The sequence below is a fragment of the Jiella sp. M17.18 genome, from assembly GCF_041027365.1.
In the GTDB taxonomy this organism is placed as follows: Bacteria; Pseudomonadota; Alphaproteobacteria; order Rhizobiales; family Rhizobiaceae; genus VKMB-3413.
On sequence record NZ_JBFTEH010000005.1, the window covers coordinates 1 to 354,571 of the forward strand.

318 protein-coding genes, 3 tRNA genes and 1 riboswitch are annotated in these 354,571 nt (G+C 67.9%); of the genes, 157 read left to right on the forward strand and 164 right to left on the reverse strand.

What is annotated here, in order from left to right:
* The first annotated feature begins 426 nt into the window (after positions 1-426).
* Positions 427-780 carry a hypothetical protein gene (locus tag AB5S17_RS10760; RefSeq protein WP_369239116.1) on the forward strand — a complete coding sequence of 118 codons (354 nt, stop codon included), beginning with the start codon at positions 427-429 and terminating at the stop codon, positions 778-780.
* 1 nt (position 781) lies between these two features.
* On the forward strand, positions 782-1,126 hold the full coding sequence (locus AB5S17_RS10765) for a hypothetical protein (protein ID WP_369239118.1): 345 nt from the start codon (positions 782-784) through the stop codon (positions 1,124-1,126).
* Between the two features lie 18 nt (positions 1,127-1,144).
* Here AB5S17_RS10765 and AB5S17_RS10770 read toward each other — a convergent pair whose 3' ends face one another.
* Entirely contained in the window at positions 1,145-1,738 is a 594-nt protein-coding gene (locus AB5S17_RS10770; protein ID WP_369239120.1) for a peroxidase-related enzyme, read from the reverse strand.
* A gap of 124 nt (positions 1,739-1,862) precedes the next feature.
* Here AB5S17_RS10770 and AB5S17_RS10775 point away from each other — a divergent pair, with 124 nt between their 5' ends.
* The 4 genes from AB5S17_RS10775 (at position 1,863) to AB5S17_RS10790 (ending at position 10,862) form a co-directional block, all read left to right on the forward strand.
* Positions 1,863-6,809, forward strand: coding sequence for an NAD-glutamate dehydrogenase (locus tag AB5S17_RS10775; RefSeq protein WP_369239122.1), 4,947 nt, complete (start codon positions 1,863-1,865; stop codon positions 6,807-6,809).
* Between the two features lie 140 nt (positions 6,810-6,949).
* Complete coding sequence (locus AB5S17_RS10780) at positions 6,950-7,807, forward strand: MOSC domain-containing protein (RefSeq protein WP_369239124.1); 858 nt, start codon at positions 6,950-6,952, stop codon at positions 7,805-7,807.
* Between the two features lie 341 nt (positions 7,808-8,148).
* Complete coding sequence (locus tag AB5S17_RS10785) at positions 8,149-9,567, forward strand: MFS transporter (RefSeq protein WP_369239126.1); 1,419 nt, start codon at positions 8,149-8,151, stop codon at positions 9,565-9,567.
* A 269-nt stretch (positions 9,568-9,836) separates the two neighbouring features.
* Complete coding sequence (locus AB5S17_RS10790; RefSeq protein ID WP_369239128.1) at positions 9,837-10,862, forward strand: AI-2E family transporter; 1,026 nt, start codon at positions 9,837-9,839, stop codon at positions 10,860-10,862.
* Positions 10,863-10,931: 69 nt separating this feature from the next.
* On the opposite strand, the gene AB5S17_RS10795 is transcribed toward AB5S17_RS10790, so the two are convergent.
* The 6 genes from AB5S17_RS10795 to AB5S17_RS10820 form a co-directional block, all read right to left on the reverse strand.
* Positions 10,932-12,353 (reverse strand): aspartate aminotransferase family protein, encoded by a 1,422-nt coding sequence (locus tag AB5S17_RS10795; protein WP_369239720.1) that lies wholly within the window; start codon positions 12,351-12,353, stop codon positions 10,932-10,934.
* 44 nt (positions 12,354-12,397) lie between these two features.
* Positions 12,398-13,411, reverse strand: coding sequence for an NAD-dependent epimerase/dehydratase family protein (locus AB5S17_RS10800; RefSeq protein ID WP_369239130.1), 1,014 nt, complete (start codon positions 13,409-13,411; stop codon positions 12,398-12,400).
* Positions 13,408-13,848 (reverse strand): transporter, encoded by a 441-nt coding sequence (locus AB5S17_RS10805; protein WP_369239132.1) that lies wholly within the window; start codon positions 13,846-13,848, stop codon positions 13,408-13,410. Before AB5S17_RS10805 ends, AB5S17_RS10800 begins: the two co-directional genes overlap by 4 nt.
* Before the next feature lie 96 nt (positions 13,849-13,944).
* Positions 13,945-15,279 (reverse strand): FAD-dependent oxidoreductase, encoded by a 1,335-nt coding sequence (locus AB5S17_RS10810; protein WP_369239134.1) that lies wholly within the window; start codon positions 15,277-15,279, stop codon positions 13,945-13,947.
* A gap of 91 nt (positions 15,280-15,370) precedes the next feature.
* On the reverse strand, positions 15,371-16,807 hold the full coding sequence (locus AB5S17_RS10815) for a UbiA family prenyltransferase (RefSeq protein ID WP_369239136.1): 1,437 nt from the start codon (positions 16,805-16,807) through the stop codon (positions 15,371-15,373).
* Between the two features lie 215 nt (positions 16,808-17,022).
* Complete coding sequence (locus AB5S17_RS10820; protein WP_369239138.1) at positions 17,023-18,684, reverse strand: lysine--tRNA ligase; 1,662 nt, start codon at positions 18,682-18,684, stop codon at positions 17,023-17,025.
* A gap of 202 nt (positions 18,685-18,886) precedes the next feature.
* Here AB5S17_RS10820 and AB5S17_RS10825 point away from each other — a divergent pair, with 202 nt between their 5' ends.
* Complete coding sequence (locus AB5S17_RS10825; RefSeq protein ID WP_369239140.1) at positions 18,887-19,297, forward strand: tellurite resistance TerB family protein; 411 nt, start codon at positions 18,887-18,889, stop codon at positions 19,295-19,297.
* Positions 19,298-19,305: 8 nt separating this feature from the next.
* Here the strand turns inward: AB5S17_RS10825 and AB5S17_RS10830 are convergent, their stop codons facing one another.
* Positions 19,306-20,175 carry a transporter substrate-binding domain-containing protein gene (locus AB5S17_RS10830; RefSeq protein ID WP_369239141.1) on the reverse strand — a complete coding sequence of 290 codons (870 nt, stop codon included), beginning with the start codon at positions 20,173-20,175 and terminating at the stop codon, positions 19,306-19,308.
* 97 nt (positions 20,176-20,272) lie between these two features.
* Here AB5S17_RS10830 and AB5S17_RS10835 point away from each other — a divergent pair, with 97 nt between their 5' ends.
* Positions 20,273-22,303: a glycosyltransferase family 2 protein gene (locus AB5S17_RS10835; protein ID WP_369239143.1), complete on the forward strand. Its 2,031-nt coding sequence runs from the start codon at positions 20,273-20,275 to the stop codon at positions 22,301-22,303.
* An 18-nt stretch (positions 22,304-22,321) separates the two neighbouring features.
* On the opposite strand, the gene AB5S17_RS10840 is transcribed toward AB5S17_RS10835, so the two are convergent.
* Entirely contained in the window at positions 22,322-23,878 is a 1,557-nt protein-coding gene (locus tag AB5S17_RS10840) for an adenylate/guanylate cyclase domain-containing protein (protein WP_369239722.1), read from the reverse strand.
* A gap of 312 nt (positions 23,879-24,190) precedes the next feature.
* Positions 24,191-24,337: a hypothetical protein gene (locus AB5S17_RS10845; protein WP_369239145.1), complete on the reverse strand. Its 147-nt coding sequence runs from the start codon at positions 24,335-24,337 to the stop codon at positions 24,191-24,193.
* A 220-nt stretch (positions 24,338-24,557) separates the two neighbouring features.
* On the opposite strand from AB5S17_RS10845, the gene AB5S17_RS10850 reads away from it, so the two are divergent.
* The 5 genes from AB5S17_RS10850 to AB5S17_RS10870 all read left to right on the forward strand — a co-directional run bounded on the left by AB5S17_RS10850 (position 24,558) and on the right by AB5S17_RS10870 (position 30,001).
* Positions 24,558-25,703, forward strand: a complete 1,146-nt coding sequence (locus AB5S17_RS10850) for a DUF3734 domain-containing protein (protein WP_369239147.1) — start codon at positions 24,558-24,560, stop codon at positions 25,701-25,703.
* Positions 25,704-25,930: 227 nt separating this feature from the next.
* The gene (locus AB5S17_RS10855) at positions 25,931-26,575 is read left to right on the forward strand and encodes an exopolysaccharide biosynthesis protein (RefSeq protein WP_369239149.1); all 645 of its coding nucleotides are present in this window, start codon (positions 25,931-25,933) and stop codon (positions 26,573-26,575) included.
* 147 nt (positions 26,576-26,722) lie between these two features.
* Positions 26,723-27,094, forward strand: a complete 372-nt coding sequence (locus AB5S17_RS10860; RefSeq protein ID WP_369239151.1) for a hypothetical protein — start codon at positions 26,723-26,725, stop codon at positions 27,092-27,094.
* Positions 27,095-27,304: 210 nt separating this feature from the next.
* Positions 27,305-28,771, forward strand: coding sequence for a pilus assembly protein TadG-related protein (locus AB5S17_RS10865; RefSeq protein WP_369239153.1), 1,467 nt, complete (start codon positions 27,305-27,307; stop codon positions 28,769-28,771).
* 228 nt (positions 28,772-28,999) lie between these two features.
* On the forward strand, positions 29,000-30,001 hold the full coding sequence (locus AB5S17_RS10870; RefSeq protein WP_369239724.1) for a GlxA family transcriptional regulator: 1,002 nt from the start codon (positions 29,000-29,002) through the stop codon (positions 29,999-30,001).
* 63 nt (positions 30,002-30,064) lie between these two features.
* Here AB5S17_RS10870 and AB5S17_RS10875 read toward each other — a convergent pair whose 3' ends face one another.
* Positions 30,065-30,952 (reverse strand): DUF1194 domain-containing protein, encoded by an 888-nt coding sequence (locus AB5S17_RS10875; protein WP_369239155.1) that lies wholly within the window; start codon positions 30,950-30,952, stop codon positions 30,065-30,067.
* A gap of 261 nt (positions 30,953-31,213) precedes the next feature.
* On the opposite strand from AB5S17_RS10875, the gene AB5S17_RS10880 reads away from it, so the two are divergent.
* Positions 31,214-32,962 (forward strand): hypothetical protein, encoded by a 1,749-nt coding sequence (locus tag AB5S17_RS10880; protein WP_369239157.1) that lies wholly within the window; start codon positions 31,214-31,216, stop codon positions 32,960-32,962.
* Between the two features lie 94 nt (positions 32,963-33,056).
* Positions 33,057-34,631 carry a hypothetical protein gene (locus AB5S17_RS10885; RefSeq protein WP_369239159.1) on the forward strand — a complete coding sequence of 525 codons (1,575 nt, stop codon included), beginning with the start codon at positions 33,057-33,059 and terminating at the stop codon, positions 34,629-34,631.
* 40 nt (positions 34,632-34,671) lie between these two features.
* On the opposite strand, the gene AB5S17_RS10890 is transcribed toward AB5S17_RS10885, so the two are convergent.
* From AB5S17_RS10890 to AB5S17_RS10940, 11 genes are all read right to left on the reverse strand, one after another.
* Complete coding sequence (locus AB5S17_RS10890) at positions 34,672-35,556, reverse strand: dienelactone hydrolase family protein (RefSeq protein WP_369239161.1); 885 nt, start codon at positions 35,554-35,556, stop codon at positions 34,672-34,674.
* Between the two features lie 90 nt (positions 35,557-35,646).
* Positions 35,647-36,288 (reverse strand): 2-dehydro-3-deoxy-6-phosphogalactonate aldolase, encoded by a 642-nt coding sequence (locus tag AB5S17_RS10895; protein WP_369239163.1) that lies wholly within the window; start codon positions 36,286-36,288, stop codon positions 35,647-35,649.
* Entirely contained in the window at positions 36,285-37,199 is a 915-nt protein-coding gene (locus AB5S17_RS10900) for a 2-dehydro-3-deoxygalactonokinase (RefSeq protein ID WP_369239165.1), read from the reverse strand. The genes AB5S17_RS10895 and AB5S17_RS10900 overlap by 4 nt, the downstream gene beginning before the upstream one ends.
* The gene (locus tag AB5S17_RS10905; RefSeq protein ID WP_369239167.1) at positions 37,199-38,140 is read right to left on the reverse strand and encodes a Gfo/Idh/MocA family protein; all 942 of its coding nucleotides are present in this window, start codon (positions 38,138-38,140) and stop codon (positions 37,199-37,201) included. Before AB5S17_RS10905 ends, AB5S17_RS10900 begins: the two co-directional genes overlap by 1 nt.
* An 81-nt stretch (positions 38,141-38,221) precedes the next feature.
* Positions 38,222-39,433 (reverse strand): multiple monosaccharide ABC transporter permease, encoded by a 1,212-nt coding sequence (mmsB, locus tag AB5S17_RS10910; protein ID WP_369239169.1) that lies wholly within the window; start codon positions 39,431-39,433, stop codon positions 38,222-38,224.
* A gap of 10 nt (positions 39,434-39,443) precedes the next feature.
* Positions 39,444-40,976 (reverse strand): multiple monosaccharide ABC transporter ATP-binding protein, encoded by a 1,533-nt coding sequence (gene mmsA, locus AB5S17_RS10915; protein ID WP_369239171.1) that lies wholly within the window; start codon positions 40,974-40,976, stop codon positions 39,444-39,446.
* A 266-nt stretch (positions 40,977-41,242) separates the two neighbouring features.
* Positions 41,243-42,310 carry a multiple monosaccharide ABC transporter substrate-binding protein gene (gene chvE, locus AB5S17_RS10920; RefSeq protein WP_369239726.1) on the reverse strand — a complete coding sequence of 356 codons (1,068 nt, stop codon included), beginning with the start codon at positions 42,308-42,310 and terminating at the stop codon, positions 41,243-41,245.
* A gap of 65 nt (positions 42,311-42,375) precedes the next feature.
* Positions 42,376-43,173 carry a FadR/GntR family transcriptional regulator gene (locus AB5S17_RS10925; protein ID WP_369239173.1) on the reverse strand — a complete coding sequence of 266 codons (798 nt, stop codon included), beginning with the start codon at positions 43,171-43,173 and terminating at the stop codon, positions 42,376-42,378.
* Positions 43,174-43,384: 211 nt separating this feature from the next.
* Positions 43,385-46,477: an efflux RND transporter permease subunit gene (locus AB5S17_RS10930; RefSeq protein WP_369239175.1), complete on the reverse strand. Its 3,093-nt coding sequence runs from the start codon at positions 46,475-46,477 to the stop codon at positions 43,385-43,387.
* Entirely contained in the window at positions 46,474-47,580 is a 1,107-nt protein-coding gene (locus AB5S17_RS10935) for an efflux RND transporter periplasmic adaptor subunit (RefSeq protein WP_369239177.1), read from the reverse strand. The genes AB5S17_RS10930 and AB5S17_RS10935 overlap by 4 nt, the downstream gene beginning before the upstream one ends.
* Positions 47,577-48,680, reverse strand: a complete 1,104-nt coding sequence (locus tag AB5S17_RS10940) for an efflux RND transporter periplasmic adaptor subunit (RefSeq protein ID WP_369239179.1) — start codon at positions 48,678-48,680, stop codon at positions 47,577-47,579. Before AB5S17_RS10940 ends, AB5S17_RS10935 begins: the two co-directional genes overlap by 4 nt.
* 74 nt (positions 48,681-48,754) lie before the next feature.
* Between AB5S17_RS10940 and AB5S17_RS10945 the strand changes: the two genes are divergently transcribed.
* Positions 48,755-49,219 (forward strand): MarR family winged helix-turn-helix transcriptional regulator, encoded by a 465-nt coding sequence (locus AB5S17_RS10945; protein WP_369239181.1) that lies wholly within the window; start codon positions 48,755-48,757, stop codon positions 49,217-49,219.
* A 31-nt stretch (positions 49,220-49,250) separates the two neighbouring features.
* Here the strand turns inward: AB5S17_RS10945 and cysQ are convergent, their stop codons facing one another.
* The 4 genes from cysQ to AB5S17_RS10965 all read right to left on the reverse strand — a co-directional run bounded on the left by cysQ (position 49,251) and on the right by AB5S17_RS10965 (position 53,785).
* A complete protein-coding gene (gene cysQ, locus AB5S17_RS10950) occupies positions 49,251-50,045 on the reverse strand; it encodes a 3'(2'),5'-bisphosphate nucleotidase CysQ (RefSeq protein ID WP_369239183.1) in 795 nt (264 codons plus the stop codon).
* Between the two features lie 35 nt (positions 50,046-50,080).
* On the reverse strand, positions 50,081-50,842 hold the full coding sequence (locus tag AB5S17_RS10955; protein WP_369239185.1) for an SDR family NAD(P)-dependent oxidoreductase: 762 nt from the start codon (positions 50,840-50,842) through the stop codon (positions 50,081-50,083).
* Positions 50,843-51,056: 214 nt separating this feature from the next.
* Positions 51,057-52,706 (reverse strand): FGGY-family carbohydrate kinase, encoded by a 1,650-nt coding sequence (locus AB5S17_RS10960; protein WP_369239187.1) that lies wholly within the window; start codon positions 52,704-52,706, stop codon positions 51,057-51,059.
* Positions 52,707-52,849: 143 nt separating this feature from the next.
* Entirely contained in the window at positions 52,850-53,785 is a 936-nt protein-coding gene (locus tag AB5S17_RS10965) for a hypothetical protein (protein ID WP_369239189.1), read from the reverse strand.
* 202 nt (positions 53,786-53,987) lie between these two features.
* Here AB5S17_RS10965 and AB5S17_RS10970 point away from each other — a divergent pair, with 202 nt between their 5' ends.
* The gene (locus AB5S17_RS10970) at positions 53,988-55,775 is read left to right on the forward strand and encodes an adenylate/guanylate cyclase domain-containing protein (RefSeq protein ID WP_369239191.1); all 1,788 of its coding nucleotides are present in this window, start codon (positions 53,988-53,990) and stop codon (positions 55,773-55,775) included.
* A gap of 15 nt (positions 55,776-55,790) precedes the next feature.
* Here the strand turns inward: AB5S17_RS10970 and AB5S17_RS10975 are convergent, their stop codons facing one another.
* The 7 genes from AB5S17_RS10975 to AB5S17_RS11005 form a co-directional block, all read right to left on the reverse strand.
* Positions 55,791-57,257: a mannitol dehydrogenase family protein gene (locus tag AB5S17_RS10975; RefSeq protein ID WP_369239193.1), complete on the reverse strand. Its 1,467-nt coding sequence runs from the start codon at positions 57,255-57,257 to the stop codon at positions 55,791-55,793.
* A gap of 116 nt (positions 57,258-57,373) precedes the next feature.
* Positions 57,374-58,144, reverse strand: a complete 771-nt coding sequence (locus tag AB5S17_RS10980; protein ID WP_369239195.1) for an L-iditol 2-dehydrogenase — start codon at positions 58,142-58,144, stop codon at positions 57,374-57,376.
* Positions 58,141-59,145: an ABC transporter ATP-binding protein gene (locus tag AB5S17_RS10985; RefSeq protein WP_369239197.1), complete on the reverse strand. Its 1,005-nt coding sequence runs from the start codon at positions 59,143-59,145 to the stop codon at positions 58,141-58,143. Before AB5S17_RS10985 ends, AB5S17_RS10980 begins: the two co-directional genes overlap by 4 nt.
* 11 nt (positions 59,146-59,156) lie before the next feature.
* Positions 59,157-59,987, reverse strand: coding sequence for a carbohydrate ABC transporter permease (locus AB5S17_RS10990; RefSeq protein ID WP_369239199.1), 831 nt, complete (start codon positions 59,985-59,987; stop codon positions 59,157-59,159).
* A 14-nt stretch (positions 59,988-60,001) separates the two neighbouring features.
* Positions 60,002-60,874 (reverse strand): carbohydrate ABC transporter permease, encoded by an 873-nt coding sequence (locus tag AB5S17_RS10995; RefSeq protein ID WP_369239201.1) that lies wholly within the window; start codon positions 60,872-60,874, stop codon positions 60,002-60,004.
* Between the two features lie 233 nt (positions 60,875-61,107).
* The gene (locus tag AB5S17_RS11000) at positions 61,108-62,430 is read right to left on the reverse strand and encodes a sugar ABC transporter substrate-binding protein (RefSeq protein WP_369239203.1); all 1,323 of its coding nucleotides are present in this window, start codon (positions 62,428-62,430) and stop codon (positions 61,108-61,110) included.
* A 263-nt stretch (positions 62,431-62,693) separates the two neighbouring features.
* Positions 62,694-63,650 carry a sugar-binding transcriptional regulator gene (locus tag AB5S17_RS11005; RefSeq protein WP_369239205.1) on the reverse strand — a complete coding sequence of 319 codons (957 nt, stop codon included), beginning with the start codon at positions 63,648-63,650 and terminating at the stop codon, positions 62,694-62,696.
* A gap of 296 nt (positions 63,651-63,946) precedes the next feature.
* Here AB5S17_RS11005 and AB5S17_RS11010 point away from each other — a divergent pair, with 296 nt between their 5' ends.
* From AB5S17_RS11010 to AB5S17_RS11020, 3 genes are all read left to right on the forward strand, one after another.
* On the forward strand, positions 63,947-65,272 hold the full coding sequence (locus AB5S17_RS11010) for a PLP-dependent aminotransferase family protein (RefSeq protein WP_369239207.1): 1,326 nt from the start codon (positions 63,947-63,949) through the stop codon (positions 65,270-65,272).
* A 229-nt stretch (positions 65,273-65,501) separates the two neighbouring features.
* Entirely contained in the window at positions 65,502-66,896 is a 1,395-nt protein-coding gene (locus AB5S17_RS11015) for a circularly permuted type 2 ATP-grasp protein (protein WP_369239728.1), read from the forward strand.
* Positions 66,897-66,899: 3 nt separating this feature from the next.
* The gene (locus AB5S17_RS11020; protein ID WP_369239209.1) at positions 66,900-67,853 is read left to right on the forward strand and encodes an alpha-E domain-containing protein; all 954 of its coding nucleotides are present in this window, start codon (positions 66,900-66,902) and stop codon (positions 67,851-67,853) included.
* Positions 67,854-67,941: 88 nt separating this feature from the next.
* Here AB5S17_RS11020 and fsa read toward each other — a convergent pair whose 3' ends face one another.
* Positions 67,942-68,595, reverse strand: coding sequence for a fructose-6-phosphate aldolase (gene fsa / locus AB5S17_RS11025; protein WP_369239211.1), 654 nt, complete (start codon positions 68,593-68,595; stop codon positions 67,942-67,944).
* Positions 68,596-68,905: 310 nt separating this feature from the next.
* Here fsa and AB5S17_RS11030 point away from each other — a divergent pair, with 310 nt between their 5' ends.
* From AB5S17_RS11030 to AB5S17_RS11050, 5 genes are all read left to right on the forward strand, one after another.
* Positions 68,906-69,244 (forward strand): DUF2218 domain-containing protein, encoded by a 339-nt coding sequence (locus AB5S17_RS11030; protein WP_369239213.1) that lies wholly within the window; start codon positions 68,906-68,908, stop codon positions 69,242-69,244.
* A gap of 105 nt (positions 69,245-69,349) precedes the next feature.
* Positions 69,350-70,141 carry a PRC-barrel domain-containing protein gene (locus AB5S17_RS11035; protein ID WP_369239215.1) on the forward strand — a complete coding sequence of 264 codons (792 nt, stop codon included), beginning with the start codon at positions 69,350-69,352 and terminating at the stop codon, positions 70,139-70,141.
* Positions 70,142-70,380: 239 nt separating this feature from the next.
* Positions 70,381-72,570, forward strand: coding sequence for a primosomal protein N' (locus AB5S17_RS11040; protein ID WP_369239217.1), 2,190 nt, complete (start codon positions 70,381-70,383; stop codon positions 72,568-72,570).
* Between the two features lie 106 nt (positions 72,571-72,676).
* On the forward strand, positions 72,677-73,198 hold the full coding sequence (locus AB5S17_RS11045; RefSeq protein WP_369239219.1) for a hypothetical protein: 522 nt from the start codon (positions 72,677-72,679) through the stop codon (positions 73,196-73,198).
* Positions 73,199-73,393: 195 nt separating this feature from the next.
* Positions 73,394-74,977 carry an alkaline phosphatase gene (locus AB5S17_RS11050; protein WP_369239221.1) on the forward strand — a complete coding sequence of 528 codons (1,584 nt, stop codon included), beginning with the start codon at positions 73,394-73,396 and terminating at the stop codon, positions 74,975-74,977.
* A gap of 267 nt (positions 74,978-75,244) precedes the next feature.
* On the opposite strand, the gene AB5S17_RS11055 is transcribed toward AB5S17_RS11050, so the two are convergent.
* Positions 75,245-75,577: a DUF1344 domain-containing protein gene (locus tag AB5S17_RS11055; protein WP_369239223.1), complete on the reverse strand. Its 333-nt coding sequence runs from the start codon at positions 75,575-75,577 to the stop codon at positions 75,245-75,247.
* A 378-nt stretch (positions 75,578-75,955) separates the two neighbouring features.
* Here AB5S17_RS11055 and AB5S17_RS11060 point away from each other — a divergent pair, with 378 nt between their 5' ends.
* Positions 75,956-76,939, forward strand: coding sequence for an aldo/keto reductase (locus AB5S17_RS11060; protein WP_369239225.1), 984 nt, complete (start codon positions 75,956-75,958; stop codon positions 76,937-76,939).
* Positions 76,940-77,101: 162 nt separating this feature from the next.
* Here the strand turns inward: AB5S17_RS11060 and AB5S17_RS11065 are convergent, their stop codons facing one another.
* The gene (locus AB5S17_RS11065; protein WP_369239227.1) at positions 77,102-78,028 is read right to left on the reverse strand and encodes a hypothetical protein; all 927 of its coding nucleotides are present in this window, start codon (positions 78,026-78,028) and stop codon (positions 77,102-77,104) included.
* Between the two features lie 488 nt (positions 78,029-78,516).
* Between AB5S17_RS11065 and typA the strand changes: the two genes are divergently transcribed.
* The 3 genes from typA to AB5S17_RS11080 all read left to right on the forward strand — a co-directional run bounded on the left by typA (position 78,517) and on the right by AB5S17_RS11080 (position 81,104).
* A complete protein-coding gene (gene typA, locus AB5S17_RS11070; RefSeq protein ID WP_369239229.1) occupies positions 78,517-80,343 on the forward strand; it encodes a translational GTPase TypA in 1,827 nt (608 codons plus the stop codon).
* Positions 80,344-80,467: 124 nt separating this feature from the next.
* Positions 80,468-80,719 carry a type II toxin-antitoxin system RelE/ParE family toxin gene (locus AB5S17_RS11075; protein WP_369239231.1) on the forward strand — a complete coding sequence of 84 codons (252 nt, stop codon included), beginning with the start codon at positions 80,468-80,470 and terminating at the stop codon, positions 80,717-80,719.
* Positions 80,720-80,729: 10 nt separating this feature from the next.
* Positions 80,730-81,104 (forward strand): helix-turn-helix domain-containing protein, encoded by a 375-nt coding sequence (locus tag AB5S17_RS11080; protein WP_369239233.1) that lies wholly within the window; start codon positions 80,730-80,732, stop codon positions 81,102-81,104.
* Positions 81,105-81,138: 34 nt separating this feature from the next.
* Here the strand turns inward: AB5S17_RS11080 and zapE are convergent, their stop codons facing one another.
* The 3 genes from zapE to AB5S17_RS11095 form a co-directional block, all read right to left on the reverse strand.
* A complete protein-coding gene (gene zapE, locus AB5S17_RS11085; RefSeq protein WP_369239235.1) occupies positions 81,139-82,320 on the reverse strand; it encodes a cell division protein ZapE in 1,182 nt (393 codons plus the stop codon).
* A 316-nt stretch (positions 82,321-82,636) separates the two neighbouring features.
* Positions 82,637-83,269: an AprI/Inh family metalloprotease inhibitor gene (locus tag AB5S17_RS11090; RefSeq protein WP_369239237.1), complete on the reverse strand. Its 633-nt coding sequence runs from the start codon at positions 83,267-83,269 to the stop codon at positions 82,637-82,639.
* A gap of 251 nt (positions 83,270-83,520) precedes the next feature.
* Entirely contained in the window at positions 83,521-84,171 is a 651-nt protein-coding gene (locus AB5S17_RS11095) for a carbonic anhydrase (RefSeq protein WP_369239239.1), read from the reverse strand.
* A gap of 154 nt (positions 84,172-84,325) precedes the next feature.
* Between AB5S17_RS11095 and AB5S17_RS11100 the strand changes: the two genes are divergently transcribed.
* The 3 genes from AB5S17_RS11100 to fghA all read left to right on the forward strand — a co-directional run bounded on the left by AB5S17_RS11100 (position 84,326) and on the right by fghA (position 87,367).
* Complete coding sequence (locus AB5S17_RS11100; protein ID WP_369239241.1) at positions 84,326-85,309, forward strand: aldo/keto reductase; 984 nt, start codon at positions 84,326-84,328, stop codon at positions 85,307-85,309.
* Between the two features lie 112 nt (positions 85,310-85,421).
* Positions 85,422-86,531 (forward strand): S-(hydroxymethyl)glutathione dehydrogenase/class III alcohol dehydrogenase, encoded by a 1,110-nt coding sequence (locus AB5S17_RS11105; protein WP_369239242.1) that lies wholly within the window; start codon positions 85,422-85,424, stop codon positions 86,529-86,531.
* Entirely contained in the window at positions 86,531-87,367 is an 837-nt protein-coding gene (gene fghA / locus AB5S17_RS11110) for an S-formylglutathione hydrolase (protein ID WP_369239243.1), read from the forward strand. The genes AB5S17_RS11105 and fghA overlap by 1 nt, the downstream gene beginning before the upstream one ends.
* A 190-nt stretch (positions 87,368-87,557) precedes the next feature.
* On the opposite strand, the gene AB5S17_RS11115 is transcribed toward fghA, so the two are convergent.
* The 4 genes from AB5S17_RS11115 to AB5S17_RS11130 all read right to left on the reverse strand — a co-directional run bounded on the left by AB5S17_RS11115 (position 87,558) and on the right by AB5S17_RS11130 (position 90,094).
* Positions 87,558-87,857, reverse strand: coding sequence for a type II toxin-antitoxin system RelE/ParE family toxin (locus AB5S17_RS11115; protein ID WP_369239244.1), 300 nt, complete (start codon positions 87,855-87,857; stop codon positions 87,558-87,560).
* Positions 87,858-87,865: 8 nt separating this feature from the next.
* Positions 87,866-88,183, reverse strand: a complete 318-nt coding sequence (locus AB5S17_RS11120; protein WP_369239246.1) for a hypothetical protein — start codon at positions 88,181-88,183, stop codon at positions 87,866-87,868.
* A gap of 70 nt (positions 88,184-88,253) precedes the next feature.
* The gene (gene metW, locus AB5S17_RS11125) at positions 88,254-88,907 is read right to left on the reverse strand and encodes a methionine biosynthesis protein MetW (RefSeq protein ID WP_369239248.1); all 654 of its coding nucleotides are present in this window, start codon (positions 88,905-88,907) and stop codon (positions 88,254-88,256) included.
* Complete coding sequence (locus AB5S17_RS11130) at positions 88,904-90,094, reverse strand: homoserine O-acetyltransferase (RefSeq protein WP_369239250.1); 1,191 nt, start codon at positions 90,092-90,094, stop codon at positions 88,904-88,906. Before AB5S17_RS11130 ends, metW begins: the two co-directional genes overlap by 4 nt.
* A 210-nt stretch (positions 90,095-90,304) precedes the next feature.
* On the opposite strand from AB5S17_RS11130, the gene pheA reads away from it, so the two are divergent.
* The 4 genes from pheA (at position 90,305) to AB5S17_RS11150 (ending at position 95,426) form a co-directional block, all read left to right on the forward strand.
* Complete coding sequence (pheA, locus tag AB5S17_RS11135) at positions 90,305-91,102, forward strand: chorismate mutase (RefSeq protein WP_369239252.1); 798 nt, start codon at positions 90,305-90,307, stop codon at positions 91,100-91,102.
* Positions 91,103-91,160: 58 nt separating this feature from the next.
* The gene (gene hisC / locus AB5S17_RS11140; protein WP_369239254.1) at positions 91,161-92,258 is read left to right on the forward strand and encodes a histidinol-phosphate transaminase; all 1,098 of its coding nucleotides are present in this window, start codon (positions 91,161-91,163) and stop codon (positions 92,256-92,258) included.
* Positions 92,255-93,196 (forward strand): prephenate/arogenate dehydrogenase family protein, encoded by a 942-nt coding sequence (locus tag AB5S17_RS11145; protein ID WP_369239257.1) that lies wholly within the window; start codon positions 92,255-92,257, stop codon positions 93,194-93,196. Before hisC ends, AB5S17_RS11145 begins: the two co-directional genes overlap by 4 nt.
* A gap of 352 nt (positions 93,197-93,548) precedes the next feature.
* Complete coding sequence (locus AB5S17_RS11150; RefSeq protein WP_369239259.1) at positions 93,549-95,426, forward strand: methyl-accepting chemotaxis protein; 1,878 nt, start codon at positions 93,549-93,551, stop codon at positions 95,424-95,426.
* 470 nt (positions 95,427-95,896) lie between these two features.
* On the opposite strand, the gene AB5S17_RS11155 is transcribed toward AB5S17_RS11150, so the two are convergent.
* On the reverse strand, positions 95,897-96,910 hold the full coding sequence (locus AB5S17_RS11155) for a DUF2125 domain-containing protein (RefSeq protein ID WP_369239261.1): 1,014 nt from the start codon (positions 96,908-96,910) through the stop codon (positions 95,897-95,899).
* Between the two features lie 138 nt (positions 96,911-97,048).
* Here AB5S17_RS11155 and AB5S17_RS11160 point away from each other — a divergent pair, with 138 nt between their 5' ends.
* Entirely contained in the window at positions 97,049-97,561 is a 513-nt protein-coding gene (locus AB5S17_RS11160) for a gamma-glutamylcyclotransferase (RefSeq protein WP_369239262.1), read from the forward strand.
* Between the two features lie 29 nt (positions 97,562-97,590).
* Here the strand turns inward: AB5S17_RS11160 and AB5S17_RS11165 are convergent, their stop codons facing one another.
* The 4 genes from AB5S17_RS11165 to ftsE all read right to left on the reverse strand — a co-directional run bounded on the left by AB5S17_RS11165 (position 97,591) and on the right by ftsE (position 101,305).
* Positions 97,591-98,400, reverse strand: coding sequence for a lysophospholipid acyltransferase family protein (locus AB5S17_RS11165; protein WP_369239264.1), 810 nt, complete (start codon positions 98,398-98,400; stop codon positions 97,591-97,593).
* Between the two features lie 132 nt (positions 98,401-98,532).
* Positions 98,533-99,249: a YdcF family protein gene (locus AB5S17_RS11170; protein WP_369239266.1), complete on the reverse strand. Its 717-nt coding sequence runs from the start codon at positions 99,247-99,249 to the stop codon at positions 98,533-98,535.
* Between the two features lie 414 nt (positions 99,250-99,663).
* The gene (locus AB5S17_RS11175) at positions 99,664-100,653 is read right to left on the reverse strand and encodes a cell division protein FtsX (RefSeq protein WP_369239268.1); all 990 of its coding nucleotides are present in this window, start codon (positions 100,651-100,653) and stop codon (positions 99,664-99,666) included.
* Positions 100,646-101,305 (reverse strand): cell division ATP-binding protein FtsE, encoded by a 660-nt coding sequence (gene ftsE, locus AB5S17_RS11180; RefSeq protein WP_369239270.1) that lies wholly within the window; start codon positions 101,303-101,305, stop codon positions 100,646-100,648. Before ftsE ends, AB5S17_RS11175 begins: the two co-directional genes overlap by 8 nt.
* 261 nt (positions 101,306-101,566) lie before the next feature.
* On the opposite strand from ftsE, the gene AB5S17_RS11185 reads away from it, so the two are divergent.
* The 3 genes from AB5S17_RS11185 (at position 101,567) to AB5S17_RS11195 (ending at position 103,551) form a co-directional block, all read left to right on the forward strand.
* Positions 101,567-102,376, forward strand: a complete 810-nt coding sequence (locus tag AB5S17_RS11185; protein WP_369239272.1) for a hypothetical protein — start codon at positions 101,567-101,569, stop codon at positions 102,374-102,376.
* Positions 102,373-102,909, forward strand: coding sequence for a hypoxanthine phosphoribosyltransferase (gene hpt, locus AB5S17_RS11190; RefSeq protein ID WP_369239274.1), 537 nt, complete (start codon positions 102,373-102,375; stop codon positions 102,907-102,909). Before AB5S17_RS11185 ends, hpt begins: the two co-directional genes overlap by 4 nt.
* A gap of 198 nt (positions 102,910-103,107) precedes the next feature.
* Positions 103,108-103,551 carry a response regulator gene (locus tag AB5S17_RS11195; protein ID WP_369239276.1) on the forward strand — a complete coding sequence of 148 codons (444 nt, stop codon included), beginning with the start codon at positions 103,108-103,110 and terminating at the stop codon, positions 103,549-103,551.
* Positions 103,552-103,830: 279 nt separating this feature from the next.
* Here AB5S17_RS11195 and AB5S17_RS11200 read toward each other — a convergent pair whose 3' ends face one another.
* From AB5S17_RS11200 to argH, 3 genes are all read right to left on the reverse strand, one after another.
* Positions 103,831-106,458, reverse strand: coding sequence for a TIGR02302 family protein (locus tag AB5S17_RS11200; protein ID WP_369239278.1), 2,628 nt, complete (start codon positions 106,456-106,458; stop codon positions 103,831-103,833).
* Positions 106,459-106,658: 200 nt separating this feature from the next.
* The gene (gene lysA, locus AB5S17_RS11205) at positions 106,659-107,927 is read right to left on the reverse strand and encodes a diaminopimelate decarboxylase (protein ID WP_369239280.1); all 1,269 of its coding nucleotides are present in this window, start codon (positions 107,925-107,927) and stop codon (positions 106,659-106,661) included.
* Positions 107,928-108,345: 418 nt separating this feature from the next.
* On the reverse strand, positions 108,346-109,761 hold the full coding sequence (gene argH, locus AB5S17_RS11210; protein ID WP_369239282.1) for an argininosuccinate lyase: 1,416 nt from the start codon (positions 109,759-109,761) through the stop codon (positions 108,346-108,348).
* 45 nt (positions 109,762-109,806) lie between these two features.
* On the opposite strand from argH, the gene AB5S17_RS11215 reads away from it, so the two are divergent.
* Positions 109,807-110,481 carry a TlpA disulfide reductase family protein gene (locus tag AB5S17_RS11215; protein ID WP_369239284.1) on the forward strand — a complete coding sequence of 225 codons (675 nt, stop codon included), beginning with the start codon at positions 109,807-109,809 and terminating at the stop codon, positions 110,479-110,481.
* Between the two features lie 49 nt (positions 110,482-110,530).
* Here AB5S17_RS11215 and AB5S17_RS11220 read toward each other — a convergent pair whose 3' ends face one another.
* Positions 110,531-110,986, reverse strand: coding sequence for a MarR family winged helix-turn-helix transcriptional regulator (locus AB5S17_RS11220; protein ID WP_369239286.1), 456 nt, complete (start codon positions 110,984-110,986; stop codon positions 110,531-110,533).
* Positions 110,987-111,177: 191 nt separating this feature from the next.
* Here AB5S17_RS11220 and AB5S17_RS11225 point away from each other — a divergent pair, with 191 nt between their 5' ends.
* The 3 genes from AB5S17_RS11225 (at position 111,178) to AB5S17_RS11235 (ending at position 112,157) form a co-directional block, all read left to right on the forward strand.
* Complete coding sequence (locus AB5S17_RS11225; RefSeq protein WP_369239288.1) at positions 111,178-111,603, forward strand: organic hydroperoxide resistance protein; 426 nt, start codon at positions 111,178-111,180, stop codon at positions 111,601-111,603.
* Positions 111,604-111,723: 120 nt separating this feature from the next.
* Positions 111,724-112,008 (forward strand): AbrB/MazE/SpoVT family DNA-binding domain-containing protein, encoded by a 285-nt coding sequence (locus AB5S17_RS11230; RefSeq protein ID WP_369239290.1) that lies wholly within the window; start codon positions 111,724-111,726, stop codon positions 112,006-112,008.
* Entirely contained in the window at positions 112,005-112,157 is a 153-nt protein-coding gene (locus AB5S17_RS11235) for a hypothetical protein (protein WP_369239292.1), read from the forward strand. The genes AB5S17_RS11230 and AB5S17_RS11235 overlap by 4 nt, the downstream gene beginning before the upstream one ends.
* 9 nt (positions 112,158-112,166) lie before the next feature.
* On the opposite strand, the gene AB5S17_RS11240 is transcribed toward AB5S17_RS11235, so the two are convergent.
* From AB5S17_RS11240 to AB5S17_RS11275, 8 genes are all read right to left on the reverse strand, one after another.
* Positions 112,167-113,048, reverse strand: a complete 882-nt coding sequence (locus AB5S17_RS11240) for a 3-hydroxybutyryl-CoA dehydrogenase (RefSeq protein WP_369239294.1) — start codon at positions 113,046-113,048, stop codon at positions 112,167-112,169.
* A gap of 73 nt (positions 113,049-113,121) precedes the next feature.
* Positions 113,122-114,051, reverse strand: a complete 930-nt coding sequence (locus AB5S17_RS11245; protein ID WP_369239296.1) for an electron transfer flavoprotein subunit alpha/FixB family protein — start codon at positions 114,049-114,051, stop codon at positions 113,122-113,124.
* A 22-nt stretch (positions 114,052-114,073) separates the two neighbouring features.
* Entirely contained in the window at positions 114,074-114,823 is a 750-nt protein-coding gene (locus AB5S17_RS11250; RefSeq protein ID WP_369239298.1) for an electron transfer flavoprotein subunit beta/FixA family protein, read from the reverse strand.
* A 176-nt stretch (positions 114,824-114,999) separates the two neighbouring features.
* Positions 115,000-115,572: a cob(I)yrinic acid a,c-diamide adenosyltransferase gene (locus AB5S17_RS11255; RefSeq protein ID WP_369239300.1), complete on the reverse strand. Its 573-nt coding sequence runs from the start codon at positions 115,570-115,572 to the stop codon at positions 115,000-115,002.
* A gap of 342 nt (positions 115,573-115,914) precedes the next feature.
* Positions 115,915-116,106 (reverse strand): twin transmembrane helix small protein, encoded by a 192-nt coding sequence (locus AB5S17_RS11260; RefSeq protein ID WP_369239302.1) that lies wholly within the window; start codon positions 116,104-116,106, stop codon positions 115,915-115,917.
* Between the two features lie 205 nt (positions 116,107-116,311).
* Positions 116,312-117,397: a hypothetical protein gene (locus AB5S17_RS11265; protein WP_369239304.1), complete on the reverse strand. Its 1,086-nt coding sequence runs from the start codon at positions 117,395-117,397 to the stop codon at positions 116,312-116,314.
* Between the two features lie 454 nt (positions 117,398-117,851).
* Positions 117,852-118,370 carry a hypothetical protein gene (locus tag AB5S17_RS11270; protein WP_369239306.1) on the reverse strand — a complete coding sequence of 173 codons (519 nt, stop codon included), beginning with the start codon at positions 118,368-118,370 and terminating at the stop codon, positions 117,852-117,854.
* Positions 118,371-118,483: 113 nt separating this feature from the next.
* Entirely contained in the window at positions 118,484-119,377 is an 894-nt protein-coding gene (locus AB5S17_RS11275; RefSeq protein ID WP_369239308.1) for a DMT family transporter, read from the reverse strand.
* 278 nt (positions 119,378-119,655) lie between these two features.
* Here AB5S17_RS11275 and AB5S17_RS11280 point away from each other — a divergent pair, with 278 nt between their 5' ends.
* Entirely contained in the window at positions 119,656-120,633 is a 978-nt protein-coding gene (locus tag AB5S17_RS11280) for an AEC family transporter (RefSeq protein WP_369239310.1), read from the forward strand.
* Here AB5S17_RS11280 and gluQRS read toward each other — a convergent pair.
* Complete coding sequence (gene gluQRS / locus AB5S17_RS11285) at positions 120,596-121,567, reverse strand: tRNA glutamyl-Q(34) synthetase GluQRS (protein WP_369239312.1); 972 nt, start codon at positions 121,565-121,567, stop codon at positions 120,596-120,598. The genes AB5S17_RS11280 and gluQRS overlap by 38 nt on opposite strands.
* Before the next feature lie 763 nt (positions 121,568-122,330).
* Here gluQRS and AB5S17_RS11290 point away from each other — a divergent pair.
* The 15 genes from AB5S17_RS11290 to AB5S17_RS11360 all read left to right on the forward strand — a co-directional run bounded on the left by AB5S17_RS11290 (position 122,331) and on the right by AB5S17_RS11360 (position 134,467).
* Positions 122,331-123,578, forward strand: coding sequence for a tyrosine-type recombinase/integrase (locus AB5S17_RS11290; protein ID WP_369239314.1), 1,248 nt, complete (start codon positions 122,331-122,333; stop codon positions 123,576-123,578).
* Positions 123,575-124,213 carry a hypothetical protein gene (locus tag AB5S17_RS11295; RefSeq protein ID WP_369239316.1) on the forward strand — a complete coding sequence of 213 codons (639 nt, stop codon included), beginning with the start codon at positions 123,575-123,577 and terminating at the stop codon, positions 124,211-124,213. Before AB5S17_RS11290 ends, AB5S17_RS11295 begins: the two co-directional genes overlap by 4 nt.
* Positions 124,214-124,282: 69 nt before the next feature.
* Positions 124,283-124,501 carry a helix-turn-helix transcriptional regulator gene (locus AB5S17_RS11300; protein WP_369239318.1) on the forward strand — a complete coding sequence of 73 codons (219 nt, stop codon included), beginning with the start codon at positions 124,283-124,285 and terminating at the stop codon, positions 124,499-124,501.
* Positions 124,498-124,719 carry a hypothetical protein gene (locus tag AB5S17_RS11305; protein ID WP_369239320.1) on the forward strand — a complete coding sequence of 74 codons (222 nt, stop codon included), beginning with the start codon at positions 124,498-124,500 and terminating at the stop codon, positions 124,717-124,719. The genes AB5S17_RS11300 and AB5S17_RS11305 overlap by 4 nt, the downstream gene beginning before the upstream one ends.
* Positions 124,720-124,757: 38 nt before the next feature.
* The gene (locus AB5S17_RS11310) at positions 124,758-125,192 is read left to right on the forward strand and encodes a hypothetical protein (RefSeq protein WP_369239322.1); all 435 of its coding nucleotides are present in this window, start codon (positions 124,758-124,760) and stop codon (positions 125,190-125,192) included.
* A complete protein-coding gene (locus tag AB5S17_RS11315) occupies positions 125,189-125,548 on the forward strand; it encodes a hypothetical protein (protein ID WP_369239324.1) in 360 nt (119 codons plus the stop codon). Before AB5S17_RS11310 ends, AB5S17_RS11315 begins: the two co-directional genes overlap by 4 nt.
* On the forward strand, positions 125,545-126,135 hold the full coding sequence (locus AB5S17_RS11320) for a hypothetical protein (protein WP_369239326.1): 591 nt from the start codon (positions 125,545-125,547) through the stop codon (positions 126,133-126,135). The genes AB5S17_RS11315 and AB5S17_RS11320 overlap by 4 nt, the downstream gene beginning before the upstream one ends.
* On the forward strand, positions 126,135-127,340 hold the full coding sequence (locus AB5S17_RS11325; protein WP_369239328.1) for a helicase RepA family protein: 1,206 nt from the start codon (positions 126,135-126,137) through the stop codon (positions 127,338-127,340). The genes AB5S17_RS11320 and AB5S17_RS11325 overlap by 1 nt, the downstream gene beginning before the upstream one ends.
* A 297-nt stretch (positions 127,341-127,637) precedes the next feature.
* On the forward strand, positions 127,638-128,039 hold the full coding sequence (locus AB5S17_RS11330; protein WP_369239330.1) for a hypothetical protein: 402 nt from the start codon (positions 127,638-127,640) through the stop codon (positions 128,037-128,039).
* Positions 128,036-129,493: a hypothetical protein gene (locus tag AB5S17_RS11335; protein ID WP_369239332.1), complete on the forward strand. Its 1,458-nt coding sequence runs from the start codon at positions 128,036-128,038 to the stop codon at positions 129,491-129,493. The genes AB5S17_RS11330 and AB5S17_RS11335 overlap by 4 nt, the downstream gene beginning before the upstream one ends.
* Positions 129,494-129,505: 12 nt before the next feature.
* Complete coding sequence (locus AB5S17_RS11340; RefSeq protein ID WP_369239334.1) at positions 129,506-129,784, forward strand: hypothetical protein; 279 nt, start codon at positions 129,506-129,508, stop codon at positions 129,782-129,784.
* Positions 129,784-130,482, forward strand: coding sequence for a hypothetical protein (locus AB5S17_RS11345; RefSeq protein WP_369239336.1), 699 nt, complete (start codon positions 129,784-129,786; stop codon positions 130,480-130,482). Before AB5S17_RS11340 ends, AB5S17_RS11345 begins: the two co-directional genes overlap by 1 nt.
* A gap of 184 nt (positions 130,483-130,666) precedes the next feature.
* Positions 130,667-131,602: a hypothetical protein gene (locus tag AB5S17_RS11350; RefSeq protein ID WP_369239338.1), complete on the forward strand. Its 936-nt coding sequence runs from the start codon at positions 130,667-130,669 to the stop codon at positions 131,600-131,602.
* A complete protein-coding gene (locus AB5S17_RS11355) occupies positions 131,599-133,641 on the forward strand; it encodes a phage tail tip lysozyme (protein WP_369239340.1) in 2,043 nt (680 codons plus the stop codon). The genes AB5S17_RS11350 and AB5S17_RS11355 overlap by 4 nt, the downstream gene beginning before the upstream one ends.
* Before the next feature lie 316 nt (positions 133,642-133,957).
* The gene (locus AB5S17_RS11360) at positions 133,958-134,467 is read left to right on the forward strand and encodes a hypothetical protein (protein WP_369239342.1); all 510 of its coding nucleotides are present in this window, start codon (positions 133,958-133,960) and stop codon (positions 134,465-134,467) included.
* Positions 134,468-134,479: 12 nt separating this feature from the next.
* Here AB5S17_RS11360 and AB5S17_RS11365 read toward each other — a convergent pair whose 3' ends face one another.
* The 4 genes from AB5S17_RS11365 to AB5S17_RS11380 all read right to left on the reverse strand — a co-directional run bounded on the left by AB5S17_RS11365 (position 134,480) and on the right by AB5S17_RS11380 (position 136,703).
* The gene (locus AB5S17_RS11365; RefSeq protein ID WP_369239344.1) at positions 134,480-135,226 is read right to left on the reverse strand and encodes a hypothetical protein; all 747 of its coding nucleotides are present in this window, start codon (positions 135,224-135,226) and stop codon (positions 134,480-134,482) included.
* A gap of 628 nt (positions 135,227-135,854) precedes the next feature.
* A complete protein-coding gene (locus tag AB5S17_RS11370; RefSeq protein WP_369239346.1) occupies positions 135,855-136,031 on the reverse strand; it encodes a hypothetical protein in 177 nt (58 codons plus the stop codon).
* Positions 136,032-136,179: 148 nt separating this feature from the next.
* Complete coding sequence (locus AB5S17_RS11375; RefSeq protein WP_369239348.1) at positions 136,180-136,410, reverse strand: hypothetical protein; 231 nt, start codon at positions 136,408-136,410, stop codon at positions 136,180-136,182.
* Positions 136,411-136,439: 29 nt separating this feature from the next.
* Complete coding sequence (locus AB5S17_RS11380) at positions 136,440-136,703, reverse strand: helix-turn-helix domain-containing protein (RefSeq protein WP_369239350.1); 264 nt, start codon at positions 136,701-136,703, stop codon at positions 136,440-136,442.
* A gap of 61 nt (positions 136,704-136,764) precedes the next feature.
* On the opposite strand from AB5S17_RS11380, the gene AB5S17_RS11385 reads away from it, so the two are divergent.
* Both AB5S17_RS11385 and AB5S17_RS11390 read left to right on the forward strand, forming a co-directional pair.
* The gene (locus AB5S17_RS11385; protein WP_369239352.1) at positions 136,765-137,178 is read left to right on the forward strand and encodes a hypothetical protein; all 414 of its coding nucleotides are present in this window, start codon (positions 136,765-136,767) and stop codon (positions 137,176-137,178) included.
* Positions 137,175-137,441 carry a hypothetical protein gene (locus AB5S17_RS11390; protein ID WP_369239354.1) on the forward strand — a complete coding sequence of 89 codons (267 nt, stop codon included), beginning with the start codon at positions 137,175-137,177 and terminating at the stop codon, positions 137,439-137,441. Before AB5S17_RS11385 ends, AB5S17_RS11390 begins: the two co-directional genes overlap by 4 nt.
* 186 nt (positions 137,442-137,627) lie before the next feature.
* Here AB5S17_RS11390 and AB5S17_RS11395 read toward each other — a convergent pair.
* Together AB5S17_RS11395 and AB5S17_RS11400 are read right to left on the reverse strand one after the other, a co-directional pair.
* A tRNA-Arg gene (locus tag AB5S17_RS11395) sits at positions 137,628-137,704 on the reverse strand.
* A gap of 181 nt (positions 137,705-137,885) precedes the next feature.
* Positions 137,886-138,527 (reverse strand): thiamine diphosphokinase, encoded by a 642-nt coding sequence (locus AB5S17_RS11400; RefSeq protein WP_369239356.1) that lies wholly within the window; start codon positions 138,525-138,527, stop codon positions 137,886-137,888.
* 96 nt (positions 138,528-138,623) lie between these two features.
* Positions 138,624-138,728: riboswitch (TPP riboswitch) on the forward strand.
* 51 nt (positions 138,729-138,779) lie between these two features.
* Here AB5S17_RS11400 and thiB point away from each other — a divergent pair.
* From thiB to AB5S17_RS11420, 4 genes are all read left to right on the forward strand, one after another.
* Positions 138,780-139,817: a thiamine ABC transporter substrate binding subunit gene (gene thiB / locus AB5S17_RS11405; protein WP_369239358.1), complete on the forward strand. Its 1,038-nt coding sequence runs from the start codon at positions 138,780-138,782 to the stop codon at positions 139,815-139,817.
* Positions 139,790-141,481 (forward strand): thiamine/thiamine pyrophosphate ABC transporter permease, encoded by a 1,692-nt coding sequence (gene thiP / locus AB5S17_RS11410; RefSeq protein WP_369239360.1) that lies wholly within the window; start codon positions 139,790-139,792, stop codon positions 141,479-141,481. Before thiB ends, thiP begins: the two co-directional genes overlap by 28 nt.
* A complete protein-coding gene (gene thiQ, locus AB5S17_RS11415) occupies positions 141,478-142,233 on the forward strand; it encodes a thiamine ABC transporter ATP-binding protein (RefSeq protein WP_369239362.1) in 756 nt (251 codons plus the stop codon). Before thiP ends, thiQ begins: the two co-directional genes overlap by 4 nt.
* Before the next feature lie 209 nt (positions 142,234-142,442).
* Positions 142,443-143,951 carry a M48 family metalloprotease gene (locus AB5S17_RS11420; RefSeq protein WP_369239364.1) on the forward strand — a complete coding sequence of 503 codons (1,509 nt, stop codon included), beginning with the start codon at positions 142,443-142,445 and terminating at the stop codon, positions 143,949-143,951.
* A gap of 60 nt (positions 143,952-144,011) precedes the next feature.
* On the opposite strand, the gene AB5S17_RS11425 is transcribed toward AB5S17_RS11420, so the two are convergent.
* On the reverse strand, positions 144,012-144,935 hold the full coding sequence (locus tag AB5S17_RS11425) for a LysR family transcriptional regulator (RefSeq protein WP_369239366.1): 924 nt from the start codon (positions 144,933-144,935) through the stop codon (positions 144,012-144,014).
* A gap of 139 nt (positions 144,936-145,074) precedes the next feature.
* Here AB5S17_RS11425 and AB5S17_RS11430 point away from each other — a divergent pair, with 139 nt between their 5' ends.
* Entirely contained in the window at positions 145,075-146,073 is a 999-nt protein-coding gene (locus AB5S17_RS11430; protein ID WP_369239368.1) for an amidohydrolase family protein, read from the forward strand.
* A 25-nt stretch (positions 146,074-146,098) separates the two neighbouring features.
* Here the strand turns inward: AB5S17_RS11430 and AB5S17_RS11435 are convergent, their stop codons facing one another.
* Positions 146,099-147,004, reverse strand: a complete 906-nt coding sequence (locus AB5S17_RS11435; protein ID WP_369239370.1) for a LysR family transcriptional regulator — start codon at positions 147,002-147,004, stop codon at positions 146,099-146,101.
* Positions 147,005-147,099: 95 nt separating this feature from the next.
* Here AB5S17_RS11435 and AB5S17_RS11440 point away from each other — a divergent pair, with 95 nt between their 5' ends.
* Entirely contained in the window at positions 147,100-147,978 is an 879-nt protein-coding gene (locus tag AB5S17_RS11440; protein WP_369239372.1) for an aldo/keto reductase family oxidoreductase, read from the forward strand.
* A 112-nt stretch (positions 147,979-148,090) separates the two neighbouring features.
* Here the strand turns inward: AB5S17_RS11440 and AB5S17_RS11445 are convergent, their stop codons facing one another.
* The 5 genes from AB5S17_RS11445 to AB5S17_RS11465 all read right to left on the reverse strand — a co-directional run bounded on the left by AB5S17_RS11445 (position 148,091) and on the right by AB5S17_RS11465 (position 154,712).
* Positions 148,091-148,957, reverse strand: coding sequence for an RNA polymerase factor sigma-32 (locus AB5S17_RS11445; protein WP_369239374.1), 867 nt, complete (start codon positions 148,955-148,957; stop codon positions 148,091-148,093).
* 320 nt (positions 148,958-149,277) lie between these two features.
* The gene (locus tag AB5S17_RS11450; protein WP_369239376.1) at positions 149,278-149,904 is read right to left on the reverse strand and encodes a CarD family transcriptional regulator; all 627 of its coding nucleotides are present in this window, start codon (positions 149,902-149,904) and stop codon (positions 149,278-149,280) included.
* A 447-nt stretch (positions 149,905-150,351) separates the two neighbouring features.
* Positions 150,352-150,690 (reverse strand): ferredoxin FdxA, encoded by a 339-nt coding sequence (gene fdxA, locus AB5S17_RS11455; RefSeq protein WP_369239378.1) that lies wholly within the window; start codon positions 150,688-150,690, stop codon positions 150,352-150,354.
* Between the two features lie 187 nt (positions 150,691-150,877).
* Positions 150,878-151,333, reverse strand: a complete 456-nt coding sequence (locus tag AB5S17_RS11460) for an RNA-binding S4 domain-containing protein (RefSeq protein ID WP_369239380.1) — start codon at positions 151,331-151,333, stop codon at positions 150,878-150,880.
* On the reverse strand, positions 151,323-154,712 hold the full coding sequence (locus tag AB5S17_RS11465) for a helicase-related protein (protein WP_369239382.1): 3,390 nt from the start codon (positions 154,710-154,712) through the stop codon (positions 151,323-151,325). Before AB5S17_RS11465 ends, AB5S17_RS11460 begins: the two co-directional genes overlap by 11 nt.
* Before the next feature lie 181 nt (positions 154,713-154,893).
* Here AB5S17_RS11465 and AB5S17_RS11470 point away from each other — a divergent pair, with 181 nt between their 5' ends.
* Positions 154,894-156,189: an SDR family oxidoreductase gene (locus tag AB5S17_RS11470; RefSeq protein ID WP_369239384.1), complete on the forward strand. Its 1,296-nt coding sequence runs from the start codon at positions 154,894-154,896 to the stop codon at positions 156,187-156,189.
* A complete protein-coding gene (locus tag AB5S17_RS11475) occupies positions 156,186-156,653 on the forward strand; it encodes a DUF2269 family protein (protein WP_369239386.1) in 468 nt (155 codons plus the stop codon). Before AB5S17_RS11470 ends, AB5S17_RS11475 begins: the two co-directional genes overlap by 4 nt.
* A gap of 37 nt (positions 156,654-156,690) precedes the next feature.
* Here AB5S17_RS11475 and AB5S17_RS11480 read toward each other — a convergent pair whose 3' ends face one another.
* On the reverse strand, positions 156,691-157,203 hold the full coding sequence (locus AB5S17_RS11480; protein WP_369239388.1) for a phosphatase: 513 nt from the start codon (positions 157,201-157,203) through the stop codon (positions 156,691-156,693).
* 613 nt (positions 157,204-157,816) lie between these two features.
* On the opposite strand from AB5S17_RS11480, the gene AB5S17_RS11485 reads away from it, so the two are divergent.
* The 3 genes from AB5S17_RS11485 to AB5S17_RS11495 all read left to right on the forward strand — a co-directional run bounded on the left by AB5S17_RS11485 (position 157,817) and on the right by AB5S17_RS11495 (position 159,157).
* Positions 157,817-157,891 (forward strand) — tRNA-Thr (locus AB5S17_RS11485).
* A 125-nt stretch (positions 157,892-158,016) separates the two neighbouring features.
* On the forward strand, positions 158,017-158,220 hold the full coding sequence (locus AB5S17_RS11490) for a hypothetical protein (RefSeq protein ID WP_369239390.1): 204 nt from the start codon (positions 158,017-158,019) through the stop codon (positions 158,218-158,220).
* A 163-nt stretch (positions 158,221-158,383) separates the two neighbouring features.
* On the forward strand, positions 158,384-159,157 hold the full coding sequence (locus AB5S17_RS11495; RefSeq protein WP_369239392.1) for an NAD kinase: 774 nt from the start codon (positions 158,384-158,386) through the stop codon (positions 159,155-159,157).
* A gap of 37 nt (positions 159,158-159,194) precedes the next feature.
* On the opposite strand, the gene AB5S17_RS11500 is transcribed toward AB5S17_RS11495, so the two are convergent.
* Together AB5S17_RS11500 and AB5S17_RS11505 are read right to left on the reverse strand one after the other, a co-directional pair.
* Positions 159,195-159,533 carry a DUF167 family protein gene (locus AB5S17_RS11500; RefSeq protein ID WP_369239394.1) on the reverse strand — a complete coding sequence of 113 codons (339 nt, stop codon included), beginning with the start codon at positions 159,531-159,533 and terminating at the stop codon, positions 159,195-159,197.
* 6 nt (positions 159,534-159,539) lie between these two features.
* Positions 159,540-159,842: a YggT family protein gene (locus tag AB5S17_RS11505; RefSeq protein WP_369239396.1), complete on the reverse strand. Its 303-nt coding sequence runs from the start codon at positions 159,840-159,842 to the stop codon at positions 159,540-159,542.
* A gap of 218 nt (positions 159,843-160,060) precedes the next feature.
* Between AB5S17_RS11505 and AB5S17_RS11510 the strand changes: the two genes are divergently transcribed.
* Positions 160,061-160,136, forward strand: a tRNA-Ala gene (locus tag AB5S17_RS11510).
* A gap of 67 nt (positions 160,137-160,203) precedes the next feature.
* On the opposite strand, the gene AB5S17_RS11515 is transcribed toward AB5S17_RS11510, so the two are convergent.
* Positions 160,204-160,869: a TetR/AcrR family transcriptional regulator gene (locus AB5S17_RS11515; protein WP_369239399.1), complete on the reverse strand. Its 666-nt coding sequence runs from the start codon at positions 160,867-160,869 to the stop codon at positions 160,204-160,206.
* A gap of 155 nt (positions 160,870-161,024) precedes the next feature.
* On the opposite strand from AB5S17_RS11515, the gene AB5S17_RS11520 reads away from it, so the two are divergent.
* Both AB5S17_RS11520 and AB5S17_RS11525 read left to right on the forward strand, forming a co-directional pair.
* Positions 161,025-162,287 (forward strand): HlyD family secretion protein, encoded by a 1,263-nt coding sequence (locus AB5S17_RS11520; RefSeq protein ID WP_369239401.1) that lies wholly within the window; start codon positions 161,025-161,027, stop codon positions 162,285-162,287.
* A gap of 105 nt (positions 162,288-162,392) precedes the next feature.
* Complete coding sequence (locus AB5S17_RS11525) at positions 162,393-163,922, forward strand: DHA2 family efflux MFS transporter permease subunit (RefSeq protein ID WP_369239403.1); 1,530 nt, start codon at positions 162,393-162,395, stop codon at positions 163,920-163,922.
* Positions 163,923-164,038: 116 nt separating this feature from the next.
* Here the strand turns inward: AB5S17_RS11525 and AB5S17_RS11530 are convergent, their stop codons facing one another.
* Both AB5S17_RS11530 and purD read right to left on the reverse strand, forming a co-directional pair.
* Positions 164,039-165,205 (reverse strand): PRC-barrel domain-containing protein, encoded by a 1,167-nt coding sequence (locus tag AB5S17_RS11530; protein WP_369239405.1) that lies wholly within the window; start codon positions 165,203-165,205, stop codon positions 164,039-164,041.
* Positions 165,206-165,328: 123 nt separating this feature from the next.
* Complete coding sequence (gene purD, locus AB5S17_RS11535; RefSeq protein WP_369239730.1) at positions 165,329-166,600, reverse strand: phosphoribosylamine--glycine ligase; 1,272 nt, start codon at positions 166,598-166,600, stop codon at positions 165,329-165,331.
* 276 nt (positions 166,601-166,876) lie between these two features.
* On the opposite strand from purD, the gene AB5S17_RS11540 reads away from it, so the two are divergent.
* Positions 166,877-167,482, forward strand: a complete 606-nt coding sequence (locus tag AB5S17_RS11540) for a LysE/ArgO family amino acid transporter (protein ID WP_369239407.1) — start codon at positions 166,877-166,879, stop codon at positions 167,480-167,482.
* A gap of 50 nt (positions 167,483-167,532) precedes the next feature.
* On the opposite strand, the gene AB5S17_RS11545 is transcribed toward AB5S17_RS11540, so the two are convergent.
* From AB5S17_RS11545 to AB5S17_RS11555, 3 genes are all read right to left on the reverse strand, one after another.
* Positions 167,533-167,868, reverse strand: a complete 336-nt coding sequence (locus AB5S17_RS11545; protein WP_369239409.1) for a DUF1491 family protein — start codon at positions 167,866-167,868, stop codon at positions 167,533-167,535.
* Positions 167,869-167,966: 98 nt separating this feature from the next.
* Positions 167,967-168,638, reverse strand: a complete 672-nt coding sequence (locus tag AB5S17_RS11550) for a peptidoglycan-binding protein (RefSeq protein WP_369239411.1) — start codon at positions 168,636-168,638, stop codon at positions 167,967-167,969.
* Entirely contained in the window at positions 168,580-170,397 is a 1,818-nt protein-coding gene (locus tag AB5S17_RS11555) for a sensor histidine kinase (protein WP_369239413.1), read from the reverse strand. Before AB5S17_RS11555 ends, AB5S17_RS11550 begins: the two co-directional genes overlap by 59 nt.
* 407 nt (positions 170,398-170,804) lie before the next feature.
* Here AB5S17_RS11555 and AB5S17_RS11560 point away from each other — a divergent pair, with 407 nt between their 5' ends.
* Both AB5S17_RS11560 and AB5S17_RS11565 read left to right on the forward strand, forming a co-directional pair.
* A complete protein-coding gene (locus AB5S17_RS11560) occupies positions 170,805-171,371 on the forward strand; it encodes a DUF5330 domain-containing protein (protein ID WP_369239415.1) in 567 nt (188 codons plus the stop codon).
* Between the two features lie 203 nt (positions 171,372-171,574).
* Positions 171,575-171,997, forward strand: coding sequence for a SufE family protein (locus AB5S17_RS11565; RefSeq protein ID WP_369239417.1), 423 nt, complete (start codon positions 171,575-171,577; stop codon positions 171,995-171,997).
* 23 nt (positions 171,998-172,020) lie between these two features.
* Here AB5S17_RS11565 and AB5S17_RS11570 read toward each other — a convergent pair whose 3' ends face one another.
* Both AB5S17_RS11570 and AB5S17_RS11575 read right to left on the reverse strand, forming a co-directional pair.
* The gene (locus AB5S17_RS11570) at positions 172,021-172,536 is read right to left on the reverse strand and encodes a DUF6456 domain-containing protein (protein WP_369239419.1); all 516 of its coding nucleotides are present in this window, start codon (positions 172,534-172,536) and stop codon (positions 172,021-172,023) included.
* Entirely contained in the window at positions 172,536-172,997 is a 462-nt protein-coding gene (locus AB5S17_RS11575; RefSeq protein WP_369239421.1) for a helix-turn-helix domain-containing protein, read from the reverse strand. The genes AB5S17_RS11570 and AB5S17_RS11575 overlap by 1 nt, the downstream gene beginning before the upstream one ends.
* Positions 172,998-173,209: 212 nt before the next feature.
* On the opposite strand from AB5S17_RS11575, the gene AB5S17_RS11580 reads away from it, so the two are divergent.
* The 8 genes from AB5S17_RS11580 (at position 173,210) to AB5S17_RS11615 (ending at position 181,933) form a co-directional block, all read left to right on the forward strand.
* Positions 173,210-173,725, forward strand: a complete 516-nt coding sequence (locus AB5S17_RS11580; protein WP_369239423.1) for a hypothetical protein — start codon at positions 173,210-173,212, stop codon at positions 173,723-173,725.
* A gap of 93 nt (positions 173,726-173,818) precedes the next feature.
* Entirely contained in the window at positions 173,819-175,042 is a 1,224-nt protein-coding gene (locus AB5S17_RS11585) for an ABC transporter substrate-binding protein (RefSeq protein ID WP_369239425.1), read from the forward strand.
* Positions 175,043-175,200: 158 nt separating this feature from the next.
* Positions 175,201-175,965 (forward strand): ABC transporter ATP-binding protein, encoded by a 765-nt coding sequence (locus AB5S17_RS11590; protein WP_369239427.1) that lies wholly within the window; start codon positions 175,201-175,203, stop codon positions 175,963-175,965.
* A complete protein-coding gene (locus AB5S17_RS11595) occupies positions 175,958-176,677 on the forward strand; it encodes an ABC transporter ATP-binding protein (protein ID WP_369239429.1) in 720 nt (239 codons plus the stop codon). The genes AB5S17_RS11590 and AB5S17_RS11595 overlap by 8 nt, the downstream gene beginning before the upstream one ends.
* A gap of 6 nt (positions 176,678-176,683) precedes the next feature.
* Positions 176,684-177,571: a branched-chain amino acid ABC transporter permease gene (locus tag AB5S17_RS11600; RefSeq protein ID WP_369239431.1), complete on the forward strand. Its 888-nt coding sequence runs from the start codon at positions 176,684-176,686 to the stop codon at positions 177,569-177,571.
* Between the two features lie 2 nt (positions 177,572-177,573).
* Positions 177,574-178,578 (forward strand): branched-chain amino acid ABC transporter permease, encoded by a 1,005-nt coding sequence (locus tag AB5S17_RS11605; protein WP_369239433.1) that lies wholly within the window; start codon positions 177,574-177,576, stop codon positions 178,576-178,578.
* Positions 178,579-178,793: 215 nt separating this feature from the next.
* Complete coding sequence (locus AB5S17_RS11610) at positions 178,794-180,497, forward strand: pyrroloquinoline quinone-dependent dehydrogenase (RefSeq protein ID WP_369239435.1); 1,704 nt, start codon at positions 178,794-178,796, stop codon at positions 180,495-180,497.
* A complete protein-coding gene (locus AB5S17_RS11615; protein ID WP_369239437.1) occupies positions 180,494-181,933 on the forward strand; it encodes a c-type cytochrome in 1,440 nt (479 codons plus the stop codon). The genes AB5S17_RS11610 and AB5S17_RS11615 overlap by 4 nt, the downstream gene beginning before the upstream one ends.
* Before the next feature lie 76 nt (positions 181,934-182,009).
* On the opposite strand, the gene AB5S17_RS11620 is transcribed toward AB5S17_RS11615, so the two are convergent.
* The 7 genes from AB5S17_RS11620 to AB5S17_RS11650 form a co-directional block, all read right to left on the reverse strand.
* Positions 182,010-183,029 carry a response regulator gene (locus AB5S17_RS11620; RefSeq protein ID WP_369239439.1) on the reverse strand — a complete coding sequence of 340 codons (1,020 nt, stop codon included), beginning with the start codon at positions 183,027-183,029 and terminating at the stop codon, positions 182,010-182,012.
* An 8-nt stretch (positions 183,030-183,037) separates the two neighbouring features.
* The gene (locus tag AB5S17_RS11625) at positions 183,038-183,457 is read right to left on the reverse strand and encodes a response regulator (RefSeq protein ID WP_369239732.1); all 420 of its coding nucleotides are present in this window, start codon (positions 183,455-183,457) and stop codon (positions 183,038-183,040) included.
* A gap of 42 nt (positions 183,458-183,499) precedes the next feature.
* Positions 183,500-184,969 (reverse strand): CHASE3 domain-containing protein, encoded by a 1,470-nt coding sequence (locus AB5S17_RS11630; protein WP_369239441.1) that lies wholly within the window; start codon positions 184,967-184,969, stop codon positions 183,500-183,502.
* Between the two features lie 214 nt (positions 184,970-185,183).
* Complete coding sequence (pbpC, locus tag AB5S17_RS11635; protein ID WP_369239443.1) at positions 185,184-187,253, reverse strand: penicillin-binding protein 1C; 2,070 nt, start codon at positions 187,251-187,253, stop codon at positions 185,184-185,186.
* Between the two features lie 29 nt (positions 187,254-187,282).
* A complete protein-coding gene (locus AB5S17_RS11640) occupies positions 187,283-192,772 on the reverse strand; it encodes an MG2 domain-containing protein (RefSeq protein WP_369239445.1) in 5,490 nt (1,829 codons plus the stop codon).
* A gap of 204 nt (positions 192,773-192,976) precedes the next feature.
* Entirely contained in the window at positions 192,977-193,627 is a 651-nt protein-coding gene (locus tag AB5S17_RS11645) for an alpha/beta hydrolase (RefSeq protein WP_369239447.1), read from the reverse strand.
* A gap of 184 nt (positions 193,628-193,811) precedes the next feature.
* The gene (locus tag AB5S17_RS11650; protein ID WP_369239449.1) at positions 193,812-194,759 is read right to left on the reverse strand and encodes a ring-cleaving dioxygenase; all 948 of its coding nucleotides are present in this window, start codon (positions 194,757-194,759) and stop codon (positions 193,812-193,814) included.
* 182 nt (positions 194,760-194,941) lie between these two features.
* On the opposite strand from AB5S17_RS11650, the gene AB5S17_RS11655 reads away from it, so the two are divergent.
* Positions 194,942-195,580 (forward strand): nucleoside/nucleotide kinase family protein, encoded by a 639-nt coding sequence (locus tag AB5S17_RS11655; RefSeq protein WP_369239451.1) that lies wholly within the window; start codon positions 194,942-194,944, stop codon positions 195,578-195,580.
* A 62-nt stretch (positions 195,581-195,642) separates the two neighbouring features.
* On the opposite strand, the gene AB5S17_RS11660 is transcribed toward AB5S17_RS11655, so the two are convergent.
* The 3 genes from AB5S17_RS11660 to AB5S17_RS11670 form a co-directional block, all read right to left on the reverse strand.
* A complete protein-coding gene (locus AB5S17_RS11660; RefSeq protein ID WP_369239453.1) occupies positions 195,643-196,437 on the reverse strand; it encodes an aspartyl/asparaginyl beta-hydroxylase domain-containing protein in 795 nt (264 codons plus the stop codon).
* Positions 196,438-196,601: 164 nt separating this feature from the next.
* The gene (locus AB5S17_RS11665; RefSeq protein ID WP_369239455.1) at positions 196,602-198,023 is read right to left on the reverse strand and encodes a short-chain fatty acyl-CoA regulator family protein; all 1,422 of its coding nucleotides are present in this window, start codon (positions 198,021-198,023) and stop codon (positions 196,602-196,604) included.
* A gap of 91 nt (positions 198,024-198,114) precedes the next feature.
* Complete coding sequence (locus AB5S17_RS11670) at positions 198,115-198,255, reverse strand: hypothetical protein (protein WP_369239457.1); 141 nt, start codon at positions 198,253-198,255, stop codon at positions 198,115-198,117.
* 395 nt (positions 198,256-198,650) lie between these two features.
* Between AB5S17_RS11670 and aceA the strand changes: the two genes are divergently transcribed.
* From aceA to edd, 9 genes are all read left to right on the forward strand, one after another.
* Positions 198,651-199,958 carry an isocitrate lyase gene (gene aceA, locus AB5S17_RS11675; protein WP_369239459.1) on the forward strand — a complete coding sequence of 436 codons (1,308 nt, stop codon included), beginning with the start codon at positions 198,651-198,653 and terminating at the stop codon, positions 199,956-199,958.
* A 173-nt stretch (positions 199,959-200,131) separates the two neighbouring features.
* Positions 200,132-200,392 carry a hypothetical protein gene (locus AB5S17_RS11680; RefSeq protein WP_369239461.1) on the forward strand — a complete coding sequence of 87 codons (261 nt, stop codon included), beginning with the start codon at positions 200,132-200,134 and terminating at the stop codon, positions 200,390-200,392.
* A gap of 170 nt (positions 200,393-200,562) precedes the next feature.
* Positions 200,563-201,690 (forward strand): zinc-dependent alcohol dehydrogenase family protein, encoded by a 1,128-nt coding sequence (locus AB5S17_RS11685; RefSeq protein ID WP_369239463.1) that lies wholly within the window; start codon positions 200,563-200,565, stop codon positions 201,688-201,690.
* 266 nt (positions 201,691-201,956) lie between these two features.
* Entirely contained in the window at positions 201,957-203,387 is a 1,431-nt protein-coding gene (locus AB5S17_RS11690) for a glutamine synthetase family protein (RefSeq protein ID WP_369239734.1), read from the forward strand.
* A 1-nt stretch (position 203,388) separates the two neighbouring features.
* Entirely contained in the window at positions 203,389-204,675 is a 1,287-nt protein-coding gene (locus AB5S17_RS11695) for an NAD(P)/FAD-dependent oxidoreductase (protein ID WP_369239465.1), read from the forward strand.
* Between the two features lie 394 nt (positions 204,676-205,069).
* The gene (locus AB5S17_RS11700) at positions 205,070-205,654 is read left to right on the forward strand and encodes a biliverdin-producing heme oxygenase (protein WP_369239467.1); all 585 of its coding nucleotides are present in this window, start codon (positions 205,070-205,072) and stop codon (positions 205,652-205,654) included.
* Entirely contained in the window at positions 205,651-208,248 is a 2,598-nt protein-coding gene (locus AB5S17_RS11705) for an HWE histidine kinase domain-containing protein (RefSeq protein ID WP_369239468.1), read from the forward strand. The genes AB5S17_RS11700 and AB5S17_RS11705 overlap by 4 nt, the downstream gene beginning before the upstream one ends.
* Before the next feature lie 117 nt (positions 208,249-208,365).
* Entirely contained in the window at positions 208,366-209,847 is a 1,482-nt protein-coding gene (zwf, locus tag AB5S17_RS11710; RefSeq protein ID WP_369239470.1) for a glucose-6-phosphate dehydrogenase, read from the forward strand.
* A 34-nt stretch (positions 209,848-209,881) separates the two neighbouring features.
* On the forward strand, positions 209,882-211,699 hold the full coding sequence (edd, locus tag AB5S17_RS11715; protein WP_369239472.1) for a phosphogluconate dehydratase: 1,818 nt from the start codon (positions 209,882-209,884) through the stop codon (positions 211,697-211,699).
* 24 nt (positions 211,700-211,723) lie between these two features.
* Here the strand turns inward: edd and AB5S17_RS11720 are convergent, their stop codons facing one another.
* The 11 genes from AB5S17_RS11720 to AB5S17_RS11770 all read right to left on the reverse strand — a co-directional run bounded on the left by AB5S17_RS11720 (position 211,724) and on the right by AB5S17_RS11770 (position 224,967).
* A complete protein-coding gene (locus AB5S17_RS11720; RefSeq protein WP_369239474.1) occupies positions 211,724-212,836 on the reverse strand; it encodes an ABC transporter ATP-binding protein in 1,113 nt (370 codons plus the stop codon).
* A gap of 25 nt (positions 212,837-212,861) precedes the next feature.
* Positions 212,862-214,520 carry an alpha-glucosidase family protein gene (locus AB5S17_RS11725; protein ID WP_369239476.1) on the reverse strand — a complete coding sequence of 553 codons (1,659 nt, stop codon included), beginning with the start codon at positions 214,518-214,520 and terminating at the stop codon, positions 212,862-212,864.
* A gap of 5 nt (positions 214,521-214,525) precedes the next feature.
* Positions 214,526-215,353 carry a carbohydrate ABC transporter permease gene (locus tag AB5S17_RS11730; protein ID WP_369239478.1) on the reverse strand — a complete coding sequence of 276 codons (828 nt, stop codon included), beginning with the start codon at positions 215,351-215,353 and terminating at the stop codon, positions 214,526-214,528.
* Positions 215,354-215,356: 3 nt separating this feature from the next.
* Positions 215,357-216,358 (reverse strand): carbohydrate ABC transporter permease, encoded by a 1,002-nt coding sequence (locus AB5S17_RS11735; protein WP_369239480.1) that lies wholly within the window; start codon positions 216,356-216,358, stop codon positions 215,357-215,359.
* A 77-nt stretch (positions 216,359-216,435) separates the two neighbouring features.
* Positions 216,436-217,698, reverse strand: a complete 1,263-nt coding sequence (locus AB5S17_RS11740) for an ABC transporter substrate-binding protein (RefSeq protein ID WP_369239482.1) — start codon at positions 217,696-217,698, stop codon at positions 216,436-216,438.
* A 254-nt stretch (positions 217,699-217,952) separates the two neighbouring features.
* The gene (gene urtE / locus AB5S17_RS11745; protein ID WP_369239484.1) at positions 217,953-218,648 is read right to left on the reverse strand and encodes an urea ABC transporter ATP-binding subunit UrtE; all 696 of its coding nucleotides are present in this window, start codon (positions 218,646-218,648) and stop codon (positions 217,953-217,955) included.
* 319 nt (positions 218,649-218,967) lie between these two features.
* Entirely contained in the window at positions 218,968-219,735 is a 768-nt protein-coding gene (gene urtD, locus AB5S17_RS11750; RefSeq protein ID WP_369239736.1) for an urea ABC transporter ATP-binding protein UrtD, read from the reverse strand.
* A 253-nt stretch (positions 219,736-219,988) separates the two neighbouring features.
* Positions 219,989-221,152 carry an urea ABC transporter permease subunit UrtC gene (urtC, locus tag AB5S17_RS11755; RefSeq protein WP_369239486.1) on the reverse strand — a complete coding sequence of 388 codons (1,164 nt, stop codon included), beginning with the start codon at positions 221,150-221,152 and terminating at the stop codon, positions 219,989-219,991.
* Complete coding sequence (gene urtB / locus AB5S17_RS11760) at positions 221,149-222,768, reverse strand: urea ABC transporter permease subunit UrtB (RefSeq protein ID WP_369239488.1); 1,620 nt, start codon at positions 222,766-222,768, stop codon at positions 221,149-221,151. Before urtB ends, urtC begins: the two co-directional genes overlap by 4 nt.
* Positions 222,769-222,884: 116 nt before the next feature.
* Positions 222,885-224,204: an urea ABC transporter substrate-binding protein gene (urtA, locus tag AB5S17_RS11765; RefSeq protein ID WP_369239489.1), complete on the reverse strand. Its 1,320-nt coding sequence runs from the start codon at positions 224,202-224,204 to the stop codon at positions 222,885-222,887.
* A 250-nt stretch (positions 224,205-224,454) separates the two neighbouring features.
* Positions 224,455-224,967: a MaoC family dehydratase gene (locus AB5S17_RS11770; RefSeq protein WP_369239491.1), complete on the reverse strand. Its 513-nt coding sequence runs from the start codon at positions 224,965-224,967 to the stop codon at positions 224,455-224,457.
* Positions 224,968-225,194: 227 nt separating this feature from the next.
* On the opposite strand from AB5S17_RS11770, the gene AB5S17_RS11775 reads away from it, so the two are divergent.
* The 5 genes from AB5S17_RS11775 (at position 225,195) to AB5S17_RS11795 (ending at position 231,669) form a co-directional block, all read left to right on the forward strand.
* A complete protein-coding gene (locus tag AB5S17_RS11775) occupies positions 225,195-225,974 on the forward strand; it encodes a TetR/AcrR family transcriptional regulator (protein ID WP_369239493.1) in 780 nt (259 codons plus the stop codon).
* A 292-nt stretch (positions 225,975-226,266) separates the two neighbouring features.
* Positions 226,267-228,042, forward strand: coding sequence for an N-acetylglutaminylglutamine amidotransferase (locus AB5S17_RS11780; RefSeq protein ID WP_369239495.1), 1,776 nt, complete (start codon positions 226,267-226,269; stop codon positions 228,040-228,042).
* Between the two features lie 6 nt (positions 228,043-228,048).
* Positions 228,049-229,857, forward strand: coding sequence for an N-acetylglutaminylglutamine synthetase (ngg, locus tag AB5S17_RS11785; protein WP_369239497.1), 1,809 nt, complete (start codon positions 228,049-228,051; stop codon positions 229,855-229,857).
* Positions 229,857-231,011 carry an osmoprotectant NAGGN system M42 family peptidase gene (locus AB5S17_RS11790; protein ID WP_369239499.1) on the forward strand — a complete coding sequence of 385 codons (1,155 nt, stop codon included), beginning with the start codon at positions 229,857-229,859 and terminating at the stop codon, positions 231,009-231,011. The genes ngg and AB5S17_RS11790 overlap by 1 nt, the downstream gene beginning before the upstream one ends.
* Positions 231,012-231,201: 190 nt before the next feature.
* Positions 231,202-231,669, forward strand: coding sequence for a hypothetical protein (locus tag AB5S17_RS11795; protein ID WP_369239501.1), 468 nt, complete (start codon positions 231,202-231,204; stop codon positions 231,667-231,669).
* Positions 231,670-231,715: 46 nt separating this feature from the next.
* Here the strand turns inward: AB5S17_RS11795 and AB5S17_RS11800 are convergent, their stop codons facing one another.
* Positions 231,716-233,107 (reverse strand): M20/M25/M40 family metallo-hydrolase, encoded by a 1,392-nt coding sequence (locus tag AB5S17_RS11800; protein ID WP_369239503.1) that lies wholly within the window; start codon positions 233,105-233,107, stop codon positions 231,716-231,718.
* A gap of 461 nt (positions 233,108-233,568) precedes the next feature.
* On the opposite strand from AB5S17_RS11800, the gene ubiA reads away from it, so the two are divergent.
* Together ubiA and AB5S17_RS11810 are read left to right on the forward strand one after the other, a co-directional pair.
* A complete protein-coding gene (gene ubiA, locus AB5S17_RS11805) occupies positions 233,569-234,576 on the forward strand; it encodes a 4-hydroxybenzoate octaprenyltransferase (RefSeq protein WP_369239505.1) in 1,008 nt (335 codons plus the stop codon).
* Between the two features lie 207 nt (positions 234,577-234,783).
* On the forward strand, positions 234,784-236,316 hold the full coding sequence (locus AB5S17_RS11810) for a YifB family Mg chelatase-like AAA ATPase (protein ID WP_369239507.1): 1,533 nt from the start codon (positions 234,784-234,786) through the stop codon (positions 236,314-236,316).
* A 117-nt stretch (positions 236,317-236,433) separates the two neighbouring features.
* On the opposite strand, the gene pheT is transcribed toward AB5S17_RS11810, so the two are convergent.
* From pheT to rpmI, 5 genes are all read right to left on the reverse strand, one after another.
* On the reverse strand, positions 236,434-238,848 hold the full coding sequence (pheT, locus tag AB5S17_RS11815) for a phenylalanine--tRNA ligase subunit beta (protein WP_369239509.1): 2,415 nt from the start codon (positions 238,846-238,848) through the stop codon (positions 236,434-236,436).
* A 177-nt stretch (positions 238,849-239,025) separates the two neighbouring features.
* Positions 239,026-239,436 carry a hypothetical protein gene (locus tag AB5S17_RS11820; RefSeq protein WP_369239511.1) on the reverse strand — a complete coding sequence of 137 codons (411 nt, stop codon included), beginning with the start codon at positions 239,434-239,436 and terminating at the stop codon, positions 239,026-239,028.
* A 108-nt stretch (positions 239,437-239,544) separates the two neighbouring features.
* Positions 239,545-240,627, reverse strand: coding sequence for a phenylalanine--tRNA ligase subunit alpha (gene pheS / locus AB5S17_RS11825; RefSeq protein ID WP_369239738.1), 1,083 nt, complete (start codon positions 240,625-240,627; stop codon positions 239,545-239,547).
* Positions 240,628-240,808: 181 nt separating this feature from the next.
* A complete protein-coding gene (gene rplT / locus AB5S17_RS11830) occupies positions 240,809-241,228 on the reverse strand; it encodes a 50S ribosomal protein L20 (protein WP_369239513.1) in 420 nt (139 codons plus the stop codon).
* 41 nt (positions 241,229-241,269) lie between these two features.
* Positions 241,270-241,470, reverse strand: a complete 201-nt coding sequence (rpmI, locus tag AB5S17_RS11835) for a 50S ribosomal protein L35 (RefSeq protein WP_255339898.1) — start codon at positions 241,468-241,470, stop codon at positions 241,270-241,272.
* Positions 241,471-242,036: 566 nt separating this feature from the next.
* Here rpmI and rpsT point away from each other — a divergent pair.
* The 6 genes from rpsT (at position 242,037) to AB5S17_RS11865 (ending at position 248,245) form a co-directional block, all read left to right on the forward strand.
* Positions 242,037-242,306 (forward strand): 30S ribosomal protein S20, encoded by a 270-nt coding sequence (gene rpsT / locus AB5S17_RS11840; RefSeq protein WP_369239516.1) that lies wholly within the window; start codon positions 242,037-242,039, stop codon positions 242,304-242,306.
* A gap of 650 nt (positions 242,307-242,956) precedes the next feature.
* Positions 242,957-243,391 (forward strand): rhodanese-like domain-containing protein, encoded by a 435-nt coding sequence (locus AB5S17_RS11845; protein ID WP_369239518.1) that lies wholly within the window; start codon positions 242,957-242,959, stop codon positions 243,389-243,391.
* Positions 243,392-243,501: 110 nt separating this feature from the next.
* A complete protein-coding gene (gene dnaA, locus AB5S17_RS11850; RefSeq protein ID WP_369239740.1) occupies positions 243,502-244,983 on the forward strand; it encodes a chromosomal replication initiator protein DnaA in 1,482 nt (493 codons plus the stop codon).
* Between the two features lie 178 nt (positions 244,984-245,161).
* Positions 245,162-246,286, forward strand: coding sequence for a DNA polymerase III subunit beta (gene dnaN, locus AB5S17_RS11855; RefSeq protein WP_369239520.1), 1,125 nt, complete (start codon positions 245,162-245,164; stop codon positions 246,284-246,286).
* A gap of 11 nt (positions 246,287-246,297) precedes the next feature.
* Positions 246,298-247,467: a DNA replication/repair protein RecF gene (gene recF / locus AB5S17_RS11860; protein ID WP_369239522.1), complete on the forward strand. Its 1,170-nt coding sequence runs from the start codon at positions 246,298-246,300 to the stop codon at positions 247,465-247,467.
* A gap of 13 nt (positions 247,468-247,480) precedes the next feature.
* Positions 247,481-248,245 carry a ThiF family adenylyltransferase gene (locus AB5S17_RS11865; protein WP_369239524.1) on the forward strand — a complete coding sequence of 255 codons (765 nt, stop codon included), beginning with the start codon at positions 247,481-247,483 and terminating at the stop codon, positions 248,243-248,245.
* Between the two features lie 93 nt (positions 248,246-248,338).
* Here AB5S17_RS11865 and AB5S17_RS11870 read toward each other — a convergent pair whose 3' ends face one another.
* The 3 genes from AB5S17_RS11870 to AB5S17_RS11880 all read right to left on the reverse strand — a co-directional run bounded on the left by AB5S17_RS11870 (position 248,339) and on the right by AB5S17_RS11880 (position 250,201).
* The gene (locus tag AB5S17_RS11870; protein WP_369239526.1) at positions 248,339-248,512 is read right to left on the reverse strand and encodes a DUF1328 domain-containing protein; all 174 of its coding nucleotides are present in this window, start codon (positions 248,510-248,512) and stop codon (positions 248,339-248,341) included.
* A gap of 248 nt (positions 248,513-248,760) precedes the next feature.
* Positions 248,761-249,069, reverse strand: a complete 309-nt coding sequence (locus AB5S17_RS11875) for a hypothetical protein (RefSeq protein WP_369239528.1) — start codon at positions 249,067-249,069, stop codon at positions 248,761-248,763.
* Positions 249,070-249,199: 130 nt separating this feature from the next.
* Positions 249,200-250,201, reverse strand: coding sequence for a 2-hydroxyacid dehydrogenase (locus AB5S17_RS11880; protein ID WP_369239530.1), 1,002 nt, complete (start codon positions 250,199-250,201; stop codon positions 249,200-249,202).
* Between the two features lie 200 nt (positions 250,202-250,401).
* Here AB5S17_RS11880 and AB5S17_RS11885 point away from each other — a divergent pair, with 200 nt between their 5' ends.
* Entirely contained in the window at positions 250,402-250,950 is a 549-nt protein-coding gene (locus AB5S17_RS11885) for an SH3 domain-containing protein (RefSeq protein ID WP_369239532.1), read from the forward strand.
* A 60-nt stretch (positions 250,951-251,010) separates the two neighbouring features.
* Here AB5S17_RS11885 and xylB read toward each other — a convergent pair whose 3' ends face one another.
* Genes xylB through xylA form a run of 4 tightly spaced genes read right to left on the reverse strand, consistent with a single transcriptional unit; the run spans position 251,011 to position 254,433 of the window.
* Positions 251,011-252,468 (reverse strand): xylulokinase, encoded by a 1,458-nt coding sequence (gene xylB / locus AB5S17_RS11890; RefSeq protein WP_369239534.1) that lies wholly within the window; start codon positions 252,466-252,468, stop codon positions 251,011-251,013.
* A gap of 16 nt (positions 252,469-252,484) precedes the next feature.
* Complete coding sequence (locus tag AB5S17_RS11895; RefSeq protein ID WP_369239536.1) at positions 252,485-252,883, reverse strand: type II toxin-antitoxin system HicB family antitoxin; 399 nt, start codon at positions 252,881-252,883, stop codon at positions 252,485-252,487.
* Positions 252,880-253,077: a type II toxin-antitoxin system HicA family toxin gene (locus tag AB5S17_RS11900; RefSeq protein WP_369239538.1), complete on the reverse strand. Its 198-nt coding sequence runs from the start codon at positions 253,075-253,077 to the stop codon at positions 252,880-252,882. Before AB5S17_RS11900 ends, AB5S17_RS11895 begins: the two co-directional genes overlap by 4 nt.
* A 42-nt stretch (positions 253,078-253,119) precedes the next feature.
* A complete protein-coding gene (xylA, locus tag AB5S17_RS11905; RefSeq protein ID WP_369239540.1) occupies positions 253,120-254,433 on the reverse strand; it encodes a xylose isomerase in 1,314 nt (437 codons plus the stop codon).
* Here xylA and AB5S17_RS11910 point away from each other — a divergent pair.
* Complete coding sequence (locus tag AB5S17_RS11910; protein WP_369239542.1) at positions 254,423-254,620, forward strand: hypothetical protein; 198 nt, start codon at positions 254,423-254,425, stop codon at positions 254,618-254,620. The genes xylA and AB5S17_RS11910 overlap by 11 nt on opposite strands.
* Here AB5S17_RS11910 and AB5S17_RS11915 read toward each other — a convergent pair.
* A complete protein-coding gene (locus AB5S17_RS11915) occupies positions 254,598-255,632 on the reverse strand; it encodes a LacI family DNA-binding transcriptional regulator (RefSeq protein ID WP_369239544.1) in 1,035 nt (344 codons plus the stop codon). The genes AB5S17_RS11910 and AB5S17_RS11915 overlap by 23 nt on opposite strands.
* Positions 255,633-255,761: 129 nt before the next feature.
* Positions 255,762-256,568 (reverse strand): hypothetical protein, encoded by an 807-nt coding sequence (locus AB5S17_RS11920; RefSeq protein WP_369239546.1) that lies wholly within the window; start codon positions 256,566-256,568, stop codon positions 255,762-255,764.
* Positions 256,569-256,801: 233 nt separating this feature from the next.
* Between AB5S17_RS11920 and AB5S17_RS11925 the strand changes: the two genes are divergently transcribed.
* The 5 genes from AB5S17_RS11925 to AB5S17_RS11945 all read left to right on the forward strand — a co-directional run bounded on the left by AB5S17_RS11925 (position 256,802) and on the right by AB5S17_RS11945 (position 261,306).
* Positions 256,802-258,703, forward strand: a complete 1,902-nt coding sequence (locus AB5S17_RS11925) for a propionyl-CoA synthetase (protein ID WP_369239548.1) — start codon at positions 256,802-256,804, stop codon at positions 258,701-258,703.
* 52 nt (positions 258,704-258,755) lie between these two features.
* Entirely contained in the window at positions 258,756-259,079 is a 324-nt protein-coding gene (locus tag AB5S17_RS11930; RefSeq protein ID WP_369239550.1) for a type II toxin-antitoxin system HigB family toxin, read from the forward strand.
* Positions 259,069-259,449, forward strand: coding sequence for a type II toxin-antitoxin system HigA family antitoxin (locus AB5S17_RS11935; protein WP_369239552.1), 381 nt, complete (start codon positions 259,069-259,071; stop codon positions 259,447-259,449). The genes AB5S17_RS11930 and AB5S17_RS11935 overlap by 11 nt, the downstream gene beginning before the upstream one ends.
* Before the next feature lie 79 nt (positions 259,450-259,528).
* Positions 259,529-260,428: an acetylglutamate kinase gene (gene argB / locus AB5S17_RS11940; protein ID WP_369239554.1), complete on the forward strand. Its 900-nt coding sequence runs from the start codon at positions 259,529-259,531 to the stop codon at positions 260,426-260,428.
* A 158-nt stretch (positions 260,429-260,586) separates the two neighbouring features.
* A complete protein-coding gene (locus AB5S17_RS11945) occupies positions 260,587-261,306 on the forward strand; it encodes a pyrimidine 5'-nucleotidase (RefSeq protein WP_369239556.1) in 720 nt (239 codons plus the stop codon).
* Here the strand turns inward: AB5S17_RS11945 and AB5S17_RS11950 are convergent.
* From AB5S17_RS11950 to AB5S17_RS11960, 3 genes are all read right to left on the reverse strand, one after another.
* Positions 261,261-262,355 (reverse strand): GlxA family transcriptional regulator, encoded by a 1,095-nt coding sequence (locus AB5S17_RS11950; protein ID WP_369239558.1) that lies wholly within the window; start codon positions 262,353-262,355, stop codon positions 261,261-261,263. The two genes, AB5S17_RS11945 and AB5S17_RS11950, sit on opposite strands and share 46 nt — an antisense overlap.
* A 9-nt stretch (positions 262,356-262,364) precedes the next feature.
* Positions 262,365-262,928 (reverse strand): isochorismatase family protein, encoded by a 564-nt coding sequence (locus AB5S17_RS11955; RefSeq protein WP_369239560.1) that lies wholly within the window; start codon positions 262,926-262,928, stop codon positions 262,365-262,367.
* 294 nt (positions 262,929-263,222) lie between these two features.
* The gene (locus tag AB5S17_RS11960; RefSeq protein WP_369239562.1) at positions 263,223-263,534 is read right to left on the reverse strand and encodes a hypothetical protein; all 312 of its coding nucleotides are present in this window, start codon (positions 263,532-263,534) and stop codon (positions 263,223-263,225) included.
* Between the two features lie 252 nt (positions 263,535-263,786).
* Here AB5S17_RS11960 and AB5S17_RS11965 point away from each other — a divergent pair, with 252 nt between their 5' ends.
* Complete coding sequence (locus AB5S17_RS11965) at positions 263,787-264,404, forward strand: tyrosine-protein phosphatase (RefSeq protein ID WP_369239564.1); 618 nt, start codon at positions 263,787-263,789, stop codon at positions 264,402-264,404.
* A 94-nt stretch (positions 264,405-264,498) separates the two neighbouring features.
* Here the strand turns inward: AB5S17_RS11965 and AB5S17_RS11970 are convergent, their stop codons facing one another.
* Both AB5S17_RS11970 and AB5S17_RS11975 read right to left on the reverse strand, forming a co-directional pair.
* Positions 264,499-266,019 (reverse strand): trypsin-like peptidase domain-containing protein, encoded by a 1,521-nt coding sequence (locus tag AB5S17_RS11970; RefSeq protein WP_369239565.1) that lies wholly within the window; start codon positions 266,017-266,019, stop codon positions 264,499-264,501.
* A gap of 181 nt (positions 266,020-266,200) precedes the next feature.
* Positions 266,201-267,373, reverse strand: coding sequence for a DNA recombination protein RmuC (locus tag AB5S17_RS11975; RefSeq protein WP_369239567.1), 1,173 nt, complete (start codon positions 267,371-267,373; stop codon positions 266,201-266,203).
* A 142-nt stretch (positions 267,374-267,515) separates the two neighbouring features.
* Between AB5S17_RS11975 and def the strand changes: the two genes are divergently transcribed.
* From def to truA, 3 genes are read left to right on the forward strand one after another with little or no spacing between them, the layout of a single operon-like run.
* Complete coding sequence (gene def / locus AB5S17_RS11980; RefSeq protein WP_369239742.1) at positions 267,516-268,031, forward strand: peptide deformylase; 516 nt, start codon at positions 267,516-267,518, stop codon at positions 268,029-268,031.
* Positions 268,032-268,044: 13 nt separating this feature from the next.
* On the forward strand, positions 268,045-269,004 hold the full coding sequence (fmt, locus tag AB5S17_RS11985; protein WP_369239569.1) for a methionyl-tRNA formyltransferase: 960 nt from the start codon (positions 268,045-268,047) through the stop codon (positions 269,002-269,004).
* A complete protein-coding gene (truA, locus tag AB5S17_RS11990) occupies positions 269,004-269,783 on the forward strand; it encodes a tRNA pseudouridine(38-40) synthase TruA (protein WP_369239571.1) in 780 nt (259 codons plus the stop codon). The genes fmt and truA overlap by 1 nt, the downstream gene beginning before the upstream one ends.
* A 33-nt stretch (positions 269,784-269,816) precedes the next feature.
* Here the strand turns inward: truA and AB5S17_RS11995 are convergent, their stop codons facing one another.
* Positions 269,817-270,044, reverse strand: a complete 228-nt coding sequence (locus tag AB5S17_RS11995; protein WP_369239573.1) for a sulfurtransferase TusA family protein — start codon at positions 270,042-270,044, stop codon at positions 269,817-269,819.
* Positions 270,045-270,155: 111 nt separating this feature from the next.
* Here AB5S17_RS11995 and AB5S17_RS12000 point away from each other — a divergent pair, with 111 nt between their 5' ends.
* Both AB5S17_RS12000 and AB5S17_RS12005 read left to right on the forward strand, forming a co-directional pair.
* Entirely contained in the window at positions 270,156-270,707 is a 552-nt protein-coding gene (locus tag AB5S17_RS12000) for a DUF924 family protein (RefSeq protein WP_369239575.1), read from the forward strand.
* Positions 270,708-270,943: 236 nt separating this feature from the next.
* Entirely contained in the window at positions 270,944-272,131 is a 1,188-nt protein-coding gene (locus AB5S17_RS12005) for a GNAT family N-acetyltransferase (protein ID WP_369239577.1), read from the forward strand.
* Positions 272,132-272,271: 140 nt separating this feature from the next.
* Here AB5S17_RS12005 and AB5S17_RS12010 read toward each other — a convergent pair whose 3' ends face one another.
* The 11 genes from AB5S17_RS12010 to ybgC all read right to left on the reverse strand — a co-directional run bounded on the left by AB5S17_RS12010 (position 272,272) and on the right by ybgC (position 285,051).
* The gene (locus AB5S17_RS12010; protein ID WP_369239579.1) at positions 272,272-273,246 is read right to left on the reverse strand and encodes an outer membrane protein; all 975 of its coding nucleotides are present in this window, start codon (positions 273,244-273,246) and stop codon (positions 272,272-272,274) included.
* A gap of 126 nt (positions 273,247-273,372) precedes the next feature.
* Positions 273,373-274,719, reverse strand: a complete 1,347-nt coding sequence (gene glmM, locus AB5S17_RS12015; RefSeq protein ID WP_369239581.1) for a phosphoglucosamine mutase — start codon at positions 274,717-274,719, stop codon at positions 273,373-273,375.
* 227 nt (positions 274,720-274,946) lie between these two features.
* On the reverse strand, positions 274,947-276,881 hold the full coding sequence (gene ftsH, locus AB5S17_RS12020; protein ID WP_369239583.1) for an ATP-dependent zinc metalloprotease FtsH: 1,935 nt from the start codon (positions 276,879-276,881) through the stop codon (positions 274,947-274,949).
* 116 nt (positions 276,882-276,997) lie between these two features.
* Positions 276,998-278,500 (reverse strand): tRNA lysidine(34) synthetase TilS, encoded by a 1,503-nt coding sequence (gene tilS / locus AB5S17_RS12025; RefSeq protein ID WP_369239585.1) that lies wholly within the window; start codon positions 278,498-278,500, stop codon positions 276,998-277,000.
* The gene (gene ybgF, locus AB5S17_RS12030; protein ID WP_369239587.1) at positions 278,404-279,387 is read right to left on the reverse strand and encodes a tol-pal system protein YbgF; all 984 of its coding nucleotides are present in this window, start codon (positions 279,385-279,387) and stop codon (positions 278,404-278,406) included. The genes tilS and ybgF overlap by 97 nt, the downstream gene beginning before the upstream one ends.
* Positions 279,388-279,658: 271 nt before the next feature.
* Positions 279,659-280,189, reverse strand: coding sequence for a peptidoglycan-associated lipoprotein Pal (gene pal / locus AB5S17_RS12035; protein WP_369239589.1), 531 nt, complete (start codon positions 280,187-280,189; stop codon positions 279,659-279,661).
* A 240-nt stretch (positions 280,190-280,429) separates the two neighbouring features.
* The gene (gene tolB, locus AB5S17_RS12040; RefSeq protein ID WP_369239744.1) at positions 280,430-281,731 is read right to left on the reverse strand and encodes a Tol-Pal system beta propeller repeat protein TolB; all 1,302 of its coding nucleotides are present in this window, start codon (positions 281,729-281,731) and stop codon (positions 280,430-280,432) included.
* A gap of 268 nt (positions 281,732-281,999) precedes the next feature.
* Positions 282,000-283,154, reverse strand: a complete 1,155-nt coding sequence (locus AB5S17_RS12045; protein ID WP_369239591.1) for a hypothetical protein — start codon at positions 283,152-283,154, stop codon at positions 282,000-282,002.
* Between the two features lie 16 nt (positions 283,155-283,170).
* Positions 283,171-283,620: a protein TolR gene (gene tolR / locus AB5S17_RS12050; RefSeq protein WP_369239593.1), complete on the reverse strand. Its 450-nt coding sequence runs from the start codon at positions 283,618-283,620 to the stop codon at positions 283,171-283,173.
* Between the two features lie 42 nt (positions 283,621-283,662).
* Positions 283,663-284,382, reverse strand: coding sequence for a protein TolQ (gene tolQ / locus AB5S17_RS12055; protein ID WP_369239595.1), 720 nt, complete (start codon positions 284,380-284,382; stop codon positions 283,663-283,665).
* A 207-nt stretch (positions 284,383-284,589) separates the two neighbouring features.
* On the reverse strand, positions 284,590-285,051 hold the full coding sequence (gene ybgC, locus AB5S17_RS12060) for a tol-pal system-associated acyl-CoA thioesterase (protein WP_369239597.1): 462 nt from the start codon (positions 285,049-285,051) through the stop codon (positions 284,590-284,592).
* A 192-nt stretch (positions 285,052-285,243) separates the two neighbouring features.
* Here ybgC and AB5S17_RS12065 point away from each other — a divergent pair, with 192 nt between their 5' ends.
* Positions 285,244-286,653, forward strand: a complete 1,410-nt coding sequence (locus tag AB5S17_RS12065; protein ID WP_369239599.1) for a DUF2254 domain-containing protein — start codon at positions 285,244-285,246, stop codon at positions 286,651-286,653.
* Between the two features lie 78 nt (positions 286,654-286,731).
* Here AB5S17_RS12065 and AB5S17_RS12070 read toward each other — a convergent pair whose 3' ends face one another.
* The 3 genes from AB5S17_RS12070 to AB5S17_RS12080 form a co-directional block, all read right to left on the reverse strand.
* Complete coding sequence (locus AB5S17_RS12070; RefSeq protein ID WP_369239601.1) at positions 286,732-287,142, reverse strand: DUF2000 family protein; 411 nt, start codon at positions 287,140-287,142, stop codon at positions 286,732-286,734.
* Between the two features lie 38 nt (positions 287,143-287,180).
* Positions 287,181-288,023, reverse strand: coding sequence for an AraC family ligand binding domain-containing protein (locus tag AB5S17_RS12075; protein WP_369239603.1), 843 nt, complete (start codon positions 288,021-288,023; stop codon positions 287,181-287,183).
* A 76-nt stretch (positions 288,024-288,099) separates the two neighbouring features.
* Entirely contained in the window at positions 288,100-289,350 is a 1,251-nt protein-coding gene (locus tag AB5S17_RS12080) for an MFS transporter (protein WP_369239605.1), read from the reverse strand.
* 128 nt (positions 289,351-289,478) lie between these two features.
* On the opposite strand from AB5S17_RS12080, the gene AB5S17_RS12085 reads away from it, so the two are divergent.
* Positions 289,479-290,072: a TetR/AcrR family transcriptional regulator gene (locus AB5S17_RS12085; RefSeq protein WP_369239607.1), complete on the forward strand. Its 594-nt coding sequence runs from the start codon at positions 289,479-289,481 to the stop codon at positions 290,070-290,072.
* Positions 290,073-290,089: 17 nt separating this feature from the next.
* On the opposite strand, the gene ruvB is transcribed toward AB5S17_RS12085, so the two are convergent.
* From ruvB to ruvA, 4 genes are all read right to left on the reverse strand, one after another.
* Positions 290,090-291,136, reverse strand: a complete 1,047-nt coding sequence (gene ruvB, locus AB5S17_RS12090; protein WP_369239609.1) for a Holliday junction branch migration DNA helicase RuvB — start codon at positions 291,134-291,136, stop codon at positions 290,090-290,092.
* Positions 291,133-291,531, reverse strand: a complete 399-nt coding sequence (locus AB5S17_RS12095) for a PIN domain-containing protein (protein WP_369239611.1) — start codon at positions 291,529-291,531, stop codon at positions 291,133-291,135. Before AB5S17_RS12095 ends, ruvB begins: the two co-directional genes overlap by 4 nt.
* The gene (locus tag AB5S17_RS12100; protein WP_369239613.1) at positions 291,518-291,808 is read right to left on the reverse strand and encodes an AbrB/MazE/SpoVT family DNA-binding domain-containing protein; all 291 of its coding nucleotides are present in this window, start codon (positions 291,806-291,808) and stop codon (positions 291,518-291,520) included. The genes AB5S17_RS12095 and AB5S17_RS12100 overlap by 14 nt, the downstream gene beginning before the upstream one ends.
* A gap of 63 nt (positions 291,809-291,871) precedes the next feature.
* Positions 291,872-292,495 (reverse strand): Holliday junction branch migration protein RuvA, encoded by a 624-nt coding sequence (gene ruvA / locus AB5S17_RS12105; protein ID WP_369239615.1) that lies wholly within the window; start codon positions 292,493-292,495, stop codon positions 291,872-291,874.
* A gap of 385 nt (positions 292,496-292,880) precedes the next feature.
* Here ruvA and AB5S17_RS12110 point away from each other — a divergent pair, with 385 nt between their 5' ends.
* The 14 genes from AB5S17_RS12110 to AB5S17_RS12175 all read left to right on the forward strand — a co-directional run bounded on the left by AB5S17_RS12110 (position 292,881) and on the right by AB5S17_RS12175 (position 308,404).
* The gene (locus AB5S17_RS12110; protein ID WP_369239617.1) at positions 292,881-293,849 is read left to right on the forward strand and encodes a CHAD domain-containing protein; all 969 of its coding nucleotides are present in this window, start codon (positions 292,881-292,883) and stop codon (positions 293,847-293,849) included.
* 131 nt (positions 293,850-293,980) lie between these two features.
* Positions 293,981-295,189, forward strand: a complete 1,209-nt coding sequence (pcaF, locus tag AB5S17_RS12115) for a 3-oxoadipyl-CoA thiolase (RefSeq protein ID WP_369239619.1) — start codon at positions 293,981-293,983, stop codon at positions 295,187-295,189.
* Between the two features lie 274 nt (positions 295,190-295,463).
* The gene (locus AB5S17_RS12120; protein WP_369239621.1) at positions 295,464-295,745 is read left to right on the forward strand and encodes a hypothetical protein; all 282 of its coding nucleotides are present in this window, start codon (positions 295,464-295,466) and stop codon (positions 295,743-295,745) included.
* A gap of 894 nt (positions 295,746-296,639) precedes the next feature.
* On the forward strand, positions 296,640-297,938 hold the full coding sequence (locus tag AB5S17_RS12125; RefSeq protein ID WP_369239623.1) for a tlde1 domain-containing protein: 1,299 nt from the start codon (positions 296,640-296,642) through the stop codon (positions 297,936-297,938).
* A 182-nt stretch (positions 297,939-298,120) separates the two neighbouring features.
* Positions 298,121-299,251 (forward strand): ABC transporter ATP-binding protein, encoded by a 1,131-nt coding sequence (locus AB5S17_RS12130; RefSeq protein ID WP_369239625.1) that lies wholly within the window; start codon positions 298,121-298,123, stop codon positions 299,249-299,251.
* The gene (locus tag AB5S17_RS12135) at positions 299,248-300,534 is read left to right on the forward strand and encodes an ABC transporter substrate-binding protein (RefSeq protein ID WP_369239627.1); all 1,287 of its coding nucleotides are present in this window, start codon (positions 299,248-299,250) and stop codon (positions 300,532-300,534) included. The genes AB5S17_RS12130 and AB5S17_RS12135 overlap by 4 nt, the downstream gene beginning before the upstream one ends.
* A gap of 61 nt (positions 300,535-300,595) precedes the next feature.
* The gene (locus tag AB5S17_RS12140; protein ID WP_369239629.1) at positions 300,596-301,486 is read left to right on the forward strand and encodes a carbohydrate ABC transporter permease; all 891 of its coding nucleotides are present in this window, start codon (positions 300,596-300,598) and stop codon (positions 301,484-301,486) included.
* Positions 301,483-302,310, forward strand: coding sequence for a carbohydrate ABC transporter permease (locus tag AB5S17_RS12145; protein WP_369239631.1), 828 nt, complete (start codon positions 301,483-301,485; stop codon positions 302,308-302,310). Before AB5S17_RS12140 ends, AB5S17_RS12145 begins: the two co-directional genes overlap by 4 nt.
* Positions 302,311-302,506: 196 nt before the next feature.
* Positions 302,507-303,640 carry an ABC transporter ATP-binding protein gene (locus AB5S17_RS12150; protein WP_369239633.1) on the forward strand — a complete coding sequence of 378 codons (1,134 nt, stop codon included), beginning with the start codon at positions 302,507-302,509 and terminating at the stop codon, positions 303,638-303,640.
* A 39-nt stretch (positions 303,641-303,679) separates the two neighbouring features.
* Positions 303,680-304,810 carry an extracellular solute-binding protein gene (locus AB5S17_RS12155; protein ID WP_369239635.1) on the forward strand — a complete coding sequence of 377 codons (1,131 nt, stop codon included), beginning with the start codon at positions 303,680-303,682 and terminating at the stop codon, positions 304,808-304,810.
* A 92-nt stretch (positions 304,811-304,902) separates the two neighbouring features.
* Positions 304,903-305,727 carry an ABC transporter permease gene (locus AB5S17_RS12160; protein ID WP_369239637.1) on the forward strand — a complete coding sequence of 275 codons (825 nt, stop codon included), beginning with the start codon at positions 304,903-304,905 and terminating at the stop codon, positions 305,725-305,727.
* Positions 305,724-306,569: an ABC transporter permease gene (locus tag AB5S17_RS12165; protein ID WP_369239642.1), complete on the forward strand. Its 846-nt coding sequence runs from the start codon at positions 305,724-305,726 to the stop codon at positions 306,567-306,569. Before AB5S17_RS12160 ends, AB5S17_RS12165 begins: the two co-directional genes overlap by 4 nt.
* A 9-nt stretch (positions 306,570-306,578) precedes the next feature.
* Positions 306,579-307,637, forward strand: a complete 1,059-nt coding sequence (locus AB5S17_RS12170; RefSeq protein WP_369239644.1) for a LacI family DNA-binding transcriptional regulator — start codon at positions 306,579-306,581, stop codon at positions 307,635-307,637.
* Positions 307,634-308,404 (forward strand): phosphodiesterase, encoded by a 771-nt coding sequence (locus tag AB5S17_RS12175; RefSeq protein WP_369239646.1) that lies wholly within the window; start codon positions 307,634-307,636, stop codon positions 308,402-308,404. Before AB5S17_RS12170 ends, AB5S17_RS12175 begins: the two co-directional genes overlap by 4 nt.
* Before the next feature lie 46 nt (positions 308,405-308,450).
* Here the strand turns inward: AB5S17_RS12175 and AB5S17_RS12180 are convergent, their stop codons facing one another.
* Positions 308,451-309,635: a CaiB/BaiF CoA transferase family protein gene (locus AB5S17_RS12180; protein WP_369239648.1), complete on the reverse strand. Its 1,185-nt coding sequence runs from the start codon at positions 309,633-309,635 to the stop codon at positions 308,451-308,453.
* A gap of 5 nt (positions 309,636-309,640) precedes the next feature.
* Positions 309,641-310,612 carry a hydroxymethylglutaryl-CoA lyase gene (locus tag AB5S17_RS12185; RefSeq protein ID WP_369239650.1) on the reverse strand — a complete coding sequence of 324 codons (972 nt, stop codon included), beginning with the start codon at positions 310,610-310,612 and terminating at the stop codon, positions 309,641-309,643.
* Positions 310,613-310,884: 272 nt separating this feature from the next.
* Between AB5S17_RS12185 and AB5S17_RS12190 the strand changes: the two genes are divergently transcribed.
* Genes AB5S17_RS12190 through AB5S17_RS12205 form a run of 4 tightly spaced genes read left to right on the forward strand, consistent with a single transcriptional unit; the run spans position 310,885 to position 315,511 of the window.
* Complete coding sequence (locus tag AB5S17_RS12190) at positions 310,885-311,859, forward strand: Bug family tripartite tricarboxylate transporter substrate binding protein (protein ID WP_369239652.1); 975 nt, start codon at positions 310,885-310,887, stop codon at positions 311,857-311,859.
* 11 nt (positions 311,860-311,870) lie between these two features.
* A complete protein-coding gene (locus tag AB5S17_RS12195; RefSeq protein WP_369239654.1) occupies positions 311,871-312,311 on the forward strand; it encodes a tripartite tricarboxylate transporter TctB family protein in 441 nt (146 codons plus the stop codon).
* Positions 312,312-312,347: 36 nt separating this feature from the next.
* Positions 312,348-313,880, forward strand: coding sequence for a tripartite tricarboxylate transporter permease (locus AB5S17_RS12200; protein ID WP_369239656.1), 1,533 nt, complete (start codon positions 312,348-312,350; stop codon positions 313,878-313,880).
* Between the two features lie 44 nt (positions 313,881-313,924).
* Complete coding sequence (locus AB5S17_RS12205) at positions 313,925-315,511, forward strand: gamma-glutamyltransferase family protein (RefSeq protein WP_369239658.1); 1,587 nt, start codon at positions 313,925-313,927, stop codon at positions 315,509-315,511.
* Positions 315,512-315,565: 54 nt separating this feature from the next.
* Here AB5S17_RS12205 and smpB read toward each other — a convergent pair whose 3' ends face one another.
* A complete protein-coding gene (gene smpB / locus AB5S17_RS12210; protein ID WP_369239660.1) occupies positions 315,566-316,036 on the reverse strand; it encodes an SsrA-binding protein SmpB in 471 nt (156 codons plus the stop codon).
* A gap of 88 nt (positions 316,037-316,124) precedes the next feature.
* Complete coding sequence (gene dapA, locus AB5S17_RS12215; RefSeq protein ID WP_369239662.1) at positions 316,125-317,006, reverse strand: 4-hydroxy-tetrahydrodipicolinate synthase; 882 nt, start codon at positions 317,004-317,006, stop codon at positions 316,125-316,127.
* 288 nt (positions 317,007-317,294) lie between these two features.
* Between dapA and AB5S17_RS12220 the strand changes: the two genes are divergently transcribed.
* Entirely contained in the window at positions 317,295-319,484 is a 2,190-nt protein-coding gene (locus AB5S17_RS12220; protein WP_369239664.1) for a transglycosylase SLT domain-containing protein, read from the forward strand.
* A gap of 89 nt (positions 319,485-319,573) precedes the next feature.
* Positions 319,574-320,449, forward strand: a complete 876-nt coding sequence (locus tag AB5S17_RS12225) for an alpha/beta fold hydrolase (protein WP_369239666.1) — start codon at positions 319,574-319,576, stop codon at positions 320,447-320,449.
* 18 nt (positions 320,450-320,467) lie between these two features.
* On the opposite strand, the gene AB5S17_RS12230 is transcribed toward AB5S17_RS12225, so the two are convergent.
* Positions 320,468-321,583 carry a hypothetical protein gene (locus AB5S17_RS12230; protein ID WP_369239668.1) on the reverse strand — a complete coding sequence of 372 codons (1,116 nt, stop codon included), beginning with the start codon at positions 321,581-321,583 and terminating at the stop codon, positions 320,468-320,470.
* A 466-nt stretch (positions 321,584-322,049) separates the two neighbouring features.
* Positions 322,050-323,393, reverse strand: coding sequence for a porin (locus tag AB5S17_RS12235; RefSeq protein ID WP_369239670.1), 1,344 nt, complete (start codon positions 323,391-323,393; stop codon positions 322,050-322,052).
* Positions 323,394-323,755: 362 nt separating this feature from the next.
* On the opposite strand from AB5S17_RS12235, the gene AB5S17_RS12240 reads away from it, so the two are divergent.
* Complete coding sequence (locus AB5S17_RS12240) at positions 323,756-325,612, forward strand: KUP/HAK/KT family potassium transporter (protein WP_369239672.1); 1,857 nt, start codon at positions 323,756-323,758, stop codon at positions 325,610-325,612.
* Positions 325,613-325,652: 40 nt separating this feature from the next.
* Here the strand turns inward: AB5S17_RS12240 and AB5S17_RS12245 are convergent, their stop codons facing one another.
* Positions 325,653-328,298 (reverse strand): AAA family ATPase, encoded by a 2,646-nt coding sequence (locus AB5S17_RS12245; RefSeq protein ID WP_369239674.1) that lies wholly within the window; start codon positions 328,296-328,298, stop codon positions 325,653-325,655.
* A 21-nt stretch (positions 328,299-328,319) separates the two neighbouring features.
* Positions 328,320-329,453 carry an exonuclease SbcCD subunit D gene (locus AB5S17_RS12250; RefSeq protein ID WP_369239676.1) on the reverse strand — a complete coding sequence of 378 codons (1,134 nt, stop codon included), beginning with the start codon at positions 329,451-329,453 and terminating at the stop codon, positions 328,320-328,322.
* A gap of 254 nt (positions 329,454-329,707) precedes the next feature.
* On the opposite strand from AB5S17_RS12250, the gene AB5S17_RS12255 reads away from it, so the two are divergent.
* A complete protein-coding gene (locus tag AB5S17_RS12255) occupies positions 329,708-330,694 on the forward strand; it encodes a Ku protein (protein WP_369239678.1) in 987 nt (328 codons plus the stop codon).
* Positions 330,695-330,706: 12 nt separating this feature from the next.
* The gene (gene ligD, locus AB5S17_RS12260) at positions 330,707-333,487 is read left to right on the forward strand and encodes a DNA ligase D (RefSeq protein ID WP_369239680.1); all 2,781 of its coding nucleotides are present in this window, start codon (positions 330,707-330,709) and stop codon (positions 333,485-333,487) included.
* A gap of 141 nt (positions 333,488-333,628) precedes the next feature.
* Here ligD and AB5S17_RS12265 read toward each other — a convergent pair whose 3' ends face one another.
* From AB5S17_RS12265 to AB5S17_RS12275, 3 genes are all read right to left on the reverse strand, one after another.
* Positions 333,629-335,317 carry a mechanosensitive ion channel family protein gene (locus tag AB5S17_RS12265; protein WP_369239682.1) on the reverse strand — a complete coding sequence of 563 codons (1,689 nt, stop codon included), beginning with the start codon at positions 335,315-335,317 and terminating at the stop codon, positions 333,629-333,631.
* Positions 335,318-335,624: 307 nt separating this feature from the next.
* Positions 335,625-338,333: a GNAT family N-acetyltransferase gene (locus tag AB5S17_RS12270; RefSeq protein WP_369239684.1), complete on the reverse strand. Its 2,709-nt coding sequence runs from the start codon at positions 338,331-338,333 to the stop codon at positions 335,625-335,627.
* Between the two features lie 167 nt (positions 338,334-338,500).
* Positions 338,501-339,538, reverse strand: a complete 1,038-nt coding sequence (locus tag AB5S17_RS12275; RefSeq protein ID WP_369239686.1) for a LacI family DNA-binding transcriptional regulator — start codon at positions 339,536-339,538, stop codon at positions 338,501-338,503.
* A 362-nt stretch (positions 339,539-339,900) separates the two neighbouring features.
* Here AB5S17_RS12275 and AB5S17_RS12280 point away from each other — a divergent pair, with 362 nt between their 5' ends.
* The 4 genes from AB5S17_RS12280 to AB5S17_RS12295 are packed head-to-tail and all read left to right on the forward strand — an operon-like array spanning position 339,901 to position 344,107.
* Positions 339,901-340,923: a TRAP transporter substrate-binding protein gene (locus AB5S17_RS12280; protein ID WP_369239688.1), complete on the forward strand. Its 1,023-nt coding sequence runs from the start codon at positions 339,901-339,903 to the stop codon at positions 340,921-340,923.
* A gap of 60 nt (positions 340,924-340,983) precedes the next feature.
* Entirely contained in the window at positions 340,984-341,562 is a 579-nt protein-coding gene (locus AB5S17_RS12285; RefSeq protein WP_369239692.1) for a TRAP transporter small permease subunit, read from the forward strand.
* Between the two features lie 3 nt (positions 341,563-341,565).
* On the forward strand, positions 341,566-342,873 hold the full coding sequence (locus AB5S17_RS12290) for a TRAP transporter large permease subunit (RefSeq protein WP_369239694.1): 1,308 nt from the start codon (positions 341,566-341,568) through the stop codon (positions 342,871-342,873).
* Between the two features lie 28 nt (positions 342,874-342,901).
* The gene (locus AB5S17_RS12295) at positions 342,902-344,107 is read left to right on the forward strand and encodes a mandelate racemase/muconate lactonizing enzyme family protein (RefSeq protein ID WP_369239696.1); all 1,206 of its coding nucleotides are present in this window, start codon (positions 342,902-342,904) and stop codon (positions 344,105-344,107) included.
* Positions 344,108-344,151: 44 nt separating this feature from the next.
* Here the strand turns inward: AB5S17_RS12295 and AB5S17_RS12300 are convergent, their stop codons facing one another.
* The 3 genes from AB5S17_RS12300 to AB5S17_RS12310 all read right to left on the reverse strand — a co-directional run bounded on the left by AB5S17_RS12300 (position 344,152) and on the right by AB5S17_RS12310 (position 346,432).
* A complete protein-coding gene (locus tag AB5S17_RS12300) occupies positions 344,152-344,895 on the reverse strand; it encodes an amino acid ABC transporter ATP-binding protein (RefSeq protein ID WP_369239698.1) in 744 nt (247 codons plus the stop codon).
* Positions 344,892-345,572, reverse strand: coding sequence for an amino acid ABC transporter permease (locus AB5S17_RS12305; RefSeq protein ID WP_369239700.1), 681 nt, complete (start codon positions 345,570-345,572; stop codon positions 344,892-344,894). The genes AB5S17_RS12300 and AB5S17_RS12305 overlap by 4 nt, the downstream gene beginning before the upstream one ends.
* 95 nt (positions 345,573-345,667) lie before the next feature.
* Positions 345,668-346,432 carry an amino acid ABC transporter substrate-binding protein gene (locus AB5S17_RS12310; RefSeq protein WP_369239702.1) on the reverse strand — a complete coding sequence of 255 codons (765 nt, stop codon included), beginning with the start codon at positions 346,430-346,432 and terminating at the stop codon, positions 345,668-345,670.
* A 159-nt stretch (positions 346,433-346,591) separates the two neighbouring features.
* On the opposite strand from AB5S17_RS12310, the gene AB5S17_RS12315 reads away from it, so the two are divergent.
* From AB5S17_RS12315 to AB5S17_RS12325, 3 genes are all read left to right on the forward strand, one after another.
* Positions 346,592-346,822, forward strand: a complete 231-nt coding sequence (locus tag AB5S17_RS12315) for a hypothetical protein (RefSeq protein WP_369239704.1) — start codon at positions 346,592-346,594, stop codon at positions 346,820-346,822.
* A 169-nt stretch (positions 346,823-346,991) separates the two neighbouring features.
* On the forward strand, positions 346,992-348,251 hold the full coding sequence (gene ilvA / locus AB5S17_RS12320; RefSeq protein WP_369239706.1) for a threonine ammonia-lyase IlvA: 1,260 nt from the start codon (positions 346,992-346,994) through the stop codon (positions 348,249-348,251).
* A gap of 252 nt (positions 348,252-348,503) precedes the next feature.
* On the forward strand, positions 348,504-348,866 hold the full coding sequence (locus AB5S17_RS12325; protein WP_369239708.1) for a hypothetical protein: 363 nt from the start codon (positions 348,504-348,506) through the stop codon (positions 348,864-348,866).
* 124 nt (positions 348,867-348,990) lie between these two features.
* Here AB5S17_RS12325 and AB5S17_RS12330 read toward each other — a convergent pair whose 3' ends face one another.
* The 3 genes from AB5S17_RS12330 to AB5S17_RS12340 all read right to left on the reverse strand — a co-directional run bounded on the left by AB5S17_RS12330 (position 348,991) and on the right by AB5S17_RS12340 (position 351,760).
* The gene (locus AB5S17_RS12330) at positions 348,991-349,272 is read right to left on the reverse strand and encodes an usg protein (protein WP_369239710.1); all 282 of its coding nucleotides are present in this window, start codon (positions 349,270-349,272) and stop codon (positions 348,991-348,993) included.
* Between the two features lie 210 nt (positions 349,273-349,482).
* Positions 349,483-351,021, reverse strand: coding sequence for a cryptochrome/photolyase family protein (locus tag AB5S17_RS12335; protein ID WP_369239712.1), 1,539 nt, complete (start codon positions 351,019-351,021; stop codon positions 349,483-349,485).
* A gap of 10 nt (positions 351,022-351,031) precedes the next feature.
* Positions 351,032-351,760, reverse strand: coding sequence for an SDR family NAD(P)-dependent oxidoreductase (locus tag AB5S17_RS12340; protein ID WP_369239714.1), 729 nt, complete (start codon positions 351,758-351,760; stop codon positions 351,032-351,034).
* Between the two features lie 167 nt (positions 351,761-351,927).
* Between AB5S17_RS12340 and AB5S17_RS12345 the strand changes: the two genes are divergently transcribed.
* Positions 351,928-352,101: a DUF2256 domain-containing protein gene (locus tag AB5S17_RS12345; RefSeq protein WP_369239746.1), complete on the forward strand. Its 174-nt coding sequence runs from the start codon at positions 351,928-351,930 to the stop codon at positions 352,099-352,101.
* On the opposite strand, the gene AB5S17_RS12350 is transcribed toward AB5S17_RS12345, so the two are convergent.
* Both AB5S17_RS12350 and AB5S17_RS12355 read right to left on the reverse strand, forming a co-directional pair.
* Positions 352,102-352,557, reverse strand: coding sequence for a DUF2442 domain-containing protein (locus AB5S17_RS12350; protein WP_369239716.1), 456 nt, complete (start codon positions 352,555-352,557; stop codon positions 352,102-352,104).
* Positions 352,550-352,777 (reverse strand): DUF4160 domain-containing protein, encoded by a 228-nt coding sequence (locus AB5S17_RS12355; RefSeq protein ID WP_369239748.1) that lies wholly within the window; start codon positions 352,775-352,777, stop codon positions 352,550-352,552. Before AB5S17_RS12355 ends, AB5S17_RS12350 begins: the two co-directional genes overlap by 8 nt.
* Positions 352,778-352,995: 218 nt before the next feature.
* Between AB5S17_RS12355 and AB5S17_RS12360 the strand changes: the two genes are divergently transcribed.
* Positions 352,996-353,943: an aldo/keto reductase gene (locus tag AB5S17_RS12360; protein ID WP_369239718.1), complete on the forward strand. Its 948-nt coding sequence runs from the start codon at positions 352,996-352,998 to the stop codon at positions 353,941-353,943.
* Positions 353,944-354,571: the final 628 nt, after the last annotated feature.

Consider the following 354,571-nt stretch of genomic DNA (forward strand, 5'->3'; position numbering starts at 1 on the left):
CCTGGCTCGTCCACTACAACACCGAACGCCCGCACCTCGGCTACCGCAACATGGGCCGCAGGCCGGTCGAAACCGTCATGTCATTCGTTAGTCAAGAAGCTTAAGAGGACAGCCTGCAGATTGCCTTCGCCGTCGGGCGGAAATTGCAGAAAACTCTTTCCATCGGGCCATGCGCCATAACCGCTGTTCAGATGCCCCCACCTTTTGCTGCTGACGGTACTTGAGCGAGGCATCTATGATCCTGCAGCCAACCTTTGACTCCGACACATCGGAAAAAGATCGGCCGCTTAAATCGCGCCAATTTGGCTGCACGGCTGCACCTGCAAGGCTACCGACATAAGACGAATTTCTATTTTTCCCATGGGGAATTTAGTGTATATTCCTACCTAATGGCCTTACGGTTGCGGTCTACATAGGCATGACGCCATGATAAAGTCTTCTATTATCGCCGCTGCCATAGCGTTGGCGCTATTGGGATCAAAGTCCGGGCTCGCGCAGGATTTGGCATCGCCAGATATCGTCTCACCCAAAGGCAACCTCCCTCTACGGGACAGTCCTCCTGGGCTCTTCAAAGGAAAGGGCGAGCAATTAGGGGTTGTCAATCCTGATACCAAATACATTGTAATTCAGAAGAAAATTGTTCCTTCTATCTTCGGGAATGAAGAATGGCTTAATGTGCAGCCGCTCGAAAATTCCGCTCAACGGCCAGCCGGATGGGTATTCTCCGGAAGCGGAGATGTCAGCAACTTCACTTTCGAAAACTCGAGTTCGGAGAAGTGAAGTGACTCTCCCAGAGAACCCCGACTGGGGAATCCATATCATGGCAGCGATAGCGATTGTCCTACTCATGGGCCTTTACATAATAGGGATTCTTTGCCGGAATGTCGTATTCCCCGCAAAGAAGCAAAACCTTCGCTCTCACCTTGCTGCTGGAATTCCTGTAGGATTCATCACGATGGGGCCTTACGGCAAGGCGGCCCTCTCAGGAATTAATCTTGCGTCACCTGACATGTTGTTCAACCTTATGATAACGTTTGGCTATGCAATTATCTTCGGAATGATGTCCAGAGAGACACTCGACAAGATAATCGCAACCGCACCGGTCGGCGGGGGCCGAGGCGGATAGGCCGGGATCAATACTCCCTCACCGCGCCATCCCGTGATACGCCGCATTCGGCTTCATGTCCGTCGCCGAGGCCACCCGGTTCGACATCGCGAAGAACGCCGCGACCGAGGCGATGTCGAAGATCGCGCGGTTGGAAAAGCCGGCGTCGCGCAAGCGCTGCCGGTCCGCCTCGACGATCGTGTCCGGCCGTTCGGTCAGCTTTGTGACGAAGTCGAGCATCGCGCTGCGCTTCTCATCGAGCCCCGCCGCCCGCCAGTTCTGCGCGATCGTCTCGGCGAAGGCGGGATCGCCCGAGAGCTGGCGCACTGCGGCGCCGTGGGCGGTCAGGCAGTAGTGGCAGTGGTTGATCGCCGAGACGACGACGGCGATGATCTCCCGGTCGAGCTTCGAGAGCTCGCTGTCGGCCAGCATCAGCTCGTTGTAGAAGGTGGAGAAGGCGTCGAGCTTCTTCTCGTCGAAGGCATAGGCGAGGAGCACGTTCGGCACGAGGCCGAGCTTTTCCACGCATTTGGCGAAATAGGCCTGCGTTCGCTCCGACAGCGGCTCGGCGATGCCGAGATCGAGGGCGGTGACCGCCCCTTCGTGCTTCTGGTCGTCATGCGTCTCGGTCATGCGTTCCTCCCGAACAGGCGCGCCGCTTCGCGTCGGGAGTTTTCCCGTTGCGACGTCGCAGCGCGCGGACACTCCGCTATGATAGGCGCCTGACACCAAGGAAGCGACGACTGGAGGAAGCGCGATGGACCGGCCGGAGATCGAAGGCGGCGCGAAGGAGTACGGCGAGACCGGGCAGAGGATGGTCGAGAAGACCGAGATCCTGGAGGCGGTCACCGGCCTGATCGGGGCCGGCCAACCCGGCGCGACGCTGGCGCCGCTCCTGTTCGCCCGCCCGCCGGTCGACGATCTCGCGAGCTTCCGGGCCGAGGCGCTCGCCGCTGCCGCCCGTGCCGCGGCCGAAGCGCTCGCCGCGCATCGGCCGGGCAGGCCGGTGGTGCGGATCGAGCGGCCGGAGGGCTTCGTGCGCGGCGGCGAGGCGCAGGACCTCGTCACGGTCGTCTCCGACGACATGGCCTTCCTGTTCGATTCGATCACCGCCGAGATCGCCGAGAAGGCGACCGAGATCCACTACATCTCGCACCCGATCCTCGACGTCAGCCGCACCCCGGATGACACGATCGCGGCGTTTTCGAGCAGCCGGACGGACAACGGCACGCCGACCGGCGGCGCCCGCGTCAGCCTGATCCAGTTCGCGATCGACCCGCTGGCGGACGCGGACTCGGTCCAGACGCTCGCGGCGGACATCGAACGCATTCTCGCCCAGGTCGCGCATTCCAACCAGGACTTCCAGGCGATGCGCGCCCGCATCGACGCAGCGGCCGCCGCCCTGTTCCACCGGGCGACCCAGGTCGGCGACGGCGAGCGGGCGATGGTCGAGGAGTCGGCGAGGCTCCTCGAATGGCTGCGCGACGACAACTTCATCTTCCTCGGCGCCTGCGACTACGCCTTCGTCGGCGAGGAGGAGGACGAATTCCTCGAGCGCCGCCAGGACGGCGCGCTCGGCATCCTGTGCGATCCGGACGTGCGCATCCTCGGCCGGCCCGGCCGCTCGATGACGACGACGCCGGAGATCCGCGCCTTCCTCAAGGCGCCGAACCCGCTGATCGTCACCAAGGCGAATGCCCGCTCGCTGGTCCACCGCCGGGCCTACATGGACTATGTCGGGGTCAAGCAATACGACGAGGCGGGCAACTTCTCCGGCGAGTTGCGCATCGTCGGCCTGTTCACCTCCTCCGCCTATACCCGCTCGATCCTGACGATCCCCTATGTCCGGCTGAAGGCCGAGACGGTGATCGGGCGCTCGGGCTTCCGGCCGGGCTCGCATTCGGCGAAGGCGCTCCTCAACGCGCTGGAATCCTATCCGCGCGACGAGGTCTTCCAGATCGATGCCGACCTCCTGGAGCGCTACGCCTCGGCGATCGTCGAGCTCGGCGAGCGGCCCCGGGTGCGCGTGCTCTCGCGCGTCGACCGCTTCGACCGCTTCGCCTCGGTGATCGTCTACGTGCCGCGCGACCGCTACGATTCGCGGCTGCGCGAGCGCATCGGCCACCTCCTCGCCGAGGCCTATGACGGTCACGTCTCGGCCTATTACCCCGCCTTTCCCGAGGGCCTGCTCGCCCGCGTCCACATCATCATCGGACGCGCCGAGGGCACGACGCCCGAGGTCGATCCGCATCGGCTGGAGACGCGGATCGCCGAGATGGCGAAGAACTGGGAGGACGAGTTCGCGCTCGCCCTGTCGCGGGCCGGCGCGCCGGGCGCCCTCGCCGGCTTCGCCGCCGGCCTGCCGGACAGCTATCGCGACGTCATCGCGCCGGCGGAGGCCGTGCACGACGTCAAGGTGATCGAGCAGCTGTCGCGCGAGGCGCCGCTGTTCGTCGACTTCTATCGCCGCTCGCACGACCCGGCCGAGACGGTGCGGCTGAAGGTCTACCACCTCGGCAAGGCCGTCGAACTCTCCACCCGCGTGCCGATCCTGGAGAACATGGGCTTCTCCGTCGTCTCCGAGCGCACGCACCGGATCGTGCGGCCCGACGGCGAGACGGTGCACCTCCACGACATGGACCTTGCGCGCCATCGCGGCGGCGCCATCGACCTCTCCGACGACGGCGCCGCGCTGGAGGAGACCTTCGCGGCGGTCTGGCGCGGCGGCATCGAGAACGACGGCTTCAACGCCCTGGTGCTGGAGGCGGGCCTCGGATACCGCAAGGCCAATGTCCTGCGCGCCTATGCCCGCTATCTGCGCCAGGGCGGCCTCTCCTATTCACCGGACTACCTCGCCGCCGCGCTGGTGCGCCAGCCGGGCCTTGCGGCAAAGCTGTGGGAGCTGTTCGAGGCGAGCTTCGACCCCGCGCGCGCGACATCTGCGGACGCGGCCCGTGACGGCGCTTCGGCCGACGAAGGACCGGACGAGGCGGAAGACCGGCAGGCGCGGATCGCCGCCGAGCGCGGCACGAGGGAAATCTACGACGCCATCGTCGAGGCGCTGGATGCAGTCGATTCGATCGACGACGACCGCATCGTCCGCCGCTTCCTCAACGCGATCCTGGCGACGCTCCGCACCAATTTCTATGCCGTCGACGGCATTTCCGCCGAGCCGCATTCCGAGCCGGGCCACGTCTCGCCGGCGCTGGCCTTCAAGCTGGATTCGCGCGCCGTCGAAGGCCTGCCGGCGCCCGTCCCCTTCCGCGAGATCTTCGTCTTCGACGCCCGGGTCGAGGGCGTCCACCTGCGCTTCGGCCCGGTGGCGCGCGGGGGCCTCAGATGGTCAGACCGCGCCCAGGACTACCGCACCGAGGTGCTCGGCCTCGTCAAGGCGCAGCAGGTGAAGAACGCCGTCATCGTGCCGGTCGGCGCCAAGGGCGGCTTCTTCCCGAAGCGCCTGCCGGACGCCTCGCAGCGCGACCAGTGGTTCGCCGCCGGCCGCTCGGCCTATGTCGTCTTCGTCGCCTCGCTGCTTTCGGTGACCGACAACATCGTCGGGGATACCATCGTGACGCCGGACAAGATCCGCCGGCACGACGGGGACGATCCCTATTTCGTCGTCGCCGCCGACAAGGGCACGGCGACCTTCTCCGACACCGCCAACGCGATCGCCCAGTCCGAGGACTTCTGGCTCGACGACGCCTTCGCATCGGGCGGGTCGGCCGGCTATGACCACAAGGCGATGGGCATCACCGCCAGGGGTGCCTGGGAGGCGGTGAAGCGGCATTTCCGCGAGCTCGATCGCGACATCCAGAGCGAGCCCTTCACCGTCACCGGCTGCGGCGACATGTCGGGCGACGTCTTCGGCAACGGCATGCTCTTGTCGCGCACGACGCGGCTCGTCGCCGCCTTCGACCACCGCGACATCTTCATCGACCCGGATCCCGATCCCGAGGTCTCCTTCGCCGAGCGCCGGCGCCTGTTCGACCAGCCGCGCTCGTCCTGGAGCGACTACGACCGCTCGAAGATCTCCGCCGGCGGCGGCGTCTTCTCGCGCCGCGACAAGCGCATCCGGCTGTCGGAAGAGGCCGCGGCGGCGATCGGCTGGGACAAGCGCGAGGGCACGCCGAGCGAGGTCATCACTGCGATCCTGAAGGCGCCGGTCGACCTCCTCTGGTTCGGCGGCATCGGCACCTATGTGCGAGCGTCCTCCGAGACCAATCCGGATGTCGGCGACCGCGCCAACGACGCGCTGCGCATCACCGGATCGGACATAAGGGCGAAGGTCGTCGGCGAAGGCGCCAATCTCGCCGTCACCCAGAAAGGCCGCATCGAGGCGGCCCGCCAGGGCGTGCGGATCAACTCGGACGCGATCGACAATTCCGCCGGCGTCAACACCTCCGACGTCGAGGTGAACATCAAGATCGCGCTGAAGTCGGCGATGAGCGACGGCCGCCTCTCCCGCGAGGACCGCAACACGCTGCTCGCCGAGATGACCGGCGAGGTCGCCGACCTCGTCCTCTCCAACAATTACGAGCAGACGCTGGCGATCTCGCTGGAGGAGCGCGAGGGGGCCGGGGCGCTGGCGCTGCAGGCCCGCTTCATGGCGGTGCTGGAGGACGCCGGCACGCTGGACCGCACGGTGGAGAACCTGCCGAACGAGGCCGCCATCGCGGACCTGCGCGGTTCCGGCCGCGGCCTCACCCGGCCTGAGATCGGCGTCCTCCTCGCCTATGCCAAGATCACCTTGTTCGACGAGATCGTCGCCAGCGACCTGCCGGGCGATCCCTATCTCGAAGACCGGCTGCACGACTATTTCCCGGTGCCGATGCGGCGCGACTTCGCGCATGACATCGAGGGGCATCGCCTTCACCGCGAGATCATCGCGACGGTGCTCGCCAACGAGGCGGTCAACCGCCTCGGGCCCACCTTCGTCACCGTGCTGCGCGAGACGACCGGCGCATCGCCAGCCGAGATTGTGCGTGCCTTCGTCGCGGCGAAGGACGGGCTCGACGTGCGCGGCCTCTACGAGCGGGTCGACGCGCTGGACGGCGCGCTCCACGGCAGGACGCAGAACGCGCTCTATGCCGAGATCGGCCGGTTCCTGCGCCGCACCACGCGCTGGTACGTCCAGAACGAGCGCTTCGCCGGCGGCCTGACCGGCGCCGCGATCGACAGCCGCGACGCACTCACCCGGCTGAAGCCGAAGCTGAAGGACCTCGCGACGGACGCCGCCCGCGAGGAAGCGGATGCGCGGGCCGCCGCCTGGGCGGAGAAGTCGGTGCCGCAGGATCTGGCGGACGACATCGCGCTCCTGCCGCTGCTCGCTCTCGTCCCCGACATCGCTGCGGTCTCGCGCGAGACCGGCACGGCGCTGGAGGAGACGGTCGCCTGCTATTTCGCCATCACGCGACTGTTCCAGATAGGCCGGCTGGAGGCGGCGCTGTTCCAGATCGAGACCGCCGACTATTTCGAGACGCTCGCCCTGCAGCGGGCCGGCAGCGGCATCGCAGTGGCGCGCCGGCGGCTGACCAGTGCGGCGCTGCGCGACCACCGCAGCGCCGAGGATTGGGCCGACACCCGGCGCGCGGCGGTCGAGCGCATCCGCGGCCAGATCGCCGCGCTCGCCGGCTCGGGCGAGACCTCGGTCGCGCGGCTGACGGTGGCGGCGGGGCTGCTGGCGGACCTCGCGGACCAGGCGTAACCGAGGCCTCGGCCACCGCCTTTAGGCTGCCGTCCGGCGATTTTCAGGCGGCGGCCGCGGCGCCAAGCGGCTATAGGGTCGCAGATCGCGCATGCCGGCTGCGACGGCCGGCTGTGCCTTTCTGTCGGAGGGCGTCACCGGTGCAGCTCGGCTCCATTCACATCTACCCGGTCAAGGGCGGCCGCGGCGTCGACCGCGAGACCGCCGCGGTCGAGGCGGCCGGCCTGGCGGGCGACCGCCGCTGGATGGTCGTCGACGCAGCCGGCCGCTTCGTCACCCAGCGCGAACTGCCGAAGCTCGCGCTGCTCGACGCTCAGCTCGATCCGGACGGCCTGCACCTTGGCTACGAGACTGCGGGCGAGCGCTTCGTGCCGACGCCGGACGGCGCGGCGCGGCTGACGGTCCGCGTCTGGGACGACACGGTCGAGGCGGCGCTGGCGGACGCCGCCACCAATGCCGCCCTGTCGCGCTGGCTCGGCCAGGATGTGCGCCTCGTCTATCAGGACGGCGGCGCCGCCCGCACGGTCAGCACCGACTGGAGCACGCCGGACCGGCCGGTCAGCTTCGCCGACGGCTTCCCGCTGCTCGTCGCCAACCGCCAGTCGCTGCGCGCGCTGAATACGGCGATCGTCTCCGCCGGCGGCGGTGCCGTGCCGATGAGCCGCTTCCGGCCGAACATCGTGATCGAGGACGCAGAGCCCTTCGCCGAGGACGGCTGGGCCACGATCCGCATCGGCGCCGTCGTCCTCGATCTGGTCAAGCCCTGCGCCCGCTGCACCGTCACCACCGTCGACCAGCAGACCGGCCGCGTTGCCGGCACGGAGCCGCTCGACGCCCTTCGGCGGCTGCGGATGTCCGCCGACCGCCGCGTCCCCGGCGTCCTGTTCGGCTGGAACGCCGTGCCGCGCAGCCCCGGCCGCATCGACGTCGGCGATCTCGTGCGCGTCGAGGCGCATCGGCCGCCCGAGGGCATCGTCCGCCCGCCGCGGCAGGGATAAGGCCGCGCCGAACGAAGCGCCTCCCCCTCGCCCGCTTGCGAGAGAGGGTGGACGCTGCGCAGCAGCGGACGGGTAAGAGGGACAAACGCCGAGACACGCGGGTGGGCACATGAGACACAAGCGTTCACTTCGCCCCCGGCCGCGCAACACCTCCTCATCCCCTGCCGGGACTTCTCCCCATGGGGGAGAAGAAGGCAGCGTTGGCGGCCGCACCTTCCTTCTGCGGATGGCGATAGAGACCGATCAGCGCTGCGCGAAAAGCCGCACCGATCCTGCCCACTGGACGCCCTTCTCCTGCCCCAGTATCCCTCCGCTTCCCGCGCGACGCAGAGGCGACGACCATGGCTTCATCCGATCAGCCGCCCTACCGCCGGCCGCTGCGCCAGCCCGCCGTCTGGGGGTGGATGGGCTTCGACTTCGCCGCCCAGCCCTTCTTCACCGTCGTCATCACCTTCGTCTTCGGACCCTATTTCGTCTCGCAGCTCGCGCCGGACGCGGCGACGGGCCAGGCCTGGTGGGCCTTCGCCGCGACGGTGGCCGGCATCGTCGTCGCGATCGGCTCGCCGCTGCTCGGCGCGATCGCCGACCGGGCGGGGCCGCGCAAGCCATGGATCGCCGGCCTCGCGGTCGTCCAGATCGCCGCCGTAGCGCTGCTATGGACCGCCGCTCCCGGCTCGTCGCTCGCGATCGCCGCCGCCCTGATGGTCCTCGCCCAGATCGCCGCGGAGTTCTCCGTGGTCTTCAACGACGCCATGCTCCCGCGCCTCGTCCACAAGGACGAGATCGGCCGCGTCTCCAACGTCGCCTGGGGCTTCGGCTATGCCGGCGGCATCGTCTTCCTGATCCTGGCGCTCGCCTTCCTCGCGGGGTCGCCGCAGACCGGACGGACGCTGCTCGGCCTCGTCCCGCTCTTCGGCCTCGATCCCGCGACCGGGGAAGGCGCGCGGGCCACCGGGCCGCTTTCGGGCCTCTGGTATCTCGTCTTCGTCCTGCCGATGTTCCTGCTGACGCCCGACCGCCCGCGCGCCAAGAAGGTCGCTGCGGCGGTGACGGGCAGTCTCGGCGACCTCGCCGCCACCTTCCGCGAGGTCCGGCGGCGCCCTGCCCTCTTCCGCTTCCTGCTCGCGCGCATGCTCTATCAGGACGGGCTCAACGCCCTCCTCGTCCTCGGCGGTGCCTTCGCGGCCGGCATGTTCGGCTGGACAATCACCGAAAGCGGCCTCTTCGGCATCATCCTCAACGTCACCGCCATCCTCGGCTGCCTCGGCGCCAGCGTGCTCGACGCGCGGCTGGGGTCGAAGCCGGTGGTGGCGCTGTCGATCCTCTGCCTCGTCGTCGCCACCCTCGGCATCGTCTCGACATCGCCAAGCTCCACGCTTTTCGGCCTCCTCGCCTTCGCGCCCTCGCACGCCACCGGCTTCTTCGCGACGCCGGCGGAGAAGAGCTACATCGTCTTCGGCCTCCTGATCGGCCTCGCCTTCGGGCCGGTGCAGGCATCCTCGCGCTCCTGGCTGGCGCAATCCGTGACCGCCGAGGAGGCGGGGCGCTATTTCGGTTTCTACGCCCTGATCGGACGGGCGACGTCCTTCCTCGCGCCCGCCGCCGTCTCTGCCCTGACCGCCTTCGCCGCGACCCGCACCGACCCGACGAGCGCCGCACGCATCGGCATGTCGGCGCTGATCGTCTTCTTCATCGTCGGGCTCGCGATCCTCTGGACCACGAAGGGCCCGAGCACCCGGGCGGAAAGGCCCCTCGCTTAGGGCTCGACAGGTTTCGGAAGGCGCGTGGCGGCCCGACGTGCGATGGCCTGCGCAATTTCCGAGGCGGCCGATCACGACCTCGCGCGTCCACCGGCAATTCGGCCTGCGCCTCCCGCCGACCGGTGGGCGGCTAACGGTCTGGCGGCTCGCCGCTTCGCAAAGCGCACTATGTCCCGGAGCAATTCCCGTTTGACGAGCGGCGACGGGTCCGCCCTGCCCGGGCGTTCGACGCTCGCCATTCCCCAGACAGTGGAGACGATGCCCGCCCCATGCAGTCCGATCTCGTGAGAAACCGGCTGCTCGCGGTCATCGCCGCCGTGGTCCTGATCGCCGCCCTGCGCTGGGCCTATCCGGTCGTCATGCCGCTGGTCGTGGCGGTGTTCATCATCGCGGCGGCCTGGCCGATCCGCAAGTTGTTCCCCGGCAGCATGCCGGCGGTGATCAGCTATGGCGGGACGATGATCGTCCTCTTCGTCATCATGGCGGTGTTCTTCGCCGCGATCTACTATTCGATCGCGGAGGTGGCGACGACCTTCATCGCCCATGACGACCGCTTCCGCGCGCTCTATGCGCAATATGTCAACTGGGCGAGGCCGAAGGGCTTGCCGACGCTCGACGGCTCCGGCGGCTACGACCGGCTGCTCGCGATCGGCCGCACGCTGGCCGCCGACCTCTACACCTTCCTGACCTATCTCGGCATGATCTCGGTCATCGTCGTCCTCGGCTTTCCCGAAGTGCCGGCGATGGCCCGCAAGGTCCGTGACCGCTTCGCGCGCAGCGAAAACATCGAGATCGCCTCGACGGTCACCGAGATCGCCGGGAGCATCCAGCAATATCTGGCGATGACGGTCCTCTCCAGCCTCATCACCGGCGTCGCCTGCGGGCTGTGGTCGCTGGCGGTCGGGCTGGAGCTCGCACTGATCTGGGGGATTCTCAACTTCCTCCTGAACTTCATCCCCGTCGTCGGCAATATCGTCGGCGTCATCCCGCCGACGCTCTACGCCTTCATCCAGTTCGACGGCTTCACCATGCCGCTGGTGATCTTCGGCGGCTTCCTGGTGCTGCAGCTCGTCATCAGCAACTTCGTCTATCCGATGCTGCAGAGCCACGGCCTGTCGATGCCGCCGGTGACGATCATCGTCTCGCTGCTCTTCTGGGGCTGGCTCTGGGGCTTTGCCGGCGGTCTCCTCGCGGTGCCGCTGACGGCCGTCCTGGTGATCGTCGGGCGGCGCCTCGACACGACGCGCAAGTTCGCGCTGGTCCTCGGTCAGGAGGAAGGCGCGGAAGACGGGTAGGCCGACGCGGAAAGGCCGAGCATAACGCCCGGCCTCCCTTGCCTCGATCCGTCGAAGATGCGCTGCGGCTCACCGCATCTGCGACTTCACGAAGTCCTTGACGATCGCGACGATCCCCCGCGAGAGCAGGCTGTCCAGCGCCTCGCAGAACTGGTCGACATGCTCCTCGCCGCAGATCAGCGGCGGCTCCAGCCGGATGACGTTGCGGTTGTATTCGGTGAAGGCGACCAGAACGTCGTAGTCCCGAAGCAGCAGCGCCCCGATGAAGCCGGACAGCGAGCCCTTCAGCTTGTCGTCGAGGATCGCCACCATCGGGCGCAGCGCCAGCGGCAGCGTCCGGGAGAAATCCTGGAACTCCAGTCCGATCATCAGGCCCTGGCCGCGGACCTCCTTGATGATCTGGGGATACTTCGCCTGGATCGCCTGCAGCCGCTCGAGCAGGTACGCGCCGGTCTCGGCTGAGTTGCCGATCAGGTCCTCGTCGTAGAGGACGTTGAGGCCCTCGATCGCGGTGACGCAGGCCTCGCCGATGCCGCCGAAGGTCGCCTGGGCGTGGATCATCGCGGTCTTCGGCGTGCCGTAGGCCTTCATGTAGACCTCGCGCCTGGCGATCATCGCGCCGACCGCCGCCTTGCCGGCGCCGAGCGACTTGGCGAGCGCGGTCACGTCCGGCACGACGCCGTGATGCTCGAAGGCGTAGAACTTGCCGGTGCGCCCGTAGCCGCACTGCACCTCGTCGGCGACCCAGAGCACGTTGTGCCGGTCGCAGAGCGCGCGAACGCCCTGCCAGTATTCGGTCGGCGCGCCGATGATGCCGCCGCCGCCCTGCACGGTCTCGAGCACGACAACGCCGATGTCGCTGTCGTTCTCGATCGCCCGCTTCAGCGCATCGAGGTCGCCGAACGGCACCTTGACCCGGTTGTCGACCAGCTGGAACTCGCCCTGGTAGAGCGTCGAGTCGGTGATCGAGAGGACGCCCTTCGACTTGCCGTGGAAGGAGTTCTCGGCATGGACGATCTTGCAGTTCTTGCGGCCGGAAGCCCGCTCGGCGACCTTGATCGCCGCTTCCATCGCTTCGGACCCGGTGGAGCCGAGGAACACCATGTCGAGGTCGCCCGGCGAGCAGGCGGCGATGTTCTTCGCCAGCGCCACGGCATATTGCGACAGGAAGGCGATGGCGATCTCGTGGCGCTTCTCGTCCTGGAAGCGCTCGCGCGCCGCCAGGATCCGCGGATGGTTGTGGCCATGCGCCAGCGAGCCGAAGCCGCCGAAGAAGTCGAGGATCTTCCGGCCGTTCTGGTCGATGTAGAACATCCCCTCGGCCCGCTCGATCTTCACCTTGTGGAAGCCGAGCAGCTTCATGAAGTGGAACTGGCCGGGGTTGATGTGATCCTTGAACAGGTCGGCCATGGTCTGGACGTCGAGGGCCTTGGCGTCCTCGACGGAGAGAAGGTCGGGCTTTTTCGGACCGTTGTGGAACGGCTGGTTCATCGCCGGCGCGGCGACGGTGGGACGGTCGAGCATGGCGGTGGTCCTCATTCGGCCGGCTGGGTGAAGCCGGCGTGCGCATGGGCGTCGCCGAAGCGCTTGGCCCGATATTCGGAATAGGCGGCGATCAGCATGTCCTCGTCGCGGTACTGCGGCACCCAGTTAAGGTCGCGCTTGCCCTTGGATACGTCGAGCACGCATTCCTCGTCGGCGATGAGGTACTGCTCCGGGTCCATCAGCGGCTTGTTGAGGAGGTCGAGGAAGTCGAGCGTGCGCTTGACCGCCCAGGCCGGGGTCGGCACCAGGAACGACTTCGAGCCGGCATGGCGGATCAGGTCGCCGAGGAGCTTCCTGACCGGCGGCGGGTTCAGCGAGCCGAGATTGTAGGCCTCGTTCGGCACGCCCGCCTTCCAGGCGAGGCGTGCGGCCTCGGCGCAGTCGAACACCGAGATGAACTGGTAGGGGTTCTTGCCCGACCCGATCATCGGGACCGGCAGGTTGTGGTCGATCAGCTTGAACAGCTTCTCCAGGATGCCGAGCCGCCCCGGGCCGATGATCAGGCGCGGGCGGAACAGCGAGATGTTCATGCCGCGCTTGCGCCACTCGGCCGCCAGCACCTCGGTGTCCTGCTTCGACTGGCCGTATTCGCCGAGCGGGGCGACCGGGTGGTCCTCGGTCATCGGCGTCGTGACCGTATGGCCGTAGATCATGTCGGTGGTGAAGTGGACGAGGTTCGGCGCGCCGGCCTTGTCCATGGCGTGAATGATGTTCTGCGTCCCGAAATAGTTCACGGGATAGAAGAAGTCGTGGCGCTTCGCCCGCGGCATGATCGGCGAGAGCATCTTGGCCGACAGGTTGTAGACCATGTCCTCCGGCCGGATCGGCAGCCTGGCGATCGCGGCCGGATCGGTCACGTCCGTGTGGACGAACTCGCAGCGCTGATAGTGCGCAAGATCGCTCTTGACGATGTCGGCGACGAGGACGCTCTCGCCGTCCTGGATCAGCTTCTGGGCGAGGTGACGGCCGACAAACCCGTCGCCGCCGAAGAGGATGTGCTTCATCGGGAAACCTCGTGGACACTCGGATGGGAGGAAAGCTCGGCGACGGACGTCTCGCCGTGGATCTTGGAGCCGCTCTGGGCGATGCAGATCGTGCCGAGGCAGATCAGGCCGATACCGGCGATCCGCATGCCGCCGAGGTCTTCGCCGAAGAGATACCAGGCGAGGATCGCGACCACGACATAGGCGAGCGACAGGAAGGGATAGGCGAAGGACAGCTCGACCCGCGACAGGACGAAGAGGTGCGAGGCCATTGAGATGACGAAGGTGCACAGCCCCAGGAAGACGAAGGGGCTGAAGACGATCGAGAGAATCTTCACGAGCGGGTTGACGCCGGCGAAGCTGATCGGCCCGAGCTGCGTCATGCCGTATTTCAGCATCAGCTGCGCCGCGGCATTGGTGAACACGGTAAACAGAATGAACGGGATGTATTTGACCATCGGCTCGTCCTTGGCTGGAATTGGCCGGATCGAACGGCCTTTCGTGCCACTGAACTTACAGACGACCGCGAACCAATGCGTTAAGACACTTGACTTTCAGGCGAAGTGACGAGACGATTCACGAGCGACGGTAAATGAACTGTCGCGGAATTCATGACAATTGCTTGCATTGATCTGTCCGAGGGCGGCGTCGCGCTCCAGAAGCGTCTGGCCGGTGCGGCGCCAGAAGTCGGACATAATCGCGGGGTCGCGGTGCGCGGCGAGCTCCCGCCACTCCGGAAAGCCCGCGGCAAAGGTCGCGGGCGACATGCGGGCATCCTTGTAGGGGTTGACCGCGCCGCCGGCCGCAATCGTGATCCGGTCGAGTTCATCCAGAAGGGCGAGCGTCCTCGCGCCGCGGTGCGGAAAGTCGAGCGTCAGCGTGTAGCCGGGCCGCGGGAAGCTCAGAAGGCCCGGGCTTGAAAGTCCGCCGAAGCGCTTCAATACGGTCAGGAACGAGCCGTGGCGATGGGCCCGCGCGCAGGCGATCAGCGCCCGCACCACCGCCTCGCCGTCCTTCTCCGGCACCACGCTCTGGTGCTGGAACAGGCCGCGCGGTCCGTAGAGCCGGTTCCAGGCGCCGATCCGGTCGAGCGGATAGAAATAGCTGTCGAAGGGTACGGTTCGCTGGTGGGTCCCGCGCCGGGCCTTGCGGTAGTAGGATTGGTTGAACGCCCGCAGCGAGAGCCCGGCCAGCGGGCTCACCGGCGGCGTCAGCGGCACATGCGCCAGGGGCGGCCGGGCGACACCGCTGCGATCGCCGTGACGGGCATGGTCTCCGGCGATCAGGTGGCCGCGGCCCAGCGAGGCGCCGCCGGCGAGCGAGTCGATCCAGGCGACGGCATATTCGTGCCGCGCGTCTGCTTCCTCGGCGAGATCGAAATAGTCGGCCAGCCGGTCGAAGCGCGTCGTCGTCTCGACGATCGACAGAGACGGCACCTTCAGGAGCCGGATGGTCGCGGTGCGGATCAGGCCGGTCAGGCCCATGCCGGCGATCGTCGCCCGGAAGAGGTCGGCGTTCTGGTTCGCACTGCAGATGAGGCGGCCGCGGTCGGAGCGCTCCAGCTCGAACGAGACCACCCAGCGGCCGAAGGTGCCGCGGCGATGGTGGTTCTTGCCGTGGACGTCGTTGGCGATGGCGCCGCCGAGCGTGACGAACTGCGTCCCCGGCGTCACCGGCAGGAACCAGCCGGCCGGGGCGACATGCCGGGTGATCTCGGACAGGAGCACGCCGACATCGGCGGTCAGCGTCCCCTCGCCCGGGTCGAAGTCGCGGATCCGCGGGCGGCAGCCGAGACGGCTGTCGATCAAGGTGCCGGCGTCGTTGTGGCAGCTGTCGCCATAGGAGCGGCCGTTGCCGAAGGGGAGGAAGCCATCCGCCGGCGCGTCCATGGCGCCAAGGCTCGTCTGAGCGGCTGCGACCGCGCTCCGCCCGGGCGCGGTCCGGATGCGGCCCCAGCTCTGATGGTCGGCGGCGGCGGCGTCACGCATAGGCGGCCAGCACGAACATCACGCCGCCGATGGCGACCATCATCTGGCTGCGCCAGTCGCGCAGGATGAAGACGACCGGGTCGTCGTGCATCTGCTCGCGCCGCGCCAGCACCCAGATCCGCACGATGATGTAGAGCAGGATCGGACAGATCGGCCAGACAAGCACCGGCTCTGTGTAGTGCCGCAGCACTTCCGGGCTGTTGATGTAGAGCGCCAGCACCATCACCGAGGCGAAGCCCGAGGTCATGCCGGCCTGGGCGAGCGTTTCGAGATCCGCGTCGACATAGCCGCGGCCGGTCTTGGAGCGATGCGCGCCGACGCCGAAATCCTGCAACTCGGTATAGCGCTTCACCAGCGCCAGCGACAGGAAGAAGAACAGCGAGAAGGCGAGCAGCCAGAAGGACAGGGTGTTGTCGGTCGCCTCCGCTCCGGCGAGGATGCGCGTCGTGTAGAGCCCGGCGAGAGTCAGTACGTCGATCAGCAGCATGCGCTTGATGAAGAACGAATAGGCCGTCGTCGCGACGAGGTAGACGAGGAGGACGGGCAGGTAGAGCGGCGGCAGGACGAGCGCGATCACCATCGCCGTCGCGAGCAGCCCCAGGGCCAGCTTCAGCCCCGTCGCGATCGGCAGCTCGCCGCTGGCGAATGGCCGGTTGCGCTTGGTCTTGTGCTTGCGGTCGGCGGTGAGGTCGAGGAGGTCGTTGAGAAGGTAGACCGCCGAAGCCGCGAACGAGAAGCTGATGAAGGCGAGGATGCCGGCGACGATCATCCCCGGATTGAAGAAGTCGTGCGTCAGGACCATCGGCACGAAGACGAGGACGTTCTTTGCCCACTGGTGCGGGCGCATCGCCTTCAGCGCGGCGCGGGCGGGCCGGCTGCCGGCGTCGATGCGGTTGGAGCCGCTGCGCCTCTGCCAGCGATGCGCGGCGCGGTCCGGCGCGACGACGGTGGCTTCCGCCGCCCGGTCGAGCAGGCAGATGTCCTCGTGCGAATTGCCGTAATAGTCGAAGCCGTCTTCGCCGCAGCTCGTCATGATGCGCTCGAGCTTGCGCTCGGCGGTGAGGTTGACCGTGTCGCCGGATGCCATCACCTCGTCGAACAGGTCGAGGTGCTCCGCCACGGCGTGGGCGAGCCGCTCGTTGGCGCCAGTCGCGAGCACGATGCGCCGGCCTTCGGCCTTGGCGCGCTGCAGCGCCTCGACGACTTCGGTGCGGTAGGGCAGCAGCGCGGCGTCGAACTCGACCGCCCGCGCCAGCTCGGCCTTCAACCGCGCCTTGCCTTCCGCCGCCCAGAGCGGCAGACGCCACATCAGCTGCGGCGACTGCCGGGCAGCGAGGAACAGCGTCTCCCACAAGAGGTCGCTGCGTATCAGCGTGCCGTCGAGGTCGACGAAGATCGGTCGCTCCGTCTGGGGAACACGTGCATCCACGGATAGGGCCTCCTCTTGCGCGCCCCCGCGGGCCGCATGAAGTCGACGACCGTTGTCGCCCGCTCACGTTGAGACGGCGTGAATATGGCTCAGCAAGCACAGCTTCTGCTCGCTGAGTTGCCTTCAGGGTAAACTGCGGGCTAACGGCCGGCCGCAGGTTCGAGCGATCGCCGCTCCGGCCGGAGTCCGTCCATTCGCGCCTCGCCGAAGACGCTTCAGGCCGAGGCGGCCAGCCGCCCCTCCAGCGCCGCGCGGATCAGCTCGCGCGTCTCGACGATGCCGTAGAGCGCGACGAAGGAGCCGAAGCGCGGACCGCGTTCCTGGCCGAGCAGGATCTGGTAGAGCGCCTGGAACCACTCCACCGACACGCCCGGACCGCCTTCCGGGCCCTTCTTCTTCATGTCCTGGTAGCGCTCGATCGGACGGGCGACGTCGAGCATGGCGTTCTGGATCGTCTCGCCGTCGGCGTCCGCCGGCAGCGCCGCCAGCTTGGCGTCGAGTTCCTCGAGCGCCGCCCGCTCGACGTCGTCCGGCGCGCGGAACGTCTTTCCCGGCTTCACGAAGTCGTCGTAGTAGCGGATGGCGTAGCCGACGAGGCGGTCGAGTTCCGGCGCGGTCTCGGGCGTGACGCCCGGCGCGTAGCGGGTGATGAAGCCCCACAACGTCGCCTTGTTGGCGGCGTTCGAGGCCGAGACGAGGTTCAGCAGCATGGCGAAGGGCACCGGCACGCTTTCGGCCGGCGGCGCCCCGTCGTGGATGTGCCAGACAGGGTTCTGCAGCCGCTGCTTCAGGTCCTGGCGCTGATAGGCGGAGACGAAGGCGTAGTAGTCGTCGACGGCCTTGGGAATGACGTCGAAATAGAGGCGCTTGGCGGCCTTCGGCTTGCCGAACATGTAGAAGGCGAGGCTCTCCGGCGAGGCATAGGCGAGCCATTCGTCGATGGTCAGGCCATTGCCCTTGGACTTCGAGATCTTCTGGCCCTTCTCGTCGAGGAAGAGCTCGTAGTTGAAGCCCTCCGGCGGCGTGCCGCCGAGCGCCTTGCAGATCTGCGAGGAGAGGTTGACCGAGTCGATGAGGTCCTTGCCGGCCATCTCGTAGTCGACGCCGAGCGCCGTCCAGCGCAGCGCCCAGTCGGCCTTCCACTGGCACTTGACCGCGCCGCCGGTGACCGGCGTCTCGATCCGCTCGCCGGTGTCCGGGTCGAGATAGGCGACCATGCCGCGCGCAACGTCGCGCTCGACCATCGGCACCTGCAGGACGATGCCGGACTTCGGATGGACGGGCAGGAAGGGCGAATAGGTCGCGCGCCGGTCGGGCCCAAGCGTCGGCAGGATGATCTCCATCACCTCGTCGTAGGCCGCGAGCATCTTCAGGAGCGTCGCGTCGAAGCGGCCGGCGGTGTAGTAATCGGTCGCCGAGGCAAAGGTGTAGTCGAAGCGGAAGCCGTCGAGGAAGGCTCTGAGCCGGGCGTTGTTGGCCGCGCCGAAGGAGGGGTGCTCGTTCGAGAACGGGTCCGGCACGCGCGACAGCGGCCGGCCGAGATGGGCGAGCATCATGTCGCGGTTCGGCACGTTCTCCGGCACCTTGCGCAGGCCGTCCATATCGTCGGAGAAGCACAGCAGCCGCGTCGCCACCTGGTCGCCGGTCAAGACGCGGAAGGCGTGGCGGACCATCGAGGTGCGCGCCACCTCGCCGAAGGTGCCGATATGCGGCAGGCCGGACGGGCCGTAGCCGGTCTCGAACAGCACCTCATTCGGCGTACCGGTCTTCTCGAACCGCGCCAGCAGCTTGCGGGCCTCCTCGAACGGCCAGGCATTGGAAGCGAGCGCTTCCGCGCGAAACGTCGCGGCGTCGGCTTCGATCGGCGGGGTCGGCATCGCGGGTCCTTCATGGGTTCGGCGGGAGACGGCGCGGCGGCATCGACGACGGTGAAGCCGTCGCAGCGCGCGAAAAATCCGTGCCGAGGACGTCTAGAAAGAAGCCGGCGAGCCGTCAACAAAGCCGGCCGCCGCGTCTTGTTGGCCCTCGCCTGCGCCCTTAAGTTCGGCTCCCAATTCGACAGCTGAAGGCAGACACGACATGGCCGATCTCGAACCGCAGGAGGCGCTGGTGCATCTGATGATCGCCATGGCCGCCGCCGACGGCGCCGTCAGCGAGACCGAGCTGCGTGGCCTCTCGCTGCTCCTCGAGACGCTGCCGGTCTTCCAGGGCTTCGACCGGAGCCGGCTCGACGCGATGGTGCGCCATTGCAGCGAGATTCTCGATCGCGAGGACGGGCTCGACGAGATCATCGAGAACGTGAAGGCAGCCGTGCCGGACGCGGTCTACGAGACCGCCTATGCACTCGCGGTGGAGGTCGCTGCCGCCGACGTCAAGGCCAAGGAGCCGGAGCTGCGCTTTCTGGAGATGCTGCGCGACGCCTTCGAGCTCGACCGCCTCACCTCCGGCGCCATCGAGCACTCGGCCCGGGTGCGCTACCGCCGGCTCTGACCGGTCGATCAGAACGCGCTGACCGGGAAGTAGCGCAGCAGCAGGTCGGAGAAGCGCTTCTTCTCGACCAGTTGACCGATGGCATAGTCGATCGCGTCGGCCAGCGCCTTGTCGTTCGGGGCGACGGCGATCGCCAGCCCCTCGCCGAGGAAGCGGTCGGACAGGAACGGCCCGCCGGAAAAGCTGCAGCACCCCGCGGCCGCTTCGCTCTCCAGCCAGAAGGACAGGCTGACGCCATCGCCGAAGAAGGCGTCGATCTTGCCGCCCTTCATCGCGGCGAGGCCGTCGTTGCGCATGTCGAAAACCTGTTCCTTCACGTCGGGGAAGAAGGCCCGGAGCATGGCGGCATGCGCGCTGCCCTTCTCGACGCCGACGACCTTGCCCTTTAAACCGGCCGCGACCGGCGGCTTCACCATCCTGTCCCTGCGGGTCACGAAGCGCGCGGGATAGCGGAAATAGGGTTCGGAGAAGGCGAACTGGCTCCGCGTCTGCGGCGTCATGGCGAGGCCGGCAATGATCGCCTCGCCGTCGCCCCGCTCCAGCGCCGGCACGAGATCCTTGAACGCCATGGCTTCGATCTGGCAGCGCGGCAGGATGTCGAGCTCCTCGCAGATCGCCCGGGCAAGCTCGACGTTGAAGCCGGCCAGCTGGCCGCGCGAGTCCAGGAAGTTGAACGGCGGGTAATCCGTCGTCGTCAGGAACCGGATGCGCTGCCGGCCGGACAGGTCGGGTTTCGACATGCGCTGGCGCTGATCGAAGAAGTTCGGCGTGGGGACGACGTTCTGCGGGTCGGCGGCGCGGACGAGAACTGCCGGCGCCACGCAGAAGAGCACGGTCACCCCTGCAAGAATCAACTTCTGCGCGATGAATTCTCGCATTGATTAGTTTCCCCAGCGTCACCACCCAAACAAGATGACACTGCCTTTTGCAACGGCAGCGGGCGAAAGCCGGTCGGGTCGGGGTGGGCCTTTTCGCGTGCACGACAACTCGTATGACGTCGTCGACAGTCACCGGGCATTCTACGCGTCCCAGCCACCGGGGCGCAACGGCCGGATTCCAGCCTCGGCTTTGCGCTCTGCGCCGTCGCCGACGGGCGGGCGGTTCCGGCCGAGGTTCGACGCAAAGCTCGCGCAGCCGTTTCTCGCAAGCCTGATCCTCTCCACGCTGGACATCGGGCCTGAGACGGTTGCCGCAGCAGCCGAGGCGGCGAGCCGGAACGGCACGGACATCGCCGCCGAGCTGCTCGTCGCGGGAGACGTCGAGGAGACGACGCTCGCGGCGGCCATGGCTGCGGCGCTGGACCTGCCGTTCGAAGATATCGGCGAGGCGGACGAGGTGCTCGGGGCGGAGCGGCTGGTGGGCCGGCCGCCGCCGCGGATCCTCAAGACCTGCGACGACCGGCTCGACGCCAAGCTCTTCCTGGTTCCGCGGCTGGAACGGCTCGACGCTCTCGCCGCCCATCTCCAGGCCTGGCCGTCGCTGCGGCGGATCGCCAGGGTCACGACGACCTCGGACGTCCGGGCCGCGATCGAGCGCCAGACCCTGCCGGAGCGATGGCGGGCGGCCGTCCTCAGCCTCTCCGCGGACGAGCCGATCCTTTCGGCCCGCACGGTTCTGACGGCTGCGCAGGCCGCGGCTCTGGTGCTCGCCGTCACCTTCGCGGCAGCCGCCGCCGTCGCGGCGCCCCGGCTGATGCTGGACCTGGTCCACGCCTCGGCCGGTCTCCTGTTCGGCGGCTGCCTCGCCTTCCGCTGCGCCGCCCTCGCCGGGCCGCAGCCCCAGCTGCAACCGGTTTCGCCACCCGCCCTCCCCGACGAGCCGCTGCCCGTGTACTCGGTGCTTGTCGCGCTGCATCACGAGACGACGGTGGTGCCGCACCTCGTCGAAGCGCTCGCGGCACTCGACTGGCCGGCGAGCCGGCTGGAGATCCGGCTCGTCTGCGAGGCGGACGACGTCGCGACGATCCGAGCCGTCCGGGCGGCGATCCGCGGACGGCCGCAGTTTGCGGTGATCGAGGTCCCGCCCTCGGAGCCGCGCACCAAGCCGAAGGCGCTCAACACCGCTCTGCCGCTCGTGTCCGGGGAGTTCGTCGTGCTCTACGACGCCGAAGACGAGCCGGATCCCGGCCAGCTGAAGGAGGCCTACCGCGCCTTCCGCACCGGCCCGGCCGGCCTCGCCTGCGTCCAGGCGCCGCTGGTGATCCGCAACGGCCAGCGCAACTGGCTGGCCGGCGTCTTCGCGCTCGAATATGCGGCGCTGTTCCGCCGGATCCTGCCCTGGCTGGCCAGCCACGGTCTGCCGCTGCCGCTCGGCGGAACGTCCAACCATTTCGTCCGCGCCCATCTCGTTGCCGCGGGTGGCTGGGACTCGCACAACGTGACCGAGGATGCCGATCTCGGCCTGCGCCTCGTGCGCAAGGGGTTCCGCGTCGGAACGATCACCCGGCCGACCTTCGAGGACGCGCCGGAAAGGCTGACGATCTGGTACAGACAGCGCACGCGCTGGCTGAAGGGCTGGTTCCAGACCTATCTCCTCCACATGCGCGAGCCGCGCCGGCTGCTGCGCGAACTCGGCATGCGACGCATGGCGGCCTTCCAGCTGCTGTTCCTCGGCATGCTCGCATCTTCGCTCGTGCATCCGATCTTCCTTGGCATCGTCGCCCTGTTCGTGACCTCGCTCGTCGATGGCGCCCTGAAGGTCACGGACCTCGATCCGCTCTTCGTGCTCGACCTGATCAACGCCGCCGGCGGCTACGGCGTTTTCATCGCGCTGTCCGGCGTGGCGCTCGACGCCAGGGAGCGACGCACCTTGCCGCGGTTCTACCCATACCTCCCGCTCTACTGGCTGCTGGTCGCCTGTGCCGGCCTCCGGGCCTTCCGCCAGCTTTTCTTCGCCCCGCACAACTGGGAGAAGACCCCGCATGGCATCGAGGCGCGCATGGATTTCGCCGACCCGCGGCATCGGGTCGAGCCGGTATTCGACGGCGGCGAAGCCGGATGGGCGTGAGACCCGCGGCGAGGCCGTCTACTGGGCCGCCGTCGGGCGCTGCTTCAAAGCATCCAGCGCATCCGCGAGGATCGCCTGCAGCCGGGCACGCTCGGCGCCCGTCACCCGATCGAGGTCGAGGAAGATCCGCGCGCCCTCGGTGAATTCGTTGATGATCCCGGTGTCGGCCGCGCGTTCGTCGTGGATGCCCTCCACCACGTAAGGGATCACCTCGCGACTGATGCCCTTCAGCGAGATCGCCGGCAGCGGCCGGGCCCGGACCGTATCCTCCACATGCGCATAGGTCTCGTAGCTCATCACGATGCCGCCCGGCTCGGCGATCTGCTCCAGCCGGGCGGCAAGGTTCGCCTCGGCACCGATGATCGTGTAGTCCATCCGGTCGGCGCTGCCGAAATTGCCGACATTGCAGAAGCCGGTGTTGATCCCCATGCGCGCCTGGAACGGCCGCTCGATGCCGCGCCGGCGCCATGCGACGTTCAGCTCCGCCATGCGCCGCTGCATGGCGATCGCCATCGCGACGCAGGCCCTTGCATCCTCCCTCGGGCCCTTGGTCTCGGGATCGCCGAAGAAGGCGAGGATCGCGTCGCCGATGAACTTGTCCACCGTCGCCCCGTGCTCGTGGGCGATCTTCGCCATCTCGGTGAAGTACTCGTTGAGGATCGCGGTCAGCTCCTCCGGCTGCAGCCGCTCCGAGGAGACGGTGAAATCCTTGATGTCGGAGAAGAAGATCGTCAGCTTCTTGCGCTCGGTGGAAATCACCACGTCCCGCTCGCCCGAGAAGATCGAGCGGTAGACCTGCGGCGAGAGATATTTGGAGATCTTCATCGAGACGGCGGCGAGGAAGGAATTGGCCTCCTCGAGTTCGCGGTTCATACGGCCGAAGGTGCGCGCCTGGCGCCACTGCATGGAGGCGAAGGCGGCGCCGAAGAGGCCGGCGCCGGCGAAATAGGTGAGAAGGTATTTGAACGAGAGGAGGTTCGCCGCGATCGGCTGCGTCACCTCGATCTCCTGGATGCCGCGGACATCGCCGACCTTCCAGTCCCGCTTCGGGCTCTCGGGATGGGTATTGTGGCAGGCGACGCAGGCGGTTCCCATGATCACCGGCGCGGCGAGCCGGATCCTGCGGTCGAACAGCGAACCGCTGACGGCGGTGATGACGGGCGGATTGCCGGCATCCTTCCGGAAGGTCGCGAGCGCACCGGTCTCGAACGCGTCGAGCTTGTGGGGCTGGCGCGACGTGAAGACGTAGTCCGACACGAAGCGGTACCGCATGTCCTCACCGCGATGGCCGATCACCTGGCCGAGTTCCAGCGAGAGGGTCGCGGGAATGGGGATCGCGCCGGGAATGTCCATGTAGTTGTGAGCGGCAATCGTCTTGCCGCCCGGATTGGCCAGCACGCGACCGACGACATTCGTCGCATAGTAGCTGCGGATGTCGGTGATCATCGCGTTGAGGCTGTTCGCCTGCGTGTTCAGCGACATGTCCGAAAGGTGCCGCAGGTCGAGCCAGACCGCGACCGGCAGAAGCGCCAGCGCCAGCACGACCGCCGCGGCGAAGAAGATCGGCCGCGCCATCAGATAGGTGAACACCCGGTTCATCGCGGCAACGCCCTCGGACAACACTCAGCCGACTATACGTCATTCGGCGAAGGGTTTGGAGCGTCATTCAGCGAACCGGCGCGGCGCGCCGGTGCACGCGGATGGCCACCGCGCCTGTCGTTTTTCGAAGCACGGGGCCGTCGGCGTCGATGGCGAGACGGCTTCGGCGGGCCGCGTCGTCGAACCGACAGACAGATACGACTATCTCCCGGAGCTTGTTGCCCTCCGGGCGAAGCATCCGGCAGGCGGCCGGGCAGCCGCGAAGGGCCGGCCCGGCTCCTCTTCCGATTACTGCGCGACGTTGCGCACGGCCTGACCCGTTGCGTCGACCGTATTGCCAACGTCGCGGCCGGCGCCGCGGATCGTGTTCGCGCAGGCCGAAATCATGAGGACGCCGGCGAGGAGGGTGGTGAGGACGACGATACGCTGGGACATGGACCGAACTCCAGTTGAGACTGCAACCGTAACGCCGCCGCAATTTTCCGGTTCCGCCATCTTTTCGCCGTCGTTGCCGAAGGCGCGGGCAAGTTGCGGCTCGGCCACAGCATCTGGCGGAGAAACCCCTTGCGGCGCTGCCGTTCCGATGCCACATCCATCGATGCTGCAGCGCAGCAGACACCCGACGTTGCGGCAGGCGAAAGCGAGAGGGACGGATATGCCTGAACGCCCGGCTTCCGACGCGCGCTCGCCCATCACGCATGATGGCGAGCGGCTGGTTCTGGTCCTGCAGGGCGGAGGCGCGCTCGGCGCCTACCAGGGCGGCGTCTTCGAGGCGCTTTCCGACGCCGGCGGGCGTCCCGACTGGATCGCCGGCATCTCCATCGGCGCGATCAACGCCGCCCTCATCGCAGGCAATCCGCCGGAGCGGCGCATCGCGGCCCTGCGAGCCTTCTGGAACGAGGTATCCTCGACGCTCGCGATCACCGAGCCGCTGCCGGTCCCTGGCAACTTCGCCAGAAGCCTCGCCTCGGAGGCCAGCGCCGTGACCGCGCTCTACGGCGTGCCCGGATTCTTTCACCCGCGGGTGCCGCCCACCTATCTCCTGCCGTCCGCCCATCCCGGCGCGATCGGCTATTATGACACAACGCCACTGCGGCGGACGCTCGAGCGCCTCGTCGACTTCGACCGCCTCAACGACGGGGGCATGCGCGTCAGCCTCGGCGCGGTGAATGTCGCGACGGGCAATTTCCGCTATTTCGACACCGCCGACATGCGCCTCGGCCCGGAACACGTCATGGCGAGCGGCGCGCTGCCGCCCGGCTTCCCCCCGATCAAGATCGACGACGACTGGTACTGGGACGGCGGCCTCGTCTCGAACACCCCCCTCGCCTACGTGCTGGACCAGGACACACGGGACGACATGTGCATCTTCCAGGTGGACCTCTTCCCGGCCGCCGGCCCGCTGCCGGAATCGATCTTCGACCTGTCCGAACGCGAGAAGGACATCCGCTTCTCCAGCCGGACCCGCCTCAACTCCGACGCGGTGAAACAGAAGCAGAAGGAGCGCCGCGCAATGCACCGTCTGCTCGCCAAGCTGCCGCCGGAATTCGCCGACGATCCGGATGCCGCCCTGTTGCGGGAGGCCTCCAACGACGCGGCGATCACGCTCGTCCACCTGATCAACCGCCGCAAGGCCTGGAACAGCGAGGCCAAGGACTACGAGTTCTCGCGCCGGACCGCGGTCGAGCGCTGGGCCGACGGCCGGACCGACGCGCATACGGCGCTCACCCACCCGTCCTTCGTGCAGCGCCGCCGCCCCGCCTTCGGGATCGAGATCCTCGACCCCTGCCGAACAGGCTAGGCGGGCGCTACGACTGCTGCGCGGCCTGTGACGGGCGTCACGCCCTCGTGTCGACATGTTCTGTCACGATAGGAATACGGGAACCTCGACTTAACCTGCGAAAGGGCATAGTGAGCCCTCGTGCCGGCAACGATCGGCTCCCGGCAGTTCGAGCCCTGAAGTCGGCAGCCCGCACGATCGGCATGGTCATGAGTCAAACCGAAGCGTCCCTACGTCGAGCCCCCCGTGTGTCTCCTGCCGGTTCCTCCAGCTTCCGACGGTCGCTTCGCCGGCGCGGCGGAATCCGTCAGAAGCGGATTTCGGCCATCCTGCGCGGCTTTTCGCACCAGAACCGGGCCGAGCCGACGATCGGGGAGCTGTCGCTCGCCTTCGACACGCGCGCCTTCGGCGCCTTCTTCATCCTGTTCGGCGGCCTGAACCTCGTCCCCCTGCCGCCGGGCGCCTCGCTGTTCTTCGGCATCCCGCTGATCCTCTTCACCTTCCAGCTCGCCATCGGGCGGCATCGCCTGTGGCTGCCGCAGCGGGTGCGCCAGATGCGGCTTTCGCCGGACAAGATCGCGCTCCTGATGGCGAAGATCGGACCGTGGCTGCGGCGGATCGAGCGGCTGGCGCGCCACCGCTACTGGCCGATGCCCGAGCGTCTGCTCCTGTCGGCCGTCGGCTGGTACTGCTTCGTCATGGCGGTGCTGGTGACGATCCCCTTCCCCTTCACCAACATGATGCCCGGCGTGTCGATTGCGATCGCAGGCGTGGCAATCAGCACGCGGGACGGGCTCTGGCTGCTCGCCGCCCTGCTGGTCGGCATCGCGGCAGTCGCCGTGCTGACGGGCGTCTACGGCGCAGCCCTCTTCGCGATCCTGCACTTCGTCTGAGGTTCGGCGGGAAGCGAGGCACCGCCGGAGATTGCCGGTCGCGTCGTCGGCCAGCGATCTTGCTGCGCTGCAAAAATAAACCTCGCGCCGCTGCGACGATTGCGGGATCATCCGCGTTGACAGGCGTCATCAACAGGTCCCGCGGTCATGTTCCTTCGCCCATCTCATCCGGCCTTGTCCCACGACACCCCCAAAGCCGCCGCGGAAGTCGTCACCCTCCTGACGATGTCCCCGTTCATCATCGGCACCCGGATGATGCAGTTCTGGATGAGAGCAGCCAGCACTCCGACCGCCGGCGGAGACCCCGAGGCCTCGCGGATGGTGAGCGAGAAGATCGAGGCCGCCGGCGAGAGCCTGGCCGCGATGAATGCGGCGGTTGCGAAAGCCGCGGGCGAAACGGTCATGGCGGCGATGACCGGCCGTCCCCGCGCCGTCAACGACGCCGACGCCATCCTGACCGCCGGCCTCAAGCCCTTCTCCAAGCGCGTGAAGGCCAATCACCGGCGCCTGTCGCGATAGAAGGCCGCCCCGCAGTGGAAGAGGCGAGCGGCTGGATGGCGTTTCCTTCTTCTGAAGGCTCTTCCGCGGCCGGCCAAGCCGCTCGTCACTTCTTAACCTTCCGCCGCGACGTTCGACGCTCCGGACAATCCGAACGGTCTTCGAGAGCCGATATTAAGCTTTCCCTGAAATCCTCCGCCGTCAGTTCGAACCTCGGCAGGAGTAGGCGCAATGGCCTCGGCACGCAGGCTTTCCTCGGCGCTCGGACAGGGGCTGGCCGCCGCTCTCGGACGCTTTGGCCGGGACCGGCGGGGCAATTTCGGGATGATCGCGGCACTGTCGGCGATACCGTTGATTCTCGCGATGGGCGGCGGTGTCGACTATTCCAACGCGCTTCGCATCCGCACGGACGTCCAGTCGGCGGCAGATGCCGCGGCCCTTGCCGCGGCGAAATACACCGGCACTGACGCCGCCGAGCGCCAGCGCCAGGCCGACATGCTGTTCAAGGCCAACATCAAGAGCGACATCGACGTCACCTCCACCAAGCTGACCGTCGACGGAAAGACCTTCACCTACGACGCCGCCTTCACCGTTCCGACGCCGTTTCTCACCCTGATGCATATCGACTCGCTGAAGATGACCGTCGAGGCCGTCTCGCAGCATTCCGACCTGCCGCTCGACATCGCGCTGGTGCTCGATACCACCGGCTCGATGGGCGAAAACGGGAAGATGACGCAGCTGAAGGCGGCGGTGAAGCTGTTCGTGGCGAACTTCGAGGGCAGCACGGGCGATGCCAAGGTCCAGGTGGCGATGGTCCCGTTCGATACGCAGATCAAGCTGAACAACGAGACGACGGCCTATTACGGCGTTCCGAACACGGCCACCTGCTCGCTCCTGAAGTACACGACCGACCAGAAATACTGCAACACGTCGCTGGCGGGATTCACGGCGGGATCCTCCGCCACCTATACGAGCGGATCGACGATCTACGTCTATCAGACGACAAAGACGACATCGACATTGACGACGGTGCGGACGACCCAGTCCTGCTTCTGGGGCTTTTGCTGGAACACCGGCTCCGAAACCGTATTCTCGGCTGGTCAGACAAAGGTGACGGGCCCGCTCTCCGGCTGCGTCACCGACCGAACCCAACCGTACGACACGCTGCCGGACGCGCCGAACATCTCCAACACGGCCACCCTCTACATACCGGCCGACACCTGCCAGGCGACCCTGGCGCCCGTGGTTGGCCTTACGAGCAACCTCGACAGCATCGCGACCGCCGTCGACACGCTGGATCCGACCGGCAGCACCAACATCACCATCGGCGTGCAGTGGGGCATGGAGGCGCTGACGGGAACCGCACCGCTGACGGGCGCAAATACCGATCCCAAGACCCGCCGCATCATGATCGTGCTGACCGATGGCGACAACACCCAGAACCGCTGGACCTCGAACAGCACGCAGATCGACGCCCGCACCACGGCTGCCTGCACCAATGCCAAGGCGATGAAGAACCCGGACAACAACACCACTCTCGAGCTCTACACGATCCGGGTGATCGACGGGAACGAGGCGCTGCTGAAGAGCTGCGCCACCGATGCCGGCCACTACTATTCCGTCAAGCAGGCGAGCGACCTGACGGCCGTGTTCCAGGACATCGCCGAGCGTGTGAAGCGCATCCGCATCGTCAGCTGACGGGAGGGGCCGACGGCCCCGCCCGAAGGGAGAAGCAACGCCCTGACGCCCGAGGAAGAGGCCCGGCCGACCGCCGGGCCTTTTTGCGTCCGCCCCGCCACAACCTCTTGCGGACGCTCCGATTTGTCGCCACGATTCTCCGGCAGACATTCCGGCGGCAGTGGATCGGGGCAAGGCATGGGTGGTGACAGCGGGACCGGCACGGCGGCGCGGCGTCGCTCCGATCCGATGGAGCCGCTGCCGCAGGGGCCGAAGCGCAGCATCGTCTTCCTGCTGGTCCCGAACTTCTCGATGATCGCCTTCGCCACGGCGATCGAGCCGCTCAGGATCGCCAACCGGACGGTGGGCCGGGAGGTCTATCGCTGGCGCCTGGCGTCGCCCGACGGCGAGAGCGTGACCGCCTCGAACGGCGTCACCGTCTCCGTATCCACCTCCGTCGAGGAGGAGCGGCGGGCGCTCCTGTCGGAGAAGCGGCCGTCGATGGTGTTCGCCTGCTCCGGCATCTTCGTCGAGGACTTCCACGACAAGAGTGCCTTCTCCTATCTGCGCGAGGCGCATCAGCGCGGCATCTCGGTCGGCGGCCTGTGCACCGGCGCCTTCATCCTCGCCAGCGCCGGCATCCTCTCGGGCCGCCGCTGCGCCATCCACTGGGAGAATCTCGCGAGCTTCTCCGAGGCCTTCCCGCAGGCGGACGTCTATGCCGACCTGTTCGAGATCGACCACAACATCTACACCTGCGCCGGCGGCACCGCTTCGCTCGACATGATGCTGGCGCTGATCCGCGAGGACCAGGGCGACGACGTCGTCAACCGCGTCTGCGAGCAGGCGCTGACCGACCGCGTCCGGGGCGCCCACGACCGGCAGCGGCTGCCGCTGCGGGCCCGCCTCGGGGTCCAGCACGTGAAGGTCCTGCGGGCGATCGAGGTGATGGAGGCGAACCTGTCCGATCCGCTCTCGCTCTCCGAGCTGGCGGATCACGTCGGACTGTCGCGCCGCCAGGTCGAGCGCCTGTTCGAGAAGGAGATGGGCCGCTCGCCGGCGCGCTACTATCTGGAAATCCGGCTCGACCGTGCACGGCACCTGCTGTTGCAGTCGCAGCTTCCGATCGTCGACATCGCCATCGCCTGCGGCTTCGTCTCGGCGTCGCATTTCTCCAAGTGCTATCGCGAACTCTATTCCCGCTCGCCGCATCAGGAGCGCGCCTTCCGCGCCGCAGCCACCGCGGCGTGAGCCGCGGCAGGACGGGCCTCAGCGCCCGAGACCGCCGGCCGCAGCTCCCGCAGCCTGCACGGATCAGCGGTATTGCTGCATCCAGCGGTCCTGGCGGCCCTGCCACATATGCTCGCCGACGAGGCAGTCGGTCGGGGGCGCACCCTGCGTCCGCATGATCGCGGGCGCATAGGCCGGACCGCCGCTCGGCCAGCCGTCGGCGAGTTCCATGACGATCTTGCGCCGCACCGCGTCGGGGAACTGCGACCAGTCGTTGACCGGGATCATGAAGGATCCCGGGCCGCCGATGACGCAGGCGGCGTAGTAGCGGTCGAGATCGGGGATCGAGCCCCAGGAGGAATAGCCGCCGGAGGTCATCAGCGGCAGGCCGTTGATAATCACCCCACGCGCCACGGCCGCGTCGCGCGCATCGGTCACCGGCCGCCCCTCGTTGTTCGGCCCGTCGCCGGAGATGTCGATTACCCGGCGCTGGCCGTCGAAGCCGTTGCCGTCGAACATCGGCGCGATGGCGTCGATGGCGCCGGAGATCGACGTGCGGCGCTCGCGGTCCGGCAGTTCCGTCGCCAGCCGATAGGCGAAGCCGTCGGCCGCCTGCTTGGAATCGATCAGCGTGAACGGCACGACGACGATCTGCGAGTTCGTCCCCGCCCATTCGACATAGGCGACCGCCACCTTGCCGTAGACGCCGTCGAGGATCGCCTGCTGGACCTCCCGGCTGCGGAACGCCGCGGCATAGCCGTCGCGCTGGATCGCCTGTTCGGCGGGATCCATGGACCAGGAGATATCGACCGCGAGGACCAGTTCGACATCGACCCGCTGGCCGTCCGGCGGCGATGCCGGCCGTGCCGCGCCGAGGTCGCCGAGCCCCCGCGTCTGCGCCTTCGCCGGCAGGCAGCCGACTGCTGCCAGGGCCGCGGAGCAAAGAAGGGCGACAGCAAAGGGACGCTTCATCTTCCGCATCGCGAAAAGCTACGCCGATCGCAAGCGTGCGCAATTCACAAGCCTGTAATTCTGGCGCAGGGAATTCTTCGCGCCGCGCCGGATGCCGCTTGGCGCAACGCGCATCCGTCGGATGACCTGCGGCTTCAACCAGCATGCGGGAATGGCCGTCTTGACCGACGGAAGAGCCCATTTACTGCGCGAAGATCAGCCTTTCTTAACGCCGGACGTGCACCATGCCGCTCGCCTTCCGAAGAGCGACAGGAGTTCATCGTGACGCTGAGTTCGACTGCCAGCGATGCGCCGAAGATCAAGGCCGGATCGCTTCTGTTCTCGCCGCTGCTGCTCCTCGGGGCCGCCTGCGTCGTCCTCGCCGCGCTCCTGACCCGTCCCTTCACGCTGCCGATCGGCGCGAACTACTGGGACCTCTACATCTACTTCGACGCCGCGAACCGGATCTTCCACGGCCAGGTGCCGGGCGTCGACTTCTTCACCCCGGTCGGGCCGCTGGGATACTGGCTGTTCGCGCTGTTCGTGAAGGTCTTCCCGCAGGGACAGCCGCTGCTCGTCGTGCAGTGGTCGCTGATGCTGGTCACCGTGCCGCTGTTCGCCCTCGTCCTCGCCGATGTCGACCGGCGCTCGCGCACCGTCGCGCTGGCGCTCCTCGTCCCGTTCCTGGTCTTCCAGATCCTGCCGTTCAACATCACCGAATACTATTCCTATCCAGGCGTCGACGGCTTCGGCATCTACAACCGCCAGATCTGCGAGGTCCTGTACGTCCTCTCCGCGGCGCTCATCTTCGCGACCGGCCGCCGGACGCTGCTGGCGGTGATCGTCGGCACGATGCTGGCGCTGTTCCTGATCAAGATCACCGGTTTCGTCGCCGGGCTGATGCTGTGCGTTTTCGCCTTCGCCGTCGGCCGCGTGACCTTCCGTGCCGCGCTCGTCGCGGCCGGGGCCTTCTTCCTGACGCTCCTCGCCCTCCAGCTGTCGCTCGGCATCGTCACGGCCTATTTCGGCGACATCCTGGCCCTGCTCGGCAGCAACGAGGACAGCCTGCTGCCGCGCTTCCTGCAGGCGGCGTCGCTGCACTTCAAGGTCCTCGCGCCCCTCCTGATCCTCACGCTCGTGCTGCTGGTCGTCGCCCGGCAGGACATCGCGAAGACCGGCGCCGCATTCCTGCGCCGGCCCACCATGGCCACCCTCGCCGCCTCCCTCGATCGCGACGCGGTCTGGCTCGGCCTCGCCACCTTCGCCGCCCTTTTCGTCGAGACCCAGAACACCGGTGGCCAGGGCTTCATCTTCGTCTGGCCGATCCTCCTCAGCATCCTGGTCGGCTGCGGGGCGCTCCCGGTCGGCCGCCTCGCGCTGGTCTGGACGCTGGTCGCGGCCTCCTCGCTGCCGACCTTCGTCGACATCCTGCACCGCTCCGCCCGCGCCTTCGTCGGGCAGATGAAATATGTCGATCTCGCCGACAAGAACCTCGGCACGCTCGGCGCCATCTCGCAGCGAACCGAGATCATGCGGCACGCCAAGGTGATGATGGACGCCTACGCGGCCTATCCCGCAACGTTCCAGTATATCTCCGACCAGGGCGAGCTGCCGAACTTCACGCTGTACACCGAGCCCGACTTCCAGGTGACCTGGCTGATGGCGGCGGATCAGGCGGTGGACGCGATCCGCGCCTACGAGGCGAAGAACGACGTGCATTTCGACACGATCATGAGCCTCAACTTCGTCAACCCCTTCCCCTGGCTGATGAACCGCGACGGGCCGCACGCGATCGCCATCGGCGCCGATCCGTTCCGCGCCGTGCCGGATCCGGACGCCGCCGTGATCAAGGCGGTGACGAACACCGACCTGATCCTCTATCCGCTCTGCCCGATCACCGATGCGAACGAGACGCTGAAGAAGCTCTACGAGCCGGGCCTCGCCGGCCATGTCCGAGTGCACCTGTCGCCCTGCTGGGACGGCTTCGTGCGCGACGCGCTGGCGCCGAAGGCGGCTCCCGCGAAGGGATAGAGGGGCGGTCACCTTGCAGAGCGGTGATCCCTGATCCACCTTTTCGGCTTCAGGCGACCTTGTCGCAGCCACCCGACCGCGGGGAGATCAAGACGTGCAGACACGCCATTTCCTCGCGCTGGCCGCCTGCCTCGCGATGCCCGCCGGGGCTCTCGCGCAGACCCGGCCGCTCGCGCCGCCCTCGCCCGGACAGGCTGCGCAGGAGCAGGCGGGCAGCGCCGAGGCTGCGGCCGGGACCGAGGCCGGCGCGCGCTCGCTCCAGTCGGCCCTCGCCGCCTATCTCAGCCCGCAGGCCTTCGATCTCGGCTTCCTGACGGTTGCGCCCGATCCTGCGGGCTATCGGATCACCTTCAAGCTCGACACGGATTTCGGCACGGCAGGCTCGAGCGGTAGCGGCACCCGGGGCCATATGCGCATCGCGCCCTACTCCGTCCTCGTCAGCCGCCAGCCGGACGGCAACTGGTTCGTCCGCAGCATGGACGGCTTCTCGTCGTCGCTTTCGCTGGACGGGCCGACCGGTCGCACGGCGATTTCCTCCACGGTCGGCTCGGCGAGCTTCTCCGGCATTTTCTCGCCGGCGATCGGCGGCTTTCTCTCCTCGTCCGCCACCGCGGACAAGATGGTGGTGACGCAGAGGACGCCGCAGAGCGAGACCTTCGCCGAGTTCGGACCCCAGAGCATGGAGGCGAAGGCTGTTCCGGCGGAAGACGGCTCGGTCGACGTCACCTTCTCGCAAACCGGCAGCGACCTGAAGCAGACCATCCTGTCCGCCGATCCGGCGCATCCGGAACGGCGGGTCCCGATCCGGCTCGCAGCCAAGGATCTCAGCCTCGACGGCAAGGCCGCCGGGCTCCGGAGCCGGCCGATGCTGGACCTGTGGGCCTTCCTGCTCGCCCATCAGGACAGGGAAAAGATCGTGGCGTCCCAGGACGAGCTGCGGGCGCGTCTACGCGATCTCCTGCCGGCCTGGAAGAGCCTCGACCTCGGCGAGACCTTCGGCGGCGTCTCCGTCTCGACGCCCTTCGGCGGAATGACGGCGGACCGTTTTAGGGTCGCCGTAAAAGCCGACGGCATCACCACCGCCGGCGCCTTTCGCTATATCTACGGGCTCGAAGGCATGTCCTTCGCCTCCCCGTCCATTCCGGCCTGGGCCGATCCCCTGATCCCGCACGACCTGACGCTGGGTCTGGGGGCGCGGAACCTCGATCTCGACGCCGCGGCGCGCATCGCCATCGACGACTTCGACCTCGCCCGCGAGAAGCCCCTCTCCGACGCAGCCGAGAAGCGGATCGCCGCGGTCTTCCACGACCACGTGCCGCGCTTCACCATCGAGCCCTCGCGGCTGAAGGCGGCGGACTACGAGGTCAAGTTCTCTGGAGAGCTGTCGCTCCAGGGGAGCCGGCCGGCGACGAAGCTCGACATCACCGCGACGGGCGTCGACAACGTCATCGCGCTCTTGCAGAAGGCCGGCTCGAGCGACCCCCGCGCCTTTCAGGCGGTGGGATTCCTGTCGCTTGCCAAGGGCTTCGCCGGCCCCAGCGCCGACGGCAGCACGCACTGGCTGATCGAGACCGGCGCCGACGGCTCGGTGAAGATCAACGGGATGCAGATCAAGGGCCCGAGCGAGCCGGACGGCGGCAAAGCCTCGGAAAGTGGAACGCCGCTCTGAGGCCCGGCCGCTCCGTGCCGCATCGAAGCGTCGCGGCGCCTCAGCCGTTCAGGTGCCGCTCCAGGAAGGCGATCGTCCGCTGCCAGGCGAGCCCGGCCGCCGCCTTGTCGTAGCGGGCCGCCGAAGTGTCGTTGTTGAAGGCGTGGTTCGCGCCGTCATAGACGTAGATCCGATGCTCCACATGGGCCTGCTCCAGCGCCTTGCGGAAGGCGGGAATGCCGGCATTGGTGCGCTCGTCGAGGCCGGCATAGTGCAGGAGCATCGCGGCCTTGATCTTTGCCACCCCGGCCGGGTCAGGCGTGCGGCCGTAATAGGCGACGGCGGCCTTCAGCTCCGGGTCGGCGACCGCCAGCTGGTTGACCAGGCCGCCGCCCCAGCAGAAGCCGACCGCGCCGACACGGCGATTGGAGTGATGCTCCGCCGCCAGCCACTTCCGCGCCGCGACGGCCTCGGCGACGGTCTGCTTCGGGTCGAGGCTCGAAATCAACTGGCGCGCTCTGTCCTCGTCGGGCGGCGTTCCCCCTTTCGACGACAGGAAATCCGGCGCGACGGCAAGGAACCCCTCTAGCGCCAGCCGCCGCGCGACGTCCTCGATGTGGCCGTTGAGGCCGCGATTTTCGTGAATGACGAGGACGCTCGGGAAGCGGCCGTTCCGCGCCGGCTTGACCACATAGGATTTCAGCTCCGTGCCGGCCGCCGGGAACGTCGCCCAGACCGACGAGATCCGCTTGTCCTGCGGGTCGGTCAGCGCCGCATGCGCCGGGGAGGCCTCGATCAGCGGCAGGATGGCCATCGCGGCGGCGGCAGAACCGGCGAGACCCGTCAGCTTCACCATGAAGCCGCGGCGATCGAGCGTCAGATGGGTGTATTCGTCATAGGCGTCGATCATCGCCTGGGTGATCTGGGGCTCGTCGGAGCGGTCCATCGGGCGGCATCCTCGCTTGGCGTCGGGCGAGGCTAGCCTGCGGCCGCCCGCAAGCCAAGCGTGCAGCGGCGCAGCGTCCGCCGAGATCCGTCAGCGGCGGAAAGCCTCGTCATAGGCGGCCACCGCGCGCCTGGCCCGGTCGGCGACCGTGGCCGCGTCGTCGCCCGGCTTGTAGAGCGAGGAGCCGAGGCCGAAATGCCGCACGCCCACCGCCGCGAAAGCTGCAAAGTCCGCTTCCGAGACGCCGCCGACGGCGCCGATCGGCAGGCCCTTCGGCAGCACCGCCGACACCGCCTTGATGCCCGAGGGGCCGAGCGCGCTCGCGGGAAAGAACTTCAGAGCCGAGGCGCCGTTGCGGGCGGCGAGGAGCGCTTCCGTCGCGGTGAAGACGCCGGGCATGGTGACCATGCCGTGCCCCGCCGCGCGCTGCAGCACCGCCGGCTCGACGTTCGGACTGACCAGCAGCCGTCCGCCGGCCGCGTGCAGGCGGTCGACCTCCTCGACGCTCAGCACCGTCCCGGCACCGATCAGCACTCCGTCCGGCGCGAGCTTTGCCGCCATCTCGATCGAGCGGAACGGGTCCGGCGAGTTCAGCGGGATCTCGATCGCCTCGAAGCCCGCCTCGACGAGGCCGCCGACGACGGTCTCGCAATCCTGTGGCGGCAGGCCGCGCAGGATCGCGACGAGGTCGCGCTTCAGCGTCGGCCAGGGCGTGCGGTTCGTCTCGGTCATGACAGGATCCTTCGGGCGGCGGCGTAAAGGCCGCGGCGGACGGCGGCGTCGGCATCGGCCATATCGCAAACGGCACCGAATTCGGCAAATGCGGCTTCGTAGACGGCGGCAAGACGCCCCGACGCGAGGAGCACCGGCCGCCCGAACTCGCCGTAGAGGCTGCGCACGCCGGCAAATTCCAGCCCGATCAGCAGACCGGACAGCGCCGAGGCACCATCGACAGGGTGCGCGGGGTCGAGGAGGCCGCGGGCGCGTATTTCGAACATCAGCCGGCTCGCCTCGCCCGGCCGCTCCAGCGCCGACCGAAAGGCTGCCGCGAAATCTCGGCGCACGAGATCGTTCGCCTTCGGATCCACCGAATGCTGCAGGATCGTGTGCCCGGCGATCGCGGCGTAGAGGTCGCCGGTGACGAAGGTGGAAAAGCCGGTGATCGTCTCGCCCTCGACCGCGATCCACTTGGAGTGGGTGCCGGGCAGGCAGGCGAGCCGCCGACCATCGGCAGCCCCGAGGCCGGCGATCTGGGTCTCCTCCCCGCGCATCACGTCGAAGCCCTCTCCGGCGCCGCTGCCGCGCTGGCAGACGCCGGGCAGGATGAAGACGGGCCGCCGATGGTCGGGAACGCGCAGCGCCTTTTCGGCGATCGCCTGAAGGCTCGCAGGCACCTCGGCATAGGGGGCCTCGACCCAGCCCTGGCGGGCGCCGACCATGCCGCAGGCGACGACCGGCAGGTCGGCAGGCGCCCCGGCCTCGGCGAGCTGGCGTTCGAGCACCGGCGCAAAGCCCTCGCCGGCGCGCGCGACGGACATGCCCTCGCCGCTCCGCCGCTCGGCGAGCACCTGTCCCGCCTCGTCCAGAAGCCAGAGCCGGAAGCTCGACGTGCCCCAGTCGACGGCGGCGCAGAAGGCGCTCATCAGGCCGCGGCCGGATCGTCGTGGAAGGCCTCGACCGCAAGGCGCCGGCCGAGCATGAAGGCATCGGCGACATGGCGCAGCGGCGACAGGTCGACATCGCTCGTGCCGCTGCGGATCAGCTCGGCGAAGCGCGCGTAGAGGCCGGGATATTCGGCCGCCGCCTCATCCGTGTGGGTTTCGCCGTCGATCGAGAGCCTGGCGCCGCCCGAGGAGAGGACGAGCCGGCCGCCGTCGGCCTCGACGGCGATGTCCCAGGTCTGCGGGCCGGTCTGGCGCCAGTCGAACGCCGCCTCCACCGCTTCGCCGGAGGGGCCGGAAAAGGCGAGGTCGGCGGCGATCGGCGCGGCGCGGTTCTCCGGAAAGGACAGACCGGCCGAGGTCAGCCAGATCGGGAAGGGCAGGATCTCCGTGACGATCGACAGCGCGTTGATGCCGGGATCGAAGACGCCGAGGCCGCCGGGCTCCCAGATCCAGTCCTGGCCGGGATGCCAGTGCCGCACGTCCTCCTTCCAGGTGACCTCTACGGAGCGGATGCGCCGGCCCTTCAGCCGGGCCTTGGCGGGCGCGACGCCGGGGGCATAGCGCGAGTGCCAGGTCGCCTGCAGGGTGACGCCATTGGCGGCGGCAAGGCCGGCGAGATGCTCGACCTCCGACAGCGTCGCTCCCGGCGGCTTTTCCAGCATCACATGCTTGCCGCGCGACAGAGCGTCGGCGGCGATGGCGTGGCGCGCCTGCGGCGGCATGCAGAGCGCGACGGCCTCGATCTCGGGCATAGCGTCCAGCATCTCGGCGGCGGACGAAAAGTTGCGGACGCCGTCGACGGAGGCGCTGCGGCTCGCCGCAGCGACGAGGTCGAAGTCCGGATTCGCGGCGATCGACGGCAGGTGCTGGTCGCGGGCGATCTTGCCGACGCCGACGATGGCGAGCTTGATCGGGTTCATCGGGTCGTCTCCGGCCAATACGAGAAGAAATCCGGGCCGCGCATGACGGGCGGCCCGGACAGAACGGCGGCGCTTACGAGCCTACGACCTGTTCTTGTTGACGACGTCGAAGATGACGGCGGCGAGCAGCACCAGGCCCTTGATGACCTGCTGGTAGTCGATGCCGATGCCGAGGATCGACATGCCGTTGTTCATCACGCCCATGATGAAGGCGCCGATGACCGCGCCCATGATCGTGCCGACACCGCCGGACATCGAGGCGCCGCCGATGAACACCGCCGCGATGACGTCGAGCTCGAAGCCGAGGCCGGCCTTCGGGGTCGCCGTGTTGAGGCGGGCGGCGAAGACGAGGCCGGCGAGCGCCGCCAGCATGCCCATGTTGGCGAAGGTGAGGAAGACCAGCCGCTCGGTGTTGATGCCGGACAGCCGCGTCGCCTTCTCGTTGCCGCCGACGGCATAGATGCGCCGGCCGATGGTCGTGCGGGTGGTGATGAAGGAGTAGACCGCGATCAGGAGCGCCATCACCACGAGGACGTTCGGGAAGCCCCGGAAGGTCGACAGCGCCCAGGCGATGTAGACGATCGCGCCGGCGAGGATGAAGTTGCGGGCGAAGAACACGATGCCCGGCTCGTCGTCGTGGCCGGCCGCGCGGTTGCGCAGGCGCGAACGGAACGAGAAGAACAGGAGGATGCCCGCGACCGCGACGCCGAGGAGCAGCGAGAGCAGGTTGAAGCCCTTGATGCCGAAGACGTCGGGCAGGAAGCCCGAGGCGATCAGCTGGAACCCGCCCGGGAAGGGGCCGACCGACTGGCCGGCGAGCACCCAGAGCGAGAGGCCCTTGAACACCAGCATGCCCGCGAGGGTGACGATGAAGGACGGGATCTTCCAGTAGGCGATCCAGTAGCCCTGCAGCGCGCCGATGACGCCGCCGACGCACAGGCACAGGATGCCGGCGAGGACGTAGTTCATGTGCCACTGGACGATCATCACCGCGGCGAGCGCGCCGACGAAGCCGAGCACCGAGCCGACGGACAGGTCGATATGCCCGGCGACGATCACCAGGAGCATGCCGAGCGCCATGATGATCACGTAGGAGTTCTGCAGGATCAGGTTCGTCAGGTTGATCGGCTTCAGGAGGATGCCGTTGGTGACGATCTGGAAGAACGCCATGATGACGATCAGCGCGAACAGGATGCCGTATTCGCGCATGTGCTTGCGGAAGAAGCCGGCGGACAGCGCGGAGCGGCGCTCCGGCGAGGCGACCGCAGGCTGGTGAAGAGCCTCTTGGGACATTTTCCTACCCTCAGTTCCTGTGGCCGGAGCGGATGATCAGGGACATGATCTTCTCCTGGGACGCTTCGCTCGTCGGCAGCTCGCCGACGAACCGGCCCTCGTTCATGACATAGACCCGGTCGGTGACGCCGAGGAGCTCGGGCATCTCCGACGAGATCACGACGATCGCCTTGCCGCTGGCGGCGAGCTCGGCGATGATCGAATAGATTTCGTACTTCGCCCCGACATCGATGCCGCGCGTCGGCTCGTCGAGGATCAGGACCTCGGGGCCGGCGAACAGCCATTTGGCGAGCACCACCTTCTGCTGATTGCCGCCCGACAGGTTCACCACCTCCTGGGCCGTGGACGAGCACTTGATCCGGATGCGCTCGCGATAGTCGCGCGCGACGGCGAGTTCCTTGTGCTCGTCGACGACGATGCCGTTGGCAATGCCGGTGAGGTTGGCGAGCGGGATGTTGCGCCGGATGGTGTCGTCGAGGACGAGCCCGTAGGACTTGCGATCCTCGGTGGCGTAGCAGATGCCGGCCGCGATGGCGCGGTGCACGGTCGACACGTCCACCGGGCGCCCGTGCATCTTCACCTCGCCGGAGATGTTGACGCCGTAGGAGCGGCCGAAGATGCTCATGGCGAGTTCGGTGCGCCCTGCCCCCATCAGCCCGGCGATGCCGACGACCTCGCCGGCGCGCACCTGGAAGCTGACGTCGTCGACGATCTTGCGGCCCGGCTGCTGCGGATGGTGAGCGGTCCAGTGCGAGACCTCGAAGATCGTCTCGCCGATCTTCGGGCTGCGCGGCGGATAGCGGTCGTTGAGGCTGCGGCCGACCATGTCGCGGATGATGTCGGCTTCCGAGACGCCGGCATTGGTGCCGTCGAGCGTCGAGACCGCGGAGCCGTCGCGCAGGACGGTGATCGTGTCGGCAACCTTCGAGATCTCGTTCAGCTTGTGCGAGATCAGGATCGAGGAGATGCCGGCCGCCTTGAACTCGAGGAGCAGCTGCAGCAGCGCTTCCGAGTCGGTCTCGTTGAGGCTCGAAGTCGGCTCGTCGAGGATCAGGAGCTTGACCTCCTTCGACAGCGCCTTGGCGATCTCGACGAGCTGCTGCTTGCCGAGGCCGAGGTCCGACACGCGGGTCTGCGGCGATTCCTTCAGCCCGACCTTGGCGAGAAGCTGGCACGTGCGCTGGAAGGTCTCGTGCCAGTCGATGACGCCGCCATTGGCGCGCTCGTTGCCGAGGAAGATGTTCTCGGCGATCGACAGCAGCGGGACCAGCGCCAGTTCCTGATGGATGATGATGATGCCGCGCTTCTCGGAATCGGCGATCCCGGAGAAGCGGCACTCCTCACCCTTGAATTCGATGATGCCCTCGTAGGACCCGTGCGGATAGACGCCGGACAGGACCTTCATCAGGGTCGACTTGCCGGCGCCGTTCTCGCCGACGAGGGCGTGGATCTCGCCTTCCTCGACCTTGAGGTTCACGCCGTCGAGCGCCACCACCCCCGGAAAGGTCTTGGTGATGTCGCGCATTTCGAGAATGGTTGCCATGGCTTGAAGTCCGAATTGTCCGCTGCGCGGCAGCCGCCACGGCACGCGGACGAACATTCCTCGGCGATCGCAGCCGGCCTAGCGGCATGCGCTGCGCCCGTGTGGCGGCGCGTGGTCGGGGGGGGGGGGGGGNCCGCTGCGCGGCAGCCGCCACGGCACGCGGACGAACATTCCTCGGCGATCGCAGCCGGCCTAGCGGCATGCGCTGCGCCCGTGTGGCGGCGCGTGGTCGGGGCGCGGGCGGAAAGGCCCGCGCCCCATCCGCCTTACTTGATCTGGTCTTCCTTGTAGTAACCGGAGTCGACCAGGACCTTCTTCCAGTTGTCCTTGGTGACGAGCACCGGCTTCAACAGGTAGGACGGCACCACCTTGACGCCGTTGTTGTAGGTCTTGGTGTCGTTGACCTCGGGCTTCTTGCCGTTGAGCACGGCGTTGACCATCTGCACCGTGACCTTGGCGAGCTCGCGGGTGTCCTTGAAGATCGTCGAGTACTGGTCGCCGCGCAGGATCGCCTTCACCGAGGGGATCTCGGAGTCCTGGCCGGTGATGATGGGCATCTTGGTGTCGCCCGAGCCGTAGCCGACGCCCTTCAGCGAGGAGATGATGCCGATCGACAGGCCGTCATAGGGCGACAGGACGCCGTTGACCTTCTTGTCGGTGTAGTAGGCCGACAGGAGGTTGTCCATGCGGGACTGGGCGACCGAGCCGTCCCAGCGCAGCGTGCCGACCTTGTCCATGCCCATCTGGCCGGACGGGATCTTGATCTCGCCCTTGTCGATCATCGGCTGCAGGACGCTCATCGCGCCGTTGTAGAAGAAGTAGGCATTGTTGTCGTCCGGCGAACCGCCGAACAGCTCGACGTTCCACGGCTTGGCGTCGGGGAAGCGCTGCTTCAGCCCGTCGACCAGCGACTGCGCCTGCAGCACGCCGACCTGGAAGTTGTCGAAGGTGGCGTAGTAGTCGACATTCGGCGTGTCGCGGATCAGGCGGTCATAGGCGATGACCGGGATGCCGGCCGCGGCCGCATTGGCGAGCGTGTTGGACAGGGTGGTGCCGTCGATCGCCGCGATCACCAGCGCCTTGACGCCGGTGGTGATCATGTTCTCGACCTGGCTCACCTGGTTCGGGATGTCGTCCTCGGCGTACTGCAGGTTGGTGCCGTAGCCGGCCTCCTTGAACTGCTTCACCATGTTGTTGCCGTCGGCGATCCAGCGCGCCGAGGACTTGGTCGGCATGGCGATGCCGACCGTGCCCTTGTCCTGCGCGTTGGCGCCGAGCGGTACGGCGAGCGTCATCACGGCCGCCGCCACACCGGCGACGATGGTCTTCATCATTCCTGTGGTCATAGAACCTCCCTGACCCTTATGCTGGACGCGCGCCGCGCGTCCGAAGTTGCCCATCACCGCGCAACGCCTGCGCCGTGATCCCTCTCGTGGCGGCCGGCAAAGCGGCCGCCACGCTCCCCCACCCTCTCGCCGTCGGCGTAGAGCGCGAGAATGACGTCGTCGAAGGCGCTTTCGATGAGCCTTCGCATGAAGAGTTCCGCCGCCTCGCCGTCGCCGGCGAGGATGGCGTCCTTGACCCGCGTGTGCTGGCGAACCGTCTCGTCCTGCGGGTTCTGCCGCCAGGACAAGGAGAACGAGATCGACAGGCTGCGCTCGATCAGCGCGCCGAGCGAGACCAGGATCGGATTGCCCGTCGCCTCGAGAATGATGCGATGGAAATCGAGATCGGCGGCGATCAGCTCCGGCGACCCGCGCGGATTGTCGCGCATGCCCGCCAGCGCCGCCTCCAGCCGCTGCGACTGCTCGGCCGTGATCCGGTGCGAGGCCATCCGCGCCGACGCCGGCTCGTTGATCAGCCGCATCTCGTAGAGCGCCTCGACGAAGGACCGGCCGATCGCCGGCGACAGGTGCCACCCCATCACGTCCGGATCGAGCATGTTCCACTCGATCCGCTCGCGCACCCGGGTCCCGACCTTCGGTCCGACCGACACCAGTCCCTTGGCGACGAGGTGGCGGATCGCCTCGCGCACGACGGTGCGCGACACCCCGTACTGGGACTGAAGCTCCTTCTCCGTCGGCAGGGCCTCGCCGGTCGGGAGCGCTCCGGAAATGATCATCCGGCCGAACTCGGCAGCAAGCGTGACGGTGCGGTTCGACCGCTCGCCATCCCATGTCACCCGTTCATGCCGCATGATCGCTGCCGGACCTCCCTTCCCGCAATGATCGTACCATTGCGACGGAATTTCCCGGCACGCAAGACCTGTTCGTCAGATTTAATGACGTTCATCATATCAATGGCGATCGCGCGTGTAGAGCAAGGTTAACGCACGCGTTCCGGTCGTCGCCCGCCCTACCGGGCGAGCGCCCTCACGACGCTCGGGAAGAGACAATGGCGCTGACGGGTCAGGCCGCCCCGGCCGGCTCCGCCGCGGGCGTCGTCTCCGGCTCGCCCTCCCCGTCCTGCGGCCGGCGCACGCGGAACACCACGAGGTAGAGCGCCGGGATGAAGAGCAGCGTGATCAGCGTGCCGGCGATGATGCCGCCCATCATGGCGTAGGCCATCGGCCCCCAGAACACCTCGCGCGAGATCGGGATCAGCGCCAGGCTCGCCGCCGCGGCGGTCAGGAGGATCGGCCGGGCCCGCATCTCGCTCGCCCGGAAGACCGCCCACCAGGGATGCATGCCCTCGTCCCTGAGGACGTCGATCTGGTGGACGAGGATGATCGAGTTGCGGATCAGGATGCCGACGAGCGCGAGGACGCCGAGGATCGCGACGAAGCCGAGCGGTGCACCGGACGGCACCAGCGCGGCGACGACGCCGATCAGGCCGAGCGGCGCGGCGCACAGGACGACGAACAGCGCCCGGAAGCTCTGCATCTGGATCATGATCAGCGTCAGCATGGCGATCAGCATGATCGGCACAACGGCGGCGATAGGGCCCTGGCTCTCGGCGCTCGATTCCACCGCACCGCCGATCGCGACGTGGTAGCCCGGCGGCAGCGCCTTCTCGAAGGCCGCGATCTTCGGCGCGAGGGCGGAGACGATCGTCGCGGGCTGCGCCGGTCCGTTGATCGCGCCGCTGACGGTGATCGTCGGAATGCGCGAGCGCGAATAGATGATCGGATCCTCGTAGGTGTAGCCGAAGGAGACCAGGCTCGCGAGCGGGATGGCGACGCCCTTGGAATTCGTCAGCTGCAGGTTCTCGATCGCGTCGATCGAATCGCGGTCGGACTTCGCGCCCCGCGCGATGACCGGCACGAGATAGATGCCGTCGCGGATGTTGGTGATCGTCGTTCCGTCGAGCACCGAGTTCAGCCGCGAGGCGATCTCCTGCGAGGTAATGCCGAGCTGGCGCGCCTTGTCCTGCAGGATCTCGACCTTGAGCACGCGCGCCGGCTCGTTCCAGTCCATGACGATCGAGGTGAGCCTGTCGTCGCTCGCCATGATCGCGGCGAGGTCGCGCGCCTTGTCCCGCACCACCTCGATGTCCGGACCGCCGAGGCGGTACTGGACGGGGCGCCCGACCGGCGGCCCGAGTTCGAGGTTCTTCACATAGACGTCGGTGCCGACGAGGTGCTCGCGCGCGAACTTCTGGATCTCGGCGCGCACCCGTTCGCGCGCTTCGAGGTTCTTGGTGACGATCACCTCCTGGCCGAAGAACGGGTTCGAGGGCTGGACGTCGTAGGCGAGGATGAAGCGCTCGGCCGAGCGCCCGACATAGGAGCTCCAGTGGTCGATGTCCTCGTTGCCGGGGAAGGTCGCCTCCAGCTTGTCCATCTGCGCCTTGGTGTCGGCGATGGAGGCGTTGTGGCGAAGGGTGAAGTCGACCACCAGCTCCGGCCGGTCCGAGGACGGGAAGAACTGCTGCTGCACGAACTTCATCCCGTAGATCGACCCTGCGAAGAGCGCGACCGTGACGAGGATGGTGATCCAGCGGAAGCGCATGGTCGTGCGCAGCACGCTCTCGAAGGCGCGGCGCACCATGCCCGGCTTGGCGTCGTGCCGGTGCATCGACTTCGGCAGGATCATCACGCCGATCAGCGGCGTGAACAGCACCGCGACGATCCAGGAAAGCAGGAGCGCCATCGCGATGACGACGAAGAGCGAGAAGGTGTATTCGCCGGCGTTGGAGTTGTTGAAGCCGATCGGCAGGAAGCCGGCGACGGTGACCAAGGTCCCCGACAGCATCGGGAAGGCGATCGAGGTCCAGGCGAAGCTCGCCGCCTTCTCGCGGCTCTCGCCGATCTCGAGCCGGGAGACCATCGTCTCGATGGCGATCATCGCGTCGTCGACGAGCAGGCCGAGCGCGATGATGAGCGCGCCGAGCGAGATTCGCTGGAGATTGAGCCCGGCATATTCCATGCCGATGAAGGTCATCGCGAGGACGAGCGGGATCGACAGCGTCACCACGAAGCCCGCCCGGAAGCCGAGGCTGACGAAGCTGACCGCGAGCACGATCGCCACGGCCTCGAACAGCGCCCGGGTGAAGCCGCCGACCGATTCCTGCACCACCGCCGACTGGTCCGCGACCTGATGGACGCCGACGCCGACCGGCAGCTCTGTGACGATCCGCGCCATCTCGCGCTTCAGCGCCTTGCCGAAGTCGACGATGTTGCCGCCCTGGCGCATGCCGATGGCGAGGCCGATCGCCGGCTGGCCGTTGAAGCGGAACAGCGTCGAGGGCGGGTTCTTGTAGGTGCGGGTGATGGTGGCGACGTCGGAGAGCTTGAAGAAGCGGTCGTTGACCCGCAGGTTGACCGCCTCGAGGCTCTTCTCCGAGGTGTACTGGCCGGAAACGCGCACGATGATGCGCTCCGGTCCCGACTGGATCACGCCCGATGGCGCGATGGCGTTCTGCGCCTGCAGCGTGTTGATGATCGACTGCTGGTCGAGGCCGAGGCCGGCGATCTTGCGCAGCGAGAACTCGAGATAGATCGCCTCGTCCTGCTCGCCGACCAGCTCGACCTTGCCGGCCTCCTTCAGCTGCAGGATCTGCGTGCGCACGTCCTCGACGTAGTCGCGCAACTGGCGCTGCGAGATGCCGTCGGCGGTGAAGGCATAGATGTTGCCGTAGACGTCGCCGAACTCGTCGTTGAAGGAGAAGCCCTGGAACTCGGAGGGGAAGGTCGACCGGATGTCCGCCATCTTGTCGCGGACCTTCTTCCACACGTCCGGAACGGCCGCAGCCTTGGTGGTGGGCAGGAGGTTGACGAACACCACCGTTTGGCCGGGCGTGGTGATCGAGCGGGTATAGTCGAGGCTGTCGAGTTCCTGCAGCTTCTTCTCGATGCGGTCGGTGACCTGCTCGGTCATCTCCTTGACCGTCGCGCCGGGCATCGAGGCCGAGACCACCATCGTCTTGATGGTGAAGTTCGGATCCTCCTCGCGGCCGAGGTTGATGTAGGAGAGGATGCCCGCGAGGCAGGCGACCAGCATGAGGAACCAGATCATCGAGCGATGATGCAGCGCCCAGTCGGAGAGGTTGAACGACTTCACGACGCAAGGCCCTCCGAAAGCGTGACCTTCTGCCCTTCCTCGAGGCTGTGAACGCCGGCCGTGACGAGGATGGCGCCGGTCTGAAGGCCGGAATCGAGGATGATCCGCCCGCCGGTATCGCGATGCGTGACGACCGCCTGGCGATGGACGGTCTTCGTCTTCGGATCGACGGTCCAGACCATCGTCTTGCCACCCTCCGTCAGGATCGCGCTCGGCGGGATCAGCACCACCGGCTTCTCCGCCTTCTCGGCCGGGATGGCGGTGATCAGTGCCCCCAGCCGGAAGGCGTCCGGCGGGTTGTCGAGGAGGATGCGGACGCGGTTGGTGCGGGTCACCGCATCGGCCTGCGGCGCGATCTCGCGAACCTTGCCGCTCACCTTCAGCGACGGCGCGATCTGCAGCACGACCTCGAAGGGCGAGCCGACCGAAAGGCCGCCGATCTCGGAGGCCGGAATGTCGACCACCGCCTCGCGCTGGTCGGTGCGGGCGAGCTTGAACACCGTCGCACCGGCGGCCACCACCTGGCCGACATCCGCGTCGCGCTCGGTGATGACGCCCGCAAACGGCGCCGTCAGGACGGCGTAGGACAAGGCGTTCTCGGCCTTCGCCAACTGCGCCTTGGCGCTGACGAGATCGGCTTCGGCGGCGCTGAAGCTCTGGTTGGCGCTGTCGAGGTCGGCCTGCGAGACCGTCTTGTTGTCGTTGAACAGCGCCTGCGCCCGCTGCTGGCTGGCCTTGGCCGTGCGCGCGGCGATCTTGGCGTTGGCGAGCTGTGCGCGCGCCGAACGGACATCGGCGTTCAGCGTCTCGGCGTCGACCGCTGCGAGTTCCTGGCCCTTCTCGACCCGTTCGCCGACATCGACGGCGCGCGAGACGATGCGGCCGAGCGTGCGGAAGCCGAGCGCCGTTTCGAAGCGCGGCTCGATCGTGCCGGAATAGCCGAGCCCCTGCGGGTCGGTCGGCGCGACGGTGACGGTGAGGACCGGGCGCGGCGGCGGCGGGGCCGAGGGCTCGTCGCCCGACCCGCTGCAGGCCGACAGGGCGACGGCGACGACGACGATGGCCGCGCCGCCGCGAAGGCTGGAGCGTCTCGACGCGATCATCGGCGCACCTCGTCCGTGGCGGCGACGAGCTTTGGCTTCTCGCCCGGCCGCACCAGCTGCGATCCGGCCGTGACGACCCGGTCGCCCTCCTTGAGGCCGCTCTGCACCAGGATGCGGTCGCTCTGATAGGCCTCGACGGTGATCGGCGTCAGCACCGCCTTGCCGTCCTCACCCACCACCCAGACGGCGGGCTTGCCGTCCTTCACCATCAGCGCCGTCCAGGGCAGGAAGATCGCCTTCCCGGTCGTCGCGTCGGGATCGCGCCCGACCACGGCGGAGCCGAGCGTCATCTGCGGCGGCGGGTCGTCGAGCGCGAGCTTGACCTGCACGGTGCCGGTGCTGGTATCGATCAGCGGCGAGACCTCGCGGATGTGCCCGACCGCGGTCACCGAGGGGTCGGAGACCAGGGCGACATCGATCGCGGCCGGCTTCTTGCTGCCGATGAGGAGCTGTTCCTGGATCTGGAAGACGGCGTCCTTGGCACCGCTCTGGGCGAAGCCGAAGGCCGCCTGGGCGGCGCTGACCACCTGGCCGGGATCGACGCTGCGGCTGGTGATGACGCCCGCCGCATCCGCCTTCAGGACCGTGTCGGCGAGATTGGTCCTGGCGGTGGTCAGATCCGCATTGGCGGTGTCGACGGCGCTCTGTGCGGCCGACAGCGCCTTCTCCGCCTGGTCGTACTCGCTGCGGGTGGTGAAGCCCTTGGCGAGGAGCTGCTTCTGACGGTCGAAGGCGGACTGCGCCTGCGACAGCTGCGCGTTCGCCGAGCCGACGGCCGCCTTCGCCGCCGCGACGTCCGCCTGCTGCTGGGTCGGGTCGATCTTGGCGAGCACCGTTCCCGGCTCGACGTGATCGCCGACATCGGCGTCGACCTCGGTCACCCGGCCGCTGGTCTTGAAGGACAGGGTCGAGGAATAGCGCGCGACGACCTCGCCGGTGAGCGCGATCGTGCGGCCGAAGCTCTTCGACTGGGCGGTGACGTAGGCGACCGGCTCGGGCGGGGACGGCGGAGTCTCCTGCTGGCTGCAGCCGGCGAGAAGAACGACCGCCGCGGCAGCAGCGGCCGGAGGGAACGCACGCGGGAACAGACTGTTCGACATGGACGCCACCGTCCGCTTTGCTTATTAATGAAATTACTCTATCATCGAGATATACGGAGGAAGAGGAATAGTCAATGGCCGGCAAATCATCGGCACGCGGAGGATGCGGCATCGGAAACGGCCGCTATGCCGAGTTCGCGCGGCTCTTCAAGGACATGATCCGGACCGCCGTCACCCTCGACCGGGAACTCGCGGCGAAGTTCGGCCTGGCGCTCACCGACCTGATGTGCCTGGTGTATCTGAAGGAGTGCGAGGGGCCGGCGAACGCCAAGATGGTGGCCGAGAACGTCAATCTCTCGACCGGCGCGACGACCGCCCTGCTCGACCGGCTGGAACGCGACGGCTTCATCGAGCGCAAGCCCAATCCCGCCGACCGCCGCGGCATCATCATCGGCCTCGTGGAGGAGAGGGCCGGCCCTGTGCTGGACGAGCATCTGCATCTGCGCGACCGGCTGCATGGCGCCTATGACAGCCTGTCCGAGGCGGAAGCCGACGCCGTCCTGCGCTTCATGCGGGCGCTGGCGACCTCCGAGGTCTGACAGGCGGCGCTCCGTGGCGCGCCTTCACCGGCTACAGGGCCGCGAGCGCCGGATCGCCATAGGCGACGAAGTGCGGATTGGCGAAGTCGACGTCGCTCGCTTGGCCCCGCTTGTTGTAGACGAGCGGCGCACCATCGAGCGTCGTGACGAGGCCGCCCGCCGCGCGCAGCACAGCGTCGCCCGCCGCCGTGTCCCACTCCATCGTCCGGCCGAGCCGTGGATAGATGTCCGCCTCGCCGGAAGCGAGAAGGCAGAACTTCAGCGACGAACCGCGCGAGACGAAGCGCTCGACCGAAAAGCGCGACAGCCACGCCTCGGTCTCCGCCGAGCCGTGCGAGCGGCTGCCGACGGCGATCAGCGCCTCTGGCGCCGCGCGCGTATGGATCGGCTGGAGGGTTCCCGGGACATGGTCTTCGACGGCGGCGCGGAAGGCGCCCTTCCCGCGCGAGCCGGCCCACAAGGCGCCGATGGCAGGCGCATAGACCACTCCCGCCACCGGCACGCCCGCCTCGACGAGCGCGATGTTGACGGTGAAGTCGCCGTTGCGGTTCACGAACTCCTTGGTGCCGTCGAGCGGGTCGACCAGGAACAGCGTCTCCGCCTCGGCCGGCACGCGACCCGCCGCCATCGCCTCTTCGGCGACGATCGTCACCTCGGGCGCCGCAGCACGCAGACGCTCGAGGATGACCCGCTCGGAGCGCAGATCCGCGTCGGTGACCGGCGAGGCGTCGCTCTTCGTGCCGGCGGAGAAGTCCGTGCCGTAAACGGCCATCACCTCCCGGCCGCCTTCCAATGCGATGGCGATGAGCGTGTCGAGCCTGACCAAGAGCTTGTCCTTCGGGCGGGAGGAAGGGTGCGGGATCAGATCGATCCGGCTTCGACCATGTAGTTGTTGGCGGTGCACATCGCCGCGTCGTCCGAGGCGAGGAACAGCACCATGCGGACGACGAACACCGGCTCGATCAGGTCCGGCAGGCACTGGCGGGCGCGGTGCCGCTCGATCGCCTCCTCGGTGACCCACAGCTCCTTCTGCCGCTCCGTCATGATCCAGCCCGGCACGACCGTGTTGACCCGGATACGGTGCTTGCCGAGGTCGCGGGCGAAGGAGCGCGTCATGCCGTGCACCGCCGCCTTGGCGGTGGTGTAGGCCGGCATGCCGCCGGCCGCCTCCCACCAGGAGTTGGAACCCATGTTGACGATCGAGCCGCCGCCGGCCCGGATCATGCCGGGCGCGACCGCCTGGATGGCGAAGAAGAAATGCCGGAGATTGGTCGCCATGCGCTCGTCGAAATAGTCGGGCGTGACGCTATCCCAGCCGTGCCGGTCGTCGCGCGCGGCATTGTTGACCAGCACCGCTGCCGGACCGTTTGTCGCCTCCAGCGTGCCGAAGGCGCGCTGCAGGTCGGAAATGTCGCGCAGGTCACAGCGCTCGAAGGCGACGCTCCCGCCCGCCCCGGCGAGTTCCGCCCGCAGGGTCTCGCCGCGCTCGGCGTCGAGATCGACGAAGCCGACCTTTGCGCCCTGCTGCGCGAAGGCCCGCACCATTTCGGCGCCGATGCCCGACGCGCCGCCGGTGACAAGGACGCTCTTGCCCTCAAGGCTCGGATAGGTGGCGAACTGCATCGGGTTCTGTCTCCTTCTGTCGGACCTGCGGCGTAAACGGCGCGGCACCGAGGTGTCGCGCTTCGCGGCGGAGCTAGCACGACGCGCGACGGCTTGGCGAGCGCAGCGGATCGAGCGCGGCAGCCGGATACGGCCGGACGTCCCTCTGAGGCAACGAAGGAAGGGTTTTTTCAGGCAATGGGCGGTGCGGTCGGCCGCTGCATGACGGTCGCGCCTAACGCTCCGCCGCTCCCGCCTCGCGCATCGTCTTGCGAACCTGCCGTTCGCAGCGCTGCAGCAGGAGGAACGCCTCGTATTTCGCATCATGGAAGGCGGCGATCGCCCCGCCGGCCGGCCGGACCGTCTCGCCCACCCGGCACATGGCCGCCGCCGCCGCGGTAAGGCTCGGCTGGCGTCCGGAGGCGACCGCGCCGAGCATCGCGCTGCCGAGGAGCACCGGTTCGCGCGTCGCCGGCAGCGCGACCGGCAGCCCGGTCGCATCGGCGAGGATACGCCGCACCAGGGGCGAGCGTGCGGCACCGCCGGAGACGACGATCGCGCCGAAGGTGACGCCCTTCTCGCCGTTCGCCTCGACGATCTGGCGGGTTCCGTAGCAGAGGCCGCAGAGCCCGGCGACGAACAGCCGGGCGAGGTCGTCGATGCCGCTCTCGAGCGTCAGGCCGGAGAGGATCGCGGTCGCCTCCGGGTCGGCGCCTGGCGAGCGGTGGCCGAGGAATTCCGGCACGATGTGGACGTCCGCCGCAAGCCGGGCCGCCGCCTCGACCGAGCCCGCCAGCGACAGTGCCCGCTGTTCCAGGAAGTCCAGCAGCGCCATCCCCGCCGCCTGCGCCAGGGATTGCGCCTCGGCGAAGGCGGGATGCAGCGACACCAGATGGTCGAGTGCCGCGCCGAAGGCGGACTGACCACCTTCCAACAGCCAGTAGCCCGGCACCATCGCGCCGAAATACGGGCCCCAGACACCGCCGACGAAGGCCGGCTCGCGCGTCAGCGCCATGGTGCAGGACGAGGTGCCCATGATGAAGGCGAGTTCGCGGGTCGGATCGGAGGACTCTCCGGACGGCGTGCTGCCGCCGAGCGTGCCGACGCCCCCGGCATGGGCGTCGATCAGGGAAGCGCCGACCGGCGTGCCCGCAACGAGGCCGAGTTCGGCCGCCGCCGCCTCGGTCAGGCCGCACCCGAGAGGCGTCGCGATGTCGACGACGCCCGTGCCGATGCGGGCGAACCCCTCGTCGACGAATTCGCCGAGCCCGGCGACGCGGAAGAACTCCGGGTCCCAGCGGCGCTCATGCGCGAGATAGGTCCATTTGCAGGTGACGGTGCAGACCGAGCGGTCCGTCGAGCCGGTGGCGCGAAAGGAGAGATAGTCGGCAAGGTCGAAGAAATGCCCGGCGCGCGCGAAGGTCTCCGGCTTGTTCTCCTTCAGCCAGAGGAGCTTCGGCGCCTCCATCTCAGGCGAGATCGCGCCGCCGACATATTTCAGGACCGGATGGCGGGTGGCGTTGATGCGCGCTGTCTGGGCGAGCGCCCGGTGGTCCATCCAGACAATGACGTTGCGGTTGGGATCCTCGGACGGGCCGACGGGAAGCGGTTCCCCGTCCGGTCCGACCACCACCAGCGAGCAGGTGGCGTCGAAGCCGAGGCCCTTGACCGTTTCCGGCGCGATCCCGGCCGTGCCGAGCGCCTCGCGCACGCTGGCGCAGATCGCCTGCCAGATGTCCTCCGACGACTGTTCGACCACATGGCCGTCCTCGCGCCAGATCCTGATCGGCCGCTTGGCGGCGGCGAGCAGCGTCCCGGCCGCGTCGAACAGCCCGGCACGGGCACTGCCCGTCCCGACGTCGATGCCGAGAAACACCTCAGCCATGCCGCCTCCCCTTGTCATGGCAGCGACCTAGCCGGATTTCGCGTTCAAAGAAAAGGGGCCGGTCGGTTTCGCAAGGGTGGCTCGGGCGCTTGGGCGGCATCGACAGCGGCCGGTCGACGGCGCTGCTCTTGAAGCGCGGCAGATCAGCGGGGCACGATCCGGAACGTCGCGATGGTCGCGCCCGGCGGCGCATCGCTGTCGCAATCGACATGGCTCCCGGCGACGTCGAGCGTCACCGCCCCCTTGAGCATGCAGTCGTCGGCAAAGGATTGCGGGATGCCGAAGCCGGCGAGCGTGTCGTAGAGGCGGCTGCGATATCCCTCGTGATCTCCGAGGCTGTGGGCGATTTCGGCGCGGATCGTGACCTCGCCGGTCGCGCCATCGAACCGCGCGGAGATCCAGTTCGGGTCCGACGCCCCCTGCTCTCCGAGCCGGCAGTCGGCATCGCCGCCGCTGCGCTCGCAGATCGCATTGCGCGGCATGAGTTCGCTCAGAAGGGCGGCGCGCCCCGCTGCGTGGCCGGCGGAGCTCCAGCGGGACCCGCTCTTCTCCGGGGAGGCTGCGCCCGTGCGGGTGCCTGCGGAACGGCCGACGCCCGAATCGTATCCGGCAGACGCCGGGGCGGCCAGGGAGCATCCCTCGACCGTTCGGGCCACCAGCGCGTCATTCTCCCGCAGATCGATGCGCGGGTCGCCCCAGCGGCGGATCGACAGCTTCGAACCGGTCTCGACTTCCTGGAGAAGCTGCCGATCAAGGCCCCAGAAGATCACCCGCCGTTCGACCTGATACTCCCCGTCTTCGACCGGCAGCACCAAAGCGGCACCGTCGATGTCGATGTCGAACCGCCGCTCCCGCCGCATGGCGCTCTGGCTGACGGTCTCGAACTGCTTCGACCAGATGCCGAACTGCGCGTCCCGCCCCAGCTGGCAGCTGATCACGGCGCAGGTCTCGCCGCCGGCATCGCAGGCATAGGTCGCCTTCCAGTCGGCATCCCGCGTCTGCCGCCACTCCGCGGAAGCGGGACGGATGACGAAGAGCGCCGCGATCAGCGCGGCGACCAGATATGTCGAACTACGCATCAGCTCTCAGCCTCGGACAAGCCATGGCTCTTCCTAGCCGAAATAGATTGATCCGGTCTTACGGCGGAAGGCGCACATGCCCCATGGGCATGGGATCGCGCTGACCTGCGGGACGCCGGGACCGGCATGTGAAGGACATGGCGCGCCAGCCGCCGTTCTGCTATTTCGTCAAGACGTTTCGTCAGTGGGGCGTAGATGAGCGATGGCGCCCATTCGCCGGCTCGCAGCAATTCTGTCGATGGACGTCGAGGATTACTCGCGGCTTGTCGAGACCGATGAGACGGCGGTGCTCGCGGCCCTGTCGCGCGCCTTCGACGACCGCATCCGGCCAACGATCGGCCAGTTCGGCGGCGAGGTCTTCAAGACGGTGGGCGACGGCCTCCTCGCCGAGTTTTCCAGCCCCGTCAGCGCGGTCAACTGGGCGGCCCGCTTCCAGCGCTCGATCGCCGCCGAAGAAGGCGACAAGGCGCTTCCGATCCGCATCGGCATCGTGCTGGGCGACGTGGTCGTCGCGCGCGACGACCGCTTCGGGGCCGGCGTGAACCTCGCCGCCCGCGTGCAGGAACTGTCGCCGGCGGGCGGCATGGCTATTTCGCGCGGCGTCTTCGAATATCTGACCGGACGGACCGACCTCTACTTCACCGACATCGGCCTGCGCCCGCTGAAGGGGCTGGCGGAGCGCCAGCGCATCTGGATCTGGAATCCGAAGGTCGTGCATGCCGGCCGGTCGCGCGGCCTCGTGGTGCCCGACCCGGCGACCCACCCCTCGCTCGCCATCCTGCCGTTCGACCATCTGGCGGCGGACGAGGAGGGCATCAGCTTCGTCACCGGCATGGTCGAGGAGATCACCGCCAGCCTGTCGCGGGTGAAGGAGTTCCTGGTGATCGCGCACCAGTCCGCCGCGGCCTTCGTCGGACCGGCGGTGGATATTCGCGCGATCGCGGCGGAATTCGGGGTCCGTTACATTCTGCGCGGGACGGTGCGCTTCTCCGGCCGACGAATGCGGGTGTCGCTCCACCTCATCGACGGCGAGACCGCGCTGCAGATCTGGACCGACCGGATCGAGGCGCAGATCGACGATGCCTTCAAGGTCCAGGACGAGATCGCCGAGCGCGTCTCCGGCGCGCTCCATCCGACGATCCGCCAGGCCGAGGTCGAACGCTCGGCCCGCAAGCCGCCCGGCAGTCTCGCCGCCTACGACCTGACCATGCGGGCGCTCCCGCATTTGTGGGCGCACCGGCGCGAGGAGAACGAGCGGGCGATCTCCCTGATCGAAGAGGCGCTGGCGCTCGACGAGACCTATGGGCGGGCGGCAGCCATCGGCGCCTGGGCCAACGCGCAGCACATCGTCTACAACTGGACCGACGACCTCTTCGTCCAGCGGGCCAAAGGGCGCGCCCTTCTGAGAGACGCGAGCGGCCGGATCGAAACCGACCCGTTGGCGCTGACCGCCGCGGCAACGGCGATCATGCTGATCGACGGTGACCTCGAGCGGGCGAACGCGCTCGTCGACCGGGCCCTCGACCTCGACGTGAACCACGCCTGGGCCTGGACGCGGCGCGGCTTCGCCCGCGTCTATGCCGGCCTTGCCGACGAAGCCTTCGCCTGTTTCGAGCGCGCCGTGCGCCTGTCGCCGCGCGACCCGTTCAGCTTCAACTCGCTGATCGGCATCGGCCTTGCGCATTTTGCCAGCGGCCGGGCCGCGGAGGCTTCGCGCTGGACCCGGCGCGCCCTGGCGGAGAAGTCCGGCATGACCTGGCCGCTCCGCGATCTCGCGACCTTCCTCGCCGCCGCCGGCGAGGTCGAGGAAGCCCGCGCTGCGATGGACGAATTCTTGGCCGCGCGTCCCGCAATGACCGTCTCGGTCATCCGCGACGCGCTGCATTTCATGAACCCGTCGCTTCTCGACCGCTACGTCTCAGGCCTCGTCGCGGCCGGCCTGCCGGAGGAAACGCTCCGGCCGATGGGCCAGGCGCGGCCCTCGGCCTGAGGCGGATCGCCAACGTCAGCCGAGATACGCCTTCAGCGTCTCCGCCGTGCCCTTCTCGGCCAGCATCGCCAGCCACTTCGCGAACGGCTCGGCGAAGCGCGGCTCGTCCTTCAGGCCGCCGTAGACGTCCTTCATCGACAGCCAGGTCGACGGATCGGTCTCCGCGGCCTTCGCGCGCTCCACCAGGCGGTCCCAGTTCGGATCGTTCGGCTCGATCGTCTTGCCGCTGTCCGTCACGCCGCGGCAGTAGCGGCACCACAGCGCGCTTTCGAGCGCCAGGCCCTCGGGCGAGCGGCCGGCCTTCAGATTGTCGAGGATCGAGGGCACGATGAACTTCGGCTGGCGGTTGGAGCCGTCGAGGCAGAGCCGCCGCACCGTGTCGCCGATCTTGGGATTGGCGAAGCGGCGCTTGATCAGCTGGAAGTACTCGCCGAGGTCGGTGTCGGGCACCGGCGGGACGATCGGCAGGATCTCCTCGGTCTCGACCTTCTCCAGGAAGCGCGCGACGAGGTCGGTCTCCATCGCCTCGTGGACGAAATGCACGTCCATCAGCCCGGCGGGATAGGCGATGACCGCATGGCCGCCGTTGAGGATGCGGATCTTCATGTGCTCATAGGGCGTGACGTCCGGCACGAACTGGACGCCGACCCGTTCCAGCGCCGGCCGGCCGGCCGGGAAGTCGTCCTCCAGCACCCACTGCTTGAACTCCTCGCAGTAGACCGGCCAGGCGTCCTCGATGCCGAAGGCCTCGCGGCAATGGTCGATCTCGCGCTGGCTGGTCGCCGGCGTGATCCGGTCGACCATGCCGTTCGGGAACGAGACGTTGGTGTCGATCCAGTCCGCGAAGGCGGGATCGGAGAGCCGCATGGTGCCGACGACGGCGTTGCGGCAGACCTTGCCGTTATGCGGGATGTTGTCGCAGGACATGACGGTGAAGGGCTGGACGCCGCGCTCCCCGCGGCGCTTGAGCCCGGCGCCGATCAGACCGAAGACGGTCTTCGGCATGTCCGGATTGGCGCCGTCGGCGGCGATCGCCGGATGCGACGGATCGAAGACGCCGTCGGAATCGACGAAATAGCCACCCTCGGTGACGGTCAGCGAGACGATGCGGATCGCGGGGTCGGCAAGCCTTTCGATGATCGCCTCGGCGTCCCCGACCGGCAGCATGTCCAGCATCGGACCGGTGACCCGGGCCGAGGTGCGGGCATTGTCCTGCTCGACGACGGTGGTGAGGTAGTCCTGGCCGGCGAGCTTTTCGCGCATCGCCTGGTCCGACGGCATGACGCCGGCGCCGACGATGGCGAAGTCGTGGCCCGCGCCGGTGTTGAACAGGTCGTCGAGATAGACCGCCTGATGGGCGCGGTGGAAATTGCCGACGCCGAAATGCAGGATGCCCGCGGTCAGAGCCGCGCGGTCGTAGGTGAAGACGCTCGCGGACTTCGCCGCTTCCGGAAGGGTCGCGGAGGAAAGGCGGACGCTCATGATATGGCTCCTGATCTTATGATCGAACTGTTCGACGCCGTCGGTCTTCGCCCATGCCGGCGCACGCGGCGTTCACACCGCTGGTTCCTGTTGGCGGATGGCGGGGGCGGCCGCCCTCAGCTCATCCAGTTGCCGCCGTCGACATTGTAGGTCTGCGCGACGACGTAATCGCTCTCGGACGAGGCGAGGAAGATCGCCATGCCGGTCAGATCTTCCGCCGTGCCCATGCGGCCGTAGGGCACCGCCTCGCCGACGAGGCGCTTCTTCTCGCCCTTCGGCCGGTTCTCGTACTTGGCGAACAGCGCGTCGACGCCGTCCCAGTGCTCGCCGTCGACGACGCCGGGCGCGATCGCGTTGACGTTGATGCCGTGCTTGATCAGCGCGAGCCCCGCCGACTGGGTCATCGAGATCATCGCAGCCTTGGTCGCGCAGTAGACGAGGACGAGCGCCTCGCCGCGCCGGCCGGCCTGGCTCGCCATGTTGATGATCTTGCCCCTGGTGCCCGTCGCGATCATCGCGTTCGACACCGCCTTCATCATGAAGAGCGGGCCCTTGACGTTGATCGCGAAGAGCTTGTCGTAGGAGGCCTCGGTCACCTCCGTCACCGGCGCCATGTCGAACAGGGCGGCGTTGTTGACGAGGATGTCGATCGGGCCATCCGCCGCGATCTCGCCGACGACGCGCTCGATCGCCGAAATGTCCGTCACGTCGAGCTGTCGGGCCGAGACCGCGGGTCCGATCTCCTTCGCCGCCTGCTCCGCGCGGGCGAGGTCGATGTCCAGGATGACGACGCTCGCGCCCTCCCGCGCATAGGCCTCGGCGAAGGCGCGGCCGATGCCGCGGGCCGCGCCGGTGATGATGGCGCGCTTTCCCTGAAGTCGGTTCATCGGATCGCCAGGCCCTTGTCGTCGAATCGGTGGATCTTGCTCTCGTCGGGCGTCAGATACACCGTCGCGCCATGGCGCACCGGAAATTCGCCGTCGGCGCGCACGGTCAGCGGCTCCTCGTGGAGCGGCGTGTCGACATGCAGGAAGGTGTCGGAGCCGAGATGCTCGGCGACCTTCACCTTGCCCTTCCACGCCCCTTCGGAGGTCGACAGCGTCAGATGTTCCGGCCGGATGCCGATGGTCGCGGCATTGCGGCTCGACGCAGGTTCGCCGGAAATCAGGTTCATCTTCGGCGAGCCGATGAAGCCGGCGACGAAGAGATTGCGCGGCTGGCTGTAGAGCTCGAGCGGCGAGCCCACCTGCTCGATATTGCCGGCCCGCAGCACCACGATCTTGTCGGCCATCGTCATCGCCTCGATCTGGTCGTGCGTGACGTAGATCATCGTCGTCTCGAGGCGCTGGTGCAGCTCCGAGATTTCCAGGCGCATACCGACGCGCAGCGCGGCGTCGAGGTTCGACAGCGGCTCGTCGAACAGGAAGGCGGCGGGCTCGCGCACGATGGCCCGGCCGATGGCGACGCGCTGGCGCTGGCCGCCGGAGAGCTGGCCGGGGCGACGGTCGAGATAGTTGTCGAGGTTGAGGATCTTGGCGGCGTTGGCGACACGCTTGTCGATCTCGCCCTGGTCGAGCTTCGCCATCTTCAGCGGAAAGGCGATGTTCTTCCGGACGCTCATATGCGGGTAGAGCGCATAGGACTGGAACACCATCGCCAGGCGGCGCTTGGCCGGCGGCAGGTCGGTGGCGTCCTGGCCATCGATGACGATCTTGCCGCCAGTGGTGTCCTCCAGCCCGGCGATCAGCCGGAGCAGCGTGGACTTGCCGCAGCCGGACGGGCCGACGAAGACGACGAACTCGCCGTCCTCGATCTGGAGGTCCAGTTCGGGAATGATGACGACGTCGCCGAAGGCCTTGCGGACCTTTTCGAGATGGATCTGTCCCATGGTCGAACCCTTTACTTGACGGCGCCGAAGGTCAGGCCGCGCACGAGCTGCTTCTGCGAGAACCAGCCGACGATCAGGATCGGCGCGATCGCCAGCATTGAGGCCGCCGAGAGCTTGGCGTAGAAATTGCCCTCGGGACTGGAGAAGGAGGCGATGAACTGCGTCAGCGGCGCCGCCTGCGTCGTCGTCAGCTGCAGCGTCCAGAACGCCTCGTTCCAGGAGAGGATGACGTTGAGGAGCACCGTCGAGGCGATGCCCGGCACCGCCATCGGCGTCAGCACCTCGATGATCTCCTGGCGCAGGGTCGCGCCGTCCATCCGCGCCGCCTCGAGGATCTCGCCGGGGATCTCCTTGAAGTAGGTGTAGAGCATCCAGACGATGATCGGCAGGTCGATCAGGAACAGGACGACGATCAGGCCGAGGCGCGAGTCGAGCAGGCCGAAATTGACGAACAGGAGGTAGATCGGGATCAGCACGCCGACCGCCGGCAGCATCTTGGTCGACAGCATCCAGAGCAGCACGTCCTTCGTGCGCTTGGTCGGCGAGAAGGCCATCGCCCAGGCCGCCGGGATGGCGAAGATCAGGCCGAGCAGGGTCGAGCCGAGCGACAGGTAGACCGAGTTCAGCATGAAGTGGAAGTAGTTCGACTGGCTCTGGATCGTCTCGTAGTTCTCGAGCGTCCAGTGAAAGTCGACGAAAACCGGCGGGATCGCGATCGCCTGCAGCTCGGTCTTGAACGAGGTCAGGAAGGTCCACAGGATCGGGAAGAAGATCAACAGGCCGACGGCCCAGGCGAGGATCGTCGTGCCGATCTTGCGGCCGGTGGAGACGTTGCGTGCCATCTGCCGATCCTCCCTTACGCGTCCAGGTTCTTGCCGATGAGGCGCACGAGGAAGATCGCGACGATGTTGGCGATCACCACCGCGACGATGCCGCCGGCCGAGGCCGCGCCGATGTCGCCGGAGGACGTCGCCTGCTGCGCCACGAGATAGGTGATGTTGGTCGACTGGGTGCCGGGGCCGCCCTGCGTCGTCACCTGGATCTCGGCGAAGATCGACAGGAGGAAGATCGTCTGGATCAGGATCACGACGGTGATCGCGCGGCCGAGATGCGGCAGGGTGATGTACCAGAAGATCGAGAGCGCGCCGGCGCCGTCCATCTCCGCCGCCTCCTTCTGGTCCTCCGACAGCGACTGCAGCGCGGTCAGGAGGATCAGCGTGGCGAAGGGCAGCCACTGCCAGGCGACGATGATGATGATCGACAGCAGCGCGTGGTCGGTCATCCAGTCGATCGGCGTCAGCCCGACGAAGCGCATCACCTGTCCGATCACGCCATAGACCGGGTTCATCATCATGTTCTTCCAGACCAGCGCGGCGACGGTCGGCATGACGAAGAAGGGCGCAATCACGAGGAGCCGGACGATGTTGACGCCGTAGAAGGCCTGGTCGAGCAGCAGCGCGACGAGGATGCCACCGCCGACGGTGATCGCCAGGACGCCGGCGACGAGCACCAGCGTGTTGACGAGCGCGGACAGGAAGGCGGGATCGGTGAGGAAGTAGGTGTAGTTCTCGATGCCGACGAAGGGCGTCGAAAGCGGATTGTAGATCGTATAGCTGAGGGTCGAGAAGTAGAGCGTCATCGCCAGCGGCACGATCATCCAGATCAGCAGGGCGATGACCGCTGGGGCCATCATCAGCCGCGCGGCGGCCTTGGTGTGCGTCGTCGCCATGACGAGAGTTCCGACCCTTGTGCGGCCCGGATTCGATGCCGGGCGCGGCTTGTTTGGTTCTGCCACCGAGGCGTGGACTGTTCGTGCCACGGCAGCATGGACGCTGCGTCAGCCGGCTGCAACCTGGGGCGCCGCGGGCGACGGGGGACGCGGAAGAGCCGACCGGAGCCGGCTCCCGCACCTGCCGGACGGTCCCGAAGGCCCGCCCGGCAGGGGTCTCTCTTGGGAGGAGATTACTTCTTGCCGTAGCCGGCGCGGCTCATCGTGCGCTCGGCCTGGTCCTGCGAGGCCTTGAGCGCCGCGTCGACCGACTTCGAGCCCGAGAGCGCCGCCGCCATCTGCTGGCCGACCGCCGTTCCGAGACCCTGGAATTCCGGGATCGCCGCGAACTGCAGGCCGTAATACGGCTTGTCCTTGGTCGGTGCCGGATCGGCGTTCTGGATCGCGTTCAGCGTCTCCTTCGCGAACGGAGCGGCAGAGGTGTACTTGTCGTTCTTGTAGAGCGACGTCCGCGTGCCCGGAGGCACGTTGGCCCAGCCGTCCTTCTTCGCGACGAGGTCGGTGTACTCCTTAGAGGTCGCCCAGGCGATGAAGGTCTCGGCCGCGTCCTTCTTGTTCGAGGACGCCGGGATCGCCAGCGACCAGGCCCACAGCCAGTTCTCGCCCTTGTTCGGGCAGTCCTTGACGCCGCAGGGCGCCGGCGCGAAGCCGACCTTGTCCGGCACCTGGCTCTGCTTCGGGTCGGTCACGAAGGACGCTGCGACCGTGGCGTCGATCCACATGGCGCACTTGCCCTGGCCGAACAGCGACAGGTTCTCGTTGAAGCCGTTGGAAGCGGCGCCCGGAGGGCCGTACTTGGTCATCAGGTCGACATAGAGGTTGACGGCCTTCTTCCAGCCCTCGCTCTCGAACTGCGGCTTCCAGTTGGCGTCGAAGTAGTTGGCGCCGAACTCGCGGGCCATGTTGCCGAGGAAGGCCATGTTCTCGCCCCAGCCCGGCTTGCCGCGCAGGCAGATGCCGTAGATGCCCTTCGACTTGTCGGTCGTGGCCTTGGCCGCCTTGGCGATGAAGTCCCAGGTCGGATGCTCGGGCATGGTCAGCCCGGCCTTCTGGAACAGGTCCTTGCGGTAGAGCGTCATGACGCTCTCGCCGTAGAACGGCGCCGCGTAGAGCTTGTCGTTGTAGGTCAGCGCGTTCTTGATCGGCGGCAGCAGGTCGTTCACGTCGTAACTGTCGTCGAACTTCAGCGGCGCCAGCCAGTTGTTCTTCGCCCAGATCGGAACCTCGTAGGTGCCGATCGTCATGATGTCGAACTGGCCACCCTTGGTCGCGATGTCGGTCGTGACGCGCTGGCGCAGGATGTTCTCCTCCAGCGTCACCCAGTTGATCTTGATGTTCGGGTGCTGCTTCTCGAACTCCGGGGTCAGCCCCTGCATCCGGATCATGTCGGAGTTGTTGACGGTGCCGATCGTCAGCGTCGTCGTCTGAGCGACCGCAGGCGCGGCCGCAAAGGCGAGCAGCGACAATGCGCCCGCCGAAATCATGCTGAATCTCATCGAAGCCTCCCAGCTTGGAAATGAGCATTTGATCAATGCTGGGGCAAATTCTCATCGAGAGCCCCGGCCTGTCAAACGAAATCCATGATGCGGCGCACCATTGCCGACTGCGGCAAACGCCCCTTGAGGCGTCGCAGCGGCCGCCGGTCGCGCCGGAAGAGCCACCCTCTTCAGCCGCCTAACTAGGGTTGCGCGGCAGCCCCGCCACCTGAGGAATCATGATCGTCGCCGAGGCCCGCGTGTTTGCGACGGGGCATTGCCGGTCAGAGGCGGAGCAGGCGCTCGGCCGTGGCTTCGTCGGTCACGAGGCCGTTGACGAGCCCGCCCGCAGCCGCGGCCCCGATCGCCGGCGTCTTCTGCGGGCCCATCGCTACCGCGATGACTTCGCTGCGCGCGATCGACGGGATGGGAGCGCTCGCCACGCGCTCGTTCAGCGGGCAGTCGAGGACGCGGCCCTGCCCGTCGAAGATCCAGCCGACGATCTCGCCAACCGCGCCGAGGCCGGCGAGTTCCTCGCGCTCGGGCGCGGTGATGAAGCCGTCGACGAGCAGCGGCGCCTTCGGGCCGAGCTCCCCGATTCCGACGAAGGCGACATCGGCCTTCGCCGCCAGCGACAGCGTCGACTGCACCACCTTCTGCTCGTGCAGCAGCGCCCGCTCCTCCGGCGAGGAGACCACCACCGGCAACGGCATCGGATAATGCCGCGCGCGCACCTGATCGGCCATGGAGAAGATCACGTTGTAGACGGAGGCGGAGCCGTCGGGCGCGATGTTGCCGGTGAGGGAGACGATCCGGTGCTGCTCGCAGGTCATCCGCGGCAGGTTCTCCACCGCCGCCTTCAGCGTCCGCCCGGTGCCGATCGCCATGACGAGCGGCGCGTCCTGCCGCAGCCGCCGCTCCATCTCGGCCGCACAGGCTTCGGCTATGCCGAGTGTCGTCGAGGCGGAGGCGGGATCGGTGGGCACGACCTCCGCGAATCGCAGGCCGAATTTCGCCTTCAGCTGGTTCGCGAGACCGAGGCAGGCGGCGATCGGATGGTCTATGCGCACGCGCACCAGGCCGGCGCTCACCGAAAGGGACACGAGCCGCTGTGCCGCCTGGCGGGAAATCCTCAGCTTCGCGGCAATCTCCTCCTGGGTATTGCCGGCGACGTAATAGAGCCAGCCGGCCCGCGCCGCGTCGTCGAGCCGCGTCGTCTCCTCGTCCCGCGTCCTTGCCATCGTCCGATCCTCCACGTCCGTTCTAGGACGGCGGGCGCGACATTGGCAATTCTTCCGGGCAAATGCCCACCGGATGAACAAGCATTCGGTCTTTGCGGACAGAGGTGAGGTCGGCGTCCACCAGCGCCAATGATTGCCCGGCTACCGAACAGTAAGGTTAGTGAGCGCGCGCGTGCCGAGCATCGCTTTGACAACCCAATCCTGCCGAGCAAGAGAGGGACGATCCTGAGATTGACTCGAGGCAATTTCAGATTGACGTAACCCGAAGCGCCTCCGAGGGCAGAGCGAACATCGTGATGTGGAAGCCGAGCATTCCCCGTTCGGACGCGGATTCCCGCGCGATCTTCGAGGCGCTTCGCTGGGATATCGAGTCCGGCCTCCTGCGGCCCGGCGACCGGCTTCCGCCGCAGCGCGAGCTCGCCGCCGCGCTCGGCGTCAATCTCTCGACCGTCAGCCGCGCCTATCAGGAGGCGTCGCGCCTGCATCTCATCGGCGGCGAGGTCGGCCGGGGCACCTATGTCCTGCCCGCCGGCGCCGCAGCCAGCCTGTTCGAACAGCAGCGCTACGCGGACCACTGCATCGATCTGTCGCGCAGCGTTCCTGCGCCGATGCCGGACGACGGCGCACTTGCCGGCGCGCTCGCGGCGCTGAGCCCGGGGGAGCAGAGCGACGCGGCGCGCTATTCCTCGCCGGAGGTTCTGGAGCGGGCGCGCAGTGCCGCGGCGCAATGGCTGACCTTCCGAGGCCTCGCCGAGCGGCCGGAAACGGTGATCCTGTGCGCCGGGGCGCATGCGGCCCTGATGGCGCTGCTTCTGGAAAAGGCGAAGGACGGGGACCCGATCCTGGTGGAGTCGTTCTCGTTCCCAGGCCTCAAGGCTTTGGCCAAGCAGCTTCGCCTGCGCCTCGTGCCGGTCGACCAGGACGGGGAAGGCGTGACGCCGGAAGCCCTCGACGCCGCGGCCCGCGCCTCGAATGCCAGGCTGGCGGTTCTGGTCCCCAATCTCCAGAACCCGACCGGCGCCGCCATGGGCGACAAGCGACGGGCCGACATCGCACAGGTCGTCGCCCGCCACGACCTGACCGTGATCGAGGACGACGTCTACGGCGCCCTGTCCGGCCGGCCACTTCTGTCGCGCGACCTCGGCCATCGCGGCATCGTCGTTTCGAGCCTGTCGAAGACGGTGATGCCCGGCCTGCGTTTCGGCTTCATCGCCGGCGGCAGCGCCAGTCTCGCCGGACTTCGCAGCAGCCCCTACCTCACCAACTGGATGACGGCGCCGCTGTCGCTGGTGATCGGGGCGGCCTGGATCGAGAACGGCACGGCGCTGAAGCGGCTGGATTGGCAGCAGGCGGAAGTCGCCGCGCGCTGGGAGGCGATGGTCTCCGCGCTCGGCCCCACCAGCCTGCCGCCCTCGCCGCATGCCTGGCTGACAGTCGAGGATGCGCCGGAGGCCGTCGTCGAGCGCTGCCGCGAGAACGGCGTAGCCGTCGCTTCGGGCAACCTCTTCGCCACCGGCCGGCGCACCGCCCCGCGGATCCGGATCTGCCTCACCGGCGCGCGAAGCCGCACCGACCTCGATACGGCACTCGCACATCTGTCCGCGGCCGGCGCGCGGCTCTGAACCCACACCTCGCCGGGGCGAAGCAGCATCCCCCCGCGCGGCTCGCGGCCGCAGGGGATGCCAGACGGCGCCCGCCCTCACCTGCCGTATCGTTAGGCAAGGGTCGTCTTTTCCTGCACAGAAATCAGGCGACCGGCGTGAAAACGCAAGGAATGCTTGATTTCTGCGCCGGCGGCTTTCTCTTTAGGGGAAACAGGAACGGAGCCTGGCTGTGACACCATTCGACGAGATGCTTCTGGGCGAGGACCATGTCAGGGAACCCTACCAGCGCTTCTTCGAATGGTTTCGCGAGCAGGACGCCGAGGGGCTCGGGGCGAAAGCGGCGGAGGCCGAGGCCTTCTTCCGCCGCACCGGCATCACCTTCAACGTCTACGGCCAGGAGGAGGCCGCGGAGCGGCTGATCCCCTTCGACCTCGTCCCGCGCATCATGGCGAAGGCGGAATGGGACAGGCTCGCCGAGGGCATCGAGCAGCGGGTGATCGCGCTGAACGCCTTTCTCGACGACATCTACCACGACCGGGAGATCGTGAAGGCCGGCAAGGTTCCGGCGCGGCTGATCGAGGGCAACGAGGCCTATCTGCCGCAGATGCAGGGCTTCCGTCCGCCCGGTGGCGTCTACACCCACATCATCGGCACCGACATCGTCCGCGTCGCGGAGGACGAGTTCTACGTCCTCGAGGACAACGCCCGCACGCCCTCCGGCGTCTCGTACATGATCGAGAACCGCGAGACGATGATGCAGATGTTCCCGGAGCTGTTCGCGCAGAACCGCGTGCGCCCGGTGGAGACCTATCCGCATCACCTCAGGCGCTCGCTCGCCGCCGTCGCCCCGCCCGCCTGCGCGGGAACGCCGACGATCGCGGTGCTGACCCCCGGCATCTACAACTCGGCCTATTTCGAACACGCCTTCCTCGCCGACCAGATGGGCGTCGAGCTGATCGAGGGCTCCGACGTCTCGGAGATCGACGGGCGCATCCACATGCGCACGACCGAGGGCTACAAGCCTGTCGACGTCATCTACCGCCGCGTCGACGACGCCTTCCTCGACCCGAAGATGTTCAACCCGAGCTCGGTGCTCGGCATCCCCGGCATCATGGAGGTCTACAAGAACGGCGGGATCACCATCGCCAACGCACCGGGAACCGGCATCTCCGACGATAAGGCGATCTATTCCTACATGCCGGAGATCGTCGAGTTCTACACCGGCGAGAAGGCGAAGCTGCAGAACGTGCCGACCCACCGCTGCGCAGAGGACGACAGCCTCGCCTATGTGCTGGAGCATCTGCACGAACTGGTGGTGAAGGAGGTCCACGGCTCCGGCGGCTACGGCATGCTCGTCGGACCGGCCGCCACCAAGGAGGAACGCGAGCGCTTCGCGGCGAAGCTGAAGGAGCGGCCGGGCAACTACATCGCCCAGCCGACGCTCGCCCTCTCAACGGTCCCGATCCTCGTCGACGGGGGGCTGGCGCCCCGCCATGTCGACCTGCGCCCCTTCGTCCTCGTCTCCGACAAGGTCCGCATCATTCCCGGGGGCCTCACCCGTGTCGCGCTCAAGGAAGGCTCGCTGGTGGTCAATTCCAGCCAGGGCGGCGGCACCAAGGACACCTGGGTTTTGAGGGACTGACCGATGGCACTTCTCGGACGCACCGCAAACGGCCTGTTCTGGATGTTCCGCTATATCGAGCGGGCGGAGAACATGGCGCGCCTGGTCGACGCCGGCATGCGCATCTCGCTGACCAACCTCTCCGACGAGGCCGACGAATGGCAGTCGATCCTGGTCTCGGCCGGAGTGGAAGCCGCCTATCGCGCCAAATACGACGACTTCGACGTCGAGCACGTGCTCGACTTCATGCTCTGCGACCGCGACAATCCGTCGAGCGTGCGCGCCTCGATCGACATCGCCCGCACCAACGGACGCATGGTGCGCACGGCGCTGACGCGCGAGCTGTGGGAGACGGTGAACGACAGCTGGCTGGCGATCCAGCAGCGGCTCGGCAAGCGCATCACCACGCGGGAGCTGCCGGCGGTGGTCGATCTGGTCAAGCGCCAGTCGGCGCTGATGCGCGGCGCCTTCCACTCAACCATGCTGCGCAACGAGATCTTCGACTTCTGCAATCTCGGCGCCTTCATCGAACGGGCCGACAACACCGCCCGCATCCTCGACGTGAAATACTGGCTGCTCTTGCCGGAACATAGCCAGGTCGGCTCGGCACTCGACAACTTCCAGTGGGTGTCGATCCTGCGGTCGGTCTCGGCCCACCGCGCCTATGCCTGGGAATATGACGGCGAGTTCCGGGCGGTGAACATCATCGACTTCCTGATGCTCAACCGGCGCATGCCGCGCTCGCTCGCCTTCTCCTACGGCATGATCGAGGACAGCCTGAAGTTCCTCGACCGCAACTATGACACGAACCACCCCTGCCGGCAGACCGCGAGCGCGATCAACAAGCGGCTCACCGACCTCACCGTCCGCGAGATCATCGACGGGGGCCTGCACGAGTTCCTCGAGCAGTTCGTCATGGACAACAACCGGCTGGCCCAGGAGATCGGCCAGAACTACCGGTTCTACCCCGGCGCCTGACGCGGCGCACCGCACGTGCGCCTGAAGCCGTGCAAGGCGAGGAGGGAGAGGCCTGTCGCCCTCCCCCCGAAGTCGCTCTCGCCGGGCGTCAGCCGATCGACTGGCCGGTCTTCTTCCAGTCGGCGAGGAACTGGTCGAGGCCCTTGTCGGTCAGCGGGTGCTTGACGAGGCCCTTCAGCGTCGCCGGCGGCACGGTGGCGACGTCGGCGCCGATCAGCGCCGCTTCGCGCACATGGTTCATCGTGCGGATCGAGGCGGCAAGGATTTCGGTGTCGAACTCGTAATTGTCGTAGATGCGCCGGATGTCGGCGATCAACTGCATGCCGTCGAGATTGATGTCGTCGAGCCGGCCGATGAAGGGCGAGATGAAGGTCGCGCCGGCCTTGGCGGCGAGCAGCGCCTGCACCGCCGAGAAGCAGAGCGTGACGTTGACGAGATAGCCGTCGCCGGTCAGATCCTTGCAGGCCTTCAGCCCGTCGAGGGTCAGCGGCAGCTTGATGCAGACATTGTCGGCGATCTCGGCGAGGATCTTGCCCTCGCGGACCATCTCCTCGTACGTGGTCGCGGTGACTTCGGCGGAGACCGGCCCGTCGACGACATCGCAGATCTCGGCGATGATGTCCTTCATCGGACGGTTCGCCTTCATGATCAGCGACGGGTTCGTGGTGACGCCGTCGAGGAGCCCCGCGTCTGCAAGCTCACGAATCTCACCGATGTCGGCAGTGTCGACGAAGAACTTCATGGATGTGCCCTCTTCGCGCCTTTGAGGTTTCGTTCGCCGGTCCTTAACATCAGTCCGGCGGCCGGCGCCACAGGGAATGGGACGATCCTTGCGGCCGGCTGGAAGCGTTCCGCCTCTCATATAGGATGCCGGGCGGGCTTCTGCAGGATGAGGCGGCCTGATCGGCGAGACCTTCAGAAAGAACGTCCTTGCCGTCCAATCGGCTATTGCGGCGAACGGATCAAGTCCGATCTATCTAAGATAGCTTTGCAGCCCGATCAGTTGCCTGTCGCCAGGCGGCTCCACCCATTCTGCATCACGGAGATCAGCCTTGACCCTGAAAAGCACCGCCAGCGTTCCCACGGAGAACGCCAGCCGCTACCTGCAGCAGCTCTGCAAGCACTGGAGCCACAACCTCGTCGTCGAGTTCACACCCGAGGCCGGGACCGTGACCTTCCCGCGCGACGCCCGCGGCGCCGACTGGCCGGCCGACGGGCATCTGCGGCTCGCCGCCTTCGCCGACCATCTCGACTGCACCATCGACGCCGCCGTGCCGGATCAGCTGGAGCGCCTGAAGGATGTGGTCGCGAGCCATCTCGACCGCTTCGCCTTCCGCGAGGCGCCGCTCGCCTTCGACTGGAAGAACGCGGCCGAGGCGTCGGCCGGCTGAGACAGCGCACCGCCGGGAGGACCGGTGGCTGCCCAACTTGTCCGGGCGGAACCGGCATCCTCGGCAGGCGATTCCTGGCGATCCTTCCACACCACGGAGATCTCCATGAAGACGTCCATCCTCGCCGCGCTGTTCGCCTCGACGCTGATCGCCGCTCCGGCGCTGGCCCAGAGCAACTCCGCGACACCGGCCGCCGGAAACGACGGTGCCGCCCAGACCATGACCCCCGGCAACTCCGGCGCGACCGGCAACAGCGCCGGCATGAACGCCGGCGCCGACCAGAACGGCGCCACCGGCCAGGCCGTGCCGCAGACGGCCGGCCGCGTCGCCGCGACGACGCCGTTCCTGCGCGACGTGCGCCCCGGCAGCTTCCGCTTCACCGACCTCAAGGGCAAGAACGTCTACGACACCAACGGCAACTCGATCGGCACGGTCGACGACGTCGTCATGGGGCCGAACGGCCAGGTGCGCGGCTTCCTGATCGGCGTCGGCGGCTTCCTCGGGATCGGCCAGAAGGACGTCGCAGTCGAGACGGCCGCGCTGACCTTCGGCAACGACAACGGCCAGGGGGGCGCCAATGCGAATGGCGGCGCAGCGTCCGCCGACATGGCCTCGACCGGCGGCACCACGCAGGGCTCGTCCGCCGGCGACAACAGCATGACGACGGCTTCGACCGCGACCGGCGGTTCCGGCGCGGCATCCGGCGGCAACGCCGCCTCCGGTTCCGGCAACGTGCCCCAGCACATCACGCTGAACGTCACCAAGGACCAGCTGCAGAACGCCCAGTCCTGGGACGACATCACCAAGTCCGGCGCCAATGGTAACGGGAACGGCGCGGCCGGCCAGGGCTCGAACGCCGGCGGCTCGGCCGGGCAGGGTTCGACCAACGCGCAGTAGGCCGCGTCCCATCCAGCCCATCGCACGGGCGTCGTCGGTCTTCGGGCCGGCGGCGCCCGTTGCCGTTTATTGTCCGGAAGCGTCGCCGTCCCCACCTCCGGCTGCAACGGGGACGGCTGCGCCGGACATTGCCGACTGGAACGGTCGCATCCGTCCGCGGCCGCCCAGCGGCTGCTAGACTGGTGCCGCCGCGTCGGCGATTCGCGTAAGCGGCGGCCGCTGTCATTGCCGGAGACGCCTTGAACTTCACCGACCAGCTCTTTGCCCAGACCGTCGTCCCGGTGCTCGTGCCGCTGCCGAGCGCGCGGCCCTATTCCTATGCCGTCCCGGACGGCATGGCGGTTGAGCCGGGATCGATCGTGCAGGTGCCGCTCGGCCCCAGGCAGGTCGCGGGCGTCGTCTGGGACGGCGAGACGGACGGCGTCGACCCGAAGAAGCTCAGGGCGATCACCCACTGCTTCGACTGCCCGCCGCTCGGCGAGGACATGCGCCGCTTCGTCGACTGGGTCTCGGACTATACGCTCGCCCCGCCGGGCCTCGTCGTGCGCATGGCGCTGCGCGCGCCGGCCGCCTTCGACCCGGAGCCGTGGATCGAGGGCATCGAGCCCACGGGCAAGCTGCCGGACCGGATGACCGACGCCCGCCGCCGGGTGATGGAGATCGCGGCGGAGGCCGGCGCCTGGTCGCGCTCCGGGCTCGCCCATGCCGCGGGTGTCACGCCCTCCGTCATCGAGGGGCTGATGAAGCAGGAGGCGTTCCGCAGCGTGCGCCTGCCGCCCGCCCCGGCCGTAGCGGCGCCCGACACCGGCTACGGCCGCGCGAACCTCAGCGAGGCGCAGCAGGCGGCTGCCGAGGCGCTCGTCGAGACGGTGCGGCAGCCAGGCTTTTCCGCAACGCTCCTCGAAGGCGTCACCGGCTCCGGCAAGACCGAGGTCTATTTCGAGGCGATCGCGGCGGCGCTGGACGCGGGCCGGCAGGTGCTGATCCTCCTGCCGGAGATCGCCCTTACCCAGGCCTTCATCGACCGCTTCCACGCCCGCTTCGGCGCGCCGCCGGCCGAATGGCACTCCGACGTCTCGCCCCGCCAGCGCGAGAAGATCTGGCGCCAGGTGGCGGAAGGTCGGGTGCGGATCGTCGCCGGCGCCCGCTCGGCCCTGTTCCTGCCGTTCAAGGAGCTCGGCCTCGTCGTCGTCGACGAGGAGCACGACCCGGCCTACAAGCAGGAGGAGCGCACCTTCTACCACGCCCGCGACATGGCGGTGGTGCGCGCCTCGATCGGCGGCTTCCCCGCGATCCTCGCCTCGGCGACCCCCTCGATCGAGACGCGCGTCAACGCCTCCCAGGGCCGCTACCGCCACGTGACGCTCTCGGCGCGCTTCGGCGAAGCGGACCTGCCGAGCCTGTCGCTCGTCGACATGCGGCGGGCGCCGCCGGCGCGCGGCCGCTTCGTCTCGCCGACGCTGCACACCGAGATCGCCGCGACGATCGCCCGCGGCGAACAGGCGCTGCTCTTCCTCAACCGCCGCGGCTACGCGCCGCTGACGCTCTGCCGCGTCTGCGGTCACCGCTTCCAGTGCCCGGACTGCTCGACCTGGCTGGTCGATCACCGCCTCCGCGGCCGGCTGCAGTGCCACCATTGCGGCTTCGAGGTGCCGCGGCCCGAAGCGTGTCCCGAATGCGGGACGCTCGACCACCTCGTCGCCTGCGGCCCCGGTGTCGAGCGCATTGCCGAGGAGATGCTGACCGACTTTCCCGAGGCGCGCACGATCCTCCTCTCCTCCGATCTCGCCGGCGGCGCGCGGCGGCTGCGGCGCGAGCTGGAGGCGATCGCCGACGGCGAGGCGGACATCATCATCGGCACCCAGCTCGTCGCCAAGGGCCACCACTTCCCGCTGATGTCGCTGGTCGGCGCGATCGACGCCGATCTCGGCCTGTCGAACGGCGACCCGCGGGCCGCCGAGCGGACCTTCCAGCTCCTGCACCAGGTGACCGGCCGCGCGGGGCGCTCGGGACTGAAGAGCCGCGGCCTGATCCAGACCTGGCAGCCCGAGCATCCGGTCATGCAGGCGCTGGCGTCCGGCGACGCCAGCGCCTTCTACGAGCGCGAGATCGACGAGCGCCTGCGCGCCGGCCTGCCGCCCTTCGGGCGCCTCGCCGCGATCATCGTCTCGGCGAACAGCCGCCGCGAGGCCGAGGCGCATGCGCGGGCGCTGCGCGCCGCGGCGCCCGAGACGGACGAGATCGAGACGCTGGGCCCGGCGGAAGCGCCGCTCGCGGTGCTGCGCGGCCGCCATCGCTTCCGCCTCCTGGTCCAGGCGACGCGCCGCGCGCCCGTGCAGGCCTATCTGAGGGCAGTGATCGCGGCCGCCCCACCGCCGCGCGGCTCGGTTCAGGTGCAGATCGACGTGGACCCGCAGAGCTTTCTGTGAGACAGCCCATGCGGGCACGGAGGCGGATGAGATGGCGCGGCTGAAACCGACAGTTCTCCACGGATCTCTCGTTGCAGCGGCAGTCTGCCTCTGCGGAGCGGCGACCATGGAGCCGTCCTACGGTCAGCCGCTCACCCTCGAGTCCTCGCCCTTCGCCCCGCCGAAGCCCGGACAGACGCCGGAGATCTCGGCGGCCTCGACGCCGCGGGCCCTCGCGCTCGGCGTGCTCGACTGGGACCCGATCGACAGCCGTTGCACCTTCACCGCCGCCAAGGCCGCCCCCGCCGAACCGACAGCCAGGAGCACGACCGCCGCCGACGGCGAGACCCGCCACCCCTATGTCTTCGTGACGATGCTGGCGACGGGCCTGGACGGGGGCGCGCCGCTCGAGCGCGGCTACGTCATGGCGAATGGCCTCGTGCGTGAGCTGGAAAAGGGCAAGACCGCCGCCGACAAGGCCAGCCATGTCGTCACCGTCTGGCGATCGGCGTCGGAGCCGCGGATCAACGTCAACCTGATGCTCGACGCGGAGCGCCCGGCCGGCGGCACGGTCGAATATTCCGGTGCGATGACCGTGTTCTGGGGCGACAAGAAGGAAGAGGTGCCGATCCGCGGCCGATGCGGCTGAGGCCGGTCGCGGGTCCCGACAGCCGGGGCGTCACCTTGCCGCTTTGTCATCTTCCCGGCGCGTCGCGGCCGGCGCCGGAGGCTGTCCCGGCAGTACCGCCAGGAGCTTAGACGGACTCCAAACTTTCGTGCCGCCGCAATGCGACCGCCACCGTGTGGCCCGATCCTGTGCGCCTCTCGAACAGGAGGCTCTCCCATGGCCGCACGCCATTTCACCCTTTCCCGCCGCCGCTTCATGCTGACGTCGGGCGCCGCCGCGCTCACCGCCGGCTCCTCGCTCGCCATGCCGGCGATCAGCCGGGCCGCGAGCCGGCCGAGCTTCACGCACGGCGTCCAGACCGGCGACGTCGACGCTTCCTCCGGCATGGTCTGGACGCGCGTCGACCGCCCGGCCCGCGTCGACTTCGAATGGGCGACGACCGACAGCTTCAAGAACGCGAAGAAGCTTCATGCGCTGACCACCTCGCCGGCCTCCGACTACACGGTGAAGCGGCTGATCGACGGCCTGCCGGGCGATCAGGAAATCTTCTGGCGCGCCGTGGCGACCGACCTGTCCGACGCCAACGGCGTCTCCGAGCCGATCGTCGGCCATTTCCGCACAGCGCCCGCCTCGCGCCGCTCGGTCAAGTTCGCCTGGTCCGGTGATACGGTCGGGCAGGGCTGGGGCATCGACGAGGATCGCGGCGGCATGAAGTGCTACGGCACCATCGCCAAGCACGATCCGGATTTCTTCCTCCATTCCGGCGACACGATCTATGCCGACGGCCCGCTGAAGGAGACGGTCGAGCTGCCGGACGGCACGGTCTGGAAGAACATCGTCATCCCGGAGAAGACCAAGGTCGCCGAGACGCTGGACGAATATCGCGGCCAGTGGAAGTACAACATGCTGGACAAGAACGTGCGCGAGCTCTCGGCGCGCGTGCCGACCTTCTACCAGTGGGACGACCACGAGGTCCTCAACAACTGGTCGCCGTCGAAGGACCTGACGGCGGACGAGCGCTACAGCGAGAAGAACATCGCGGTTCTCGCCGCGCGCGCGGCGCGGGCCTTTCACGAGATGACGCCGATCCGCTACATGCCGCAGGAGCCCGGCCGGATCTACCGCAAGATTGCCTACGGCCCGATGCTCGACGTCTTCTTCCTCGACCTCAGGTCCTATCGCGCCGGCAACAACGACAACCTCCAGACCGAGCTGACGCCGGCGGCGGCGATGATGGGGCCGGAGCAGATCGCCTGGCTGAAGCAGTCGCTCGCCGACTCCCGCGCCACCTGGAAGGTGATCGCCTCGGACATGCCGATCAGCCTCGTCGTCTGGGACGACTATGCCCACAGGAAGGGCTTCGAGGCGGTCGCCAACAACGACAACGGCGCGGCGAAGGGCCGGGAGCTGGAATTCGCCGACCTGCTGCACTTCATCAAGGCGGCGGGCATCCAAAACACCGTGTGGCTGACCGCCGACGTGCACTACACCGCGGCGCATCACTACAGCCCGGACCGCGCGGCCTTCCAGGACTTCGAGCCGTTCTGGGAGTTCGTCTCCGGACCGATCCACGCCGGCACCTACGGGCCGAACGACCTCGACATGACCTTCGGCCCGAAGGCCGAGTTCATCAAGGCGCCTTCGCCGGATCAGAAGCAGGGCGAGAGCCCGGCCGCCGGCCTGCAGTTCTTCGGCCTCGTCGAGATCGACGGCGCCACCGAGCAGATGACGGTGCGGCTGATGGATACGAACGACCAGGAGCTCTGGACGAAGACCCTCGATCCGGTGCGCCGGGCGTAAGCCGGACCCAAACGGAAAGGACCGGAGGCGGGGCCTCCGGTCCTCTTCCACCGGAGCTAGCCCGGCAGGCGGCGCAAGCAGGAGACGGTCGGGAGGCAGACAGGCGCCGAGCCATGCGAGCTCCCGTCCCGGTCTCGACGGGAGGGATGCGAGCTCCCGTCTTGCGCCATCTCTTCGCGACGCGCGCTCCCCGCGTCGCAATCGCATCGAAACTCGTGGGTCGCATCACCAGGGCCGAAGGTCGGCGCCCCTTCGGCCGTGCAGGTCTTACTTGGTGGTCGTGGCGCTCTTGGTCATGGCCGAGGCCTTGGCCGCCGGCTTGCCCGACTTCATCGACGTTCTGGACATCGTGATCTTCGACGCGTCCATGCTGGTGCCGTTCATGTGATAGGTGATCGAGACCTTCTCGCCGGCCTTCAGCTTGCCGGCCGAATACTTCGCCGGCAGATGGTAGCTCTTGCCGTTCGCGAGCGTCACGGTCATCGCCGTCGCGTCGACAGACTTGACCGTTCCCGTCGCGACATGCGTCGTGGCGGCGAAGGCGGCAGGAGCGAAGGCCAGACCGGCGGCAACGGCGGCAGTCATCAGGAGAGTACGCATGGCGCAACCTCTTCGGGTGGCCGGCAGACGGGCGATCGCCGTCTCGGCGCCGGCTGAACGAAGCCGTCCGGTCGCGTCGTGTCACGGCTCCCGAAGGGGCAGCCGCCGGCGCTTCCCAGCTTCGGCGGGGAACCTAGGCCGCGACCGATATGCTCACAAATGAACAAGAAATAATCTTCCCGGGCCTCGGTTGGCCGCAAATCTTCCGCATTCGGGGAGATCGCGAGCCCGTGATCAGGGGGTGATCACCGGGCATCCGCCATGCCGCCGAAGCCATCGGCGCGCATTTGGTCGCCCGCGCTGTCGCCGGCGGCGGGCCTTCCTCGCGCCGCGCCCGGCTGCTATCGCCAGGCATCCAACCAGCGAGGGAGTCTTCATATGCAACAGCGCAGACTGGGTCGCGGCGGCCCCATGGTCGGTGCGATCGGCCTCGGCTGCATGAGCTTTGCCGGCGTCTACGGCGCGACGGACCGTGCGGAGAGCCACCGCACCCTCGCCAAGGCGCTCGATCTCGGCGTCACCCATCTCGATACCGCGCTGATCTATGGCGGCGGCCTGTCGGAAGAGGTGATCGGCGCCTTCATCAAGGATCATCCGGGCCGCTTCACCATCGCCACCAAGGGCGGCATCCGCACCCAGCCGGTCCGCAGCTTCGACAACTCCGAGCGCTTCCTGCGGGAAAGCCTCGAGGCGTCGCTCCGCCGCCTCGGCGTCGAGCACGTGGCGCTCTACTACATCCACCGCCGCGACCAGACGATCCCGATCGAGGACGTGGTCGGGACGCTCATGCGCTTCAAGGACGAGGGCAAGATCGGCGGCATCGGCTTTTCCGAGATCTCGCCCGCCTCGCTGGAACGCGCCGCCGCGGTCCATCCGGTGATGGCGGTGCAGAGCGAGTATTCGCTGTGGACGCGGCTTCCCGAACTCGGGATGATCCAGGCCTGCGAACGGCTCGGCACCGCCTTCGTCGCCTTCTCACCCGTCGGCCGCGGCATGTTCGGGGAGACGCCGCTCGATACCGCGAGCATCGGCGACACCGACTTCAGAAAGACCAATCCGCGCTTCATGGAGCCGAACCTGTCGGCGAACGAGCGCGCCGTTTCCCGCTTCCGCGACTATGCGCGGGCGCGGGGCCTCTCGCCCGCGACGCTCGCCATCGCCTGGACGCTGTCGCGCGGCGAGCACGTCATCCCGATCCCCGGCACGCGCTCGCCGGAGCATCTCGCCGAAGACGCGAAGGCCGCCGACATCCGGCTCACCACCGACGATCTGGCCGAGATCGAGGCGATCCTGCCGGCCGGCTTCGCCCACGGGGACCGGTATTCGGACAAGCAGTCGGCAGGACCGGAGCGCTACTGCTGACACCGCCCGATGCACCCTCGCCGGCAGCCGGCGCGGGACATACTGCGCCCACCTGTGCTGGGACAAAAGGAAGCAGAGGCGGGTCGCCCCGCCTCTGCCTCGATGTCACACGAGCTGTAACGCCGGGCGGCGCCTGCTCGCTGTTCCGGTCGTGATCCGTCCTCAGCCGCCGTTGTTCGACGAGTCCGACTGGCCGTTCTGATTCCAGCCGTTGTTGGACGAGCCGTTGCTGTTCGGCATCCAGACATTGCCGTTCTGGCCGTTGCCGCCGGACTGGTTCTGGCCGCCATTGTTCTGGTCGCTGCCGTTCTGGAACGACTGCGACATGTTCGACGTGCGACGCGGCGCGCTGACGATCATCAGGACGTCCTCGCCCTGCGGCGTCTGCGCCTGGATCAGATAGGACGCGCGCACGATCTTGATGTTGGTGTAGCCGGCCTGACGCAGGGCGCGGCGGGTAAAGGACGCAGAACCGTTCGAGCCTCGGTCGAAGTAGCGGTTCTGGCTGTTCTCGTCGCTCTGGCCGTTGCCGCCGTTCTGGTCGTTGTTCCAGGACTGGCTCTGGTTGCCGGACTGGCCGCCATAGGAATTCCGGCCGTTGTCGTAGCGGTTCTGGTTGCCGTAGCGACCCTGGCTGCCGTACCTCTGGTTGTTGCCATAGGATGGGCCGTTGCCGCCGTTCTGGTTCTGCTGCCCGTAGCGGCCCTGCCAGCCGTAGGAATTGTTGTTCCCGTACTGGTTCTGGCCATAGCCGTTCTGGCCGTTGTAGTTCCCCTCGACGCCGTACTGGCTGCGATCGCCGTACTGGTTACCGTTGCCGTACTGGTTGGAGTTGCCGTACGAGCCATTCTCGCTCGACTGGTCGCTGTCGCCGTACTGGTCCTGGCCATACTGGCCCTGATCATCCTGGTTCTGGCCGTACTGGTTCTGGTCATGCTGGCTCTGGTCGCTATTGCCGGAGCTCTGGCCGCCGTTGCTGGTGTAGGCGCCCGGTTCATACACGCTCGGATGAGCGGACTGCGCGAAGGCGGCTGCCGGTGCAGCCAGCAGCGCGCTCGCGGCAATCGTCGTCAACAGATGCATTTTCATGAATCGATCTCCCGTCGATGATGGTGGAAGCTGCAGCCGGCGCCGACCCGCGATGGTCCCTCGATGTGCCGGCATGTCCTGCGGCCTCGCGGCCTCATGGGGCGATGCGGGCCGCTCCTTGAATCGTGCGGGCGCCGCAAAGGCGCCCGAGCTTTGGCGCGGGTCCTACGGAGTCAATGGACGCCGCATCCAGCCGTTCCCGGCTGCCGCCTGCCTATTTGTGTGGCGGTGAAAGCAGTTCGCGCCGGCTGAAGCCTGAGCCCGTCCGCGCTCGACTGCGGCGCTGCGGGCGGGAAAGCGACTGGCCCTGCAGACAGCCGCTGCCCGCGGGCCGCTTCTCCGGCCGGCCAGCAGTGCCGGCTTCCAGCCAAGCCTTTCGCATCTGCACATTTTCCTGTATAGCCACGCGCGAAACCTGATTTCCGACCGTCTCCACGCCCCTTCCGTCCCGGTGGGGGCTTTCGGCGCGTCCAACACCGGTAGCCTTCATGAAGCTTCGCAACATCGCGATCATCGCGCATGTCGACCACGGCAAGACCACGCTCGTCGACAAGCTCCTCGCCCAGTCCGGCTCGTTCCGCGAGAACCAGCGCACCGAGGAACGCGCGATGGATTCGAACGACCTCGAGAAGGAGCGCGGCATCACCATCCTCGCCAAGGCGACCTCGGTCGTCTGGAAGGACGTGCGCATCAACATCGTAGACACGCCGGGCCACGCCGACTTCGGCGGCGAGGTCGAGCGCATCCTCAACATGGTCGACGGCGCGGTGATCCTGGTCGACGCTTCGGAAGGCCCGATGCCGCAGACCAAGTTCGTGCTCGGCAAGGCGCTGAAGGTCGGGCTGAAGCCGATCGTCGCGATCAACAAGATCGACCGTACCGACGAGCGCCACCAGGAAGTGCTGAACGAGATCTTCGATCTCTTCGTCGCGCTCGACGCCACCGAAGAGCAGCTCGACTTCCCGGTCCTCTACGGCTCCGGCCGCGGCGGCTGGATGGCGGCAGAGCCGACCGGCCCGCAGGACCAGGGCCTCGCGCCGCTGTTCGACCTGATCCTCGATCACGTGCCCGAGCCGGACACTGCCGGCAAGGACGAGCCGTTCAAGATGATCGGCACGATCCTCGAGGCGAACCCGTTCCTCGGCCGGCTGATCACCGGGCGCATCCAGTCCGGCTCGATCAAGCCGAACCAGGCGGTCAAGGTGCTGGACCGCGACGGCAAGCAGCTGGAGAGCGGGCGCATTTCCAAGATCCTCGCCTTCCGCGGCCTCGAGCGCGTTCCGCTCGACTACGCCGAGGCGGGCGACATCGTCGCGATCGCGGGCCTTCAGAAGGGCACGGTCGCCGACACCTTCTGCGACCCGGCCGTCACCGAGCCGCTGCACGCCCAGCCGATCGATCCGCCGACGGTGACGATGTCCTTCATCGTCAACGACTCCCCGCTCGCCGGGACCGAGGGCGACAAGGTCACGAGCCGCGTCATCCGCGACCGCCTGCTGAAGGAGGCCGAGGGCAACGTCGCGCTGAAGATCGAGGAAGCGGCCGAGAAGGATTCCTTCTACGTCTCCGGCCGCGGCGAGCTGCAGCTGGCCGTCCTCATCGAGACCATGCGCCGCGAGGGCTTCGAACTCGGCATCTCGCGCCCGCGCGTCGTCATGAAGGAGGACGAGAACGGCGAGCTGCTGGAGCCGATCGAAGAGGTCGTCATCGACGTCGACGAGGAGCATTCGGGCGTCGTCGTCCAGAAGATGAGCGAGCGCAAGGCCGAGATGAAGGAGCTGCGCCCCTCGGGCGGCGACCGCCAGCGCCTGGTCTTTCTCGCCCCGACCCGCGGCCTCATCGGCTATCAGTCGGAGCTTCTGACCGACACGCGCGGCACCGCCGTGATGAACCGGCTGTTCCACTCCTACGCCCCCTACAAGGGCGAGCTCGCCGGCCGCAACAACGGCGTCCTCATCGCCAACGAGGCGGGCGAGAGCGTCGCCTATGCGATGTTCAACCTCGAAGACCGCGGCCCGATGATCATCGACGCCGGCGTGAAGGTCTACGAGGGCATGATCATCGGCATCCACACCCGCGAGAACGATCTCGAGGTGAACGTGCTGAAGGGCAAGAAGCTCACCAACATGCGCGCGTCCGGCAAGGACGAGGCGGTGAAGCTCACCCCGCCGATCCGCATGACGCTTGACCGCGCGCTCTCCTGGATTCAGGACGACGAGCTGGTCGAGGTGACGCCGAAGACCATCCGCCTGCGCAAGCTCTATCTCGACCCGCACGAGAGGAAGCGCTTCGAGAAGTCGAAGAAGGCGGCGTAAGTCCGGCTCGGACGGCACGACCCTCCGTTTCGCAACGGCCCCGGATGTCGAATCCGGGGCCGTTTGCGTTTGATGTCGACTCAGAACCGTTTGTGCAACGTGCGGTATTCGATAAGCTCGCCTGATGCGGGAGATCGCTTACAGCAAAGACGCCGCGAAGGCGCTTGAACGCATGCCGCGCAACGCCGCGGATCGCGTGAGGTTCAAGATCCGGCAATACGCGGAAGACCCGTCTTCGCTTTCAGCGAACGTCAAGCGCTTGAAGGGCCGACCCTATTACCGCTTGCGGGTCGGCGACTGGCGGGTCATCTTCGACGAAGATCGCCGCGTCGTGCGGATCATCGAGATCGGCCCGCGTGGCGGCGTGTACGACTAAGGATCGGGACATGACCTGGCCGCAGATCATCACGACCGAAACAGGCGAAAAGCTCGTCGTTCTTCCGCAAGCGGATTACGAGCGGCTCGTTGAGCTCGCAGAGGATGCCGCCGACGTGGCCGCGGCCGATGCCGTCATGAAGCGGGTCGACATCGGCGAGGATGAGTTCATTCCCGCGGAGATGGTCGACCGTATCCTCGAGGGCGAGCCGAAGATCAAGGTCTGGCGCGAGTATCGTGGGATGACGGTCGGGGAACTGGCTTCGGCGGCAGGAGTCGATCAGAGCGAGCTCAGCGCGTTCGAACCGCGGCCGCAGGAAGCGCCTCGGCCGGCGCTGGAAAGGATCGCGAAGGCGCTACGCGTCGATCTCGAGGACCTGATCTGACCCCAGCGGCAGATGTCTGGAAGACATTCGCCGCTTACGCCCCCGACTCCCCCTCCCCGCCGGCGGCCTTCTCCAGATATTCCTGCGACCGCATCTCGATCAGCCGCGACACCGTCCGGTCGAACTCGAAGGCCTCGTTGCCGTTGCGGCTCCGGTAGAGCTGGTCCGCCGGCGCCTCGGCCGAGATCACCAGCCGGCGGCCGGAATCGTAGAGCGCGTCGACGAGGGTGATGAAGCGCTTGGCCTCGTTGCGCTCGGCCTCGGCCATCACCGGCACGCCTTCGAGGACGACGGTGTGGAAGCGCTTGGCGAGCGCCAGATAGTCCTGCGCGCCAAGCGGCCGCTTCAGCAGATCGTCGCAGACGAAGCGTGCGGCGCCGTTGCCTGCCCGCGGAACGGCCACCGTGCGGCCCTTCACCGACAGGGAGGCCGGCCCTTCCTTCGCGCCGTTCACCAGCGTTTCCCAGACCGCATCGACGCGCTCGGCCGTCTCCTCGCCGAGAGGGGTCAGATAGACGTCGTCACGGCCGAGCGTCGCCAGCCGGTAGTCCTCGTCGCCGTCGAGTTCGAAGATCTCGGCATGAGCCTTCAGATGGTCGACGAAGGGCAGGAAGAGCGGCCGGTTGAGGCCGTCGCGGTAGAGATCGTCCGGCGCGACGTTGGAGGTCGCGACCAGGACCACGCCCTCGGCGAACAGGGCATCGAACAGCCGCGACAGGATCATCGCATCGGCGATGTCGGTCACCGAGAATTCGTCGAAGCAGAGGAGCCGGGCTTCGCTGGCGAGCTGGCTCGCGACCGGCGGGATCGGATCGTCGCCTTTCGCCCGCCCCTCCTTCACCGCCTGGCGGTGCGCGCCAATGCGTTCGTGGACATCGGCCATGAAGGCGTGGAAATGGACCCGGCGCTTCTTCGCGACCGAGGTCTGGCGGTAGAACATGTCCATCAACATGGTCTTGCCGCGGCCGACCTCGCCGTAGATGTAGAGCCCGCGTACGGGTTCGGCCGTCTTCTTCCGGCCGAACAGCCAGCCGAGCGCGCTCTTCTTGGAGGCGACGGTCTCGGCAGACAGTGCCCGGTCGAGCCGGTCCAGCCGCTCGGCGAGCCGGCGCTGCAGCGGATCGGCCTCGATCTCCCCGGTCTCGATCAGGCGCTCCAGGGCGCCGCGCACTGGCCCGTGTCTCGGCTTCGTCTCGCGCGGCTCAAGCGTCTGCATCGTTTCTCCGTCTGTTCGTGCTGTCCCGTCGCCGGCGGCCGAGGCCGCGCGAGCCGCGTCAGGCTCCTAGCCTGCGGGGACGGACTGTTGCAATGCAGCGAAAGTGGCGGGGAAGAGGGGCATCCGCAAGCACGGCCGGGTGCGGAGGTCCGATTTGCGCGGCGGAGTGCGCATCAGGCACCGTTCCCGTTCTGCCGCGGCTCTCGCGGCTTTTCCCGCTGTGAAACGTCATCCCGCACGAAAACGGCGGCTGGACGTCGTCTCGTCCGCCGCCGTTCCTGATGCTGCGATCCGGGCCTGCCGTCGCCGGCGAAGGTCAGCGATAGATGGTGATCGACTGGCCGCCGGAGGTCTGGCCGGAATATTTCGAGCCGCCGACGGAGGAGAGGCTGGCGATGGTGGCGCCACCGGAGTCCTTCAGGACGATCTGATTGCCGGAAACGTCCCAGGCGGTGACGTCGGCGATCTGGCCCGGACAGCCGCGCGAGGCCGCGCGGTAGCCGCCCGCCCATTTGGTGTAGGCGAGGCCGATCTGGCAGCTGCCGCCCTGGGCCGAGAGCTTGTAGAATCCGCTGACGGCGGTGCGGGACAGCGGCTGCGAACTGCCGCCGAGCGAGGCGACCTGCGTGCCGCCGCCCTTCGTCTGCCCGGAGCCGCCATTGCCGGCGCCCGCTCCACCGGTGCCCGTCATGTCGGAGCCGGCGTTTTCGGTGCCGGTCGCCGCACCGGCGTCTGCCATCGTCTGGTCCTGCGGCACGGCGTTGATCGTAGAGGACTGTGGCGGCGGCGGCGGAGGAGGCGGAGGCAGTTGGCTGGCCGCGACGTTGCCTGCGGGCGCCGGTGCCAGCGGCGCGGGACCGCCGCTCTCATAGGGCGATACGGTGCGCGAACATCCCGCCGCCACCAGCAGGGCGACAACCGCCGCTCCCGTCTTCAACACATGTGTCATGTCGTTCAGCCTTCCCCCGGCTTCCTCGTCCCGTCGGCTCCGGCCGCGTGTCCCGGCAACCTGTTCGCCCCATAAAGAAGGGCCCGGCGCCCAATCGCAAGGCAGGGATGTCCCAGAACGCGACAGATTGTGGCGATTTTGACACGTCATCCACGGAAACCGTCGTTCGCGCCCCCGGATCGCCGCCTGCGCCGCCTCGCGGCCGCTCCCGGCTCACCGAGCCGCCTGCCCCGAATATCCTTCGGCGTCGCTCAGCCCTGCTCGACCGTCCGGCGGAAGTCGCCGGTCTCCGGATCCATCGCCCAGAGCTCTCCGGACGAGATGTCGACCCAGGCGCCGTGGAGCGTCAGCTTGCCCTCGTCCTCCAGCGCCTTGATCTGCGGGAACGTCCGAAGGTTGGCGATGGAATAGCGGATGGCGATCCGCTCCAGCGCCGCCTGCCGCTCCCTCGCGGTCATCAGCTCGTTGGAGCCGACCGCCTTGGCGACGGGGTCGAGCAGGCTCATCCACTTGCCGATGAAGTCGCCCGGCGACAGCGGCTCGGCCGAAGGCGAGAGCGCGGCGTGGATGCCGCCGCAGCCGCCGTGGCCGAGCACCACGACATGCTCGACCTTCAGGGCATGGATGGCAAATTCCAGCGCCGCCGAGGTGGAGTGGTACTCGCCGTCCGGCTCGAAGGGCGGCACGAGGTTGGCGACGTTGCGCACGACGAAGATCTCGCCGGGCGCGGAATCGAAGATCGTCTCGGGCGCGGTGCGCGAATCGCAGCAGGCGATGACGATCGTCTTCGGATGCTGGCCGGCCTCCGCCAGCTGCCGGAAGCGCGCCTTCTCGGCGGGGAGGCGCTTTTCCAGAAACGACTGATAGCCACTGACGAGGTGGTCCGGAAGGAGGTTCTGCATGGATCGATGACTACCCCGTTGCTGCAGCGCGATCAATCGGACGTTCTCCGCCGGCACGGTCGTTCTCCAACCACCGCCACCGCCGAAGTCGACGCGGGAGCCGCTACCGCTATCTGCCGTCGCAATCCTGAACTCCACCAGAGGCGGACACACCATGGAAAAGCGCATTCTCGGCCGCAATCTCGAGGTCTCGGCGATCGGCCTCGGCTGCATGGGCATGTCGGAATTCTACGGCGCCGGCGACGAGGCGGAATCGATCGACGTCATCCACCGGGCGATCGATCTCGGCATCACCTTCTTCGATACCGCCGACATGTACGGCGTCGGCCGGAACGAGATCCTGGTCGGCAAGGCGCTGGCGGGCAAGCGCGACCAGGTCGTGATCGCCACCAAGTTCGGCAATGTCCGCGGGCCGAACGGCGAGCGGCTCGGCATCAGCGGCAAGCCGCACTATGTCAGACAGGCCTGCGAGGCGAGCCTGAAGCGGCTGAACGTCGAGGTCATCGACCTCTACTACCAGCACCGCGTCGACCCTCAGACGCCGATCGAGGAGACGGTCGGCGCGATGGCGGAGCTGGTGAAGGAGGGCAAGGTGAAGCATCTCGGCCTGTCGGAGGCGGCGCCGGCGACGATCCGCAAGGCTCACGGCGTCCATCCGATCACCGCGCTACAGACCGAATATTCGCTGTGGAGCCGCGATCCGGAGGCAGAACTCTTCGCCACGGCGCGCGAACTCGGCATCGGCTTCGTCCCCTATTCGCCGCTCGGACGCGGCTTCCTGACCGGCCGGTTCAAGTCCGAGGCCGACCTGCCGGACGGCGATTTCCGCAAGGGCTCGCCGCGATTTTCCGGCGCCAACTTCCAGAAGAACCTCGATCTCGTCGCCGTCGTCGAGACGATCGCCGAGAGAAAGGGCGTCCGGCCCTCGCAGCTGGCGCTCGCCTGGGTCCTGGCGCAGGGCAAGGACATCGTGCCGATCCCCGGCACCAAGCACGTCACCTATCTCGAGGAGAACGCCGGCGCAGCCGATCTGACGCTAACGCCGCAGGAGCTCGCCGAGATCGACGCCGCCTTCCCGACCGGGGCCGCCGCGGGCACCCGCTACCCGGAAGCCGGGATGAAGGCGGTTAATCTCTGATACCGAACCTTGGGACTTAAGACGGCGGCGCGGAAACGGACGCTCGCGGGATTTGCACGGCGGCCGGAATTGGCTAGCAAGCGCGCAAGGCACCGCAAGGAGATCCCGCACCATGAAGACACGCGCCGCCGTCGCGTTCGAAGCCAAGAAGCCGCTCGAGATCGTCGAGCTCGACCTGGAAGGCCCGAAGGCGGGCGAGGTCCTCGTCGAGATCATGGCGACCGGCATCTGCCACACCGACGCCTACACGCTGGACGGGCTCGATTCGGAGGGGCTGTTTCCCTCGATCCTCGGTCATGAGGGCGCAGGCATCGTGCGCGAAGTCGGCGCCGGCGTGACCTACGTGAAGCCAGGCGACCACGTGATCCCGCTCTACACGCCGGAATGCCGCCAGTGTAAGTCCTGCCTCTCCGGCAAGACCAACCTGTGCACGGCGATCCGCGCGACGCAGGGCAAGGGACTGATGCCGGACGGCACCACCCGCTTCTCCTACAAGGGCAAGCCGATCTTCCACTACATGGGCTGCTCGACCTTCTCGAACTTCACCGTGCTGCCGGAGATCGCGGTCGCCAAGATCCGCACCGACGCGCCGTTCAAGACCGCCTGCTACTGCGGCTGCGGCGTCACCACCGGCGTCGGCGCCGTGGTCAACACGGCGAAGGTGGAGCCGGGCTCCAACGTCGTCGTCTTCGGCCTCGGCGGCATCGGCCTCAACGTCATCCAGGGTGCCCGCCTCGTCGGCGCCGACAAGATTGTCGGCGTCGACATCAACAACGACAAGAAGGAATGGGGCGAGCGCTTCGGCATGACGCATTTCGTCAACCCGAAGGAAGTGGACGGCGACATCGTCCAGCACCTCGTCCAGCTGACCGACGGCGGCGCCGACTACACCTTCGACTGCACCGGCAACACGACCGTCATGCGCCAGGCGCTGGAAGCCTGCCATCGCGGCTGGGGCGTCTCGGTCGTCATCGGCGTCGCGGAAGCCGGCAAGGCGATCTCCACCCGACCGTTCCAGCTGGTCACCGGCCGCGTCTGGAAGGGCTCGGCCTTCGGCGGCGCGCGGGGCCGCACGGATACGCCGAAGATCGTCGACTGGTACATGAACGGCAAGATCCAGATCGACCCGATGATCACCCACACGCTGACGCTCGAAGAGATCAACAAGGGCTTCGACCTGATGCACGAAGGCAAGTCGATCCGCTCGGTGGTGGTCTACTGATGGAGACCGTCTCGACCAACAAGGCGCATGGCGGCGTCCAGGGCGTCTACAGGCACGGCTCGAAGGAGACCGGCACGGACATGACCTTTTCGGTCTTCGTGCCGCCGCACGAGGCGGGCGCGAAGCTGCCGGTGGTCTGGTATCTCTCCGGCCTCACCTGCACCCACGCCAACGTCACCGAGAAGGGCGAGTACCGGCGCATCTGCGCCGAGCTCGGCCTGATCTTCGTGGCGCCCGACACGAGCCCGCGCGGCGAGGGCGTGCCGGACGACGCTGCCGGCGCCTACGACTTCGGCCTCGGCGCCGGCTTCTACGTGGATGCGACCGAGCAGCCCTTCGCCAGGAATTACCGCATGTGGTCCTATGTCACCGAGGAACTGCCGACGCTCGTCGCCGCCGAATTCCCGGCCGACATGGATCGGCAGTCGATCATGGGCCATTCGATGGGCGGCCACGGCGCGCTGACCATCGGGCTGACGTTTCCGCAGCGCTACAAGGCGGTCTCCGCCTTCTCGCCGATCGTCGCGCCGACCCAGGTGCCCTGGGGCGAGAAGGCCCTGCCCGGCTATCTCGGCGACGACAAGAGCGCCTGGCGCAAGCACGACGCCGTCGCCCTGATCGAGGACGGCGCCCGCGTCGACGCGCTGCTGGTCGACCAGGGCACGGCCGACAACTTCCTCGAAGGCCAGCTGAAGCCTGAACTGCTGGACAAGGCCTGCCAGGACGCCGGGATCGCCCTCACCCTCAACATGCGCGAGGGCTACGACCACAGCTACTACTTCATCTCCAGCTTCATGGAGGACCAGCTGCGCTGGCACAAGGCGCGGCTGGGGTAGGTGGAGAGAGCGAGTACGCATTCGCGTCAGCTCCGACAGGCATGTCCGTCTCGCCCGCGATTACCGGCGGCGAAAAGCGACCTGCGCATCGTCTCTTGCGCAGGTCCACCGCGGCGATCGTGATGACCGTGCTGGTCCGGTCTCAATCGGCCGATGGGACGGCGTATCTACCGACTGAAGGATGGGCCGATCACAGCCGACCTTTCAGACGCTGAAGGAAGTCCATGCGCTCATGCAGGATCGCGATGATCACCGGACGCGGCTCGTTCAGCCAGACGATGTAGTGGTGCTCGCAACGCGAGAGCCGCAATTCGACTGGAAGACCGACGAGCATCTTTGACCGCTTCAGCCCGTTGCCAATGGCTTCACAGCATGCCTCGATCCGGTCGAAATATGTCTCCGCCTGGTCCACACCCCATTGGTCACGGGCGTAGCGCCAGATGTCGTGCAGATCCTGTTCAGCCGCGAGCGTAAGCTCGAAGGATCGCATGGCGATGGTCAGCGCTCGGCGTGAGTTCGCGCCTCGCGCCGGATTTCGGACAGCGACTTCGTCGAGAACTCGCCGCGCCGCGCCTGTTCAATGCGCGGCGACAGATAGTCCGACATGGCACGTAGTGCTTCGCTCTCGCTCAGATGATCCGGCGCGGGAGCCTCGCTCAAGGCCCGCTTCAGCACATAATCCCTGACGCTTTCGCCATTCGACGCGGCGACGGTCTCCAGCTTGCGCTGCTCTTCGGCGGTGACATCGAGCAAGATCGTCGGCATGGATAGAAGATAGCGAAGCGGCGGGAGCAAGACAACGTTCCTGCTCGCCACTCATCCGAGCGCTCGAACTGCCATCCATAGAGCATCGACCCAGCGAGCTGCGGAAGGCTGAGGAGACTTTCTACCGCCGCAGCACGAAGACCGCCTGCTGGCCGAACAGGTTCCAGAACCACCAGGGCATCTTCATGCCCATCTTCTGCCCCGTCGCGTTGATCGCGATCGCGGTCTCGACGGTGGCGCCGAGTTCCTCCGCGAGGTTCACGAAGTCGCGAATGGTGCAGAAGTGGATGTTCGGCGTGTCGTACCAGGCATGCGTCAGGTTGCTGGTCACCGGCATCTGGCCGCGCAGGCCGAGCCAGTAGCGGGTCGACCAGTGGCCGAAATTCGGGAAGGAGACAACCGCCCGCCGGCCGATGCGCAGGAGTTCGGTCAGCACCGTCTTCGGATTGCGCGTCGCCTGGATCGTCTGCGACAGGATGACGAAGTCGAAGGCGTCGTCGGGATAGTGGACGAGGTCGCTATCGGCGTCGCCCTGGATCACCGACAGGCCGCGCGCGACGCATTCGTTGACGCCGGCCTGGCTGAGCTCGATGCCGCGTCCGTCGACCCGGCGCCGCTCTTCCAGCAGCGCCAGCAGCGCACCGTCACCGCAGCCGATGTCGAGGACGCGGCTGCCCGGCGTGACGAGTTCGGCGATGAGGTCGAGGTCGACGCGGGCCGAGGCTGCCGCCGCCACGGTCTCGCTGGTCGCAACGGGTGCTTCGGCGATCGTCATGGCTCCAGTCCCCGCGCCTTGGCCGCCGAGGAGACGAAGCCGGCGATCGCGCCGAAGAAGTCCGGCTCGTAGAGCAGGAAAGCGTCGTGGCCGCGGTCGGTCTGGATCTCGACGAAGGAGACCGAGGCGGCGGCGGCGTTCAGCGCGTGCACCACGGCGCGGTTCTCCTCGGTCGGAAACAGCCAGTCGGAGGAGAAGGAGACGAGGCAGAACCGCGTCTTCGACCCCTGAAACGCTGCGGCGAGGCTCCCGTCGAAGTCCCCGGCGATGTCGAAATAGTCCATCGCCCGGGTCATGTAGAGATAGGAGTTGGCGTCGAAGCGGTCGACGAAGGTCATGCCCTGGTGCCGGAGATAGCTCTCGATCTGGAAATCCGCGTCGAAGCCGAAGCCGAGCGTCTCGCGGTCCTGCAGGTTGCGGCCGAACTTCCTGTGCAGCGCCATCTCCGAGAGATAGGTGACGTGGGCGGTCATCCGCGCGACGGCGAGGCCCTTCGACGGACGCTTGCCGACGGCGAAATACCGTCCGCCGTGCCAGTCCGGATCGGCCATGACCGCCTGCCGCCCGACCTCGTGGAAGGCGATGTTCTGGGCCGAGTGCCGCGCGCCGGTGGCGATCGGCAGCGCGGCGAAGACGCGCTCCGGATAGCTCACCGTCCACTGCAGCACCTGCATGCCGCCCATCGAGCCGCCGATGACGGCAAACAGCGTGTCGATCCCCAGCCGGTCGACCAGCATCGCCTGCGCCCGCACCATGTCGCGGATGGTGATCACCGGCAGGTCGAGGCCGTAGGGCTCGCCCGTCGCGGGATTGATCGAGGCGGGGCCTGTCGAGCCCATGCAGCCGCCGAGGACATTGGAGCAGATGACGAAATACTTGTCGGTATCGATCGGCTTGCCCGACCCGATCAGCGAGGACCACCAGCCGGGCTTGCCGGTCACCGGCGACTGGCTGGCGGCGTAATGATCGCCGGTCAGGGCGTGGCAGACGAGAATGGCGTTCGACTTGTCGGCGTTCAGGGTGCCGTAGGTGTTGTAGGCGATCTGGAACGGCGAAAGGTCGATGCCGGCGTCGAGATGCAGCGGCTCTGCTTCGCCGAACAGGGCGACCGGGCTCGAGGGCTCGTTCGCCTCGCGGCTGCCGACGGCGTGTTCCAGCTCTTCTTTGCGGACGGGTTCGGCGGTCATGAGGTTTCAGCACATCGCATTCGCGGACAAGGGTCCAGTTCTGGAAAGAGGCCCCGCTCGCATCGGTGACGCACAGATACGCGCCCGCCGTCCCCGCGGCAATGTTGTCGGCGCAAGGGCCGGTCGCTCGGCACGCTCGACCGCCTTTGCCAAGCCTTCCGGCAGGGGCTAGAAGCCGGCGGGGACGGGACCTGGAGGGGAGAGACAGCCATGAACGCGCCGAGCAAGGCCGATCCTTCGCGGCTTCTGGAGCTGCGCGCCCAGATCGACGCGATCGACGAGTCGGTGCATCGCCTGCTGATGCAGCGCGCCGCGGTGATCGACGAACTGATCAAGGTGAAGGGCACGGCAAAGAAGGGCGCGGCCTTCCGTCCCGGCCGCGAAGCCGACATGATGCGGCGGCTCGCAGAGCGCCATCAGGGCCATCTGCCGCTGACCGCCGTCGAGCATCTGTGGCGCGAGATCATCTCCACCTTCACCGCCCTGCAGGCGCCGTTCGACGTCGTCGTCGGCGCGGAGCAGGATCAGGTCGCGGCGATGGAGGTCGCCCGCTTCTATTTCGGCTTCTCGGTTCCGATGATCCTCTGCGAGACCCCGCAGGACGCCGTCGCCGCGATCGAGGCCGGCGGCGACCGGCTCGCGGTCCTGCCCATCGGGACCCTCGCCCACCCCTGGTGGCAGGGCCTGGAAACGGCCCAGGTGGTCGCCCGCCTGCCCTTCTTTACGGTCGAGGATCGCCAGGCCGCGACCCCGGCTCTGGTCGTCGCGCCGCCGCTGGCGGACCCCGTCCCGCCCGAGATCGCGCTCTATGCGGTGGACGGGCTGGCGCAACCCCCGGAAGCTCGGGATGGCATCACCGTCGTCGCCGAAGCGCGCTACGGCACCGATCGCTTCAGCGCCATCGTCGCGGGCGCGGATCGACCCGAAGATATCGGGCTCCGGTTGGGAAGCGGCCTCGACATCCGCCCGATTGGGGGCTATGCGGCACCTTTCCGTCCGACCCCGTGACGCCTTCGCGCTGGAAGTCCGGCGCCAGGCGCGGGTTCCAGCCAAGCGAGCCACGCGGATGAAGCCCGTTCCGAACAAGGGTGTCCTGGATATCGACGTCTACGTGCCCGGCAAGAGCCAGGCGCCGGCGGGCATCAAGCTGCACAAGCTCTCCTCGAACGAGACGCCGCTCGGCCCTCCGCCGGCCGCGCGTGAGGCGGCGCTCGCGGCGGCTGCGAACCTCGAATTCTACCCGGACGGCCAGGCCACCCGGCTGAAGCAGGCGATCGCCGAGACGCACGGGCTGAACCCGCAAAACATTCTCTGCGGCAACGGCTCGGACGAACTTCTCGGCCTGCTCTGCCAGTGCTATCTGTCGCCCGGCGACGAGGCGATCCACACCGAGCACGGCTTCCTCGTCTACCACATCCAGATCCTCGCCCGCGGCGCGACGCCGGTAGTCGCGCCGGAGAAGGACGCGCGCACCGACGTCGACGCGATCCTCGCCCGTGTGACCGAGAAGACCAAGCTCGTCTTCCTCGCCAATCCGAACAATCCGACCGGCACCTATATCCCGTTCGACGAGGTCCGCCGGCTGCATGCCGGCCTGCCGCCGCACGTCATCCTGGTCCTCGATGCCGCCTATGCCGAATATGTCCGGCGCAACGACTACGGCGCCGGCATCGAGTTGGTGTCAGACTTCCAGAATGTCGTGATGACGCGCACCTTCTCGAAGATCTACGGTCTCGCGGCACTGCGCATCGGCTGGATGTACGGGCCGGAGGAGATCGTCTCGACCCTCGACCGCGTGCGCGGCCCGTTCAACCTCAACGCCATGGCGATCGCCGCCGGCGCCGCGGCGATCCGCGACCGCGCCTTCCTCGACAAGGCCGTCGCCTTCAACGCCGAATGGCTGGAATGGACGACGAAGGCGCTGGAGGGCCTCGGCCTCTCCGTCACCCCGAGCGTCGGCAACTTCATCCTGATCCACTTCCCGGGCATGCCCGGCAAGGGCGCGGCGGAGGCGGACGCCTTCCTGACGGCGCGCGGCTACATCCTTCGGCGGGTCGCGGGCTACGGCTTCCCCAACGCGCTGCGCATGTCGATCGGGACCGAAGAGGCCAATCGCGGCGTCGTCGCGGCGCTCGACGAATTCCTGCAGGGCGGCACGGCATGACGGAGCCCCTGTTCGAGCGCGTCGCGCTGATCGGCATCGGCCTCATCGGTTCGTCGCTGGCGCACAACATCAAGGCGCACGGCCTCGCCCGTCACATCGCGATCACCACGCGCCGGGCGGAGACGCTGGCCCGCGCCGAGGAACTGAAACTCGGCGACAGCTACCACCTCGACGCGTCCGAGGCCGTGAGGAACGCCGATCTCGTCATCCTCTGCGTCCCGGTCGGCTCCTGCGGAGCGGTGACGAAGGAGATCGCCCATGCCCTGAAGCCCGGCGCGATCGTTTCCGATGTCGGCTCGGTGAAGGGCGCGGTGATCCAGCAGATGCAGCCGCATCTGCCGGCGCACGTGCATTTCGTCCCGGCCCATCCGATCGCCGGCACCGAGCAGTCCGGCCCCGACGCCGGCTTCCTCGAACTGTTCGAGAACCGCTGGTGCATCCTGACGCCGGTCGAGGGTACGGATGCGGACGCCGTCGACCGGCTGAAGCGCTTCTGGGAGGCGTGCGGCTCGACCGTCGAGATCATGACGTCGGACCATCACGACCTGGTGCTGGCGATCGTCTCCCACGTGCCGCACCTCATTGCCTACAACATCGTCGGCACGGCCGCCGATCTGGAAACGGTGACGCAGCAGGAAGTGGTGAAGTTCTCGGCCTCGGGCTTTCGCGACTTCACCCGCATCGCCGCCTCCGACCCGACCATGTGGCGCGACGTCTTCCTGACCAACCGCGACGCGGTGCTGGAAATGCTCGCCCGATTCTCCGAGGACCTCGCCTCGCTGCAGCGGGCGATCCGCTGGGGCGACGGCGACACGCTGTTCGAGCTCTTCACCCGCACCAGGGCGATCCGCCGCGGCATCGTCGACGCGGGCCAGGACACGGCGAAGCCGGACTTCGGCCGCGACCATACGAAGCAGGCGTCGAAGCCGACGCCATAGGGGCGCGCTCGCTTGGTGCCTCGTTCGCGACATGAGGCCGCCACCGCAGCGTCGGCGCCTTCCTGAAGCCCCCCTGGAAACCCGCTGGCGACCGGCGGACGGTTCGGCCGCTCGGTCTGGCCGCACCCGATGATCCCTGCGAAAAGTGCACGCACACAAGGAAGATCGCGGATACCGTAAGCATTATCGTGCTTATTAACTAGCTCGTATTCGCCGGACCTCAGTCCTCAGTATTAAATTGCAGCATATTCCTCCACCGATTGAATGTTCTGTGTTTTAAGACTTACGCAACGGCCGCGACTTATGACGACGCCACAGATCTTCCCTCGCGGCACATCAGAAGGCGTGGTATATGAACGTTTCTTCGATAAAGTTTAAAATGGCATCGGCCATGGCGGGTATTGGCCTGCTCGTCCTACTTCAAGTTGGCATCGGCTTTTTCAACCTGCTGGGTGCCGAGGGAACCGTCGCCGATCTTCAAGGCGACGTCCTGCCGAGCATGGAGTCGGCCAACGCGATGAACGCGTCCCTCGGGCAGCTGCGGGCCGACGGCGGCAGCCTGATCGCGTCGTCCGCGGCTGACCGCCGCGCGGCGATCGAGGCCTCCATCGCCACCGCCAAGGCGAACTTCTCCAAGAACTACGACATCTATCTCGGCATGATCGAGCCGGATCATACGGCGGAACGGGCGAAGTTCATCGCGATCGGCGACAAGTACAAGGCCTATCTCGCCGACGAGGAGAAGCTCATCAAGCTCGCCGACGCCGGCGACAAGAATGGCGCCCTGGCCCTCTATGCCGGAGAGATGATGGACCTCTACGGCGCGATGAAGCCGGCCATCACGTCGATGGTGACGGCCAACCGCAGTGAAGCCGACGGTCTGTTCGCGGACTTTGCGACGACATCCTCGGTCACCCGGATCGTCACGATCCTGATCGCGCTCGTGTCGATCGTCATCGTCCTCGCCGCCTGCTGGTTCGTGCTGTCGCGGATCGCCTCGCCGATCTCGACGCTCATCGGCTCCATGCGCAGCCTGGCAGACGGCGACAACGACACCGCCATTCCCTACGCCGACCGGACCGACGAGATCGGGGCGATCGCCGGCGCGGTGGAGACGTTCCGCCGGACCGCTCTCGCCAAGGAAGCGTCCGATCAGGAAGTCGAGGCGACGCGGTCGAGTTCGGAAGCGGACCGGGCCAAGCGCGAGCGCTCGGACCGCGAACGCGCCGCCGCCATGGCGCAGGCGACCGCCGACCTCGCGGCGGGGCTGAAGTCGCTCTCCGCCGGCGACCTGAGCGTTCAGATCGAGACCCGCTTCGCGCCGGAGTTCGAGCAGCTGCGCGCCGACTTCAACAGCGCGGTCCAGCAACTCGCGCGCACGCTGGCGACGGTCGCGGAAACCGCGTCGAGCATCGATGCGAGTTCGAAGGACGTGGCCGGCAGCGCCGGCGTCCTCGCGCAGCGCACCGAGCAGCAGGCTGCGGCGCTGGAAGAGACCGCAGCCGCACTCGGCCAGATCACTTCGACCGTCGGCGCTTCCTCCAGGCGCGTCGAGGAAGCCCGCGCCGTTGCCGTCAAGGCCAATCAGAGCGCGGTGGAATCGGGTGCGGTCGTGACCCACGCCGTCGAGGCGATGAGCCGGATCGAAGGCTCGTCCAACCAGATCGCGAACATCATCTCCGTGATCGACGAGATTGCCTTCCAGACCAACCTCCTCGCCCTCAATGCCGGCGTCGAGGCTGCCCGGGCGGGCGAAGCCGGCCGCGGCTTCGCGGTCGTGGCGCAGGAGGTGCGCGAGCTGGCACAGCGGTCGGCGAACGCCGCGCGCGAGATCAAGACGATCATCTCGGCCTCTGCTTCGGAAGTGTCGACGGGCGTGCAGCTCGTCAGCGAGACCGGTCAGGCGCTCGATACGATCGGCAGGCTCATCGCCGAGATCAACGACCACATGAGCGCCATCGCGACCGCCGCGCGCGAGCAGTCGACCGGCCTCGCCGAAGTCAACACAGCGGTGACGCAGATGGATCAGACGACGCAGCAGAACGCCGCCATGGTCGAGGAGTCGACGGCGGCGGCGAGTTCGCTTGCGAGCGAGAGCGCCTCGTTGAAGCAGTTGATCGCGCAGTTCCAGCTGGGCCGGAGCGAAGCCGGCAGAAATCCGGTCCATGCGCTGCAGCAGCGAGCCTCGCGCGGCCTCGCCGCACCGGGGCGCGCCCGCAGCGCCGCCTAAACAGGCGCTCGGCGAGACAAGGCGACAGGGCGCCCCGCCGCCCTTCGCCGGAGGGCTGCGAGCTCAAGAGGTCGTGACGCGCCGTGTGCCGGGCCAGGAGGCGGCGATGTTGCCCAGCGGCCCTACGCCACCGCGGCATCGGCAAAGCCGAAGGCGCCGTCACCGTCCCAGGCCGACCAGCCGGAGGGGCTCGCCGTCGCCCGGTCCGCGGTGGGACGCACCATTCCCTCCGTCCTCGCATGCTGCGCCCTTTCGCGCATGGCGCGCCACAGCCGCAGCTCGCGCCGGATCCGCCGAATGCGCCGAAAGCACTGAGTCACCATCACCCGACCTCCCCTCTTCCGCGAGAGGTGTCTTACGGCTTTGCGATCGTCGCGGCTGTGATCTGCGTCATAGTCCGGTGCGAAAATGCAGGATTTGACGTGAACCGCTCGGCGGATTTCGCGAGAAGCGACGCCCTCGGCCGCCGCTCACTGCAGCGGCGGAAGCGGTCCGAGCGGGATGATGCCGGCGGAGAGCATGCCGTTGCGCGCGGCGATCTTGATGACCGTCTTGCCGTTCCGCGGCCTCCCGATGAACGGCATCGCCGAGGCGACCGAACGGGCGATCGACTTCAGCTGCGGCGCGGCCTTGCCGACGAGGTCGGCAATTTCGTCCGGCCGGTCCACCGCCACTTCGAAGTCGCCGGTCACCCGGCCCTTCGCGTCGAAGGAGAACGTGCCGGAGAGCTCCCCACTCGCCGACCCCGCGTTGACGAGCAGCGAGCGCAGCGTGACCTGTCGCCCCGCCATCAGAGCGCGGGCCGACTGCTGCGGCATGCGCCCCGAAAGCCAGTCCGCGGCGCCGGCGATCGTGACGTCGGTGGCGGTGTCGATCGGCGGAAGATCCGGCGCGCCGGGCGCCACGACCTTCGCGCCGCGAAGCGAGAAGGCGAGATCGAGGTCCTCGCCGCGCCGCCGGGCATGGGTCTCGCTGTGGCTCGCCTCGAGAAGCGGCTCGCGCGCCGCTCCCGGTTCGGCCAGCGCCACCACCGGCTGGTCCGAGACGAGGGCGAAGTGGTCGAGCCCCTGCGTCCAGAAGGTCGCGCTCGCCTGGGTGAGCGCCCAGGTGAGGTCGAGCGGCGGCGCGTCGGGCGTATCGAGCGTCAGCGGTCCCTTGAGTTCGGCCACGACCTTGTTCGGCTGGTAGATCTGCGCCGCGGAGTGGAACGCACCGGCGGTCGCCTTGATGCGGTCGCCGTCGATACTCACCGAGGCGCAGCTGAGGCCGAGCCGGAACGGATAGCCGAACACCTCGCGGTTCGGGCAGGAAATGTCGGTGCCGTGCGCCTTGGCGGAGGCGAGCGCCCGGGTGACGCCGAGGTCGAGCTGGGCGGCGAGATAATACCAGGCACCGGAGAGGCCGGCTGCGAGGACCAGCGCAACCACCACGACGCCGAGATAGGCCCGGCGGGTTCTCCTGCGACTGTCGCTTGACGCGGCCATGCTGCTTCCTTCTCCTCCCGCGGTCCGAAGACAGCGAATCGCTTCGGCAACAAGACGACGCCGGGCGACGATCCGCAAGGCGTCGCCGACCGGCGGAACCGGAATGGCAGAACCGATGCGCGAGGCGATTTCACGGCAATGAGCGATCTCTGGGTATTCGGCTATGGATCGCTGATCTGGCGGCCGGGATTCGATCCCGCCGAGCGCTGCAAGGCGCGGCTCGCCGGCTACCACCGGGCGCTCTGCGTCCACTCCCATGTCCATCGCGGCACCGCGGAGCGTCCGGGGCTCGTCTTCGGCCTCGACCGCGGCGGCTCCTGCGTCGGCATGGCCTTCCGGGTCGAGGATGCGAAGGCCGAGGCGGTCGTCGCCTATCTCAGGGCCCGTGAGCTCGTCACCAACGTCTATCGCGAGCTGACGCTGCCGGTGCGGCTGTCGGACGGGCGCCCGGTGCGGGCGCTCACCTATGTCGTCGACCGCGGCCATTCCCAGTATGCCGGCCGGCTCGGCACCGCCGAGGCAGCCAGGATCGTCGGCCGGGCGCATGGCCAGTCGGGACCGAACCTCGACTACGTCGTCAGCGCCCTCGAACATATCCATGAGATGGGCCTGCGCGACCGCTGGCTGGAAGAGGTCGTCGCGCGGCTCTGAGCCGGTGAAACCGGCGGCAAGCAGTGCGGTCAGCCGCGCGCCGACCGCCGATCACGCGTCGCGCCTGCTGCCTCCGGCAGTCCGGCAGAGCCCGCCGAGGCGAGCGGCGGCAGGCCGTCGCGAGCCACGGCTTCGGCGGCGAGCTCGCCGGAGCGTGTCTCGATCGCAGTGCGAAGCGCCGGCAGGAATTCCTGACGCGGCAGGCCGGACGGGATCGGCTCCAGGATGTCGGCGTGGATGGTGCCGGGCAGCCGCCGCGGCGACGTGCGCAGCCAGTAGAGCCCGGAATTCAGCGCCACCGGCACGACCGGCAGGTCCAGCGCCTCGTAGAGACGGAAGACGCCCTGGCGGTAGTCCTGCTCGACGCCCGGCAGGGTGCGCGTCCCCTCGGGGAAGATGATGATCTGCCGGCCGTCGGCGATCGCCGCCTCGGCCCCGGCCACCATGGAGGCGATGGCGCCGCCCCGCTTCGCCCGATCGACCGGGATCATCTTCATCCGGCGGGCATAGGCGCCGAACACCGGCACGCGCATCAGCTCCTTCTTCAGGATGAAGGTCGGCCGCTCGACGACGGCGACCAGCGCGAGGACGTCCCAGTAGGACTGGTGCTTGGCGGCGATGATGGCGCTGGAGCGCGGCAGGTTCTCGACGCCGGTAACCTCCGACCGCGTCCCCGCGACACGGCGGAGGAGCCACAGGCTGGAGCGCGCCCAGTTCTTCACGATGCGCCAGTCCTGCTCCTCCGACACGACGAAGAAGACCGGCGCGAAGAGAAGGAGCTGCACCGTCAGGTTCAGATAGAAGAGACAGTTGAAGGCGAGCGATCGCAGAAGGGTCATCGCACCATCGAGGCCGCATGGTCCGGCTCGGACAGGATCCCGGCGCCGTCTGGGGAGCGGTCTACGACAGCGCGCCGCGCAAAGCGAGAGGCCGGGAGCCGCAGGCCTGCAACGCGCCGGCGAGACCCGTCTTCAGCGGCGATGGGCTCGCTCGCCCCCATCGGCGATCTCGGACGTCGCGCCCTGCCGCGGCAGCAGCCCGAGGCCCGCCCGCGTCCGCGTCGCCAGGAGCTTGGCATATTCCGTCAGCAGGATCCTCAGGCCGGCGGCATTCGGGAACGCGTCGCGCTGCCACAGGTCGTCCCGGCGCACCGCATAGGGCGTCACCGACTGGATCGTGGACAGGCGGTCGAACTCGAACAGCGAGCGCGGCATGTGATAGTCGCTGGTGACGAGGATCAGCTTCTTGAAGCCCCGCTTCTTTGCCCAGCGGTCGGCGATCTCGGCATTGCCCACCGTGTTCAGCGCCGCGTAGTCGATGTCGACGCAGCAGTCGAACCAGGCCCTGTCGGTGCCGGTCATCCGCGCGATGGTCGCGGCGCTGGTGCCCGGATTGACGCCGCTGATCAGCAGGCGCTTGCCGCGGCCGTCCTTCAGGAGGTCGATGGCGTGATCGATCCGCAGCGCCCCGCCGGTCAGGACGACGATGCCGTCGGCCCGGTCGACGGCCGGCGGATGGGCGAAGGCCGAGACCTCCTCGGTGAAGCGCACGAAGCCGCCGAAGAAATAGCCGCCGAAGCCGAGCACGAGGACGGCGAGGACCAGCATCGCCCGGCGAAAGTGCGCCGCGACGCGCTGGCGCGGCAGCGCCTCTCCCATCCGCATGCTGGTGCCGTCATATCCGGTCATGGCGAGCGTCATGCCGCACGACCCGGTCGGAAATCAAACCAGACCTTTCGGCATGCCGAGGCCGAGGCGGACGCGGCACGACGTCCGGATCGCGGAGGACGGCGGCCCGGGGGGGGAGGNCGAGCGTCATGCCGCACGACCCGGTCGGAAATCAAACCAGACCTTTCGGCATGCCGAGGCCGAGGCGGACGCGGCACGACGTCCGGATCGCGGAGGACGGCGGCCCGCGACGGCCGGGGCCCCGCCCGTCGCCCGAAGCCGGCGGATCGGCGCTCGCCGGATGATCGTCCTGTGCTCGCTCATGCCCTGTTCCCGTTCACGCGCCGCCACAACGACGCTACAGCCGAATGCGGCGCAGGAAAGGCGCCGGATCCGACCATGCCGCGAGTCTCGAAGACGCGCGTTAACGCTTCATTACCCTTCCACCGGAGAAATCATGTCGATTGCCTCCAGCTGCCTGATGACCGTCAGCCGTGACGTGAACGCCGTCAGACCCGCCACGGTTGCGATCAGAAGCACGACGCCGACGTAGCCCTGCCAGTCGATGGCGAAGGAGCCGAACAGGGCGCTGATCTGATCGGCTTCCGGGGTCGCCCGGTTGGTTTCGGTCCACCAGCTCATGCCGTAGAAGACGAGCATGGCGAGACTGCCGCCGACGAGCGCGCCGAAGAGGCCGAGGCGGAAGAAGTGCCGCTGGAACTCGCCGGCGATGAAGCCCGACCGCGCGCCCACGAAATGCAGGACCTCGATGATCTGGCGATTGCCGGACATGGCGCCGCGCGTCGCGAAGATCACGGTGAGGATGGTCGCGATCATCACCAGGGAGAGCACGGCGATGCCGGCGAGGACCATCGCCCGGGCCATCGTCACCAGCCGCGACACCCAGCCCCGGTGATCGTCGAGTTCGGCGGCGGGAACCGCGGCGGTGATCGTCTGCGACAGCGCCGAAAAGTTCGGCGGGTGGTGCGCGTCGATGCCGATGACGACAAGGCGCGGGACCGGCAGTTCATCGAGGTCGACGCCCTTGCCGAGCCAGGGCTCGAGCAGCCGGCCGGTCGCCGCGTCGTCGAGGATGCGGGCATCGGTGACACCGGCCGAGCCGAGCGCGATCGTCCGCACGCGCTGAAGCGCCGCCGCCATGTCGAGCCCCTCCTCCGGCTTCACCTGGACGGTGACTTCGCGGGAGATGTCATTTTCCCATCGCCCGGCCGAATCGGAGACGAGCGTGACCGCGCCGACCGTCAGGCTGGCGAGAAAGGTCATGATGGCGATGACCGTCGTCAGCGCGCGGCCCGCCACGTTGGCGGGGGGCACGATCGGCGTCTGCCGGGCGTGCCGCCTCCGGCGGACGAGACGCCCGGCAGCCAGGCGAAGGTCGAACCAGCGCGCCGTCATCTCAGTCATAGATGTCGAGCCGGCCGTCGGAGAGGATCAGCCGCCGTGCGTCGACCTGGTCCATCAGGCCGAGATCGTGCGTCGCGATCACCACGGCGGTGCCGGTGCGGTTGAGCTCTAGGAACAGGCGCAGCAGCCGCCGGGCGAGCGGCGGGTCGACGTTCCCGGTGGGCTCGTCGGCGAGGAGGATGTCCGGCTGGTCGATCAGCGCCCGGGCGATCGCCGCGCGCTGCTTCTCGCCACCGGAGAGGACGACGGGCAGCGCGTTCATGCGTTCGCCGAGGCCCACCCATTTGATCAGGTCGACGACGTCCTGGCGGTAGGAGGCTTCCTCGCGGCCGCGCACGCGCAGCGGCAGGGCGACGTTTTCGTAGGTGGTCATGTGGTCGAGCAGGCGGAAGTCCTGGAAGACGACGCCGATGCGCCGGCGGATCGAAGGCAGATCCCTGCGCGAGAGGGTGGCAACGTCCTTGCCGAGGACTGTGATCAGCCCGCGCGTCGGCTTCAGCGCCAGGAACAGCATCCGGAGCAGGCTCGTCTTCCCCGCGCCGGAGGGCCCGGTCAGGAACTGGAAGGACTGGCGCCGGATCTCGAAGGAGAGATCGCGAAGGACTTCCGGCCCCATGTCGTATCGAAGCCCGACATTCTCGAACCGAATCACCGCCCTCCCCTCCAAGCTCTCGCCGGGAGGCGCCTCTCGCCTCGACGACGCACCATGCCGCTTCCAATCCTCATCTTCGCCGGGCACATCCTTCGACGGGCGGTCCCGATCCGGCGAGGCCGCCTTCTACCGGATGCAATCCTGCCCCGGACTTATGTTGATTCTGCGCCCGCTCCCCGGCTTGACGCTCCCGGCAAGCTTTAGAGTTTGTTAAGCATAAATCGTTAACTCTTGCTGAATCGACCAGCGGAGCCCATGCAGATGAGCGATCTCGGCAGAACTGCGCGCGACGCGCACGGCGCAGGCGCCCCTCGATCTCGCGCGGGAGCCCGCGCCCCCTTCGTCATCGACGGCGAGGCCGAGGTCACGGGGCGCACGCCGCGGCACAAGACCGCGGCAGAGCGCCAGGCCGCCCTTGAGCGACCTGCCTTTACAGCGTTCTCGCAGTCGGCCGAGGCCGAGGCTGCGGTTCCGTACCGTCCTTTCGGCCGCCGCAAGACGGAGCAGCCTGGCGCGGCGACGCCCGGCGGCCCGGCCGCCCGGCGCCCGCAAAGCCGCGATCTCATCTGGCAGGCAATGGCCGCGGCACAAGGCCCCGGATCTTCGGACGGGCCGGAGGACGGCGCCGCGACGGTGGCGGCGAAGCGGCGCGTGATCTCGCCCGCGCAGGCGCTTCTCGCGGCCGGCGCCTTCATCCTCGGCCTTGCCCTCATCCCGACCTTCCTTCTCTCCTTCCCCTCGCCTTCGATCGCCGCCCGGGCGCTCGACACGCCGGGCTCGGCGATCAAGGTCGAGAACGTCTCGGCCAGCACGGAGCCGCGCGGCGAGAGCGCCGTACTCTCGGTGGAAGGGACGATCAGCAACGCCTCCGACAGCGCGACCTCGGCGCCGCTGCTCAGGATCGCCTTCCGCCATCCCGACGGCACCGTGCACGAGAAGCCGTTCATCCCGGCCGTCGCGCTCATCGGTCCACACGAATCGATCGGCTTCGTCTCGCGAATCGCGGTGCCGGCAGGTACGACGGGCGACATCAGCGTCGGCCTCGCGCCGCAGGAGACAGCATCGCCTTGATCACCGTCCGGGACAAACAGATCGACGTCTTGTTCGATGCGGCACGAATCGCCGCCGAGGTCGACCGGATCGCCGCGGAAATTGCCGTGGGCCCTTCCGCGAACCTGCTCGTCGTCTCCGTGCTGAAAGGCTCCTTCGTCTTCGCCGCCGACCTCATCCGGGCGATGCACCGTGCCGGTCTTGCCCCGGAGGTCGAGTTCATCTCGCTGTCGAGCTACGGCGCAGGAACGGAAGGCGGCGAGGTCCGCATTCTCAGGGACGTCGATTGCGAGGTGGCGGGCCGCACCGTGCTTCTCGTCGACGACATCCTGGAATCCGGCCGCACCCTCGCCTTCGCCCGCGATCTGCTGCTCTCGCGCGGCGCCGACGCCGTGAAGCTCGCCGTCCTCCTCGACAAGAAGGGCAAGCGCAAGGCCGCGATCGAAGCCGACCATGTCGGCATCGACTGCCCCGACCATTTCGTCGTCGGCTACGGCATGGACGTCGCCCACGCGTTCCGGGAACTCCCTTTCATCGGCCGCGTCGTCGGCTGACCCCGGGCGACACAGCCCGGGCGGAGGTGCCGGCGGATCCGCCGGCTGCGCCCATCTCCAGCGGGCGCTGGTGCCGGCCTCAATCTTCTGGCAAGAACTTCGCAGCATCCTGGCGGGACGGCGGACACAAGCCTCGCGCCAGTTCCAGACGCTAGCGATACGGCTTGCACGCACTCTCATGTTCACAGGAGGCTCGGCGTGGCGAAGATCTTGATCGCCGAAGATGATCTCGGCGTGCGCCGGCTCGTCGCACGGGCTCTGGGCCTCGAAGGCCACGACATCGTCACCGCCGAGGATGGCGAACTCGCGCTCGATCGCCTGATCGAGGAGGACGGCGCGTTCGACCTGCTGCTCTCCGACATCCGCATGCCCGCCATGACCGGCATCGAACTCGCGCACGAGGCCGCGGCCAAATGGCCCGATCTGCCGATCCTGCTGATGACCGGCTATGCCGAGCAGAAGGAGGCGGCGGAGGACCTCGCCGCCATCGTCGTCGGCGTGGTCGACAAGCCGTTCTCGCTCGCCGAGATTCGCCGCGAAGTCGGCCGCGTGCTCGCCGCGACTGCCGAACGCGAGGACGCGGACGAGAGCGACGAAGACTTCGACGACCGGGTCGACCTGCGCGCCCGCCGCTGCGCCTGAGACGACGACGGCCCGACGCGGATCGCCTCGGCAGACGCATGCGGTTCGTCATTTCGGCCCTGAGCCGGAATCCAATCCAGCTCCACTCGATCGCCGTCTGCCGGCCTTAACCGTCGCGGCCAGCCGATACGCGCCCGACGCCGGTGGACCGCGCGGGCGTCACTCGAGACCGATGGAACGCTGAGGCATGGCTCCCGGCTCAAGGCCGGGACGACGACCTTCTCGGACGGACGACGACGCCTTTCCGCCCCGCGTCCACGACAGCGTCCTCCTGACGCCTCACGGCGTCTTCAGCAGCCGCTCCAGATACTGGCGCTCCAGCTGCGGCGACAGCTGATCGCCGAGCCGGTTGCGGATCTCGTCGAGGATGCGGCGGGCCCGCTGCGTGTCGATCTCGTCCGGCACCTTCACGTCCTGGCCGAAATCCGGCCCCTGCGTCTGCATCTGCCGCCCCAGCGGATCGCGGCCCGACGGGTTCGGCTGGCCCGGGAAGCCCTGGCCCATCTGGCCGGGCTGGCCCTGCCCCTGCTGCATCGCCTGTTGCATCTGCTGCATCATGTCCTTGGCGCCGCTGCGCAGCGCCTCCAGCGCCTTGCCCTGCTGGCCCACGGCCTCGCCGTCATTGCCCTTCCCGAGCGCACCCTTGGCATCGCCCATCGCCTGGTCGGCCTCGCCGAAGCCCTTGGACGGCTGCATGCCCATTCCCTGCAGCTGCTGCTGCAGCGCCTGCAGGTCCTTCTGCAGCTGGCCCTGCTGCTGTTGCATCTGCTGCAGCATCTTCTGCATCTGCTCGGCGGTCATCGGCTGCCCGGGCTGCTGGCCTGGCTGCTGCTGACCCTGCTGGCCCTCCTGCCCCTGCTGCTGCGCGCGCTGGCGGCCGAGATCATAGGTCTGGTCGCGCAGCTGCTGCTGCTTCTGCAGCAGCTCTCCGAGCTTGTTCATCTGCTGCTGCATGGCGTTCGGCTGGCCCTGCTGTGGCCGGCCCGGGCGCATCGCCTGGAGGTTGTCCATCATCTGCTGGAGCTGCGACAGGAGCTGCTGGGCCGCTTCCTTCGATCCGGACTTCGCCAGATTCTCGATCTGGTTCATCATCTTCTCCAGGTCCTGCTGCCGGATCTCCTGGGCATTGCCCATCTGCATCTGGTCCTGGCTCATCGGCGGCTGGTTCTTCATCTGCTGGGCGAGTTCCTGCAGATAATCGTTCATCGCCTGGCGCAGGTCCTTCATCAGGCGGTCGATCTCCTCGTTCGACGCCCCGTTCTGCAGCGCCTGCGAGAGCTTCTCGCGCGCATCGCGCAGCCGCTTCTCGGCGAGCGACAGATTACCGTCCTCGATGCCGAGGGCGATCTCCCACATGAAGTCGACGGCCGACTTCAGCGCCGCGTCGTCATGCGCGGTGGCGATGCGCGTGCGGACCGCCTTCAGGGCGATGTAGTCGCCCGGATTCTTGATGAACTCGTCGCCGCGCAGCGTGATCGCGTCGAGCATGTCGACGACCCGCGGCGCGGCATTGGCGTTCAGCGCCAGCATGCGCCGCTGCTCGACGACCGCCCGCGCCAGCGGATTGGTGAAGCGGCGCTCCGGCAGCGTGATATGCTTGGTCGCAGAGCGTCCGGCCTGGCCGGCATCGTCCTCGGCGACGAGCGTCAGCCCGACCTTCGCGCCGGCATAGGGGCTCTCGGTGAGGTCCGCGCTGGTTCTGGCCTCCGCCGTGCCGCGAGTGCGCCGCGGCAGCGCCAGGCGCACCTCCGGCGGCGGGAACAGCGGCCGGGCGCCAGGCGCGACGGTCTTGTCCTCGACCGCGATCTCGGCCCGTCCCTTGGCGACCCCGTAATCGTCCGTCACCGTGTAGGCGAGCTCCAGGGCGCCGTTGCGCGCCTCCTTCGGCTCGCCCTTGAAGGCAATCTTCGGATCGGTGTCGGGGGTGACCGCAAAGGACCATTGGCCAAGGGTCTGGAACGCCGTCGTCAGAGCCGCCGCGCCGCTTTCCCGCAGCGTATAGGCATATTCGCGCGGGCCGTTCGCGGAGGCGGCCGGCTTCGACGCCGCGCTCTTTTCAGCCTGGCTTGCGCCGCCCGCGGTGCCCGGCCCGCCGCTCGCCGCCGCGGCCTTTTGCGCCGCCGCTTCGTCCTTCGAGGCGACGTTGACCGCTTCGGCGCCCTTGCGCTTCGGCGTGAAGGCGAGCCCGGCGCCTGAGCCGTCGGAAATGCGGACCGAGAGGACGCTTCCCTGCGGCACGGCTACCGTGCCGGACTGCTGCGCATCGGTGAGGAAGATCGGGGCGCGGCCGGTATAGGTCGGCGGTGTCACCCAGGCATCGATCCGTCGGCTGGCAGCCGGTGCCGAATCATCCGGCGCAAAGGCGTCGCCGAGGCGGCCGCCGCCGGCCCCGAACGAGAAGGCGAAGGCGGTCACCAGCAGCAGCGCGATCAGCGCCCGCATGCCGAGCGGGTCGAGCCGCTCTGTCTGCGTGTTGGGCGAGCCTCCGGACAGGTGCCGCAGCCGCTCGGCCATCCGCCGCTGATGCTCGCGCCACAGCGCCAGCGCAAAGGGATCCTCGCCTGTCGCTTGCTCGCCCTGCACGCGCAGCGGCTGGTGCTGCAGCCGGCTGACGAGTTCGATCCGACGGTCGACCTCGGCGCGGCGCGGCACCCGGATTCGGCGGTTCGCCCACAGCACGGCGAGCGCGAGCAGGCCAAGGACGCCGAGCACCAGCATGCGCGCGAGGTACGGCATCGCAGCGAACAGGCCGAACCAGGACAGGATCAGGAAGATGGCTGCGAGGCAGGCGAGCCCCAGCACCAGCGGCCAGACCCGCTCGACGAAGAGCGACAGCCAGGAGGCCCGGCGCGTCCACGCGACCCGGCCGTGCGCCATCCACTCTCTCGACCGGTCGATGTCGCTCATTCCCGTCCACTTTCCGCCGGAGTTCAGGCGCCCATGCCGGGCAGCCTGAATTTTCCGAAGCTTAACAGCTTTTACGGCGAAGAGGAGGCAGGTGACGGGAGTTTGAAGACACCGGCACGGAGCCGCGGCGGTGCGTCATCGCTGCCCGCATCCGCCAGCCGCGACCGGCGCTCGCTCCGGCCCCGTACCCGGCGGCAGACTCACCCCTCCAGCCAGGGCGGCAGGTGGTCGAGGCTGATCAACTCGTCGATCGTCTGGCGCGGGCGGACCGGATAATAGGCGTCGCCCTTGACCAGCACCTCGGCGATGAGCGGCCGGGTGTTGTAGGTTCCGGCCTGCACCGCGCCATAGGCGCCGGCGGACGAGACGAAGACGAGATCGCCGGCCTTCACCGCCGGCAGCGCGCGGTCCTTGGCGAGGAAATCGCCGCTCTCGCAGACCGGCCCGACCACGTCGGCGACGATCGTTCCCGTCGCCTCGCCCTCGACGACGGGAGCGATGTCGTGCCAGGCGTCGTAGAGGGTCGGACGGACGAGATCGTTCATCGCGGCGTCGACGATGACGAAGGTCTTCGTCTCCGTCTCCTTCACATAGACGACCCTGGCAACGAGAATGCCGGCGTTCGCCGCGATCAGCCGGCCGGGCTCGAACACCACGCGGCAATCCAGGTCCCGCACGTGCCGTTTGACGATCTCGGCATAGGCCGGCGGCTCGGGCGGCAGGTCGGCGTCGCGGCGATAGGGCACGCCGAGGCCGCCGCCGAGGTCGATGTGGCTGATCGTGTGGCCGGCTTCCCGCAGCCGCCGCACCAGTCCCGCCAGCCGCTCGAAGGCCTCGTCGAACGGCTTCAGCTCGACGATCTGGCTGCCGATATGCATGTCGATGCCGCAGACCGCGATGCCCGGCAGCGCGCGGGCGCGATCGTAGACGGCCCCGGCGCGGTCGAAGGCGATGCCGAACTTGTCGGATTTCTTGCCGGTGGAGATCTTGGCGTGGGTGCGTGCGTCGACGTCCGGATTGATCCGGAAGGAGACGTGCGCCGTGGTGCCGCAAGCGACGGCCCGGGCCGAAATCGTCTCCAGCTCCGGCTCCGATTCGACGTTGAAGCAGAAGATCTTCGAGGCGAGCGCGAGGTCGATCTCCGCGACCGTCTTGCCGACGCCTGAGAACATGATCCTGTCGGCGGGAATGCCGGCACGCAGCGCCCGGATGAGTTCGCCGCCCGAGACGACGTCCGCGCCCGCACCGAGCCGCTCCAGCGTCGCCAGCACCGCCTGGTTGGAGTTCGCCTTCATGGCGTAGCAGACGAGCGCGTCGATATCGGCGAACGCCTTGGCGAAGACCTCGTAGTGCCGCGTCAGCGTGGCGGTGGAATAGCAGTAGAACGGCGTCCCGATCTCGCGGGCGATCGTCTCGACCGACACGTCCTCGGCGTGGAGCGCGCCGTTCCTCATCTCGAAATGGTTCATCGCATCGGCCGGGTTCGGCGGCCGCATCCGACGCGGCCCGCAGGGGAATTAGTTTAGCAGCGGATCGAGGATGAAGCCGCCGCCCGCACCCTCGTTGCACCTCAGCGGCACCGATCGGCCTGCCGTCGTCGATGGCAAGGCTCCGCTGAGCGGGCCTTGCCACCCGGGCGTCGGCGATCGCCTGACAGCGGCTATCGCCGCCGGTGTGGCCGGACACGGTCGATTCGACGAGACGGTCGGCGCCTTGCCCGTCGTCGGCGGGACCGGGGGGTTCTTCACTCCACAGCCCGCCAGCACCAGCGCCGCCGCTGCGAGCGCCAAAGCCGCCGTTCCTCTCGATATCATCGCCATCCTGCCGCCCCCAGCCTCAGCCGCCCCGCGTCACCCCGAACGGTGATAGCGGTTCTGCCGGACAAAATCATCCTCTGCCCGAACCGCTTTCGCGGGCGAGCCGGTCTCTCCAGTATCCGACCTGCCGGCGCACGTTCTCCGGAGCGGTGCCGCCGAAGCTCTTGCGGCTCGCGACCGAGGCGTCGACGCCGAGAACACCATAGACGGCGTCGGTGATGCGGGGCTCCAGCGAGCGCAGCGTTTCGAGCGGCAGGTCCTCGAGGCCGACGCCACGCTCCTCCGCCAGCGCGACGGCGCGGCCGGTGACGTGATGCGCCTCGCGGAACGGCATGCCGAGTTCGCGCACCAGGAAGTCGGCGAGGTCCGTCGCGGTGGAGTAGCCGTGGCCGGCCGCCTTGCGCATCGCGTCGACGTTCGGCGTCAGGTCGCGCACCATGCCGGTCGCCGCGGCGAGTGCCAGGAACAGCGAATCGATCGCGTCGAAGACCTGTTCCTTGTCCTCCTGCATGTCCTTCGAATAGGTCAGCGGCAGGCCCTTCATCACCGTCAGCAGCGAGATCAGCGCGCCGTTGATGCGGCCCGGTTTGGCGCGCACCAGTTCGGCCGCGTCCGGGTTGCGCTTCTGCGGCATGATCGAGGAGCCGGTGGAAAAGGCGTCCGACAGCCGGACGAAGCCGAACTGCGGCGTCGACCAGATGACGATTTCCTCGGCGAGCCGCGACAGATGCGTCGCGCAGATCGCGGCGACCGAGAGGAACTCCAGCGCGAAGTCGCGGTCGGAGACCGAATCCAGCGAATTGCGCGTCGGCTCGCGAAAGCCGAGCGCCTGCGCCGTCATGTGACGGTCGATCGGGAAGCCGGTGCCGGCGAGCGCGGCGGCGCCGAGCGGCGATTCGTCGAGCCGCTCCAGCGCGTCGCGGCACCGCAACAGGTCGCGCGCCGCCATCTCGACATAGGCGAGGCAGTGGTGGCCGAAGGTGACGGGCTGGGCGACCTGCAGATGGGTGAAGCCCGGCATCACGGTGTCGGCATGCGCCTCGGCCTTGTCGACGAGCGCCGTCATGAAGTCGACGAGGGCGCCGTCCAGCGCCTGAAGCGCCTTCTTCACGTGCAGGCGGAAGTCGAGGGCGACCTGGTCGTTGCGAGAGCGGGCGGTGTGCAGCCGACCGGCGGCGGGGCCGACCAGCTCGGCAAGCCGCGCCTCGATATTCATGTGGATGTCCTCGCGCTGGCGCGAGAAGGCGAAGCGCCCTTCGGCGATCTCGGCGCGGACCGTCTCCAGCCCGTCCTGTAACGTCCGTGCGTCCTCGGCCGAAATGATGCCTTGTTCGGCCAGCATGGCCGCATGGGCTTTCGATCCGTCGATATCCTCGGCATAAAGCCGCTTGTCGAAGTCGATCGAGGCGTTGATCTCCTCCATGACCGCGGCGGGCCCGGAGGCGAAACGGCCGCCCCACATCTCGTTGGACGTCTTCTGGCTCATGGAATGGGACTCGTCGTGGAGGCTAGCGAAAGGACGGATGACGACATGACCACGCAGGATCCGAAGTTCCCGGGCGGGCGGCGGCTGGCACTGGTCGCCGCGCTCGCTCTCGTCTGCGGGTTGGCTGCGGGCGGTGCCGTCCTATACGTCAGGCAAAGCGGGTCTGGCAACGAAGGCGCGACAGCCTGCGCCGGCGATGCCAGGCTCGCGGACGCGATCGCCGCGAAAGCCACCGGCGAGGTCGCCGCAGTGCAGCCGCTGGAGACGCCGTTCAGCGTCCGCCAGATCGCCTTCACCGACAAGCACGGCGGAAAGCGCACCCTCGCCGACTTCTCCGGGAAGACGCTGCTGGTCAACATGTGGGCGACCTGGTGCGTGCCGTGCCGGGAGGAGATGCCGGCGCTCGACGCCCTGGAAAAGAAGCAGGGCGGCGCGGACTTCGCGGTCGTCCCGATCAACGTCGACCTCGGCGACAACGACAAGCCGCAGCGCTTCTACGCGCAGGAAAAGCTCACCGCCCTGCCGCTCTACCGCGACTCCACGATGGGCGTCTTCAACGACATGAAGAGCCAGGGCGTCGCCTTCGGCCTGCCGGTGTCGCTGCTGGTCGATCCCAAGGGCTGCGCCCGGGCCTCGATCAACGGGCCGGCCGAATGGGCAAGCCCGGACGCGCTCCGGCTGATCCAGGCGATGACGGCGCAGGACAAGGCCGGCGCCTGACCCGCGGCGGCGTCGGCGAGTGTCCCTCGCCGCGAGACCCGTCGCCGCCTTACTCGCCTGGCCTGTCCGCCGCCACAGCGGCCACTGCGTCGCGCAGGGCGCGGACTTCGCGGTTGAGCGCCTGCAGCCGCTCGAGATCCATGCCGGAGGCGGCGACCAGCCGCTCGCCGAGCCGGCGCGTGACCTGGCGCATCGCCCGTCCGGCCTCCGTCAGAGTCACCGTCACCTGCCGCTCGTCCTCGCGCTTGCGCCGGCGTTCGAGGAGACCCGCGACCTCCAGCCGCTTCACCAGCGGCGTCACGGTGCTGGACTCCAGCGACAGCCGCGCCGCGATCGCGCCGATCGTCAGCCCGTCCTCCTCCCACAGCGCGCTGAGGACGAGATATTGCGGATAGGTGATCCCGGCCTCGTCCAGCACCGGCTTGTAGAGCCGGCCCACCGCCATGGACGCGCCATAGAGCGCGAAGCAGAGATGCTGGTCGAGCGGCAGCGTGGTGTCGGTCATGGTCTCTCTCCGCGCTCCCCTGGTGACGATGCGGGCGGCAAGGCGTCTGCCCGGTCGACATAGGCGCCTCCGGCCGGGAACGGGAGGCAGCCGGTCATATATCACGATAACGTTTATGGACGCGCGCGCGGTCGAACGTTAGCTGATAATTATCGCGATAATTATTATCGCATACGAAGAAGGAGACCATCATGTCCGTGAACGTCATCTACAAGACCAGGGCTACCGCCACCGGGGGCCGCGACGGCAGCGCCAGGTCCGAGGACGGCTCGGTCGACGTCAGGCTTGTCGTGCCGAAGGAGATGGGCGGCCCGGGCGGGGACGGCGCCAATCCGGAGAAGCTGTTCGCCGCCGGCTATTCCGCCTGCTTCCTCGGCGCGATGAAGGCCGTCTCCGGGAAGGTCGGGGTCAAGGTGCCCGCCGACGCGACCGTCGCCGCCGAGATCGGCTTCGGTTCGCGCTCGGAAGGCGGCTACGGCATCACCGCCCACCTCACCGCGACCCTGCCGGGCGTCGACCGCGAGGCCGGGGAAAAGCTCCTTGCCGCCGCGCACGAGGTCTGCCCGTACTCCAACGCCACGCGCGGCAATGTCGACGTCGGGCTGACGCTCGCCTGAGACGACGGCGGGACACGATACAGCAAGCGCGGCACCCGCTCGGTGCCGCGCTTGTCCGTCCGGCCTGTTGCGGCACCGGCGCTTCGGTCCTACTTTCGGCCGACATCCGGAGATTGCACCATGTCGACGACGCTGACGATCACCGAGACGGGCGGGGTGACGCTCGGAGAAGACCTGCTCGACCATCTCGGCGTGAAGCCGGGCGAGCAAGTGGCCGCAGAGCGCGATGCCGCCGGCCGGGTCACGCTTCACGCGGTGGAAACGCCCAAGAAGCCCGCAGACCCGCCGCGAACACGCGGGATCGAGGACACGTTCGCGATGCTGAACCATCTCGCGCACGGTCCCGCCCCGACGATCGAGGAATTGAACGAGATCATCGCGGACGCCTGGGCCGGCAAGCGGTGAAGCTCATCGCCGGCACCAACGTCCTGATTAGCGTCATCGTCAATGATCAGCCGGAACAGGCGCGTCTGGCGAAAGACACGGTTCGAAAGGCCGCGCAGCTCGTCGCGGCGCAAGGTTTCGGCGTTCTCGTCCTGGATGCTCCGGCCTGATCCCCGGCCCTACCGCGTCGGCACCGGTGTCTCGCCGCGATAGTCGTAGAAGCCGCGGCCGGCCTTGCGGCCGAGCCAGCCGGCCTCGACATATTTCACCAGCAGCGGGCACGGGCGATACTTGGAATCAGCCAGCCCGTCGTGCAGCACCTGCATGATCGACAGGCAGGTGTCGAGGCCGATGAAATCGGCGAGCTGCAGCGGGCCCATCGGATGGTTCGCGCCGAGCTTCATCGCCGTGTCGATCGATTCGACCGAGCCGACGCCCTCGTAGAGCGTGTAGATCGCCTCGTTGATCATCGGCAGGAGGATGCGGTTGACGATGAAGGCCGGGAAGTCCTCCGACACCGTCACCGTCTTGTCGAGCTTCGTCACGAAGGTCCGCGCCGCCTCGAACGTCTCGTCGCCGGTGGCGATGCCGCGCACCAGTTCGACCAGCTTCATGACCGGCACCGGGTTCATGAAGTGGATGCCCATGAAGCGCTCGGGCCGGTCGGTCGCCGCGGCGAGCCTTGTGATCGAGATCGACGAGGTGTTGGTCGCGAGGATCGTCTTCTCGTCCAAGAGCGGGCAGATCTCGCGGTAGATCTTGCGCTTGACCGTCTCGTCCTCGGTCGCCGCCTCGATCACGAGGTCGAGCCCTGAAAAGGCGGCGGGATCGCTGACGGCGGTGATCCGCGACAGCGCCTCGGCCTTCTCGGCCTCGGAGATCTTCTGCGAGGCGATCTGGCGGTCCATGTTGGCGCCGATCTTGGCGAGCCCCGCCTCGGCCCGCTCCTGCGTCACGTCGTAGAGGGTGACGGCAAAGCCGGCGAGCGCGGCGACATGCGCGATGCCGCCGCCCATCTGCCCCGCCCCGACGATCCCGACCGTCCTGATCTCGCCGTCCATGTCGCCTCTCCTCCCGTTCTGTTGCGGCGCAGCGTAGTCCGCGCCGCCGACGCCGTCAAAGCGGCCGCCGCCCTCAGAGCTTCTGCGTCAGCTCCGGCAGGATCTGGAAGAGATCGCCGACGAGGCCGTAGTCGGCGACCTGGAAAATCGGCGCCTCCTCGTCCTTGTTGATCGCGACGATCACCTTGGAGTCCTTCATGCCGGCGAGATGCTGGATCGCGCCGGAGATGCCGGCGGCGATGTAGAGCTCGGGCGCGACCACCTTGCCGGTCTGGCCGACCTGCCAGTCGTTGGGGGCATAGCCGGCGTCGACGGCCGCGCGCGATGCGCCGACCGCGGCGCCGAGCTTGTCGGCGAGCGGCAGGATCACCTCCTCGAACTTCTCCTTCGAGCCGAGCGCGCGCCCGCCGGACAGGATGATCTTGGCGGCGGTGAGTTCCGGACGCTCCGAATGGGCCAGCTTCTCCTCGACGAAGGTCGAGAGGCCGGGATCGCCGGCGGCCTCGACCGCCTCCACCTGGGCCGAGCCGCCCTCGCCCGCCGCCTGGAAGGCCGAGGTGCGCACGGTGATCACCTTCTTGGCGTCATGCGACTTCACCGTCTGGACGGCGTTGCCGGCATAGATCGGCCGCTCGAACGTGTCGGCGCCCTTCACGGCGATGACGTCGGAGACCTGCATGACGTCGAGGAGCGCGGCGATGCGCGGGGCGACGTTCTTGCCGCTGGTCGTCGCCGGTGCGACGATCGCGTCGTAGTCGCCCGCGAGCTTCACGACGAGGTCGGCGAGCGGCTCGGCGAGGCCGTGCGCATAGGGCCCGGCGTCGGCATGCAGCACCTTGGCGACGCCCGAAAGCTTCGCCGCGGCCTCCGCGACGGCGGAGGCGCCGGAGCCGGCGACGAGGATGTGGACGTCGGCGCCGAGGGCGCTCGCGGCGGTGAGCGCCTTGGCGGTTTCGCCGGAGAGCGCCGCGTTGTCGTGTTCGGCGATGAGCAGCGTGGTCATGGTTGGTTCTCCTTCGCCAGAATCAGAGCAGGCCGGCTTCGTTCTTCAGCTTGTCGATCAGTTCGTCGACCGAGGCGACCTTGACGCCGCCCTCGCGCTTCTTCGGCTCGGCGGTGCCGAGCACCTCCAGCCGCGGCGCGATGTCGACGCCCATCTCCTCCGGCGTCTTCTCGGCGATCGGCTTCTTCTTCGCCTTCATGATGTTCGGCAGCGAGGCGTAGCGCGGCTCGTTGAGGCGAAGATCGGTGGTCACGATCGCCGGCAGCTTCAGGTCGATGGTCTGCAGCCCGCCATCGACCTCGCGCGTCACCTTGGCGCGGCCATCCGACAACGCGATCTCGTTGGCGAAGGTGCCCTGCGCCCAGCCGAGCAGTGCGGCGAGCATCTGGCCGGTCTGGTTGCAGTCGTCGTCGATCGCCTGCTTGCCGAGGATGACGAGGTCCGGCTTCTCCTCCTCCACGACGCCCTTCAGGAGCTTGGCGACGGCGAGCGGCTCGGTCGGCTGGTCGGTCTTCACCAGCACGCCGCGGTCGGCACCCATGGCGAGCGCAGTGCGGATCGTCTCCTGGCTCTGCTGCGGGCCGACCGAGACGGCGACGATCTCGCTCGCGGTGCCCGCCTCCTTGAGCCGGATCGCCGCCTCGACGGCGATCTCGTCGAACGGGTTCATGCTCATCTTGACGTTGGCGAGGTCGACGCCGGAGCCGTCGGCCTTCACCCGGATCTTCACATTGTAGTCGACGACCCGCTTGACTGCGACGAGGACCTTCATCGGCGATCGAACTCCCTGGCTGGCCTCCCCAGAGGCCCTGAACTGTCGTGACGCCGTTTTGGCGCGGTCACGGCGCGAAAGCAAATCGTCCGTGCGCCGCCCGGCCTCGATCCGGGACCGCCGACGTCAGGCCGCGCCCGTCGGCCGATCGGCCGCTCTGCCCGGCACACGAGCCCTCAACGGCTGCCGCCCGGCACCCAGAGGACGTCGGCGCGGCCGTCGTCGTTGGCGATGCGGGCGGCGACGAAGAAGTGGTCGGACAGGCGGTTGACGTATTGCAGCGCCGCCGGCGCCACCGTCTCGCCGGCCTTCGCCGCCAGCGCCACCATCAGCCGCTCGGCGCGGCGCGCGACCGTGCGGGCGTGGTGCAGATGCGTCGCCGCGGGCGAGCCGGCCGGCAGGACGAAGGAGCGCAGAGGCTCCAGCCGCTCGTTCATCGCGTCGATCTCTTCCTCCAGCCGCGCGACCTGGGCGGCGACGACCTTCAGCGGCTCGTAGCCGAGCGGCTCGCCGGTCTCGGGCGTCGCGAGTTCGGCACCGAGGTCGAAGAGCTCGTTCTGGATGCGCGCGAGCATTTCGTCGAGGTCGCCGCCGGCATGCAGCCGCACGAGGCCGAGGACGGCGTTCAGCTCGTCCACCGTGCCGATCGCCTCGAGCCTCAGATCCGCCTTGGAGCGCCGCGGGCCGGCGGCGAGGCCCGTCTCGCCGGCATCGCCGGTGCGGGTGTAGATCTTGTTCAGCCTGACCATGGTGCCTCCGCTGTCGGCGGGAGACATAGGCGGGAGCGCGGCGCGGGGCAAAGGGTGCGGAGTGGGCCCCGTCCTTCCGTCGCACGCCCGTGGTCGAGTTCATCATCGAGACAGGGCGAGACCGCCGCAGCTTCCTTCTTCTCCCCCATGGGGAGAAGTGCCGGCAGGCGATGAGGGCTGTGACGCAGGCTGCAATGGGAAAGTGCCGATCGGCGCGACGTCTCGCCCCTCCCGACAATCCCCCTCATCCGCCCTCCGGGCACCTTCTCCCCACGGGGGAGAAGAAACCAGCGCTCTTCGGCCGCCCGATGCGCGTCCGAAGCCGTGCCTTCGACCAGGCCCCTAATGCTTCGCCAGCAGCAGCACCCCGACGATGAGGATGACCGCCAGCCCCTGCAGCATGACGCGGGCGCGCATCAGCTTCTGCGAGGTGTTGCCGGACCCGCCGCGCATCATGTTGACGAGCCCGGCGACGAGCACGCAGGCAGTCACGATCATCACGGCGAGGGCGAGAAAGGTCAGAAATCCGGACATGCCGCGCTTTCGAAGGGTTCAGGAGGTCGGCTGGTAGATATACCGTTTTACGGATTTGGGCCTAGCTCAATTGCCCCTTTTGCCGCGGCTAAGGAAGCTCATAGATTACGAATATCGGAGCGATCACAGCGACTTCGGGTTAATGATGCGGCGACGTTAATTCTCACTCCTCCGCATCAGCTTGACGAATCCGCAGACCTTCACATCAGGATGCGCCGGCCGACATTGGCATGTTCATTAACCCTGGAACCTTCTGCAACTGCGTCCTCAGCCAAGAATAGCTGTTTTGGAAATTCTCAAAATCTTTTTCAGTAACCGGCTTGGTGTGGGCTTCGAACCTCCGAGCTATGTTGATAGTGTCGATGTTCATCTCGAACCTGTCGGGCTTTATGCCAAAGTAGGCAGAAAAGTTATCCCAGTTTCTGACGAAAATTGGCTTCAAATCGCTTAGGTACAATTCGTTGACGGCCTCCTTGGGAGGCCTTCCAACGAAAAGCTGCACCTTTTGGCCGTTATTTGGTAAAGCGCTACAAATAGCACTCGCTACTTTTAGGTCATCGAATGCGAAGCGATAATTTAGAACTATCATCAATAACTTCCGCAAAGCGTACTCGATCTTCGTTCTACTTTCAAAAAGCGCAGAAAGATCCGCGATATCGGGCTCATCTGGTAAACATTCCAATGGAAGATCACCACGCGTAAAAGGAGAGATTGATCCTTTGTATTCTTCTCCCGATTTTACGAGAAAGGATCGAAGCTCTTTAATAGCGAACGCCGCATTGTCCGCCTCCAACAATCCATACCGGGCGAACCTCGAGGCCTTTTCGGGTTCAGATGCAAGGAAGTCTTGAACAAATGACACATCACCATCTGCCAACAAGCAGAGTAGTTCATATTCATCAGGATACCACCAAACCAGAGATAGGAGAATGTCCTTGATCGGTTGCGTCAGTCGTATAGCGATCCTGTCTTTGAGTGAAGAGAAATTATCCTTTGAGATCTTTACTTTTCTATCGACCGGCATTTCACCTAAAGAACGCAGCACCTCACTACAAGCCAAGCGAATCAGGTACGGGTGCCCACCGTATTCAGCGCTCAGGAGGTCAAAACAATCCTCATCAAGGGTAGCACCCGAATATTTCGCAATTGATCTAACCATATCGCGTACGCTGGCACGCGTCAGCGGATCAAGATAAAATGGAACTGCTAGCTGGAATATCGGGTTAGGTATTTGATCAAAGTGAGATTGCTCGACGCTTGATGGATTCACGCCGGCCACACAGAAAGTCAAGAAGCCCTTCGTCTCCTGTGAGGCCGATCTGATTGTCTGCCAGAGAGGCAGATGATCCTTATCCCCAATGTTGCCCGAGATGGTTTGCGACGCCTGGAGTTATGAATTCTACCTCGTCTAAGAGAAGAACAATCTGCTCACATTGACAGTGATCTTTGATCCACTTCACTGTACGAATGAACGAGTTTGCTGCATCGGACATGTTAAAGGAGAGCTCCTCCGGATCTGGACTACCAAGCTTCGGAGCGGATTCAATCAGACGACGCGCCAACTCCTCAAGCACCGCCCACCAGCGACTGCCGTATATTCCGGGACTTTGGCAGTCGACATATTCTGCGATAGCACCCTTCTCCAAGAGTCTACGTTGAACAGCAAACAGCACAGAAGTCTTCCCAGTTTTTCTGAGACCAAATAGGCCAGATTGCTCCTTTCTAATCAGAGATCTCTGCGTCAATTATTGAACAATTCCATCTCGACCGTAAAAATACTTGTCATGCTTTATAGGTGAAGACATCCCAAATAGATCAAAACGTCCTACAATCGCCGCCATTCTCAATCTTATAAGGAAGTTCTGTCCACCTCTACTTTTTAACTCACCCGAAGAAAATGGCACTATAACCCAATCTTTGCTTTGCAAAGATAGGTGCTCGATAGACTCTCTGTCTCCTTCATAGATAACTATCGCGACGACATTCTCCACCCTATGTCGAAACTCGGGAGCACGAGAGATATTCTCTAGCGCAGTCAGCAACCGGGCGTCTGCGCGAGAATGCGGCGAATATACTGCGATGACTTCTCGCTGAAGACCGAATCGCTCCGCGACAAAGGGCTTCGGCTGGCAAAGCCAGAACGCTTGTCCGAATTGATGCGCGCCGTAAGTCACGTCGAAAGCTTCATCGAGTGCAGCGGCTAGAACCTCTTGCTCGGGCTTTCTGCGAAAGAAAGCCTGCAGCGCATTTTCTCTAATTGCCATACCTTCCCTCCGATGGTCGTTTTTCGTATCGCAGCCTTTGACTGCCTATCAAGATGCTGGCAATCACGGGTGGCATCAACGCCGCTCTTACGAAATTCGGCTCCGCCGCCCCCTCACACGCTCCTTGCCACCCGCCGCCGCCCCGGCAGCCCCCGCGTCGCGGCGGCGACGCCGACGCCCGCGAGCACCAGGCCAGCGAGTTGCACCGGCGTCAGCGTTTCCCCGAACAGCGCCCAGGCCATGACCGCGGTGACGCCGGGGACGAGGTACATCAGCGAGGCGACGGAGGAGACGGCGCCTTCGCGGATGAGGGTCAGCATCAGGAAGATCGCGCCGATCGACAGGACGAAGACCAGCCAGAGAAGCGCGAAGACGAGTTCGCCGGTCCACCGGACCTGCATCGTCTCGGTTCCGAAGGCGAGGAGCAGCGTCGGGATCAGCGCGCCGAGATATTGCAGCGCCGTCCCGGCGCGAAGGTCGACGCCGCCGACGAAGCGCTTCTGCCAGACCGTGCCGGCCGAGATGCCGAGCGCCGAGAGGAAGACCGGCGCCAGCGTCTGGAAGCCGTAGGCGCCGGGGCCGCCGAGCTTCGGCAGGATGACGAGGGCGACGCCGAGGAGCCCGAGCGCGAGGCCGAGGACGTGGCGCGGCTTCACCGTCTCGCCGAGGAAGAGGCTCGCGAGGATCGTCGTCACGATCGGCTGCAGGCCGACGATCAGCGCCGCGATGCCGGCGTTGAGGCCGTGGCGCACGGCATAGAACACGCCGCCGAGATAGACGCCGTGGATCAGGCTGCCGGCGATCATCGCGTGCAGCGCCGGACCGGGCTTCGGGAACGGCGCGCGCACCGCCAGCACCACGGCGAGGAGCACCGCCATCGCCAGTCCGTAGCGCATCGAGAGGAAGGTGAACGGCTCGGCATAGGGCATGGCGTAGCGCGCGCCGATGAAGCCGGTCGACCAGAGCAGCACGAAGACGGCGGGAAAGGCGGGCAGGAACCGGTTCACGAGGCAGCCTTCGGGACATCGGGGCGCGAGCGCGGGACGCGGCGCCGGCTGGCAGGACGGGCCCGCCATAGCAGCGCCGGCCGCCGCCGCAAAGGCGCGCAAGGCCACAGCCTTCGCGAAGACGGCCGTCCGCATCCGGTCCCGGCGGGAGAGCGGCCCGCATCGGCAGTCTGCGACAGGGCGGCGCCGCATCCTCGCGCCGCCTGCAGCCGCATTCCGCGTTTGCGAAGCGGCCCGTCGCGGTCTATCGCGAAGGGAACGTCCCGGCCGGTTCCTTCATGCACACCATCCTCAACGTCGTCGTCCCGCTCTTCAGCCTCATGGCGCTCGGCTATCTCAGCGTGCGCGTCGGGCTCCTGTCGGATGCGGTGGGGGATGGCCTCGCCCGCTTCGTCTTCGTCGTCGCCGTGCCGGTGCTCCTGTTCCGCACCCTGGCCAACGTCTCCTTCGGCAACGCCAACCCGCTCTATCTCTGGGCGAGCTATTTCATTCCCGTTGCGATCGTCTGGACGATCGGCACGCTGGTGGTGCGCCGGCTGACCGGCGCCAACCATCGCACCGGCGTCATCGCCGGCGTCTCCTCGGGCTTTGCCAACACCGCCTTCCTCGCTCTGCCGGTGCTGCAGCGAGCCTATGGCGATCCGGGGCTCGAGCCGCTGCTCCTGATCATCTCGATCCACCTGCCGGTGATGATGATCGCCTCGACGCTGCTGATCGAGCGGGCGGCGGCGCTGGACATGAAGGAAAGCGGCGAAGGCGATCCAGATATGCCGCCGGCGCCGCCCTCGCTCAGGGAGACCGCGCGGCGCGTCATCAAGAACCTTCTCACCAACGCCATCGTCGTCGGCATCCTCTGCGGCCTGCTCTGGCGGCTGACCGGCGTGCCGCTGGAGGGCCATCTCGACGAGATCGCCAAGCTCCTCGGCGGCACGGCCGGGCCGCTGGCACTGTTCGCGCTCGGCATGTCGCTGCCGCGCTACGGGCTCAAGGGCGACATCCTCCCCGCGGCGGTGGTCTCGCTCCTGTCGCTGGTCGTCATGCCGGCGCTGGTCTGGGTCTCGACGACGCGCCTGCACCTGCCGCCGCAGTGGATCCGCAGCGCGGTGATCACCGCCGCCGCGCCGCTCGGCGTCAACGCCTATCTCCTCGCGGTCTATTTCAAGGCCGGCGAGAAGCTGGCGGCGACGGCGACGCTGATGTCGACGGTCGCGGCCGTCGTCACGATGAGCGTCTGGCTGACCATCCTCCAGGGCTGAGCGCCGCTGCGGGGTCGTCACCCGCCGTAGGGCAGGCAGGAAGATCCTGGGCCGACAGCCCGACCATCCGGGCGACGTCCTCCGCCGTCAGCCCGGCCGCGCGCAGCGATTTCAGCGAGGTGTCGCGGGCACTCTTCGACAGCTTGCGGCCGTCGGCGCCGAGGATCAGGTCGTGATGGTGGTAGCGCGGCGCGGGCAGGCCGAGCAGCGCCTGCAGCAGCCGATGGACGCTGGTCGCATAGAACAGATCGCGGCCGCGCACGACGTCGGTGACGCCCTGCAGCGCGTCGTCGACGACGACGGCGAGATGGTAGCTCGTCGGGATGTCCTGGCGCCCCAGCACCACGTCGCCCCATTCCAGCGGGCGTGCGACGATCTCGCCGCTGTCGCCCGTCGGCGAGGCGCCGGTCTCGTGCCAGACGAGCGCCGGGGCGCATTCGATCGCCCGCTCCATGTCGAGCCGCCAGGCGAAGCGCTCGCCCTCGCTCATCCGCCTCTCGCGCTCCTTGGTCGAGGCGTTGCGGTCGAGGCCGGGATAGAGCGGCGCGCCGTCGGGGTCGTGCGGCCACGGCCGCCCCTCCTCCTCCTCGAAACGCTGCGCGAAGGCCTTCACCTCGCCCCGCGTCATGAAGGCGGGGTAGACGAGGTCCTCGCCCGCCAGCGCCTCCAGCGCCGCGGCATAGTCGGCGAAATGTTCCGACTGCCGGCGCGGCGGCTCGTCCCAGATGATCCCGAGAAAGGCGAGGTCGTCGAGGATCTGCCGCTCATAGGCAATGGTGCAGCGGGCGCGGTCGATGTCCTCCAGGCGCAGGAGGAAGCGGGCGTCGCAGGCGCGCGCCATCGCATGGTTGAGAAGCGCCGAATGGGCATGGCCGAGATGCAGCTCGCCGTTCGGGCTCGGCGCGAAACGAAAGACGGGGGCTGGCGGCGTCATGGCGGCGCTCCTTGCAACGGGGATGCCGGAGGTGTGGATCGCGCGAGCGCGCATCAACCGGCGGCGGACACGGCCGAGATCCGGCGAAGGCGCCAGCTAGCGCCCAACCATGGAGATTTGTGGCCGAGCGGGCGCCGATCGCCCTGCGCCCGGCGCAAAGAGGCCAGCCATGCATGAATAGCAGTCCGGGACGCGCGGGGTCGGCCGAATGGCGCTCCGAACAAGGCTGAGGTTCGGCAGAGGCTCGCGCAGAAAGCGCAGCTGGGCAGCGTTGGAGCGGGCGACAGACCCCCTGATATCTCGACGAGTGAAAATCGTGTGCTTTTCAACGGTCGGCGGCAGCGGGTCCAGGATTCGGCGACAGGCATTTGCGCCAACAGCCGGCGCGTCCTCGCCCCGTTCAAGCGGATGATGCCAATATTTGTCCTGCTCCCGGCCATCCGCGGGGCGCGTGGACAGATCGGGCTCGGCCCGACACGGCCGATCAGCCGCCGACACCGAAGACGTCAAGCGATCGATGTAAAAATGGGTTGCCTTGGTGATCCCGACTGGATTCGAACCCGTGACCCTCAGATTAGGGAGAAAAGGCCGAGGGGTGACAGAGGGTAACGATCGCGAACGCATCAGCAGCAGATATCACCCTTTTCTGTGGGGGCTTTGCGCTGAAAGTTAGCCTCTGATATTGACATTGAATAACACGCCATAACATAGTGATCTCGTTACCCAGGCGTTACCCGTGCCTGTCGTTACCCCGAGGAACACCATGGCGAAGCCCCTCACTGCCGTTGCCGTCGAAAAGCTGAAGGGCGAGACCGTTCGGCGCGAAGTTCCAGACGGCGGATTGACCGGCCTCTACCTCGTCATCCAGCCATCCGGTAAAAAGTCGTGGGCAGTACGCTACCGGCATGCCGGCAAACCCCGGAAGGTGACGGTCGGCCCCTACCCTGCCTTTGACCTCAAGGCCGCACGAGAAGCCGGGGCGGCACTTCTAAGGGCGGCGTCGGAAGGCGCCGACCCTGCCGCTGAGAAGGCGCAGGCCAAGGCCCTCGCCCTCGCCAATGTCGATCCTGACGATACGGTCGAAAAGCTCCTCAGCACCTTCATTGAGCGCCACGTCTCTCGCAACCGGAGCGCATCCGAAGTGGAGCGGCTTTTCCGCAAGGAAGTCATCCCGGCTTGGGGATCGAAGCGGATTACCGACATCGGCCGCAGCGACCTCGTGAAGCTCCTCGACAAGATCGTTGATCGCGGCGCCCCCTACACGGCCAACCGCACGTTCGCGAACCTCCGCAAGTTCGGCAACTGGCTTGTATCGCGTGGGCTGATCGACCGGAACTTCTGCGATGGTGTTGAACAGCCGGCGCAAGAGACGAAGCGTGACCGCATCCTTGACGATCGCGAGTTGATGCTCGTTTGGAAGGCTGCCGAGGACATGGGCTTCCCGTTCGGCCCTCTCGTCCAGATTCTCATTCTGACCGGACAACGGCGAGACGAGGTTGCCGGCATGCGCTGGAGCGAGTTGAACCTCGCCTCAGCGACGTGGACGATGCCGCGCGAGCGAACGAAGAACGATAAGCTGCATCAGGTCGCGCTCTGTGACCGCGCCATTGCCATCCTGAAGGCGATCCCTCGCATCCATGGGTCCGATTTCGTCTTCACCACGACCGGTAAGACGTCCGTCAGCGGCTTCTCGCGGGCGAAGGAAGCGATCGACAAGAAGATTGAGGAAATGCTCGCCGAGGAGGAGAACGCCGATCCTGTACCGTCCTGGCGGTTTCACGATCTGAGACGCACAGCGGCTTCAGGAATGGCGCGGATCGGCATCGGCATCGCGGTAGTCGAGAAGATCCTAAACCACGTCTCCGGCACGTTCTCTGGCATCGTCGGCATCTATCAGCGCCACGAGTTCCTAGAAGAGCGGCGGCACGCTCTTGAGGCGTGGGGATCTTACGTCGGGTCGATCCTTGAGGACCGGCCGACCAACGTCGTCGAACTGAGGGCAGCGGAATGACCGATGAACCGTTAGCGGAAGCTGACAAATATACCGTGGCATTGACGGCCCTGGCCGAAACCGCAGACATGTTACAGAAATCATGGCGTGGATTTCTAGCTGGCCTTGGTGTTGTCGATGAAGATGGTCAAATCACTCAAAAATCTATTTCTTCTCTGATTGAATTCTACGCTGGAGCTAAACTGTTCCGCGTTGATGTTCTGAGACGTTTGTACGAAGAGGACGAAAATCCTCTTTATGCATGGGAGGCTTACCGCGACTGTCAGGAAGCGGGCTTGCCGGTGCCCCCGTGGGTTCAAGAGTACCTCAAGTCTTGCGCAGATAGCCTTCTTTTAGTGAAGGCTCGATCAGATCGTGGAGAGCGGATAGCCAAACAATCCGAAGAGATTTCTGTCGCAATGAAGATGAAGAAGCCCGGGGTTTCAGGCGCGGGTACAGCGTTTTCGAGATCATCGACGAAGTGGATCGATACCGCCCTAGCCGTCTTCCGCCGAATGGAGCAAGGAGACAAGCAGTACCTTGCAATAGAATATGTGGCGAAGGATACCGGCCGATCACAGGCTTCCGTCGGTCGCGCACTGGCTCGACTTCATGCCCTTTATCCAGAAGATCGCAGAAAGTCCGAGACTTCCTGAAAGATCGCTTTGTAGCATTACCGGCGTGACGTAGGCAAGTTAGCCCCTGTTCAACACAGGAGCTAATCCATGAACTTGGAAGCACAGAACGAAGCGCAGGACCAGCTTCTCCCCGCGATCGAAGTTCAACGCAGGTACAGCATCAGCCACATGACGCTGTATCGCTGGGAGCGCAAGCGTCCAGAACTGGAGTTCCCGAGGCCGCTCGTCATCAATAGCCGCCGATACTGGTATCTGAGCCAGCTTGTCGCGTGGGAGCGAAAGCATGCCGGGAGGGCCGCCGCATGATGGCCCCTCCCAAGATTGGTGCCGCCAGCGAGGGCCTGGAACCCCTCGCCAGCGGTCGCAACACGAAATCGCAAGGCAGCGTTTTCGAGATTGGAACCTACCGCAGCCAGCGGTTCGCGTCCATGCCCTCCACCGAACATCGCAGCAAGGTTTCGCTCGTCGTTCCGCGCGACGGCCGTCTCTTCCTCGTCGGCGCCTTCGCCATGGGAGGTGCATGATGGGAGACACTTTCTGCATCCTCGGGATCGATCCCGGCGTGTCCGGCGCCATCGCTTTCTACTTCCGCAGCCGTCCTGATCTGATCTCTGCCGAGGACGTTCCGACCGTTGATGGCGAAATCGATGCTGCCGCACTCAAGCGGCGGATCGAACAGATGCGCCCCGACATGGCCGTGATCGAGCGCGTCGGCGCTATGCCGAAGCAAGGTGTCAGCAGCACGTTCAAGTTCGGCCAAGCTTACGGCACGGTGCGCGGCGTTGTCGCGGCTCTCGGCATCCCGACGCATCTCGTCACTCCGTCCGTTTGGAAGAAGCACTTCGCCTTGAACTCCGAAAAGGAGAAGGCGCGGAACATGGCGATCCTTCACTGGCCGGACTCCCCTCACTTCGAACGGAAGAAGGACCATGGCCGAGCCGAGGCGGCTCTCCTCGCTCGCTACGGCGCCGACGTGATCCTGGAGGGGCGGCGATGAGTGGGATTAGTCGCAAGGTAAGTCGCCTTCAAAAGCGAGACAAAAGGGGCTTCAAAAGCTTCAGGGAAGCGGCCCTTTACGCTACCGCATGCGTCGAATTTAAGGAGCATGTTCCGGCAATCGCTCGGACGATGTTGCCCGTCGCATTCGTCGATAGTGCCGTCTCTCAAGAGGCGTCGGATGCCCTCGAAGTAATCCGGCAAACCGTGATGAGAGAGGGCTATTTCAGCCAAGGCAGAAAGGCAGGATTGAGCGCGAATACTGCGGCGATGTTTGCCGCCTTTGCCGAGGCTGAAATCGCGGAAGAGCTCAAGAGATTGACCGCGAATTTGCATGCCGAAGGGGGGCGCGTATGAACCCATACCTCGACATCGCAAACGCCCGGATGGATCTTTACGATAGGGCGCTGCCGACGCGGCTTTATCTTGATTATATCCGGCTTCACCAGCTCGACATAAACCGCATTTCCGACTTCGCCGGCATCTTGGCCGTGACGCGGATTGTCACGTTCGAAAAGGGCCAGTTCGATTTCGCCAATGACAGCGATCCGGACGCAATAGACGCCGCAGTAATCGAGGTTTTTGACCGCGACGGCGAGACCGTAGTCGACCTGTGTGGCTGGCCATTGGACCGACCAGAACGCGTGATGACGCTATACCATCGGCCGCCCGGCATCATCGGTCTATGGGCTGCGCATAACCCCGCGTCGTACTTTCTTGGAAAGCCGCTTCAGCTCTACAAGACGCCGCTCGATTGGCTGAAGAGTGGATGCGAGAACGGCGCCGCAGTAACGATCCCGGCTTTCGCAGGCCGCACGCTGATGGATCTTCCCGGCCGTTTCGCTGCGGAGGACCGCGACCACGCTGCCGAGCTTGATCGGCTTCTCCGGAGCACGACGCAAGATCGTTTGGTGGTCCCGCGCGGCGGGAGGGCAGCAGCGTGATGCCCGACGATTTCATTCCCTACGAACCGGAGGACGGCCGCGATCGGCCATGCGCTCCGATTGAGGCTGATCAGCGATTTCCAATGGGTCAGAATGACCCACTGGAATTTCGCAGGCTTCCCATGCTTGGCGAAATCGAGTGGTTCGACGATCTGAAGCCGGCATTGACGTCGCACTACATCGTCAAAGGGCTTCTCGATAGCGCCGCAATGTCGGTCATCTATGGGCCGTCCAACAGCGGGAAGACGTTCTTCGCGCTCGACCTCGCCTACCACGTCGCAAGCGATCAGGAATGGCGCGGCCGGCGCGTCAATGGCGGCATCGTGCTCTACCTCGCCGCAGAGGGCGGCAACGGCATCGCCAATCGCATCGTCGCGCTTCGCGACCATCACGGCGCATCCAGCGTGGATCTTGCCCTTCGGCGAGCGGGACTGGACCTCCTCAATCCGAATGCCGATGTCCAGCGCGTCATTGACCTCTCGGCGTCCCTCGCCGGTCGCGGCAAGGTCGTGCTGATCGTCGTCGATACCCTCTCGCGCGTCCTTGCTGGCGGTGACGAAAACGGCCCGGTCGACATGACCGCATTCGTGAAGAACGTCGACCGCATCAGGGCAGAGACTGGCGCGCACGTCATGGTCGTCCACCACACGGGCAAGGACGCCGCGAAAGGCGCTCGCGGTCACTCCTCGCTGCGGGCAGCAACGGACACGGAAATCGAGATCACCGCCGATGAGTCCGGCACTCGCACCGCCACCGTTCAGAAGCAACGTGACCACCAGGGCGGCGACACCTTCGGCTTCACGCTATCGAGTGTCGAGATCGGCACCGACCAGGACGGCGATCCGGTCAGGACGTGCATCATCGTCGATGCCGAGCCCTCGAAAGCCCGTAAGCTGACTGTTCGGCAGAGAACAGCGCTAGACGCCCTGGACGACGCTCTGCAAGCGCATGGCGAGCACAAGAGCGGCAAGGACTGGCCGAATTGTCCGATCGTCCTCGTCGACCATTGGCGAACGTCATGCAACCGTCGCGGCCTTTGCGAGAGCGACCTGCCCGACACCCGCAAGAAGGCGTTCCAGCGTGTCCGAAACGACATGCAGGAGAAGGGCTTAGTCGCGTTCTTCGATAGCTATGTCTGGCGCACTGCAGACGGGACAGACAGGGACAAGGCGGGACATGTCCCGTTTGGTCCCGGTGGACGGTAGGCGGGACAGACAGGGACACACCCCTATGGGGTGTCCCGTGTCCCGTCCCGGACGCGGCATTGAGACAGGCTGTCCAGATTGAACACCCTGTCCGATTTGAAGCCGGTCTGAGGGGTATTGTTGCAAGCGCAACGAACCGGCTGGCAGGGCTGAAAAATTTATTGCACCTGATACCATATCAGATGCTAACACTGCCGAACGTGCACTAGAAACCGCTTAAATGCAGGCTTTACAAGGGCAGTAGGGCATCCCATACCCGTATCAGGGTAACGATCGGGTATCGGAGCGCTGCAGAAAATGCAGACGGGTAGCGAAACAGTAGCAAGGCCGAAGGGCACGCATCGGAGCAAGGTCAGCAATGGTGCGGCCACGTTCCTCGATGGCGTTGACGGCCGCTCGATGCTCGCTCGCCGCTATCGCGACATCCTCGCACAGATCATCAGCGACATCGGTGGCGACCCTTCCGAAGCGCAGTCGATCATCGCCCGGCGCGCGGCGACGCTTGCCGTGTGGTGCGAGACTGAAGAGCGCTCGCTTGCTCAAGGTAGTTCGCTGGACATCAGCGAGTTCACGACCGCGACCAACGCCCTGCGGCGCCTTCTCGCCGATCTAGGCCTTGAGCGGAAGGCGAAGGACGTCACGCCCGACATCCGGACATACATGGCGGCACGGGCTGCCGAGAAGCCGAGGGCAGCATGACGGCCAGCGCCCTCACCTACGCCGAGGCGTGCTGCGATCCGAACCTGTTCGGCCCGTGGTTCGAAGGCGACACATGGGCAACCTGGCGCGTGATCGACAAGGCAGCCTTTGGGCAGCCGTTGGACGCTTCGGAGCTTTCCACCTTCCGCGAACTGACCGGACGCGATGAGGCGCCTTCTACGCCAGCCGGTGAGGTTTGGCTGATCTGCGGCCGGCGCTCCGGCAAGGACGTCAAGGCGGCTTCCATCGCGGTCTACCTCGCGACCTTCGGTGCCGAGATCTACGGCTACACCTCCCGGCTGACGCGCGGCGAGCGTGGCGTCGTCCAGGCCCTTGCAGTCGATCGCGATCAGGCCCGCGTCGTGCTCGGCTACGTCAAGGCATTCTTCGAACAGCCGATCTTCGCCAAGATGGTTGCGAAGGACACGGCGGACGGGATCGAGCTGACGAACGGTCTCGCGATCGAGATCACCACCAACGACAAGCGGCGTGTTCGCGGCCGGACGGTCGTCGCTGCCATCTTCGATGAGGTAGCGTTTTGGCATTCCGATAACAGCGTCACGCCCGACGACGAGGTGTATGCGGCAGTGAAGCCGGCGATGGTGACCATTCCCGGCGCCATGCTGATCGGCATTTCGAGCCCCTACGCGCGGCGCGGGCTTCTGTGGCGCAAGTTCAAGGCGCACTACGGCAAGCCGGGCAACGTGCTCGTCGTGAAGGCGCCGACCTGGCGCATGAATCTGACGATCAAGCGCGACGGCGAGTTCCTGACGGAAGCCTTCGCCGACGATCCGGCAAGCGCGGCAGCGGAGTTCGGCGCCGAGTTCCGGAGCGACATCGAAGCCTTCATCTCGCTTGAGGCGATCGAGGCTTGCATCACTGCCGGCATTTACGAGCGGGCGCCTATCGCAGGCGTCAGCTACAAGGCCTTCACCGATGCGGCCGGCGGGAGCGGCGGCGATTCCTTCACGCTCGCCATCGGCCATCTTGAGGGCGACATTGCCACGCTGGACGCGGTGCGGGAGATCCGCCCTCCCTTCTCTCCCGAGAACGCCGTTGCCGATCTGTCGGCTGTCCTGAAGCGCTACGGCGTGACGGAAGTCACGGGCGACCGCTGGGGCGGCGAGTTCCCTCCGGAGCAATTCCGCAAGCACGGCATCACCTACAGCCGCGCCGAGAAGGCGAAGAGCGACATCTACAAGGACATGCTGCCGCTCGTGAACAGCGGCAAGGTCGACCTTCTCGATAACGACCGTCTGAAGGCGCAACTCGTCGGCCTGGAGCGGCGCACGGCGCGCGGTGGGCGCGACAGCATCGATCACGCTCCGAACGCTCACGACGACATCGCCAACGCCGTTGCGGGCGTCCTGACGCTCCTGGGGAGCGGAGACGGGTTTGACCTCAGCATGTGGGAACGGCTGGCCGGCGCCAAGCCGCAATTACTGGCAGCATAGGAGACAAGGAACGTGCGACTGAGATTCATGGATTCGCCCTCTGCAATGGATGGGCGCACCGCCCGGAGACCGGAGCGGAGAACGATTAAGCGGACGCGAGACGATGATCCTCGCGAGCTGGTCTTCACTGGCGAGCCGGGCAACTACGTGACGCAGACCGATGGCGACGGCCGGTTCCTGGTTTATCGCGTGATGGCTGCCAAGGCGGACACGGGCGATGCGGCCGGCGCCATGCGTGGCGCGATCCGTGGCATGAATCGCCGCGCTGTGGATTTCTGGAGGGCTCGCTGATGGGCGCTCTGGAACAGAAGGCGTTGGACGCTGCGATCGGACGGCGCGCGAAGGCTCGACAGGGGCTTGCCGACGCGGAAGAGGCAGTCGCTCGGGCTCGCGCCATGGCTGACGCAGCCGAGGCCTCCCTCGCCCGATCTGCTGCGACTGAGGACGATTTCAGCACCAGGCACGCGCAGCGTCTGGAGGAGTGGATCGTCAGTGGCGGCAAGGGCAATGCGCCTGTCATGGCTGATGACGATGCTGTTTCTGAAGCGAGGCGGACGGCGGAGCGGGCGCGAAGCGAGAAGGCTGCGGCTGCCAAGGCGCTCGGTCTTGTCACGGCTGCCTGCAACCGGGCTCGGCAGGAAGTGGAGGACGCAGACGCTTCGGTCAGTGCTGCTGTCAGTCGGCTGATCAGCGCCGAAGCCGACGACATGGCTGGCGAGATCGCGAAGCTGGAGGCGCGAGCGCTGACGCTCCGCGAGCAGCTTGCGGCAATCCCCGGCACGATGGGCGCTCATGGCGTTTCGACGGGCCTTCTCTCCGAGACTGCCATGTCGGTGATGAACAACCCGCCGGCACCGTGGAGCGTCAGCACGCTCCTGTCGGAAAACCCGTACCGGATGCGGACGCAGACGATCGGCGAGCGGTGGTCGGAACGGATTGCGCAGCTCCGCGAGACGGGCCGCGACGAGAACCAGGCAAAGGCAGCCTGATGAGTAGCGTTCGGCATGCCGCAGTCGCCGGCCCGTCTTGCGACGTGTCGAACAACGGCGAGGAGTGTTCTCCGCCTCGCCAACTTGCCGGAGGTAGGTCCGACCTTCGGCGCAATGCGGGTCGCAGTGGTCTTTCCTTGTCACCGGCTGCGGCCCGCATCCCCTTTCACGACAGGATGAAACGATGAGCCGGCAATGGATTCGCGCATGTAAGCTGACCGTCGAGGGCGAGAACGGCGTGATCGATCTCTCGGAGATGCGCATCCGCTTTAGCGTGACGCAGCACACGTTGCAGACGCCGAACGCCCTCGATGCGCGGATCACCAACCTGTCGGATGATACCGTCAGCCGGATTCAGGGCGAAGGCAAGTCCGTTAGCTTGGAAGCCGGCTACCAGGACGGCTACGGATTGATTTTCAGAGGCCTGATCATTCAGAAGCGGAAGGGGCGCGAGAACCCCGTCGACACCTATTTGGACATCCTCGCACAAGGTGGGGACACCGCTTACAACTTCGCACTTGTGAAGAAGACGCTGGCGGCGGGGCACACATTCCGAGACCAGGTGGACGCGGCTCTTGAGGCGATGAAGCCCTACGGTATCACGGCGGGCTATATCACCGATCTAGGGTCCAAGAAGATGCCTCGGGCTCGCGTGCTCTTTGGCATGGCTCGGGATGTGCTGCGAACCGTCGCCTTTTCGACGGGGACGAGTTGGTCGATCCAGAATGATCAGCTCGTCATCACCAAGGACGCGGAAACGCTACCGGGTGCCGCAATCGTTCTCAACAGTCGTACCGGCATGATCGGCTTGCCGGAGCAGACGGATCTCGGAATTCAGGTGACGTGCCTACTCAATCCGCAGATCCGACCAAGCTCCCGTATCCAGATCAACCAGAAGGACATTCAGCAGGCGAAGCTGTCCGCCGACTATCTCGGCGTCGTGAACAATGCTCAGATCCCGCCGCTGGCAGATGATGGCTTCTACAAGGTCTGGACGGTCAGCCACGCCGGCGATACGCGCGGCGACCCTTGGTACACGACGGCGATATGCACGCGCGCCGATGGGAAGGGGCAGATCCCGACAGGGTTGGTTTCCAAAGGAATTGAGGTGGCGCAATGAGCGGCGAAACCCTGAAGGACTTTCTGGTCGGACTCGGCTTCGACATCGACAGGAAGTCGGAAGAGAAGTTCAAGTCGACGATCCGGGGCGCGGCGCTGCAGGCGAAACTTCTCGCCGATGGCATCGAAGCGCTGGTGCGAACCGTCGCGGAGGGCGTCCAGAAAATCGGCCGCGACTTCGATACGCTCTATTGGTCTTCCCAGCGTGTCGGGGCCTCCGCGACCAATTTGAAGGCCTTCGCCTACGGCATGTCGCAGATCGGCGGCTCTGCCCAAGGCGCATTGGCGACGGTCGAGAAGTTCGCATCGACGCTGCGCACCAGCCCCGGCGCCGTTTCGTACATGAAGCAGCTCGGGATCGCGGACGGCAAGGATTCGGTCGAGGAGATGATCTCCCTCGTCCAGAAGCTCTACGCGCAGCACCACGGCTCGCCGGGCCAATATGCGATTGGCTCGAACATTGCCCAGCAGATCTTCGGCATCGACGAGCAGACCTATTACCAGATCAGCCACCATGCCGATGCGCTGCGAAAGCGCATTCAGGACGCGAAGGACACCAATAAGGCGTTCGGTCTCGATCCTGATGCGGCTGCGAAGAAGTGGAAGAACTTCATCAATGACCTGAACGAGGTGAAGAACTCGGTTCAGGTTCTAATCGAGAAGATCGCGACGGACCTTGAGCCGCAGCTTGATGCCGGGCTCAAGGAGTTCCAGAAGTGGCTGATCGCCAACAAGGACAACATCAAGAAATTCCTGCTGGACGTCGGCGGCGCGGCCAAGACTGTCGCTTCTGATCTCGGAGAACTCGCTACGCAGCTCAAGCCGATCTGGGAAGGCTTCGATCACATCACGAAGTCCCTGACCGGCAAGGGAGGCCTTGTCGCGGCGCTGGAAATCCTGATCGGCCTTCTCGCCTTCCGGGGAATGGCGAAGCTCTTCGGCGGCATGGGCGCTGCGGCATCGAACCCTGTCGGCTGGGGCATTGCCGCGCTTCTCGGCTATGACGCAGCCGGGCTGCCGCATCTGACGCAGAACCCGATGGCAGAGCCTGGCCCCGGCGATCACGTCGTCACGCCGGACGAATACACCAAGCACTTCATGGGGCCCGGCGACGTCTGGCGGTGGATCAAGCGCAAGGTGTGGGGCGGCCCCGGCGACGGCACGGGCGACGTCGGGCACGTGCCGTCTTCTGCAGAAAAGCAGAAGCTGGCGCGCGAGTCCTATGATTTCTGGATCAAGAAGGGCCTCCCTCGCAACGCTGCTCTCGGCATGGTCGCGACGGAGCAAGGCGAGAGCGGCTTCAATCCGCATGCGACGGGAGACGGCGGCTCCGCAATGGGATCGTTCCAGTGGCACGCTGATCGGCGAGCGGCCATCCTCAGGGGAACCGGCATCGACGTCGCCTCCAGCAAGACGACACATGATCAGATGCTTCAGGCAGCCTTGTGGGAGATGAAAAACGGCGATGCCGGCGCTCAGAAGGCCTATCGGCGCGTGCAGAACGCCGACTCCCCGTCCCAAGCGGCGGCGATCCTGACCTACTATTTCGAGCGCCCGAGGGACAAGAAGGGGCAGGCTCGCATCCGGGGCGGTTATGCGAACCGATGGGCGCAGGTGATCGACGACAACACGCAGGAAGCCAACGCGGCGGACGTCGCGAAGGAAGCCCGCGTTCCCGATCTGAAGAAGAACGCGGCGGACCTGACGACCCGCATCTACAAGACGGTGGCCGGGGCCATCGTCGGCGGCGCCAGCGCTGCGGAAATCTCGCTGCCTGACCAGAAGAAGATCGCCGACCGTATCAACGGTGCCTTCGGGACGGACAAGCAGGGCATGATCCAAAGCCGGATCAACGGAGCCTTCGACACGACCCTCGGCGGCAACGTCACGAACAACAGCAAGAGCGTGACGCTGCACCAGAAGACCGACATCACCGTGAACGGGGCGACCGATCCCCATGGCACCGCTGCCGTGATCGGCGAGCGGCAGGGCGCGGTCAACGGGGTGCTCCTCCGCAACACGCAGAGCGCGGTGAGATGACGATGAACAAGACTGAAGACAGAACTATTCAGGAATCTGACGTAGTTGTAGCAGCAGTCCTTCTAGGTGTAGACGAGCAGCTCGCGCGGGACCTTCTAGAGAAGGTATATTTGACATCTGCATATTCTCAACGCGCTGAAGAGTCTCGTCAACGAGATCAATAGCTTTTTGCCTGGGAACAGTGCCGCTTCCAACCAGATGCGTTATAAGCGTGCGATGTAATTCAAGGGAGGCAAGAGCGGCTCCCGGCGCTAAATCTTCTGAAAACGACACAGCGCGACTCCCTCGCTCACAACTCCTCGTATGGGAGCACGCAATGGGCCTGAAGGTCAAAGACAGCCCGGCGATGAAAGAGCTTTTCAAGGCGATCAGCCGGCTCGACAAGACGCGCGTGCTCGTCGGCATCCCTGCCGAGAAGGCAGGCCGCGACGACGGCTCCCCGCTCAACAATGCCGAGATCGGATATATCCAGGAATTTGGAGCGCCGGAGCAGAACATCCCGGCGCGACCTTTCCTCATTCCGGGAGTCGCGGGCGCGAAAGAGAAGTTCACGCCGCACCTGAAGGCGGCGGCCAAGCTCGCGCTATCGGGAAAGGTCGAGAACATCGACGTCCCGCTGCATAGGGCTGGCTTGGTGGCGCAGAACGCCGTGCACAACAAGATCGAGCAAGGCCCCTTCGTGCCGCTCGCGCCTGCCACGCTCTACAAGCGCAAGCACCGGAAGGAAGCCCCGCGCGACGGCGAGAAGCCGCTGATCGACAAGGGCGAGTTGCTGCGGAGCGTGACCTACGTCGTCACACAGCGGCGGAAGGGCGATGACCTCTGAATGTGCCGAATACTAAAGTTGATGAGCATCCGCAATTTTCACCGAAAACGAGTTCTCCCCGTACCGATCCCTACAGTAAGCGACAGCTTCACTGAGAATTTTCTTTCCATCTTCAAGAGACTTTCCCGAGTCATCATAGATCTGCAGGATCAGTCCATTAATCTCCTGACTGCGAACAGCAAACCGCCGTTCCAATTGGGGAGGTACACTTGTAACGTGCTGCCCAGAGCGCTGATCAAAGACGGTGTAATCTTCAATTATCTCCTGAAGCGCAGATCTTTTTTTACTGTATTCTTGAAATCCCGCGTCCGCAGACTGATATCGCTGCTGAAGTAGCATTATGCGCATTGCGAGATCACCCGCTTTTTTCGATAAAAACGGCGCGAAATCCGATGCATCGAATACCGGAATGCCGAGGCCAAACCCCGATCGAGAGAGCACGAACTTCCAATAATCGTCTCTGTGAATATTTCCGCCATGATCTTTAGGTATCGACTCATCGATTTCACTGCGAATAGTATAGATACCATTTACTACTTGTATCGTTTTCAAGACGGTCTGAGTCGCTATTGCTTGTTCATTTTTCTTTTGCTGTTTAGCGATTGTCTTTTGGCTCGCACGATTGGCTAGCAAGGCAAGCAAAAGCGAGCTAGCACCCCCGATTATCGCGCCAAGAGCAGCTCCCCCAAAGCCCGAAATCAGAGATATCCAATTCTCAGTACTCAAAGAAGCAATATTACCATAAATTTCGGAGATCATTTTTTGGGGGCACTCATTGTAGAGCTTTACAACGGATCCGCTTTGGGCCTTGCCAGCGAACAGCATTCGGTGAGGGCGGGAGCCTAAGCGCCTCGCGCCTCGGCTTGAAAGCCGAAGGATGACGCTGACTCTCGGTAAATCTCACTTCAGTCATTGTCTGAAACCTTTCTCAGCCTCACCCCGGCCCCACAGCCGTTCTCAGCGATGAACTCGACCCCGGCGGCTTCAAGAGTTGAGCGTATCGCATCTGAGGTTGTGGCGCGAGAGGGCAGGTGTAGGCGACCGCGTCACCGATGAGGTGCGGATGGGGGCTTAGGCTCGATCGCTTGGCGGGCGGTGCGGACGTCGAACATGTCGAACGGCGGCGACCAATCTCTCGGGTATACTGGCTGTCGAAGTATCTCGGCAGACACCATCAAGGCCTCAAAGCTGGCCTTCAACTGAGGTTGGACGTCCGGCCAGCGAGTTGTCCGGAACACCGATGGCGGCGGAAAGTGATTCAGCTGCGGCTTGAGCATCGCCGTCTTTAGCCGAAGCAGCGGCTATCGCCAGTAGCATTTGTTAATTAGGGACGATCGGCGCAGTTCTATCTCCGTGGCTGGCTTTCGATCGATGTATCACCTAACCGTCAGCCGCGATTCTTGCCCCTTTTTAGGGACGGCTTGCAGATTTCGAACTTCAAGCTTCCCCACATTCTGAAGTCGGCGCCACAGCTTGGACAAATGACCGCCTTCTCAATATCGCTCGCCTCGGTCGGCATGAGCAACGCATTGCATTGGATGCAGGTGGCGGTCACCTGGGGCATGAACTGCCTCCCATGTCGCGTGGATCTTCCGAGCCTACGCTGGCACGACCTGCCGTAGCAATCCCGTGCAAGGTATCCGGAGCCTATGCTTGTCGGCAACGCAGTCGTTTAGCACAAAGCACAGGTCGCCGGCGCCAACCACGGCTTCCTACCAAGACGGCTTCTTTTGACTCGTCAGCGCCCGCTGGTACTCATACCCTTTGACCCATACCGCGTGGGCCGGCGTTCGGGGTGAGTAGGGATTGATGGCCGTGGCGCCATGCTCGCGATACGCCTTGCAGCCTTCGCCCCAGATCGCCCGCTCGACCCAAGCCGCCGTGATCTCTGCCGCCAGGTCTCGATTCTGGTCGTCCATCTGTGCCAGCCCGCCGTCTCCCATGTCGCACTCCGGACATTTGCCGCTCGCCTCTATTCCTTCCTCAGCCTAACCCCGGCCCCACCTCCGTTTTCAGCGATAAACTCAACCCCAGCCTCCTGCAGCGCAGACAGAATAGCCGCAAGATTGTTCGTATTTGGCGTCCTGCGTCCTTTCTCGAAGTCGACCACGGTGTTGCGCGACACGTTCGCGCGTTTGGCAAGCTCTGCCTGATCCATCTCGACGAGCGCGCGAGCGGCACGACATTGCGCGGGAATGATCAACCTGAAGCCCAACCTTGCGCATGGTGTTGACATATAGCCCGTAATTGAGCTTAATGCCCAACGTATAGCTCAACGCCCCACTTGGAGCAACGGCATGAAAAACGACCCCATCGGGCCGATCGGCGGAGCTTTGCCCGTCGTCAGCCGCAAGATCATTACTGACGAGATCGAGCGCCTGATCTCAGTACTGGACGAATTGGATCGCGACCCCGACTTCGAGCCGTACCTGGCGGGTTACAGCGAAGGGACCGATGACCGCGAAAGCGATGACAGCGATCTTGAGGACGGCGCCGATACCGAGCACTCGCTGGGCTGGACGGAAAACATTGATGAGCGACAGGCACGCATGGTGCATTCCGGCTGGGTGTTCGGCGACGGCGAAGGTGAGCCCCTGCTAGGTTGGTGCGAGAACCATGGTTGCGGCTTCACTGCCGCGCAAGAGGGTAGTTCTCGGGACGATCGGGAGTGGGATGTCGCGGACGAAGGCGAAATGGAGGACGAGCTATGAAGTCGCGCCACGACAATCTTCCGCTTGTCGATATGTCGAATGTCCCGGACGTCTACGCTTCCGGGACGCTGCCTATCGATGATCTCGGCGACGGGATGGTGCGGGTGTCCTTCTACAGCGTCCAAAGGGGCATCTGCGGCAACGCGGAGCGCATTGTTCAGGTGAAGGTCGTCATGTCGCGCTTTGCCGTTCTGGATCTCGCAATGGCGGCCGCAGCCCCACCAGAGCCGCTTGCGGTTGAAGAACCAGTCTTGAGGAACTGACGATGCGGCTCCTTATTGCCATCATCCGCCTGCGGCGCGAACTGCGGCTATGGCGAGCGGCACAACGGCGAGCGAATCGCTGATGACGATGGAAGGCCGGCGGAAACGTCGGCCTTTCCGTTACCCGCACCGTTACCCTAAACTCTTATCGGCGCGATGATAGAAAAGTTAAGCCGTTGATTTCCTTGGTGATCCCGACTGGATTCGAACCAGTGACCCTCAGATTAGGAATCTGATGCTCTATCCTGCTGAGCTACGGGACCACGCGGGGCGCACCATAGTCGAAAAGGTCGGGAAAGGCCAAGCCTGGAATCGGCCGGCGCGGCGGCCGTGCAAAGTCGGGTGGGGGGCGGCTCGGCGGTGGCCGGTGGCTGCTCTTGCAGGGTTGCGCGGGGAGCGCGAGGCTCCGGCGGAGGTGATGGCCGGTGGGCGGCGGCGCGCCGCTCAGTGTACCGCGGGGTCGGCCTGCGCCAGGAGCAGCGCGCGGCCCTCGCGCACCGTCACGGCGATCTCGCCCATCGCCTCGTTCGACTGCGTCAGGATGGAGTGGAACGGCACCGCGACGTCGGCGAGCGGCCATTTGGCGCCGTCGATCGTCAGCCCCTGAAGGTCGGAAAACTTCAGGATCGAGAACTGCGCACCCGGCGCGAGGGGGAAATTGCGGCGGTCCGGGCCGAGCGGCCAGGCGTGTTCGACGCCGTCGAAGAGTTCGACCGCCAGACCGCGGTCGTTGTAGCGCAAGGCGAGGATCAGATGCGCGAAGGCATGGTCGCTGCGCGGGCCGCCGAGCGCGCCGACGAGGGTCAGCCGCGTCGCCCCCCGTTCGATCGCCGCCTCGATGGCGATCTCGCCGTCGGTCTGGTCCTTGTCGCGCGGGAACGGGGCGCGTGCGATGCCCGCCAGCTCGATGGGCGGGTGCGGCGGCGTCGAATCGAAGTCGCCGACCCAGAGCTCCGGCGACAGGCCGAGCGCCGCCGCATGGCGGATGCCGTCGTCGGCCGCGATGACGCGGCTGCCCGCAACGGCCTCTTTGAGTGCCGCGGTCGGCTCGATGCGGCCGGCGAGGAGGACGGTGAAATGCGCCATGGGCCGGCCACTTAGCGCAAGCGGAGACGAAAGGGAAAGCGTCCCGGCCAAGCAGCCGATGCTTGCCAAGCCGGCGCGGCCGGTAGATAGTCCGGCCCGCTCACAAGGGGGTGCTCCGGACAAGGAGCTGAGAGGCGTCACGGCCAACCCGTCGAACCTGATCCGGATCGTACCGGCGGAGGGATTGCGAGCGTTGCCCAGCCATCAGCAACGCGCGTTCCGCTCGCCGACCAGCGAAAGATGACCCGCGCCATGGCCGCTCCTCGTCCGTTCCGCCTTTCCCGCCTCGCCGGGCTCGCGACCCTCGCCCTCGCCGCCTTCGCGGGGACCCACGGCGCGCTCGCCGCGGGCGACAAGCCGGTGCTCACGGTCTACACCTATGACAGCTTCTCTGCCGACTGGGGTCCGGGGCCGAAGATCACGGCCATGTTCGAGAAGACCTGCGGCTGCGTGCTGAAGTTCGTCGGGCTGGAGGACGGCGTCGCGATCCTCAACCGGCTGAAGCTCGAAGGCGCGTCGAGCGGCGCCGACGTGGCGCTCGGCCTCACCACCGATCTCATCCCCGAGGCGAAGGCGACCGGCCTGTTCGTCGACAGCGGCACCGACCTCTCCGCCATCGAGGTGCCGACCGGCTTCACCGATCCGGTCTTCGTGCCCTACGACTACTCCTATCTCGCCGTCGTCTACGACACCAAGGCGATCAAGACGCCGCCGACGAGCCTCGACGCGCTGGTGAACGGCGATCCCAGCGTCAAGATCGCCATCGAGGACCCGCGCACCGCCACCCCCGGCCTCGGTTTCCTGCTCTGGATGAAGGCGATCTACGGCGATCAGGCGAAGGCGAAGTGGGAGAAGCTGTCGGACCGCATCCTGACCGTCACGCCCGGCTGGAGCGAGGCCTACGGCCTGTTCACCAAGGGCGAGGTGCCGATGGTGCTCAGCTACACGACCTCCCCCGCCTATCACGAGATCGAGGAACACACCGACCGCTACCAGGCCGCTCCGTTCGAGAAGGGCCAGTATCTGCAGATCGAGGTCGCCGCGGCGCTGAAGGGGTCGCAGCACAAGAAGCTCGCCCGCGACTTCCTCGCCTTCATGCTGTCGAAGGACGTCCAGTCGATCATCCCGACGACCAACTGGACGCTGCCGGTGCTGCCGAGCGTCGAGCTGCCGAAGGAATTCCAGGCGCTGCCGAAGGTCGACCACCCGATCTTCATCGACCCCGAGACCGTCGCCAAGAACCGCGAAGCCTGGACGCAGGAATGGCTGCAGGCGATGGGCCGGCGCTGACCGGCACCGCGCGCCTCGTTCCCCGCGCCCCGGCCATGACCCGCAATGCCGACCGCCGCATCCGCATCGCGATCGGCTGCGCCGCGGCCGCGGTTCTCGCCGGCTTCCTCGTCGGGGCGCTGGCGGCGCTTCTCCTCGCCACCGGATCGCTTCCCGCCGTCGCGAGCCTGCTGGAAGACGGCTATATCCGCGCGATCGTCGGCTTCACGCTGGAACAGGCGCTTCTCTCCACGGCCCTCTCGATCCTCGGCGGGCTGCCGCTGGCGCTGGCGCTGCATCGCGCGCGCTTTCCCGGCCGCGACTGGGTGCTGCGCCTGTTCCTGCTGCCGCAGGCTTTGCCCGTCCTCGTCGGTGCGCTGGCGGTCATCGCGATCTGGGGCCGCAGCGGCGTGGTGTCGGACGCGTTCGCGGCCCTCGGCCTGCCCCGGCTCGACGTCTACGGCCTGCCCGGCATCCTGATCGCGCACGTCTTCTTCAACCTGCCGCTCGCCGCCCGGCTGATGCTCGCCGGGCTCGACCGCGTGCCGGCGGAAAGCTGGAAGCTCGCCGGGCAGATCGCCATGCCGCCGCTCGCGACCTTTCGCATCGTCGAATGGCCGGCGATCCGCACCGCCCTGCCTGGCGCGGCGAGCCTGATCTTCATGCTGTGCGTGACGAGCTTCACCCTCGTCCTGATCCTGGGAGGCGGGCCGGGCGCGACGACGCTGGAGGTCGCGATCTACCAGGCGCTCCGCTACGACTTCGACCCGGCGCGCGCGGTGTCGCTGGCGCTGTTGCAGATCGCGCTGACGGCGGCGATCCTCCTTGCCGCGACCCGCCTCGGGGGCGATCCTGCCGGCGGCTTCGGCCTCGGCGGAGACGCCCGCCGCTACGACCGCAAGAGCCGCGCGCGCGACGTCGCCGACCGCACCGTCCTCGTTCTCGGCATCGCCTTCGTCGCCGCGCCCTTCGTCGCTGTGCTCGTCGCCGGGCTGCGGGCGAACCTTGCCGGCCTCGTCGTGCAGGACGCGGTCCAGCGGGCCGCCCTGACCAGTCTTTGCGTGGCGGCAGCCGCCGCCGGCCTGTCGCTCGTCCTGTCGACGGCCGTGCTCCTGGCGATGGAAGCGCTCCGGCCGACCGCCGCGGGCGCGGCAGGCACCGCGCCGGCCCTCGCCCGCCATACGCTGGAGACGACGGGGAGCCTCGTCCTCGTCGTGCCGCCGATCGTCGTCGGCGCCGGCTGGTTCCTGGCGCTGCGGCAGGTCACCGACGTCTTCGCCGCCGCGCCCTACGTGGTCGTGGCGACCAATGCGGCGATGGCGGTGCCGTTCATCGTGCGCATCGTCGGCCCGGCTCTCTCCGAAGAGGCGCAGCGGACCCGCCGCCTCGCCGACAGCCTCGGCCTTTTCGGCCTCGCGCGCCTGAGGATCGTCGACTGGCCGGCGATGCGCGCGCCGCTCGGCCTCGCCTTCGCGTTTGCGCTCGCGATCTCGCTCGGCGACCTCGGCGCGATCGCCCTGTTCGGCAGCCAGGACTTCGTCACCCTGCCCTATCTCCTCCTGCAGCGCATGGGCAGCTACCGCACCAGCGACGCCGACGGGCTGGCGCTGATCCTCGGCATCCTCTGCCTCGGCCTGATGACGCTCGCCGAGCGGGGCTTCGCCAGACGCAGGCGGCGCGCATGAGAGCGCCCGTCGATCCCGGCCGGACGGCGGCTCTCCGTCTCGACGACGTGCGGTTCGCCCACGACGATCTCGCCATGCGGTTCGACCTGACCGTCGAGGAGGGCGAATGGCTGGCGCTGATCGGGCCGAGCGGGGCCGGCAAGTCGACGCTGCTCGACATCGCCGCCGGCTTCGTCGCGCCGGATGCCGGCCGGGTCTGGATCGGCGGAGCGGACGTCACCGACGCGGCACCGGCCGAGCGGCCGCTCACCATGGTCTTCCAGGAGAACAATCTCTTCGCGCATCTCGACGTCTTCCGGAACGTCGCCCTCGGCATCGCGCCGAACCTCAGGCTGGACGCGAAACAGCGCCGGGCGGTCTCGGAGGCGCTCGAAAGGGTCGGCCTCGCCGGCTTCGAGAAGCGCCGCCCGGCGGAAATGTCCGGCGGCGAGCGCCAGCGTGTCGCGCTGGCGCGGGCCTTTCTGCGCGGCCGGCCGTTGCTCCTGCTGGACGAGCCCTTCGCGGCGCTCGGCCCGGCCCTGCGCCGCGAGATGCTGGCCCTGATCGAGACGCTGCGCCGTGCCCGCACCGATGCGCCGATGACGGTTCTGATGGTCACCCATCATCCCGAGGACGCCGTCGGGCATGCCGACCGCGTGGCCTTCCTCGAGAACGGCGAGATCGTCGTCGAAGGGGCGACGGACGACATCCTGTCCGACCGGACGAACGCCGGGGTTGCCCGGTATCTGGGCACAACATCTTCGGATCGCTGACGTATTTCCGGCGGATTTCCTTGCTACCCGCAAAATCACTGGAATCGAGGGGTTTCGTCACAATTCGGCAGGTTCTGTTGCGGATCGATCCTTCCGCAAGGCGCCGCAATTCGGCTAAGTCGGCCGGAAGGAGTGGCAGCCGGAATCGGCTGCGGCGGATGACGGGGGCGGCAATCGTAGCGATGGGTGCAACGTCGAGGATCCGATCCTTGAAGCGGTCGGCACGCCGTCTGTGCGGCGGCGGCGCGCTCGTGGCGCTGCTTCTGACAGGCGCCTGCACGACGGTCGAGCAGGGGCTGGCCGGCCTCACCCCGAGCGGCGATTCGAGCCTGCAGACGGGCTATGCCGCGACGCAGCGGGATCCGGTCAGCTTCGAGCAGGTCCAGGCCGACGACCCGCAGTCGGTGATCGCCCGCTCACAGCATCCGAAGATTCTCGCCGCCTATGGCGGCGCCTATTCCGACCCGAAGATGGAGCGGATGCTGGCGACGATCGTCGGCCGGCTGGCGGCGGTGACCGACGATCCGAACCGCGCCTATCGCATCACCATCCTCAACTCGCCGAACATCAACGCCTTCGCGCTGCCGGGCGGCTACGTCTACATCACCCGCGGCCTCCTGGCGCTGGCGACCGATTCGGCCGAGGTCGCCGGCGTGATCGGCCACGAGATGGGACACATCACCGCCAATCACGGCATCCTGCGCCAGCAGCGCGAGCAGGCGGCTGAAATCGCGAGCCGCGTCGTCACCGACGTGCTGCACAGCGAGCCGGCCGGAGAGATCGCGCTGGCCCGCTCTAAGCTCAGCCTCGCCCAGTTCTCGCGCGAGCAGGAGCTGCAGGCGGACGAACTCGGCATCAAGCATATCGCGCGGGCCGGCTACGACCCCTATGCCGCGAGCCGCTTCCTGCAGGCGATGCAGTCGTACCAGAATTTCCGCAACGCCTTCCAGGCCACCAACCCGCAGCTCGACTTCCTGGCTTCGCACCCCTCGACGCCGCAGCGAATCGCGCTGGCGAACGCGTTGGCGGCCAAGGTCGTGCCGCCGGGCGGCGGCGACACCGACCGCGACCACTACCTCTCCGGCATCGACGGCATGCTGTTCGGCGACTCGGCGGCCGAAGGCTATGTCCGCGACCACCATTTCTACCATCCGGGCCTCGGCATCACCTTTCAGGTTCCGGACAATTTCGTCATCGACAACACCGCCGAGGCGGTGCTGGCCACCGGCCCGGGCGACACCGCGATCCGCTTCGACGGCGTGGCGCTGCCGGCCGAGAGCAGCCTCGTCGACTATGTGAACTCGGGCTGGATCGGCGGCCTCGACCCGTCGAGCGTGCACGAGCACCGCATCGGCGCGCTGGAGGCGGTGTCGGCCAAGGCGCATGGCGGCGACTATGCCTTCGACGTCACGGTCATCCGCGTCGGCGGCCAGGTCTATCGTTTCCTGACGGCGGTGCCGTCGCGCTCGGCGGCCTCCGCCACCGCGATCGCCGAACAGGTCGCGAACTCGTTCCGCGTCCTCAGCCCCGCCGAGAAGGCGGCGCTGAAACCCCTGCGCATCCGCATCGTCACCGCCTCGGCCAGCGACACGCCGGCGACCATGGCGCGCAGGATGATCGGCGTCGACCGCAAGGAGGCGATGTTCCGGCTCCTGAACGAACTCGGCCCGAACGATGGCCTGACGGCGGGCGTGCGCTACAAGATCGTGGCGGAATAGCCGTCGGCCAGCGCGCGCCGTCGGTTGCGCGGCGAAGCGGCGCTGTTGATTGCGCCCGCCTCACCGCGGATACGCCGCCCGGCATACGCCTGCCACCGTGTCCCGCAGCCAGCGATGCGCCGGATCGGCGTCGAGGCGCGGATGCCAGATCGCCGATATGTTGAACCTCGGCAAAGCCAGCGGAAGTTCGAAGCTCTGGAGCCCGGCAGGCCCGGCCTCGCCGGGGCGCATGCGGTTGCCGAGGCAGGAGCGCGGCACGACGGCGACGAGGTCCGACTGGCTCGCGATCCGCATCGCGTCCGGGAATCCGGGAACGACCACCACCACGCTCCGCCGCAGGCCGAGCGCCTCCAGGGCATCGTCGATCGGCTCGGCGAAGCTCCCATCGCGCGACGTGGCGATGTGCTCGCAGGCGGCATAGCGCTCCGGCGTGATGCCGCCTGCCAGCAGTTCGTGCCCCGTTCGGGCGACGCCGACACGCCGGTCGACGAAGAGGAGGCGCGTGCGGATTTCGGGCGCCTCGGTCCCGAGCAGGCCGATTTCGAGATCCACGAGCCCGTCCCGCAGCGGCTGCGCGTTCTTGTCCGGCTTTTGCACGAACCGCAGCCGGACACCCGGCGCAGCCTGCCGCAGGGTCATCACCAGCACGCCCGACAGGAATTCCAGGAACGCTTCGCTGGCGCGGATGGTGAAGGTGCGCGCGAGCGTCGCCGGGTCGATCTCGGCGGGCTCGGGCTGGAGAACCGCCCGCGCGTCCCGCGTCAGCGCATGCACGCGTTCGCGCATCTCGGCCGCGCGCGGCGTCGGGACGAGCCCGCGCCCCGCCCGCACCAGCAGCGGATCGCCGGTCGCGGTGCGTAACCGCGTCAGCGTCCGGCTCGTCGCGGACGTGCTGAGCCCCAGGCGGCGGGCCGCGCCGGTCACACTGCCTTCCGTCAGAAGCGCGTCCAGCGCGACGAGGAGGTTCAGGTCGATGGCGTTCATGCGCGTCAGCCTACCCCGCTCAATCGCTCGGACATAGCGTCCAGCGCAACAATACCTTGCGGCCGCTGCGTCTGGCGCCCGGCGTTCCCCTTGCGCATATCCGCATGGACCGCCCCGCTCTAACCACCTGGAGACCGACATGCGACTGATCGGCATCGAAGAACATTTCCTCACACCCGAGGTTCGTGACGGCTGGAATGCCATCAACCTGGCCGCATCCGACCCGAGCGCCGCCTTCCACTCCGGCCCCATCGAGACGCGTCTTCTCGATCTCGCCGGGGAACGCATCGCTCTCATGGACGAAACCGGCCTGGACGTTCAGGTCCTGTCGCTGACCACGCCGGGCCTGCACGAATTCGGGCGCGAAAGCGTCGACATGGCCCGCCGCGTCAACGATGCCGTGGCGGAGGCCGTGGCCCGGCATCCGGATCGGCTGCAGGCCTTCGCGACGCTGCCGGTGGCGGCGCCGGACGAAGCCGCACTGGAATTCGAGCGCTGCGTCAGGACGCTCGGCTTCAAGGGCACGATCCTCAGCGGACGGGTGGGGACGCGCAATCTCGACCATCCCGACCTCCTGCCGATCTTTGAGAGCGGGGCTTTGCTGCGCGCGCCGATCCTTCTGCATCCGCGGGTTCCGGATCCGGCCGTGCGCGCGGTCTACTATTCCGGCTTCAGCCCGGCGGTGGATACCGCCTTCGCGGCCTTCGGGCTCGGCTGGCACTATGACGCGGGCATCCAGTTCGTGCGCCTCGTCCTCGCCGGCCATTTCGACCGCATGCCCGGCCTGCAGCTCATTCTGGGTCATTGGGGCGAGCTGGTGCTGTTCTATGCCGAGCGCCTCGCCGCGATGGACCGTGTGTCCGGTCTCGCCAAGCCCATCGCCACCTACCTGCGGGAAAATCTCTACGTGACGGCGAGCGGCATGTTCCTGCCGCACTTCCTGGAGCGCGCCAAGGCGATCGTCGGGCCGGAGCGCCTCCTGTTTTCGACCGACTACCCGTTTCAGTACAGACCCGGCCGCGACGCGCGCGGCTTCCTCGAAACCTGCGGGCTGGACGAAGCGGAGCAGGCCGCTTTCGCGTCCGGAAACTGGATGCGGCTGATCGGCGATCTGGCCGCCGGTCCCGATCGGGCATAGCGGAAACCGATCGCCTCCGGGGCGGTCACGCCGGTTGCTGCGCCTTGACGAAATCCAGGAATGCGCGCAGCGGCGGCGGCACGAGACGGCGGCCGGGATAATAGATGAGCGGACCGGAGAAGCTCTGCCACCAGTCCTGAAGGACCGGCTCCAGGTCCCCGGCGTCGACATGCGGCCGCAGCCACTCCTCGAAGAGGGCGATGATGCCGCCGTCGGCGATGGCCGCCTCGACGGCGAGATCCAATCCGCCGGCGGTGCTGACGACGAGCGCGCCCGTCGGCTCGACCCGGACGACCTCGCCCGCCTTCTCGAATTCCCAGGGAGTGGTGGTCGCACCGCCGCGGAAGCGCCCGAGCAGGCAGCGGTGGCCGAGCAGGTCGCGCGGATGCTTCGGCCGCCCCATCCGGTCGAGATAGGCCGGCGACGCGGCGATGCCGAAACGCTGCGTGCGCGGCCCGATGGGCATGGCGATCATGTCCTTCTCCAGGCGCTCGTCGTAGCGGATGCCGGCGTCGCAGCCTTCCGCCAGGAGATCGACGAAGCGATCCTCGACGATCACTTCCAGCCTGATGTCGGGATAGGCCGCCAGGAAGGACGGGACGATCGGCGGCAGGACGACGCGGGCGGCGACGACCGGGACGTTGAGCCGGAGCGTGCCGGCCGGGCGATCCCGGAAGCCGTTGACGACGGACAGGGCCGACTCGACCTCGGCGAGCGCCGGCCCGAGACGGTCGATCAGCCGCTGGCCGGCCTCCGTCGGCGCAAGGCTGCGCGTCGTGCGGTTGATGAGGCGCAGGCCGAGCCGCGCCTCGAGCCGGCGCACCGCTTCGGAGAGGCCGGACGCGCTCTTGCCGCTCGCGCGGGCCGCTTCGCGGAAGCCGCCGGCGCGCACGACGGCCAGAAATTCCGGAAGATCGGTCAGATCCTGCATTGTCCAAATTCCCGCACGGCCCGTGCCGCCTCTACCCCATTATCGTACGGCGAAGGATTGTCTAGCTGAGGGTCGATCAACCAAGGAGACCGATCATGATCGACCTCACGAAATCCGGCACCTTCACGCTCGGCGACCGGACGGTGAAGCGCCTCGGCTATGGCGCGATGCAGCTTGCCGGCCCCGGTGTCTTCGGGCCGCCGAAGGATCGCGACGGCGCCCTCGCCGTCCTGCGCGCGGCGGTGGAAGCCGGCGTCGACCACATCGACACCAGCGACTTCTACGGGCCGCATGTCACCAACGAGATCATCCGCGAGGCCCTGCACCCCTACCCCGAGGGGCTGACGCTGGTCACCAAGATCGGCGCGAGGCGCGGCACGGACGGATCGTGGAACCCTGCCTCATCGGCCGCCGAGCTGCGGAGCGCGGTCGAGGACAATCTGCGCCATCTCGGCCTCGACGCGATGGACGTCGTCAACCTGCGGATCATGTTCGACGCCCACGCGCCGGCCGAAGGCTCGATCGCGGAACCCATGCGCGTGCTCGCGGAGCTGCAGCGGGAGGGTCTCGTGCGCCATATCGGCCTCAGCAACGTGACCGCGGCCCAGGTCGCGGAAGGCCGGGGGATCGCCGAGATCGTCTGCGTCCAGAACCAGTACAATCTCGCGCATCGAAGGGACGACGGGCTGATCGACCAGCTCGCAGGGGACGGCATCGCCTATGTGCCCTTCTTCCCGCTCGGCGGCTTCTCGCCGCTGCAGTCCGAGACGCTGTCGGCCGTTGCAGGCCGCCTCGGCGCATCCCCGATGCAGGTGGCGCTCGCCTGGCTGCTGCAGCGGGCGCCGAACATCCTCCTGATCCCCGGAACCTCGTCGGTCGCGCATCTCGAGGAGAATCTCGCCGCCGCCGAGCTCCACCTTCCGGCCGACGCGGTGGCCGAACTCGACCGGATCGGCTCGGCGCCCGCGGCCTGAAGCCGCGTTGCCCGGCGCCAGGCGGCTGGCGACCCGGTGACAAACGAAGAGCGGGGAGACCGCCCTCGCGATCTCCCCGCTCCTCACGCCTTCGATTTGGCGTGCGAGCCGCTCAGGCGACGTAGGCCGCGCGGTCGGCGTTGGTTTCCAGCAGTGCGACGCGGAGCTTTTCCAGCGCCCTAGTCTCGATCTGGCGCACGCGCTCCTTGGAGATGCCGAGCTTGAGGCCGAGGGCCTCCAGCGTCGCGCCGTCGTCCTGGAGGCGGCGCTCACGGATGATCTTCAGCTCACGCTCGGAGAGGACGTCGAGGGCGGAATTCAGCCAGGTGACCCTCCGCTCGTCGTCGATCGAGCTCGACACCATCTCGTCGGGCAGCGGATCGTTGGAGACGAGGAAATCCTGCCGGTCGGCGCTGCCGGACTCGTCCTCGATCAGCGGCGCGTTGAGCGAGGAATCGGGCCCGGAGAGGCGGGAGTCCATCAGCGCGACGTCGCCCTCGGACACCTTCAGCGCCGTCGCGATCTCGCGGTACATCGCCGTGCCGGAGAGGCTCTCGGAGCCCTGGCTGAGCCGGGCGCGCAGGCGGCGGAGATTGAAGAACAGCGCCTTCTGCGCCGAGGACGTTCCGCCCCGCACGATCGACCAGTTGCGCAGGATGTAGTCCTGGATCGAGGCGCGGATCCACCAGGTGGCATAGGTGGAGAAGCGCACTTCCCGCTCCGGCTCGAACCGCGCCGCCGCCTCGAGCAGGCCGACGTGACCTTCCTGGATCAGGTCGCTCATCGGAAGTCCGAAGTGCCGGAACTTCGAGGCCATGGAGATGACCAGGCGCATGTGCGCCGAGGTGATCTTGTGAAGGGCCTGCTGATCGCGCTGTTCCTTCCAGCGCACGGCCAGTTCGTACTCCTCCTCGCGCTGGAGATAGGGAGCTGCCATGGCCGCGCGGATCATCGTACGGCGAGCGGACTGTGATTTCATCGGGATAACCCTCCGGAAAAGCTAAGCGGCGTTTCGGCCTACCGCGCGAATCCAGGAGATCATCGCGCGCCGGGTATCGGCGAAACGCGGGGCGAAGCCAAACGTTCCCGCGAGGGCAAACTTTTTGGACAAACGTAAAAAGGGAGGTGCCGAAGGCAAGGGGCGGCCGAGAAGTGTGAAGACCGACGAACGATCGTTAACACCTCTTGACGACAAACAAAAGACCGGCCGCTTGACAGTGGCCGGTCTTTATCATGGTCGGGAGCCGATCGGCTGCGGGAAAAGCCGCCGTCGCGGGGCTGCCGGAGAGGCGATCGGCCTCAGGCGGCCTGTTCCTGCGCCGGCTCGGCCTCGGTCTCGGCGTCCGCGTCGGTTTCGGCGTCGTCGGCATCCGCCTCGGCTTCCGCGGTGGCGCCCTTCGGCAGGCGCTTCGGACCCTTGTTGAGGTTCACCTCGATCAGCCGCACGGCCTCGGTCTCGGACACCTCGTTGACGGCGGCGAGTTCGCGCGCCATCCGGCCGAGAGCGGCTTCATAGAGCTGGCGCTCGGAGTAGGACTGCTCCGGCTGGCTCTCGGCGCGATAGAGATCGCGCACCACCTCGGCGATCTGGATCAGGTCGCCGGAATTGATCTTGGCGTCGTATTCCTGCGCGCGGCGGCTCCACATGGTCTTCTTGACCCGGGCGCGGCCCTGGACGACCTTCAGCGCACGTTCGACGAAATCGGTCTCGGAGAGTTTGCGCATGCCGACCGCATTGGCCTTGGCGACCGGCACCTTCAGCCGCATCTTGTCCTTCTCGAAATCGATGACGAAGAGCTCGAGCTTCATGCCCGCGACTTCCTGCTCTTCGATCGCGACGATCTGGCCGACGCCGTGGGCGGGGTAGACGATGCTTTCGCCGGTCTTGAAGCCCAGGCCGTTGGTCGCCTTCTTCTGACTGCTCATACGCTTTTTCTAACTCCCTGTTGTGCCCAGCCGCGAGGGAAGCTAGACACGGGCAGCGACGCGGACGTCGCCGATTTGGACGGCCCTGCGGGGGTCGTCTGACCGCAGTCGGTGGGTCTGTCTCGCCCGATCCTGCATCCGGGCCGCATGAAACGCTCGGCCCGGCGAGGAACCGCCAGTGACGTGGCGAAGAGGGAGACATCCTTTCGGAAACCCGTGGGCGCCGATGGGTGTGGCTCGCTTGCCACAGCGCCCGACTGTGTCACCGATACTACACGAGCCTGCCGAAAAATTCAAGTTTTTCCGGCACCTGACGCGATGGTGCGACGCAACGACCTCGCCGCGCAGAATCTATCCGTGATGTCGGCGTGGACGCGGGGCAGCCCTGTCGGCCCGCCGGGCGATCCGGCTGGCGCGACGGGCGGTTCGCCGTCCGCGAGAGAGCGATCAGTCGCCCTGACCGGGCTCCGGGGAGAAATATTTCTCGAACTTGCCGTCCTGACCGTCGAATTCCTTGGCGTCCGCCGGCGCATCGCGCTTGATCGTGATGTTCGGCCACTTGTCGGCATACTCGGCATTGACCTGCAGCCACTTGTCGAGGCCGGGCTCGGTGTCGGGCTTGATCGCCTCGGCGGGGCACTCCGGTTCGCAGACGCCGCAGTCGATGCACTCGTCGGGATGGATGACGAGCATGTTGTCGCCTTCGTAGAAGCAGTCGACCGGGCAGACCTCCACGCAATCCATATATTTGCAGCGAATGCAGTTGTCGGTCACCACATAGGTCATGACGGGTCCTTACGTCTCGCGAACCCTGCCGAAGGTCCGCCTCTTCCGCCCGGCCACGTTGCGATGCGAAACGCCGGGCCGGTCCACTGAACTGTCGACCTAGCCACTCCGCAAAGGCCTTGCAAGCGCAAAGCTTGCTGCCTGAACCGCGCCCCGGGCAAAGATTTTGCGTGGCTGGGCGGCGCCCTCAGCCGAAGGGGCCGCCCTTCAGTTTTTGCAGCGCCTTCCGGTCGTGCTTGCTCGGGCGGCCTTCCGGAGCCGGTGCCGGAACATTCGCGGCAAGTCCGGACGCAGCGCTCCCGCCGCTGCCGTCAGCCGTCCCTGACCCTGTCGCGGCCGCGCCCTCCGCCGGCGTCGTCATGTCCTGATAGAGCGTGGCGGCCTCGCTGGCCGGCCCGCGCCGCGTCCCCGGGTCGAGGACCTTGAGGACGCGCACGCGTCCCCCGAGCGACAGCGTCAGCACATCGCCCGGCCGCACGATCCGCGCGGCGTTGTCGGTCTTCTCGCGATTGATCCGCACGGCGCCCGACTGGACGAGCTTCTGGGCGAGCGTTCGCGACTTCGCGACCCTCGCGAAGAAGAGCCATCGATCGACGCGCTGGCCACCGCCGGGCGCCGAAGCGGGGAGCGGCTTATCGGCCAAGCTTCTCCTTCAGCGCCGCGAGCTTGGCGAAGGGCGAGTCCGGATCGACGCGCTGCGGCTTGTCCGGCCGCCGCGGCGCCTGATCCCTGCGCTCGTCGCGATCCTTGAAGTCCTTCTGCGGCCGGCCCTTGCCCTTCGGGCCGCCCTTGCCGAAGCGTGCCTGGCGCTCGTCGTGGCCGCCGCGCTCGTCGCCGCCCCGGCCCCGGCCGGACCGCTGCTGCGGCCGATCCTCTTGGCTACCCTGCTCGCCGCCCCGGCCGAAGCGCTGCGACCGGTCGCCGGAGCCGGACCGCTCGTTCGCGCCGGCCTGCCCGTCGAACGACCTGCGCCCCCGCCGGCCGCCGTGGCGCTGCTGATTCTCCCGGCGATCGCCGCCGCGATGCGGCCGCCAGACCTGGATGATCCGCGGCTCCTCCGGCGCGTCCGCCGCCTCGGGCGCAGAAGCCTCGGCCGCAGGCGCTGCGGCCGGCTCGGCGTCCGCCGTGGCCGACGCTTCGGGCGTCGAGGCGGCGGTCGGCTCGGACGCGGCCTCGCCGCCTTCGGCGCCGATATCCGTCTTCTGCGTGGTCGGCTCTTCCGGCTCCGCGGCAACGGCCGTCTCATCGGCGGCTTGCGGCGCAGCGTTCTCCGCCTGCGCCGAGGCTTCGACGACCTCCGGCACGACCGGCGCGACGCCGGCTTCCGCGACCGCCTCGGATTCCGCTCCGTCCGACGCTGCCGGATCCCCGGCGGGCGCCGCGGTCTCGGGCGCCGCGTCCTGCCCGGCTTCGGCCGGTGCAGCGCCATCGGCTTCCGCCGGCTGCGGCGCCTCGGCGCCCGCGGCCGCTTCCGCAGCCTTGCGCGCGGCCTCGGCCTTGGCGGCTTCCGCCGCGGCCGCCGCCTCGGCGTCGAGCCGCTTCAGCTCCGATTCGACGGCGCCGGCATCCATGCCCTGCGGCCGGTAGCCGAGACCCTTCAGGATCTCGTCCATGTCCTCGGCGGTGGCGCCGAGGATCGACATCATCGCCGGCGTCACCAGGAACTGCGCACCGTTGTAGCCGCCCTCGGGCCGCTTCCCGGTGCCGGGCTTCCAGGCGAGCGCCGGCCGGATGAGGTCGGCGAGCCGCTCCAGGATGTCGACGCGCACGGCGCGCCGCCCGAGAAGGCGGTAGCCGGCCAGCGCGTAGAACACCGGATCGAAGCTCGTATCGGCGACGGCCGAGGTGCGGCCGGTCGACAGAAGATGCGTCACCTCGCCATAGCCCGGCCGGTCGCGCCCGTCGTTCGCGACGCCCCACAGCAGCGTCAGGAGGCTCGCCGGCGCCGGCTTGATCAGCGTCGGGACGAAGATGTGGTAGGCGCCGAAGCGCACGCCGCAGCGCCGAAGCGCCGCGCGCGAGGCCTGGTCCAGCGCGCGCACCTCCTCGGCGACGTCGCGGCGCTGCAGAAGCCCGAAATTCTCCATCAGCCGGAAGGCGAGGCCCCGCGCCGTCCCCTCCAGGCCTTCCGCGACCTTGAGGTCGAGCAAGGGCTTCAGGATCGTCGAGACCTGATAGGTCAGGAAGCGCTCGGCGCGGGCGGCGACGCTGTCGCGCGCCGGACCGGTCAGCTGCTCGTCGGCGAGCAGCACGATCTTCGGCTTCAGCGGATCGTCGCTGGCGGACAGGCTGGCGACCGGCGCGCCGAGCCAGCGGATCAGTCCGTCCGAGGCGAGCGCGAGATCGCCGTTCGGCGCGTTGACGAAGCGTTCGGCGCGCTTGTCGAACTCGCCCGCCAGCGCCTTCTGCGCCGCGGCACGAACCGCCTTCGCGTCCGCCCCTTCCGCCTTGGTGTCCGGCGTGAACCGGAATCCCTGAAGTTCGCCAACGGGATGGCCCTCGACAACCACCGTCCCGTCGCTGGCGATTTCGGCTTCCATGAATGCGTTCTCTCTCAGCCGCCTCATCAAGACGCTTGTCCTGCGGTCTACGAAGCGTTTCGTCAACCTGTCGTGCAGAGCGTCGGAAAGCCGGTCCTCGATGTCCCGCGTCTTTTCCTGCCAGTGTGTCGGATCGGCAAGCCAGGCGGGACGGTGCGAAATATACGTCCAGGTGCGGATCTCGGCGATGCGCTGAGACAGGGTGTCGAGGTCGCCGTCCGTGCGGTCGGCGCGGCGCACCTGCGAGGCCATGTAGTCTTCGGAGACGTGGCCGTTGTCGGCGATGTCGCCGTAGATGGAGGCGATGATCTCGGCGTGCTGGGCCGGCGCGATGCGGCGGTAGTCCGGCAGCTTGCAGGTCTCCCAGAGCAGCTCGACCTGCCGGCGTCCCTTCGCGCGATCGACGATCGCGGTGTCGCGCGACAGGAACTGCAGCGCCCGCTGGTCGACCGACGGCAAAGAACGCGTCAAGTCCTGGCTCGGCGGCGGCCGCTCCAGGCTCATGGTCAGCGCATCGATCGAGCCGAAGTCGAGATCGCCGTTGCGCCACTGCAGCACCTTGACCGGCGCGAAGCTGTGGGATTCCAGCGCCTCGACCAGTTCCTGCGGCAGCGGATCCACGCGCCCCGTCACGCCGAAGGTCCCGTCGCGCACGTGCCGCCCGGCACGGCCGGCGATCTGGCCGAACTCCGCCGGCGTCAGCTGGCGGTACTGGAAGCCGTCGAACTTCCAGTCCTGCGCGAAGGCGACGTGGTCGACGTCGAGGTTGAGGCCCATGCCGATCGCGTCGGTGGCAACCAGGAAGTCGACCTCGCCGGACTGGTAGAGCGCGACCTGGGCGTTGCGGGTGCGCGGGGACAGCGCGCCCAGCACGACCGCCGCCCCGCCGCGCTGGCGCCGGATCAGCTCGGCGATGGCATAGACCTCGTCGGCCGAGAAGGCGACGATGGCGCTGCGCCGCGGCAGCCGGGTGATCTTCTTGGAGCCGGCATAGACGAGGTTCGACAGCCGCGGCCGCGTCGTCGTCTGCGCCCCCTTCAGGAGACGCTGGAGCACGCCCTGCATGGTCGGCGCGCCGAGCAGCAGCGTCTCCTGCGTGCCGCGGGTGTTGAGGATGCGGTCGGTAAAGACGTGGCCCCGCTCGAGATCACTCGCGAGTTGCACCTCGTCGATGGCGGCAAAGGCGGTGCCGGGATTGCGCGGCATCGCCTCGACCGTGCAGACGAAATAGCGCGCGTTCGGCGGCTTGATCTTCTCCTCGCCGGTGATCAGCGCCACCGCGCCGACCCCGACCCGGTCGACGACCTTGCCGTACACCTCGCGCGCCAGCAGCCGCAGCGGCAGGCCGATCGTGCCGGACGAATGGGCGATCATCCGCTCGATCGCGAGGAAGGTCTTGCCGGTATTGGTCGGCCCGAGGACGGCGGTGACATTGGTGCCGTCGAAGCGGATCGTGTCTGGGACGGGTCGAAGCTCGGTCATGCGTCCCGTCTAGATGGGATACCCGTCACCGTTGGAAAAGGTTTTCCGGCGATTCGCAAGACGCGCCACACGGTTATCGGCTTGGCAACCTCGCGCTGGTAGGACTTCCACGCCGACCGGCAAATCCAACGGCTCGGCCAGAAGACTGGTCACGGCGGCAAGTGGAAAGGACGGAAGCTCATTGCGGAAGGCCGTCATCCTCGGAGCCTACGGGCTGATCGGCTCGGCCTGCCTTCGCGCCGTGAAGGCGGACGGATTCGCCGTGACCGGCGTCGGCCGCTCCAAGGCCGCCGCAATGCGCTGCGACCCGCACGCACCGTGGATCCTGCTCGATATCGCCGCGGCGACGGTCCGGGACTGGCGCACGGTCTTCCAAGACGCCGACGTCGTCGTGAACGCCTCGGGAGCGTTGCAGACGGGCGCACGAGACAGTCTCGCCGCCATTCACGACGTGGCGATCGCTCGCATGCTCGAAGCGCTGGCGGGCAGCAGGACCCGATTCATCCAGATATCCGCCGCCGGCGTCTCGCCCGATGCCGGCACCGAGTTCTTCCGTTCCAAGGCGCGGGGCGATGCTCGGATCATGGCCTCCGGTCACGACTGGATCATCCTGCGGCCGACGCTGGTGGTGAGCACCGAGGCCTATGGCGGGACGGCGCTACTGCGCGCCGCAGCAGCGGTCCCGCTGGTCTGCGCGAAGGTGCTTGCCGACAGCCCGATCCAGACGGTGTGGGTGGAGGACCTAGCCGCAGCGGTTCTCCAGGCGGCGCGGGGCGGGATTGCCGCCAGAACGCTCGCCGACATCACCGAACGTCAGGCCCGGTCTTTCGCCGAGACGCTCCGGATGGTCCGGGCGTGGCAGGGATTTCCGCCCTGGCGCTTCACCGTTTCCATCCCGCGCCCGCTCCTGCGCGCGGCAGCCCGCATCGCCGACGCGACCGGCTGGCTCGGCTGGCGCTCGCCGCTACGCACGAACGCGATCCGGTCGCTGGAGGACGGCATCACCGGCGACGCGGCGACGTGGGAAGCTGCCGGCGGATCGCCATGCCGCTCGCTGCCCGAGACCCTGGCGGAAATTCCGGCGACGGCACAGGAGCGCTGGTTCGCGCGGCTGACGCTCCTCGGCCCGGTGGCAATCGGGACGCTGTCTCTCTTCTGGGTCCTGTCGGGTCTTCTCGGATTCGCCGAGAGCGGCCCGGCCGAAGCGCTGCTGACGGAGCGGGGCCTCGGATCCGGGCCGGCCGCAGCCGCCGTTCTCGGAGGGTCGCTGATCGACCTCCTCCTCGGCCTCGCCATCCTTTACCGCCCTTTGTCGCGCTTTGCCTGTCTCGGCATGGTCGCCGTGTCCGTCGCCTATCTCCTCGGCGCGACCCTTTTTGCCGCGGATCTCTGGTCGGACCCGCTCGGGCCGCTCGTCAAGGTGCTGCCGGGGATCGTCCTCGCGCTCGTCGCAGCCGCGCTTCTGGACGAGCGATGAGCGTCCAGATCCTGCTCTTTCTGCATATCGTCGGCGCCTGCGTCCTGCTCGGCACCGGGGCCGGCATCGCCTTCTTCATGGTGGTCTCGAACCGCAGCCGCGATCCGGCCCTGATCGCGCACACGGCCGGCATCGTCGTTCTCGCCGACACCGTCTTCACCGCGACGGCGGCGGCGGTGCAGCCCGTCACCGGCGCACTCCTGGCGCGAGAGATCGGCTGGCCGCTGGGCCAGGGCTGGGTGCTCGCCTCGCTCGGGCTCTACGTCTTCGTCGGTCTGTTCTGGCTGCCCGTCGTCGCCATGCAGATCCGGCTGCGGCGCCTGGCGGCCGAGGCGCGCGACGCGGGGTTGCCGCTGCCGCCGGCATATCACCGGCTCTACCGGATGTGGTTCGCCTTCGGCTTCCCGGCCTTCGCAGCCGTGCTCGCCATCGTCTGGCTCATGATCGCCAAGCCGGACATCTGACCGCGCCGCCATTCCGCATCGGGCAACTGTCGGTGTTTCAGCCGGCCGACTTGCCGTTGGAGCTGCCGGCCAGCATGTCGAAGGCGAAGGGGACACCGTCGCCCTCCTCGCGCCGGCGCAGCGTCGCGCGGCCGGGCACAAAGCGGGCGGCACAGGCCGCGACGAGTTCGCCTCGAAGCGACAGGGCGGCGTCGAAGCGCTGCAGCACCAAGCGGTTCGGATCGGCCGGGTGCCGGCAGCATGGGACGGCCGCGCCCGCCGCCTCTACCGGCGACAGCAGCGTCGCAAGGATGCCGATCGCGACCGCCGGCGCCCGCCGCACGCCCTGCAGCCCGTGGATCAGAAGCCGCGCATCCTCGGGCAGCTTCGCGACGAAGCCGAGGATCGCCGAGACCTGTTCGGCCGTCGGCGCGCCTGCCGCATCCTCCGCCTCCACGTCCTCGAATTCGACGATCAGGTGCCGGCCCTCGGGCAGGTCCTTCGGCCCGAGATAGGACTTGTCCGGCGACTTGATCGAGATGACGTCGCTCGGCGAAAGCTCGGAAAACATCCGCCGCGCCTCGGACTGGCCGCAGATCATCAGCCGGCCGGGCCAGCCATTCGGATGCCGGCCCGGATCGCCGGCGGCACGAAACGCTTGAACCAGATCTGCCTCCTCTTGGTCGCGAGGGACTTGGACGCGTCGGCGGGACGGTGCTCGCCCGCCTCTCCTGCGCCCGGCTTTATGCACCCATCGCGCGCGGCACGCCACTCCCGCGTTCGGGTGCGAACGCCTCCCGCAGCAGAGCCGAGGCGGGCCCGTAGCGGGGTTTCGACGGCGCGCAGGCTTCCGTCCTCCGCCGGTGCCAGAGGCATTCGTTAAAATTCTTCGAATCGTCCGAACTTTTTTCGGAACCCCTCTTCATCCCGCGCATTATCGAGGCACCCCCAAGCGATCATCCCCCTCGATCGCAAATGCAGTCGGAAAAGGGCAGCTTCCCCCTCGCTGCCCTTTTTCGCATTTCAGGGTCGCCTTCTCCGGAAGAGCTCTGCCAGCAGGTTTTCCAGAGCCCTGATCAGCGCCATAGCGCCGCGCGACCTCTCCTCCGAGCGGACAGACCGGCTCGCGGACAGCCCGATTTTCCGCTGCAACGCGGTCCGCAATATGCTATGCAGCGCCCCGCGCCGGTTTAGCTCAGCGGTAGAGCAGCGGTTTTGTAAACCGAAGGTCGGGGGTTCAATCCCCTCAACCGGCACCAACGAAATCAGGTGCTTCGACCGCATCGTCCCGGCTCGATGTCGCGTGAATCTCGCAGAGGATCGCTTGATTTCCGGCCGCTTCCTGCGACACTCGCCCTTGTGGTGCGGCACGGGAGGTGGGCGGATGAAGTTCGGACTGCGCAAGCCGAGCCTGCGGAAGAGCCTCGCGGCCCGCACATCGCCCGCCCGATTCCTCCGGCATTCCCTCGGCCTCAAGGCGCCCCGCGGCTATGGCTGGCTGACCGATCCCAAACGCGCCGCCTACAACCGCGTCTATAACCGCACGACGGTCAGCGTGTGGTCCTTGCTGGCGAAACTGTTCCGCTAGCCGTCGCCGCGCCGTATCGGGGAAAGCCGGTAGCGGACGATCATCGGGCGCCTCGTCCGCCGCGAGCCGGCCTCTGCGGCTTGGACTCGTGGCCGGCTCGCGCTAGCTTGCGCAGGCACCCGCGGCCGCGATCCCGCCGCTTCGACGAGATCAGCCCCAGAGCATGTCGCGAAATCTTCGGTCCATCTCCTTCGTCGCCAGCGAGAACCCGCTCGCCCGCGAAGCCGCACAGCGCCTCTCGGCGCTCTACGGCAATGACGATCCGCGCAGCGCCGACGTCGTCGTCGCGCTCGGCGGCGACGGCTTCATGCTGCAGACGCTCCATCAGTTCATGGACACCGGCAAGCCGATCTACGGCATGAACAAGGGCACGGTCGGCTTCCTGATGAACTTCTATCGCGAGGACGGCCTGCAGGAGCGCCTGGCGGCGGCGGTCGAGAACGTCATCCATCCCTTGAAGATGACGGCGGTCAACAATCGAGGCGAGAGCTTCGAGGCGCTGGCGATCAACGAGGTCTCGGTGTTCCGCCAGTCCTACCAGGCGGCACGGCTGCAGATCTCGATCGACGGCCGGGTGCGGCTGGACGAACTCGCCTGCGACGGGCTGCTGGTGGCGACGCCCACCGGCTCCACCGCCTACAACCTCTCGGCCCAGGGCCCGATCATACCGATCGACGCGCCGCTCTTGGCGCTGACCCCGGTCAGCCCGTTCCGGCCACGGCGCTGGCGCGGGGCGCTCTTGCGCAACCACCAGACCGTCGAGATCGTCGCGCTGGAATCCGAAAAGCGCCCGGTCAATGCCGTGGCGGACGCGACGGAGGTGAAATCGGTGGAACGGGTGACGATCTGCGAATCGGCCGAGGACACCGCGATCATCCTGTTCGACCGGGATCATTCCTGGGACGAGCGCATCCTCGCCGAACAGTTCCGCTACTGACGGCGAAGCGGCAGCCGTCCGGGCGGTCGGCGGACGCTCACCGCCCCTTTGCCAGCCCGTCCAGAAGTGCTGCAAGCCCATCGGGGGGATCGGAGATCCGGACCGTCTTCGACCGCGACGTTTCGCCGGACATGATTGCGATCGACGACTTCGGGACTTTCAGGCGCTTTGCGAGGAGCGCGATCAGGGCGGCATTCGCCTTGCCGAATTCCGGCACCGCTCGAACTCGCGCGGCGAGCCAGACGCTCCCCGCCGCGTCCTCGGCGATACCCTCGATCCGGTCGGCGCTGGAGCGCGGCGTCAGCCGCACGAAGAGGAGGATGCCGTCTGCTGCCGGCGCGAAGAAGCGGCGGTCACCGGCATCGGCCGCTGCCACGCCGCCTCAGACCCCGTAACGGTAGAAGGCGGGGTTGATGTAATAGACGATGAGATACTGCAGGAACATGATGCCGAAGAGCACGACCAGCGGCGAGAGATCGAGGCCGCCGAGGTCCGGCAGGACGCGGCGGATGCGCCGGTAGAGCGGCTCGGTCATCTGCCACAGGAAGCGGCCGACCGAGTCGACGAAGGGATTGCCGGGATTGACGATGTTGAACGCATAGAGCCACGACAGGACCGCCGAGGCGATGACGATCCACCAATACAGATTGAGCGCCTGGTAAAGAACGTAAGTGACTGCAAGCATCGACCCGGAACCCCTCGTAAACCGGCCCCGATGTAGACATCGCCTGCTTCGAGCGCAAGCGAACGGCCAGCCGACGGAGACATCGCGGTTGCCGGAGAATTGCCAGAAGACCGATCGAGCCATCCAACGATGCCGCGCCGAGGAAATTGCGCCGGCCGTTCGCCGGGCCGTTGACACGCCCCCTTCGCCCGCACTAAATGCCGCTCGCATCGGTGGACGGGGCTGTAGCTCAGCTGGGAGAGCGCGTCGTTCGCAATGACGAGGTCAGGGGTTCGATCCCCCTCAGCTCCACCAATGCCTCACCCCTTTTGATGGACGATCGTGCGGACCGTGCGTTGCCGGCTGGCAGAGCGGTGGGCGTTCATCCCGCCTGTGGCCGGTCGACGGCGTAGCCCGCCATGAACAGACGCACCGCGCTCGTGACGCTCGCTTCGAGCTCCGCCTCGCTCGGATCCTCGGTGATCACGCCGAACAGGCGCGGCTTCAGGAGCCCGCTGGTGACGAGGTCCGACAGCTGCGACGCCGCCCGGCGCGGGTCGTCGAAGCGCAGAAGCCCGGCCTTCTCCACCCCCTTCAGATATTCGGCGAGGAAGTCGAGGGAGCGCTCCGGTCCCTTGGCGTAGAAGTCCATGCCGATTTCCGGCAGGCGCTCGGCGACGCTGAGGATGGTGCGGTGCGCCCGGACCACCCGCCGCGAGGTGAGCCGGCGGGCGAGATGGCAGCCGAAGCGGAAGAGCGTCTCCGCCGGCTGCGTCGGATCGCGCAGGATCGCCATGAACTCCTGGACGTAGCGGTCGCGCTCCTCGCAGACCAGCGCCGCGAACAGATGTTCCTTGCTGGGGAAGTAGACATAGAGCGTGCTCTTGGACGTCCCTGCCTCGGTGCAGACGTCGTCCATCGCCGCCTTGTCGAAACCGACGGCGGCGAAGACGCGCGCAGCGGCATCGAGGATCTGCCGCCGCTTCTTCGGATTTTTGCCGGCTGCGATCCGCGTCTTTACCGGATCATCGGAGTTGTTGGGTTTCATGTCTCGCCGGGTTGACGCAGCGTTGCAGATTCGCCGTGGCAGGCGTGCATGCTCCTCCTTGCCACGTCCAGAGCGGCGCTGTAAAGAAAATCAAACCGAACGGTTCGGTTCGATTTCAGGAGCCGGCGATGCTGGAAGAGCGGTCCGAGGACGCGATGTTTCGAAGTGAAGACTCGTCCGATCAGGCCCGGGCGTCGCGCCAGGGGGCGGTGACGAAGCCGGCCACCGAGGCAGGACCGCGAGCCGACGCGGCGCCGGCGAGCGAACGCCCGGCGACGCCCGCCGCCGTGCCGGCGGCACCGGCCGGTCCCGCGGCACCGGCCGCGGCTGCGCCCGCCCCGCGCAGGCGCGGCCGCAAGCGCATCCTCCTGCCGATCCTGGCGCTCGCCGTGCTCGGCGCCGGCGGCTGGTACGGGCACTACTACTGGACCGAGGGCCGTTTCCTGGAATCGACGGACGACGCCTATGTCGGCGCCGACATGAGCGTTATTGCGCCGAAGATCTCGGGCTATGTCGAAAGCGTTCCGGTCGAGGACAACCAGCGCGTCAAGGCGGGCGAGCCGCTGGTGACGATCGATTCCGGCGACTACGAACTCGCTCTGCGCGCGGCGGAGGCGAAGATCGCCACGCAGCAGGCGACGGTCGCGAGCTTCGACGCGCAGCGCAAGGCGTCGGAGGCATCGGTCGGCGAGGCGCAGGCCAATCTGGAAGCCGCCCGGACCGCCCTGGCGCAGGCCGAGATTGATCTCTCCCGAGCCAAGGATCTCGCGAAGCGGGGCGCCGGTGCGCGGGCGACGCAGGACGCCGCCCAGAGCGCGCGCGATGCCGATGCCGCCAAGGTCTCCGCGGCGGAGGCCGCGCTGACCGCGGCCAAGGCCAGCCTCGGCGTCGTCGACGCGCAGAAGATCGAGGCGCAGAGCCTGCTCCGCGAGCTGGAGGTTGCGCGCGACCAGGCGAAGCGCAACCTCTCCTTCACCGTCCTCAAGGCGCCCTATGACGGCATCGTCGGCAACCGCAGCGTCGAGCCCGGCAATCTCGTCTCGGCGGGGCAGCGCCTGGCGAGCGTCGTGCCGCTGTCCGGCATCTATGTCGACGCCAACTTCAAGGAGACGCAGCTCGCCGACATCGTTCCGGGCCAGAAGGCGACGATCGAGATCGACGCGCTGCCCGGACGCGAGCTGACCGGCACGGTCGTCAGCATCTCGCCGGCATCGGGCTCGGTCTTCTCGCTGCTGCCGACGGACAACGCGACCGGCAACTTCACCAAGGTGGTCCAGCGCGTGCCGGTGCGCGTTGCGATCGACGACCAGGCGGCGCTCGCCGGCCGGCTGCGGCCGGGTCTGTCGGCGGTGGTCGCGATCGACATCCGCACGACGCCGAAGGACGGCGCCGCCGCTTCGGCCGCCGCGCAGCGCTGAGGCGGCGCCGCGCCGACACATCAGCGCCGAGGCGCAAGGACGACGGACATGTCCGCTACCGCAGCTGCCCAGCCCCCCGCCGCCCTTCGGCCTGGCGAGGAAGCCATGCCGATGCGCAAGGTCGTGGCGTTCATCGCCATGGTCTTCGGCATGTTCATGGCGATCCTCGACATCCAGATCGTCTCGGCCTCGCTGTCGGAGATCCAGGCCGGCCTGTCCGCGTCGAAGGACGAGATCGCCTGGGTGCAGACGGCGTATCTCGTCGCCGAAGTGGTGATGATCCCGCTGTCGGGCTTCCTCGGCCGGATGCTGTCGACCCGCGTCCTCTTCACCCTCGCCGCCGCCGGCTTCACCGCCTCCTCGGCGATGTGCGCGACGGCGACGAACATCGACCAGATGATCGTCTACCGCGCCATCCAGGGCTTCATCGGCGGCGGCATGATCCCCAGCGTCTTCGCCGCGGCCTTCACCATCTTCCCGCCGTCCAAGCGGCCGATCGTCTCGCCGATGATCGGCCTCGTCGCCACCCTCGCCCCGACGATCGGCCCTACGGTCGGCGGCTATCTCAGCCACGCCTTCTCCTGGCACTGGCTGTTCCTGGTCAACGTGCCGCCCGGCATCATCGTCGCGATCGCGGTGTGGAACCTCGTCGACTTCGACCAGCCGAACCTCAAGCTCTTCGACGCCTTCGACTGGTGGGGTCTCGCGGGCCTGGCCGCCTTCCTCGGCTCGCTGGAATACGTGCTGGAGGAAGGCCCGCTGAACGACTGGTTCGAGGACAGGACCATTCTCACCTTCGCCGTCATCACGGCGGTCGGTGCGGTCGTCTTCCTGTGGCGCGCCTTCACCGCGAAGGAGCCGATCGTCGACCTCTCGGCCTTCGGCAACCGCAACTTCGCGGTCGGCTGCCTGTTCTCCTTCGTGCTCGGCATCGGCCTCTACGGCCTGACCTATCTCTACCCGATCTATCTCGGCCGCATCCGCGGCTACGATTCGCTGATGATCGGCGAGACGATGTTCATCTCCGGCCTCACCATGTTCTTCATGGCGCCGATCTCCGGCATGCTGTCCGGCAAGATGGACCTGCGGCTGATGCTCGCCATCGGCTTCTTCTCCTTCGGCCTCGGCACCTATCTGATGTCCGGCCTCACCCATGACTGGGACTTCTGGGAGCTGTTCATCCCGCAGATCCTGCGCGGCATCGGGCTGATGATGGCGATGATCCCGATCAACAACGTCGCGCTCGGCACCCTCTCGCCGCAGAAGATGAAGGGCGGCTCGGGCCTGTTCAACCTGACGCGCAACCTCGGCGGCGCGGTGGGCCTCGCGATCATCAACACCATGCTGAACGAGCGCAACACGCTGCATTACCAGCGCATCGCCGAGCATGTGCGCTGGGGCCGCGAGGTGGTGGACGAGCGGATGAACAGCATGGTCCAGATGTTCCAGTCGCACGGGCTGGACGGGAACAGCGCCGCGCTGTTCCAGATGAAGAACATCGTCGCGCGCGAAGCCTCGGTCATGTCCTTCGCCGACGTCTTCACGGCGCTGACCGCACTGTTCGGCGCGCTCATCCTGCTGACGGTCTTCATGCAGAAGCCTGCGGCGCGGGCGTCCGGCGGCGGCGGGCATTAGGCGCTGCGCGCTTGCTGCGGCAGGCGCACAGGCGGACGCCCGCCATCCCTTAGGGATGACGGGCGCCGCGTGCCGCACCTATCCTGCCGCGGCCTTTCGAAGCCGTGGAACCGGCATCACTGGCCGTTATTGCTCAGCACGCCGTTGGCGTTGTCCATGCCGCTGTTCGCGGTGCCGGTCGCGTTGGCCGTGCCGCCCGCGCCGTTCGTCGTGCCATTGGCACCGTTGGCGCCATTCGGATGGATGGTGCCGTTGGCGATGTCCGGGCTCGCCTGGCCATTGCCGACGGAGCCGGTGGTCATCCCCGCCGCGCCGTTGGTCTGAGACGCAGCCTGCGAATTGTTGCCGCCGTTCGCGGTCACGCCCGCGCGGTTGTTGGCATTGGCCATGTTGCCGTTGCCCATGTTGCGGCCGCGCGCCGCCCCGGCCTGCATGCGGCCGTAGTCGTAGGCGCCGACGCCTTCGATCTGGCCGCGCGTATAGGGCGCGTTGTAGGCCGTCGCCCCCGGCGTCCAGCCGCCATAGCCGTAGCCGTAGAACGGCATGGCGTAATAGCCGCCGGCGGCGCCGTTGCGAGTCCCGGCGACTGCGCCATAGGACGGGTTGACGACGACGGACTCGACCTTGCCGGAACGGTTGAAGATGATGTCGCTGACATAGCCGTAATTGGCCGCGCCCTTCAGGTTGACGACATCACCGATCAGCTCGCGGGGCTGCCAGTTCCGATTCTGCGAGGTGACCTTCTCGACCACTTCCGGATAGGTCGGGTACTTGCTGAGGTTCTGCTGCGTCACCGGGACGTCGACCCAGTCGAAGCGGCCCGACGGGACCTTCACCTGGTTCCACGGCACGCCGTAATTGGTGTCGCCGATGTCGAGGAAGCCGCCCGAGGCAATGATCAGCCGCTGGATCTGGCCGTTGGGGCCGATGACGATGTTTTCGACGTCGCCGACGACATTGCCGTTCGGCCCGTGCGCCTCCGACCCGATCAGCCAGTTCGACGAGATGCCCTTGTAGAGGGGGGCCGTGTTCCAGCTGTCGAGATTGACGATCACGCCGTTGTGGCCGTTCGCGCCCTTGGCGCTGCCGTTCGCCCGGTTGGTGTTGGCGCGGCTGGTGTTGGCGTTCGGATTGGCCGTGCCCTGGACGTTGGTGGTCTGGTTCGACGCATTGCCATTGCCCGTCTGCGCGGCGGCGGACCCGGCCGGCAGAGCGGCGGTCGCCAGCCCCGCGGCAGCGATCATGGCAATCAGGGACGTTCCGGTCGGTTTATGGCTAAGCATATGCACCTCCTATCCTTTTCGGCTCGATGAGCGTTGAGGGACCAACGGAGGCACGCAGCGGTCGTTCCGATACGTCGGGTGATTCTCGTTTTCGCGTCTAAAGGCCGAGCAACGCGGCGGGCGTCACCGCTCCTCGATCATGATCGCGCGGTGGCCGATGTCCGAGCGCCAGAAGCCGCCGTCCCAGTCGACCGCCTCGACGGCCGCATAGGCGCGGCGCGCCGCTTCGCGCACGCTCCGTCCGCGCGCCGTCACCGCGAGGACGCGGCCGCCACTGGCGACGAGCCTGTCGCCGGAGCGGGCCGTGCCGGCCTGGAACACCGTCGTCGCAGGCGTCTGCGGCGGCAGGTGGCGGATCTCCGTGCCCTGTTCATAGGCGCCGGGATAGCCCTGCGCGGCCATGACGACGGTCAGCGCCGCATCGTGCGACCAGTCGAGCGTCACCGTCGAGACGTCTCCGTCCGCCGCCGCGATCAGCACCGGCAGGAGATCGCTGTCGAGCCGCATCATCAGCGCCTGGCATTCCGGGTCGCCGAAGCGGACGTTGTATTCGATCAGCTTCGGCCCGGCCTCGGTCAGCATCAGCCCGGCATAGAGCACGCCCCTGAAGGGAGATCCGGCCTCGCGCATGCCCTTCAGCGTCGGCTCGACGATCTCGCGCATCACCCGGCGCACCATCTGATCACTCATGCACAGCGCCGGCGAATAGGCGCCCATGCCGCCGGTGTTCGGGCCGCGGTCGCGGTCGAAGGCGCGCTTGTGGTCCTGCGCGGTGCCGAAGAACAGCGCCCGCTCGCCATCGCAGATGCAGAAGAGGCTCGCCTCCTCGCCTTCGAGGAATTCCTCGACCACCACCTCGGCGCCGGGCCCGCCGAAGTCGCCGTCGAAACAGGCGTCGATCGCCTTCAGCGCCTCGTCCTTGGTCGCGGCGACGGTGACGCCCTTGCCGGCGGCGAGCCCGTCCGCCTTCACCACAACCGGCGCGCCGGTCTCCTGGATATAGGCCTTGGCGTCCGGCGCGTTGTTGAAGCGGCGATAGCGGGCGGTCGGGATGTCGTGGAGGGTGCAGAGATCCTTGGTGAAGCCCTTGGAGCCTTCGAGCCGTGCGGCGGCGGCGGACGGTCCGAAGACGCGGATTCCGGCGTCCGAGAGCGCGTCGGCGAGACCGGCGACCAGCGGCGCTTCCGGCCCGACCACGACCAGGCCGATCGCCTTGTCGCGGCAGAAGGCGACGACCGCGGCATGGTCGGCGACGTCGAGCGGCACGAGTTCGGCCTCCTCGGCGATGCCGGGATTGCCGGGCGCGGCATAGAGCGCGCCGATCTCGGGCGACTTCGCGAGCTTCCAGGCGAGCGCATGTTCGCGGCCGCCGGACCCGATGAGAAGAACGTCGATTGCCATGAAGATCCCTGCCCGTCTTGCCTGCCGGCGCCGGCCGGACGCTGCGATTAGGGGGACGGGACCCGCAAGGTCAAGCGCCGGCCCGCGTCGTCCCCAGACCTGAGCGCGGGCCGGAGCCGGTCCGGCCGTCCCCGTCGACAGAGCGGCGGGCGTCGGCTAGTCACGGGTGCAACGGTCAGCCCGCCAGGCGCGCGGGCGGGCCTTCCCCATCTCCAGCCGTCGCGGCGGGCGCCGCCCGCGCCCTCCCCCGACAGTCCCAGCGGATCCGTCATGAGCGAAGCATATCTGACCGGGCTCGCCGTCGGCTTCGGCCTGATCCTCGCGATCGGCGCCCAGAACGCCTTCGTCCTGCGCCAGGGTCTGCGCGGCGAGCACGTCCTCCTGATCTGCCTCGCCTGCTCGCTGTCGGACGCGGTGCTGATCGGCGCCGGCGTCGGCGGCTTCGGAGCGATCGTCGAGGAGGTCCCGGCGCTGGACCCGATCCTGCGCTACGGCGGCGCGGCGTTCCTCGTCTGGTACGGCCTGCGCAGCTTCCGCGCGGCGCTCGCCTCGGACGCGACGCTCGCCCCGGCGGACGCGGCGCCGCAGCACTGGCGCAGCGCCCTCGGTCTCTGCCTCGCCCTCACCTGGCTGAACCCGCATGTCTATCTCGACACGTTGATCCTGATCGGCACGATCTCAACGCGGTTTCCGCAGAACCCGGCCGCCTTCGCGCTCGGCGCGATGACGGCGTCCTTCCTGTTCTTCTTCTCGCTCGGCTACGGGGCCGCTCTGCTCCGGCCGCTGTTTGCCAGGCCTGCCTCCTGGCGCGTGCTGGAGACGGTGGTCGGCATCACCATGTGGACCATCGCCGCGAAGCTGGTCCTCGGCTTCTGAGGGCCCGCCGACAGCTTCACCGGATGCTCCCCCGGCGGGGCCGCCCTCGCCTATTCGTCCTCGACGATATCCAGGAAGTCCTCCGGGCGCTCCGTCTCGATCTCGACCACCCAGAAATCCGGGTCGAAGCGGGCTTCGCGCGCGAAGCGGGCATCCAGCGCGGCGTCGTCGCTCGCGGCCTCGCGCATGAACTGCCGGCCGCCGACGTCTTCCGACAGGCTCTGCACGGCGGGACCGAAGAGCTGGACGGCGCCGCCGCGCCCCCGGGCGACGACGAAGATGGCTCCGGCCGCCTCCGCCCCGCGCCGCACCACGGCGGCGAAGTCGCCGGCGGCAAACAGCCGGCGCAGGAGCTGTGCGACGAAGAGCTCGCTGGTGATCCGCATGCCGCGCCATCCTGGTGTGAGCGTTTGCGAGGCGAACATAAGACGCGCCGCCCGCTTGTCCCGCGGATCGCGCGAGGGGCCAGAGACGGGCGCTCCCGCTACTTCACGATCCCGACCTTGGCGAGATGCTCCAGGAAGGCGGCGTCGGGCTTCCCCGTCACCTTCATCCCCTCGAGCGCCTGGAAGGTGCGGATCGCCTCCCGGGTCTTCTCGCCGGCAATGCCGTCGGCGTCGAGATGGGCGACCTGAGCCGTGGTCAGCGCGGTCTGGATGCGCTTGACCAGCTCGTCATGGCTGAGCGAGGCGAAGCGCGCCTCGACCTTTGCCGGGGCGCGGGACGGGCGTGCCGCGGGAGTCGGACGGTCCTGCGGCACGATGGTGCCGCCCCCATCCATGCGTTCGCCGATGGACGCGGTCTCGCTCGGATCCGGCCGCATGTCGGGAGCCGGCGGCAGAGCGACCGGCGCGCGCCGGGCCGGCGCCAGCGACGCCGACCGGACAGGGCGCTCAGAAGCGCCAGCGAGGGTTTGGCGCGTCGCGAGCATCGGGTTCGGATGACGCGCATGCTGGCCGTAGAGCCCGTTGGCCGCAACGCTGACGAACAGGATCGTGAAGCCGCCGAGCCCGGCCGACAGGGCCGGCCGGCGCGCGACGACGCCGCCGGTCGCCTTCGCGCCGCGGCCGCAAAGGCCGATAGCTCGCCGGGCGAGGCTAGGCTGAGCGGCGCGTTTCGCGGGCTTGCGGGGAGTGGGTCGTTTTTGTGCGGGCATCACTGAGCGCTACGATGTTTTCCTGATTGCTGTTGGACGGGGCCGGAAGCGGACACCCGTCGCGGGGAAGGCGGACACTGACCATGGTGCCGACGCCGGGGTGGCTCGTCACCGCCATCGAGCCGCCATGCAGTTCGACGAGGCCCTTCACCAGCGAAAGGCCGAGGCCGGTGCCGGGATAGCGCCGCGCCGCGCCGGTCGAGACCTGCACGAAGGGGCGGCCGAGCCTTTCCAGATCGTGCGGCGAAATACCGATTCCGGTGTCGGAGACGCAGAGCTCGACGGCGTCGCCGTCGACCCGGCTTTCCAGCGTGACCACCCCCTCGTCGGTGAACTTCACGGCGTTGGAGAGAAGGTTGAGGAGCACCTGCTGGCAGGCGTGGCGGTCGGCGACGAGCTCGACGTCCTCGCAGCCGCCGCGCACGTCGATCCGGAGGCCCTTGCGACGCGCCTCCTCGCGCATCAGGTCGCCGGCCTCCGCCATCGCCTCGGCAAGGACGAACGGCTCCGGATGCAGCTCGTAGCGCCCGGCCTCGATCTTGGACACGTCGAGGAGGGTGTTGACCACCTGCAGGAGGTGCTGGCCGGACTGCCGGATCAGGCCGACATATTCCTTCTGCTGGACGCTCTCGAAGCCGCCGAAGAACTCCTGGTCGAGAATGTCGGAAAAGCCGATGATGGCGTTGAGCGGGGTGCGCAACTCGTGGCTGACCGCCGCCAGGAACTGTGTCTTGGCCGCCGAGGCCTGATTGGCCGCCTGGAGCGCGGCCTCGAGCACCTCGGCTTCCCGCGTATCGGTCTCGGGGGCGGCGAGCCCGATCCAGATCTCCGGTACGACGGAGGCTTCGATGGGCGACAGCCCGATCGTCAGCATCGCCGGCAGCGGTGCTTGCCCCGGGCGGGTCAGCCGCGCCGGGATGCGCTGCGGCTCGGATCCGCGGCGAAGCCCGTCCAGCGCCTGCAGCACCGCGACACGGTCGGCAACGTGGATGAGGTCGCTGAGCGCCGCTCCGACGATCTCGCCCTCCGGACCGCCCAGCATCTCCCGCGCCGCCGCGGACGCGGCGCGCACGCGTCCCTCCGTCTCGAGCGTCAGGAGCGCCGCTCCGGTGAAGTCCGCCGCCGCGCACCCTCCGACGGCGGCCGCCTCCGGCGACGGAACGGCCGCAGTCGCCGGCCGCTGGCCGCGCCGAACCAGCCGTGCGCCATAGGCGAGCGCCGCTCCGGCCAGAACGAGATGCGCCGTACCGAGATCCGGCGCAGCCGCGGTCGCCGCCAGCGGCACGACCGCCGCGAGAGCGGCCGAGACGGCGAGACCGGCGGCGAGCCTGCGGCGATGCGCCAGCAGCGCCTCCAGCGGCAGGACGAGGAACACCGGCAGGGCCAGTTGGAAAGCCGAGGCATTCGCGGCGATGCTCGCGCCGAGCGCGGCAAAGACCAGCGTCGCCCCCAGCCAGATCATGACCTGCAGCGCGCCGGTAACGGCCAGGAGCGAGGCGGTGGCGATCGCCAGCGCCGCAACCACCATCGGCAGCGCCGCGACCAGGGCCCCCGCCTTCAGGATCACGAGCGCCGGGGACGCCAGCGCGGCGATCAGCCCCAGCGACACGAGGACGCCGAGCGTCACCGCATGCCGGCGCCTCTCCGCCGGCTCGACGACGCGCGGCGAGACGAGATCATCGAGGCGTCTCAGCAGCGGACCGCCGGCGTCGGCCGATGCCGTCGCCCCGCCGCGCTTTCCCTCCAACACCTCGTTCATACGCACCTTCGTTCGACCTCATTCGGCGGACGGCAGACCCGCTGCCGGTGATCCCGCCTGACCGTTCGAATGATGAATCGCGCGGTTTAAGGAAGCCATAAGCAAGCCGCACAGGCGGGCGATCGATGCCGCGGAAGCCCCACGAACCCGGCGTTCCGGGCTCGGGCGGATTGGCCTTATGGTTAACGTTTCGCGAGCCCCTACGCGCTTGGCGGGTGCCGGCGCCGGGCCTCGCGACCGGCGGCAACGAATCGTTCGAATTTGAGATAAATTCGGCTCTCAGTTTCAACGCCGTCTTGCCGCGCGTCTGTCATGGTCGCTTCGAAGACGGCGCGGCGGGCTTCGGCGAACTCACGTGAGGCTCTCCCCGCCCCAAGGCTTTCAGGAGCGGACCCATGATACGGTTCATGATGAAATCGGCATTCTTCCTCGGCCTCGCCGCGATGGTCCTGCCGGGACATTCGGGCCAGGACGGCAAGGGCGACGGCGGCATCAACCTGTTCTCGACGCTCGCCGGCGCGCAGGCGGCGATCTCCGACATGTCGAACTTCTGCGGCCGGGCACCGGCAGCCTGCACCGCCGGCGGCGATCTCGTGCGCTTCGCCGGGCAGCGGGTCGAGGACGGCGTCACCCTCGCCTACAGCCTGGTCGACGCGCCGAGCGCGGCAAGCCGCCGTCAGCCGGCCACGACGGAAAAGTCGCAGCAGGCGGGTGCGGCGGAACCGCCGGCGCGCGACGCCGCCCTCGCGGCAGCGGGCAGGGTCCGGGCGGCGACGGAACGGCTCGCGGCCTCGGCGAGGCCGTCGGATCCCGACCCGACCGTCACCGGCACGATCGGCCGCAACCTCCTGATGGACATGCCGCATATGCCGGAGGATCACGCCCTTGCCGAGAGGCCGGTGCCGCCTGCAGCGGTGCCGCAGAAGCTCGCCTTCCGGCACCTGCCGATCCCGCAGCCGGCCCCGCGCGGCTGAAGCCAAGGACGAGCGGACGCGGCGGCAGGAATGGCCTGCCGCACCCTGACATCCGGGACGGTCTCCCCTATATCGGCGAGGCAGACGTGAGCGGCTGTCGTCCGGAAGCGGCGGGGCGGAAACGGCTCCCGCCGGCGCAGGACGCGAAGGCGGCGAGCGTCGGCGCTTCGGCAGACCCTCACCCCGACCCGAGCGGAGACAGGATGCAGACCTTCGACGAGATCGAAGCCGATTTCGAACTTCTCGACGACTGGGAAGACCGCTACCGCTATCTCATCGAGCTCGGCCGCGCGCTGCCTCAGATGCCGGAGGGTGCGCTGAGCGACGAGAACAAGGTGCGCGGCTGCGTCAGCCAGGTCTGGCTGGTCAGCGAGAGCGATGCGGCGTCGCCGCCGCATCTGACCTTCCGGGGCGAATCCGATGCCCACATCGTGCGCGGCCTCGTCGCGATCGCGCTGGCGCTGTTCTCCGGCAAGGCGGCGCCCGAGATCCTCGACATCGACGCCGAGGCGGCCTTCGCCAAGCTCGGCCTCCAGGACCACCTCACCCCGCAGCGCTCGAACGGCCTGCGCTCGATGGTGACGCGCATCAAGAACGATGCGCGGCAGGCGCTCGCCGCCGCCTGAGGCGGGCGCAGGCAGGACGAGCGTCAGTCCGGACGTGACCCGCCGCCGATCGTCGGCCGGGCGTCGGCGGCGCGCCAGCGCCGGATGCGCGGCTCAGCCCCGCTCGCCGCCTCGGCCGCGAAGCCGTAGTGCCGCGCCAGCATGCCGAGCCCGGCCTTGAGCATCAGCTTGGCCGATCGCGCCGGCCATTGCCGCTCGCGCTCCACCGTCTCCAGCCCCTTCAGAAAGCAGCAGACGTCGAGAAGCACGCCGGAGAGCTCCGGCCCGACCGCGTCGATTGCCGCGGACACACGCTGGCGGGCGTCGATCGCCGTGTCCGAGAGATCGCCGGTGCCGTTCCGCACCCCGCGCTGGCGCGGCGCCGCGTCCCAGCGCTGGCTGACCGACGGCGTCAGATTGCCTCTGGTGAAGTCGACGCGCAGCCGTTCGCCGGCCATCGCTTCGGCCTCGGCGAGGAACGCCTGGCCGTCCCGCCCGCGGCGCGTCGCCAGCCGCGTCAACGGCGATTCGTCGGGATCGAAGCCCGGACGGTCCGCCATCACCCGATCTCCCCGCCGTTCGCCGGGGCGCCGGAAGGGCTTTCAGCAGCGAGGACGGTGCGCACCGCATGGGCCAGCCGCTCCAGCCGATCCAGCATGGCGTCGAAATCTCGGTCGTCCCGGCGATCCTCGATCCGGCGCACCGCATGGGCGACGGTCGTGCGATCGCGTCCAAACTCCCGCGCGGTGCGCGACAGCGAGATCTGGAACACGACATGGGCGAGATAGATCGCGACGTGACGGGCGTCGCAGACCGGCACGACGGCGCGGCTCGGACGCTCGATGTCGGCGACCGGAATATCGAGGAAGGCGCTGGCGATCTCGCGGGAGAGCCGGCAGGCCGCGGCTGCGGGAGGCGACGGCGAACCCATGTCGCCCGCGGCCTCGCCCGGCGACGCCAGCGCCATTCCCCTGAAATCGCAGCCCGGGATGCTGCGCCTTTCGATGAACTCCATCTGCATGACGAGGACCTTTCCGGCATGAACGACCTCCCCGTCTTACCGACCTCGGCGCGATATGTGAATATTTTCCTATATCCCCGGTTTCTCGATAAGCCTATAATCCACAACGATCCGTAGTGTCGGATTGGCAGATCGGACCGCACATTGCAAGGAATTTATCCCCGGAACGGCGCCGCTGCCGCAGGCTCTGCGTACAACATCCGGAGGGCCCGATGCTTTGTCCACGAGATCTCGATCCGATCCGCGAAACGCTGGCCGGAGAGGCGCGCCGGCATGCGGAACGCCGACGCGCCGCCACCGCTGCGGCACTGTCGCGGCAGGAACTGTCGGCGCTGATGCTGCGCCTCGGCGCGGCCGGCCCGGATGTCGATGCGGCGGTCGAGGCGGACGATGCCGCGCGGCTTTCGGCGGAGCGCCTGCAGGCGCTTCGGATGCGGATGGATTCGGAGACGGCGCGGCTGGCTCGCCAGGCCCGCTCCCGCGATCCCCGCTACGACCTCAACCGCCACATCGCCGTCTCCCGCCTCGCGCGCTGGCTCACAGGCGGCAGGCGCTGGAGCCAGGAACCGGCGGAAGCCGTGGTCCAGCCGGGCCGCGTCCTCAACGACCGCTTTCGCCGAAACGGCAAGACGAAGGCGGGCGGCGTCAAAGAAAAGCCGGCCGAACGACGGGGAAGCGCTCGGGCGGAACACGCGGCAGAGACGAATGTCGCATGGCCGCTTGCTTGACAGTGACGCTCCCGCAGTTTCACATCCGCCCGTGATCGCGCCGCCGGACCGGGAGGGTTCCCGGCGGCTTCGACCCTCGGGAGGAGTTCCACCATGCGTATGTTCAAAGCGCTGCTCGCCGCCACGGTGACCGCAGCCGCCCTCGTGCCCCTCGCCGCCCAGGCGCAGGACATTTCGGACGGCGTCGTCAAGATCGGCATCCTCAACGACCAGTCCGGCGTCTATGCCGACTTCGGCGGCAAGTGGTCGGTGGCGGCAGCCAAGATGGCGGCGGAGGACTTCGGCGGCACCGTGCTCGGCAAGCCGATCGTCATCATCGACGCCGACCACCAGAACAAGCCGGACGTCGCCTCGAACATCGCGCGCGAGTGGTATGACACCCAGCAGGTCGACGCGATCATGGAGCTGACGACCTCCTCGGTGGCGCTCGCCGTCCAGGGGCTGTCGAAGGAGAAGAAGAAGATCGACATCGTCACCGGCGCGGCGACGACGGATCTGACCGGCAAGCAGTGCAGCCCCTACGGCTTCCACTGGGCCTACGACACCCACGCCCTCGCGGTCGGCACCGGCGGCGCGCTGGTCAAGGCCGGCGGCGACACCTGGTTCTTCCTCACCGCCGACTACGCCTTCGGCTATTCGCTGGAGAACCAGACGGCGAACTTCGTCAAGGCGAACGGCGGCAAGGTGCTCGGCGACGTCAAGCATCCGCTGTCGACCAACGACTTCTCCTCCTTCCTGCTGCAGGCGCAGTCCTCCGGCGCCAAGGTCATCGGCCTCGCCGACGCCGGCCTCGACACCGCCAACGCGATCAAGCAGGCCTCCGAATTCGGCATCGTCCAGGGCGGGCAGAAGCTCGCGGCGCTGCTCTTCACCCTCGCGGAGGTGCACGGGCTCGGCCTGCAGGCGGCGCAGGGCCTGAACCTCACGGAGGGCTGGTACTGGGACCAGGACGACGAGAACCGCGCCTTCGCCAAGCGCTTCATGGAAAAGACCGGGCGGATGCCCAACATGATCCAGACCGGCACCTATTCGGCGGTGCTGCAGTATCTGAAGGCGGTGAAGGCCGCCGGCACCGACGCGACCGAGCCGGTCGCCAAGAAGCTGCACGAGATGCCGGTCGAGGATCTCTTCGCCAAGCACGGCAAGGTGCAGGCGAACGGGCGCATGGTCTACGACATGTATCTGTTCCAGGTGAAGTCGCCGGACCAGTCGAAGGGGCCCTGGGACGCCTACAAGCAGGTCTCCACCGTGCCCGGCAACGAGGCCTATCTGTCGGTGAAGGATTCGGGCTGCGACGTCTCCAGCTTCCCGAAATAAGTCGGGCGGCGGGCGCCGGCCGGGTCTCACGAGCCGCGCCGGCACCCCAACGCCACCTTCATTCTCCCGGCGCCCGCAGCGGCGCCCGGGCCCCTTCGACAGGCCGCATCCGTCGCAGGGACTTTGCGTGACGACGCCATGAGGAGCCTGGCCCTTCGATGACATCCGCCGCGCCAGAGGCGATCCTGTCCGCCCGCGGGCTGACCAAGGAGTTCTTCGGCTTCAAGGCCGTCAATTCCGTCGATCTCGACATCACCGAACACACGATCCACGCGCTGATCGGACCGAACGGCGCCGGCAAGACGACCGTGTTCAACCTCCTGACCAAGTTCCTGACGCCGAGTTCCGGGACGATCACCTTCCGCGGCCGCGACATCACCCGCGTCAAGCCGGCGGACGTCGCGCGCATGGGCCTGGTGCGCTCGTTCCAGATCTCGGCGGTCTTCCCGCACCTGACGGTGCTCGACAATGTCCGTGTCGCGCTGCAGCGCAAGGAGAGCCTCGCCACGCAGTTCTGGCGCTCCAACCGGCTGCTCGACCGGCTGAACGACGAAGCGCACCGGCTGATCGACGCCGTCGGCCTTTCCGCCTATGCCGAGATCGAGGCGGCGGAGCTGCCCTATGGCCGCAAGCGCGCGCTGGAGATCGCGACGACGCTGGCGCTCGACCCGCCGGTGCTGCTCTTCGACGAGCCGATGGCCGGGATGGGCGTCGAGGACATCTCCCGCATCGCCGCGCTGATCAAGCGCATCGCCAAGGGCCGGACTGTGGTCATGGTCGAGCACAATCTCAACGTTGTCGCCGATCTCTGCGACCGGGTCACCGTGCTCGCCCGCGGCGAAATTCTCGCCGAGGGCGACTACGACGCGGTCTCGAACGACCGGCGCGTGCGCGAGGCCTATATGGGGACCGAGGATGCTTGAGCGCGCCCCGACCGAGCCGCTCCTCAAGGTGCGCGACCTCAACGGCTGGTACGGCGAGAGCCATGTCCTGCACGGTGTCTCGCTCGATCTTCACGAGGGCGAGACGATCACCCTTCTCGGCCGCAACGGCGCCGGCAAGACGACGACGCTGCGGGCGATCATGAACCTTCTGCCGAGGCGTTCGGGCGAGATCCGCATCGCCGGCGAGGACATGATGAAGGTGCCGGTCCACAAGACCGCCTATTCGGGCATCGGCTACGTGCCTGAGGAGCGCGGCATCTTCGCCTCGCTGTCGGTCTCGGAAAACCTCATGCTGCCGCCGCGCGTCGGCCCCGGCGGCATGAGCGTCGAGGAGATCTACCACCTCTTCCCGAACCTTGCCGAGCGGCGCAACTCGCCCGGCACGAAGCTCTCCGGCGGCGAGCAGCAGATGCTGGCGATCGCCCGGATCCTTCGCACCGGCGTCAAGATCATCCTGCTCGACGAGCCGACCGAAGGCCTCGCCCCGGTGATCATCCAGCGCATCGGCGACGTGCTGATCGAACTGAAGAAGAAGGGCATGACGCTGCTCCTCGTCGAACAGAACTTCCGCTTCGCCCGCAAGGTGGCCGACCGCTTTTACCTGATGGAGGACGGCCATATCCTCGAGAGCTTCGCCGTCGGCGAGCTGGACGCCAGGATGGACCGGCTGCACGAAGTGGTGGGGGTCTGAGCTGACATGACCATGGTCTTCGGCATCCCGCTGCCCGCCCTTCTCGGCCAGCTCTTCCTCGGCTTCATCAACGGCTCGTTCTACGCCATGCTGTCGCTGGGCCTGGCGGTGATCTTCGGGCTCCTCAGGGTGATCAACTTCGCCCATGGCGCGCAGTACATGCTCGGCGCCTTCGCGGCCTATTTCTGCCTCGCCTATGCCGGCATCGGCTTCTGGCCGGCGCTGATCGTCGCCCCGATCGTCGTCGCGCTCGTCTCGGCGGTGATCGAGCGGACCATGCTGTCGCGGCTCTACGACCTCGACCATCTCTACGGCCTGCTCTTCACCTTCGGCCTGGCGCTGATCTTCGAGGGCACCTTCCGCTACTATTTCGGCTCGGCGGGCCAGCCCTACCGCACGCCGTCGCTGCTCGCCGGCGGCACCAATCTCGGCTTCATGTTCCTGCCGAACTATCGCGGCTTCGTCGTCGTCGCCTCGATGGTCATCTGCCTCGCCACCTGGCTCCTGATCGAGAAGACCAAGCTCGGCGCCTATCTGCGCGCCGCGACCGAGAACCCGCAGCTCGTCCAGGCCTTCGGCGTCAACGTGCCGCTGCTCCTGACGCTGACCTATGCGCTCGGTGCCGGCCTCGCCGCGCTCGCCGGCGTGCTGGCGGCGCCGATCTACCAGGTCTCGCCGCTGATGGGCTCGAACCTCATCATCATCGTCTTCGCGGTGGTGGTGATCGGCGGCATGGGCTCGATCGTCGGGGCGATCCTCTCCGGCTACATGCTGGGGATCCTCGAGGGTCTCACCAAGGTGTTCTACCCCGAGGCCTCGAACATCGTCGTCTTCGTCATCATGGCGGTCGTGCTGATGATCCGGCCGGCCGGCCTGTTCGGGAAGGAGTTCTGACGATGTCGAGCCTTCCGGACACGCCCGCCATCCGCGACGGCGAGGGATCGCTCGAAGCCTCGCCGCGCCGCCGGGCCGGCCAGCGCAGCCTGTCCACCGCCGGCCTCGTGATCGCGGCGGTCGCGCTCGTCGGCCTGCTGCTCGCGCCGTTCTTCGTCTATCCCGTCTTCCTGATGACGGTGATGTGCTTCGCGCTGTTCGCGACGGCCTTCAACCTCCTGCTCGGCTATGTCGGCCTCCTCTCCTTCGGCCATGCCGCCTTCTTCGGCGGCGCCGCCTATTTCACCGCCCATGCGGTCAAGGTCTGGCACCTCGACCCGCTGCTGGCGGTGATCTTCGGCATGGCCGGCGCCGGGCTCATGGGCCTCGTCGTTGGCTTCATCGCCATTCGCCGCCAGGGCATCTACTTCGCCATGGTGACGCTCGCTCTGTCGCAGATGGTCTATTTCATCTTCCTGCAGGCGCCCTTCACCCATGGCGAGGACGGCATCCAGGGCGTGCCGCGCGGCGACCTTCTCGGCTTCATCGACCTTAACCAGCCGCTGAACATCTACTATTTCGTGCTGGCGGTCTTCGTCTTCGGCTTCTTCGCCGTCTGGCGGATGGTCAACTCGCCCTTCGGCCACGTCCTGAAGGCGATCCGCGAGAACGAGAACCGGGCGATCTCGCTCGGCTACCGCGTCGAGCGCTACAAGCTCGGCGCCTTCGTCATGTCCGCCGCCATCGCCGGGCTCGCCGGCTCGCTGAAGGCCATCGTCCTGCAGATCGCGACGCTCACCGACGTCGCCTGGCAGATGTCCGGCGAGGTCGTGCTGATGACGCTGCTCGGCGGCATGGGCACGATCTTCGGCCCCTCCGTCGGCGCCGCCCTCGTCGTCACCATGCAGAACTACTTCGCGACCTCGGGCTTCCCGGTCACCGTCGTCATCGGCGTGATCTTCGTCCTGTGCGTGCTCCTGTTCCGGCGCGGCATCGTCGGCGAGGCGATCCGGCTGATGCGGCGGTAGGGGCGGCGACACCCACAGAGACCGGACCGCTCCAATCAGAAATTCGGGGCGAGAGGCGGCTGGCGGGCTCTCGACCCGTGGCTGACCAAATAACCGTCATGCAACGCTGCTGGACCATCGTCGCAAGTCCTACAGCTTCCTCTTCATTGTTCACGGCGCCCCCTTGAGATCGGGCTCAACCGGCACGGATCGGCGCGAGCAGCGGAGGAGACGAAATGACCCACTCGATCGTGCGCGGGCTTCTGGCCGGCGTCGCAGCCCTAGCCTTTCCGGCCTTGGCGGCAGCCCAGTCGCCGAGCGCTTCCGGCAACCCGTCCGGCCCGACAGCGCAGGACTACATGAAAGACAGTGGATCCAATTGGATCCTGCCAGCCGGAAACTATAGCGGCAACCGCCAGATTTCCGAAGGAGAGATCGGTCCCGACAATGTCGGCGACCTGAAGAAGGCCTGGACCTTCAAGCTTCCCGACGACGGGCCGATCGAATCCTCTCCGATCGTGTGGAACGGCACGATCTACATCACCTCGAACCACGACGATATCTATGCCGTCGACGCCGAGACCGGAAAACTCGACTGGCAATACAATCCGAAGCCGATGCAGCTCGTCGGCTTTCCGCGCAATCGTGGCGTGGCGCTGATGAACGGCACACTCTACATCGCGATGATCGACGGCCATCTCGCCGCCGTCGATGCCAAGACCGGCAAGGAGAAGTGGAACAAGCAGACCGTCGCGAACCCGAAGAACAGCTTCTACACGATGCAGCCGGTCCCCTATAAGGACGAACTCCTGCTCGGGGTGTCCGATGGCGATTGGGGCGGCATCGGCAATATCAGCGCCTTTTCGCCCAAGGACGGCAGTCGGCTGTGGAAGTGGGAGAGCATCCCAAAGCCGGGCGAGAAGGGGCACGACAGCTGGTCCGGTGATTCCTGGAAGCGCGGCTGCGGGGCGATCTGGAACGGGCTCGCCGTCGATCCGAAGACCGACACGCTGTACGTCACGGTCGGCAACCCCTGCCCGGACTTCCTCGGCAAGCCGCGTCAGGGCGACAATCTCTACACCAATTCGATGGTCGCACTCGACATCTCCGGCAAGCAGCCGACGATGAAGTGGTTCCACCAGTTCCGGCCGCACGACACCCATGATTGGGATCCGGCAATGCCGCCGGTGCTGTTCACCGGCACCGTCGACGGCAAGAAGACCAAGCTCGCGGCCGCGGGCGACAAGGGCGGCACGTTCTGGATCCTCAATGCCGAGACCGGCAAGCTCGTCAGCGACACGCCGGTCAGCTACCAGATGAACCAGAATTCCAGCCCGCCCATCGAGGGCACGAACTACGCCTGCCCGAACACCAATGGCGGCGTGGAATTCAACGGCGGGGCGTTCGATCCGTCGACCAATACGTTCTTCGTGCCCTCCACCAATCAGTGTGGCAAATGGACGGCGGCGCAGAAGGCGCAGTTGATCGCCGGACAGTTTTATCTCGGTGGTTCCTTCCCCAGCCTCGTCGGGCCGAACTCCGGATGGTTTAACGCGATAGACGTCGGCAACGGCATAGCCGCCTGGCGGCATCACCTGGACCTGCCGGCCAACGGCGGTGCGCTGGTGATGGACTACAACGGGTCCGCCAAGGGTTCGGGCAGCGGCTCCGCCAAGGGCGCTTCGCTGGTCTTCACCGGCCTCCTCGATGGCCACTTCAACGCCTACGACACCAAGACCGGCAAGGTCCTGTGGTCCTATGACACCGGGGCGAGCATTATCGCGCCACCTGCAACCTTCACCATGAACGATCACCGCTATCTGCTCGTATCGTCTGGCGACCCCGGCTTCCTCAAGGTGTCGGAAATGACGAAGCCGGCCGGCCCGGCGCACCTGACGGCCTTCGTCGAGGGTTCCTCCAATTCGCAGGCGGCCCAGTGACCACGCAAGCTTCGACCCTGATCATGCCGTCGCGCCCCTTTTTGGGCGCGGCGCTTCTGTGCGCCACGCTCGCGCTCCAGCCGGCCATGGCAAAGGCCGCAGATGCGGCAAAGCCGCATCAGGAGGCTATGGCCGCGTTGCACGACCTCGACGCGGCGGTGGCGGAAATCGATCGCGCCTCCGGCCTGTCTGCCAGCTCTCCCGATCCTTATCGCCGCGCCGCGCACCGCGCGATCAATGCGCTCGGCGGCGCGCAGGATGCCACCTATGACGCGGCCTCCGGCAATCCGGGCGACGCCGCCGGCGCGCTCGGCCATCTCAATGCGCTCGAAGGCGCCGGCGGCTCGGCGGCCTGGCTGCCGGCGGTCCGCACCGCGCTGGTCAATGCGACGGTGGCGCAGAACCGCCTGTCCTCCGCCCTCGACAGCGACGGGCTCGACGAGTTCCAGGCGGCGGCCACGAGTGCCATGGAGAGCTTGCTCGTCGCGATAGGCCGCGGTTCCGAAACCGGGCCGCTCGGCGGGCTCTACGGAGCCCTGTCCACGACGGCAATGGGTGTTCCCGATGGCGCCGACGTCGCCGACGGCTGCGCGGCGCCGAGCAAGGCGCCGGTTTACGGGGTGGCGGGCGGCCGGTTGCTCTATGTCGCTGTGGCGCCGGGTGGCGGTGCCGACCGGTTCTCCGTGCCGCTGGCGATCGCGGTCGTCCGGTCCCATGCCGGTGTGACCGTGCTTGAGACGGCCGCGGCGGCAATGAGCCACGACCTTTGCAAGGACGGCGGCTGGGAGAAGGCCGACGCGACGGACGCCTCTGCCGGAGCTGGCGCATCGACACAGACGGCATCTGCCGATCCTGCGCCCTCGACCGCGAACCGGGGCGCAACGACATCGTCGAGCAACAATGCGGCAGGCACGCCTCCGGCATCTGACCGCGCTAGCGCTCAGACGGCGGACAACGCCTCGTCCGCCACGGATGCCTCGTCTCCATCGGGAAGCGGCTCGGCCTCGGACGGAGGATTATCCTCCGGCAGTGGCGGAAACCTGCCGAAACTCTACACCGAGGCGCAGGCCGTGCAGGGCGCCGGCGTTTTCGCCATGCAATGCGCCTCCTGCCATGGCGGGCAGCTGCAGGGAAAATCGGCGCCGGCGATCGGCGGCCAGCAGTTCCTCAACAAGGCGAAGATCCTCGGCTGGTCGGCGGCCGACCTGCGTCACATCGTGGTGACGTCGATGCCGCGCAGCAATCCCGGCTCGTTGTCGAAGCAGCAATATGCCGAGGTTCTCGCCTATCTTCTGGCGGTCAACTGCTACCCCGCGGGGGACAAGCCCTTCCCGCAGGCCACCGACAGCCAGCTCCAGAACGCCAAGCTGCATCCGGTCGCAGGGATGACGTTAAGCAAAAATCCGGCGCTCTGCACGGTCAAGGGCGGCGGTTGAAACATTTCTCTCAGGCGCCGGATCTACGCATGCGGCAGCTACCATGTCGTACCTATGGGTCGGGGACCCGGCACGCCTACAGCGGCGCCCTGACGCTCACCTGCATCGCCGGGCCGAGCCCGTAGTCGATCTCGGCCTTGAGGCTCATCGCCATGGCGCGGATCAGCTTGGTGCCGATGCCGGTGCCCTTCGGGGAGTTGGCGGGATCGAAGCCGCGGCCGTCGTCCTCGACCCGAAGCCGGAACGCCCCGTTCTCAGAGGAGAGGAACACCCGGATCTCGCCGCTCTCCCCGGCGCCATAGGCGTATTTGCAGGCATTGCCGACGAGTTCGTTGACGATCACGCCGACCGAGACGGCCTTGTCCGTCGCCAGCCGCAGATTGTCGGCGACGAGGCGGATCAGCCGCGGCGAGCCCGGCGTCGACCAGGTCGCTTCCAGCTCGGCGATGAAGGAGCCGAGATACTCCGCCATGTCGACGGTCTCGATGTCGTCGGAGGTGTAGAGCCGGCGATGCACCTGGCCGATCGCGGTGATGCGCTGGTGGGTGTCCTTCAGCGCGATCTTCGCTTCCTCGCTGGTGACGCTCGCCGCCTGCATCTGCACGAAGGCGCCGACGATCTGCAGCGAGTTGGCGACGCGGTGGTTGGCTTCCTTCAGGAGCGCGGCGAGCCGCTCGTTGCTGGCCCTGAGCGCCCGCTCCGCCTCGTCCTTGGCGGCCAGCAGCGCGCGTCGCTCCAGCGCCTGCTCGAAGCTCGACGCGAGCAGATCGAAGAAGTCCTCGCCGACGGTCTTGACCACATAGTCCGCCGCGCCGGCCTTCAGCGCCGCGACGGCGACCTGCGTCTCCTCCGACCCGGTGACGTAGACCACCGGCGGCGGCGCATCGAGCGCGCCGATCATCGCCAGCGCCTCAAGGCCGTTCTTGCCGGGCATGTAGTGGTCGATGGCGACGAGGTCGAAGCGGTCCTCATCGAGCAGCGCCATGCCGTCGTCGGCGCTCGCCGCCGTCGTCACCTCGTAGCCGCGCCGCCGCAGCGCACGACGCGTCAGCGTCCGCAGGCCCTCGTCGTCGTCGATGTAGAGAACGCGCGGCACGGGACGGGTTAAGCCTCTCCCTCGATATCCGGCAGCTGGATGACCGAGATGAACAGGCCGAGCTGGCGGATCGCCTGGGCGAAGGATTCGTAGTTCACCGGCTTGGTGATGTAGACATTGGCGCCGAGATCGTAGCAGCGCTCGATCTCCACCTTGTCGTCCGTGGTGGTCAGCACGACGACCGGCGTGCGGCGCAGCGGGCTGCCCTCCGCCTTCATCTTCTGCAGGATGTCCGTGCCGCTCATGTCCGGCAGGTTCAGATCGAGCAGCACCAGCGCCGGGCCGTTCTTCGCCGGTCCCGAGGCATGGTTGAACAGGAAGTCGAGCGCCGCTGTCCCGTCGGCGAAATGCTTGATCTCGTTCGAGACGCCGGCCCGCCGGATGTTCTTCTCGATCAGCCGCGCATGCCCCTCGTCGTCCTCGATCATCACGATGCTGACGGTCTGGTGGTTGCTCACGGGCGTCGGTCCTTACGTGGATTTGCTCTCGAGGGGCATGGACAGGCGGAAGGTGGCGCCTTCGTCGAGCGCCGACTCGCAGGAGATGATTCCTCCAAGGCGATAGGCGAGCGCGCGCACATGCGCCAGCCCAATTCCCTCGCCCGGCTGATCCTGCGTACCAGAACGCCGGAAAAGGTCAAAAATTCGTTCGTGATCGCGTGGATCGATGCCGCGGCCGTTGTCGGACACCTCGATGATCGCGCGGTCGCGCTGGCGCTGACCGCGCACGGTGATGACCCCAGGCCGGCCGGGCTTGAGATATTTCACCGCGTTCTCGACGAGGTTGGAGACGATCTGCTCGATCGCGAGCCGATCCGTCGTCAGCGTCGGCAGCGCCTCGACGCGGATCTCGGCGCGCAGTTCGTCGACCCGGTGCTGCATGGTGTCGGCGATGCCGCGCACCACCTCGTTCATGTCGACCCGTTCCGGCGTCAGCACCCGGCGCCCCTCGCGCGACAGACGCAGGATCGCGTTGATCAGCCGGTCCATCTTCTGCGTCGAGGAGCGGATGAAGCCGATCGATTCCGGCAGATCCTCCTTTGCCGCGAGCCGCGCCTCCTCGGTGACGAGCTCCGGCGCTTCCGCCTCGGCCCGGTCGATCAGCTCGGAGAGCGGCCGCGTGGCGGCCTCCAGCTCGCTGGTGAAGCCCATGACGTTGACCAGCGGCGAGCGCAGGTCGTGCGAGACGATGTAGGCGAAGCGCTGGATCTCGTCATTGGCCCGCTGCAGCTCGGCGGTGCGCACCTGCACGGCCGATTCGAGGTCGGTGTTGAGCAGGCGCAGCCGGTCCCGCGACACCGCGAGGTCGCGCATGTTGCGCCGAGTCGCGAGAATGGTCGCCGTCGCGACGAGCAGCAGCAGCACGAAGGCTACCCCGAGCACGATGTAAGACGCCGCGACGCCGCGGCGCTGCGCCGCCTCGCGCTGCGTCAAAAGCTTGTGCTCCTCGGCGCTCATCTCGCGCGACAGCGCCCTTATCCGCTCGACGATCCGGACGTCGTCCTCGTCGAGGATGGTCGCGGCCGTGACCCCGCTCCCGCCCGTCTGGCGGTCCGCGATCGAGGAGCGCAGCAGTCTGAGATGCTCGTCGCTGAGCCGCTGCAGTTCCTCAAGCCGCGTCACCTCGCTCGGATTGTCCGAGACGAGGGCGCGGATCCGGTCGAGCTGTGCCGGCAGTTCGCGCGCCGTCGCCTCGAAGACCTGCAGGAAGCGGGGATCGGGCTCGATCAGATAGCCGCGCCGCGCGGTCTCGATGCGCTCCGACAGCGAGCGCAGGTCCGCCAGCGCCGCCTCCACCTCGAAGGTGTGCGAGACCCATTCGGTGATGTCCTGCGTGCGCACGAGGATGAAGCCGGCGGTGACCGCGGCGACGATGAGCATCAGGAATCCGCCGGCGACGGCGGCGACGGAGCGGCGGAAGGTGCGCCGGACGGTCTGCATCAGGCGCTGATCCCCGGGCATGCGGGGACGAGACGCGGGCTCGCGCCGGAACGGCCGGCCGGCGGCCGGCGGGACGATCCAGGATATTCGGTCTGCATCTTTTCTCGCGTCGTCCCTGATGATGGCTGCGATGCTGTAGCCTGCGGCGCGCGCGGGCTCAATGCTTCCGCCGGCACCGCCGCCGCAACCGGCCCGGACCGCGGCCCCGGTCGCACTATTTGACGAAGACCCGGCTGGAGGCGGCGGAGCCCGCTGCGTCGACCACCGAGATGGTGAGGAAGCCCGGCTCGCGCGGCCGCCATTGCGACTGGCGTCGCAACTCGCCCCGGTCGACGGGAAGTCCGTCGACATACCAGGTGAAGGGCGGCTGGCCGTTGCGGACCTTGAGATAGAGGTCGGACGGTGCGCCCTCGCCGAGCCCGAGTTCCACGGCCGCGGCGTTGGGCGGATAGACGATCTCCGGCCGCAGCCCGGCGCGACTTTGCTCCGCGGCGCGGCCTACCCGCCGCAGCGGCGGCGGCAGACCGGCGCCGGCGGAGGCGAGGATGCCGGGAGGCGGCCCCGGCAGCCGCGTCACCGGGCCGATGCGGGCGAAGACGTCCTTCATCACCGGCACGGCCGAATCCTGCCCGACCAGCCCCGCGACCGGCGCGCCATCGGGCCGGCCGAGCCAGACGCCGACGACATGGCGGCCGTCATAGCCGATCGTCCAGGCGTCGCGATATCCATAGGATGTGCCGGTCTTGTGGGCGATCTCGCCCGGCGAGCCCTTGGTCGTGGTGGTCGCGCCGGAGAGGATCGAGGTGACGTACCAGGCGGCCTGTTCCGACAGGATGCGCATCCCGCGCGCCGGCGCATCGCTCTTCTCGATGTGGAGGGGCATGGCGAGACCGGAATTGGCGATGCCGGCATAGATCCGGACGAGATCCTCCAGCGTCAGCCCGAGGCCTCCGAGGCCGATCGCCAGACCCGGCAGCGAACGGTCGCCGAGGTCCGGCCGTGCCCCGGCCCGCCGCATGCGATGGACGAGCCGGCTCGGGCCGACGGCGCTCAGCAGTTCGACCGCCGGGAGGTTGCGCGACAGCTGCAGCGCCCGGCGGGCGGTGATCACGCCCTCGAAGGTCCGGTCGAAATTCTGCGGCGTGTAGCCGGCGAAGTCGCCGGGCGAATCGTCGACGAGGCTCTCCGGATGGGCGATGCCGCGCTCGAAGGCGAGGCCGTAGATCAGCGGCTTCAGCGTCGAGCCGGGCGAGCGGAGCGCCTGGGTGAGATCGACGAACCCCTGGCGCTCGCGGTCGAAGATGTCGGGCGAGCCGACCTCGGCGAGGATGTCGCCGCTCGCATAGTCGGCGACGACGAGGGCGAGGCTGACCGGCTTCGCCAGCGTCGCCGCCTTCTTCCGCGCATAGGCCTCGAGCCGCGCCTGCAGCGCGCTGTCGATCGTCAGGTCGATGCGGTGACGCGTGGGCGAGGCGGCGTGCAGCCGCTCGCCTGCATGCGCCGCGAGCATCGGCATTTCGCTGCGGCCGCCGGGCACCGGCTCGCGTTTCGCCCGCGCCGCCTCGCGGGCATCCAGGATGCCGAGCCCCGCCATTCGGGACAGGACGCGGTTCCGCGCCCGTTCGGCCTCCGCCGGGTGGCGGTCCGGCCGGTAGCGCTCCGGCGACTGCGGCAGGACGACGAGCAGCGCCGCCTCCCCGGCCGTCAGCCGCCGCGGCTCCTTGCCGAAGAGGGTGAGGCTCGCCGCCCTGATCCCCTCGACATTGCCCCCATAGGGCGCGAGCCGCAGATAGAGCGACAGGATCTCCGCCTTGGAAAGCCGCCGCTCCAGCGCCAGGGCCGTCAGCATCTGTTCCCATTTGGCCGCGAAGCTGCCGGTCGGCAGGTCCTCCAGCATGCGCGCCACCTGCATGGTGAGGGTGGAGCCCCCGGAGACGATGTGGCCGGCCCGGAGCGACTGCCAGGCGGCCCGCAGCATGGCCACCGCGTCGATGCCGCCGTGGTCGGTGAACCGCTTGTCCTCCCAGGCGAGGAGCATGCGGAGATAGCGCGGATCGACATCGCCGGCATCCGCCGCAAGGCGCCACCGTCCGTCGGCGATCGGAAACGGCCGCAGCAGCAGCCCCTCCCGGTCGACCACCTCGGCCCCGACGACGGGGGCCCGGAAGGCCGCCGCACGCCGGGCGACTGCCTGCTCGAATGCGGCCGCGGACCATAGCCCGGCCACGAGGCCGAGCATCAGGACGAGCAGGCCGCCCTCGGTGAGGCGCCGCAAGCGCGACATCGCCTAGCCCGCTGTCCGGCGGCGCGGCGTCACCGCAGCGGTCCGATCACGGAGACCGTGCCGGCATCGGTGCGCCCGCGCCGGCTCGGGTCGTACATGTTCTCCACGACCGCGGCGGGATGCGCGAACCGGCCGGGCGAGACCGCGCGCACGATATAGGCGAAGCGCCGGACCTGCGTGTCGTCCGCGCCCTGGTCGACCGCCGCGAGGAAGCGGTCGGCGCGGAACTCGGTGTGCTTCGCCTCGCCCGTCAATTCCAGCCAGTCGAGCGCTGCGACGTCGCCGCCCTTGAGGATCGCGGGATTATCGATCTCGAGACCGGCGGGCAGCGGATCGTCGATCATCAGCCGCGCCGGCCCCGTGTCGAGCGGCGTCATCTCCACCACGGCCACCAGCCGGTCCCCCTGCCCGATCTTCGAAGGGTCGGCGCGCTGGCCATCCAGCGTGTAGTAGCTCCGGCTGATCGCATAGCCGTCGCTCGAAGCCGGCGGCGGAACCTCCGGCACGCCGCGCAGCGTCAGCCGCGCCGCGACCGGCGCCGCATCGCGATTGGCGATGTCGAGGCCGGCCGACAGCGTCTCGGCATCGAAGGCGGCGGCGTAGGGCCCGACGAAATCGCGCCCCGCAACCGTCAGCTTCGGCGGATTGCGGTCAAGCAGCGCGTGCGCGGCCAGCAGCGACCATGTGTCCTCCTGCGTGCTGGTACGGCTCTGGCGCCGCCACTCGGCATTCACCGTCTTCACCAGACCGTCGAAGGGGACGCCGCCGACCGCCGTCTCCAGGCCCAGCGTCAGAACCGCCGCGTTGTCGCGCAGCGGCGTCCCGTAGTCCGTCCGCGCCGCATTCGGCGTGGCGCCGCTCTCCGCCTCCTCCACCGCCATGCGAAAGACGGTCTCCGCCCGCGTCCGGTCGCCGTAGAGCGCCAGCGCCGCCGCCATCTGCGCCTTGGCGAGCGGTGTCGGCAGATTCGCCACCTGATTGTCGACATAGTAGCGCAGATCCCCGATCGCCGCCCTGCCGTTGCGGGCGAGGACGTAATAGGCGTAGGCCACCGGCCCCCAGTCCGGCGCATCCGGCAGCGCGGCGAGCGTGTTCCTCAGATTGTCGATCGCCAGGGTGAAGCCCTCCTGCGGGACGGCGTAGCCGGCCTCCCGGGCCCGGGTCAGGAAGTCGGTGACATAGGCATCGAGCCAGAGGTCGCCGGAATCCGGCCCCCACAGGCCGAAGCTGCCGGAGGAGGACTGGTTGGCGAGCACGGCGGCGATCGCGTCGTCGACGCGCTTCTTCACATCGTCCTCGCCGGTCAGGCCGACGGCGAGGATCGTCCTGTCGAGATAGACGAGCGGCAGCGCCCGGCTGGTGATCTGTTCGGTGCAGCCATAGGGATAGCGGTCGAGCGCGCGCACGACGCCCGCGACATCGAAATCGGCCGCTCCGGTGATCGACAGTGTCGCCTTGCCGGTGCCGGGGACGAAGCCGGCGAAGAGATCCGGGTCGAGGGTCAGCCTGCCGCCGTTCGCCGCCAGCGTCACCGTGCTCCTGTCGACGGTCCCGGGCGCGATCGAGCGGACCGGCAGGCCGAAATGCTTCTCCAGCGTCTCGCCGCCGGGCATGGTCAGCGCAACGTCGAATTCGGCGTCGCCGATCGCCGTGGCGGTGACCGGGACGAGCATGCGCTTGCGTCCGTCGCTCGTCAGATCGAGCGTCGCCTCCGCGCCCGGCCCCAGCTTCACCAGGCCCGCGCCGCCCGACAGGGCGACATGCGCCGCTCCCGTCGGTCCCTCGACATGCGTGACGTCGATCGCGATGCGCGATGTGTCGCCCGGCGCCAGGAAGCGCGGCCGGCTGACCGCGACCACGATCGGGTCGCGCACCGTCATGTCGGCGCTCGCTTCGCCGACGCCGGTCTTTGACCAGGCCATCGCCATCAGCTTCAGCGTGCCGTTGAAGTCCGGAATGTCGAGCGGGATCGTCGCCTTGCCGTCCTCGCCGACCGTCACCGGGCCGGAATAGCGCGCGACGAGATCGTCCATCGGCGGCGGTGTCTCATAGCTCGCGCCGGCGTCGCCGCCGGATCGGACGGTGCCGGGCGCCCCGGCCATCCGGTCGATCAACTTGGAGTAGAGGTCGCGGATCTCGACGCCGAGGCGACGCTTGCCGAAGTAGTAGCCCTTCGGCGAAGGCGGCTGGAAACCGGTGATGTTGAGAATGCCGACATCGACGGCCGCCAGCGTGACATAGGCGGTCTCGCCCGGCTTTACCCCGCCGACGGTGAGGCCGATATCGACGCTCCGGCGCGGGCGGATCTTTTCCGGCGCGCCGATCGCCACCGTCAGGGCTCGGTCGCCGGGATCGACGCTCGCATGGGCGAGACCGATCGCCCGCCCCGGCATGCGCTTCTGGTCGAGGTTCATCGGCCGGTAGACGACCGCCGCGATATAGGCACCCGGCCCCCAGTCGCGCGTGACGGCGAGGGTGACGTCGCCGCCCGCGGCGGGGATGTCCGCGGTCCTGGTGGCGATGACGCGCTCGTCCATCACCAGGATCTCCGCCTTGCCGGCGAAGCGCGGCTCGATATGGACGGTCGCCGTGTCGCCGATCCGGTAGCGCGCCTTGTCCAGGGACACCCGCGCGACGTCCGGCGTGTCGACCGACGTCGTCGCCACGTACCAGCCGGCGTCGAAGGTGACGCTCGCCGGTACGGCCTTGCCCGCCGGGTCGCTCAGCGTCAGCTCGTACTCGCCCCATTCGACCGGAAGGTTCAGCGTCGCGGGCGCGTCCGCGCCGATGTCCACCGTGCCGCTGGCGACGCGGGTCGAGGACCGTACCGGCTCGTAGTTCCAGCCGCTGGTCGTCCGGTACCACTGGAAGCGCGTCGTCACCTTATTGAGGACCCAGGCGGCCTTGGACAGGCCGGTCCGGGAGCGGTCGGCATCGATGGCGATGAGGTCGAAGCCGGCGGTGGCGTTTTCCGAAACGGTGCCGTCGAAGCGCGGCTTGATGCCGAGCCGCGGCTTGGCGCCGGCAAGCGGCAGGTCCATCGTGCGCTCGACGGGCCGGCCGCCGGCATCGACGACACGGACCCGCATCGAGGCGACCAGCGGCCGCGTCGTCACCGGTGCGTCAAAAGCCGGGAGCGCGATGGAGGTCTTGCCCGCCTCGTCGGTGGTCGCGGTCTCGAAGGGCTGGCGCGCCGCCGTCGTGTCGTCGGTCGCAAGGCCGAAGGAATAGCCGGGAAAGCCGTCGAGCGCGGCCGACGACGTCAGCACCGCCTCGCCGTCCACCTCGAGGCCGCCCGCCGGCGCGCCGAAGAGAAAGTGCGCGGCGACCTCCATCACCGGCGGCGACGCCGGGTCCAGCACCTTTGCCTCGGTGGTCAGATCGAAGTCGATCTTCTGCGGCTCGAAGTCTTCGACGCGAAAACTTGTCTCGGCGAGCGCCGGCTGCTTCGGATCGGTGTGGAGCGCGACCTTCCAGACGCCGCGCATGGCATTCTTCGGAAGGGCGACCGGGAAGGAATAGCCGCCCGCTCCGAGGTCCCGGACCTGGCTGCGCGAAAACTCCACGCCGTCCGGCCGCGTGACGATCTCGGACAGGCTGAGGCCGGTGATCGCCTGCCCCTGCGAATCCCGCGTCATCGCCGTCAGATAGGCCGTGTCGCCGGCTCGGTAGATGCCGCGCTCGGGCGTCAGGAAGACGTCCAGCGGGCCCGCGGGTGGGCGTCCGTCGACGCCGCGATCGGTCAGGTCGAAGGGCGACGCGGTCAGGTCGAGGAAGACGAAGTCGGAGGGGTCCCTGATCGCCGTGAGGATGGCCGGCCGGTTGCCGCCGGTGCCGCGCAAAAGGCCGGCGGGAAAGCGCGCATGGCCGGCGGAATCCGTCGTCGCGGTGCCGAGGATCTGGTTGTTGACGGCCACAAGATCGAGGCTCGCGCCCGCGAGCGGCGCGGCGCTGGAGAGCGACCGCGCGAAGACGTGAAAGCCGTCGGAGGCGGCGAAGGTGGAGAGGCCGATGTCGGAGACGACGAACCACTGGGTCGCGGCGGTGTCCTGATAGGCGGGCCCGTTCTTGGCCTTCGCGGTCAGGACATAGATCCCGGGCTTCATGTCGGGCGCGATCGCCGCGACCGGGATCGCCGTCACGATCTCCTGGTTGAGGTCCCGGGCGACATCCACCTTGCCGGTCCAGACCTTCTCGCCGGATTGGTCGGTGATGTCCTGGATCTGGTATTCGGAGAGTTCGCGCAGGAAGCGCTCGTTGCCGACGAGGTCGGTCAGACCGCGGGGGCCGATCCGCTGGACGCTCGCCTCGATCTCGCCGGTGTTGATCGTGGTGACCGGGATGGTGGCGTTGCCGCCGGCGGGCAGGACATAGGCGTTGGTGGCGAAGCGGACGGAAGGATCCCGGTCCTTCACATAGATGCTGAGATCGGCCTGTTTTTGCAGCGTCTCGCCGTCGGCCGACGCGATGCCCGGCCGGGCGACGATGTGGTAGCGCGTCCCGTGCTGGACGCCTTCGACACACATCTGGTTGCCGCTGGCCGTGACCGGCAGCGTCTCGCCGTTCTCGACGCTGAGGTAATCGCCGGGATTCTCCGAACTCGTCAGCTTGGCCGACAGGGCGTCCGAGAAGGTCAGGCAGATGCGCGGATTGGCGGCATTGTTGTCGACGCTCTGGTCGACGATCCGGAATCCGTGTGCCGCGACCGCCTGGTCGAGCCGCGACTGGACTGAGCCATCGGCCGCCAGCGCGATGCTGTGCCGATAGGCCCTGATTGCCCGCTTCCAGTTCTCCGCAGCCTCGTAGACGCGGCCGAGATCGCCAAGGGCGGAGGCCCGCGCGGCGTCGCTGGACGCGGTGAGATAGGCGTTGATCGCCGCCGCCTCGCGCAAGGCGTTGTTGGCCTGCTGGTCCTCGAAGGCCTGCGGATTGTTGGCGAGGGCCGCCGCAGCGAGCGCCGCCCACGCGCCATGGTCGAGCGGCTCGCGCTTCAATACCTCCCGCCACAGGTCGACCGCCCCCTGGCTGGTCAGCGCGCTCCGCGCACGGTCGGCGATATCGGCAACGCTCTGGCCGGCGGCGGTCGGAGCGCGATCCTCGCCCGCGAGCGAAAGCCGCATCCGATTGGCGGCGTCGATGCTCGCCTGCGGCAGGAAGTCCAACTCCTTGGCGCGGGCCGCGATGCTGTTCGCATCGACGGCCGGCGCCTGAACGATCCGGCCGGAGATCGCGCCGGCGACGGTGCGCAACTCGCCGACCCCGTCCTTCAGAAAGCACCAGCGGCTGCGGTCGTTGAAGGTGAAGGCCTGGCACTTCCTGTCGGCGACACAGGCCGCGGAACATTCCGGCAGGCCGACATTCCTCAGGACGTTGTAGTCGCGGCCGAAATAGTCGGCGCCCTTGGTCGTCACGATGCGCCGCGCGCTGCCGTCATCGGCCGCCGAAGCAGGAAACGCTGCAAAGGCGAACACCACGAGCGCCGCCGCAGCGGTCGCGCGCATCCTGCCGAGCCAAGCCATGGACCGACACCTCCTCGCCAACGCCCCCGCCAGAACATACAATGAACCGGCCCCGCCCGCCAGCGATTAACGCAGGTGTCACGAAGTCTTCGCCGCGATCTGCCGAAAGGTCATTCCGCCAACAGCTTACGAGCGCTGCGCGGGAAGGGAGGCAGCCCTTTGCGCGCCGCGGCAGCCGCCGGCTCTGGCGGCAGCGCTGCTCCGTTATCCCATCATCCCGCTCAGCAGCGTCTGCGCTTCGGCGATCTCGTCGGCGTTGATGCCGTGGCCGGGCTGCGGATAGAGCGTCGTCTTGACGCTCGCGCCGCGGGCTTCGAAGTGCCAGGCGGTCTCGCGCACCCGCGGCGCCGGGATGAACGGGTCTTCGGCGCTGCAGCCAAGGAAGACCGACAGGCCGGCAAGGCTCGCCGTCTCCTCCCGGTTCGCCGCATCCGGCCCGATCAGCCCTCCGGAAAAGCCGAGCAGGCCGCCGACCCGGCCGGCATTGCGCGCGACATATTCGGCGGAGAGGCACGCCCCCTGCGAAAAGCCGGCGAGCGCCACCTTGTCCGGCCGGAAGCCGCCGTCGGACAGGCCGGTGAGGATCTTGTCGATCCGCTTCAGCGCGTCGGTCAGATACGGCTCGTTCGCGGCCAGCGGCTGCATGAAGGGCGCAGGATACCAGGCGCCGCCGTCGGCCTGCGGCGCGAGATAGGCGACGTCCGGCACACGGATGACCGAGGCGATGCCGAGGATGTCCTCGGCGCTCGCCCCGCGCCCGTGCAGGCAGAGGACGGCGAGCCGGGCGCTCTCCAGCGGCGCGCCGGCAAGGCGCAGCTTCTGGGCGGCGAGCATGCGGGTCAGGGCGTCTGTCATGGTCGGTCTCCTGCGTTTTCGACAGGGATACAGTATGATGCCGAGGATTCGGAACCGGCTCGGCGGCTCGCCTTCGCACACAGCAGAACGCGCGGATCGGCCGCGCGCGGCCGGGACCGACGACGGAGCGAAGTCCCCGCCGCCGGCATGGTCCGCCGCGCTGAGCCGACGCCGCGCCGAAACCTCAGCCGAGCGGCTTGAGGTTCGCCTCGATCTGCGCGCGCTTCGGCTCGAGGAAGGGCGGCAGCGACAGTGCCTCGCCGAGGCTCTCCATCGGCTCGTCGACCGCGAAGCCCGGCCCGTCCGTCGCGATCTCGAAGAGCACGCCGTTCGGCTCGCGGAAGTAGAGCGAACGGAAGTAGTAGCGCTCGACCTCGCCGCTCGACGGCACGCGGTAACTCTTCACCCGCTCGGTCCATTCGTGCAGGGCTTCGACGCTCGGCGTGCGGAAGGCGACGTGGTGGACGCCGCCCGCGCCCTGCCCCGCCGGCTGCAGATGCGGTTCCACCGCGACATGCAGTTCGGCCGCGGGACCGCCCTCGCCCATCTCGAAGACGTGGACCGTAGCGCCGGCCTCCTCGTAGGTCCGGGCTTGCCGCATGTTCATCAGCGTCGTCAGCACCGGCTCGGTGCGCTTGAGGTCCGGCACCGAGATCACGATCGGGCCAAGGCCGCGGATCTGGTTCTCCGCCGGAACGGTGCTCGCGTTCCACGGATTGGCCTCGCCCGCCCCGCCGTCGTCGACGAGGCGCAGCCGCTGGCCCTCGGGATCCTCGAAGTCGAGAACGGCGCGCCCGTCGAGCTCCCGAATCTCCCCGACAGTCACGCCGGCCTTCGTCAGGCGCTCGCGCCAGAAGGTCAGCGCCGCGCCGCCGGCGACGCGCAGGCCAGTGCGGGCTATCGAATGGGTGCCGCGACGCTCGCGCGGGGCGGGCCAGTCGAAGAAGGTGATGTCGGTGCCGGGCGTCGCTTTCCCGTCGGCATAGAACAGGTGGTAGGCGCTCGTGTCGTCCTGGTTGACGGTCTTCTTTACCAGCCGGAGGCCGAGGACGTCGGTGTAGAACTTGACGTTCCCCGGCGCGTCGGCGGTGATGGCGGTCAGATGATGGATGCCTGTCAGTGCGAGGGTCATGGCATTGCTCCTTGCCCGTCGAATTCTCGCGCAAAATAAGCGAACTTCCGCGCGGGATTGGAAGACGGCCCGTCGTGACGAATCGTCTTCGTTCTGTGAACGACCGTTGCCGCGGCGGAGACCGGCTGTGACGGGCGAAGCATTCCGCGGGCGGGGCGGGGCCTGAATTCCGGAGGGAAGCGATGACTGAGACGACGACGCTGGCGGATCTGGCCGAAGCGTTGCGCAGGCACGGAGACGCAGGGCGTATCGCCGTCGCGATCGCCGGGTCTCCCGGCTCCGGCAAGAGCACCTTCGCAGAGGCCTTGCGCGATCGGGTCAGTCGGGCGTCGCCGGGTCTCGCCGAGATCCTGCCGATGGATGGCTACCACTACGACGACATGGTGCTGAACGCGCGCGGCCACCGCCCGCGCAAGGGCGCGCCGCACACCTTCGACGTCGACGGCCTGACCGCGACGCTCGACCGGCTGCTCGCCGACGACGGCCGCGACGTGGCGGTGCCGGTGTTCGACCGGTCGATCGAGATCGCCCGGGCGGGGGCCCGCATCATCGGACCGGGAGCGCGGATCATCCTCGTCGAGGGCAACTATCTGCTGCTCGATGCGCCGGGATGGACGGAGCTGCGGCGCCGCTTCGCGCTGACCGTCATGCTGAACGTACCGGAAGCCGTGCTGGAGCGGCGGCTGACGGAGCGCTGGCGCGGCTACGGCCTCACAGGCGAGGCGCTGACGGCCAAGATGGAGGGCAACGACCTGCCGAACATGCGGCTGGTGCTGCGGGACAGCGTGCCGGCGGACTTCCGGGTGGCGAACGACGGCTGACCCTGCGGCCGGGCGCCCCGGCAACGGCCGACCTCCGGTTTACCCCGCCGCTGCGGCGACCGTCAGCGGTGCTTGGTGCCCTCGCCGTAGAACAGCTTCTCCCAGGCCTTGTGCGCCTTGTAGCCCTCGCGGATGAAGGGCGTGAACACGGCCATGTTGAGCACCGCCTTGTTGGTCAGGCGGGCCGGGAAGTTCAGCGGCTTCTCGAAGTCAACGAAGAGGACGACGCGGACCTTGTCGGAGTGGTTCCAGGCCTCGTGCTCGTAGGCGTCGTCGAAGATCAGCGCCTTGCCCTCTTCCCAGTGGCAGACCTGGTCGTCGACGCGGATCGCGATCTTGTCCGGCTCCGGCGGCACGATCAGGCCGAGATGGAAGCGCAGGACGCCGTTATAGGGCCCGCGATGGGCGGGCAGGTGCTTGCCGGGCTCGAAGATCGAGAACATCGCCGACTTCAGGCCCGGGATCTTCTGCAGGATGCGCCAGGTCTCCGGGCACTGGGCGATCGCCTGCTCCGACTTGATGCCGTAGCCGCAGAGGAAGAAGGTCTTCCAGTTGCTGTCGGAAGAAATCGAGCGGACCTCCGAGGAGATCTCGTGGAAGGCCGGCAGTTCGCCCTTGCGCACCAGCACCTTGTCGAGCTCGGCGCGGATCAGCTGCCACTCCGCCTCCACCTCCCGCGCCCAGGGAAAGGCGTCGGTGGGGAAGACCGGCGGGTTGCCGACGGCGGAATGCTTCAGGTTCAGATGCTCGGCGCCGTCGACCATGCGCTGGATCGCGCGGGCGGCGAGGCCGGGCCGGCTCAGCGTGTCTTCCAGTCCTTCGGTCTTCAGCTTCTGCTGGCTGACGCTCTTGTCCATCACTCTTACTCGCTAGCAGCGCGGTCGCAGCGTAGTGGAACCGCGCGTCCCCATCGTGACTGCATCATAGTGCGACGACATCCGGCCGGGATGACATTTCGTGACAGATCCGTGACTGGAGAGTCGCCCGCGATCGCTGCGCTTCGCCCGATGTGGACCGCCGGTCACTGGAAGTCAAACGCCGACAGGCCGGTCACCATCTCGTCGAGGCCGAGCGGCCGGGTCAGCGGCGGCTCGGCGCGGGCAAGGCACGCCTGGCGCTCGCAGAGCCGGCAGGCGGGCCCGATCTTCACCGCCGGCACCTTCGGGCCGATCGGCCGACCGTAGACGGTCTCGTCCTTGTGGGCGATGTCGCAGCCGATCAGGATCGCGGTGCGACGCGGGCGCTCGGTGAAGCCCGGCTGCAGCCCTTCCAGCGTGCGGGCGACGACCAGGAATTCGGCGCCGTCCGGCATCTCCACCGTCTCCACCAGGATCTGGCCCGGCTGGGCGAAGGCGGCGTGGATCGGCAGCTTCGGGCAGCCGCCGCCGAAACGCTGCACGGGAAAGCCCCGGGCCCCTGCGCGGCGGAAGCGGTTGCCGGCATTGTCCACCTCCAGCATGAAGAAGGGCACGCCCGGCGCGCCCTGCCGCTGCAGCGTCGTCAGGCGGTTCGCCACCTGCTCGAAGGACACCTGGAAGCGGCCCTTCAGGACGTCGATGTCGTAGGCGGCGCGCACCGCCGCTGCCTGAAAGGCGCCATAGGGCATCATCAGCGCATGCGCGGCATAGCGCAGCAGCTCGAAGCGGGCGAGGCGCCGCGCCTCGTCGGACGCGAAGGCGAAACTCTCCGTCTCCGCCGCGACGACGTCGCCGAAGGCGAGGAGGCAGGCCTCCATCGCCACCTCGCGCAGGCGGTCGGCGGAGGTCAGCCGCTCCGACAGGAACAGCCGGCGCGAGTGCCGGTCGAAGCGGCGACGCCACAGCGGCATGGTCTCCACCGGCAGCACCCGCACCGACATGTCGTGCGTCTGGCGCAGCCACGCCTTCAGGGCTCCCATCAGATCGTCGCCCGGCGACAGCGTCCGGTGGAAGTCCTCTGCCGCCGTCTCCAGCGCTGCGAAGAAGTTCGGGCGGGTCTCGAAGGTCTCGCGGACCTCGTCGATCGGCAGGCGCGTCTCCGACAGGCCGGTGGAGCGGCCCTCGCGAGCGAAGAGGTCCGACAGGTCGGAGAGCCGCGCGTGCTGCTCGCGATAGGCGCGGTAGAGCTTGGCGATTGCGGCGGCGGCGTTCGGCGCGGCATCGGCGATCTCCGCGAGTTCCTGGTCGCCCGGCAGTTCCGCGGCGATCAGCGGGTCGGAGAAGATCGCCTTCAATTCGGCAAACGCGCCCTCCTGCCGCCCGCCCTGCAGGTCGGCGAGATCGACGTCGAAGGTCTGCGACAGCTTCAGGATCAGCTGCACCGTCAGCGGGCGCTGATTGCGCTCGATGAGGTTGAGATAGGAGGGCGAGATCGAAAGCGCTTCGGCCATCGCCGTCTGGGTGAGGCCGAGGCCGTTGCGGATGCGCCGGATGCGGGGGCCCGCGAAGATCTTGTTCTCGGCCATCAGCGCAGCGCTCCGGCCGGCGGGCGAGCGGTCGGTGCCGGCTGCCGCAAGCGGCGCGGGCCCGTTGCTGCGACGGGGCCGTCGGCGCGGATCAGGCCGCCAGCCGGCCGCCCGACTTGCGCGCGCAGGCGGGGCCGGGTCCGCGCATGTAATGGCGCTCCGGCTGGTAGGTCGGCCAGAGGAATTGCGAGAGCGCGGCGAGAAGCTTCTTCATGGTCACGACCTTCCACATGGCCATCCCCTCCCCGAGGTCCCATGCGACTGGAGTTGAGCCCCGAGCATCGGTCTAAAAGGTTGAAATTGAGCGAACATTTGCCCTCCCCGCAGGCGGGCGGCAGGGCGCTGGGGGGCATGGTGTACGGCTCCACCCTGTCAGCCCGACCGCCTCGCATCGCAGCGCTCCTCCCGTTCCGCCCGCCGGCCTCACCGACTTTACAACATTTACAGCGTGACAGGCCGAGACGGTCAAGAGCCGCACAAGCCGACCCGATTTGCGAGCCGGCAAGAGCCATCTCCGCTTCCCCGATTCCGGCTGCGGTGCCAAGTCTTTGGGGACCGGACGGGGGGCTCCCAGGAGGGAATGCCTGCATCCGGTGCCCGAAAGAGACGACTGGAGCCTTGCCTGCCATGACCGATTTTTACAATCTCGTCCCATCCGCCGGAGAAGGCCGCTTCGACGGCATCGAGCGGCCCTATTCGGCCGCAGACGTGACGCGCCTGCGCGGCTCGGTGCCGATCCGCTACACGCTGGCGGAGAACGGCGCCAACCGGCTGTGGCAGCTCCTGCATTCGGAGGACTACGTCAACGCGCTCGGCGCCATGACCGGCAATCAGGCGATGCAGCAGGTGCGCGCGGGCCTGAAGGCGATCTACCTCTCCGGCTGGCAGGTCGCGGCCGACAGCAACACCGCCTCGGCAATGTATCCCGACCAGTCGCTCTATCCCGCGAACGCGGCGCCCGAACTCTGCCGCCGCATCAACCGGACGCTCCAGCGTGCCGACCAGATCGAGACCGCCGAAGGCAACGGCCTCTCCGTCGACACCTGGTTCGCGCCGATCGTCGCCGACGCCGAGGCCGGCTTCGGCGGGCCGCTCAATGCCTTCGAGATCATGAAGGCGTTCATCGAGGCGGGCGCGGCGGGCGTCCACTTCGAGGACCAGCTGGCGTCCGAGAAGAAGTGCGGCCATCTCGGCGGCAAGGTGCTGATCCCGACGCAGGCGCATATCCGCAACCTCACCGCGGCGCGCCTCGCGGCCGACGTGATGGGCGTGCCGTCGGTCGTTATCGCCCGCACCGACGCGGAAGCGGCGAAGCTCCTCACCTCCGACATCGACGAGCGCGACCGCCCCTTCGTCGACTACGACGCCGGCCGCACCGCCGAGGGCTTCTACCGCGTGAAGAACGGGCTCGAGCCCTGTATCGCCCGGGCGATCGCCTATGCCCCTTATTCCGATCTCATCTGGTGCGAGACGTCGAAGCCGGATCTCGAACAGGCGCGGCGCTTCGCCGAGGGCGTGAAGCGGGAGCATCCGGACCAGCTGCTCGCCTACAACTGCTCGCCCTCGTTCAACTGGAAGAAGAACCTCGACGATCAGACGATCGCGAAGTTCCAGCGGGAGCTCGGGGCGATGGGCTACAAGTTCCAGTTCATCACGCTCGCCGGCTTCCACCAGCTGAACTTCGGCATGTTCGAGCTCGCCCGCGGCTACCGCGACCGGCAGATGGCCGCCTATTCCGAGCTGCAGGAGGCCGAGTTCGCGGCGGAAGCCGACGGTTACACCGCCACCAAGCACCAGCGCGAGGTCGGTACCGGCTATTTCGACGCGGTGTCGATGGCGATCACCGGCGGGCTCTCCTCGACCACCGCCATGGGCGAATCCACCGAGAGCGCGCAGTTCAAGAAGAGCCCGCAGTTCAGCGTCGCCGCCGAGTGACGAGCGCCGAGTCGCCTCGGCCATTCCAGCGACGCCCGGCCGGGCGAGCGAGGAGCCGCCCGGCAGGGGCCGGGCACAGCCTTTGGGAGACGGTGCCCGGCCCCTCCAGGACACGACGAACCACGCCCGGAGCGCTCGCGAGCGAGACGCCGGCAATATTGGGAGAGAAGACCATGAGTGCAGTCGCCATCGAACAGGACCGTCCACGGACCCGCGTCAAGGAGCGCGCCGAGGAGCAGGCCTCCAGCATGGACGAGGCGCAGCAGGCGGCCATCCGCATGCTCGCCAACGACCTCCATCGCCTCAACCAGTCGGTCATGAAGGCCGTCGAGGCCGGCGTGTCCGTCGAACTCGTCCGCTCGGCCCGCCACCATTCCGGCAACGGCAATTGGGGTGACCTTCTGATCCCGGTGGTCTTGAAGAGCGAGCGCTGATCCGACCGCGATCGCATGGGAAGGCCGGACCGCTAAGGAGTGGGCCGGCCTTTCCCCATGTCTTGTCTACCGGTAATCCTCTTCCCGTCATGCCATCGGTGAACATTCGCCGAAACGAACGCTTGGGCGGCCTCGCCGGGATGCGGCCGTCCCCCGGGAGGAATATCGACATGCCGTCCGTGCGCGCCGCCGTCCTCAACGCCTCTCCCGTCCCGCGGCCCTATGCCGAGACGCGGCCGCTCGCGATTGAGACGCTCGACCTTGCGCCGCCCGGCAGGAACGAGGTGCTGGTGCGGATCAAGGCCGCCGGCCTCTGCCATTCCGACCTGTCGGTCGTGAACGGTGCGCGGCCGCGGCCGGTCCCGATGGCGCTCGGCCATGAGGCGGCGGGGGTGGTCGAGGCGCTCGGCGAGGGCGTCGAGGATCTGGCCGTCGGCGACCACGTGGTGATGGTGTTCGTGCCGTCCTGCGGCCACTGCCTGCCCTGCGCCGAGGGCCGGCCCGCCCTGTGCGAACCGGGCGCCGCAGCGAATGGCGCGGGGACCCTGCTCGGCGGCGCGATGCGCCTCAGCTATCGCGGGGAGCCGATCCGGCATCACATCGGCGTCTCCGCCTTCGCCGAGGCGGCGGTCGTCTCGTGGAACTCCGTGGTCAGGATCGACCGCGACCTGCCCTTCGAGCACGCCGCGCTGTTCGGCTGTGCGGTGCTGACCGGCGTCGGTGCCGTGGTGAACACCGCTGACGTGAAGGCCGGCGAGAGCGTCGCCGTCATCGGCCTCGGCGGCGTCGGGCTGGCCGCCCTTCTCGGCGCGCTGGCAGCCGGCGCCTCCCAGGTGATCGCGGTCGACCCGATTGCGGAGAAGCGGCAACTGGCGCTGGACCTCGGCGCCTCGGATGCGGTGAATCCGCGCGACGAGGGCGCGGTCGCGGCGGTGAAGGCCCTGACGAATGGCGGCGTCGACGCGGCGGTGGAACTCGCCGGCTCGATCCCGGCCCTCGACTTCGCCTACCGGATCACCCGGCGCGGCGGCACCACGGTCACCGGCGGCCTCGCCGATCCGAACGAGCGACTGTCGCTGCAGCAGGTCTCGCTCGTCGCGGAGGAGCGGACCCTGAAGGGCAGCTATATCGGCAGCTGCGTTCCGAAGCGCGACATCCCGCGCTACGTCGCGCTGTTCAAGGCCGGCCGCCTGCCGGTCGACCGGCTGTGGACCAGCACCGGCGGCCTCGACGACATCAATATCGCCCTCGACGCCCTGGCGGAGGGCCGCACGATCCGGCACATCGTCCGGCCTTAGGCCCTTCGAGGCGGGCTTCGTCGGTGGCGGATGCCGCCTGTTTCGGCGCTCCGCCGGGCCGAACCGTCCGGTGGCCGAAGGCCCGCCTTCCATCCTCCCCCCCGGGCGGTCTATGCTCCCCTCGCCTGCAGGCAGCCTCGAAGGAACGCATGTCCGACAAAACCAGACCGACCTCTTCCCGGCCTCGCGCGCCGCAGAGGATCGAAACCCGCAAGAAGCAGGCGCCGGGCGGCGGCAACGAGGCCAGCCCCATCAAGGGCGCGCCGATGCCGGTCAAGCGCGGCTTCAACAACGTCAAGCTGTCGCCGGACGAGGCCAGCGCCTTTCTGGATTCCAAGCGCGGCGTGCGCTCGATGCACGAGGCGGCGGAGTGGCTCGCGGTGCGCGGCATCGACGACCTCGAATGCATCACGCCGGATCTCGCGGGCGTTGCGCGCGGCAAGATGATGCCGGCGAAGAAGTTCACCGCCAACACCTCGCTGGCGCTGCCCTCCGCGCTCTTCATGCACACGATCTCCGGCGACTATCCGGAAGAGAGCGGCGAGTTCCGCTACTCGCCGAACGACGGCGACCTGAAGCTGGTGCCGGATCTCTCGACGCTGGCGCTCGTGCCCTGGGAGAACGACCCGACGGCGCAGGTGATCTGCGATGTCGTCGACACGGCGGGCGCCGCCGTCGGCTACTCGCCCCGCAACGTGTTGAAGCGCGTGATGGCGCTTTACGAAAACCAGGGCTGGCGGCCGGTCGTCGCCCCGGAGATCGAGTTCTACCTCGTCTCCAAGAACGTCGATCCGGACTATCCGCTGGTGCCGCCGATCGGCCGCTCGGGCCGGCAGATCCAGTCCGGCCAGTCCTATTCGATCGGCGGCGTCAACGAGTTCGACGAGCTGATCGACGACATCTACGACTTCTCGGACGCGCAGGGGCTGGAGATCGACACGCTGATCCACGAGGAGGGTGCGGCGCAGCTCGAGATCAACCTGCGCCACGGCAATCCGCTGGAACTCGCCGACCAGGTCTTCATGTTCAAGCGCACGATCCGCGAGGCGGCGCTCGGCCAGGACATCTACGCCACCTTCATGGCGAAGCCCATCCAGGGCCAGCCGGGCTCGGCCATGCACATCCACCAGTCGGTGGTCGATGCGCGCTCGGGCCGCAACGTCTTCTCGAACGAGGACGGCCGCGCCTCCGACCTCTTCTACCACTTCCTCGGCGGCATGCAGCGCTATGTGCCCTGCGCGCTGATCATGATGGCGCCCTACGTCAACTCCTATCGCCGGCTGACCTACGGCATGGGCGCGCCGACCAACAACGCCTGGGGGTACGACAACCGCACGACCGCCTTCCGCGTCCCCTCCTCGGACGCCGCCGGCCGGCGGGTCGAGAACCGCCTGCCCTCCTCCGACGCCAACCCCTATCTCGCGATCGCGGCCTCGCTCGCCTGCGGCTATCTCGGCATGATGGGAAAGGTGAAGCCGGGCGAGCCGACCGACCGGACCGTCAACGAGGACGGCGAGATCGAGCTGCCGCGGGGCCTTCTGGAAGCGGTCGCCGCCTTCGAGGCGGAGGACGCCTTCCGCGAGGTGTTCAGCCGTGAGTTCGTCGGCACCTATGCCGGGGTCAAGCGCGGAGAGCACGAGACCTTCATGCAGGTGATCAGCCCGTGGGAGCGCGAATTCCTGCTGCTTCAGGTCTGAGATGAGCGCGCCCTATCAGTCGCCGATCGCGCCGGGCCGCTCCTGGTACGAGGATTCGGTCGTCCGCCCGGAATATCCCGCGCTGGACGGCAGCCTGGACGTGGACGTCGTGGTGGTCGGCGGCGGCTTCACCGGCCTGTCCGCCGGGCTGCACCTCGCCCGCGCCGGGGTCCGTGTCGCCGTCGTAGAGCAGCACCGCTTCGGCGACGGTGCATCCGGGCGCAACGGCGGCCAGATGGGCACGGGGCAGCGGCTCTGGCCGATGGAGATCGAGGCCGAATACGGCTTCGAGCGCTCCAAGGCGCTGTTCGACATCGCCGAGGACGCCAAGGCGCATCTCTTCGACTTCATCGAGACCAACGGCATCGACGCCGACCTTCGGCGCGGCCAGCTCTCGGTCGTGCACCGGCGCCGCTACCTCAAGGACTATCAGGCGCAGGTCGAGGACCTCGCCACCCGCTACGGCTATCCGCATGCCAGCTACATGGACGCCGAGGAAACGGCCGACCGGCTGGGCTCGCGGCGCTATTTCGGCGGCATCCGCGACACCGGCACCGGCCATCTCAATCCGATGAAGCTGGTCGTGAACACCGCCAGGGTCGCCGCGGAGACGGGCGCCCTCCTGTTCGAGAACACGACGGTCGAACGGCTCGACAGGCGCGAGGGCAGGATCGTCGCGAAGACGGCCGCAGGCGACATCCGGGCCGAGCGGGCGCTTCTCGCGGTCAACGCCTATGGTCAGGGGCTGGAGCCGTCAGTCGACGCGCATGTCATGCCCATCGGCTCCTTCATCGGCGCGAGCGAGCCGCTCTCCGAGCCGGATCGCGTCCTGCCCGGCGGCGAGTCCTGCGACGATTCCCGCTTCGTCGTGCGCTACTTCCGCAAGAGCGTCGACGGGCGGCTGCTGTTCGGCGGCCGCGAGGCCTACACCTCGGCGGCCGGCGACATCGGCAAGCACATCCGCAAGCAGATCGCCGAGGTCTATCCGCATCTGAAGGACGTGCGCCTCACCCATGCCTGGGGCGGCTCCGTCGGCATCACCATGGAGCGCCTGCCCTATGTGCGCAGCCTCGCCCCGGGCGTGACCACGATCGGCGGCTTTTCCGGGCACGGCGTCATGCTCGCGAACTTCGCCGGCCGGCTCTACGCCGAGCGCGTCGCGGGCAACCGCGACCGGCTGGCAGAGTTCGAACGGCTGCGCATTCCCGCCTTTCCCGGCGGGCGGCGCATGCGCGCGCCGCTGCTGTTCCTGGCGATGACCTGGTTCTCGCTGCGCGACCGGCTGTAGGGTGCCGACACTCCCAAATCTTCGTAGCCGGCTATTGAAGATCACGGATTTTTGCTCCGCAGGCACCGGCGCGCCGCTTTTTCCTACTCTCCACAGGCTGGCGGCCGGGCGCTCGCCTCTCCTCCGCCGGCTAAGCGCTTTCGGTCGCTGACGCTTTGCCCGGAGGGCATCGCGAACCCGCGCGCGCCGGACCTGGAACCGGCAGTTGTTCGTGGCTCAAATCCTGGTCGTGCCGCTTCAACGCGGCGCTGCGCTCTGCCCGCCCTCGGCTCGCTGCCCCTTGCAAGTGCCGGATTCGAAATGCATTTCGTGGCAGATGAACATTCCGACCGCCGTACCCCTTCCCCGGACCGCCGCCGTCGATCCCGTGCATGCGCCCCCGTCGCTGCGCCAGATGCTGCGGGTGGCGACCGGGGACGTGCACGCCCGGCTCGACGGTCGCTTCGCCGGCATGGTCGAGGCGGAGACGCCGTGCCTCTACCACCGCTTCGTCCGCATGAACCACGCCTGTCATGCCGTGGTGGAACCGCTGCTCGCGGCGGCGGACGACGGAACGATGGCCGCCGTGCTGGCGGGGCGTCCCGACCTCCTGCGCGCGCTCGAAACCGACATGGCGGCCATGGCTCTCACGCCGCTGGACCATAAGGCCGCGAAGTTTTCGGTGGCGGGGCCTGCCGAAGCCGCGGGGCTGCTCTATGTGCTCGAGGGATCGCGTCTCGGCGCGCGTTATCTCCACCATGCCCTGACACGCGGCGATGCGGCGTCGCGCTGGCCAGGCATCACGATGTTCTATCTCGAGAGCGCCGCAAAGCCCGGACATTTCTCGCAGTTTCTGGACGAGCTCTCGAGCCGGCTGCCCACGATCGGCGAGCGACAACGCTCCGTCGAGGCGGCGCTCGCGGCTTTCTCGCTGTTCGAGAAGGCGGCCGACGAGGCCGGGAACACGGGCCTTCGAGCGGTCGATCACCATCCAGCATGAGCGATAACACCCCCTCCTTTCCCGTCGACCTGTCCAACTGCGACCGGGAGCCGATCCATCTCCTGGGGCAGATCCAGGGCTTCGGCTTCCTGATCGCCGCCTCGATGGACTGGCTGGTGCAGCATGTCTCGGCGAATGTCGCCGACTATCTCGGCCGCGCACCGGACGACCTTCTGGGCGAGCCGCTGAGCGGCATCCTGCCGCGCGCCAGCCTGCATGCCATTCGCGGACGCCTGCAGGTGCTGGCGCCGAACGACGGCTCCGAGCGCATCTTCGGCCTCGACCTTCTGGGCAACGGCAGGCTCTTCGACGTCGCCATCCACATTTCCGGAAATTCGATCGTCATCGAGGCCGAGCCGGCCTCTGAGGACCGGGCGGTCAATCCGGGAACGCTGGTCAAGAGCATGATCGGGCGCATCCAGCGCTGCGAGACGCTCGACCAGATCTACAACGAGTCCGTCCGGCAGCTACGGGCGGTGACGGGCTTCGACCGCGCGATGCTCTACCGCTTCGCCGACAGCGGGTCCGGCAATGTCGTCGCGGAGAGCGTCGGGCGGGGCTTCGAGCCCTTCCTCGGGCTGAACTATCCCGCCAGCGACATTCCCCGTCAGGCGCGGACCCTCTACATCCGCAACCAGATCCGGATCATCGCCGATGTCGACGCCGAGACGGTTCCGGTCGTTCCAGCGATCAATCCGGAGGGCGAGCCGCTCGACCTGTCGCTGTCGCTGCTGCGGGCGGTGTCGCCCATCCATATCGAATATCTGAAGAACATGGGCGTCTCGGCCTCGTTCTCGATCTCGATCGTCATCGACGGCAAGCTCTGGGGCCTGTTCGCCCTGCACAACTACAGCGCCCGGCACGTGCCGATGGAGATCCGCTCGACGACCGAGCTGTTCGGGCAGGTGGTTTCGCTGGTCATCGAGGGGCGCCTCGCCAAGGAACTGCGGCAGGCCGAGGAGATCGCCCGGGACCTGCACGACAAGGTGGTCGGGCGGTTGATCTCCACCACGCCCTCGATCGACGAACTGTTCGACTTCGCCCACGACTTCCGCGAACTGATCCCCTGCGACGGCTTCGCGATCTGGGCCGACGGCACGGCGCGCACGGTCGGCACCTGCCCCTTTCCCGACGATTTTCCCGCTCTCGCGCGCTTCCTCAACCGAGCCGCCGCGAGCAAGGTCTATGCGAGCGACGAACTCGCCGCCGTCTATCCCAAGGCGAACGACTTCGCTGACCGCGCCGCCGGGCTGATCGCCATTCCCATCTCGCGCACGCCCCGCGACTATCTCATGTTCTTCCGCAAGGAGATCGTCCAGAGCGTCACCTGGGCCGGCAATCCGGAGAAGAAGGACGCCGTCTACGGGCCGAACGGGCCGCGCCTGACACCGCGCAAGAGCTTCGAGGCCTGGCAGGAGACGGTGCGCGGCAAGAGCCGCAGCTGGGGTCCGTCCGAGCTGAAGGCGGCGGAAGCCCTGCGCGTCTCCATCCTGGAAGTGCTGCTGCGCTTCAACGAGGAGAACGAGCGCCAGCGCACGCTGGCGACCCAGCGGCAGGAACTCCTCATCGCCGAGCTCAACCACCGGGTCCGCAACATCCTGTCGCTGATGCGCGCGCTCGTCGTGCAGAGCCGGGCCGGCGCGCGCTCGGTCGAGGACTTCTCGGCGATCATCGGCGGCCGCATCCAGGCGCTGGCGCGCGCCCACGACCAGATCACCGACGACAGCTATTCCGCGCAGAGCCTGCGCTCGATCGTGCAGACCGAGGTCGAGGCGTATATCGGCCACAAGGCCAGCCGCGTCGCCCTGAACGGCCCGGAGGTCATGGTCGACGCCAAGGCGTTCTCGACGCTCGCCCTGGTCTTCCACGAAATGGTGACGAACTCGGCCAAATACGGCGCCCTGTCGGATTCGCTCGGCTCGGTGAGCGTCGACTGGGCGGTCGACGCCAACGACTGCTGCGAGATCCGCTGGCAGGAGCGCGACGGCCCGCCGGTCGCCCCGCCCACCCGTCGCGGTTTCGGCTCGACCATCATCGAACGCTCGATCCCCCACGATCTCGGCGGCAAGGTCGAGATCGACTACCGGCTGGCCGGACTGAAGGCGCGGTTCACGCTGCCGCCGACGGTCTTCCACATCACCGCGGAAGCCGCTCAGGCCGACGCCAGCAACTTGTCCAACCCGATGGAGCCGGCGCGCGTGTCGAACGGCAATAGCAGCCTCAACGGTCTGACCGCCCTGGTGGTCGAAGACAACATGATCATTTCGCTCGATGCCGAGCAGCTTCTCTTGGACAACGGGCTGTCGAAGGTGTTCTCCGCCATGAGCGTCGCCGACGCCAAGGAGATCCTCGAGGCCGAAAGCGTCGACGTGGCGCTGCTCGACGTCAATCTCGGCAACGAGACGAGCTTCAGCCTGATCGGGCCGTTGAACAGCAAGGGCGTGCCCTATGTGTTCGTGACGGGATACGGCGAGAAGCTCGATCTGCCGGACGAGGCCGACGCGCGGGTCGAGGCGATCAAGAAGCCGTTCGCGCCGGACCAGGTTCTGGCCGCGGTCTCCCGGGCGGCGGCGCGGCGCGAAAACCGCGCCTGAGACGGAAAGGTCGCGGGTCCTGGCGCGATTTTTCTTGCCTCTGGAATAATTCAATCGATTAGACTATGAGCGGCGGACTCCGGAGAAGCCCGGGGCCAAGCGATTGGAAGGCGAGCGATGTCCAGCCAGATCATTCCCGTCGAGCCCTTCGACTACATCGTCTTCGGGGGCAACGGCGATCTTGCCGAGCGAAAGCTGCTGCCGGCGCTGTACCATCGCGACCATGACGGGCAGATCCCGCCAGAGGCGCGCATCATCGGCGCCTCGCGCAGCCAGATCTCCGACGAGGAATATCGCGGCTTCGCGCGCGAAGCGCTGGTGAAGCACGTCAAGCCGGAGGACCTGCACGAGGTCTCGCTCGACCGCTTCCTGCAGCGCCTCTACTACCGGCAGATCGACGCGATGGCGGACGGCGGCTGGGACGAGCTGCGGGCGCTGCTCGACGAGGCCGGCCAGGACCGGATCCGGGCGTTCTATCTGGCCGTCGGCCCGGCGCTGTTCGGCGAGATCGCCAGCCGGATCAGCGAAAAGGGCCTGTCGACGCCGAATTCCCGTCTGGTGGTGGAAAAGCCGGTGGGGCGTGATCTCGCCTCGGCGAAGGCGCTGAACGAGCGGATCGGCCGGTATTTCGACGAGGATCAGGTCTTCCGCATCGACCACTATCTCGGCAAGGAGACGGTGCAGAACCTGATGGCGCTGCGCTTTGCCAATGCGCTGTACGAGCCGGTCTGGAACTCCACCCATATCGACCATGTCCAGATCACCGTCGCCGAGGAGGTCGGCCTGGAAGGCCGCGCCGGCTATTACGACAAGGCGGGCGCGCTGCGCGACATGGTGCAGAATCACATCGCCCAGCTGATGTGCCTCGTCGCCCTGGAGCCGCCCTCGGCCATGGACGCCGACGCGCTGCGCGACGAGAAGCTGAAGGTGCTGCGCGCCCTCAAGCGCATCGACGGGACCAATGTCGAGAATGTCACCGTGCGCGGCCAGTACAAGGCCGGCGCATCCGGGGGCGCCGCGGTGAAGAGCTATTCCGACGATCTCGGCAATGGCGGCAGCGACACCGAGACCTTCGTCGCCATCAAGGCCGAGATCGCCAACTGGCGCTGGGCCGGCGTGCCGTTCTACCTGAGGACCGGCAAGCGCCTGTCCGAGCGCATGTCGGAGATCGTCGTCACCTTCCGCCCGATCCCGCACAACATCTTCGCGGGCATGGCCGCCGGCAACGTCCAGCAGAACCAGCTGGTGATGCGGCTGCAGCCGGACGAGGGCGTGAAGCAGTGGCTGATGATCAAGGACCCGGGTCCCGGCGGCATGCGCCTGCGCCACGTGCCGCTGGACATGACCTTCGCCGAATCCTTCCGCACCCGCAATCCGGACGCCTACGAGCGGCTTCTGATGGACGTCATCCGCGGCAACCAGACCCTGTTCATGCGCCGCGACGAGGTCGAGGCCGCCTGGGAGTGGATCGACCCGATCCTGAAGGCCTGGGACGAGCGGAACGTCAGGGCGCAGGGCTACACCGCCGGCACCTGGGGACCCTCCTCGTCGATCGCGCTGATCGAGCGCGACGGGCGCACCTGGCACGAGCCCGATTGAGGCTCCTGCTCTTCGCTGGAAAAGGTTGAAACCGATGACCGCCGACCGCCGCATCGAAGAGATCACCGATCGCATCCGCGAACGCTCGGCCGCCACCCGCGAGCCCTATCTGGCGCGCATCCGCGCGAAGGGCGCCGAGGGGCCGAAGCGCTCGACGCTCACCTGCGGCAACCTCGCCCACGGCTTCGCCGCCTGCGGGCCGCTCGACAAGGAGCGGCTGTCGGGCGACGTGACGCCCAATCTCGGCATCATCACCGCCTATAACGACATGCTCTCGGCGCATCAGCCCTATGAGCGCTTCCCGGAGATGATCCGGCAGGCGGCGCGGGAGGTCGGCGGCACCGCGCAGGTGGCCTCGGGCGTTCCCGCGATGTGCGACGGCGTCACGCAGGGGCAGGACGGCATGGAGCTGTCGCTGTTCTCGCGCGACGTCATCGCCATGGCCGCCGCCGTCGGGCTCAGCCACGACATGTTCGACGCGGCCGTCTATCTCGGCATCTGCGACAAGATCGTTCCGGGTCTTGCCATCGCGGCTCTGACCTTCGGCCATCTGCCGGCGATCTTCATCCCCGGCGGGCCGATGACCTCGGGCCTGCCGAACGACGAGAAGAGCCGCATCCGCCAGCTCTATGCCGAGGGCAAGGTCGGCCGCGACGAGCTTCTGAAGTCGGAATCGCAGTCCTATCACGGCCCCGGCACCTGCACCTTCTACGGCACGGCGAACTCCAACCAGATGCTGATGGAGATCATGGGCCTCCACACGCCGGGCTCGTCCTTCGTCAACCCGAACACGCCGCTGCGCGACGCGCTGACCAGGGAAGCCGCCAAGCGCGCCCTGTCGATCACCGCGCTCGGCAACGAGTACACACCCGTCGGCCTCGTCGTCGACGAGCGGGCGGTGGTCAACGGCGTCGTCGGCCTGCATGCCACCGGCGGCTCGACCAACCACACCATGCATCTCGTGGCGATCGCGGCGGCCGCCGGCATCAAGCTGACCTGGCAGGACATCTCGGACCTCTCCGACGTCACGCCGCTGCTCGCCCGCGTCTATCCGAACGGCCTCGCCGACGTGAACCACTTCCACGCCGCCGGCGGCATGGGCTTCCTCATTCGCGAGCTGCTCGATCGCGGCCTCCTCCACGAGGACGTGCGCACCGCCTGGGGCACGGGCCTGCGAGCCTATACGATCGAGGCGCGGCTCGGCGCCGACGGCCAGACCGTGGTGCGCGAGAACGCCCCGGCCGAAAGCGGCGATCCGAAGGTGCTGACGACGACTGACAAGCCGTTCTCGACGAATGGCGGCCTGAGGATGCTGAACGGCAATCTCGGCAAGGCGGTGATCAAGGTCTCCGCGGTGAAGCCGGAGCGCCGCGTCGTCGAGGCACCGGCCAAGGTGTTCCACGACCAGAACCAGCTGAAGGTCGCCTTCGACGCCGGTGAGCTCGACCGCGACTTCATCGCCGTCGTGCGCTTCCAGGGGCCGCAGTCGAACGGCATGCCGGAGCTGCACAAGCTGACGCCGCTGCTCGGCGTCCTGCAGGACCGCGGCCACAAGGTGGCGCTGGTCACTGACGGGCGGATGTCGGGTGCCTCCGGCAAGGTGCCGGCGGCGATCCACGTCACGCCCGAGGCCAAGGCTGGCGGCCCGATCGCGCTCGTCGAGGACGGCGACATGATCCGCGTCGACGGCGAGATGGGGACGCTGCAGCTGCTGGTCGAGCCAGCGAAGCTCGCCACGCGGACGCCCGCGACGCCGGACCTGTCCGGCAACGACTTCGGCATGGGCCGCGAACTCTTCGCGACCTTCCGCGCCTCTGTCGGCACCGCCGACAACGGCGCCAGCGTGTTCTGACGAAGCGGCCTTTGCCGGGCCGCCTCAGGCGGCGGCGCGGCGGGCCCGGGATCTGACGGCGCGGCCCTCCTCGTCGAACAGCCGCATCGCCTCGGGACTGGCGTCAAGCGAGACGACCGTGCCGCGCGCGATCTGCACCTCGCCGGGAAGCTTGGCGACGAAGGGCTCGTCGGGCCGGCCGATGTCGACATAGATCAGGGTCACCTCGCCGAGCGACTCGGTGAGCGTGACCGCCCCGCGAAACGGCGCATCCCCGGCCTGCGCGATCGTCAGATCCTCGGGCCGGATGCCGAGATGGGCCGAACGTCCCTCGAGAGTCCCCGGAGACGCGATCGGCAGGGTGATCCGGCCGCCGCCCTCCGGCAGGACGGTCGTCGTCTCTCCGGCGCGGCCGATCTCGGCCGGCAGGACGTTCATCGCCGGCGAACCCAGGAACTTCGCGACGAAGAGATTGTCCGGGTTCTTGTAGAGCTGCATCGGCGTTCCGACCTGCTCCACATAGCCCTTGTTGAGGACGACGATGCGGTCGGCGAGCGTCATCGCCTCGACCTGGTCGTGGGTGACGTAGATCATCGTCGTGCCGGCCATCTTCTCGTGCAGGCGGGCGATCTCGATCCGCGTCTGCACGCGCAGCGCCGCGTCCAGGTTGGAGAGCGGCTCGTCGAACAGGAAGACGCGGGGGTCGCGGGTGATCGCGCGGCCGATCGCGACGCGCTGGCGCTGGCCGCCGGAGAGCGCCTTGGGCAGGCGGTCGAGATAGGGCTCGATCTGCAGGATGCGCGCCGCCTCGCACACCTTGGCGTCGATCTCCTCTTTGCCCTTCCCCTTCTCCAGCGTCAGGCCGAAGGCCATGTTCTCGTAGACCGTCATGTGCGGATAGAGCGCGTAGGACTGGAAGACCATGGCGATGCCCCGCTCCTTCGGCGTCATCGCGTTGACCACCTTTCCGCCGATCTCGAGCGTGCCGCCGGTGATGTCCTCGAGGCCCGCGATGACCCGCAACAGGGTGGACTTGCCGCAGCCGGACGGGCCGACGAACACCACGAATTCGCCGGCCCCGATGGCAAGGTCGATGCCGTGCAGGACCTCCGCCTGTCCATAGGACTTGCGGACCCCGGTCAGTTTGAGTTCGGCCATTCTCTCCTCCCTTCGCCTTTCGTCCTCACAGCATTGCGACGAACCCGTCATGCGCCGGCAGGATCACCCGGCCTCCATCCAGCTGGCCGGAGAAGCCGTGGCCTTCGAGCGGCACCGGACGGTCGGCGCCGATGTCGAGCGCGGCTTCGGCCTCGGACAGGTTGAAGGCGCAGAGGATGCGCTCGCCGGCGCCCTCCCGCACGAAGGCGAGGACATCCGGTCCCGCATCGAGAAAGGCGATCGTGCCCGCCACCAGCGCCGGATGAGCGCGGCGAAAGCGTAGGAAGGCGCGGTAGAAATGCAGGAGCGAGTCCGGATCGGCCTCCTGGCGGTCGACCGCTCGGGCGAGATGTTCGGCCGGCACCGGCAGCCAGGGCCGTGCGGTGGTGAAGCCGCCCTGCGGCGCGCCGGCCTCCCACACCATCGGCGTGCGGGCGCCGTCGCGACCTTTGACCTCGGGCCAGAAATTGATGCCGTAGGGATCGACGAGATCCTCATAGGCGATGTCGGCTTCGGTCAGCCCGAGTTCCTCGCCCTGATAGAGGCAGACCGAGCCCCGGATGGTGAGCAGGATGCCGGCCGCGAGACGCAGGATGCGCTCGACCTCGTCGCGTCCGCCGGCCCAGCGCGTCGCATGGCGTTCGACATCGTGGTTCGAGAAGGCCCAGCAGGCCCAGCCGTCGGAGGCCTTGGCCTCGAAGCGTTCGAGGATGCCGCGGATCGCGGCAGCTGCCGGCATCCGGCCGGAGAGGAAGTCGAAGGCGTAGCACATCTGCAGCCGGTCGCCGCCCGTCGTGTATTCCGCCATCAGTTCGACGCCGCGGATGCGCTCGCCCACCTCGCCGACCGCCATCGCGCCGTATTCGTCGAGCAGCGCCCTCAGTTCGCCCAGGAAGACCGGCACCTCCGGCCGGTTCTTGTCGTGGAGATGGTCCTGCCAGTTGTAGGGCTGGTTGCGCGAGGCCATCACCTCCGACTGCAAGGCCGGATCGAGCGGCGGATTGTCGGCCAGCGCGGCATCGTGGAAATAGAAGTTCGCCGTGTCGAGCCGGAAGCCGTCGACGCCGCGGTCCAGCCAGAAACGGACGTCGGCGAGCAGCGCCTCGCGCACCGCCGGATTGTGGAAGTTGAGGTCCGGCTGCGAGGTCAGGAAGTTGTGGAGGTAGTACTGCCGGCGGCGGGAGTCCCACTCCCAGGACGAGGCGCCGAAGACCGACAGCCAATTGTTCGGCGGCGTGCCGTCCGGCTTCGGATCGGCCCAGACGTACCAGTCGGCCCGCCCGTTGTCGCGGCTTGAGCGGCTTTCGACGAACCAGGGGTGCTTGTCCGACGTGTGCGACAGGACCTGGTCGATGATCACCTTCAGGCCGAGGCGATGAGCCTCCGCGACGAGCGCGTCGAAATCGGACAGCGTGCCGAAGATCGGGTCGACGCCGCGATAGTCGGAGATGTCGTAGCCGAAGTCCTTCATCGGCGAGGGCATGAAGGGCGACAGCCAGATGGCGTCGACGCCGAGGGAGGCGACATGGGGCAGCCGCGACGTGATCCCGGCGAGATCGCCGATGCCGTCGCCGTTGGAATCCTGGAAGGAGCGCGGATAGATCTGGTAGATGACGCCGCCGCGCCACCATTCGGCCGCCTCGCGCCGAGCGCCCGCCACCGGTTCCGCGTCCGTCCGCTCCATCGGGCTCATCCCTTCACGCCGCCGGCGGTCAGGCCGGAGATGATCTTGCGCTGGAATATGAGGACGAGGACGATCAGGGGAACGGTGACGATCACCGAGGCCGCCATGATCGTGCCCCAGGGGATTTCCTGCTCCGAAGCGCCGGAGAGCAGCGCGATGGCGACCGGCACCGTGCGGGTCGAATTGTTGGAGACGAAGGTCAGCGCGAACAGAAACTCGTTCCAGGCGGCGATGAAGGCGAGCAGGCCGGTGGTCACCAGCGCCGGCCACATCAGCGGCAGGAACACCCGCATCACGATGACGAAGGGCGACGCCCCGTCAACGATCGCCGCCTCCTCGATCTCCACCGGCAGGTCGCGCATGAAGGTGGTCAGCACCCAGACGGTGAACGGCAGGGTGAAGATCATGTAGGCGAAGATCAGCGAGAACAGCGTGTTGTAGAGCCCCGCGGCCCGGACCATCTCGAACAGGCCGGCCAAGACGGCAATCTGCGGGAACATCGAGACCGCCAGGATCGTCAGCAGCAGGAGGCCGCGGCCGGCGAAGTTGATGCGCGACAGCGCATAGGCGGCGGTGACCGCCAGGAACAGCGAGATCGCGACGACCACCACCGCGACGATCACCGAGTTGAGGATGTTCGTCGGAAACACGCCGTTGGTGAGGACGTCCCGGTAGTTGGCGAGGGAAAGGCTCGTCGGCAGATAGGTCACTTCGAAGAGTGCCGTGCCGGATTTCAGGCTGGTCAGGATCGCGTAGTAGAACGGGAAGATCGAGAACAGGACGATCAGGACGACGAGGGCGTAGAAGCCGGTGCGCTTGACGAGGATCGGCATGGCTCACGTCCCCCGGCCGCCGAGGTCGAGCCGGGCGACCTTGATGTAGAACAGCGTGATCAGCGCGATCACCAGGAACAGGAAGGTCGAGGCGGCCGAGCCGTAGGCGAACTTGTCGAACTGGAAGAGATTCTCCTGCGCGAAGACCGACATCGACTTGGTCTGCGAGTTGTTCGGCGTCAGCACGTAGATCAGGTCGAAGACGCGCAGCGCGTCGAGCGCCCGGAAGATCACCGCGACGAGGATCGCCGGGCGGATCAGCGGCAGCGTCACCTTGAAGAACACCTTCACCGGATGCACGCCGTCGATTTTCGCCGCCTCGTAGACGTCGCCCGGCACCATCTGCAGCCCGGCGAGGATGAGGAGCGCCATGAAGGGCGTCGTCTTCCAGACGTCGACGATGATCACCGCCCACATCGCGGTATCCGGATTGGCGGTCCAGGCGATCGGCGCGGAGATCAGCCCGATCGACATCAGCATGTCGTTGAGGATGCCGAACTGGTCGTTCATCATCCAGGCCCACATCTTGGCCGAGACGATGGTCGGGATCGCCCAGGGGATCAGCACCGCCGCGCGCACGAAGCCGCGGCCGACGAACTCGGCGTTCAGCACCAGCGCGAAGACGAGGCCGAGCACCGTCTCGATCGAGACCGAGATCACCGCATAGTAGACGGTGTTCCAGACCGCGTTCCACCAGCCGGAATCGAAGAACAGGCCGAAATGCTCGCCGGTGCCGTCGCCGTAGTCGACATATTCCCAGTAGTTGCGGATGCCAACGAACTTGGCATTGGCGAGGTCGGAGAGGCTGGCGTCGGTGAAGGAATACCAGATGGTCTTCAGGAGCGGCCAGCCGGCGACGAGCGCCAGGACGAGGAGCATCGGCGCGAGGAACAGCCAGGCGGCGCGCAGCCGCTGGCGCGACAGGTCGGACTTCAGCGCCGCGCCCCGTTCCTCGGCCGCGATCGCCTTGTCGGTGGGCGGCGCGCCCAGCGAGACATTCGCCATCGGTCTCCTCCCCGGCCGGCGTGTCCTTGTTCCGTGCCCGCGCGCCGATGGATGCGGCGCGCGTCAGGCGGCTGCCGTCATTCCCAGCCGCCCCGCTTCAGACGGCGCAGCTGATGATCGAGCTTCGTCAGGTTCTCCTTGGCGGACCCGCGGCCGGCCAGCGTCTCGTTGACGGCGGTCCAGAAGTCCTTCGAGACCTCGTTGTACTGCTTCTTGGTCGGGGCCGAGGGCCGCGGAACGGCACCGGCGACGACATCCTTCCACTTGGCGACGATCGGCTGCCGCTTGACGATGTCGGGGTCGGAATAGAGCGACGGAATGGTCGGCAGGCGCGCGGCACCCAGCGCCCGTTCCTTCTCCGCCTTCTCCGACGTCAGGAACTTGACGAGGTCGATCGCCTCCTTCTGGTGCTTTGAGTATTTCGAGACGGCAAGGTTCCAGCCGCCGAGGCAGGCGGCGGACTTGCCGTCCTTGCCGGCCGGCAGCGGCTCGACGGCGAACTTGCCGGCGACGGCCGAATCCTTGCCTTCGCCGAGCGGATAGGCATAGGGCCAGTTGCGCATGAAGACGGCATTGCCGGTCTGCCAGACGCCGCGCGACTCCTCCTCCTTGTAGGCGAGCACGCCTTCCGGCGCGATCGTGCCGATCCAGCCCTTGGCCTGCTCCAGCGCCGCGACCGCCTTCGGATTGTTGATGGTGATGTCGCCGTTCGGCGCGACGATCTGGCCGCCGCCGTGGCTCGCCACCCATTCCAGCGCGTCGCAGGTCAGCCCCTCATAGGGCGCGCCCTGGAAGACGAAACCGTTCATCTGCTTGTTGCCGGCGGCCCGCTCCTTGTCCTGGATCGTCTTCGCCGTCTCGGTCAGTTCGGCCCAGGTCTTCGGCGGCTTCATGCCGTATTTGTCGAGCAGGTCCTTGCGATAGTAGAGCGCCGGAGCGTCGGTATACATCGGGAAGGCGACGAGCTTGCCGTTCACCGTCTGCGACTGGATGATCGACGGGATCTGCTTGGGGATCTCGTCCTTCATCGCCTGCGACAGGTCGACGAAGTCGGCCGCCAGCTGCGGGGCCCAGATCACGTCGGTCCGATAGACGTCGATGTCGGAATTGCCGGCGGACAGCCACAGCCGGTACTGGCCGAACTGGTCGGTGGTCGAGGCCGGCATCTCGACGATCTTCACCGTGTTGCCGGACTGCTTTTCGTACTCGTCGAGCTGGCCGCGCAGTTCCTGGATATCGGTGCCGACCGAGCCGGACACGATCGACAGCTGCACGGCGTAAGCCGGTCCGGCGAGCAGGCTGGCGGCGGCAACGGCCAGAAGGCAGTTTCGAAGGGTCATTCCGTTTCCTCCCGAGGTCTTCGAAGACCGGTGGAACGGGTTCACGCGGGAACGCTCGATCGTCGGAGCGGCGCCATGGCCCGTTCGCGTCGTTGTCCCGGAAAAGCTAACCGCGCGGGAACGAAACGCAAGGGAGAAGCGATCTTTTGCACCGCCACCATTCCAGCGTGCAGCGCAGCATCCGCAGGAGCGCGGCCGCATCGCGCCCGCCGAACCGGTGCGGCCCCTGACGGCGCCCCGGGCTTCGGCGTCGCCTAGACGGTCAGGTGCTTGCGCACCGCCGGGTCGTCCAGCCCTTCGGCCGGACCCTCGAAGACGATCTCGCCGCGGTCCATGATGTAGACCTTGTCGGCGAGCTCCCGGCAGAAGTCGAGATACTGCTCGACGAGGAGGATCGCGAGGCCGGAATTCTCCTTCAGGAAGCGGATCGCGCGGCCGATGTCCTTGATGATCGAGGGTTGGATGCCCTCCGTCGGCTCGTCGAGCACGAGCAGCTGCGGCCGGGTCACCAGCGCGCGGCCGATGGCGAGTTGCTGCTGCTGGCCGCCGGACAGATCGCCGCCGCGCCGGCCGAGCATGTCCTTCAGGACCGGGAACAGCTCGTAGACATGGTCGGGGATCGACCGGTCGGACGCCTTGACCGGGGCAAAGCCGGTTTGGAGGTTCTCCCGGACCGTCAGCAGCGGGAAGATCTCGCGGCCCTGCGGCACGAAGCCGATGCCGCGCCGGGCGCGGGTATAGGATGCCTCGCGCCCGAGATCGTGCCCGTCGAGGCTGATCGCGCCGCCCCGGATCGGCTGCTGGCCGACGATGGCGCGCAGGAGCGAGGTCTTGCCGACGCCGTTGCGTCCGAGAACGCAGGTGATCTCGCCCTTGTTGGCAGCGAGCGAGACCTTCCGCAGCGCCTGCGCCGCGCCATAGTAGAGATCGACGTTGGAGACGGTCAGCATGGAGACGCGCCTCCCACGGTCGTCATCCTCGGGCCCCGTCCCGAGGATCCAGAGGCGGTTGCCGCTGCATTGGCTGCTTCCGCCCCCTGCGCTGCAGACCAATAGCGCCCGACGATCTCTGGATTCCCGGGACGGGGCCCGAGAATGACGAGGCGTCGGAGTGTGCGCCTGTCGTTCCTTCGCCCCGGCATAGCCGACCTCCCTTGCGGACCGAGTTCTCGAAAAGGCTTTTCTCGTTGTTCGGAAGCGCCAGCGACCAGCCCGCCGATGACGAAGCTGCGGCGGAGGCGACCGCCCGGCGTCATGGAAGCAGCAACCATCATCGTCCCAGATACACCTCGATCACCTTCGGGTCCGCCGAAACCTGGTCGAGCGGGCCTTCCGCCAGCACCGAGCCCTCGTGCAGGCAGGTGACCTTCACCCCCAGCGCACGGACGAAGTGCATGTCGTGCTCGACGACGACGACCGAGCGCGTCTCGGCAATTTCGCGCAGGAGCCGCGCGGTCTCCTCGGTCTCGGCATCGGTCATGCCGGCGACCGGCTCGTCGACGAGCAGGAGCTCGGGATCCTGCGCCAGCAGCATGCCGATTTCCAGCCACTGCTTCTGGCCGTGGGAGAGGTTCGCGGCGTGCGCCCGCCGCTTCGCCATCAGCCGCGTCGTCTCGAGGATCGCCTCGATCCGCCGGCGCTCGGCCTCGTCCTTGCGATGGAACAGCGCCCCCAGAACCGAGCGCGAGCCGGCGAGCGACAGGCGGATGTTGTCCTCCACCGTATGGCTCTCGAAGACCGTCGGCTTCTGGAACTTGCGCCCGATGCCCATCGAGGCGATCGCCGGTTCGTCGTGAGCGGTAAGGTCGATGTCGCCGTTGAAGTAGACGTCGCCTTTGTCCGGCCGCGTCTTGCCGGTGATGATGTCCATCATGGTGGTCTTGCCGGCACCGTTGGGGCCGATGATCGCCCGCATCTCGCCCTTCTCGATCACCAGCGAAAGGTTGTTGATCGCCTTGAAGCCGTCGAAGCTCTTGGTGACGCCGTCGAGATAGAGCAGCGTGTCGCGGCGCGCCCGGCCGGTCGATTGCGCCGCCAGCAGCCGCGCGCGTTCGGTGGCGTAGGGATGCGGCGAGACGAGGATCGGCTCCGCAGCCAGGCTCGCGTCGATCTCCCCGGCCGGCGGGTTCGTTTCGGCGACGGCCGGCGCGGCAGCGTCGGCACCGGCGGCCCGCGGCCACACCGCGGACGGCGGCGGCAGCTCCGCTTCGCGCAGAAAGGCTTCCGCCGGCTCGCGCAGGCCTTCCCCCTCTTCGACATCGGACGCCGGTGCGGACGTGTTTTCCATGGTGCTACTCCGCCGGATTCGGCACGGCGGCGGGATCGTCGTCCACCGCCTCGCCGGCCTCGCGCGCTGCCGCGCGCCGCCTCTGCCGCCACGCGTTCCAGCCGTGGTCGATCGTGCCGACGATGCCGCGCGGCAGGATCAGCGTGACGAAGACGAACAGGGCGCCGAGGACGAACAGCCAGTATTCGGGCGCGAGCCCCGTGAAGACGCTCTTGCCGTAGTTGACGAGCAGCGCCCCGATCACCGGCCCGAGCAGCGTGCCCCGGCCCCCGACCGCCGCCCAGACGACGATCTCGATCGAGTTGACCGGCGCGAACTCGCCGGGATTGATGATGCCGACCTGCGGCACGTAGAGCGCGCCGGCGATCCCCGCCATCACCGCCGAAACGGTGAAGGCGAACAGCTTCACATATTCCGGCCGCCAGCCGATGAAGCGCGTGCGGCTCTCGGCGTCGCGCACCGCGACCATCAGCTTGCCGAGCTTGGAGCGGGTGATCCAGCCGACGAGAAGGACGCCGAGGGTGAGCGCGATGCAGCTCGCCGCGAACAGGCCGGCCCGGGTCGTATCCGCCTGGATCGGGAAGCCGAGGATGTCCTTGAAGTCGGTCAGGCCGTTATTGCCGCCGAACCCCATGTCGTTGCGGAAGAAGGCGAGCAGCAGCGCATAGGTCATCGCCTGGGTGATGATCGACAGGTAGACGCCCGTCACGCGGGAGCGGAAGGCGAAGAAGCCGAAGACGAAGCCGAGCAGGCCCGGCACCAGCAGGACCATCAGCGCCGCGAACCAGAACTCTCCGAAGCCGTGCCAGTACCACGGCAGCGCCTTCCAGTTCAGGAAGACCATGAAGTCCGGCAGGACCGGATTGCCGTAGACGCCGCGGGAGCCGATCTGGCGCATCAGATACATGCCCATGGCGTAGCCGCCGAGGGCGAAGAAGGCGCCGTGGCCGAGCGACAGGATGCCGACATAGCCCCAGACGAGGTCGAGCGCGAGCGCGAGCAGCGCGTAGCAGACATACTTGCCGAGCAGCGGCACGAGATAGGACGGAACGTGGAACGGGCTCGCCGGCGGCAGCCAGAGATTGGCCATCGGCACGAGCACCGCCGCGGCGAGCAGCGCCGCGACCAGGATCCAGACCCGCGCCCCCAGGAACTTCAGAAGGATCATGCGTCCACGAACCTTCCCTTTTGCGCGAACAGCCCGCGCGGCCGCTTCTGGATGAACAGGATGATCAGCACGAGCACGACGATCTTGCCGAGGACGGCGCCGGCATAGGGCTCAAGGAACTTGTTGACGACGCCGAGCGTCATCGCCCCGACGAACGTCCCCCAGAGATTGCCGACCCCGCCGAAGACGACGACCATGAATGAGTCGATGATGTAGCCCTGGCCGAGATTGGGCGAGACGTTGTCGATCTGGCTGAGCGCGACGCCGGCGATCCCGGCAATGCCGGAGCCCAGCGCGAAGGTCATGGCGTCCACCCAGGGGGTGCGGATGCCCATCGCCGCGGCCATCTTGCGGTTCTGGGTGACGGCGCGCATCTGCAGGCCGAGCGGCGTCCGGTTGAGGACGAGAAGGAGCGCGGCGAAGACGATCAGCGCGAAGACGATGATCCACAGCCGGTTCCACGTCACCGACATCAACCCGACGTCGAAGGCGCCGGACATCCAGTCCGGATTGCCGACCTGCCGGTTGGAGGGCCCGAAGATGGTGCGCACCGCCTGCTGCAGGATCAGGGACACGCCGAAGGTCGCGAGCAGCGTCTCCAGCGGCCGGCCGTAGAGGAAGCGGATGATGCCGCGCTCCATGATCAGGCCGACCACGGCCGAGACCAGGAATGCGAGCGGCAGGGCGATCGCCAGCGACCAGCCGAACAGGCCGGGCATCTGGTGGCGGATCGTCTCCTGCACGAAGAAGGTAGTGTAGGCGCCGAGCATCACCATCTCGCCATGCGCCATGTTGATGACGCCCATGACGCCGAAGGTGATGGCGAGGCCGATCGCGGCCAGCAGCAGCACCGAGCCGAGGGACAGGCCGTACCAGACGTTCTGCAGGACGTCCCACATCGCGATCGTCTGCCGGATTGAGGCGCTCGCGGTCTCTGCCGCCTTGATCACCGCCGGATCCTTGCTGGAGGCAGCGAGGCCGCCGACCATCGCCAGCGTCTCGCGGTCCGCCTTCGCCGAAAGCGTCTTCACCGCCGCGATCTTGTCGGCTGCCGGTCGGTCGGATTTCAGCACCGCCGCGGCACGCGCCTCCTGCAGCCGCTGCCGGATCGCCGCGTCGGTCTCGGCCTTGATCGCAGCGTCGAGCATGCCGATCTGCGCCGGCGTCACCGTGGAGAACAGGGTGTCCGCGGCGGAACGGCGCTTGGCCGGATCGGGCGATCGCAGCGTCAGCGTGCCGAGCGCGTCGGTGACGGCGCTGCGGATGGAATTCTTGACGCGAACCTTGGCGAAATCGCTGGAGGTCGCCTCGCCGACCTTGTCGCCGGTCATCGGGTCGAACAGCTCCATCGTGCCGCGGCCCTTGCCGATGAAGACCTTGCCGTCGGCCTTGCGGTAGACGAGATCGCCGTCGGAGAGCGCGTTCAGCGCGCGGGCGACCTTCGGGTCGCCGGTCGCGGCCAGCGCCTTCACCGTCGCCTCGGTGTCGTCGAAACTCTTCTTGCCGCCGAAGCTCTGGACGAGCGCCGCCGGGTCCTGCGCCTGCGCATGGGCGGCGAGCGGGAACGCCAGGAGCGCCAGGATCAGGGCCAGGATGGGCCGCACCGATCTGGTCATGCCGTCTTGCCTGTTCTGTCGTGCCCCGAACCGTCGGGGACCAGCCTCATTCGAAGGTGAGCGGGGCGGCGCCGGCCGCCCCGCTGCGCAAGTCTCGCCTGGGAGGACAGCGAGGCTTACTTGGCGGCCGCGGCCTTCTCGCCAGCGCCGCCGCATTTGCCGGTCTTCGTGTTGAAGTTGCCGCAGGACAGGGGTGCCCGCCAGTCCGAGATGAGCGGCTTCGACTCCGGCAGATAGTCGGACCAGGCGTCGCCCGGAACGAGGCCGGGGGTCTGCCAGACGACCTGGAACTGGCCGTCGTCCTGGATCTCGCCGATGAACACCGGCTTGGTGATGTGGTGGTTCGGCATCATGGCGGAGTAGCCGCCAGTCAGGTTCGGCACGGTGACGCCGACCATCGCGTCGATCACCTTGTCCGGATCGGTGGTGCCGGCCTTCTCGACCGCCTTCACCCACATGTTGAAGCCGATGTAGTGGGCCTCCATCGGATCGTTGGTGACGCGCTTGTCGTTGCCGATGAACTTGTGCCACTTCTGGATGAAGTCGTCGTTCGCGGGCGTGTCGATCGACTCGAAGTAGTTCCAGGCGGCGAGATGGCCGACCAGCGGCTTGGTGTCGATGCCGGCGAGTTCTTCCTCCCCCACCGAGAAGGCGACGACCGGAATGTCCTCGGCCGAGATGCCCTGGTTGGCGAGTTCCTTGTAGAACGGGACGTTGGCGTCGCCGTTGACGGTCGAGACCACCGCGGTCTTCTTGCCGGCCGAGCCGAAGTCCTTGATCGCCGAGACCTCGGTCTGCCAGTCGGAGAAGCCGAACGGCGTGTAGTTGACCTTGATGTCCTCGGCCGGAACGCCCTTGGACTTCAGATAGGCCTCGAGGATCTTGTTCGTGGTGCGCGGATAGACGTAGTCGGTGCCTTCCAGCACCCAGCGCTTGACGCCCTCGTTCATCAGGTAGTCGACCGCCGGGATCGCCTGCTGGTTCGGCGCGGCGCCGGTATAGAAGACGTTGCGCTCGGATTCCTCGCCCTCGTACTGGACGGGGTAGAAGAGGATCGAGTCGAGCTCCTTGAACACCGGCAGCACGGATTTGCGCGACACCGAGGTCCAGCAGCCGAAGACGGCCGCGACCTTGTCCTGGCTGATCAGCTCGCGCGCCTTTTCGGCGAACAGCGGCCAGTCGGACGCCGGGTCGACGACGACGGGCTCGAGCTTGTGGCCGAGCAGGCCACCCTTCTTGTTCTGCTCGTCGATGAGCATCAGCATGGCGTCCTTGAGCGTCGTCTCGGAGATCGCCATGGTGCCGGACAGGGAATGCAGGATGCCGACCTTAATCGGCTCGCCCTTGAACTGCTGCGCGTTGGCGCTGCCGATGCCAACCGTGCCGATCAGCGCGGCGGCCGCCATGCCCTGCAGCCACTTCATGGATGATCTCATACGCTCTCTCCAGTCGGGTTCCGCCCGCTCTGCGGCGGGGCGAAACAGACGGAGCAAGCGCCGTGCCAGAGGCAGCGGCGGGGCGAGAATCCCGGGCGTGACGAGGAAGGCGGCCTGTGCGGCGGGCTTGCGGCGCTCGCTCCTAGCTCAGCGGAGTGATGAATCGTTAGGCACCTAGGCAGCGCGCAAGAGTTTCCGCCCAACGATTAGGCGGATGCCTCCGAAGCAGTCAGCCGCGGCAGGGCGCGGATCAGTCGGCCGGCGGCTCGACGATCGCCAGCGTGATCCAGTGCGCGGTCAGGGCGGGCTTGGCGGCACCCTCGATCTCGATCGCCGCGTCCCAGGCCGTCTGCAGGCTGACCGCGCGTTCGGTGAGGCCGATCATCCGGAAGCGCCCGCGCACCCGCGCGCCGGACTTGACCGGATTGAGGAAGCGGACCTTGTCGAAGCCGTAATTGATGCCCATCCGGGTCCCCTCGACGCCGGGCAGCGCGTCATAGGCGAGCGGCGAAAGCAGCGACAGCGTCAGGAAGCCGTGGGCGATCGTGCCGCCATAGGGCGTCTCGGCCTTCGCCCGCTCAGGATCGACATGGATGAACTGGTGGTCGTGCGTCGCCACGGCGAAGCGGTCGATCATCGTCTGGTCGACGGTCAGCCAGTCCGACACGAAGGCCTCGCCGTCCTGATAGGCGCGGTATTGCGCCAGCGGGATCAGCCGCTCGCGCAGCTTCGCCTCGGTTTCGGCCACCGATGTCAGGGGCATCCTGCCTCCTCGCATGATTCTGTCCGGCCGGTGCGGGCGGACGACGCACTTTCATCTGCCGGGGGTATATGCGGACGAGGTCGGGCAAGGAAACAGTTATCCGTCCGGCCGGCGAGAAGCCTCGTCCGGCGCATGGTCCGAGCCGAGGCCGGCCGCCGCCCCTCGCCTTTCCGGCACCCGGATCCATGCCTGGAATGCTCTCCACGATTGACAGGGATGCTTGCGGAATGCGCACATACCGCATGGTCAAACGCGCGCGCCCGCAAACCGACAGCAATCGCCGCGGCAAGAAGCCGAAGCGGGCGGCCGTGAAGAAGCGCATTCCGCGCGGACAGCGCGACTTCGCCGCCGCCCGGGCGGAGCGGGCAGAGACCGACAACCCGCGCCCACGCATCCTCGACGCCGCCGCGGCCCTGTTCGCCGAACGGGGCTTTGCCGCGGCCTCGATCGACGCTGTGGCCGAGCGGCTGGGTGCGACCAAGGGCCTCGTCTACCATCACTACCGCTCAAAGAGCGACCTCTTCGCCGATGTCTGCGCCGCAACCATGGCCGGCCTCGAAGCGCTGAGCCTGCCTCTCGCCGGCTCCCGCGACCGGGCGATCTCGCGACTGCGTAACCTCGCCGAGGCGCATGCCGGCGACGTGCTCGGCCGCATCGCGTTCCACCGCAGCTTTGCCGAGGCGGCCGCCTGCAATTTCGGGGCCGCCATGGCGCCGCCCGACCGCCAGGCGCTCGCCGCGACCATCGCGGCGAGAGCCGACTACGACGCCCGCTTCGCCGCCGTCATGGCCGAGGCTGCGGCCGAGCGCGACCTGCCGTCCGGCCGCGACACGGTGATGCTCGGCCGCGTCTTCGTCTCGGTGCTCGACGGCCCGGTCCGCTGGCCGCCGGAAGCGGTCGCCGAGATGGCGCCGCGCTTCCCCCTCGTCGCCCGCCAGCTCGCCTATTTCGCCCTTCGCGGCACCGGCGCGTCCGATTTCGCGCTGTCGGAGGAATTCGGCCACTGATCGGGCGGCTTCCCGCCCCTCCTCCCGCGAAGCGAGCCCGACGGGATCGACCCATCGAGGTTGAAGATCGCTCTCGCCATGTGCTCTGTGATGTCGGTCTCGGCAAGGTAGTTCAACCGTCGCGGCGTGCCCGGTGGCAGCATCCGCGATGCATCGGCCGGATCGGCCCCGACGGCGATTCCTGCTGCGCTGCCGAAATTGCTTGCCGCGCACGGGTTCATCTCCGCCGCTCGGCTCTTATATCGGCTTCTTCAGCGAGACCCGATCGGCAAGACAGAAAACCGGAGGCGATATGTGCGGAATTTGCGGTGAGATACGATTCGACGGAGCCTCGGCGTCGCCGGAGCGCATCTCGCGCATGGCCGCCTGCCTGGAACGGCGCGGGCCGGACGGCGCCGGCCAGATCGTGCGCGGCCGCGTCGGCCTTGGCCACCGCCGCCTGAAGATCATCGATCTGTCGGAAAAGGCCGCGCAGCCGATGGAGGACCCGGAGCTCGGCCTCACCATCGCCTTCAACGGCTGCATCTACAACTATCCGGAGCTGCGCCGGGAACTGGAAGGGAAAGGTTACCGCTTCTTCTCGACCGGCGACACCGAGGTGATCCTCAAGGCCTATCACGCCTTCGGCCGCGACTGCGTCAAGCGCTTCCACGGCATGTTCGCCTTTGCGATCCACGAGCGCGAGAGCGGTCGGGTGATGCTGGCGCGCGACCGCTTCGGCATCAAGCCGCTCTATCTCTCGCAGACTCCCGAGCGCCTCTATCTCGGCTCCTCGCTGCAGGCGATCCTCCGGACCGGCGACGTCGACACCGCGATCGACCGCGAGGCTCTGCACCACTACATGACCTTCCACGCCGTCGTGCCGCCGCCGCTGACGATCATCAAGGGCGTGCGCAAGCTGCCGCCGGCGACGACGCGGATGATCGAGGCCGACGGCTCCTTCGACGACGCGGTTTATTGGGCGCCGGATTTCTCGCCGCGGCCGGGCGACGACAAGCTCTCCCCCGACGACTGGCGCGACCTCGTGCTCGACGCGCTGAAGCTCGCCGTCGACCGGCGCATGGTGGCCGACGTGCCGGTCGGCGTGCTGCTGTCGGGCGGCGTCGATTCCTCCCTGATCGTCGGGCTTCTCGCCGAGGCGGGCCAAAAGGACCTCAACACCTTCTCGATCGGCTTCGAGGACGCCAATGGCGAGGTCGGCAACGAGTTCGAGTTCTCCGACCTCATCGCCAAGCACTACGGCACCGAGCACCACAAGATCTTCGTCCCCGGCTCCGAGCTGATGGAGCACCTGCCGGGCACGATCGCGGCCATGTCCGAGCCGATGGTGTCCTACGACAATGTCGGCTTCTACCTGCTCTCGCGCGAGGTCTCCAAGCACATCAAGGTGGTGCAGTCCGGCCAGGGCGCCGACGAGATCTTCGGCGGCTATCACTGGTATCCGAAGATGGCCGGCGCCAACGATCCGCTGGCCGCCTATTCCGGCGCCTTCTTCGACCGCAGCCACGAGACGCTGAAGGGCCAGATCTCGCCGGACTGGCTGACCGAGGAGGATGTCAGCCGGAATTTCGTGGCGAACCACTTCGCCATGGCCGGCGCGACCAACCCGGTCGACAAGGCGCTGAGGATCGACGCCCATGTCATGCTGGTCGACGATCCGGTCAAGCGCGTCGACAACATGACCATGGCCTGGGGCCTGGAAGCCCGCGTGCCCTTCCTCGACCACGAGCTGGTCGAACTCGCCGCCCGCGTTCCCGCCGAGGAGAAGCTGAAGCAGGAGGGCAAGGGCGTGCTGAAGGAGGTGGCCCGGCAGGTGATCCCGTCCGAGGTGATCGACCGCAAGAAGGGCTACTTCCCGGTCCCGCAGCTGAAATACATCTCCGGCCCGTATCTCGACATGGTCAAGGATACGCTCGGCTCGCAAGCGGCCAAGGACCGCCAGCTGTTCCGGCAGTCCTATCTCGACGAACTCTTCGCCAATCCCGCCGACCACATCACGCCCCTGCGCGGATCCGAGCTCTGGCAGGTCGCCCTTCTGGAGATGTGGCTGCAGCAACAGGGGGTCTGAGCCGCAATGGCCGACAACCGGAATCAGCGGCCGTCGAGCGTCGGCCACCGTCTGGAGCGCATGCGCACCAACGGGCTGAAGGGCGCGGCCGGCCGCGAGCGGACGGATATCGAGGGGCCGAGGAAGAACGCCATCCTCGACTGCGGCTGGGGGCGCCTCGTCTTCGCCCAGACCTTCTCGGACCAGCGCGAACTCGCCAACTCGCTGCGCGAGGAAGGACCGGACCGGCGGGACATCGCCTTCTATGTCTCCGATCCCCACGTCCTCCTCAGCCACGCGCCGCAGGAGCTGTTCCTCGATCCCTCGCACAGCTATCGGCTGGACCTGTCGACCTATCGCCCCGGCACGCGGCGCCCGCGCGGCTACTTCATCCGGCGCCTGTCCTCGGAACAGGACGCCACCGAGGTCAACCGCATCTACCAGACGCGGCAGATGGTGCAGGTGCATCCGGCCTTCTTCTGGTCGAACCGCGACAACCGCGCGCTCACCTATTTCGTCGCCGAGGACGAGACCACCGGCGCGATCCTCGGGACGGTCACCGGCGTCCACAACCGCCGCGCCTTCAACGACCCGGACAACGGCTCCTCGCTCTGGTGCCTCGCCGTCGACCCGCAGGCGAGCCATCCCGGCATCGGCGAAAGCCTGGTGCGCCGGCTCGCCGAGCATTTCCAGGCCAGGGGCTGCGCCTTCATGGACCTGTCGGTCATGCACGACAACGACAAGGCCATCGCGCTCTACGAGAAGCTCGGCTTCGTGCGCGTGCCCTTCTTCACGGTGAAGCGGCGCAACGAGATCAACGAGCGCCTGTTCACCGGCTCGGACCAGGGGTTCGAGGGCCTCAACCCCTATGCCCGGATCATCGTGGACGAGGCGCTGCGCCGCGGCATCCATTGCGAGGTGGTGGACGCGGCCGGCGGCTTCTTCCGGCTGACGCAGGGCGGGCGCACGGTGCTGTGCCGCGAGAGCCTGTCGGAGCTGACGAGCGCCGTCGCCATGTCGATCTGCGACGACAAGTCGGTGACGCGGCGCATCGTGGAAGCTGCGGGCGTCGGCGTGCCGGCGCAGATCGACGCCGGCGCGGACGAGGAGGCGATCGCCGCCTTCATCGAGACGCACGGGGCGATCGTGGTGAAGCCCGCGCGGGGTGAACAGGGCCGCGGCATTTCCGTCGGGATCGACAATCTCGACGACGCGCGGACCGCGATCGCGGCGGCGCGCGAACAATGCGAGCGCGTCCTGCTCGAGGCCATGTTCGAGGGCGAGGATCTGCGGCTGATCGTCATCGACTACCGGGTTGTGGCGGCCGCCGTGCGCCGTCCGGCGGCGGTGACCGGAGACGGCCGCTCCACCATGCGCGAGCTGATCGAGCACGTCTCGCGCCGCCGCGCCGCCGCGACCGGCGGTGAAAGCCGCGTGCCGATGGACGCCGAGACCGAGCGCTGCGTGCGAAAGGCCGGCTTCGCCATGGACGACGTGCCGCCAGAGGGTGAAACCGTGACCGTGCGCAGGACCGCCAACCTCCATACCGGCGGCACGATCCACGACGTGACCGGCGAGATCCACCCGCAGCTCGTGGAGGCGGCGGTCGCCGCCGCGCGCGCCATCGAGATCCCGGTCACCGGCATCGACCTGATGATCAAGTCGCCGCACAAGCCGGACTACGCCTTCATCGAGGCGAACGAGCGGCCAGGCCTTGCCAATCACGAGCCGCAGCCGACGGCCGAGCGGTTCATCGATCTCTTGTTTCCCCTGTCGATCCCGTTTTCAGTGCGAGCCGCGAGGAATCAGCAACGGAAGTTCAAGAAGGAAGACTAGTGGCGCGCCTTCCCATCGATTCGCATTACCTGCAGGACCAGCTCCGTGCGCTCCTGAACATCCCGAGTCCGACCGGCTATACCGACACCGTCGTGCGGCATGTCGCCAAGGAGCTCGAACGCCTCGGCTTGACGGTGGAGCTGACGCGGCGGGGGGCGATCTCGGCGCTGCGCCAGGGCTCGCGCCGCGCCTCGGCGCGAGCCGTCGTCAGCCATCTCGACACGCTCGGCGCGCAGGTGAAGCGGCTGAAGGAGAACGGCCGGCTGGAACTCGTGCCGATCGGCCACTGGTCGGCGCGCTTCGCCGAGGGCGCGCGCTGCATGATCTTCTCCGACGCCGGCACCTATCGCGGCACCATCCTGCCGCTGAAGGCCTCCGGCCACACCTATAACGAGGAGGTCGATACCCTCCCCGTCGGCTGGGAGTTCGTCGAGCTTCGCGTCGATGCGCTGGCCCGCGACAGGAACGAAGTGGCGAAGCTCGGGATCGAGATCGGCGACACCGTCGCCATCGACCCGCAGCCGGAATTCCTCGACAACGGCTTCATCGTCTCGCGCCATCTCGACAACAAGGCGGGCGTCGCCGTCATGCTGGCCGCGATCGAGGCGATGGAGCGCGCCGGCGCCTCTACGCCGGTCGACACGCACTGGCTGTTCACCATCGCCGAGGAGGTGGGCGTCGGCGCCGCCTCAATCCTGACGCCGGACGTCGCCTCGATGATCGCGGTGGACAACGGCACCTCGGCGCCGGGCCAGAACTCGGCCGAATTCGGCGTGACAGTCGCCATGGCGGATCAGACCGGTCCCTTCGACTATCACCTGACGAAGAAGCTCGTGCGCCTCTGCCAGGACGAGGACATCCGCTACCAGAAGGACATCTTCCGCTACTACCGCTCCGATTCCGCCTCGGCGATCGAGGCCGGCCACGACGTGCGCACCGCCCTCATCACCTTCGGCGTCGATGCCTCGCACGGCTACGAGCGGATCCATGTCCACGCGCTGCGCTCGCTGGCCGAGCTGATCACCGCCTATCTCACCTCGCCGGTGGAGATCGAGCGCGACCGCAACCTCCATGCCGGGCTGAAGGGCTTCACCCGCCAGCCGGACGTCGAGGCCCAGCAGGAACTCGCCGAGAATTCGAACCCGGCGGAGTAGCGATGCGGCCGCAGCAGCCTCTGGCCTCCGGCGCCGCCTGAGCGGACGCTCCGGCGTGCGGAGACGGTTCGCGGCCGGCCGGCGGGGCGCTCGCTGCAGAAACGGTCTGGCGCATGGCGGAGACTTCGGCTGAAATGGCCGGCGCGGCATTCGCAGGTTGGGCCGCGGCAGGATCCGACGAGGCGGCGTCATGGACTTGGACACGCTTGAGGCAAGCGCAGGGGCCTGGTGGGCGGCGGCGGAGCCGGTCGCGCTCGCCTGGCTCGGCGACCTTCAGGCGGCGGCGCAGGCGCACCCGCTCTTGGCCTTCGTGGGACTCGTCGTCGCCCTCGGTGCCGTCGCCCTTACCCGCAGCGTCATGATCTTCCTCGCCGCCTGCTTCCTCGCCATCGCGGCGGTCATCGGCGCAGATCCGGTCGCCGACCCGCTGAAGCGGCAGGTCTTTTCCGTCGGCTGCTTCGTCGCGATCGCCCTCGCCTGCCTCGCGGTCCTCTCCGTCAGGACCAGACTGCACCGGGCGCGAGGGTCGATCGCGGAACTCGAAAGCCGCAATGCGGAACTCCGCTCGCTCTACGACGAGGAGGTCCATTGGCGCATGGTGGGCAGCGTGGAGCCTGAGACGCCGCGTGCCGAGGAGGCTCCCCCCGTCGCCGTGTGACGGCGACGGCCGGGCGACCGACGCGGCCGCCCGACCCGTCGCCCTGTCAGCCCTTGCGGCCGAGCGCGTCGAGGATGCGCGCCCAGGAGCGCTGGCCCTTGTGGAAGGATGTCATCTCGTACTTCTCGTTCGGCGAATGGATCGCATCGTCGCCGAGCCCGAAGCCGACCAGCAGCGACTCCATGCCGAGCCGGTCCTTGAACTCCCCGACCACCGGAATCGAGCCGCCCATGCCGATCATCACCGCCGGCTTCGGCCACTCGTCCGAGAGCGCGGCGCGGGCCTTCTCCAGCCACGGCGAATCGAAGGGCAGCTGGATCGCCGGCGAGCCGCCATGCGGATGGAACTCGGCCTCGCAGTCCGCCGGCAGGCGGCTGGTGACGAAGTCGCGGAAGGCGGCGCGGATCTTCTCCGGGTCCTGGCCGGCGACGAGCCGGAAGGAGATCTTGGCGAAGGCCTCCGCCGCGATCACCGTCTTGAAGCCGGCGCCGGTATAGCCGCCGGAGATGCCGTTGAACTCGGCGGTCGGCCGCGACCAGAGCTGTTCGAGCACCGAACGGTCCTTCTCGCCCGACGGCACGGACAGGCCGACCTCGCCGAGGAATTCCGATTCGGAAAAGCCGAGGCCGTCCCAGATCGCCTTCACCTCCTCGGGGAGTTCGGGAATATTGTCGTAGAAGCCCGGGATGGTGACGCGCCCGGTCTCGTCGTGGATGTCGGCCAGGATCTTCGCCAGCACGCGCACCGGGTTCGCGGCCGCGCCGCCGTAATAGCCGGAATGCAGGTCCCGGCTCGCCGCCTTGATCACCACCTCCTCGCCGACGAGGCCGCGCAGGCTTGTCGCGATCGCCGGGGTCTCCTTGTCCCACATGTTGGTGTCGCAGACGAGCGCGATGTCGGCGGAGAGTTCGGCGCGGTTGGCGTCGAGGAAGGGCAGCAGCGAATCCGACCCCGATTCCTCCTCGCCCTCCAGGAAGATCGTCACCTTGCAGGGCAGGCCGCCGGTCTCCGCGATATAGGCGCGGCAGGCCTCGACGAAGGTCATCAGCTGGCCCTTGTCGTCGGCCGAGCCGCGCGCGACGATGCGGCGCGAGCCGTCCGGCATCTCCTTCACCTGCGGCTCGAAGGGCGCGGTTTCCCACTCGTCGACCGGATCGACCGGCTGCACATCGTAATGCCCGTAGAACAGGACGTGCGGCGCGCCCTCCGGCCCGTCGTGATGGGCGACGACCATGGGATGGCCCGAGGTGTCGCGCACCCCCGCGTCGAAGCCGATGGCCGAGAGATCGCCCGCGAGGAACTCCGCCGCCCGGCGGCAGTCGGCCGCATAGGCGGGGTCGGTCGAGATCGAGGGAATCGCGAGAAGCTCGTTCAGCCGCCCGACGGAGCGATCGAGATTGAGGTCGAGGCAGGCAAGGACGCTGTCGAGATTGGCCATCAGGAGGTTCTTTCGGCACGGCCGGCGAGGAGAATCGCCCGGCCCTTGAAGGACGATGCGCCCGCAAGCGCATCCGGCAGACCGCATGGGTAGCGGAGTGCGGCGGCTTCGATCAAGCGCCCGGGTGGCGGCGCACATCCGCCCGCGCCGGCCGTTACCGCGGCCGTTTCCCAAAACGCTCCCCCGCGCGAGCCCGGCTTGCGGCCGTGACGCGGGACTCCAGATGAGCCGCCGCGGAGCCGGCAGGATCCGGCGCACGGGCAGGCGACTGGAGGCCGGAACGGGAAGCCGATCCTCGCCGCCCCCGTCCGGAAGATCGTCAGCCAGCCACCATATCGGCCTTCGCGAAACTGTTGCGCTTTTGCGCTACCGACCGAAAATGACCAAGCACCGCTGGAGGAAGGTCCGCCGAATGTATGATTTTTCCTTGACTGCTGCGTCTTTGCAATCAACCTGACGCCATGTCGAATCTCAAGAGCGGTTACGCCGACAGAACCGGGCGGGTTGCGGATGCTCCGGTCTACAACTGGGTCTACCGATGGCTGCCCCGCGCCATCTGGCCCTATGCACAACTGGCGCGCTGGGATCGGCCGATCGGCTGGCAGCTGCTGCTCTGGCCATGCTGGTGGTCGGCGGCGCTCGCCCCGCAGGCCGTCGCGCCGAGCGCGGTGCATACCGGCCTGCCGAGCCTCTGGCATCTCTTCCTGTTCCTGATCGGCGCCGTCGCGATGCGCGGGGCGGGCTGCACGTATAACGACCTCGTCGACCAGAAGATCGACCAGGCCGTCGCCCGCACCAGGTCGCGGCCGCTCCCGTCCGGCCGGGTCACACGGCTGCAGGCCAAGCTCTTCCTGGTGATCCAGGCGCTGGTCGGCTTCCTCGTCCTCCTGCAGTTCAACATCTTCGCGATTGTGCTCGGCATCGCGTCGCTGGCGACCGTCGCGATCTATCCCTTCCTGAAGCGCTTCACCGACTGGCCGCAGCTCGGTCTCGGTCTCGCCTTTTCCTGGGGCGCGCTGATGGGCTGGGCGACGCATTGGGCGGCCCTCGCCGTGCCGGCCCTCCTGCTCTATGCCGGCTCGATCCTGTGGACGATCGGCTACGACACGATCTACGCCCATCAGGACAAGGAGGACGACGCCCTGGTCGGGGTGCGCTCCACGGCCCGGCTGTTCGGCGACAAGACGAAACCGGCGCTGCTGGCCCTCTACGCCGGTGCGCTCGGCCTCTTCCTCCTCGCCTTCATGACGACCGGCACGGTCCCCGGCGCCGGGCCGGCCTGGCCGGCCTACGCCGCGCTCGCCGCCGGTGCCGGGCAGATGCTCTGGCAGATCGTCAGCCTCGACATCGACGATGCCGACCAGTGTCTCGCCCTGTTCAAGTCGAACACGCTGTTCGGCTGGATCCTGTTCTTCGGGCTGATCTTTTCGGCGCTCTGGTCGCTCTCCTTCCCGGCTATCCTGCCCTAGGACCGGCTGTTCGACCGGGATTCTCAACGCCGACTGAAGGCGTAATCCTTCTTTAGGATTCAACCGGTTCGACACGGCGGGCGCGATTCGGCTCGCTCCGTTCGCTTCCTGTTCTTGTTTTATTCGCGTCGACATGCTTAGCTGCAATGGCTGAAGGTTCAACCCAGTCTTGCGGCCGGGCGGCCGCCTCCGTCTCGGGATGGCAGCATGGTATCGCGCGTGAAGACCGTCGCCTTTCAGGGCATCGAGGCCGTTCCGGTCGACGTCCAGGTCATGGTGGCGCCGGGCAAGGTGGGCATCCAGATCGTCGGCCTGCCGGACAAGGCGGTGGCCGAGAGTCGCGAGCGCGTCCAGGCGGCGCTGCACGCCTCCGGCCTTTCGATGCCGCCGAAGAAGGTGACGGTCAACCTCGCGCCGGCGGACCTGCCGAAGGAGGGCAGCCATTACGATCTGCCGATCGCGCTCGGCCTGATGGCGGCGCTCGGCGCCATCCCCTCGGACGCGCTGTCGGGCTATGTCGTTCTCGGGGAACTCTCGCTCGACGGCATGATCGCGCCGGTCGCGGGCGTGCTGCCTGCGGCGATGGGCGCCAATGCGATCGATCTCGGGCTGATCTGCCCGGCCGAATGCGGGGCGGAAGCCGCCTGGGCCAGCGGCGAGATGGACATCGTCGCGGCGCGCAGCCTGATCCAGATCGCCAACCATTTCCGCGGGACGCAGGTCATCGCCCGGCCGGAGCCGGCGATCCGCGCCGCGCCGGCGAACCTGCCGGACCTCGCCGAAATCAAGGGCCAGATCGTCGCCAAGCGCGCGCTGGAGATCGCCGCGGCCGGCGGCCACAATCTTCTGATGGTGGGTCCGCCCGGCTCGGGGAAGTCGATGCTCGCCCAGCGCCTGCCCTCGATCCTGCCGACGCTGACGCCGCGCGAACTCCTGGAGGTGTCGATGATCGCCTCGATCGCCGGCGAGCTGTCCGGCGGCAAGCTCTCGGACCGTCGCCCGTTCCGCGCGCCGCATCATTCGGCCTCGATGGCGGCAATGGTCGGCGGGGGCTTGCGCGCCCGGCCCGGGGAGGTGTCGCTCGCGCATCGCGGCGTGCTCTTCCTCGACGAACTGCCTGAGTTCTCGCCGGTGGTGCTCGACTCGCTGCGCCAGCCGATCGAGAACGGCGAGAGCGTCATCGCCCGAGCCAACCACCGCGTCAGCTATCCCGCGAAGATCCAGCTGGTCGCGGCGATGAACCCCTGCCGATGCGGCATGGCGGGCGAGCCGGGTCATACCTGCGCGCGCGGCGCACGCTGCGCCGCGGAGTATCAAGGCCGGATCTCCGGCCCCCTGCTCGACCGGATCGACCTCAGGGTGGACGTGCCGGCGGTGACCGCCGCGGACCTTATCCGTCCCTCGCCCTCAGAGACGTCCGATACGGTCAAGGCGCGGGTTTCCGCCGCCCGCAGGCGCCAGGCAGAGCGCTACCAGGCGCTGGGCCTCGGTGCGGAGACGCTGAACGCCCACTGTTCCGCGGCGCTTATCGAGACCGTCGCCGAACCGGACGAAGGCGGGCTCAGGCTGTTGCGCGAGGCCGCCGAGCAGATGAAGTTCTCCGCCCGCGCCTATCACCGGATCCTCAAGGTCGCGCGCACCCTGGCCGATCTCGACGGCGAGGAAACGGTGCGCCGCATCCATCTCGCCGAGGCGATCTCCTACCGCGTTGCGGGCGAGCGCCTCAACGCGGCAGCCTGAGCGATGGCAGCGCTTCCCGCCGCCGAACGGGCTGCAGGGCGATCGCGCCCAGCGCCGGACGACGGCCGCAGGCGGCGGCGAAGGCGCGACGCCGCCGGTCTGCTGCGCCGCCTCGCCTCAGCTGCGCAGCGTGCCGCCGGTCGCCTTCTCCACCTGGCCGACGATCTTCGCCGATACGGCTTCCAGATCCTCCTCGGTCAGCGTCTTGTCGAGCGGGACCAGCGTCACCTCGATGGCGAGCGACTTCTTTCCCTCCCCGAGGGCAGGGCCGGTGAAGACGTCGAACACCCGCACCTCGCGCACGAGCTTGCGGTCGGCGCCCTCCGCCGCCCGGACGATCTTCAGCGCCTCGACACCTTCGTCGACGACGAAGGCGAAGTCGCGCCGCACCGGCTGGAACGGCGACAGCGTCAGCACCGGCTTGGTGCGCGTCGCCTTCTGCTTCGGCTCGGGAATGGCGTCGAGGAAGACTTCGAAGCCGCAGAGCGGACCGGAGGCGTCGAGCGCACGCAGGGCCTTCGGATGGAATTCGCCGAACTCGGCGAGCACCACCTTGGGGCCGAGCTTGATGCGCCCCGAGCGGCCGGGATGGTACCAGTCGCTGGCGGGCGCCTCGATCATCAGCCGGTCGACCGGGGCACCGGCCGCCTCGAGCGCCGCGACGGCGTCGGCCTTGGCATCGAAGACGCCAACGGACCCGCCGGCTTCGCCCCAGAAACGGCCGGCACCCTCCAGGTTGGCGGTGCCGCGCCGGACACCGCCGGCGACCCGCCGCTGGCCTTCGGGCGTATCGTCGAGATAGACGCCTGCAACCTCGAAGAGGGCCGTGTCGCCGTAGCCGCGCGCCGCGTTGCGGCTGGCTGCCGCGATCAGCCCGGGCAGCAGCGACGGCCGCATGTCGGACATGTCGGCGGAGATCGGGTTTTCGAGTACCAGCGCCGCGCTGCCGCCGCCGAAGGCGCCCGCATGGGCCGCGGGGATGAAGCTGTAGGAGACGGTCTCCACCATGCCCCGTGCGGCCAGAGCCCGCCGCGCGGCGCGATCGCGGATCTGCGGGACGGTGAGGATCTTGGTGTTGACGCTCGCCGCGGCCGGCAGCGGCGCCGGCGCGATCTTCTCGACGCCGGTGAGGCGCATCACCTCCTCGACGAGATCGGCCTTGCCGTCGATATCGGGCCGCCAGCTCGGCGCCGTGACGACCGCCGCGTCGGCCTCGGCCTGCACCGTGAAGCCGAGCGTCGTCAGGATGTCGATCTGAGCCTCGCGCGCGACGGCAAGGCCGGTCAGCCGCTCGACTTCCGAAAACGGCAGGCGGATCGTCTTCGGCGCCGGCGGGTCGTAGGCGACGACGGTCCGTCCCGACGGCGTCCCGCCGCAGATGTCGAGCACGAGCTGCGTCGCAAGGTCGAGCCCCGGTTCCATGAAGGCGGGGTCGACACCGCGCTCGAAACGGTAGCGCGCATCGGTGATGATCCCGAGCGTGCGGCCGGTGCGTGCGATGTCGATCGGCTCCCACAGCGCCGATTCGATCAGCACCTCGGTCGTCGCCGCGTCGCAGCCGGAATGCTCCCCGCCCATGACGCCGGCGATCGACTCGACGCCGTTGTCGTCTGCGATGACGCAGGTGCCGGCCGGCAGCGTATAGGTCCGCTGGTCCAGCGCCAGCACCTCCTCGCCCTCCTTCGCGCCGCGGACGACGAGGTCGCCCGCCACCTTCCGGGCGTCGAAGACATGCAGCGGCCGGCCGCGATCGAAGGTGAGGTAGTTGGTGATGTCGACGAGGGCGTTGATCGGCCGGAGCCCGATCGCCTTCAGCCGCTTCTGCATCCAGTCCGGCGAGGCACCGTTGGCGACGCCCGAGATCTGGCGCAGCGCAAAGCCGCGACAGGTCGGCGTCTCGACCCGAACCGAGACAGGGCAGGCGCCCTCCCCTTCGATCCGCGCGGGCGCCGCGGTCTTCAGACGGCCGAGCCCGGAGGCCGCGAGGTCGCGCGCGATCCCCGCGACGCCGGTCGCATCCGGCCGGTTCGGCGTGAGATTGATCTCGACCACGGGATCGGCGAGTTCGGCATAGTCCGCGAACTTCGTGCCGACCGGTGCGTCCGCGGGCAGGTCGATGATGCCGTCATGGCTGTCGGACAGCATGAGCTCGCGCTCGGAGCACATCATGCCGTTCGACTCGACGCCGCGGATCTTGCCGACGCCGAGCGTCGTGTCGATGCCGGGAACGTAGACGCCCGGCAGCGCCAGCACCCCGACGAGGCCCGCCCGGGCGTTCGGCGCGCCGCAGACGACCTGCAGCGGCTTGCCGCCGTTGACGTCGGGGCCGGCATCGACGGACAGCACCTGCAGCCGGTCGGCGTCCGGATGGCGCTCGGCCGTCAGGACCTTCGCGATCCGGAACGGCTCGAACACCGCGCGATCGTCGACGGATTCGACCTCGAGGCCGATCATCGTCAGCCGCTCGCAGATCTCGGCGAGCGGCGCGTCGGTCTCGAGATGGTCTTTCAGCCAGGAGAGCGTGAATTTCATGGGTCCGGATCGTCGGTTGGCTGGGTTGGGCCCATCGGGCCGGAGGGCGTCGTGCACCGCGCGGAGACGTCGGGCGGCCGCCGCTGCGTAGGACGCGGCGCGCACCGCGTCAACGCCGACGGCTTCCGGCAAAGGCGCAGCGCTGGCTCTTCCTCCAGTGCTCGCCGGCCGGGCGCCTCAGAACCGGTCGTTGCCGCCCCGGCCGAGTTCGCCGGCGACGTCCCGCACCACGCCGTTGGCATGAACGAAGCGGTAGGTGAACAGCGCGACCAGCGAGAAGACGGCGAACACGACGAGCAGCGAGTTGAACGGCAGCGACGAGCCGAGCACGATCTTCTCCGCCACCAGCGGCAGGAAAATGCCGGTGAAGAAGGCGGCGATCGCGGCACCCGTCGGCGGCAGCACGCGATAGTAGACCGCGAAGAGCACGACGGTGATCAGCACGATGATCCACCGGCCGAGCGAGGAGACCATGCCGAGGAACGCCGTGTTGAAGAAGGCCCAGGCGACGATGTCGGCCACGATGAGACCGATGATCGCGCCGGCGAGGACGGCGATGGCATCGATGACGGTCAGACGGACGGACATGGCATTCCTCGGTTGGAGCGACACCGGGCGCCGTCCGGCGGCTTCCGGCTCAGGTCTGGTCCTGCGCCCGACGTCGCCGTCTGCGCGCGGTCTTCCGGCGTTCCGCCGTCAGCTGCTCAAGCCGCCGAACAGCGTCGGCATGTCGAGCGGACGGAAGCCGTAGTGCTCGAGCCAGCGGATGTCGGCATCGAAGAAGGCCCTGAGATCCGGCATGCCGTATTTGAGCATGGCGATGCGATCGATGCCCATGCCCCAGGCAAAGCCCTGATACTCGTCCGGATCGAGCCCGACCCCGCGCAGGACGTTCGGATGCACCATGCCGCAGCCGAGGATCTCCATCCAGTCGGTCCCTTCGCCGAAGCGGATTTCCGCGCCGGAGCGGTCGCACTGGATGTCGACCTCGAGGCTCGGCTCGGTGAAGGGGAAGAAGGAGGGCCGGAAGCGCATGTTCAGCGACGGCACCTCGAAGAACGCCTTGCAGAACTCCTCCAGCACCCACTTCATGTTGGCGATGTTCGCGGACTTGTCGACGACGAGGCCCTCCAGCTGGTGGAACATCGGCGAGTGCGTGGCGTCGGAATCCTGCCGGTAGGTCTTGCCGGGGATGACGATGCGGATCGGCGGCGCCTGCCGCTCCATCGTGTGGATCTGCACCGGCGAGGTGTGGGTGCGTAGCAGCTTGCGTTCGCCGGCCGCATTCGCCTTTAGGAAGAAGGTGTCGTGCATCTCCCGGGCGGGATGGCCTTCGGGGAAATTGAGGGCGGTGAAGTTGTAGTAGTCGGTCTCGATATCCGGCCCCTCGGCGATCGAGAAGCCCATATCGGCGAAGATCGCGGTGATCTCGTCGACGACCTGGCTGATCGGATGGATGCGCCCGCGCGCGGCCGGGCCGGAACGCACCGGGAGCGAGACGTCGACGCGCTCGGCCGCAAGCCGCACCGCGATGGCCGCGTCGGCAAGGTCGGCCTTGCGCGCCGCGATGGCGCTCTGGACGCGGTCGCGCAGCCCGTTGAGCCGTGGCCCCGCCTCGCGCCGCTCCTCGGGGCTCATCTTGCCGAGGCCCTTCAGCATTTCCGAGACACGGCCCTTCTTGCCGAGTTCGGCGACGCGGATCGCCTCCAGTTCGGCCTCGTCGCGCGCGGCGGCGACCGCCTCCAGGAGGTCCCGTTCGAGAGCTTGTGTAGTGTCGATCGTCTCGCTCGTGGTCACGCGCCCGCTCCTCGTCCTGTTTCTACCGTTCACGTCCCGGCACTTGCGGCTGCCATAGCGGCTGGCGCGCCGACGGGAAAGGCCCGCGCAGCCCGAGACGCAAAAAGGCCCGCCGCCTCAACGGCCGCGAGCCTTTCCATCATCACCTGGAATGGCGGCTGCCTCAGGCGGCGCGCTGCTCACCGACGGCGCGCTCATAGGCGCCTTCGAACTCGCTCTCCGTGAGATAGGCGAGCGCGGCCTTGGCCTGCTCGCAGAGCGCCGCGAACGCCTCCGGCTCGTGGATCGCGATGTCGGACAGCACCTTGCGGTCGACCTCGATGCCGGCCTTGTTCAGCCCGTCGATGAAGCGGGCATAGGTCAGGCCGTGCTCGCGCACGCCGGCATTGATGCGCTGGATCCAGAGGGCGCGGAAATTCCGCTTCTTCACCCGGCGGTCGCGCGTCGCATACTGCTTCGAGCGGTCGACGGCGGCCTTGGCGGCCCGGATGGTGTTCTTGCGGCGGCCGTAGAAACCCTTGGCCTGCTTGAGAACCTTCTTGTGCTTGGCATGGGACGTAACGCCCCGCTTCACGCGTGCCATGATCTAAGCTCCTGAAACTCTTCTTATCCTGGCCGGGCCGCTCAGCGGTCGTACGGCATATAGGTCTTGACGATGCGCTCGTCGGGCTTCGACAGAATCATCGTGCCCCGCGCGTCGCGGATAAAGTCGTTGGACCGCTTGATCATGCCGTGACGCTTGCCGGCCGGCTGCGCCTTCACGCGGCCGGTCGCCGTCATCTTGAAGCGCTTCTTGGCGCTCGACTTCGTCTTCATCTTGGGCATTTTGCTCTCCGTGTGAGGGGTCGCCACGCAAAGCGGATGCCCGGGACACGAGGCCCCTGCCCGCTTCGACGATGTCGCGACAGCATTAGGAACCGCCACGGCATGCCCTGCCGGACGGCTCACGAGGGTTGCTCCTATAAGACGCGGGCGGTTCGGATGCAAGACCGTCTCCGCCGTTCCGGACGCGGCGGAAGCGCGAGGCGACGCCCCGACATCCTGGGCATCACGTCACCCAGAGGAGTCTCGACGCAGAAGAGTCTATAATGCGTGCCGACGATGCCGCGGCCGCCCACGCATCGCCGGGATGAAGCGGACGCCGTCTCACCGGCCGAACCCGCTGGAGCAGGAAAGGCCAGCAAGACGTCACGGTCCGACGCCGACCTTTCATGTTGTGCGGCGGACGCAACCGCTTGACGGGATCGAGCAGGCTTCTTATAAGCCGGGGCGAAAAGGCGGCGTCTTCGGACGCCGTCCGTGTTTTTGCGTTGCCTGCTTCATGGCCTGCCTGCTCCTGGCCAGCATCGCGCGGCGCGTGCAACGAGACGACTGACGGAAAGAGACGAGATATGGCCAATACCCCCTCGGCCAAGAAGGCGACGCGCAAGATCGCACGCCGCACGGCCATCAACACGTCGCGCCGCTCGCGCGTTCGGACATTTCTGCGCAAGGTCGAGGAAGCGATCGCAGCCGGCGACAAGGATGCCGCTCTCGCGGCCTTCCGCATCGCCGAGCCGGAGATGATGCGGGCATCCTCCAAGGGGGTCTTCCACAAGAACACGGCGGCGCGGAAGATCGCCCGCCTGTCGCACCGGGTAAAGGCGCTCAGCGCCGCCTGAGAACCGTCACATGACACGATAAAGGCCTGGCACATCGCCGGGCCTTTTTGATTCCGGCCCGATTCTCCGGCGCGGTCCGCGCCCTGTCACCGAGTCGTCATCGCTTTTGCTAAAGCCCTCTCGACGATCGCAAGCGGAACGAAAAAGCCTCCTACAGACAGCGACTTAAACGAGGTCAGTGAGCTCTGACCGATTGCCGGCTAACCGAAATTTACCGAAGCCTTGAGTCAAGCGGGCGGCGCAAAAAATTCCTCAATCATAAAATTGTCGCCAGCCCGGCGCGGCGTTCTCGCGCCTACCTCCCTGCATTTGCTGGCTTCCGGTGCGAGCGGCCTGCCGCTCGCATGACGAGTCCGCCACAGGTCGGCTGCTCGTCACGCGATTCTCGCCAGAGTCGGCTTGCCGTTCTCCGGCTCCTTCCGTACTTTGCGGGCAAGGCAAGTGCGGAGAAAGACGAAGTGCGGGGACAACAGGCGTTATCCAGAAGTTTGCGGGTCCGGCCACAGGATCCGACCTTGGGCAACGTCCCCGGCCGCTTATAGCTTTCTAAGCTTCCATTTGTTTCGTGTTGAGATTTCAGCCGAGTTCTTCTGGAACTCGGGCGGAATTTCTTTTGTCGTCGACAGCATTGATAGTTCGGAGATTGCGGGATGAGCGCAGCATACAAGGGTGATGTCAGCGCCAGCGAATGCTGGTCCGCGCTCGGTGACACGCCCGAGGCGTTTCTCGTGGACGTGCGCACCGCGGCCGAATGGACCTTTGTCGGCATTCCCGAACTCTCGGCGCTGGGCAAGCAGCCGATCCTGATCGAGTGGCAGAGCTATCCCACGATGGCGGTCGATCCCGCCTTCCCGCAGCGGGTCGCCGAGGCGATCGCCGCGGCCGGCGGGACGCAGGCCTCGCCGGTCTATTTCCTCTGCCGCTCGGGCGCGCGCTCGATGGCCAGCGCCGCGGCGCTGACGGCGGCGGGCTTCGAGAACTGCTTCAACGTCGCCGACGGTTTCGAGGGCCCGGCAGATGCGGACGGGCACCGCGGCACGCGCGCGGGATGGAAGGCTGCCGGCCTGCCCTGGGTGCAGCGATGACGACGACGGGAGCGAGCGGCGTCCGGAGCGGGACGCAGACGCATTGGGTGATGAAGAACTTCGCGCCGGCCGGCAGCGAGGTGAATGATCAAATTGGCATCGGGGCAGAGATGGACGGCGGCGACAGGAATGCAGCGGAGCTGATGGAGCGGGTGAGCGCGCGGCTGAAGGCGCAGCTCGGCCAGGACATCTATACAAGCTGGTTCCAACGCATGAAGATCGATTCCGTCGGCAAGGGCGTGTGTCAGGTCTCCGTGCCCACCGCCTTCCTGCGCAGCTGGATCCAGTCGCATTACCAGGAGCTCCTGACCGACATCTTCAAGGCGGAGGTGCCGGGCACGCTGCGCGTCGACATCGCCATTCGCAGCGCGGTGCGCGGCGGCGGCGTCACGATCCGCCGCAGCCGCGTCGCGGGCCGGGCGGAAGATCCGGCGGCCGGAGCGCCGGTGGCATCGGCCGCGCAGGCGGACGTCGCCGCCACAGCCGTCTCGGCCGCTGCGCACGGCGCCGACGGCGCGTTCGCCGAGCTTGCGCCGCAGACCACGCCGGACTTCGGCTCGCCGCTCGACGGCCGCTACGTGTTCGACACCTTCGTGGAAGGGGCGTCGAACCGCGTGGCGCTGGCCGCCGGCCGGGCGATCGCCGAGAACGGGCCGCAGTCCGTACGCTTCAATCCCCTGTTCATCCACGCGGCGGTCGGCCTCGGCAAGACGCATCTCCTGCAGGCGATCGCGAACGCCGCCGTGCGCCGCAAGGACCGGCCGCGCGTCGTCTATCTGACGGCGGAATACTTCATGTGGCGCTTCGCCACCGCGATCCGCGACAACCGCGCGCTCGACCTGAAGGAGACGCTGCGCGGCATCGACATCCTGATCATCGACGACGTGCAGTTCCTGCAGGGCAAGTCGATCCAGCAGGAGTTCTGCCACCTCCTCAACGCGCTGATCGATTCCGCCAAGCAGGTGATCTGCGCCGCGGACCGGCCGGCGACCGAGCTGGAATCGCTCGACCCGCGCGTGCGCTCGCGGCTCGCCAACGGCATCACGCTGGAGATCGCGGTGCCGGACTATCCGCTGCGCCGCGCGATCATCGAGAGCCGGGCGAGCGCGATGCGCGCCGAGGATCCGAGCTTCTCCATGCCGGAAGCGATGATGGAGACGATCGCCCGCCGGGTGGCGGGGTCTGGGCGCGACATCGAGGGCGCCTTCAACCAGATCGCCTTTCGGCATTCGCTCGGCCAGCCGCTGTCGCCGGAGCATCTCGACGACCTCCTCAACCAGCTGAACCGGGCCGGCGGCGAACGGCGCGTCAGGATCGAGGACATTCTGAAGTTCGTCTCGCGGCACTACAACGTCTCGCGCACCGACCTCCTCTCGGCCCGGCGCACCAAGACGATCGTGCGCCCGCGCCAGATCGCCATGTACCTCGCCAAGACCATGACGCCGCGCTCGCTCCCCGAGATCGGCCGGCGGTTCGGCGGCCGCGACCACACGACGGTGCTGCATGCGGTCAGGAAGATCGAGGGCGAGCGGTCGCAGGACGAGAAGTTCTCCGAGGAGCTCGACCTCATCCGCCGCATGATCGAGGAATAGCAGCGGAGCGCCAGGCCCTCCGCCGGGCCTGGCCGGCGAAAACCCGTCGGCATGCGCCTTGACGGGGCTTTCGCCATGGTTTTGCCTTCCCAAGCCGGGCGTCAGCCTCTAAGAACGTCGAACCCGGTTTCGGCGCCACCGGATGGCGCCCCACACCGAACCACACGGCCTTCTCGTCATGCGTATCATCATCGAACGGTCCAACCTCCTGAAGTCGCTCGCCCACGTCCACCGGGTCGTGGAGCGGCGCAACACGATCCCGATCCTGTCGAACGTGCTGGTGCGCACCGAAGACGATGCGCTGCGGCTGAAGGCGACCGACCTCGACATCGAGATCACCGAGAGCGTTCCGGCGACCGGCGAGCAGGCGGGCGCGACGACCGTTCCGGCGCATCTCCTCTACGACATCGTGCGCAAGCTGCCGGACGGCTCGGAGGTGAAGCTTTCGACCAATGACGAAGGCACGCAGATGACCGTCTCGTCCGGCCGGTCGAACTTCCGCCTGCAGTGCCTGCCGGAATCGGACTTTCCGGACATCACCGCCGGCACGCTGACGCACAGCTTCAAGATCAAGGCCGGCGAGCTGGAGCGGCTGATCGAGCGCACGCAGTTCGCGATCTCCACCGAGGAGACGCGCTATTATCTCAACGGCATCTTCCTGCACACGATCGAGGCCGAGGGCGAACTGCGGCTGCGCGCGGTCGCCACCGACGGCCATCGCCTCGCCCGTGCCGAGATGGTCGCGCCGGCGGGTTCGGAGGGCATGCCGGGCATCATCATTCCGCGCAAGACCGTCGGCGAGGTGCAGAAGCTCCTCGGGGACAGCAATGACGACGCTGAGGTGACGGTCGAATTGTCGGATTCGAAGATCCGCTTCGTCATCGGCGACGTGGTGATGACGTCCAAGCTGATCGACGGCACCTTCCCGGACTATCAGCGCGTCATTCCGCTGAACAACGACAAGGAGCTGACGCTCGACCGGCAGGACTTCGCCGCCGCCGTCGACCGCGTCTCGACCATCTCCTCCGAGCGCGGCCGTGCGGTGAAGCTCGCCCTTTCCGATCAGCAGCTGACGCTGACGGTGAATTCGCCCGATGCCGGCACGGCGACGGAAGAGCTGGCGGTCGGGTACGGCTCCGACGACATCGAGATCGGCTTCAACGCCCGCTATCTCCTCGACATCACCAGCCAGCTCTCGGGCGAAAGCGCGGTGTTCATGCTGGCCGATCCCGGCTCCCCCACCCTCATCAAGGACGGCGGCGACACCTCGACGCTCTACGTCCTGATGCCGATGCGGGTCTGACCGCGCCCTTCGTGCCGCAGACAGCCGACGACGCGACTGCCCCCCGACCGGCACCCGCCGTTCGGGCGACGTCGCTGCGCCTTGCCGACTTCCGCAACTACGATAGCGTCGCGATCGGCTTCGAGCGGGCCTTCGTCGCCTTCTTCGGCGAGAACGGCGCCGGCAAGACCAATCTCATCGAAGCGCTCTCCCTGCTTTCGCCCGGCCGGGGCCTGCGCCGCGCGACCTATGGCGACATGATCCGCCAGGGCGGCAGCGGCGGCTTCCATCTCAGGGCCGCAATCTCGTCCGTGGGCAACCCGACCGAGATCGTGACGCAGGTGCGGCCCGATCCCGGCGGCATCCTGTCGCGGACGGTGAAGATCGACGAGACGCCGGCGCGCACAGGCGACGAGCTCCTGGAGATCGCCCGCGTACTGTGGCTGACCCCGGCGATGGACGGGCTCTTCACCGGCCCCGCCGGCGACCGCCGCCGCTTCCTCGACCGGATGGTGCTCGCCGTCGATCCCGGCCACGGTCGCCGCGCGGCGGATTTCGAGCGCGCCATGCGCTCGCGCAACAAGCTCCTCTCCGACAATCGGCTGGATGATTCCTGGCTGTCGGGACTCGAGGCGCAGATGGCCGAACTCGGCGTCGCCATGGCGCTGGCACGGGCCGACTTCATCCGGATGATGGCGGAGATGATCGCCCGGGGCGCCGCCGACAGCCCTTTCCCGGCCGCCCGGCTGGCGCTGTCCTCCGGCTATGACGACCTCGACCTCTCGGGCCCGGCGCTCGACGTGGAGGACGCCGTGCGCGGGCGTTTGCGCGCGGCACGCTATGTGGACCGGTCCGCCGGCCGCACCCGCGAAGGCGCGCATCGCGCCGACCTTCAGGTGATCCACGCGGCGAAGGAGATGCCGGCGGCCCTCGCCTCCACCGGCGAGCAGAAGGCGCTGCTGATCGGCCTCGTGCTCGCGCATGCAAGGCTGACGGCGGCGGTTTCCGGCCTTTCGCCGATCCTGCTTCTCGACGAGATCGCCGCCCATCTCGATCCCGGCCGCCGCGCGGCCCTCTTCGACCTCGTCGAGACGCTCGGCGTGCAGACCTTCATGACCGGCACCGACGCGAGCCTCTTTGACGCGCTCGGCGATCGGGCCCAGATGCTGCGGGTGAGCGCCGGCCGCGTCGAGCCGGCCTGAGGACGATCCTTCGATGACCAGCACGCCCCTCGATCGCAGCGAACTCGAGCGCTACGCCCGCCACATCGTCCTGCCGGAGATCGGCGGCGCCGGCCAGCAGGCGCTGAAGCGCGCGCGCGTTCTCGTCATCGGCGCCGGCGGGATCGGCTCGCCCGTCGTCCTCTACCTCGCCGCCGCCGGCATCGGCACGCTCGGCATCGCCGACGACGACACGGTGTCGCTGTCGAACCTGCAGCGCCAGGTCCTGCACGGGACCGCCGACGTCGGCCGCTCCAAGCTCGACAGCGCAGCCGAGCGGGTCGCGGCGCTGAACCCGCATGTCGAAGTCGTGCCACATCCCGCCAGGATCACCGCCGCGACCGGCGCGCCGATCGTTGCCGACTACGATCTCGTCATCGACGGCTCGGACAATTTCGCGACGCGCTATGCCATGGCCGATCTCTGCGAGGCCGCGGCCAGACCGCTGGTCACCGCCGCCGTGCAGCGCTTTTCAGGGTCGCTGACGGTGCTCGCACCGCATCTCGCCGACGCCGAGGGCCGGCCGAATCCGCGCTACCGCGACCTCTTCCCGGAGCCGCCGCCGGAGGGCGTCGTGCCGACCTGCGCCGAGGCGGGGATCCTCGGCGTCACCACCGGCGTCCTCGGGACACTGGCGGCGACGGAAGCGGTGAAGCTCATCTGCAGGACCGGCGAGCCGCTGATCGGGCGGCTCCTGATGGTCGACCTCCTGACGATGCGTTTCGAGACGATCCGCTACCGCCGCCCGAAGGCCCGCTGACGCGGCCGGAGGTGTCATCGCAGAACGAGAAGAGGGCGGCGTCCGCGATGGACGCCGCCCTCTTCTGCTTTCAGTGATCGTGCCGCCGGAGCGTCAGATCGAGCGTCGGCCGCGGAAGCCGCCGAAAATCAGCGACAGTACGAAGAGCACGATCGCGACGAAGAAGATGATCTTCGCGATGCCGATCGCCGTGCCGGCGATGCCGCCGAAGCCGAGCACGGCGGCGATCAGCGCGATGACGAGGAACGTGATGGCCCAACCGATCATGGCTGGATCTCCTTTCGAGAATGTTTGGCTGAGCAACTAACGTGGAAGTGAGCCAAAGGTTCGCGGCCCATGCTTTTTCTTGGTTAACGCCATCTCGACTGTTCCCCGCCCCCTGGCGCCGGACCCGGTCGACGGATCGTCGGGGGGTGGCGCCGCTCTTGACGGCTCGTCCGAAGCGTCTCCGAAACGACAGCGGCGGGCGAACCCTCGGGCTCGCCCGCCGCGCGTCGGCGTCTTTGGTGGCTGCGTCAGTGGTCCGGGAAGAACAGCGGGCCGACGATGCGGATGCCGTCCTTGGTGCGGCGGATGGCCGGATGATGCGCGGCATCCGAGGCGCCGCTCGTCGTCGGACGGGACACCGGGATCGGGATCATCGACGGGCGCAGTTCCGATACCTGATAGCTCTTCTGGTCATCGTTGCTTTGCGCGAGCGCCGGAATCACGGCAGCAGAAAGCATGCTCGCCGAAGCGAGGGCGATTGATACGAATTTCATCTTGGCTGGCTCCGGGCCGATCTGGTGTCGACTTGTGTCGATCTCTCGTGGCCATAAAAGCACCAGAGTCGGAGGAGTTCCCGATTTCGAGAATTTTAGGGATTGACACGTCGCCGGAGACGGTTGCGCTCCAGCCGGCCTTCCGCGGTCGGAGATCAGGGCGCGGCGGCCATCGCCGGCCGGGCAGAACGCCTCAGAGCGTGCCGGGCAGGATCCGGTCCGGCGGCCGGTGGCCGTCCATCAGCGTGCGGATGTTGATGATGACCTTCTCGCCCATCTCGATGCGGCCCTCGATCGTCGCCGAGCCCATATGCGGCAGGAGGACGACCCGATTTTCCTCGGCGAGCCGCAAGAGCTTGCGGTCGATCGTCGGCTCCTCCTCGAAGACGTCGAGGCCGGCACCCGCGATCCGCTCCTCCTCGAGCGCCGCGATCAGCGCCTTCTCGTCGATCACCTCGCCGCGCGCGGTGTTGACCACGAAGGCGTGCGGCTGGACCAGCGCCAGCCGGCGGGCCGAGAGGAGATGGAAGGTCGCCGGCGTCGAGGGGCAGTTGACCGAGATGATGTCCATGCGGGCGAGCATCTGGTCGAGGCTCTCCCAATAGGTGGCGCCGAGTTCGGCCTCGGTCTTCGGGCTGACGCGGCGGCGGTTGTGGTAGTGGATCTCCAGGCCGAAGGCCTTCGCCCGGCGGGCGACGGCCGTCCCGATGCGGCCCATGCCGAGAATGCCGAGCTTCTTGCCCCAGATCCTGCGGCCGAGCATCCAGGTCGGCGACCAGCCGGGCCAACGCCCGCCGCCGACGAGCCGCGTCCCGCCCTCGACGAGGCGCCGCGGCACGGCGAGGATCAGCGCCATGGTCATGTCGGCGGTGTCCTCGTTGAGGACGTTCGGCGTGTTGGTGACGAAGAGGCTCTTCGACAGCGCCGCCTCGACGTCGATGTTGTCGACGCCGTTGCCGTAATTGGCGATCAGCTTCAGCCGCGGCCCGGCCTGCTCGATCACCGCCCGGTCGATGCGGTCGGTAACGGTCGGCACGAGGACATCCGCCTCGCGGACTGCGGCGACGAGGTCGGACTGGCTCATCGGCCGGTCGGTGGCGTTGATCCGCGTCTCGAAGAGCTCGCGCATGCGGCTCTCCACCGGCTCCGGGAGCTTCCGCGTCAGGATCACGAGCGGCTTCTCGCGCATCGTCATCGGCCGCGCTCCTCCTGAGATTCAAGACGTTGTTAACCCAAACCGCCGATCATGCGGATCAGGAGCCGGCCAAGTCCTAACAAGCAGGGGAGGCGAAAACAAAGCCTTTCCCCGGCGCCAAGCACGGTCGGACGGCTCCCGTGTCCGCCGGGAGACAGCCCGGCCGCAAGTCTCAACAGTCTGCCTGGAGTTCGTCGCCCATGAGATCCGGTCCTCTCCTGCGCCGCGTCGCCGCCACCCTTGCTCTGGTGGTGATCCCCGTCACCATGTCGCTGTCGACGATGCCGAAGGCGTCGGCGGTGGAATTGGGGCCGGTCTCCAAGCTGCCGCTGCCGCGCTATGTCAGCCTGAAATCGGCCCGTGTGAACGCCCGCATCGGGCCGGGCCGCGACTATCCCGTCACCTGGCTCTACCTGAAGCCGGGCCTGCCGGTGGAGGTGATCCAGGAATACGAGTTGTGGCGGCGCATCCGCGATTCCGAGGGCTCGGAAGGCTGGGTCTACCACTCGCTCCTGTCGGGCGATCGTACCGCCATCGCCGCCCCCTGGCTGAAGGGCAAGGCGACGATGATCGACGTGCATCAGAGCCCGGCGGTCGACGCGCCGCTGGTGGCGCGCATGGAGCCGGGGGTCGTCTCGAAGGTCGACGAATGCGCGTCGGCCTGGTGCGAGGTCACCGTCTCCGGCCGCGCCGGCTATGTCCGCCAGCAGGACATCTGGGGCGTCTATCCCGACGAGCAGTTCAACTGAGCCGGACGCCGGCCTGCCGGCTCGGCGGCGCCTGACGTCCAGGCGCCGCAGGAGACGCTTCTAGCCGGCCATCGCCGCCTTCACCGCCGGGTACAGTGCGCGATAGCGCCGGTAGGCGCCGCGATAAGCGTCCACCTTGTCCGCCACCGGCGAGAAGCTGCGGGCGACCGGCGGCGCCGTCATCACGCTCTTCGGATCGGCTTCGGTCGCCGCCACCAGCCCAAGACGGGCGGCGCCGAAGGCCGCGCCGAAATCACCGGCCTCCGGCAGCACGATCTCGGTTTCCAGCACCGTTGCCATCAGGCTCAGCCAGTAGGCCGAGCGGGAGCCGGCGCCGACGGCAATCAGCCGGTTCGGCCGTGCCCCCTCCCCCGCCGCCTCCAGGCAGTCGCGCATGGAAAAGGCAACGCCCTCCAGCACGGCTCGGGTCATCGCCTCGCGGCCCGTGTCGGCTTCCAGCCCGGCGAAGACACCCCGGATGTCGGCGTCGTTGTGCGGCGTGCGCTCGCCGGAGAGATAAGGCAGGAACATCAGCCGACCGGGCTCGGCGAGCGTCTCGCCGAGCGCGCCGGTGAGCGCGGCGGGCTCCTCCTTCAGGAGCTTCGACAGCCATTCGATCGAGCCTGCTGCCGAAAGCGTGACGCCCATCTGGTGCCAGAGGCCCGGAATCGCATGGCAGAAGGTGTGGAGAGCGGTCTCCGGCACCGGGTCGTAGCCCGCGACCGCGGTGAAGAGCACGCCGGACGTGCCGAGCGAGAGGAAGCCGGTGCCGGGTTCGGCGACGCCGACACCACAGGCGGACGCCGCGTTGTCGCCGCCACCGCCGGCGACCGGCGTTCCCGCCTTCATGCCGAACTTGGCCGCAAGATCCCCCCGCAGACAGCCCGAGACCTCGGTCCCCTCGACGAGGCTCGGCATGTGCGAGAGCGTCAGATGCGTCTTTTCCAGCATGCGCTCCGACCAGGCGCGCTTGCCGGTGTCGAGCCACGACGTGCCTGCGGCGTCCGACATTTCCGAGACGCATTCGCCGGTCAGCCAGAGCCTCAGATAGTCCTTCGGCAGCAGGACCTTGTGCACCTTGGCGAAGATCTCCGGCTCGTGCCGCTCGACCCAGAGGAGCTTGGGCGCGGTAAAGCCGGGGAAGACGATATTGCCGGTGATCTCGCGCGATTCCGCGTCGTCGAGTTCGCGCGCCTCGGCGTGGCTGCGCGTGTCGTTCCACAGGATGCAGGGGCGCAGCACCTCGCCCATCTCGCCGATGAGAGTCGCGCCGTGCATGTGGCCGGAAAGCCCGATGCCGGCAACCGCGGCCAGCGCCTCGCGATGGCCGGCGTGGAGCTTGGCGAGCGCCTCCTCGCAGGCGATGATCCAGCTCTGCGGGTTCTGCTCCGACCAGCCGAAGGCGGGACGCTCGACGGACAAAGGTGCCGTCGCCGAGGCGATCGGCCGCTGCGCCTCGTCGATCAGAAGCGCCTTCAGCGACGAGGTGCCGAGGTCGAGACCGAGATATGTCGTCATGGGCGAAGGGTGCCTTTCAGGCTGATTCCCGAAGTTTCTGTCGAGCCGCCGCGGCCAGGAAGCCGGAGCGGGTCATGCCGTGGGCCCGGGCATAGGCGTCGATGGCCTCGAGATCGGCGGCGGGAAGCGTGACATTGACGCGGACGATGCGCGTGGCGGGAGGCTTCGCCGGGACGAGGATGGCCACGCCGTCACGGTTCTCTCGGTCTGCCATGACGGATTGCAGGCTGGAGGGACGCGGAAGCGTCTGGCCCTCCTGCAGAAGGCCCTCCACATGGAACGCAAGCGCCTCTTCGGCCATGGCTCTTGCTTCGTCCAGATCGCGTCCCGCCGTGACGCATCCTGGCAGATCAGGAAACGACACGCCGAAGTCACTGTCGGCGTCCTTGTGGATCAATGCGACGTAATCCGTCACGATTCCCGCCTGAGCTTGAGGCCCGCCTGTTTGTCGATGCTGCGCAACGCACCGACCGGAACGTCGCGCCGAGGATGTGGCAGCGTCACGAGGCCCGGCTTCGTCGGGTGTCGGAGCTGCAGAGAACTGCCGCGCTGCCGGATCTCGATCCAGCCATCCTTCAGAAGCCGGTCGAGGATGCTGCGGCTATCCATGTGTAGACATACACACCGCAGCACCTCCATATCAAGCCACAATCACACGTAACGGTTTACGACGCCTTCCAGATATTCCTGGCGGCCCGAGCGCGGCTGCGGGTTCAGGCCGAGCGCCCGCTCCGCGACCTGTTCGAGCGTCCGCTCGCCGGCCATGATCGCCTTGCTCTCGGCGCTCTCCCAGCCGGCATAGCGATCGGCCAGCGGCTTGGTCAGCGCCTCGTCTTTCAGCATGGCTTCCGCCGCGAGAAGTCCGCGGGCGCAGGCGTCCATCGATGCGACATGGGCGATCAGCAGGTCGTCCGGATCGATCGACTGGCGGCGGATCTTGGCGTCGAAGTTCAGCCCGCCCGTGGTGAAGCCGCCGTGCTGCAGCATCTCGTGGAAGACCAGCGCGATCTCCTTCACGTCCATCGCGAACTGGTCGGTGTCCCAGCCGAGAAGGTCGTCGCCGCGGTTGATGTCGAGCGAGCCGAAGAGACCGTTTGCATAGGCGACCTTCACCTCGTGCTCGAAGGAATGGCCGGCGAGGATGGCGTGGTTCTGTTCGAGGTTCAGCTTCACGTCGGCGGTGAGGTCGTACTTGCGCAGGAAGCCGACGACGGTCGCCGCGTCGAAGTCGTACTGGTGCTTGGTCGGCTCCTTCGGCTTCGGCTCGATCAGGATCGGGCCCGCAAAGCCGATCTTGTGCTTGTAGTCGACGAGCATCGACAGGAAGCGGCCGAGCTGGTCGAGCTCGCGCGCCATGTTGGTGTTGAGCAGCGTTTCGTAGCCCTCGCGCCCGCCCCAGCAGACGTAGTTCGCGCCGCCGAGCCGGTGCGTCGCATCGAGCGCCGCCTTCACCTGGCCGACCGCATAGGCGAAGACGTCGGGGTCCGGATTGGTCGCAGCGCCCGCCATGTAGCGGCGGTTGGAGAAGAGGTTCGCCGTGCCCCAGAGGAGCCTCACCTTGGCGCTCTGCATCTTCTCGGCGAAGATGTCGGTGATGGCCTTCAGGTTGTCGTTCGATTCCTGCAGCGAGGCGCCTTCCGGCGCGACGTCGACGTCATGGAAGGTGAAGAACGGCACGTCGAGCAGACGGAACATCTCGAAGGCGACATCGGCCTTCTGCTTCGCCAGAGCGAGCGCATCGTCGCCGTGCATCCAGGGCCGGTTGAAGGTCTCGCCGCCGAACGGGTCGCCGCCCGGCCAGGTGAAGGAGTGCCAGTAGCAGACGGCGAAGCGCAGATGGTCCTCCATCCGCTTGCCCATCACCTCCCGGTCCTTGTCGTAGAAGCGATAGGCGAGCGGATCACGGCTGTCGGGGCCTTCGAAGGCGACCGGCGTCTTGCGGTCGAAGAATGACGTGTTCGGCATGTCGATGCTTTCGCTGACGGGCGCGCAGCCCGGATTGAAAATGGCAACGGCGGCCGCGTGTGACGCGGCGGTCGCCGACGCGGGCACGAAGCGGATTTCGAACGCGATCATGGCACGCTGTGGCGGCGTTTTGAAGTACGTGCCTCAGAATTCGCAGAAGGCGCTCAGGGCAGGTTCTCCCGGATGAAGATGTCGATCCGAATGCGTTCCTGCTCGGCGATGACGGCATCGCCCGTCGCATCGGCAAGAAGCAGGCGGGCGGCGGAGCGCAGTTCGTGGCCGGGATTCTGGGCGATCACGGCATCGAAGCGGCCGGCCAGGAGTTCGGCGCGCGAGGCCGGCGTCAACTCGTGACCGACGAAGACGAGGCGGCCCGTCGGATCCGCAGCCCGGAGCGCCTCGGCGACCCCCTCGTTGCCGGCACCGGCGTTATAGAGCGCCGAAAGGTCCTCCCGTTCGGCAGCGAGCCGGCGGACGGCGGCGGCTGCGAGCGCCGGGTCGTCGCGCATCTCGGCGACGGGCAGGATCGTCAGGCCGGGAAAGTCACGACCGAGAAGCTGCGAGAAGCCGAAGCAGCGCTCCATGTGATCGCGCAGCGACAGCGAGCCGACGAGGATGCCGACGCTGCCGGTCCGCCCGCCGAGGAACCGGCCGACGAGCCGGGCCGCCGTGCGCCCGGCGGCGGAATTGTCGACGCCGACGAAGTGCGATCGCCGCGAGGCCGGCACGTCCGAAACCAGCGTGACGACCGGGACGCCGTCGGCGACCAGGCGGTCGATCGCGGCCAGAACCAGCGGATCGTCGAGCGCGACAACCGCCACGCCGGCATAGCTGCGCTCCAGCGCGTCGATCGCCGCGGCGAGCGCGCGAGGATCGAAGACGTCGACGGTGCGGCAGTCGATCGAGGCGCGGCTGCGGGCGAGCCAGTCGGCCATGGCGTCGATCCCGCCTGCGAGTTCCGCCATGAAGGCGTTGGCCCCGGCCGGCAGGAGAAAGCAGAAACGGTATCGTTCGCGGCGTGCAAGCCCCGCCGCCAGCGGGTCCGGCCGATAGCGCAAAGCCTCCATCGCCGCGCGCACGCGCGCCACGGTCTCGGCCCGGACGTTCGGACGGCGGTTGACGACGCGGTCGACGGTGGCGCGCGAGACGCCGGCGAGGCGCGCGACATCGATCAGCGTGGGATGCGAGGTCTGCTGCATGGCGGAAGGCTAATCGCGATCGGATGAGGTGCGCAACTCAAAACGCGTGCGTCGCCCAAGCTCGACTGGCTTGGGACTCCCGCGGCAAGCTTGGTCGTACGGTCTCGCCTCCGCCGACCCGCTCCTCCCTCAGAACCGGTACCACAGCGCCGTGACCAGTCCCCGCTCCTTCAGGGCATTGGTTCCGGCGACGGTCGCGAAGACGCCGGCCTGGAGCGACCAGCGCTTGGAAACGTCGTAGACCACCGAGCCCTCCGCCTTGTGGTAGTCGTAGCGGCCGGCCGTGCCGCCACCGGCCGAGATCGTCGAGAAGGATTGCGCGAGGATCAGCACGTCCGGCCAGGGCCGAAGACCGACGGTGAGATCGATCCGGATTTCGTCGGGAGCGGTTCCGGTCCGGTAGCGATAGCCGGCCTCGGCGTCGACGAAAGCGGGCATGCCGCCGATCTGGAAGCCGTAGCCGGCGAGGAGGCGCGGCTCGAGCGTCGGCTGCGACCAGTCGAGGTGACGGCCGTCGCCGCTCGGCTCCACGAGGCCCGACAACTGAGCCGATGCGACAAAGCCGTCGCGATCGTACATGCGCACGCGCGCGCCGATCGCCGCCTCCGACATCGCCGGGCGGGCGAACGGAAGATCACCGTCCCGCTCGCTGCCGATCTCGCCGGAGCCGAGGATCGTCACGCGGTCGGTGAGACCGTATTCGACGCGGCCGCTGACCGTCCCCTTGGCGAAATCCGGATGATCAACGCTGCCGCCGCGTTCGTCGAAGGCGGCGGTGGCGCCGGAGTAGAGGCCGGTGACGATTGCCTGCCCGCGACCGGCCGACAGCGTCCAGGCGCCGGCCAAGGCGGGTGACGGCGAGACCGGCAGTAGCGGCACGCAGACGAGAGACAGGATCGAGAGGGCGCTGTTCACGGTCCCGGCCATCGTCGTCATGCACCCCCACGCATCACAACCTGATCTGCCTCTCAGGTTGTAGTTCCGCCATAAGCAACCCAATGAGTCAACTGGCCACTGCCGCAGGGGAACGTCCGGCGCGCGTCGCCGAGATGCGGGCCGAAAGCAGCATTCCGGCCGAACGGTCGACGCGATAGACTGGGCCCGGGAGGAGCCCCGTCGGGAGCCGGGGCGGCGCGGCCGAAAGGCCGCCGAACCGTGGGAGGAAGAGGATGGCGAGCCGCTATCACGAGGTCTACAACGCCTGGGGCGAGGATCCGGAGGGCTTCTGGCTGGAGGCCGCCGACGCGATCGACTGGGTGGAGAAGCCGGTGCGCGCCTTCGATCCCGACGCCGGCGTCTACGGCCGCTGGTTCCCGGACGCGACCTGCAACACCTGCTTCAACGCGCTCGACCGCCATGTCGCGGCCGGGCGGGGCGATCATGCAGCGATCGTCCACGATTCGCCCGTGACCGGCGTCAAGCGGACGCTCACCTACAAGGACCTGCTCCGCGAGGTGACGGCGCTGGCGGCCTCGCTCTCCGACCTCGGCGTCACCAAGGGCGACCGGGTAATCATCTACATGCCGATGGTGCCGGAGACCATGGTCGCGATGCTCGCCTGTGCCCGGCTCGGCGCCATCCATTCGGTCGTCTTCGGCGGATTCGCGGCTCGCGAGCTCGCCACCCGCATCGACGACGCGACGCCGAAGCTGATCCTGTCGGCCTCCTGCGGCATCGAGCCGGCCCGGATCGTCGACTACAAGCCGCTGCTCGACAAGGCGATCGAACTTTCGGCACACAAGCCGCAGGCGACGATCGTCCTGCAGCGGCCGCAAAAGCCGTGCCAGCTGGTCGAACGTCGCGACCACGACTGGGCGGTGCTGCGCGAGAAAGCCCTGGCGGAGATCGACGGCGGCCGGGACATGCCCTGCGTGCCGGTGAAGGCGACGGACCCGCTCTACGTCCTCTACACCTCGGGGACGACGGGCAAGCCGAAGGGTGTCGTGCGCGACAATGGCGGGCACATGGTCGCCCTGTTCTGGTCGATGGAGGCGATCTTCGGCACCAGGGCCGGCGAGGTGTTCTGGGCGGCATCCGATGTCGGCTGGGTGGTCGGCCACTGCTACATCGTCTACGGACCGCTCCTGAAAGGCTGCACGTCGATCCTCTACGAGGGCAAGCCGATCGGCACGCCGGATGCGGGCGCCTATTGGCGGGTGATCGCCGAGCATGGCGTGAAGGTACTGTTCACCGCGCCGACGGCAATCCGCGGTATCCGTAAGGAGGATCCGGACGGCGCCCTGACGAGGAATTACGACCTGTCGCGCTTCGCCGCGCTGTACCTCGCGGGCGAGCGGGCCGATCCGGAGACGATCGTCTGGGCGGAAAAGGCCCTCGACCGGCCGGTCATCGACCACTGGTGGCAGACCGAATCCGGCTGGCCGATGGCCGCCAATCCGATGGGTCTCGGCTTGCTGCCGGTGAAACGCGGCAGTCCGGCCGTCGCGATGCCCGGCTTCGACATCCGCATCCTCGACGCGATGGGGCAGGAAGTGCCGCGCGGCGAAATGGGCGCGATCGGCGTGAAGCTGCCGCTGCCGCCCGGCGCCCTGCCGACGCTGTGGAACGCCGACGACCGGTTCCGGCAGAGCTATCTCTCCGACTATCCCGGCTACTACGCCACGGCCGACGCCGGCTTCATCGACGACGAGGGCTATCTCTACGTGATGGGTCGCACCGACGACGTCATCAACGTCGCCGGCCATCGCCTGTCGACCGGGGAGATGGAGGAGGCCGTCGGCGGTCATCCGGCCGTCGCCGAATGCGCCGTCATCGGGATGCGGGACGAGATCAAGGGCGAGATCCCGTGCGGTCTCGTGGTGCTGAAGAAGGACGCGGGCCTCGACCGCGCGACGATCGAGCGCGAACTGATCGAGATCGTGCGCGAGCGGATCGGCCCCGTCGCGGCCTTCCGGCGGGTGATCGTCGTCGACCGCCTCCCGAAGACCCGCTCGGGCAAGATCCTGCGCCGCACGATTAAGGCGATCGTCGACGACACGCCGTTCGAAACGCCGGCGACGATCGACGACGCCGGCGCGATCGAGGACGTGCAGCGGGCAGTGGCGGGGTGAGGGCCGACCTCCCGTTCCCGCTGATCTCACGTCAGCGTCAGCCGAAGCGCCGATGAGGATCATCGCTCGGAAGACGTTGCGAGACTACATCGAGAGCCTTGCGGGGCACCGCGATCAGGCCGCGGTCAAGGCTTCGCTCGATGCGTGGTTCGACGAAGCAAGGCGCGCCGCCTGGCGAAGCAGCGCAGACGTGAAAGCCTCATACGCCACGGCAAGCATCGTCAGTGCCGACAGGATCGTGTTCAATATCAAGGGCAATTCTCATCGGCTGGTCGTAGCGATAGACTTCGAGAAGGCGATCGTCTGGATCAAATGGATCGGGACGCACGCGGCCTACGACCGGATCAGCGTCAGGGATGTCGAGCATGGCAGATGAAATCAGGCCGATCCGCACGGAGGCCGATTACGAAGCCGCACTGGCTGAGATCGAAGCTCTATGGGGGGCCCCCGGCGGAACGACCGAGGGCGACCGCCTGGACGTCCTTGCGACACTCATCGAAGCCTACGAGACTTCAACCTTCCCGATGGACCCGCCGGATCCGGTCGATGCGATCGTCTTCCGCATGGAGCAGCAGGGCCTTCTGCGAAAGGATCTGGAGCCGATCATCGGAGATGAGGCAAGAGTGACCGCGGTACTTGATCGCAAGATCGCCTTGTCGATCGAGATGATCCGGCGACTTCATGAACAGCTGGGCATCTCCGCGGACATCCTTATCCGGCCGATGCGTCGCGACGAAGCCGCCTGAACCGGTTCCGCTCGCCCCGTTTTCCCGCTAGAAGCGCGCGCGCAGACCGATTGCGCCCGGGCGCCGAGGGAGAACGACGATGAGTGCCGCAACGCCGAACGACAAGGGCGAGACCCAGGCCGCCCTCCTCGCCGAGGCCCTGCCCTTCATGCAGGCCTACGAGAACAAGACGGTCGTGGTGAAATACGGCGGTCACGCCATGGGCGACGCCTCGCTCGGCCAGGCCTTCGCCCGCGACATCGCGCTCCTGAAGCAGTCGGGCGTCAACCCGATCGTCGTCCATGGCGGCGGCCCGCAGATCGGCCGGATGCTCTCGCAGATGGGCATCGAGTCGCGCTTCGAAGGCGGCCTGCGCGTCACCGACGCCGAAACGGTGAAGATCGTCGAGATGGTCCTCGCCGGTTCGATCAACAAGGAGATCGTCGCGCTCATCAATGCGGAGGGCGAGTGGGCGATCGGCCTGTGCGGCAAGGACGGCAACATGGTCTTCGCCGAGAAGGCCCGCAAGACCGTCCTCGACCCGGACTCCAACATCGAACGCGTGCTCGACCTCGGCTTCGTCGGCGAGCCGGTCGAGGTGGACCGCACGCTGCTCGACCTCCTTGCGCGCTCCGAGATGATCCCGGTGATCGCCCCGGTCGCGCCCGGCCGCGACGGCGCCACCTATAACATCAACGCCGACACCTTCGCCGGCGCGATCGCCGGGGCCCTCGAAGCCTCCCGCCTGCTCTTCCTCACCGACGTGCCCGGCGTCCTCGACAAGTCCGGCCAGCTGATCAAGGAGCTGTCGGTCTCGGAGGCGAAGCACCTCATCCGCGACGGCACGATCTCCGGCGGCATGATCCCGAAGGTCGAGACCTGCATCGAGGCGATCGAGCGCGGCGTCGAGGGCGTCGTCATCCTCAGCGGCAAGACCCGCCACGCGGTGCTGCTCGAACTCCTGACCGAGCACGGCGCCGGCACGTTGATCGTGCGGTGAGGACCCGGCGAAGGCACCGCGGGCAGGCCGACAGGATGGTGCAGGGCTGAACGGGCCATTCCGCCTTCGCATCCTGCCGTTCGCCTTGCCTCAAGCTTCCGGCTCTATCATCTTCGGTTCCCGGCCACCGCGCCGATCGAACCCGCAGATTGGACGCCATGCCTTCGCAGACCGCCATCCGCCAGACCGAAGACGCGACACCGGCGGACTTCGCCCATGTCCGCGACTGGGTCTTCGATCTCGACAACACGCTCTATCCGCGCCGATCCAACCTGTTTTCCCAGATCGACGAGCGGATGACGGCCTTCGTCGCCGACCTCCTGTCCCTCCCCCGGGACGAGGCGCGGGCGAAACAGAAGGACTTCTATCGGCGCTATGGCACCACGCTGCGCGGGCTGATGCAGGAACACCGCGTCGACCCGGACGCCTTCCTGCAGTTCGTCCACGACATCGACTATTCCTGGATCGAGCCCGACCCGGCCCTCGGCGCGGAGATCGAGGCGCTGCCGGGGCGCAAGTTCATCTTCACCAACGGCGATCGCCGGCATGCCGAGCGGGCCGCCCGCCAGCTCGGCGTCCTCGACCATTTCGAGGACATCTTCGACCTCGTCGCCGCGGACCTCGTCCCGAAGCCCGCCGCCGAAACCTATGACAAGTTCATGGGCCTGCATCGGATCGACGCGGCGCATGCGGCGATGTTCGAGGATCTCGCCCGCAATCTCGAAGTGCCGAAGCGCCTCGGCATGCGCACGGTGCTGATCGTGCCGGAGAATTTCGAGGACACGTTCGGCGACGTCTGGGAGCACGAAGGCCGCGACGGCGACCACGTCGACTACGTCACCGGCGATCTCGCCGGCTTCCTGCGCAAGATCCGCTGACCGCCGGACTCCCCGGCTTCATCGACCGCCTTCGCCTCCCGGTGCGCCAGGCGGTGCGCGCTGGGGCTCATGGCCTGGTGCCTTGCGAAGACCCGCCGCAGCTGGCGCGCGGAGCCGAAGCCGCAGCGCTCGGCGATCGCTTCGAGCCCCAGCCGCGAACTGGCCAGAAGTTCGGCCGCCAGCGCCGTGCGCAGGCCGTTGAGATAGTCCGGGACGCTGCTGCCGACATTCTGGCGGAACAGCCGCGAGAGATGGCGCTCGCTCGCCGCAGCGATGGCGGCGAGTTCGGCTGCCGTCCAGGGGCGGCCGGGCTCGGCGGCGACCGCATCCTGCACACGGTGGATCCCCGGATGCAGGTGATTGCGCCCGCGCAGCCAGGGCGAAAGCTGCGGGTCGCCGCCCGAACGCCGCAGATAGACGACGAGATGCTTCGCCGCGTCGCTGGCGACCGCCGGACCGCAGAGCTCCGCGACCAGTTGCAGGGCGAGGTCGATGCCGGCGGTGACGCCGGCGCTGGTCCAGACGGGACCGTCCGCGACGAACAGGCGATCGGCCAGCACCGTCGCCGTCGGCGCCTTGCGCGACAGCTTGTCGAGCATGGCGAAATGCGTGGTGCAGCGGCGTCGGTGCAAAAGCCCGGCCTCGCCGAGCAGCAGGGCGCCGGAGCAGATCGAGACGACCCGCGTCTCGGGATTGTCGGCGACGTGGGGAGCGACGATCCGGCGCAACCAGCCGACGATGGCGGCATGGGCACCGTCCCGCACCGCATCGTCCTCGGCCGACGACGGCATCCCCATCACGGCGTCCGCGGCGCCGACGACGAGGACGATCGCATCGGGGGCAAGCGCCTCCGGCAGCGGTTGCAGCGGTCCGATCGGCAGGCCGACGGAGGTCGTCACCACCGGCAGCGGCGAAACATAGCCGAGCGCGAAGAATGGGCGGCGCTCAGCCATGTTGGCCCGGCGCAGAACTTCCGCCGGGCCGGCGATGTCGAGCAGCAGCGGCCGGGGCGGGACGACGATCAGCACCGGCCGCACTGTCTCGGGCATGTTGCGTCCTCAGGCGGCCAAGGCGGCTCGGCCGGCGAGCGCCTCGTCGACGGTGACGATCCGCGCGAAGCGTCCGGCGAGGACCAGTTCGGTGCGCCGGCGGATTTCGTCGGCGGTATAGAGCCGGCCGTCGGCGGCGGTCATGTCGAAGGTCAGCGTCGCCTCGGAGACGAAGCCGACATCATAGCCGAGGTCGGAGAGATGCCGCGTCGTGGTCTCGCAGCACTGCTCGGTGCGGATCCCCGACACAAGGACCCGGCGGATGCCGTTCCGCACCAGCCAGACATCGAGCCCGCTGCCGACGAGCGCGCTGTGCCGGCGCTTGGTGAAGACCGCATCGGGCGCGAGGTCGACGCCCTGCAGGGTGCGCACGTGGCCGGAGGCCTCGGAGAACGGGCCGCTTTCCTCGACATGAAAGACCTGGACGAGCGGAACCGCGTCTGCGGCCGCCCCGGCAATCAGCCGGTTCAGCGCAGCCTGGAAGCGGTCGACGGACCCTTCCTGCCAGTAGGGCCGGTGGCGGAAGCTCTCCTGGACATCGATCACCAGAAGGGCGGTATCGGGGGCGGACATTTTCTGCACTCCATCGGACTTGACGATGGACGCAGTCGATCATCGGCACAAGCCGGCGGAAAGACGAAGCGCAGCCAAACAGCGGACGATTTCCGCCATGCTCCCGCCGAGAGTGGCCCCTTTCCCAGCGATACCGCCGAGCCGGCTTCTCGGAGACAGGACGCTGCCCGGTGCATGCCTCACGCGAAGATAACGCGGTCGATCCTCCGCTGCTCGAATCGACCATCCCGTACCCCACCGACACGTAACCCGATGCCGGTCCGGAATAGGATGCCGATCCAAAGCCTCCCGGAATCAATCCTCCAGTCGCGATCGTCCGGAGCGTACGAGACCGGCTTTTCCGGACGCTTCGCCCTCCGCCTCGGCCTCGTCCGCGGCGGTCGCCTGCGCCCCGTGGCCTGCGCGGTTCGCGCCGAGGATCGCGTCCATCTGGTCGACGGAGTTCGCGGTGCCGCCGGCAAGGGCGCGTTCGCGATCGGCCGCACTGGCAGCGTCGGTGTCGCCCGCCTCTCGGCGCGGCGCCGTCTCGTCGCGCGCGATGTGCTCGGGCGTGTCCCTGTCCTGCTGCGCCCGCATCATCTTCGGATCGGTATCGGAATCGGCCATGTCATTCATCCTGTTGGGGAACCTGCGGGAGTCGGCTCTCTGCGCTGTCGTGGCAACGGCGCCACTTCCAACGGGTTCCGCAACCGTCTAGAACCACCGGAGGCCATCGCCGGATTTCCCGCCAGCGCAGAACGCGGCACCTGCCGGGCAACCGTCGCTGGAGACGGCGATCGAACGGGTGGTCCATGCGTGTCGCCGATCTCGCGGCGCTCATGCCGAATGCCGATGGCCTGTTGAACCGAGGAGCCCCCGATGCGCTTGCTGCGTTGGACTGCGATATCTGTCGTCACCCTGGTCCTTCTGGCCGCCGGAACGCTGGGCGGCTATTCCGGCTATCTGCACCTCGTCGGCAACATCCATGTGGTGGAGCCCGGCGAGCTCTATCGGTCGGCGACCCTGCCGACGGAGCGGCTGGACCGGCTGATGGCGGAAAAGGGCATCCGCACGATCGTCAACCTGCGCGGCGGCAACGGCGACGCATGGTGGAAGGCGGAACGGGCCGTCGCAGAAAAGCACGGCGCCGATTTCGTCAGCTTTCATCTCTCGGCCGATCGTCAGCCGACGCCGGAGACGATGCGCCAGCTCGCCTTCATCCTGAAGAACGCGCCCAAGCCGATTCTGGTCCACTGCAAGGCCGGCGCCGACCGGGCGGGTCTCGCCTCGGCGATCTACGAACTCGCGGTGGACGGCGATCCCGCTGTCGATGCCGACAAGCAGCTGTCGTTCCGCTACGGTCACTTCCCCTGGCTCGGCTCCAAGACCGGCGCCATGGATCGCGCCTTCGACGCCTTCGATCAGGACTACGCGGCGCGGCAGGCCGGGGAATCGACGGCGGTGGCATCCGCCGACGACCCGCAAAAGGCGCGCTGAAAGAAGGAGCGCCTGAGAAAGCTCCTCTTGTCTCGTATGATGGGGTGAGACGTCCGCCCTTTATCGGCGGGGCCGTGCAGCCCCGCGCGGTCGGTCAGTGGTCGTAGCACACGACCGGGAGGACGGAGTCCTTCACCTTGGCCGTCGCATCCGGCACGCTCTCGAGCGGAGCCTTCGCATCGGCCGTCCGGAAGGCGATGTGGTTGGCGTGCAGGAAGCGCGTCACCGTGTCCGGCCGGATGGCGAAGTTGATCGACTGCGGGATGTCGCCGGTCGCATCGGCCACCGCGACGGCGTTCAGCTTGGCGGTCACGACGCCGACGACACGGCCGGCGAAATCGACCAGCGGCCCGCCCGAATTGCCCGGCTGCACCGGCGCCGAGATCTGCAGGTAGCGCGGATCGTTCATCAGGCCGAGCAGCGAGGAGACGTTGCCGCGGGTGACGTTCAGCGAATCCGCCAGGATCGAGCGCAGGGGGTAGCCGAGCGCCAGGATATCCTCGCCGAGGCGCGGCTTCGAGGCGGAGATCGCCAGCGGCTTGCCGAGCTTCTCGTCGACCTTGATCAGCGCGAGATCGTCGGTGGAATCGATGCGCACCTCGCTCGCCACGGTCCCGGCGCCGACCTTCACCGTCTTGCAGGCCTTCACGACATGCGCGTTGGTGAGGAGCCAGCCATCGGAGGAGACGACGAAGCCGCTCCCGGCCATCTCGAACTGCGGCGCTTTGACGTCCGCCGCCACAGAGGCGGGCTCGGCCTGCGGCTCGCGCGCCTGCGGGATCTCGAAGAGGTTGGGCCGCTGCGGATCGACGGAGGCCATGGCATAGCGCGCATCGGCCGGCACCGCCTTGCGCTTGCGCGTCAGCATGGACGACAGCGTCCGCGGCTCGTTCGAGGCGACGAGCGGGCCGTGCGGCTCCGCCGCGAACGGCTCGAACAGGTTCGAGGCAACGCGGACGTAAGGCGAGACCTCCCCGTCGAGCCGGCTCTCATAGGAGACCGAGAAGCCCCGAAGGTCCGTGCCCCGCGCCGCGAAGCGCATGAAATAGGAGCGGCCGGATTCCTTGCCGGAGACGGTGAACCAGCTATCGGCGAATTCGGACGAGAGCACGGTGCGATCGGCGCTCGGCTGGCTGAGGACGTCGAACAGCCCCCGCAGCGTCTGGCCGTTGGCGATCCGGATGCTCTCGACTTCGAGCGCGTCGTCCGCCGAGCCCCAGAGGGTACCGACTTCCGTCGGCCCGAGATCGTGAACCAGGGACAGCGGCATCGCCATGCGCACGCCCGTCGCCGCGTCGTCGACGAGCTTCAGCCCGAGCGGCGCCTGTGCCTTGTCGGACAGCGAGATCAGCAGCCGCAGCATCGACTCGTCGATGACGCCGTCCGGCGTCAGGTCGTGACGCGCCTCGAAGTCGCGGATGGCGCGGAGCGAAGGCGCGTCGATCGTCCCGGTGAACGGGCCGGCATAGTCGCCGGTCCAGGCGAGCCGGATCTGCAGGCCCTTGCGGAAGGCGAGATCGGTCTGATGGTTGTAGGCGTCGGAAAGATCTGAGGCCTTGGCCGCCACAGTCGAAAGCGCCACCGGCGTCACCGCCAGTGCGATCGCTATCGCCATTCCCCGCGCCGCGCGCCGCATCTCATCCCCCTGTTCCAGAACTGGTCCGACAAGCAACGCGGCAAAATCCGATTCGATCCACGCGTCCTTTACCTTTTTTCAAGATTTTGCCTGAACGGTTATGTCGGCGTTTCGCGGCGCCCGCGCAAGTACACAAGCGGGTGATGCTTAACGGCGGCCGTCAGGCGCCGGTCCTATGGCCGGCGACAGCCGTCTCGGGACCGCCGCCTTCCCCAAGGTCCACCGCCGCGATCCGCTCGCCGCGCCGCACCAGCTTGTCGGTCGAGACCAGGATCTGGTCGATGTCACGGCCGGTCTGGCCGAAGTGGGTCTTGAGCGCGGCGACCCGCGCGTCGAGCCGCGCAAGGTCCTCAGCCAGTAGCCGCACCTCGGTCTGGATGCGGCCGGCCTCGGCCCGCATGCGCGCATCCTTCATGATCGCCTGCACCACCTGGATCGAAAGGAGCAGCAGCGACGGCGAGACGATGACGACACGCGCCCGGTAAGCCTTCTGGACGATGTCCTCGAAACGCTCGTGCAGCTCGGCGAAGATCGCCTCCGACGGCACGAACAGGAAGACGGTGTCCTGCGTCTCGCCGGGAACGAGATACTTCTCCGACACCGCCTTGATGTGCACCTCCATGTCGCGGCGCAGGCGGCTGGCGGCGAAGCTGCGGGCGTCCTCGCTCTCGGCCGCCTGTATCGCGCTATAGGCTTCCAGCGGGAACTTGGCGTCGATCGCCAGCGCCGGCGCGCCGTTCGGCATGCGGATCAGGCAGTCCGGCCGCTTGCCGTTCGACAGCGTCGCCTGGAACTCGAAGGAGCCGATGGGCAGCGCGTCGGCGACGATCGCCTGCATGCGCCCTTCGCCGAAGGCGCCGCGGGTCTGCTTGTTGGCGAGGATGTCCTGCAGCCGCACGACCTCGCCGGCGAGCCCGCGGATCTCCCCTTGCGCCCGGTCGATGACGGCAAGGCGCTCGGCCAGCGCCGCCAGCGAACTCTTGGTCTCCTGCGTCGTCGTGAGGATCGAGTGGCCGACGCGTGCGGACAGGCCGTCGAATCGCTCGGCGAGCGTGCGGGTGAGGTCCGCCTGCCGCGCGCCGAAGATCTCCGCCATTGTCTGCATGCGGCCGGTGATCTCGGCCTGCGACTTCAGGACAGCGTCGAGGCGGTCGCTTTCGGCCTCGCTCGCCTCCAGCGCCGCGGCGGCGGCCCTGGACCGTGCGGCCTCCCGGCGCCAGAGCAGGAAGAAGACCAGCGCCACCGCGCAGGCGCCGACGAGCGCCGGCGTCACGGCGAGGCCGGCGAGCGTGGCGATCGGCGCATCGAGCGCGGCGGCGAGACTTCTGTCCATGGCGCGGACCATAGGACAAGCCGGTTAACGAAACCAGATCAAAACAAGAACAAGGTGGTCGTTGCGGCGCTGCCGGCCGCTGCGCACGCCGAAGCGTGCATCCGCCGTTGACCGGTTCCGCGCCAGCCATTACCTCAGCGCCATGACGATCAAGCCGCTCATCATCCTCCCCGACCCCGTGCTGCGCCTGCAGTCGAAGCCGATCGAGACCGTCGACCAGGCGGTCAGGACGTTCGCCGACGACATGCTGGAGACGATGTACGACGCGCCGGGCATCGGCCTTGCCGCGATCCAGGTCGGCGAGCCCTTGCGCATGCTGGTGATCGACGTCTCCAAGGAAGAGGAGGAGAAGGCGCCGCGCGTCTTCCTCAACCCGGAGATCCTGTCGACCTCCGACGCCCGCAGCACCTATGAGGAGGGCTGCCTGTCGATCCCCGACTACTACGCCGAGGTCGAGCGTCCGGCCGAGGTGACGGTGCGCTATCTCGGCCTCGACGGACAGATGCACGAGGAGACGGCGGACGGGATCCTCGCGACCTGCCTGCAGCACGAGATCGACCATCTGAACGGCGTCCTCTTCATCGACCACATTTCGAAGCTGAAGCGCGACATGGTGGTCAAGAAGTTCACCAAGCAGGCCCGCCGGGTCTCGGCGTAGAGGGCGGCGCGCGATGAGCCTGCGCGTCGTCTTCATGGGCACGCCGGACTTCTCCGTGCCGACCCTCCGCGCGATTCACGCCGCCGGCCACGCGATCGCCGCCGTCTATTCGCAGCCACCGCGAAAGGGCGGGCGCCGCGGCCTGTCGCTGACGCCCTCCCCGGTCCAGGCGGAAGCCGAGCGGCTCGGCCTGCCCGTGCGCACGCCGCTGAATTTCAAGGACGCTGCCGAGCGCGAGGCCTTCGCCGCGCTCGAAGCCGATGTCGCGGTTGTCGTCGCCTACGGGCTCTTGCTGCCGCAGGCGGTGCTCGACGCGCCGCGGCTCGGCTGCCTCAACGGCCACGGCTCGCTGCTGCCGCGCTGGCGGGGCGCGGCGCCGATTCAGCGCGCCATCGAAGCCGGCGACGCGGTGACCGGCATGATGGTGATGAGGATGGAGGCCGGGCTCGACACCGGCCCCGTGGCGCTGACGGCCGAAACGCCGATCGGGCCGACCGACACGGCGGGCGAGATCCACGACCGCCTGGCGGCGCTGTCGGCGGAGCTGATGGTCGAGGCGCTGGCAAAGCTCGAGGCCGGGACGCTGGCCTTCGAGGCGCAGGACGCCATCGCCGCGCACACCGGCCGCGAGCCGGTCTATGCGCGAAAGATCGACAAGGGCGAGGCCGAACTGGACTTCGCGACCGATGCCCAAGCGCTCGCCCGCAAGATCAACGCCTTCTCGCCATTTCCCGGCGCCTGGACGACGATCCCCTTCGCGGGCAAGCCGGAGCGCGTGAAGATCCTGCGCGCCACGGCCGAACCGGGAAGCGGCGCGCCGGGGACGGCGCTCGACGACGCCCTGCTCGTCGCTTGCGGCTCCGGCGCCGTGCGGCTCCTCGAACTGCAGCGCGCCGGCGGCAAGCGTCTCGACTCCGAGACGCTGCTGCGCGGTGCGGCCGTTCCGAAGGGAACGATCCTGGGCGCCGCCTGATGCCCCGATACAAGCTCACCGTCGAATATCACGGCAGGCCCTATTGCGGCTGGCAGCGCCAGGCGAACGGCCTCTCCGTGCAGGAGGTGATCGAGACGGCGCTGACCGGCTTCACCGGCGACGCCGTCACCCTGTTCGGCGCGGGGCGCACCGATGCCGGAGTGCATGCGACGGGCCAGGTCGCCCATTGCGACCTTCAGCGCGACTGGGACACCGACACGGTGCGCGACGCCTTGAACGCGCATATGCGCGAGGAGGCGGTGACGATCCTTCAGGCCGAGCGCGTGCCGGACGATTTCGACGCCCGCTTCTCCGCCCGCAAGCGGCACTACCTCTATCGCATCTTCAATCGGCGGGCGCCGCCGGCGCTGCTGTCCGGCCAGGTCTGGTGGGTGTGGAAGCCGCTCGACGTCGAGGCGATGCACCTTGCGGCGCAGCGCCTCGTCGGCACGCACGACTTCGACACCTTCCGCTCCACCCATTGCCAGGCGAAGAACCCGATCCGCACGCTGGAGCGGCTCGACGTGGTGAAGGGCCCGGGCGAGGAGGTGCACATCCACGCCATGGCGCAGTCCTTCCTGCACAACCAGATCCGCTCCTTCGCCGGGACGCTGAAGCTCGTCGGCGAGCATCGCTGGAGCGCGGACGACGTCGCCGACGCGCTGGCGGCAAAGGACCGCACGCGCTGCGGCCCGGTCGCGCCGCCGGACGGGCTGTACCTCACCCGGGTCGACTACGGCGATGCGCCGAAGCGGACGCTGCCGCCCTATCCCGGCTGAATGGCCGGCGCGAGCGAACATCGGCCGGTCGGCTCAGGACGCCGCGTCGCCAACGACAATGCGGAAGCGGATCGCCTCGCCCTCGCGCGTCGTCTCGGCAAGCCTGTGGCCATGGCTGCGGCAGGCATGCGGGATGTCGATCGCCGCCAGCGGATCGTCGGCGAGGACCTCGAGCGCGTCGCCCGCCTGCATCCGGGCGAGACGCCGCTCCGTGTAGAGCGCCGGCAGCGGGCACTTCAGGCCCCTGAGATCGATCTCCATCCTGTCCGCCCTGTCCAAACCCGTCGTCGAACCCACCTGACACGGCGGGGCCGGCGAGGCATCGATATCAGCCGGCAACGCCCCCCGCCAGAAGCCGCAACGGAGACCCTCATGACGCGATTCGCCGTCGACCCGCAGACGATCGTCGAGTTCTGGCGCGAGGCCGGGCCCGACCGCTGGTTCAACAAGGACGAGGCCTTTGACGAGACGATCCGGCACCGGTTCGGCGACGTCTACGAGCAGGCGGCGCGCGGCGATCTCGACGGCTGGGCCGAGACCGCAACCGGCACGCTGGCGCTGATCCTCGTGCTCGACCAGTTCCCGCGCAACCTGTTCCGCGGCAGCCCCCTCGCCTTCGCGACCGACGGGAAGGCCCTCTCTCTCGCGAAGATGGCGCTCGCCCGCGGCGATCACCGGACCGTCGGCGAGGACGTCAACCAGTTCCTCGCTCTGCCGCTGATGCATTCGGAGGACCTTGAGGACCAGGAGGCCTGCGTCGGCTGGATGGACGAGATCGGCAACGAGGCCAATGTGAAGGCGGCGCACGAGCACCGCGAGATCATCGCCCGCTTCGGCCGCTTCCCGCACCGCAACGCCATCCTCGCGCGCCCCACGACCGAGCCGGAAGAAGCCTTTCTGGCGGCCGGCGGCTTTGCCGGTTGAGCCGTATTGATACGAAACGTTAACGCCTGCGCTCGCCCACCGAAATTTAAGCTGTCGCTGATAAAGCTGACGGTCGACCTCGTCCGTAGCTCTTCCCGGATGCTCGCGCGTCTGCGCGAAGCGCCCGGAAGTCGAAGGCAGAAAGTTGAGCGATGCGAGCCGATCCGTTGCTGGACGATCCTCACACTCCGAAACGTCCCCTCCCCGCGGCGAAGCCCCCGCAGTTCGGCGGACCGGTGGTCGACGTGGCGGTCGGACGGGGCGACCAGTCCCGGCGCTTCTCGATCTACGATCCGTCCGACGCCTTCGCCCTGATCGACGAGCTGCAGCATCTGTCGCGCCGGGCCATCGAGGCCAACGTCTTCTTCGACCCAAAATTCCTGGTGCCGGCGATGCCGCGGCTCGACGAGCGGCACGTCCAGCTGATGGTGATGCGCGACGAAGGACCGGCGCGCAGCCGGCTGCGGCTGATGATGCCGTTCACCCGCGAGCCCTCGCGCCGGTTCGGCGGCATCGAGACGATCCGCGCCTGGGCTCATCCGTTTGGCCGGCTGGGCACGCCGCCGCTCGACGGCGATGATCCGAGGAGCACGCTCGAAAGCTTTCTCGCCATGCTGGCGAGGCCGGAGCTCGGCCTGCCCCGCGTGCTCGTCCTGCCGGAGATCCGGACGGACGGCGCCTTCCATGCGATCCTGAGGGCGGCCGCCCGCCAGACGGGCCTGCCGGTCGCCACGGTGAACGAAACGAGCCGCGCCGCCATCATCAAGGAAGCCGGCGTCGAGACGGCCTTCGTCCAGGGCCTCGCGCCCAAACGGCGGCGGGAACTGCACCGCCAGCGGCGGCGGCTCTCGGAGAGCGGTCCGGTGACGTTCCAGGTGGCGCGCAGCGCAGACGCCGTGCGCGAAGCCTTCGAGGAGTTCCTGTCCCTGGAGGCCAGCGGCTGGAAGGGGCGCGAGCGCAGCGCCCTCGTCATCGACCGTTTCCGCGCCGCCTTCGCCCGCGAATCGATCAACGCGCTCGCCGAGGACGGCCGCGTCCGGATCTTCGGCCTCAGGGTCGGCGATCGAGTGGTGGCGAGCCTCGTCGTGCTCATCGACGGTGCCGAGGCCTTCGCCTGGAAGACGGCCTATGACGAGACCTTCGCCGAGGCCTCGCCCGGCCAGCAGGTGGTCGCCGAGGCAACGCGCGCCCTTCTCGCCGATCCCGCCATCCGCCGCGTCGATTCCTGCGCCATGCCGGACAATTTCGTGATGAACCGCTTCTGGCCGAACCGGCTGGAACTGGCGACCGTGGTCGTCGGCCTGGCGCCCGACAGCCAGAAGCTGGTCACGCGCGCGGTGAGCGGCCTTCGCGCGTCGCATCGCTCCCGCAACCTCGTCCGCCTCGCCCGCGCGCAGGTGAAGGACCTCTTCTCGCGCGGGTGAGGATGGCGGCGTCGGAAGCCGTGCTCGAAGGGTCCCGGCGGCACTCTCAAGCAAGACGCCCCCACCGGCGGCGGCCAATGGGGGCGTTCTGGCTGATCCGGCGATGCGGAGCGGACGTGTCGTCCGCTCCGGAACCCGCTTTACTTGTAGATCGGCGGCTCGCTGTAGACCGGCGGCTCCGCATAGGGCGCGCCGACGACCGGAGCCGGCGCCTTGCCGAAGCCGGTTCCACCGCCGAACTCGTAGCGTAGACCGGCCTTGATCGTGTGGATGTCGAAGCCGTTGTCGCGGGTCTGCGCACCGGTGGCGCCATTGGCGCAGACGCCGTACGTACACGGGTCCCTGTCTGCTGCGTCATATCCGGCCGTGCGGCCACCGTTGATGTGCAGATAGCGATAGCCCACGTCGAACTTGAGGTTCTGCGACAAGTCGACGCTCGTTCCCGCCATCAGAGCCGTGGCGAAACGCCAACTGCTCTCGCCCGGGTGAGTGCCGCTGTACCGGATGTAGTTCGGCACCTGGCAGTCGGGGCAGTTCTCCTGGCTGCTGACGTCGTCATAACTGACATGAGCAGCACCAATGCCGGCCCCGATGTAGGGTGTGAACCGGCCATAGTGACCGATGTCGACATAGGCGTTGGCCATTGCGGTCCAGACGTTGGCTCGGGACTTGTCGGTGTAGTAGCAGGTCAGGCTGGGATCATACATTTTATGAGAATCGTCCGTCCTGATCTGGTACGGGCACTGCGTCTGTCCGCTGACGCCGGGGCGGAAGTAGTCGAGGGTTCCATCCATACGGAAGTTGTCGGTGAAGCGGTAGCCAAGACCACCGCCGAAGCTCGCCGACCCGCCCAGCTTTATGCTGTTATACTGATAGGTGTCGTCGACGCCGCGGTAAGGCGGTTCATACTGGTTCCAGAACTTCCAACTGCCCTCGGAGTTGCTCTTGAAATTGTAGCCGACGTCGCCGCGCAGGTACCAGCCGGACGTGGACACCGGCGGCGCCGGCGGCACATATACGGGCGGCTGTTCGATGATGTCGGCGGCATGCGCCATGCCGCCCAGCGACGCCACCATGCCGATCGCGGCAAGGGCCGTCAAAAACCTCGTCTTCATATCCCCATCCCCGGTTCTCAGCGGCCGCCGGAATTGGCTGTGACCGTTAACCCTAAGGAACACGGTAAACGGAGATGGTTAACGAGTGGTTTATGCGAATCTGATCTTACGCTTACCGCTTGATATTCAAGCAGCCGCCTCGCGAAGTGCTCCGACGATGTCGTCGACGACGGCGTTGACGAGCCCGGCGTCGTCGCCTTCCGCCATCACCCGGATCAGCGGCTCGGTGCCCGACGGGCGGATCACCAGCCGTCCGCTATTGCCGAGCCGGTCGCGGCCGGCCGCGATCGCGCCCTGCACGCGGTCGCGCTCCAGAGGCTCGCCGCCGGAGAAACGGACGTTCTTGAGGACCTGCGGGACCGGATCGAAGCGCTTGCAGACCTCCGACACCGTGCCGCTCTTGCGGCGCACCACGGCGAGGATCTGCAGCGCCGAGATCAGGCCGTCGCCCGTCGTGCCGAAATCCGACAGGACGATGTGGCCGGACTGCTCGCCGCCGACATTGTAGCCATGCTCGCGCATGTGCTCGACGACGTAGCGGTCACCGACCTTGGTGCGGGCGAGCTGCAGCTTGCGCGCCTCCAGAAAGCGTTCGAGGCCGAGATTGGACATGATCGTCGCGACGATGCCGCCGGCCGCGAGTCGCCCGTCCTCGGCCCAGCTCTCGGCGATCACCGCCATCAGCTGGTCGCCGTCGACGATCACGCCATGCTCGTCAACGATCACCACCCGGTCCGCATCGCCGTCGAGGGCGATCCCGATGTCGGCCCGGACCTCCTTCACCTTGGCGGACAGCGCTGCGGGGGCGGTCGAGCCGCAATTGCGGTTGATGTTGACGCCGTCCGGCTCGACGCCGATCTTCACCACCTCGGCGCCCAGCTCCCAGAGGACCTCCGGCGCAACCTTGTAGGCGGCGCCGTTGGCGCAGTCGATCGCCACGCGGAAGCCCTCGAGCGAGAGTTCGCGCGGCAGCGTGCGCTTGGCGAATTCGATGTAGCGGTAGATGTCGCCGTCGACGCGCTTGGCCCGCCCGATCCCCGCGCCGACCTGCATGCGCGCCGAGAGGTCTTCGTCGATCAACGCCTCGATCCGCGCCTCGATCTCGTCGGACAGCTTGTAGCCGTCCGGGCCGAACAGCTTGATGCCGTTGTCCTCGAATGGGTTGTGGGAGGCCGAGATCATCACCCCGATGTCGGCCCGCAGCGACCGGGTCAGCATAGCCACCGCGGGCGTCGGCATGGGGCCGAGCAGGAAGACGTCCATGCCGGCGGCGGTGAAGCCGGCGACCATGGCGTTCTCGATCATGTAGCCGGACCGGCGCGTGTCCTTGCCGATCACCACGCGATGGCGATAGCTGCCGCGCTGGAAGGCGATGCCGGCTGCCATGCCGACCTTCATCGCAACTTCCGCCGTCATCGGGTGACGGTTGGCCGTCCCGCGGATGCCGTCCGTGCCGAAATAGGTTCTTCCCATCTCACCATCCTGTCGTCGGTGATGCGCCGGGGCCGGGTCCGGGTCTAGATTGGCGTGATCCCGCAGCCTGCGCGATGCGGAAAGCCTTGCATGCGCTGGCTTGTGCAACGGTTGCCTTCCGATGCCGGATTAGCCGCGCGGTTACCGCTTCGTCAACAAAACGGGAGCGACCCGATCGAGTCGCTCCCGCTTCCTGTGCAGCAATATCCCGTTGGGGCAGCAGCCGATCAGGTCGGCTGCGGTTCCAGACTGTCGCCCGCCTCGCCGCCGCGCCCTGCCGGGCGGGAGGCGCCGGCCTTGGGAACCGCCGAGCCGCGCGACGGCGGCGTGTCGTCGCCCATGTCGCGGGTCAGCGGCTTGCCGGCCAGAAGATCGTGCACCTCCTCGCCGGAGAGCGTCTCGTATTCGAGCAGCGCCTTGGCGAGCATATGCAGCTCGTCGATGTGCTCGGTGAGGATCTTGCGCGCCTTGTTCTCGGCCGTCTCGATGATCTCGCGGACCTCGGAGTCGATCAGCCGGGCAGTGTCCTCGGACATGTTCTGCTGCTGCGAGACCGAGTGGCCGAGGAACACCTCGTCCTGGTTCTGCTTGTAGCGCAGCCGGCCGAGCTTGTCGCTCATGCCGTATTCCATGACCATGGCGCGCGACATGTTGGTCGCCTGCTGGATGTCGTTCGAGGCACCGGTGGTGACGTTTTCCGGCCCGTAGATGATCTCCTCGGCCGCGCGGCCGCCGAAGATCATCGCAAGGCGCGCCTCCATCTCGTTCTTGCGCATGCCGTAACGGTCGCGCTCCGGCAGGTTCATCGTCACGCCCAGCGCGCGACCGCGCGGGATGATCGTCACCTTGTGGAGCGGGTCGTTGAACGGCTCATGGATCCCGACGAGGGCATGGCCGGCCTCGTGATAGGCCGTCAGCTTCTTCTCTTCCTCGGTCATGGCCATCGACCGGCGCTCGGCGCCCATCATGACCTTGTCCTTGGCGTCCTCGAACTCGAGCATGGTGACGAGGCGCTTGGAGCGCCGCGCCGCCATCAGCGCCGCCTCGTTGACGAGGTTGGCGAGATCGGCGCCGGAGAAGCCGGGCGTGCCGCGCGCGATCGTCTTCAGGTCGACGTTCGGGGCGAGCGGCACGTTGCGCACGTGCACCTTGAGGATCTTCTCGCGGCCGGTCACGTCCGGGTTCGGCACCACGACCTGGCGGTCGAAGCGGCCGGGACGCAGGAGCGCCGGGTCGAGCACGTCCGGACGGTTGGTCGCGGCGATGAGGATGATGCCCTCGTTCGCCTCGAAGCCGTCCATCTCGACCAGCAACTGGTTCAGCGTCTGCTCGCGCTCGTCGTTGCCGCCGCCGAGGCCGGCGCCGCGATGGCGGCCGACCGCATCGATCTCGTCGATGAAGATGATGCAGGGGCTGTTCTTCTTCGCCTGCTCGAACATGTCGCGGACACGGCTCGCGCCGACGCCGACGAACATCTCGACGAAGTCGGAGCCGGAGATGGTGAAGAACGGCACGTTCGCCTCGCCCGCGACGGAGCGCGCAAGCAGCGTCTTGCCGGTGCCCGGAGGGCCGACGAGGAGGACGCCGCGCGGGATCTTGCCGCCGAGGCGCTGGAACTTCTGCGGCTCGCGCAGGAACTCGACGATCTCCTCCAGATCCTCCTTGGCCTCGTCGACACCGGCGACGTCCTGGAAGGTGACGCGGCCGTGCGCCTCGGTCAGGAGCTTCGCCTTGGACTTGCCGAAGCCCATGGCCTTGCCGCCGGCGCCGCCCTGCATCTGGCGCATCAGGAAGATCCAGACGGCGAGGATCGGCAGGATCGGGCCGAAGGACAGGAGCATCGACCAGATCGGATTGGTGTTGTCGCCCGGCGGGGTGGCCGAGATCTGGACGTTCTTCGCCTCCAGCTTGGGCACCAGGTTGGCATCGTTCGGCGCATAGGTCTGGAACGGCGAGGCGCCGTCGGAATACTTGCCGGAGATGCGCTGGCCCTGGATGGTCACCGCCTGCACCCGGCCGCTTTCGACGTCCGAGAGGAACTGCGAGTAGGGAATCTCGCGCGCGCCCGCAGTCTGAGAGCTGTTGGAAAACAACTGGAAGAGCGCGATCAGCAAGAGGGCGATGATCGCCCACAGCGCGAAGTTACGGAAATTCTGGTTCATCACTCTTCCTGGGGTGGACGCCGAGCGGGCCCGGCGATGCCTGTCGAAGATAGGTGTTGCGCCATCTCTTGCCAACATCCTCCGGCGGATTTGCGGCAAAATGGCGGGGTGTCGGTTTACAGGGCGTCTGCGGCTCGTGCGGCAGTCGAACGAGTGGGCAGATCGCGCCGGAAGCGCCAGTGCACGAGGGGTACCGTGTCCAGCCGCTCGGCGCCGGGCGGACGCTTGCCGCCGAGCGCCTCCGGCGCCGCCACGATACCACCTTCCAACGCAATGACCGGCACGGTCTGCTCTCGCAGACTGCCCCGCCCGAACGAGCCGAAGCACGCGACCACCGCACCGCTACCGGACCATTTCCGCACGTCTACTTCGAAACGACCGTCGAAGCACAGGGTTTCGCGCGAAGCGTCGATCGGCTCCGGCGAAATGCCGAGGCGGCCAAGCTCCCGGAAGAATGCGACGCTTCCTCCGGTCGAAGAGCCCGCGGCCGCGACGCCCGCCCCGGCAAGGGTCGCGGAGACGCGGACGCTCGGGTCGGCAAGCTTGGACAGGATACGCCGGACCCCTTCCGCGTCCGGCCAATGCTCGCGCCCGGATACGGCAAAGAGCGCCCGGCGGACGAAGAGGAAGGCGAGGTCCGGATCCAGGCCGACAACGGCCGCCCGGTCGACCACGATCGCGCCATCGGGGGGGAAGGCGAGCCGGCCGTCCGACTCGAAGGCGTCGATCGCGGCGGCAAGACGCGCCTCGATCCGGTCGCGGGCGGCGGCGTGCCGTGCGATCTCTCCGCGAAGGGCGGGGCGATCATGCCGCCCGGCCGAAAGATCGGCGCGGATCCGGACGCGTTCGTAATGCGTGTCGCGATTGGTCGGATCGTCGACGGCCGGAAGTCCGTGCGCCGCGACCGTCGCCTTCAGCCGATCCCCCGCCACCGGGAGGAACGGCCGTCCGAGGAAGAGGCCGGGCGCCATCTCGCGCAGGCTGCGCATGCCGGCGAGGCCGATGCTGCCGGCGCCGCGCCGACGCGCCATCAGATGGGTTTCGAACTGGTCGTCTTCGTGATGAGCCGTGAGGATCAGCCGCGCGCCGCAATGGCGGGCGAAATCCGCGAGCAGCCGGTAGCGGGCAAGCCGGGCCTGTTGCGGCAGGTTGCCCTGCGTCGCCGGCTCGCGCCAGACCGGCGTCGAATGCGGAAGTCCGAAATTGCGGCAGAGCGCGGCGACATGGGCGGCCTCGGCGCCCGATTCCGGCCGCAGCCGATGGTCGACCGTCGCGACGTGAATGCGCCTCGCTTCCGGCCCGTTACCGGATTTGCGGAAGGCATCCGCAGCCAGCAGCAGAGCCAGGGAATCCGGACCGCCGGAAACGGCGAGGACTATGCCCCCGAGCGGCGGGCAGCGCTCTTCGGCGGCCGTGTCGACCAGTGCGGAAAACGCGCGGCAAAGCTCGTCGGCAGACAGAGGCTCGCTTTCCGGCGGCAGCGCCGGAATGTGCAGGACGGGTCCTGGAGGACCCTGCGGCGTCAGCAGCTCGCAGCCTTTTCCTCGCTCTCCAGCTTGTGCTTCACGCTGGCGCTCATCGAGGGATAGCGGCGGGCGACCTCCTTGTAGGTCACGCATGCGGTGTCACGATTGTTGAGCTTGGCGAGCGACATGCCGAGCTTCAGCATCATGTCCGGCGCCTTCTTGGCGTCGGGATGATGCTTCTGGGCGTCGAGGAAGACCTCCGCCGCGTCGGCGTATTTCCGCTGCTGGTAGAGGCTCTCGCCCAGCCAGTACTGGGCGTCCGAGACGTCCTTGGCGTCGGGATAGGTCTGGGCATACTGGCGGAAGGACTGCTCTGCCCGGGCGTAATCACCGGCGAGAAGATAGTTGTAGGCGAGGTCGTAGAGTCCTCCGGCCCCCTGCGGCGAGACGGCGGCGACCGTGCTGTCACCGCTGCTGGCGGTCGAGGACTTGGACGCGTCGAGCGAGCTGGTGTCGAGCCCGTTGTTGAGCAGCTGGCCGATATTGTCGCCGGAGCCCTCGCCGACCGCATCGGACGAGCCGGACCCAGCCGGCGGCGCGACCGACGCGCTCTGCCGCGGCGCCGGCGCGGCGGAGCCGGGAGCGGTCGGCGGCGAGGCTTCGCCGCGACGGTCCTTGGAGGGCGCGTTGGACGACTGGCCGCCGCCCTTCCCCTCCAGATCCTGGAAGCGGAACTCGGTGTCGTCCTTGAACTTGCGCAGGGTCTCCTGGGTCTGCAGGAGCTGGAAGTTCAGGTCCTCCACCCGGCCGGTCAGCTTGCGAACCTCCTCCTCAAGCTGGTTGAGGCGCAGCAATTCGTCGCCCGCCTGCGCCATGCGCACGGGCGCCTGCGGCACATCGGGCGCGGCATCCGAGGCGGTGGGGCCGGTATTGTCGCTGCCGAAGATGCCCGGCAGGTCGAAGGCGGAGGCACCGGACACGCCGGCGCCCAGCACGAAGGTCGCTGTCGCAGCGGCGCGCATCAGCCTACGCATGGTCATGAAGCAAATCCCCTCGTTCGGTTCGTCGGGACGCGGAAGGTCTGTCCGACCGCCGTACTCGCCCGACGCCACAGGGGATTAGCATGGAAGGGCTGAGTTCGGCCAAAATTTGGCGCGCCGCAACACAGAACGCCATGGCAGCTCGGCGGCGAGGCGCCGGCCGAGCCGGGCGAAGGACGCCGGATCGCCTCCTCGGACCCGCCCGCCCAAGGCTGGCGGCCGGTTCAGCGCGGCCGGCGCGAAAGCCCGCGCCGGCCGCGGAAGCGATGCCTCAGGCGCCGGCGCCGTTCAGGACGGTGACCGCGCGGCGGTTCTGCGACCAGCAGGAGATGTCGTCGCAGGTCGCGACCGGCCGCTCCTTGCCGTAGGAGATGGTGCGCATGCGGTTCGCAGCGACGCCGAGCTGTGCAAGGTAGTCGCGCGTCGCAGCGGCGCGGCGGGCGCCGAGCGCGAGGTTGTACTCGCGCGTGCCGCGCTCGTCGGCATGGCCCTCGATCGTGATCGAATAGCGCGGATAGCGGTTCAGCCACTGCGCCTGGCGCTGCAGCGTCTCCTGCGCCTTCGGGTTGATCGCGGAGGAGTCGGTGTCGAAGAAGATGCGGTCGCCGACATTGACCGTGAAGTCCTGCTGCGAGCCCGGCGTCCCGGCGCCCTGGCCGTAGGCGCCGCCGGCGCCGTTCAGGCCGAGGCCCGCGGCGTTGTCCGGCAGCATGTCCTTCTTGCTCGCGCAGCCCGCGGCGAGCAGGCTGGCCGCCAGTGCGAGTGCGATGCGGCTGTTCACCCCGATTGCGATCCGGCCCATGGCCAGCTCCTTCAAATCCGTTGGACTTCAGTTACCCGACGCTTACCATCCCGACACTTAATGCCCGGTAAAGCCGAGCAATTCTTGAAGTGATTCGAGCGACTTGGCCGGAGCGAGCGCCGCGCCCGCCCAGGGACCGGGCGGTTGCGCGGCAGAGCCGTGCTGATGCAGGCGCGCAACAGTCGGCCGGTCTTATGCGGCGAGGCTTGCGCCGGGCTGAACGGCCGCGGCGCAGGCCGCCTATTCCAGCGACGGCGACCAGGCCGGGTCGGAGGCGAAGCCGGGGGTCGGGACCTCCTGCTCGTTGTAGCCGGTCAGGTCGATCGAGTAGAGATGCGGGCCCGCGCCGCCCTTCTGGTCGCGGAAATACATCAGGACGCGGCCGTTCGGGGCCCAGGTCGGCCCCTCGTTGTGGAAGCCGGAGGTGAGGATGCGCTCCCCCGAGCCGTCCGGCCGCATCACGCCGATCTGGAACTGGTCGCCCGCCTGCTTGGTGAAGGCGATCAGGTCGCCGCGCGGCGACCAGACCGGCGTCGAATACGAGCCGTCTCCGAAGGAGATGCGCTGCTGGCCCGAGCCGTCGGCGTTCATCACGTAGAGCTGCTGGCGCCCGCCGCGGTCGGATTCGAACACGATGCGCTTGCCGTCCGGAGAATAGGACGGCGAGGTGTCGATGGCGTTCGTCGCCGTCAGCCGCGTCGTCGCCCGCGAGCGCAGATCCATCGCGTAGATGTTGGCGTTGCCGTCCTGCTGCAGGCTCATCACGACCTTCTGGCCATCCGGCGAGAAGCGCGGGGCGAAGGTCATGCCGGGGAAATTGCCGACGATCTCGCGCTGGCCGGTCTCGAGCTGCAGAAGGTAGACCCGCGGCCCCTCGCTGCCGAAGGACATGTAGGTGATCTCCTGCCGGTTCGGCGAGAAGCGCGGCGTCAGCACGAGGTCGCGCCCGTCGGTGAGATAGCGCACATTCGCCCCGTCCTGGTCCATGATGGCGAGGCGCTTGACCCGGTCGGCCTTGCTGCCGGACTCGGCGACGAAGACGATGCGGGTGTCGAAATAGCCCTTCTCCCCCGTCAGACGCTCGTAGATCGCGTCCGAGATGATATGGGCCACCCGCCGCCAGTTCTCCGGGTTGGTGTAGAACTGCTGCCCGTCGAGCTGCTGGCCCGCGAACGTGTCCCACAGCCGGAACTCCACCCGCAGCCGTCCGTCCGCCTCCGGCGAGACGCGGCCGACGACCAGCGCCTGGGCGTTGATCACCGTCCAGTCGGTGAAGGTCGGGCTGACATCGGGCGTCAGGTTCTTCTGGATGAAGGCGGACTGGTCGATCGGCGCGAACAGCCCGGACCGCTTCAGGTCGGCGCTGATCACGTCGGAGATCTGCCGCCCGACCCCGTTCTGCGACTGGAACGGGTTGATCGCGATCGGCAGGGGCTGAACATTGCCCTGCGTAATGTCGATCTCCACCTTGGCGGCGGCGGGCGCCGCAGCCAGGACGGCACCGGCAACAAGAACGGCCGCCGCGAACAGGCTCTTCATCATCGTCTGCATTCCATGACCTTCCGTTGAGGTCGGAAGGCTGGCGGCCGTTGCGGCCACCAAACCCTCTCGTAAGTAATCGGCGCGGTGTCCGGCCGCTTCGGCCGGACGCCACCCCCCGGCACCCCCTCGCCGGGCGACGCTCCGGCGCCGCCCGCCCACGGTGGTAAGCCGCAATCGGGATTTTTGATGGCGGAGCGGTACGCGGGCCCAGACAGGACCGGTCGCGGCGGATGTCCTGAAGCCCGCTCGTCGGTCCGAACGTCGGCCATCAGAACATCTGGCTCGGGTCGAAGTTGAGCACGACCTCCGACCAGGTCTCGTACTTGTCGGCCGGCAGGTTGTACGGCGCGCAGCGGCGCACCGCGCGCAGCGCCGCCTCGCCGGCGATGCGCTGCTGCATCGAGCCGCTGCCGCCGTCGACGATCACCGGCCGTCCCTGCAGCTGGCCGGACGGGTCGAGATGCATCTCGATCGAGACGCGCAGCGACCCGGCGCCCTCGACGCCGGCAGGCGGGGACCAGCATTTCTGGATCTGGCCGCGCAGCGCGTCGAGCTCGCTCTGCGACAGCTTCGCCCCGGTCGTGTGCTGCATGCCGAGCGAGGCCTGCTGCTCGGACCGCTTGGCGCCGCCGCCGGCCGACTTCTCCTTGTTGAGGAGCTGGGCGATCTTGTCGGCGTCGAACTTGCTCTCGTCGGACGTCTCGGTCTTCTTCGGCTTCGCGGGCTTGGCCGGCTTCGGCTTCTCGGCCTCGGCGACCTTGGTCTCCTTCGGCGTCTCGGCGGGCTTCGGCTCAGGAGGCGTCTCGGCCTTTTCCGGCTTCGGCGGGCTCGGCTTGTCCTGCGGGACCGGCACGTTCTTCGGCACCGGCGTCGGATCGGGCTGCTTGGCGGCGTCGGCGATCGCCTCTTCCACCGCATCGGCCTGCGCCGGCTTGACGTCCGCCGGCTTCGGCTCGGGCGGCTTCTCCGCGGGCTTGGGTTCCGGCGGCTTCGGGGTCGGCTTCGGCTCCGGCGTCTTCTCCGCCACCTTCGGCTGGGGCGGAGGCGGCGGTGTCGGCTCGGGCACGTCTTTCGGGGCCGGCGGGGTGTCGGCCGACTTTGCCGCCGCGGCCGCCTGCTCGGTCGGCTTCGGCCGCTCCACCGGCGTCGGGGGCGTCGCGAGATCGGTCTCGTTGTCGCCGATGTTCTGGGCCGGCATCGGCAGCTTCTGCGGCGTCTTCGTCTGCTTCGGCGACGGCTTGTCGGTCTTCTTGGCGTCCTTGTCGCCCGCCATCGCCTGCGACAGCGACTCCACCGGCACGAGGTCGACCGGCATCGCATCGACATTGGCGACCTGCAGCGGCGCCGGCGCGCTGAGCGACCACAGCCCCCAGGTCAGGAGGACCGCGTGCAGGACCGTGGAGACGACGACGCCGGTTCTCATGCTTGCTCGCGCGCGCTCAGGCGTTCACGTCTTGGTCGGTGACGAGGCCGATGTTCTTGAAGCCCGCGGCCGAGATGCGCGCCATCACCTTCATCACGGTGCCGTAGTCCGCGGCCTTGTCGCCGCGTACGAAGATGCGCTCCTGGTAGCCGGCCTTGGCGATCGCCTGCAGCTTCGGCACGACGTCGGCGATCGCGATCTCGCTGTCGTTGAGATAGACGTCGCCCGACGACTTCACCGAGATCGTGATCGGCTGGGTCTCCGAGTTCAGAGGCTTGGCCGCCGTCTTCGGCAGCTCGATCGGCACGCCGACGGTCAGCATCGGCGCCGCGACCATGAAGATGATCAGGAGCACCAGCATCACGTCGACCATCGGCGTGACGTTGATCTCGCTCATCGGGCGACGGCGCGCACGGCCGCGGCGCGTGCTGCGGTGCGAGCCTCCCGATCCCGTGGACATGCCCATCGTGGTCCCCTTCCCGGCCTCTGCCGGAACGACGTGTGACGCTCAGCGCTGCTGGGCCAGCTTCTCGTCGATCTGCCGCGACAAGATCGCCGAGAACTCGTCGGCGAAGGCTTCGAGCCGCATTCCGAGCTTGCCGGCATCCGACGACAGCTTGTTGTAGGCGACGACCGCGGGGATCGCCGCGACGAGACCGATGGCGGTGGCGAGCAGCGCTTCCGCGATGCCCGGCGCGACGACGGCGAGGCTCGTCTGCTGCGAGCCGGCGATCGCCTGGAACGAGGTCATGATGCCGATGACCGTGCCGAACAGGCCGATGAACGGCGCCGCCGAACCGACCGTCGCGAGGAAGCCGAGGCGCGACTCCAGCCCGTCCATCTCGCGGGCGAGCGTCACGTCCATCGCTTTCTCGATCCGTGTCTGCAGCCCGATCGGGGAGCGCGCGCCCTTTTCGAACGACTTCTTCCACTCGCGCATGGCAGCGACGAACAGCGCTCCCATGCCGGACGTGCGGCTTTCGGAGAGCGAATGGTACAGCTCTTCCAGCGACTGGCCGGACCAGAAATGGCTCTCGAACTTGTTGAGCTGGCGGTGGAAGCTGCCGTAGCGCATCGTCTTGTCGATGATGATCGCCCAGGACCAGATCGAGGCGAGGAGCAGCCCGATCATCACCAGCTTGACGATGAAGCTCGCGTGCCAGAACAGGTCCCATACCGAGATGGAACCGGCGGCAGCCAGCGTCCCCTGAACGACGTTTCCGTCCATTCCCCTCAATCCTCAAATGCGAAAATGCGCCCCGGCGATCCGCTGCCCCGAAAGCGCCCTCGCCGCCTCGCGTCCGGCACTGCCGCGGTCCGGGTGGACCATCTGCCGCCAACGCTTCCCCATCAGCGCCATGTCACAGCTGAATCAGGTGAAACAATGGCGCAATTCGCCTCGAATTGCCGTCGAGCGGACAGTGCGCCGTCATGGTTAATCCCGGGTTAAGGCCGGCTGGGCCGGCGGCGCGAGCTGCGACATCACCCCGTCAGGCATACGCATCGGCTTGCCCTGCGGCGAGATCACGGCGACCTTCACCGCCGCCTTCACGAGGTCCACGTCGTCGCGGCGGATCGTCTGGTCGAGCAGGATCCGGGCACCACCGACCATGCGCGTGCGGGTCTCGACGGTGACGACGTCGTCGATGCGGGCGGGGCGCAGGAAGTCGATCTCCATGTGCCGCACCGCGAAGGCCATCGGCGCGCCGAAGCCGCCCTCCATCAGGGTGCGATGGTCGAAGCCCTTCAGCCGCAGGAAGTCCGAGCGCCCTCGCTCCAGGAAGTGCAGATAGCGCGCGTGATAGACGACGCCGGAGAAGTCGGTGTCCTCGAAATAGATCCGCACGTCCAGTTCGTGGCCGGCCTCCGTCAGCCGACCGCTGATCGCTTCGCTCATCGCTTCCTCGCTTTCAGGCGTCCGAGGGCTCCGCCCCGCCGCTCGCTGCATGCGCACTCGCCCGCGTCCAATCCGCTTGCCGGCGCCCGATCGAACGGTGCGGCGGGCGGGCCGCTTGTGCATCCCCACCTTGTGGAAGCCCGCCTAGCCCATAGATGGCCGAACGACCAGTTGTCCGGTGGGAGTCTCCGTATGCGCGCCTTGATGCTGCAGACCTATGAGCGCATCATCGGCAGCTACTGGTTCATCCCGTCCGTCATGGCGCTCCTCGCCGGAGTCCTCGCCTTCGGCCTGATCGAGATCGACCAGTATCTTCCGCGCGACGTCTTCGGCACCAGCCCGTTCCTGTTCTCCGCCCAGCCGGACGGCGCGCGCGCCGTGCTCGGCGCCATCGGCGGCTCGATGATCACCGTCGCCGGCACCGTCTTCTCGGTGACCATGGCCACGGTGGTGTTCGCCTCCGGCACCTACGGCCCGCGGCTGCTGACCAACTTCATGCAGGATCGCGGCAACCAGGTGACACTCGGCGTCTTCGTCGCGACCTTCATCTACACCATGCTGGTCCTGCGCAGCGTGCGCGACGGCGGTCCGAACTCCGGCTACGGACCGATGTTCGTCCCCACGGTCGCGATCTATGGCGGGCTCTTCCTCGCCATCGTATCGATCGGCGTGCTGATCTACTTCATCCACCACGTCCCCTCCAACATCCACATCTCCAACGTCATCTCCGGCATCGGGGAATCGCTGCTGAAGCGGATGGACAAGGAATTCGCCAAGCGCAGCGAAGAGGAAGACGAGGACGAGGCGCAGCGGCTGTGGAACGAGGTGCCCGCCTGCTTCCGAAGCGACCGCGGCGGCGAGCGGCAGGGCGGCGGCTATGCCGAGATCGCCTGCGACCGGACCGGCTATCTCCAGATCGTCGACCGGAACTCGCTGATCAGCGCAGCCTGCGAACACGGCCTCGTGGTGCGGATGATCTGTCGGCCCGGCATGTTCGTCCATCCCGGCCGCGTGCTCTTCGACGCCTGGCCGAAAGACCGCGTCGACGACGATACGCGGGACGCCCTTTTGGCATCGATCGCGGCCGGCAGCAGCCGCTCGCCGCGCCAGGACATCAATTTCCTGTTCGACGAACTGGTCGAAATCGCCGGACGCGCGCTGTCGCCCGGCGTCAACGACCCCTATACCGCCATCACCTGCATGGACTGGCTGAAGGCCGCCTGCTGCAAGCTCGCCAGCATGAAGATGCCGAGCCGGCTGATCGGCGACGAGGAGGGAAACCTCCGGCTGATCGCCATGCGGGCGGGCTTTGCGGAATTCCTGGAAGTCGCCTTTGGCCACATCCGGCAATACGCGGCCTCGGACATGATCGCCGGCGAGCACTATCTGAACTGCCTCGCCCAGATCGCCCCGGCCTGCCGCGACGACGAGCAGCGCGAGGCCGTGCGGTTCCAGAAGACCCGCTTCCTCGGCCTGGCGCGGCTGGCGCTCGACGGCTCGGCCCTGAAGACCGTCGAGGCCGCCGGCAAGCGCGTGACCGATTGCCTCAGCGATCCAACGGGCCGCGAGGAGACGCTGGAGGTCGCAAGCCCGGCGGGATAGGCAGCCGGCTCCGTCCCCGTCTGGAGCCGCAGACGGTTCGTTCGGAAAAAGCCGGTCCCCGCCCGTCCGGATCAGGCGCTAGGGATGCATCTTCGCGCCCTTGGTCGCCTTGTCGACGTCCTTCCTCGGGCCGAACAGCGCGAGACCGACGAGGTTCGGCGCATCGGCGGGCTCGGCCTTGAAGGCTTCGCGGTTCGCGGCGTCGTGCCCGGTCGAGAACATCGCCTCGACATAGGCGGCCCGCGTCAGCCCACGCTCGACCGCCTGCCGCAACGCCCGCTGCAGGACGTCGGTCGTCGCGGCGAGGACCATGATCGGCTGGCCGAGCAGCGCGGCATGGCGCCGGCCGGCCGCGTCCTCGTAAGGCTCGCCCATCGCCTCCGGCACCGCGCCGGCGATGCCGGTCGCCAGGAACGCCGTCACGTTCAGCTTCTGCCATGCCGCCAGATCCTCGCGCACGAGGATCGCCACCTTGGTCTCGAAGACCATGCCCTGCTCCGTCCTGTTCCGGTTTCGAAGCGGCAGGACTAGCCGGCCGGCGCCCTCACGTCTGGAACGCTCGTGCAGGCGGCGCGGTAGGCGGCGGGCGTGACGCCGTAGGCACGGCGGAACCTGCGGCCGAGATGGCTCTGGTCGGCAAAGCCGCAGGCGGCGGCGACCTGCGAGGGCGCCTCGCCGGCGGCGAGTCGCCGCCGCGCCGCGATCAGCCGGATCTGCACGAGATAGGCGTGCGGGGCCGTGCCATAGGCGGCACGGAACGCCCGGGCGAGCTGGAACCGGTCCGCGGCTCCCGCCTCGCGGGCCAGGGCGTCGGCGCCGATGTCCTCGTCCAGGCATTCGTGCAGCCGCTCCCGGGCCCGGGCGGCGATGACCGGCGCGGCGAGCGGCGCCGATGGCGGCGGCGCGAAACCGAGATGGCTCTGCAGCCGCTCCACCACGCGGTCGAGCCCGGCGTCGCGGACGAGGCGCTCGGACTGCCCGAAGATGAGGTCGCAGCCGCGCCGGATCGCCCGTCCCAGCCGAGCGTCGTCCGACAGCGTCTCGCGGAACCGGCCGTCGCGGTCCCGCCCCTCACCCTGCGGCATGCGGAGAAGGGCCTGCGGCAGATAGAGCATCCGGTAGGCGAAGCCGCCCTCCGTCACCGCCTGGCCGTCATGGACCTCGCCGGGCTCGATCAGGATCACCCGGCCGCTCGTGCTCTGGCGGCGCCGGCCACGGCAGAAGAAGTCCTGGACGCCGTCATCCGTCACCCCGACCAGCCATTCGTCGTGATGGTGCAGATCGTAGGCGTGGCCGAAGAAGCGCGCGCGGATGGCCTCGACGCCGCTTCCGGCGTCGCGAACGAGGCGGATGTCGTCCTTCGGCTTCATGTCGTCTGGATACAGCGGGACCGGCCGGCGGTCACGCCGCCGGCCGATGCGGCGTTCAGCCGGCGTCCGCCCGGCGTCAGCCGTTGCCGCAGGCCGCCGCCCTTTCGGCGGGGCAAGCCGCCGGGACAGCCACCGCCCGCGGCTCGAGCCCAAACATCGAGCGCCCGGCGAAGCCGGCCGCGACGAGCAGCAGGATGCCGGCGGCATAGATGTCGGTCGTCCTCTGGATGCCGATCGCGCTGGCGAGGAAGCCGGCGACGATGGCGGGAACGCTGAAGGCGAGATAGCTCTCGACATAGAATGCCGAGAGAAGCTCCGCCCGCTGGTCGGCCGGCGCCAGCGGAACCACCGTCCCGAGGCAGCCGAGGAAGCTCGCGCCGAAGCCGATGCCGGCGATCGCCGTGCCGAGGAAGAGCACCGGCACCGAACCCGTATGGACTCCGGCGACGAGCGTGCCGATGCCGGCAACGGTCGCCGGCGCGCCGACGGTCAAAGCACGCGCCGGAGGGTATCGCCGCAGCGAAAACACCGCCGTCGCCCCGCTCAGCATCAGCGCGGCAACGACCGCGCCGCCGAGGAGTTCCGATTGCTGCCCCGTCGCCCGGACGATCAGCGAGGGCATCAGCGACAGATAGAAGCCGCCGAGCACCCAGAGCGCGACGTTGATCGGCGTGATGATCGCCATGGCCCGCCGCGCCTCCGACGGGATGCGTACCTGCGGCCGCAGGGAGGCGGCGAGCCCCGGCCTGAGCGAGGCCGTCTCGGGCATCGTTCGCAGAAGAGCGAGCTGCGCGACGACGACGGCCAGGAGCAGCGCGTAGACGAGCCGCATCGGCTCAGGTCCGAACTGCACGAGGGCACCGGTGACGAGCGCCCCCACCGTCATGCCGAGCAGCGGCGAGAGGCTGTTGACCAGCGGCCCGCGCCTTGCGTCCGCATCGGCGAGCGCGGCGCCGAGCGTGCTCGCCGCCGCCCCGGTGGCGAAACCCTGGACGAGGCGGGCCGCGAGCAGAAACCAGACATTCTCCGCAAACAGGAACAGGAGAAGGGCCACCGCCTGCACCGCCAGGGCCGCGGCGATCGCGGGCCGGCGGCCGACATGGTCGGAGATCGAGCCGACGACGAGCAACGCGGCGAGCAGGCTGAACGCATAGATCGCGAAGATCAGCGTCACGAGGAGCGGCGAGATCGCGAAGATCTCCTGGTAGAGGCGGTAGAGCGGCGTCGGCGCGGCGGAGGCCGCGAAGAACGCGCCGAGCGTCAGCCCGTAGAAGCGGAGCGCGGCCGGATGCGCAGCGGCGGAGGTGGTTGCGGAAGGGGTGGACATGCGCCTATCTTCCTTAAAGCGAATTCTTTGCGTTCTCCATCTAGCGCCCCTCCGGCCTAAACGCAAATATTTTGCGATAACAAAATTCGGCGCCCCGTGCTTCGGGCTCGTCCGAGGGAGTGGAAGCCATGTCACCGAAGCCCGTGAGCCGGCCGGGCGGCCGTAGCGCCAGGGTCCAGGCCGCAGTCCACGCGGCCGTGCGATCGCTGCTCGCCGAGGTCGATCGCTCGGAGATCACCATTCCGGCCATCGCCGATCGCGCCAAGGTGACGCCCTCGACCATCTATCGCCGCTGGGGCGACCTGGCCGAGCTCTTGGCGGATGTCGCCATGGAGCGCATCCGGCCCGACGGCGAGCCGCAGGACACCGGTTCGGCCAAGAGCGATCTCGCCGCCTGGGCGGAGCAATATGCTGAGGAGATGGCGAGCGATGTCGGGCGCCAGATGTATCGCGACATCCTCGCGAGCCGTTCGGGCGCCAACATCCCGGGCCAATGCTGCGACATCGTGCGCCGGCAGATGCTGACGCTCGCCGAACGCGCCGCCGGACGCAGCGAAGCCTTTCCCGATCTGGAGGCGATCATGGACGGCGTCGTTGCGCCGATCGTCTACCGCATCCTCTTCGCCGAACCGCCCTCGCAGGAGCACTGCCGGGCACTGGTGGAGGCGCTGTTCGCGGAGCGCCGGAGGCGGGACGGCGGCGTGTCGCGCGACGCCGCCTGAGCGCCGGCGCGCCGCACTCAGCCCTCGCCGCCCTCCTCGAACAGGCTCGACTGCACGCCTTGGTAGGTGCTCGGCACGGCGAGCCCCAGATGGCGGAAGGCATGCTGGGTCAGCAGCCGGCCGCGCGGCGTGCGCTGCAGGAAGCCCTGCTGCAGGAGATAGGGCTCGACGATGTCCTCGATGGCGTCGCGCGGCTCCGACAGTGCCGCGGCGATCGTCTCGATGCCGACGGGGCCGCCGCCGAAGTTCAGCGCGATGAGGTCGAGATAGCGCCGGTCGAGCTGGTCGAGGCCGAGGCTGTCGACCTCGAGCCGCGACAGCGCTTCGTCGGCGACGCGGCGGTTCACCGTCTCGGCGCCCGCGACATGGGCGAAGTCGCGCACCCGGCGCAGGAGCCGGCCGGCGATGCGCGGCGTGCCCCGCGCCCGGCGGGCGATCTCCCTGGCGCCGTCCTCGCTCATCGGCTGGCTCATCAGCCGCGCGCCGCGGGTGACGATCTGCTCCAGTTCCTCGACCGTATAGAAGTTGAGGCGCACCGGGATGCCGAAGCGGTCGCGCAGCGGCGTCGTCAAGAGGCCGAGGCGCGTCGTCGCGGCGACGAGGGTGAACTTCGACAGGTCGATCTTCACCGAGCGCGCCGCCGGCCCCTCGCCGATGATGAGGTCGAGCTGGAAGTCCTCCATCGCGGGGTAGAGGATTTCCTCCACCGCCGGCGACAGGCGGTGGATCTCGTCGATGAACAGGACGTCGCGCTCCTCCAGATTGGTGAGCAGCGCGGCGAGATCGCCGGCCTTGGCGATCACCGGGCCGGAGGTCGAGCGGAAGTTGACGCCGAGCTCCTTCGCCATGATCTGCGCGAGCGTCGTCTTGCCGAGGCCGGGCGGCCCGACGAAGAGCACGTGGTCGAGCGCCTCGCCGCGCGCCTTCGCCGCCTCGATGAAGACCTTCAGATTGGCGCGGGCCGCGGCCTGGCCGACGAACTCGTCGAGCCGCTGCGGTCGCAGCGTCGCATCGACGTCCTCGCCGCGTTTGTCAGCCGACATCAGGCGCGCGGTCTCGCTCATGCGAGGAGTTCCATACCGGAAATGTCCCGAGCGGCCTTCTGGTCGAAGGTGACAGTGTGCATGCATCCGGCGCGACGGCTGGCGCGAGCGATCAGATAGTCCGAGATGCCGGCTTTGACTTTCTCCCGATCCGCGAACAGATCCTGCAGATAATCCCTGTCCTCGAACCGAATTTCCTCAAGCGACAACAAGTTCAAGAACGCGGTGGCAACGGCTTCGGACCGAACTTTTGCGACCTGCCGAAGGTACCAGACTGCTTCTATCAAGACGACAATCGACACAAACGCCGGCTCGGCCCTCGTTCTTGCAGTAAAGAATTCGGCAGCCCGATCATGCTGCGCGGGGTCGTCCGCCAGGATGAAACGAAGCAGGACGTTCGTATCAACTCCGATCATCACGCGCTTCGTTCCACTCGCGCTTGATCCGCTCGTCGTCGTCCGCCACCGCTTCTGCAATGGCATCATCCATTTCCCCGACCGTCAGGGCACGTCCCAGTGGATTTCCGAGGAATCCTGCAAGATCCGCAATCCGAAGGCGACGTGGCGTCAGAACAACGGATCCGTCGACCACGGAGACATCGCACCGCGTCCCTGCGTGCAGTGCAAGTTGCTCCCGGATTTCCTTTGGGATCGTCATCTGCCCCTTCGAGGTCATCGTCGTCACCGCGGACATATCCTTACCTCCAAGCAACTCCTTACGAGCGAAGATAGTAAGGAATGCGCCTCACGTCCATCGTCAATTCCGGCTCAGCGCCTTCAGTCCCAGCCGGATCAGCTTGGCGCTCTCGGCGCCTTCGCCGGCCTCCTTGACCGCTGCCGCGACGGCGTTCGCCGCCTGGTCGCGGGAATAGCCGAGATTGACGAGGGCCGAGACGGCGTCGGCGACCGGCGCTGCGGCGGTGCCCCCGCCGATGTCGCGCTTCAGGCCGAAGCTCTCCTCGGCGCCAGCTCCGGAGAAGGCGGGAACCTTGTCCTTCAGCTCCGCGACGATGCGCGCCGCGACCCTCGGGCCGACGCCCGGGGCGCGGGCCACCATCGCCTTGTCCTGCAGCGCGACGGCGTTGGCGAGGTCGCCGGGGGACAGCGTGCCGACCACCGCCAGCGCCACCTTGGCGCCGACGCCCTGGACGGTCTGCAGCAGGCGGAACCAGTCCCGCTCGGCCGCCGACGGGAAGCCGTAGAGACGGATCGCGTCCTCGCGCACCACCGTCTCGATGAACAGGATGGCCGCCTCGCCCACGCCAGGCAGCGCCGCCAGCGTCCGCGCCCCGCAGAAGGCGACGTAGCCGACGCCATGGACGTCGACGACGGCATGGTCCTCGCCGATCTCGTCGATCGTGCCCTTCAGCTTGCCGATCATCGGTTCCGCCGCGCCGCGCCGCGTCTCGACGCGATGGAGGTGCGCTCCCCGTCCGCCACTGCTTTCCGATCGTCGTTCAAGGCCTTGCCCATCGCTCCTGCGCCCAGCGGCGTTCCGTCGAACCGCCACGCGGTCCTGAAGCCGGGGTAATGCAGAGGCAGGAACAGGTCAAGAACATGCAGGCCGCCGGCGGACCGCCGCGCCCGGTCATCGTCAGGGCGGAGCTGAGGGACGCGGGATTCCCCGACATGTCTGACCGAGTTCCGGCGAGGGTCGAGATCCCCGGCATGAAGGCTGCGGACCCGAAAGCGGTCCCGAACACGGCGGCTTGCGGTCGCGTCCGCCGCAACCACATTTCGCCGCAAGCACAGGAGACGCCGACCGCATGGCCTACGAGATCGACCCGACCCAGCCGTTGGACGAGGAAATCCGCCGCATTGCGAAGGAGCAGATCCGCAAGATCGAAAAGAGCCTCGGCGAGGGAGGCGAGGACCCGCACGAGGCCATCCACGACGCGCGCAAGCGGTTCAAGAAGCTGCGCGGCCTGATCCGGCTGGTGAAGGATGCGGACGCCGACTTCTATGACGCGGAGAACGCGCAGTTCCGCGACACCGCCCGCGAACTCTCGGTCGTCCGCGACAAGGCGGCGCTGGTGGAGGCGGTGGACGCGCTCGGCGAGCGGTTCAAGGACGAGGTGAAGGTCGCGCCGTTCCGCACGGTCCGCGATCGCCTGGTCGCGCAGCGCGATGCCGCCGCAGCCGAAGAAGGCGATCTGGCACCGACGCTTGCCCGGGTGCGCGAGGTCCTTCGGGACGCGCGCGAGCGGCTGGATCGGCTGACGTTTCCCAAGCGGGCCGATCCCGCCAAGATCGTCGCTGCGGGAATCGCCCGGACCCACCGCCGCGGCCGCAAGGCGCTGCGGCTCACCGAGAAGCAGCCACAGGCGGAGATCTTTCACGATCTGCGCAAGCGCGCGAAATACGCCTCGATGCATTTCCGCCTGATCGCGCCGCTCTGGCCGGAGGTGTTCCGGCCGATGGCGGAAGCCGCCAAGGGCATCGGCGACGATCTCGGCCTCGACCACGACTATGCGGTCTTCCGAGCGGCCCTTGCCGCCGATCCCAAGACCTTCGGCTCGCACGAGGAACTGACCGTGGTGCTCGGCCTGATGGACCGGCGGCAGAGCGAACTCCGCCAGAGCGCACGCGATGCCGCGCGCCGTCTCTACGCCGAGACCCCGGACGCGCTGGAAGGGCGCGTGCGGCGCCTTTACCGGGCGCGTCGGACCGTCGCGGCGCGGACGGCCGCGGCGCCCGTCCCTGCGCCGGGCGATGACGACCACAGCATCGGGTGACGGGCTCGGCCCCAGGCACCGGTGCCTGCCAGCCGCGCGCCTCCGCCGCGCCGGCATCCTCGGCGGGCATTTTCTTTTGCCGGCGGTCGCGCCATAACGCGGCCGACTGATCATTCGGGGACAGCGACATCATGGCCGACGCCTTCATCTGCGATTACATCCGCACCCCCTTCGGACGCTTCGCCGGCGCCCTCGCCTCGGTGCGCGCGGACGATCTCGGCGCGGTTCCGATCAGGGCGCTGATGGAGCGGAACGCCTCGGTCGATTGGGAAGCGGTGGAAGAGGTGTTCTACGGCTGCGCCAACCAGGCGGGCGAGGACAACCGCAACGTCGCACGCATGTCCGCCCTCCTCGCCGGCCTGCCGGTCAGCGTCCCCGGCGTGACGCTGAACCGCCTCTGCGGCTCCGGGATGGACGCGGTCGTCACGGCCGCCCGGGCCATTCGCGCCGGCGAGATCGAGCTCGCCATCGCCGGCGGCGTCGAATCGATGTCCCGGGCGCCCTTCGTCATGCCGAAGGCCGAGACGGCCTATTCCCGCGACGCCTCGATCTACGACACGACCATCGGCTGGCGCTTCGTCAATCCGGTCATGAAGAGCCAGTACGGCGTCGATTCCATGCCGGAGACCGGCGAGAACGTCGCCGCCGACTTCGCCGTCTCGCGCGCGGACCAGGACGCCTTCGCGCTGCGCTCGCAACAGAAGACGGCAGCGGCTCAAGCGTCCGGCCGGCTCGCCAAGGAGATCGCGCCCGTCACCATTCCGCAGCGCAAGGGCGATCCGCGCATCGTCGACACCGACGAGCATCCGCGCGGCGACACCACGCTGGAGAAGCTCGCCCGGCTTCCGACGCCCTTCCGCAAGGAGGGCGGCTCGGTCACCGCGGGCAACGCCTCGGGCGTCAACGACGGCGCGGCGGCGCTCATCGTCGCCAGCGAGGCGGCGGCCAGGCGCTTCGGACTGACGCCGATCGCGCGCATTCTCGGCGGTGCGACCGCCGGCGTTCCGCCCCGGATCATGGGCATGGGCCCGGCGCCCGCCTCGAAGAAGCTCTGCGAGCGGCTCGGCCTGAAGCCGAGCGACTTCGATGTCGTCGAACTGAACGAGGCCTTCGCCAGCCAGGGGATCGCGGTGCTCCGCGATCTCGGCATCGCCGAGGACGCCGCCCATGTGAACCCGAACGGCGGCGCCATCGCCATCGGCCACCCGCTCGGCGCTTCGGGGGCGCGCATCACCGGCACGGCGGCGCTGGAACTCGCCGAGACCGGCAAGCGCCTCGCGCTCGCGACCATGTGCATCGGCGTCGGCCAGGGGATCGCCGTGGCGATGGAACGCGTCTGATCCGAGCCGGACGGCCGGACATCGGCGCCGGCGTTCCCGCTACCGCGGCGCTCGGTCCGGCGCCGGGGAGGCGCGTAGGGACGCCGCCGGGTTCGGCGGAGTCAATGCTGCCGCAATCGGTCGGTAGGCCGGCGACGCGGGCGGAGGGGACGTCTCCGCCCGGACGGCCCGCGCAGCATACCGGCGCGAGCGATCTGCGGCGAAATTCACAATCTTGAATGCGGCATGAACCCGCGACCTGCATGAGGCTGCAGTCGAGGGACGAGGGAATCAGATGGACAGGACGTTGAGGGAAGTGGTGAAGTCGCACGTGGCGCGCGCGGGCAGCGGGTCGTTCATCGACGTGCCGGAACTCGCCGACCGCATCGGCCGCAAACTCGGCTACGACGGATCCGCGCGCCGGCTGATGCTCATCCGTCTGATCATGAGCGAATGTGCTGCCGCCGGTCTCGCCATGCGCCTCGACGACGAGGCGGCCGCGCAGCGGCGGGAGCCGACACAGGAGCCGGGCGCCCAGAGCGTGGAAGAGGCGCCCTTCACCGCCAAGGCGAGCTAGGGCATTCGCCCGGCCTCTCGGCCTGACGGTCCGACGCCCCCGACCTCCGCAGGATCGACGGCAGCTTCCCGGACCCGCCTCGTCGGACTTGCTCTGCCGGCCATGATGCCACCGCCTCGCCGAGGCCGATCTGGGCGCGGCGCGTCGCCGGCTGCCGTCGGTGCGGCCGCGCCATCTTCGGCGGCATCTCTGCGAATTTCAGGTCGCGGCCATCGATATCGCGCCGAAGTCAAAAGGCGCCTGACGGCGTTCCCGCACCCCGCCTCGGCCGAGCGATCGCGGGATGTCCTGCCCGCGGCTCTTGGCTCATCCCGCCGCCTCGCGGCGTGCCCACGTCAATCCTCTCAGGCTCTTAGCCGAACCGGAGCGGCTTCTTCCCCTCGGGCATGTGGGCCCGCCGCGGCCAAGCCCTCCCGCTAAGCTGGCGCTCTCTTCACGCTTACTTAACGCTTTGCGGCCGTGCGAAGACGGTTGCACGCCTCGAATCTTTTGCGGAAGAATAACGGCGGATTCCATGAGATCGACATAAAGGCACTGCTTCGTAGCGGGGTCAGCCGATCGGACCGAAGGACGGATCGACCTGCTGAAAGGAATTGGTTACCAAGATTTGTCATACTCAATGGCAGCGATCGGACCGGCCGGCAGGGTGATGCCGGACACGTGCCGAGGGGACTCGCAGCGAAATTGATCTGAGCGTCGCGACAGGGGAAGCGATTGACTGCAGCAAATCTCGAGGGGGCGCGGCCGGACGCACGCAAGACTTCGCGCAAAGCGCGAAGCGCGTCACGGCATGCTGCTTGGATCGGCGTTGCGGTGTTTTCGGCAACGACCGTCCTGACGACAAGCCATGCTTCGCATCCAGAGCGCGGAGCGGACGAAATCCCGCAGGGCGTCATGCTGGCGCAGGCCGAAGCTCCGTCGGCGACGACGGGTTCGGCGGGCCGGTGGGGCGTTGCCGAGGCCGACCGCAGCTCGCGCGTCTTCCATTCGGCCGATCTCGCCGAGCGCGGCGGTCGCGTCTTCAGCCGACCGGCCGCTCCCGAGCGGCAGGTGGCGAGCGCGAAAGGGCCGGGCAGAGCCGGCGCGCGTAGCCGTGGCCCGCTGCTCCAGAGCGTCGCATACGCGCCCGAGACAGCGACGCCGCCGAGCACGGCTCTGCTCAATGCGCGGCTGACGGCCGGCGGATCCGAGAAGGCCGTCGCGGCGGCCAGCCTCTTCGCCAAGATCGTTCCGACACCGTCCGATCCGCCGCAGGCCAAGGAGGCGGTGCAGGTCGCTTCACTGGATCCTCGTCCGGGTCTCGGCGCCGACGCATCCTCCGACGAGGTGGCGCCTCTCGCCATGCTTCCGACGGATGGAAACGTTCCCGTGCCGTCCTTCCGCAGCTCGATCTCGTCCGAGATACAGGCCGAAGTCGCAGAGCCGGCAGAAAACCGCCCGTCCGAGCCGGACTCGCTTCCGCCCGGACCTTCCGCGGTCGCGGTTCCGTCCGAACGCCCGGAAGCGCCGCCACAGCGGCCGGTGCGTGTCGCGAGCCTGGAGCCGCAGGACGTGGCGCCGCCCCGCAGCGTGCCGCAGCCGAATGCGGTCGCCGCGATCGAGGCGCCCCGGCCCGAGAAGCGGCCGGTGCAGAAGCCCACCCCGGTCGTCGCCTATGCCCGGCCGGACGCCGGCGCCGCCGCGGCTCCGCAGGACAGCGGCCAGTCCGGCATCGGAAGCTTCTTCCACCGCCTGTTCCACGCCAATGGCGGCTCGTCCTCCCTGCCCGGCCCGGGCAGCCGCGTCGCCGTGTACGACATCTCTTCGGCGACGGTGTACCTGCCGGGAGACGGGCGCCTGGAAGCGCATTCCGGGCTCGGCCAGATGCAGGACAACCCGCGCTACGTGAACCAGAAGAACCGCGGGCCGACGCCGCCGAACATTTACAACCTCGTCCTGCGCGAGAGCCGCTTCCACGGCGCCGAGGCGATCCGGCTGCTTCCGGCCGACGGCCGCAAGAAGTTCAATCGCGACGGGCTGCTGGCCCATCCCTACATGTATATCGGCCCGGGCAACGACCGCTCCCAGTCGAACGGCTGCGTCGTCTTCAAGAACTACGCGCGCTTTCTCCAGGCCTTCAAGCAGGGCCGCGTGAAGCAGATGATCGTGGTCAAGACGCTCGACGATCTGCCGACCTACATGGCCGCCCTGTAAGGCCAGCCTCAGCGACGCGTTCTGGAACGGCGGCTCCGGTAACCGGGGGCGCCGTTCGCGCATTCTGATCCTGCGCTTCCCGCCCTGCGACCGCTTCCCCTTCACGGAGCTGTCATGCAGGGCTGCTACCCGCGCCGCTCGGCGGACCTCGTCCGCACAGCTTTGCGAAGCGGGAAACGGGTGTGGCAGAGGTCGCCGTTCGATCCTTGACGAAGGCTTGGGGTCCCTCGCGGGCGGTGGACGACGTCTCGTTCACGGTCCGCAAGGGGAGCCTTGCCGTGCTTCTCGGGCCCTCCGGCTGCGGAAAGTCCACCACGCTGCGGATGATCGCCGGGCTGGACGAGCCGACCTTGGGCGAGATCGCCATCGGCGGCGCGGATGTCGGCGGCCGTGCCGGCGCGGCGCGCGGCGTCGCCATGGTCTTCCAGTCCTATGCCCTGTTCCCGCACCTCTCCGTCGCCGACAACATCACCTTCGGCCTGTCGGTCCGCAAGGTGCCGAAGTCCGGGCAGCGCGACCGGCTGGCAAAGGTCGCCGAGCTCCTCGGCCTCGCGCCCCTGCTCGACCGCAAGCCGGCGCAACTCTCCGGCGGCCAGCAGCAGCGCGTCGCCCTCGGCCGTGCCCTGATCGCCGAGGCGCCGGTGTGCCTCCTCGACGAGCCGCTATCCAACCTCGACGCCCAGCTGCGCCAGGATCTGCGCCGCGAGATCCGCGCGCTGCAGCAGCGCCTCGGCGTCACCATGATCTACGTCACCCACGACCAGACCGAGGCGATGAGCATGGCCGACCAGGTCATCCTCATGCGCGGCGGCAGGATCGAACAGGACGACACGCCGGCCGGTCTGTACGAGCGGCCCGCGAGCCTCTTCGCCGCCCGCTTCGTCGGCGGCTCCGCGATGAACGTCTTCGACCTCGCCGACACGCCGGACGGACGCGGCGCCGTCATCGCCGGCGTCGAGGGTCCGGCCGTCCTCGATCGTCCGGGTCGCGGCCTGGTGCTCGGGCTGCGGCCGGAGGACGTCGCCCTGGCGCCGGCCGGCAGTCTCCAGCCCGGCGGCCCGAAGGCGGAGACGGTGTCGGTCGAATATCTCGGCGCCGACGCGCTGGTGACCTGCCGGCTCGGCGGCCGCGAGATCGTCGCGCGGGTCCGGGGCGCCGAAGCCCCGCACCCCGGCGAAACCGTCGCGCTCGGCTGGGACCGCACCGCCATGCACCTCTTCGACGCGGCCAGCGGACGCCGCCTCGAATCCGCCGGCTGCTCCGGCGGCGCAACCACCCACCAGATCCGTCAACAGGGGACAGTCACGCCATGAACCGCATCGCCAGGGCTCTCGCCGGAGCCGCTCTCGTCACCTCGGCGCTCGCCGCGCCGGCTCATGCCGCGACCGAGATCAGCTTCTACTATCCGATCGCCGTCGGCGGCCCGATCACCAAGATCATCGACGGCTATGTCTCCGAGTTCGAGAAGGCCAACCCGAACATCACGGTGAAGCCGGTCTACACCGGCAGCTACCAGGACTCGATCGTCAAGGCGATGACCGCCGCGCGGGCCGGCAACGCGCCGGACGTCGCCGTGCTCCTGTCGACGGACATGTTCACGCTGATCGATGCCAACATGATCCTCGCCTATGACGACGTCGCGAAATCCGACGCCGACAAGGAGTGGCTGAACGCGTTCTACCCGGCCTTCATGGCGAACAGCCAGGCGGACGGCCACACCTGGGGCGTGCCGTTCCAGCGCTCGACCATCGTCCAGTACTACAACAAGGACGCCTTCAAGAAGGCTGGGCTCGACCCGAACCATGCGCCGCAGACTTGGGACGAACTCGTCCAGATGGGCCAGAAGCTGACGAAGACGGACGCCTCCGGCAACGTCACGCAGTGGGGCCTCGAGATTCCCTCTTCCGGCTTCCCCTACTGGCTGTTCCAGGCGCTGGCGATCGAGAACGGCGCCGACCTCGCCAACCAGAACGGCACCAAGGTCAACTATAACGGCGACAAGGTCGTCGAGGCCGCGCAGTTCTGGGCCGATCTCGGCCAGAAGGACAAGATCGAGCCGACCGGCATCATCGACTGGGGAACGACGCCCAAGGATTTCTTCCAGGGCAAGACCGCGATCATGTGGACGACGACCGGCAACCTCACCAACGTCCGCAAGAACGCCCCCTTCGACTTCGGCGTCGCCGAACTGCCGAAGAAGGTGCAGGGCGGCTCGCCGACCGGCGGCGGCAACGTCTACCTCTTCGACACCGGCAACAAGGACAAGGAAGCGGCGGCGCTGAAGTTCGCGCACTTCCTCACCACCAAGGACCGGGCCGCCGATTGGGGCATTGCGACCGGCTACATCGCCACCCGGCCGGACGCCTGGCAGACGGACCGCATGCAGACCTATGTCAAGGACTTCCCGGCGGCGGCCGTCGCGCGCGACCAGCTGAAGGTCGCCAAGGCCGAGCTCTCGACGCATGAGAACCAGCGCGTGACCAAGGCGCTGAACGACGCGCTGCAGGCGATCCTCACCGGCACGAGCCAGGCCAGGCCCGCGCTCGACCAGGCCCAGCAGGAAGCCGACCGCATCCTGAAGCCCTTCCAGGACTGACCGAAACCGGAGGTCGGCGCCGCAGCTTTCCGGCGCGGCGCCGGCCATCGTCGAGCCCGACATGACAACCACGCGCAAGACCGGCTGGAACATCCATCTGCAGGGCTGGCTCCTCGCTTTGCCGGCGATCGTGCTGCTCGCCGGCTTCACGCATGTTCCGGCGGTCGCGACCTTCGTCGACAGCTTCTACTCGACGCCGCGCGGGCGCCGCCCGTCGCACTTCGTCGGCCTCGACCACTATGCCGCGATGGTCGCGGATCCGATCTTCTGGCAGGCCTTCTGGAACAACCTCGCCTATGCCGTCGTCACCGTGCCGATCTCGATCGCGCTGGCGCTCGTGATGGCGCTCTGGGTGAACGGCAGGATCCCCGGCCGCGCCGCCCTGCGGCTCGCCTTCTTCACGCCGACCGTCCTGCCGATGATCGCCGCGGCCAATATCTGGCTGTTCTTCTACACCCCCGGCTACGGCCTGCTCGACCAGATCGCGCATCTCTTCGGGGGCGCGAGCACCAACTGGCTCGGCACGCCGGCAACGGCCCTGCCCTGCCTGATGGCGGTGACGATCTGGAAGGAGTCCGGCTTCTTCATGATCTTCTTCCTCGCTGCCCTGCAGCAGGTGCCGCTCGACCTCTACGAAGCAGCGCGGCTGGAGAACGCCTCGCGCTGGCAGGTGTTCTCCCGCATCACCTGGCCGCTGGTGATGCCGACGACCCTGTTCGTCGCGATCAACGCGCTGATCAACGCCTTCCGTATCGTCGACCAGGTGATCGCGATGACCGGCGGCGGCCCGAACAATGCGACGAGCCTCCTGCTCTTCTACATCTACCAGGTCGCCTTCTCGTTCTGGGATTCCGGCTATGCCGCGGCGCTGTCGAGCGTGCTCCTGATCGTGCTGGCGGCCGTGGCGATCGCGCAGTTCTTCCTGCTCGACCGCAGGATCCACTATCGATGAGGCGCACAACGACCGCCGAACGCGTGGGACGGTTCGCAGTCGCCGGCGCCGCCTGGCTTGCCGGCCTGATCTGGGCGCTGCCGATCCTCTACGCGCTGTGGGCGGCCTTTCACCCCTCGGCCTACGCCACCGACTTCTCGCTCACCGCGCCGCTGACCCTCCACAATTTTGCGCGCGCCTGGGTCGCCGCGCCCTTCGCCCGCTACTTCCTGAACACGGCGATCCTCGTCACCGGCATCATGCTGGCGCAGTTCGTCGTCTGCACGCTCGCCGCCTTCGCGCTTGCCCGCTGGAACTTTCGCGGCAGCTCCGTCCTGTTCGCGCTGATCCTCGTCCAGCTGATGGTGACGCCGGACGTCCTGATCGTCGAGAACTACCGCACGCTGCACAGCCTCGGCCTGATCGACACGCTGACCGGCATCGGCATCCCCTATGTCGCCTCGGCCTTCGGCATCTTCCTGCTGCGCCAGGCCTTCAAGACGATCCCGAAGGAGCTCGACGATGCGGCGCGGCTCGAGGGCGCGAGCACGCTGCAGACGATCCTGCGGGTCTATCTGCCGCTCGCCCGGCCGGTCTACGTCGCCTACGGCCTCGTCTCGGTCAGCTATCACTGGAACAACTTCCTCTGGCCGCTGATCGTGACGAATTCGGTCGAGACGCGGCCGCTGACGGTCGGGCTGCAGGTCTTCGCCTCGGTCGACCAGGGCATCGACTGGTCGGTCATCACCGCCGCCGCGCTGATGACCTCGGCGCCACTGATGATCCTGTTCCTGATCTTCCAGCGCGCCTTCATCCAGAGCTTTCTGCGCGCCGGCATCCGCTGAGACGTCGCCGCCTCCGCCGTCGGCCGCCGCAGCGATCCGGCTGGCGGTGCCCCCGGGGTGCACGCTCGTCTCGACCGGATCGCACCCGTCCCCGCGTCGACCCTCGGCTGTCACACAGGCGTATCAAACTGCCGCTACCAAACGCCGGCAAAAGGTGTTTCACTGCGCATTGCACAGCCGTGCAACGGGGATTTCGATGGACTCCGCCTCGTTTCTCAGGGTCGATCGCGTCGAGGTGGGCTACGGTCGCACTACGGTCCTCGACGGCCTGAGCCTCAGCGTCGCCAAGGGCGAATTCGTCGCCCTGCTCGGCTCGTCCGGCTGCGGCAAGACCACGCTCCTGCGCACCATCGCCGGCTTCGCCAGCCCCCGCTCCGGCACGGTCAGCCTCGCCGGCGAGGACATCACCGCCCTCTCGCCGGACCGGCGCGGCATGGCGCTGGTCTTCCAGTCCTATGCGCTGTGGCCGCATATGAGCGTCGCCGCCAATATCGGCTACGGGCTGAAGCTGCGTCGCCTCGCCCGCGCCGAGATCGCTCGCCGGGTGGCCGACGTGATGGCGATGCTCGGCCTCGACGGCCTCGGCGAGCGCCGCCCGAGCGAGCTGTCGGGCGGCCAGCGCCAGCGCGTCGCGCTCGGACGCGCCCTCGCCGTCTCGCCGGAGATCCTGCTCCTCGACGAGCCCCTGTCCAATCTCGACGCGCGGGTGCGGCTGAGCGTTCGACAGGAGATCCGGCAGCTGCAGAAGCGGCTCGGCATCACCGCTGTCCACGTCACCCACGACCGTGAGGAGGCGATGGTGATGGCCGACCGGATCGTCATTCTCGACCGCGGGCGGATCGCCCAGCAGGGCACGCCGGAGGCCGTCTACAATCGGCCGGCCTCGGCCTTCGTCGCCGCCTTCATGGGCGCCGAGAACGTCCTGCCGCTGACCGTCGCGGTCACGGGCGAGCGCATCACCGTCGCCGCCGGAGCCGCCAATGCGGCCGCCGTCCTGCCGCGCGACGGGCGGCCGCTCGCGTCGGGCCCGGTGGAGGCACGCTTCCGCGCCGAGGCGGCCCGGCTCGAAGCCGGCCGGGCGGCGCCCTGCGAAGGCTTCGCCGACTTCTTCGGCACGGTGCGCGGCGTCTCCTATCCCGGCGGCCTCTGGCGCCACGTCGTCTCGATCGGCGAACGCGACATTCTGGTCGACGCAGCCGCCGCGACGCCGCCCGGCACCGCGGTGACGGTTCGCGTGCCGGCCGAACACCTTTTCCTCTTCGGCCCGGCTCCCGAGCCCGCCCTCCCCCATTCCCGTCCGCCCGCGCCATCCAGCGGGAGGGCGGGATGACCCGGAAGACCCCACCCTTCATTCACGGAGTCACGTAAGATGAAAACGCTTCTCCTCGCCGGCCTGATGGCCGGTGCCCTGGCGCTGCCGGCCTCGGCCGCCCAGCTCACCGTCGTCACCGCCGGCGACACCAACATGGTCGACTACATCAACCAGTATCTCGGGCCGCTCTTCGAAAAGCAGAACCCGGGCGACACCGTCCGCGCCGTCGGCACCGGCCCCGGCGACGCCGGCTCACAGAAGATCCTCGAGCGCTTCGAGGCCCAGTCCGGCAACGAAAAGTGGGACACCGACGTCGCCGTCGTCCACGAGAAGTTCGTCGGGCCGATGGTCGAGAAGGGCTTCCTGAAGAAGTACCGCTCGGACATCTCGACCGGCAAGCTGGTCACGTCGGACAAGGCCAAGATGGCGCTCGGCACCAATGTCGACGGCTATGTCATGCCGATGTTCTCCAGCCAGACGGCGATCGCCTACAATCCCGACCTCGTGAAGAACCCGCCGAAGAGCTATTCCGAGATCGCCGACTGGGCGAAGGCGCACCCGAAAGAGTTCGGCTATAACGGCATCAAGGGCGGCGCGTCCGGCGTGTCCTTCGTCATGGGCTGGATCTACGCCTTCGGCGACGGCGACGCCAAGCAGCTGATGAACGGACCCTTCGAGGAGAGCCAGACGAAGAAGTGGGACGCCGCCCTCCAGAAGCTGAAGGACTTCAACCAGGTCGCGACGCTCACCCCCGGCAATGCCGGCACGCTCGACATGTTGTCGCGCGGCGAGATCGCCATGGGCCCCGTCTGGGTCGACATGTTCTATTCCTGGCAGGCCGACGGAAAGCTGCCGCCGAACTTCAAGCTGGTCCTGCCGGCGCCGGGCATGCCCGGCCAGCCGATGCACTACGTCATCCCGAAGGGTGCCCCGAACCCTCAGCTCGCCGAGAAGTTCGTCGAACTCGCCACGTCGCCGAAGGTCCAGGCGGAAGGCATCGTCAAGCGCTTCAACTGGTACCCGGGCATCGACGCGAAATACGTCAAGCCCGAGCTCGACCAGGCGACCTGGGACAAGCTGTTCAAGGACGTGACGCCGGAAGACCTGGCGAAATACGCCAAGCCCTTCCCGATCGCGCCCTACAACAACGCGATCCTCGAAGCCTATGAGAAGAACGTCGCCAACTAGGCGATCCGAGGAGGGAGCCGCCCGCGACGCGGGCGGCTTCCCGGATCCGGGCCGAGCCCCCTTCGATATCCCTTCCCCGCTGCGATGATCTGATGCGCGAACGCCTCGTCGGTCTCGGCCTCGTCCTGCCGGCCCTCCTGACCATCCTCCTGCTCTTCGTCTATCCGCTGACGACGTCGGTCACCGGCGCCTTCGAGACGGAGGCGGGCGCGGGCCTCGGCAATTTCGCCAAGGTCTGGGAGCTCTACGCCACCGACATCCTCTACACGCTGGCGATCGTGTCGCTCTCGACCGTCCTGATCGCGCTCTTCTCGATCATCATCGGCGGCTATCTGACGCTCGGCGAGAATCCGCGCGCCGTCGCGATCCTGCGCTGGCTCTATCGCTGGCCGCTGTTCATTCCCTTCATCGTCGTCGGCCAGATCATGCGGACCTTCCTCGCCAAGAACGGGCTGATGAACAATCTCCTCGTCGCCGCCGGCCTGCTGACGCCGCTGCAGACGACGAGCTTCCTCGACTGGCGCGGCATCGTCATCGCCTTCGTCTGGAAGCAGACACCCTTCGTCGCGCTGCTGGTCGCCGGCGCCATGGCCGCGCTCGATCGCGGCACGATCGAGGCGGCGCGCAATCTCGGGGCCTCTCGCCTCAGGATCCTCGTCGAGATCGTCGTGCCGCAGGTCCGCGGGACCCTCCTCGTCGGGATGATCCTCTCCTTCGTCACCATGATGTCGGTGCTCTCGGTGCCGCTGATGATCAGCGCCCAGACGCCGACCATGATCACCGCCGACATGGCCTTCCGCATCAACGCCTATGGCGACTACGGCGTCGCCGACGCGCTGGGCCTGATCTCGCTGGCGATGACCTTCGCGGTGGCCTTCGCCTATCTGCGGCAGAGCGTCAGGGAGCGGTCGCGATGAGCCTCGCCGTCTCTCGCGCCCCATCCTTCGCGCGATTCCGTCCGAACCTGCGCTGGCTGCCGCGCGCGCTCTGCCTCGGCCTCCTCGCCTTCGTCATCTTCGGGCCGCTGGCGAACCTGTTGCTCTGGGCCTTCGCCGAGCGCTGGTACTACCCGCACATCCTGCCGCTGCAATACGGCTTCGAGTTCTGGGGCCGGGTCTTCGAGCCTCGCGGCGGCGCGCTCACCTCGCTGTCGAACAGCATCGTCATCGCGCTTCTCGCCGTCGCCGGCTCGCTGGCGCTCGCGGTTCCCGCCGCCTATTCGCTGGCCCGGCTGAAGCTGCCGCTGCGCAGCCTCATCCTCATCGCCTTCCTGATCCCGCAGGCCTTTCCGGAGATGCCGGTCTACGTCAACATCGCCCGGCTGTTCTACGGCATCGGGCTCAACGGCACGATCCTGGGCGTCGTGCTGGTCCACGTCACCCACGGCCTCGTCTACGCCATCTGGATCGCGACCGCCGCCTTCGCCGCGGTCGACGAGGAGCTGGAGCAGGCCGCCCGCTCGATCGGCGCCGGGCCGCTGCGCGCCTTCTTCGACGTGACCCTGCCGCTCGCCATGCCGGGCATCATCGCCAGCGGCATCTTCGTCTTCCTGGAATCGCTCGACGAGTTCACCGGCAGCTATTTCGTCGGCGCCCCCGACGTCACCACGCTGCCGCTTCTCCTCTACACCGCCGGGGCCGGCGGCAATTATCAGACGGCGTCGATCACCGCGCTTCTCCTGCTCGTGCCCTCCATCCTGTTCATGCTGGTGGTCGAGCGTTTCCTGCGGGCAGACGTCCTCGCCAAGGTGGGGCGATAGGCAGACTCCATGGCGAACGATCAGACCAGACCGCCGCCGGCCGGGCCGAGCTTCGTCAGCGCGCAGCAGGTGGCGGACCGCGCTGGCGTGTCGCGCTCGGCCGTCTCGCGCGCCTTCACGCCCGGCGCCAGCATCGGTCGCGAGACCCGCGAGCGGGTGATCAAGGCGGCGGAAGAACTCGGCTACCAGGTCAACGACCTCGCGCGCGGCCTGCTCGCCCGCCAGAGCCGGCTCGTCGGCCTGGTCGGCACGCGGCCGGACCTCGGCTTCCGCGCGCATCTCGTCGCGGCGCTCGCCAAGGCGCTGATCGCCCGCGGCAGCGTTCCCGTCCTGATCAACACCGGCGACACCCCACAGGAAGTCGCGGCGGCGCAGGGCATCCTGCTCGGCTACCGCGCCGAGGCGACGATCGTCATCTCCGGCTCGCCCCCGGCGCCGATGCTGGAGGGCGCGAGACGCAACGGCCAGCCGGTCATCCTGATCGGCCGCACGGAACCCGACCTCGACGGCGTCCTCGCCGACAATGCGGCGGCCGGGGACGAGGCGGCGGAGCGTCTGCTGGCGCTGTCCGCCGGTGGGCCGGTCGGCCTGATCGGCGCGCGCTCCGGCACGCAGAGCATTGCCGAGCGCGAGGACGCCTTCCGCCGCGCGGTCGGGCGGCGCGGCGGCGACGTGATCTTCGCGCAGGGCGCCGAGGCCGACTATGCCGGCGGGCAGGAAGCCGCGCGGACCCTCTTCGCCGAGGCCCGGCCGAAGGCGCTCTACGCCGTCAACGACCTCCTGGCAATGGGCGCGATGGACCACGCCCGGCTGGGCCTCGGCCTGACGATCCCGGGGGATCTCGCCGTCATCGGCTTCGACGACGTGCCGCAGGCCGGCTGGGAGGCCTATGCCCTCACCACCTTCCAGCAGGATCCGGAGACGATGGCGGCACAGGCCATCGCGCTGCTCGTCCGCCGGCAGGCCGACCCCGCCGCGCCGCCCCTCACCCTTCGCGTGCCGGCGCGGCTGGTGCCTCGCCGCAGCGCCCGATCCGGCCATCCGATGCTCGAAGGAGACCGCTCATGAAGCTCATCCAGGTCACCGACGTCCATCTCGTTCAGCCCAGCGAGACGCTCTTCGGCCTCGACCCGCTGGAGCGCCTCGACGCCTGCTTCGCCGACATCGCCGCCAACCACGCCGACGCCGAAGCCGTGGTGATCTCGGGCGACCTCACCCACGATGGCGAGGAAAGCGCCTACCGCGCGCTCGCCGAACGCGTCGAAGCGCTGCCGCTGCCCGTGCATCTGATGCTCGGCAATCACGACGATCGCGACGCCTTCCGCGCGGTCTTCGGCGACGCGCATTCTACCGGCCGATTCGTGCAGAAGAGCGTCGACCTGCCGGCCGGCCGGCTGGTCCTGCTGGATACGCTGAAAGCGGGCGCGGTCGAGGGCGAACTCTGCGAGGAGAGACTCGCCTTCCTCGACCGGCAGTTAGCGGAGGCGAAGGGCCGCGACTGCCTGGTCTTCGCCCACCATCCGCCGTTCAAACTGCACATGCCGGCCCTCGACGGTGTCGGCCTCGCGGACGCCGATGCCTTCGCTGAGGTCGCGGCACGGAACGGCAATGTCCGCCATGTCTTCGCCGGCCATGTCCACCGCCCGGTCTCGGGAAGCTGGCGCGGCCTGCCCTTCACCGCGCTGCGCGGCACCAGTCAGCAGACGGCGCTGCAGTTCTCCGATCGCTTCGTCGCCAGCCTCGAACCGCCGGCCTATGCGGTGATCTTTGCCGACGACGAGGGCGTGGTGGTCCATTTCCACGACTTCCTCGACCGGACCGCAGGCACGATCTGATCGCGGCCGCACGCCGGGCGCGCCCGGCGGCGCACCATGCCCCTGATCAGACGACGCCGGCTGCGCGGAATGCCGCGATCTCCTCGGCGGAATAGCCCGCTTCCGTCAGGACCGCCTCGGTGTGCTGGCCGAGATCGGGTGCCGGATGGCGCACCTGCGACGGCGTCTCCGAGAACTTCATGGGGAAGCCGGTCATCCGCACGGTCCCGTGGCCGGGATGTTCGACCGAGAGGACCATTTCCTGCTCCAGGACCTGTGGGTCCTCGAACACCTCGCCGAGCGTCTGAACCCGGCCGCAGGGCACGCCGGCCGCGTTCAGCTTCTCGATCCAGGTCGCCTGCGTCTCGTGGCGCATCGCCTCGTCGACCAGCGCGTTCAGCGCCGGCCGGTTGGCGATCCGCTTCTCGATCGTGTCGAAGCGCTCGTCATCGAGCAGGTGCAGGAGGCCGATCGTCTCCAGGAAACGCTTGAGGGTCGGCGTCGTCGAGGGCGCGACGGCGACGGCGCCGTCCGACCCGTGGAACAGGCCGTAGGGCGAGGCGATCGGATGGTCGTTGCCGGTCGGCGGCGGCGTCTGGCCGGTGGAGAGCTGCGCCGCCGAGAGATAGGCCATCATCGAGATCATGCCGTTCATCATCGACGCCTCGACCGCCTGGCCGCGCCCGTCGCGGTCGCGCACCCTCAGCGCCGCGACGATGGCGAAGGCGCAGTAGAGGCCGGCGATGAGGTCGGTCAGCGGCGGCGCGGCGCGCATCGGGCCGCTCTCCGCCGTTCCGTTCACCGACACGAAGCCGGACATCGCCTGCGTGATGAAGTCGAAGGCCGGCCGGTCCTTGTAGGGCCCCGTCGAGCCGTAGCCGTTGACCGAGCCGACGACGAGGCGCGGATTGATGGCGTCGAGCGCCGCTCGGTCGAAGCCCATCGCCGCGAGCACGCCCGGCCGGAAGTTCTCGACCAGGACGTCGGCGTCCTTCAGCAGCCGGCGCAGGATCGCCTTGCCCTCGTCCGTCTTCAGGTTGAGGGTCATCGAGCGCTTGTTGCGGTTGAAGCTGGCGAAGTACCAGGACATGCCGTCGACGATCGCGCCCTGGCTGCGGATGTGGTCGCCTTCGCCGGGCGTCTCGACCTTGATGACGTCGGCGCCGAGGTCGCCGAGCATCATCGCGCAGAACGGCCCGGAGAGGATCCGCGTCAGGTCGATGACGCGGATGCCGGCAAGCGGCTGGTCCATGGCGCTCACCCCGCCGCCGTCGAGACGGCGTCCATGGCATGATGCTGCAGGCGCGGGCCGGCCTTCATCACCTGCCCCGGCAGTTCCCTACCGATCACCGACTGGGTGAGCTTCGAGACCTCGATCAGCCGCGGAAGGTCGACGCCGGTGCGGTAGCCGCTCTCCTCCAGCAGGTAGACGAGGTCCTCGGTGCAGATGTTGCCGGTCGCGCCCGCCGCGAAGGGACAGCCGCCGAGGCCGCCGATCGAGGAGTCGTAATGCGTGACGCCCTCCGCCAAACCGACCATGACGTTGGCGAGGCCGACGCCGCGGGTGTTGTGGAAATGCAGCGTCACCGTCATCTCCGGCACCGCCTCGCGCAGCGCCGCGAGCACGGCCTTGACGGTGGTCGGCGTCGCCATGCCGGTCGTGTCGCCGAGATTGAGGTCGGTGATGCCGAGGTCGCGGTAGAAGCGCGCGATCCGCACGACCGAAGCGGGCGGCACCTCGCCTTCGAAGGGGCAGCCGAACACGGTCGCGACGCCGCCCTGGACGGTCTTGCCGGCGGCCCTGGCGATCTCCGCCACCGGCAGGAAGCGGTTCAGCGTCTCCTCGATCGAGGCGTTGACGTTCTTGCGATTGTGCGATTCCGAGGCCGAGCAGAACAGCCCCATGATGTCGACCTGCGTCTCGGCGGCCCGCTCGGCGCCCTTGGCGTTCGGCACCAGCGCGCTGAAGACGACGCCTGGCCGGCGCTCGACGCCTGCCAGCACCTCGGCGGCGTCGGCGAGCTGCGGCACGGCGCGCGGCGAGACGAAGGAGGTGATCTGGATCTTCTTCAGGCCGGCATCCATCAGGCCTTCGACGATGGCGATCTTCTTGTCGGTCGGGATGATCGTCTTCTCGATCTGGAACCCGTCGCGCGGGCCCACCTCGCAGATGTCGATCTGGGCCCCGGCCGGCACCGGCATCGGTATGATCTTGGCATTGTCGGGCATGGCGCATCCTTCCCCGGGAACTCGTCTTCCGCCCCTTAGCCCCGGGGGGCGCCCGACGTAAACCCCGCGCGTCGCTGCGCAACCGGGCCGTAACCATGCTGCGCCGCCACGGCGATGCGCGGCTTTTGAACCTTGACCGCGCGCGCCGAACGATGCCATCGAACTTAAGAGCGGCAGATTGAGGAATCTCGCCGCCAGACGGATACGGATGACGCAACGCGGCGATGCGCGCCTGGACGGCGGCAAGCCGCGCCTTGGGAGGAAAAACCGATATGTTCCTGAAGCGCCTCTTGGTCGCGGCCACGTTCGTGGCGGTCGCCATGCCCGCAATGGCTTTCGAGCCGCAGAACGTCGAGTGCATCGCGCCCGCCAATCCCGGCGGCGGCTGGGACTTCACCTGCCGCACCGCCGGCCGGCTGCTGACCGAGGAGAAGCTCGTTCCGGGCAACGTCCAGGTCACCAACATGCCGGGCGCCACCGGCGCGGTCGCCTATGCCAACATCGCCGCCAAGCGCAACAAGGATCCCAACCTGATCGTCGCGACCTCGACGGTTGGCATCACGCAGCTCGCCCAGAACAAGTATCCGGCGAAGTTCGACGCCATGCGCTGGGTCGCCATGCTCGGCGCCGACGTCGGCACCGTGATGGTCAAGAAGGGCTCCAAGTACGACAGCCTCGACGCGCTGATGAAGGCGCTGAAGGCCGATCCGACGAAGATCGTCGCCGGCGGCTCGTCGGGCATCGGCGGCTACGACCACCTGCGCTTCCTGATGCTCGCCCAGGCGGCCGGCGTGCCGGACAACCAGCTGAAGAACATCCGCTGGGTGCAGTTCGAGGGCGGCGGCGATGCGGTGACGCAGCTGCTCGGCGGCAAGCTCGACGTGGTCCTCGTCGACGTCGGCGAGATCGGCGGCTTCATCAAGTCGGGCGACGTCAACGCGCTGGCGATCCTCGGCACCGACCGGCTGAAGGCCTATCCCGACGTCAAGACCGCCAAGGAGCAAGGCTACGACGTCGAGGGCTACAACTGGCGCGGCTTCTACATGGGCGGCAAGGTGGACGATGCGGCCTATCAGGGCTGGGTCGACATCCTGCACAAGCTCTACGAGTCCGACGCCTGGAAGGAAGCCGCCACCAAGTCCGGCCTGACCCCGATCTGGCGCGGCGGCAAGGACTTCGAGCAGTTCGCCAAGCAGTCCGAGGAGAAGATGCACGATCTCTCCAAGGCGATCGGCGTCATCAAGTAAGGTAGACCTTCATGACCGCTCGCCTGAGCGATCGCATCGCGGGGACGATCCTCTTCGTCCTCGCGGTCTGGTTCTGGATCACCGCGGGCGACTATGTCGTCGCCTTCGGCGATCCGGCCGGCCCGTCGCTGTTTCCCCGCATCGTCGCCTTCCCGCTCGGCCTGTTCGCGCTGTTCCTGGTCCTGCGCCCGGACCCGAACCCCGAATGGTTCCGCTGGCCGCAGGCGCTGGGGCAGATCGGCACGATCGTCGCCCTGTTCGCCTATCCGTTCATTCTGGAGCCGCTCGGCTTCCCGCTGGCGACCCTCCTGATCACGCTGGTGCTCGCGAAGATCCTCGGCGGCAGCTGGCTGCAGTCGGTGCTCTGCGGCATCGTGGTCGGCTTCGGGCTCTACTTCCTGTTCAATTACGGTTTCGATCTTCCGCTTCCGGTCGGTCCGATCTTCGGGTGATCCCCGCTGCGGCACGCGCCGCATGAAGGAGTTCTGGTGGAAACGCTCGGCTTTCTCTTCCACGGCTTCGAGGAAGCGCTGATCCCGCTCAACATCGCGCTGGCGCTGATCGGCTGCTTCGTCGGCACGATCGTCGGCGCGCTGCCCGGTCTCGGGCCGGTGAACGGCGTCGCAATCCTCATTCCGCTGGCCTTCTCCCTGCAGCTGCCGGCCGGCTCCGCGCTGATCCTGCTCTCCTGCGTCTATTACGGCTGCATGTATGGCGGGCGCATCTCGTCGATCATGCTGAACATCCCCGGCGACGAGCCGGCGATGATGACCTGCCTCGACGGCTACCCGATGGCCAAGAACGGCAAGGCCCCGGAGGCGCTCGCCATCTCCGGCATCGCGTCCTTCGTCGGCGCCATCGCCTCGACGATCGGGCTGATGCTGTTCGCACCGCTGCTGGTGCGCTTCGCCATCCATTTCGGCCCGGCGGAGTATTTCGCTCTCTATCTCCTCGCCTTCGCGACGATCGGCGGCGTCACCGGCTCCAATCCGGCGAAGACCCTGCTCGGCGCGGCGATCGGCCTCGCCCTCGGCTGCGTCGGCATCGACCCGCAGAGCGGCACCGCGCGCTTCACCTTCGGCAACATCCATCTCTACGACGGCTTCCAGGCGATCATCGCCATCGTCGGCCTGTTCGCCATCTCCGAGGTGCTGATCCTGCTCGAGACGCATCTGAGCGAGCGCACCGGCGCCGTCGCCGTCGATCGCGCCTTCGCCCGCTGGAAGGACATCAAGGGCACCATTCCGGCGATGTTCCGCGGGTCGCTGGTCGGCTTCGTCTCCGGTATCCTGCCCGGCGCCGGCGCCTCGCTCGGCTCCTTCCTCGCCTATACGGTGGAGCGGCGCTTCTCCGACCAGTCGAACACCTTCGGCACCGGCGACCCGAAGGGCGTCGCCGCGCCGGAAGCCGGCAACAACGCCGCCGCCGGCGGCGCGCTGGTGCCGATGCTGGCGCTCGGCGTGCCCGGCTCCGGCACGACGGCCGTGCTTCTCGCCCTCCTCATCTCGTTGAACATCACGCCGGGTCCGCTGCTCTTCCAGGACCAGCCGCAGATCGTCTGGGGCCTGATCGCGTCGCTGTTCATGGCGAACGTCTTCCTGCTGCTTCTGAACCTGCCGCTGGTCGGCGTCTTCACGCGGATGCTGTCGATCCCGCTCTGGGCGCTGATGCCCTTCGTGGTGATGATCTCCTTCGTCGGCGTCTATTCGCTCAGCCACTCGACCTTCGACCTCGTGGTCATGGTCGGCTTCGGCCTCCTCGGCTTCGTCCTCAGGAAGCTCGACATCGCCGTGGTGCCGGTGGTGCTCGGCCTCCTCCTCGGCGGCGAGATGGAGGCGAACATGCGCCGCGCGCTGGCGATCTCCGCGGGCGACCCTTGGGTGTTCGTGTCGAGCGGCATCTCGATCGCGCTCTATGCGGCGACGATCCTGTTCCTCGGCCTCGCGGTCTTCTTCGCCTTCCGCAAGCGCCGCCAGGCTGCCGCGACCATCGAGGACCCCGAACGCGCGATGGCCGACTGAGGCGGAGGCGGATCCGCCTCGATCCGCGATAGGAGAAGAGCCCGATGCTGCACAGCGCCAAGGGGCTGAACGGCTGCGTCAGCGCCCCCCACCTCTCGGCCGCGCTCGCCGGGCGCGACATCCTCGCCCGAGGCGGCACGGCGATCGAGGCCATGGTTGCGGCCGCCGCGACGATCGCGGTCGTCTACCCGCATATGAACGGGATCGGCGGCGACGGCTTCTGGATCGTCCAGAGGCCCGGAGAAAAGCCGGTCGGCATCTCCGCCTGCGGCCGCGCCGCGGGCCTCGCGACGCCCGAATGGTACGCCGAGCGGGGGCACGTCGAGGCGATGCCGACGCGGGGGCCGCATGCGGCGCTGACCGTGCCCGGGACGATCGCGGGCTGGGCCAAGGCGCTGGCGATGGTCGACGCCAGCCGGCGCCTGCCCCTCGCGGAGATCCTCGCCGCGGCCATCGGCTATGCGCGGGACGGCATGGTCGTCACCGGCAACCAGGCCGAGACGACCGCCGGCAAGCTCGCCGGCCTGAAGGACGTGCCGGGCTTCGCCGACATCTTCCTGCCGGGCGGCCGCCCCCCGCGCGAGGGTGACGTCCTGACCCAGCTGGCGCTGGCCCGGACGCTGGAAACGCTCGCGGCGGAAGGGCTCGACAGCTACTATCGCGGCAGCCTCGCCGCGACCCACGGCGCCTTTCTGGAAGCCGCGGGCTCGCCGCTGCGCCTCTCCGACCTGCAGCGCTTCGACGCCGAGATCGTCGAACCCTTGTCGGTGGAACTCTCCGCCGGAACGGTGTTCAACATGCCGCCGCCGACGCAGGGCGTCTCGTCGCTGATGATCCTGGCGCTGTTCGACCGGCTGAAGGTCGGGAGCGCCGAGGGCTTCGACCACCTGCACGGGCTGATCGAGGCGACCAAGCAGGCCTTCATCCTGCGGAATGCCGGGCTCGGCGATCCGGATTTCATGGACACACCGGCGGCCGGATGGCTGGTCGCCGAGGCGCTGGATTCGCTCCACGCGAAGATCGACCGCCGGACCGCCCTGCCCTGGCCGCACGAGGCCAAGCCCGGCGATACGATCTGGATGGGCGCGGCCGACAAGGACGGCACCACCGTCTCCTTCATCCAGAGCGTCTTCTGGGAATTCGGCTCGGGCCTCACCTGCCCGAAGACGGGCGTGACCTTCCAGAACCGCGGGGCCGGCTTCTCACTGACACCGGGGCCGAACCAGCTCGGCCCCTTCCGCCGGCCGTTCCACACGCTGAACCCGGCACTCGCGCATCTGAAGGACGGCCGCGTGATGGCCTATGGCACGATGGGCGGCGAGGGCCAGCCGCAGACGCAGGCGGCCGTGTTCTCGCGCTATGCGATGTACGGCCAGGGCCTGCAGCAGGCGGTCACGGCGCCGCGCTGGCTGCTCGGGCGCACCTGGGGCGACGTGACGACGACGCTGAAGCTCGAGGACCGCTTCCCGCCGGAGCTCGTCGCGGAGCTGAAGGCCGGCGGCCACGACGTCGAGATCATCGCGCCGTTCTCGGACGCCGCCGGACATGCCGGCGCCGTCGTCCGCCACCCGTCCGGCGTCATCGAAGGCGCCAGCGATCCGCGCGCCGACGGCGGGGCGATGGCGTTCTGAGGCGAGCGGCGCCCGCCCCCGTCGCGCACCGCGGCGGCAAAGCCCAAGCGGGCGTCAGCCCTGCTTCAGGAGCCGCTGCTTCTGGCGGTTCCAGTCGCGCTCCTTGATCGTCTGGCGCTTGTCCGGCGCGTTCTTGCCCTTGGCCAGCGCCAGGAGCAGCTTCGCCATGCCCTTGTCGTTGAAATAGATGCGCAAGGGGACGAGCGTCATGCCGTCCTTCTGCACCGCGCCGGCGAGCTTGGAGAGCTGCGAGCGGTGCACCAGGATCTTCCGCCGCCGCTTCGGATTGTGGTTGAAGCGGTTTGCCTGGAGATATTCCGGCAGGTTGGAGTTGATCAGCCAGAGTTCGCCGCCCTCTTCGGTGGCGTAGGACTCGGCGATCGAGGCCTTGCCGCCGCGCAGCGACTTCACTTCCGTTCCCGTCAGGACGAGCCCGGCCTCCAGCGTGTCGACGATCTCATAGTTGAACCGGGCCTTGCGGTTCTCCGCCGCGACGTTGGAGTCCGCAGACTTCTTCTTGGCCATCCATTCCCCGCATGCGCGAAGCCGCGCATGCCCTTCCCTCATCTTGGTGCGTATCGAGCCTCTTCAGATGCGCATTGCGGCCCGAAATTCAATCGAGGAGGCCGGCATGGCGGAGCGCGGCGTCGATCGTCTCTTCCGTCGAAGGGTCCACCGGGACCAGTGGGCAGCGGACGGAATTGCGCACGCGGCCGAGCTTCGACAGGGCGTACTTCACCCCGGTCGGGTTCGGCTCGATGAACAGCGCCTTGTGCAGCGGCATCAGCCGGTCCTGGATCGACAGCGCCTTGGCGTAGTCGCCGGCCGCGCAGGCGGCCTGCATGTCGGCGCACAGGCGCGGCGCGACATTGGCCGTCACCGAGATGCAGCCGTGGCCGCCATGGGCGTTGAAGCCGAGCGCCGTCGCGTCCTCGCCGGACAGCTGGACGAAATCCGTCCCACAGGTGGCGCGCTGCTCGGAGACGCGGTCGACCTTGGCGGTGGCGTCCTTGACGCCGACGATATTGGAGAAGTCGGCGGCCAGGCGGCCCATCGTCTCCGGCGTCATGTCGATCACCGAGCGGCCGGGAATGTTGTAGATCAGGATCGGCAGCGAGACTGCCTTGGCCAGCGCGGCATAATGGGCGTAGAGGCCCTTCTGGTTCGGCTTGTTGTAGTAGGGCGTGACGACGAGCAGGCCGTTCGCGCCGGCCTTTTCGGCAAAGCGCGCAAGATCGATCGCCTCTTCGGTGTTGTTCGAGCCGGCGCCGGCAATCACCGGCACCCGGCCCGCCGTCGCCTCGACGCAGATCTCGACGACGCGCTTGTGCTCGTCATGCGTCAGCGTCGGGCTCTCGCCGGTCGTGCCGACGGGCACCAGGCCGCTCGAGCCCTCGCCCATCTGCCATTCAACGAACGCGGCGAAAGCCCTCTCGTCGAGCGAGCCGTCTTCGGCGAAGGGCGTAATCAGCGCCGGTATCGATCCCTTGAACATCGTTCTCTTCCCACTCCCCAGCTGCCGGCAGACGCGGCCTTGTTGCCCGCGACGCAGACCCGCTGACGCACCGCGTTGCATCGCCGGGCCGATGGCCCCAATCTGGCCGCTGGAATGCGGCACCTTAGGGGAGCCGATCTGGTGAAACAAGCAGCCGAAAACCGCAATCCCGGCGGAAAATCGCATGAGGTAACCGCGCCTTAATCGCGGTCGTGGAGAATTCGAAAACCATGTGCGGCGAAAGCCGCCGGACGCCGAGAACTCCACCGCCCGCCCGAAAGGGAAGCCATGACACGACACGAGCGCACTCGCCGGATCCTGACGGCAGTCGTTGCCGCCACGATGCTGCCGGTCCCGGCGCTGGCGGACAGCGTGACGCTGCCGGCGATCGGCCCGATGCCGACCGCCCGCCCGGGCATCGCCGACGACGGCACGGCGGTCGATCCCGCGCGCTTCGGCGGTCCCGTCGCGATCCCGGCTCCGAATCCGTTCGTCACGCCCGCCGCGGACGTGCCGGTCCCGACCAGCAGCGCCGCCTTCACCGCCTCGATCGCGGCGATGCCGCGGATTCCCGCCTCGGTGACGCCGCAGAGCGGCGCGCTGAAGGACGGGCTGCAGGCGCTGTCGGACGGCGATACCAACACCGCCCGCTCGATCCGCGAAGGCCTGATGCCCGGTTCCCTCGACCGTCAGATCCTCACCTGGGCGATCGCGCTGAAGGGCGGCCCGGACGTGCCCGCCGAGGAGATCGCCGCCGCGGCGCGCGAACTTGCGGGCTGGCCGGGGCTGAAGACGCTGCGCATCAACTCCGAACGCGCGCTCTACAACGAGAACCGCTCGGCATCCGAGGTGATCAACGCCTTTCGCGGCAGCAGGCCGGAGAGCCCGGAAGGCGCGATGGCGCTCGCCCGCGCCTATATCCAGGTGGGGCAGGTCGGCGAGGCCAAGCGGCTGATTTCGGCGGTGTGGCGAAACGATACGCTGGATCGCAAGGTCGAGACGGAGCTCTTCAAGACCTTCGGGCCGCTGCTCTCGCGCGCCGACCACAAGTACCGGATGGACCGGCTGCTCTACGGCGAGCACGTGACCGACGCCGGCCGCGTGGCGAGCCTCGCCGGAGCCGAGGCGCTCTACAAGGCGCGCGCCGCCGTCATCCGCAACGAGTCGAGCGCCGGCCGCCTGCTCAATGCGGTGCCGGCCTCCCAGCGCTCGGATCCCGGCTTCCGCCTCGCGCTCGTCGAATACGATCGCAAGCACGACAAGACCGACGAGGCGGCTTCGCTTCTCCTCGGCGCCCCCAGCGACCCCGCCACCCTGATCGATCCGGACGCATGGTGGAACGAGCGTCGGATCGTCGCCCGCGACCTGCTCGACCGGAACGAACCGAAGCTCGCCTACCGCGTCGCGTCCGAACACGGCGTCGAGAGCGGCAGCGAGGCGGTCGAGGCCGAGTTCCACGCCGGCTGGATCGCCCTGCGCTTCCTCAACGATCCGCGCAGGGCGCTGTCGCACTTCTCCCAGATCGTGCGGATGTCCAACATGCCGCTGTCGCTGTCGCGCGGCTATTACTGGCTCGGCCGCGCCGCGGAAGCCGCCGGCTCGCGCGAGGCCGCCACCTATTATGCCCGCGCCGCCCATTATGGCGCGACCTTCTACGGCCAGCTCGCCGCCGCCCGCCTCGGCCGCAGCCCGGGCGAGATCGACTTCCCGCATCCGAGCGAGGCGGAGCGTCGGCGCTTCGCCAGCCGGCCGGCAGTGCGCGCGATCCACCGGCTGGAGGAGATCGGCTCGGACTGGCGCGCCGACATCCTCTACAAGGACCTCGCCGAGGAACTCGACAGCCCCGGCGAACTCGCCCTGCTCTCCGTCATGGCCGAGGATCGCGGCGACCATCACCTGGCGCTGCAGGTCGGCAAGATCGCGTACTGGCGCGGCATCGACGCGCCGGCGCTGGCCTTCCCGATCGGCGTCATCCCGGACGACGCCCGCATCTCGGCGGCCGGCAAGGCGCTCGCCTATGCGATCGCCCGGCAGGAGAGCGCGTTCAACCCGAGCGCCCGGTCCGCCGCCGGAGCCCTCGGCCTGTTGCAGCTGATGCCCGGCACGGCGAAGAACATGGCCCGCAAGATCGGCGTGTCCTATTCGCCGAGCCGCCTGACCTCCGATCCCGGCTACAACGCCATGCTCGGCGCGCAGTATCTCGGCGAGCAGATCGACAATTTCAACGGCTCCTACATCCTGACCTTCGCCGCCTACAATGCGGGTCCGCGCCGGGCCAAGGAATGGATCGACCGCTTCGGCGACCCGCGCGGCAAGTCGCTCGACGAGGTGATCGACTGGGTCGAGCGCATCCCCTTCACCGAGACGCGCAACTATGTGCAGCGGGTGCTGGAGAACTACGAGGTCTACAAGATCCGCCTCGGCGCCGGCTTCGACATCACGCGGGACCTGCGCTTCGGCCGCGCCAACGCCTCCTGAGGCAGAGCGCAGGTCGAAGCCGGCGGGCCGATCGCCTGTGGGTAACTCCCCGCCTTGCGCCGCCGGCACCGGCATAGCAGTCTTCCCGCATGGACCCCGGCGCCTTCGAAGACATCCGCTACACCCATGACGGGCTGCAGCTGGCGGCTCGCATCTACGGACGGCTGGACGATGCGCGCCTGCCGCTCGTCTGCCTGTCGGGCCTGACGCGCAACGCCCGCGACTTCCATTCGCTCGCCGTGATCCTGCGCGGTTCGCCGCAGCGGCGGCCGGTAATCGCCTTCGACTATCGTGGTCGCGGACGCTCGGACCACGCCGCTCGCGCCGAGGACTACACGGTTCCCGCCGAGGCCGCCGACATCGCCGCAGGGCTCGACCATCTCGGGGTGACGCGCGCGATCTTCCTTGGCACCTCGCGCGGGGCGCTGGTCATCCAGATCCTCGCCGCGAGCCGGCCGGACCTCCTTGCCGGTGCCATCTTCAACGATGCCGGGCCGCGGATCGAGGCGGAAGGCCTGCGGCAGATCCGCGACACGGTCGGGCGGGTCGAATCCTTCCCCGACTGGAATGCCGCCGTCGATGCGGTGGTCGCCGCGAACCGCCCGGCCTTTCCCGCTTTGTCGCGGGACGATTTCGAACGATTCGCGCGGGCTGCCTTCATCGAGCGCGGCGGGCGGATCGTCGGCGACTACGATCCGCAGCTGCTGGAACCCTTGGCGACGATGGACCTCGGAGCCGACCTGCCGGAGCTTTGGGACCTGTTCGCGATAATGCGCGCGGTCCCGATGCTCGTCATCCGCGGCGAGACTTCCATGCTGTTCGCCGAGGCGACGGTCGACCGGATGGCAAAAATGCACCCGGACCTGCAGCGGGTGACGGTGGCCGGCCAGGGCCACGCGCCGATGCTGGAAACAGGCGACCTGCCGGCGAGCATCGCCGGCTTTGTCGAGCGGATCGACGGGTAGCAGGCGCGCCCGCGGCGATCAGGTTCCGGACGAGCCTGCTAGCGTCTTCGCCTGCTCCACCCAGCGCTCCGAGGCGACGCGGCCCGCCAGCCCCAGGCGCTCCTCCAGCCATGCGATCTCCTCGTCGCTCAGCGCAGCAATCTGGTCGAGATGGAAGATGCCGATGTCGAACAGCAGCCGCTCGACCGCCGGCCCGATGCCGGAGATCCGCGTCAGGTCGTCCGGATCACCGCCGCGCGGCGCATCGAGCCGCCGGGGTTCGGCGGCGGGAGCGCCTGCGGCCGGTCTCCCGGCCGCGTGCCCTGCCGGCGCGCCGTGCACCGGGCCGCTGACGCCGTTCACCCGGAATGCGGCGAGCTCTCCGGCGTCCGGCTCCTCCGGTTCCTCGAAGGCTCGGCCGATGGCGTGAGCCCCGCCGGATGGCTTGACGTCGCCCGGGCCGGACCGACCCGGCTCCGCGCCGTCGGCCTCGAAGCGTTCCGCCCGGTATTTTTCGACCAGCGGGTCCTGCGGCATCGCCTTGCGGGCCTCCGGCGCCGGAGTCCGCCCGTGCGGATCGGGAGCGCCGAAGGGATGCTTCGCCTGCGACCGCGCCGGCTGCGGCGTCTCGTCTTCGGGCGTCTCGCCGGGCAGCGTCGGCATCATGTCCGGCACCGGGACATCGCTCTTGCCGCGGATCACTTCGGCGGAGATGAAGCTCCCCCCGAAATGCGAGAACTGCGGCGCCTTCAGCGGCGGGCACCGCTCGGCCCCTGCCCTCGCCGGATGCCAGCTCGAGCGCTCGCGCGCGCGGCGCCGGCGCTCGGCCTCGCGGTCGGCCTCGTCCTGCGAGAGCTGCCGGTAGTCGAGCGTGCGGAAGTCGCGGTCGAAGCGGGCCTTGTGCTTTTCCGCCAGCGGATCGTCGGCTCCGCCCGCTCCCGCCGGAACCGGCGCGCTGCGGCTGGCCTCGGCCACTCGGCTCGTCTCGCGCCATGCCTCCATCGGATGGTCGGGCCCATGCTCGGCCATGGCGGCCTCCGCGGCCGTCTCCGCTGGAATCCCGGCCTTGGAATCCGCCTGCGGTTCGGCTGGGTGCTTGTGATCGTCCGACATCGCCTGCTCCTCGCGCTGTTCCCGGGAGTGACGCTCGCTCACCGGCTTTGTTCCCGGAAAAGTCGGCTCGGCGGCCGGATCCGCCCGCGGCGGGCCGCCCGATGCGGCGGATCCCGAACCGCACGGCCGGGACGATGCCGATGCACGACCGCCGACGCTCCGCCGAGCCCGCCCGGCGCCCGGTGCCGCCTCGCCTCCTCTGGGCGGGCGCTCGGCCAGAAGGGCCCTCGCGCCGAGAACACCGCCGGCGAGAAGAAGCAACCGCCCCAGGAACATCCACATCGCCGCGTCTCCGCTCGGCAAAGCCTTCAGAGACCTTAGCAGCAGGCGGGCAACGGGCAACAGACGGGCGAGCGGCGGCGGGCCTGCGGCCGGTGCGGAGCGAAAGCGGCAAGAGGCACGTCGGTCCGGCCCTCGCCGGCGAGCGGCAGGCCCGCTGCGGCAAGTCCGGACGCAAAAAGGCCCGGCGCGAACGCCGGGCCTCTCAATGTATCAGACGATTGTCCGATTAGAACGAGCGGACGAACCGGAGGAAGCCGGAGGTCTGGTCGAGCTTGCCGTTGAGGTTATTGGCGGTCGTGCCGTTCAGATCGAGGTTCGTGTAGCGAACTTCGCCGAGAACCGAGAAGTTCTTCACGATCTCGTAGCCGACGTTGCCGACGAGCTTGTAGTAGCTGCTGTCGTCCGCAATCCGGGCAATGGTGCCGCCAGCGATGGCCGGCGTGGTGTAGCCGTAGGTCGCGAACGTCTTGCCGTAGGCACCGGACACGGCGACACCGAGCTTGCCGAACTGCTGGGCGTAGCCAGCGCCGACCTGCCACTTCACCGGCACCGAGCCCAGGACGCCGTAGCCGAACGTGCCCGTCGTGGTACCGTTGACCGTGGTGAAGGTCGACGCGGTGGTGTCGAAGAGGCCGATCGTCGAGTAGCTCGAGGGATCGAAGGCGTAGTTACCCTCGATCTTCAGCTCGGAACCGCTGGCGATCAGGTCCTTGAAGTCGATGCCGGCCTTCAGAGCCCAGGCGCCGTTGTTCCTGTCGGCCGGGTTGAGGCCGAAGTTGTAGGTGTAAGAGGAGACGATGCCGCCAGCCCCAATGGTGGGCGTGTAGGTCGCGTAGGTCAGGTTGCCGTCGTTCACCTGCTCGTCGTACGAACCCGCGATGTAGGCATAGCCCCAGCCGCCGGCATAGCCGATCCGGCCGACGACGTTCGGCTTCCAGTCGCCCGAGCCGCTGTCTTCCACGGACAGAGCCGCGGCGAAGCCGGCATTGGTGTAGGTGTACGAAATGCGGTTGACGTTCTGGTCACCGAGCGCGAGGTCGGTGTCGGTCAGCAGGCCGTCGGCCCACTGCTTGTTGTCCTCGGTCCACAGCGAGTTGGTGTAGCCCATGGTCAGGCCACCGAGCTGGATGTAGCCCTGGTCCATCCCGTAGTTGGCGCCGTTGGTGCTGTTGTAGCCGCTGCCGAACTTGTTGGTGGCCTGGACGCGGGCGAAGGCGCGCAGGGTGCCGAGTTCGGTCTCTTCACGGGCGTCGAAGTTCAGACGAACGCGCGTCTGCGAGTACGCATTGTAGTTGCGGACGTCGGTGCCGTCGAGGTGCGTGTTGAAGTGATGGCCGGCGTCGTCGGAGAGATCGCCGGTCGCGTTCAGCTGCAGACGGACGTAGCCGTTGATCGACAGGCACGTCTGGGTGCCCGGGATGTAGTAGAAGCCGCTGCCGTAAACGTCGCAAACCTTGACGTAGTTCGCCGGCTCAGGCTGAGCCACCGGCACGATGACGTCCGCAGCGCGGGCGCCGGAGACTGCGACGAGGGCCGCAGCGGAGCCGAGAAGAAGGCTCTTGATGTTCATGTCCTGACCTCCAGTCAATTTATAGGTTAGGGTTGGGCCTTTTATGAAGGACAGCCTTCCCTGCCCCATCCCCTCTGCGAAAGTCGAAGCGATTTGTCCCCGCGATCTTTCTGAGGCGACATTATCCAGCGGCGCATTTGATGCAATCACCTAAGTGCCACATTCGGGGTCTGAGGACGCTTTGGCCACACCCGTGTTGCACCGATGCCACTTTTCCGGTCACCCACCGGCGCAGATCGCTGCAAGGCCGGGGGAAAGGCGGCCCTGTCCTTCCCGAAGTCGGGGCGAGGAGCAGATAGGGGCTGGCCGCTTGCGCCATGCGACCGGCCGCGAACCTTGCCTGCAACTGGATTCCTCCCGGATTGAAGCTCGACTTCCGCCTCACCCCCGTTCTCGCGGCGCTCGGCGTCGTCTTCGGCGACATCGGAACGAGCCCGCTCTACGCCTTCCAGGCCGGACTCACCGCCGCCGTTCCCGCCGGTCTGCATCCGGGCTTTGCCGCCCTCGGCGTCCTGTCGCTGATCACCTGGTCGCTGATTCTGGTGGTCTCGGTGAAATACGTCATCTTCATCCTGCGGGCCGACAACGAGGGCGAAGGTGGCATCCTGGCGCTGGTGACGCTGCTGAGGACCGAGCGCTGGGAATCGCGGGTCACCCGCATCCTTCTGTGGCTCGGGCTGATCGGCACCGCGATGCTGTTCGGCGACGGCGTGCTGACGCCGGCGATCTCGGTGCTGTCGGCGATCGAGGGGCTGCACGTCGCCGCCCCGGCAATCTCCAACTACGTCGTGCCGATCACCATCGCGGTCCTGTTCGCGGTGTTCTGGATGCAGCGGCGCGGCGTCGGGCCGATCGCGCGTTTCTATGGCCCGGTGATGGTGGCCTGGTTCGCCGCGATCGGCATTCTCGGCCTCATGGAGGTCCTGCGCACGCCGGCGGTCCTGGCGGCCGTGGACCCGATCCACGGCATCCGGCTGTTTGCCGCGGTGCCGGGCGAATCCTTCGCCATCCTCGGCGCGGTGTTCCTGGCGGTGACCGGCGGCGAGGCGCTCTACGCGGATCTCGGTCAGTTCGGCCGCCGCACGATCCGCAACGCCTGGTTCCTCGTCGCCCTGCCGGGGCTCTTGCTCAACTATTACGGCCAGGGCGCGCTGATCCTGTCCGGCCATCCGCTCAACCGGCCGTTCTTCGATCTCGTGCCGAACGGCCTTGGCGTGCCGATGGTGATCCTGGCGACGGCGGCGACGATCATCGCCAGCCAGGCGATCCTGACCGGCGCCTTCAGCCTTGCGCAGCAGGCGATCGAGCTCGGCTTCCTGCCGCCGATGAAGACCCGGTACACCTCGGAGGAGAACGAATCCGACGTCTATATCGGGCGGGTGAACTGGCTCATCGCCATCCTCGCCATCGGCATCGTCATCACCTTCCGGACCTCCGACGCGCTGGCGGCGGCCTACGGCATCGCGGTGGCGATCACCATGGTGACGACGACGATCCTCTTCGGCGCCGTGCTGATCCTCAACCGCTGGACGCCGGTCTGGCTGGCCGTCGCCTTCCTCGTCGTCTTCCTTGCGGTCGACCTGCCCTTCGCGACCGCCAACTTCTCCAAGCTTCTCGAGGGCGGATTCCTGCCGCTGGCGATCGGCGGCGGCATCCTCCTGATCATGGCGGCCTGGCGGCGCGGCATCGCCATGCTGCGGGCGGAGCGGCTGAACGACCAGACGGGACTGGGGGCGATCGCGTCGCGGGAGTTCCCAGGGCACACCATCGGCCAGACCGCGGTCTTCCTGACCCGTTCGCGCGATCTCGCGCCGGAGGCGCTGGTGCGCATGCGCAAGCTCGCCCGGCTCGCCTTCCGCCCGACCGTCGTCTGCTCGGTGCGCTCGACCGGGCAGCCGCGCGTGCCGGAGGCCGAGCGCTACCGCTTCACCCGGCTCGGCCATGACATCGTGAAGATCGAACTGTTCTTCGGCTATATGCAGCGCGTGAACCTGCCGTCGGTCCTCGTCCCGATCCTGCGGTCGAAGGGCATCGACTGCGACGACGTGATCTATTTCGTCGGTGCGGACCGGGTGATCGTCGACGAAGGGGCGATCGGCCCCGGCAACATCCTCAACCGCATCTTCTCGTTCCTCGTCGACACGGCGGAGCGGCCGACCGATCGCTACGGCCTGCCGGAGACCCGCACCGTGTCCTTCGGCGCCGGCCGCCGGCTCTGAGGCTTTCCATCGGCGTCGGAGGGAGAAGCGCTCCGGACTGTCAGAGCCGGAAGATCGGCGCCCCGAGATCGCGGAAATCGCGCTCGCGGCAGGTGAGCACGATCACCTGCAGGTCGCCGGCCGCGCGCTCCAGCACCCGGTGCATCCGCTCCAGCCGCTTCTCGTCGGTGTTGACCAGCGCGTCGTCGAGAATGACCGCCGCCGGATGGCCGCCGGTCTTCAGGACATGTGCCAGCGCCAGCCGGGTGACCACCGCCACCTGTTCGCGCGCGCCGGCCGAGAGACGCTTGAAGTCCTCGGCGACCCCCGAGCGATGCAGCGCCTTGATCTCCAGCGTCTCCTCGTCGAGCTCGACCTCGGTCTCCGGATGGATCAGCTTCAGATAGGGCGCGACGCGGCTCTTGATGGGGCCGAGCCAGTGCTCGCGCGCCTCGCGCTGCGCCCGCGCCAGTTCGCCATAGAGCAGGCGCGAGGCGTCGGCTTCGAGCTGCAGCCGGGCCCGGCGCGCCTGAAGCACCGCGATCTCGTCGTCGAGCCCGGTGATCGCCTCGCCGAGGCCGGTCCCGCCGGCGTGCCGGAGTTCGGCCTCCAGCGACAGGATCTCGTCCCGCAGGGCGCCCACCGTCTTGCGGATGCGGTCGAGTCCCGTCCGGCGAGCCGCCAGCGCCTCGGCCGCAGCCTTGGGATCGGCGGCATCGCGCTCGCGCGCGCGCAATGCCAGAAGCTCGGCCTTCGCTGCGCGGTCGGCTTCGGCGACCGCCACCGCCTCGGCGAGAGCGGCGCGCGGCTGCGCGTCCTCCGCCGCCCTGGCCTCGGCCCGCAGCCGCTCGGCCTCGGCGGCACGATGGGCGACCTCCGCCTCGGCGGTCGCGCGGCGGAGCGCCGCGTCGGAGGACGCCCGGCGCGCCTCCTCCAGCGCCGCCTCGGCCACCTGCAGCGCCCGGCGGGTCGATTCGAGCCGCTCGCGCATCGCGTCCGTCCCGGCCTCGCCGGCCGCCGCGGGATCGAGGTCCGACAGCCGCGCAGCGAGCCGCTCAACGCTTGCCGCCGCCGCTTCGCGCAAGCGGCCGGCGTCCGCCGGTCCCTCGGGCAGCAGCGCATCGCGCCGCGCCGTCAGCGCCTTGATCTCGGCTTCGAGGTCGCGCGCCTTCGCCCGTTCGGCGCGCGCGGACTCGACGCCGGCCACCCGCACCCGCTCCAGCAGGGCGGCGAGGACGCCTTCCGCCGCTCGGTGTTCCTCGGCGAGCGCCGCGGCGTCGCCGCCCGGCTCGATCGTCACCGTGCCGAAGCCGCCGAGCGCATAGGTCGTGCGCTGCGTCACCCGTTGCGCCTCGCCGGCGGGAACGGCCGCACCGGCGGCATCATGCACCGACCCCGACGCATCGGCCGGCGCGAAGGTCACCGCCGGAGCGGCGACCGTCACGCGCACCGCGCAGTCGCGGCGCCGCGCCTCGGCCGCCTCGATCGCCTTCAGCGCCTTGTCGTCGATGGTGACGGCGGACAGCGCCTGCTGGCGCCCCCGCAGATCCGCCGCGAGCGCCTCCGCCCGGCCGACCCGCTCGTCCAGCGCGGCGAGCGCCTGGCGCTCGCGCTCGAGTTCGCGCTGTGCCCGGACAGCCTCCTCGACGCGTTCGGCGAGCCGCGCCGCGTCCCGTGCGCGCTCGCGGTCCTCGGTCCGGCTCACGACATCGGCCGCGGCCTGGCGCGCCTCGGCATCGACGGCGGCAAAGCCGGCACGGACGGCCGCCGCGCGGGTCTCCGCTTCCGCGGCAGCCGCGATCAGCGCGTCGCGGCGCTTCAGCCGGTCCAGCGCCTGGTCGCGCACCATCTCGGCATGTTTCCGTGCCGCGTCCGCCGCCTGCCACTCGCGTTCGCGCTCGCCCGCCCGGCGCGCCGCCTCCTCGGCTTCCTGAAGCGCGGCCTCCGCCTTGCGGACGGTCTCGTCGCGCTCATAGCCCGTCAGCGTGTGGCGCCGATCGGCGAGGCGCTTCAGCTTGTCTTCCAGCTCGCGCAGCGTCGCCTGCTTCTCCACCCGTTCCGCTTCTGCTGCGGTCAGCCGCTCCTCGACCGCCTTCAGCGGCGAGCCGGTCTTGGCGCGCAGCGTGTCGGTGAAGAAGCGGTCCTGCAGCGCCTTGGCGGCAGCGGTCAGGGTGCGGCCGCGCTCGCCGCCGAGGATCTGGCCGACCTCGCCCTCCAGCGACGCCGTCAGCGCGTCCTTGCCGGCGCCGAGGTCGAGGCCGGCATTCGACCGGCCCTGCTCGACCCACAACAGGCCGAAGGCACCCTGGTGCTCCGACAGCTTCGGCTCGCCGCGGCCCGGCGGCGTGAAGCGCATCAGCTCCGCGAGCTTCTCCTCGACCGCATCGCCGGACATCTGCCCGCCGGACCAGCGCAGTTCGGCCGAGGGCCTCTGCAGGAAGGCCTTGGACAGCGAATAGAGGGTCTCGCCGAGTTCGAAGTCCAGCGACACGAAGGGGCGTCCGGAACCGTGATAGGGCGCGAACGCCTTCACCGCCTCGCCGCTGGCGCGGTGCTTCTGGAAGAAGGCGGCGCGCAGCGCCGTGAGCAGCGTCGACTTGCCGACCTCGTTGTCGCCGACGATGATGTTGAGGCCGGGTTCGAGGCCGCCGATCTCGGCTTTCACGAGCCCGGCGAAGTCGGTGACGGTCAGCGTCTTCAGATACATGGGCGCGCCCGTCGCATGAGTTCAGCGGCCCTCGCCGGAAAGCCGGCGATGCTCTGCATAGGCCATGCGCAGCGCCATCGCCGCCGCCTGGCGCTCCGGATCGGCGGGATCCGCGGCTTTCGCCCGCAGACGATCGACGGCGATGCGCACGAAGCCGGAGAGGTCGATCGCGTCGAGATCCTCGGCGTCCGGCTCGTCCACGAGATCGGCGTCGATCACGGCGAGATCGAACAGCCGCGCCCGCCAGTCATCGAGGAGTTCGTCGAGCGCCAGCCGCTCGCGCAGCGACAGCGCGCCGGCGAGCGTGACCTTCAACAGCGTGTCCCCCGGGCGCGGAAGGTCGGCCAGGACGTCCTCCAGCGCCGCGATGCTGCCGTCCAGGCGAACCGCGACCGGCCGCCAGTCGAAGCGCCCGGTCTTCACCCGCTCGATGCGCGGTGCCGTCCCCGCCGCCGCGATCTCGACGATCGCGACATGGCCGGGCGCGTTGGCAGGATACCGGTCGGGCTCGGGCGTCCCGGAATAGACGGTCCTGTCCGCGATCTCGACGAAACCGTGCCAGTCGCCGAGCGCCAGATAGTCGAGCTGCGCCCGCGCCGCCCGGTCGTCGGCGATGGGATTGCCGGATTCGGCCGCCTCCGGCAGGCGGTTGGCGACGGATCCATGGGCGAGGCCGACGCGCGCGGCACCCGGCGCCGTCTCGGCCGCATCGAACCAGGCCGTCAGGTCGGCGCCCTCGTGGCGACGGGTCAGCGGCGCCGGCAGGATCGCGAAGCGCCCGTCGCAGAGCGAGATCGGCTCCGGCCGGTCGGCGACGACGACATTGGCGATGCCCAGCCGCTCGGCGAGGCGCGGCAGCCGTGTCCACACGCTGACGGGCAGCGCGGCGTCGTGATTGCCGGGCAGCATCACCCAAGGACCGGAGAACGCCCGCATCGCCTCCAGCGTCCGGTTGATCTCCTTGTCGGTGACGGTGTTGTCGTCGAAGGCGTCGCCGGCGACGAGCACAGCGTCGCAATCCCGCTCCGCCGCCAGCGCCGCGATGCGTCCGACGGCCGCCAGCCGCTCCTCGCGCAGCCTTACCTGCTGCTCGACCTCGAAGCCGCCGAACGGCTTGCCGATCTGCCAGTCGGCCGTGTGCAGAAACCGGATCACGCTCGCCTGACCGCCGCTCGTCCTCGTTCCGAATCGCCATGCCCTCGGGCCCGACCTTGCTAACCCATTGAGCGCGCTCCGCAAGAGCGGCTCTCGCGATCCTCGAGTCATTTCAACGGCTTTCGCCCGCCCAAGATTCTGAAATGACTCGCCTTTCCCGAGGGAACGACTCCCCCGAGGGGCCGTTTGTGACCGAGTTGCGGCAGTCTTCCGGGTGCGGCTCGGCCTCGCCCGCATGTGTCAGGAGTTGAGGAATGGCGCCACGCCCGGTGTGGAAGGGACAGATTCGCCTGTCGCTCGTCTCGATCCCGGTCGAGATGTACACGGCGACGAGTTCCTCCGAGACGATCAGCTTCCGCCAGATCCACCGACCGACCGGCAAGCGCATCCACTACGACAAGGTCGTGGAAGGCATCGGTCCGGTCGACAAGGAGGACATCGTCAAGGGCTACGAGATCGGCAAGGACGAATACGTCATCCTCTCCGAGGAGGAGATCGAGGACGTCAAGCTGGAGACGAAGAAGACGCTGGAGCTCGTCCAGTTCGTCGACACCTGCTCCATTCCGCCGCTCTACTTCGACAAGCCCTATTACGTCGTGCCGCAGGACGAACTCGCCGAGGACGCCTTCCGGGTGGTGCGCGACGCGCTGCGCCAGTCGCAGAAGACCGGGCTCGGCCAGCTGTCGCTGCGCGGCAAGGAATATCTCGTCGCCGTCCGTCCCTGCGGCTCGGGCCTGCTGCTCGAGACGCTGCACTACGAGAACGAGGTGCGGAAGTCGGATTCGCTGTTCGGCGAGATTTCGGAGGAAGAAGCCGACGAGGATCTCCTCGCGGTGGCGAACCAGCTGATCGAGAAGAAGAGCTCGGAATTCAACGCCGCCAACTACAAGAACCACTACACCGCCGCTCTGAAGGCGCTGATCGCCGAGAAGCGCAAGAACGGCGGCCAGGCGATCGCCCACACCGAGGACGAGGACGAAACGCCGCGGCAGACGAAGAGTAACGTCGTCGACCTGATGGCGACGCTGAAGAAGAGCCTCGAACAGGGTGGCGGCGGGGAGAAGGAGGAGCCGAAGAAGGCTTCGTCGAGCAGCCGGCGGACGAAGGCGTCGTCTTCGGGATCCGCCGCCCGCACGGCGAAGTCCTCGGGCTCCTCCGGCAAGACGTCGTCGTCATCGGCCAAGTCCGGCGCCAAGACAGCGGCGAAATCCTCCGCGTCCGGCCGGCGCAAGAGCGCCTGACGGAGCGGAGCGATGGCGACGAAGACGGCGGAGCGGCCGAAGGCGAAGACCGCGGGAAAGGGCAAGGCCGGCAGCCAGGGCAAGGCGCTGCTCGACACCTACCGGCAGAAGCGCGACTTCACCCGCACCCGCGAGCCCTCCGGCGACGATGCGGGAGACGGCGCCGCCGACGGCCTGTTCTTCTGCGTCCAGAAGCACGACGCGACGCGCCTCCACTACGACTTCCGCATCGAATGGGACGGCGTCCTGAAGAGCTGGGCCGTGACCAAGGGCCCGAGCCTCGACCCGACGGACAAGCGCCTCGCGGTGCGCACCGAAGACCACCCGATGCAGTACGGCACCTTCGAGGGGACGATCCCGAAGGGCGAATATGGCGGCGGCACGGTGATGCTCTGGGACCGCGGCACCTGGGAGCCGCGCGAAGATCCGGAGAAAGGCTTCGCCAAGGGCTCGATCAAGATGGACCTGCACGGCGAGCGCATGCACGGCCACTGGGCGCTGGTCCGCATGAAGCCGCGCGGCAAGGAGACGCGCGAGAACTGGCTGCTGATCAAGGAGAAGGACGAAGAGGCGCATTACGGCGAGGGCGAGGAGATCCTCAAGGCCGACACCAGCGTCAAGACCGGCCGCAGCATGGATGCGATCGCGGACGAGTCCGAAGCCGTCTGGGACAGCTCCCGGCCGGCCCGCGACCAGCCGCAAGCGGGGGTCGAGGACGCGCCGGCGGCCGGCAAGGCCAAGACCGGAGCCAAGGCGCCAGCCAGCCCGAAGACGTCGAGCGGGCGATCGAAGTCGGCGCCCTCCGGGAAAAGCGGCGCCTCGAAGCGGAAGGCCGCGGGCGCGAAGAAGCCCCTGCCCCTGCCCGACTTCGTCCAGCCACAGCTAGCGACACTCGTGGACACGGCGCCGGAGGGCGGCGAGTGGCTGCACGAGATGAAGTATGACGGCTACCGCGTCCTCATCGCCGTCGGCGGCGGGACGGTCCGCTGCTACACCCGCAACGGCCTCGACTGGACGGAGAAATTCGCCCCGATCGCCGAGGCGGCGAAGGCCCTGCCCTGCCGCTCGGCGCTCATCGACGGCGAGATCGTCGCCTTCGATGCGAGCGGCAAGACGGACTTTTCCACGCTGCAGCAGCACCTCAGCGAGGGCGGCCCGCTCACCTGCTTCTGCTTCGACTGTCTTTCCCTCGATGGCGAGGACTTGCGCGACAAGCCGCTGACCGAGCGCAAGGCGGCGCTGGAGGGAATGCTCGCCACGGCCAAATCCGAGACGCTCCTGTTCAGCGAACACGTCGCGGGCAAGGGGCCGTCGGTCTTCAAGCAGATCTGCGCCGCCGGGCACGAGGGCATTGTCGCCAAGCGCGCCGACGCGCCCTATCGCTCCGGCCGGGCGAAGAGCTGGCTGAAGGTGAAGTGCACCAAGCGCCAGGAATTCGTCATCGGCGGCTGGAAGCCCTCCGACAAGCGTGGCCGGCCGTTCTCCTCGATCCTCCTCGGTGTCAACGAGGGCGACGACTTTGTCTATCGCGGCCGGGTCGGCTCCGGCTTCGACGAGACGCGGATGGACGAGCTCGCCAAGGCCTTCAAGGACCTTGCCCGCAAGACCTCGCCCTTCGCGGCGATTCCGGCCGACGTGAAGCGGCAGGCGAAGTTCGTCGAGCCGACGCTCGTCGCCGAGATCGAATTCACCGAGATCACCGCCGACGGCCACATCCGCCATGGCGTCTTCAAGGGGCTGCGCGCGGACAAGGGGGCGGACGAGGTGACCGACGAGACGCCGGAAAAGACCGCAACCCAGACCAAGGCCGCCGCCAAGGAGGCGTCGGCCCCGGCCAATCCCGCCAAGGCGAAGTCCCGCGAGCCGAAGGCGGGCCCGTCCAGCGCCGGCGCCAAGAGCAGCGGGCCCGTCGCGGTCGCCGGCATCCGGCTGACCCATCCGGACCGCGTCGTCTTCGAAAGCCAGGGCATCACCAAGGAAGAGCTGGCCCGCTACTACGAAGCGGCGGCACCGCGCATGCTGCCGCATCTGTCGAACCGGCCCGTCTCGCTGGTGCGCTGCCCCTCGGGCGGACAGAAGCACTGCTTCTTCCAGAAGCACGATTCCGGCGGCTTCCCGGATGCGGTGAAGACCGTGCCGGTCATCGAGAAGGACGGGTCGACCGAGCAGTATCTGACCATGCCGGACGCCTCCGCCGTGGTCGGCGCGGTGCAGATGGGCACGCTCGAATTCCATATCTGGGGCGCGCGCAACGACAGGCTGGACAAGCCCGACCGCCTGGTCTTCGACCTCGACCCGGACGAGGGCCTCGACTTTTCCGCGGTGAAGCGCGCGGCGTTCGAGCTGCGCGACGCGCTCGCCGAGATCGGCCTCACCACCTTTCCGATGGTCACCGGCGGCAAGGGCGTCCACATCGTCGCCCCGCTGGAGCGGCGGCAGGGCTGGGACGAGGTGAAGAACTTCGCCCGCGCCTTCGCCCACCTCCTCGAATCCCACGAGCCGGAGCGCTTCATCGCGACGATGTCGAAGGCCAAGCGCAAGGGCAAGATCTTCGTCGACTGGCTGCGCAACGACCGCGGCTCGACGGCGATCTGCCCCTATTCCACCCGCTCGCGAAAGGGAGCGCCGGTGGCGACGCCGGTGAGCTGGGAGGAACTGCAGGATCTGCCCGGCGCGAACCTGTTCGACATCCATGCGGTTCTGGAGCGGCTGGACCAGCCGGACCCCTGGGCGGACTACGACGGCGTGCGCCAGTCGATCACCAAGACGATGCTGAAGACGGTGGGGGCGTAGAAATCGCCGCGCTCTGCCGCATCCGCTTCAGACTCGGTTCAATCGTCAGGGTCTGAAAGCCCCCGTCCGACGAACCGCGTGACGTCTCCGCGCCGCCGCCGGGCCTCGTGATGCTGAAGCGCGGCACCCGACCCGAACCGCTCAATCCCCCGCGAACGCCTCGACCTTCACCTCGCGCTCGCGCGGCAGGTAGACGGCCCGGTCCGGGACATCCGCGCCTTCGGATTCCAGCCGTGCGGCGACCTTGAGCATCTCCTCGCGCAGTCGGCAGTGCATCCCCCACGCCGAGACAGGGTCCTCGCCGGTCACGGTGAAGCGCAGGACCATGCCGTTCCAGTCGTGGTCGATCACCTGCGCCTTGGCCTGGTCCTTCTGGATCACGTCGTCGCTCTCCTCGACGAATTTCCCGAAGGCCTCGCGCAGCTTGTCGACATCCGCCCGGTGGTCGAGACGCAGGACCACCGGCTTGATCAGGCTCGCATCCTGCTTGGTCCAGTTCTCCAGCGTGTTGGACACGAGCTGGGAGACCGGCACCATCAGGCGGCGGTTGTCCCAGCTCTTCAGCTGGACATAGGTGAAGTTGATCTTCTCGACGTAGCACCAGTCGCCCGCGTAGAGGACCGCGTCGCCGATGCGGGCGGTCTTGGCGAGCGCGATCTGCAGGCTGGACATGATGTTGGCGAGCACGCTGCGGGCGGCGAAGGCGAAGATCAGGCCGAGGACGCCGGCCGAGGCGAGCAGCGAGAAGCCGAGCGTCTGGAAGGCGTTCACCTGGATCAGCACCAGTGCCGCGCCGACCAGGAAGGCGACGACGATGGCGGCCCGGCGCGCCGCCGAGATGTTGGTGTAGAGGTCGCGCTGTTCCGCCGCCTCGGCGTCGCCCAGCTCGCGGATATTGTGCTGCACGACCCGCTCCAGCACCGCATCGACGATCCGCACCGCGATCAGTGCCAGCGCGATGACGATGAGGACTGTCTGCAACGGACCGAGGAAGGCGTTGACGGCGCCGGAGAAGGTGAAGAGCCAGGACCGCACGAGCGAGAAGGTGCCGACGCACACGAACAGCGCGACGGGCAGTTGCACCGCGTCGAGGATGCCGGCCGCCAGCCGGTAGCGCCGGTGCTGCTTCAGGCGGCCGAGCCAGACATAGACCAGCGCCGCCGCGCCGAGACCGATCAGGAACACAAGCGGCAGCGCGATCACCTCCCACCAGGCGAGCGTCCAGAAGGCGGTCTTGCGCATCCAGGCCGGCAGCGAGCGCTCGAATGCGGTGGGGCCGTAGTAGGCGTACATCTCGTTGATGTTGCCGACCGTCTGGCGCGAGAACAGCCAGACGGGGTCGCCGTCCTTCGGCTTCACCCGCGCGATGCGGATCGACACCGGGCGCCCCGGCAGATCGATGATCGCCAGGCGGATGTTGCGGCGCGGCTCGCCGGCCAGGGGGTTCTTCGACGAGGCGTTGGCCTCGAGCGCATCCGGCCGGTCCGGCAGGTCGCCCCAGTCGAGCCACATGGCATGCCGGACGATCTGGTTCAGCCGGCGCGCGAGGACGGGACCCAGCGCCGCCTGCTTCTGCGGGTCCATGTTCGACAGGTCCAGCATGTGCGCCGCCGTCTTCCAGGCATCCGCCTTGGCGGCGAAGAGGAAGCTCTCCATCATCGCCTGCGGCGTCTCGCGGTTGACGGTGTCCGGCACGGGTCCGAGGCCGGCGTTGATCGTGTCCTCGCTGTAATAATGGCTGCTGCCGGTATCCGACGTCTGCGCCAGTGCGGGCGCGGCGAGAAGCGGCAGGAGGATGATGGCGGCAAGGATGCGGAAGCTGCGCGGCACGTCGGCCCTCTCGTAGCGTTCGTCATGGGTCGGCTCGGCCGGCCCGAGAGAGATCGGGTCGTGACTGCGTAAATGGGCGGATGCTCGGCACAAACAGCCGCAGGACGCCCGGCGCTCGTCGCGAAAGCGCATCGGCAACGGAAATTTCCTAATCGACGTCGCACTTTAGCGGCGGCCGGGTTTTCCTGTAGCCGTCCAGCCGATCCCCCTGCGGACGGCCTGAATCGGCTCGCGCCGCCGCTTGAGCGGGCGGCTCCGGCCGCCGTTCAGGGCCGGCGGGTGGGTCTCGCTCCGGCGCCCGGCTGCCTCAGGACGCGGCCTTCGCCGCGCGGCGCGCAGCCTGAAGGTCGACGGTGACCCGCGTCGTGTCGGAGCCGGGCTCGGAATGCGCCATGTGGAAGCCGAGGTCGCGCGCCATCTTCAGCATGGTGGCGTTCTCGCGCAGCACCTCCCCGTAGATCCGGGAAAGGCCCCGCTTTTCCCCATAGGCGAGGATGGCGTTCATCAGCGCATAGCCGAGGCCGTGGCCCTTCATGTCGGAGCGCACCAGGACGGCAAATTCCGCCGCCTCGTTTTCCGGATCGGCGACGATGCGCACCACGCCGAAGATCGGCCCCTCGCCATAGCCGGAGCCGGGCGCGACGGCGACGAAGGCCATCTCGCGGTCGTAGTCGATCTGCGAGAAGCGGGCCGCCGTCTGGTGCGGGAAGACCTTCATCGGCCCCATGAAGCGAAGCCTGAGATCATGGTCGGTGCACTGCGCCACCATGTCCGCGAGCGCCGTCTCGTCCTCCGGCCGGATCGGCCGCAGCAGGAACCGTTCGGCGTCGCGGATCGTGATCTCGCGTTCCAGCTCGCGCGGATAGGGCCGGATCGCCGGGCCGACGGCCTTGGCGTCCTTCGCCCTGAGGCTGACGCGTGCGTCGAGCGCGACCACGCCCTCGGCATCGGCGAGCAGCGGATTGATGTCGAGCTCGGCGACCTCCGGCAGAAGCACGGCCAGTTCCGCAAGCCGGATCAGCACGTCGGCGACCGCATCGAGCGGCACCGGCGGCACGTCGCGATAGCCGGCGAGCAGCCTGGAAACCTTGGTCCCGTTGATCATCTCGCGGGCGAGGACCGAGTTCAGCGGCGGCAGCCCGATCGCCCGGTCGCCGACGATTTCCGCCGCCTTGCCGCCCTGACCGAACAGCACGACCGGGCCGAAGGTCGCGTCGGTGGCAAGGCCGGCGATCAGCTCGATCGCCTCGCGGCGCACGACCATCTTCTGCACCGTGAAGCCGGTGATGACGGCATCGGGCATCGCCGCCTTCACCGCCCGGGTCATGTCGCTGACCGCCTGCCGCATTTCGCCGGCCGAGCCGATGTTCAGCTTCACGCCGCCGACGTCGGATTTGTGCGTGATGTCGGGCGAGACGATCTTCAGCGCCGCCGGCGCGCCGATCGCGGCGAAGGCTTCCACCGCTTCCTCCGGGCTCGCCACCAGCACCGTCTCCACGGTCGGGATACCGAACAGCGAGAGGACGCGCTTGGCCTCCCATTCGCTGAGCGTTCCCCGCCCCTCCCGCGCCGCGCCGGCGGTCACCGCCCGCGCCGCCTCGACCTTCGCCGGCTCGATGGCGACGCCGGCGGACGGCGTCTCCATCAGCAGTTCCTGGTTCCGGCGATAGTCGACGAGATGGGTGAAGGCCCGAACCGCCTTGTCCGGGCTGTCATAGGTCGCGATCCGTTCGGCCGCGAAGAAGCTGCGCACCGGCGCCGCGGCGGTGCCGCCGAGCCAGTTGGTGAGCACCGGGAAGCGCGGGCGCGTCTTCGCGGCCTTTGCCACGGCCCTCGCCGCGTCCATGCCGTCGGCGACCGCGGTCGGGCAGTTGATGACGAGGATCGCGTCGCTGGACTTGTCGCGCATGAGGATGTCGAGCGCGGCCGCGTAGCGCGCACCCGTCGCATCGCCGATGATGTCGACGGGGTTTGCCCGCGACCAGGTCCCCGGCAGCACCTCGCCCAGTTCCGCGCGCTCGGCGTCGGATAGCGGCGCCAGCCGGCCTCCCCGCGCCTCCAGCGCATCCACCGCCAGCACTCCGGCGCCGCCGCCATTGGTCAGGATCGTCAGCCGGTCGCCGGTGATGCGGATGCCGGTCGCAAGCGTCGCCGCCGCCTCGAACAGCTCCTCCAGCTCGCGCACCCGAAGCACGCCGGCGCGGCGGAAGGCGCCGTCGTAGACGGCGTCGGATCCGGCCAGCGCACCGGTATGCGACAGCGCTGCCTTGGCACCGGCGGCGCTGCGCCCGGCCTTGATCACCAGGACCGGCTTCGATCGGGCGGCGATCCTCGCGGCGGACATGAACTTCTTCGCGAAGGTGACGTTCTCGACATAGAGCAGGATCGAGCGCGTCGCCCGGTCGGTCGACAGATAGTCGAGCATGTCGCCGAAGTCGGCGTCGCACATGTCGCCGAGCGAGACGACATGCGAGAAGCCGATGCCGCGCTCGTGCGCCCAGTCGATGACGGCGGTTGCGATCGCGCCGGACTGGCTGAGCAGTGCGATGTCGCCGGCCCTGGGCGTCAGATGCGCGAAGCTCGCATTGATGCCGAGCGGCGGCGAGATCAGGCCGAGGCAGTTCGGCCCAACGATGCGCATCAGATGCGGCCGCGCCGCGTCCAGCATCGCCTGGCGCAGCGGCCGGTCCGCCGCCGTCTCGCCGAGACCGGCCGTGATGACCACGGCGGCCCGGCAGCCGCGGGCGCCGAGTTCGCCGACGATGCCGGGGACGCTCTGCGCCGGGGTCGCAATGACGGCGAGATCCGGCACCACCGGCAGCGCCGCGATCGATCGGAAGTTCTGCCGCCCCTCGATCGCCGTCTCGTGCGGGTTCACCGGCATCACCGGCCCCTTGAAGCCGGCCGAGAACAGGTTGCGGGCGATGACGTTGCCGACGCTGTGGGGCCGGTTGCTGGCCCCGATCAGCGCGATCGCGCGCGGCGCAAACAGCGCGTCGAAATTTCGGGTGCTCATCGGGCCGTCCCTTAGCTGTTGTCCGGGCGCAGGTTGCGACAAGCATGGGGTTTTTCGGGCGCCTGTCGAGCCGGAGAAGAGACCGGCCCATGCTGCACTGCATTGACCGTGATCAACCGGAACGCCGCCGCGCCCGCCGCGGCGTTGTCATGCCGCGAAGCGGCGCCTCACCGCCTGCCGGACACCTCGCCCGTGCTCGCCCGCGCCGCGACCTCGTAGCCGACGTCGAGAACGCGCGGCAACGGATTCGTGCCGGCGAGCGTCCCCGCGATCATGGTCACGGCGTTCCGCCCGATCGTCTCCCGGTGGGTGACGACGGTCGTCAGCGAGGGAAAGGTCGAGCGGGTGATCTCGAAATCGTTGAACCCGCAGATGCCGAGCCGGCCCGGGACCGTGATCCTGCGGCGCTGCGCCTCGAACAGGACGCCGACCGCCAGATCATCATTGTTGCAGAAGACCGCGTCGACATCCGGACGGCGGGACAGAAGGTCGGCGAAGAGCGCGCCCCCGAGGGTGAAGGAGGAGGGCTGCGGCGTCGTCGCGACGAGCGTCTCGTCGAACAGTCCGGCCGCTTCCAGCGCATCGACATAGCCATCCAGCCGCCGCTGGGTGCGCGGATCCATGCGGGCGCCGACGAACGCGATCCGCCGGTAGCCGCGCGCGACGAGATGCTCGCAGGCGGCGCGAGCCGCTTCGCGGTGCGAGAAGCCGATCATCATGTCGACGGGCTCCGGGCCGATCTCCATGATCTGCACGACCGGGCAGTTCGCCTCGGCGAGGAGGCTCCGGGAGACATCGGACTGGTCGATTCCCGAGACGATCAGGCCCGCCGGCCGCTGGCTGAGGAAGATCCGCAGCAGCTTCTCCTCTTCCAGCGCGGAATAGCGGGTGTTGCCGAGCTGGACCTGGAAGCGCGTGCCCTGCACCTCCTGATAGATGCCGTGCAGCACGTCGGAGAAGACGTTGTTGGTGACCGACGGGATAAGCACGCCGAGAACGTTCGTGCGACTGGAGGCGAGCGCCTGCGCCGCCAGATTCGGCACGTAGCCGAGCTTCTCGACCGCTGCGGCGACGCGCCGGCGGACGTCCTCGGAGACCTTTTCCGGCTTTCGCAGCGCCCGCGAAACCGTGATCGCGCTAACATCCGCGGCGGCCGCGACATCCAGCAGCGTCACCGCCTTATGATCCTGTGGCTTACGCATCATCCCCTCCCGACGGCAACCGTAGCGGCGCCCCCGCGACTTGACAATGATAGCGCTATCACGCAGACCTTCGGAAGGGAGGAGGATGGAGACCCGAGGCGTTCGCGCCATCGCCTGCGGCAGCGATCTTCAGACTTGCACTGGAGGCTTTCGCGGCCCGGATGGCGGGACCGGAGGCGATCCGCGGGGCGGCCGCCGCCGCCGCCCGCATCAGTTCGGATCGCACCGGCCAGGCTCGTAGCGCCGTCTCGCAACCCACTTCCGCTCGATATCGCCCACCGGCGGACCCCGTCTGCCTGAGGGTTCGGCTTCGCTTCATCCGGCGCCAGCCGCTCGTCGACCAGACACATGCAGGAGGAGAAACCATGCATCAGATCACCACCCGCCTTCTCGCCGCAGCGGCGATTGCGACGGCTCTCACGGGCGCCGCCGCGGCGCAGGACTTCAATTTCAAGTTCCAGTCGTCCGATCCGGCCGGCAATCCGAACTTCGAGCTGCAGCAGGGCTGGGCCAAGAACGTCTCGAAGATCACCGACGGCAAGATCAACATCACCCTGCTGCCGGTCGATTCGATCGTCGACCATGCCGAGACCCAGGACGCCATCCAGGCCGGCATCCTCGACGGCCACATCACCGACGTCTCCTACTTCGCCGGCAAGGACCCCGCCTTCGGCCTGATCGCCAACCCGGTCGGCGCCTGGTCCGACCCGCACACCATGCTCGATTTCATGCGCAATGGCGGCGGCGGCAAGCTGATGCAGGAACTGGACGGCCAGTACGGCCTCCACTTCATCGGCGCGACGACGCCGGGCCTGGAATCGCTCGTCTCCAAGGTGCCGCTCGACGGCGTCGCCGACCTCAAGGGCCTGAAGATGCGCGCGCCGGAAGGTCTCGTGCAGAACGTCTTCGCCGCGGCCGGCGCCGCGCCGGTCAACCTGCCCGGCTCGGAAGTCTACACCTCGCTCGACAAGGGCGTCATCGACGCCGCCGACTACACGGTGTTCTCGACCAATCAGGCGCAGGGGCTCAACGACATCGCCCCGAACCCGGTCTATCCCGGTTTCCACTCCCTGCCGCTGGTCGAGATCGCGATCAGCCAGAAGGACTGGCAGGAACTGCCGAAGGACCTGCAGGACAAGCTGACCCAGTCGGTTCGCGACTTCGCCGACCACGAGCTCGACGTGCTGCAGAAGCGCGACGAGGAGGCGGTGGCCAAGGCCAAGGCCGGCGGCAAGATCCACATCCACGACTGGTCGCAGGAGGAGCGGGCGAAGTTCCGCAAGATCGCTCAGGGCGAGTGGAAGAAGGTCGCCGCCAAGTCCGAGAACGCCCAGAAGGTCTACGACACGCTGACGGCGTATCTCAAAGACCACGACCTGATGAAGTAAGCTTTCGTTCGAACGCCGGCGCACCTCGCGCCGGCGTTTTCCTTGCCATGGATCAGCCGCATGTCACATGATCTTCCCCCCGACACCGACGTCGACGAAGCGCTCGCCGAGCACACGCTGGCGGACGAATCCGCCATTCCCGAAGCGGGGATCCTCGGGCGTGCGATCGAGCGTGGCGGCATGTTCGTCGCCTGCCTGTTCCTCGTCTCCGCGGCGATCATCATGTACGAGATCTTCATGCGTTACGTGCTCGACGCACCGACGCTGTGGGTCACCGAAACGACGATCTTCATCTGCGCCGCAGCCTTCATCTATGGCGGGCTCTACTGCGTCGCGCGCGACCGGCACATCCGCGTCGTGCTGATCTACGACCACCTGCCGCCGGGCCTGCGCCGCGTCTTCGACGTGGTGATCTCGCTCCTGTGCCTGGTGCTCGCGGCCTTCTTCGCCTGGGCGAGCTGGACCATGGTCGAGAAGTCGTGGTGGTCGCCGACCGGCGCCCTGCGGCTCGAGGGAACGGGCAGTGCCTGGAATCCGCCGACCCCGGCGCTCCTGAAAGGCTTCCTGATGCTCGTCATGATCGTCATGACGATCCAGTTCGTCATCCTTGCCGTCAACTACGTGCGCCGGGGCCGCTGACCGATGTTCCACCTCTCCGCCCTGGGGATCGCCGACGGCACCCTCCTGATGTTCGGCATGCTGCTGGCCATGCTGCTCGTCGGCATGCCGCTCGCCTTCGTCACGCTGTTCGTGGCGCTGTTCTTCGCCATCGGCTGGTTCGGCCCGATGGTGGTGCCGCTGATCACGACGCGGATCTACTCCTTCGTCGCCTCCTACGTCTTCGTCTCGGTGCCGATGTTCGTGCTGATGGCCGCGATCCTCGACCGATCGGGGATAGCGAGAGACCTGTTCGACGCGATGAAACTGATCGCCGGCCGCATCCGCGGCGGCGTCGCCATCCAGACCATTTTCGTTGCCGTCATCCTCGCCGCGATGAGCGGCATCATCGGCGGCGAGATCGTGCTGCTCGGCCTGCTCGCGCTGCCGCAGATGCTGCGCCTCGGCTACGACCGCAATCTTGCGATCGGCGTCGTCTGCGCCGGCGGCTCGCTCGGCACCATGGTGCCGCCCTCGATCGTGCTGATCATCTACGGCCTCACCGCCAATGTCTCGATCGGCGACCTCTTCACCGCCGCCTTCATCCCCGGCTTCATGCTGGCCGGCTTCTACGTCGTCTACGTCCTCTTCCGCGCCTACCTCAATCCGGCCGTCGCGCCGGTTCTGGAGGAGGACGAGATGGACCTCACCGAGAAACTGAAGCTGCTCCGGGGCCTCGTCCTGCCGGCGCTCGTCATCACCTTCGTGCTCGGCTCGATCTACGGCGGCATCGCCTCGGTCACCGAAGCCTCCGCCGTCGGCGTCGCCGGCGTCGTGCTGTCGACCGCGATCCGCCGCGAGCTGACCTTCGAGCTCCTGCGCGGCGCCGCCGTCCAGACGCTCGCCACCTGCGGCATGATCGTCTGGATCGGCATCGGCGCCAGCGCCATCGTCGGCGTCTTCAACCTGATGGGCGGCCTCACCTTCGTGAACAACCTGATCACCGGCATCTCGGACAATCCGACCGTGGTCGTCCTGTTCATGATGCTGATCCTGTTCATCCTCGGCATGTTCCTCGACTGGGTCGGCATCGCGCTCCTGACCCTGCCGATCTTCGTGCCGATCGTGAAGCAGCTCGGCATGGACCCGATCTGGTTCGGCGTCCTGTTCTGCATGAACATGCAGGTGGCGTTCCTGTCGCCGCCGTTCGGGCCGGCCGGTTTCTACCTGAAAAGCGTCGCGCCGCCCGACATCTCGCTCGGCGACATCTTCAAGTCGCTGGTGCCGTTCGTCTGCATGCAGATCGTGGCGGTGGCGCTCCTCGTCTTCTTCCCCGGCATCACCGGGCGCTGAGGCTCGGCGTCCGCTAAAAGGCAAAGCGATGAAGATCACCGGCATCGAGACGGTCCGGCTCGGCGAGTTCGCCAATCTCGTCTGGGTGCTCGTCCACACCGACGAAGGTCTCACCGGGCTCGGCGAGACCTTCTTCGGCGCCACCGCGGTCGAGGCCTATGTCCACGACTGGTGTGCGCCGCGACTGATCGGCAAGGACCCGCTGGCGCTGCAGGCGCGCGTCAACGAGATGACCGATTATCTCGGCTGGCGCGGCGCCGGCGTCGAGACGCGCGCCTATTCGGCGATCGACATCGCGCTGTGGGACCTCTTCGGCAAGGCGCATGGCAAGCCGGTCGCCGACATGCTTGGCGGGCGCTCGCGCGAGAGGGTGCGCACCTACAACACCTGCGCCGGCTACAAGTACATCCGCGACGCGCGCGCCCAGTCGGTCGCCAACTGGCATCGCGGCGCGAGCGACGGGCCCTACGAGGACCTCGAGGCCTTCCTCACCGACGCCGGCGCCCTCGCCCGCTCGCTGCTCGACCAGGGCATCACGGCGATGAAGATCTGGCCGTTCGACATCGCGGCCGAGCGCTCGGCCGGCTGGGACATCACGCCGGCGGAACTGAAGGCCGCGCTGAAGCCCTTCGAACGGATCCGCGAGGCGGTCGGCGACGACATCGACATCATGGTCGAGTTCCATTCGCTGTGGTCGATGCCGATGGCCAAGAAGCTCGCGCGCGAGCTGAAGCCGTTCAGGACCTACTGGCACGAAGACCCGTTCCGGCTCGACAATGTCGGCGACCTCGCCGAATACGCCGACCACAGCGACGCCTTCGTCTGCGCCTCCGAGACACTCGCCTCCAAGCACGCCTTCCGCGAATATCTGCAGACCGGCAAGGCCGGCGTCTGCATGCTGGACCTCTCCTGGTGCGGCGGCATCACCGAAGCGCGCAAGATCGCCGGCATGGCCGAGGCCTTCAAGGTGCCGATCGCGCCGCACGACTGCACCGGCCCGGTCGTCTACGCCGCCTCCTGCCAGCTCTCGATGCATGCGACGAACACGCTGATCCAGGAATCGGTCCGCGCCTTCTATACCGGCTGGTACGCCGAGATCGCGCGCGGCCTGCCGGTGGTCGAGAACGGCTTCATCCGCATTCCGGAGACGCCCGGCCACGGCATCTCCCTCGCCGACGGACTGGAGCGGCGGGCGGATTACGTCAGCCGAACGAGCGGCCGGGCCTCCGCCTGACGATGCCGCCACCTCTCCGCCCGGCGCCTCGGCATGCCGGGCGGCTACAGGCCGAGGCTCCTGACGAAGCGCATCGTCCGGGGCTCGCGGGGATTGCCGAAGATCGCGTCCGGCTGCCCTTCCTCGACGATCTCGCCGCCTTCGAGGAAGGCGACGTGGCGGGCCACCGAGCGCGCGAGCCGGAGGTCGTGGGTCGCCATCAGCATGGTCGCGCCTTCCGCGGCGAGCGTGCGAAGGACATCCACCACCTCCTCGGCAAGCTCGGGGTCGAGCGCCGAGGTCGGCTCGTCGCACAGGATCAGAGCCGGCGACGGCGCGAGCGCCCGCGCGATCGCGACGCGCTGCTGCTGCCCGCCCGACAGCGTCGCCGGCCAGGCCTCCGCCTTCTCGGCCATGCCGACCTTCCCCAGAAGGTCCATCGCCCGCTCGCGGGCCCGTGCCTTCGGCCATTTCTGCACCGTCACCAGCCCTTCCATGACGTTCTCCACCACCCGGCGATGCGGGAAGAGCTGGAAGTTCTGGAAGATCATGCCGGTGCGCCGGCGAACCCGCAGGCTGTCCGCCTGCGACGGCCGCCGGTCCGCCGAGAAGTCGACCCTGAGGTCGCCGATCTCGACCGCGCCGGCGTCCGGCGTCTCCAGCAGGTTGGCGCAGCGCAGCAGCGTGCTCTTGCCGCTGCCCGAGGGCCCGATCAGCGCCGTGACCGCGCCCTCCTCGACCGTCAGGCCGACGCCTTTCAGCACGAGATTGCCGGAGAAGCGCTTCTCGATATCGGACAGACGGATCATTTCTGACGCTCCAGAAAGCCGCCATAGCGCCCGAACTGGGTCTCGAGCCGGGTCTGAAGGGCCGTAAGGACGGAGGAGAAGACGAGATAGATCAACGCCGCCTCGATATACAGGATCAGCGGCTCGTAGGTCACGGCGACGATGCGCTGCGCCTGCTGGAACAGTTCCGGCACGGTAATCGCGGCGGCGAGCGAGGTGTCCTTCACGAGCGAGATGAAGGTGTTGCCGAGCGGCGGCACGGCGACGCGCGTCGCCTGCGGCAGGATTGTGCGCAGCATCGCCTGGCGCGTCGTCATGCCGATCGAATAGGCCGCTTCCCACTGGCCCTTGGAGATCGACGTCAGCGCGGCGCGGATCACCTCGGACGTATAGGCGCCGACATTCAGGGTGAAGCCGATCAGCGCCGCCGGGAACGCATCGATCAGGATGCCGGCGCTTGGCAGGCCATAGAAGATGACGAAGAGCTGCACGAGGAGCGGCGTGCCGCGGATGATCCAGACATAGAACCCGGCGATGGCCGCCAGCGGCTTCGGCGCGAACAGCCGGACGACCGCCGTCAGCAGGCCGGCGCCGAGGCCGAGCACGAACGACAGGATCGCGAGCGGCACCGTCAGGATGAGCCCGGCACGCAGGAGCGGCCAGAGCGAAGTCAGCATCAGTTGCAGCCAGTCGGGCAATCGGGCCTCGCCGCTCGTTCGGGGGGACTGTCACAAATCCGGCGGCGGAGCGGGGCTCCGTCGCCGGAAGACGATCGAGTTAAGGCGGCTTCGCCCTACTGCGAGACGTCCTCGCCGAAATACTTCTCCGCGATCTGCTTATAGGTCCCGTCGGCCTTCATGTCCTTCAGCGCCGCGTCGATCGCAGCGACGAGCTTGGGATGGCCCTTCTGGACGATGACGCCGGAGGGTGCGGCATCCTTCCTGGTCGCGACCACCTTCACCGGCGCCTTCGGCTGGTGCTTCTTGAAGTCGAGATAGGACAGGCTGTCGTTGATCGTCGCGTCGGCGCGGCCGGTGATGACCAGCTGGATCGACTGGTCGAAGCCGTCGGTCGCCACCAGCGTGGCGCCGGCGGCCTCCGCCATCTTGCCGTAGTTCGACGTCAGCGACTGGGCGGAGCGCTTCCCCTTGAGGTCGCTGAAGCTCTTGATCTGGTCGTCGCCGTCTTTGACGATCAGCACCGCCTTCGACACGATGTACGGGTCCGAGAAGTCGAAGCGCTTCTGGCGCTCCGGCGTGATGCCGACTTCGTTGATGACCGCGTCGTAGCGGTCCGCGCCGAGGCCGGCGATCAGGCCGTCCCACTTGCCCTCGACGAATTGCGGCTTCACGCCGAGCCGCTTGGCGATGGCCTCGCCGATCTCGACGTCGAACCCGACGAGCTTGCCGGCGGCGTCGTGGTAGGTGAAGGGCGCATAGGTGCCCTCCGTCCCGATGCGCAGGACCCCCGACTGCTTGATGTCCTTGAGCCCTCCGGCAAAGGCCGGGGCGGCCGCCAGCAGCGAGAGCGAAACGAGGGTGGCGAGGCACGTCTTCATGGCATTCCTTTCCGATCGATCTTCCGGGCCTCTGTCTCTGCCGGCCCGGGATCACGCTCAAGGAATACGTTTCTGCAGGCCGAATGTTGCGGGGTTTTCTGTACCCGCCGGCGCGAGGCGGAGATCCCGGTCCAGACCCGACGGATCGACCGGAGCCGGGTGGCGGGCACGATCTTTCGTCGATCAGGTCGAAGTCTGCGCAAGTCGGCCATATCCGACGCGCGTCGCGCCCACCCCCTTTACAAAGCCGGTACGATGCTCGATGGCTGGCGCGAACGTTTCGGTCGGCCGGAGAAAAGGGGGCGTCAGATGATCATCGCGACACTGATCTGCGGAACCGTATCCCTGATCGTCGGCGATGGTCTCATTATCGGCGCCGGCACCCTCTAGCCGCCGAGCCGCGTCAAGCAGCTTCTTCGAGCGTCAAGAGCGTGTCCGGCCGCGACCTGCCCCACCGAGCGGGCCGTCGCGATGTGCCTGGTGCCGGGACGGCACCGCCGACCAGCCGAGGAAGCCCGGCCAGGGATGACGGCCGCTTCCGTTCGAGAGACGATCTTCCATGTCCGCATCCGATTTTCCCGCTCGCGTCGCCAAGGCCGAAGAGGCGCTGCGCGAGCTCTTCCCCGCAACCCCGCTGCAGCTGAACGAGCACCTGTCGGCCCGCTATGGCGCGCGCGTCTTCCTGAAGCGCGAGGACCTGACCCCGGTCCGGTCCTACAAGATCCGCGGCGCGTTCAACTTCATGCGCAAGCGGATCGAGGAGGGCTCCGCCACGGGCCGCTTCTGCTGCGCCTCGGCCGGCAACCATGCCCAGGGCTTCGCCTTCGCCTGCCGGCATTTCGGCCTCAAGGGCCGCGTCTTCATGCCGGTGACGACGCCGCAGCAGAAGATCGAGAAGACCAGCATGTTCGGCGGCGAAGCGATCGAGGTCGAACTCGTCGGCGACTTCTTCGACGACTGCTATGCCGCCGCCAAGGCCTATTCCCGCGACGCGGGTGCCGCTCTGGTGCCGCCCTTCGATCACGAGGACATCGTCGAGGGCCAGGCGAGCGTCGCGCGCGAGGTCCTCGCGCAGCTCGCCGGCGAGACGCCGGATCTCGTCGTCATGCCGGTCGGCGGCGGCGGCCTCGCCTCCGGCATGACCCGCTACTTCGACGCCTGGGACGGCCCCATGCCGGCGATGCGCTTCGTCGAGCCGCAGGGCGCGCCGAGCCTTCGCACCAGCCTCGAGCGCGGCGCCCTCACCCGCATGCCGCAGATCGACGGCTTCGTCGACGGCGCGGCGGTCGCCGAGATCGGCGCGATCCCCTTCGCGACGCTCAAGCGCTTCTCGCCGCAGGACGTGATCCTCGCGCCGGAAGGCCGGCTCTGCGACACCATGCTGCGGATGCTGAACATCGAGGGCATCGTGCTCGAACCCGCCGGCGCGCTGGCGATCGATGCGCTGAACAGCCTTGCGGACGAGATCGCCGGCAAGACCGTGGTGCTCGTCGTCTCCGGCGGCAATTTCGACTTCGAGCGCCTGCCGGACGTCAAGGAGCGGGCGCTGCGCTACGAGGGGCTGAAGAAATACTTCATCCTGCGCCTCGCCCAGCGCCCCGGCGCCCTGAAGGACTTCCTGAACCTCCTCGGCCCGGAGGACGACATTGCCCGCTTCGAATATCTGAAGAAGTCCGCCCGCGACTTCGGCTCGATCCTGCTCGGCATCGAAACCAAGAACGCGGCGAACTTCCCGGCGCTGATCGAACGCTTCGAGCGCGAGGGCATCCGCTACCAGGACATCACCGACGACCAGATCGTCGCAGACCTCCTGATCTGACGGCGGGCACGGCGGGACGCCCCGTCCCGCCGTTGCTTCACTGGCGAAAGTGCAGCGCACCATTCCGCCAGCAGTTCTGCTGCAGCGCGAAGTTCGACGCAACGTGAGAGGCCGAAAAATACACGCGGCTTGCCAAGATGACGTTCCGTGTTACCAATGGTGACGGGCGCCGGGCTTGGGAGGGACCGCCGCCCGGACAGCATCCGGCATCGGCCGGTCTGTGGGAGACCATGCCCGCCCGCGGGAACGATCATGAAGATATTTGCAGGGCTTTGCGCCGCCGCAGTCTTGGCCACGACGGGCGGCGCCGGCGCGCAGCAGATCGCCGGCAACTACCACGTCGCCGGCAAGACCGTCGAAGGCCGGGACTATGCCGGCACGGCCCGGATCGAGACGCGCTCCACGACCGACTGCCGGATCCGCTGGAACACCGGCCGGGTGTCGCAGGGCGTCTGCCGGATGAACGACGGCAAGTTCGTGGCGACGCTGAAGGACCGCTCCGGCCAGCCGGAAGTCGTCACCTATGATGTGATGAGCGACGGCCGGCTGAACGGCGTCGTCACCGTCGCCGACAAGAAGGGCTCGGGCCGCGAAGTGCTGACCCCGATCCGCTGACCGCGCGGGAGCCGGCAGCAGAGCGGCACGCGCTCCGGCGGCGTGGGTGCCGCTATCCGACCGGTGCTGGGACGGCCGGGTGACGCAGCTCCCCGCAGCCCGTCGGCTCGTGCCGGTCGGGCGGTCAGTGCAGCCGGCCGCCGTCCTTCACGAGGCGCACCTCGCGCGGCTCGATGAGCCCGGCATGCATGACCCGCACCGAGTGGATGATCGCCTCGATCTCGCGCTCCCAATGGTCGAGGAAGCGAGTGAGGCGGGGATAATCGGGAGCGAGATCCTCGAACTGCCAGAAGAAGGTCTGCAGCAGCGTCGGATGGTCCGGCATCCGGTAGAGCACTTCGGCGGAGGTCAGGCTGTAGCCTTCGAGCATTTTCACGAAGGACGGATCGGGAGTTCTGGCACGCATCGGCACACCTTTTCGCGGCGCCGGCCGACCCATTCCGGCCGACCCTTGGATGCTGCGCCGCATAGAGTTAACGACGTCTTAACCCGAGGCGCTGCACAAGCCCCGGTCCGACCGATGATCCGTCGATTCGCGGCGAGATCAAGACCGGCTGCGCCCCTCGCTTCGCCGGCGTGTCGTCCGCACAACCTGCGGCCAGCCGGTCGAGGCGTCTCAATAGTCGCCCGTCGCAACCAGTCCGTCGAGGAAGGCCCGTGCCTCCTTGCGCACCCGCTCGACCTTCTCCGGGTCCATGCGGCCGAGCGTCGCATAGGTCCGCTGCAGCCGGTGGTTCTTCTGCAGGACCTGGCGGTTGCGGGCGATGAAGTCCCAGTAGAGGAGGTTGAACGGACAGGCGCCCTCGCCCTCCTTCTTCTTCGGCGAATAGGCGCAGGGGCCGCAATAGTCCGACATCTTGTCGATGTAGTTGGCGGACGCCGCATAGGGCTTGGAGGCGAACAGCCCGCCGTCGGCAAAGAGGATCATGCCGACGACGTTCGGCATCTCCACCCATTCATAGGCGTCGTGATAGACCGTCAGGTACCATTCCTGCACCTCCTTGGGATCGAAGCCGCAGAGCAGGCAGAAATTGCCGAGCACCATCAGGCGCTGGATGTGGTGGTTGTAGGCGCTCGCCTGCACCTCGCGCACGCACTGGCTGAGGCAGTTCATCTCGGTCTCGCCGGTCCAGAAGAAGTCCGGGAGCTTGCGCCGCGCGTCGAGGGCATTCTCGTCCCCATAGCCCGGCATCTTCAGCCAGTAGACGCCGCGGATGAACTCGCGCCAGCCGATGATCTGGCGGATGAAGCCCTCGACCGCGTTGATCGGGGCCGAACCCTCGCGATAGGCCGCCTCGGCGCGTTCGCAGGCTTCGCGCGGATCGATCAGGCCGCAGTTGATCAGCGCCGAGACATGCGAGTGGAAGAGCAGCGGCGCGCCCGCGCGCATGGCGTCCTGATAGGTGCCGAACTCCGGCAGCGCCGTCTCGACGAACCAGTTGAGATAGTGCAGCGCCTGGCGCCGGGTGACCGGATAGTCGAAGCCCTCGAGGCTGCCGAAATGATTGCCGAAGCGCTTCGCGACGAGATCGAGCACCTCTTGCGTCGTCTCGTCGACGCTGTAGGTCGGGCGCTCGGGCGCCGCGACCTTCGCCTTCAGCGGCTCGCGGTTCTCCTGATCGAAGTTCCACCGGCCTTCCGCGGGATCGTCCGGGCCGGACATCAGGAAGCCCGTGCCGCGGCGCATCTCGCGGTAGAAATACTCCATGCGCAGCTGCTTCTGCCCCTTCGCCCACGCTTGGAACCGCGCGTGGCTGCAGAAAAAGCGGTCGTCCGGCCGGATCTCGACCGGGCATCCGACGGCCTTCTCCCAGCCCGTCATCATCTCCTTGACGCGCCACTCGCCGGGCTCGGTGACGACGACGCGCTCCGGCCGATGCCGCTCCACCGCGCGCTTCAGTTCGCCGGTGAAGGAGCCCGTGTTCTCCGGATCGTCCAGCGCGACATAGTCGACGCTCATGCCGCGCCCGCGAAGATCCTCGGCGAAGTGCCGCATCGCGGAGAACAGGAAGGCGATCTTGCGCTGGTGGTGGCGGACATAGTTCGCCTCGTCGGCGACCTCCGCCATCAGCACGATGTCGCCGTCTTCCATGTCGGAGAGCGAGGAGAGGCCGCGGCTCAGCTGGTCGCCGAGGACGAAGCGCAGGGTCGCCATGCCCGAGGCCTCAGCTGCGCATGACGCGGACGGCCGAGCGGCCGCCGTCGACGCCGATGACCTGGCCGGTGATCCAGGACCCCGCATCGGTCAGGAGCAGTTCGGCGAGCGCCGCGATGTCCTCCGGGGTTCCGAGGCGCGGCACGGCGTGCATCTTCGCCACCGCCTCGGCCATCTTCGGATTGCCCGCCACCTTCTGGCCGAGCGGCGTCTCGACCAGCGAGGGCGCGATGGCGTTGACGCGGATCGCCGGCGCGAGCTCGGCGGCGAGCGAGCGCGTCAGCCCTTCCACCGCGCCTTTCGCCATGGCGATCGAGGCATGGGCGGCAAAGCCTTGGTTCACCGCGACGGTCGAGAAGAACAGGACGCTCGCGCCGCCGTCCGCCTTCTGCAGCGCGGGGAGCGAGGCCTGCACCGCCTGTGCGGCGCCGAGCGCGTTCAGCCGGAAGTCCCCGAGGAAGTCCGCCTCGGTGAGCCGGCCGAAAGGCTTCAGGTTGATCGTGCCGACGGCATAGACGAGCCCGTCGAGCCGCTCGCCCGCCTCCTTCGCGGCGTTCTCGATCGCGTCCGGGTCGGTGACGTCGCATTCCACGAAGGCGCAGTTGAGTTCGCCCGCCAGCCGGTCGAGCGCCTCGGTGTTGCGGCCGGCGAGCACCAGCTCGTGCCCCGCCTTCGCCAGCCGCCGCGCGATCGCGGCGCCGATCCCGCCGCTGCCGCCATGGATGAGATAACGCCCCATGCCGCTCCCTTCGTCGGCGGCCGCCTTCGCCGTGCCGCCGCCCGCTGCTCCCGATGTGCCCTGCCGCAGATGCGGCGCCGGCCGCCGCGATCAACTGCGACCTCGCGGCGCGGGCGGAAAAAGCCTTCCGGCTCGACAGGCGGCGCGCCCGGCGCCACATCCGCCGCATGAAGCACAGGAAGGGCGACCTGCCGACGAAGACCTGCGCCGCCTGCGGCCGGCCGATGGTCTGGCGGAAGAAGTGGGCGAAGGTCTGGGACGCGGTGCGCTACTGCTCCGAGCGGTGCCGGCGGGAGGGTCGGCGGAAGCCCGGCGATCCGCAACCGCGCGCGGCGGATTGATCAGGCGTGGGCGGCGCGCGCGCTGGTGAGCGCGCGGACCGCAAGAGCGATATAGTTCGGCAGCGGCTTGTCCTTTCGGTACGCCGCGACCTGGCGCCTGGCGATGCCGAGCGTTGCAGCCATCCCGTCCAGCGTCATCGACAGGTCGTCCATGGCCCGCCGAAACTCCTCGTTGCTCATCGGCCGCGGCAAACGATCGATCCACTCGGCCGACAGCTCCAGCCCGCCCGGCCAGGCGAGCGCACTGCCCCAGTCGGCGACCGACACCTGACGGAACAGGTCGGGATCGGTGCGCAGCGGCACGAAATGCCGGTGGTTCCAGACGGGAGGAGCCAGATCCCGCTCCTCGACCCGTCCGTCTCCCCATGTCAGCCGGACCCGGAACCGATCGAGCGGCTCGACGTCGGCGATGCGCGGCAGCGGGCCGCCGACCGTGACCACCGCGTCGTCAGGCATTGAGTCTGTTCCACTCATCTTCGAGAACCTCTCGATGGGCGGTCGCCCATTCCATTGCAGTTCGCAGGTCCTTCGCGCGGATGGAGCCCGCCATCACCTGCAGTGTCGACAGCCGCACCATCACGTCTCCTTCGGCCGTCAGCACATGGAAGTGCGGCGGATGATGATCGTCGGCATAGATCGTGATCTTGACGCTGCCGAGGACGACGATGGTCGGGATCGCACGCTCCTGTTCGCTGACGTTCTAGATAGTGCATCTCGCGCACTCATACCAGATTGCGCCGCGTCGTAGGTCCCGACGCACGCAATCGTCAGCTTGCCTTGCGGCTTTCGCGCGACACGTCTCCCCTCGAAACCGCATTCAGGCGGCTCCGGCTGCGGCGCGCCCTTCTCTCGGCGCGCCCTTCCCGGCCGCATACCCCATCTCAGGAGACCCTCATGGACAAGCGCAAACTCGGCCGCTCCGACATTTCCATCGCGCCGATCGTCTTCGGCGGCAACGTCTTCGGCTGGACGGCCGACAGGGAGACCTCCTTCGCCCTCCTCGACCGCTTCGTCGAGGCCGGCTTCAACGCCGTCGACACGGCCGACGTCTATTCCGCCTTCGCGCCCGGTAACGAGGGCGGCGAATCCGAGACGATCATCGGCGAGTGGATCGCCTCCCGCAAGCGCCGCGACGACCTCGTGATCCTGTCGAAGGTCGCCAAGTGGCAGAAGCACAAGGGGCTGTCGCAGGCGAACATCATGGCCGCGATCGACTCGTCGCTGAAGCGGCTGAAGACCGACCATATCGACGTCTACTTCGCCCATGAGGACGACAAGAGCGTGCCGCTGGAGGAGACGCTCGGCGCCTTCGCCCGGCTCGTCGACGCCGGCAAGGTGCGCGTCCTCGGCGCCTCGAACTATGAGGCGGCGCGCGTCGAGGAGGCGCTGACCGTCTCCGAGGCGAACGGCTGGCCGCGCTACGAGGTGCTGCAGCCGGAATACAATCTCTACGCCCGCGGCGACTTCGAGGGCCCGCTGAAGGAGACCGCGCAGAAGCACGGCCTCGGCGTCGTCACCTATTTCTCCCTCGCCAGCGGCTTCCTCACCGGCAAGTACCGCTCCAAGGCCGACATTCAGGGCGCCAATCGCGAGCGCATGCTCGGCGGCTATTTCGACGACGGCGGCAAGGGCCAGCGCATCCTCAAGGCGCTCGACGCGGTGGCGAAGGACACCGGCGCCAAGCCCGCTGAGATCGCCCTCGCCTGGCTGATCGCCAAGGACGCCGTCACCGCCCCCATCGCCAGCGCGACCTCGGTGAAGCAGCTTGACGAGACGCTCGGCGCGGCGAAGGTGACGCTGTCGGGCGAACAGATGCGGGTATTGGATGAGGCGGGGGCGTAAGGCCGCGAGCGCTGGATCAACTTCGTCATTCTCGGGCCCCGTCCCGAGAATCCAGAGATCGTAAGGCTCCATCGGCGACAGCTATCGAGGGCAGAAGCGGCCGAGGCAGCGGCGTCCGCCCTGGATTCTCGGGACGGGGCCCGAGAATGACGCCGTGTCGGGCGCGCGAGCCCCTCCATCACGAGGCGGATGCCTGGGATAGGTAGAACTGATCATCATTTCTACTTTTATTGGGCGTCTCTCCCAGGAACATGCATTCAAGGCAAGGCTCAAAAATCANCCTCCATCACGAGGCGGATGCCTGGGATAGGTAGAACTGATCATCATTTCTACTTTTATTGGGCGTCTCTCCCAGGAACATGCATTCAAGGCAAGGCTCAAAAATCATTCCAAGCGCGCCGATATTCGGGAAGCACTGTTTCCGCGACCAAAGCGTCATCTCTTCGAGCACGAAGCTTCCGCATCTCTTCTTCGTGCATCGCGAGCGAGAGTAGGATCAGAGCCTCGTGGACAAGTTGTCCTCTTAAGCTTCTTTCCATGCTAATTTTGGGAAGGAGGATCGAGCCATGGGACAGACATCGGCAAGGAAGTCAGCAGGACCGCGTGACGCGGCGACGAAGGTTGCGCA

What these genes read in the sequence shown, in the direction of transcription:
- AB5S17_RS10760 (WP_369239116.1), top strand. Translation starts at nt 427, where the DNA reads ATGATAAAGTCTTCTATTATCGCCGCTGCCATAGCGTTGGCGCTATTG.
- AB5S17_RS10770 (WP_369239120.1), bottom strand. Translation starts at nt 1,738, where the DNA reads ATGACCGAGACGCATGACGACCAGAAGCACGAAGGGGCGGTCACCGCC.
- AB5S17_RS10775 (WP_369239122.1), top strand. Translation starts at nt 1,863, where the DNA reads ATGGACCGGCCGGAGATCGAAGGCGGCGCGAAGGAGTACGGCGAGACC.
- AB5S17_RS10785 (WP_369239126.1), top strand. Translation starts at nt 8,149, where the DNA reads ATGGCTTCATCCGATCAGCCGCCCTACCGCCGGCCGCTGCGCCAGCCC.
- AB5S17_RS10790 (WP_369239128.1), top strand. Translation starts at nt 9,837, where the DNA reads ATGCAGTCCGATCTCGTGAGAAACCGGCTGCTCGCGGTCATCGCCGCC.
- AB5S17_RS10795 (WP_369239720.1), bottom strand. Translation starts at nt 12,353, where the DNA reads ATGAACCAGCCGTTCCACAACGGTCCGAAAAAGCCCGACCTTCTCTCC.
- AB5S17_RS10800 (WP_369239130.1), bottom strand. Translation starts at nt 13,411, where the DNA reads ATGAAGCACATCCTCTTCGGCGGCGACGGGTTTGTCGGCCGTCACCTC.
- AB5S17_RS10805 (WP_369239132.1), bottom strand. Translation starts at nt 13,848, where the DNA reads ATGGTCAAATACATCCCGTTCATTCTGTTTACCGTGTTCACCAATGCC.
- AB5S17_RS10810 (WP_369239134.1), bottom strand. Translation starts at nt 15,279, where the DNA reads ATGGACGCGCCGGCGGATGGCTTCCTCCCCTTCGGCAACGGCCGCTCC.
- AB5S17_RS10820 (WP_369239138.1), bottom strand. Translation starts at nt 18,684, where the DNA reads ATGCCGACCCCGCCGATCGAAGCCGACGCCGCGACGTTTCGCGCGGAA.
- AB5S17_RS10825 (WP_369239140.1), top strand. Translation starts at nt 18,887, where the DNA reads ATGGCCGATCTCGAACCGCAGGAGGCGCTGGTGCATCTGATGATCGCC.
- AB5S17_RS10830 (WP_369239141.1), bottom strand. Translation starts at nt 20,175, where the DNA reads ATGCGAGAATTCATCGCGCAGAAGTTGATTCTTGCAGGGGTGACCGTG.
- AB5S17_RS10840 (WP_369239722.1), bottom strand. Translation starts at nt 23,878, where the DNA reads ATGGCGCGGCCGATCTTCTTCGCCGCGGCGGTCGTGCTGGCGCTGGCG.
- AB5S17_RS10845 (WP_369239145.1), bottom strand. Translation starts at nt 24,337, where the DNA reads ATGTCCCAGCGTATCGTCGTCCTCACCACCCTCCTCGCCGGCGTCCTC.
- AB5S17_RS10850 (WP_369239147.1), top strand. Translation starts at nt 24,558, where the DNA reads ATGCCTGAACGCCCGGCTTCCGACGCGCGCTCGCCCATCACGCATGAT.
- AB5S17_RS10860 (WP_369239151.1), top strand. Translation starts at nt 26,723, where the DNA reads ATGTTCCTTCGCCCATCTCATCCGGCCTTGTCCCACGACACCCCCAAA.
- AB5S17_RS10865 (WP_369239153.1), top strand. Translation starts at nt 27,305, where the DNA reads ATGGCCTCGGCACGCAGGCTTTCCTCGGCGCTCGGACAGGGGCTGGCC.
- AB5S17_RS10870 (WP_369239724.1), top strand. Translation starts at nt 29,000, where the DNA reads ATGGAGCCGCTGCCGCAGGGGCCGAAGCGCAGCATCGTCTTCCTGCTG.
- AB5S17_RS10875 (WP_369239155.1), bottom strand. Translation starts at nt 30,952, where the DNA reads ATGAAGCGTCCCTTTGCTGTCGCCCTTCTTTGCTCCGCGGCCCTGGCA.
- AB5S17_RS10890 (WP_369239161.1), bottom strand. Translation starts at nt 35,556, where the DNA reads ATGGACCGCTCCGACGAGCCCCAGATCACCCAGGCGATGATCGACGCC.
- AB5S17_RS10895 (WP_369239163.1), bottom strand. Translation starts at nt 36,288, where the DNA reads ATGACCGAGACGAACCGCACGCCCTGGCCGACGCTGAAGCGCGACCTC.
- AB5S17_RS10900 (WP_369239165.1), bottom strand. Translation starts at nt 37,199, where the DNA reads ATGAGCGCCTTCTGCGCCGCCGTCGACTGGGGCACGTCGAGCTTCCGG.
- AB5S17_RS10905 (WP_369239167.1), bottom strand. Translation starts at nt 38,140, where the DNA reads ATGAACCCGATCAAGCTCGCCATCGTCGGCGTCGGCAAGATCGCCCGC.
- mmsB (WP_369239169.1), bottom strand. Translation starts at nt 39,433, where the DNA reads ATGTCCCAAGAGGCTCTTCACCAGCCTGCGGTCGCCTCGCCGGAGCGC.
- mmsA (WP_369239171.1), bottom strand. Translation starts at nt 40,976, where the DNA reads ATGGCAACCATTCTCGAAATGCGCGACATCACCAAGACCTTTCCGGGG.
- chvE (WP_369239726.1), bottom strand. Translation starts at nt 42,310, where the DNA reads ATGATGAAGACCATCGTCGCCGGTGTGGCGGCGGCCGTGATGACGCTC.
- AB5S17_RS10925 (WP_369239173.1), bottom strand. Translation starts at nt 43,173, where the DNA reads ATGCGGCATGAACGGGTGACATGGGATGGCGAGCGGTCGAACCGCACC.
- AB5S17_RS10935 (WP_369239177.1), bottom strand. Translation starts at nt 47,580, where the DNA reads ATGATCGCGTCGAGACGCTCCAGCCTTCGCGGCGGCGCGGCCATCGTC.
- AB5S17_RS10940 (WP_369239179.1), bottom strand. Translation starts at nt 48,680, where the DNA reads ATGTCGAACAGTCTGTTCCCGCGTGCGTTCCCTCCGGCCGCTGCTGCC.
- AB5S17_RS10945 (WP_369239181.1), top strand. Translation starts at nt 48,755, where the DNA reads ATGGCCGGCAAATCATCGGCACGCGGAGGATGCGGCATCGGAAACGGC.
- AB5S17_RS10955 (WP_369239185.1), bottom strand. Translation starts at nt 50,842, where the DNA reads ATGCAGTTCGCCACCTATCCGAGCCTTGAGGGCAAGAGCGTCCTTGTC.
- AB5S17_RS10960 (WP_369239187.1), bottom strand. Translation starts at nt 52,706, where the DNA reads ATGGCTGAGGTGTTTCTCGGCATCGACGTCGGGACGGGCAGTGCCCGT.
- AB5S17_RS10965 (WP_369239189.1), bottom strand. Translation starts at nt 53,785, where the DNA reads ATGCGTAGTTCGACATATCTGGTCGCCGCGCTGATCGCGGCGCTCTTC.
- AB5S17_RS10970 (WP_369239191.1), top strand. Translation starts at nt 53,988, where the DNA reads ATGGCGCCCATTCGCCGGCTCGCAGCAATTCTGTCGATGGACGTCGAG.
- AB5S17_RS10975 (WP_369239193.1), bottom strand. Translation starts at nt 57,257, where the DNA reads ATGAGCGTCCGCCTTTCCTCCGCGACCCTTCCGGAAGCGGCGAAGTCC.
- AB5S17_RS10980 (WP_369239195.1), bottom strand. Translation starts at nt 58,144, where the DNA reads ATGAACCGACTTCAGGGAAAGCGCGCCATCATCACCGGCGCGGCCCGC.
- AB5S17_RS10985 (WP_369239197.1), bottom strand. Translation starts at nt 59,145, where the DNA reads ATGGGACAGATCCATCTCGAAAAGGTCCGCAAGGCCTTCGGCGACGTC.
- AB5S17_RS10990 (WP_369239199.1), bottom strand. Translation starts at nt 59,987, where the DNA reads ATGGCACGCAACGTCTCCACCGGCCGCAAGATCGGCACGACGATCCTC.
- AB5S17_RS10995 (WP_369239201.1), bottom strand. Translation starts at nt 60,874, where the DNA reads ATGGCGACGACGCACACCAAGGCCGCCGCGCGGCTGATGATGGCCCCA.
- AB5S17_RS11000 (WP_369239203.1), bottom strand. Translation starts at nt 62,430, where the DNA reads ATGAGATTCAGCATGATTTCGGCGGGCGCATTGTCGCTGCTCGCCTTT.
- AB5S17_RS11005 (WP_369239205.1), bottom strand. Translation starts at nt 63,650, where the DNA reads ATGGCAAGGACGCGGGACGAGGAGACGACGCGGCTCGACGACGCGGCG.
- AB5S17_RS11010 (WP_369239207.1), top strand. Translation starts at nt 63,947, where the DNA reads ATGTGGAAGCCGAGCATTCCCCGTTCGGACGCGGATTCCCGCGCGATC.
- AB5S17_RS11015 (WP_369239728.1), top strand. Translation starts at nt 65,502, where the DNA reads ATGCTTCTGGGCGAGGACCATGTCAGGGAACCCTACCAGCGCTTCTTC.
- AB5S17_RS11020 (WP_369239209.1), top strand. Translation starts at nt 66,900, where the DNA reads ATGGCACTTCTCGGACGCACCGCAAACGGCCTGTTCTGGATGTTCCGC.
- fsa (WP_369239211.1), bottom strand. Translation starts at nt 68,595, where the DNA reads ATGAAGTTCTTCGTCGACACTGCCGACATCGGTGAGATTCGTGAGCTT.
- AB5S17_RS11035 (WP_369239215.1), top strand. Translation starts at nt 69,350, where the DNA reads ATGAAGACGTCCATCCTCGCCGCGCTGTTCGCCTCGACGCTGATCGCC.
- AB5S17_RS11045 (WP_369239219.1), top strand. Translation starts at nt 72,677, where the DNA reads ATGGAGCCGTCCTACGGTCAGCCGCTCACCCTCGAGTCCTCGCCCTTC.
- AB5S17_RS11050 (WP_369239221.1), top strand. Translation starts at nt 73,394, where the DNA reads ATGGCCGCACGCCATTTCACCCTTTCCCGCCGCCGCTTCATGCTGACG.
- AB5S17_RS11055 (WP_369239223.1), bottom strand. Translation starts at nt 75,577, where the DNA reads ATGCGTACTCTCCTGATGACTGCCGCCGTTGCCGCCGGTCTGGCCTTC.
- AB5S17_RS11060 (WP_369239225.1), top strand. Translation starts at nt 75,956, where the DNA reads ATGCAACAGCGCAGACTGGGTCGCGGCGGCCCCATGGTCGGTGCGATC.
- AB5S17_RS11065 (WP_369239227.1), bottom strand. Translation starts at nt 78,028, where the DNA reads ATGAAAATGCATCTGTTGACGACGATTGCCGCGAGCGCGCTGCTGGCT.
- typA (WP_369239229.1), top strand. Translation starts at nt 78,517, where the DNA reads ATGAAGCTTCGCAACATCGCGATCATCGCGCATGTCGACCACGGCAAG.
- AB5S17_RS11075 (WP_369239231.1), top strand. Translation starts at nt 80,468, where the DNA reads ATGCGGGAGATCGCTTACAGCAAAGACGCCGCGAAGGCGCTTGAACGC.
- AB5S17_RS11080 (WP_369239233.1), top strand. Translation starts at nt 80,730, where the DNA reads ATGACCTGGCCGCAGATCATCACGACCGAAACAGGCGAAAAGCTCGTC.
- zapE (WP_369239235.1), bottom strand. Translation starts at nt 82,320, where the DNA reads ATGCAGACGCTTGAGCCGCGCGAGACGAAGCCGAGACACGGGCCAGTG.
- AB5S17_RS11090 (WP_369239237.1), bottom strand. Translation starts at nt 83,269, where the DNA reads ATGACACATGTGTTGAAGACGGGAGCGGCGGTTGTCGCCCTGCTGGTG.
- AB5S17_RS11095 (WP_369239239.1), bottom strand. Translation starts at nt 84,171, where the DNA reads ATGCAGAACCTCCTTCCGGACCACCTCGTCAGTGGCTATCAGTCGTTT.
- AB5S17_RS11100 (WP_369239241.1), top strand. Translation starts at nt 84,326, where the DNA reads ATGGAAAAGCGCATTCTCGGCCGCAATCTCGAGGTCTCGGCGATCGGC.
- AB5S17_RS11105 (WP_369239242.1), top strand. Translation starts at nt 85,422, where the DNA reads ATGAAGACACGCGCCGCCGTCGCGTTCGAAGCCAAGAAGCCGCTCGAG.
- fghA (WP_369239243.1), top strand. Translation starts at nt 86,531, where the DNA reads ATGGAGACCGTCTCGACCAACAAGGCGCATGGCGGCGTCCAGGGCGTC.
- AB5S17_RS11115 (WP_369239244.1), bottom strand. Translation starts at nt 87,857, where the DNA reads ATGCGATCCTTCGAGCTTACGCTCGCGGCTGAACAGGATCTGCACGAC.
- metW (WP_369239248.1), bottom strand. Translation starts at nt 88,907, where the DNA reads ATGACGATCGCCGAAGCACCCGTTGCGACCAGCGAGACCGTGGCGGCG.
- AB5S17_RS11130 (WP_369239250.1), bottom strand. Translation starts at nt 90,094, where the DNA reads ATGACCGCCGAACCCGTCCGCAAAGAAGAGCTGGAACACGCCGTCGGC.
- pheA (WP_369239252.1), top strand. Translation starts at nt 90,305, where the DNA reads ATGAACGCGCCGAGCAAGGCCGATCCTTCGCGGCTTCTGGAGCTGCGC.
- hisC (WP_369239254.1), top strand. Translation starts at nt 91,161, where the DNA reads ATGAAGCCCGTTCCGAACAAGGGTGTCCTGGATATCGACGTCTACGTG.
- AB5S17_RS11145 (WP_369239257.1), top strand. Translation starts at nt 92,255, where the DNA reads ATGACGGAGCCCCTGTTCGAGCGCGTCGCGCTGATCGGCATCGGCCTC.
- AB5S17_RS11150 (WP_369239259.1), top strand. Translation starts at nt 93,549, where the DNA reads ATGAACGTTTCTTCGATAAAGTTTAAAATGGCATCGGCCATGGCGGGT.
- AB5S17_RS11155 (WP_369239261.1), bottom strand. Translation starts at nt 96,910, where the DNA reads ATGGCCGCGTCAAGCGACAGTCGCAGGAGAACCCGCCGGGCCTATCTC.
- AB5S17_RS11160 (WP_369239262.1), top strand. Translation starts at nt 97,049, where the DNA reads ATGAGCGATCTCTGGGTATTCGGCTATGGATCGCTGATCTGGCGGCCG.
- AB5S17_RS11165 (WP_369239264.1), bottom strand. Translation starts at nt 98,400, where the DNA reads ATGACCCTTCTGCGATCGCTCGCCTTCAACTGTCTCTTCTATCTGAAC.
- AB5S17_RS11170 (WP_369239266.1), bottom strand. Translation starts at nt 99,249, where the DNA reads ATGACCGGATATGACGGCACCAGCATGCGGATGGGAGAGGCGCTGCCG.
- AB5S17_RS11175 (WP_369239268.1), bottom strand. Translation starts at nt 100,653, where the DNA reads ATGACTGAGATGACGGCGCGCTGGTTCGACCTTCGCCTGGCTGCCGGG.
- AB5S17_RS11185 (WP_369239272.1), top strand. Translation starts at nt 101,567, where the DNA reads ATGAGCGATCTCGGCAGAACTGCGCGCGACGCGCACGGCGCAGGCGCC.
- AB5S17_RS11200 (WP_369239278.1), bottom strand. Translation starts at nt 106,458, where the DNA reads ATGAGCGACATCGACCGGTCGAGAGAGTGGATGGCGCACGGCCGGGTC.
- lysA (WP_369239280.1), bottom strand. Translation starts at nt 107,927, where the DNA reads ATGAACCATTTCGAGATGAGGAACGGCGCGCTCCACGCCGAGGACGTG.
- argH (WP_369239282.1), bottom strand. Translation starts at nt 109,761, where the DNA reads ATGAGCCAGAAGACGTCCAACGAGATGTGGGGCGGCCGTTTCGCCTCC.
- AB5S17_RS11215 (WP_369239284.1), top strand. Translation starts at nt 109,807, where the DNA reads ATGACCACGCAGGATCCGAAGTTCCCGGGCGGGCGGCGGCTGGCACTG.
- AB5S17_RS11220 (WP_369239286.1), bottom strand. Translation starts at nt 110,986, where the DNA reads ATGACCGACACCACGCTGCCGCTCGACCAGCATCTCTGCTTCGCGCTC.
- AB5S17_RS11225 (WP_369239288.1), top strand. Translation starts at nt 111,178, where the DNA reads ATGTCCGTGAACGTCATCTACAAGACCAGGGCTACCGCCACCGGGGGC.
- AB5S17_RS11230 (WP_369239290.1), top strand. Translation starts at nt 111,724, where the DNA reads ATGTCGACGACGCTGACGATCACCGAGACGGGCGGGGTGACGCTCGGA.
- AB5S17_RS11240 (WP_369239294.1), bottom strand. Translation starts at nt 113,048, where the DNA reads ATGGACGGCGAGATCAGGACGGTCGGGATCGTCGGGGCGGGGCAGATG.
- AB5S17_RS11245 (WP_369239296.1), bottom strand. Translation starts at nt 114,051, where the DNA reads ATGACCACGCTGCTCATCGCCGAACACGACAACGCGGCGCTCTCCGGC.
- AB5S17_RS11250 (WP_369239298.1), bottom strand. Translation starts at nt 114,823, where the DNA reads ATGAAGGTCCTCGTCGCAGTCAAGCGGGTCGTCGACTACAATGTGAAG.
- AB5S17_RS11255 (WP_369239300.1), bottom strand. Translation starts at nt 115,572, where the DNA reads ATGGTCAGGCTGAACAAGATCTACACCCGCACCGGCGATGCCGGCGAG.
- AB5S17_RS11260 (WP_369239302.1), bottom strand. Translation starts at nt 116,106, where the DNA reads ATGTCCGGATTTCTGACCTTTCTCGCCCTCGCCGTGATGATCGTGACT.
- AB5S17_RS11270 (WP_369239306.1), bottom strand. Translation starts at nt 118,370, where the DNA reads ATGGCAATTAGAGAAAATGCGCTGCAGGCTTTCTTTCGCAGAAAGCCC.
- AB5S17_RS11280 (WP_369239310.1), top strand. Translation starts at nt 119,656, where the DNA reads ATGCACACCATCCTCAACGTCGTCGTCCCGCTCTTCAGCCTCATGGCG.
- gluQRS (WP_369239312.1), bottom strand. Translation starts at nt 121,567, where the DNA reads ATGACGCCGCCAGCCCCCGTCTTTCGTTTCGCGCCGAGCCCGAACGGC.
- AB5S17_RS11290 (WP_369239314.1), top strand. Translation starts at nt 122,331, where the DNA reads ATGGCGAAGCCCCTCACTGCCGTTGCCGTCGAAAAGCTGAAGGGCGAG.
- AB5S17_RS11295 (WP_369239316.1), top strand. Translation starts at nt 123,575, where the DNA reads ATGACCGATGAACCGTTAGCGGAAGCTGACAAATATACCGTGGCATTG.
- AB5S17_RS11300 (WP_369239318.1), top strand. Translation starts at nt 124,283, where the DNA reads ATGAACTTGGAAGCACAGAACGAAGCGCAGGACCAGCTTCTCCCCGCG.
- AB5S17_RS11305 (WP_369239320.1), top strand. Translation starts at nt 124,498, where the DNA reads ATGATGGCCCCTCCCAAGATTGGTGCCGCCAGCGAGGGCCTGGAACCC.
- AB5S17_RS11315 (WP_369239324.1), top strand. Translation starts at nt 125,189, where the DNA reads ATGAGTGGGATTAGTCGCAAGGTAAGTCGCCTTCAAAAGCGAGACAAA.
- AB5S17_RS11320 (WP_369239326.1), top strand. Translation starts at nt 125,545, where the DNA reads ATGAACCCATACCTCGACATCGCAAACGCCCGGATGGATCTTTACGAT.
- AB5S17_RS11325 (WP_369239328.1), top strand. Translation starts at nt 126,135, where the DNA reads ATGCCCGACGATTTCATTCCCTACGAACCGGAGGACGGCCGCGATCGG.
- AB5S17_RS11330 (WP_369239330.1), top strand. Translation starts at nt 127,638, where the DNA reads ATGCAGACGGGTAGCGAAACAGTAGCAAGGCCGAAGGGCACGCATCGG.
- AB5S17_RS11335 (WP_369239332.1), top strand. Translation starts at nt 128,036, where the DNA reads ATGACGGCCAGCGCCCTCACCTACGCCGAGGCGTGCTGCGATCCGAAC.
- AB5S17_RS11345 (WP_369239336.1), top strand. Translation starts at nt 129,784, where the DNA reads ATGGGCGCTCTGGAACAGAAGGCGTTGGACGCTGCGATCGGACGGCGC.
- AB5S17_RS11350 (WP_369239338.1), top strand. Translation starts at nt 130,667, where the DNA reads ATGAGCCGGCAATGGATTCGCGCATGTAAGCTGACCGTCGAGGGCGAG.
- AB5S17_RS11355 (WP_369239340.1), top strand. Translation starts at nt 131,599, where the DNA reads ATGAGCGGCGAAACCCTGAAGGACTTTCTGGTCGGACTCGGCTTCGAC.
- AB5S17_RS11360 (WP_369239342.1), top strand. Translation starts at nt 133,958, where the DNA reads ATGGGCCTGAAGGTCAAAGACAGCCCGGCGATGAAAGAGCTTTTCAAG.
- AB5S17_RS11365 (WP_369239344.1), bottom strand. Translation starts at nt 135,226, where the DNA reads ATGATCTCCGAAATTTATGGTAATATTGCTTCTTTGAGTACTGAGAAT.
- AB5S17_RS11370 (WP_369239346.1), bottom strand. Translation starts at nt 136,031, where the DNA reads ATGCCCCAGGTGACCGCCACCTGCATCCAATGCAATGCGTTGCTCATG.
- AB5S17_RS11375 (WP_369239348.1), bottom strand. Translation starts at nt 136,410, where the DNA reads ATGGGAGACGGCGGGCTGGCACAGATGGACGACCAGAATCGAGACCTG.
- AB5S17_RS11380 (WP_369239350.1), bottom strand. Translation starts at nt 136,703, where the DNA reads ATGTCAACACCATGCGCAAGGTTGGGCTTCAGGTTGATCATTCCCGCG.
- AB5S17_RS11385 (WP_369239352.1), top strand. Translation starts at nt 136,765, where the DNA reads ATGAAAAACGACCCCATCGGGCCGATCGGCGGAGCTTTGCCCGTCGTC.
- AB5S17_RS11390 (WP_369239354.1), top strand. Translation starts at nt 137,175, where the DNA reads ATGAAGTCGCGCCACGACAATCTTCCGCTTGTCGATATGTCGAATGTC.
- AB5S17_RS11400 (WP_369239356.1), bottom strand. Translation starts at nt 138,527, where the DNA reads ATGGCGCATTTCACCGTCCTCCTCGCCGGCCGCATCGAGCCGACCGCG.
- thiB (WP_369239358.1), top strand. Translation starts at nt 138,780, where the DNA reads ATGGCCGCTCCTCGTCCGTTCCGCCTTTCCCGCCTCGCCGGGCTCGCG.
- thiP (WP_369239360.1), top strand. Translation starts at nt 139,790, where the DNA reads ATGGCTGCAGGCGATGGGCCGGCGCTGACCGGCACCGCGCGCCTCGTT.
- thiQ (WP_369239362.1), top strand. Translation starts at nt 141,478, where the DNA reads ATGAGAGCGCCCGTCGATCCCGGCCGGACGGCGGCTCTCCGTCTCGAC.
- AB5S17_RS11425 (WP_369239366.1), bottom strand. Translation starts at nt 144,935, where the DNA reads ATGAACGCCATCGACCTGAACCTCCTCGTCGCGCTGGACGCGCTTCTG.
- AB5S17_RS11430 (WP_369239368.1), top strand. Translation starts at nt 145,075, where the DNA reads ATGCGACTGATCGGCATCGAAGAACATTTCCTCACACCCGAGGTTCGT.
- AB5S17_RS11435 (WP_369239370.1), bottom strand. Translation starts at nt 147,004, where the DNA reads ATGCAGGATCTGACCGATCTTCCGGAATTTCTGGCCGTCGTGCGCGCC.
- AB5S17_RS11440 (WP_369239372.1), top strand. Translation starts at nt 147,100, where the DNA reads ATGATCGACCTCACGAAATCCGGCACCTTCACGCTCGGCGACCGGACG.
- AB5S17_RS11445 (WP_369239374.1), bottom strand. Translation starts at nt 148,957, where the DNA reads ATGAAATCACAGTCCGCTCGCCGTACGATGATCCGCGCGGCCATGGCA.
- AB5S17_RS11450 (WP_369239376.1), bottom strand. Translation starts at nt 149,904, where the DNA reads ATGAGCAGTCAGAAGAAGGCGACCAACGGCCTGGGCTTCAAGACCGGC.
- fdxA (WP_369239378.1), bottom strand. Translation starts at nt 150,690, where the DNA reads ATGACCTATGTGGTGACCGACAACTGCATTCGCTGCAAATATATGGAT.
- AB5S17_RS11465 (WP_369239382.1), bottom strand. Translation starts at nt 154,712, where the DNA reads ATGACCGAGCTTCGACCCGTCCCAGACACGATCCGCTTCGACGGCACC.
- AB5S17_RS11475 (WP_369239386.1), top strand. Translation starts at nt 156,186, where the DNA reads ATGAGCGTCCAGATCCTGCTCTTTCTGCATATCGTCGGCGCCTGCGTC.
- AB5S17_RS11480 (WP_369239388.1), bottom strand. Translation starts at nt 157,203, where the DNA reads ATGTTTTCCGAGCTTTCGCCGAGCGACGTCATCTCGATCAAGTCGCCG.
- AB5S17_RS11490 (WP_369239390.1), top strand. Translation starts at nt 158,017, where the DNA reads ATGAAGTTCGGACTGCGCAAGCCGAGCCTGCGGAAGAGCCTCGCGGCC.
- AB5S17_RS11495 (WP_369239392.1), top strand. Translation starts at nt 158,384, where the DNA reads ATGTCGCGAAATCTTCGGTCCATCTCCTTCGTCGCCAGCGAGAACCCG.
- AB5S17_RS11505 (WP_369239396.1), bottom strand. Translation starts at nt 159,842, where the DNA reads ATGCTTGCAGTCACTTACGTTCTTTACCAGGCGCTCAATCTGTATTGG.
- AB5S17_RS11515 (WP_369239399.1), bottom strand. Translation starts at nt 160,869, where the DNA reads ATGAAACCCAACAACTCCGATGATCCGGTAAAGACGCGGATCGCAGCC.
- AB5S17_RS11520 (WP_369239401.1), top strand. Translation starts at nt 161,025, where the DNA reads ATGTTTCGAAGTGAAGACTCGTCCGATCAGGCCCGGGCGTCGCGCCAG.
- AB5S17_RS11525 (WP_369239403.1), top strand. Translation starts at nt 162,393, where the DNA reads ATGCCGATGCGCAAGGTCGTGGCGTTCATCGCCATGGTCTTCGGCATG.
- AB5S17_RS11530 (WP_369239405.1), bottom strand. Translation starts at nt 165,205, where the DNA reads ATGCTTAGCCATAAACCGACCGGAACGTCCCTGATTGCCATGATCGCT.
- AB5S17_RS11540 (WP_369239407.1), top strand. Translation starts at nt 166,877, where the DNA reads ATGAGCGAAGCATATCTGACCGGGCTCGCCGTCGGCTTCGGCCTGATC.
- AB5S17_RS11545 (WP_369239409.1), bottom strand. Translation starts at nt 167,868, where the DNA reads ATGCGGATCACCAGCGAGCTCTTCGTCGCACAGCTCCTGCGCCGGCTG.
- AB5S17_RS11550 (WP_369239411.1), bottom strand. Translation starts at nt 168,638, where the DNA reads ATGCCCGCACAAAAACGACCCACTCCCCGCAAGCCCGCGAAACGCGCC.
- AB5S17_RS11555 (WP_369239413.1), bottom strand. Translation starts at nt 170,397, where the DNA reads ATGAACGAGGTGTTGGAGGGAAAGCGCGGCGGGGCGACGGCATCGGCC.
- AB5S17_RS11560 (WP_369239415.1), top strand. Translation starts at nt 170,805, where the DNA reads ATGATGAAATCGGCATTCTTCCTCGGCCTCGCCGCGATGGTCCTGCCG.
- AB5S17_RS11565 (WP_369239417.1), top strand. Translation starts at nt 171,575, where the DNA reads ATGCAGACCTTCGACGAGATCGAAGCCGATTTCGAACTTCTCGACGAC.
- AB5S17_RS11570 (WP_369239419.1), bottom strand. Translation starts at nt 172,536, where the DNA reads ATGGCGGACCGTCCGGGCTTCGATCCCGACGAATCGCCGTTGACGCGG.
- AB5S17_RS11575 (WP_369239421.1), bottom strand. Translation starts at nt 172,997, where the DNA reads ATGCAGATGGAGTTCATCGAAAGGCGCAGCATCCCGGGCTGCGATTTC.
- AB5S17_RS11580 (WP_369239423.1), top strand. Translation starts at nt 173,210, where the DNA reads ATGCTTTGTCCACGAGATCTCGATCCGATCCGCGAAACGCTGGCCGGA.
- AB5S17_RS11585 (WP_369239425.1), top strand. Translation starts at nt 173,819, where the DNA reads ATGCGTATGTTCAAAGCGCTGCTCGCCGCCACGGTGACCGCAGCCGCC.
- AB5S17_RS11590 (WP_369239427.1), top strand. Translation starts at nt 175,201, where the DNA reads ATGACATCCGCCGCGCCAGAGGCGATCCTGTCCGCCCGCGGGCTGACC.
- AB5S17_RS11595 (WP_369239429.1), top strand. Translation starts at nt 175,958, where the DNA reads ATGCTTGAGCGCGCCCCGACCGAGCCGCTCCTCAAGGTGCGCGACCTC.
- AB5S17_RS11600 (WP_369239431.1), top strand. Translation starts at nt 176,684, where the DNA reads ATGACCATGGTCTTCGGCATCCCGCTGCCCGCCCTTCTCGGCCAGCTC.
- AB5S17_RS11605 (WP_369239433.1), top strand. Translation starts at nt 177,574, where the DNA reads ATGTCGAGCCTTCCGGACACGCCCGCCATCCGCGACGGCGAGGGATCG.
- AB5S17_RS11610 (WP_369239435.1), top strand. Translation starts at nt 178,794, where the DNA reads ATGACCCACTCGATCGTGCGCGGGCTTCTGGCCGGCGTCGCAGCCCTA.
- AB5S17_RS11625 (WP_369239732.1), bottom strand. Translation starts at nt 183,457, where the DNA reads ATGATCGAGGACGACGAGGGGCATGCGCGGCTGATCGAGAAGAACATC.
- AB5S17_RS11630 (WP_369239441.1), bottom strand. Translation starts at nt 184,969, where the DNA reads ATGCAGACCGTCCGGCGCACCTTCCGCCGCTCCGTCGCCGCCGTCGCC.
- pbpC (WP_369239443.1), bottom strand. Translation starts at nt 187,253, where the DNA reads ATGTCGCGCTTGCGGCGCCTCACCGAGGGCGGCCTGCTCGTCCTGATG.
- AB5S17_RS11640 (WP_369239445.1), bottom strand. Translation starts at nt 192,772, where the DNA reads ATGGCTTGGCTCGGCAGGATGCGCGCGACCGCTGCGGCGGCGCTCGTG.
- AB5S17_RS11645 (WP_369239447.1), bottom strand. Translation starts at nt 193,627, where the DNA reads ATGACAGACGCCCTGACCCGCATGCTCGCCGCCCAGAAGCTGCGCCTT.
- AB5S17_RS11650 (WP_369239449.1), bottom strand. Translation starts at nt 194,759, where the DNA reads ATGACCCTCGCACTGACAGGCATCCATCATCTGACCGCCATCACCGCC.
- AB5S17_RS11655 (WP_369239451.1), top strand. Translation starts at nt 194,942, where the DNA reads ATGACTGAGACGACGACGCTGGCGGATCTGGCCGAAGCGTTGCGCAGG.
- AB5S17_RS11660 (WP_369239453.1), bottom strand. Translation starts at nt 196,437, where the DNA reads ATGGACAAGAGCGTCAGCCAGCAGAAGCTGAAGACCGAAGGACTGGAA.
- AB5S17_RS11665 (WP_369239455.1), bottom strand. Translation starts at nt 198,023, where the DNA reads ATGGCCGAGAACAAGATCTTCGCGGGCCCCCGCATCCGGCGCATCCGC.
- AB5S17_RS11670 (WP_369239457.1), bottom strand. Translation starts at nt 198,255, where the DNA reads ATGTGGAAGGTCGTGACCATGAAGAAGCTTCTCGCCGCGCTCTCGCAA.
- aceA (WP_369239459.1), top strand. Translation starts at nt 198,651, where the DNA reads ATGACCGATTTTTACAATCTCGTCCCATCCGCCGGAGAAGGCCGCTTC.
- AB5S17_RS11680 (WP_369239461.1), top strand. Translation starts at nt 200,132, where the DNA reads ATGAGTGCAGTCGCCATCGAACAGGACCGTCCACGGACCCGCGTCAAG.
- AB5S17_RS11685 (WP_369239463.1), top strand. Translation starts at nt 200,563, where the DNA reads ATGCCGTCCGTGCGCGCCGCCGTCCTCAACGCCTCTCCCGTCCCGCGG.
- AB5S17_RS11690 (WP_369239734.1), top strand. Translation starts at nt 201,957, where the DNA reads ATGCCGGTCAAGCGCGGCTTCAACAACGTCAAGCTGTCGCCGGACGAG.
- AB5S17_RS11695 (WP_369239465.1), top strand. Translation starts at nt 203,389, where the DNA reads ATGAGCGCGCCCTATCAGTCGCCGATCGCGCCGGGCCGCTCCTGGTAC.
- AB5S17_RS11700 (WP_369239467.1), top strand. Translation starts at nt 205,070, where the DNA reads ATGCTGCGGGTGGCGACCGGGGACGTGCACGCCCGGCTCGACGGTCGC.
- AB5S17_RS11705 (WP_369239468.1), top strand. Translation starts at nt 205,651, where the DNA reads ATGAGCGATAACACCCCCTCCTTTCCCGTCGACCTGTCCAACTGCGAC.
- zwf (WP_369239470.1), top strand. Translation starts at nt 208,366, where the DNA reads ATGTCCAGCCAGATCATTCCCGTCGAGCCCTTCGACTACATCGTCTTC.
- edd (WP_369239472.1), top strand. Translation starts at nt 209,882, where the DNA reads ATGACCGCCGACCGCCGCATCGAAGAGATCACCGATCGCATCCGCGAA.
- AB5S17_RS11720 (WP_369239474.1), bottom strand. Translation starts at nt 212,836, where the DNA reads ATGGCCGAACTCAAACTGACCGGGGTCCGCAAGTCCTATGGACAGGCG.
- AB5S17_RS11725 (WP_369239476.1), bottom strand. Translation starts at nt 214,520, where the DNA reads ATGGAGCGGACGGACGCGGAACCGGTGGCGGGCGCTCGGCGCGAGGCG.
- AB5S17_RS11730 (WP_369239478.1), bottom strand. Translation starts at nt 215,353, where the DNA reads ATGCCGATCCTCGTCAAGCGCACCGGCTTCTACGCCCTCGTCGTCCTG.
- AB5S17_RS11735 (WP_369239480.1), bottom strand. Translation starts at nt 216,358, where the DNA reads ATGGCGAATGTCTCGCTGGGCGCGCCGCCCACCGACAAGGCGATCGCG.
- AB5S17_RS11740 (WP_369239482.1), bottom strand. Translation starts at nt 217,698, where the DNA reads ATGACCCTTCGAAACTGCCTTCTGGCCGTTGCCGCCGCCAGCCTGCTC.
- urtE (WP_369239484.1), bottom strand. Translation starts at nt 218,648, where the DNA reads ATGCTGACCGTCTCCAACGTCGATCTCTACTATGGCGCGGCGCAGGCG.
- urtC (WP_369239486.1), bottom strand. Translation starts at nt 221,152, where the DNA reads ATGATCCTTCTGAAGTTCCTGGGGGCGCGGGTCTGGATCCTGGTCGCG.
- urtB (WP_369239488.1), bottom strand. Translation starts at nt 222,768, where the DNA reads ATGACCAGATCGGTGCGGCCCATCCTGGCCCTGATCCTGGCGCTCCTG.
- urtA (WP_369239489.1), bottom strand. Translation starts at nt 224,204, where the DNA reads ATGAGATCATCCATGAAGTGGCTGCAGGGCATGGCGGCCGCCGCGCTG.
- AB5S17_RS11770 (WP_369239491.1), bottom strand. Translation starts at nt 224,967, where the DNA reads ATGCCCCTGACATCGGTGGCCGAAACCGAGGCGAAGCTGCGCGAGCGG.
- AB5S17_RS11775 (WP_369239493.1), top strand. Translation starts at nt 225,195, where the DNA reads ATGCGCACATACCGCATGGTCAAACGCGCGCGCCCGCAAACCGACAGC.
- AB5S17_RS11780 (WP_369239495.1), top strand. Translation starts at nt 226,267, where the DNA reads ATGTGCGGAATTTGCGGTGAGATACGATTCGACGGAGCCTCGGCGTCG.
- ngg (WP_369239497.1), top strand. Translation starts at nt 228,049, where the DNA reads ATGGCCGACAACCGGAATCAGCGGCCGTCGAGCGTCGGCCACCGTCTG.
- AB5S17_RS11795 (WP_369239501.1), top strand. Translation starts at nt 231,202, where the DNA reads ATGGACTTGGACACGCTTGAGGCAAGCGCAGGGGCCTGGTGGGCGGCG.
- AB5S17_RS11800 (WP_369239503.1), bottom strand. Translation starts at nt 233,107, where the DNA reads ATGGCCAATCTCGACAGCGTCCTTGCCTGCCTCGACCTCAATCTCGAT.
- ubiA (WP_369239505.1), top strand. Translation starts at nt 233,569, where the DNA reads ATGTCGAATCTCAAGAGCGGTTACGCCGACAGAACCGGGCGGGTTGCG.
- AB5S17_RS11810 (WP_369239507.1), top strand. Translation starts at nt 234,784, where the DNA reads ATGGTATCGCGCGTGAAGACCGTCGCCTTTCAGGGCATCGAGGCCGTT.
- pheT (WP_369239509.1), bottom strand. Translation starts at nt 238,848, where the DNA reads ATGAAATTCACGCTCTCCTGGCTGAAAGACCATCTCGAGACCGACGCG.
- AB5S17_RS11820 (WP_369239511.1), bottom strand. Translation starts at nt 239,436, where the DNA reads ATGTCCGTCCGTCTGACCGTCATCGATGCCATCGCCGTCCTCGCCGGC.
- rplT (WP_369239513.1), bottom strand. Translation starts at nt 241,228, where the DNA reads ATGGCACGCGTGAAGCGGGGCGTTACGTCCCATGCCAAGCACAAGAAG.
- rpmI (WP_255339898.1), bottom strand. Translation starts at nt 241,470, where the DNA reads ATGCCCAAGATGAAGACGAAGTCGAGCGCCAAGAAGCGCTTCAAGATG.
- rpsT (WP_369239516.1), top strand. Translation starts at nt 242,037, where the DNA reads ATGGCCAATACCCCCTCGGCCAAGAAGGCGACGCGCAAGATCGCACGC.
- AB5S17_RS11845 (WP_369239518.1), top strand. Translation starts at nt 242,957, where the DNA reads ATGAGCGCAGCATACAAGGGTGATGTCAGCGCCAGCGAATGCTGGTCC.
- dnaA (WP_369239740.1), top strand. Translation starts at nt 243,502, where the DNA reads ATGGACGGCGGCGACAGGAATGCAGCGGAGCTGATGGAGCGGGTGAGC.
- dnaN (WP_369239520.1), top strand. Translation starts at nt 245,162, where the DNA reads ATGCGTATCATCATCGAACGGTCCAACCTCCTGAAGTCGCTCGCCCAC.
- AB5S17_RS11865 (WP_369239524.1), top strand. Translation starts at nt 247,481, where the DNA reads ATGACCAGCACGCCCCTCGATCGCAGCGAACTCGAGCGCTACGCCCGC.
- AB5S17_RS11870 (WP_369239526.1), bottom strand. Translation starts at nt 248,512, where the DNA reads ATGATCGGTTGGGCCATCACGTTCCTCGTCATCGCGCTGATCGCCGCC.
- AB5S17_RS11880 (WP_369239530.1), bottom strand. Translation starts at nt 250,201, where the DNA reads ATGACGATGCGCGAGAAGCCGCTCGTGATCCTGACGCGGAAGCTCCCG.
- AB5S17_RS11885 (WP_369239532.1), top strand. Translation starts at nt 250,402, where the DNA reads ATGAGATCCGGTCCTCTCCTGCGCCGCGTCGCCGCCACCCTTGCTCTG.
- xylB (WP_369239534.1), bottom strand. Translation starts at nt 252,468, where the DNA reads ATGACGACATATCTCGGTCTCGACCTCGGCACCTCGTCGCTGAAGGCG.
- AB5S17_RS11900 (WP_369239538.1), bottom strand. Translation starts at nt 253,077, where the DNA reads ATGGATAGCCGCAGCATCCTCGACCGGCTTCTGAAGGATGGCTGGATC.
- xylA (WP_369239540.1), bottom strand. Translation starts at nt 254,433, where the DNA reads ATGCCGAACACGTCATTCTTCGACCGCAAGACGCCGGTCGCCTTCGAA.
- AB5S17_RS11915 (WP_369239544.1), bottom strand. Translation starts at nt 255,632, where the DNA reads ATGCAGCAGACCTCGCATCCCACGCTGATCGATGTCGCGCGCCTCGCC.
- AB5S17_RS11920 (WP_369239546.1), bottom strand. Translation starts at nt 256,568, where the DNA reads ATGACGACGATGGCCGGGACCGTGAACAGCGCCCTCTCGATCCTGTCT.
- AB5S17_RS11925 (WP_369239548.1), top strand. Translation starts at nt 256,802, where the DNA reads ATGGCGAGCCGCTATCACGAGGTCTACAACGCCTGGGGCGAGGATCCG.
- AB5S17_RS11930 (WP_369239550.1), top strand. Translation starts at nt 258,756, where the DNA reads ATGAGGATCATCGCTCGGAAGACGTTGCGAGACTACATCGAGAGCCTT.
- AB5S17_RS11935 (WP_369239552.1), top strand. Translation starts at nt 259,069, where the DNA reads ATGGCAGATGAAATCAGGCCGATCCGCACGGAGGCCGATTACGAAGCC.
- argB (WP_369239554.1), top strand. Translation starts at nt 259,529, where the DNA reads ATGAGTGCCGCAACGCCGAACGACAAGGGCGAGACCCAGGCCGCCCTC.
- AB5S17_RS11945 (WP_369239556.1), top strand. Translation starts at nt 260,587, where the DNA reads ATGCCTTCGCAGACCGCCATCCGCCAGACCGAAGACGCGACACCGGCG.
- AB5S17_RS11950 (WP_369239558.1), bottom strand. Translation starts at nt 262,355, where the DNA reads ATGCCCGAGACAGTGCGGCCGGTGCTGATCGTCGTCCCGCCCCGGCCG.
- AB5S17_RS11955 (WP_369239560.1), bottom strand. Translation starts at nt 262,928, where the DNA reads ATGTCCGCCCCCGATACCGCCCTTCTGGTGATCGATGTCCAGGAGAGC.
- AB5S17_RS11960 (WP_369239562.1), bottom strand. Translation starts at nt 263,534, where the DNA reads ATGGCCGATTCCGATACCGATCCGAAGATGATGCGGGCGCAGCAGGAC.
- AB5S17_RS11965 (WP_369239564.1), top strand. Translation starts at nt 263,787, where the DNA reads ATGCGCTTGCTGCGTTGGACTGCGATATCTGTCGTCACCCTGGTCCTT.
- AB5S17_RS11970 (WP_369239565.1), bottom strand. Translation starts at nt 266,019, where the DNA reads ATGGCGATAGCGATCGCACTGGCGGTGACGCCGGTGGCGCTTTCGACT.
- AB5S17_RS11975 (WP_369239567.1), bottom strand. Translation starts at nt 267,373, where the DNA reads ATGGACAGAAGTCTCGCCGCCGCGCTCGATGCGCCGATCGCCACGCTC.
- def (WP_369239742.1), top strand. Translation starts at nt 267,516, where the DNA reads ATGACGATCAAGCCGCTCATCATCCTCCCCGACCCCGTGCTGCGCCTG.
- fmt (WP_369239569.1), top strand. Translation starts at nt 268,045, where the DNA reads ATGAGCCTGCGCGTCGTCTTCATGGGCACGCCGGACTTCTCCGTGCCG.
- truA (WP_369239571.1), top strand. Translation starts at nt 269,004, where the DNA reads ATGCCCCGATACAAGCTCACCGTCGAATATCACGGCAGGCCCTATTGC.
- AB5S17_RS11995 (WP_369239573.1), bottom strand. Translation starts at nt 270,044, where the DNA reads ATGGAGATCGATCTCAGGGGCCTGAAGTGCCCGCTGCCGGCGCTCTAC.
- AB5S17_RS12000 (WP_369239575.1), top strand. Translation starts at nt 270,156, where the DNA reads ATGACGCGATTCGCCGTCGACCCGCAGACGATCGTCGAGTTCTGGCGC.
- AB5S17_RS12010 (WP_369239579.1), bottom strand. Translation starts at nt 273,246, where the DNA reads ATGAAGACGAGGTTTTTGACGGCCCTTGCCGCGATCGGCATGGTGGCG.
- glmM (WP_369239581.1), bottom strand. Translation starts at nt 274,719, where the DNA reads ATGGGAAGAACCTATTTCGGCACGGACGGCATCCGCGGGACGGCCAAC.
- ftsH (WP_369239583.1), bottom strand. Translation starts at nt 276,881, where the DNA reads ATGAACCAGAATTTCCGTAACTTCGCGCTGTGGGCGATCATCGCCCTC.
- tilS (WP_369239585.1), bottom strand. Translation starts at nt 278,500, where the DNA reads ATGCGTGACCTACAAGGAGGTCGCCCGCCGCTATCCCTCGATGAGCGC.
- ybgF (WP_369239587.1), bottom strand. Translation starts at nt 279,387, where the DNA reads ATGACCATGCGTAGGCTGATGCGCGCCGCTGCGACAGCGACCTTCGTG.
- pal (WP_369239589.1), bottom strand. Translation starts at nt 280,189, where the DNA reads ATGGGCCGGATCGCAATCGGGGTGAACAGCCGCATCGCACTCGCACTG.
- tolB (WP_369239744.1), bottom strand. Translation starts at nt 281,731, where the DNA reads ATGATGAAGAGCCTGTTCGCGGCGGCCGTTCTTGTTGCCGGTGCCGTC.
- AB5S17_RS12045 (WP_369239591.1), bottom strand. Translation starts at nt 283,154, where the DNA reads ATGAGAACCGGCGTCGTCGTCTCCACGGTCCTGCACGCGGTCCTCCTG.
- tolR (WP_369239593.1), bottom strand. Translation starts at nt 283,620, where the DNA reads ATGGGCATGTCCACGGGATCGGGAGGCTCGCACCGCAGCACGCGCCGC.
- tolQ (WP_369239595.1), bottom strand. Translation starts at nt 284,382, where the DNA reads ATGGACGGAAACGTCGTTCAGGGGACGCTGGCTGCCGCCGGTTCCATC.
- ybgC (WP_369239597.1), bottom strand. Translation starts at nt 285,051, where the DNA reads ATGAGCGAAGCGATCAGCGGTCGGCTGACGGAGGCCGGCCACGAACTG.
- AB5S17_RS12065 (WP_369239599.1), top strand. Translation starts at nt 285,244, where the DNA reads ATGCGCGCCTTGATGCTGCAGACCTATGAGCGCATCATCGGCAGCTAC.
- AB5S17_RS12070 (WP_369239601.1), bottom strand. Translation starts at nt 287,142, where the DNA reads ATGGTCTTCGAGACCAAGGTGGCGATCCTCGTGCGCGAGGATCTGGCG.
- AB5S17_RS12075 (WP_369239603.1), bottom strand. Translation starts at nt 288,023, where the DNA reads ATGAAGCCGAAGGACGACATCCGCCTCGTTCGCGACGCCGGAAGCGGC.
- AB5S17_RS12080 (WP_369239605.1), bottom strand. Translation starts at nt 289,350, where the DNA reads ATGTCCACCCCTTCCGCAACCACCTCCGCCGCTGCGCATCCGGCCGCG.
- AB5S17_RS12085 (WP_369239607.1), top strand. Translation starts at nt 289,479, where the DNA reads ATGTCACCGAAGCCCGTGAGCCGGCCGGGCGGCCGTAGCGCCAGGGTC.
- ruvB (WP_369239609.1), bottom strand. Translation starts at nt 291,136, where the DNA reads ATGAGCGAGACCGCGCGCCTGATGTCGGCTGACAAACGCGGCGAGGAC.
- AB5S17_RS12095 (WP_369239611.1), bottom strand. Translation starts at nt 291,531, where the DNA reads ATGATCGGAGTTGATACGAACGTCCTGCTTCGTTTCATCCTGGCGGAC.
- AB5S17_RS12100 (WP_369239613.1), bottom strand. Translation starts at nt 291,808, where the DNA reads ATGTCCGCGGTGACGACGATGACCTCGAAGGGGCAGATGACGATCCCA.
- ruvA (WP_369239615.1), bottom strand. Translation starts at nt 292,495, where the DNA reads ATGATCGGCAAGCTGAAGGGCACGATCGACGAGATCGGCGAGGACCAT.
- AB5S17_RS12110 (WP_369239617.1), top strand. Translation starts at nt 292,881, where the DNA reads ATGGCCTACGAGATCGACCCGACCCAGCCGTTGGACGAGGAAATCCGC.
- pcaF (WP_369239619.1), top strand. Translation starts at nt 293,981, where the DNA reads ATGGCCGACGCCTTCATCTGCGATTACATCCGCACCCCCTTCGGACGC.
- AB5S17_RS12120 (WP_369239621.1), top strand. Translation starts at nt 295,464, where the DNA reads ATGGACAGGACGTTGAGGGAAGTGGTGAAGTCGCACGTGGCGCGCGCG.
- AB5S17_RS12125 (WP_369239623.1), top strand. Translation starts at nt 296,640, where the DNA reads ATGCTGGCGCAGGCCGAAGCTCCGTCGGCGACGACGGGTTCGGCGGGC.
- AB5S17_RS12135 (WP_369239627.1), top strand. Translation starts at nt 299,248, where the DNA reads ATGAACCGCATCGCCAGGGCTCTCGCCGGAGCCGCTCTCGTCACCTCG.
- AB5S17_RS12140 (WP_369239629.1), top strand. Translation starts at nt 300,596, where the DNA reads ATGACAACCACGCGCAAGACCGGCTGGAACATCCATCTGCAGGGCTGG.
- AB5S17_RS12145 (WP_369239631.1), top strand. Translation starts at nt 301,483, where the DNA reads ATGAGGCGCACAACGACCGCCGAACGCGTGGGACGGTTCGCAGTCGCC.
- AB5S17_RS12150 (WP_369239633.1), top strand. Translation starts at nt 302,507, where the DNA reads ATGGACTCCGCCTCGTTTCTCAGGGTCGATCGCGTCGAGGTGGGCTAC.
- AB5S17_RS12155 (WP_369239635.1), top strand. Translation starts at nt 303,680, where the DNA reads ATGAAAACGCTTCTCCTCGCCGGCCTGATGGCCGGTGCCCTGGCGCTG.
- AB5S17_RS12160 (WP_369239637.1), top strand. Translation starts at nt 304,903, where the DNA reads ATGCGCGAACGCCTCGTCGGTCTCGGCCTCGTCCTGCCGGCCCTCCTG.
- AB5S17_RS12165 (WP_369239642.1), top strand. Translation starts at nt 305,724, where the DNA reads ATGAGCCTCGCCGTCTCTCGCGCCCCATCCTTCGCGCGATTCCGTCCG.
- AB5S17_RS12170 (WP_369239644.1), top strand. Translation starts at nt 306,579, where the DNA reads ATGGCGAACGATCAGACCAGACCGCCGCCGGCCGGGCCGAGCTTCGTC.
- AB5S17_RS12175 (WP_369239646.1), top strand. Translation starts at nt 307,634, where the DNA reads ATGAAGCTCATCCAGGTCACCGACGTCCATCTCGTTCAGCCCAGCGAG.
- AB5S17_RS12180 (WP_369239648.1), bottom strand. Translation starts at nt 309,635, where the DNA reads ATGGACCAGCCGCTTGCCGGCATCCGCGTCATCGACCTGACGCGGATC.
- AB5S17_RS12185 (WP_369239650.1), bottom strand. Translation starts at nt 310,612, where the DNA reads ATGCCCGACAATGCCAAGATCATACCGATGCCGGTGCCGGCCGGGGCC.
- AB5S17_RS12190 (WP_369239652.1), top strand. Translation starts at nt 310,885, where the DNA reads ATGTTCCTGAAGCGCCTCTTGGTCGCGGCCACGTTCGTGGCGGTCGCC.
- AB5S17_RS12195 (WP_369239654.1), top strand. Translation starts at nt 311,871, where the DNA reads ATGACCGCTCGCCTGAGCGATCGCATCGCGGGGACGATCCTCTTCGTC.
- AB5S17_RS12205 (WP_369239658.1), top strand. Translation starts at nt 313,925, where the DNA reads ATGCTGCACAGCGCCAAGGGGCTGAACGGCTGCGTCAGCGCCCCCCAC.
- smpB (WP_369239660.1), bottom strand. Translation starts at nt 316,036, where the DNA reads ATGGCCAAGAAGAAGTCTGCGGACTCCAACGTCGCGGCGGAGAACCGC.
- dapA (WP_369239662.1), bottom strand. Translation starts at nt 317,006, where the DNA reads ATGTTCAAGGGATCGATACCGGCGCTGATTACGCCCTTCGCCGAAGAC.
- AB5S17_RS12220 (WP_369239664.1), top strand. Translation starts at nt 317,295, where the DNA reads ATGACACGACACGAGCGCACTCGCCGGATCCTGACGGCAGTCGTTGCC.
- AB5S17_RS12225 (WP_369239666.1), top strand. Translation starts at nt 319,574, where the DNA reads ATGGACCCCGGCGCCTTCGAAGACATCCGCTACACCCATGACGGGCTG.
- AB5S17_RS12235 (WP_369239670.1), bottom strand. Translation starts at nt 323,393, where the DNA reads ATGAACATCAAGAGCCTTCTTCTCGGCTCCGCTGCGGCCCTCGTCGCA.
- AB5S17_RS12245 (WP_369239674.1), bottom strand. Translation starts at nt 328,298, where the DNA reads ATGTATCTGAAGACGCTGACCGTCACCGACTTCGCCGGGCTCGTGAAA.
- AB5S17_RS12255 (WP_369239678.1), top strand. Translation starts at nt 329,708, where the DNA reads ATGGCGCCACGCCCGGTGTGGAAGGGACAGATTCGCCTGTCGCTCGTC.
- ligD (WP_369239680.1), top strand. Translation starts at nt 330,707, where the DNA reads ATGGCGACGAAGACGGCGGAGCGGCCGAAGGCGAAGACCGCGGGAAAG.
- AB5S17_RS12270 (WP_369239684.1), bottom strand. Translation starts at nt 338,333, where the DNA reads ATGAGCACCCGAAATTTCGACGCGCTGTTTGCGCCGCGCGCGATCGCG.
- AB5S17_RS12275 (WP_369239686.1), bottom strand. Translation starts at nt 339,538, where the DNA reads ATGATGCGTAAGCCACAGGATCATAAGGCGGTGACGCTGCTGGATGTC.
- AB5S17_RS12280 (WP_369239688.1), top strand. Translation starts at nt 339,901, where the DNA reads ATGCATCAGATCACCACCCGCCTTCTCGCCGCAGCGGCGATTGCGACG.
- AB5S17_RS12285 (WP_369239692.1), top strand. Translation starts at nt 340,984, where the DNA reads ATGTCACATGATCTTCCCCCCGACACCGACGTCGACGAAGCGCTCGCC.
- AB5S17_RS12290 (WP_369239694.1), top strand. Translation starts at nt 341,566, where the DNA reads ATGTTCCACCTCTCCGCCCTGGGGATCGCCGACGGCACCCTCCTGATG.
- AB5S17_RS12295 (WP_369239696.1), top strand. Translation starts at nt 342,902, where the DNA reads ATGAAGATCACCGGCATCGAGACGGTCCGGCTCGGCGAGTTCGCCAAT.
- AB5S17_RS12300 (WP_369239698.1), bottom strand. Translation starts at nt 344,895, where the DNA reads ATGATCCGTCTGTCCGATATCGAGAAGCGCTTCTCCGGCAATCTCGTG.
- AB5S17_RS12310 (WP_369239702.1), bottom strand. Translation starts at nt 346,432, where the DNA reads ATGAAGACGTGCCTCGCCACCCTCGTTTCGCTCTCGCTGCTGGCGGCC.
- ilvA (WP_369239706.1), top strand. Translation starts at nt 346,992, where the DNA reads ATGTCCGCATCCGATTTTCCCGCTCGCGTCGCCAAGGCCGAAGAGGCG.
- AB5S17_RS12325 (WP_369239708.1), top strand. Translation starts at nt 348,504, where the DNA reads ATGAAGATATTTGCAGGGCTTTGCGCCGCCGCAGTCTTGGCCACGACG.
- AB5S17_RS12330 (WP_369239710.1), bottom strand. Translation starts at nt 349,272, where the DNA reads ATGCGTGCCAGAACTCCCGATCCGTCCTTCGTGAAAATGCTCGAAGGC.
- AB5S17_RS12335 (WP_369239712.1), bottom strand. Translation starts at nt 351,021, where the DNA reads ATGGCGACCCTGCGCTTCGTCCTCGGCGACCAGCTGAGCCGCGGCCTC.
- AB5S17_RS12340 (WP_369239714.1), bottom strand. Translation starts at nt 351,760, where the DNA reads ATGGGGCGTTATCTCATCCATGGCGGCAGCGGCGGGATCGGCGCCGCG.
- AB5S17_RS12345 (WP_369239746.1), top strand. Translation starts at nt 351,928, where the DNA reads ATGAAGCACAGGAAGGGCGACCTGCCGACGAAGACCTGCGCCGCCTGC.
- AB5S17_RS12350 (WP_369239716.1), bottom strand. Translation starts at nt 352,557, where the DNA reads ATGCCTGACGACGCGGTGGTCACGGTCGGCGGCCCGCTGCCGCGCATC.
- AB5S17_RS12360 (WP_369239718.1), top strand. Translation starts at nt 352,996, where the DNA reads ATGGACAAGCGCAAACTCGGCCGCTCCGACATTTCCATCGCGCCGATC.